The 461,373-nt window shown below is 60.6% G+C and carries 395 protein-coding genes and 37 pseudogenes (2 of these 432 only partly in view); 184 read left to right on the top strand and 248 right to left on the bottom strand.

The features are described from left to right. From MUG98_RS04380 to MUG98_RS04335, 10 genes are all read right to left on the bottom strand, one after another. On the bottom strand, window positions 1-1,300 hold the 5' portion of the coding sequence (locus MUG98_RS04380; RefSeq protein WP_265110936.1) for a right-handed parallel beta-helix repeat-containing protein. Its footprint begins 218 nt before the window's first position; 1,300 of the gene's 1,518 nt are visible here — the first part of the coding sequence; the start codon lies at window positions 1,298-1,300; its stop codon lies beyond the left edge, outside the window. A 487-nt stretch (window positions 1,301-1,787) separates the two neighbouring features. Next, complete coding sequence (locus MUG98_RS04375) at window positions 1,788-2,450, bottom strand: helix-turn-helix domain-containing protein (protein WP_265110935.1); 663 nt, start codon at window positions 2,448-2,450, stop codon at window positions 1,788-1,790. Between the two features lie 105 nt (window positions 2,451-2,555). Further along, window positions 2,556-4,241, bottom strand: a complete 1,686-nt coding sequence (locus MUG98_RS04370) for an alkaline phosphatase family protein (RefSeq protein WP_265112549.1) — start codon at window positions 4,239-4,241, stop codon at window positions 2,556-2,558. Window positions 4,242-4,540: 299 nt separating this feature from the next. Then, on the bottom strand, window positions 4,541-5,866 hold the full coding sequence (gene glmM / locus MUG98_RS04365; RefSeq protein WP_265110934.1) for a phosphoglucosamine mutase: 1,326 nt from the start codon (window positions 5,864-5,866) through the stop codon (window positions 4,541-4,543). Window positions 5,867-5,958: 92 nt separating this feature from the next. Continuing rightward, on the bottom strand, window positions 5,959-7,146 hold the full coding sequence (gene glmU / locus MUG98_RS04360) for a bifunctional sugar-1-phosphate nucleotidylyltransferase/acetyltransferase (RefSeq protein WP_265110933.1): 1,188 nt from the start codon (window positions 7,144-7,146) through the stop codon (window positions 5,959-5,961). A 112-nt stretch (window positions 7,147-7,258) separates the two neighbouring features. After that, window positions 7,259-8,389, bottom strand: coding sequence for a guanosine monophosphate reductase (locus tag MUG98_RS04355; protein ID WP_265110932.1), 1,131 nt, complete (start codon window positions 8,387-8,389; stop codon window positions 7,259-7,261). 121 nt (window positions 8,390-8,510) lie between these two features. Continuing rightward, window positions 8,511-8,774, bottom strand: a complete 264-nt coding sequence (locus MUG98_RS04350; RefSeq protein ID WP_265110931.1) for a lipoyl domain-containing protein — start codon at window positions 8,772-8,774, stop codon at window positions 8,511-8,513. Window positions 8,775-8,776: 2 nt separating this feature from the next. Continuing rightward, a complete protein-coding gene (locus MUG98_RS04345) occupies window positions 8,777-9,802 on the bottom strand; it encodes an alpha-ketoacid dehydrogenase subunit beta (RefSeq protein WP_265110930.1) in 1,026 nt (341 codons plus the stop codon). Further along, window positions 9,802-10,815, bottom strand: coding sequence for a thiamine pyrophosphate-dependent dehydrogenase E1 component subunit alpha (locus MUG98_RS04340; protein WP_265112548.1), 1,014 nt, complete (start codon window positions 10,813-10,815; stop codon window positions 9,802-9,804). The genes MUG98_RS04345 and MUG98_RS04340 overlap by 1 nt, the downstream gene beginning before the upstream one ends. A 271-nt stretch (window positions 10,816-11,086) precedes the next feature. Next, window positions 11,087-11,593 (bottom strand): GNAT family N-acetyltransferase, encoded by a 507-nt coding sequence (locus tag MUG98_RS04335; protein ID WP_265110929.1) that lies wholly within the window; start codon window positions 11,591-11,593, stop codon window positions 11,087-11,089. A gap of 181 nt (window positions 11,594-11,774) precedes the next feature. Between MUG98_RS04335 and MUG98_RS04330 the strand changes: the two genes are divergently transcribed. Together MUG98_RS04330 and MUG98_RS04325 are read left to right on the top strand one after the other, a co-directional pair. Further along, window positions 11,775-13,181, top strand: coding sequence for a DolP-mannose mannosyltransferase (locus MUG98_RS04330; protein WP_265110928.1), 1,407 nt, complete (start codon window positions 11,775-11,777; stop codon window positions 13,179-13,181). A gap of 126 nt (window positions 13,182-13,307) precedes the next feature. Next, window positions 13,308-13,646 (top strand): hypothetical protein, encoded by a 339-nt coding sequence (locus tag MUG98_RS04325; protein ID WP_265110927.1) that lies wholly within the window; start codon window positions 13,308-13,310, stop codon window positions 13,644-13,646. Between the two features lie 181 nt (window positions 13,647-13,827). On the opposite strand, the gene MUG98_RS04320 is transcribed toward MUG98_RS04325, so the two are convergent. From MUG98_RS04320 to MUG98_RS04290, 7 genes are all read right to left on the bottom strand, one after another. Continuing rightward, window positions 13,828-14,553, bottom strand: a complete 726-nt coding sequence (locus MUG98_RS04320) for a TMEM165/GDT1 family protein (RefSeq protein WP_265110926.1) — start codon at window positions 14,551-14,553, stop codon at window positions 13,828-13,830. Window positions 14,554-15,006: 453 nt separating this feature from the next. Next, complete coding sequence (locus MUG98_RS04315) at window positions 15,007-16,518, bottom strand: glycoside hydrolase family 55 protein (protein WP_265110925.1); 1,512 nt, start codon at window positions 16,516-16,518, stop codon at window positions 15,007-15,009. 677 nt (window positions 16,519-17,195) lie between these two features. Beyond that, window positions 17,196-18,023 (bottom strand): hypothetical protein, encoded by an 828-nt coding sequence (locus tag MUG98_RS04310; protein WP_265110924.1) that lies wholly within the window; start codon window positions 18,021-18,023, stop codon window positions 17,196-17,198. 141 nt (window positions 18,024-18,164) lie between these two features. Continuing rightward, window positions 18,165-18,590 carry a hypothetical protein gene (locus MUG98_RS04305; protein ID WP_265110923.1) on the bottom strand — a complete coding sequence of 142 codons (426 nt, stop codon included), beginning with the start codon at window positions 18,588-18,590 and terminating at the stop codon, window positions 18,165-18,167. A gap of 32 nt (window positions 18,591-18,622) precedes the next feature. Further along, a complete protein-coding gene (locus MUG98_RS04300) occupies window positions 18,623-19,228 on the bottom strand; it encodes a hypothetical protein (RefSeq protein WP_265110922.1) in 606 nt (201 codons plus the stop codon). A gap of 193 nt (window positions 19,229-19,421) precedes the next feature. Beyond that, window positions 19,422-19,604, bottom strand: coding sequence for a hypothetical protein (locus tag MUG98_RS04295; RefSeq protein ID WP_265110921.1), 183 nt, complete (start codon window positions 19,602-19,604; stop codon window positions 19,422-19,424). Then, window positions 19,601-20,143 (bottom strand): hypothetical protein, encoded by a 543-nt coding sequence (locus MUG98_RS04290; protein WP_265110920.1) that lies wholly within the window; start codon window positions 20,141-20,143, stop codon window positions 19,601-19,603. The genes MUG98_RS04295 and MUG98_RS04290 overlap by 4 nt, the downstream gene beginning before the upstream one ends. Window positions 20,144-20,901: 758 nt before the next feature. On the opposite strand from MUG98_RS04290, the gene MUG98_RS04285 reads away from it, so the two are divergent. Both MUG98_RS04285 and MUG98_RS04280 read left to right on the top strand, forming a co-directional pair. After that, window positions 20,902-21,081 (top strand): hypothetical protein, encoded by a 180-nt coding sequence (locus MUG98_RS04285; protein WP_265110919.1) that lies wholly within the window; start codon window positions 20,902-20,904, stop codon window positions 21,079-21,081. A 191-nt stretch (window positions 21,082-21,272) separates the two neighbouring features. Next, window positions 21,273-22,103, top strand: coding sequence for an IS5 family transposase (locus MUG98_RS04280; protein ID WP_265112547.1), 831 nt, complete (start codon window positions 21,273-21,275; stop codon window positions 22,101-22,103). A 215-nt stretch (window positions 22,104-22,318) separates the two neighbouring features. Here MUG98_RS04280 and MUG98_RS04275 read toward each other — a convergent pair whose 3' ends face one another. The 3 genes and pseudogenes from MUG98_RS04275 to MUG98_RS04265 all read right to left on the bottom strand — a co-directional run bounded on the left by MUG98_RS04275 (window position 22,319) and on the right by MUG98_RS04265 (window position 23,802). Continuing rightward, complete coding sequence (locus MUG98_RS04275; protein WP_265110918.1) at window positions 22,319-23,026, bottom strand: cupredoxin domain-containing protein; 708 nt, start codon at window positions 23,024-23,026, stop codon at window positions 22,319-22,321. Continuing rightward, entirely contained in the window at window positions 23,026-23,379 is a 354-nt protein-coding gene (locus tag MUG98_RS04270) for an SHOCT domain-containing protein (RefSeq protein ID WP_265110917.1), read from the bottom strand. The genes MUG98_RS04275 and MUG98_RS04270 overlap by 1 nt, the downstream gene beginning before the upstream one ends. Window positions 23,380-23,385: 6 nt before the next feature. Continuing rightward, window positions 23,386-23,802 (bottom strand): annotated as a pseudogene (locus MUG98_RS04265) (DUF302 domain-containing protein). Between the two features lie 379 nt (window positions 23,803-24,181). Here MUG98_RS04265 and MUG98_RS04260 point away from each other — a divergent pair. The 3 genes from MUG98_RS04260 (at window position 24,182) to MUG98_RS04250 (ending at window position 27,124) form a co-directional block, all read left to right on the top strand. Next, entirely contained in the window at window positions 24,182-24,553 is a 372-nt protein-coding gene (locus MUG98_RS04260; protein ID WP_265110916.1) for an SHOCT domain-containing protein, read from the top strand. 8 nt (window positions 24,554-24,561) lie between these two features. Next, window positions 24,562-25,950 carry a permease gene (locus MUG98_RS04255; protein WP_265110915.1) on the top strand — a complete coding sequence of 463 codons (1,389 nt, stop codon included), beginning with the start codon at window positions 24,562-24,564 and terminating at the stop codon, window positions 25,948-25,950. Between the two features lie 355 nt (window positions 25,951-26,305). Beyond that, entirely contained in the window at window positions 26,306-27,124 is an 819-nt protein-coding gene (locus tag MUG98_RS04250) for a hypothetical protein (protein WP_265110914.1), read from the top strand. A gap of 340 nt (window positions 27,125-27,464) precedes the next feature. Here the strand turns inward: MUG98_RS04250 and MUG98_RS04245 are convergent, their stop codons facing one another. Continuing rightward, entirely contained in the window at window positions 27,465-28,634 is a 1,170-nt protein-coding gene (locus tag MUG98_RS04245; protein WP_265110913.1) for a PQQ-like beta-propeller repeat protein, read from the bottom strand. Between the two features lie 394 nt (window positions 28,635-29,028). Between MUG98_RS04245 and MUG98_RS04240 the strand changes: the two genes are divergently transcribed. After that, window positions 29,029-29,304, top strand: a complete 276-nt coding sequence (locus MUG98_RS04240) for a PadR family transcriptional regulator (protein ID WP_265110912.1) — start codon at window positions 29,029-29,031, stop codon at window positions 29,302-29,304. Window positions 29,305-29,552: 248 nt separating this feature from the next. Here MUG98_RS04240 and MUG98_RS04235 read toward each other — a convergent pair whose 3' ends face one another. Further along, window positions 29,553-30,119 (bottom strand): YbhB/YbcL family Raf kinase inhibitor-like protein, encoded by a 567-nt coding sequence (locus tag MUG98_RS04235; RefSeq protein ID WP_265110911.1) that lies wholly within the window; start codon window positions 30,117-30,119, stop codon window positions 29,553-29,555. Window positions 30,120-30,414: 295 nt separating this feature from the next. Here MUG98_RS04235 and MUG98_RS04230 point away from each other — a divergent pair, with 295 nt between their 5' ends. From MUG98_RS04230 to MUG98_RS04215, 4 genes are all read left to right on the top strand, one after another. Continuing rightward, on the top strand, window positions 30,415-30,927 hold the full coding sequence (locus MUG98_RS04230) for a hypothetical protein (protein ID WP_265110910.1): 513 nt from the start codon (window positions 30,415-30,417) through the stop codon (window positions 30,925-30,927). Window positions 30,928-31,245: 318 nt separating this feature from the next. Then, window positions 31,246-31,461: a hypothetical protein gene (locus MUG98_RS04225; RefSeq protein ID WP_265110909.1), complete on the top strand. Its 216-nt coding sequence runs from the start codon at window positions 31,246-31,248 to the stop codon at window positions 31,459-31,461. Window positions 31,462-32,288: 827 nt separating this feature from the next. Further along, on the top strand, window positions 32,289-33,029 hold the full coding sequence (locus MUG98_RS04220; RefSeq protein WP_265110908.1) for an outer membrane protein assembly factor BamB family protein: 741 nt from the start codon (window positions 32,289-32,291) through the stop codon (window positions 33,027-33,029). A gap of 168 nt (window positions 33,030-33,197) precedes the next feature. Next, window positions 33,198-34,028, top strand: a complete 831-nt coding sequence (locus MUG98_RS04215; RefSeq protein ID WP_265112437.1) for an IS5 family transposase — start codon at window positions 33,198-33,200, stop codon at window positions 34,026-34,028. A 307-nt stretch (window positions 34,029-34,335) separates the two neighbouring features. Here the strand turns inward: MUG98_RS04215 and MUG98_RS04210 are convergent, their stop codons facing one another. Together MUG98_RS04210 and MUG98_RS04205 are read right to left on the bottom strand one after the other, a co-directional pair. Continuing rightward, window positions 34,336-35,559, bottom strand: a complete 1,224-nt coding sequence (locus MUG98_RS04210; RefSeq protein WP_265110907.1) for an APC family permease — start codon at window positions 35,557-35,559, stop codon at window positions 34,336-34,338. Between the two features lie 125 nt (window positions 35,560-35,684). Then, window positions 35,685-35,978, bottom strand: a complete 294-nt coding sequence (locus MUG98_RS04205; RefSeq protein WP_265110906.1) for a bacteriophage holin — start codon at window positions 35,976-35,978, stop codon at window positions 35,685-35,687. A gap of 600 nt (window positions 35,979-36,578) precedes the next feature. Between MUG98_RS04205 and MUG98_RS04200 the strand changes: the two genes are divergently transcribed. Together MUG98_RS04200 and MUG98_RS04195 are read left to right on the top strand one after the other, a co-directional pair. Next, on the top strand, window positions 36,579-37,064 hold the full coding sequence (locus tag MUG98_RS04200; RefSeq protein WP_265110905.1) for a hypothetical protein: 486 nt from the start codon (window positions 36,579-36,581) through the stop codon (window positions 37,062-37,064). 152 nt (window positions 37,065-37,216) lie between these two features. Continuing rightward, window positions 37,217-38,227 (top strand): ArsR/SmtB family transcription factor, encoded by a 1,011-nt coding sequence (locus tag MUG98_RS04195; RefSeq protein ID WP_320443112.1) that lies wholly within the window; start codon window positions 37,217-37,219, stop codon window positions 38,225-38,227. 39 nt (window positions 38,228-38,266) lie between these two features. Here MUG98_RS04195 and MUG98_RS04190 read toward each other — a convergent pair whose 3' ends face one another. The 3 genes and pseudogenes from MUG98_RS04190 to MUG98_RS04180 all read right to left on the bottom strand — a co-directional run bounded on the left by MUG98_RS04190 (window position 38,267) and on the right by MUG98_RS04180 (window position 41,326). Next, complete coding sequence (locus tag MUG98_RS04190) at window positions 38,267-39,130, bottom strand: hypothetical protein (RefSeq protein WP_265110904.1); 864 nt, start codon at window positions 39,128-39,130, stop codon at window positions 38,267-38,269. Then, a complete protein-coding gene (locus tag MUG98_RS04185) occupies window positions 39,127-40,404 on the bottom strand; it encodes an MFS transporter (RefSeq protein WP_265110903.1) in 1,278 nt (425 codons plus the stop codon). The genes MUG98_RS04190 and MUG98_RS04185 overlap by 4 nt, the downstream gene beginning before the upstream one ends. 329 nt (window positions 40,405-40,733) lie before the next feature. Further along, window positions 40,734-41,326: pseudogene (locus MUG98_RS04180) on the bottom strand (flavodoxin domain-containing protein). A gap of 199 nt (window positions 41,327-41,525) precedes the next feature. On the opposite strand from MUG98_RS04180, the gene MUG98_RS04175 reads away from it, so the two are divergent. From MUG98_RS04175 to MUG98_RS04165, 3 genes are all read left to right on the top strand, one after another. After that, entirely contained in the window at window positions 41,526-41,885 is a 360-nt protein-coding gene (locus MUG98_RS04175; protein ID WP_265110902.1) for a spore germination protein GerW family protein, read from the top strand. Between the two features lie 228 nt (window positions 41,886-42,113). Further along, on the top strand, window positions 42,114-42,665 hold the full coding sequence (locus MUG98_RS04170) for a DUF998 domain-containing protein (RefSeq protein ID WP_265110901.1): 552 nt from the start codon (window positions 42,114-42,116) through the stop codon (window positions 42,663-42,665). 35 nt (window positions 42,666-42,700) lie between these two features. Further along, window positions 42,701-44,614 carry a serine hydrolase domain-containing protein gene (locus MUG98_RS04165; RefSeq protein ID WP_265110900.1) on the top strand — a complete coding sequence of 638 codons (1,914 nt, stop codon included), beginning with the start codon at window positions 42,701-42,703 and terminating at the stop codon, window positions 44,612-44,614. A 761-nt stretch (window positions 44,615-45,375) separates the two neighbouring features. Here MUG98_RS04165 and MUG98_RS04160 read toward each other — a convergent pair. Beyond that, complete coding sequence (locus MUG98_RS04160) at window positions 45,376-46,404, bottom strand: DUF2332 domain-containing protein (protein WP_265110899.1); 1,029 nt, start codon at window positions 46,402-46,404, stop codon at window positions 45,376-45,378. A gap of 929 nt (window positions 46,405-47,333) precedes the next feature. On the opposite strand from MUG98_RS04160, the gene MUG98_RS04155 reads away from it, so the two are divergent. Further along, a complete protein-coding gene (locus tag MUG98_RS04155; RefSeq protein WP_265110898.1) occupies window positions 47,334-48,440 on the top strand; it encodes a PQQ-binding-like beta-propeller repeat protein in 1,107 nt (368 codons plus the stop codon). A 787-nt stretch (window positions 48,441-49,227) separates the two neighbouring features. On the opposite strand, the gene MUG98_RS04150 is transcribed toward MUG98_RS04155, so the two are convergent. The 3 genes from MUG98_RS04150 to MUG98_RS04140 all read right to left on the bottom strand — a co-directional run bounded on the left by MUG98_RS04150 (window position 49,228) and on the right by MUG98_RS04140 (window position 51,550). Next, window positions 49,228-49,698 carry a hypothetical protein gene (locus tag MUG98_RS04150; RefSeq protein ID WP_265110897.1) on the bottom strand — a complete coding sequence of 157 codons (471 nt, stop codon included), beginning with the start codon at window positions 49,696-49,698 and terminating at the stop codon, window positions 49,228-49,230. Between the two features lie 347 nt (window positions 49,699-50,045). Further along, window positions 50,046-50,459: an EamA family transporter gene (locus tag MUG98_RS04145; protein WP_265110896.1), complete on the bottom strand. Its 414-nt coding sequence runs from the start codon at window positions 50,457-50,459 to the stop codon at window positions 50,046-50,048. A gap of 302 nt (window positions 50,460-50,761) precedes the next feature. Continuing rightward, window positions 50,762-51,550, bottom strand: a complete 789-nt coding sequence (locus MUG98_RS04140; RefSeq protein ID WP_265110895.1) for a GNAT family N-acetyltransferase — start codon at window positions 51,548-51,550, stop codon at window positions 50,762-50,764. A 261-nt stretch (window positions 51,551-51,811) separates the two neighbouring features. Between MUG98_RS04140 and MUG98_RS04135 the strand changes: the two genes are divergently transcribed. Then, window positions 51,812-52,318, top strand: a complete 507-nt coding sequence (locus tag MUG98_RS04135) for a hypothetical protein (protein WP_265110894.1) — start codon at window positions 51,812-51,814, stop codon at window positions 52,316-52,318. Between the two features lie 339 nt (window positions 52,319-52,657). On the opposite strand, the gene MUG98_RS04130 is transcribed toward MUG98_RS04135, so the two are convergent. After that, on the bottom strand, window positions 52,658-53,110 hold the full coding sequence (locus MUG98_RS04130) for a hypothetical protein (RefSeq protein ID WP_265110893.1): 453 nt from the start codon (window positions 53,108-53,110) through the stop codon (window positions 52,658-52,660). A gap of 438 nt (window positions 53,111-53,548) precedes the next feature. Here MUG98_RS04130 and MUG98_RS04125 point away from each other — a divergent pair, with 438 nt between their 5' ends. Next, on the top strand, window positions 53,549-53,950 hold the full coding sequence (locus tag MUG98_RS04125; RefSeq protein WP_265110892.1) for a hypothetical protein: 402 nt from the start codon (window positions 53,549-53,551) through the stop codon (window positions 53,948-53,950). A gap of 1,054 nt (window positions 53,951-55,004) precedes the next feature. On the opposite strand, the gene MUG98_RS04120 is transcribed toward MUG98_RS04125, so the two are convergent. After that, window positions 55,005-56,180 (bottom strand): PQQ-like beta-propeller repeat protein, encoded by a 1,176-nt coding sequence (locus tag MUG98_RS04120; RefSeq protein ID WP_265110891.1) that lies wholly within the window; start codon window positions 56,178-56,180, stop codon window positions 55,005-55,007. Between the two features lie 374 nt (window positions 56,181-56,554). On the opposite strand from MUG98_RS04120, the gene MUG98_RS04115 reads away from it, so the two are divergent. From MUG98_RS04115 to MUG98_RS04105, 3 genes are all read left to right on the top strand, one after another. Then, the gene (locus MUG98_RS04115) at window positions 56,555-57,055 is read left to right on the top strand and encodes a hypothetical protein (protein ID WP_265110890.1); all 501 of its coding nucleotides are present in this window, start codon (window positions 56,555-56,557) and stop codon (window positions 57,053-57,055) included. 314 nt (window positions 57,056-57,369) lie between these two features. Beyond that, window positions 57,370-58,653: an MFS transporter gene (locus tag MUG98_RS04110; protein ID WP_265110889.1), complete on the top strand. Its 1,284-nt coding sequence runs from the start codon at window positions 57,370-57,372 to the stop codon at window positions 58,651-58,653. A gap of 238 nt (window positions 58,654-58,891) precedes the next feature. Then, window positions 58,892-59,722, top strand: a complete 831-nt coding sequence (locus tag MUG98_RS04105; RefSeq protein ID WP_265112545.1) for an IS5 family transposase — start codon at window positions 58,892-58,894, stop codon at window positions 59,720-59,722. Window positions 59,723-59,808: 86 nt separating this feature from the next. Here the strand turns inward: MUG98_RS04105 and MUG98_RS04100 are convergent, their stop codons facing one another. Both MUG98_RS04100 and MUG98_RS04095 read right to left on the bottom strand, forming a co-directional pair. Next, complete coding sequence (locus tag MUG98_RS04100; RefSeq protein ID WP_265110888.1) at window positions 59,809-60,351, bottom strand: hypothetical protein; 543 nt, start codon at window positions 60,349-60,351, stop codon at window positions 59,809-59,811. Between the two features lie 253 nt (window positions 60,352-60,604). Next, complete coding sequence (locus MUG98_RS04095; RefSeq protein WP_265110887.1) at window positions 60,605-61,675, bottom strand: aminotransferase class I/II-fold pyridoxal phosphate-dependent enzyme; 1,071 nt, start codon at window positions 61,673-61,675, stop codon at window positions 60,605-60,607. A 239-nt stretch (window positions 61,676-61,914) separates the two neighbouring features. On the opposite strand from MUG98_RS04095, the gene MUG98_RS04090 reads away from it, so the two are divergent. Continuing rightward, window positions 61,915-62,187, top strand: a complete 273-nt coding sequence (locus MUG98_RS04090) for a hypothetical protein (protein ID WP_265110886.1) — start codon at window positions 61,915-61,917, stop codon at window positions 62,185-62,187. A gap of 198 nt (window positions 62,188-62,385) precedes the next feature. On the opposite strand, the gene MUG98_RS04085 is transcribed toward MUG98_RS04090, so the two are convergent. Beyond that, the gene (locus MUG98_RS04085; protein WP_265110885.1) at window positions 62,386-62,883 is read right to left on the bottom strand and encodes a hypothetical protein; all 498 of its coding nucleotides are present in this window, start codon (window positions 62,881-62,883) and stop codon (window positions 62,386-62,388) included. Between the two features lie 329 nt (window positions 62,884-63,212). After that, complete coding sequence (locus MUG98_RS04080) at window positions 63,213-63,803, bottom strand: NAD(P)/FAD-dependent oxidoreductase (RefSeq protein WP_265110884.1); 591 nt, start codon at window positions 63,801-63,803, stop codon at window positions 63,213-63,215. A 1,126-nt stretch (window positions 63,804-64,929) separates the two neighbouring features. Between MUG98_RS04080 and MUG98_RS04075 the strand changes: the two genes are divergently transcribed. Further along, complete coding sequence (locus MUG98_RS04075; protein ID WP_265110883.1) at window positions 64,930-66,060, top strand: DUF1214 domain-containing protein; 1,131 nt, start codon at window positions 64,930-64,932, stop codon at window positions 66,058-66,060. Between the two features lie 411 nt (window positions 66,061-66,471). On the opposite strand, the gene MUG98_RS04070 is transcribed toward MUG98_RS04075, so the two are convergent. Further along, entirely contained in the window at window positions 66,472-66,669 is a 198-nt protein-coding gene (locus MUG98_RS04070) for a hypothetical protein (RefSeq protein ID WP_265110882.1), read from the bottom strand. A 401-nt stretch (window positions 66,670-67,070) separates the two neighbouring features. Next, window positions 67,071-67,271 (bottom strand): DUF7344 domain-containing protein, encoded by a 201-nt coding sequence (locus tag MUG98_RS04065; RefSeq protein WP_265110881.1) that lies wholly within the window; start codon window positions 67,269-67,271, stop codon window positions 67,071-67,073. Window positions 67,272-67,535: 264 nt separating this feature from the next. On the opposite strand from MUG98_RS04065, the gene MUG98_RS04060 reads away from it, so the two are divergent. Continuing rightward, on the top strand, window positions 67,536-70,553 hold the full coding sequence (locus MUG98_RS04060) for a PAS domain S-box protein (RefSeq protein WP_265110880.1): 3,018 nt from the start codon (window positions 67,536-67,538) through the stop codon (window positions 70,551-70,553). Between the two features lie 1,066 nt (window positions 70,554-71,619). Here MUG98_RS04060 and MUG98_RS04055 read toward each other — a convergent pair. Beyond that, on the bottom strand, window positions 71,620-71,805 hold the full coding sequence (locus tag MUG98_RS04055) for a hypothetical protein (protein ID WP_265110879.1): 186 nt from the start codon (window positions 71,803-71,805) through the stop codon (window positions 71,620-71,622). 278 nt (window positions 71,806-72,083) lie between these two features. Here MUG98_RS04055 and MUG98_RS04050 point away from each other — a divergent pair, with 278 nt between their 5' ends. Continuing rightward, window positions 72,084-72,350, top strand: coding sequence for a sulfurtransferase TusA family protein (locus MUG98_RS04050; protein WP_265110878.1), 267 nt, complete (start codon window positions 72,084-72,086; stop codon window positions 72,348-72,350). Between the two features lie 307 nt (window positions 72,351-72,657). Here MUG98_RS04050 and MUG98_RS04045 read toward each other — a convergent pair whose 3' ends face one another. Beyond that, complete coding sequence (locus tag MUG98_RS04045) at window positions 72,658-73,974, bottom strand: PQQ-like beta-propeller repeat protein (protein WP_265110877.1); 1,317 nt, start codon at window positions 73,972-73,974, stop codon at window positions 72,658-72,660. 303 nt (window positions 73,975-74,277) lie between these two features. On the opposite strand from MUG98_RS04045, the gene MUG98_RS04040 reads away from it, so the two are divergent. Then, complete coding sequence (locus tag MUG98_RS04040) at window positions 74,278-74,511, top strand: hypothetical protein (protein WP_265110876.1); 234 nt, start codon at window positions 74,278-74,280, stop codon at window positions 74,509-74,511. A gap of 352 nt (window positions 74,512-74,863) precedes the next feature. On the opposite strand, the gene MUG98_RS04035 is transcribed toward MUG98_RS04040, so the two are convergent. Further along, entirely contained in the window at window positions 74,864-77,713 is a 2,850-nt protein-coding gene (locus MUG98_RS04035) for a M14 family zinc carboxypeptidase (RefSeq protein ID WP_265110875.1), read from the bottom strand. 494 nt (window positions 77,714-78,207) lie between these two features. Between MUG98_RS04035 and MUG98_RS04030 the strand changes: the two genes are divergently transcribed. Continuing rightward, a complete protein-coding gene (locus tag MUG98_RS04030) occupies window positions 78,208-78,837 on the top strand; it encodes a helix-turn-helix domain-containing protein (protein WP_265110874.1) in 630 nt (209 codons plus the stop codon). A 72-nt stretch (window positions 78,838-78,909) separates the two neighbouring features. After that, on the top strand, window positions 78,910-79,611 hold the full coding sequence (locus tag MUG98_RS04025) for a hypothetical protein (RefSeq protein ID WP_265110873.1): 702 nt from the start codon (window positions 78,910-78,912) through the stop codon (window positions 79,609-79,611). A 74-nt stretch (window positions 79,612-79,685) separates the two neighbouring features. Here MUG98_RS04025 and MUG98_RS04020 read toward each other — a convergent pair whose 3' ends face one another. Together MUG98_RS04020 and MUG98_RS04010 are read right to left on the bottom strand one after the other, a co-directional pair. Further along, window positions 79,686-79,820 (bottom strand): hypothetical protein, encoded by a 135-nt coding sequence (locus MUG98_RS04020; RefSeq protein WP_265110872.1) that lies wholly within the window; start codon window positions 79,818-79,820, stop codon window positions 79,686-79,688. Between the two features lie 380 nt (window positions 79,821-80,200). After that, window positions 80,201-81,112 (bottom strand): dihydrodipicolinate synthase family protein, encoded by a 912-nt coding sequence (locus MUG98_RS04010; RefSeq protein WP_265110871.1) that lies wholly within the window; start codon window positions 81,110-81,112, stop codon window positions 80,201-80,203. Window positions 81,113-81,799: 687 nt separating this feature from the next. Here MUG98_RS04010 and MUG98_RS04005 point away from each other — a divergent pair. Beyond that, the gene (locus MUG98_RS04005; RefSeq protein ID WP_265110870.1) at window positions 81,800-82,045 is read left to right on the top strand and encodes an LbetaH domain-containing protein; all 246 of its coding nucleotides are present in this window, start codon (window positions 81,800-81,802) and stop codon (window positions 82,043-82,045) included. Window positions 82,046-82,349: 304 nt separating this feature from the next. Here the strand turns inward: MUG98_RS04005 and MUG98_RS04000 are convergent, their stop codons facing one another. Next, window positions 82,350-82,532 carry a hypothetical protein gene (locus tag MUG98_RS04000; RefSeq protein WP_265110869.1) on the bottom strand — a complete coding sequence of 61 codons (183 nt, stop codon included), beginning with the start codon at window positions 82,530-82,532 and terminating at the stop codon, window positions 82,350-82,352. 766 nt (window positions 82,533-83,298) lie between these two features. Between MUG98_RS04000 and MUG98_RS03995 the strand changes: the two genes are divergently transcribed. Then, entirely contained in the window at window positions 83,299-83,955 is a 657-nt protein-coding gene (locus MUG98_RS03995) for a lactate utilization protein (RefSeq protein WP_265110868.1), read from the top strand. A gap of 268 nt (window positions 83,956-84,223) precedes the next feature. Here MUG98_RS03995 and MUG98_RS03990 read toward each other — a convergent pair whose 3' ends face one another. Together MUG98_RS03990 and MUG98_RS03985 are read right to left on the bottom strand one after the other, a co-directional pair. Then, entirely contained in the window at window positions 84,224-85,072 is an 849-nt protein-coding gene (locus MUG98_RS03990) for an ABC transporter permease (RefSeq protein WP_265110867.1), read from the bottom strand. Beyond that, the gene (locus MUG98_RS03985; RefSeq protein ID WP_265110866.1) at window positions 85,069-86,034 is read right to left on the bottom strand and encodes an ABC transporter ATP-binding protein; all 966 of its coding nucleotides are present in this window, start codon (window positions 86,032-86,034) and stop codon (window positions 85,069-85,071) included. Before MUG98_RS03985 ends, MUG98_RS03990 begins: the two co-directional genes overlap by 4 nt. Before the next feature lie 360 nt (window positions 86,035-86,394). Here MUG98_RS03985 and MUG98_RS03980 point away from each other — a divergent pair, with 360 nt between their 5' ends. Continuing rightward, window positions 86,395-87,027 carry a helix-turn-helix domain-containing protein gene (locus MUG98_RS03980; RefSeq protein WP_265110865.1) on the top strand — a complete coding sequence of 211 codons (633 nt, stop codon included), beginning with the start codon at window positions 86,395-86,397 and terminating at the stop codon, window positions 87,025-87,027. A 31-nt stretch (window positions 87,028-87,058) separates the two neighbouring features. Here the strand turns inward: MUG98_RS03980 and MUG98_RS03975 are convergent, their stop codons facing one another. The 3 genes from MUG98_RS03975 to MUG98_RS03965 form a co-directional block, all read right to left on the bottom strand. Further along, window positions 87,059-87,691, bottom strand: coding sequence for an alkylmercury lyase family protein (locus tag MUG98_RS03975; RefSeq protein ID WP_265110864.1), 633 nt, complete (start codon window positions 87,689-87,691; stop codon window positions 87,059-87,061). 430 nt (window positions 87,692-88,121) lie between these two features. Beyond that, window positions 88,122-88,511 (bottom strand): DUF8154 family protein, encoded by a 390-nt coding sequence (locus MUG98_RS03970; RefSeq protein WP_486606250.1) that lies wholly within the window; start codon window positions 88,509-88,511, stop codon window positions 88,122-88,124. A gap of 78 nt (window positions 88,512-88,589) precedes the next feature. Beyond that, entirely contained in the window at window positions 88,590-89,123 is a 534-nt protein-coding gene (locus MUG98_RS03965) for a nucleotidyltransferase domain-containing protein (protein ID WP_265110862.1), read from the bottom strand. A gap of 209 nt (window positions 89,124-89,332) precedes the next feature. Between MUG98_RS03965 and MUG98_RS03960 the strand changes: the two are divergent. Further along, window positions 89,333-89,527 (top strand): annotated as a pseudogene (locus MUG98_RS03960) (UTP--glucose-1-phosphate uridylyltransferase); the annotation flags it as partial. A gap of 392 nt (window positions 89,528-89,919) precedes the next feature. Here the strand turns inward: MUG98_RS03960 and MUG98_RS03955 are convergent. Continuing rightward, window positions 89,920-91,137 carry an MFS transporter gene (locus tag MUG98_RS03955; RefSeq protein ID WP_265110861.1) on the bottom strand — a complete coding sequence of 406 codons (1,218 nt, stop codon included), beginning with the start codon at window positions 91,135-91,137 and terminating at the stop codon, window positions 89,920-89,922. A gap of 564 nt (window positions 91,138-91,701) precedes the next feature. Between MUG98_RS03955 and MUG98_RS03950 the strand changes: the two genes are divergently transcribed. Continuing rightward, window positions 91,702-92,169, top strand: coding sequence for a hypothetical protein (locus MUG98_RS03950; RefSeq protein WP_265110860.1), 468 nt, complete (start codon window positions 91,702-91,704; stop codon window positions 92,167-92,169). Between the two features lie 257 nt (window positions 92,170-92,426). On the opposite strand, the gene MUG98_RS03945 is transcribed toward MUG98_RS03950, so the two are convergent. Both MUG98_RS03945 and MUG98_RS03940 read right to left on the bottom strand, forming a co-directional pair. Then, window positions 92,427-93,692 (bottom strand): PQQ-binding-like beta-propeller repeat protein, encoded by a 1,266-nt coding sequence (locus tag MUG98_RS03945; protein ID WP_265110859.1) that lies wholly within the window; start codon window positions 93,690-93,692, stop codon window positions 92,427-92,429. Between the two features lie 480 nt (window positions 93,693-94,172). Further along, window positions 94,173-94,376: a hypothetical protein gene (locus MUG98_RS03940; RefSeq protein WP_265110858.1), complete on the bottom strand. Its 204-nt coding sequence runs from the start codon at window positions 94,374-94,376 to the stop codon at window positions 94,173-94,175. A gap of 43 nt (window positions 94,377-94,419) precedes the next feature. Here MUG98_RS03940 and MUG98_RS03935 point away from each other — a divergent pair. Further along, window positions 94,420-94,703 (top strand): annotated as a pseudogene (locus MUG98_RS03935) (IS5/IS1182 family transposase); the annotation flags it as partial. Between the two features lie 153 nt (window positions 94,704-94,856). On the opposite strand, the gene MUG98_RS03930 reads toward MUG98_RS03935, so the two are convergent. Then, complete coding sequence (locus MUG98_RS03930) at window positions 94,857-96,254, bottom strand: beta-alanine-activating enzyme beta-propeller domain-containing protein (protein WP_265110857.1); 1,398 nt, start codon at window positions 96,252-96,254, stop codon at window positions 94,857-94,859. A gap of 440 nt (window positions 96,255-96,694) precedes the next feature. On the opposite strand from MUG98_RS03930, the gene MUG98_RS03925 reads away from it, so the two are divergent. After that, complete coding sequence (locus MUG98_RS03925; RefSeq protein ID WP_265110856.1) at window positions 96,695-97,039, top strand: DUF5789 family protein; 345 nt, start codon at window positions 96,695-96,697, stop codon at window positions 97,037-97,039. Between the two features lie 1,127 nt (window positions 97,040-98,166). Then, window positions 98,167-98,460: an amphi-Trp domain-containing protein gene (locus MUG98_RS03920; RefSeq protein ID WP_265110855.1), complete on the top strand. Its 294-nt coding sequence runs from the start codon at window positions 98,167-98,169 to the stop codon at window positions 98,458-98,460. An 823-nt stretch (window positions 98,461-99,283) separates the two neighbouring features. On the opposite strand, the pseudogene MUG98_RS03915 reads toward MUG98_RS03920, so the two are convergent. From MUG98_RS03915 to MUG98_RS03830, 18 genes and pseudogenes are all read right to left on the bottom strand, one after another. After that, window positions 99,284-99,598, bottom strand: a pseudogene (locus tag MUG98_RS03915) (transposase); the annotation flags it as partial. A gap of 81 nt (window positions 99,599-99,679) precedes the next feature. Further along, window positions 99,680-99,847 (bottom strand): hypothetical protein, encoded by a 168-nt coding sequence (locus MUG98_RS03910; protein WP_265110854.1) that lies wholly within the window; start codon window positions 99,845-99,847, stop codon window positions 99,680-99,682. Window positions 99,848-100,124: 277 nt separating this feature from the next. Next, window positions 100,125-100,319, bottom strand: a pseudogene (locus MUG98_RS03905) (hypothetical protein); the annotation flags it as partial. 30 nt (window positions 100,320-100,349) lie between these two features. Beyond that, a pseudogene (locus MUG98_RS25225) lies at window positions 100,350-100,463 on the bottom strand (hypothetical protein); the annotation flags it as partial. Between the two features lie 3 nt (window positions 100,464-100,466). Beyond that, window positions 100,467-101,065: pseudogene (locus MUG98_RS03895) on the bottom strand (IS6 family transposase). Between the two features lie 55 nt (window positions 101,066-101,120). Then, window positions 101,121-101,291 (bottom strand): annotated as a pseudogene (locus tag MUG98_RS03890) (transposase); the annotation flags it as partial. Between the two features lie 120 nt (window positions 101,292-101,411). Then, window positions 101,412-103,007, bottom strand: a complete 1,596-nt coding sequence (locus tag MUG98_RS03885; protein WP_265110853.1) for a beta-N-acetylhexosaminidase — start codon at window positions 103,005-103,007, stop codon at window positions 101,412-101,414. A 147-nt stretch (window positions 103,008-103,154) separates the two neighbouring features. Continuing rightward, window positions 103,155-104,567, bottom strand: a complete 1,413-nt coding sequence (locus MUG98_RS03880; RefSeq protein WP_265110852.1) for a Gfo/Idh/MocA family protein — start codon at window positions 104,565-104,567, stop codon at window positions 103,155-103,157. 300 nt (window positions 104,568-104,867) lie between these two features. Continuing rightward, window positions 104,868-105,245: a RidA family protein gene (locus MUG98_RS03875; RefSeq protein WP_265110851.1), complete on the bottom strand. Its 378-nt coding sequence runs from the start codon at window positions 105,243-105,245 to the stop codon at window positions 104,868-104,870. A gap of 47 nt (window positions 105,246-105,292) precedes the next feature. Beyond that, window positions 105,293-105,952: a carbohydrate-binding family 9-like protein gene (locus tag MUG98_RS03870; protein ID WP_265110850.1), complete on the bottom strand. Its 660-nt coding sequence runs from the start codon at window positions 105,950-105,952 to the stop codon at window positions 105,293-105,295. Next, window positions 105,949-106,791 (bottom strand): SDR family NAD(P)-dependent oxidoreductase, encoded by an 843-nt coding sequence (locus MUG98_RS03865; RefSeq protein ID WP_265110849.1) that lies wholly within the window; start codon window positions 106,789-106,791, stop codon window positions 105,949-105,951. Before MUG98_RS03865 ends, MUG98_RS03870 begins: the two co-directional genes overlap by 4 nt. Before the next feature lie 155 nt (window positions 106,792-106,946). Then, window positions 106,947-108,113 carry a mandelate racemase/muconate lactonizing enzyme family protein gene (locus MUG98_RS03860; protein ID WP_265110848.1) on the bottom strand — a complete coding sequence of 389 codons (1,167 nt, stop codon included), beginning with the start codon at window positions 108,111-108,113 and terminating at the stop codon, window positions 106,947-106,949. 75 nt (window positions 108,114-108,188) lie between these two features. Then, complete coding sequence (locus MUG98_RS03855) at window positions 108,189-109,328, bottom strand: hypothetical protein (RefSeq protein ID WP_265110847.1); 1,140 nt, start codon at window positions 109,326-109,328, stop codon at window positions 108,189-108,191. A gap of 64 nt (window positions 109,329-109,392) precedes the next feature. Further along, entirely contained in the window at window positions 109,393-110,238 is an 846-nt protein-coding gene (locus MUG98_RS03850; protein ID WP_265110846.1) for a carbohydrate ABC transporter permease, read from the bottom strand. Continuing rightward, window positions 110,235-111,173 carry a carbohydrate ABC transporter permease gene (locus tag MUG98_RS03845; RefSeq protein WP_265110845.1) on the bottom strand — a complete coding sequence of 313 codons (939 nt, stop codon included), beginning with the start codon at window positions 111,171-111,173 and terminating at the stop codon, window positions 110,235-110,237. Before MUG98_RS03845 ends, MUG98_RS03850 begins: the two co-directional genes overlap by 4 nt. 9 nt (window positions 111,174-111,182) lie before the next feature. Beyond that, window positions 111,183-112,490 carry an ABC transporter substrate-binding protein gene (locus MUG98_RS03840; RefSeq protein ID WP_265110844.1) on the bottom strand — a complete coding sequence of 436 codons (1,308 nt, stop codon included), beginning with the start codon at window positions 112,488-112,490 and terminating at the stop codon, window positions 111,183-111,185. 86 nt (window positions 112,491-112,576) lie between these two features. After that, window positions 112,577-113,380, bottom strand: coding sequence for a creatininase family protein (locus MUG98_RS03835; RefSeq protein ID WP_265110843.1), 804 nt, complete (start codon window positions 113,378-113,380; stop codon window positions 112,577-112,579). Window positions 113,381-113,385: 5 nt separating this feature from the next. Further along, the gene (locus tag MUG98_RS03830) at window positions 113,386-114,486 is read right to left on the bottom strand and encodes an ABC transporter ATP-binding protein (protein ID WP_265112544.1); all 1,101 of its coding nucleotides are present in this window, start codon (window positions 114,484-114,486) and stop codon (window positions 113,386-113,388) included. 141 nt (window positions 114,487-114,627) lie between these two features. On the opposite strand from MUG98_RS03830, the gene MUG98_RS03825 reads away from it, so the two are divergent. Beyond that, window positions 114,628-115,419: an IclR family transcriptional regulator gene (locus tag MUG98_RS03825; protein WP_265110842.1), complete on the top strand. Its 792-nt coding sequence runs from the start codon at window positions 114,628-114,630 to the stop codon at window positions 115,417-115,419. A gap of 899 nt (window positions 115,420-116,318) precedes the next feature. On the opposite strand, the pseudogene MUG98_RS03820 reads toward MUG98_RS03825, so the two are convergent. After that, window positions 116,319-117,336: pseudogene (locus tag MUG98_RS03820) on the bottom strand (IS630 family transposase). Between the two features lie 165 nt (window positions 117,337-117,501). Between MUG98_RS03820 and MUG98_RS03815 the strand changes: the two are divergent. Next, the gene (locus tag MUG98_RS03815) at window positions 117,502-118,722 is read left to right on the top strand and encodes a hypothetical protein (protein ID WP_265110841.1); all 1,221 of its coding nucleotides are present in this window, start codon (window positions 117,502-117,504) and stop codon (window positions 118,720-118,722) included. Between the two features lie 49 nt (window positions 118,723-118,771). Here the strand turns inward: MUG98_RS03815 and MUG98_RS03810 are convergent, their stop codons facing one another. Beyond that, window positions 118,772-119,473 carry a hypothetical protein gene (locus tag MUG98_RS03810; protein WP_265110840.1) on the bottom strand — a complete coding sequence of 234 codons (702 nt, stop codon included), beginning with the start codon at window positions 119,471-119,473 and terminating at the stop codon, window positions 118,772-118,774. 442 nt (window positions 119,474-119,915) lie between these two features. On the opposite strand from MUG98_RS03810, the pseudogene MUG98_RS03805 reads away from it, so the two are divergent. Beyond that, window positions 119,916-120,954, top strand: a pseudogene (locus MUG98_RS03805) (nucleotidyltransferase family protein). A 667-nt stretch (window positions 120,955-121,621) separates the two neighbouring features. Here the strand turns inward: MUG98_RS03805 and MUG98_RS25370 are convergent. Then, on the bottom strand, window positions 121,622-121,966 hold the full coding sequence (locus MUG98_RS25370) for a HalOD1 output domain-containing protein (protein WP_345779787.1): 345 nt from the start codon (window positions 121,964-121,966) through the stop codon (window positions 121,622-121,624). Window positions 121,967-122,491: 525 nt separating this feature from the next. Between MUG98_RS25370 and MUG98_RS03800 the strand changes: the two are divergent. After that, window positions 122,492-123,310, top strand: a pseudogene (locus tag MUG98_RS03800) (IS5 family transposase). 131 nt (window positions 123,311-123,441) lie between these two features. On the opposite strand, the gene MUG98_RS03795 reads toward MUG98_RS03800, so the two are convergent. Then, window positions 123,442-123,876 carry an Ig-like domain-containing protein gene (locus tag MUG98_RS03795; RefSeq protein ID WP_265110839.1) on the bottom strand — a complete coding sequence of 145 codons (435 nt, stop codon included), beginning with the start codon at window positions 123,874-123,876 and terminating at the stop codon, window positions 123,442-123,444. A gap of 228 nt (window positions 123,877-124,104) precedes the next feature. Here MUG98_RS03795 and MUG98_RS03790 point away from each other — a divergent pair, with 228 nt between their 5' ends. The 5 genes from MUG98_RS03790 to MUG98_RS03775 all read left to right on the top strand — a co-directional run bounded on the left by MUG98_RS03790 (window position 124,105) and on the right by MUG98_RS03775 (window position 129,189). Continuing rightward, window positions 124,105-125,958, top strand: a complete 1,854-nt coding sequence (locus tag MUG98_RS03790; protein ID WP_265110838.1) for an ATP-binding protein — start codon at window positions 124,105-124,107, stop codon at window positions 125,956-125,958. 386 nt (window positions 125,959-126,344) lie between these two features. Next, window positions 126,345-126,932 carry a hypothetical protein gene (locus MUG98_RS03785; protein WP_265110837.1) on the top strand — a complete coding sequence of 196 codons (588 nt, stop codon included), beginning with the start codon at window positions 126,345-126,347 and terminating at the stop codon, window positions 126,930-126,932. Window positions 126,933-127,641: 709 nt separating this feature from the next. Continuing rightward, on the top strand, window positions 127,642-127,860 hold the full coding sequence (locus MUG98_RS03780; protein WP_265110836.1) for a DUF8066 domain-containing protein: 219 nt from the start codon (window positions 127,642-127,644) through the stop codon (window positions 127,858-127,860). Between the two features lie 491 nt (window positions 127,861-128,351). Next, window positions 128,352-128,465 (top strand): HalOD1 output domain-containing protein, encoded by a 114-nt coding sequence (locus tag MUG98_RS25500; protein ID WP_425601078.1) that lies wholly within the window; start codon window positions 128,352-128,354, stop codon window positions 128,463-128,465. A 265-nt stretch (window positions 128,466-128,730) separates the two neighbouring features. Continuing rightward, window positions 128,731-129,189: a response regulator gene (locus MUG98_RS03775; protein WP_265110835.1), complete on the top strand. Its 459-nt coding sequence runs from the start codon at window positions 128,731-128,733 to the stop codon at window positions 129,187-129,189. 297 nt (window positions 129,190-129,486) lie between these two features. Here the strand turns inward: MUG98_RS03775 and MUG98_RS03770 are convergent, their stop codons facing one another. The 8 genes and pseudogenes from MUG98_RS03770 to MUG98_RS03735 all read right to left on the bottom strand — a co-directional run bounded on the left by MUG98_RS03770 (window position 129,487) and on the right by MUG98_RS03735 (window position 144,439). Next, on the bottom strand, window positions 129,487-131,769 hold the full coding sequence (locus tag MUG98_RS03770; protein WP_265110834.1) for a PAS domain-containing sensor histidine kinase: 2,283 nt from the start codon (window positions 131,767-131,769) through the stop codon (window positions 129,487-129,489). A gap of 281 nt (window positions 131,770-132,050) precedes the next feature. Then, window positions 132,051-136,622 carry a multicopper oxidase domain-containing protein gene (locus MUG98_RS03765; RefSeq protein WP_265110833.1) on the bottom strand — a complete coding sequence of 1,524 codons (4,572 nt, stop codon included), beginning with the start codon at window positions 136,620-136,622 and terminating at the stop codon, window positions 132,051-132,053. 997 nt (window positions 136,623-137,619) lie between these two features. Then, on the bottom strand, window positions 137,620-138,063 hold the full coding sequence (locus MUG98_RS03760) for a hypothetical protein (protein WP_265110832.1): 444 nt from the start codon (window positions 138,061-138,063) through the stop codon (window positions 137,620-137,622). 315 nt (window positions 138,064-138,378) lie between these two features. Further along, window positions 138,379-138,719, bottom strand: a pseudogene (locus MUG98_RS03755) (NAD-dependent epimerase/dehydratase family protein); the annotation flags it as partial. A gap of 1,435 nt (window positions 138,720-140,154) precedes the next feature. After that, complete coding sequence (locus tag MUG98_RS03750) at window positions 140,155-141,600, bottom strand: NAD(P)(+) transhydrogenase (Re/Si-specific) subunit beta (RefSeq protein WP_265110831.1); 1,446 nt, start codon at window positions 141,598-141,600, stop codon at window positions 140,155-140,157. Next, complete coding sequence (locus tag MUG98_RS03745; RefSeq protein WP_265110607.1) at window positions 141,600-141,884, bottom strand: NAD(P) transhydrogenase subunit alpha part 2; 285 nt, start codon at window positions 141,882-141,884, stop codon at window positions 141,600-141,602. The genes MUG98_RS03750 and MUG98_RS03745 overlap by 1 nt, the downstream gene beginning before the upstream one ends. Window positions 141,885-141,938: 54 nt before the next feature. After that, a complete protein-coding gene (locus tag MUG98_RS03740) occupies window positions 141,939-143,159 on the bottom strand; it encodes an NAD(P) transhydrogenase subunit alpha (RefSeq protein WP_265110830.1) in 1,221 nt (406 codons plus the stop codon). A 467-nt stretch (window positions 143,160-143,626) separates the two neighbouring features. Further along, window positions 143,627-144,439 carry an enoyl-CoA hydratase/isomerase family protein gene (locus tag MUG98_RS03735; RefSeq protein WP_265110829.1) on the bottom strand — a complete coding sequence of 271 codons (813 nt, stop codon included), beginning with the start codon at window positions 144,437-144,439 and terminating at the stop codon, window positions 143,627-143,629. 392 nt (window positions 144,440-144,831) lie between these two features. On the opposite strand from MUG98_RS03735, the gene MUG98_RS03730 reads away from it, so the two are divergent. Then, window positions 144,832-145,299, top strand: a complete 468-nt coding sequence (locus tag MUG98_RS03730) for a class I SAM-dependent methyltransferase (protein ID WP_265110828.1) — start codon at window positions 144,832-144,834, stop codon at window positions 145,297-145,299. Window positions 145,300-145,396: 97 nt separating this feature from the next. Further along, a complete protein-coding gene (locus tag MUG98_RS03725; RefSeq protein WP_265110827.1) occupies window positions 145,397-146,572 on the top strand; it encodes an MFS transporter in 1,176 nt (391 codons plus the stop codon). Window positions 146,573-147,355: 783 nt separating this feature from the next. On the opposite strand, the gene MUG98_RS03720 is transcribed toward MUG98_RS03725, so the two are convergent. The 3 genes from MUG98_RS03720 to MUG98_RS03710 all read right to left on the bottom strand — a co-directional run bounded on the left by MUG98_RS03720 (window position 147,356) and on the right by MUG98_RS03710 (window position 150,688). After that, on the bottom strand, window positions 147,356-148,150 hold the full coding sequence (locus MUG98_RS03720; RefSeq protein WP_265110826.1) for an IclR family transcriptional regulator: 795 nt from the start codon (window positions 148,148-148,150) through the stop codon (window positions 147,356-147,358). Between the two features lie 99 nt (window positions 148,151-148,249). Then, on the bottom strand, window positions 148,250-148,981 hold the full coding sequence (locus tag MUG98_RS03715) for a succinate dehydrogenase/fumarate reductase iron-sulfur subunit (RefSeq protein WP_265110825.1): 732 nt from the start codon (window positions 148,979-148,981) through the stop codon (window positions 148,250-148,252). A 27-nt stretch (window positions 148,982-149,008) separates the two neighbouring features. After that, window positions 149,009-150,688 (bottom strand): FAD-binding protein, encoded by a 1,680-nt coding sequence (locus tag MUG98_RS03710; RefSeq protein ID WP_265110824.1) that lies wholly within the window; start codon window positions 150,686-150,688, stop codon window positions 149,009-149,011. Window positions 150,689-150,894: 206 nt separating this feature from the next. On the opposite strand from MUG98_RS03710, the gene argH reads away from it, so the two are divergent. Beyond that, complete coding sequence (gene argH / locus MUG98_RS03705) at window positions 150,895-152,397, top strand: argininosuccinate lyase (RefSeq protein ID WP_265110823.1); 1,503 nt, start codon at window positions 150,895-150,897, stop codon at window positions 152,395-152,397. A gap of 37 nt (window positions 152,398-152,434) precedes the next feature. Here the strand turns inward: argH and MUG98_RS03700 are convergent, their stop codons facing one another. From MUG98_RS03700 to MUG98_RS03685, 4 genes and pseudogenes are all read right to left on the bottom strand, one after another. Continuing rightward, the gene (locus MUG98_RS03700) at window positions 152,435-153,235 is read right to left on the bottom strand and encodes a TSUP family transporter (protein WP_265110822.1); all 801 of its coding nucleotides are present in this window, start codon (window positions 153,233-153,235) and stop codon (window positions 152,435-152,437) included. Between the two features lie 154 nt (window positions 153,236-153,389). Continuing rightward, a complete protein-coding gene (locus tag MUG98_RS03695) occupies window positions 153,390-153,860 on the bottom strand; it encodes a DUF2299 family protein (protein WP_265110821.1) in 471 nt (156 codons plus the stop codon). A gap of 68 nt (window positions 153,861-153,928) precedes the next feature. Beyond that, window positions 153,929-155,114, bottom strand: a pseudogene (locus tag MUG98_RS03690) (inorganic phosphate transporter). A gap of 290 nt (window positions 155,115-155,404) precedes the next feature. Next, entirely contained in the window at window positions 155,405-155,977 is a 573-nt protein-coding gene (locus MUG98_RS03685; RefSeq protein WP_265110820.1) for a DUF5828 family protein, read from the bottom strand. Window positions 155,978-155,985: 8 nt separating this feature from the next. Here MUG98_RS03685 and MUG98_RS03680 point away from each other — a divergent pair, with 8 nt between their 5' ends. The 4 genes from MUG98_RS03680 (at window position 155,986) to MUG98_RS03665 (ending at window position 158,296) form a co-directional block, all read left to right on the top strand. Continuing rightward, window positions 155,986-156,294 carry a UxaA family hydrolase gene (locus MUG98_RS03680; protein ID WP_265110819.1) on the top strand — a complete coding sequence of 103 codons (309 nt, stop codon included), beginning with the start codon at window positions 155,986-155,988 and terminating at the stop codon, window positions 156,292-156,294. A 46-nt stretch (window positions 156,295-156,340) separates the two neighbouring features. After that, entirely contained in the window at window positions 156,341-157,504 is a 1,164-nt protein-coding gene (locus MUG98_RS03675; protein ID WP_265110818.1) for a UxaA family hydrolase, read from the top strand. 106 nt (window positions 157,505-157,610) lie between these two features. Then, complete coding sequence (locus MUG98_RS03670; protein WP_265110817.1) at window positions 157,611-157,970, top strand: succinate dehydrogenase/fumarate reductase transmembrane subunit; 360 nt, start codon at window positions 157,611-157,613, stop codon at window positions 157,968-157,970. After that, the gene (locus tag MUG98_RS03665; RefSeq protein WP_265110816.1) at window positions 157,967-158,296 is read left to right on the top strand and encodes a hypothetical protein; all 330 of its coding nucleotides are present in this window, start codon (window positions 157,967-157,969) and stop codon (window positions 158,294-158,296) included. Before MUG98_RS03670 ends, MUG98_RS03665 begins: the two co-directional genes overlap by 4 nt. Window positions 158,297-158,825: 529 nt before the next feature. On the opposite strand, the gene MUG98_RS03660 is transcribed toward MUG98_RS03665, so the two are convergent. Then, window positions 158,826-160,022 (bottom strand): MFS transporter, encoded by a 1,197-nt coding sequence (locus tag MUG98_RS03660; RefSeq protein WP_265110815.1) that lies wholly within the window; start codon window positions 160,020-160,022, stop codon window positions 158,826-158,828. Between the two features lie 144 nt (window positions 160,023-160,166). Between MUG98_RS03660 and MUG98_RS03655 the strand changes: the two genes are divergently transcribed. After that, window positions 160,167-161,783 (top strand): gamma-glutamyltransferase family protein, encoded by a 1,617-nt coding sequence (locus MUG98_RS03655; RefSeq protein WP_265110814.1) that lies wholly within the window; start codon window positions 160,167-160,169, stop codon window positions 161,781-161,783. Window positions 161,784-161,898: 115 nt separating this feature from the next. On the opposite strand, the gene MUG98_RS03650 is transcribed toward MUG98_RS03655, so the two are convergent. Beyond that, the gene (locus tag MUG98_RS03650; RefSeq protein ID WP_265110813.1) at window positions 161,899-163,812 is read right to left on the bottom strand and encodes a TRAP transporter permease; all 1,914 of its coding nucleotides are present in this window, start codon (window positions 163,810-163,812) and stop codon (window positions 161,899-161,901) included. Window positions 163,813-164,071: 259 nt separating this feature from the next. Between MUG98_RS03650 and MUG98_RS03645 the strand changes: the two genes are divergently transcribed. The 11 genes and pseudogenes from MUG98_RS03645 (at window position 164,072) to MUG98_RS03600 (ending at window position 177,292) form a co-directional block, all read left to right on the top strand. Further along, window positions 164,072-165,367: a class-II fumarase/aspartase family protein gene (locus MUG98_RS03645; RefSeq protein WP_265110812.1), complete on the top strand. Its 1,296-nt coding sequence runs from the start codon at window positions 164,072-164,074 to the stop codon at window positions 165,365-165,367. A 60-nt stretch (window positions 165,368-165,427) separates the two neighbouring features. Beyond that, window positions 165,428-165,877 (top strand): universal stress protein, encoded by a 450-nt coding sequence (locus MUG98_RS03640; protein ID WP_265110811.1) that lies wholly within the window; start codon window positions 165,428-165,430, stop codon window positions 165,875-165,877. Window positions 165,878-165,930: 53 nt separating this feature from the next. Continuing rightward, window positions 165,931-168,093 (top strand): DUF3604 domain-containing protein, encoded by a 2,163-nt coding sequence (locus tag MUG98_RS03635; protein ID WP_265110810.1) that lies wholly within the window; start codon window positions 165,931-165,933, stop codon window positions 168,091-168,093. Between the two features lie 98 nt (window positions 168,094-168,191). Further along, window positions 168,192-168,509 carry a hypothetical protein gene (locus MUG98_RS03630; protein ID WP_265110809.1) on the top strand — a complete coding sequence of 106 codons (318 nt, stop codon included), beginning with the start codon at window positions 168,192-168,194 and terminating at the stop codon, window positions 168,507-168,509. 6 nt (window positions 168,510-168,515) lie between these two features. Further along, window positions 168,516-169,547, top strand: coding sequence for a TAXI family TRAP transporter solute-binding subunit (locus tag MUG98_RS03625; protein ID WP_265110808.1), 1,032 nt, complete (start codon window positions 168,516-168,518; stop codon window positions 169,545-169,547). Window positions 169,548-169,555: 8 nt separating this feature from the next. After that, window positions 169,556-169,819 carry a hypothetical protein gene (locus MUG98_RS03620; protein ID WP_265110807.1) on the top strand — a complete coding sequence of 88 codons (264 nt, stop codon included), beginning with the start codon at window positions 169,556-169,558 and terminating at the stop codon, window positions 169,817-169,819. Between the two features lie 316 nt (window positions 169,820-170,135). Beyond that, window positions 170,136-170,510 (top strand): annotated as a pseudogene (locus tag MUG98_RS25365) (4Fe-4S dicluster domain-containing protein); the annotation flags it as partial. A gap of 21 nt (window positions 170,511-170,531) precedes the next feature. Continuing rightward, entirely contained in the window at window positions 170,532-171,893 is a 1,362-nt protein-coding gene (nrfD, locus tag MUG98_RS03615) for an NrfD/PsrC family molybdoenzyme membrane anchor subunit (RefSeq protein WP_320443110.1), read from the top strand. A gap of 2 nt (window positions 171,894-171,895) precedes the next feature. Further along, window positions 171,896-174,913: a molybdopterin-dependent oxidoreductase gene (locus MUG98_RS03610; protein WP_265110805.1), complete on the top strand. Its 3,018-nt coding sequence runs from the start codon at window positions 171,896-171,898 to the stop codon at window positions 174,911-174,913. Next, a complete protein-coding gene (locus tag MUG98_RS03605) occupies window positions 174,913-176,088 on the top strand; it encodes an Mrp/NBP35 family ATP-binding protein (protein ID WP_265110804.1) in 1,176 nt (391 codons plus the stop codon). Before MUG98_RS03610 ends, MUG98_RS03605 begins: the two co-directional genes overlap by 1 nt. A gap of 205 nt (window positions 176,089-176,293) precedes the next feature. Continuing rightward, window positions 176,294-177,292 carry an Ldh family oxidoreductase gene (locus MUG98_RS03600; RefSeq protein ID WP_265110803.1) on the top strand — a complete coding sequence of 333 codons (999 nt, stop codon included), beginning with the start codon at window positions 176,294-176,296 and terminating at the stop codon, window positions 177,290-177,292. A gap of 233 nt (window positions 177,293-177,525) precedes the next feature. Here MUG98_RS03600 and MUG98_RS03595 read toward each other — a convergent pair whose 3' ends face one another. Further along, complete coding sequence (locus MUG98_RS03595) at window positions 177,526-178,497, bottom strand: C-terminal binding protein (protein ID WP_265110802.1); 972 nt, start codon at window positions 178,495-178,497, stop codon at window positions 177,526-177,528. 192 nt (window positions 178,498-178,689) lie between these two features. Between MUG98_RS03595 and MUG98_RS03590 the strand changes: the two genes are divergently transcribed. Together MUG98_RS03590 and MUG98_RS03585 are read left to right on the top strand one after the other, a co-directional pair. Continuing rightward, a complete protein-coding gene (locus tag MUG98_RS03590) occupies window positions 178,690-178,929 on the top strand; it encodes a DUF8119 family protein (RefSeq protein WP_265110801.1) in 240 nt (79 codons plus the stop codon). A 179-nt stretch (window positions 178,930-179,108) separates the two neighbouring features. After that, on the top strand, window positions 179,109-179,795 hold the full coding sequence (locus MUG98_RS03585; protein WP_265110800.1) for a haloacid dehalogenase type II: 687 nt from the start codon (window positions 179,109-179,111) through the stop codon (window positions 179,793-179,795). A gap of 2,662 nt (window positions 179,796-182,457) precedes the next feature. On the opposite strand, the gene MUG98_RS03580 is transcribed toward MUG98_RS03585, so the two are convergent. From MUG98_RS03580 to yicI, 3 genes are all read right to left on the bottom strand, one after another. Next, window positions 182,458-183,240, bottom strand: a complete 783-nt coding sequence (locus MUG98_RS03580; protein WP_265110799.1) for an IclR family transcriptional regulator — start codon at window positions 183,238-183,240, stop codon at window positions 182,458-182,460. 256 nt (window positions 183,241-183,496) lie between these two features. Further along, complete coding sequence (locus tag MUG98_RS03575; protein WP_265110798.1) at window positions 183,497-184,648, bottom strand: ABC transporter ATP-binding protein; 1,152 nt, start codon at window positions 184,646-184,648, stop codon at window positions 183,497-183,499. Between the two features lie 62 nt (window positions 184,649-184,710). Further along, window positions 184,711-187,062 carry an alpha-xylosidase gene (gene yicI / locus MUG98_RS03570; protein WP_265110797.1) on the bottom strand — a complete coding sequence of 784 codons (2,352 nt, stop codon included), beginning with the start codon at window positions 187,060-187,062 and terminating at the stop codon, window positions 184,711-184,713. 133 nt (window positions 187,063-187,195) lie between these two features. Between yicI and MUG98_RS03565 the strand changes: the two genes are divergently transcribed. Beyond that, window positions 187,196-188,455, top strand: a complete 1,260-nt coding sequence (locus tag MUG98_RS03565) for a mandelate racemase/muconate lactonizing enzyme family protein (RefSeq protein WP_265110796.1) — start codon at window positions 187,196-187,198, stop codon at window positions 188,453-188,455. A gap of 53 nt (window positions 188,456-188,508) precedes the next feature. Then, window positions 188,509-189,474 carry a C-terminal binding protein gene (locus MUG98_RS03560; protein WP_265110795.1) on the top strand — a complete coding sequence of 322 codons (966 nt, stop codon included), beginning with the start codon at window positions 188,509-188,511 and terminating at the stop codon, window positions 189,472-189,474. Window positions 189,475-189,613: 139 nt separating this feature from the next. Here MUG98_RS03560 and MUG98_RS03555 read toward each other — a convergent pair whose 3' ends face one another. After that, window positions 189,614-190,510, bottom strand: coding sequence for a carbohydrate ABC transporter permease (locus MUG98_RS03555; RefSeq protein ID WP_265110794.1), 897 nt, complete (start codon window positions 190,508-190,510; stop codon window positions 189,614-189,616). 1 nt (window position 190,511) lies between these two features. Beyond that, a complete protein-coding gene (locus tag MUG98_RS03550) occupies window positions 190,512-191,369 on the bottom strand; it encodes a carbohydrate ABC transporter permease (RefSeq protein WP_265110793.1) in 858 nt (285 codons plus the stop codon). Window positions 191,370-192,072: 703 nt separating this feature from the next. Between MUG98_RS03550 and MUG98_RS03545 the strand changes: the two genes are divergently transcribed. The 5 genes from MUG98_RS03545 (at window position 192,073) to MUG98_RS03525 (ending at window position 196,283) form a co-directional block, all read left to right on the top strand. Next, complete coding sequence (locus MUG98_RS03545; protein ID WP_265110792.1) at window positions 192,073-192,303, top strand: hypothetical protein; 231 nt, start codon at window positions 192,073-192,075, stop codon at window positions 192,301-192,303. A gap of 103 nt (window positions 192,304-192,406) precedes the next feature. Next, window positions 192,407-192,712 (top strand): UxaA family hydrolase, encoded by a 306-nt coding sequence (locus tag MUG98_RS03540; protein ID WP_265110791.1) that lies wholly within the window; start codon window positions 192,407-192,409, stop codon window positions 192,710-192,712. A 26-nt stretch (window positions 192,713-192,738) separates the two neighbouring features. Beyond that, window positions 192,739-193,902: a UxaA family hydrolase gene (locus tag MUG98_RS03535; RefSeq protein ID WP_265110780.1), complete on the top strand. Its 1,164-nt coding sequence runs from the start codon at window positions 192,739-192,741 to the stop codon at window positions 193,900-193,902. A gap of 4 nt (window positions 193,903-193,906) precedes the next feature. Then, window positions 193,907-194,908, top strand: a complete 1,002-nt coding sequence (locus MUG98_RS03530) for an Ldh family oxidoreductase (protein WP_265110790.1) — start codon at window positions 193,907-193,909, stop codon at window positions 194,906-194,908. A gap of 106 nt (window positions 194,909-195,014) precedes the next feature. Next, window positions 195,015-196,283 (top strand): ABC transporter substrate-binding protein, encoded by a 1,269-nt coding sequence (locus tag MUG98_RS03525; protein WP_265110789.1) that lies wholly within the window; start codon window positions 195,015-195,017, stop codon window positions 196,281-196,283. A 156-nt stretch (window positions 196,284-196,439) separates the two neighbouring features. Here MUG98_RS03525 and MUG98_RS03520 read toward each other — a convergent pair whose 3' ends face one another. Then, window positions 196,440-197,324 (bottom strand): dihydrodipicolinate synthase family protein, encoded by an 885-nt coding sequence (locus MUG98_RS03520; protein WP_265110788.1) that lies wholly within the window; start codon window positions 197,322-197,324, stop codon window positions 196,440-196,442. A 178-nt stretch (window positions 197,325-197,502) separates the two neighbouring features. On the opposite strand from MUG98_RS03520, the gene MUG98_RS03515 reads away from it, so the two are divergent. After that, window positions 197,503-198,963: an aldehyde dehydrogenase family protein gene (locus tag MUG98_RS03515; RefSeq protein WP_265110787.1), complete on the top strand. Its 1,461-nt coding sequence runs from the start codon at window positions 197,503-197,505 to the stop codon at window positions 198,961-198,963. A gap of 16 nt (window positions 198,964-198,979) precedes the next feature. Here MUG98_RS03515 and MUG98_RS03510 read toward each other — a convergent pair whose 3' ends face one another. The 4 genes from MUG98_RS03510 to hisD all read right to left on the bottom strand — a co-directional run bounded on the left by MUG98_RS03510 (window position 198,980) and on the right by hisD (window position 206,725). Next, window positions 198,980-201,316, bottom strand: a complete 2,337-nt coding sequence (locus MUG98_RS03510) for a glycoside hydrolase family 3 N-terminal domain-containing protein (RefSeq protein ID WP_265110786.1) — start codon at window positions 201,314-201,316, stop codon at window positions 198,980-198,982. Window positions 201,317-201,487: 171 nt separating this feature from the next. Then, window positions 201,488-202,570 (bottom strand): D-xylose 1-dehydrogenase Gfo6, encoded by a 1,083-nt coding sequence (gfo6, locus tag MUG98_RS03505; RefSeq protein ID WP_265110785.1) that lies wholly within the window; start codon window positions 202,568-202,570, stop codon window positions 201,488-201,490. Between the two features lie 1,421 nt (window positions 202,571-203,991). Next, complete coding sequence (locus MUG98_RS03500; protein WP_265110784.1) at window positions 203,992-204,765, bottom strand: IclR family transcriptional regulator; 774 nt, start codon at window positions 204,763-204,765, stop codon at window positions 203,992-203,994. A 658-nt stretch (window positions 204,766-205,423) separates the two neighbouring features. Next, a complete protein-coding gene (gene hisD, locus MUG98_RS03495) occupies window positions 205,424-206,725 on the bottom strand; it encodes a histidinol dehydrogenase (protein ID WP_265110783.1) in 1,302 nt (433 codons plus the stop codon). A gap of 233 nt (window positions 206,726-206,958) precedes the next feature. Here hisD and MUG98_RS03490 point away from each other — a divergent pair, with 233 nt between their 5' ends. The 3 genes from MUG98_RS03490 (at window position 206,959) to MUG98_RS03480 (ending at window position 209,630) form a co-directional block, all read left to right on the top strand. Beyond that, the gene (locus MUG98_RS03490) at window positions 206,959-207,999 is read left to right on the top strand and encodes a YeiH family protein (RefSeq protein WP_265110782.1); all 1,041 of its coding nucleotides are present in this window, start codon (window positions 206,959-206,961) and stop codon (window positions 207,997-207,999) included. Window positions 208,000-208,132: 133 nt separating this feature from the next. Continuing rightward, window positions 208,133-208,438, top strand: coding sequence for a UxaA family hydrolase (locus MUG98_RS03485; RefSeq protein WP_265110781.1), 306 nt, complete (start codon window positions 208,133-208,135; stop codon window positions 208,436-208,438). A gap of 28 nt (window positions 208,439-208,466) precedes the next feature. Beyond that, entirely contained in the window at window positions 208,467-209,630 is a 1,164-nt protein-coding gene (locus MUG98_RS03480) for a UxaA family hydrolase (RefSeq protein ID WP_265110780.1), read from the top strand. A gap of 304 nt (window positions 209,631-209,934) precedes the next feature. Here MUG98_RS03480 and MUG98_RS03475 read toward each other — a convergent pair whose 3' ends face one another. Next, a complete protein-coding gene (locus tag MUG98_RS03475) occupies window positions 209,935-210,690 on the bottom strand; it encodes an SDR family NAD(P)-dependent oxidoreductase (RefSeq protein WP_265110779.1) in 756 nt (251 codons plus the stop codon). A gap of 116 nt (window positions 210,691-210,806) precedes the next feature. On the opposite strand from MUG98_RS03475, the gene MUG98_RS03470 reads away from it, so the two are divergent. The 6 genes and pseudogenes from MUG98_RS03470 to MUG98_RS03450 all read left to right on the top strand — a co-directional run. Next, window positions 210,807-211,919: a TRAP transporter substrate-binding protein gene (locus tag MUG98_RS03470; RefSeq protein WP_265110778.1), complete on the top strand. Its 1,113-nt coding sequence runs from the start codon at window positions 210,807-210,809 to the stop codon at window positions 211,917-211,919. Between the two features lie 5 nt (window positions 211,920-211,924). Continuing rightward, window positions 211,925-212,494 (top strand): TRAP transporter small permease, encoded by a 570-nt coding sequence (locus MUG98_RS03465; RefSeq protein ID WP_265110777.1) that lies wholly within the window; start codon window positions 211,925-211,927, stop codon window positions 212,492-212,494. 2 nt (window positions 212,495-212,496) lie between these two features. Next, window positions 212,497-213,771: a TRAP transporter large permease gene (locus MUG98_RS03460; protein WP_265110776.1), complete on the top strand. Its 1,275-nt coding sequence runs from the start codon at window positions 212,497-212,499 to the stop codon at window positions 213,769-213,771. 100 nt (window positions 213,772-213,871) lie between these two features. After that, entirely contained in the window at window positions 213,872-214,102 is a 231-nt protein-coding gene (locus MUG98_RS03455; RefSeq protein ID WP_265110775.1) for a hypothetical protein, read from the top strand. A gap of 985 nt (window positions 214,103-215,087) precedes the next feature. After that, window positions 215,088-215,225: pseudogene (locus tag MUG98_RS25360) on the top strand (UTP--glucose-1-phosphate uridylyltransferase); the annotation flags it as partial. A 122-nt stretch (window positions 215,226-215,347) separates the two neighbouring features. Next, window positions 215,348-215,461: pseudogene (locus MUG98_RS03450) on the top strand (sugar phosphate nucleotidyltransferase); the annotation flags it as partial. Window positions 215,462-215,634: 173 nt separating this feature from the next. Here the strand turns inward: MUG98_RS03450 and MUG98_RS03445 are convergent. Continuing rightward, window positions 215,635-216,651 (bottom strand): hypothetical protein, encoded by a 1,017-nt coding sequence (locus MUG98_RS03445; protein WP_265110774.1) that lies wholly within the window; start codon window positions 216,649-216,651, stop codon window positions 215,635-215,637. A gap of 326 nt (window positions 216,652-216,977) precedes the next feature. Between MUG98_RS03445 and MUG98_RS03440 the strand changes: the two genes are divergently transcribed. Continuing rightward, the gene (locus tag MUG98_RS03440; protein ID WP_265110773.1) at window positions 216,978-217,202 is read left to right on the top strand and encodes a hypothetical protein; all 225 of its coding nucleotides are present in this window, start codon (window positions 216,978-216,980) and stop codon (window positions 217,200-217,202) included. 194 nt (window positions 217,203-217,396) lie between these two features. On the opposite strand, the pseudogene MUG98_RS03435 reads toward MUG98_RS03440, so the two are convergent. Continuing rightward, a pseudogene (locus MUG98_RS03435) lies at window positions 217,397-218,373 on the bottom strand (NAD-dependent epimerase/dehydratase family protein). A gap of 86 nt (window positions 218,374-218,459) precedes the next feature. Then, the gene (locus MUG98_RS03430) at window positions 218,460-218,591 is read right to left on the bottom strand and encodes an HVO_A0556 family zinc finger protein (RefSeq protein WP_265112572.1); all 132 of its coding nucleotides are present in this window, start codon (window positions 218,589-218,591) and stop codon (window positions 218,460-218,462) included. 750 nt (window positions 218,592-219,341) lie between these two features. Between MUG98_RS03430 and MUG98_RS03425 the strand changes: the two genes are divergently transcribed. Then, a complete protein-coding gene (locus MUG98_RS03425; protein ID WP_265110772.1) occupies window positions 219,342-220,187 on the top strand; it encodes a TrmB family transcriptional regulator in 846 nt (281 codons plus the stop codon). Between the two features lie 7 nt (window positions 220,188-220,194). Here MUG98_RS03425 and MUG98_RS03420 read toward each other — a convergent pair whose 3' ends face one another. Genes MUG98_RS03420 through MUG98_RS03410 form a run of 3 tightly spaced genes read right to left on the bottom strand, consistent with a single transcriptional unit; the run spans window position 220,195 to window position 223,463 of the window. Next, on the bottom strand, window positions 220,195-221,196 hold the full coding sequence (locus MUG98_RS03420) for an NAD-dependent epimerase/dehydratase family protein (protein WP_265110771.1): 1,002 nt from the start codon (window positions 221,194-221,196) through the stop codon (window positions 220,195-220,197). Continuing rightward, window positions 221,189-222,199 (bottom strand): NAD-dependent epimerase/dehydratase family protein, encoded by a 1,011-nt coding sequence (locus MUG98_RS03415; RefSeq protein WP_265112543.1) that lies wholly within the window; start codon window positions 222,197-222,199, stop codon window positions 221,189-221,191. Before MUG98_RS03415 ends, MUG98_RS03420 begins: the two co-directional genes overlap by 8 nt. Before the next feature lie 10 nt (window positions 222,200-222,209). After that, complete coding sequence (locus MUG98_RS03410) at window positions 222,210-223,463, bottom strand: NAD-dependent epimerase/dehydratase family protein (protein ID WP_265110770.1); 1,254 nt, start codon at window positions 223,461-223,463, stop codon at window positions 222,210-222,212. A 188-nt stretch (window positions 223,464-223,651) separates the two neighbouring features. Between MUG98_RS03410 and MUG98_RS03405 the strand changes: the two genes are divergently transcribed. Beyond that, window positions 223,652-224,674 carry a glycosyltransferase family 2 protein gene (locus MUG98_RS03405; RefSeq protein WP_265110769.1) on the top strand — a complete coding sequence of 341 codons (1,023 nt, stop codon included), beginning with the start codon at window positions 223,652-223,654 and terminating at the stop codon, window positions 224,672-224,674. Window positions 224,675-224,772: 98 nt separating this feature from the next. On the opposite strand, the gene MUG98_RS03400 is transcribed toward MUG98_RS03405, so the two are convergent. The 10 genes and pseudogenes from MUG98_RS03400 to MUG98_RS03355 all read right to left on the bottom strand — a co-directional run bounded on the left by MUG98_RS03400 (window position 224,773) and on the right by MUG98_RS03355 (window position 239,665). Beyond that, window positions 224,773-226,020, bottom strand: coding sequence for a glycosyltransferase family 4 protein (locus tag MUG98_RS03400; protein WP_265110768.1), 1,248 nt, complete (start codon window positions 226,018-226,020; stop codon window positions 224,773-224,775). Further along, window positions 226,013-227,176, bottom strand: a complete 1,164-nt coding sequence (locus MUG98_RS03395; RefSeq protein WP_265112542.1) for a glycosyltransferase family 4 protein — start codon at window positions 227,174-227,176, stop codon at window positions 226,013-226,015. Before MUG98_RS03395 ends, MUG98_RS03400 begins: the two co-directional genes overlap by 8 nt. Before the next feature lie 60 nt (window positions 227,177-227,236). After that, window positions 227,237-228,466, bottom strand: coding sequence for a sulfatase-like hydrolase/transferase (locus MUG98_RS03390; RefSeq protein WP_265110767.1), 1,230 nt, complete (start codon window positions 228,464-228,466; stop codon window positions 227,237-227,239). A 1,033-nt stretch (window positions 228,467-229,499) separates the two neighbouring features. Then, complete coding sequence (locus MUG98_RS03385) at window positions 229,500-231,029, bottom strand: oligosaccharide flippase family protein (RefSeq protein ID WP_265110766.1); 1,530 nt, start codon at window positions 231,027-231,029, stop codon at window positions 229,500-229,502. A gap of 18 nt (window positions 231,030-231,047) precedes the next feature. Next, window positions 231,048-232,211 (bottom strand): glycosyltransferase family 4 protein, encoded by a 1,164-nt coding sequence (locus MUG98_RS03380; protein WP_265110765.1) that lies wholly within the window; start codon window positions 232,209-232,211, stop codon window positions 231,048-231,050. Between the two features lie 1,005 nt (window positions 232,212-233,216). Next, the gene (locus MUG98_RS03375) at window positions 233,217-234,716 is read right to left on the bottom strand and encodes a hypothetical protein (RefSeq protein WP_265112571.1); all 1,500 of its coding nucleotides are present in this window, start codon (window positions 234,714-234,716) and stop codon (window positions 233,217-233,219) included. Window positions 234,717-234,812: 96 nt separating this feature from the next. Beyond that, window positions 234,813-235,665, bottom strand: a pseudogene (locus MUG98_RS03370) (ISH6 family transposase); the annotation flags it as partial. A gap of 394 nt (window positions 235,666-236,059) precedes the next feature. Beyond that, window positions 236,060-236,965 (bottom strand): alkaline phosphatase family protein, encoded by a 906-nt coding sequence (locus MUG98_RS03365; protein ID WP_265110764.1) that lies wholly within the window; start codon window positions 236,963-236,965, stop codon window positions 236,060-236,062. A gap of 679 nt (window positions 236,966-237,644) precedes the next feature. Then, complete coding sequence (locus MUG98_RS03360; RefSeq protein ID WP_265110763.1) at window positions 237,645-238,607, bottom strand: GDP-L-fucose synthase family protein; 963 nt, start codon at window positions 238,605-238,607, stop codon at window positions 237,645-237,647. Further along, entirely contained in the window at window positions 238,604-239,665 is a 1,062-nt protein-coding gene (locus MUG98_RS03355; RefSeq protein WP_265110762.1) for a GDP-mannose 4,6-dehydratase, read from the bottom strand. The genes MUG98_RS03360 and MUG98_RS03355 overlap by 4 nt, the downstream gene beginning before the upstream one ends. A 110-nt stretch (window positions 239,666-239,775) precedes the next feature. Here MUG98_RS03355 and MUG98_RS03350 point away from each other — a divergent pair, with 110 nt between their 5' ends. Further along, window positions 239,776-240,237 (top strand): NUDIX domain-containing protein, encoded by a 462-nt coding sequence (locus MUG98_RS03350; protein WP_265110761.1) that lies wholly within the window; start codon window positions 239,776-239,778, stop codon window positions 240,235-240,237. A gap of 176 nt (window positions 240,238-240,413) precedes the next feature. On the opposite strand, the gene MUG98_RS03345 is transcribed toward MUG98_RS03350, so the two are convergent. Together MUG98_RS03345 and MUG98_RS25630 are read right to left on the bottom strand one after the other, a co-directional pair. Beyond that, window positions 240,414-240,701 carry a transcriptional regulator gene (locus tag MUG98_RS03345; protein ID WP_265110760.1) on the bottom strand — a complete coding sequence of 96 codons (288 nt, stop codon included), beginning with the start codon at window positions 240,699-240,701 and terminating at the stop codon, window positions 240,414-240,416. 783 nt (window positions 240,702-241,484) lie between these two features. Then, entirely contained in the window at window positions 241,485-241,889 is a 405-nt protein-coding gene (locus tag MUG98_RS25630) for a DUF8112 family protein (RefSeq protein ID WP_486606259.1), read from the bottom strand. A gap of 309 nt (window positions 241,890-242,198) precedes the next feature. Here MUG98_RS25630 and MUG98_RS03340 point away from each other — a divergent pair, with 309 nt between their 5' ends. After that, window positions 242,199-242,456 carry a helix-turn-helix domain-containing protein gene (locus MUG98_RS03340; RefSeq protein WP_265110759.1) on the top strand — a complete coding sequence of 86 codons (258 nt, stop codon included), beginning with the start codon at window positions 242,199-242,201 and terminating at the stop codon, window positions 242,454-242,456. Between the two features lie 70 nt (window positions 242,457-242,526). Here MUG98_RS03340 and MUG98_RS25495 read toward each other — a convergent pair whose 3' ends face one another. Together MUG98_RS25495 and MUG98_RS03335 are read right to left on the bottom strand one after the other, a co-directional pair. Next, window positions 242,527-242,922, bottom strand: a complete 396-nt coding sequence (locus tag MUG98_RS25495) for a metal-dependent hydrolase (RefSeq protein WP_425601077.1) — start codon at window positions 242,920-242,922, stop codon at window positions 242,527-242,529. A 315-nt stretch (window positions 242,923-243,237) separates the two neighbouring features. Continuing rightward, window positions 243,238-243,462 (bottom strand): hypothetical protein, encoded by a 225-nt coding sequence (locus MUG98_RS03335; RefSeq protein WP_265110758.1) that lies wholly within the window; start codon window positions 243,460-243,462, stop codon window positions 243,238-243,240. 179 nt (window positions 243,463-243,641) lie between these two features. Between MUG98_RS03335 and MUG98_RS03330 the strand changes: the two genes are divergently transcribed. Then, window positions 243,642-243,851: a hypothetical protein gene (locus MUG98_RS03330; protein ID WP_265110757.1), complete on the top strand. Its 210-nt coding sequence runs from the start codon at window positions 243,642-243,644 to the stop codon at window positions 243,849-243,851. 90 nt (window positions 243,852-243,941) lie between these two features. Here the strand turns inward: MUG98_RS03330 and MUG98_RS03325 are convergent, their stop codons facing one another. From MUG98_RS03325 to MUG98_RS03315, 3 genes are all read right to left on the bottom strand, one after another. Then, window positions 243,942-244,568 carry a hypothetical protein gene (locus MUG98_RS03325; RefSeq protein WP_265110756.1) on the bottom strand — a complete coding sequence of 209 codons (627 nt, stop codon included), beginning with the start codon at window positions 244,566-244,568 and terminating at the stop codon, window positions 243,942-243,944. Beyond that, window positions 244,565-244,834, bottom strand: coding sequence for a DUF8136 domain-containing protein (locus MUG98_RS03320; protein WP_265110755.1), 270 nt, complete (start codon window positions 244,832-244,834; stop codon window positions 244,565-244,567). Before MUG98_RS03320 ends, MUG98_RS03325 begins: the two co-directional genes overlap by 4 nt. Window positions 244,835-245,051: 217 nt before the next feature. Continuing rightward, a complete protein-coding gene (locus MUG98_RS03315; protein ID WP_265112541.1) occupies window positions 245,052-246,272 on the bottom strand; it encodes a Cdc6/Cdc18 family protein in 1,221 nt (406 codons plus the stop codon). Between the two features lie 1,068 nt (window positions 246,273-247,340). Here MUG98_RS03315 and MUG98_RS25355 point away from each other — a divergent pair. From MUG98_RS25355 to MUG98_RS03280, 7 genes and pseudogenes are all read left to right on the top strand, one after another. After that, window positions 247,341-247,577 (top strand): annotated as a pseudogene (locus MUG98_RS25355) (UDP binding domain-containing protein); the annotation flags it as partial. A gap of 242 nt (window positions 247,578-247,819) precedes the next feature. Beyond that, complete coding sequence (locus MUG98_RS03305; protein WP_265110754.1) at window positions 247,820-248,836, top strand: aldo/keto reductase; 1,017 nt, start codon at window positions 247,820-247,822, stop codon at window positions 248,834-248,836. A gap of 77 nt (window positions 248,837-248,913) precedes the next feature. Beyond that, a pseudogene (locus MUG98_RS03300) lies at window positions 248,914-249,198 on the top strand (IS5/IS1182 family transposase); the annotation flags it as partial. Window positions 249,199-249,388: 190 nt separating this feature from the next. Next, on the top strand, window positions 249,389-250,231 hold the full coding sequence (locus MUG98_RS03295; protein WP_265110753.1) for a fumarylacetoacetate hydrolase family protein: 843 nt from the start codon (window positions 249,389-249,391) through the stop codon (window positions 250,229-250,231). A 157-nt stretch (window positions 250,232-250,388) separates the two neighbouring features. Further along, window positions 250,389-251,576 (top strand): UxaA family hydrolase, encoded by a 1,188-nt coding sequence (locus MUG98_RS03290; protein ID WP_265110752.1) that lies wholly within the window; start codon window positions 250,389-250,391, stop codon window positions 251,574-251,576. Beyond that, complete coding sequence (locus MUG98_RS03285) at window positions 251,573-251,857, top strand: UxaA family hydrolase (RefSeq protein WP_265110751.1); 285 nt, start codon at window positions 251,573-251,575, stop codon at window positions 251,855-251,857. Before MUG98_RS03290 ends, MUG98_RS03285 begins: the two co-directional genes overlap by 4 nt. Then, a complete protein-coding gene (locus MUG98_RS03280) occupies window positions 251,854-252,939 on the top strand; it encodes a UxaA family hydrolase (RefSeq protein ID WP_265110750.1) in 1,086 nt (361 codons plus the stop codon). Before MUG98_RS03285 ends, MUG98_RS03280 begins: the two co-directional genes overlap by 4 nt. A 137-nt stretch (window positions 252,940-253,076) precedes the next feature. Here the strand turns inward: MUG98_RS03280 and xacF are convergent, their stop codons facing one another. Next, the gene (xacF, locus tag MUG98_RS03275) at window positions 253,077-254,519 is read right to left on the bottom strand and encodes a 2,5-dioxovalerate dehydrogenase (protein WP_265110749.1); all 1,443 of its coding nucleotides are present in this window, start codon (window positions 254,517-254,519) and stop codon (window positions 253,077-253,079) included. 94 nt (window positions 254,520-254,613) lie between these two features. Here xacF and MUG98_RS03270 point away from each other — a divergent pair, with 94 nt between their 5' ends. From MUG98_RS03270 to MUG98_RS03250, 5 genes are all read left to right on the top strand, one after another. Continuing rightward, complete coding sequence (locus MUG98_RS03270) at window positions 254,614-255,483, top strand: fumarylacetoacetate hydrolase family protein (protein WP_265110748.1); 870 nt, start codon at window positions 254,614-254,616, stop codon at window positions 255,481-255,483. A 421-nt stretch (window positions 255,484-255,904) separates the two neighbouring features. Then, entirely contained in the window at window positions 255,905-256,669 is a 765-nt protein-coding gene (locus MUG98_RS03265) for an IclR family transcriptional regulator (RefSeq protein WP_265110747.1), read from the top strand. Window positions 256,670-257,439: 770 nt separating this feature from the next. After that, a complete protein-coding gene (locus MUG98_RS03260) occupies window positions 257,440-258,615 on the top strand; it encodes a mandelate racemase family protein (RefSeq protein WP_265110746.1) in 1,176 nt (391 codons plus the stop codon). 5 nt (window positions 258,616-258,620) lie between these two features. Then, window positions 258,621-259,721, top strand: coding sequence for a Gfo/Idh/MocA family protein (locus tag MUG98_RS03255; protein WP_265110745.1), 1,101 nt, complete (start codon window positions 258,621-258,623; stop codon window positions 259,719-259,721). A gap of 208 nt (window positions 259,722-259,929) precedes the next feature. Next, window positions 259,930-260,268, top strand: coding sequence for an L-rhamnose mutarotase (locus MUG98_RS03250; RefSeq protein WP_265110744.1), 339 nt, complete (start codon window positions 259,930-259,932; stop codon window positions 260,266-260,268). A gap of 48 nt (window positions 260,269-260,316) precedes the next feature. On the opposite strand, the gene MUG98_RS03245 is transcribed toward MUG98_RS03250, so the two are convergent. From MUG98_RS03245 to MUG98_RS03215, 7 genes are all read right to left on the bottom strand, one after another. Beyond that, window positions 260,317-261,186 carry an amidohydrolase family protein gene (locus MUG98_RS03245; protein WP_265110743.1) on the bottom strand — a complete coding sequence of 290 codons (870 nt, stop codon included), beginning with the start codon at window positions 261,184-261,186 and terminating at the stop codon, window positions 260,317-260,319. Window positions 261,187-261,259: 73 nt separating this feature from the next. Then, window positions 261,260-262,072: an SDR family NAD(P)-dependent oxidoreductase gene (locus MUG98_RS03240; protein ID WP_265110742.1), complete on the bottom strand. Its 813-nt coding sequence runs from the start codon at window positions 262,070-262,072 to the stop codon at window positions 261,260-261,262. Window positions 262,073-262,226: 154 nt separating this feature from the next. Further along, window positions 262,227-262,406, bottom strand: a complete 180-nt coding sequence (locus MUG98_RS03235; protein ID WP_265110741.1) for a hypothetical protein — start codon at window positions 262,404-262,406, stop codon at window positions 262,227-262,229. Between the two features lie 135 nt (window positions 262,407-262,541). Next, on the bottom strand, window positions 262,542-263,507 hold the full coding sequence (locus MUG98_RS03230; protein ID WP_265110740.1) for a carbohydrate kinase family protein: 966 nt from the start codon (window positions 263,505-263,507) through the stop codon (window positions 262,542-262,544). A 12-nt stretch (window positions 263,508-263,519) separates the two neighbouring features. Beyond that, on the bottom strand, window positions 263,520-264,182 hold the full coding sequence (locus MUG98_RS03225; protein ID WP_265110739.1) for a transaldolase family protein: 663 nt from the start codon (window positions 264,180-264,182) through the stop codon (window positions 263,520-263,522). 32 nt (window positions 264,183-264,214) lie between these two features. After that, the gene (locus tag MUG98_RS03220; protein WP_265110738.1) at window positions 264,215-265,393 is read right to left on the bottom strand and encodes an AGE family epimerase/isomerase; all 1,179 of its coding nucleotides are present in this window, start codon (window positions 265,391-265,393) and stop codon (window positions 264,215-264,217) included. 2 nt (window positions 265,394-265,395) lie between these two features. Further along, window positions 265,396-266,181: an SDR family NAD(P)-dependent oxidoreductase gene (locus tag MUG98_RS03215; RefSeq protein WP_265110737.1), complete on the bottom strand. Its 786-nt coding sequence runs from the start codon at window positions 266,179-266,181 to the stop codon at window positions 265,396-265,398. A 148-nt stretch (window positions 266,182-266,329) separates the two neighbouring features. On the opposite strand from MUG98_RS03215, the gene MUG98_RS03210 reads away from it, so the two are divergent. From MUG98_RS03210 to MUG98_RS03190, 5 genes are all read left to right on the top strand, one after another. Next, entirely contained in the window at window positions 266,330-267,454 is a 1,125-nt protein-coding gene (locus MUG98_RS03210) for a sugar ABC transporter substrate-binding protein (RefSeq protein WP_265110736.1), read from the top strand. 45 nt (window positions 267,455-267,499) lie between these two features. Beyond that, window positions 267,500-268,513: an ABC transporter permease gene (locus tag MUG98_RS03205; RefSeq protein WP_265110735.1), complete on the top strand. Its 1,014-nt coding sequence runs from the start codon at window positions 267,500-267,502 to the stop codon at window positions 268,511-268,513. Continuing rightward, window positions 268,510-269,331, top strand: coding sequence for an ATP-binding cassette domain-containing protein (locus tag MUG98_RS03200; RefSeq protein ID WP_265110734.1), 822 nt, complete (start codon window positions 268,510-268,512; stop codon window positions 269,329-269,331). Before MUG98_RS03205 ends, MUG98_RS03200 begins: the two co-directional genes overlap by 4 nt. Window positions 269,332-269,649: 318 nt before the next feature. Next, window positions 269,650-270,546 (top strand): SMP-30/gluconolactonase/LRE family protein, encoded by an 897-nt coding sequence (locus tag MUG98_RS03195; protein ID WP_265110733.1) that lies wholly within the window; start codon window positions 269,650-269,652, stop codon window positions 270,544-270,546. Window positions 270,547-270,752: 206 nt separating this feature from the next. Continuing rightward, complete coding sequence (locus MUG98_RS03190) at window positions 270,753-271,790, top strand: aldose 1-epimerase (RefSeq protein WP_265110732.1); 1,038 nt, start codon at window positions 270,753-270,755, stop codon at window positions 271,788-271,790. A 7-nt stretch (window positions 271,791-271,797) separates the two neighbouring features. On the opposite strand, the gene MUG98_RS03185 is transcribed toward MUG98_RS03190, so the two are convergent. Next, window positions 271,798-272,763: a mannonate dehydratase gene (locus MUG98_RS03185; protein ID WP_345779786.1), complete on the bottom strand. Its 966-nt coding sequence runs from the start codon at window positions 272,761-272,763 to the stop codon at window positions 271,798-271,800. A gap of 457 nt (window positions 272,764-273,220) precedes the next feature. On the opposite strand from MUG98_RS03185, the gene MUG98_RS03180 reads away from it, so the two are divergent. The 3 genes from MUG98_RS03180 to MUG98_RS03170 all read left to right on the top strand — a co-directional run bounded on the left by MUG98_RS03180 (window position 273,221) and on the right by MUG98_RS03170 (window position 276,029). Beyond that, a complete protein-coding gene (locus tag MUG98_RS03180; protein WP_265110730.1) occupies window positions 273,221-274,429 on the top strand; it encodes an AGE family epimerase/isomerase in 1,209 nt (402 codons plus the stop codon). Window positions 274,430-274,496: 67 nt separating this feature from the next. Beyond that, complete coding sequence (locus tag MUG98_RS03175; RefSeq protein WP_265110729.1) at window positions 274,497-275,441, top strand: mannonate dehydratase; 945 nt, start codon at window positions 274,497-274,499, stop codon at window positions 275,439-275,441. A gap of 300 nt (window positions 275,442-275,741) precedes the next feature. After that, the gene (locus MUG98_RS03170; RefSeq protein ID WP_265110728.1) at window positions 275,742-276,029 is read left to right on the top strand and encodes an NAD-dependent epimerase/dehydratase family protein; all 288 of its coding nucleotides are present in this window, start codon (window positions 275,742-275,744) and stop codon (window positions 276,027-276,029) included. Between the two features lie 107 nt (window positions 276,030-276,136). Here MUG98_RS03170 and MUG98_RS03165 read toward each other — a convergent pair. From MUG98_RS03165 to MUG98_RS03155, 3 genes and pseudogenes are all read right to left on the bottom strand, one after another. Further along, window positions 276,137-276,767 (bottom strand): annotated as a pseudogene (locus tag MUG98_RS03165) (transposase domain-containing protein). Between the two features lie 820 nt (window positions 276,768-277,587). Further along, window positions 277,588-277,818: a hypothetical protein gene (locus tag MUG98_RS03160; protein WP_265110727.1), complete on the bottom strand. Its 231-nt coding sequence runs from the start codon at window positions 277,816-277,818 to the stop codon at window positions 277,588-277,590. Between the two features lie 256 nt (window positions 277,819-278,074). Continuing rightward, window positions 278,075-278,449, bottom strand: a complete 375-nt coding sequence (locus tag MUG98_RS03155) for an AMP-binding protein (RefSeq protein ID WP_265110726.1) — start codon at window positions 278,447-278,449, stop codon at window positions 278,075-278,077. Window positions 278,450-278,551: 102 nt separating this feature from the next. Between MUG98_RS03155 and MUG98_RS03150 the strand changes: the two genes are divergently transcribed. Next, the gene (locus tag MUG98_RS03150) at window positions 278,552-278,836 is read left to right on the top strand and encodes a Rossmann-fold NAD(P)-binding domain-containing protein (RefSeq protein WP_265110725.1); all 285 of its coding nucleotides are present in this window, start codon (window positions 278,552-278,554) and stop codon (window positions 278,834-278,836) included. 473 nt (window positions 278,837-279,309) lie between these two features. On the opposite strand, the pseudogene MUG98_RS03145 reads toward MUG98_RS03150, so the two are convergent. Continuing rightward, window positions 279,310-279,787: pseudogene (locus MUG98_RS03145) on the bottom strand (SPFH domain-containing protein); the annotation flags it as partial. 135 nt (window positions 279,788-279,922) lie between these two features. Between MUG98_RS03145 and MUG98_RS03140 the strand changes: the two are divergent. Beyond that, the gene (locus MUG98_RS03140; RefSeq protein WP_265110724.1) at window positions 279,923-280,090 is read left to right on the top strand and encodes a hypothetical protein; all 168 of its coding nucleotides are present in this window, start codon (window positions 279,923-279,925) and stop codon (window positions 280,088-280,090) included. 129 nt (window positions 280,091-280,219) lie between these two features. Here MUG98_RS03140 and MUG98_RS03135 read toward each other — a convergent pair whose 3' ends face one another. The 4 genes from MUG98_RS03135 to MUG98_RS03120 form a co-directional block, all read right to left on the bottom strand. After that, window positions 280,220-281,212 carry a glycerophosphodiester phosphodiesterase gene (locus MUG98_RS03135; RefSeq protein WP_265110723.1) on the bottom strand — a complete coding sequence of 331 codons (993 nt, stop codon included), beginning with the start codon at window positions 281,210-281,212 and terminating at the stop codon, window positions 280,220-280,222. Between the two features lie 139 nt (window positions 281,213-281,351). Continuing rightward, entirely contained in the window at window positions 281,352-282,434 is a 1,083-nt protein-coding gene (locus tag MUG98_RS03130; protein ID WP_265110722.1) for an inositol monophosphatase family protein, read from the bottom strand. 98 nt (window positions 282,435-282,532) lie between these two features. Continuing rightward, entirely contained in the window at window positions 282,533-282,859 is a 327-nt protein-coding gene (locus tag MUG98_RS03125) for a hypothetical protein (RefSeq protein WP_265110721.1), read from the bottom strand. A 103-nt stretch (window positions 282,860-282,962) separates the two neighbouring features. Next, on the bottom strand, window positions 282,963-283,214 hold the full coding sequence (locus tag MUG98_RS03120; RefSeq protein ID WP_265110720.1) for a hypothetical protein: 252 nt from the start codon (window positions 283,212-283,214) through the stop codon (window positions 282,963-282,965). 31 nt (window positions 283,215-283,245) lie between these two features. On the opposite strand from MUG98_RS03120, the gene MUG98_RS25625 reads away from it, so the two are divergent. Next, on the top strand, window positions 283,246-283,611 hold the full coding sequence (locus tag MUG98_RS25625) for an HVO_A0114 family putative DNA-binding protein (RefSeq protein ID WP_486606249.1): 366 nt from the start codon (window positions 283,246-283,248) through the stop codon (window positions 283,609-283,611). On the opposite strand, the gene MUG98_RS03115 is transcribed toward MUG98_RS25625, so the two are convergent. The 7 genes and pseudogenes from MUG98_RS03115 to MUG98_RS03085 form a co-directional block, all read right to left on the bottom strand. Beyond that, the gene (locus MUG98_RS03115) at window positions 283,493-283,984 is read right to left on the bottom strand and encodes a PIN domain-containing protein (RefSeq protein WP_265110719.1); all 492 of its coding nucleotides are present in this window, start codon (window positions 283,982-283,984) and stop codon (window positions 283,493-283,495) included. The two genes, MUG98_RS25625 and MUG98_RS03115, sit on opposite strands and share 119 nt — an antisense overlap. Then, a complete protein-coding gene (locus MUG98_RS03110; RefSeq protein ID WP_345779785.1) occupies window positions 283,981-284,286 on the bottom strand; it encodes a ribbon-helix-helix protein, CopG family in 306 nt (101 codons plus the stop codon). Before MUG98_RS03110 ends, MUG98_RS03115 begins: the two co-directional genes overlap by 4 nt. Before the next feature lie 170 nt (window positions 284,287-284,456). Further along, window positions 284,457-284,868 (bottom strand): annotated as a pseudogene (locus MUG98_RS25350) (AAA family ATPase); the annotation flags it as partial. Between the two features lie 126 nt (window positions 284,869-284,994). After that, window positions 284,995-285,144: pseudogene (locus tag MUG98_RS25345) on the bottom strand (LUD domain-containing protein); the annotation flags it as partial. A gap of 29 nt (window positions 285,145-285,173) precedes the next feature. Beyond that, window positions 285,174-285,809: pseudogene (locus MUG98_RS03095) on the bottom strand (IS6 family transposase). 198 nt (window positions 285,810-286,007) lie between these two features. Then, entirely contained in the window at window positions 286,008-287,486 is a 1,479-nt protein-coding gene (locus MUG98_RS03090; protein WP_265112540.1) for a CoA-acylating methylmalonate-semialdehyde dehydrogenase, read from the bottom strand. Window positions 287,487-287,656: 170 nt separating this feature from the next. Then, complete coding sequence (locus MUG98_RS03085) at window positions 287,657-288,964, bottom strand: SAF domain-containing protein (RefSeq protein ID WP_265110717.1); 1,308 nt, start codon at window positions 288,962-288,964, stop codon at window positions 287,657-287,659. Window positions 288,965-289,409: 445 nt separating this feature from the next. On the opposite strand from MUG98_RS03085, the gene MUG98_RS03080 reads away from it, so the two are divergent. Next, window positions 289,410-290,201, top strand: a complete 792-nt coding sequence (locus tag MUG98_RS03080) for an IclR family transcriptional regulator (RefSeq protein ID WP_265110716.1) — start codon at window positions 289,410-289,412, stop codon at window positions 290,199-290,201. A gap of 498 nt (window positions 290,202-290,699) precedes the next feature. Then, window positions 290,700-291,629, top strand: a complete 930-nt coding sequence (locus MUG98_RS03075; protein WP_265110715.1) for a DMT family transporter — start codon at window positions 290,700-290,702, stop codon at window positions 291,627-291,629. Between the two features lie 523 nt (window positions 291,630-292,152). On the opposite strand, the gene MUG98_RS03070 is transcribed toward MUG98_RS03075, so the two are convergent. The 15 genes from MUG98_RS03070 to MUG98_RS03000 all read right to left on the bottom strand — a co-directional run bounded on the left by MUG98_RS03070 (window position 292,153) and on the right by MUG98_RS03000 (window position 308,752). Beyond that, window positions 292,153-293,289, bottom strand: a complete 1,137-nt coding sequence (locus tag MUG98_RS03070) for a zinc-binding dehydrogenase (RefSeq protein WP_265110714.1) — start codon at window positions 293,287-293,289, stop codon at window positions 292,153-292,155. 374 nt (window positions 293,290-293,663) lie between these two features. Then, window positions 293,664-294,362 carry a helix-turn-helix domain-containing protein gene (locus tag MUG98_RS03065; protein WP_265110713.1) on the bottom strand — a complete coding sequence of 233 codons (699 nt, stop codon included), beginning with the start codon at window positions 294,360-294,362 and terminating at the stop codon, window positions 293,664-293,666. 48 nt (window positions 294,363-294,410) lie between these two features. Beyond that, a complete protein-coding gene (locus tag MUG98_RS03060; RefSeq protein WP_265110712.1) occupies window positions 294,411-295,547 on the bottom strand; it encodes a zinc-binding dehydrogenase in 1,137 nt (378 codons plus the stop codon). Next, entirely contained in the window at window positions 295,544-295,930 is a 387-nt protein-coding gene (locus tag MUG98_RS03055; RefSeq protein WP_265110711.1) for a nuclear transport factor 2 family protein, read from the bottom strand. Before MUG98_RS03055 ends, MUG98_RS03060 begins: the two co-directional genes overlap by 4 nt. Before the next feature lie 113 nt (window positions 295,931-296,043). Next, on the bottom strand, window positions 296,044-297,492 hold the full coding sequence (locus tag MUG98_RS03050; protein WP_265110710.1) for an aldehyde dehydrogenase family protein: 1,449 nt from the start codon (window positions 297,490-297,492) through the stop codon (window positions 296,044-296,046). A 177-nt stretch (window positions 297,493-297,669) separates the two neighbouring features. Next, complete coding sequence (locus MUG98_RS03045; protein ID WP_265110709.1) at window positions 297,670-298,338, bottom strand: ABC transporter permease; 669 nt, start codon at window positions 298,336-298,338, stop codon at window positions 297,670-297,672. A gap of 1 nt (window position 298,339) precedes the next feature. Then, a complete protein-coding gene (locus tag MUG98_RS03040; protein WP_265110708.1) occupies window positions 298,340-299,356 on the bottom strand; it encodes an ABC transporter ATP-binding protein in 1,017 nt (338 codons plus the stop codon). 8 nt (window positions 299,357-299,364) lie between these two features. Then, window positions 299,365-300,105 carry an ABC transporter permease gene (locus MUG98_RS03035; protein WP_265110707.1) on the bottom strand — a complete coding sequence of 247 codons (741 nt, stop codon included), beginning with the start codon at window positions 300,103-300,105 and terminating at the stop codon, window positions 299,365-299,367. A 1-nt stretch (window position 300,106) separates the two neighbouring features. Then, entirely contained in the window at window positions 300,107-300,964 is an 858-nt protein-coding gene (locus tag MUG98_RS03030) for a glycine betaine ABC transporter substrate-binding protein (RefSeq protein WP_265110706.1), read from the bottom strand. Window positions 300,965-301,409: 445 nt separating this feature from the next. Further along, entirely contained in the window at window positions 301,410-301,853 is a 444-nt protein-coding gene (locus tag MUG98_RS03025; protein WP_265110705.1) for a universal stress protein, read from the bottom strand. A 156-nt stretch (window positions 301,854-302,009) separates the two neighbouring features. Beyond that, the gene (locus MUG98_RS03020; RefSeq protein WP_265110704.1) at window positions 302,010-302,717 is read right to left on the bottom strand and encodes a helix-turn-helix domain-containing protein; all 708 of its coding nucleotides are present in this window, start codon (window positions 302,715-302,717) and stop codon (window positions 302,010-302,012) included. Window positions 302,718-302,795: 78 nt separating this feature from the next. Further along, window positions 302,796-304,103 carry an MmgE/PrpD family protein gene (locus MUG98_RS03015; protein WP_265110703.1) on the bottom strand — a complete coding sequence of 436 codons (1,308 nt, stop codon included), beginning with the start codon at window positions 304,101-304,103 and terminating at the stop codon, window positions 302,796-302,798. 9 nt (window positions 304,104-304,112) lie between these two features. Then, complete coding sequence (locus MUG98_RS03010; protein ID WP_265110702.1) at window positions 304,113-304,931, bottom strand: amidohydrolase family protein; 819 nt, start codon at window positions 304,929-304,931, stop codon at window positions 304,113-304,115. An 87-nt stretch (window positions 304,932-305,018) separates the two neighbouring features. Beyond that, window positions 305,019-305,876: an amidohydrolase gene (locus tag MUG98_RS03005; protein ID WP_265110701.1), complete on the bottom strand. Its 858-nt coding sequence runs from the start codon at window positions 305,874-305,876 to the stop codon at window positions 305,019-305,021. After that, window positions 305,873-308,752, bottom strand: a complete 2,880-nt coding sequence (locus tag MUG98_RS03000; RefSeq protein ID WP_265110700.1) for an FAD-binding and (Fe-S)-binding domain-containing protein — start codon at window positions 308,750-308,752, stop codon at window positions 305,873-305,875. The genes MUG98_RS03005 and MUG98_RS03000 overlap by 4 nt, the downstream gene beginning before the upstream one ends. A gap of 143 nt (window positions 308,753-308,895) precedes the next feature. On the opposite strand from MUG98_RS03000, the gene MUG98_RS02995 reads away from it, so the two are divergent. The 3 genes from MUG98_RS02995 (at window position 308,896) to MUG98_RS02985 (ending at window position 313,042) form a co-directional block, all read left to right on the top strand. Next, a complete protein-coding gene (locus tag MUG98_RS02995; RefSeq protein WP_265110699.1) occupies window positions 308,896-309,675 on the top strand; it encodes a carbon-nitrogen hydrolase family protein in 780 nt (259 codons plus the stop codon). Window positions 309,676-310,320: 645 nt separating this feature from the next. Further along, entirely contained in the window at window positions 310,321-311,757 is a 1,437-nt protein-coding gene (locus MUG98_RS02990) for an aldehyde dehydrogenase family protein (protein ID WP_265110698.1), read from the top strand. A 154-nt stretch (window positions 311,758-311,911) separates the two neighbouring features. Beyond that, window positions 311,912-313,042, top strand: a complete 1,131-nt coding sequence (locus MUG98_RS02985) for an iron-containing alcohol dehydrogenase family protein (RefSeq protein WP_265110697.1) — start codon at window positions 311,912-311,914, stop codon at window positions 313,040-313,042. Between the two features lie 133 nt (window positions 313,043-313,175). Here the strand turns inward: MUG98_RS02985 and MUG98_RS25340 are convergent. Beyond that, window positions 313,176-313,692, bottom strand: a pseudogene (locus MUG98_RS25340) (DUF8154 family protein). Continuing rightward, window positions 313,685-313,870 carry a hypothetical protein gene (locus MUG98_RS02975; RefSeq protein ID WP_265110695.1) on the bottom strand — a complete coding sequence of 62 codons (186 nt, stop codon included), beginning with the start codon at window positions 313,868-313,870 and terminating at the stop codon, window positions 313,685-313,687. Before MUG98_RS02975 ends, MUG98_RS25340 begins: the two are co-directional and overlap by 8 nt. A gap of 1,450 nt (window positions 313,871-315,320) precedes the next feature. On the opposite strand from MUG98_RS02975, the gene MUG98_RS02970 reads away from it, so the two are divergent. Both MUG98_RS02970 and MUG98_RS02965 read left to right on the top strand, forming a co-directional pair. Beyond that, the gene (locus MUG98_RS02970) at window positions 315,321-315,548 is read left to right on the top strand and encodes an antitoxin VapB family protein (protein ID WP_265110694.1); all 228 of its coding nucleotides are present in this window, start codon (window positions 315,321-315,323) and stop codon (window positions 315,546-315,548) included. Further along, a complete protein-coding gene (locus tag MUG98_RS02965) occupies window positions 315,535-315,945 on the top strand; it encodes a type II toxin-antitoxin system VapC family toxin (protein WP_265110693.1) in 411 nt (136 codons plus the stop codon). The genes MUG98_RS02970 and MUG98_RS02965 overlap by 14 nt, the downstream gene beginning before the upstream one ends. 497 nt (window positions 315,946-316,442) lie before the next feature. Here MUG98_RS02965 and MUG98_RS02960 read toward each other — a convergent pair whose 3' ends face one another. Beyond that, a complete protein-coding gene (locus tag MUG98_RS02960) occupies window positions 316,443-316,658 on the bottom strand; it encodes a hypothetical protein (RefSeq protein WP_265110692.1) in 216 nt (71 codons plus the stop codon). Between the two features lie 214 nt (window positions 316,659-316,872). Here MUG98_RS02960 and MUG98_RS02955 point away from each other — a divergent pair, with 214 nt between their 5' ends. Continuing rightward, complete coding sequence (locus tag MUG98_RS02955) at window positions 316,873-317,289, top strand: GlcG/HbpS family heme-binding protein (RefSeq protein WP_265110691.1); 417 nt, start codon at window positions 316,873-316,875, stop codon at window positions 317,287-317,289. A gap of 101 nt (window positions 317,290-317,390) precedes the next feature. Here MUG98_RS02955 and MUG98_RS25335 read toward each other — a convergent pair. Both MUG98_RS25335 and MUG98_RS02945 read right to left on the bottom strand, forming a co-directional pair. Beyond that, a pseudogene (locus tag MUG98_RS25335) lies at window positions 317,391-317,501 on the bottom strand (PIN domain-containing protein); the annotation flags it as partial. A gap of 195 nt (window positions 317,502-317,696) precedes the next feature. Continuing rightward, window positions 317,697-319,043, bottom strand: a complete 1,347-nt coding sequence (locus MUG98_RS02945) for an acetyl-CoA carboxylase biotin carboxylase subunit (protein ID WP_265110689.1) — start codon at window positions 319,041-319,043, stop codon at window positions 317,697-317,699. Between the two features lie 235 nt (window positions 319,044-319,278). Between MUG98_RS02945 and MUG98_RS02940 the strand changes: the two genes are divergently transcribed. The 6 genes from MUG98_RS02940 to MUG98_RS02915 all read left to right on the top strand — a co-directional run bounded on the left by MUG98_RS02940 (window position 319,279) and on the right by MUG98_RS02915 (window position 323,131). Continuing rightward, complete coding sequence (locus tag MUG98_RS02940) at window positions 319,279-320,184, top strand: 5-oxoprolinase subunit B family protein (RefSeq protein WP_265110688.1); 906 nt, start codon at window positions 319,279-319,281, stop codon at window positions 320,182-320,184. Next, a complete protein-coding gene (locus tag MUG98_RS02935) occupies window positions 320,181-321,149 on the top strand; it encodes a 5-oxoprolinase subunit C family protein (RefSeq protein WP_265110687.1) in 969 nt (322 codons plus the stop codon). Before MUG98_RS02940 ends, MUG98_RS02935 begins: the two co-directional genes overlap by 4 nt. 131 nt (window positions 321,150-321,280) lie before the next feature. Continuing rightward, entirely contained in the window at window positions 321,281-321,529 is a 249-nt protein-coding gene (locus MUG98_RS02930; protein ID WP_265110686.1) for an acetyl-CoA carboxylase, read from the top strand. 102 nt (window positions 321,530-321,631) lie between these two features. Then, a complete protein-coding gene (locus MUG98_RS02925) occupies window positions 321,632-322,390 on the top strand; it encodes a LamB/YcsF family protein (RefSeq protein WP_265110685.1) in 759 nt (252 codons plus the stop codon). A gap of 61 nt (window positions 322,391-322,451) precedes the next feature. After that, a complete protein-coding gene (locus MUG98_RS02920) occupies window positions 322,452-322,700 on the top strand; it encodes a hypothetical protein (protein ID WP_265110684.1) in 249 nt (82 codons plus the stop codon). Then, on the top strand, window positions 322,697-323,131 hold the full coding sequence (locus tag MUG98_RS02915; RefSeq protein ID WP_265110683.1) for a PIN domain-containing protein: 435 nt from the start codon (window positions 322,697-322,699) through the stop codon (window positions 323,129-323,131). Before MUG98_RS02920 ends, MUG98_RS02915 begins: the two co-directional genes overlap by 4 nt. A 465-nt stretch (window positions 323,132-323,596) precedes the next feature. On the opposite strand, the gene MUG98_RS02910 is transcribed toward MUG98_RS02915, so the two are convergent. Further along, window positions 323,597-324,079, bottom strand: coding sequence for a hypothetical protein (locus MUG98_RS02910; protein ID WP_265110682.1), 483 nt, complete (start codon window positions 324,077-324,079; stop codon window positions 323,597-323,599). 285 nt (window positions 324,080-324,364) lie between these two features. Here MUG98_RS02910 and MUG98_RS02905 point away from each other — a divergent pair. The 3 genes and pseudogenes from MUG98_RS02905 to MUG98_RS02895 all read left to right on the top strand — a co-directional run. Beyond that, window positions 324,365-324,759, top strand: a pseudogene (locus MUG98_RS02905) (transposase); the annotation flags it as partial. 502 nt (window positions 324,760-325,261) lie between these two features. Further along, window positions 325,262-325,888 carry an OB-like fold-containing membrane protein gene (locus tag MUG98_RS02900; protein ID WP_265110681.1) on the top strand — a complete coding sequence of 209 codons (627 nt, stop codon included), beginning with the start codon at window positions 325,262-325,264 and terminating at the stop codon, window positions 325,886-325,888. Next, the gene (locus MUG98_RS02895; protein ID WP_265110680.1) at window positions 325,888-326,403 is read left to right on the top strand and encodes a metal-dependent hydrolase; all 516 of its coding nucleotides are present in this window, start codon (window positions 325,888-325,890) and stop codon (window positions 326,401-326,403) included. The genes MUG98_RS02900 and MUG98_RS02895 overlap by 1 nt, the downstream gene beginning before the upstream one ends. An 801-nt stretch (window positions 326,404-327,204) precedes the next feature. On the opposite strand, the pseudogene MUG98_RS02890 reads toward MUG98_RS02895, so the two are convergent. Then, window positions 327,205-327,438, bottom strand: a pseudogene (locus MUG98_RS02890) (hypothetical protein); the annotation flags it as partial. Between the two features lie 521 nt (window positions 327,439-327,959). Between MUG98_RS02890 and MUG98_RS02885 the strand changes: the two are divergent. After that, window positions 327,960-328,784, top strand: coding sequence for a helix-turn-helix transcriptional regulator (locus MUG98_RS02885; protein WP_265110679.1), 825 nt, complete (start codon window positions 327,960-327,962; stop codon window positions 328,782-328,784). 140 nt (window positions 328,785-328,924) lie between these two features. Here MUG98_RS02885 and MUG98_RS02880 read toward each other — a convergent pair whose 3' ends face one another. Together MUG98_RS02880 and MUG98_RS02875 are read right to left on the bottom strand one after the other, a co-directional pair. Next, window positions 328,925-329,395, bottom strand: coding sequence for an SRPBCC family protein (locus MUG98_RS02880; protein WP_265110678.1), 471 nt, complete (start codon window positions 329,393-329,395; stop codon window positions 328,925-328,927). Between the two features lie 279 nt (window positions 329,396-329,674). Next, a complete protein-coding gene (locus MUG98_RS02875; protein ID WP_265110677.1) occupies window positions 329,675-330,136 on the bottom strand; it encodes a hypothetical protein in 462 nt (153 codons plus the stop codon). Between the two features lie 350 nt (window positions 330,137-330,486). Between MUG98_RS02875 and MUG98_RS02870 the strand changes: the two genes are divergently transcribed. The 4 genes from MUG98_RS02870 to MUG98_RS02855 all read left to right on the top strand — a co-directional run bounded on the left by MUG98_RS02870 (window position 330,487) and on the right by MUG98_RS02855 (window position 333,342). After that, complete coding sequence (locus tag MUG98_RS02870; RefSeq protein WP_265110676.1) at window positions 330,487-331,092, top strand: OsmC family protein; 606 nt, start codon at window positions 330,487-330,489, stop codon at window positions 331,090-331,092. Between the two features lie 13 nt (window positions 331,093-331,105). After that, window positions 331,106-331,876: a methyltransferase domain-containing protein gene (locus MUG98_RS02865; protein ID WP_265110675.1), complete on the top strand. Its 771-nt coding sequence runs from the start codon at window positions 331,106-331,108 to the stop codon at window positions 331,874-331,876. Between the two features lie 961 nt (window positions 331,877-332,837). Beyond that, on the top strand, window positions 332,838-333,038 hold the full coding sequence (locus tag MUG98_RS02860) for a DUF7576 family protein (protein ID WP_265110674.1): 201 nt from the start codon (window positions 332,838-332,840) through the stop codon (window positions 333,036-333,038). 175 nt (window positions 333,039-333,213) lie between these two features. Further along, a complete protein-coding gene (locus MUG98_RS02855; RefSeq protein WP_265110673.1) occupies window positions 333,214-333,342 on the top strand; it encodes a hypothetical protein in 129 nt (42 codons plus the stop codon). 313 nt (window positions 333,343-333,655) lie between these two features. Here the strand turns inward: MUG98_RS02855 and glmS are convergent, their stop codons facing one another. After that, entirely contained in the window at window positions 333,656-335,458 is a 1,803-nt protein-coding gene (gene glmS, locus MUG98_RS02850; protein WP_265110672.1) for a glutamine--fructose-6-phosphate transaminase (isomerizing), read from the bottom strand. After that, complete coding sequence (locus tag MUG98_RS02845; RefSeq protein WP_265110671.1) at window positions 335,458-336,627, bottom strand: sugar phosphate nucleotidyltransferase; 1,170 nt, start codon at window positions 336,625-336,627, stop codon at window positions 335,458-335,460. Before MUG98_RS02845 ends, glmS begins: the two co-directional genes overlap by 1 nt. Window positions 336,628-338,021: 1,394 nt before the next feature. On the opposite strand from MUG98_RS02845, the gene MUG98_RS02840 reads away from it, so the two are divergent. Continuing rightward, window positions 338,022-338,930 (top strand): alpha/beta fold hydrolase, encoded by a 909-nt coding sequence (locus MUG98_RS02840; RefSeq protein ID WP_265110670.1) that lies wholly within the window; start codon window positions 338,022-338,024, stop codon window positions 338,928-338,930. 467 nt (window positions 338,931-339,397) lie between these two features. On the opposite strand, the gene MUG98_RS02835 is transcribed toward MUG98_RS02840, so the two are convergent. Next, entirely contained in the window at window positions 339,398-340,057 is a 660-nt protein-coding gene (locus tag MUG98_RS02835) for a hypothetical protein (protein WP_265110669.1), read from the bottom strand. Window positions 340,058-340,656: 599 nt separating this feature from the next. On the opposite strand from MUG98_RS02835, the gene MUG98_RS25485 reads away from it, so the two are divergent. Further along, on the top strand, window positions 340,657-341,004 hold the full coding sequence (locus MUG98_RS25485; protein ID WP_425601076.1) for a DUF7344 domain-containing protein: 348 nt from the start codon (window positions 340,657-340,659) through the stop codon (window positions 341,002-341,004). A 1,002-nt stretch (window positions 341,005-342,006) separates the two neighbouring features. After that, window positions 342,007-342,444 carry a hypothetical protein gene (locus MUG98_RS02825; protein ID WP_265110667.1) on the top strand — a complete coding sequence of 146 codons (438 nt, stop codon included), beginning with the start codon at window positions 342,007-342,009 and terminating at the stop codon, window positions 342,442-342,444. Window positions 342,445-342,753: 309 nt separating this feature from the next. Here MUG98_RS02825 and MUG98_RS02820 read toward each other — a convergent pair whose 3' ends face one another. Beyond that, window positions 342,754-344,436 (bottom strand): DUF1254 domain-containing protein, encoded by a 1,683-nt coding sequence (locus MUG98_RS02820; RefSeq protein ID WP_265110666.1) that lies wholly within the window; start codon window positions 344,434-344,436, stop codon window positions 342,754-342,756. A gap of 244 nt (window positions 344,437-344,680) precedes the next feature. On the opposite strand from MUG98_RS02820, the gene MUG98_RS02815 reads away from it, so the two are divergent. Both MUG98_RS02815 and MUG98_RS02810 read left to right on the top strand, forming a co-directional pair. After that, window positions 344,681-344,977 (top strand): hypothetical protein, encoded by a 297-nt coding sequence (locus MUG98_RS02815; protein WP_265110665.1) that lies wholly within the window; start codon window positions 344,681-344,683, stop codon window positions 344,975-344,977. 1,392 nt (window positions 344,978-346,369) lie between these two features. Continuing rightward, window positions 346,370-347,842: a glutamate-cysteine ligase family protein gene (locus tag MUG98_RS02810; RefSeq protein ID WP_265110664.1), complete on the top strand. Its 1,473-nt coding sequence runs from the start codon at window positions 346,370-346,372 to the stop codon at window positions 347,840-347,842. A gap of 416 nt (window positions 347,843-348,258) precedes the next feature. Here MUG98_RS02810 and MUG98_RS02805 read toward each other — a convergent pair whose 3' ends face one another. Next, a complete protein-coding gene (locus MUG98_RS02805; RefSeq protein WP_265110663.1) occupies window positions 348,259-348,696 on the bottom strand; it encodes a hypothetical protein in 438 nt (145 codons plus the stop codon). Between the two features lie 29 nt (window positions 348,697-348,725). Here MUG98_RS02805 and MUG98_RS02800 point away from each other — a divergent pair, with 29 nt between their 5' ends. From MUG98_RS02800 to MUG98_RS02790, 3 genes are all read left to right on the top strand, one after another. After that, on the top strand, window positions 348,726-349,298 hold the full coding sequence (locus MUG98_RS02800) for a metal-dependent hydrolase (RefSeq protein ID WP_265110662.1): 573 nt from the start codon (window positions 348,726-348,728) through the stop codon (window positions 349,296-349,298). A 117-nt stretch (window positions 349,299-349,415) separates the two neighbouring features. Beyond that, window positions 349,416-349,544 carry a hypothetical protein gene (locus MUG98_RS02795; RefSeq protein ID WP_265110661.1) on the top strand — a complete coding sequence of 43 codons (129 nt, stop codon included), beginning with the start codon at window positions 349,416-349,418 and terminating at the stop codon, window positions 349,542-349,544. A gap of 544 nt (window positions 349,545-350,088) precedes the next feature. Then, a complete protein-coding gene (locus MUG98_RS02790) occupies window positions 350,089-351,258 on the top strand; it encodes a patatin-like phospholipase family protein (protein ID WP_265110660.1) in 1,170 nt (389 codons plus the stop codon). Between the two features lie 409 nt (window positions 351,259-351,667). Here the strand turns inward: MUG98_RS02790 and MUG98_RS02785 are convergent, their stop codons facing one another. Then, a complete protein-coding gene (locus MUG98_RS02785; protein WP_265110659.1) occupies window positions 351,668-351,874 on the bottom strand; it encodes a hypothetical protein in 207 nt (68 codons plus the stop codon). A 113-nt stretch (window positions 351,875-351,987) separates the two neighbouring features. Here MUG98_RS02785 and MUG98_RS02780 point away from each other — a divergent pair, with 113 nt between their 5' ends. From MUG98_RS02780 to MUG98_RS02770, 3 genes are all read left to right on the top strand, one after another. Then, a complete protein-coding gene (locus tag MUG98_RS02780; protein WP_265110658.1) occupies window positions 351,988-352,116 on the top strand; it encodes a hypothetical protein in 129 nt (42 codons plus the stop codon). 493 nt (window positions 352,117-352,609) lie between these two features. After that, on the top strand, window positions 352,610-352,837 hold the full coding sequence (locus MUG98_RS02775) for an antitoxin VapB family protein (protein ID WP_265110657.1): 228 nt from the start codon (window positions 352,610-352,612) through the stop codon (window positions 352,835-352,837). Further along, on the top strand, window positions 352,824-353,234 hold the full coding sequence (locus MUG98_RS02770; protein ID WP_265110656.1) for a type II toxin-antitoxin system VapC family toxin: 411 nt from the start codon (window positions 352,824-352,826) through the stop codon (window positions 353,232-353,234). The genes MUG98_RS02775 and MUG98_RS02770 overlap by 14 nt, the downstream gene beginning before the upstream one ends. A gap of 116 nt (window positions 353,235-353,350) precedes the next feature. Here the strand turns inward: MUG98_RS02770 and MUG98_RS02765 are convergent, their stop codons facing one another. Together MUG98_RS02765 and MUG98_RS02760 are read right to left on the bottom strand one after the other, a co-directional pair. Then, a complete protein-coding gene (locus MUG98_RS02765) occupies window positions 353,351-354,748 on the bottom strand; it encodes an ATP-binding protein (protein ID WP_265110655.1) in 1,398 nt (465 codons plus the stop codon). Between the two features lie 62 nt (window positions 354,749-354,810). Continuing rightward, complete coding sequence (locus tag MUG98_RS02760) at window positions 354,811-355,131, bottom strand: PrgI-related protein (protein ID WP_265112570.1); 321 nt, start codon at window positions 355,129-355,131, stop codon at window positions 354,811-354,813. A gap of 121 nt (window positions 355,132-355,252) precedes the next feature. On the opposite strand from MUG98_RS02760, the pseudogene MUG98_RS25330 reads away from it, so the two are divergent. Then, window positions 355,253-355,518 (top strand): annotated as a pseudogene (locus MUG98_RS25330) (peroxiredoxin family protein); the annotation flags it as partial. 3 nt (window positions 355,519-355,521) lie between these two features. Here the strand turns inward: MUG98_RS25330 and MUG98_RS02750 are convergent. The 3 genes and pseudogenes from MUG98_RS02750 to MUG98_RS02740 all read right to left on the bottom strand — a co-directional run bounded on the left by MUG98_RS02750 (window position 355,522) and on the right by MUG98_RS02740 (window position 358,259). Next, window positions 355,522-356,481: pseudogene (locus MUG98_RS02750) on the bottom strand (DUF3179 domain-containing protein). A gap of 197 nt (window positions 356,482-356,678) precedes the next feature. Continuing rightward, complete coding sequence (locus MUG98_RS02745; RefSeq protein ID WP_265110652.1) at window positions 356,679-356,816, bottom strand: hypothetical protein; 138 nt, start codon at window positions 356,814-356,816, stop codon at window positions 356,679-356,681. Between the two features lie 702 nt (window positions 356,817-357,518). Continuing rightward, on the bottom strand, window positions 357,519-358,259 hold the full coding sequence (locus tag MUG98_RS02740) for an NAD(P)H-hydrate epimerase (RefSeq protein WP_265110651.1): 741 nt from the start codon (window positions 358,257-358,259) through the stop codon (window positions 357,519-357,521). 154 nt (window positions 358,260-358,413) lie between these two features. On the opposite strand from MUG98_RS02740, the gene MUG98_RS02735 reads away from it, so the two are divergent. Both MUG98_RS02735 and MUG98_RS02730 read left to right on the top strand, forming a co-directional pair. Further along, on the top strand, window positions 358,414-358,911 hold the full coding sequence (locus tag MUG98_RS02735; RefSeq protein ID WP_265110650.1) for a hypothetical protein: 498 nt from the start codon (window positions 358,414-358,416) through the stop codon (window positions 358,909-358,911). A gap of 177 nt (window positions 358,912-359,088) precedes the next feature. Further along, window positions 359,089-359,229, top strand: coding sequence for a hypothetical protein (locus MUG98_RS02730; RefSeq protein WP_265110649.1), 141 nt, complete (start codon window positions 359,089-359,091; stop codon window positions 359,227-359,229). A gap of 485 nt (window positions 359,230-359,714) precedes the next feature. On the opposite strand, the gene MUG98_RS02725 is transcribed toward MUG98_RS02730, so the two are convergent. The 3 genes from MUG98_RS02725 to MUG98_RS02715 form a co-directional block, all read right to left on the bottom strand. After that, window positions 359,715-360,368 (bottom strand): transcriptional regulator, encoded by a 654-nt coding sequence (locus MUG98_RS02725; RefSeq protein WP_265112569.1) that lies wholly within the window; start codon window positions 360,366-360,368, stop codon window positions 359,715-359,717. Window positions 360,369-360,921: 553 nt separating this feature from the next. Beyond that, entirely contained in the window at window positions 360,922-361,380 is a 459-nt protein-coding gene (locus tag MUG98_RS02720; RefSeq protein WP_265110648.1) for a hypothetical protein, read from the bottom strand. A gap of 324 nt (window positions 361,381-361,704) precedes the next feature. Then, window positions 361,705-362,130: a universal stress protein gene (locus tag MUG98_RS02715; RefSeq protein WP_265110647.1), complete on the bottom strand. Its 426-nt coding sequence runs from the start codon at window positions 362,128-362,130 to the stop codon at window positions 361,705-361,707. A gap of 34 nt (window positions 362,131-362,164) precedes the next feature. Here MUG98_RS02715 and MUG98_RS02710 point away from each other — a divergent pair, with 34 nt between their 5' ends. From MUG98_RS02710 to MUG98_RS02700, 3 genes are all read left to right on the top strand, one after another. Then, on the top strand, window positions 362,165-362,758 hold the full coding sequence (locus MUG98_RS02710; RefSeq protein ID WP_265110646.1) for a proteasome assembly chaperone family protein: 594 nt from the start codon (window positions 362,165-362,167) through the stop codon (window positions 362,756-362,758). A gap of 57 nt (window positions 362,759-362,815) precedes the next feature. Beyond that, a complete protein-coding gene (locus MUG98_RS02705) occupies window positions 362,816-364,219 on the top strand; it encodes a dihydrolipoyl dehydrogenase family protein (RefSeq protein WP_265110645.1) in 1,404 nt (467 codons plus the stop codon). 70 nt (window positions 364,220-364,289) lie between these two features. Further along, complete coding sequence (locus MUG98_RS02700; RefSeq protein ID WP_265110644.1) at window positions 364,290-364,412, top strand: hypothetical protein; 123 nt, start codon at window positions 364,290-364,292, stop codon at window positions 364,410-364,412. Between the two features lie 221 nt (window positions 364,413-364,633). Here the strand turns inward: MUG98_RS02700 and MUG98_RS02695 are convergent, their stop codons facing one another. The 5 genes and pseudogenes from MUG98_RS02695 to MUG98_RS02675 all read right to left on the bottom strand — a co-directional run. Beyond that, a complete protein-coding gene (locus MUG98_RS02695; RefSeq protein WP_265110643.1) occupies window positions 364,634-365,236 on the bottom strand; it encodes a hypothetical protein in 603 nt (200 codons plus the stop codon). Beyond that, entirely contained in the window at window positions 365,233-366,333 is a 1,101-nt protein-coding gene (locus tag MUG98_RS02690) for a DUF3179 domain-containing protein (RefSeq protein WP_265110642.1), read from the bottom strand. The genes MUG98_RS02695 and MUG98_RS02690 overlap by 4 nt, the downstream gene beginning before the upstream one ends. A gap of 759 nt (window positions 366,334-367,092) precedes the next feature. Continuing rightward, a complete protein-coding gene (locus MUG98_RS02685) occupies window positions 367,093-368,961 on the bottom strand; it encodes a glycoside hydrolase family 15 protein (RefSeq protein ID WP_265110641.1) in 1,869 nt (622 codons plus the stop codon). A 416-nt stretch (window positions 368,962-369,377) separates the two neighbouring features. Beyond that, window positions 369,378-369,734 carry a hypothetical protein gene (locus MUG98_RS02680; protein ID WP_265110640.1) on the bottom strand — a complete coding sequence of 119 codons (357 nt, stop codon included), beginning with the start codon at window positions 369,732-369,734 and terminating at the stop codon, window positions 369,378-369,380. An 89-nt stretch (window positions 369,735-369,823) separates the two neighbouring features. Next, a pseudogene (locus MUG98_RS02675) lies at window positions 369,824-370,672 on the bottom strand (FAD-dependent oxidoreductase); the annotation flags it as partial. Here MUG98_RS02675 and MUG98_RS02670 point away from each other — a divergent pair. The 3 genes and pseudogenes from MUG98_RS02670 to MUG98_RS25480 all read left to right on the top strand — a co-directional run. Next, window positions 370,658-371,319: pseudogene (locus tag MUG98_RS02670) on the top strand (NAD(P)/FAD-dependent oxidoreductase); the annotation flags it as partial. The pseudogenes MUG98_RS02675 and MUG98_RS02670 sit on opposite strands and share 15 nt — an antisense overlap. Window positions 371,320-371,624: 305 nt before the next feature. Beyond that, window positions 371,625-372,125 (top strand): HTH domain-containing protein, encoded by a 501-nt coding sequence (locus MUG98_RS02665; protein WP_265110639.1) that lies wholly within the window; start codon window positions 371,625-371,627, stop codon window positions 372,123-372,125. A gap of 216 nt (window positions 372,126-372,341) precedes the next feature. Then, window positions 372,342-372,512 carry a DUF7563 family protein gene (locus MUG98_RS25480; RefSeq protein WP_425601075.1) on the top strand — a complete coding sequence of 57 codons (171 nt, stop codon included), beginning with the start codon at window positions 372,342-372,344 and terminating at the stop codon, window positions 372,510-372,512. A 99-nt stretch (window positions 372,513-372,611) separates the two neighbouring features. Here MUG98_RS25480 and MUG98_RS02660 read toward each other — a convergent pair whose 3' ends face one another. The 3 genes and pseudogenes from MUG98_RS02660 to MUG98_RS02650 form a co-directional block, all read right to left on the bottom strand. Beyond that, window positions 372,612-372,923 (bottom strand): hypothetical protein, encoded by a 312-nt coding sequence (locus tag MUG98_RS02660; RefSeq protein ID WP_265110638.1) that lies wholly within the window; start codon window positions 372,921-372,923, stop codon window positions 372,612-372,614. Window positions 372,924-373,016: 93 nt separating this feature from the next. Continuing rightward, on the bottom strand, window positions 373,017-373,292 hold the full coding sequence (locus MUG98_RS02655; protein ID WP_265110637.1) for a PadR family transcriptional regulator: 276 nt from the start codon (window positions 373,290-373,292) through the stop codon (window positions 373,017-373,019). A gap of 107 nt (window positions 373,293-373,399) precedes the next feature. After that, window positions 373,400-373,854: pseudogene (locus tag MUG98_RS02650) on the bottom strand (transposase domain-containing protein); the annotation flags it as partial. A gap of 750 nt (window positions 373,855-374,604) precedes the next feature. Here MUG98_RS02650 and MUG98_RS02645 point away from each other — a divergent pair. Further along, entirely contained in the window at window positions 374,605-375,747 is a 1,143-nt protein-coding gene (locus MUG98_RS02645) for a TrmB family transcriptional regulator (RefSeq protein ID WP_265110636.1), read from the top strand. Between the two features lie 127 nt (window positions 375,748-375,874). Further along, window positions 375,875-376,114 (top strand): hypothetical protein, encoded by a 240-nt coding sequence (locus MUG98_RS02640; RefSeq protein WP_265110635.1) that lies wholly within the window; start codon window positions 375,875-375,877, stop codon window positions 376,112-376,114. A 182-nt stretch (window positions 376,115-376,296) separates the two neighbouring features. Here MUG98_RS02640 and MUG98_RS02635 read toward each other — a convergent pair whose 3' ends face one another. The 6 genes from MUG98_RS02635 to MUG98_RS02615 all read right to left on the bottom strand — a co-directional run bounded on the left by MUG98_RS02635 (window position 376,297) and on the right by MUG98_RS02615 (window position 385,888). Further along, on the bottom strand, window positions 376,297-379,494 hold the full coding sequence (locus tag MUG98_RS02635; protein WP_265110634.1) for a glycosyl hydrolase: 3,198 nt from the start codon (window positions 379,492-379,494) through the stop codon (window positions 376,297-376,299). Between the two features lie 379 nt (window positions 379,495-379,873). Continuing rightward, complete coding sequence (locus MUG98_RS25215) at window positions 379,874-380,959, bottom strand: ABC transporter ATP-binding protein (RefSeq protein ID WP_320443106.1); 1,086 nt, start codon at window positions 380,957-380,959, stop codon at window positions 379,874-379,876. Next, entirely contained in the window at window positions 380,956-382,014 is a 1,059-nt protein-coding gene (locus MUG98_RS25210) for an ABC transporter ATP-binding protein (protein WP_320443105.1), read from the bottom strand. The genes MUG98_RS25215 and MUG98_RS25210 overlap by 4 nt, the downstream gene beginning before the upstream one ends. Continuing rightward, the gene (locus MUG98_RS02625; protein WP_265110633.1) at window positions 382,011-383,051 is read right to left on the bottom strand and encodes an ABC transporter permease; all 1,041 of its coding nucleotides are present in this window, start codon (window positions 383,049-383,051) and stop codon (window positions 382,011-382,013) included. The genes MUG98_RS25210 and MUG98_RS02625 overlap by 4 nt, the downstream gene beginning before the upstream one ends. Next, complete coding sequence (locus MUG98_RS02620; protein ID WP_265110632.1) at window positions 383,051-384,076, bottom strand: ABC transporter permease; 1,026 nt, start codon at window positions 384,074-384,076, stop codon at window positions 383,051-383,053. The genes MUG98_RS02625 and MUG98_RS02620 overlap by 1 nt, the downstream gene beginning before the upstream one ends. Before the next feature lie 21 nt (window positions 384,077-384,097). Continuing rightward, on the bottom strand, window positions 384,098-385,888 hold the full coding sequence (locus tag MUG98_RS02615) for an ABC transporter substrate-binding protein (protein ID WP_265110631.1): 1,791 nt from the start codon (window positions 385,886-385,888) through the stop codon (window positions 384,098-384,100). Between the two features lie 190 nt (window positions 385,889-386,078). Between MUG98_RS02615 and MUG98_RS02610 the strand changes: the two genes are divergently transcribed. Together MUG98_RS02610 and MUG98_RS02605 are read left to right on the top strand one after the other, a co-directional pair. Beyond that, window positions 386,079-388,319, top strand: coding sequence for a glycoside hydrolase family 3 N-terminal domain-containing protein (locus tag MUG98_RS02610; RefSeq protein WP_265110630.1), 2,241 nt, complete (start codon window positions 386,079-386,081; stop codon window positions 388,317-388,319). Window positions 388,320-389,454: 1,135 nt separating this feature from the next. After that, window positions 389,455-389,898: a hypothetical protein gene (locus MUG98_RS02605; protein WP_265110629.1), complete on the top strand. Its 444-nt coding sequence runs from the start codon at window positions 389,455-389,457 to the stop codon at window positions 389,896-389,898. Between the two features lie 157 nt (window positions 389,899-390,055). Here the strand turns inward: MUG98_RS02605 and MUG98_RS02600 are convergent, their stop codons facing one another. Together MUG98_RS02600 and MUG98_RS02595 are read right to left on the bottom strand one after the other, a co-directional pair. Next, window positions 390,056-390,271, bottom strand: coding sequence for a hypothetical protein (locus MUG98_RS02600; RefSeq protein WP_265110628.1), 216 nt, complete (start codon window positions 390,269-390,271; stop codon window positions 390,056-390,058). 370 nt (window positions 390,272-390,641) lie between these two features. Further along, on the bottom strand, window positions 390,642-390,941 hold the full coding sequence (locus MUG98_RS02595) for a Cdc6/Cdc18 family protein (RefSeq protein ID WP_265110627.1): 300 nt from the start codon (window positions 390,939-390,941) through the stop codon (window positions 390,642-390,644). Window positions 390,942-391,054: 113 nt separating this feature from the next. Here MUG98_RS02595 and MUG98_RS02590 point away from each other — a divergent pair. After that, window positions 391,055-391,514 (top strand): annotated as a pseudogene (locus MUG98_RS02590) (transposase domain-containing protein). A gap of 107 nt (window positions 391,515-391,621) precedes the next feature. Here MUG98_RS02590 and aceB read toward each other — a convergent pair. The 3 genes from aceB to MUG98_RS02575 form a co-directional block, all read right to left on the bottom strand. After that, entirely contained in the window at window positions 391,622-392,926 is a 1,305-nt protein-coding gene (gene aceB, locus MUG98_RS02585) for a malate synthase AceB (RefSeq protein ID WP_265110626.1), read from the bottom strand. A 125-nt stretch (window positions 392,927-393,051) separates the two neighbouring features. Further along, the gene (locus MUG98_RS02580; protein WP_265110625.1) at window positions 393,052-393,819 is read right to left on the bottom strand and encodes an IclR family transcriptional regulator; all 768 of its coding nucleotides are present in this window, start codon (window positions 393,817-393,819) and stop codon (window positions 393,052-393,054) included. A 478-nt stretch (window positions 393,820-394,297) separates the two neighbouring features. After that, a complete protein-coding gene (locus MUG98_RS02575; protein ID WP_265110624.1) occupies window positions 394,298-394,666 on the bottom strand; it encodes a VOC family protein in 369 nt (122 codons plus the stop codon). A 499-nt stretch (window positions 394,667-395,165) separates the two neighbouring features. Here MUG98_RS02575 and MUG98_RS02570 point away from each other — a divergent pair, with 499 nt between their 5' ends. Beyond that, window positions 395,166-398,156: an FAD-binding and (Fe-S)-binding domain-containing protein gene (locus MUG98_RS02570; protein ID WP_265110623.1), complete on the top strand. Its 2,991-nt coding sequence runs from the start codon at window positions 395,166-395,168 to the stop codon at window positions 398,154-398,156. A gap of 233 nt (window positions 398,157-398,389) precedes the next feature. On the opposite strand, the gene MUG98_RS02565 is transcribed toward MUG98_RS02570, so the two are convergent. Continuing rightward, the gene (locus MUG98_RS02565) at window positions 398,390-398,587 is read right to left on the bottom strand and encodes a hypothetical protein (RefSeq protein ID WP_265110622.1); all 198 of its coding nucleotides are present in this window, start codon (window positions 398,585-398,587) and stop codon (window positions 398,390-398,392) included. Between the two features lie 477 nt (window positions 398,588-399,064). On the opposite strand from MUG98_RS02565, the gene MUG98_RS02560 reads away from it, so the two are divergent. Next, a complete protein-coding gene (locus MUG98_RS02560; protein ID WP_265110621.1) occupies window positions 399,065-400,801 on the top strand; it encodes an L-lactate permease in 1,737 nt (578 codons plus the stop codon). A gap of 1,190 nt (window positions 400,802-401,991) precedes the next feature. On the opposite strand, the gene MUG98_RS02555 is transcribed toward MUG98_RS02560, so the two are convergent. Continuing rightward, window positions 401,992-402,186: a hypothetical protein gene (locus MUG98_RS02555; protein WP_265110620.1), complete on the bottom strand. Its 195-nt coding sequence runs from the start codon at window positions 402,184-402,186 to the stop codon at window positions 401,992-401,994. A 356-nt stretch (window positions 402,187-402,542) separates the two neighbouring features. Beyond that, window positions 402,543-403,508, bottom strand: a complete 966-nt coding sequence (locus MUG98_RS02550; RefSeq protein WP_265110619.1) for a transcription initiation factor IIB — start codon at window positions 403,506-403,508, stop codon at window positions 402,543-402,545. Window positions 403,509-403,876: 368 nt separating this feature from the next. Here MUG98_RS02550 and MUG98_RS02545 point away from each other — a divergent pair, with 368 nt between their 5' ends. Both MUG98_RS02545 and MUG98_RS02540 read left to right on the top strand, forming a co-directional pair. Further along, on the top strand, window positions 403,877-405,757 hold the full coding sequence (locus tag MUG98_RS02545; RefSeq protein ID WP_265110618.1) for a helix-turn-helix domain-containing protein: 1,881 nt from the start codon (window positions 403,877-403,879) through the stop codon (window positions 405,755-405,757). A 90-nt stretch (window positions 405,758-405,847) separates the two neighbouring features. Continuing rightward, a complete protein-coding gene (locus MUG98_RS02540) occupies window positions 405,848-406,138 on the top strand; it encodes a DUF7344 domain-containing protein (protein ID WP_265110617.1) in 291 nt (96 codons plus the stop codon). A gap of 116 nt (window positions 406,139-406,254) precedes the next feature. Here the strand turns inward: MUG98_RS02540 and MUG98_RS02535 are convergent, their stop codons facing one another. Then, window positions 406,255-406,929: an MBL fold metallo-hydrolase gene (locus tag MUG98_RS02535; RefSeq protein WP_265110616.1), complete on the bottom strand. Its 675-nt coding sequence runs from the start codon at window positions 406,927-406,929 to the stop codon at window positions 406,255-406,257. 39 nt (window positions 406,930-406,968) lie between these two features. Here MUG98_RS02535 and MUG98_RS25325 point away from each other — a divergent pair. Then, window positions 406,969-407,466 (top strand): annotated as a pseudogene (locus MUG98_RS25325) (molybdopterin-binding protein); the annotation flags it as partial. Here the strand turns inward: MUG98_RS25325 and MUG98_RS02530 are convergent. From MUG98_RS02530 to MUG98_RS02520, 3 genes are all read right to left on the bottom strand, one after another. Beyond that, window positions 407,449-407,793 carry a DUF7853 family protein gene (locus tag MUG98_RS02530; RefSeq protein WP_265110615.1) on the bottom strand — a complete coding sequence of 115 codons (345 nt, stop codon included), beginning with the start codon at window positions 407,791-407,793 and terminating at the stop codon, window positions 407,449-407,451. The pseudogene MUG98_RS25325 and the gene MUG98_RS02530 overlap by 18 nt on opposite strands. Before the next feature lie 377 nt (window positions 407,794-408,170). Then, on the bottom strand, window positions 408,171-408,416 hold the full coding sequence (locus tag MUG98_RS02525) for a DUF8139 family protein (RefSeq protein ID WP_265110614.1): 246 nt from the start codon (window positions 408,414-408,416) through the stop codon (window positions 408,171-408,173). A 323-nt stretch (window positions 408,417-408,739) separates the two neighbouring features. Next, the gene (locus MUG98_RS02520) at window positions 408,740-408,925 is read right to left on the bottom strand and encodes a hypothetical protein (protein WP_265110613.1); all 186 of its coding nucleotides are present in this window, start codon (window positions 408,923-408,925) and stop codon (window positions 408,740-408,742) included. A gap of 423 nt (window positions 408,926-409,348) precedes the next feature. Between MUG98_RS02520 and MUG98_RS02515 the strand changes: the two genes are divergently transcribed. After that, window positions 409,349-409,888 carry a metal-dependent hydrolase gene (locus tag MUG98_RS02515; protein WP_265110612.1) on the top strand — a complete coding sequence of 180 codons (540 nt, stop codon included), beginning with the start codon at window positions 409,349-409,351 and terminating at the stop codon, window positions 409,886-409,888. 369 nt (window positions 409,889-410,257) lie between these two features. On the opposite strand, the gene MUG98_RS25475 is transcribed toward MUG98_RS02515, so the two are convergent. The 4 genes from MUG98_RS25475 to MUG98_RS02500 form a co-directional block, all read right to left on the bottom strand. Further along, window positions 410,258-410,389: a DUF7563 family protein gene (locus MUG98_RS25475; protein WP_425601074.1), complete on the bottom strand. Its 132-nt coding sequence runs from the start codon at window positions 410,387-410,389 to the stop codon at window positions 410,258-410,260. Between the two features lie 195 nt (window positions 410,390-410,584). Beyond that, window positions 410,585-410,944, bottom strand: coding sequence for a DUF7344 domain-containing protein (locus MUG98_RS02510; protein WP_265110611.1), 360 nt, complete (start codon window positions 410,942-410,944; stop codon window positions 410,585-410,587). A gap of 69 nt (window positions 410,945-411,013) precedes the next feature. Further along, window positions 411,014-411,670, bottom strand: coding sequence for a helix-turn-helix domain-containing protein (locus MUG98_RS02505; protein WP_265110610.1), 657 nt, complete (start codon window positions 411,668-411,670; stop codon window positions 411,014-411,016). A 186-nt stretch (window positions 411,671-411,856) separates the two neighbouring features. After that, window positions 411,857-413,548, bottom strand: coding sequence for a Na+/H+ antiporter NhaC family protein (locus MUG98_RS02500; RefSeq protein ID WP_265112539.1), 1,692 nt, complete (start codon window positions 413,546-413,548; stop codon window positions 411,857-411,859). A 694-nt stretch (window positions 413,549-414,242) separates the two neighbouring features. On the opposite strand from MUG98_RS02500, the gene MUG98_RS02495 reads away from it, so the two are divergent. Next, window positions 414,243-415,274: a hypothetical protein gene (locus MUG98_RS02495; RefSeq protein WP_265110609.1), complete on the top strand. Its 1,032-nt coding sequence runs from the start codon at window positions 414,243-414,245 to the stop codon at window positions 415,272-415,274. Between the two features lie 299 nt (window positions 415,275-415,573). On the opposite strand, the gene MUG98_RS02490 is transcribed toward MUG98_RS02495, so the two are convergent. The 5 genes from MUG98_RS02490 to ggt form a co-directional block, all read right to left on the bottom strand. Next, a complete protein-coding gene (locus MUG98_RS02490) occupies window positions 415,574-416,677 on the bottom strand; it encodes an SPFH domain-containing protein (protein WP_425601073.1) in 1,104 nt (367 codons plus the stop codon). A 1,026-nt stretch (window positions 416,678-417,703) separates the two neighbouring features. Next, window positions 417,704-419,149: an NAD(P)(+) transhydrogenase (Re/Si-specific) subunit beta gene (locus MUG98_RS02485; protein ID WP_265110608.1), complete on the bottom strand. Its 1,446-nt coding sequence runs from the start codon at window positions 419,147-419,149 to the stop codon at window positions 417,704-417,706. Beyond that, the gene (locus tag MUG98_RS02480) at window positions 419,149-419,433 is read right to left on the bottom strand and encodes an NAD(P) transhydrogenase subunit alpha part 2 (protein WP_265110607.1); all 285 of its coding nucleotides are present in this window, start codon (window positions 419,431-419,433) and stop codon (window positions 419,149-419,151) included. Before MUG98_RS02480 ends, MUG98_RS02485 begins: the two co-directional genes overlap by 1 nt. Window positions 419,434-419,487: 54 nt before the next feature. After that, on the bottom strand, window positions 419,488-420,708 hold the full coding sequence (locus MUG98_RS02475; protein WP_265110606.1) for a Re/Si-specific NAD(P)(+) transhydrogenase subunit alpha: 1,221 nt from the start codon (window positions 420,706-420,708) through the stop codon (window positions 419,488-419,490). A gap of 849 nt (window positions 420,709-421,557) precedes the next feature. Next, on the bottom strand, window positions 421,558-423,408 hold the full coding sequence (gene ggt, locus MUG98_RS02470) for a gamma-glutamyltransferase (protein ID WP_265110605.1): 1,851 nt from the start codon (window positions 423,406-423,408) through the stop codon (window positions 421,558-421,560). Between the two features lie 534 nt (window positions 423,409-423,942). Here ggt and MUG98_RS02465 point away from each other — a divergent pair. The 6 genes from MUG98_RS02465 (at window position 423,943) to MUG98_RS02440 (ending at window position 432,377) form a co-directional block, all read left to right on the top strand. After that, complete coding sequence (locus tag MUG98_RS02465) at window positions 423,943-425,265, top strand: M14 family metallopeptidase (RefSeq protein WP_265110604.1); 1,323 nt, start codon at window positions 423,943-423,945, stop codon at window positions 425,263-425,265. A 1,129-nt stretch (window positions 425,266-426,394) separates the two neighbouring features. Next, entirely contained in the window at window positions 426,395-427,543 is a 1,149-nt protein-coding gene (locus MUG98_RS02460; RefSeq protein WP_265110603.1) for an MSCRAMM family adhesin SdrC, read from the top strand. A gap of 165 nt (window positions 427,544-427,708) precedes the next feature. Next, window positions 427,709-429,595: a CARDB domain-containing protein gene (locus MUG98_RS02455; protein WP_265110602.1), complete on the top strand. Its 1,887-nt coding sequence runs from the start codon at window positions 427,709-427,711 to the stop codon at window positions 429,593-429,595. Between the two features lie 337 nt (window positions 429,596-429,932). After that, complete coding sequence (locus MUG98_RS02450; protein ID WP_265110601.1) at window positions 429,933-430,112, top strand: zinc-ribbon domain-containing protein; 180 nt, start codon at window positions 429,933-429,935, stop codon at window positions 430,110-430,112. Between the two features lie 130 nt (window positions 430,113-430,242). Next, window positions 430,243-430,677: a CBS domain-containing protein gene (locus MUG98_RS02445; protein WP_265110600.1), complete on the top strand. Its 435-nt coding sequence runs from the start codon at window positions 430,243-430,245 to the stop codon at window positions 430,675-430,677. Window positions 430,678-430,844: 167 nt separating this feature from the next. Next, window positions 430,845-432,377, top strand: a complete 1,533-nt coding sequence (locus MUG98_RS02440) for a TrkH family potassium uptake protein (protein WP_265110599.1) — start codon at window positions 430,845-430,847, stop codon at window positions 432,375-432,377. Window positions 432,378-432,587: 210 nt separating this feature from the next. On the opposite strand, the gene MUG98_RS02435 is transcribed toward MUG98_RS02440, so the two are convergent. Together MUG98_RS02435 and MUG98_RS02430 are read right to left on the bottom strand one after the other, a co-directional pair. Next, window positions 432,588-432,899, bottom strand: coding sequence for a thiamine-binding protein (locus MUG98_RS02435; protein ID WP_265110598.1), 312 nt, complete (start codon window positions 432,897-432,899; stop codon window positions 432,588-432,590). A 309-nt stretch (window positions 432,900-433,208) separates the two neighbouring features. Continuing rightward, on the bottom strand, window positions 433,209-434,393 hold the full coding sequence (locus MUG98_RS02430; RefSeq protein WP_265110597.1) for a right-handed parallel beta-helix repeat-containing protein: 1,185 nt from the start codon (window positions 434,391-434,393) through the stop codon (window positions 433,209-433,211). Between the two features lie 237 nt (window positions 434,394-434,630). Between MUG98_RS02430 and MUG98_RS02425 the strand changes: the two genes are divergently transcribed. Then, window positions 434,631-435,527, top strand: a complete 897-nt coding sequence (locus MUG98_RS02425; protein WP_265110596.1) for an alpha/beta hydrolase — start codon at window positions 434,631-434,633, stop codon at window positions 435,525-435,527. Between the two features lie 107 nt (window positions 435,528-435,634). On the opposite strand, the gene MUG98_RS02420 is transcribed toward MUG98_RS02425, so the two are convergent. After that, window positions 435,635-436,297 carry a protein-L-isoaspartate(D-aspartate) O-methyltransferase gene (locus tag MUG98_RS02420; protein ID WP_265110595.1) on the bottom strand — a complete coding sequence of 221 codons (663 nt, stop codon included), beginning with the start codon at window positions 436,295-436,297 and terminating at the stop codon, window positions 435,635-435,637. Window positions 436,298-436,461: 164 nt separating this feature from the next. Between MUG98_RS02420 and MUG98_RS02415 the strand changes: the two genes are divergently transcribed. Continuing rightward, window positions 436,462-437,019, top strand: a complete 558-nt coding sequence (locus tag MUG98_RS02415; protein WP_265110594.1) for an OB-like fold-containing membrane protein — start codon at window positions 436,462-436,464, stop codon at window positions 437,017-437,019. Continuing rightward, the gene (locus MUG98_RS02410) at window positions 437,012-437,524 is read left to right on the top strand and encodes a metal-dependent hydrolase (RefSeq protein ID WP_265110593.1); all 513 of its coding nucleotides are present in this window, start codon (window positions 437,012-437,014) and stop codon (window positions 437,522-437,524) included. Before MUG98_RS02415 ends, MUG98_RS02410 begins: the two co-directional genes overlap by 8 nt. A gap of 348 nt (window positions 437,525-437,872) precedes the next feature. Here the strand turns inward: MUG98_RS02410 and MUG98_RS02405 are convergent, their stop codons facing one another. The 6 genes from MUG98_RS02405 to MUG98_RS02380 all read right to left on the bottom strand — a co-directional run bounded on the left by MUG98_RS02405 (window position 437,873) and on the right by MUG98_RS02380 (window position 442,315). Then, window positions 437,873-438,715 carry a carbon-nitrogen family hydrolase gene (locus MUG98_RS02405; protein ID WP_265110592.1) on the bottom strand — a complete coding sequence of 281 codons (843 nt, stop codon included), beginning with the start codon at window positions 438,713-438,715 and terminating at the stop codon, window positions 437,873-437,875. Further along, complete coding sequence (locus MUG98_RS02400) at window positions 438,712-439,146, bottom strand: SRPBCC family protein (RefSeq protein WP_265110591.1); 435 nt, start codon at window positions 439,144-439,146, stop codon at window positions 438,712-438,714. Before MUG98_RS02400 ends, MUG98_RS02405 begins: the two co-directional genes overlap by 4 nt. Window positions 439,147-439,281: 135 nt before the next feature. Beyond that, window positions 439,282-439,506: a DUF7123 family protein gene (locus tag MUG98_RS02395; RefSeq protein ID WP_265110590.1), complete on the bottom strand. Its 225-nt coding sequence runs from the start codon at window positions 439,504-439,506 to the stop codon at window positions 439,282-439,284. Between the two features lie 143 nt (window positions 439,507-439,649). Further along, window positions 439,650-439,838, bottom strand: coding sequence for a DUF7525 family protein (locus MUG98_RS02390; RefSeq protein ID WP_265110589.1), 189 nt, complete (start codon window positions 439,836-439,838; stop codon window positions 439,650-439,652). A 149-nt stretch (window positions 439,839-439,987) separates the two neighbouring features. Beyond that, window positions 439,988-441,019: a phosphate uptake regulator PhoU gene (locus tag MUG98_RS02385; protein ID WP_265110588.1), complete on the bottom strand. Its 1,032-nt coding sequence runs from the start codon at window positions 441,017-441,019 to the stop codon at window positions 439,988-439,990. Between the two features lie 159 nt (window positions 441,020-441,178). Continuing rightward, the gene (locus tag MUG98_RS02380) at window positions 441,179-442,315 is read right to left on the bottom strand and encodes an ATP-NAD kinase family protein (protein WP_265110587.1); all 1,137 of its coding nucleotides are present in this window, start codon (window positions 442,313-442,315) and stop codon (window positions 441,179-441,181) included. 128 nt (window positions 442,316-442,443) lie between these two features. Here MUG98_RS02380 and MUG98_RS02375 point away from each other — a divergent pair, with 128 nt between their 5' ends. Beyond that, the gene (locus MUG98_RS02375) at window positions 442,444-442,566 is read left to right on the top strand and encodes a hypothetical protein (protein ID WP_265110586.1); all 123 of its coding nucleotides are present in this window, start codon (window positions 442,444-442,446) and stop codon (window positions 442,564-442,566) included. Between the two features lie 31 nt (window positions 442,567-442,597). On the opposite strand, the gene MUG98_RS02370 is transcribed toward MUG98_RS02375, so the two are convergent. Beyond that, window positions 442,598-443,281 carry a competence/damage-inducible protein A gene (locus MUG98_RS02370; protein WP_265110585.1) on the bottom strand — a complete coding sequence of 228 codons (684 nt, stop codon included), beginning with the start codon at window positions 443,279-443,281 and terminating at the stop codon, window positions 442,598-442,600. A 149-nt stretch (window positions 443,282-443,430) separates the two neighbouring features. On the opposite strand from MUG98_RS02370, the gene MUG98_RS02365 reads away from it, so the two are divergent. The 4 genes from MUG98_RS02365 to queC all read left to right on the top strand — a co-directional run bounded on the left by MUG98_RS02365 (window position 443,431) and on the right by queC (window position 446,016). Then, a complete protein-coding gene (locus MUG98_RS02365; RefSeq protein WP_265110584.1) occupies window positions 443,431-443,787 on the top strand; it encodes a winged helix-turn-helix domain-containing protein in 357 nt (118 codons plus the stop codon). 198 nt (window positions 443,788-443,985) lie between these two features. Next, on the top strand, window positions 443,986-444,465 hold the full coding sequence (locus tag MUG98_RS02360) for a 6-pyruvoyl trahydropterin synthase family protein (protein ID WP_265110583.1): 480 nt from the start codon (window positions 443,986-443,988) through the stop codon (window positions 444,463-444,465). Window position 444,466: 1 nt separating this feature from the next. Further along, entirely contained in the window at window positions 444,467-445,261 is a 795-nt protein-coding gene (locus MUG98_RS02355) for a 7-carboxy-7-deazaguanine synthase QueE (RefSeq protein WP_265110582.1), read from the top strand. Window positions 445,262-445,287: 26 nt separating this feature from the next. Next, on the top strand, window positions 445,288-446,016 hold the full coding sequence (gene queC, locus MUG98_RS02350) for a 7-cyano-7-deazaguanine synthase QueC (RefSeq protein ID WP_265110581.1): 729 nt from the start codon (window positions 445,288-445,290) through the stop codon (window positions 446,014-446,016). A gap of 40 nt (window positions 446,017-446,056) precedes the next feature. Here queC and MUG98_RS02345 read toward each other — a convergent pair whose 3' ends face one another. The 4 genes from MUG98_RS02345 to lrpA1 all read right to left on the bottom strand — a co-directional run bounded on the left by MUG98_RS02345 (window position 446,057) and on the right by lrpA1 (window position 448,929). Beyond that, window positions 446,057-446,980, bottom strand: coding sequence for a DMT family transporter (locus MUG98_RS02345; protein WP_265110580.1), 924 nt, complete (start codon window positions 446,978-446,980; stop codon window positions 446,057-446,059). Between the two features lie 120 nt (window positions 446,981-447,100). Continuing rightward, window positions 447,101-447,724: a nitrous oxide reductase accessory protein NosL gene (locus tag MUG98_RS02340; protein WP_265110579.1), complete on the bottom strand. Its 624-nt coding sequence runs from the start codon at window positions 447,722-447,724 to the stop codon at window positions 447,101-447,103. 125 nt (window positions 447,725-447,849) lie between these two features. Then, complete coding sequence (locus MUG98_RS02335) at window positions 447,850-448,341, bottom strand: SRPBCC family protein (RefSeq protein ID WP_265110578.1); 492 nt, start codon at window positions 448,339-448,341, stop codon at window positions 447,850-447,852. Window positions 448,342-448,500: 159 nt separating this feature from the next. Continuing rightward, window positions 448,501-448,929: an HTH-type transcriptional regulator LrpA1 gene (lrpA1, locus tag MUG98_RS02330; protein ID WP_265110577.1), complete on the bottom strand. Its 429-nt coding sequence runs from the start codon at window positions 448,927-448,929 to the stop codon at window positions 448,501-448,503. A gap of 153 nt (window positions 448,930-449,082) precedes the next feature. Here lrpA1 and MUG98_RS02325 point away from each other — a divergent pair, with 153 nt between their 5' ends. Further along, window positions 449,083-449,397 (top strand): hypothetical protein, encoded by a 315-nt coding sequence (locus MUG98_RS02325; protein WP_265110576.1) that lies wholly within the window; start codon window positions 449,083-449,085, stop codon window positions 449,395-449,397. A gap of 164 nt (window positions 449,398-449,561) precedes the next feature. Here MUG98_RS02325 and MUG98_RS02320 read toward each other — a convergent pair whose 3' ends face one another. Both MUG98_RS02320 and MUG98_RS02315 read right to left on the bottom strand, forming a co-directional pair. Beyond that, entirely contained in the window at window positions 449,562-450,497 is a 936-nt protein-coding gene (locus MUG98_RS02320; RefSeq protein ID WP_265110575.1) for a thiamine pyrophosphate-dependent enzyme, read from the bottom strand. A 2-nt stretch (window positions 450,498-450,499) separates the two neighbouring features. Then, the gene (locus tag MUG98_RS02315; protein ID WP_265110574.1) at window positions 450,500-452,404 is read right to left on the bottom strand and encodes a 2-oxoacid:acceptor oxidoreductase subunit alpha; all 1,905 of its coding nucleotides are present in this window, start codon (window positions 452,402-452,404) and stop codon (window positions 450,500-450,502) included. A 275-nt stretch (window positions 452,405-452,679) separates the two neighbouring features. Between MUG98_RS02315 and MUG98_RS02310 the strand changes: the two genes are divergently transcribed. Beyond that, window positions 452,680-454,494, top strand: coding sequence for a 2-oxo acid dehydrogenase subunit E2 (locus tag MUG98_RS02310; RefSeq protein ID WP_265110573.1), 1,815 nt, complete (start codon window positions 452,680-452,682; stop codon window positions 454,492-454,494). 47 nt (window positions 454,495-454,541) lie between these two features. Here the strand turns inward: MUG98_RS02310 and MUG98_RS02305 are convergent, their stop codons facing one another. The 7 genes from MUG98_RS02305 to MUG98_RS02275 form a co-directional block, all read right to left on the bottom strand. Further along, window positions 454,542-455,051 (bottom strand): VOC family protein, encoded by a 510-nt coding sequence (locus MUG98_RS02305; protein ID WP_265110572.1) that lies wholly within the window; start codon window positions 455,049-455,051, stop codon window positions 454,542-454,544. Between the two features lie 78 nt (window positions 455,052-455,129). Further along, window positions 455,130-456,161, bottom strand: coding sequence for an NAD(+)/NADH kinase (locus MUG98_RS02300; protein ID WP_265110571.1), 1,032 nt, complete (start codon window positions 456,159-456,161; stop codon window positions 455,130-455,132). Window positions 456,162-456,167: 6 nt separating this feature from the next. Beyond that, window positions 456,168-457,130 (bottom strand): alpha-ketoacid dehydrogenase subunit beta, encoded by a 963-nt coding sequence (locus MUG98_RS02295; protein WP_265112537.1) that lies wholly within the window; start codon window positions 457,128-457,130, stop codon window positions 456,168-456,170. A gap of 47 nt (window positions 457,131-457,177) precedes the next feature. Next, window positions 457,178-458,281: a thiamine pyrophosphate-dependent dehydrogenase E1 component subunit alpha gene (locus MUG98_RS02290; protein WP_265110570.1), complete on the bottom strand. Its 1,104-nt coding sequence runs from the start codon at window positions 458,279-458,281 to the stop codon at window positions 457,178-457,180. 181 nt (window positions 458,282-458,462) lie between these two features. Further along, entirely contained in the window at window positions 458,463-459,614 is a 1,152-nt protein-coding gene (gene aroC, locus MUG98_RS02285; protein WP_265110569.1) for a chorismate synthase, read from the bottom strand. A gap of 395 nt (window positions 459,615-460,009) precedes the next feature. After that, window positions 460,010-460,327, bottom strand: a complete 318-nt coding sequence (locus MUG98_RS02280; protein WP_265110568.1) for a DUF4242 domain-containing protein — start codon at window positions 460,325-460,327, stop codon at window positions 460,010-460,012. Window positions 460,328-460,467: 140 nt separating this feature from the next. Then, on the bottom strand, window positions 460,468-461,373 hold the 3' portion of the coding sequence (locus MUG98_RS02275; protein ID WP_265110567.1) for an alkaline phosphatase family protein. It continues 333 nt past the right edge of the window; the window shows 906 of its 1,239 coding nt (coding positions 334-1,239); its start codon lies beyond the right edge, outside the window — the gene reads right to left on this strand; it ends in the stop codon at window positions 460,468-460,470.

Here is a 461,373-nt window from a genome sequence, read left to right as displayed (position 1 = left end):
CCGTCAGGTCCGAAGCCGTGTTGACGATCGCGTTCCGGTCGACACCGTCGCGTCCGTACTGCGTGACGTCGACGTGGCTGAAGCGGCAGTTGTCCCGCTCACAGCGGATGCCGTCGCGGAAGCCGCTCTCGTCACCCGCGCGGCCGGAGATCGTGAGGTACTCGGCGAGCACCTGCTCCGTTCGATCGCTATCCCGGATCCACAGCGGATAGCCGCCCGCCGTCTCGTGCGTGATCTCGGTGTCGACGATCGTCGTCTCGCCGGCCTCGGGGGAGACGACGATCCCGTGGTTCACGTCCGATCCCTGGAGTTGCAGGCGCGTGTTCTCGATCCGCGCGCTCTCGCACGTGTTCATCACCGAGATTGCGTGACTGGTCGGTTTCGGCGACGTAATCTCGATCGCCGCACCGTGGACGGTGATGTTCCGGCCGTTCTCGATCCGGAGCCCGCGCTGGGATCGATCCTGCGGGCGCGTGTCGTCGATCTCGACGGTCGGCCAGCGGACTTCGCTGCCGCGACCGCCGACGCGAATGTTCGCGCCGTTGCTGTTCCTGTAGAGTCCGCCGTGGACGATGATCTCCCCGTCGCCGCCGGCCGCGTAGAGCCCGTTGTTCGGGAACGCCCCGAGCCAACAGCGTCGGAACTCGAGCATCCCCACGTTTTGGTTGGCCTCGATACCGATCGGGCCGCGCCACCGGTTTCCGTCGTTCGGGGTGTTTTCGACCCACTCGCCGCCGTCCGGTGCCCGGAACCGTTCGACGATCCCCCAGCCGTCGGGGTCGGTGACGTTGAACATTCCCGGCCCCCAGGTGCCGCTATCGTGCTGGCCGTAAACGGTGATATCGCGCACCTCGAGTCGATCGGAAGCGTAGGCCTCGATCGTCCGGATTCCCGTGTCGGGTGCCTCTTGATCGACGTCGAACCCCTCGAACCGGAGCCGTCGGCCGGGGCTGTACGACACGCCGAGGCGGAACAGGCGGTACTGCGGGCCGTCGAACGCGTAGTAGTCGGCCGGGACCAGCGTCGCGTCGTCGCCGACGAAGCCGACGTTCTCGAACCCGGTGAACCTGAACTGCTCGTCCATGAAATACCGGCCCTCGGGAAACACGAACAGCGTATTGTCGGCCCGCTCGGCCTCGAGCACGGGCGTAATCGATTCCCGTCCGGTGTCGTCCGCCCCGGCCTCGACGACGTCGACCACGTTCTCGTACTCGTCGTAGTAGTGCGCGTACGGATCCGATGTCGACGACGCGCTCGCGGTCGAGGTCAGTCCGACGCCGGCTGCCCCAGCAGCCGCCATCCCCTGCAAGAAGGTTCGTCGTGATCGCTGTGAAACAGTCGCGTCCTCTGCAACCGATCGGTCGTCGGTCCGACGATCCGATCGAGAACGAGGAGAGTCCCCACGATTCGAATTCTGCATATCACTTCTGTCCGACATTGATAGCCACTTCCCACTGGTAATGTAGGGGTCCAGTAACTACGGGTTCGGATAGCAAGCTTTTAAGTCAGGACCCGGACGCCGTCCCTCGACTTCGGCGGCGGATAACCGGTATCGTTACCCTCCAGCGGCGCGTTTAATACCCGACTAAGCCGGGTCGCCGCGAACCGACCGGGGGCCGCGATGGGGCCCGGTGTCGGCCGACGGTCGCGTCGGTGATCGCAACAAATCCCTGGTATCGGACGACGATCGCGTCGGCGACCGCAGCAAATCCTGGCGTCGCGAGCGATCGATCCGACGAGCCACGACCGGCCCCGTTCAGACGGGTCGTCCGGCCGCCGATCGGGGATCACCCGACCTCGTCGGGCGAGTGTTCGTGCTCGATCGTTGCGGCGATCAACTCCGAGACGGCGCGTCGAAGCCGCTGGGAGACCGCCGAATCCGAAATCTCGAGTCGATCGGCGAGGTCGTCCTGCGTGATCTCTCGTGGAACCTCGTAGTACCCGGCGTAGTACGCCATCGTGAGGATGTCGCGCTGTCGGTCGGTCAGGAAGTAGGTCCTGTCGTCGGACACCGATGAGTCGTACAGCTGGGTCATTCGAAACGAGATTCCCTGGTCGCGATAGCACGTCTGAAACGCGGTCAGCGCGTCGCGATCCGGGAGGTGAACCCGCGCTATCCACCCCTCCTGGGCGCTCGTGACGGAAAAGACGAACACCCCGTGCTCGGCGCACTGGCTGGGGACGACCTCGAGAGCGGTCTCGACCGTGACGCGGTAGATCGTCCGGTTCTCGAACGCGGCGACGCGAGTTCTGCCCGCGACGGTCGGATCGACCGCCATCGCCTCCTCGATGGCCTCGTACTCGTCGCTGAAGGCGGAGACGAAGTGCAGTCGTTTCCCGTTGGCCGTCGCTCCGTACTCGTATCTGAACGTCACACCGGGACACCGCTCGATCGTCGGCCCCAGCGGCAGTTCGTCGTGGACGAGGTGGACTTCTGCAATAAATCCCATTGAGATATCGGTATCGTACGTCGTCGTCCGGGTGGTCGGCCCATACTTATACCGCGAGTAACGACGGTTGCACCGTCTCGAACGGACCGCTATCGAGTCGACGAGTCAGTTCATATAGCCGAGGTCGGCCAGTCGATCGGTCACTTCCGCGTCCGGTTCCGGTCGCTCGCCGTCGGTTTCGGCATCGTAGGGGGGATAAGACGCCGATTCGATCGGGTCGACGACTGGGACGACGCTCCCGTCCATGCGATCGCTGTAGGGAACCCCCATCGCGGCCATGACCGTCGGCGCGACGTCGAAGATGTGCGCCCGATCGATCGCGGCGTCCTCGTCGATTCCCTCGCCCGTCGCCACGAAGACCCCGTCGAGTTTGTGATTCCAGGGTTCGGCCGGCCCGAAGTAGTCGCCGAGTCCGATCTGCTCGGTGAGCACGTGCTCGAAGTCGGCGGGAATCGTGACGACGTCGACGGTATCGTCGACCGTGTCCCCGTGGAAGTACCGTTCTCGCGGCGCGACCGTCTCGAAAAACGGGTCTCCGTCGGGCGTTTCGACCGCCTGTAACGCCCGGATGAGGTCCTCCCGGAGTTCCTCGTACTCCTCGGGCGCAACGACGCCCGCCGGGTCCCGTCCCTCGAGGTTGATCCGAACGCCGAGTTCGGTCCGTGCACGCACGTATGCTTTCGATCCGGCGAAGTCGACCTGTTCGTTCGCCGTCCGCGAGACGCCGCCCGGCGCGTACTCGATCGCGAGGTCGGCCAGGCCGACCCGCTCGAGGGCGGTCCTGATTCGGCGGGCGGTGACGCCGAACCGGGCGGCGATCGAGGCCGCACGCGCGGCCGGTCCGGGTTCCCAGCTCTCGCACGCTTCGCCCTCGCGAAGCCGTCTGCGCATCGGCGTCCACGACGGCATCCCTTTGCCGCCCGTCGTCGTCTCGAGGTAGCCCTCGTCGCGGAGGAACTCGTTGATCCGGAACTCGTAGCCGTCGTACGGCCCCATCCCGTGATCGCTCACGAGGAAGACGCGGTCCGGGTCACAGGCCTCGAGCGTCGCCGCGATCTGCTGGTCGACCGTCTCGTAGACGCGTTCGACGTGCTCCTGGTCGCCGTCGAACTCGTGGAACACTGTGTCGGTCTTCTGGAACTGGAGAAACCCGAAATCGGGGTCGTACTCGTCGACGAGGTAGCGAAACGCCTCGCCGCGCATCCGGATCAGGGTCCGGTACTCCTCGATCTTCGCGACGTCCGACAGCGAGTCGTCGTCACGTGTGTAGTTCGGATAGACCCGGTAGTCGCCGATCGCGTCGCGAACCTCGTCGAGCAGTCCCTCGGGGTGACAGGTCGGATCCTCGGGGCCGAGGAAGCCGGGGATCACGGCCCCGTCGAACTCGTCCGGCGGGTGCGTGACTGGCGCGTTGACCACGACGCTCGACCGATCGCGGCGATCGAGCAGGGTCCACAGCGGATGCTCGTGGACGTCCTCGTTGCTCGTCACGTGCCAGTCGTAACCGTCGTACCCGACGAAGCCGATCGCCCCGTGTTTTCCGGGGTTGACTCCGGTGTAGATCGACGGCCAGGCGCTCGGCGTCCACGGCGGGATCTGCGATTCGAGCGGTGCCGCGACACCCTCCGAACACAGTCGCTCGATGGTCGGGATTCGATCGTCGTCGAACAGTCGCTCGAAGACGGGTAGACAGCCCGCGTCGATCCCGACGAGTAGCGTCTCCAGCCCGTTCGATTCGGTCGCGGTACTCCTGGTCGATGCAGCGTCGTCTCGTCGGAACGTCCGGGTCATCGGTTCAGTGAGGTTCGTTCGGTACCAGTCGGTCCGTTCGACCGCTGCCGACAGCACCACGGCAGCGGTGTCGTTCGGTACAACACAGTTAGCTACCCCATGCGAGGGAACTGGAACACTTCATTATCGGTTCGTTAAACGCTCTCTCGGCGTGAAATACGGAGAGAGCGGTCCCGGATCGAGTTCCTCGGCCAGCAGTTGCGACCGGGAGACGCGGTGGGCCGGTCCGGAACCGATCGACGAGCGGCCCAAAAATCGTTCACGGCGGGTTCTCGACCGCGGTCGCTATCTCGACGGAATCACGAATCCGCTTCGATCGCGCGCTCGAGAATCTCGACGGCGTTCGCTTCGAGTTGTTCGGCTCGCGCTTCGGATCGCGCTTCGGCCGTGATCCGAACGACGGGTTCGGTCCCGCTCGCCCGCAGGAGGATCCACCCCTCGTCGAGGTCGACGTAGACCCCGTCGAGCGTATCCACGTCCTCGTACCGATCGCGGACGCGCTGGCTGACCCGGTTCATCACGGCACCCTTGTCCGCGACCTCGATCGACGCGCGGCGGATGGGGTAGGTCTCGACGTCGCCGACGAGCGCGGAGAGCGGCCCCCGATCGGCGACGAGTTCGACGAGTTTGCACGCCGCGAGCGGCCCGTCCGGACACAGCGTCTCGTCGGGCCAGATCCACGCGCCGCTCGGTTCGCCGCCGAAGACGACGTCCGGGTCCGTGGTTCGATCGGCCACGAAGACGTCGCCGACCTGCGTTCGTCGCACCGACGCGCCGACGCCGGTCAGGGCATCGTCGACGGCCATGCTCGTATCGACCGGCGCGGCGACGGCGTCGCCGTCGCTCGCGGCTTCATGCGCGAACAGCGCGAGGAGCACGTCTTTCGGGACGAACGCACCGGTCTCGTCGACGGCCAGCATCCGATCGGCGTCGCCGTCGTGGGCGATCCCGAGTTGCGCGTCGGTCGAGTCGACGAGCGAGGCGAGATCGGTCAGCGTCTCCCGCGTCGGTTCGCTCGGCCGCCCGGGAAAACTCCCGTCTCGCTGCCCGTTCAGCGTGACGACGTCGCAGCCGAGGTCGGCGAGGACGCGGGCGGTAATTCCGCCGGTCCCGTTTCCGACGTCGACGACGACGCTCGGCGGGTCGTCGATCGAGACGGCGTCTCTCAGTGCCGTCGCGTGGCGATCGGTCGCGTCCGCGAACGGTTCGATCGATCCGTGGCCGTCCCAGGGTTGCAGGTCGTACTCCTCGCGTTCGACGCGCCGTGCGATCGCCTCGCGCTGGTCCGGGTCGAACGCCTTACCGGAGGCGGACCAGAGTTTGAGCCCGTTGTCCGGCGCCGGATTGTGCGAGGCCGTGACGACGACGCCCGCGTCGGCGTCGGCCCACGAGACGGCTCTCGCGATCGTCGGCGTCGGCGCGACGCCCGCGTCGAGGACCGCCGCTCCGCACTCCCGGAGTCCGGCGGTCAGTGCGTCGGCCAGGACGACACCGCTCTCTCGAACGTCCCGCCCGACGACGACCCGATCGTAGCCGTCGGACGCGACGGCGCGCCCCACGCCGAGCGCGAGGGCTGCCGTTACCTCGTCTCCAACGGTGCCACGGATACCGCTCGTTCCGAACATACTGCGTCCGAACGCCACCGCCGGGATTACTATGCGGTCGCTAAGCGGGTCGGCAGTGTGGTTTCACCGGCCGTCGGCTATCGTGAGGTCCGTCACCGATCGCTCGTCACGACTTCTCCGGGTGCGGTCGTCGCTCCCGGCGAGAGCGTCACGCCGGCGTTGAGACTCGTGTTGATCCCCGTCTTGACCTCGTCGCCGAGGACGACGCCGAACTTCCGGCGATCGGTCGAGACGCGATCCCCCGAGACGGTCATCTCGATCGGCTCGTCGTCGTGGCGCAGGTTCGCGACCGTCGTTCCCGCGCCGAAATTGACCGCCCGACCGAGGAGGCTGTCCCCGACGTAGGACAGGTGCCCGACGCTGGTCCCGGCCATCAACACGCTGTTCTTGACCTCGACGCCGTGCCCGACGTTGGCGTCTTCCCCGACGAGCGTCGCCCCGCGGACGTAGGCGTTCGGCCCCACGGTCGCACCCGATCGGATCAGAGCCGGCCCCTCGATGACGACGTCCGAACGGACCGTGGCACCCTCCTCGACGACGACCGGTCCCTCGACGTCGGCGTCCGGACTGACGTCCCCGCGAAGTGCCGTCTCCATCTCGCCCAGTTTCCACTCGTTCGCCTCGAGCAACTCCCACGGCCGGCCGACGTCGAGCCAGCGATCGAGTTTCACGTGGCCGACATCGACGTCGTCGAGCACCCGCGCGAGGATGTCCGTGAGTTCGTACTCACCGCGCTCGCTTCGCGGCACGTCGAGACGGTCGAGCGCCTGCGGTGGGAAGACGTACACGCCTGCGTTCGCGAGCGTTCCCGGCGGTTCCGCCGGTTTTTCGACGATACCGGTGACGCTCCCGTCGGACACCTCCAGAATCCCGTAGTTCGACGGATCGTCGACGCGAACCGATCCGACGGCCGGTCCCGCGTCGAACAGCGTCGAGAGGGAGTCCCGATCGAACACGACGTCACCGTTGATCACCGCGAACGGCCGATCGACTGCGAGGAATTCGCTCGCAGCCCGGAGTGCACCCGCGGTTCCGTCCTGGTCGTCCTGGGTGGCGTATCGGATCGGGACGCCCGCGTACCGATCGCCGAAGTACTCGCGAACGACCTCGCCCTCGTATCCGACGACGAGGACGATCTCGTCCGACCCGGACTCGATCGCCGCTTCGACTGTGTGAGACAGCAACGGCCGCCCGGCGACCGGCAGCATCGGCTTGGGGATCGATTCGGAGAGCGGACGCATTCGCGTTCCCTGTCCAGCCGCGAGAACGACAGTTTGCATGGGCGACCGAACGATTCGATCGGGTTTTCTTATACGGGCGCTAATGTCGGTCTCCCGTCGATCGTCGCGTGTACCGATCGAGAGACGCTTCGAGCGTGTCCGCGACCGGGAGTCAGTCGTCGCTCTCGGCGGCGGTGGCCGCGGTCTCGTCGTCGTCCGCGAGCTTTGATCCGTCGCCGGCGGTCGCCGCGCTGTCCACGCTGACTCCCTCCCAGTCGTGATCCGCGTGGTAGCCCTCGCGTTCTTGCGCGCTGGGAGCGACGCGGATGAATTCCGCGTTCTCGCGAGCGTCCGGGATCGTGTGACCGCCACAGTAGGAGAGACCGGACTGGATCCCGGCGCAGAACTCGTCGACGACGTCGGCGACCGGACCTTTGTAGGGGGTCAACGCCTCGACGCCCTCGTCCGCGCGAACGTCGGCGTCCTTGTCGTTACGCTTCTCGGCGGCGGTCGTCGTCGCCATTCCGCGCGAGCGCTTGTACAGCGTCCCGTCGACTTCGACCACCGCGCTCGGCGCTTCCTCGGTGCCGGCGAAGAGGCTCCCGAGCATCACGGTGTCTGCACCTGCCATCAGGGCCTTCACCGCATCGCCGGACGTGCGGATACCGCCGTCGGCGCAGATGGTCACGTCCGTCCCCTCGGCCGCCGCTGCGCAATCGCTGACGGCGGTTAGCTGGGGGACGCCGACGCCGGCGACCTTCCGGGTCGTGCAGTGTGACCCGGGGCCGATGCCGACTTTGACGCAGTCGGCACCGGCGGCCGCGAGGTCTTCGACGCCCGCGGGAGTGGCGACGTTGCCGGCGACGAGGTCGGTATTCGGGAACTCCTCCCGGAGCGTCTCGACAGCGTCGATCGTCCGTTCGAGGTGGCCGTGAGCCACGTCGACCACGAGGACGTCGACGCCGGCATCGACCAGTGCAGCGCTACGTGCGACGTAGTCCTCGTTGATCCCCACGGCAGCGCCCACCCGTTCGTCGGCGGCGGTCACCCGTTCGACCTGTTCGGCCTGCTCCCCCGGCGTGAGAAACCGGTGAAGGACGCCGAGCCCCCCAGTGTGCGAGAGTTCGATCGCCAGTTCGGCCTCCGTGACGGTGTCCATGGCGGCGGAGACGAGCGGCGTCTCGAGTTCGATTGACGGCGTGAGATTCGTCGAGAGGTCGACGTCGTTACGGCTGCCGACCGGCGATCGGTTCGGCACGAGGAGCACGTCACCGTAGCTCAACCCGGTACGAAGATCGTTCATGACCCCTCACCGATAGGGGCTCCTGACGAATACGTTTTCTGCCTCCCGATCGGCCGTCGCGGGGCCGTCGCTCGGAACGCGATCGATCGCGGACAGGGAAGTACCGCGGAGTCGGTGACCGTCAGTCGGGTTCGATCCACCCGAGCGTGTCGTCGCGCGTGAACTCGTCGTCCTCGTCGCGTTCGATTTCGACCAGTTCGCCCGCGACCGGTGCCGGCACGTCGACGCTGACTTTCTCCACCTGGATCTCACAGAGGGTCTCGCCCTCGTCGACTCGACGGCCCACCTTCGCGAACCAGTTGACGACGACGCCTTCCTCCTCCTCGACGTCGTCGGGCCAGACGTCGGCTGCCGCGACGGCGACCCGGTCTTCGTCCCCGCTCATGGTCACGGCTCGACGGCGCGGACGGCCGCTTCGATGTCCTCGACGTCCGGGATCACCTCGTCCTCCATCGGCCGGGCGTACGGAAGCGGCACGTCCGGGACGGCGACCCGCTCGACAGCATCGAGGTCGGCGAGTCGCTCCTCGGCCGCGCTCGCGACGATCTCGGCGGTCACGCCGTACGACCGGTAATCCTCGTCGACGACGACCAGTCGCCCCGTCTTGCCGATCGACTCGAGGATCGTCTCGGTGTCCAGCGGAACGAGCGTCCGGAGGTCGATCACCTCGGCGTCGATCCCGTCCTCGGCGAGCGTCTCGGCCGCCTCGAGCGCCTGGTGGACGTGGAGGCCGAGCGTGACGACGGTGACGTCACTCCCCTCGCGCTTGACGTCGGCGCTGCCGAAGGGGATCGTGTACGGTTCGTCCGGGACGGGCGTCTTCGGCCCGTCGGGGGCGGGCATCCACCCGATTCCCATCAGGCGCTTGTGGAACATGTAGACGACCGGGTCGTCGTCGCGAATGGCGTTGTGCATCAGTCCCTTCGCGTCGTATGCGGTCGACGGGACGACGACTTTCATCCCCGGGAGGTGGGCGAAGGTGCCGTACAGCGTCTGGGAGTGCTGGCCCGCGTCGTTGTACGTCCCGCCGACGGCCGTCGTCAGTACCATCGGAACGGAGACGTTCCCGCCGCTCATGTACGTGTTCTTCGCCATCTGGTTGTAGATCTGGTCCATGCAGACGCCGAAGAAGTCGACGAACATCAACTCGGCAATGGGGCGCATTCCCGCCTGGGCCGCGCCGACGGCGGCCCCGATGTAGGCCGTCTCGCTGATCGGGACGTCCATCACCCGATCGTACCCGAACTCCTCGCGGAGCCCCTCGGTGCTGTCGAAGATGCCGCCGTAGTCGGCGACGTCCTCGCCCATGTAGAACACCTCGTCGTTCTCGCGCATCTCGTGGGCGATCGCCTCGACCATCGCGCGGCTCATCGTCAGTTCCCGTTCGACCGCCTGTGATTCTTGCTGTGCCATCAGTCGTCACTTCCGGCGAGTTCGTGGGTCGGTTCGTCGGTCGTCACACCCGACGGCGGGTTGACGAAGACGTCCTCGTGGGCCGCCTCCGGATCCGGTTCCGGCTGGTCTTTGGCCCACTCGATCACCTCGTCGACGCGGTCGTGAGCCCGCTCGCGGATCGCCTCGACGTCGTCGTCCTCGACGCCCGCTTCCCGCAGGTCGTCCGCGAGGCGCTCTATCGAATCCCGTTCCTGTGCGGCCTCCGTGTCCTCGTCGGGGCGATAGCTCTGCGGATCGCCCATGAAGTGCCCCATTCGGCGGTGGACCTGCACTTCCAGTAGCGTCGGCCCGTTACCCGCCCGCGCTCGTCCGATCGCGTCCTTCGCAGCGTCGTACACCGCCGTCGCATCGTCGTAGTCGACCCGGACGCCCGGCATGTCGAACCCGCCCGCGCGCAGGGATCCGTCGTCGACGTCGGTGATCCGGTCTTTCGGCATGCTGATCGCCCAGTCGTTGTCCTCGACGACGAAGACGACCGGCAGTTCCTGGACGGCCGCCAGGTTGAGCGATTCGAGAAACGCCCCCTGACTGATCGCGCCCTCCCCGAGGACGGCGACGGCGACGCTGTCTTCGTTTCGCTTCTTCGCCGCGAGACCGGCTCCGACCGCCGGCGGGCACCCCTCGGCGATGATGCCGCTACAGGCGAAGTTCACGTCCGGATCGAACAGGTGCATGTGGCCACCTTTCCCCCCGCTCAGGCCCGTTTGCCGACCGAAGATCTCCGCAGTCATCCGTTTCAGGTCGACGCCCTTCGCGATGGCGACGTGGTGCGGACGGTGCGGCGCCGTCACCGTATCGTCGTCACGCAGGTGACGACAGACGCCCGCGGCGGCGGCCTCGTGCCCCGCCGCCAGGTGTAACTCCCCCGGAATCGGCCCGGCCGAGATGTCGAACGCCGGTTGTTTCCCCTCCAGATACTCCTCCTGAAGTCGCTCTTCGTAGTACCTCGCCGTGACCATGTCCTCGAACATAGTCTGTAATTCGGTAACAGCTACCATAGCATCCCCGCGGTTCTACTACGACCACGTACTTGAGCGTATCCGCCGGTTCGGACGGGTCAACATACGGACACCCGTTTCGCTCGATCGTGATACGCTCACCCGACTCCGTCGATCGCGAAACGGGCGTACGGCTATGGTCTCGGGCGGCCGATCTCCGGCTCACGAACGTCGACGCCGCGCGAGGTATCACTAGAATCGAGTCAGTCGAGCGACTGCGCCTCGCGACCGCTGCACGCAGCGGTTACAGGTCCCGTTCCATCTCGTGTTCGCCGCGGTTGCGTGCCGTCGTCTCGAATCCGGCCGATCGATAGAGGTTCATCGCGATGCGATTCGTTCGAGAGACGGTCAGCCAGACGTGAGTCAGTCCGTTCTCCTGGCCGTATCTGAGCAAGCCGCGGATGAGATGCGTTCCGATCCCTGCCGACTGATACGTCGGGCGAACGAAAATCGCCAGTTCGGCCGTATCGTCGTACGGCACGAGCACGGCGTGACCGACCATGTCGTCCCCGTGTCGCGCCACGGCGTTCAGCCCGTCGTCGAGGAGTCCACCGATCCACTCGCGGGTTCGGGGTTCGTCCCGGGGCGGCAACCCCTGCGATCGCGAGTCGTCGTCGAAGTGTGTGTACATCTCCACCAGTGGCGCAGGCTCGCCGGCGTACTCGCTGACCGTGATGGTTCGTCCCTCGCGGTCGGTAACCGTCGTCGGTGGCCGCGGGAACAGCGACTGGCGGTCGGACGAAGTGGCCATACGAACACTCGGGGCGGAACCATCCTAAGCGTGGTCCGGATTCCCGATCGCTGGGAGCGATGGTGGACGTCCCGATCGCGTTACAGCAACCCCCAGTCACGGTCGATTCGACGGAAGAGCGACCCGTCTGCACCCGAGCGTCGACCTCTGGCAGGGATCCGTTGGCGAATTGACCACCAGTATGAGGTGGTTCTCCGACGTCAGTACGCTCACAGGGATGCGCTTCCGTATCACGCCCATCCGCCCCCGTACCGAGCGTTGCGCCAGTTGGCTCGCCATCCTCGGTTCGATCGTCGCCGTCCTGTTCATCGGCGGATTCGCCGCGTATCTCCTCACCGAGTGGCCGACGATCGCGACCGACCCGGCGTTCTTCCAGCACACGGGCTGGTACGTCCTCGAAGGCGGCGTTCCGTACCTCGACGTCTGGGACGTAAACCCGCCGGTCCCGTTCGGAATCACGGCCGCTCTCGCCGCCCTCTCCGGCGGAAACATGCTCGTTCTGCACGGGCTCAGCGTGACGCTTACGGTGCTCGTCGCCGGCGCGAGCGTCCTGCTGGTCGGCTGGGTGGCGTACCTCGTGACCGGCGAGAACGCGGCGGCGGTCGCCGCCGGCCTCACGATGCTCGTCGTCCCGGAACTCTTCGTTCTCCCGTTGCTAGGAGTCCGGGCGCAGTTCTACGCGTTGTTTTTCGGCACACTGGCGCTCGCGCTGGCCCTCCGCGATCGGCCGTTTCTCGCCGGGGCCGCCGCGGCGCTGAGCGCCGGGTCGTGGCAGTCGGGGGTGGTCTTCGCGCCGCTGGTCGTCGGGATGGCGTACCAGCGAGCCGGTGGGAAGAACGCGCTCCGGGCGATCGCCGGCGCCGGCGTCGTGACCGGGATCGTCGTCCTGGTATTCGCGGCCGCGGGCGCGCTCGTCCCCATGGTCGTACAGACGGTGGTCGCGCCGCTGATCGCTGGCTCGCCGTACACCCTGGCCGAGCGCGTCTACTCGCTCTTGCTGGTGTTCGGCTACGGGTCGGTACTGCTTCCGGTAGCTCTCTACGGCTGGGCCCACGCCGCCGTCCGCGACTTCCGGGGGCTGTGGTGGGTGCCGACGGGCGGCCTGATACTCGCCCTTCAGGTGCTGTTCGTCGACCTGGACGGCGCGACGGACGCGCTCCTCTGGCTCGCCTTCGTCGCGATCGGCGTCGCCGTCGCCGTCGAACGGGTGATCGCGCGCCGATCGGGTCCGACGGACCGCCGCGATCACGACTCGATCCGATCGAACCCGTGCCGGTGGGCGGTCGTCGTCCTCGCCGTCGCCGGGCTACTCGTCCTTTCGGGGCTCGTCTGGAACGCCGGCTCGCCGTCCCTGAAGTTGACACTCGAGTCGATGGAGCAGGAAGCCGAGCCGGAGGGGGAGCCGCTTCCGACGACGCCGGGTGACGCGGACGTCCCGTCGATGCAGGCCATCTACTGGGAGCAACTGCAACCCGAAACCTGCCACTACCGGTTGAGCTGGAACGAAGTACGATGGGTCGCGATGACCGACGATCGACTGGACAGACAGCAGTGTGACGGGTCGCCGAGTCGGATCGATCGCACCTGACGCTCCGGTTATCTCGATCGGGTCGCACTCGCATCGTCGTGGACGTTGCCGTGTGACTGGTCGATGTATTCTGTGCACAATTGCAGGTCAATCCGTATGCCGATTCCGGACAGGGGACTAGTGCACATGGCTACTGTCGAGACTATCCTGGCATCAGTTTTCAGCACCGTTACTGAACTCCATTCCGGCCAACTCGGCTTCCTCTCGGGCGTTCTCGTCGGCCTCCTCTACTGGCACGGGCACCGCCGATCGTCGCTCGCCCTCCTCACTTCATTCTACCTGCTGGCACTCGGTATCGTGCCTGCTCCCACGCGAGGGCTCTTCGTGGTTCAGTCCCAGCCGTGGTACTTCTGCTCGCTGCTAATAATGACCTCACTCGGTTCGATCATCGGTTGTCTCATCTGGATGCGCGTGTCGCGCTCGTACCAGCCCTGGTCGCCTGAGGTTGGACAGAAAGACGTCTGACGAGAAATCTCTCCTCGCTGGGAAGACCGCTACGGGGTGTCTGTAAGGCGATTCGTGATCGAGCGGTCGAGTCTCGTTCTATGCCAGTCGTGTCGGTTTTGTATGTAGCACCTGCCTGAATCACGCTCGTCTCTTAACTGGCCGAAATTAGCAGATCCGGCTCGACTATACGGTACCGAAATCAGACAAGCGCCAGGACCATCGACGCGATAGTCTCGACGATTTCTTCCCAGATCGAGAACCCCGATACAATCTGGAGTCCCGTGTCAAGTCCAAAGAAGAGGAAAAGGGCTGCGCCCGCGAAGTGGGCCCGCCTCGCGTCGAACCGGTGGGAAAACCGGTGGAAGAAGAGGGCGTTCGCGGTACTCACCGGGAGTATCGCGAGCATCTCACCTGCCCAGATTGCGGGGTGTGCCCCATACTGCGCCGCGAGACCGATGGTGACGAGTTGGGTTTTATCACCGAACTCTCCTGCAGCCATCAGAGCGAAGATAGGAACGAATCCTCGAAGGTATGAAGGGATATCGTACCCGAGGAACGAGATATCGATCGCTCTGTCTTCCGCCACGCCACCGTCGGTTTCCCTGGTTTCCGCCGTTCCACCGTCGGTCGTGGCAGCCAACTCGTCCGTCTCGGGCGCCGATCTGATGAGAAGAACTGTAAAGAGCAGGAACAACGCTGCCGTGATTGTGTCGAGGTAGACGGGAGCGAGCGCGCCCTTGAGCGCCGCACCGAAGAGGATCTCTAGAGCCGTCCACCCGGCGAAGGCACTTCCCGCGGCAGCGACCACGATCCAGGGGTTATATCGGGTTGCAAGACCCGCAATGATGATCTGTACCTTCTCGCCGGGTAGCACTGAAAGCTGGAGGACGAACGAGAGGATAAGAATCTCAATCCAGCCGGTCATACTGTGATCGCGTCGAGGGAGAGAATTCGGTCATCGACGATATCGGTCACACGTTGATTTAGCCGCGTCTAACTTATATCCTTCATGGTCCGAACGGAGGAGGTGAAAGATCGGCGCCTGAAAGCGGTAGAGACAGCCAGTTGGTCAGGGGATCTGCGTCGGTCCTATCCGAGTCGTGTCAGCGGTTTCCCCGAGACAGAACGATCGAAAGCCGGGTATCGTTAGTCGAAACGCATGTTTCGAGCGTCGTCCCGAGTGTGAGCGTCCCGAACCGCCGCCGGAACTCGCGCTCCACCTGTCCGACACCGAGCGGAATCAGGCTCATCCCGAACACCACCAGCCATCCCTCGAGTCCGATGGGTGTGGTACTCGGCGCCACCGAGACGGCAGGCAGGTAGACGGCACCGAACAAATCAGCGTAGATAGGCCGAGGAACGGCGGTTCACCTCGGAATCACGACGACGCCGACGACGTGACCCACTCTCGGATCTCACCGTCGACTGTTACCCGACTCCCGACATCGTCGAACGTGACACCGCCGTAGGCAACACTACTGCCTGGCCCCGAGTAGATGCCTGCACTGCCACAATCCGCTGCGCGAGCAGTCGTGAGCGTTACATCGACGTTTTCGCGGAATCGGAACCCCTGATCTTTCGCGCCCGCCGCCGTTACATTACTCATCTTCAGATCGGTCATGTCGTCGAAGATAATCGCGTTTGTAAACGCCCCGTCGACGCTGACGTTCGAGATTTCAGCGCCGTCGAATCCAGCCGCGTACAGGCCGGATCCGGCTGCCAGACCCCCCTCGTCGGTTCGGATCGTAACGTCGCTGATCGTCAGCTCCCGGCGACCGCTCTCGAGGTGGCCTACCGTGATCCCTCTCGCGTTTTCGAGACACGAGACGCTGTCGATAGTCAGATCCTCGACGACCTCGTCAGGATCGCACCTGATAGCCGTATACTGACATCCGGTGATATATCCGTCTTTGATCGTGATCGACGCGTTTCTGCCCCGGTGGAGATGGACGCCGTACTCGGGTCCGTTCTCCGGATCGATCTCGAAGTTTTTGAGGGTGCAATTTCTGGACGGAGTACCGTCGTCCTCCGCGAGAGCATCACGACCCCCATCCCACACGCCATTCCAGGCTGTCCCCGAGTTCTGACTGTCGAACTGCACTGGAGCGTCCGAGTCGCTCTCTCCGCCACGAGTTGCCCAGTACCCGTCCACGACGACGTTTTTGGACGACACGATATCGAGATGGTGATAGTAAACGCGATCGCCGTATATGTTCTCCAACCGGACGTTTTCTGCGTGGGCGGGCATGATACCGGTCGCGTCCGGCGCATCTATTCTGACGTTGCAGACCCCCCAGTTCGATGCACCGTTGTATCCGGTCGCATCGTAGCCCCTGTTGGAGAGGAGCGCCTGTCCTTCGTCACCAGCGGGTCGCGGCCCTTCGAAGACGGTCGAGCGGCCTGCACCCACGAGGATCGTATCGTCACCCACCAGCGGCGTCCGCTCGAGCAGATACCGCCCTGGCGGGAAGTACACGATCCCACCGCCGGCCTCGTCGACCGTCTCCAGGAGATCGTGGACGGCGTGGCCGACTTCGGTCGTCCCGTCTCCCTCGATCCCGTGCGCCTCGACGTTCCACACGGGGGACTCCTCGGTACGCGCATGGACGATGTTTGCTGCCTCGAAGTGACTCGTTCCCGGCACCGGTTGATCGGAACATCCTCGACCGCTGAAATAGTTCCAGTCTTCGCTCGAGGCGTCCCAGCGCCAGGTGATCGCCTGGTCGGTCGCGTGGTACAGTTCGTCGTCGTATTCGCCCTCGGATGGACGCTCGGCGATCGGACCGCGCACGATCGCGTGCTCGTCGACCGCTTCGACCGTGTCGGTGTGGTCCCATTCGTCACCCTGTTCGTACGTACCCAGTTCGAGTCGTGGCGTTTGATCAGACATGGTTACTCAGTTCCGTATCCGCGTCCGTACGCTGTCCCGTATCCGGATTTGGCGGCTACTTCCTCCGCTTCGGGAGATTCCGACGATTCGCCCTCCGTACACCCTACAAGTGTAATGCTACCACTCGACACCGCAATGAGAACACTTCGCCGCTCGAGCGCCGAACGATTCAGAGTACCGTAGTGAAATTTCATTTATAAAGTGCTATGAACCGGTCCTTTCGGTAGGATTTCTCGGAACCTCTTGGCCTATCACGTGGGTAATTATCATACTGGTGCTTTCCTGGTGTCAGCCGACTCGACAGAGCGCGGATGGTATTCCTTCCTGCCGTGCTTGCTACCTTACTGACCGAACCGCCCCCGGCAGGGGCTCAACGTGCGGTCACGAACACGAGTACGCGTAGAGAACCGCTATACCGATGTCGTTTGAGGCGGTCGCGAACGTCCGTACGGTCGAGGCAATCTCATATAGTAACGGTGCGGGTACACGGCCGGCCATTCTGGTATTCGAATTATAGTACCGATTGAAACGGTTTACACGCCGACCGCACGGCGACCGTGCAACCGTGTGTGCACTGACGGCCAGTGGCTGCTCTCGTTTACCCTTCGTCATGCTGCCTCTTTTATATCACACTAATACGATACTGAATAATGGACCAACAGTCCGGTTCGAGACCCCTACTCGCTGTCATCCACCGCTCGGAGCACGCACCTCACCTCTTCGACCGGCCCCGCCTCCGTGCGGCGTCGGATCGTCATCGCAGGAACGTACGCCAGTCCGGTCGGTTTCCCGTCACTCCGGGTCAGCATCTCGAACGAGAGCCAGCCGATGCCCTCACAGTCGATCCACCCCATCTCGAGGACGTCCGCTGGCGTTGCCCGTTCCGACGAGACGGGCCCGACCTGCCACGTCGAGTCCGAACTGAACCAGAAGTCCTCGGCGATCTCCTTCTCGTCCTCACCGAGTTCGTGGGCAGTCGTCTGGTCGACGTCGGCGTCGACGATCGCTTCGAGTTTCTCGGCCGGCTTCTCGATCACGCCGAACTCCGAGGCCCACTGTCGGGCCTCGCGAAGGAACCGATCGTAACCGGTCCGGAGGTACTTGAGGTAGACCTCTTTGACGACGTCTGCCGCGAACTCATCGCCACTCGCCTCGAGATCGAGTGCGTCCATCGCCGCCTGCTCGTCGGTGGTCAGCGACTGCTGCACGAAGTCGACGAATTCCGAGTAAGCGCCGTGCTTGTAGTTCGGGTTGTTCTCACCGCGATTCTCGATCCCACCGGCGTGGTGCTTGCACGGACCCTCGGATTTGCCGTTGACACCCCAGCCGGCAGCGAGTGTGCAGTAGGAGACGTCGTCGCGTTCACGGCCATGATCAGTCGGCGTCGTCTGATCTGACTTCTGCGCGGCACAGATTCGGTAGTCCTTGTCGGGATCCGGATGGATCGGGTGGCCGGCCTCGTCGGTGGGAGCCTCTTCCGAGATCTCGAGGTTGTCGTCTGTCATGGTGTGATCGTTACTGACCTCTGTGTCATGGCGTGTTCAACGGGGGCAGATCGATCGCGATGGGGTCCTCAGAGCTCAGTTGAAATCCCAGTAGATGGATTTCGACGTGAACCAGCCGTTCGCTACAGTGCGAACTGAACGCTATCGGTGCGAACTGAGCAGGTGTCGAGTGCCGTATTCAATTCCGCCGACGATGAGGCCGACAATCAGCGGGAGAAACCAAAAAGGAAGCAGGAGTTCGAACAGAGTTGGCGTGAGACCTGCGCCGGGGGACTGTGCTGAATCAATCATGGCGGACCACGAGACGATGAGTGTCCATCCGTAAATCCCAACGGCGATAAGAACGGGTAAGACAACGCGATACCTTGCTGAGGCGAACGCCGAAATAGTCCCGAGGAAGAACGACCCAGCAACTATCCAGAACAGCCACAGTATCCCCGGAGCGAGCCCGTAGCCATGTTCAAACCGTGCAATATGGATATGGACGAAGAGCGTGGTGGCAGACAAGATGAGGCCTATACCGATTGCAAATCGCAGCGGGGAATACCACCGGCGAAGCCAATTCATGTTTGCTATCGATGAAATACGTGGTGATAGTTTTATCTCCTGCACTGAATAGCGGAGGCAAGTTCGTCGAAGATGTGGTCAAGGCCGAGATCGAACGCAGCCACAGCGACGCCGTGTTCGACGTCCAGCGTCTCGTCGCGGTAGTGGTCCTGCCACTGGTCTAGCCGCCACGGGTTCGCCTCTTCGTGAGCGGTGATCGCCGTCCCCTCCTCGCGAGGGAAGAGTCGGACATGGATCTGTCGAGGTTTCGGGAAGTGTGGAGCCCCATGGAACGGTCGCGGGCCTTCGTAGTGTGCCCAACTGGCGATTTCCGTCTTACCAGTCCAGTCGGTCGCGAGTGATGCCAGCGGGTTCGGTTCGTAGCCGGCGGCCGCGAGGTCCTCCAGGACTGCTTCGGGCCGGCGGTCGACGACGTCGACGAGTTCGGACTCACGGACTCGAGTCTCGGCGTAGAGTTCGCCGTCCTGGCGCTGAAACAGCCGGTGGAGTAGCGGGATGACGTGCCGGCGAAGCGGGTTCCAGAACCGGGCTCGATCGTTGAAGTAGTATTCACCGGCGTAGAGTCGGCCGATCACTAGGAGCGATACGATCGTGACGCCGCCGACGTAGACGACGTCATCGGGTACGTTTTCGAACATTTTGATCAGTACATGAAAATGGGTGCGCCGGGTCCCATCCGGGAGGCTTGTGCCGAATCCCGGCGCAAGTCGGGACGAACCGTTGGAGTCTGTCAGTCGCGGTGTGTCACCCGCCCCGAAGCGATCCAGCGGGAGCGATGATATCCCCTTCAGCCACGGTGGGTGCCAGACCGCGGCCACATGGGGGATTCGCTCACTGCAGCTGGACGTTCGCACGACCGGTCGCGATCCGTGTGCCATCGGCGTCGACGACGATTTCCTCGATCGGCTGGTTCCAGGACGGCCGCCAGCGGACTTCGTCGACGACGCCCTGGACGTCGCGACCGGCAAAGCGGACTTCGACGGGTTGGCCTTCGTCGATCGAGTGGACTGTCATGATCGCTTCCGAGCCCGTCGAATGCAGACCGTCGTTGCGGCCTCGAAGACCTCCGTGTCGTAGCTGGCGAACTCCTCGAGGGACTTCAGGTGGCCGACGGCGTGTTTGAGGGTGTCTACGTCCACCGGCTCGCCGAGCTCGTGGAGTCGATCGGCCAGGTTCTCTGTTCGACGGAGCGCCTCTCTTCGTGAGAGTGGATCCGGGTCGGCCCGGCCGGCGATCGCCCCGCAGTCCTCGCAGACCGTCCGGTCCGGGTATTTCGCGATCGCCGTGTTGTCGACCTGGCGTACGCCGATGCAGATTCCTTCGGGCCCAATTTCGTCATCCTCGGTTTCGTGACGTCGGATCGGCTCGGCGCGCGTCGCCTTGGGTTCGACGTCGTGGCCGGTCAAGCCCCACGTGGTCCGGATGTAATCGCTCTTGATCCGACGAAAGCACGACGAACAGCAGTCAGGATCCTCGAATACGTATCGCCGGAAGACGCGCTCAGGTTCGTCGCGATACTGACCCTCGCCGAGGGATTGGGCTGTGGTGGACATGAGTACAGGAGAGACCGCTGGCTGTCGGCCAACCCCGGACGTCATCGCTGCCTCGGACCGGGATCGTGGGCGACGAAGCCGTTGCTGTCAGTAATGGCGATTGTACGTCTTAAATTGCGAGAAAGAAGCGAATTATTCTACTATCTCTGTCGTACCACTATAATCTGTGTCTACTTTGGTGAGAACCAACTGTTCGCTACATGTGCAAACTGAACGCCGAAATTTCCATCAGGTACCGATGATGTTCGCTGGGTCGTGCTGAATACAGAGCGCGAATGTGGTATGAACCGAAGGTCAATCTGCGGAGGACGATGATCGGTCAGGACAGGTAATAAACTGACGACCACAAGATTAATGCTTATATCGTGACAGTCTCAATTCATGAACGAGATGTATTATTTTGGATTGCTTCTCCTTATCTCCGGTGGATTTCTTTCTCTCAACAGTACAGGAATGTTTTCGTCCATTGGCGTCGGAGCGTCGTTTATCGGAGCGCTGATCGCCGTTTTTGGACTTCTCATCTAGTCTACCGAACTGAAATGAATAGCTGAGAGCCGAAAAGTATGCACGTCTGGCTCTGTTGAAACTCTCACACGGTGATATGATTCAGTAATCTTGCTGGATATAAAGCACGAATGCCGCACGAAGACTAACTCAATTTGCGAAGGTGGTGATCGCTCAATACGGGTCTTAGACTAACCGGGATGATGTTGGGTTGCTAAAGAGATTTATAAACAATTAATATGCCATATCAATAAATGAGTGACACGAACTTGAACGGGACATTGGGACTGAAAATCATGGTCTTCGGACTTCATATATCATTTATCGGCATATTTGTTGAATCTGTTCAAATTGCATTTGGTGGGTTCGTAGTAAGTGTGATTGTGCTTTATGTTTCCTTAATTGCTCAGTTCGCACAACGACAAAACGACTGAGTCACCAAAACGGTTTGAAATAAACATTGTCATCGTACTAAACATATCCTCTGTACTCAGCACACCGTTCTTGACAACAACTCGGTAGCTGGTTCAGCTTGTGCTGAATAGACAGCGCGGGCCATGTTTAGACGCTAGTAATATTGCCTCTATGTCGGGATTTCTAGGAAATGAAGCGAGCACAGGTGGATGTGCACTCCGAACTAGCCCGCTTCACCGAACGGTGCGTCGAATTGTCTCAAAAAGCTGTCGGAAGCGATCCGAGCAAACCCCTCAGCAAAGGAAAAGATGGCTATGCTGATTGGGTGATCGTGGCGATTCACGGCCTTCGAGAATATCTCGATCACTCCTACCGACAATTGTTAGATGTGCTTCGGGAAATGCCTGTTATTGTCGCTAAACTCGGTCTTTCAGTGAATGAGCTGCCGGACTTCACCACCGTTTGCGCTCGAAAGCAAGATCTCAAGATGCCTGTCTGGCGAATGCTGTTGCAGCTGACCGCCGAACTATTTGATACCGGAGAGATCCAAGCAATCGACTCGACCAGTATCGCTCATCGTTCGTCGAGCCATAACTACGCAAAGCGCGTCAAAGGGACGTTTGAGTCGGTCAAAACCACTATTCTCGTAGACTGCTCTACGCGAGCGATTCTCGATATACACTGCTCGATGAACCTACCACATGACACGCAGATTGCGTGGCAAGTTCTGAAAAGAAACCTCAGCGACGTGGACACTGTCGTCGCTGACAAAGGGTTTGATTGGGATAAACTCCGGCAGATGCTGCGAAACGAAGGGATTAGACCGGTGATCAAGCATCGTGAGTTCTACTCGCTCGATGCCGCACACAATGCTCGGATTGATGATGAAATCTACCATCAACGGTCTATCGCAGAAACGATATTTTTCGCGTTGCGCAAGCGTTTCGGCTCAACACTTAAGGCAAGAACATGGTTTGGGCAGTTCCGAGAACTCGTCCTAAAGGCTGCCGTCAGAAACATCGAACAATCGCTCAGAGCCTAACTCGGATAATCTTGACCGTCTAAACAAGGCTGACAGCGCGTATTCAGCAGACACAAACCTTCGATCAAAGCGGTTGAGGACTCGATCAACAGGGACACATCCGTGGCACTTCAGGACCAGATACGCCGCACGTAGTCACGTAGGCCTGGATCGCCCAGAACCACCAAAGAGAGTGATATCTGAGATCGTCTCTGGATTGGTTGAGATCGACGCGTTCAATGTTCGTCGGGGTGCTCTAGTGCCGCCCTGGTTCGTTCATTGAACCCCTCAAGTTCACGTTTTGTGGCGTCGGGGAGTCCATCTGCGGGTGACTGGAGTGCAGGCTGAGCGTCGGGATCGAGTTCTGGCCAGCCGACGATCACGCGGCCGACCATGCCCGTCGCCTCGTGTGTTCGGTGATGGCCATAGGGACCGTGTCCACGGTCTGGGCCATGGCCATGTTCGACGACGGTACAGGTGTAGTCATATACCCCCGTCTCTTCGAACGTTCGCTCAAACGTCTCTCCTCTGGTCCGATACAACTCACTCCGCCACGGGAGAGTCTCTTCCGGCATCCGTCGCTCGGACGTCGACGGGAGAAGGTCAGCGTTGTCCGGATGGTAGCTGACCGTGTCGTGAGCGCCGCTCTCCAGGACCCACGTAACCGTGCCTCCCTCCTCGATGTGAACGACATGTGGGACGAAATGGTTGCTATCGTCGTCCGATTCCATCCTTACCTCGATACGCTTCTCCGGATGGCCAAGCTCGTGACTGTTCTCATGATCATGATTATCGTTGGACTCGGGAGTGGACTCGTTGTTCCCGTCGTCGGTATCTCCAGCAGGCTGGGAATCACTATTATTCAGACATCCCGCCAGACTGGTTACGATCGGTCCGCCGATGAGTGCGAATACGCGTCGTCGAGTGGGTATCGTGAGAACCACTACTCCCCCTTTCGTGTCCGGAGCCGGCGTCGCCGCTCCTTAAATTCCTCGTCAGAGAGCTCTCCGCGAGCGTACGCCGTGCGTAGCTCCTCCATCGCAGGATCGTGAGGCGTCTGACTGTCGGTCACGCGCTGGAGGATGAGATAGCCACCCCCGAGGAGAACGAGGAGCAAGGTGAAGGGAACGAGCATCCCAACTAGGGGCCACCACCCGCCAGCACCCCCATACTGGCCCATCATTCCGCTATATCCCATCATGCCGCCGAATCCCATCGTGAGTACCGGAAGCACGATGATTGCCCCGAGAATTAGGAGGACGATGGTCGTCGTGTCGAGTTGGTTTGACGATGACATCGAGAATCAAGCCCCGGACACAGATTTGTGGTCGTCGGTAACGGTCGCGAGCACACGCTCGAATCGGTCGTTGACCTCAGTCGCGATAGCGGTGAGCGCGTCGTTGTCGGCGATCCCAACGAGTTGCTGCGGATCGACGGCACTTACCACGATGTCTCCATCGTCAGTTTCGTAGACGATAACGTTACACGGGAGGAGTGCGCCGAGTTCGATCTCCTCAGTCAGTCCCTCCTGTGCGAGTGCAGGGTTGCACGCGCCGAGAATCCGATACTGTCGGAATTCATCGCCGAGCTTCTTTTCAAACGTGGCCTGAATATCAATGTCAGAGAGGACGCCAAATCCCTAGTCTTCGAGTGCAACGATTGTTGTGTCGACGACTTCGTCGAAGTCACCCGACACCGAGTGTTGTATGGTATATCCGATAGTGTACACTACCCCCTGGAGAGTCTTAACCGTGTGGTATCGTCTGGCGATTGTTTTTTGGCGTCTATCGGAAAATGGACTGGCTTCTCGAACGAGTGTTCTCTCAGGTTACGAGGTGATGGATCTCTCCACTGTAGTCAGCACGCCGTCTCTGACAGTGATCACGCAGAATGAGCAGTCGCTGCTGATACAGAGCGCGTATCTCGCACGAGAGCATGAGAGCCATGTTCGGATCGGAATCACTTACTCAATGGCAAAGTAGATTGCATTCCAAGGATTGGGGGGTCATTAGCTTTGGTATCATAAGGGCAACGGCATTGAACGATGCACCCCTATTTAGATAGGAATCGCGTCTCGACGCAACTCAGGGACAAAAATCATGACCACCAATACAACTGATCGGCAACTTGTCTGGGTCGTCCTCGCAATCGTCGCTGCCCTCGTCGTCTTTCCCATGTTCGCCATGGGGTTCGGTATAATGGGGGCTGGACCGATGATGGGCGGGATGTGGGATATCGGCATGTGGGGTGCGGATGGAGTGTCCGGGTGGATGCTCATCATCGGCGTGGGGATGCAACTCCTCTTCCTCGCCGTCATCGTCGGGGCCGTCTACCTCGGCTATCGGGCGGTGACCAAGCAGGATGAATCGTCTGACCCTGCACTTGAGGAGCTTCGGGCTGCCTACGCACGCGGCGACCTGAGCGACGAAGGATACGAACGACGGCGGAACCGACTCGAAACTGAACCATAGTACCGATCATGTTGGCGTCACTGGGACCAGAGGTGGTCGAGGCCCTCCGGATTGGGGTCGGCTTCCTCTGGACGGCGGCGTGGGCGATCATCATGGGGCTGGTGATCACCAGTCTCGTCCAGGTCTACGTCTCAAAAGAGCGAATGGCCGCCGTGCTCGGTGACGGCAACCTGGCCGGTGTCACGAAGGCCACGCTGTTCGGCGCTGCCAGCAGCGGTTGTAGCTTCGGGGCCGTTGCCATCGGAAAGGGGCTATTCAAGAAAGGTGCCCACGTCGTGAACTTCCTCGCGTTCATGTTCGCCTCGACGAACCTCATCGTCGAACTCGGTTTGATGATCTTGATCCTGTTGGGCTGGGAGTTCCTCGTTGCCGAATTACTCGGTGGCCTCATCCTCATCGCGGTGATGGCGGTCATCGTCCACCTGACGCTTCCGGAGACCCTCTTCGAGGAAGTTCGCGGCGAATTGAATCAGCGAGATCACGATCATGGTGTGACCGAGGATCCGACCTGCGGCATGGAAGGGAAAGACGAGTATTCACTCGTCACGGACGGTGGAGAAACATTGAAGTTCTGTTCGGAGGGGTGTATGGAAACCTATCAGCAGGAGGCGGCCAGTAGCGGTGGCTGGCGGGACGAACTGCTGTCGTGGGGCGGCTGGTACAAGGTCGGCAACCAGTATCGCAAGGAGTGGTCGATGCTCTACAAGGACGTGATCGCGGGCTTCCTGATCTCAGGGTTCGTCATCGTGTTCGTCCCACAGTGGGTGTGGAACACGCTCTTCCTCCAGGGCGACGGTTTGCTGGTCAGCGCCGAGAACGCGGTCATGGGCGTGGCCATCGCCATCATCAGTTTCGTCGGTAGCATGGGCAACGTCCCGTTCGCCGTCGCACTCTGGGGTGGCGGTGTGAGCTTCGCGGGCGTCATCGCCTTCGTCTACGCCGACCTCATCACGGTCCCCGTGCTCAACGTGTACCGGAAGTACTATGGCTGGAGTGTGATGCTGTACATCCTCGGCGTGTTCTTCGTGACGATGGCGTTTACGGGCTTTTTCATGGAACAACTGTTCGACGTATTGGGGATCGTTCCCGATCTCGCCGGTGGCATGACTGCGAGCGAGCAGACCTATTTCGAACTGAACTACACGTTCTACCTCAATCTGATCGCGTTCACACTCTCGGGATTCCTCCTCTACGTGTACCGACGCGGTCTGGGAGCCTCCGGGGAGTACCGGGATCCAGTCTGTGGGATGCGGACCGACGAGGATGGCCCAAGCGTCACTCACGATGACGATACTTACCACTTCTGTTCGAAGGCATGCAAGCGAGCGTTCGAGGAAACGCCCGACGAGTTCGCTATGATCGATCCAGACGTCTCAGGCGCTCACGACCACCACTGATAGATTAATGGCACGAACCATCTCGGGACTGTAACAGGTGTTCAGTGGCGAGGAATTCCGAAAGTTCGCAAGTGTAGTTGTTGTTTTTATCGCTAATTAAACCATGAACCAAGAGGAGAGCGTGTGCTGAACCCAGCCTCTGTATCTGGCACGCCCATTCTGCTAACTGCTGGACAGGTCGAGCGAAGCGTGCGAGATACAAAGCGTGCAGCTGTCAATGGCCCATGACTGTATCCAGTACGCCCCGTATCATCGGGAGTGGTGGTTATAGCAATCGTGCTGGAGGGTGGGGGGGAACACGCCTCCGCGGGCGGTGGGACAGAAAGTACTTATTTACTACCGGTTGACGTTCATCATGGAACGTCGTGCCCTTCTCTCTGCACTCAGCGGTGTCGGGCTATCGTGTCTCGCGGGTTGTACCGATAGGATATCCAGTGCTGCAGGGTTGTCGACAGATGGTCAGGAGAAGTTCGATCACCAGTATCCCGACGGGGCAGGCCCGAACCATGTCGACTTTTCGACGCTCAAATCGGACAACAACACCGTTTTGCACACTCCTCGGACACACTGGAATTCATACGCGATCCTCTACACTGAACCACCCGAACACCGGCGCGTAGAAGGAGAGTACTACATCAACTCCTCCACAGGAGAGGTGATCTCTGACCTCTGGGATGGTGCGAAGGACTATCGAAATGGCGACACGTACGCGTACGTCCAACCTGCTGCACAGATTCCCCACGAACATCAACGCGAGGAACTCGAGAGAGACGATGAGTTCGTCTACGATAACACTACCAACGCGTACTATCGATATGACCGTCTCTACGGACAGTTCGCCCCAACTAACATCGGTCGGCACACCGAAATCCTCGGATATTACAGGTGGAAGGCGACCGACAGGACGACTCACCACGGTGTCACCGCCATCACGTACCAACTCGCCGACCTGGAGTCAAAGGACTCTCGTGTTCCACGAGCGATCACGGGAACACTTCAACTCGGAGTTGAAGATGGAATTATCTACGCGTTCGACATCACACTGGACGATGCTGAGGATGAACTTCGCTACACCTACAGCGTTCGTCCTGTCGCATTTCCAGATCACGATTGGGTGGAGACAGCGCGAACGGTCGTTGCCGCGAATAACACCGACGATGAAAGTACTGACTAACGGCTGGACACGTCTCAGTGACGCTTACTGCAAGATACGCAGGTCTACTGAGCGGATGATTCGAAGCGTCGATCGTGAAATAATTTCAGATATTGTGATGGATACATTCTCTGTCTCTCGCACACCGGTTCTGACAGTTTCTGGAGAGGCCGATCCGAGACGTGCAAGATACAGGGCGCAAAGACAGTATCGAAACGACTCAAGAATCGGAGCTTCGAGTCGTTATGTGTGGTTTGAGCACCAACAAGACTGTCGTTTTATTTCCCTCTGAAGCACGTTCGAGGTGATGTCGAATCCTGGGATCCGTTCTGGAATCGCGGTCTTCGGAGTGAGCAACCGGTCACTCCAGCGCCAACAACCCAGACTCGGTGTCTTCCCGTCCCATGATCGGGACGAACAGCACGCCGTCGGCGACGGCGAGGTCGCCACCGGCCGCATTGCCGAGCCCGTAGGTCCAGCGACGGGCTTCGACACGGTTGCTGCCGATCCCGAGGCCGCCGCCGACCTTGAATGCCGCCACCTCCCCCCGGCCGCCGACGTAGACAGTGTCACCTACGGCCGCTGGCGCCGAGAAGTAGTCGTCACCGAGCCGCCAATCGCGCTTGCCAGTGCGATGGTGTTGGCGCGTGAGTCCAGCCCCATCTGCACCGAACAGGCCGGTCCCAACCAGCGCGAACGACCGGTGTGCTGTCGGACCGTCCTCGGCGTGCCAGCGTGAACGCCCGGCGTGGGCGCCGCCGGCGAGTCGGAGGGTCCCACCGCCGAAGGTAGCGACGTAGACATCGTTTCCCTCATTGGCGGCGAGCGCGGTCACCTTCCCCGGGACCGGTTGACGCCAGATCCCCCGACCGTCATAGAGTGCGTGGACCTCCCCCGCTGTCGTGCCGACGAAGACGCCGTCGGGTCCGCGCGCGACCAGCCGCGTAACAGCGCCGTACACGTCGGTGGTCCATTCGACCTCACCGTCCGGGGTGACGCGGATGACCCGGCCGGCGTTGTCCCCGACATAGAGCGCGCGCCACTCTCTGGTTGGGGCGGGCGGCGCTCGCATCCGTTCGTCGCTCTTGACGGTCCACTCGACTGATCCGTCGGCGACATCGAGCGCGACTAGGCCGGGGTCCTCACCGGTGACGTAGACGGATCCGTCGTGAACTGCCGGAGACGAGACGGAAGGGACAGCCTCGGAGGGTGCATATCGCCACCGTTCCTCGCCGTCGTCGGCGTCGAGCGCAATCAGGCCCCCCATCGTCGGGAGGAAGACGGTCCTGTCGGCGACGACGGGGCGGTCGGTCGGACTCGGTAAGTCGATCCGGAAGCGTTCCGACGGGGCCTCTCGGGGGGCAGCCGCATCGCGGGCCCAACTGGTGGCCCGGCTATCGAAGTCCGGCATGGGCCAGTCCGTGCCGGCATCAGTTCCCGGATCCACGTCGGCACCAAAGTCGAGACAGCCAGCGGTTGCCGCGGCCGCGAGGCTCCCAGTTGTGGCGAGCACACGTCGTCTGGAGGGCATACAGCCACCCAGAGAGAGCTACCTGAAATACCTTTTGTGGTTTCTTCACACGAAGCCGCCTCATCAACGCCCCCGGTACGTCCGGTTCCCGTCCCGTAACAACAGCCGATTCAGACCCTCACCGATGAACAGAACGTGTTCACTTTGCTAAATTCAACCTCTCTATCCAGCACGCCGCTCGGTAGAAAGCCCAGCCGCTGCGGAATATATAGCGCGAATGTTGCAACAGATTCGGATCGGCTTGCGAAGGCGGTGGACGCTCAGTACAGATAAAGTAGATAATGGTCTCTCACCAGTTCTCACAAACAGTCCTCGTACGAGAATCCTTATTCTGCCAAAATAAGGTTGTATTAGTGGGATTACAATTACTTGGGAGAGGGTGTGTGGGACCATCATGCACGATCTTACAGGATTTCAGCGAGACCTCCTCTACGTTATCGCAGGTGACGATCAACCGTCTGGCCAAGATGTCAAAGACCAAGTCGAAAAATACTACAACTCCGAGATTAACCACGGGCGACTGTATCCGAACCTCGATACGCTCGTGAACAAAGAACTGGTCGAAAAGGGGCAACTCGATCGGCGGACAAATTACTATGCGATCACAGACGCCGGAACGGAACAAATTCACGACCGCCGAGAATGGGAACAACAGTATCTCGATTCGTGACCGAGCGGGTGAGTACGCAATCTCTCACTCACCGCGGGTGCCATCCGGCAGTTCTCGGGAACAGATGATCATCTCACCTGGAATAGGATAACATGAAGTGTGAGGGATGTGGAAAAGACACTCACGTCGAGCGCCATATTGTCGATGGGTACGCTGGATACCTCTGTGATGAGTGCCACAGTATTTGGTGCACTTACACGCTCAATAAGCAGGTGTATTGACCGTCTGATGCGCCGACTTCGCTCTTCCTAGCGCTCGTAGGTGCCAGTGATCGTTGCTTCACCCCGGACGTGCGGCTCGACGGTGGTCCGGAACGTCTCGGACGCGGTCCCGGGATCGAGATCGAGGATCGTGTCGACGAGCTGTACCGTGAACTGGTAGGTGTGTTTTTCGTCGTCTGCTGGCGGGCACGGGCCACGATACCCAAGGTCGCCGAAGTCGTTGGTTCCCTGGACCGCCCCGTCCAGCGCTTCCACGGTCGGCTCAGGCGCAATCGCTTCGGGGATGTCCTCGATGTCCGGTGGGACGTTCCACAGCAGCCAGTGGACGAACGGATCGTCGGTCGGAGCATCCGGGTCGTCAACGACCACCGCCAACGACTCGGTGCCCGGCGTTCCACGAAGTCGCAAGGGTGGAGACACGTCCTCACCGTCGCAGGTGTATTTCGGGGGAATCGATGTCCCGCCTGTGAACGCAGGCGAGGAGAACGACGGCCCAGTTCCTCTGTCCCCGTTGCCGGTATCAGTCCCCTCGCCCAGACAGCCAGCGCTCACCAGTAGCACTCCTGCTCCGAGCAGATCGCGGCGAGTCAGCATACGCTGCTCATGAACAGATAGTTGCTTGAGTGTTTGCTAGCGTCAGACTTCCGGTTTCCCGCCGTCCCCTCCGGTATCGATTCAGTGTCGCTGAATGGATACTCTGAGTCGCTCACGTCTTTTCTGACAAGAATCGGGTAGTTTGTGTAGTGTGTGCTGAACTCAGGGCGCGAATGTCGCACCCGATCCAGTACGGTTTGCGAAGGTAGTGATCGCTCAGTACAGGTGACATACAGAATGACCAACAGTCAGCGAGGAAGAAAGGACATGTGTATTGACTACTTCCTTTTACGAAATGACCTCCGAACGCGAATCGCTTGTTATCCTACTCGGGTTTCTTGCCGTCGTACTTCTTGTTGGCGCGGGGATGTTTGCCGCGTTCCAGATTCAGCCTGATACGCCGGGCGGGGGTGTTTCGGATGTTGAGAGTTACCCCATTGGTCCCGAGAAACCGACTCCGTTGAATTCCTCGAATGTCGTGGACTACACTACTACGTACGAAGAGCGCCTGTTCTATAACGACCTCGTTGCAAGCCATAACCACAGGCTCCACGACGATGAAAACGTGATAACCAACTGTACCTCTCTCTCAGTCTCGAACGGTAGTACAGACGAGTTTCACGTCCAGTTAGAGTGTCGTGGCGGTGTTACCAACTCATCACAACTGACTGAATCGGAGGAGTTCACTTATTCAGTCACCTACCGGATAACGAATAATACGATACAACAGACCGAATTCCAAAATTATCCCTTTGGAACGGATAGAAATTTCAATAGCGAAAGAAATCAAGTTAGCAGTAGTTGGTAATCCCGTTCCTTTATTCGGAGTTGGGCATGAAACTCGCGGTAAGTACGCACGTGTGGTGAGCGGATGGATCACCGGTTTCGACGTGAAACAAACGAGGACGACGCGCTGAACTCATGCTCTGTATTCAGTACGCCGCTCTTAACAGTGATCTGGCAGTTCGTATAGACGCTGCTGAATAGAGGGCGCGAATGCACCACTCTCCGAAAGCCGATTGACGAAGGGTGGTGGTCGTTCAGTACAGGTCAAAGAGTTACCGCCGGTAAATACAGATGGCAGATTAACTGAAAGACTATAGTAGTCCAAACGCCATTTGGTACTATGGCGTGGTTAGACGGTCTGAAGACGTGGTTTGACTATGAACTCCTCATCATAGCACTCGCCATCTGCCTTCTCGTCGCTGTCTGGGGAATAAATCAGATTACAGGATATTTGGAAGATCTTTCCCTTACAAGTCCAGAATTTGCCCTCACCATCACGGCTATTGGTCTCGGCACGGTTCTTTTTCTGATCTGGCTGGCGGGACAGTACAACTAATCGGTGTGCATATCTACTGATCGGCTGATTCAGCGCAGTTCGTTCGGAACAAACTACGTCGGTTTGCTAAACTTATCCTCTGAATATTGCGAGCCGCCTCTGACAACAGTTCGGTAGCTCGTCAAGTCTCTGCAAGACACAGGGCGCAAGTCGGTCACAGGGGTCAGAAAGGCTTGAACGACTACTCAGTTGAATCGGTTGACTGTCCATCGGGCGCAGAGGGGGAATAACTACTTAGTATCTTTAATCCAGCAACACTCGCGACAATCCCTCCGAGTACACCGGCGGTGCTAAACACGAGACTTTGCCAATAGAGGATACTGGTTGCAGTTAGAATCCACCCTGTATGAGCCAGTGTGAGTATCCCAATTCCAAGTAGAAACACGCCAACTAGTACCCACTGGCGAATCGACCGAAGGAGCGCAGCTGTTTCGGAGGACATGGTCGGATGTTTCTTCTTAGTCAACATGAGTGTGATGAATACATCTCTCTATTTAGCACGCCCCTCTTGACAGCAGTTCCGCAGTTCGATCAGGTCTTGTAGGTCCGATCAGGTCGTGTTGAATACAGGGCGCGTATGCAGCACGTAGCAAGGTGACTCAACGAAAACTGAACGAGAATGTTCATTACTGATCCGTGCGCTTATAGTGATAGATAGGGTATTTGCTGTGCCTTCGGAAAGAACGGCCGCCCTCCGTCGAGCCTACCTGACTACCCTTGGTACTGGTGTCTCCGTGGCCCTCGGTGGCTGTCTGAGTACATCCGCGTCGGATCGGAAGCGCTGGTGGTTCAGAACTGATTTCCGGGTTCGATCGTCGCCTACAGTAGTGAACGAAACCGTCTTTATCGGGAGTCAAGACGGGTCTGTGTACGCACTGGACGCCGACGATGGAGAGAAACGGTGGGCAGTCGAGACAGGGGATCCAGTTGGGTCGTCTCCGACTGTAGCGGATAATACCGTCTTCGTCGGAAGCGACAGCCTATACGCACTCGACGCCGAAGATGGCTCGGTACGCTGGACGTTCGTAGTCGGTGTGTACTCGATTTACTCGTCGCCGACGATCGCTAACGGAACGGTCTTCGTGGGCAGCGGCGATCGCACTGTCTACGCCTTAGATGCAGCCTCTGGTGAAGTTGTCTGGACGTTCGAGACCGACGGCGGTATTGCGTCGTCGCCGACGGTAGCTGCTGGCACGGTCTTCGTCGGAAGCGGACGCTATCACGAGACGGACGATACCCGCCTATATGCGCTGGACGCGAGTTCGGGCGACGAGATCTGGACGTTCGAGACCGGTGGCGGTATTACGTCGTCTCCGACGGTAGCTGCTGGCACGGTCTTCGTCGGCAGCAACGACGGCAACGTGTACGCACTGAACGCGGACGACGGCTCGAACCGGTGGAAGGTTGGACTCTTCGGCGGGATTGAGTCGTCGCCGACGGTGGTGGACGGAACCGTTTTCATCGGGAGCTACAATAACAACGTGTACGCACTGGATGCGGGCATCGACGGTTCGAGCGAGGACTCACGGATAGAACACGGAACACTCGGACATCACGACGAGACCTAAACAACAGTACTGTGCTGCAGACGTCCTCTGTATTCAGCACGCCGTTCTTGACAATGATCTGGGAGTACACTCAGGTCTCGCTGAATACAAGGCGCGGGCCGTGTTTAGACGCTAGTAATATTGCCTCTATGTCGGGAATTCTAGGAAATGAAGCGAGCACAGGTGGATGTGCACTCCAAACTGGCCCGCTTCACCGAACGATGCGTCGAATTGTCTCAAAAAGCTGTCGGAAGCGGTTCGAAAGAACCTCTCAGCAAAGGAAAGGGTGGCTACGCTGATTGGGTGATCGTAGCGATCCATGGTCTTCGGGAATACCTCGATCACTCCTACCGACGGTTGCTAGACGTTCTTCGAGAAATGCCAGCTATTGTCGCCAAACTCGGCCTTTCACCGGATGAGTTGCCGGACTTCACCACCGTTTGTGTTCGAAAACAGGATCTCAAGATGCCCGTCTGGCGGATGCTGCTGCAGCTGTCGGCGGAACTATTCGATACCGGAGAGGTACAAGCAATCGACTCAACCAGCATCGCTCATCGCTCGTCCAGCCACAACTACGCAAAGCGCGTCAAAGGAACGTTTGAGTCGGTTAAAACCACTATTCTCGTAGACTGTTCTACGCGAGCTATTCTCGACGTACACTGCTCAATGAACCTACCACATGACACGCAGATTGCGTGGCAAGTCCTGAAAAGAAACCTCAGCAACGTGGAAACCGTCGTCGCCGACAAAGGGTTTGATTGGGATGAACTCCGGCAGATGCTGCGAAACGAGGGAATTAGACCGGTGATCAAGCATCGTGAGTTCTACTCGCTCGATGCCACACACAATGCTCGGATTGATGATGAAACCTACCATCAACGGTCTATCGCAGAATCGATGTTTTTCGCGTTACGCAAGCGATTCGGTTCAACACTTAAGGCAAGAACGTGGTTCGGACAGTTCCGCGAACTCGTCCTTAAGGCCGCCGTCAGAAACATCGAACAATCGCTCAGGGCCTAACTCAAATGATTTCGACCATCTAAACAAGACCCAGGGCGCGAATCTGGCACGAGTTGGTAGCCGATCACGTGGAAGGGGAATCGCTCAGTGGAGGTCAAGTAGGTAACGGAGTGGCAATCGACCTTCCGGATAGCTGCCAAAAGCAGCGTGTTGAATACAGAGAATACGTTCAGCAGAGCATCTTCGGTCACCAAGAGATCTACCAGCGGCTACGTATTCCAGAATTGGTAGCACAGTCTTGCTGGAAAGAGGGCGTATGTCGCGGTGATACCTCGGTTTCTCCCTCAATGAGTTGATCTGAGATTCATCACCGCTCGCCATGGTTCTCGGGGTCAAACGGATGTCGCTCGATGTAGAGGAACTCAAGCAGGAAGAGCGAGGCGAAAATACCGACGATCCAGAGCAGTATTTCGATGTCGGTCAGATAGAGGTGATAGAGAACGATCGGAATCGCGGTCACGGTACCGAGTAGGCCGAGTGCGGGAAAGAGGCGGTTCGATCCCGTCTCGTCGGCGAGTTGGAGGTTGACGAAGTTCGCGACGGCGTCAGCGATCAGGAAGGCGACCGAGCCGAACTCGGTGATCTGCTTGAGCGTCCCGAGTGCGGCGAAAGCGGCGGTCAGCCCGCCCATCAGCAGCAGTGCGTAGACGGGGATTCCCTCGCGGTTACGGAAGGAGAATAACCGGGGAATGGCTCCTTCGGTCGCGATTTCGTGGACGAGCCGGGAGGTGCCAAAAAGCGTCGCGTTGATCCCCGAAGATGCGCTTTTCATCGCCGAGAGAATCACCAGCACGAATCCGACAGCGCCCAGGAGTGGAATATTCGAGACAGCAGCTGCGAGTGCCGTCTCCTCGTGGACGATGAGTTGGTCGGGGGAATGCTGGAGCGTGGCCATGAACGAGACCGAGACGTAAATCAGGATGGCGATCGCGATTGACACGTACATCCCGATCGGGAGGATCTGTTCGACGTTTTCGATGTCGTCATAGTCGTAGACCAGCAACTGGAAGCCTTCGTACGAGACAAAAATAATCGCAAAGCCCGTGACGGGACTGAGATGACCTTTATTGAAAAAGTCAATCGCGATGGGATCACCCCCGTAGAAGGCGATCCCGAGCGTGGCAAGCGAGAGCAGGACGGCGATTTTAACGTAGACGGCGATGTCCTCGAACAGGCCGGTCTCGTGGACGCCGGAAAGGTTCAACCCGACGAAGGCCCCGACCACGAGGACCGAGATGATTGGACGAAGGACCTGTGGCAGCTCGATTCCGACGACGGCCCGTGCGGCAGTGAGCGTGTACGCCCCGAAGGCGAACGCATACATCGCCATCACACCGACGTACCCGACGACAAGAACCCAGCCAACGAAGCCTGCGATATGTACGTTGTCCGTTGCGTGTTCGACGAACGTGAACGCCCCACCGTGTTCTTCGTAGTGCAACGTGAGTTTGAGATACGAGTACGCGGTGAGGAGCGTGATGACGCCCCCAATGAGATACGAAAGAGGGACGGCATTGCCGGCCTGTCTCATCGCGACGCCGAGCACGGCATAGATCCCGGCCCGAGACCATGCCCCCGACGCCCATCGCAACGACCTCCACGAGACCGAGTTTTCCTGCACGGCTGCGTCTCAGTAGGGAACGAAGCAAAGCCATATTATATCATGGTCACTGGGTTGGTTTGTTTCTCGTAATGGCGGGAGAAATCATACAACCAGGCAAGAAGATACGCGCCGACAAACCCGTCTGCGAACGCCCAGACAGCACCTACGACCAATCCTCGATTCGTCGAGTCATAGCCCAGATACACATCGAAAAGGAGATCCCGCCACTCATCACCCCACCCGCGACGTGCCGTCAATCCCAGCACAACAACGGCTCCGGACCACAGCAAACCCGTTGCTTTTCCAAGTGCTTTGCCATCTACTCGACGGGTATTCAGATCACTCACATCCGATGGGTCGTCAGCTCTCCACTTAATCGGTTAATCTCGTTCCGAGGTTCGAAAACGGTAGCCCCGTCGAAATCCTTTGTTGTTGATAGGTACTCGACGGTCATGCTATGCGCAGGGAAAACACCGAACGATTCACATCAAACTAGTGGAATGTGGTCGTATGTCCGACCAGATCGTCCGATTACTCGCTATTCTCGTCATGCTGATATCCTTGCTCGTCCTGCCTCAAGGATTCAGGGGATCAGCCCCCGACTTTCTGCATACGCTAACATTGTGGTTCGGAAGTATCGCTTTTCTGTATGCATTTATTGAACTGGCAAGAGCGTCGGATTGGTGAGGGGTCTCCTACTCAGACACCAGAATCGATACGTTCGCATCTACACATAGCGGCCGGTTCGTCTCCACTGGCTGGGGAGTAACAGATGCGTCGTGATGGACGTATACTCTGTAATCATCACACCGTTTCTGACAGTATTCACGCAGAATGAGTGATCGATGCAAGAAACAAAGCGCGTAGATCGCAAACATTCACCACGGTATGATCTATTTATACGGTGCATGACATACTTATTTATTCTTCGAGAGTTACGATCCGGTATGGTCACTCGGCTGACGCTCAGACGGGTCCTCCTCGGTCGCGATGTCGCGATCGCCTATGCAGCCATCATCGCACTCTACTTCGTGAGGTCTGTCAGGTTTCAACCGCTGCAGATCCCCGCCTACCTGCTGGTCGTTGCATATGATGTCGTCGAGGTTGTACTTCCAATCCTGACTCCCTACCACCCGATCGCATTTCCGGTGTTTCTCTACTTACTGGCGATCGTCGGCGCGGGGGTGGCGCGGCTCCGGTCGGGCGATGGGGAGAAAGGGGTCATGTTCCAGACGGTCGGTGGCGTCTGTCTAGTCATCGGGACGATCTCGCTTCTGTTCGGCGCGTCCGTTGGCGGTCCACTCATTGCCCCGGCTGACAACCCCACACCGTTGGCTATCACAACTACGACGGGAGTCGTCCTTCTGGTCACCGGCTGGTGGTTACTTGATCAGCCGTCGGCACGGGGAAAGTCAGCGGATAGTACCGAATAGTAACTTAAGCCTCTATACTCAGCACGAATATTATCTCAATTCCTAAATGTTTAAACAGAGCGGGAACACTGCTATTCCGCGGTATTTTCTCGGCGTATGCTGCGAAAGAGTTCCAGAAATGGCTCTCTCCCCGCTGCGCCACTGCCGGTGGAATGGCGATCAGCGGGCTCGTCATCGGTGTGGGGCATATCGGGCATGAGATCGAGAAACTGATTCGTCGGAGCCAAGGGTTCTTATCTCGCTGGGTGCCCAGATGGGACGTAGTTGTACTAGTCATGGTAGCGGATCAGAGCGATCAAATCGATCAGGAAGTGGTTGATGCCATCAACGCGCTCGGAAACACCCAGCGGCTGCAAATATTACTCGCGTTGGATAAGGTAGAACAAGAACATCAGAAACCGTGGCACACGATGTCCTTTACAGAATTATATGACGCAGTAGATATCGATAGCTCGTCCCAATTTTCGTATCACCTCGATCAGCTCGTCGGACAATTCATCAGTGAGACTCCTGATGGATATCGACTCACGTATAGTGGTCACAAAATCGTTCGTGTGATCATCTCCGATGTGTACGAAAGTACTGCAACATTTGAAGACAGTGAGGTCTCCGGTGTCTGCTTGTTCTGTGACGAAGCGTCACTCCTAGCAACGCTTGACGCCGAACACTTCCGTATTCGCTGCACCTCGTGTGACGCGATCCTCGTAACCGATTTCTTTCCTCGGAGTCAGACGCGTGACCGGACATCTGCAGAGATCATCGAGAGCTTCGGCTACCGCATCTGGAGTATGTACATTCAGCTACGAGGGGACGTTTGCCCGGAGTGTTTCGGTCGCGTCGATACGGCTGTTGACGTGTACGAGCACAATGGGAAAACGATTCACCTCCACGTTAGCTCGTGTCGTGAATGCCAACATATAATCAGTATCCCGATTGAAGTGACGGTTGCGTTTCACCCAGCAGTCCTCCACCAGTTTTGGGAGCACGACATTTCGCTGCTGGACGTTCCACTCTGGGAATTTTTCGAGTACATCACATCGGATGTAATTGTGACGGATATCGTCTCCGACAACCCGTTTGCAGCTACTTTCGAAATTACGCTGGGCAATGAGACGATTCGTCTCAAAATGGATGATACAGGAACAGTTACAATCGGGCTGTGAGGCAGCGACTCGTCTACTTCTCGGTTGGTACTCTCGCCGTTACTCCGGAAGCGATACCGGTTCGAACTCTTGCAGCCCGAAGTACGTCAGTACGACAGCACCCAGTCCGGTGAGGAGAAGCCCGCCCGCGATCAGGTCCCCGAGGATCGGAATCACTCCGATCACCTGTAACAACACCATGATAGCAACGACTCCGAGACCGGTCGCCAGTCCGACGCGTGGGGTGTCCAGTCGCTGGCCGGCGAGATATCCCAGTGCGATGATACCGTAAGCGATTGTCAGCAATCCGATCAGAAGACCGAGTATGCTCACGGGGAGGAGGATCAGGGTGAACGCCATGAATACGAACACGGAGAGGAACGTTACGGAGAGGAGTGCTCCCACGGTGAGGCTGATCAATGGATGATCTTGCGTGGCTGCCCCGACGTTATCGAGCAGTGGTTCGCGTTTTCGGGAGAGCAACGCCCCCACGAGCGCCAGCATCAGCGTCGTCAGAACGAACGGCGTGTACGCGGCGATCGGGCCGGGTTCGGCGGATTCGAACACGACCGTGGTCCGCTCCGTAATGACTGCTCCATCGGACAGCACCTCACTCCCTCCGATGTGCTGGAGTTCTCCGCCGATCGTTGCACCGTCCTCGACGACGAGCGATCCGGAGAGTTGCGTCACGTCACCGTCGACTGTTCCCTGGACCCGAAACTCGCCACCGATAACGTAGACCGGACCGGACACCGCTTCGTCGGGCGGTACCGTGACCGTCGCATCCCCGACGATCAACGCGCCCCGGTGCTCGGTCATCTCGTGGTCGCCTTCGATAACGAACTCGGTGGTCTCGACGTCTGCCCCGCCCGCCGAGATCATGAGCAGCGCGATTATCAAGAGCGGGATGAGCTCCAGGTTCATGGCGTCGTCCCTCCACGAGCCAATTCAACCATCCGATGCACGTATAGCAGCACCGGCAACGCGACGACGAACAGCAGTGCCAGCGCGTTCACGTACGTCAGGTGACTCAACAGCGAGAGTCCGATCCCCTCGGAGTACAGCGCCAGCGCGGTACTCGAGAAGGTCGCCAGCCACCCCGCTATCCCGACGCCGAGGGCCGTGTGCGTGCCGATCGTCTCGGGCGTGGAGAGGTCCGGCCAGAGTGCGAAGTTGAGCGTCGTGTAGAAACTGACCGCGAGCACGTAGAACATCGGCAGTACCAGCGGTGGGGTGTCACCCGCGCCAAACTGGACGTGGAAGACGTACAGGAGGTGTGTGAACGCGAACAGGCCGAACACCCAGAGGAACAGCCAGTTTCGGTCGAAATTCGTGTAGATGATGCCAGCAGCGAACGCCCCGACGACGTGCAAGACAGCGATAAACAACCGGACGCTCAGATCGGGAGATTGCCAGGACGTGTAGATGTACAGCGGCGTCTCGATGATTCGGAGAAAGCCCAGGCTATCGATGAAGAAGACGCCGAACATCAGCAGAACCGGTCCCCAGAACGCGAAACTTGCCGTTCGAACCGGTGTCGGCCGGCAGAATCGGCCAGTTCCGAACGCGTCGCGTTCGTGTTGACTGGCGAGTCTATCGACGAATCGGAACCGCCTGACCGAGAGAACGGCGAGAACGAGGACTGCCGGAACCATCGTCGCGCTCATGACGAGACTGAACTCGTCGATCCGCCATTCGATCGGATACAGGGCCGCGACGAAGAACGACGATCCTGCCACGATGGCAGCGACGTATCCGCGGTCCCTCACGGGAACGAAATCGAGCATGAAACTGAACGTCACCGGGATTCCGACGCCGAGCGCCATCGAACAGACGATCACCCAGAGCACAAACTGTTCGACCGTACTCACGTGGGGGGCGGCGATCGTCAGCAGCAGTTGGACGAAAACGACCAGAAAGAGCAACCGGAACTTCACGTACAGGTCAGTGCTCCATCCACGGCGATCCATCAGGACGCCGCTGGCGACGGCAGCGACGAGAGTGAGGAGCGCGAGTATGGCCATCGCCATCGACACGTCCCCGGGCGACAGACCGATCCCCCGCGTTCCGAGATCGGTCAGTCCCAGTTGGACGAACGTGAGGTTGTAATAGTATCCGGCCGTGAGCGCAGAAACGTAGATTAGATATCCAGTGATGGGGATCCACTGGCCTTCACGGACGAACTCGAAGAACTTCATAGCGTGCTGTAATCCTCAATCCGGCATAAATATTGTCTCTCATTCTACATATTGGCAGTAATGTAACTCAAATATGTTTGAGGTCGTCTGTAGTATCCGTAGAGGCAGTAGCAGAACCCACCACATTCCCATGTGGCTGATTTCTCACCTATAGGAATGTTGTCGTTGTGGCCGTCCCAGTTAAATACCAAACCAGTCATACATCAGTTGGATCCGCAGATTCGCCGGTACGATCGACATCCCTCGGTCGAAGTGGTTCGACCATGTCAAAGACGGGTGTCAAACGCTCACCAAACGAGTTGCGGAACAGGGGCGTTCTGCAATCGGCCTCACTCGCTCAGTTCCGAGTCACCGGTCGCCGGCGACGTTACACCCAGACGTCCCTCAACGAATGCGGCGACGTCGGCAGCGAACGCTTCCACTTCGGCCCAGTCTGTAAATTCAATGTCACCGGATGCGTCCTCCTCGGGCATCTCAGAGATCGTTCGCTTGGCAATCTGTTTCATCAGCAGTCGCTTGAGAAAGCCGTACTTCGAGTACCGAAGCGCGCCGCCGAAGAGGCCGATCCGGTCGGGATGCCAGTCCGTGTCCTCGAGGAATGCGTCGACGTATTCCGCCGCTTGCGCACGGCCCGCTTCGGTCGCGGAGGACAGCGAGACCTGGAAAAACGCGGTCGGTTTCGACGTGAGGGCGTCGCGGTTTGATCTGACGAACTCACGGATCGCCGGCTGGTGCGCACCGCGATGAACGGACGCACCAACGAGAACCGCATCGAAATCATCGACGACGAGGTCCGCTGGAATCTCATCGGCGTTCTCCGACGTAGCATCGTGCCCCCGTTCCGTGAGTGCGTCAGCGATGCGAGTAGCGACTGTTGCCGCTGCCCCTCTCCGGTTCCATAGCACACGAGGAACGAACCCACGTCAAATCACCACTTCAGATACACGCTCGAATCCAATAAAGCACCCACCCAGGGTCGGTAGCGCATCGTGGGAACCTCGCCAGATTCCCGCTTCGATCGTCTATCCGTCCTGATTATATCAACTCGGATCTCGATTTCGACGGGACCGGTAGCATCGGGGTGACGAAGCTAGATCGGGGAGTCTCGTCGGTGCGTGTGTATGAACGACAGGGAACGACTCTCTGCAATCGGTGATCGTCTTCAGGACCACGCGGGCGTCACCCAAGTGTACGGCGAGCCCGTCGCACACGACGGGAAAACGATCGTTCCCGTCGCAAAGGTAGCGTACGGATTCGGGGGCGGATACGAATCGGGCGGCCGCGAGGACGTCGATACTGCAGCCGAGAACCGAGAAGCCGGCGAGGGAGGCGGGATGGGCGGCGGTGTCTGGGCTACTCCGACCGGTGTCGTGGAAATAACGAACCAGGATACCCGATTCATCCCGTTCGGTGACACACGGAAGCGTGCGGTAATGGCTGGTCTGTGGTTCGTTTTCGGGTATGTACTCGGTCGGAAGTAACCCTGACTGCGGGAAGGTCTTCATCTGACCGGACTGTCGGCCGGAGCTGTAATGCTCTGCGGATTTCAGCAGAGCTACTATATGTTCTCTGGGAGCGGACTAGCAATCAGTGACCACACGATGACTCGGAATACCGCGTATAGCCAGGCCACTGGTGAAATCCATGGAACGGCGTCAGATAACCGGAAACGCGCAGGTGTTTTCTTCGTCGCACTCGCCGCCCAGTTTATGACGGTCATCATGCTTGCAGCAGCGATGGCCCCTGGCTACGACTTCGGTGCGGCTGCCATCAGTGACCTCGGCGTCATCGCCGAGACCGCGCTGGTGTTCAATATCTCGCTCATCGTCGCCGGCCTGTGCAACCTCCTTGGCGGGTTCTACTTCTACCAGACCCACGGAAAACGCTGGCTCTTCGCCATCTTCGCACTCGCCGGCATCGGTGCGATCGGTGCCGGCGTCTTCCCGCTCGATACCGGCGGACTCCACTCGCTGTTCGCACTCCTCGCGTTCGTGTTCTTCAACGTACAGGCCCTCGGGACTGCAACTCGACTCTCCGGCGTAATGCGGGCGATATCGGTCCTCGCCGGTGGTATTGGGCTCGTGTTCGTTGTGCTCATGGCGGCGGGTGATGCCGGCAATACGGCGGCGTTCGGCCCTATCGGCCACGGGGGGACCGAACGAATGATCGTCTACCCAGTGATGCTCTGGCTGGTAGCCTTCGGTGGCTACCTGCTCGGGAGCCCCGACCGACCCGATACACTCGTCCATCGAGGCGAGTGAGTTACAGTACAATGGATACCGTTTCGCGCCGGGAAGTGCTGGGTGGACTCGCGGTTAGTGCTGCTGTCGTCTCGACGCCCGTAGCTGCCAGCACGGATACCGCGAGTAGGGCCGTTGCCCAGCTTGATGCGGGACCACTCGCCGATCCGAACGCTTTCGAGTCATTTCTCGACGGTCTCATACGTGCGCAACTGGAGGGGCACAGTATTCCAGGGGCGACAGTCGCTGTCGTCGATGGTGATTCGGAGTTCGCAAAGGGATACGGCTTCAGTGACGTCGAGTCGGAGACACCCGTTCGCGCCGATGAAACGCTCTTTCGTATCGGTTCCGTGTCGAAACTGTTCACCTGGACCGCCGTGATGCAGGGCGTCGAACGCGGGCGATTCGATCTCGACACCGACGTAAACCAGTATCTCGATGAGATCGACGTTCCCAGGACGTACGAGCAACCGATCACACTCGACCATCTCGGGACTCATACGCCCGGGTTCGAGGATCGGGCCCACGGGACGTTCGTGTTAGCCGAAACCGACCTCCAGCCACTGGAGCAGACGCTTGTCGAAGAACAACCTGCTCGCATCCGTCCGCCAGGACGGTTTACTGCCTACTCGAACTACGGCGCTGCCCTCTCCGGTCACATCGTGGCAACAGCCGCCGAGACGTCGTTCGAGAACTACGTCAATGAGGAAATTTTCGATCCGCTCTCGATGAAACGGAGCACGTTCGCCCAGCCGGTTCCGGACGGTCTTCGGGCTGATCTTGCGAAGGGGTACACAGCCACAGACGGCGAGTTCCGAGAAGGCGACTTCGAGTTCGTCGGTATGCCGGCGACAGGTGCAATGAGTGCGACCGCGACTGACATGGCACGATTCGTCCGGGCACACCTTCAGGGCGGAACTGTCGATGATGACCGGATACTCGAATCGGAAACGGTCGCGGAGATGCACCGCCGTCGGTTCGCCAACGACGAACGGGTGAACGGGATGGGATTCGGCTTTTACGAGATGAGTCGCCACGGTGTACGAGTGATTGGTCACGCTGGAGACACGCGATTATTTCACAGCCTCCTCTTTCTCGTCCCCGAACACGACGTGGGGGTGTTCGTTTCGTACAACAGCACGGGTGGTACCAACGCCAGAGAGGAGTTCATCGACGAATTCATCGAGCAGTACTTTCCCACGGAAGAGCCGTCAGTGACGATTCCGGATGGTACACCAACTCGAGGGACCGACCTCGAAGGGACGTACAGAACGCTCAGGGTCCCGTCTACGACCTCAGAGAAGTTCATCGGCGTCACCGAGTCCGTCTCCGTTTCTCTCGACGATCGAGGACGACTGATAACGACACACGGCGATGACACGAAGCGATGGGTCGAAGCGGAACCGCTCTTCTTCCGTGAAATCGACGGTCCTGACCGACTCGCATTTCGCGAAACCGATGGAGACGTCACACACCTGTTTCTCGGGAGTCGTCCAGCGTCGGCGTACGAACGACTTTCGCTACTAGAACAACCACGGGTTCACGGTGCGATCGTTGCTTTCTCTGTCGTAGTGTTCGTGACGGCCGTTGTTGGATGGTCGGGAGCAGCCATTTGGCGCTGGTATCGTGGCGCGGAACGATCCCGGGGAGACTCTCCACTCCGATTTGCACAGTGGACAGGCGGCATAGCTGCTGTCTGTTTCCTCCTGTTTGTCGTCGGTTTCGTAGGAGCGCTGACGATGCGACCAACTGCGTTTCTGTATGGAGACCGGCTACTGTTTCGGCTCCTCACGATTCCCTCACTCGTCGGCGCAGTAGCGAGCGTTTCGACGGTGGTCTTCGCCGGTATCGCCATACGGAACCGAGAGTGGGGACGCTGGACGCGGGTTCACTACACGGTGGTCGCGCTCGCTGCGATCGTGTTCACATGGCTGCTCTGGTACTGGAATCTTCTCTGGTACCAGATGTAACCGCTGGGTTACTGAACAGTATCGGATATAAGTCCACAGAAAACACCAGTGGCTGTTCATTCTGCGCGACCACCGTCAGAAACGGCGTGCTGACTACAGAGGACGGGCCCAGCACGACGGCTTTGTTTGTTCCATCCCGAAGCCAATGAACCAGCCGTTCAGTAGATATGCGAACTGAACACTATTACAGAAAACATATATATGTTGGGTATCTGACCAATACTATGAAAATAGAGGAAGTAACTCATATCAGCACCCTCATTGATATTGTCACCTTCCTATCAACTACCGTTTTGATTTGGGGGTTAGATACCACGCGCACAGTTCCGCTGCAACTCTCATATTATACTCTTGACTTTATTGTGAATGGGCTTCCACTTCAGATTTCTAATAGCGGGGCTGCTTTGTTGTACTGGTTAGTTTTGGGTATTGTTTACACTGCTATCTTTTCGGCGGTTGTAGTGTTCGTTTTCCGACGAATCAGAGGGGATATCGTCTAGTATTTGATCGGCGTTTGAGATGTCTGTACTGGGTGATCACCACGTTCGCAAATCGAGCCAGACTTCGTGCGACATTCACACGTTCTATTCAGCAGCGTCTGAACGAACTATCTGGATGCTGGCAGACATTGCGTGCTGGATAGAGAGGATAAGTTCAGCACGCTAGCCGTGTTTGTTTTTACGACTACGATGAATCATCTGCTTTGTAACTATGCAATCTGATCAAAGGAGAAACTGATGTAGCAATAGATGTAGGGAGGGTCAACGATTACCCTGCCACTGGATCCAGTCACCATACGGTTCGAACTGTGCAATCTGCGATTCAGTAGCGTCTCCATCCACAAATGTGACTAACCGATATGTAGGCTCACCAAGTTCTTCGTCGGGATCGATAGAGAGCCAATGGACGGGTTGTTCCGAACTATGGCTAGAGAGGAGTGACCGGAGTTCCGCTATCTTATCTTCAGTGAGTTGATAGAGGACATGTGTACTGAATACGATAAGATCAGCGTTACTCGGAGCATTCGACAGTTGCGCCGGTAGTTCATCGAAGACATCGCCCTCAATGAGTGACGATTGGTTCTCTCGCGCCACTTCGATAGCCGCCACGAGCTGGCGGTGGCGACGAGTCTGATTTGGATGAATCAGTGCATGAAGCCACCGCGCATCCTCATCGTCGGTCACGTCGAGCGTGTTGAGATCGATCCCACATCGATGAGCAACCGTAGGGAAGTTTTGAGGGAGCGGAGGCCGTCCCTTGCCGCGTACCTCGGTCGTGATCGTTACAGGAGAATCAGGCTCTCCCACCCGATCGACTCCGACGAATTCGTACGAGTATTGATCCCAGTTGAGGTTGAGGCCCGCACTCGTTCCGATTTCGATCTGAGCGAGTGAATTGGATTCCACAAGTCTCGAGACGTGTTCGAATGCCGGAAGAAGGATCGCCGATCGACCGACGTCGTTAGTTTGACAACGGCGAGTAGCGATGATCGATCGCAACTGGTCTTCATTCTGTGTGCAAAAGTCCCGAAAATGAGCCACAGGCGATTCATCGGATCCGGTTTGCTCACAAGTGGGGTAAAACTGGGCGAGTGGATGGTCTCTTTCCTCTAAGAGTAAAGAATGCGTCGCCGCGAGCAGAAGTTCAGGTTCCGGCTGTCCAGGGGACGCTTCCGATGCGATATCGAGAAGGTGACCGTCATCGGCCGCTGCTTTTGTGAGTTTAGCGTACAGTGGACACTTATTTTCTACCCAACCCGCGTACCGCGTGAACTTGTCAGAAATATCCACAGACCTTGTTGTGGTGTGTATTTTATAAACGTACGTCTCAACAGACTTCGAAGCGATCTTCGACCGCGTTCACGGTTCCAGACAGACGCCGCTCCTCGATACCGAGTTTCCGCTTGTGCCACATTCGCGCGTTCTGTCCAGCAGCGGCTGCTCATTCTGCGTGACCACTGTCAGAAACGGCGTGCTGACTACAGAGTATGGATTCAGCACGGCGGCTTCCTTTGTTTCGCCCCAAATTTGATGAATTAACCGTTCAGGAGATCTGCGAACCGAACAACGATATAACGATATTTTTACCGACAGAACGTAATTCAGTAGTATGGTTGTCAGCTTAGCAGCCTATGTCCACGCTTCTGCTACCACGACTGAACACAAGTTTAAACCGTGGTTTGCTTTCCTGCTATTCGTTGCAGATGTATTCATTGCAGGCGCTATCGGCCTAGCAACACCACTTGGTTGAACGTTATCTACTTGCCTTATCGTGAGTGATTCACCACCTTCGCAGACTGAGCCGAATCTTGTGCACCATTCGCGCTCTGAGTTCAGCACACACTAAACAAACTACCTAATTCTTGTCAGAAACGACGTGACCGACTCAGAGGATGGATTTAGCTCCTGGTTCGATGTCCACGTCTCCACTCCGCTGTTCTGAAACTGGTAATAGACGACCGGAATTTATAATTTGCGCCACGGTAACCCTCGTACCAATGCCCTCCACTCGTCGGTCGGTTCTCGCAGCGTGTACTGCTGGGAGCGGTGCATTCGCGGGATGCGTCTCGACCGAGAACTCGTCCGCCGACGGTTCCTGGCCCAGACGAACGCTGAATAACGCCCACACGGGGTACTCGACTACAGAGGGGCCGACTACGGACCTCCACACAGTCTGGCACAGGGAGCGATCGCGCGGCGGCGTGGTCGATACCTCTCCGGTGGTCGACGATGGCGTGCTCTACTTTGCCTATTCACAGGAGCCACGAGGTAAGGAACGCGGCGGGGCGTGGATCGAGGCGTTCGACGCGGCGACTGGCAACTCCAGGTGGACGACCGAACTCTTCCGGACCGACAAGTTCCATTATGTGTACCACTCGGATTCAACGGTCGTCGACGGGGACCGGTTGTTCCTCCAGACCAAGCCTGGGTTGACGATGCTCACCACTGACGGAAAGGTTCAGTGGGCCTTCGACAACCTCTCTCGCGGCCAGCAACGACCCCCCTACAACATCACGCCCGTCGTTACCGACGACGTTGTCGTCACGGGGGCGTACAGCGCCGAAGACCACCAAGACGAACGTGTCTACGGCATCGATCCCGCGACTGGCGATGAACAGTGGCAAACGCCCTTCCCCGAGTGTGAAGGGATGGTGCGATTGGCCGGAACCGATAACATGGTTTACGCCCCGTTCCATCGTGATGGTCTCGTCGCGCTCGATCTGGCGACCGGTGAGGAGTACTGGCGCTGGGAGGAGCCTATCTACGGAACCCCGACCGTCGTCGACGACCTGCTGCTCGTGCCGCTCTGGCACCAGGACGACGAGCAGCACACGCTCGTCGCGCTGGACCGCGATGACCGATCGCTTCGCTGGCGGCAGCCGATCGGTTCCCGCTGGCCGGTCGCGGGGTGTGCCGTCGCTGACGGACTGATCTATCATGTCGCGGCTTTCGGCCTCGAGGCCCGCCGTCTCGAGACGGGTGAGCGGGTGTGGCGGTTTGGTCCCGACGAGGGCAAGCGCCCCCAGGGCGAGCCACAGGTCGATCTCGTCTCGACGCCGGTCGTTTCCGGTGATGCAGTCTACGCCACGGGCTGGATTCAGCGTGGTACGATGTACGGTCACCTGTTCGTCGTCGACGCTGCAACGGGCGAGGAACTCGGTCGCGCAGAGATGGGGCGCAACGAAGAGGCCGGCAAGGGGACTCCGGCGGTCACCTCTGACCTCGTCTTCCTCGGATCGAACCTCGGGCTCGGATCGAACTTCGGGAACCTCCACGCGTTCGGCGAGTGCTCGTTCGAGGTTGCTGGTCGCTGTCCGTTTGGCTAACACGCGTTATGGCGCAACAGGATTCAGCACCCTGCTCTATCGACGAGACACTGACAGACTTGCGCTGTCTATTCAGCAGAAGCTGAACCAGCTACCGAGTTGTTGTCAAGAGCGGCGTGATGAATACAGAGGATGAGTTCAGTACGATGGCTTCGTTTGTTTCACGCTGAATCCAATGAACCAGCTGTTCAGTAAATCTGCGAACTTACTGAACTCAGTTCAGATTATCGACTGCTCTTCAGATGCCCGTATCCAACTAATGCTGCGAGTACTATCACTCCAACTGTTGATTCAGTAGCGTATTTAAATCCGATTCCAAGTAAGAGAAGGGTGTTCACCAGCAATATCAATTGGATAGTGTCAAGACGGTTCTGGAGGGCAGATTCGTCCATAATAGCACTCATAGCAGAATTATAATAGAATTAGTGATTTTTGAACTGATATTACAGCGTCCTGTACTGAGCGATCACCACGTTCGTAGATCGGTCACAATCTCGTGCCGCATTCGCGCTATCTATTCAGCAAGACCCGATCGAACTCCCGAATCACTGTCATGATCGGCGTGCTGAATAAAGAGCATGTCATTACACTATCTGTGATTAGTCTACGAGAGGAGTTTCGAGTACGGGTTCGGAATTACGACGGGCAGCCACAGAATGACGAAGCGGACGAGTCGGGCGTCTCGGACGGTGTATAGGGACCATTCATCACGAGCAATCCGACACCGAGTGTGACGACCGCACCGATCAGTCCCTGAAATGCGTACGTATCTGTCCCTGCAATTCTGTCACGTCTCTCGTATCGTTATCTCGATGGAGTCTATTGTTCTATTGTCTGCCGTCGCCCGCAGCAGATACCGTTCCTCGTCGCCGTCAGACGGAACGTCGAGATGGGCGCCCCAATCGGGATCGTCCGGCGTAATTTCGCGGCCACCCTGAACCACCGTCGATCCGTTGGTGATCCGTACTTGCTCTAACCGGACGGTCGTCGCATTCCCATCCGGAATCGACCAGTTCCCGCTCGAATCGACCAGCGATTCGTTGACCCCGTTCCTCACTGTCACGGACGCATAGGTATACCCCCATTCTGAGTAGAACTGCGTTTCTGTTACGTCGCCGAAGACGTCCCCGGTGTGGGGCTCGCTCGCCGAAACCGTGTACTCATAGTCTTCATAGCCGTTTTCGACGCCGACGCAGCCAGTCATCGGTAGTATACTCACAGAGACTATAACTAAAATTAATAATTGGTAACTACTCACACCTTCAAATTAGGCACTATAGCATATATGTCTTCTCTGCTGGGCTTCGTGAAAGAGGATATCCGCTGGCCGGAAACCGGAATAGTCCACCGAAACTGTGGAAGAATTGAGCAATTGTACTCCCCCCTGAGTGGGCGACGATCCATGCTGCATTCGCGCTGTGAGTTCAGCAGATACTAGATCAACTACTCGATTCTTGTCAGAAACGGCGTGACCGACTAAGAGCCTGAGTTCAGTACGACGACTTCGTCTGTTTCACGCCGAAACCGGTGAACCCCGGCTCACTACACATGCGTATTGTGCAGTTGCGTAGAACACACGGATCACGCGTGATCAGACTCGGGGCATCACGTGGCAATGAGGACGACCGCAACAGCACCAAACGCGATGCCGAGGGCCTTCTTCGCCGTGACTCCCTCGCCCAACACGACGATTCCGAGGAGTGCTCCACCGACGAGGAACATCCCGAAGATCGGCACGACGACGCTAACAGGGCCAGTCGAGAGTGCGCGGAAATACCCGACGACAGCACCAGCGAGACAGATTCCTGCTGCGAGTGCGAACCCGACAGGTCGGCTCGTCACCGACGGAACCGACCACTCACCGAACAGGGACGCCACAGTCGTCGCTCCCACGGCCAGTGTGCCGACCGCAATCGGCATGACGGTGAATGTCGACAGATCTTGGAGTGCAATTTTCATAAACAGGAACGCGAACGAGTAACAACCCATCGCCAGCAGCGCCCATAACACGTAGTTCACAGAACCTTCCCCTCCAGATCAACTATTACTCGCCCTTGGCGGTGTGTCATATACCCACATATGTGTCTGGAAACCGTAGGGAAAACCTTACTGACCGAGCGATAACTAAATTCGGTGTCAGCGTTCGGTTAGTCTACCGCACTGAGCGATCACTACCTTCGCAAATTGGACCCAATCTCATGCGACATTCGCGCTCTCTATTCAGCAGATGAGATCAGAACTAGCAAGTCGTTGATAAGAGCGGCGTGCTGAATAGAGAGGCTGGATTCAGCAGGGTGGTCAAGTTGGCCCAGGCCGATGGATTATGGGCTACTCTGGGCACCACGTACCGCTTCGATGGCAGGTTCGAAGTGGTGGTAGGTGACGACCGTCTCGAATCCCATCCTCTCGTAGAGTGGATAGCCCATCTCGGACGATTGCAACACCCCCACCTGGCAGCCAGCCTCGCGTCCGGCTTGGAGCACCTCCCAACTCATCGCTTCCCCGATTCCCCGTCGGCGAAATTCCTCGACCACGCCGATCGAGTAGACGCCAGCCACGTGCCCGCTCTGTATCAAGAGCCCGCTAGCGGCGGGGTGTCCGTCCACTCTGCCGAGGAACAAGCGCACATCGTCTGCCGCCAGAGCGGCCTGATCGACCTGCTCTACGACGTCCAGCGGCCATTCGAAGGCCGATGCGGTAACCGTGCTGAACTCGTCACGTTCATCCGAGTCGGTCACCTCAGCGATCTCGGCGACCGAGTCCCGGGGCGGTATCTCATCGAGTGTGGCCATCGCCATCCCAGGTTGCTCGGCAGCCTTCACGAGGTCGAGATCGACAGGGTGGCTCTCGACAACCTCGACCGTAGGTTCGGTCACGGTGACCCAGAACGGCACGTCACGCTCGGCCATCCACGCGACAGCCGCCGAAAGCTCACCAAGGGGCGGGGCGTCGAAGGCAAATACTCGATTGAAAAATGGTGCTGGAACCCCGGCGGAGGCCACCGTGAGTGGCCCGAACCGTCGAGACTCGCCGGATTGGGCTTCGTCTGCCAGTATGCCAAAGGCACGCCGCAGGTTTTCGTTCGCGGTAGTAACGAGGTCACGCGTCACGAGTACAGTTTCCCCGCGTATCGTGTTAACAGTTATCGAAGGTGATCTCGAAAATTGAGAGACGTTGTTCGAGATACGCGCCTCGTATTCCGCACGCCTCTGCCAACACCACTGGCATCTGATAGAAGTAACGTGGTAGGTGCACGTGCGCACTGATCACCCGACGGACGACCTGGATACCTGAGCGACGGCGTCAACAGCCGTCTCCTTCACACATTTGTACTACAGAAAGCACTTATCGGCAACCCAAGATAGTGTGGTATGCCCACTTCGCCATTCTCTCGCTCGTCGGTCGCCGACCTGGACAGGCTCACGTTTGCTGGCTTGCTTGGAGGCATCGTCGTGCTCGGGCTAGTTTTGCAGGTGTTCTTATTGGTACAATCGACGACCTGGACGCTCGAACTGGAACGAGTCATCGCTCTGGTGCCCGTCGTGGTTGCAACCCTCGCGTACGTCCGCAACCGTCCGACAGCGGCGGCCTGGGAAATCGGCACCGTCGCAGTCTGGGGGGTCTTCGCTCAGCGGATTGCGGGTATTGCCTGGTTCATCGTCGGGCCTGCATTGGCGGGAGAGGTCTCGGTCTCAGCCGCCCTGCTGTCCGGTGTCGCCGAGCTCCGCCTGGCGGAACTGTTACGGTTTCTCGGAACGATCGCCGTCTTCGCCGGATTCTACGCCGCAGCGGCGTCTCGACGCGATCGACCGATCGTTAGCGCAATCACTTTGCTTGCCGTTCCGGTCGTGATAGTTGTCATCTATGCGACCATATAACACCGCTCGACATCTTGGGACGCCGCCATCACGTGTGGAACATCAATTGTACGACCGCTGTGAGTAACTCAATATTGCAGGAAACATGACGATTCGGGCTTCGTGGAAGATCTACTAAACAGTACATAGATCTCCTGTATTGAGCGATCACCACCGTCGTAAATCGGGTCGAATCTCGTGCGACAGTCGCGCCCTGTATTCAGCAACAGCTCCGCGATCTACCTGAACACTGTCACAAATAGCGTGCTGGACAGAGAGGATGTGTTCAGCAGGCCGGTACAGACGGGCGAATTCGTTATCTAAGGGGTGGAACGACTTACCGGTGTACGGAACGGCCGGTCAGTCGCTAACGTCGGAGAAACAATTGAACTCGACGATGACGGAATCGACGATTTCGCCGGCTGTGTTCACCGCGACGATCCGGTATTGACCGTGGAATGGTCGGCGACCAAGAGATTGCTCATACAGGAGTTGGCCCTCGTTCACGCCTACCTTGTTCGCCATTAGCCCGGCGTCGTCCGTCGACACCGGGATCGTGTACGCCAGCGCGTCTGTCGCGTCGTACACGTCGAGTCTGTCGACATCATTTTCTCGGACATCGTCGACTGACAGCGGGATTGCGAGTCTCACGTCGCCGTCTTCGACTGTCCCGCTTGCGGCATTGTCGAGAACGTCCCCATCACCGTGATCGGAGGCGGCCGTCTGACAATCGACCGTATCGGAACCGCCCGAGCCTGACCCGCTACAGCCAGCCATCCCGGCGACGGCCACGCTGCCGACGGCGGCTAGCAATTTTCTTCTGGAGGGCATACGAAACGTCTCCGTCTTCGATAAGAAAGATATTCCGCTTTCAGTTCACTGGAACCACATGATTCGCGTAGCGTTTCTCGGGTGAGACGCGCCCTGTATTCAGCACGACTCGCTGGACATCATCTGAAACTGGGAGGAACCTCAGCGGTATGTCCGCATCTCCACATAGTGGCTGGTTTAGCCCCCATCGGCTGGAAAGTAATAGACGCGACGTGATGGATGTATGCTCCGTAGTCAGCGCGTTTCTGACGGTATTCACGCAGAATGGGCAGTCGCTGCTGCATAGAACGCGCGAATGTGGCACCTTGGCTCAATTTACGAAGTCAATGATCGTTCAGCACGGGTGAAATACATAAGAAACAGGATGTTACTGCTTTGACTTTCCGCAGTATTTTAATTGTATCGAATATAAGGATTATTATGGCAACTACTGAGGTTCATTGGAAACGGATCGTCCTTGCTGCTGGGTTTGGAACAGGAGGGGCGCTCGCATTCGGCCCACTAGGAGGCGCATCAACGCTTGTTTCAATAAGCCTCCTCGTAGGTATCGCAATCGGGTGGTCCTGTGAACGGTATGACGATGAACTGATTAAAGCTGGGTGGGGCGGCGTTCTCACTGGAATCGGTTTCTTTACCGTTTCACTCGTGTTCTTTCTTTTCGAAGGCTTACCGATTCGCCTTGGGTATGGCGATTTTGTGTTCATAACAGGTATCTATTCAGCGGTGATGGTCCTCGCTCTCGTCCCCGTTCTCGGCGTTTTTGCTGCTGCAGGTGGTATTCTCGCCGCCAAGACCCGTAACCGCTGGAAGGCATCTACATAGTTTTGCTTTCCAACCCAATCCGTTTCTTTGCGGTCTGCCTCAATATCGTTCAACTCGCAGGTCTACTGAACGGTTGGTTCATCGGCTTCAACGGGAAACCAATGAAGCCAACGTGCTGAACTCATGCTCTGTAGTCAGCACGCACTTTCTGACAGCATTGTGGTAGTTAGTCGAGTCGGTGCAAGATACAAAGCGCGAATGTGGCACGAGTTGGTGGCCGATCACGTGGGAGAGTAATCGCTTCGTGTAGAGTGTGTAGATAGCAGTACCGAAATTTTCATCTACGAGACGTAGTACATCGGTGATATGGTCGAATTGTCCCCGTCCACATCGCGGAGAAGCCTCCTTGCGTGCGGAGTGACGACGCTGACCGCGTTGGCTGGCTGTTCTGCCCTTTCTTTTGACGGCGGTACCGACGCAGCGTCCACCTCGGAACCTCCCCTTGAACGAATCGTCGTTCGAAGCGATACCGGGAATACAGAACCGGTACGGCTGACACTGGTTTATGGCTCCCACGAAGGGAATACCGAACGTCCAGTCTGGACGACGGTTGATGCGCCCGCTAGTGGCGAACCCAAGATGGTAGTTCAAGGCTTGGATACAGGAGATGGTGTCTACAGCCTGACCGCGGCCTCAAAGCGTCACGCCAATCACGAAGTAGTATCGTTCAACTCCCGAGCTCAGGATGGGAGAGGTACGTATCAATTCGAAGTTGTCGTCGAGCACACCGGTGATGTCTGGGCCAATCTGAACGAGGCCGGAGAACCCATCTCGATTCCGGGATACGACGAGTAACAGTACAACGCTCAGTTCGCATCTACACATAGCGGCTGGCTCATCACTATTGGCTGGAAATCAACAGACGCGGCGTGATGGCTGTCTACTCGGCAATCAGCACGCCGTTTCTGACAGTGTCCAGGTATAACGCTCGACCGCTGCTGCATAGAGGGCGCGAATATGGCGCGAAATTCGGCTCAATTCTGCTAAACTAGAACGGATAACTGTCCACACACAATTCAAACTCGTTCGATAAAAATATACGCTGATTCTGTTATCATGCAAGCGCGTGTAGCGTCCTATCCGTTGCAACAAACAGGGTACTGTCCCCGATGCTAGCCGTTGTCGTTACAGGGTTCGGTGCCGTCCACCGCCAATCGACCGTACCATCGTCAGTGTCGATTCCGAAGACTTCGGACTCTCTGTCCGATCCGACAGTCCGATCGGTCGTCCCGATATACAACTGACGGCCCGTGATGACTGGCGAGGAAATCGTGGGGAGTCCGAGATCGATTTGCCACTCGATGGTTCCATCTGTCTGCGAAATCGCAACCAGTTCTCTGCCACCACTGGTTCCGTAGACGACCCCCTCAGCGATGGCTGGACCAGACATGATTCCGTTCACTGCTCGAAAAGTATCGACAGGGTAGACCCACTCGGCCTCCCCAGTCATCCTATCGAGTGCGACAATTCCCTGCCCACCGACCGACGCAAAGACACGTCCGTCCTGGACTACCGGGGCGGAAATCGATGACTGTCCAGTGGGGTTCTCGTACCGCCACTGTTCCTCGCCATCCGGCGCTAGTCCGCGAATTTGCGACGCACTCGAACTTTCGCTGTAGACATCCACCGCGACCACAACTCCATCCGCATGGACAGCGGGCGGGACATCGTTGGTGGGACCGTCAAGATCGGCCGTTGTATGTGTCCACTCGATCGCCCCTGTCTCTGCGTCAATTGCATACAATCGCCGGCTTCTGGGGCCGCCCCAAGTGTATACTGTCCCGTCTCTGACCGTGACCGAGGTCATCAGCGAGCCATCCGTGTCGACGGACCACTCTGTAGTCCCGTCTTCGCTGTCGATTGCGTAAATAACCCCGTCGTCGCCGAAGTAGAGACGTCCGTCGCTGGCAGCCGGGGTAGAACTGCTCACGCCGGACTGGAATTGCCACGCTTCGGTTCCATCAGCGGCTGAAAAAGCGCTTAGCACGGCCCGATCGGTACTCATGCCTGTGTAGACTCGATTGTTGGCAAGTATCGGACACGAGACATCGACGTTCGCTCCGTAAGCAGTAATCTGACTCCACTGTTCCGAAACCGCTGACTGTGGCCCGGTCACCTCGGGTGTATAACCGGTGTTTTGTGCATCGAAATGTACCATGGGCCACGGGTCGCTCTCGAAGGGAGGTGTTCCGTGGTCAACGTCCGTTCTGGACGACATGCACCCGGCCATCGCCACAATACCTCCAAAACAAGCGCACAGGAAGCCGCGTCTACTATCTCGCGATGGCATCTGTGTCAGTCACTTCTCTGTGCGGTGAAAAATGTTGGGCGGTATGGGTACATTCTGGTCAGCATGACTGATTCGGCTCTTACGAACTGCGTGACACAGAACCCTGAGAATTGAACTCGGTTTGGTGAGTTCGTTTTCTGTCTCTCGCGTTCCGTTACTGACAGCAGGTCAGTAGTTCGGTCAGATCTGCTGAATAGAAGACGCGTATACACCACGAGACCCCCCGATCTGCGAAAGTGATGATCGCCAAGTACAGGCGTCTCTCCTGACACCATATTCAGAAAATCTATTACTACACGTGAGCCACGGGTCGTATGCGACGCCGCGCCCTCCTCGGGACGCTCGCGGGAGCTATGACGGCTTCGACCGCCGGGTGCCTAGACCTCGTCTCCGAGTTACGTACTCACCCGATGCAACTCGCTCGACTCTCGGTAAGCAACTGGGATTCTGCTCCCCACCGGTTCGACCTTCGCGTCGACCGGGATGGAGAGACGGTCCACCGGTCCTCCCACGAGATCCCCGGGAAAGAAGACGCCCGCGTGCACGGCGAGGTCGCGGACTGCGACTGGGGAACGACGCCCGGTGACTACGAACTGTTCGCTCGCGTCGACGGCGGCGACTGGGAGGGCAAATCGCTCGACGAGGTCGACGCCGGGGGGCGCGATACCGTCGAGTGTGCGACGGCACAGGTCCGCTACGAGGAGTCCGTCTGGATTCGCCTTCTGGACAACTGTGATAGCCTCGCGTACGAGTTCTGGGTTATAGAGGAGGACACTAGAAGAGTATGTCCGATCGACTACTCGAGAAAAACGTAGCGGTTAGTTCGCAGATTTACTGACTGGCTGGTTTATTGGCTCGGCGAGACACAAACGGAACCGTCGTGCTGAACTCGTTCTCTCTATTCAGCAGGCCATTTGTGACAGCATCTCGGTAGTCCGGTCGACTTCTGTGGAATACAAGGCGCGAATGTGGCACGGGTTGAAGGTCGATCTATGAAGGTGAGTGATCTGTCAGTATCGTGTATCCGGAACTCATCGCAGTTTCTGCACACGTTTCAGTCCGAAGAGAGAACCGGAGAACGCAGGTGGTTACCGAAGTCATTACCGATGGGTGGTGTGACCATTCGGATATGGCGATCACCAGAGCCGTTTTCAAATATTATCTCTACAAAGCGACGGAAGCGGTCGAGTTCTATCGGCCGATCATGTACCTCTATTTTCTCTCGCAGGGATTATCTTTCACGCAAATCGTCATCATCGAGGCGCTTTACAACCTTACGACAGTCCTCGGCGAGATGCCGACCGGGTACGTCGGTGACCGGATTGGGCGCCGAAACAGCCTTCTCATCGGGTCGGCACTCATTACGGCGACGTTAGTTGGCATCGCGTTCGCGTCTTCGTTTCTCGCGTTCGCCCTCCTCTTTATCTGTTGGTCGCTTGGCTATAACTTCCGCTCGGGAACGGAGGATGCGTGGGTCTATGAAACGCTCACGGACGTGTCTGCAAGTGACGAGTTCACCCGCGTTCGTGGACGTGGGCAATCGATTGCCTTGACGGCCGGTGTCGGTGCGTCACTCGTCGGTGGCTACCTCGGTGATCTCGACCTCGCATACCCGTTTCTCGCAGCTGCGCTGTTCACTGGGTTAGGCCTGCTCGTGATCGTGACGCTGGACGAACCGGCGACTTACGAGGAAAGCGACTCGAGCGAGATGGGCATCCGAGAGGCGTGGGGTGTCGTCAAACAGGCTGTCGGTCAGCGTCGCATTCGATCGTTCATCGTCTACTACTTCGTGCTGTTCTCGGCCGTTACCTATCTCGTGTTTATTTTCCTCCAGCCGATATTCGAGTCCGTCGTGACCGACCTGAATATGCGTCTAACTTTCTTACTCCCGGTTCCCGGTCAAGGAGACCCCTACACACTCGCTCTCTCGACCGAGAACGTCGAAACGCTTCTGGGGGTGTATTATGCAGCGATCAATCTCGTCTCGGCGGCAATCAGCTACCGTATCAGTCTTATCGAGGAGCGGGTCGGATTGCGTCGGTGGTTTATTGCAGTCCCGCTCCTCGTCGGTGGGCTTCTGACAGGAATGGTGTTCGTACCTCCGATAGCGCTCGTCGCGTTGTTCGTCGGATGGGCGTGTGTTGAGCCGACGCGAGTGCTTGCGGGACAGTACGTGAACGACCGCATCGAGACGCTCGGTCGTGCAACTGTCTTGAGCGCGATGGCGATGGTGAGTGCGGTAACCGTCATCCCGTTTCAGCTCGGAAGCGGCGTGATCTCGGATATCGTCTCACCGTTAATCGCACTTTCGGCAGCAGGTGTAATATTGGTCGTCGGTTCGGTTGTGATCTTACTCTGGGAGTCACCGATCGAACAGTCATCGATCAGTTCGAATCCGGAAACTGGAACGTAGGTGGCGCACCGTTCGCGGTTACTCCGCAGGTCTACTGAACAGTTGGTTCACGTATTTAGACGTGAACCAAACGAGATCGTCGTGCTGAACTCATGCTCTGTATTCAGCACGCCGCTCGTGACAGCGACTCGGGATTTCGGTCAGGATCTGCTGAATACAGGGCGCGGGCCGTGTTTAGACGCTAGTAATATTGCCTCTATGTCGGGAATTCTAGGAAATGAAGCGAGCACAGGTGGATGTGCACTCCAAACTGGCCCGCTTCACCGAACGATGCGTCGAATTGTCTCAAAAAGCTGTCGGAAGCGGTTCGAAAGAACCTCTCAGCAAAGGAAAGGGTGGCTACGCTGATTGGGTGATCGTAGCGATCCATGGTCTTCGGGAATACCTCGATCACTCCTACCGACGGTTGCTAGACGTTCTTCGAGAAATGCCAGCTATTGTCGCCAAACTCGGCCTTTCACCGGATGAGTTGCCGGACTTCACCACCGTTTGTGTTCGAAAACAGGATCTCAAGATGCCCGTCTGGCGGATGCTGTTGCAGCTGTCGGCGGAACTATTCGATACCGGAGAGGTACAAGCAATCGACTCAACCTGCATCGCTCATCGCTCGTCCAGCCATAACTACGCAAAACGCGTCAAAGGGACGTTTGAGTCGGTCAAAACCACTATTCTCGTAGACTGTTCCACGCGAGCTATTCTCGATATACACTGCTCGATGAACCTACCACATGACACGCAGATTGCGTGGCAAGTCCTGAAAAGAAACCTCAGCAACGTGGAAACCGTCGTCGCTGACAAAGGGTTTGATTGGGATGAACTCCGCCAGATGCTGCGAAACGAGGGGATTAGACCGGTGATCAAGCATCGTGAGTTCTACTCGCTCGATGCCACACACAATGCTCGGATTAATGATGAAACCTACCATCAACGGTCTATCGCAGAATCGATGTTTTTCGCGTTGCGCAAGCGATTCGGTTCAACACTTAAGGCAAGAACGTGGTTTGGACAGTTCCGAGAACTCGTCCTTAAGGCCGCCGTCAGAAACATCGAACAATCGCTCAGGGCCTAACTCTGATGATTTCGACCGTCTAAACAAGACCCAGGGCGCGAATGTGGCTCGATTTGCGAAGGCGCTGATCGCTAAATACAGGTGATCTACTTATCAATTGGATAGTCATGCTTCTCAGACCATTCAAATTCATTGATGTCAGTATTCCATTCCGAGATACCCCCGCTCTGAACGTCGTGAATGTGGAATTGGTTATCCCTTACTTCGACATCAGCTTGGTCACCGAATTGAACAGCATTAAAATCTTCTCGGGGGGTTCCTGTATTCAGACACCCAAACTCATCGTCCGAATCGAAGTCGCTCCCGCAAAACCCAACGACGTATTTTATCGCCTCGAAATCGAACTGGAGGTCATCATGAAAGTCCTCCGAAGCAGTAACTTCGGAAGGAGAAGAAATGACACCATTATATTCTGATGCCACTCTACCCCTTAGCTCGTCTTCTCCATCGGACATCAACTGAAGAATCTGGTCTTGATACGCGCGTCCGCTGTGAGTCCATTCAACACTAATGGCTTTCAATTGGAGCCACTCGGCAGAGAGGGTATTCGTTCCCGAAAGGCAGCCTGCAACCCCGACCCCTATAAGACCAGCACCCGATGAGGCGAGGAATTTTCGTCTGAAATGCATTAGTTAAAATCTGGTAAGAAATCTCATATGATTTTCGCCATACCGAAATAGAAATCGGTACGTTCGCAGGTCTACTGAACAGTTGGTTCACGTATTTAGACGTGAACCAAACGAGATCGTCGGCTGAACTCGTTCTCTATATTCAACACGCCGGTCCTGACAGCAGTTCGGTGATTTGTTCGAATGCTGTTGAATATACAGCGCCTATTCCGAATCGCCGAGAGTTCTGATTTCGTGGATCTATTAGTGCCGGTCAGCGGTGGTTTTCGATGTAACGACCGATTCGGTCGAGGCCCTCCTCGAGTTCCTCGGTGTGAAGACCGAACCCAATTCGGAACCGGTCGGGATACCCGAAGACGTCACCGGGAGCGAGGACGACACTCTCGGCCTCGAACAGCGACCGGCAGAACTCCTTCCCGCTCTCGAACCCGTCCGGGATCGTCGGGAAGCCGTTTACGCCCGTCGGCTCGAACCAGTCGAGATCGTAGCGTTCGACGAACTCGGCGACGCGTTCCCGGTTCGCTTTCGCGTGGGCACGGTTCGCCTCAAGAATCTCGGCCTCTCGCTCACCGAGCGCCTGCTGAGCGACGTGGTGGCCAACGATCGGGGGTGAGATTGTCGTGTAATCTTTCCACTTCCGCACTGCGTCCGCGATCTCCGTGACTGCGACGACCCACCCGAGACGCGCCCCTGCAAGACCGTACGACTTCGAGACACCGGCGGTCGAGATCGCGCGCGGGCCGAGCGCGGCGGCGGGCGCGTGAGGCTCGTCGGCCAGCATTCGATACACTTCGTCAACGAGGAGGTGCGCGTTGTTCTCCTCGACGAGGTCGTACAGTGCCTGCATCGTCTCCGGCCCGAGGTACTTCCCCGTCGGGTTACTCGGATTCGTGAGGACAACCAGTCGCGTCTCGGGCCGTATCTCTTCGGCGACGGCATCAACCGAGAGGTTCCACTCCGGTGGCTCGGTTCGAACTTCGCTCACGTCACCGACGGCGTTGGGAACACTCGAAAGCGACTGATAGGTCGGTGAGACGACTACGCTGTGGTCTCCCTCGCTAAGGAGGGCCATGAATGTGAGGAAGTCGGCTTCCTGTGTTCCGCAGGTGAGAACGACTTCCTCAGTGTCGCGGTCGTAACGCTCGGCGATAGCGGCTCTAAATTCCGGAGCACCGTCAGTGGGAATGACGTACCCGAGTTCACCCACATCGAGATCGAAACGGCTTGCTGGAAGACTCCGAACCCCGCTTTCAGCGAGCATCAAATCAGCGTCTGGCTCGTATTCATCGAGCCACCGTTCAAGTTCGAAGGGAGGAAGTTCCATACAAAGTGCAACTGTGGGCCGGGGCTTGAATCTCTGTATTCTGCTGCGCTCCCCGATAGTTCTCGATGGCTTCGACTGTTTCGATGGCTGAATGTCCTCTGTATCGGTCACGCTGGTCATGATAGAACATGGGGAGGTCGATAGCGCTCGTACAAGATACACAGCATGAATCGGTCACAACCTCTTGGGAACCAGTAACGGCGGAAACGGTTTTCAAGAGATGATTCCAATCCAATAGTATGCAATCGATGACCGAAATCTTGGAGGAGATGGAGAATGTTAAGAAGGGAAGCGAAGTGATCTGGAATGGACGAAAACACGCTCAAACCGTTACTAATATCTCTGAAAACTCGTTCGAAGTTGAGGGTACTAGGGGAGGTCACTATCGGTTCTTCCTCACGGGTACTGATGCCCCTTCTCTCACGAATCTAAACAGCGGACGTGACTACGACGTAGATGAATTCATGATCGTTCGCCGAACCTATCCTCTGGATTTAGCAGAGCGTTTCTGACAATAGCTCGGGAGTTCGTTGCGACTCTGCGAGATACAAGGCGCGAATCTAGCAAGAACTGGCCGCCGATCAGATGGGAGGTGATCGCTCAGTGCAGGATAAGTAGGTAGCAATCGCTGGCTCTTCGCGTCGTTCCTGTCTTTGCTATCTATCAAACAAGCCGCGCACAAACGTCGCTAGTAATGCGTTGAACCGGGGTCAATGAACGCTCTTTGCGCAGCGTGAGGAGGTGGTAAATGATCCGTCCGAGGCAGTTGTGAACGTGAGAGCCATATCACGAGTGCACTCTACGACGTGAATGTCCACTAGCTCATTCTCGTACGTTTCGACGACGTAGATGGTCGTCTGACTCTCGTTCCAGTCGTCCACGAACTGTGTACTGTTGTCATCCGCTATCGTCGGCACTCGTACCGAACGCTCCGCGCCGCTGAGGGTGACATTGGTGTAGTTCGCCCCGTCTTGTAGCTCGTCAAAGCCTACGATCCGTCGTTCTCCGTCCTCGGTGGTGACGTCGAACTTGAGTCCGTCTTGGCTCCCCTGCGCACTCTGGAAGGCAGTCACCTGATAGGCGGACTCGTGCTCGTTCTCGATTAGTATCTGTGTCTCGTCGTCAGAGAATGGTGTTGAGCACCCGGCAACGAGCACCAGACCTGTTATAATACAAGTGACGGCGACACGGTGGGAGGGAAGTCGCATTTAGCCAAATGATGTCCACCTCTCGGTATATGTATTAGGAGTTGCATCTGAGAGGCTTTGTTGAAATCCTATCCTTTACACAGTAATTCTCGCAAAACCACTGCTCACTACAGGCTGCGAATGTAGCACGAGATTCGACTCAATTTGCGACGGTGGTGATCGGTCAGTACAGGTGAACGATGTAATGCTGTGAATCGCAATCTATCCATTGTTTATCAAGAACGGCGTGCTAACCAGAGAGCACGAATTCAGCATGATCGTGTCGTCTGGTGTGTAGGACTACTCACTCGGAAGAGGGACGAATGCGCTGCTGTTCACTCGCTTTTCCGCTACTCTTCGGCTGCCATCGCGCCAAATACGCCGGCGGCGTCCTCCGGAACGTCGAAGTCGTGATAGTGCTCCCCCTTCTCCTTCGAAAGGATGTTCAACGCGGCAGCTGCACCGTCACCGGCGGAAATAATTGCTTGCCACTCTTCGGCTCGAACCATCGCTCCTGTCGCGTACGCGTCGGTAACGGTCGTCTCCATTGTGACATCAACGTCTACGACATCTCCATCGAACGAGCAGCCGAGCGATTCTGCCAAGTCACGGTTTGCGCCGGTCGCAAGCACGACGTAGGTGGCCTCGTATTCGTCCGCTGGTGTTTCGACAACAAACCCGTTGTCCGAGGGAGTGACGGCTTCGACCGTCTCACCCTGCTTTCGTTCGACACCGAAACTGTCTACCTGCGTTCTCGCGGTCTCCATGAACGCCGACCCATCTATCGAGCCGATACCGAGATAGTTGAACAGGTGGGCCTTGTGCATCCACGTCGAGTCCGTGTCGAAGAGAATCGTTTCGAGCCCGTTCTTCTGCGTGTAGAGACTAGCGCTCAATCCGGCCGGCCCGCCACCGACGACGATGACATCTGTGTCACTCATGCACTGATCGGTTTGTGTCTCAGCAATAAGTATTTCCGAGTAACGTATACGTCACCCCCTGAGACTCATGTCATAACTGTCGGTCTGATCTTATTTCTATACCGTTTGAAAAAGCCGATTATATTTGCTCCCTTCGCGCGTTCTATTCAAAGTAAGTGATCGGACACCCAGAACCCGTTGACTAGAGATTTTTGATCCTACGTTTTAGAGTATAATCCATGGATCGTCTCTCAACACTCTTGGTGTACGTGCTCATTGGCTTCCCTGTCTTCTTCGTTGCCATTTTTCTCCTCTCATTCGGTCCATTAGGGTTGTTCTTGTTTGTATTCTTCATCCTTCTCGTAATGGCGGTTCTATCGTGGGACGATACCGACGAACCACCGGCTCGGACTAATTGTTCTGAATGCGGCGCACCGAACAGGCCTGACCGAAACCGATGTAGGCTCTGTAATTCACCACTTGAAACAGCCGACGGCAACTGATATTCCCTCACTTTATAATCACTGCCAGACGGTCAATAAGCAGGTCTACTGAACGGCTGGTTCATTGGATTCGGGATGAAACAAACAGACCCGTCGTGCTGAACACATCTTCTCGGCCTTGTTTCGACGCGAGTGAGAGCGGTGTTGTGGCTCGATGCTGATCCGCTATCCGATACCTCGTCGAGAGGTTTGACCCTCGATCGAGGCGATGGTCCCTCAAACTTCGGTAAAACGGCTGTAGAAGCGAAATTGTAGAGACTAGTTCCTCGATGGCGATTCCATTTCCAGCCCCTTCGTATCGACTCTCGGTCTGTGGCTGTCGTTACCCTCGAATTTTCGCGTCTAAACACGGCTCACCCTCTGTATTCAGCACGCCGCTCTTAACAGTGTTCTGGTAGTTCGATTAGTTCTTGCTGAATACAGGGCGCGACTGTAGCATCTGGTGATGCTCGAGAACGTCTATGTACTCGGTTGGCCGGCGGAATCCATCATAACTTACGGAGCAGAGTTCATCACCAAGTCAATACTATCATCTTGTCATGACATAATTTCCAATTATCGTTATCGTATTATATGGGGCGCTGACGTGCGAGAGTGTGAGTCGGTCCCATCCACTGTGTGGGGCACTCAGAGAGACATGCGCCATGAGCGATAAGACACACCACACGACGAGGGAATCGGATGCCGAACCGCTGCGAGCAACCCGCCGCACCGCGCTTCGCGGAGCGGGTCTCGCCGGCTTACTCGCGATGGGCGGCGGCAGCGCCACTGCCAGCCACCACTCCCCGGAGGCGAATACCCACCAGGCTGAAAACGAGACGGAAGATGACGAGCCAGTCCCGGTAACGTGGGAGAACTACCCGCGCGCAGAGTCCGACACGTACCTCGCGCGATACGCCGAACTGGGCGGGTTCGGAGAGTTCTATCACCTCCGAGAGCTGGTCCCCATCGACGAGCAGAACGTCATCCAGATGAATCGTGATACCCTCTACTCGGCTGGCGTCTTCGACCTGACCGAACCGGTCACCGTCACCCAACCGGACACCGGTGACCGCTACCAGTTGCTGATCGTCATCAATCAAGATAACTACTTGAGGGGATCGTCCACAACCGCCGGCGAATACACGCTGACACAGGACGAAGTCGGGACGCGGTACTGTCTGGTCCTGGTCCGCACGTTATTCGATCCGAACGATCCGGACGACGTCGAGACCGTTCACGCCATCCAGGACGAGATCACGGCGAGTCAACGATCGCCCGGCACGTTCGAGATACCCAACTGGGATCAGGACTCGCTCGAGCGAATCCGGGAGGCGCTCATCACGGTCGGAGAGACGATGGACGACTCCCGGGGCGTGTGGGGCGACGCCGACGAGGTCGATCCCGTCAAGCATTTCCTCGGCACTGCGATCGCCTGGGGTGGAAGTCCGGAGACGGACGAGTTCGTTCTCTGGCGAACGCCCGAACAGAACGACGGCGAAACGCCATATACGCTCACCGTCGACGACGTCCCCGTCGACGGGTACTGGTCGGTCACCGTCTACAACAGCGACTGGTACCTCGAGGAAAACGAGTACGACGCGTACTCGATCAACAACGTAACCGCAGAGCGAGACGACGACGGCAGCGTCACGATTCACTTCGGCGATGATCCCGACCAGCCGAACTTCCTCTACGCGCCAGAGGGGTGGAACTATACGGTCCGACTGTACGGTCCGCGCGAGGAGATTCTCGACGGGGGCTATCAGTTCCCCGAAGCCGAGCCGGTCGAGTGAAAGGGCACGACCATCGATGTTCTGGCGACTGAATCGACGTGACTCGACCGCCGCTCGTCTTCCGCTTCGTGCCGACGGTCGTGCTGAACTCATGCTCTCTATTCTGCTCTGTAGGATCACTAGACTGCGACGACTTCAGGGCAATTGGAGCTGGTTAGTTGCGGTGAGAGTTGGACGAATATTTTCCTAATACTGATGGCTGGATGAACAGATCCTTGCAAAACCAAGAGACTACGGTGGATTCCAGATACTAGTCCAGTGGTTGACTGCTCTCCGACGAAAGTAGGCTAATCACAGCGTCGTCTAGCGATCCTACAGAGCACTCTATTCAGCACGCCGTTTGTGACAGGATCTCGGTAATTCGGTCGACATCTGCTGAATACAAAGCGCGTGTGCACCTGAGAGTTCTGCTCAGGGCAACCTCTTTACCGTAAAGTAGGCTGTTGCAACGGCGGAGACGACCCCGAGTACGACTCCGAGTTGCATACCCATCTTTGACTGAAGACCGAAATTCAAGGGGACGAAAACGGTTGAAAACGCCAGCGTCGAAGCAACGATGACGACTCTAAATTTCAGATCGGCGATGGCAATCTGTTCAAACGACTCCATATTACGTGAAATAATCTACTGACAGTAATCTCTTGCGCTGACAGAGACACGCTCTGTAGTCAGCACGCCGTTTCTGACAGTGTTCACGCAGAAAGAGTAACCGCTGCTGCATAGAACGCGCGAACGTGCCACGAGTTGAAACTCGAGCTGCGGAGGGCGGTGATCGGTCTGTACAGATGAAGGCGTTACCAGCGAGATTATTGATCCATCATACAAATACCAAAAATCGCGTGCTGGATACAGGGGATGGATTTATTGCGATCTCTCGCTTCGCGTCGGAACGACGGTATCCTCTATTTGCAACGGTGCAAATCACGTATCTCGGTGCCCAAGCCATCCAGGTATACACGTCGACACTACTGCAATCGCACTGAGTCAGGAACCGCAGCAGCGTCGAGGGGTTAGGCGCGGTTCGGGTCAGAGACGACTTCAATGACTCCAAGTTCTGCCATCATCGGGAGGTGAACGTGAAGGAGTGTTACTGACACGCGTTCGACGGTCTCTTCGTTGGCGACGTCCGCTTCTTTTTCTTGTGCGGCCACTGTCGCCACCAGCTCCCCGATCTCGACCGGAGTGTTCGAGTTCATCAAGACGTCGAGCATCGTCCTTCGGCGATCTGCCGAGAGCAACCGATGATACGTATTTTCGGCCAGATGCTCCGTTCCGACGTATCTGAACGCTCTTTCGTCACGTATAGATTGACTCATGGTGGAATCCTTCTCGCAGCGGTTTCGGCTCGGATCTTGTCACCCATATCTGCACGGTAAACGTGAGTAGGGTGTTCGCAAAAACGGGTGGACCAGCGGTAGGACGCTTCGGTTTGATTGAAGTACAGTAAACCATGGATCCATTGACTACCGCTAAATTTGAGTGAAAATTTCCCTCCAACGCGAGAGTCTATATCTGTAGCCCGGGTAAACCGTACGATGAGTTCTCACGCGGTGAGCGAGGTGCTTCGGGAAACCCTCGCACTCTTCGATGAATTCGGAACTCCACAAACGACAACCGAAGTGGCGGACCGCCTCGACCTCGGGCGCCGCAGCACCTACGAACGCCTGAGGCGCCTCGTCGAACACGACCGGCTCGAAACCAAGAAGGTCGGTGCGAACGGGCGCGTGTGGTGGCGGCCACGGGGTCGAACGGACGGCCGATCTTCTACCGCCAGGGACTGGCCAGCCGCTGAAACGTCGCTGCTGAAGGACGTGCTCGACAGCGCCGATATCGGCGCGTTCCTCCTTGACGAGAACTTCGAGGTGGTGTGGATCAACGATACGACCGAGCGGTACTTCGGGATCGACCGCGAGGCCGTCGTCGGTCGGGACAAGCGACGGCTCGTGGCGGAGCGTATCTCCCCTCGTATCGACGAGAGAGAACGCTTCAAAGAGACGGTTCTGGCGACGTACGACGACAATACGTACACCGAGCAGTTCGAGTGCCGTGTGACGGCCGGGGAGAAACGCGAGGCGCGCTGGCTCCGACACCGCAGTACACCGGTCGAGTCGGGTCCGTACGCAGGGGGGCGGGTCGAACTCTACTTCGACGTCACCGAGCGTCGGCGCGCCCGATCGGACCTCATCGAGAGCGAACGGAAGTTCCGCGCCGTCTTCGAGGAGGCGTTCGACGCGATGCTGATCGCCGACGACGACGCGACGTACGTCGACGTCAACCCGGCCGCCGCCGACCTGTTCGACCTTCCGGCGGCGGACCTGCTCGGCCGATCAATCGATGAATTTGCCCCCGAGGACTACGACTTCGAGCGGGCCTGGCACGAGTTCCAGGAGTCCGACCAGGATCGCGGTCTGTTCCCGTTCGTCCGGTCCGACGGGGAGCGACGCACCGTCGAGTTCGCGGCGACACCGAACGTTCTCCCCGGTCGTCATCTCTCGATCATACGCGACGTCACGGACCGCGAGGAGCGCGAGCGCGAACTCCGTGCGACGACGGAACACCTCGAAGCGGTCATCGAAGCGTCGCCGAACGGGATCGTCGTGTTGGACGAAAACGGCATCGTCGAGGGGTGGAACCCGGGCGCGGAACGGATCTTTGGCTGGACGGAAGCCGAAGTGCTCGGGGAGGTCATCCCGGTGGTGCCGGAAGCGAAACGGTCCGCGTTCGAAGAGCGGCTGGAGGCGGTGAACGAGGGTGAGACGTTCCACGGACTCGAAGTGCAGCGTCGGACGAAAGCGGGCGACTCGGTCGACGTGAGCATCTCGACGGCGCCGATTCACGACGCCGACAGGGGAAGCGCCGGCACGGTCGCGGTCATTCACGACATCACCGAACGCAAGGAGCGCGAACGCCGCTATGACGCCATCTTCAACCAGACCTATCAGTTCACCGGTCTCCTAGAACCAGATGGCACGCTCGTCGAGGCCAACGAGTCCGCCCTGAGTTTCGGCGGGGTCGACCGAGCGGCGGTCGTCGGGCAGAAGTTGTGGAACGCGTACTGGTTTGAGCACGGCAAGGCATCCGACCGCGTCCGCGAGGCGGTCGAACGCGCCCGCGACGGCGAGTTCGTCCGCCGCGAGGTCGAAGCACGGGGCACCGATCGTATCGCTGTCATCGATTTCTCCGTCCGTCCAGTGACCGACGACCGCGGCGAGGTTACCCACCTCGTTCCGGAAGGACGCGACATCACCGACCGCGTGGAGGCCGAACGGGAACTGGAGCGTAACCGGGAGCAATTGGCCGCCCTCAATGACGTCAACAACATCGTCCACGACATCACGGCCGCGGTCATCAACCAATCTACACGCGAGGAGATTGAGCAGACCGTCTGCAAGGCCCTCGCCGACACGGACTCCTGTGAACTCGCGTGGATCGGCGACGTCGACACCGATTCGCAGACGGTACACGTCAGAACCATGGTCGGAGACGGCTGTAATCTCGACGAGAGCGCTTTCTCAGGCAATTCCGAGGACGAAGATGGCGGCGGACCGACGAAAGCCGCTTTTCGGACGCAGTCGATGCAGGTCGCGAACGGTATCGACGCCGACTCCGAACGCGAACTGTGGTGTAGCCAAGCCGACGCTATCGACGTCCGTTCGGCAGCCGCGATTCCGCTCGTGCACGACGGCACGGCGTACGGCGTGTTGAACGTGTGCGCAGGCCGTCCGTCTGCGTTCGAGGGAGAAAAGTCGACGGTGATCGGCCAGCTCGGAGCGCTCGTCGGCCACGCGATCGCCGCCACCGAACGAAAGCGAGCGTTGATAAGCGACGAGATCGTCGAGCTCGAGTTCCGCATCCCGAATATCCTCGGATCCATGGAGATCGACGCGACGGCCGAGGGGCGGATCACCATCGACGACGTCGTTGCGACCAGCGACGAGGCCCAACTCGTTTACGGCACCGCGACTCCCGCTGCCCGTGAGACGCTCGACGCCCTGATCGACCAGCACCCCCGCTGGGACTCGCTGACTGTGCTCGCCGAAGAAGGTACCGTCACCAGGTTCGAGGCTCGCGTCAGTGAACTCCCGCTTCGTTCCGAAGTGGCCTCGCAGGGTGGCTCTATCGACGAGGTCCTGTTCGAGGGTGGCGACCTCCGTCTCCGGGTCCATCTCGCGCCGAGCGTCGACACGAGATCCGTCACCGAGACGGTCCGCAGCGCGTATCCGACCGCCCAGTTGCTCGCCAAACGCCAGTTCCCGCGCTCCCGGCAGCCGGCGACTCACGTTCGGCAGATGCTCGTCGAGAAACTCACCGACCGCCAGCAGGCGGTCCTCGAAACCGCCTATCACCGGGGATACTTCGAGTGGCCGCGAGACGCGTCCGGCGAGGACCTCGCCGAATCGCTGGATATCGCCCCACCAACGTTCTCCCAGCACCTCCGCAGTGCCGAAAGGAAGGTGTTTGAATCGGTGTTCTCGTCCCCTACTCCGACCTGACGGTCACCAAAAAGGAGGGCGCATCGAGATGCCTCTCGTCGGGTTGTTTCTCGGAACTGGCTCCGTGGACGCCATCACCCCGCGATAGAACCAACTCGGTCAGTCGTTCGATCTGACCGGTTATATTTTCGTTGTGTCGCATACTGGCTTCGGCCCTCGCGTGCCTCACCCGATCTATGCAACAGTTGATAGAACTCTAAGCGGTCAGTCCGCTGGTTTTCTTTCGGGTAGTTCAGGCCCTATACCGCGAAATAACGTGGGCCGCCGTGCTGGATACGTCCTCTGTATTCAGCACGCCGTTTCTGACAGTGGTCGCGCAGAACGAGCGGCCGCTGCTGCATAGAACGCGCCTATTTATCAGCCAGTTCTGTACTCCCACTTGGATTGTCCGGCGTGTCGTTTTGGCCGGTACGAGGTCGTGTGAGTCCGATGCCACTGAGAAGGAGTCCACCGACTATCGTGAAATACGCACCCCGTGCCGGGACAACGATCGGAGCGTAGGCGGGAACGTACGACAGAATATTACTGCCGACTGCAAGAACGGCCCCACCACCAGTCGCGATTATGACCCGGTTCGTGGTCGTGGTATATCGGCGAGTGAAGATACAAAAGAGCGTGACCCCGATTCCCCCAAGCAGCAGGTAATCCGGCCGTTGGAGTCCACTCTGCATACCGGCGAGGTAGACACTCGGCACATCCCCGTGATACGATGGGTTCTGCTGTATCCAGGGGGACACCAAGCCGGCGGTGAGGAACGCTGCACCGACCAGCCCCACGACGGACTCAATCAGGTGGTGTCTCTGCCTCATACGTAGGACTGAGTACACGTCGATACGTGTTTTCTGGAACCACGTGTCGAAAGCGGGCGAGACATCCACGCTCTGTATTCAGCACACAAGTTCTCCCGCTATTTCGGTAGTTTGACTCACTTCTGCTGAATGGTGGGTTCGAATTCAGAGGTGCCAATACTCGATCGATGGAGGGTGATCGGTCAATACAGCCGAGCTATTTAGTGGGTGATCTATCCTCATGTAGTCTCTGGTTGTGCCCGATCGGTGGTTGCCTCTCAGTTCTTTGCCGACCCGCCAATCCGATTGATGCCGAACACGGCGACGAGGGCGACCAGCGGGAGGACCGCGAACAGTCGAAATAGCGTCCCGAACGACCCGCCTTCGAGGACGCTACCGGCGAGCGCCGCACCGAGCGACCCGACCCCGAAATACTCATGCTCACAATTGCTAAAATCGTCCAATACTGACAAGGGGAGAGAGCGGGGTAATTTTGTCCGATGATGGGTGTGGACTGACAGAGACTGCCGTTCGTACAAGACGCGTGTTGAAAGCCCGTTGCTCGGATTAGCCAGACAACTGCTGCAGTCCTATCGCACGTTCTCTATAACTGGTGTCCCGGTCAGCAGCGGAGTTCCGTGCCGGTGCCACCGACAGTAATAATACGAAGTGTGTACAATACTCTCAGGAGAGATCCGTGAGCAAGACAAACGACGGAAAGCGGATGTAAGTAAACAGCCCCATGGTAGAGAAATCGTTCACGATCGAGGACGCTGACGCTGTATTGGACGTGACCGGTCAGGTGTGTGCGATGCCCATCTTAACGGCCGCAGATGAGCTTCGTAGCGCAGCCGATGGCGACCTGCTAGCCATCAAGACTGGAAAGCCCGTAGACGAATGCGAGGATGTCGAGGACTGGGTTAGGAGACTCGACGGCGCCTCGCTTATCAGTACCCGCGGGACAGATGACGGGGTTATTGCGTTCCTCAGACGACAAGCATCTGATTGATCGTGGCTACGGCAATACCAGCAATAGAACCAACGGCAAGCACCTGGCGACGAGATAGTGGAGGGGTCATAAACTCAGTAAATATCCTCACTTGACAACTGCTTTTTCCGACAGAATCGCGTACTCAGAAAATAGCGTATCCGACTTTTCCGTTGCTGACAGAGACGCACTCTGTATCTATCACCAGTACAGGACCCTAGCAGTCCCGGAGGGTTTCCTTAAACCACTGCGACTGGTCCGACAGTGGCCTCTCCCATGCTCCGGAGGCGTGTGGACGTTGCCCCCTGCACGAAGAGTATAGTCAGGGTCACGTGTAGGCGACCAACCGCAGGTTCGTCGGGACCAGCAGGGTGGTATCGGCGACGATCGGCGGGCGGACGTACTCGTCGGCGGGGAAGGTGATCCGGTCGCGCTCCGTCCCGGTGGCGACGTCGAACCGCAGGAGTGCGTCCGGCGGATCCTCGCTGTCCTCGCGCCGGGCGTACCTGATCGCGAAGAGGTCGTCACCGACCACGATCGGCCGCGAGTAGCCGTGGAACTCGACCGGGGTGGGTTCTGGCCCGACGTCCCACAGCAGGTCGCCAGTTTCGAGGTCGCGGGCCTGCAGTCGACTCGGGTAGTCGCTGTGTACATCCAGCGCGTAGACGACCACCTCCGGCGTGACGGCGCCGACCTCGAACCCGGGGCGGGCATACCGTGTCCCATCGTCGCTCTCCCCGTCCTCGAGGAAGTGCTCGCTCTGGACGCGCCACTCGATCGCCCCATCCGCGAGCGACAACGCTCTGAGTTCGCCCGGAAACCGCCGCGAGATCACTCGGCCGGCGACGACCGCGGCCGTGTCGCCGCCGGCGTCCGAGCGCCACTGCCGGTCGCCGGATGCGGGGTCGAGCGCGAGGACACCGTCGTCGCGCGTTGGCAGGACGACCCGTCCGTCGGCGACCGCGATGTCGTGGGGCCGCCCCCCGTGGACAGCGCGCCAGCACTCGACGCCGGTGCGGGCGTCGCGCGCGGTGACGGCGAAGTTGTCGTCGCGCGTACGGTCGACGGCAAGTAACCGGCCGCCAGCGAGCGTCCGTGGGACGTGTGAGGAGACGGAGTCGGTCCACAGCGCCGCACCGTCGCCGAGCGAGCGGGCCGCGAACCGGACGGGAGAGTCGGGAACTTCTCCCTCGACGAACGCCATTCCACCCGCGGCACAGACCTGCGCGTAGCTGGCGTCCTCGGCTTCACGACGCCACAGCACTCGACCGTCAGCGAGCGAGATCGCGAGCAGGACGCTTTGCGGGGCAGCCTCTATGAGGGCGACGACGACGCCGTCGACGACGATGAGCGGACGCAGCTCGTACACGTCACCGACCGGCCACTCCCGTTCCCACGTCCGGTCGGGCGGCCAGTCCGGGCCAGCGCGTGCGGGAGCGTGGCGCGTGTTCGCTCGGTCGTGCCGGGGAAACGGCCAGTCCGTCGGGTTCGTGGCGAGCGGGGACGGGGCACAGTCGCGGCCAGCGAGCCAGTCGGGGACGCTGTCGGCGGAGCGGACGCCCGCGATGTAGCCACCGACCCCAGTCGCGGCACCGCCAACGGCCCCGAGTGCCTGGCGTCGGGAGATGGAGGGTGGATCGGGCATACGCTGGCTTCCGAGAGAGCCGACAAAAATTTACTGGACCGCGGAGGGTTCTCAACAGTCGGCTCCGGAGGATGGTCGCTGACCGACTTCTTCGAGATCTCCGTTCGGGAGGGCTCCAGACGGCCTGCGCAGTTCGGGGGTGGCCGTGCGTTCGGCGAGGGATTTCTCCAGCGGCCACCGCGGAGTGTGGTCTTGTTCCTCCTGTGGATACACCGAGCGCACCGATCCCGATCCAATACCCCAACACCCGATCGGCTCCCGAAGACCTGAAAGCTTATATGACAGCTATCGGAACTGCGGTCCATGCAACTCTACTGGCCGGAACCGACGTCGCCCGGTGAGATCTACGACTGTCTGGAGTGTGGGACCGCGATCGACGGGGTTACCGTCGAGGGGTTCTGGTTGGAGCGGGAGAACTGGCAGGCGCCGAACACACACGAACTCTACTGTTGTGCCTGCTGTGTCGAGAAAATGAACGCGTGGCCGAACCAGCCGGACGTCGACGACGAGGCCGACGTGCTCGCTGCCTTCTCGTAAGCGTCGCTTCGCACATGCGGTGAGCCACGACCACCGCCTGTCCGACTGAGCCGCGGGTCAGAACCTGGCGGCTGCCCAGAGCGCGATCGTGCGGGGCCAGCCTCACGGCCGATTACCTCGATATCGTGTCGGGCCAGTTCGTATGATCACACCGCCAGCCGTACCCGGTCCGACGATGACGACCTCTCGGTTCTCGATCCGGTCTCTCATGCGTAGGCCGAGCGGGGCGTTGGCTGAATTGACAACACTTCACCCGACGGGGCCGGGGTTGGTTTCGACTCCCGACTCACAGGTGCCACGGTCGCGAAAAGAAGGGGGCTCTCGACGGGGCAGCGACGAGTCCGGGCTCGGCTTACCGGACGTCGCCCCAGGTCCCGACACGGTCGCCCGCGACGAAGCGACGCTGCTCGAAGCCGAGCGCGTTACAGAGCATCGTGTGCCCCATGAACGACACCGCGTAGTCCGCCATTCCGAACGGATGGAGTTCGCGCTGGTTCGCCGGCGGCAGGACCGACCCGATGAGGTTGATCTCCGCGTCGCCCGCTGCCAGAGAGCCGGCTCCGACCCCTTCGTCGGTGATTTCCGGCGGCGTCCACGGACTCCCCGAGACGTCGACCTGCATTCGGCCAGCGACGTCGCCGCCGGCGGCCTCGAAGGCGTCGTCGTCGATGATCGTCGCGGGCTGATCGTTTGCGTTCGGGACGTACCCGACCTGTGGGCTCTTCCAGATCTCGTGCTGGAGGTCCCTGATATCCGCGAGCAGGTAGTGATCGAAGTCGCGGTCGATCAGGTTCGCGATGCCGAGTTGCACGGTTCGCATATCGTCCGCCGAGAGCTCCGCAGCCTGGCCGACCTCGATGGCAGCCAAGAGATAGAGCCCCGTATCTGTGAGTACGAGGTCGCCACCGGCCTCGACGAATTCCTCGATCGCCGCAATATACGCGTCGTCGTCGCGGCCGACATCGTGTGAGATCACGAGTTTGTCGTAGCGGCGCTCGCCGGAGCTGCCGCGCATCAGGCGGCCGGTCGTCACGTCGTGCACCCGCAGTCCGTCCATGGCCCCGTCCTCGAGGTGGGCCTCGAGATCTGCGAAGAACTGCATCGGGTTGACGACGTACTCCGTCTGGGAGTAGCCGAACGCCTCCTCGGGATCGGGATGCTCGTCGTCGCTCTCGATCGTGACGATGTCGACGTCGAGCTCGCCGGCGCCGTCGAACTCGATCGTCCACTCGCCCGCATCGGGATCGGGGACGTAGAAACTCCTGACGTCGCTCTCCGCGAGGTCGACCGCCCGCACGACCTCGCCGCCCGGGTTGACCAGTGTGACGACACCGTCTTCGGTGCCGGACGCGGCGAACTGCGCGGCCAGCGAGTGGGTTCGCTCCGCCATCGTCGGCGTGGCGCGCCCCTCTGGCCCGGGGTGGACGGTTTCGTGGCGACGCTGCACCTCGGTCGCACGCTGTTGGCCAGGGCCGTCCCCCTGGCCGGGGCTCTCGTCGGTGTGCGAGAGGTCCGCGGACCGGCGCGTCAGGGCATCCGTGGTGACGTAGGCGGTATCCTGTCCGCCGGTGGCCACCGTGGCATCGGTGTCCGCGGCGCAGAGTTCGGCGTACTCGCGCATCGAGATCCGATACGCCGTCGCCAGATGCCGTTCGATATACGGGCGCCAGTTGATGGCGTCGCGCAGGCCCAGCTCGGGGGCGACCGTAATGGCGCCGAGGCCGCCGAACGCTTCGGGCTGGCCCGCCCAGCCGAGCAAGCCGCCGGTGATGTTGTATCCCAGCGAGTCGTAGATCGAGCCGTAATCGAACAGCCGATCCGGGACGTATTCGTCGATGCCGGCCGTATCCCGGCCGGCCCGAATCGTGTCGTCGGCGATCGCCGCGGGGCTGCCCCAGTGGGCCTCCATCCCCGCGCCGATCCGGCGATTCACCTCGTCGAGATCGTGCGTGCCGTCGTGATCGTACGCGGCGTTCGACTCGAGGTTCAGGACCATCGAATCCGCCCAGCCCATCATGTGGTAGTCACAGAGGTATTCGACGTTAGCGTACTCCCGGAGGTGGGCGACAGTCGCCAGCGCGTCCGGGACGACGTCCGCGTAGCCGACGTCGTAGCCGGGACGGGTGGCGGGCGCGTCGTCCGGATCGGCGGGCCAGAACCCCGGATTCGCCCAGCCGATCGTCGGATACTGGCGGTTGGTGTCGACTTGCGACGCGTTCCCGCGGTAGTGCCCGTAGAAGGTTCCCTCGACGAACCGGTTCCAGGGATGGGGGCCGTACTGTGGGTTCCGGACGGTCCAGCCGTCGGGATTGATATAGACGTAGACGATGACGATGTCGTCGAGGAGGTGAGTGAAGTCGTCTGCGTCATCCTTGGCTGCCTGTTCGAGAACCCGGCTGCCGGCCTCGACGCCCGCTCGCTCGTTGCCGTGGATCCCGACGATGAACACCGCCTTGTCCTTCTCTCGGAACGACTCCTCGTCCCGAATCTCGTTGGTCAGTTCCGCGACGTAGATTTCGCGCCGGTCGGGATCCTCACCGGTGTGGAAATTCTCCCAGCCCGGCCCCTGCCCGATCCGGTGGACGCGCACCCGGTCGGGATATTCCTCCTCGAGGTGGTCGAGCGCCTGGCCGGCCTCCGCGTGGGAGATCCAGTCGCGTGCGGCCTCGATGTCGGGGAAGACCCCGTCGGCGTAGGGGTCGTCCAGCTTCCAGAACGGGTTCGCCCCCGGCGAAAAGTCGACGTGGTCGACGGCGGCGTCGAGGGCATCGAGCGCGTACTCGAGTTCGGCGGCCGTGAGAGAGGCGTGTGCGGCGGGCGTCGGCTCCTCGCGCGTCACGACCTTCGGGGCGCGGTCGTCCTCGTCGATGTCCCAGTCGGGGTCGCCGAACTCGGCGGCGAACGCATCGAGGGAGTCGGCGTCCCCAAACTCGAGGACCAGTGTTGCTTCGTAGTCGGCGGGCGTCGCGTTGATCACAAACTCGGCGAGTGCGGTCAGTGCCTCGTCGGTGACCGCGGCCGAGACCGTGCTCGGAGCGGCGAGTCCAACACCGGTCGCTGCGGCGACGCTCAAGAAGGTCCGTCGGTCGATCGCGCTCCCAGCAAACGCGTCCTCGTCGAGTTCCGCGGCGTCTTCGTAGGTGTATGTCTCGCGGTCATCGTGCGGTGCAGGATCGTCGTGTTGCCGTGGATCGCTACTCATGTGGAAGTGTGACAGGATGCCACACACCACCCGATCACAGACTATCAAAAGATCCTGATTGGCTTTCTCATAAATTTGAGCAGGTGGAAATTCTTATTGATCGGCGGGACATCGAATCGAAACTGGTCCGGGGGCGGCCGGAGCGACGAGTCCGGTCTGCTGGCGCTCCCGCTCCCGGATGCACGTCCCCGAAGGCGGCGATCCGTTCGCCACTCGCTCGGCGGGCTGGCGCGTCACAACTGCCCGGACTGGTCCTGCCGGACGTGGTGTGGGGCTCGATCACGCGGCGGATTTCGGGGTGGCGGCCGCGATCGACGCCGCGTCCGGCCCCGTCCGGTCGCTCCACCGCATCCACGGCGAAACGCGGTCGCCGCCGGGCCGACGGGCCCAAGTGGTCTGTGGCTCCACCGGCGTGTTCGCGTCCCCGGACACGGGGCCCCACCGCAGTCGCTGGTGCCCGCCCTTTTTCGCGCTGGCCGTCGGGATGGATGCGTATGCGACGCCTTCAGGCCACCCTGTCCCGCGAGGCGGCGGCCTGCCCCGAGACGATCGACACCGGGGAGATCATCAACTGGCAGTACCTCCGCGACGGGAGCATGATCGAGCTCTACCAGATTCCGGCCGACGACGGCACGATCTCGCCCGAGAACATCCCCACGGAAACGCTCGCGTTCGAACGGTTCGACCCAGCCGGCGAGTACGTGTACGTCTACCACCGGTCCACGCCAAACGAGATCGTCGACGCGCTCATCGAGGTGATCGACACGTACAATCTCGTTATCGAGCTGCCCATCGTGTTCGACGATCGCGGCGTCACGGTCTCGTTGCTCGGTGAGACCGAGCACCTACAGGCCGCCTACGACGTGATTCCCGAGCCGATCAAAGCGCAGACGACCGTCGAGCGGCTCACGTCGTTCTCGCCGGTCGCGCGTGGGTTGCACGCCGAACTCACGCCGCGCCAGCGACAGCTCCTCGACGCCGCCATCAGCGTGGACTACTATTCGGTTCCGCGCGAGGCCACGGTAGCCGACGTCGCCGAGGTGGCCGACTGCGCGCCGAGCACCGCCGCGGAGCACCTGCGCAAGCTCGAATCGCGTGTGTTCTCGACGCTGGCGGATGCCTGAGGCGGGGGCTCACTTAAACGACCCCAGATCAGCGGCAACAGAGCAACCAAGCGCGCGACGGTGTCTCCGGATATGGCAGGACCCGATCCCACTGCCGTCACAGACGGACCGCACCGACATGATCGACCCGCGAGCGAGGGCCCGCGCCGCACGGCCCTCCGACGGGGGGCCCTCGGGCTCGCGCCGATCGGCGCCGCCGTCGCGATGCTCATCCACCCGCACGTCGGCGATGCGCCCTTCGCCTCCATCGCGGCCGCCGCCGACACGTGGCTCCTCGTGCACGTGCTCCTGTTCGCCTCGCTGCCGCTGCTGGGCGTCGGCACGTACCTGCTGCTCGATCGCGTGCGTGGCCGGGTGGCGCTGCTCGGCCGGCTCGGGGCGGCCGTCTTCACCGTGTGCTACGGCGGGTACGTCGCGATGGTCGGCCTCTCGAGCGCGCTCATCGTGCGCGCTGGAACCGGCCTCGCGCCGGCCGAACAGGCGGGTATCGACGCCGCACTCGCGTACCTCCTGGAGGCGCCGGCCATCATGGCCGTCGCCGGCATCGGCGCGCTCGGCTTCCTCGTCGCCGTGGCTGCGACGGCCGTCGGCTACCGCCGCCGCGGCGTGTCGATCGTGCCGCTCGCGCTGCTCTTCGGCGCCGTGGTCGCGCTGACGGTCCACTCCGGGCTGGTCGCCGTCGCCGGCATGCTCGCCTTCCTCGTCGGCGTCGCCTGGCTCGAGTACTCGGCCGTCGTCGCGCGTCCCCACGCAGAGCCGACAGCTGCGACGTGACGAGCGATCGGTACATTGGCGGCACGTCGCCGGTCCAGCCCCGATCCCGGGAGACGGAGAGAGAAACGGAGTCTCTACCGTCGTTGGCCTGCCTTCGGTGGCCCCACCGCTGTGCCGGCGATCGCGACAGCCGCGAGGACGCTCGTCCACGCGAGGACGACCCGGTCCAGTACGAGGCCGCCGCTCCATGTCGGGGGTGTGTTGGCCATTCGATCGGCTATTCGGGCCGGACGCGAGGTAATGGCTGGTTCGATCCCATTTTGTCGGACCTCCCGGACGCTTTCCGTCCCAGCGCGGAATCGGGGCGTTTTGAGAGCCACCTCGCTGACGACCCGATATTGGCTGCTGCAATCGCGACGTCGTTTTCGGCATCCGCCGACCGAACCTCGAGTTCCGCCGCGGTTTCGATCCGCGTGCCCTCGGCCGGTGAGAACCGCCCCATCGGTTCGCCAAACGTAGTCAGTGACTTCTATCGGACGGGAGACGGGCTCTCTCGGGCATACCGCGCCGTTTGTACCCGGCTTCTTGCGGGTGAGCTGTTCTCAATCACGACGACGTTCGGAGCCCCGATCCGGGTCTGGAAACGGATTCAGATGAGATCGAGCGCCTCAAGTCGCTCTCGGAGCTCTGCGCGTTCAGTCTCGTCCATGCGACGAAGCGGGCTCCGAAGCGGCCCGGCGTCGAAGTCCCTGAACGAAAGCGCGGTTTTTACCCCGGCCATGTATCCACCGCCCGATTTCAGGGCATTCCGAACGGAGAAAACCGTTCCCTGGAGTTCACGAGCCCGTTTTCGCTCCCCGCCAGTGTACGCCTCGTAGAGTTCGACGACGAGTTCGGGGAAGACGTTTGCAACGGCGCTCACCATCCCGCTACACCCGACTGCGAGTCCCGTGTAGAGCAGCGAATCCGATCCCGAGAGATAGGTGAGTTCGGGGTGGGCGTCGATGGTTTGGACCAGCCACGGCACGTCCTTGCTCGAATCCTTCAGTCCGACCACGTTGTCGATCTCCACGAGTTCGGTCAGCGTGTCGTGAGAGAGCGCGTTTCCTGTTCGACTCGGGATGTGGTAGACGTACACCGGAACGGAAACGGCGTTTGCGACCCGCCGATAGTGCTCGATTGCGCCCGTTTCGTCCAGCGGATAATAAAACGGTGTGACGACGACCACCCCGTCAGCGCCGACGGATTCGGCGTGTTCGGCGTGTGCGACGGTCTGATACGTGCTGGGTGCGCCGACACCGGCAATCACGGGAACGTCGCCGTCGACCGCTTCGACCACACGTTCGACGACGCGCCCGCGTTCCTGCTGGGTCAGGAGGGGAAATTCGCCGTTGGTCCCGAGCGGAAAGACGGCGTGTACGCCCCGATCGACGACGAAGCGAGCGTGGGCTGCCGTCCGATCGTAATCGACGGACTCCTCTTCGTCGAACGCAGTCACTGTCGGCGGAACGACGCCCCTGAGCGAAAGCGGATCCGCTTCTCCTGGGTCGGCAGTTGCCATACCCGCATACCAACGAATCGACCGGTAATCGCTGCTGATAGCGGCAAAATCCCGTTGTTCCCGCGTGTGGACTCGAACGGGCGTCAGACCGGCTAGACGGCATGGATTCCCTGGAGCGGTCCCGGAGGCACATCAGGGGTCCTTCCGGGTCAGCCCCGCGGAGACGATGCCTCCCGTGGGCTCGTCGCTGCGGCGGCCGTCGACGACCACCGGATACGTCATGGGCTGGACTGCGTCGTCAAGGGCGACGACCGCGTCCCAGTCGGTGACGTCGACGGCGCCATGGGCTTCGGCCGCGCTGGTGGCGTACTCGAGGCCAGAGAACCGGTCCTGTTCTCCGTGGCAACGGGGTCGTAGGCGACAACGTCGGCGTTTTTCGCTTGGAGGGTTTCGACGACGGAATCCACCCGCATCACGCGGGATGGACAGCGTTGCGGAGCCATCCAGCCCGCAGCCGACGCGGCCGACCGCGATCGGCAGTCGGTCCGACTGCTCCGCGCGAGGGGCCAACAGACCGCCACTCAAGCAGTGAGAGGCGAGGCAGCTCGTGGTGTATGACCAGGATCGGAGCGCTGGATGACACGGGTGAGTCAGTGTGCCCTGTAATTCAAGGGGGCGTGGTTCGACACCGACACGCCCGCAAGCTAGCTCGACGCCGTCGCGTGGCACCTCGGTAGGGACTCACTGGTGGCCGACAGTGCGACCCTCGCAAACGCGACGATCGGCGAGAACGTCTACGTGATGGCGGGTGCGACGCTCGTCGACGCCACAGTGGAGCGATCGGTGGTCCCCCCCGACGCGACGCTCGAGGGGGCGACGGTGCGCCGCTCGATCATCGACGCGGACTCCCACCTCGCAGGGGTGGCGCTCTCCGGCGCGCTGATCGAGCTAAACACCCGGATTCCAGCGCGGTCCGAGTCGGACCCCGACTAACCGCGGTCGCCGTCCCACCGATCGGGTTCGAGGTGGGAGACGTTAGAGCGTTGGGAGATGAGAACTCAGACTACGTGTTGTAGCTCTGTTGATACCCGCAGAGAGTGATGGGTTCATACCCCTCTGCGGCCAGTACAGGCGAAGGCGTTACCGGTGTACTCCATCTAATTCCCGGATGGCTGTTAGAAACGGCTTGCTGAATATAGAGTGGATGCAGTAATCCACTCTCATTTGTGCCAAGGGAACTGTGCTGAATTTGCTGATCAGTAGTCCTGCGAACTACCTACGGGAATCGGTTCGCCATCTATACTGATGAGTTCCTCATCTGGAGGACGCGGCTTCCCATAAGGTACAGGACCGCGCCGAAAAGAGCCAACAAGGCTATATCTTCCTGCTGATGCCCATCATTCGCCATTACAGCACCGAATGCTATCACGAGAACGGCGGTACATCGACGGATCGTCCGACGGAGGGCCTGCGTGGACATAAGCAAAGACGATTCTATTCTGCAATAAACATTGGTATGCAAAGGGGATAATCCGTATCAATAGTTCTGTGCGCCCCCTGTATTGAGCAATTGTACTCCTCCTAGGTGGACGACCATCTATGCTACATTCGCGCCTTGTATCTTGCAGCAGTTCAACTAACTCCCGAACTGTTGTTAGAAGCGGCGTGCAAGATACAGAGCATGAGATCAGCACGACGGCCTTGTTTATTTCACGCCGAAACCGGTGAACCGCCTGCTCACTACACGTACGTATTTATCAAATCCAAATCTTTGTAATAGATGTCGTTAGTGAGTTTATATGGATAGAACAGATTGGTTCCTTGCGCTCATCACTTTTTTATTGGCTGTAATCGCCCTTGAAACCGTCACAGTTGATACAAACCAAATTTTTCGAGATATCGGTGGTAGCGTCTCTCTATTGATAATCTTCCTCTTACCACTCTATCTTCTTGTCCATGTCATAAGAGACCATCATGAAGTGCCAAACTGGTCGGACCGGTAATTGAATCCTCTGTACTGAGCGATCACCACCTTCGCAAATCGAGCCGAATCTCATGTTACATTCGCGCACTGTATGCAGCAGGTCTGCTGAATCACAGCACTTCTGAGGACGAGGTCCGCCAGGTGGAACGACCCTCCGAGTGGATGGTGGCTTCGATGTAACCCCCTGGCACCGGTGTCCGCGAGCGCTTATGTCTCCGCCATCACTATCGATTTTTGCTGATCGGATACAGTTCCACCACCGATGTCCCAACAGAAATCTGACTACGTAGACGACACCGCAATTGACGCAACGCTCGACGAACTACCGGATGCAGAGACACTGGACGAGACCGTCGCGAATCTCGAGGCCAACGGGTTCGATGTCGTCGTCGTTGACTCCGCTGACGAAGCCCTGGAGACGCTCCAGTCACACATCCCCGCTGACGTCACCGTGATGAACGGACACTCAACGACCCTCGAAGAAATCGGATTCGTCGACTATCTGACCGAGGGCGAGCACGACTGGGAGTCCCTTCCGAACGAGATCTGGAGCATCGACGACGATGCCGAGCGCCAGGCCGCCCGCCGTGAATCACAGACGGCCGACTACTTCCTCGGCGGCATCAACGCTATCGCCCAGACGGGCGAACTTGTTGCGGCTGATCGCTCTGGAAGTCGCATCGGTGCGTATCCGTTTGCCGCCAGTAATGTCGTCATCGTCAGCGGCGTGAACAAAATCGTGCCGACGCTCGGTGCGGCGCTTGACCGACTCGAGTCCGTTGCGTACCCACTGGAAAACGAACGCGCGAACGACGCCTATGGTGTTGACTCGGCGATTGCCAAGCAACTCGTCTTCCGCCAAGAACTCGAAGACGGGCGCACGACCGTCGTCCTGATTCGCGACCAACTGGGCTACTGAGGCCGAGTCCGGGCAGCAGGTACTTCCCCTGCGTCTTTCAACCCCGGTTTCGAGGCAGTTCAGCGTCGGAGTGCCCGGTAGCGGTCTTGAGCCACAGTTATATACTATTTTTGAGATTGCTGGTAGTTGTTACAGCGGTAGCGAGGCGAAAGTCCACGGCTTTCGCCGTGGGAGGATGTCAGACGTGGGTCGGCTACGTTCGACGTGACCGGTGCGAAAGCGACCCCCAGACTGTCGCGAGCGACCCGGCACCGTTTCTGGTGGTGCGTCACCCGATATCCGCCCGACCGAACCGCCACATGCCGAACACGACAGGGAGAGCCAGCCACGCGAGCAAGACCGCGATGGCGGCCTCCGGCTGGACGTACCACGCGAGTTCGTTCGGGGTCGGGACGTCGACCGACCTGGTCATCGCGTCAGGAAAGGCGCCAATCGTCGCCACCAGATAGGCGCGGGTGGGGTTGGTCACCATCCCGAGGAACTGGATCGGGGCCGCGCCGACGCCCAGGCCCAGCAGGTCGTTGAGGACGTATTCGATCCCGGCCAGTCCCGAGATGTCCTCGTTCAGCGTGACCAGATTCGTCGCGAAGTAGAAGCCTAGCGCGCCGGCCATCGCACGCGAACGCGTGTCAGTCGCGGCCGAGATACCGATCGCCACGGCGACGTACGCCAGCGCGTACAGCGTCGTCAGCGCGGCGACGTGGGCGAACGCCGCGGCCCGAACCGACCCGAACCAGAGTGTGGACAGACCCGCTGCGACGAGGAACCCCGCGCCGAGCGACAGGGCGACGAGACTCGCCCGGGAGACGTACTTCCCGAGGACGACGTCGCGGCGGCTGATCGGCGTCGAGAGCAGGTGTTTGATGCTCCCGGACTCGCGCTCGCCGGCGACGGCGAGGTAGGCCGCGACGAGTGCGATAGCCGGGACGAACACGGCCCCGACGAACACCATGTTCCACAGCGCCGTCAGCGGGCCGGTCGGTCCCTCGGCGTTGCCCAGCCGGACGTGGAGGAAGAACAGTCCGACCAGCAGCGTGTAGTGGACGCCAACGAACCAGACGATCTTCGCCCGGCGAGCGTCGAGGAAATCCTTGTGAACGACGGCGCGGACGCTCATCGGATGGCCTCCACAGGTGTCGCGTCGTGTTCCCCATCCGGTGCTGGTCGAGGTGCCCCGTCGCCGGAGGTATAGGTGTCGAACAGTTGTTCGAGCGACGTGTCCTCGGCGTGGATGTCCCGGACCTGCGTCCGGTCGGCCAGCTGCGAGACCACCTCGACCTTGGCCTCGGGGTCGGTGAGTGTGGCTGTCACCGTCGCCCCGTCGATCGTGACGCGTCGCACGCCGTCGATGGCGTCGAGTCTGTGGTCGGCGGGGACCGACGAGACCACGACGCTGATCGACCCGCCGAGTCCGAGCGCCGACCTGAGCGCTGCGGGCGTGCCGGTCGCGACGAGACGGCCGTCGTTCAGGATGCCGACCCGGTCACACACCGCCTCAACCTCGCTGAGGATGTGACTGGAGAAGAAGACGGTCGTGCCGTCGGCCGCCACGTCGCGGACGAGTTCACGAAACTTTCGCATTCCCGTCGGGTCCAGCCCGGAAGAGGGTTCGTCGAGGATCAGCAACTCGGGGTCGCCGACCAGCGCCATGGCGAACGCGAGGCGCTGTCGCATCCCCTTCGAGTAGCCGCCGACCGCGCGGTCGGCGGCCTCGGTCGACAGGCCGACGCGGCGGAGCAGGTCGTCGGCGTCACTGTCGACGTCGTTCGCGCGGGCCATCCACCGGATGTGTTCGGAACCGGTCAGTCGTTCGTAGAGGCTCCCGCCGTCGGGCAGGACGCCGGTCCGACGGCGGATCGCCTCGGCCTCGCTCGTCGGATCGTGGCCGAGGACGGTCGCCGAGCCGGCAGTCGGTCTGACGAAATCGAGAAGCATGTTGATCACCGTCGACTTGCCCGCGCCGTTCGGGCCGAGGAAGCCGAACACCTCCGCCTCCTCGACCGTCAGGTCGAGTCCGTCGACGGCGACGACGTCCTCGCCGAAGCGCTTGGTCAGTCCGCTGGTCTCGATCGCAGTCATGGGTCCCTCCGTTCGGCAGTGGGTACGGCCAGTCGGGTGGCGAACGATGCGATAGCTCCGACTGACCCCGCTGCGTCAGCCGGTGTGATCAGTTGCAGAGTCGGGGCCGAATTCTCGGTGCTCGGTCTGGGGTGACCCATTCTGTGTAGACAGACGGCCTGGGGTCAGAGCCCCGTTACGCCGGGTATGCTGGGCGGATTTAAGTCCCTCCCCGCGAACGCCCCAGCACGGCCCCGAACCATCGGTGCGACCGCTCGTCAACGCTCGGTCCGACCCGGAGCGGACACAGCCAGGGCGCCACTCCCTCGGCCGAGCGGAATCAATTTTTTACCGCGTCTCGCCGAAGTATCCCGTACGGCGATGCGCGAAGCAGACATCTCGGTCAGCGACGCGATGTTCGACGCGGTCGGAATCGGAGAGCTGATCGAGCTCGGGGAGGCGGCCGGCATCCGAGAGATCGAAGAACTCGCCTGTCACGGCACCGGGGCGGTCGTCAAGGTGACGGCCGAAGACCGGTACGACGAGGACCGGCTCTCGGCGCTTTCGTGTGTCGACGAGTGGAGCTACGTTGCCGAGACCGACGCCGGCCACATCTACGTCGTCGAGTTCACCGCACCCGACCTGCCGCCACACCTCGCCGACGAAGCCGACGACCTGATCGGGACCTGTGATCCGGAGGTCGACGAGGCGTCGGTGTCGTTCTCGCTCGTCGGCCCACAGGAGACGATCGCGAACACGATCAGCGCGTACGAGGCCGCCGGCGTCTCGACGGAACTCGACAGGCTCGGTCCATACGACGGCACGCCGGAGCCACTGGACGAGCTGACCGATCGCCAGCGGGAGGTGATCCAGACGGCCTACGACATGGGGTATTTCGAGGTCCCCCGTGAGGTGTCGGCCGAGACTATCGCCGCCGAACTCGATCTGGACCAGTCGACCGTCGTCGAACATCTCCAGCGGGCCGAACGGAATCTGCTGTCGAAGCTCCTGTAACGCGACTCAGCGCGGACTCGGTGGTGGGCGCTCACTCCGCGAGCGCTGCGGCAAGTTCCGTCGCGTCGGCGGGTGACATTGTGACCGTCGGCGCCGCTACCGTGTCAGCCCACTGCTCGTAAGCCTCCGGCGTCGGGAACGCCTTCACGTAGGGACAGATCGCCGCGTAGCCACGCTCCAGCGTCGGGGTCTCGCCGGCGGGCGGATCGACAGTCTCGTCGATGCCGAACGAGAACACGGCCGTTTCCGGAGTGACCGTCAGTTCCCCGTCGTCGGACGCTTGGAGCTCGATAGCCGTTCCGTCCGGGCTCTCGGTGTGAATCCCGACCGGTTCCGCGGTCATCACAGCTAGGATGACGGCGTCGTAAAAACACGCGAAGTAGTACGTCTCGTCGTCGGTGATGCCGACGTGGTCCGTCTCCGATGGGGAGTGACAGAGGTCCTCGATCGCGACCGAGCCGTCGACGACCCGCTGCAGCGCGTTGACCCACTCGCCGACGGTCTCGACGCGCTGGCCCAAGAACCGGCCGAACGTCGAGCGCAACGCTTCGGGCAGTTCGGCGTCGAGGACGCTCGTCTCGGTGCGTATCCAGTTCGCCGTTCGCTCGGTCTCGTCGGACTGTTCGACGGCTTCGTCACAGCAGGCACAGGATTCACCTGTCATACACAGACAGACGCTGGTCCGGACGATCGGCCTGACGCCCATCCTACTGGGCAGAGTTAAATCTAGATGGCGTCTGTTGAACGACCATCGGCACAGTGCTGAAGCCCCTCTGGGGATTGGTTAGACGCCCGTGAGAACAGTTCTATGGCTTTCCTCCGGTCAGTATCTGCCCGTCGTCGTTGAGTGTGCTGGCTCGAGACGACGTATCCTCCATCCTCGATAGAACGGTTGAAACTACGAAGCGATGGCCCTGTTGAAATCCTATTGGTTCGATACCTTTCCTTCTGAAACAGCCGTGGGTCGGTATGCAAATCCATCACTTTGCTCCCTGCGTTGCTCCTTGAGGAAGGGGACTTAGCGCCTAATTCCAGTTCAAAGCCTCGGGCGCGGTGGCCCGAGGCTGGTTACACCACGCGAGCAATCGCTTCGATCACTTCTCGCAAATACACTCGTACTTGATCCGACTCGTCGAAACCAGATAGTGGTGGAAGTTGGTGGCGAGTTGGCGCATCGCTTCGGCTTGCTCCTCGGTCGCGATCCCGAGTCGATAGTACGTTTTCGTCCGGTTTTGATTCCACAGCTCGGTGAGTTCCTCACCGAATCGATCGGCGTACAATCCGGCCTCGGCTCCTCGCTGGTAGAGCCGACTATGGCTGCTGATGATTTCCTCGGGTGCCATCGCTCCGTCGTGGATGAGCCGAAACTGGATCGTCCGTTCGATCGCGACGAAAGCCGACTCGATCACAACGGTGTAGTACCCTCGCTCAAGCAGATGGAATCCCGCTGCGAGAAGTCGGCAGGCCCGACGAAGTTGGACCACTCGGGATCGTCGACATTGAGTCCTTCTTCGATCGTGACCGGCGAGTCTTCGAACGTTCGTTCAGCGGCTGCCAGATCGTCACGAATCTCTTCGTTCACCATCGCTATACACCTCCGTTCTGATCTCAGCGAGTTGGTCTGACCCAACGAGAGTTATTCCTTCGTCGAACTGTTCTTGTAACCGCTCGCCAATTCTACGGGCACTCTCGACGGATTCGACCAACGTCTGGAACGTGTATCGATCTCCGTCGAACTTCGTCTCTTGGAGTTCGCGAACGATCGACTGCACGGCACGTCGAGCCGGGGTCTTGTCTTTTTCGACGATGATGAGCAGGTCGATATCGCTGGCTCGGTCTGCTTCTCCCCGAGCAACACTGCCGAGAAGTACGACGCCGATCAACTCGTCGACCTCTTCGTGGAGGTGGTCGAGAAACGCCCGGACCGGCTTGTGAAACTCCGACTGTGGAATTGAAAGGACTGGGTCAGGGTTACTGAGCCGATCGCGGTTGATCCCGACGTACTGTTTTCGTCCCTCCTTGCGCGTCTCCACGACGCCAGCTGCGGAAAGTAACTTAACTGCCTTCGAGACGGTCGCCTGATTCCCATCGATCACCGTCGCAAGCTCGCTGACGGTAAACTCGGAGTACGGCTAATCGATCACGACAGAGAGGACGTCTTGCATCGCTTGGTAGCGAAATATTCGCTCCTCCGGGAATGGATACTCCACCGCGATCGTGGTTGACCCCTTCCTATTAGGCATATGATTCCTATTAGGAATAGGTATTCAAAAGAGTATGGGTTCTGGGTTCTTGCTTACAACGTGATCGCGGCGAGTACGACCTCAGCGAGGCGATCGACCTGCTGATCCAGAGCGGCCGCACGATCGACGCGATCGGCCTCGACGGCTGGCGGATCGACGTCGGCTATCCCGCTGATCGCGACGAGGCCGAACGGCGACTGCAAGGGGGCGAGGACGCCGAAGACGGGGACGTGACCGTCGAGTCCGCGTCCGACTGAGATCTCCGATTGTCCACACCGGTCTCGGGGCCAGTCAGGGGATCGTGAAGCGGCAATCGGACCCGTCACGCGACTCCGGGATCGGACCTTTTTGTCGGTCACTTCGGTAGTGCGTCGTGTGCATTTACGTCAACGACCTCGCCGTGATCGAGCTGGCACGTTTTTCCAGCGGAGTTAGCGAACGCTTGCTCAAAAGCGACACGAGAGAGGACTTCCAGAAAGTCCTCTCTCGTATAGCTTCCACAGGGTTTGATATCGAACTCGAGCGCTGGGTAAACGACGGTAGAAGCGGCGCGACAGACTTGTTTTGCTTCGGTCGTCTCGACCATAGCACCCCTACCAGCAACGCCGCAACTTAGCTTCGGCGTCTACTGTTCAGGGCGGGGAGGATGTCAACCGCGCCCACTTGCCAGTCGATCAGCCTCGGGGAGCGTTCGTAGCCACAGCATCGCACCCGTGCCCACGAGCGGGCCGACGACGAGTGGCACGAAGGCCCACTGCCACCCAACCACGTTTTGGACCAGGGGAATCAGCTGGATAGAGGCGATGGTGATGAGAAAGCCGATGGCAGTCTGCAGCGTCAGTGCAGAGCCGACGTAACTCTCTTCGGCGAGTTCCGAGACGGCCGCGGAGAACTGTGCGGAGTCCGCGACGATAAAAAAGCCCCAGACGAGGACGAATGGGACGATGACGGCCAGTGACGAACCGAAGACGACCCCGGCAAGGAGACAGGCGGTGCCGGAAACGCCCATCGAGACGCTCGTCACTAGCGAGCGGCCCCAGCGATCAGCGGCCGAGCCCGCGAGCCAGGCACCCCCGCCGCCGATGGCGATTGTACCGAACGCCAGGAGCGCGGCGAGTTGTTCCGCGTTGGCCGTCCCGCTGGCCTCAAAGCTGGCAGCGAGGTAGATCGGTATCCAGGTCCAGACCGCGTACAGTTCCCACATGTGACCGAAGTAGCCGGTGTTCGCCAGGACGACGCTACGGTCGGTGACGATACGCCGAATCGCGCTGGGGTCGAACGGGGACGCCTCAGGCTGGTGTGGACCGTCCTCGTAAGCGAGGACGAGAAGCCCACCGAGGGCTGCGAGCCCTGCGGTCCCGTAGAGCACGAGATCTGGTTGGCCGATGCCGCCGACGGCCCGGATGAGGTGTGGCGACGCTGAACCGACGGTGAGTGCGCCGACGAGGACACCGATAGCGAGGCCGCGCCCTTTGTCGAACCATGCGGCCATCATCTTCATCCCCGTCGGATAGACACCAGCGAGGGCGACGCCGGTGGCGAAACGGAGGACGATGGCCGGGAGGCCACTCGAGACGAAGCCAGCGATGAGTGCTGTCGCACCAGCACCGGCGAGCGCAGAGCCTGCAAAAAGATACCGAGGCCGGATGACATCAGCGATGGTGAGCGTTGCCGACAGCAGTGCACCGACGACGAAGCCCAGTTGGACAGCGTTGGTCAGCCACGCCGTCTCGGCAGCGGAGAGGTGCCACATCTCGGCCAGTTCCGGGCCGACTGCTGTCCCGCTAAACCACAGCGTCATCGCGAACAACTCCGCGATCCCGACCAGGACGAGTGCTCGCCACTTCCCGTTAGCGATGGCTGCCATTCGTGAATGAAAGAAGATACTACGAATAGAACAAGATACCGGTCCGCTGGGAGGGCGCTGTTCAGATTAGCGTTTGAAGGAGTGAAGCGGTGTCGTATACGGCTGTAATTGCTACGCTGGTCATTCAGTGAGGTGAGAGAGTCGGTGGCGCCGACCAATCAGTACAACTCCCTCTTTTACCGGGGTCTTCTCTCACTCGCTGCGCTCGTTCGATCGAACCCGGTAAAACCCGTTGATGTCAAAAAACCACCGTTGCGAGGTTTCACCCCGCTCCGGCGGCGAACCGCTCGCTTTGCCCGCGGATGTTCGAGTCCTTCCGCAGCGTTCCATTCGCATATCTACTGAACAGTTGCTTCATTGACTTCGGGATGAAGCAAACGAAGCCGTCGTCCTAAACTCATCCTCTGTATCTCGCACCCAGTTCCTGTCAGTATTTGGGTATAAGGCCCAGTCGCTGCTGAATATAAGGCGCGAATGTGCCACAAGATTCGACTCGGTTTGCGACGTTAATGACCGCTAAGTACAGGCAAAATAATCATCACATCGTAGACTGAAGTATGGGTGATGCATACGCGGTGGAACTCGTTTCTCCGGAATACCACTCTCGCTACGGTACTCCTTGCAGGGGTGTACGGTCTTCGAGCGGCGGCTCCACTTGACACGCTCGAGAGTCCGTGGCGATGGTCTCTTCTCTTTCCGTCCAATCCGAAGAGACTTACTACGATACTGGGGGTGAATTACCCAGAAGCCGTTGCGCCAGTGGTGTTTATCGCAGAACTCTTTCTTCTCGGACTGGTCGGTACCGCTGCTGCGCACCTCGTTCATCGCTGGGCAACCGACGCCCACCATACCGGGTGGCATCTCGGTGTGGCTGGTGCCCTCGGTATAGTCGGTATCCACTGGATAGAGTGGGGAATTAAATTCTCCGGAACGACCCACACCCCGACAGAACCGGTTGTTATTACGGGCGTTTCGGGGCTGATACTGCTTGGGCTGGCCGGATGGCTCGCTGGCAGTGGGACACGGAAGTGAACGCCAGTTGACTGTGAAAGATATCACATTACATAAGCACGTCTCTATACCGGATAGTTCAGAGCCAATTAGGTGAAATAATGCGAGTCGCCGTGATGGATACATCCTCTATATCTCGTACATCGCTTCTGCCAGTCGCTCGGTCGTTCGTGGAAGCTCTGCAAGAGACAAGGCGCAGGTAGCGATTAAATATCTGTGAGGGACTGGACCTCTCGTATCAATCGCTTCGCCAATGCGTACAGCACTTGGACGAGGTCCTATGGGTTGTCCTGTCGATCCAGCGTGAAGATTCCCTCGTCCGTCGCCACGAACACGGACTCGTCGGCCAGGTAGTTCCAGATTCTCCCCGGGACGGACTCGTCCCACGTCCGCTCGCCGTCCTGCGTGAAGCTGGCGAGCAGGTGTTCGTCGACCTGCACGAACACCTCGTGGTCTCCGCCGACGCCAGCTCCCCCGACGGTCACCGACTGGACTGGCCCAGCGTCGAGTGCCACGTTCCAGTGCTCGCTCCCCGTTGCCGCGTCGAGTGCTCGGAGCTGTGCTGCTCCGACGTAGGCTCTCTGATCGTGGACGGCGACGTCTGGATCGTACTCCGAATTCGGGTTCTCGATCGGATCGGAGACCCAGGATCGATCGCCCATTTCGAGGTCGAACGCGTGGAGCCGGTACTCGCCGCTGCCATCGGTGGAGAGCACGAGCAGGTGGTTGGAAGCGATCCCGACGATCTCCGTCTCTCTGTCGACATCGACGTCGAACTCCCAGCGCCACACCCGATCGCCGTCCGCGACTGCGGCGACCTGTTCGGCGGTCACTACGTACGCGACGCCGTCCTCGAACGACGTGTCGACGGTGTCCTCGCCGAGGTCGTACTGCCAGCGAACGGCTCCGTCGTCTGGATCGAGCGCGACGATGGCGGTGTTGGAACCCACGTAGACGACGTCGGCGGCGTGGAGCGCGGCGGCCGATCCGTCCTGATCCTTCGGATAGGTCCACTGTATTTCGCCCGTGGCCGCGTTGAGCGCACGCAGCGGTCGGCCATCCTCGTAGACGGTCCCGTCGGCCACGATGGGACGCCGATATCCGATGCGCACGTCCCGCGTCCAGCGCTCCTCACCGTCCCCATCCACTGCAATCAGCTCGGTGCAATCGTCGTCGCCGCAGTGGCCGAAGTACACGCCGTCTTCGACTGCGAGCTCCGTGTAGCTGTCGTTTTGCCCCGTCTCGCCATACGTCCACTGGACCTCACCCGTGGCGGCGTCGAGAGCGACGACCTCCCCGTCGGCTACCGGTTCAGACTGCAAGCGACGTTCGTACCACGGTTTCTCTTCTGCAGATTGCTCCCGTGCGAACAGCGTCCCGTCCGTAACGGCGTCAAGCCGCCCGCCGACGCCGTAGCACCACCGATGGCCTTTCGCGCCGGAATCGCACGTACCACGTTCGGAGACGACCTGATATCCCCCGGCGATCGAACTCCCGGCCAAAACGGCCCCGCCCGCCAGTTTGAGCGCCGTTCGTCGTTCCATAATCGCATGGAATCACCGATAGCATAAGTGTCTTCAGTGAGGTAAAATAGCTATTTTCTGTTCAAACCCAGTACGTCTACCGTTGTACTGGGCGAGTTGGATGCGCACTTCTCGCTCCTCAGATCCTCAAATAAACCGTAGCCGTATATTTTCACCTCAGTGATGGTGTTTTCTTACCCAACAATGGTAGCCATCGGACAAGTCAGCACGATAACCCCAGTATTTGATCCTGCTAGCCGCGACTACTCATCAGGGGCCGGCCGGACCAATATGACGTCCGAAGTCGGTACAAGCTGCTGAACTCATCCTCTCTATTCAGCACGCCGCTCTTGCCAACGACTCGTCAGTTCTGATCTCGTCTGCTGAATAGCGAGCGCGAATGCGGCACGAAATCGTGACCGATCTACGAAAGTGATGATCGCTCAGGACAGGCCGACGAGGTAGCGTACCGATTAGCAACCGTCACACCCAAAAACAGTGTCACTCGTCTTCTAATTCCCCTTCCAGTTCGTTCACACGCTGTTCGAGTTCTGCTACGCGCTGATTCTCATTTGACGAATCCTCCCAAAAGTACGCCCCGATAAATAGACCGACGAGGAGTCCGAAGAATGCCCCAACAGTCCCAAACATGGAACCAATTATTGTGCCGACCAGCCCACCAACTACGAGATGGAGACCACTCATATAGATTCGTTACAAGTAAACCGTCAAAAATCCATCCCAACACATTACCGCCGACAAAAGCTACGACTGGGACGCGCCGTGGCACGAACTCAGGGACGCTGGCATCCGCCCGGTAATCAAACATCGTGCGTTCTATGGACTCGACAAAGCGTACAACGCTCACCACGACGAGAACGTCTATCACCGCCGCTCGATCGTCGACGCGATCTTCTTCGCACTGAAACATCGGTTCGACGAGATGTTGCGGCGAGAACGTGGTTTGGCCAGTTCATAGAACTCGTCCTAAAGACCGCCGTCAGAAACATCGAGCAAGCTGTGAGGCTCTAACACCACTGATTTCACGCGTCTAAACAAGGCCCAGGGCGCATATTCAGCACGGACTCAATCGGAATCGGAACGGGTCGAATTGCTCAGTATAGCTATTTAGACCATCTCACCTTCTCGCTGCACGCTCTGGACTGCGAAGCGCTGTGCGTACAGTCACTCGTCGGTACGTCGCCGGTTCAGCAGGTAGGCCACGCCGCCGAGGGCGGTGAGTGCACCCGGAACACCGAAGCCCGGCACCTCATCGGCAACCCCCCACATACTGTCGTCAGCGCTCGGAGTGGTGTACTGCCCATGGCAAACGCGCGATCCGGCGACCCCTGTCTCGACTGCGTACAGGTTATTGTCCCAGCTTCCGACGAAAACAGTGCCGTCAACCACCGTCGGCGACGAGAAGACCGGGTCACCGGTTCTGAATCGCCACTGCTCGTCGCCCGTTGCGGCGCCCACTGCGTAGAGGTGGTTGTCCAGACTCCCGACGAAGACCGTGCTGTCGGCCACCGTCGGTGACGAGACAACGTGGTCACTGGTTTCGAAGCGCCACCGTTTCTCACCCGTCTTGGCGTCCACTGCGTACAGGTTGTAGTCCTCACTCCCGACGAAGGCGGTCCCATCAACCACCGTCGGCGACGAGAAGACCTCGTCACCGGTTTCGAAGCGCCACTGCTCGTCACCCGTTGCGACGTCCACTGCGTACAAGTTGTTATCCATACTCCCAACGAAGACGGTTTCCTCGGCCACTGTCGGCGAGGAGGGAATATCGCCACCGGTTTCGAAGTGCCACTGTTCGTTGCCCGTCTCCGCCTCCACTGCGTAGAGGTGGTTGTCATTACTCCCAACGAAGACAGTGCCGCCGACCACCATCGGCGACGAGAGTATCCTGGCACCGGTTTCGAAATGCCACTGTTCGTCACCAGTCTCGGCATCCACTGCGTACAGGTTGTGGTCAGAACTCCCGACGAAGACGGTACCGTCGACGACCGTTGGCGACGAGCTTATACTGGCGCCGGTTTCGAAATGCCACTGTTCGTCGCCCGTCTCGGCATCCACTGCGTACAGGTTGTCGTCATAACTCCCGACGAAGACGGTACCGTCAACGACCGTCGGTGACGATCGGACGTGGCCGACGGGGCCATCAGTTTCGAAGTGCCACTGTTCGTCACCCGTTTCGGCGTCCACCGCGTACAGGTTATTGTCCCCACTCCCGACGAAGACGGTGCCGTCGACGACCGTCGGTGACGAGTGAACGTGTTCACCGGTTTCGAAGTGCCACCGTTCGTCACATCCGGTGGTCTGTGTCGCCTGCGTCGAGCGGACACCGGCGATCGACGCGATGCCGGCGCCCGCGGTCAGCAGCATGCGCCGTCGGGTCGTCCCTCGCACAGTCGCAGGCGACGAGGGGGTCGTCGCACCGTCTCCGGTCGGGTCGGTGGTGCGTGATCTCCCATGGGGTGGTCGCATCGCCCCTACGTTCCAATCGATTGACCATAAGTCTTCGTTAGCGACGATAATAGCGAGGCGCGGCTCTGTTGAGATCCTATTCTTCAGATACAATCTTGTCTGAAACAGCTGTTACGTAGATCTGCAAACCTAACGTGAATGCTTTCATCAGGAAATATAGATGTTGATAGAGCCGTGCTGAATCCATAGCGCGAATGTCGCACGGTACTCCACAGAAATTGTGACGGGCCGAATCGCTTAGTACAGAGGAAGGGAAGGGGTTACCATTGAATCGGTCGCCATCAGTCCTCTATCATAACTGCAAACCGGAACTTCTCGAATGGCCGAATTACCTCGACGAACTCGCCGGGATCAACCGGTTTTCGAGGATTCCATCTTCGTTAGCATCTTCATTGAGATCACGGGATTCGATGAAGTTTTCACTCATTCCAGACAGAACGATCACTGGAACGTGAGGACGCGTCTTGTATCGTTCGCGTCGGTGCGCACTTGCAAGGTGGGATTGTATTCCATCGAACGTCAACCATCTACCCATGAGCGACCGCAGCCGCGAGCAAGGCGTCGATCTGGGCGACCTCCATGAGAAGCTCGAAACTCACGAGTACCCGGCGAGCAAGGAGGACCTGCTCGAGGCCTACAGGGATCACGAACTCGAGTTCGGCAACGGACGGGCGACGTTCGCCGACCTCCTCGAACCGCTCAATCAGGGCATCTACGACTCCGAGATGGAGGTCAAACAGACGATCATGAACATGGTCGGCGACGAGGCGATCGGACGCAAGAACTACAGCGACCGAACGCCGCCCGCCCCCGGCGAGGACCGCCAGGACGAAGGTGCACCCGATCAGGAGGGTCTGCGCCACCAAGAGTCGTTCTAAACCGCCTGCGAGGCTGGCGGCAGGGTTAGATTCGTACGTTTAGTGAGCGGGTGATGCACCGCTTTCGGCGCGAAATAAACGGAGTCGTTCTGCTGCATATACCCTCTCTATTCAGCACGCCGCTCTTGTCAACTCCTCGTTAATTCTGATCTCGTCTGCTGAATAAAGGGCGCGAATGTGGTACGAGATCCGGTTCGGTCTACGAAAGTGGTGATCGCTCAGTATAGGGCGTGTATAGAACAACGTTCAGAAGTGGTGTTTGTTCTTTTGATAGATGCCATCATTATTCAATCGTAACATGTTGGCAATTGCCTGTTAAAAGAACAGTCGGGGATTCCCTCGGAGCACCTTTAATCCAGACTTCGATACCTTCCCAATTCCCTTTGGAACACTGATTGTTCGGGTCGTTGAATTCCGGCCACGGCTGTTTGAACTGTTTTCCATCGACAGTCACGACGACGGTATGTGGATTGGTTGACTCGGGGAACGTTGCGTCCTCATGTGCTTCATTGTCGTCGGAAAGGGAGTAATCCCGTTCGAACACAACCGCTCCATATCCTCTTTGACCGTGACGGTGACATCACGGACAGCATTTCGATTATGCAAGTAGACACTCACAGTGTGTGCAGGTTTCTCTGAGTTAATCACATCGCTACACCCGGCAATCCCTCCGATTCCACTCACCGTTATCAGGCTGAGAATAGTGCGGCGGGAGGGCATACCAGACATGTTCAGTAACTAATAATACCTATGATAAGAGCCTTTGGGTTGAATTCCAGAGAGCGTTTCTCACGATAAGTATGCACGTCTACTGAGCAGTCGGTTCAGTGACTTCAGCGTGAAACAAACGAAAGTCATGTGCTGAACTCATCCTCTGTATCTCGCATTCCGTTCCTGACAGCAGGTCGGTAGTTCGGCCAGGGGCTGCTGAATAGAAGGCGCGAACGTCGCATGAGATTCGGCTTGATTTCCGACGGTGGTGATCGCTCAGTACAGGAGATAGACTTACCACTTGAGACAGTAAGGATCCTTCCGATGGTGCTCCGATAGAAGTGGTGACCACCACCGATCAGGTTGTGCAGATATGAAGGCCGAGATATTTTATTGACAGCCGTTGCACGTTCGGTATGGGAAACGACGACGAAGAATCCAAGACCGAAGCGGAATCAGCAGACGATGAGACGGAACGTGAAGGTGAGCAAGTGATGAGTCGGGCAGACGGTGCGAGGATCCTCCGCGAAGTCGCCGATGGTGTGGAGAACGGGACAATCGACATCGAAGGAGACAACGGTTTCACAGTCGCGGTTCCAGAGCACTTCGAACTGGAAGTCGAGTACGAGGTTACCGACGACGAGGCTGAGTTAGAAGTCGAACTCGAATGGCGGATGGAAGACGGCGAACCGGTCTCAGCGGACGAATGACACGATTGGCGGCCGCAGGATTCCACTGATTACGAATCTACGGCTCTGTTGAAATTCTATTCTTCAGACACCACACAGTATGAAACAGCCAGTCGTTGAAGAGGGCGAATTATAGCAATTTTGGATACTACGTTTACAGAATATACTTGCAGCCTCAATAGAACATGAGAAACATGAGTGGATTCAGCCGGCGGGGTCTCCTCAGAACTTCCGGTGTTGTCCTCACCGGGAGTTTAGCGGGCTGTGCCGGACTCGTGGGTAGGGCTGGCTCTGCTCTCCCTGATCGCGTCCCACTTTACGCGCGAAACAAGCGAGATGAGCACGTGAGTCTCGCATACTGGTGTTCAACGACTGCAAGCGTCCCTGACGACCTCTCAATCGACGGAGTTGCACAATTAGACAGCAGCGAAGAATCGCAACTTACCGAGATTCCGGTCGCGGCGCCCGATGATGAAGCCAACCGTACGTCGACGCGACAGTCTCCTCGGGAAGACGGAGAGTCGAGTTCCAGTCCCACTCCAGTGAACCGACCCACGGGATCGGATATCGGTATCACTGCTGATCTGCAACACCGAGATAACCAGAGAAACGTGTTACTCCACGTGAATTCGGAGTCCGATGTCTTTTCCGACACCGGATACCTCATCACCGTGCTTTCTGAGCCGGTCAAGGATGTCGGGACACCTGCTCAGCCAGTCTCGCACGAATCAGTTTCCTCAGACGAGAGTGTCGCGGCAGACTTCATCCGGATTGCCCCTCGGTCAGACGAATAGGAGAAACTCGTTCAACTTGGGTTGTTAACTTCGACGCCTGTACTGACCGTTCAGAGTGATCGGTCGATATCATGGATGAGACAAGCGATGGTGAGTTCACGGAACTGCTTCCACCATCATCGTGAGCGAACGAACGCGCCGGATTTCCGCTTGAGCGTTGAGTTGACTGTCTCTGATTGACTCCGCTGTCCGTAGAGATCAGCGTCTAAGCGTGCGTTCCGTACCTTATGAAGCGTCGTGAACTCACGATGCTTGATCAGGGGACGAACCTCGTATTGACGAGCAAGTAGTCTGATTTTCTGGTCGTCATATCCTTTGTCACCGAGAAGAATGTCAATCGCCCCGGGATTGCGCTTGATCGGCTCTGTTGAAATCCTCCAGTCATGATAGGTTCCCGGTGGCCGTGTTACGTATAGGGCGCAGACGTATCAATTTGGATAGGTTCGTCAGGACGTTCTCACCAGTGCGATCAGTCCATACAGTAGAGCGAAAATTGCGATCAGATTTGGTATGATCAGCCCCAGATCATTTCCGGTTAGATTCGGTGCGGACAGGACCAACAATGCCACCAGCACGACAAGCACGGCGAGTAATCGATCGGTGCGATCGGACATACGACTACATCAAAATATTGTCGACGTAAATATTCTGTTTTCAACTATATCGAGATACTGAATTCGAGTTTGAAAATCGTCAACCTATGTTCCATTCGCACATCTACATAACAGTTGTTTCAGTCAAAAACACATCTGAAGGATGAGCTTTCAACAAAGCCCGTGGTGTCGTTTTCTGGGCCGCCATGGATCGCCCTCCTTTCGAGGCTGAATTCACCGGCTGAGAGCCACAGCACGTGCCCACGCAAAGCAGTCCGGAGAACGTGCGCTGCTCGGATTACTGGGACGACGACTCTGCCGCGGCTTCTGTCTCCGCTGTGGCGTCAGTGTACTGTGCACAGACGCGTCGAAGTCCTTCTTCGAAGTCGATCGCGGGTGCCCAGCCGGTCGCGGCTTCGAACGCCGACGTATCGGCACACGTATCGTGGACGTAGACGGCCTCGGGGATCGGGTTCTCGACGTACCCCGGGTCGATGTCAATCGCGGTCACCTCGTGCCCAACCTCCGCGACACAGGCCGCGATCGTCGTCTCCACGTAGCCGCTCCCGATGACGCTGATCTGCACGTAGTGAGGGGCTTGCCCAACCGGAATGAACGTTGTGGTACTACGAGGCATTGTTCAGATGAGTTGGTTCCAGCAGTATGCGTAGCTCTGCAACCATGTTTCAGCGGTTGTTGGATCGGCATTTCTGAAGTAGTTTCCAAATTGAGAGATACGACGTGGTATCTTTTGGAAGAGATGTTCGATAGCGTTCCGATTTCCGTGTTTTTCATGTCGAAATCGGAGTCCGTGTCGATAGAGTGCTGCTTTGAGCCATGACCCGGAATCGATGAGTGCGGAGAGAAAGATCGAGGTAACTCCTTCGTTCCGCGTCGAAAACAGACTGGCATGGCGAAATTCGTTCGTTTTGGATCGATAGCAGCGTACAGCCAGTAGCGTTGATCGTTGAGATGGATCACGGTTTCGTCGAGCGCGACGTGATCCGTTTGGTTGCCACCGACCGGCTGTAGATCGGCTTTTTGCACCCAGTTATGAATCGTGGATCGGGCCCGCTCGACACCGAAACTCTCCAAGACAGATACAGTATCCGAAAGTGATAATCCGCGTAGCTGGAGCTGGATACTCGGCTGCATCAGCTCACGCGGTGTCTGCTCGCGCTCCACAAAATCTAATTCAATCCCGATGCTAGCTCCGGTGAGGCGGTCGAATTCTGGCATAACCACTCTGAATTCTACCGCCTCACTCCTTCAAACTCTAATCTGAACAGCGCCTGAACGTGCGTCCACAATTTTTACAGCGATACCGCTGATACTCTCGATAGCTGCCGTACTTGATCACCGATTCAGACTGGCAGCGCGGGCACTGGAGGCCCTCGCGCCAGCGAACCTGCTGGAGCAGGTTCGCGGCGCTCGCCTCCGAGCGAAACACTTCAACTGGGAACATAGTCGGGTGATGTTGACGCATCGCCCTTGCCCGCTACGCTTTCACAGCACCAGCTCTGTTCGATCAATAATCTGCTTCCGAAGAGCGTGGACCAGATTAACGGATACACCTCTGTGCGGATTATGGCCAGGGAAGCTGTGACGATCCGTAATAGTTGATATCTTGGATATCCCAGCGTGGACCTTGAGTAGCCAACCGTTCGCGGAACGACTCCCAGTCGTCAGTTTTGGTATCAGGTGACCATCCAAGTTCGGCGATAGCAGGGAACCTGGGGAACAGCATGAACTCGATGTCGTCCAGCGTCTCTAGGGTCTCGGCCCAAAGTGCCGTCTCAGGACCCATAATTGATGACTCGTTAACTCCTTCGATGAACGTCCCAGGATCCCAGTCGTAGGCCTCTCTCACAGATGTGAGCCCTGCCCAGTCGAGACCGAGTTCGGTGTCCTCGTGGTATTTCATATCGAGGTAGGCACGGCTCGCGGGGGAAGCGATGATTTCATTCCCCTTCTGTGCGGCCTCGGCGACTTCTGGGGCCTCGCTCCCCGGATACCAGTACTGGGGAATCACGTCGGTTTCCGGATCAGGCCCGAGGATCTGGTGCCAGCCCAGGGGACGTTTTCCATGGTCTCGGACAATGTCGATTGCTCGTTCCATGAAGTAGTTATATTCTTCATCGGTGATGACGTAGGCTTCGTCGCCGCCAATATGGATGTACGGTCCGGGTGTGAGTTCTGCCACCTCGCGGATCACATCATCAACGAACTCATAGGTGATCTCCTTGTCAACACACAGTGAACTGAATCCAACCTGCGTGCCAGTGTAGAGATCTTCCCGCTCGCCATCGCAGTTGAGTTCAGCGTACGAGGCCAGCGCCGCATTGGTATGCCCCGGCATGTCGATCTCCGGGACAACGGTAATAAATCGTTCGTGTGCGTACTCAACGATTTCGCGGTACTCGTCTTGGGTGTAGAAGCCACCCTCACCGCCGCCGACCTCTGTGGAGCCGCCGATCTCGGTGAGTTTCGGCCAACTCTCGATCTCAATGCGCCAGCCCTGATCGTCAGTGAGATGTAGATGCAGGTGGTTCGCCTTATACTGGGCGAGATAATCGATGTACTGTTTGACGTCATCGACATCGAAGAAGTGCCGTGCAACATCCAAGTGTGCACCCCGGTAGGCGAACCGTGGATAATCCCGAATCTGGACGCCGGGTACGGTCCAGTCGGCTGCCCGTACCGAGTCAGCCTCAACTGCGGGCGGCAGGAGTTGACGGAGTGTCTGTACACCGGCGAACAGCCCGGCTGGCGCGTTGGCACGAATCGTCACCCCGCTGGGGTTGACCTGCAAGCGATACCCCTCCTCACCGACCTCATCAGACGCGCCGGCGAGTCGCAACGAGATGCCGCCGGTCGACCCTCGAGGTGGCCGCTTGCGGATAGGAAGTTCGTAACCTGTCGGTGTCCGGAAGAAGTTGGCCAGATATTTCGCAACATCCGTCGCTGGCGTCTCACCGACGTAGATCGCCGTCTCGTCGGTAATCTCGTAACCAGCGCTTGTCACTTCAGTTTCGACCGGTATAGGCACAATATTCTCCACACGACGTGTGTCACTGCTCCCGGATCCTTGTGCTGCAGCGGATCCAATCCCGAATGAGAGGGTGCCGATGCCACCAATCGTTTGCAGGGCTCTGCGTCGTCCCATGCCAGTATTTGACATATAAAGTGCTATTCCACACCTCATTACTAAAAAGTTATGTAATATTTACTACTATAAATAAATAACAAATAGTATTATTTTATATGACTTTAATTACTTTATAAATGATGGCGCGCGGCGTCGCATCTCAAAAAGGAGAACAGGTCCTCAAATCGTATCGAAGTCCATGACCTGCAGTTCGCGGTCCTCTTTCCACGCGCCACGAGTGAAGTCAGGGAACTTCACCGGTTTGCCGCCGTGTTCGATCGAGATCGCGGACAACGGCCGGACTGCGCTCCACGCAGCGGCGTCGTAGACGTCCATATCGAGGGGGCGCCCCTCGTTGAACGCGTCGAACAAGCGGTAGATCTCGAGGAAGTCGCCGCCGCCATGACCACCGTACTCCTCGGCAATCTCTTCCATCTCTTTCCAGAGCGGATGGCGGTACTCCTCATAGTAGTCATCGTAGGTCTCGTCGTCGACGAACCCATGGCCTTCGCTGTTGAGGGCCAGCTGGCTCGGGAAGCCTTCGTGGTAGGCTTCTGACCCCGCGAGTTCGTTCTTGCGACTGTAGCCGCGGTTGGTCTTGACGTCGAACTGGAGGTGGATCTGGCGCCCCTGATTCGTTATGATCTCCGATCGCGTCGTGTCGCCGTTGGCCCAGTCATCGATGCCGTGAGCCCAGTGGTCCTCGGGGAGTTCCTGCGCCCGCTGGGTCAGCCTGCTCTCCGGACTCTCCTGGCTCGCAATGTACTCCATTTGATCGCCACGGTTGAGTCCCATATAGAACGCAATGGGGCCTAGCCCATGAGTCGGGTACAGATCGCCCTTGTACTGGAGGTGATTCTTCGCCCGCCAGTCGTTCCAGTACGCCTGGAAGAAGTAGTGGGACACCAGGTTGTGAATATATCCCCCAGAGGCGTAGTTCAACTGGTCACCGAACACGCCTTCCTGAACCATATTGGTAATCCACAGCTCCTCGTCGAAGTAACAGACGTTCTCCAGCATCATACACTGCTGCTGGGTCTGCTCAGCGGTCTCAACGAGGGTCCAACACTCCTTGATCGATGTCGCCGCAGGCACTTCGACAGCCACGTGCTTTCCCTTCTTCATAGCATACTCCGCCATCGGCGTATGGGCCTGATGGTGCGTAAATACGAAGACGAGGTCGAGATCATCGCGCTGTACCAGCTTCTTCCAGCTGTTTTTCGATCCCGAGTATGTAGCCACGTTCTCGGTGTCGTTCTCTCCTTCCTCGTCGATCCAGGAATACATGCTCTTGACGGCCTCTTCGCGGATGTCACAGATGGCCCGGATTTCGCCCTTCTCCGGGTACATCGCATCGATGAGCTGCGTCATCGAGGAGCCTCTGTTCCCGAGTCCGATGATCCCCGCGTTGACTGTATCGATCTGGTCGGTGAGCCCGATTACCGACTCCCCTTTTCGCGGCGGTGTCTCATTCGGCAACTCTTTGCCGTCCCGCAGGTGACCGTCGCTCCATTCCTGTGCAGCACCCGTGTGTGACACGGTAACGATACTAGCAGCGCCTGCGACTCCTTTCAGATAGTTGCGTCGATTCATGGCGCATGCCAATCGTCCACATTGGTTATAATAAGTGTTTCCTGAAATTCTATATATATTATATATTAGAAGATGAATAAAATTCACCTGCCGGTTTCCCACCTCTCAGTGGCTCAAACGCCACCGGTCCGATCCGACGATGCACCACCGAGACAGATTCGGCACTGTTTCTCTCCGCCATCAACGTCCGTTACTCGGGAAGCGAGAAGCCGTACGGTACCGATTTCTGGCACGAGCACGCAAAAACCGCTCTCCAGTACGGTTTCGATCGAATCTAAAACCCCGTCACCGCCTCACCACCTACTCGACGCGTGCAGTGACTTCGATCTCGACGCCGATCTCAATTGGAAGTCTTGAGACTTCCACGGCCGCTCGTGCCGGATACGGGTCGGTCATGTACTCCGCGTACACCTCGTTTACGTCGTCATAGTCATCCATATCGGTAACGTATACGTTTGCCTTCAGGACATCATCGAGGGACGCGCCGCCGGCTTCCAGGATCGCTGCGATGTTCTCGAGCGTCTGTTCGGTCTGTTCACTGATATCCTCTGAGACGACTTCCCCGGTCTCGGGATCAACCGGTCCCTGTCCGGACACATAGATCCGGTTCCCATCTTTGATCCCTTGTGAGTACGGTCCGATCGCATCGGGAGCGTCATCAGTAACGATCTCTTCCATAGTTCCGATATCTCACACCTCTCCATTGAATCTGTCGGTTTGCTAGTTTACTTGAAGACGAGTTGGCCGAACGCCGATGACTGGTGGAAATCCGGTTCGGGTGTATTGACCGGGCACCATGTGGCGAAGAACGAGGTCTCACATGGCCCGAGCCGATGAAAATTCCCTTGCCAGACTGTCCCTTCGCTCGGCGAGATCGAACTCCCGGTGACGGTTGCGAGCGTCTCGAACGGAAGCGCGACGGCAACCCACCACTGGTTGTCATCCGCGGAGTTCGCCGCTAAACGTTCGTCGAGGGAGGATGCGACCCGAATCGACGCTGCTTGGTCAGCGGTGATCAGTTCCCGGGTGTGCCGATTTGGGCCGAATCCGAGCCGGAATGCTCCGATACAGTTGACTTCGAAGTTGATGTAGTGCGGTCTACGCTGGGGGTCGATTGTCGCAAAAAATTCGACACAGCTGTCTTCCCAGACTGGCCCGTTGAGTTCTACTGTCTCTGCACGGATGATCGCGTCGTCCGCGCGATACTGCAGGTACAGCGCGTCCTCATCGTATACCGATCGGACAACTGTCGACCGCTTCGGGCCCGGAACGCCCCATGGATATTCATGTATCCGAACTGGATCTGCGGCTTCCCACGGCGTGTCCGTTACTTTCCCTGTAAGGGGGACCGGCTCATCGACCCGACTGATCCGACAGCGTTTCATCGCTCGGCGGGCGGATCATTTGCTTGATAAATTTCATTTTGGAACGAGGTCGGCAGGCTAACCGTGAGGCCACCATCGACGACGATATTTTCACCCGTGATGAAGCCGGCCCGCTCCGTGGCGAGAAAGAGGGCGGTATCTGCGACCTCCTCCGGGCGACCGAACCGACCTAACGGATACTGGTCGAGCCAGCGATCGCGAGCGCTGGTCTCGTCCGTTCGTTCTTCGGTGTTCTCCATCTCATCCTTGCGATTCTGTGTTTCGATCGTCCCGGCGGAGAGGACGTTCGACCGGATGCCATACTGGCCGTAGTGGGTCGCAATATTCCGTGAGAGGGCAAGCAGTCCGCTCTTCGCCTCGGAGTAGCCTGCAAGACCGATGCCGAATAAGCCGTTGACTGACCCCACATGAATCATCGAACCGCCCCCCGCAGCGATCATCGCGGGGAGCACTTCCCGAGCAAGCAGATACGGCCCCTTCAGGTTGAGCTCGAGCAACCACTCATACGTCTCTTCGTCGCACCGATGGAGGAGATCCGCCGATTCGACCGAGCCGCCGGCGTTGTTCACGAGCACACGGAGATCGCCGAACTCTTCGATCGTGGTCTCGACCAGATTCGCAACCTCGTCAGCGTTCGTCACGTCACATTCGACGGGGACAACGCGCCCGTCGTGTTGGGCCGTGATCTGTGCAGCGATCGATTCGACGTCCTCGTACGACCGCGAGCAGATGGCCACGTCGCCGCCAGCAGCGGCGAACGTCGTTGCGATCTGGCGGCCAATCCCTCGTGATGCACCGGTAACGATAGCCGGACGGTCAGCTAAAGACAACTCGACCATGCGATTTGTTATACTCTTTCAGGTATAAAATAGATTTCCCTCACTGTCGATCACGCGCATCCGACGGGCTCCGTCTCGTCGTCGACTCGTTGGATTCGCATCAGTATCCCCCGACAGGTCACCGATGCGGTTTCCCAGTACGTGGCAGGCAGGCGTTACACCTGGAACTTCTCGATCGTGTCTAGATCGATGTCGACGCCAAGTCCAGGCGCATCCGGGACGGTCATCCGGCCGTCGGCGAGTTCGAACGGGTCCGTGAGGATATCCTCCTCCCACGCGTAGTAGGTCGTATCCGGCGGGAGCGAAAAGCCCGGAAGCCCGTGGACAGCATGGAGGATCGCGGCCGTTCGAATCCCGAGGTCGAACGCGCAGTGATGTGTATATGGGACGCCGGCGTCCTCGACGATGGCCGCCTGCTGGCGGAGGCCAGCGATGCCGCCCGCCGGGGTGAGATCCAGGACAGCGACGTCCATCGCTCCGGTCGTGATGAGCGACCGGAGGTTGTTCGGGATGTAGGTATCCTCGTTTGGCGCGATGGGTTGTCGTAACCGCTGGCGAAGCGTTGCGAGGGAGGTGTGGTTGTTGACACGAATCGGCTGCTCCATATACTGGAGATAGATGCCCGAATCTTCGAGCGCAGCGCCGACGCGAACGGCTTCATCGAGCGTCCATCCTTGGTTGGGATCGAGCCGGAACTCGAGTTGCCCATCAACCTCGTCGTGCATCGCCTCAATGCGGGCGACGTCTTGCTGCCAGTCGCGGCCGGCTTTCGTCTTGAGCACCGAGAAGCCAGCCTCGAGCGCTTCGCATGCTTTGCGGCGCGACTCCTCGGGCGAGAGGATCCCGAGACAGAACGCGAACTCCACCTCACGATCGGGTCGGGACTCCGCGTCAGCCGCGTCGGCATTCATCGCTTCCGTCTGCTCGGGCGCGGTCGCGCCACCGAGCAGCTCGCACACGGGCTTGTTCAGTGCTTTCCCAACGATATCCCAGCAGGCCGTCTCGACAGCGGCGAAAAACAGTTCGATATTGGTGTACTCGATGAACACCTGTCGGCGGAGCCGTTCGACCTCGAACGGCGACTGGCCCTCGATCAGTGGCCCAATGCCGTCCTCGAGGACGGATTCCGTCGCTTCGGCCGAGAGAAAGGTCCGCATTTCCCCCCAGCCAGCGATGCCCGCATCCGTCTCGACGCGGACGAGCACGCGTTCCATCGACTCGACCTGGCCGTGGTTGGTCACATACGGCCCGATGCCGAGCGTCTCGTCCAACTCGATCAGCGGTACGTCGACGGTCGTCGCAGTCACGTCTGTGATCTCCATGCACAGTGCTGATTCGTGAACCACAATGAAGATACCGTCTCGCCGGCATCGAGGTGAACTGCTACCCCGGCGCTCTTAGCGCGTTGCCGACTCGATCCACTCGAGCGATCGGTCCGGCAGAAGTCCGTAATTGTAAAACGACACCCGCCGGACACCGATCGACCGTAATCCGTCGACAATGTCAACGACGGTCGCCTCGTCATGGATCGCGGGATGGCCGGGCAGCACGCCGACGTGGATTGGGATCTCCGGCGTCAGCTCGTTGACGGTCCGGTACGCGTCGAGCACGGCGTCCCGAGAGGATTCATACGCCGGAACGCAGTAATAATCGACGTAGTCAGCCAACCGGTTCAGATCCGCCCCCACGAGCCACTCGCGGCCGGGTTCCGGCATGCCGGCATAGTAGCCGAGTGGGGTGTCACCCGCGGCGTCGGCGAGGTCGGCATACAGGTCGATGAGGGTCTGCTCCCGAATATCGACGTAGTCGGCGACTGCCGGCTGGGCTCGAAGCCACCGGTCCGGATTGAGGTCGTGGGGCACGCGGCCGGCAACGATGTGATCAAGCGTTCGCGCAGCCGTTTCCCGGACTGTCTCGACATCGATTCCGGCGTCCGCTGCCGCCGCCCGACAATACTCGCAGAAACACAACCCAAGGAGAAATTCGCCGAGGGTGCCGAGGCGCGCATGGATCTTCTGGTGATGCCAGCCAAACCCGGTGCCGTAGAAGTAATCGAACGTCTCTAGTTCGATTCGGTCGAAGTGGTCGCGATCGGCCAGGTCCCCGACTACGGCGACGAGGTACTCTTGCACAGCCGGATTCGTCGGACAGAGTCCGAAAACGAGATCATCGCCATGAGGTGACTCGAGCGTGAGGTCGGGAGCGGCCATTCCCAGGCGGGAGTTGTGACATCCAACGGTCCACGAGGTCAGGGTGAACTCAGGAAGTTGGGCGGCGATCTCGTCGATCCAGTCTCCCTCCATTCCCTCGTAGGGCGTCGGCTCTACCCGGCCATATCGGCCATCGGGTCTGAAGTACGAACTCGCCCGAGCGAAGTGCGTTCGGCGGGTCGGATTGTGCGGTGTGAACGCTTGGACGGTGTGGTAATTGGTTGCCAGATTCAGTTCAGAGACACCGATCTCGCGGAGGCGAGCGGCGACACGGGTGGGCCCCTCGTCCCGAACGTCCCAGGGATAGCCCCAGATCGCGAACTCCATAATGGTCGTACGAACGGACCCGTGTTAGTGGTTTGGGTGGCGCAAAAAGGAGCGTGGGCTGTCGTTACTCTTTGACGGCGCCGGCGGTCATCCCGCTCACGATGTATTCCTCGAGGAAGGCAAACAGTATCAAGAGCGGCAGAATCCCGATGACTGAGACAGTCAGCATCATCCGCCAGTCAGTCTGGAGTGCCCCAACCATCGAGAACACGCCACGCGGGATGTTATACTTCGACGCATCCGTCAGGAAGGTCAAGACGAACAGGAGTCGGTTCCACGCGTAGAGGAACGTGTACGTGATGCTGGCCACCAGTGCCGGTTTCGTGAGCGGCAACACGACCTTCGTGAGGATCTGCAGCTGCGAGGCGCCGTCGATGCGGGCCGCCTCCTCCAGTGAGACAGGTATCGTCTTGAAGTAACCGTACAACATCCACACGTTGAATGGGAGCGTAAACGCTGCTGCCGGGATGATAACCGCCAGATAACTGTTGAACAGCCCGAAACTCGTAATCACGTCGAATAATCCGACGATCAGCACCACGGGTGCGAACATCTGCACAACCAGTACCCCAAGGAGGAAGACCCGCTTGCCGACGAACTCGTTGCGTGCGCACGAGTAGGCGGCCGGAATCGCGAGCAGCAGCGTCAACACGACCGTGCCGATCGAGATGAGGAAACTGTTCGCGATCCACAGCACCACGTCCGTCTGCGTCCAAACCGAGACGTATGCTCCAATCGAGGGGTCCGTCGGCACGAGTGTTGCCGGGCTGGAGAAGATCTCCGACTCCGACTTGAGTGTACTCGAGAACATGGCGTAGAACGGGAACATCATCAACCCGAGCAAGGCAATGAGGACGCCGTAGATGCGGACTTTCCGGAGTCCCGCTTGGTCGTGGCCAGCCATCGTCATAGTTCTTCACCACCGGACGTGTAGATTCGCAGGTAGATGATGGCGAACACGAACAGGAACACGAAGCCAAGCACGCTGTACGCGGCTCCCTCGCCGAGATTGCCGTTCTTAAGGCCGACCTGGTAGATCCAGATGACAAGCGTGGATGTCGTGTTGATCGGGCCACCGCCAGTCATGGTCCAGATCGTATCGAAGCTAACGAAGGTCCAAATCGTCGAGAGCAGTGTTGCGATCAGAATGACTGGCTTCAGCTGTGGGAGCGTAATGTAGCGGAACTGTTGCCACTTCTCGGCGCCATCGATCGCCGCCGCTTCGTACAATTCCTGTGGAATCGACTGGAGACCGGCCAAGAAAATGATCGCCATAAACGGTGTGCCGATCCAGATATCGGCGACGACGACGCCGATCCAGGCGATATTCGGATTGCCGAGGATTCCGATCCCTTGGTCGATGATCCCCAACTCCAGTAAAACGGCGTTGAGGTAGCCGTATTGGGGGTGTTCGATCCATCGAAACACAACCGCAGAGATCGCGTACGGGATCCCCCATGGGATCAGGAACGCCGTCCGGAAGAACTTCCGACCGCGGATATCCTGATTGAGATGGACTGCGATCAGTAAGCCAAGGAGGGCCTTCCCGGCAACGCCGACAACAACCCAGCGACCAGTCTGCGAGAGCAGCTGGTAGAAGATATCACTGTTGAAGATTTCTACGTAGTGCTGTAATCCGACGTACGTTTCAATGTTCGAATCAGCCGGCGATTCGTACAGCGACAGCCTGAACGTCTCGAAGATCGGATAGGCAATAACACTGCACAGGAACAGCGTCACCGGTGCGATGAGCAAGTACGCACGTCTCCGCTGCCAGAGATACGTCAGGCTCCGCTTGAGCCGTGAATCGGCTGGGGTCTCTGTGTATTCTTCTGCAATACTCATACGACGAGGTTATTCCATCGTGTCTTCGAGGTCGGACTGGGCATCATCAAGCGCTTCCTGCGGCGATTTCTGATCAGCTAGGGCTTCTTGGATCGCTTGCACCATCCGGTTGTTAAACTCATTGAAGTTCGAGAGTTTCGGCCGGGCACGCGCATACTGGGCAGCCTCAATATACGGGGCCCAGTTTTCCGAGTTCTGGAAGTGATCCCGCTCACCGACCGCTTCGATCGTCGGCATAAATCCTTTGTTAGTAGCGTATTCGAAGTGGCGATCCTCGTCAAAGTAGAACTGGAGCAGTTCTTCGGCCAGATCGCGGACCTCGGTCTGACTGAAGATCGAGATCGCATCGATCGTGTTCAGACTGTAGCGGCCTTCAGGTCCGGCAGGCACCTGGACGATCCCGTAGTCGAAATCCACCTCCCCGTTTTCCTTCGCTTCGTCGATGTTGAGGCTGGTGTAGACGTGCGCAATAACCATCCCCAGTTCACCGGTCTCAAACATCTGGCGGATGTCTTGTCGCGTCGACGAGAGCGGCGACGACTGCGTGACCTCGTGTTCGAGGTGGAGATTCGTGTAAAAGGTCAACGCATCAACGGCTTCACTCGAGTTCACGGCGGGGTTACTATCGTCGTCGATCAGGTCGGCCCCATACGACCAGTGGTAGTGGTAATACTGCGAGCCGGTCTCGATCGCATCGGCCCCGGCAAGCCCGAGCGCCGGCGTCTCCGCTTCATCACGGATCTGTTGGGCCGCCGCGAGCATATCGTCCCAGGTATCGAGCTGCGGGTCCTCCGGGTCGAGTCCGGCCGCCTCGAAGACGTCCTTATTGTAGTAGAGGCATTTGTTCGACGCCGCCCACGGGGCCCCGTAGTAGCTCCCTTGGTACATACACCCCTCGGCCATCCCGTCATAGAACCGGTCGCCCCACTCGCTTTCCATCAGGTCATCGATGGGCTCGAGGGCTTCCTTCCCGACGAGTTGCGGAATCCACCGAGCAGGCCAGCGTCCGACATCTGGGGCTTCGTTGCCATCGACCCGGTTATTGACGGTCTGCTGGGCGTTATCCCAGGTGACGCTCGTGAACTCGAGGGTGATGTCGTGTTCCTCTTCGAATTGGGCATTGTTTTCTTCGAAGAAGTCTTCGATATTATCCCCAACGCCCATCGTCAGGAACTGAATGTCGCTGTCGTCGCTCCCATCACCACCACCGCCGATACAGCCAGCCAGCGCGATAATCCCGCCGGCGCCAAGGCCTTTCATCATCTGTCGGCGATCGATACTTTCTTCTCCAAACGGATCTGTCGCGTCGTTCGGCATATGCACTACCCTTATGCTGAAACTATTAAAATATACCGGGAATCATATTTTTGATTATAATAAATAATAGAAATGATTGGGGCGTGTCACGCGTTGTGTTCGTGGATCGCGACGAACAGGGCCGCGAGTTCCTCCGTGACGATGTCGTAAATACGGGACCCCTTTTCGGCGCTGGCCAGGTGCGGCGCCCCGATCGCCCCCGACTCGGAGTACTCGTCGAACCCACGATAGACGGCCAGCGTGCCGCCTTTCAGTAGGTCGCTGCCGCCCCAGTCGTAGTGTTCATCCCACGCCGTTGCCGCGGCGGTATCCGAATCGGCCACGAGATCCGGGCGGAGATGAAGCATGAGTGACGTTTCGTACTCCCCGCCGTGTGCCATCCCCCCGAGTTCGCTCTCCCGGAGGGCGTCGATTTCCTCGGTGGCCAACGTGAAATACGTCGTCCCAAGCACTTCGGCGTCTGTCGAAGTCCCGACCGTACTGACTACCGCGTTAATCAGCGCCGTATTCCCGCCATGGCCGTTCACGAAACAGACCGCATCGAATCCGCTTTTGACCCCGGTTAAAGCGACGTCCTCGAGGACTGATCGGAGGTGCTCGAACTCAAGGGAGAGCGTCCCCCCGAACGAGAGATGATGGGGGGAGAAGCCACTCCAGACCGGCGGGACGACCAGGACCGGGGCGTCCTCGGGCGCCCGTTCCGCGGCCCCGGTGACCATCGCCTCAACAAGAATGGTATCGGTCGCGACGGGAAGATGGTGGCCGTGTTGTTCGATACTGCCAACTGGGATCACAAGGACTGATCCGTCCCTCGCCGCGGTCTCTTTGATCTCCGCGTATGATTTTCCGGCCCACTCACTACTCGTGGCTCCAATAGCGTCGTATAGCATGGTCTTTAGGCAGTTGTCACGGATTCGAATTCGTCTTCAAGCGGTACGCGGTCGCCGGTCTGCTCGAAAAAGTGCGCGTCGACCGCTGCGAAGTCGAGCGCAACCAAGTCGCCGGATTCCGGGCGGAACTCGCTATCAACACGCGCAATAATCTCGTTCTCGCCATCAACAGGATGGAGATAGAGGAAATTGTCGGATCCCATCGGTTCGACAACGTCGACGACCGTCTCGAGACGGCCAGTCCCGTCTGTCGCAGTGAAATCCTCCGGCCGGACGCCGAGGGTGTACTCGCCGGCGTCCAGTGTCACCGGCAGCGTCGTTTCGAACCCGGTGCCCTGTACGCGAACCCCATCGTCCGTCGGTGACACGGTCACCTCGAAGAAGTTCATACTTGGCGAGCCGATGAATCCGGCAACGAACTCGTTGTTCGGGCGGTCATAACACACCTCCGGGCGGGCAACCTGTTGGAGTTGGCCCTCGTTGAGGATCGCGATGCGATCCCCCATCGTCATCGCTTCGGTCTGATCATGGGTAACATAAATCGTCGTCACCCCGAGTTCCTCCTGGATGCGTTGCAGTTCCGTCCGCATTTGGGTGCGCAACTTCGCATCCAGATTACTGAGCGGTTCGTCCATCAGGAAGACGTCTGGATCGCGGACGATCGCCCGGCCGAGGGCGACCCGCTGCTGTTGGCCCCCTGAAAGTTGTTTCGGATACTGGTCGAGTAGTTCCGGGATCTCAAGGAGATCAGCAGCCTCCTCGACGCGGGTGTCGATTTCGGCCTCGTCAAATTCGTCGGCCAGTTTCAGGCCAAACGCCATGTTCTCCCGCACGGTCATATGCGGGTACAGCGCGTAGTTCTGGAACACCATTGCGATATCCCGATCCTGGGGGCGCACGTCGTTGACGACTTGGTCGCCGATGCCGATTTCCCCGGCAGTGATCGTCTCGAGGCCAGCGATCATCCGGAGTGTCGTTGATTTCCCACAGCCGGAAGGACCGACCATCACGAGGAACTCACCGTCGCGGACGGTCAAATCGATCTCCTCAACGGCGAGAATATCGTCGTACACCTTTGTTACGTCGGCGAGACGTACTTCGCTCATAGTAACGTCCATCGTTCTATGTTGGTAAGGATAAAAAGGTACCGTTGGACCCCGGTACGCCTCGGGACCCAACGGCGAACTGAGTACGCACACGAGTTTGACAATACCAAAAATTATGTGGGTTGCCCCTAATCGGCCTGTATGGCCGACGATCGAAGCCCGCGGCGGATTCAATCCGTGGAGTTAGCGTTTGAAATCCTCAAAGTGTTACGGGATGAAGAAGGGGCGACCGTCTCAGAGGTCGCCACGCACATCGACCGGTCGCCCGGGACCACCCATACCTACCTTCAGACGCTGCGGGACCTCGGGTATGTTCGGACGAGTAACGGCGAGTATCATGTTGGCTTCTTTGCGCTACCGCTCGGCGAATACGTGCGGTCGCGCTCGCGCCTCTATCAGGCCGGGAAGTCCGAAGTCGATAAACTCGCCCAAGAGACGGGTGAAGCCAGTCACCTGGTCGTAGAAAGCCATGGCCGGGAAATTCTCCTCTACGAGCAGTTCGGCCCGGATGCCGTCGGCGAGGATCTCTACACGCGGATCAAAGGATTTCCGCGACGGAATCTCCATTGTTCGGCGGCCAGCAAAGCGATTCTGGCGCATCTGCCCCCGGAGCGCCGCAATGCCATCCTCGACGACTATGAGTTCGTTCCGCGAACGCCAAACACGATTACTGACGAAGCGACCTTACGGGCCGAACTCGAGGACGTCCGTGCCGACGGCTTCGCCCGCAACGATGAGGAGCAAATTTCTGGAGTTCGTGCCGTCGCAGCGCCTATAATTCATGCTGAGACCGTATACGGAGCGATTAGCTTGTCCGCACCAACGAGTCGTGTGCGCGGGGAACGGTTTGCAACGACGGTCCCCGACCGACTCGTCGATTCGGCGAATGTGATCGAAGTCACCCTTCAAACACCGTCGCCGGGTAGAAATTAAGTGTAGTCGATTCTTCTCTGCAAGAAGGATGGCAGTTGGCTTCTCCCAACTCCCATGAACGTTCCCACAACTTTTGACATTGTCAAAACTAAGTCATCGACGGGAAGTCTTCTCCTTGCGTCGATGTATTACAACAGTACTTTCGTAAAAATGTCAACCAGCACCCCCCAACTCAGCTGTTTTGGCTCGTATAACACTAATGATTGTTATAGTTATCGGGTCGATCGGTCGATCCTAGAAATCGATGAGTGAAGGCCGCTCACGCCAGATGGTCGACGGTCAATCTGCGTCCAACTCCCCGTCGCTGGCTGGGGCGTGTCTGGCGCCCCTGCTGAACTGGGCTCGCTGTGACCCGCACTACGAGCGGGGAATGGGATGTGCGACTCCGCACGTCGATATGACTATTTCTCGGTCTTTAATATTGTTCTGAATTCAGATGTTTTGGTCGTTTTTGGCGGTAGTTGGCGATCTCGACCTGGGAGAGACAGGGTTGAGGTTGGGCCAATCCTGGCTTGAAATCTGCCTTCTATCGTGCGTAAATTATTCTTCTTCACATATAATCATCGACTAGATCCGGATTTTACTACTTATTTCGAGTCTTTTGTTCTGGTGATGGAACAGTGCCACCTGCTACTCGGCCTTAGGTCTAGTTCCAACCGGACTCTCCCGCAGCACCGAATGTATATATTAATTATACTATAGATTTGGAAATATATATGAAATCAAATAGGTAGAGCGGGCGCCTCCAGCACGGGTGACTCAAGGGTCACGCTCGGCCGCAAAGAACCAACGGAGCTGACGGCGACGAAGGGCAGTCGGACGCCGACGTGAGGTGGTTTACACTGCCCGACCAGGGTCCGGCCTCGACACTGTCAAAAGCACCCCGCCTATAGTAGTCGTTAGAAATAATTGCTCACTTTTGGAAGCGAGAGTTGATCAAGAGCGGTATCGATCGCTGTTGTAAGTTCAGGTAGTGAGTCGAAGAACCGGTTGCTAAGTGCTGATTGAAGTTGTCTCCAGCACTCTTCGACCGAGTTTAGTTCAGGTGAATACGCCGGCAATGTCACGAAGGCGAGGTCGTCACGGGTCGTCAGGTCCGTGACGGCCGACGCCTGAAAATACGGCGCTCCATCTAGTACAATGATCAAATCATCTTCGAATTCTTGGCATAACGCGAGAATGAAATGCTCTGCGTGTTCGGCAGTCACATACTCTTCGAATCGAGAGAAAAAGCGATCACCGTCCTCGGTGATCGCGCCCAACAGACACGTCCAGTCGCGTTGTCCAGACAATTCGACGGACGGCCGCGTGCCGCACGGAAACCACGCGGCACGCGGCTCGACTCGGCACGCGGCTCGACTTGCACGGATTTCTTGGGTTGATCGATACAGACTACCGTGGCGTCCATCTCCCGCCGCTTTTTTTGAGTTGCTCGCGGAACGCTTCTTGCTCATCAGCATCAGATTCGGCGGCTGTACGGCGAGGTTTTTGATAGCTCAATCCCGCTTCGTTGAGCAACCGCCGACAGCTCGGGATTGAATACTCGACATCGTATATCTCGTCAAGGTATTGCTGGACGAGCGCCGGCGTCCATGCCGGCGCGTCAACGCCAACTTCTTCGGGAGATTCATGGACAACCTCTTCGAACTCTGTTTGCTCTTGTTCTGAAAGCTTTCGTTTTCTCCCAGACCGATGAGCATCAGTAACAGCCTGCTCAAGCGACTCGTCGGTGTCGAGTCGCTTGAGCCAGTTATAGATCGTCCGGCGCTGAACGTCGTACCACTCAGCTAGTTCAGTTTGCGTAAGACCATTTTTGTACGCTATTGCGGCTAAGAGCCGTTGTGTCGGCTTCTTTCCTTCCACACTGTCGAGGGCAGTTTGTAGTTCCTCGACAGAGATCTCGTCGAGATGATCCACTACACTCAGCAACACTATCTGAGTAAATAGTTCTAACGGTTACTATAGTACTGCCGTGACCACCTCGTCGGCTGGTGCTCCTCGATCGCCTCCCATTTGCGGTCATTCGCTACCCTACAGCTCTCTTCAGCAGAACTATGTTCGACGTATCGAATATCAGTAAGCATGACGGCAGACCGTCGACAGTTCCTCCGCCTCGCTACTGTCTCGGGTGCGATAGGCCTCATCGGGTGCATCGGACGGGATGGCGATCCGGAGACCGGGAGAGTGGATGCCGGAGACGATGCAGAGCGAGAGAGTGCGGACGAGACGGCATCAGAGTCGACTGGTGAGGGACCAACCGACGAGGGACCAACTGATGAGGGACCAACCGGCGAATCACCAGTTCTCAGAGACGTTTCGTTAGAAACCGCTGACGTGCGTGATGGGACGACCCTTCGACTCATTGTGCTTGCCGAATCGAATACCACCGTCAACTGGCTCCATATCAGCCTCGAAGGACCGAACGGAAATATTCGAGGGGGCGGCCAGGGATGGGACTTCGAGGAGGTTGAAGACGGCGTCTGGAAAACTGAATGGACATATACGGTTTCAGATGAGGCGGCGAGCGGTGAGTACTCCTTCTCGCGGGTTCACGTCGAGAACGAAGCGAATCTGGAATCCGCTCCGTGGCCCGCCGAGCCGAGTGCGACTATTCGAACTGATGCTGATCCCGAGCGCCCCGTTCTGAGCGACGTCTCGTTAGAACCCGTTGACGTGAGTAGTGGAACTGAGCTGCGGCTGACGGTTCTCGCTGAATCGAACGTACCTGTTAACTGGCTCCATATCAGCCTCGAAGGACCGAACGGAAACATTCGCGGTGGCGGACAAGGGTGGGAGTTCACCGAAATCGAGGACGGCACGTGGGAAACCGTCTGGACGTACACGGTCTCGGATGAAGCGGCGAGCGGGGAATACTCCTTCTCGCGGGTTCACGTCGAGAACGAGGGAGGTCTTGAATCCGCTCCCTGGGCTGAAGAGCCCAGCGTCACGATCGAAACAGACGTCAATCCTGAAGAACCAACGCTCGAAGAGGTTTCGTTGGAAGCTGTTGACGTGCGTGATGGGACGGAACTCCGACTCACTGTGCTTGCCGAATCGAATATCACCGTTAACTGGCTTCATATCAGTCTCGAAGGGCCGAACGGGAACATTCGCGGTGGCGGGCAAGGGTGGGAGTTCACCGAAGTCGACCAAGACCTCTGGGAAACCGTCTGGACGTACACGGTCTCGGATGAGGCAGCGAGCGGGGAGTACTCCTTCTCTCGGATTCACGTCGAGAACGAAGCGAATCTGGAATCCGCACCGTGGCCCGACAAACCGAGTGTGACTCTCGACAACTCCTAACTATTCTGTAATCGCTTACCACGGGCTACACTGCGACCGTGGTCCGCTGCTATTCGGCCTGCTCGTTCAGCACCGATACCACGGATTCTAAGCATCCACGGCCAACGAACCCCTTCTCACCCACCTCAACGGGCTCGGTCATACTTCTTGCCGAACCACTACCGTTGATATCGCCAATTAACGCGACGTACTCCGAAACAGCTTCGGTTACCATCTCCACCACTTGGCCGCCAAAATATTGCACCCCAACCAATATCTGAGGGACCCGCACACCACGAGCAGAATCTAGGTACTCACTTTGACGGCGAAGCTGCCGGTTGATCGCATCCAGATTACTGCCGTTCACTCCACGTTTCACCTCAACCACGCCGTACAGAAATGACTCAGGTACTACCGCGAGCGGTTTCCCATCACTGTACGTCCAAGCAACGTCTCCTCGATAGCACACGATGTCGAATTCCGGCGACGCATCGGTATCCACTCCAGACGCACCTGAAGCCGAAGCACCCGGATATTTCCGTGATCCGTAGTCCTCGACGACAACTCCGTGTTCAAACCGTAACTCCGAATCGTACTGCTCGTGAGCGATTTTCTGGAGTTCCCTGATTACAATTCGTTCCAAGAACCGTCCGACCCCTCTCGGCTCGCCGTCTTCTCCGTATTGTCCGGCAGTTAACCCGGCTTTCGACGCTCTGTACTCTTCTCTCGTGATTCGCTCTTCGGGGCTGTCTGCCCAGACCTCGGGAGACATACCACCCTCATGTAGCTACTAGAACAAATCAATTCTTCCTACATTCTGGGCGAATCGCTACTATGACTGGTGAGCACGATGGCAGTGTGCTGCAGATACCCGCTGTACGGCGCACGAGACTCGATCGCGCGACACCGTCAGCCCTCCTCCGACCGCGCGTTCACTCGTGTGTCGCCACGCCGAGATCCACAATCAGTTCCCGCTTCGTCGTTCGCACGGCGCGATCGCTCTCGTACTCCGGCGCCCACCCGAGCGCGGCAAGGTTCGCGATCGAAAGGCGCATCTTGTCGTGATCGCGCGTGGCGCGAACCCATCTCACTCGTGACTGTCGGCTGGTATATACGGCATCGACGCGGGGATGGTACCTGCCGGCGTCGCACCGCCGGCGTGGTATTACCAATAACCAGAAAGTTCTTGGAACGCTACTGATCACGCTGAGGTAATGAAAGCCGTTGTGCTGGCGGGGGGTACGCCACCCGGTTGTGGCCGATCACGAAACACCGGCCCAAGATGTTTCTGCCGATCGGGGAGACGACCGTCATCGATCGCATCTTTCGCGACCTCGAGGCAGACGCACGCATCGACGAGGTGTTCGTGAGTACGAACGAGCGCTTCGCCGAGGCGTTCGAGGCCCATCTCGCGGACAGCGCGTTCGCGAAACCGCAATTGTCGATCGAGGAAACGACCGCCGAGGACGAGAAGTTCGGCGTCGTCGGCGCGCTCGCCCAGCTCGTCGAGCGCGAGGGGATCAACGACGACCTGCTGGTGATCGCCGGCGATAACCTGATCAGTTTCGATATTGGGGACTTTCTCGATTACTTCGACCACCGAGAGGCACCGACGCTCGCCGCCTACGACGTCGGCTCGCGTGAGAAGGCCACGTCGTACGGGTTGGTCGACCTCGACGGCGAGCGCGTCGTCGACTTCCAGGAAAAACCCGCCGATCCGAAGAGCACGCTGGTGTCGATCGCCTGCTACGCGTTCCCGCAGGACGCCCTGTCGTTGCTCGGGACCTATCTCGAGAGGGCAACAACCCCGACGAACCCGGCTGGTTTATCCAGTGGCTCCAGAATCGCGAGGCCACGTACGCCTACGCCTTCGAGGGCGCGTGGTTCGACATCGGCACGCCCGAGAGCTATCTCGACGCCGTCGCGTGGCATCTCGACGGGGACACGCTCGTTGCGAAAAGTGCGACCCTCGCGAACGCGACGATCGGCGACGACGTCCACGTGATGCCGGGCGCGACGCTCATCGACGCCGAGGTGGAGCGATCGGTGGTCTTCCCGGACGCCACGTTCGAGGGGACGACGGTGCGCCGGTCGATCATCGACGCGGACGTCCGCCTCGAAGGGGTGGCGCGCTCCGGCGCGCTGATCGGACCGACCACCCGGATCCCAGCGCGGTCCGGAGTCGGACGCCGACGAACCGCGGTCGCTGTCCCACCGATCGGGTTCGAGGTGGACATCGCGGTAGAGCGGTAGGTGATGAGAACTCAGGCCACGTTTTGTAGCCCTGTTGAAACCCGCAGAGAGTAATCGGTTCACAACCCTCTGCGGTCAGTACAGACGAAGGCGTTACCGGAGCCGTGGTTCACCTCCCGGTAGCTGTCAGAAACCGTGTACTGAATACAGAGGATGGGGCTTGGTTAGACGCTCGTGAGAACAGCTCTCTGGCCTGCCTCCGGTCAGTATCTGCATGTCATCGTTGAGAGTTTTGACCATAGCCCGAGACGATGTGTCCCTTCATCCTCGATAGAACGGTTGAAACGACGAAGTGGTCGAAACGAGTCCCCTGTACGTCATCTCCATTTCTGAATCTTTTGTACGCTACTCGCGTCCGATCGGCCCTCTATCCCTCAAATTCCCACGCCTAAACATGGCCCATTCTCTCTATTCAGCACGCAATGTCTGCCAGCATCCAGAGAGTTCGTTCAGCCGCTGCTGAATAGACCGCGCGAATGTCCCACAAGATTCGGCTTGATCTGCGAAAGTGATGATCGCTCAGTACAGGTGAAGAAGTAACGAGATGGCAGTCGATTTCACAGACAGCTATCAAAACTGCACGTTGAATACAGGGGGTCGATACAGTACAGGGACTCGATTTATTTCGTCGTGTAGGTACTGTACCAGTCTGTTAGTACGTTGTGTGTTACTCGCGGAGTGGTTTGTGGAACGCTGAAGCGGGGTCAGTCATCTGGTCAGGGTCGCAGACTCGGATAACACCGTCACCGCGAACGAAGACGTTCCAACCGGCGACAGAGAGCCGAAGGAAACTCGCCGGTGTTGACGTGTTGCCACTGTCCGTGAACAACTGGTCTATTGATTCTGGGTCAATTGTCTCATAGAGTGGGTCGAACTCCGTCGGAGCAACACCTTCGACGGCTGCCACTGCTTCGACGATTGCCAGAGATGGTGGACGCCCACGCTCTTCCCCGAATCGCGTCTCTCCCACAGGTGTACATTCACAACAAGTCGATCGCGTCTCGGTGGCCATGGAACGAGTAAAGAGATCCAGAGACTTGTATCCTTCAATGGTGGATGGTAGCGAGGGGCCCGGTAATTATCGGTTTTGACTACTCTGTGGTCAGTACTGGCCGATTCTGGCTCCGCTCTGTTCGGACAGTGTACGTGCCACATACGTACCTGGTATTCACCACGATTCTCCCACCGTCATCTCGGTTTGATAAGACTCGCAGCGTTACCTCCGCACGTTCTACTGAACGGCTGGTTCATCGCCTTCGAAATGAAACAAACGAACTCGGCGTGCTGAACTTATTCTCTGTATTCAGCACACCCCTCTTGACAGCAGTTCGATAGCTCGAGCAGGTTTTGCTGAATAGAGGGCGCGAATACAGCACGAATTAGAGATCAGTCGGCGAAGACTGTGACCAATCAGTTTCGAAGACGTACGAACAACTCCTCTAATAGAGGTCCATGCTAGAAGCGGTGCTGTATTCATAACGAACCAGCTCTGTTGAAATCCGCAGAGAATTACAGGTTCAACCGGTGACTTGATCGAATGCAAGCTTTCCCGAAGTCGCGGTTACTCCGGTTCGTTGAGCAAGCGATACACTTGGCCCGGCGAGCTGTCGCTCGCTACTCCTCGAAGTTCTCGAAACGGCGGTACACACTCCACCAGCACATCGTCTTGCTCTGTCTCAAGGTACGGAAGAATACTACGTACCGGATGCTGCTTGACGAACTCATCGAGATGCCCCGGATTCGGAGCGCCATCGACCTTGAGGAACTCCCATCCCCCTCGAATTGTGCAAGGCGTTCAACCGGCTTGACATGGCTGTTTGGCGGGTTCTTCTCAACCTCTCAGTAACGCTCTCCCGACTAACGGTGTCGTCGGTATCGACGCATCCGGCTTTGACCGAAGTCACGCCTCGAAACACCACACGAAGCGGGCAAAGCTGACGATTCAGCAGTTGAAAGTCACACTTCTCGCGGACACGGGAGCGAATGCGATCATTGATATTCACGTCATGACGACCAGAAAACACGCCTCGAAAATCGCGCCGTCCCTTATCGAGCGGAACACCAGTGAGGTGGCCATTCTCCTCGGTGACAAGGGATACGTCGACCAGAACGTTCGTACGTGAGCCCGCAAGGAGAAGGGGCGCCCGCTTATCAAGCATCGAGAGTTCTCGTCGCTTCAGAAGGCGTGGATGCTCGACTGGACGCTACTCTCTACGGGCAGCGCAGTCAGAACGAGACCGTGTATTCCCGGCTCAAACGGAAGTACGGTGCGTTCGTCCGCTCACGGTGGTGGTGGAAGCAGTTTCGGGAACTCACCATCACCTGCTTCACTCACAATCTCGACCGCTCACTCTAATCGGCAGATATAGGAAACTCGCATATCGCCCGCTGCAAGCGGTAGTATCGCTGCGGACAGAGTTGAAACTGAACCAAGAACAGACAGCAGTGCCACTTTCACAGCGATTCAAAACCGACTGTCAGTCGGTGCTATGAGACCGTCGTTATGACGTCGATGTTGAGGTCGTCGTCATCAACCCGTATCCACGCTTTCCCAACTCCGCGCCGTTCCGATTCCTCGACGTCCCACTCGTATGTCTCGGTCTCGTCGTTGGCATTGACCGTGATACGATACATCCCCGGAAGGAACTCGATGCTGTTCGCACTTATGCCGTCGCCCGGAGTCAGCGTTGCACTCGCCTCAAATGTAGGTGCTTCTTCTTCGCCATTGGAGTTGAGAGGTGCTATTGTCACTTCTACGTGGTGTGATGCTTCCGCATCAGGAACGACCATAACGCTCCCCTTCTGATGAGGACTGAACGGTTCGAGGTCGTCCTCATCATCCCCGGACAGAACACCGAGGTTGCCGACGAGGGGAGTCGAAAGGGCGATTCCGACTGCAGCGAGGAACCATCGGCGGTTCATATCGCCTTGATTGGCGGAACCATGTAAATCTCTTCTGTAGGGTCAAATCAGGGTTTCACTTCCGTTCAGTACGCACCCCTGCCTAACGGCTGTTTCAGTAGGAAAGGTGTTGAATCGATAGGATGTCAACAGAGCCAACGAACCGAAATCGAAAACGCAGGGAAAACTGTGGATAGCAGTACGGTCTAACACAAACTGCTTTAACCGTCCTACTACCGAATACTGATAATGAAGTCCTGGAAAACGGTCGGGTTCGGCACCTACTGGAGGCGAGCAATTGTCGCCTTGGGAGCGCTCTACGTTCTCCTCGGACTTGGGTGGGCATATGTAGAGATCTCACGAGGTACGCCACTCTCGAATGTGATGGTCATCTCGTTCTTTGTCGCCGGGCCGGGCATGATCGTCCTGTACGGTGGGTATCGATTGCCAGAAACCGAAATCAATCCCAAATTCTATTCCAGAATCATGGGCTGGTGTCTCGGTGGGATCGGGGTGTTGACCGGTCTTCTCACGCTCTACCACCTCCAACCCGCCGCGAGTATTAGCAGTCCCGGACGGGCAATTCTCATAATCTCGGCGTTTGTACTCGTCCCTTCGTTTGCTGGGGGAGTCAATGATGCACGGGCCAAATCAAACGCGTTCGTTCTCGAACGGACGGTCGATCTCCTCCACAAATCGGAGCGTATCGCGAACGTCGGTGGCTGGGAAATCGATCCGGACACGATGGAGGCGTACTGGACTCAGCACCTCTTTGAGATTCTGGGACGGTCTTGGGATGAAGAACCGTCAGTGGATGAAGTCCTCGATGTCTACCACGAAGATGACCGGTCGATCATCGAGAACGCCATCGAAGCGGCGCTTGAGGAAGGCGCGCCCTTCGATGTGGAAGGACGGTTCCATACGCCTGCGGGAGAGGTGCGGTGGCTTCGGATCCAAGGAGTTCCTGAAATCGTCGGCGACGATGTCGTGTCGCTCCGTGGGGCGGCACAGGACATTACGGAGCGCAAAGAGCATGAGCAGGAACTACAGCGCGTCCGAGAGCGGATGGAATTCGCCCTCAACGCAACCGATGCGGTCGTCTGGGACTGGAACGTAGAGGCCAACGAAGCCTCCTTCTATCCCTCGGCGGAGTCGCTCTATGGAACAACGGTCGAGAACTGGGAGGATTTCATCGAGATCATTCATCCAGAGGACAGACAGAAGGTACAGCAGACCATCGAGAAATCCCTGGAGACGGGCGAACCGAAACACGAGGAGATCCGAATCGTCCGGAACGGCGAAACACGATGGATTGAAGCTCCAGGCCACCCAGTCGAAGACAACGACGGCTCGACGCGGATGGTTGGCGTGGCCCGTGACGTTACCGACCGGAAGACGTACGAGCTCAAGCTCGAGGAATCCAATGAGCGGCTCGAGCAGTTCGCCTATGCCGCCTCTCACGACCTTCAGGAGCCACTCCGGATGGTCTCGAGTTATCTGCAGTTGATCGAGAGCCGGGCCGACGATGAGCTGACTGCAGAGACCGAAGAATTCCTCGAGTTCGCCGTCGACGGCGCCGACCGTATGCGTCATATGATCGACGGACTACTGGCATACTCACGCGTGGAGACGCAGGGGGAGCCACTCGAACCAGTCGACCTCACCGAGGTGGTTGCAGACGTCCAGGCCAACCTCGAGATGCGTCTCACCGAAAGTGATGCCTACGTAGAGGTTGATGAGTTGCCCCGTGTGCTGGGAGATGAGAATCAGTTGCACCAAGTGTTTCAGAATTTACTGAGTAACGCGATAGAGTATAGCGGTGACGAGCCACCACGGGTACAGATTTCCGCCGAGCGGAACAGTTCAATGTGGGAAGTGTCGGTTCAAGACGAGGGGATCGGGATCGAGCCAGATGCGCAAGATCGGATCTTCGAGGTGTTCCAGCGACTCCATTCCCGAGACGACCACGAGGGGTCGGGTATTGGCTTGGCGCTGTGCGAGCGGATTATCGAGCGTCACGGCGGCGAGATCGGGGTCGAGTCTGAACCCGGCGAGGGATCGACGTTCTCGTTGACGCTCCCCGCAGCGCACGATCACGAGTAAATGACCCGTGCCTGTGAACCAACCGACCCTCTCGTGCTGAACTCATCCCCTCTATTCAGCAGGCGATTTCTGAGAGAATCTGTATAGGTCAAGTCCGGTCGTGCGGAATAGAGGGCGCGAATGGTGCACGCGATTTGCGACGATGATGATCGCTCAGTACAGGTCAAGCAGGTAACGGAGAAGCAATCGATCTTACTGATAGATGTCAAGAACTGCGTGATGAATACGGAGGATGGATTTAGTAAACCGACCTTGATTGTTCTGAGTGATCCATTCTGAATCAATCAACCAAAGTGCATACGAATAGAAAATCACCCTCAGAGGAGAGATTGAACAGTATCTTGCGTCCCCTAAAACTTATCCCACTATGATTTAGATAGGAAGTGATGAAATCCCTTCAACGATTAGGGATCAGTTTGGTCGGAATCGGAATCGGATTTGTATTGATTTCTTATCTAATCGAAATATACAGCAGAAGCTTTTTCATCAATTCTGTTATGGATCCGTTTAGTATTGGTATCGTGTATTCCGTCTTTGGAGTTGTTGTCGTGGGCTGGGGTCAGGTTTCCCAATCACGGAGCCTTCCGCTCCATATCGCTCTTCTCACTGCAGGAATGGTTGTCGTGATTATTACTGGGACTGAGTTAGCCAGAAGACCGTTAGTCGGACGTGAGCTTCACTGGATTATCATGAATTATACGAATCCATCTCACTATGTTGGGTTCTGTGTTACGTGGTTGTTCTCGATTATTCTGGCTGATTTAGATAGCTATTCGTCTCAACAAATAGGCTCTTTCTGTATCTCGGGACTGGTATTCATATTGTTAATACCACTTGCAGCCGTGCTGACAGCCGGTCATACGTTGGCAATTGCTCTTCCGATATGGGTTGTTGCAGGCGGGATCGTCGTCGCTATCGCCGGCATATATACTTTCCCAGTATATTACTTACAAAACCAATCTCAGGTTCAGTAGTATCTTTGTATTGTAAACATTCTAAAATAACGTTGCTAATAACTGCATGACACAGTCTGGTTCGTTCTATTGCAGACACGCCCTGTATCTGTAGGACTCGCCAGACATCATCTCGAACTGGTAGGAACCTCAGTGGTCAGTTTGCATATTTACTGAACGGCTGGTTCATTGACTTCGGGATAAAACAAACAAAACCTCGTGCTGATTATATCTTCTGTATCTTGTATCCTGATTCTACCAGTTGCTGGACAGGTCGTGGGGAACCTTGCGAGAGACAAGTGGCATGACTGAGGACAAGCAACACAGCAGCTGAACGCTCAATCCAGAGTGGATCTCGATGACTAGAACTGTTCAAAATCAGAATTCCCACAGGGACAGCTTTCACCCGTTCCAATTGGTCGAACGTCCCCAGTTGGAAACCGACGGGCTGCGTATGGTGATTTACAGTCAGTGCAGATTGCTACGACCTTTTCTGATTCGTCAACCCACTTCATACCGTCCCTTCTGCCGTCCGTTAGCTTCGTTTTGATACCTTACCAGTTGGGTGGTAATTCTTGTAGCCTCTGCTGAATAGAAGGCGCGACTGTGGCACGAACCGAAGGTCGATCTACGAAGAGTGGGGAACGGTCAGTACAGGGTGCGTATGTAACAGGTAACCATACCTGTTCATACCCCAATACATATGGCCGAACAGACTGAATTATACTCTATGGAAGCAGCTCAATTCCCGAACAGGATTCCGACACAGTATCTCGCTGCCCTTCTCGCCATTCTTCTCCTGAGTCTCGTTTACGCTGTAGCCATCGGACAGATTGGCGCTTGGATATGGGGGCTCATGGCGTTGGTTTCGCTTGGTGTGACTGTATTCGTCATCTACCTTTTTTACAGACTGGTACTTGCGGTTGAGCGAATTGCTTACGAACAGTAAGCAGGTCTACTGATCGGCTGCTTCAGCACAAATCAGCTGGAAGAATCGAACTGGTTTGCTGCAGCCATGCTCTGTATTCTGCACTGGAGGATCGCTAGATGACGCTGTGAGTAGCCTACTATCGTCGGAGAACAGTCAGTCACTGGACTAGTATCTGGAATCCCCCGCAATCTCTTGATTTTGCAGAAATCTATTCAGCCAGCCATCAGCATCGGGAAATATTCATCCAGATCACATCGCAATTAACCAGCTCCAATTGCTCCGAAGTCGTCGCAGTCTAGTGATCCTACAGAGCACTCTTTGTTAACGGTGTGTCACCGTGACGAGCGCGGCTCCCCGGCTATGCAAAGCAGTCCGGAGAACGTGCGCTGCTCGGATTACTGGACGGACGACGTCTCCGCTGTACCGTCAGTGTACTGTGCACAGACGCGTCGGAGTCCTTCTTCGAAGTCGATCGCCGGGAGATTAGGAAACAGGTCTTCCATAATCGTGTGTGCCGTCGTCGCTCGCCGACGTCTACGACTGTCTGCCCAGTTCGAATCGAATTTGAGTACGAGGGGTACGCGGTAACCGTCCGAAGCGACGGTCGCATTCACATCGAATAACTCCTCGCGGCATATTTGAGGAACTGCTTCGGAAAAACGGAGTCTCGAACGCGAGCGGTAGTGGCCGTCACGGTGCTGGCACATGATCTACTCGCCAGCTACGCGGCTGTCTCTCGAGACCAAGATCAGTACTTTCCACGGAATACCGGGATCACCACGGAGCTCTACCGTCGTAGAACGGAAATCCACCGGGACTTCACTGGCCAAAGTGTTCGGGTAGTGCTGTTATTATAGCCATGTGCATTGATGACCGTGGGGATTGTGAGTGGATGAATTCACACGACAGCAACATCGAACCTATGATATCCTTCTCGTAGAACCCGAGCCACATAGTGCCTCACGTTTTATCAACTCGTTTGAGGCGACAGAGATTCCGAACGACGTAACCGTCGTCTCCACCGGGAACCAAGCACTCGATTACATCACTCAGCACGGCGATTATACGGAGGCTCCCCCGCCGGATCTCATTCTTCTCGATCTCCACCTTCCCGAATCGAGTGGCATCGAGATCCTCACCGAACTCAAAGACAGACCCGAGTTACGACTCATCCCTGTGCTCGTCTTGACATCGTCGGACGAACCAGCGGCGGTCACCCGATCTTATGAACTCCACGCGAACGCCTACGTGCAAAAGCCGGATTCGGCGGACGAGTTCGATCAGTTGGTAGACGCGATCGTGGAGTTCTGGCTCAAACTCGTTCATCTGCCTCCGAAGGAGACATAAGGCATCGTATCCATCAATTGGAGTGACTGACACTGGATTAGCGCTTGATCCGTAGCTGGAAGGTGCGTCCGTTTCATTGAGCTAACTGTCTGAGGAAGAGAACCGCAGCAGAACCTGACAGCTGGGACTGGGTTGGTGGAGCAATCGTCGGAGCGATGATTGGGGCTCTCACAGTCCCGTCCCCATCACTCGTCATCCGTCCCACCGTTCATTACGAGCACGAGCCTCTCTTTCAGCAGGCGCGCACGACTGCGATCGGAATCCCCAACAGCCGCGAGTTCTCGGAGTAGGAGCCAATCACTCAGAGCAGTTCCCGGACCATGGTCCGGCTGGCAGCGTAAACGACACCGTCGTTCCCTCGTCCGGTTCGGACTCGACCCAGATCTCGCCGCCGTGGCGTTCGACGATTCGTTGACAGAGTGCCAGTCCGATCCCAGTCCCATCGTACTCCTCGCGGCTGTGGAGTCGCTGGAAGACCTCGAACACGCGTTCCGTGTCATCAGCCTCGATCCCGATCCCCTCGTCGTGGACCGAGATGATCCACGTTCCGCCCTGGTTCTCCGCCTCGACGTGGATTGTCGGCGGTTCGTCACCGCTGTATTCGATCGCGTTCGACAGGAGGTTTTGGAACAGTTGTCGTAACTGGCTGGCGTCACCATTCACACGAGGGAGCTCGTCGATCGAGACGTCGGCAGCACTTTCCTCGATCCGAAACTGGAGATCCGTGAGGACGTCTCCGACGACATCTTCGAGGTCGGTTGGTTCGAATGGATCGCCCTGCGTTTCGACCCGCGAGTACTCGAGGAGGCCCTCGATCATCTTTCGCATCCGCTCCGCGCCCTCGATGGCGAACGCCAGAAACTCTTTCCCGTCCTCGTCGAGTGCGTCGCCGTATCTGTCCTCGATCAATTGCAGATAACTCGACACCATCCGCAACGGTTCTTGCAGGTCGTGTGAGGCGGCGTACGCGAAGTGTTCGAGTCGTTCGTTCGAATCTTCGAGGCGCTCGATCGTCTCTTCGAGTTTCCGCTGATACTCACGGCGTTCGGTGATGTCCTGGGCCATCGTCATGCCGGCGAAGACCTCGCCACGCTCGTCGGTGATCGGGGCCGCGTGGACCACCCACTCTCGATCAGCGTATTCGAGTTCGACCGACGCCTCCTCGCCGTCGAGTGCGGCCTGGAACACGGGCCTCAAGCCGGCGGCGGTCTCGTCCGGCCAGACATCGTGGAACTGCTTCCCCTCGAGATCGTTGGGTTCGACGGGGATGCGGTCGAATCCCTGCCCGGCCGCCAGCGTGTACTCGAGGTCGTGATCAAACAGGGTTACGAGTCCGTTTGGGAAGTACTCCACGAGCGTGCGGTACCGCCGCTCGGATTCCTCGAGGGCACGCTCACGCTCCTTACGCTCGGTTACATCCCGGAAATAGACCGAGACGCCAGTTTCGGACGGATAGAGGTTCGCTTCGACCCAGATCCCGAGCAGATCGTAGTAAAGTTCGTAACTGGTCGCCTCCTGTGTTTCGCGTGCCGTGTGGAATGCCTCCCAGACCTCGTCGATTTCCGCGGCGGAGGGGAAGGTCTCCCAGAGGTTCTTGCCGAGCAACTCTTCCTCGTCGTGTTGCAGGAGTTCCGCGGCCCGGTCATTGACGTGGGTGAATCGAAACTCCTCGTCGAGTGCGTAGAAAGCATCAGAGATCCGACCGAAAATCTCGTTCAGTTCGGTCTCAAGGTCTCGTTCCCGTTCTTTGAGGTCGGTGATGTCCTCACCAGTCGTAACGACGCGATCGATGTCGCCGGCGTCGTCGAAGAGGGGTGCCGCGTTGACCGAGAGCCAACGCGAGTCGCCGCTCGGGAGGTCAATCTGGAGGACGTCCTCGTAAACTGGTTCACCGGTCTCGAGGGTTCGAGCGAATGGATGTTCGGTGGCCGGAACTTCGCGGCCATCCTCGTCGTAGACCGGCCGCTGTGACGGATCGTATATCTCCGCTTCTTCCTCGGGAATCTCGAGAATGTCCCTGACCCGCTCGTTCATACGGGTGACCTCCCCGTCGGCGTCGAATACCTGAATGCCGACGGGACTGGTCTCGAGAATTCGATCAATCAGATCACGCTCGCGCTCGAGTTGCCGCTCGCGTTCGTCGAGTGTCTCTTCCGTTCGTTTTCTATCGGTGATGTCACGCACGATCCCAACCGATCCCTGAAACGTACCATCTTCGACGAGCAGACTCGCTCGCAGTTCGCAATATCGAGTCTCGCCGGCGGCAGTGTGCGCTGTGATCTCGAAGCAGTCGGTCAACTGCTCATCGTTCGCCACACTCTGGGCAATTTCGAGCGTGATTCGCTCGACATCGTCGTCCGCAAGCACGATCGAGGCGTGTTCGCCGATGAGTTCGTCCCGCGCGTACCCGGTCAGTTCGACGATAATATCGTTGACCGCGACGAACCGTCCAGCGGCATCGAGCTGGTAGATACCGTCGTCGACCGTATTGACGAGCGTTCGGTAGCGTTGGAGTGCCACGGAATCGCCAGCGTCGTCCGGCCAAAACGCTGTTTCCGTGGCATCCGCTCGATCGTTCATAGCATCTCGGAAGGGATTGACGGAGTTAAAAGCCGTGCTAGTCGTGATCCCCGAATGAACCGTTTAAAAATCCAAATAATATTTATATACGAGGTAATAAACTGCGGTGACAACGCGGGAGCGAATGCCCGTTCGACAGCAGGTTCTGAAACAGGTGGCGTAGCTCGTCAGTGATTTCGAGCCGCGAGTACGGCGGCCGTATTTTGAGGGGTACGGTACTCGAAAAACCCGGTCGCGTCGAAACGCGACGTGAGACGGAAGTGGGAGTCGGGCGAAGGGCGTTACAGCAGGTTGCCGCCTAGATCGTCAACGATTTTCTCTAGGGTCTTCGTGGTCCGGTTCCCGATGCCGCTCAACGGCGCGATCCTGTTTGCTCGAGAATTGGTCGTCGATCGGACGAACGCAGCGAGCTTTGAGTCGGGTTCCTGCTCGAGGAGGTCCGCCAGGACAGTGCCCTCGAGAACGATGTTGATGTCGGTCTCGGTGTGGACGACGAGGTCGGATACCGCCAGGGTCGACTCGTTGACCAGCGAGATGTCGGCTCCTGCTCCCTCGTGGACGTACTGGTTGAGGAGCTGGACGTCGGCGTTCGAGAGGTCGGTGACTTGGTCGGCGGTCGTGTCGGTGAACAGGTAGACGCCGCCGGCGCCGACGGCGCCGATGGCGCTGGCCGAGACGCCGACGACGGTGTCCAGTTCGGCGTTGGCGGTGACGTATCCCTCGACGACGGCGTACCCGGGTCGGTCCCGGAGCGGCACGTCGTCGGACCGATCCGGGAGCGGTTGCGGATCGGCCGCGTCGTTGTCGTTGCCGTCAGTGACGCGAACCATCCCCCACATCCCCGACTCCAGCTTGCGGTATTGCTTGGCGTCGGCGTAGAGGTAGTCGCCCGGGTGGTCGGAGGTTCCGCCGAGGAGGTCGAACGTCTCGGACTTGCCGGGGCTCAGGTCCGCGTCGACGCCGGTGATCGGCGACTCGTCGACGCCCTGATAGCGCTGCCACTGGTGACCCGCGAGGTGGAACGTGACCGTCCGCCCCTTGTCCGCGACGCAGCCGATCCGGAAGCGCGTGGGGTCGTCCGCGAACGCCTCGAGGATCGGCGTGTTCGGGTCGCCATGGACGTCGGAGCTGAACACCTTGTTCTGGGCCTCGTCGCCCTCGAAGCGGTACCGGAACGGCTCCGAGCGGTAGTTGACCGCGCCGAAGCCGTGATCCTGGGGCTCCTCGCCGAGCTGGTTCGGCGGATCGTTCGGATCGTCTTCCTCGCCGGCCGGCACGATCGGCTGGTCCGGGTTGTGACGGTTCAAGATGAACTGCCCGTCGGCGAACAGCAACGAGGTCTGGCGGTAGTCCTCTTCGTCTCCCCGGGTCCTGACGATGTTCGTGAACGCGTCTGGCGTGGGCTCTGCAGTCACGGCGTCGAGTGCGATCGCGCCTTCCTCCTTCACGATCAACTGGCCGAAGGCGCCGTGGTGGCGGTTGCTCCGGACGTCCGCCGCGTCGGTCAACAGGACCGTCCCAAGGTCACCGTCGGCGTACCACTCGTAAGTGACCGTCTCGTCGCGGCCGACGGTCGTGTCGTAGTTGAAGCCGACCGCGGAGCCGTCGGAGGTGTTGGTGTCGTACCGAACCTGGTTCGGGTGCAACGAGATCCGATGGGACCGCTTCCACGAGTGGTCCTTGTGCACGCGCGTCAGCGGGTGCTCGTCGTCGTTGTTCAGGTCCCATGGGAGGTCGTTGGTGAGGTTCACCCTGACGAGTTCGTCTTCGTTGGCGTGCAGCGTCAGCGGCTGCGGGTCGCGGTCGCCGTTGCGAACCTCGTCCGCGTACCGATCGTGGACGAAGACGACGCCCTTCGGATCGTGGTCGCCGTAGTCGTTGTAGGGAATCTCCGTCTCGATGGCCGTGACATCGAACTCCCGCACCTTACCCTCCGGGAGGTCCAGTCGACTCGTCAGGCTCTCGACGTCACCGGGTGCCTGGGGCGGCGTCTCACCCACGTTCGGGTTCTGGCGCGCGTTCTTGTCCGGTGGGGTCTTCCGGTCGGTGTCGTCTGGATGGTAGTAGTGCTTGGCCCACTGGCCCTCTTCGGTCCAGTCGAAGTCCGAGAACTGCGAGGGGTGGCCCATCTCCGCGAGCTGGTCGTCGGTGATCGCGAGCGCCGGCGAACCGTGGTCCGGCAGACACTCCAGGTGATTGACGGACCCGCCCCAGATTCGGACGAGTCCCCACAGGCCGGACCACAGATCGTCGATAACGTTCGACCCGTACCGGTAGTCCCGTACCGGCACGCCGTCCGGGTTGGTCGTCTTGTCGAAGGCGTTCTGCGTGGCCTCCGGCGCGACGTCGAAGGTGAACGCCTCCGAGGGGCCGATCACGTGGGAGACGTAGTCGTCCGGGGCGAACCCTTCCGGGTCCATCCGGAGGCCGTGGATGGCGAAGTTGTGCATCTCCTCGTAGGCGCCCTGGAGGACGCGGAACTTGATCGGATCGCCCTCGTAGGCCTCCAGCACTGGTGTCGGCGGATCGCCGTGGGCCTTCGAGCTGTGGACGTAGGCGGGATCCTCGCCGTCGCGGTTGTAGTAGGGCGCGTTCCGGAGGTTGACCGCCATCGTCCCGGCGTTGACGTTGTGCTGTGTGTTCTGGGTGATGAGTTCGCCGTCGCGGTTCCGCAGGGGGACGAAGTCGTGGAGGAAGAGCGCCTGCTCGCGGAAGTCGTTCTCGTCGGAGTCGTCAGGCGTGATGATGTTCGCCTGGGCGCCGCTGAACGCCGGTTCGCCCGAGTAGGGATCGACCCACTCCGAGCCCTCCGGTTCGACCAGCAGGGCGTTGAACATGCCGTGTTGACCTTCCTTCAGCGCGATGATGTGGTCGTGGAAGTAGATCGTTCCCCGCTCGTCGGCGTACCACCGGTACTCGTTCGTTTCGCCGTGGTCGGTTCCCTGGTAGTAGTTGTAGCCGTTGGCGAGCGAGTCCGACCCGAGCACGTCGAAGCCGACGAAGTGCGGATGAATCGAGGCCCCGGCACCGTCGACTTCGTTCTTCAGCCTGACCTTGATCAGGTCGCCAACGTTGGCCCGCAGGAAGAGTGGTTCGGGGTTGAGCTCACCGTTCCGGACCTGTTCCGCATTGTTGACCGTCACGGTGCCGTCGGTCACGCCGGGGACGTTCGCCTCCTCCAGGACGTAGACGATCCCGTCGGGGTCGTGTTCGCCCGCGTCGTTGTACGCGACCTGGGCCGGCATGGCGACGATGGTGTACTCGATGACCCGGTTCGGCGTTTCACCGTCGGGAACCGGGCCCGCATAGGGGGCGCCGGGCTCGATGTCATCGCCGAGGGCTTTTCGTTCGGCCCCTGTCGGCTGTCGCGGATCGTCGACCGACTGCAGCGGCGGTTCGGGGGCGATGTAGCCCTTCGGATCGTCGACGCCGTTCACCTTCTCGATCGCATCACCGATGAACTCCGGGTACCCGGGCGTGTCCGAGCCCGCCGAAATGAGTTCGCTGGAATTGGGCAGGGGCTCAAGGAAGTCCCGCTCCTTGTCGTGGACTCGCATCGATCCCCACATCCCCTCGGCGTAGTGGGGGAACATATGACAGTGGAAGAGAACGTCTCCCGCACCCTCGTGCATATAGCCGCCGCCACCGTTCTCGAACGCCTCCTCGAACGTCATGTCGGGCCGGACCGACCCCGGGCCGTGGCCCGCAACGAAGTACGACTGGAAGGCGTCGCCGAGTCCGATCGTCTGGGCGTCGATCGTGTCGGCGTCCGTTCGCGGCACCTGCTTCCAGCGGCTGTTGTGGATGTGGTGGACGTGGTTTTCCTCCTGGGACGCCCCGACGAAGCAGAACTTGACGGGGTCGCCCTTGTAGACGTCGTAGATGTTGTCACCGCCTCCCGGATCGCCGTGGGTCCAGGAGTGATAGAACGTCTTCTCGGTGTTGCAGTCGGGACAGCTGTCGTTGACTCGTTGCCCGCTGGGATCGGACCGGTAGTTGATCGCGTGCGGGTGCTGTGTCTTGTCACTGTGCGGCCAGTAGACGTCGTGTTTCAAGCCCGACGGCGAGTGGTAGAAGACGACGAACTCGCGGTAACTCGTCTCCAGAGCGTTGGGGTCGTGGATGTCCGCTCGGACGCCGCTGCGGAGTTCTTCGCCCGTCTCTGGGTCAGTCCAGGTCGCCCCCGGCGGTTCGACGACGATCGCGCCGAACAGCCCCCGCGACAGGAGGTTCACCTGATCGATACTGCCGGGTCCGCTGTCGAGCGCCTGGTTGGCGCCGTCGTAGAAGAAGTGGGTGCCGATATTGGCTGCTTCCCACGTGTACGTGATCGTCTCGCCCGGGGCGGCCGTCGTATCCGCGTTGTAGCCGACCGACATCCCATCGGACGTCTGCACGTCGTAGGGCAGCCCGGTCTGGTGCATCGAGGCGGGTTCGTCGAGATGGTTGTGGAACTCGATCTCGACCGTGTCACCCCTGTTCGCGCGGATCACCAGCGGCTCGATGGCGCCCGCGGCGGAGCTGCTGGATCCACCCTCGTCGATCATCGCGAACCCGTCGTCGGGGGTCTTCCCGGACGCTTCTCTGGCTTCCTCGAGGTTCTCCTCAAGGACGTACATCGCACCATTTGGCTGGTGCAGATCGAACCTGTTGTAGACGATATCGACCTCGATCGCGTGGACGGTATACGTTCGAACGGTGCCGTCGCTTTCGGTGCTGACGTCTCCGGCCTGCGTAGCGCTGACGTCGTTCGTCAAAAAGCCCGACATCGGCACCATGCCGAGTCCCTGAATGAACGTCCGGCGTTTCGACTGAAGCCCTTTCCCACCTTGGTTGTTCTCGTTATCAACCATAGAGGTGACGTAATTGAACAATCAGCCATATATCTTCCGAAATTGTGTAGAGAAATAAGAAATGAGGATTTTAATTCTGAATAATAGAACGGTATGGAGGTAAATACTGTTCCAAACTACTTTGGATAACATTTATTAATTATTATAGTTAATTCGCGTGGCTCCGAACGAGACGTGACAGTGGGCCATGCGACTACCTCTGATCAGACATTCCATACCACTGACAGGCGACGCGACCCGCCGAGTCAACAGTCACACGAACGTGGTGAACAGATTTTAGCCGAAATGCATCTCGCAAAACAGCGAGAGAAGACTCGCCTGTCACGACTGAGACAGAACAGACGCCGGGTCTCCAATATCGCCACACAATTGTCGCATACCTGTCAACTCATCATATAGATGGGTGTACTTCGCGTGACCGAACCATACCCCGATAAATCGCCTCGGTGGCATACTGGTTGTACTCGCATTCGTCTGCTTCTCGTCTGAGTTCGAACGGGCGGTACCCGAGAAATGACCGAGACGCCGACGCGTCGCTCTCTGGGCGAAAGCCCGCGGAGAACCACCCGCGGGCTCTCTGATCGGCGCAGGTTGAATCGGACCTCTCGGGTCGGCGAGCCTTCGCTCAGCTCACGTCAGGACCGCGCGGGTCGGCGGGCACCTCGTCGTCGATCGCCTCAGGCGTGTTCATCCCCAGCGCGCCATCTGACGAATGAACTCGGAGAGATTGGCAACCTCCGGCAGCAGCTACTGCCTGCTGAAATCCTCTCCGTCGACGGCGTCGGTGAGACGCGCCGACCAGCGGATCGATCACGTTACTCGATCTCCCCGTCCGCATCGTCGGTCGGCAGGACGGTCGACGTTCGGACGCTATTTGTCAGTCCTCGACTGCGGATTCCAACCGCAGCGAGACGAGGTGGACTGCAACCCGTAATATCCCAACGCTCGGGAATCCTCGCCCTTCAAAGCGGGGAGGATGTCAACTCACTGGAGCAAATCACGAGTCAGTTTCTGTTTCGGACGCAAGATGGTCTGGGACCCCATGTAATATATCGATGCGACTGTCAGCAATCCCCACGGTGATATTTTGATCGTGGCAGCTATCAATGTCTGAGGTCTCCTGTTCGGAGATTATTTCATGCCCAGTTTCTTGTTCGGCCAGTGTTCGATACGTGCCATGCTCATCGTATACGCCTTCAACGATCCGGTATTCTTCTCCCGCGAGTTCGATGTACTCACTGAAGATCCCTGTCCACTCTTGGTCAGCAACCAATCCGTCTGATTTCTGCATAACCCGGATATCCATCTCCTGTGGCTCTGCCAGTTGATTTTCAATATAGAGATGGTTTGATGTCTCATCGCACTCAGTAGAGCCGAGACAACCTCCAATACAGCCGATTCCGGCCGCACTGACGGATAACAAGAGGGTCCGCCGATGCATTGCTGGCAAGTTATTCAGGGATCCGATAAAGAGCTTTCCCGTATGAAAGCGATAACGAATAACGTGTACTCACCAGCCGGATCGGAGACGGATTTGCGTGTGGCCGCTTTACTCAGGAACGGTCCGCTCAGTTCGCACGTGTCGTGAACGTGTGTTTCACGTAAGAACCCACCTGAAGAATGAGCTTTCAACGGAGCCCGTGGTGTCGTTTTCTGGGCCGCCATGGATCGCCCTCCATTTCGAGGCTGAATTCACCGGCTGAGAGCCGCAGCACGTGCCCACGCAAAGCAGTCCGGCGAACGTGCGCTGCTCGGATTACTGGGAGGACGACGTCTCCGCTGTACCGTCCGTGTACTGTGCACAGACGCGCCGCAGGCCCTCCTCGACGTCGATCGCGGGCGCCCACCCGGTCGCGGCTTCGAACGCCGACGTATCGGCGCAGGTGTCGTGGACGTAGACGTCCTCGGGGATCGGGTTCGCGACGTACTCCGGCTTGATCTCGATCCCCAGTTCCGCATTGAGCATCGCGACGAGTTCGGTGACGCTGTCGGCGTCGCCCGTCCCGAGGTTATAGATGCCGGTGAGTTGGTGCTCGGCGGCGCGTTCGAGGCCGCGGACGATTCGCTGACGTGAGTCGTTCGCCGGCGTGCGCGCCCAGGAGGTCGCCGGGGTCGGGTTCGTCGTTCGGCGCGCGGCCATCGGTGATCGTATCGACGATCGTCTGGTTGATGTCGATCGGTTCTCGGGTCGCCCGTCGAACTGCGCCGTCGCTTCCGGACTCAGGCGCCCACCCAAAGGGTGTCGGATTTTGCGAACTGGGACGCCCGGACGGTCAGCTAGTGCCAGTGCAACTATGGGCGTAAGTCGAACGGAGCCCCTCGTCGGCGAACTGGGTGATCACATCGGCGAACTCACCCCCCGTGTTCCTCGGCGCCGCTGTAAGCGTTCTTCAGAGTGTCTGGTTCTAAGTGTACGTGGCGCTCGGGAACCATGTTTGAGTGATTGTTGAATCGCCGTCCCTAAAACGGTTCTTGAACTAAGGGATATAAGTTCCCACTAATAATATTATATGTTCGATAACGTTCCGATTTCCGTGTCTTTTGTATCGATATTAGGGCTTATGGCGATGAACTGTGGCTTTGAGTCATAGTGCTAATCGACGAGAATCACAGCGTCTTTGTCGGTGTGTTTCTCTTTACTTTTATACAGGAAACTCTACGTATGGGCAATATATCGTGTTGAAAGAGTCGTACTTCATAGAAGATAGTTATTGTGGGTTCGAGGTTGAAGTATAGTAAGTGGCGTTGATCGTCAAGAGCAATCCCGGTTCCGTGGATTACAACGTGATTCGGTTGGTCTCTATCTGATGGTTATAATTTAGTTTTCTATAACTATTTATGGACAATTGGTTAGATTGGTTGGATACTGAAACTCTATAAGACGCATACTTTATTCAAAATTGATAGCTTGGCAGATCGAGTGGAATACTCAACTGCATCTGCTCGCTCGGTGCCGCGTCTCACTCCGCAAAATCGTATCCAAGATGAGCACTGCGATCTCTGTAAAGAGCCACGGGAGGATAACCGGCAACAAAAAGACGCTGGCCTGTGCTCGCGAGTCCCTCCGGACCGAAGAGCGATGATGTAAAATAACTGTTCACAAGGAAGCTTCCTGATCAGTGAAACCGAACCGTTATTAATTGATAGAATCCTACGTAGTATATAATTTCAGTAAATGCTGGCCGGCATAAAACCATCGCTGAAGGTACGATAAGCCTGCTTCTACCTATTTCTGGATGTTCAACCCCCACAAACGCATTTTCTGAGCCGGAATCGAAACTCGGTCGGATTACCGTCGAAGACGGCGAAGACGTCCCACACACGATCCACCTTGTCGTCGAGCAGAATGCGGAGTTCGTCTACCGGGTCTTCGAACGAACTCAAGGCCGTCTCAGAAACCGACGGTGGCCTTGCGAGTATCGATAGCGTGGTTCTCAACGACGCGTGGGCCGACGAAACCGGTGACTGGACCGTCTATACAAGAGACGATGATAGTACTCTCTCTCTCTCTCTCCAGAATATTCAGGTTAGCTTATGAAGTTGCGTCTTTGTATTGGTTGACCAGTTCCTGCATCGATTCTTTGGCGTCGCCAAAGAGCATGCTCGTATTGTCCTTCGCAAACAGCGGGTTCGGAATCCCGGAAAATCCCGGACTGAGACTTCGCTTGTTGACCGCCACTGATTGTGCTTCTGCAACATTCAGCACGGGCATGCCGCTGATGGGACTAGAGTCGTCGGTGTTTGCCTTCGGGTTGACAACGTCGTTCGCACCCGTGACGATCACGAGGTCAGTTTGTGAGAAGGTTGGGTTGACCTCCTCGAGTTCGCGCATCTTGTCGTAGGGCACGTCGGCTTCGGCCAGCAGCGCATTCATGTGGCCGGGCATCCGACCGGCGACGGGATGGATTCCGAACTCGACGTCGACACCGTTCTCGTCGAGGAGTTCGACGAGTTCGGCGACGGCGTGCTGCGCCTGGGCGACAGCCATTCCGTACCCGGGAACGATGACGACGCGCTGGGCCGTTTCCATGAGCATCACAATCTCCTCGGCGGAAGATTCGGTTATTTTCCCTTCGTAGATATCCTCCATATCCTCGCTGTCTCTGTCACCGATGCCGAGGCCGCCGAATAGGACGTTCGTCAGCGAGCGGTTCATCGACTCGCACATGATAACCGTCAGGATGAGACCAGACGCACCGACGAGCGTTCCAGCGATAATAAGGACAGTGTTGTTCAGCACGAACCCCGTCGTCGCTGCCGCCAATCCGGAGTAGGAGTTAAGCAAGGCGATGACCACGGGCATATCCGCGCCGCCGATCGGTACGACGAGGAAGATACCGAGAATGGACGCGGCCGCGACTAGCACCCAGTAGGAGGGTATCCACGCGGCTAGCGGTGCCGACCCGAAAATATCCGGACGGACGATCAGGAACAAGCCAGCCACTACGGCCGCCGATAAGAAGAGGATCTTGATACCGTGGCCGACGGTCTCGCTGACCGGCGAATCCCCGACTACCCCGTGGAGCTTCCCGGCGGCGACGAGGCTACCCCAGAACGTGACAGCCCCGATAATGCCGGCGATTGCGGCCGTCGAGGCTAACCCCACGGAGAGTGAGTTACCGGATCCCATCACGTCGATCAGTTCCGCACCTGCGACCAGCGCGGACGCGCCGCCGCCGAACCCGTTGAACAGCCCAACCAACTGCGGCATCTCCGTCGTCTCGACGGTGACGGCCAGCCAGACGCCGATCGCTCCGCCGACGAGCAGCCCGGCACCCAGAACCAGCGGGGAGAGAACCTCGAACCAGAGGATAGTGACGACCACCGCGAGGAACATCCCTCCGGAGGAGATTTTGTTCCCGCGCGTCGCCGTCCGCGGGTGGGTCATATCCCGGAGCCCCTGAATGAACAGGACGCCGGCGACGAGATACGTGAACTGAAGGATCGAGTCCGGCAGCCCGCCGATAATACCCGTCATCAATTACGTCCTCCGTGACTGAACTGGTCGAGCATGAAGTGACTCACCAGATAACCGCCGATGACGTTGATCGTCGCCATGACGACCGCCAGAAAGCCGAGGACCGTCGCTATCGTCGTCGACCCCGATCCGGCAACTACGACCGATCCCAGCAGCGTAATCCCCGAGATGGCGTTCGCCCCGGACATTAGCGGCGTGTGCAGATTGGTCGGGATCTTCGTGATTATTTCGTAGCCGACGAAGGCAGCCAGCACGAATAGCGTCAGGTTCTCGACGAACGTCATGCGATCACCTCCCGGGCCGTCAAGCGCGACAGGACACGTGGCAGCCTCGAACTCTTACTCGGCATCAGTTGCCTCCACGTAATCGTCTTCGTCCTCATCCACCGTCTCGTCGGGTTCACTGTCATTCGTGTCCGTGTCATCCTCGTCATTGATGTGTGGATTTCGAACGGCCCCTGCGTGGACCAGAAGCGTCGAGTCGATGATTTCGTCCTCGACGTCGATATCGAGGTTGCCGTCCTCGTCGAGCAGGTTCTCGAGAAAGCTACGCAGGTTATTGGCGTACTGCTGACTCGCAGTGTGGCTGACCCTCGAGGGCAGGTTCGTCGGCCCAAAGATGGTGACTCCCTCGTGGTGGACCGTCTCATCGGCCACGGTGGGCTCACAGTTGCCCCCGGTCGGGGCCGCGAGGTCGACAATGACCGACCCGGGAGCCATCCGCTCGATCATTTCTGTCGAGACCAGCTCCGGTGCGGGCGCGCCAGGGATAGCTGCCGTCGTGATGACCACGTCCGATTCGGGGACGACCCGCTTCATCTGCTTGCGTTGCTCGGCGTAGAACTCCTCGTCCATCTCCTGGGCGTAACCCTCCTCATCACCCGACCCCTCAGTTTCGAGGTCGAGTTCGACGAAATCCGCGCCGAGGCTCTCGACCTCACGTTTGACCTCGAGCCGGATATCGTAGGCGCGCGTGGCCGCCCCGAGCCGTTCGGCGGTTGCAATGGCTTTGAGGCCGGCGACGCCCGCCCCGATGACGAACACGTCTGCCGGCTGGATGGTGGCAGCAGCGGTCATTTCCATCGGGAACATCCTGGGCAGTTCCGCTGCAGCCAGCAAGGTGGCCTTGTACCCACCGAGGCTGGATTGTGACGATAGCGCGTCCATGCTTTGTGCCCGGCTGATTCGGGGCATCAACTCGAGTGAGAATGCGCTCACGTTTTGGTCAGCCAGTTCCTCGAGAGTACCATCGGCGACCTCGTACGGACTGTACATCCCGATGGCTATCTGGCCCTCTTCGTACGGATCGGTCTCGACGTCCGCGGAACCGAGCCCGCGGACCTGGAAGACGACGTCGGCCCGTTCGAACACCGCCTTTCGGTCCGAAAGTACCTCACAGCCGACGGCTTCGTACTCCGTATCGGCCCAGTTCGAAGCCTCGCCGGCCCCGGCCGCGACGAGGACCTCGTGACCGTCATCGATCAGGTCCGCGGCGACGGACGGGATGACTGCGACGCGGTTCTCGTCTTCGGCCGTCTCGGTAGGGACGCCGACGATCACGGGCCGTCCCTCACGTCGGTTCGTATCGAAGCAATAGGATACGTCTCGTGTCCCGGTCCTACTCGATGTGTATACCCGTTCATTCTCTTGGTGAACTCCCTTCGATTAGTCGTGGTTACGGTAATTGTGGGGATCCTATATATCCCTTGGTGATCCTGTAATATTTCGAATTATTTTTGTTTGGCCGTATTTCTGATCTGCTACAGTTACTCACGCAACTTGTCATCGAGCGTTCCAAAACACTCGGCCGATATTTTGTTTTATTCACACAATTCCCCTTGTGACTAGTGTGCCAATTCATCTCAGTACTGAGACCCGGCGCGATGAATGTACCTGCCATTCAGTACAAGCTGTATGAACTATCGAGATTCTGTCGAGAATGGTGGGCTGGCTCCAAAGCGGACATCCATCAGACGGCCGAGGAATCGAAGTGAAAGAGATTCAGCCCGGACTGAGACGCCCAACCGTTATTTTCCGGGCCACTCATCGGCGGAGAGAGGCACCCCATCGAGAAAGGCCTCAATGCCGTCGCGTGCATCCGCCGTCGTACAGAGGGCTGCAAATCGTTCGTTCGAGTAGTCCAGCGCTTCGCCGTAGTCTAATTCGACCATGTTATAGAACGCTTCTTTGCCCATCTGAATCGCCATCGGACTCTTCGATGTTATGGTTTCGGCGAGTTCCACTGCTGCCTCCCGGTGCTCGCCGCTTGCCACGACTCGGTTGATTAGCCCCCACTCTAACGCCGTTTCCGCGTCGATCAGTTCACCGGTCAGAATCAGTTCGAGACACCGTTTTTTTGTGAGCGACTTCATTAACGGTACGGACGGTCCCATGCAGAATAACCCGACCTTGGGAGCCGTCGCCCCGAACTGGGTTCCCTCCGCGGCCACGGCTAAGTCACAGGCCGCAACGAGTCCGATTCCGTTGGCGGCTGCATGGCCATGGACTGCTGCGACCACGGGCGTCCCCATTTCGGTCAGCGTGTGGAACGGTTCTTCCATCAGCGCTACCCATTCCTCGAACTCCGCCTTGGTTTCGTGATCAGCATGCTCACTGAGATCGATGCCAGCTGAGAAGGTCTTGCCCGCACCATCGACTACGATTGCCCGTATATTGGATTCCCGGTCGAGCGTGCGGAGCGCTTCGTTAAGATCCTGAGCGAGTCCCGTGCTGAATGTGTTCATCGCCTCGGGGCGAGAAAGAGTGATGTGACCGACGTGTCCATCGCGGTTGATTTCGATGGTTGTCCACTGGCTGGCGCTAGTCGAATCGGAGGCCATACGGAGTCGATTGGTCAAGTGGAGTGAAAAATGTTACCACGAGCCGATCGGCTGATGAGGGTGAGAATCTCACTGGAGGAACTGGACAAATTACCGATGCGGAGCCGAATAGTCGTTCGTGAGGGTAGCCACTGCCAAACAGAACCACCCGGATGGGGTCACGAACGGGTTGTTGAATGGTGGTCAAACAACTATCCGCCGACAGATTGGCAGCCAACATCTACCGATGCAGGTGTCAAACGAGGACTTGATCCGTATATTTAACTTACGAGAGGGCAATTCCCTATCTGATTGGCCAATTATGCCTCCAGAACCATACGACCAGAAGAGGATTGACAAACTGAACGACCCGAACGCATTTCGCTATTGTTCCCGGTGAAGAGCTTCGGACGTTGCTCGATACGGGACCAGACTGGCGCGTCGCCGATTTCGGAAGCGGGACAGGTCTCTTCACGAGTGAACTAGCTCCAGTCGCTGAAACCGTCTTTGCGGTCGACGCTAGACACGGCCTCCACGAGGTGTATCGCAAACGTGGGATGCCGGCGAACGTCACTCCGGTCACCGCCGACTTTACGGACCTTCCCTTTCCCGATAATCACCTGGACGGCGGTGTATCGATTCGCACATACCACCACGGGTTCGGAACGGCCATCGACGAAATCGCGCGTGTCGTTCGTCCGGGCGGCCGCCTCGTAATTGTCGACTGGTCGGCTACGGGTGCTGGAGAGCGTGAGGGGCGCGACCAAGAGGAGTACCTCGCCCTCACAACCGTACAGTCGGCCCTTTTGAGAACTGATTTCCGCATCGTGGACGCGCACGAACGCTGCGAGACGTTTGTGGTGGTGGGGACAAAACAGTAGATTCTTCCTACTGTCTAACGCCACCCGTTACGCACATACGCGCATTCAGCATCAAGTCGGAAGAGTAATCGACCCATCCGTTTACTGATTTTCTCACATGCAAGAACGACGGCGGGTACTTGGCGTGACGGCGGCCGCGCTGTTCTTCTCGGTGCTGGTGTGGTTCAATTACTCGGCCGTCCTGCCATTGATCGTCGACGAGTGGGGGCTCTCGGGCACGAAAGCCGGGCTCATCTTTGGCGCGTTTCAGGCCGGCTACCTGGTGGCGATTCTCCCAGCGGGCTGGCTCGCAGACCGCTACTCGCCGCGGTGGGTGATCGCCGTCGGCGCGACTGGGACCGGGATACCAAGCGTTCTGTTCGCCGGGGTCGCGGACGGCTTCCTCGTCGGGACGTTCCTTCGATTTCTTTCGGGCGCGTTCATCGCCGGCGTCTACGTTCCCGGGATGCGGTTTGTCAGCGACTGGTTTCCTGAATCCGTTCGCGGTCGAGCGCTCGGCGTCTATATCGGGACGTTTTCCCTCGGCTCCGGGCTATCGTTCGTGTTCGCCACGGCGGCCGCAGACGCAGTCGGCTGGCGGCTCGCTATCGCAGTCACGAGCATCGGTGCGTTGTTCGTCGCCCCGCTGATGCTCGGCTTGACCCGCGATCATCCCGACCGGTCAGGTGCGGCCGGAAACGAGTTCGATCTCTCGGTGCTCCGCAACCGCGAATTCCTCTGTGCGGTCAGCATCTACTCGTGGCACAATTGGGAGCTGTTTGGCGTCCGGAACTGGCTGTTGGCTTTCCTCGTCACGGCGCCGGCCTTCGCGGCGACCGAGTCGACACTGCTTCCCGGATTCATCGTCGGCCTCATGATCGTCATTGGTGGGCTCGGGAACGTGACTGGTGGCTGGCTCAGTGACCGCATCGGCCGGACACGCACGATCGCGATCGGTCTCGCTACCAGCGCGTCCCTGACCACGGTCTTCGGCCTGCTCAGCAGTCTTCCGATCGCCGCGTTGATCGTGATTATCCTCGTATACGGGTTCGTGATTACGATGGACAGTGCCCCGACCTCGACGATGGTGACGGAAGTGGTCGACGATTCGCAGGTCGGGACCGCCCTATCGTTTCAGTCGCTGGTCGGGTTCACGACGACCGTCATCTCGCCGGTCGTCTTCGGACTCGTACTCGATAGGGCGGGCTACCCAGTTGCGTTCCCGACTCTCGCCGCCGGCGCACTGCTCGGACTTCTCTCGGTCGGTGCTCTCATTTGGATCCGACAGCGATGAGAGAATGCAGCCTGCAGGCTCGACACGATAGCGTAGCGATGAACCGGTTTCGATCAGAAGTGTTCGACACAGTCGAACACTTGGGGCGAAATAGTCAGGCAAACGGAGACGATTGCGAAGCAGCGTCGGACTAGCAATGAACGTCTGCATAACAGTACGGCAACTATCCGGACAGACCGATTGAACCGGGGGCCGGGGACACAACTTCGAACTCGCGAACGTAGTCGTCGAGTGTGCTGGATCGTCCTGGCCGGGAAGTGGTTGGTAACTGTCCGGCACGTTGATGTAACACCGAGACGATCACAGACGTGATCTGCCGCGAATTCCGCCATCTTCCGGTGTATGGTGAGTTTCCCGTCGGTCATGGTCGTAAAACCAATGACCCCTTCTCGGTTGACGTGGTCCAGATCGATCGCGTTGCCGGTCGGAGAACGACTCACTCGTACCCGGTTTCGATCGCGAGATGACCCGTGTGTTAGCTCGTTCAGTAGATTTATGATGAGGTATCGAATTTGGAAAGACGAATACGCTGCCGAAAAAGGCTCTGAACTCCCGCATCCCGCGGAGAGCGGACCGATACTCGAGTGGATACTGTTTTCACACTTCCCTTTTGTCCAGTAAACCCGGACCGGAGCGGAGCCACTTTACAGACGTACTATTGTAAAACTCTGGGCAATCGTCTCTCTGACAATGGTATGCACGTGAGTTGCTGTGTAGATACCCGCCAACGCAGAAATCGGGTTCGACATTTCCGCCTGAACCGAGAACCCTCCGCTGAGGCGGTCACTCGATGTTCGATCGTAACGAACGGTGGTTATGAATGTTGATCTCGAGTTCATTTGTCGCACCGAGCAATAGGTCAACGAACCGGTTCTGTTTGTCCTCGGTCTGCAACCGGTTTTTCGGCCCAGAAATCGACAGGGCACCCCTGACGACACCGTCCTCATCGATGACAGGCGCACCGATCGCGTACAGTCCGGACAGTGACTCTGCGTTGTTTATGGCGTAGCCGCGCTCCCTGATTCTCTCCAGTTCCGCAAACAGCGCCTCCTCGTCGGTGATCGTGTTTGGCGTTATTTTTGGAAGTCCGTGTTGGTCGATTATCTCCTCTACACGGGGGTCGGACAAGTGTGCAAGGATCGCTTTGCCGGCTGCCAGTGGATGCAGGTGAACGCCCTTCCCAATGCGGGCGGGCGGATTCACCGGATGTTTCCCCTCGGCCCCGGAAAGGTAGTAACCGAGTCCATTCTCTTCGACGATACACCACGCGCGTTCGTCGGTTTCCGTTGCCAGCTGCTGGACCTTTTTTTGACCGATAGAGTAGAGGTTGTAGGAGGTCTGGACATGCTTTCCGTGGTTCAGAAACTCAAGACCGAGACGGTACCCGTTGTCAGTTCTCACCACGTACCCACGTCGACGTAGCGCGGTTAGATGTCCGTGAACGGTGCTCTTTGCGAGTCCGATCTCCGAGGCAATCTCCGTGACACCTGCCTCATCCCTCTCTCTAATGAATTCTATGATGTCGAACAAATGTTCGTCGGATTGTATCCCCCGTCCCTTGTCGTTGGTTCCTGGCATAGGGGACAATGGACGTGAATAGTATATAAAACGTCGTGTTCGTCAACATCGAACCGGGGTCGTTTAGAACGGGTGGATATAATAAAGCGATAGGCCAAGTCAGTCCGAGGGAAACAGTCGCTGTTTGATCCCTCGTTTGATGGCGTCGCGCTTGAGTAGTTGAATTCCCTCCGAGACGGGGATATCCTTTGGACACGTGTTGCTACACTCCCCTTGGACGTGACAGCCCTGGACCCCATCGGTCTCGGAGAGTCGCTCGAAGCGCTCATCGGTCTTCATCTCTCGTGAGTCCTTGAGGAGTGTTAGGGCCTTGTTTATTGCGGCTGGACCCAGATACGTATCGCCCGCAACGCTACAACTCGAATAGCAGGCACCGCACCCGACACAGTCCGTCCGAGGTTCGATGACCTCCCGTTCCCGGGAGTCCGGAGGGATCACAGCCGGATCGCTGTTCTCGTCTAATCCCTCGGCCACGAACGATGGGTCGATCGCTTCGAAACTCTCGAAGAACGGATCCATGTCGACGACGAGGTCCTTGATGACGGGCAGATTGTACAGGGGTCGGACGGTGACCTTCCGATCATTGAGGCCAGTTACCGGCGTCTGGCAGGCGAGCCGCGCCTTCCCGTTGATTTCCATACAACAGCTGCCACAAACTCCCTGGCGACAGGAGAACCGCATCGAGAGGTTCTCGCCAAGCGTCTCCTGAATGTGGAACAGTCCGTCGAGTACCGATGTGGACGCGCTAATCGGGACGTCATAGGATTCGAACCGCGGTTCTGTGTCTACTTTCGGATCGTATCGATGAACGGTGAATTCTCGTTCGTTCATTGGTTGATGTCGTATTACTGTTGTGATTTAGTTGCTCTCTGCGTGTGTATTGTCAGAGACTGTGACAATGCTACCGTCAACGTTGGCCGGATGTGTCTGACTGAACACGACGTCCTCTTTCCAGGTCTCCATGCCGTCGTCGTTTCGTCTGACGTGTACGTTGGCAAGCCACTCGTCGTCGTCACGCTCGGGATAGTCCTCGCGATAATGGGCACCCCGACTCTCCGTCCGGTAGAGGGCGCTCCGAGCTACCGTCTCCGCGATCAGTGCGAGGTTTTCGAGATCCATGTACTCATTCCACTCCAGATTATACCGCCTGCTCCCCGACACCGCCACGTCTTCGAGCCTCTTGCGGATCTCGACGAGCCGCTCGATGCCCTCTTCGAGTTTTTCTCCGGTTCGGACGACGCCGACGTATTCCCACATCACCTCTTCGAGTTCGTCACGGAGTTCGTAGACGTCGGCCCCTCCTGGACGATTGAGAGGCTCCGTGATCCGCTCAATGATACGTTCCGCCTGGTCTGGATCGTATGACGGGGGGGATCGCCCCTCGATTCGATCGGGAACGACCTGTCCTGCCTGTTTGCCGAGCACCGTCGAATCGACGACGCCGTTCCCGCCTAACCGGTTCGCCCCGTGCGCGCCGCCGGCGTCCTCCCCGGCAACGAATAGTCCAGGAAGGTTCGTCCGACAGTTCGCGTCAATAGTTACCCCACCCATGTGATAGTGGGACGTTGGCGACACCTCGACACGCTGGGTCGAGAGGTCTTGCCCGACGTTTCGTGTCCGCTCTGTCATTCCCGGGAAGGTTTCCTCAACGAACTCGGTCCCGAGGTGCGTCGCGTCGAGTAGTACGCCTCCCCGTTCCGTTCCCCGACCAGCCATAATCTCTTCGTAGCTAGCCCGCGAGACGATATCGCGTGTCGCCCGTTCCATCTTCTCGGGCGCGTACTTCTCCATGAAACGTTCGTCCTCGGTGTTGTAGAGGTGAGCACCTTCCCCTCGGATTCCTTCCTCAATGACGCCGCCCGTCAGTTTCGTGTCCCCCGCGAGCAGGCCCGTCGGGTGGAACTGCATCATCTCCATGTCCTGGAGCGGGAGCCCTTGACGATACGCCATCGCCTGCCCGTCGGCCGATTTCTCTAGGGCTGGTGTCGAGATACTGTACATCGTTGCGCCTCCCCCTGTGGCGAGGACGACGGCCTTAGCAGTGATAACTTCGAACTCACCCGATCGCATGTCCAACACGACAGCCCCGACGGCTTCGCCGTCGCGTGTCAGGAGATCGACGGCCCGGGTCTCCTCGAGAAACGTCACATCGCGGGTCAACAACTCGTCACGAATCTTCGTCATGATCTCGATCCCCGTTAGGTCGCCCTTGTGAACCGTCCGGTCGAACGACTGCCCCGCGAACGGTTTCTGGTGGATATGCCCGTCCTCGTCACGATCGAAGAAGACTCCCAGATCGTTCTCGAGTTTGCGGATGACCTTCGGCGCGTTTTCGACAAGCGTCCACGCAAGCTTCTGATCGTTGATCCACTTTCCACCTTCAATGGTATCCATGTAGTGGTCCTCGACCGAATCCTCGGAGTGGAGAACGGCGTTGTAGCCACCCTGTACCATGCGGGTACAGCCGCTTTTCCCCGCAAGTTTCTTGACGACGACGGTGACGTCGAGGTCCACTGGGCCATCGTCGGCAGCGTACATCGCGGTGAATAGCCCCGCGCCGCCGGCCCCGACGATCAATACATCAGTCTCTCGCTCCGTGTATCCGACCATGTGGTCTGGTACAATGTACCGTACTGGAAGTATTTGAGTCTAACCCACGGCGAGGGTTACGACAGCGAATGGGACTCACTCCTGATCCCGAACCACCCCTGCCTTTATACTGACTGGGGAAAAAAGAGATATCGATGTCGTCAGACGAGAATATCTCACGGGAACGACTAGAAGCGGCCCCCGGAAAAGTGTACACCGAGACGATTCAGGAACCGACCTACGAGTTCAAGCGGGAGCACTACTTTTCGCCGCTAATCGAGACGAACAAAGCGTGGGCAGTGATGCTTGTTGACACAGGGATCATCGATGAGGACGTGGGCGCACAACTCCTGGATGCGGTTGCGGATCTTGAAGAGGCCGGGCCAGAGGAACTGGGAGAGTACAACCCGAATCTCGAGTACTTTTACTCGCACATGGAGTACCAACTCAACAAGCGGATCGGCGAGGAGGTCGCCGGCAACATCAACATTGGACGAACCCGTCCCGAACCGCTCGCCAGAATAGTCGAGCGTGAGCGGTTGCTCGACGTGCTCGACCGTGTCGTCTCGTTGCGCGCCACGCTGCTCGATCTGGCCGAACGGGAGATCAAGACGGTCATGCCGCAGTGGACCCACTACCAGCATGCACAGGTGTCGACAGTGGCACACTACCTGCTCGGGATTGCCGACTCGCTCGAACGCGACACCCAACGGCTCATGAACGCGTACGACACCGTCAACGAGTGTACGCTCGGCTGTGGAGCGCTGGCGGGGACGTCCTACGATCTCGATCGCCAACTTATCGCAGATCTGCTCGGCTTCGACGGGTACAAGGAGAACACCATCGACTGTGTCTCCGGCGGGGATCACCACATGGAGCCGGCCTCGGCGATGGCGAACATGATGGTGACACTGAGCCGTTTCTGCCAAGACCTCTATACCTGGCATACCTGGGAGTTCGACTTCGTCGAGATCAGCGACGAGTACTCCGGTTCGAGCAGCCTCATGCCGCAAAAAAAGAACCCCTACCCCTTCGAGTACGTTCGCGGACGAGCAGCGTACGCGACCGCGTACATGTCGTCGGTCCATGAGACGCTTCACAACACCAACTTTCAGGATATCAAGGACGTCGAGGAGAACGCGGTTCACCCCCTGTTCGACGCGTTCGATGAAGTGGACCGTTCCCTCAAGCTATTGGATGGAACCGTCGGGAGCGCCGAGTTCAACGCCGAGCAGATGGAGGAACTGGCCGCTGAAGGGTTTGCGTCCTGTAGCGAACTCGCAGCAAAGATCGACCGGCAGACTGACCTTACCTACCGAACAGCCCACCGGATCGTAGGCGACCTCGTCGGGCGGGCACTGGAGCGGGGACTCGACGCAACCGAGGTCGACGCCGACCTCGTAAACGAGTCCGCCACGGAGATCACCGGCGACATGCTCGATATCGACGACGAGTTCGTCCAGTCCGCGCTCGATCCGCGGGAATTCGTCGAGGCCCACGACATCCCCGGCGGCCCCGCCCCCCGCGAGGTCCGACGGATGATTCAGGATCGGCGAGCATCCCTCGACGAGGATTCGGTCTATATCAACAGGCGACGCGAGACGCTCATAGACGCCAGTGACAAACTCGCAGATCGTGTCGAGACGATCCGCTCGTAACCCCCGTTCGACCGCTCTGTCAGAGTACTGGTCCGGACTACCAGCCGATCCCGTTCAGGAATAGCCGCACCCCGATCGCAGCCAGAAGCACCTTGACCAGCAGCGTGAATGTCCCGTCATCGACGTACTGGCGGAAGACGATCCCGAGGGTCGCGCCCACGAAAATCGGGACCGTGAAGGCGACGCCCAGAATGACCTCCCTGGCGTGCAACAGATCTGCGTGCGCAAGGAAGAGTACGCGAACGACGTGAGCGAGGAGAAATAGTGCCGACACCCCGGTGACGAACACTGTCCGGTGGTCCTCGACAGTGTTCAGGTACGCGTGAATGACGAGCGGCGGCCCTGGGGCACTCACGGCGCCGCCGAGAAGACCGCTGAGCGACCCCGAAAACACACCCACGCTGCCATGTGTGGCGTACTCGTGTATTCGGTCCTCAACCCGCTGGAACGCGAGGAAGAGGAACACGTACCCGGAAATAAATAGATACAGGAGTCCCGGTGAAAGAATGGTGAGCAACCAGACCCCTGCGAACAGACCCACAACGAGGGCGATCATGAACGGAACCTGTCTTCGGAGGAACGCCACGGGAACCCCGTCTCCAGCCAATACAACGAGGTTTGATACGAGAAAAGGGATCGAAAGCGCCACCAGAGCGAGCCTCGGGGGCACAATCTGGACGAGCCCCGACACCGTTATAAGCCCGACTGCAAAACCGATTGTACCCTTGACGAATCCCCCCAGTAGGAGGATACTGAGCACGAGGACGATCTCGAACGCAGTGAGTTCGATTCCGACGATACCGTAGACACCCGACGTAGCCAGACCACTTCCCGTCATTTCGCTTCTTTCTAAGTTCGTCCGGGCTACTGATTATATGTTCCGACTCCGTCGAACCAACGACCGACTCCGGACGGAGCGCTGGTCCGCGAACCTGGTGGCGCCTCGCCATCGATGACTGGGACTCGAAATGGCACCACCCTGGTCGTCGCACTCACTGTTCCACGCTCTCGATGAGCGTGAAGATATCGTCAAGGTATCGCATCACCTTCCAAACCTCGATGAGACCGTTCATCAGGGTCTGCTGGTCGATCGAGCCCGGATAGATCCGGTGTTCGAGGAAGATTCGGTGAACCTCTGCGAAGTGGACGTTGTTTCCGTTTCTGTCGTGGAAACCGTAGACGACGGGCGTCGCCGTAAGGGTCTCGCGGATTCGGGAGATGAGGTCGCTCCGGGCCGCTTCCGAAAGTTCCTGAATCCGGGATCGGATTCCGTCGTCGTATTCGATCTGTTGACCGATAAGCAGTGGACCGTCAGGTTTCCGCCGGATGATATGAATGTAGATGTTCGACATCTCCACGAGCACGTTGAACTCCGCCGCCTCGTCGGCGATCAGTTCGGAACTCTCCACGAGATCGTCATCGATCCACGCGAGGACTTGCTCCTGCTTGATTGGTGTTTCCATGAGCCATTCAATCCAACCAAAGAAGTAAAAGCTACCCCTCTCCCCTTGGTCGAGAAGTACTCGGGAGGCTATGATCCGATGAGGAGTGTCTTGGTGAGAGTGTACGCGAGATAGCCGAGGGTGAGGGCAAGCGCGAGTGACGCGATCCAGGCAAGTACGGTGTAGGCCATTTTCGTGCGGCTGACTCCCCCTTCGCCGGCGGCGTAACCGCTGCCGACGATCGCACTGACGATGATTTCGTTGAACGAAACGGGGATACCAAGTAGGACGGCGGTTTGGGCGACCGCAAACGAGGGGATCAGCGCCGCGATCGATCGGCGAGGGCCGAGCGAGGAGTAATCCCGGGCAATCGCTTTGATCATCCGCGGTGCGCCGGTCCAAGAGCCGACTAACAGTCCGAACCCGCCACCGACAAGCATCGTCCAAAGGGAGATCGAAACGGAATCTAGCAGTGGGACCAGGGGACCGATCGCGAGTCCGACCTCTACCACCCGCCGAGAAGGCGACGAGACCGCCCATCACCAGCAAGAACCGCCGCTGGGCTGTTACCGAGTCTGCTCGGACCCCACGGTAGAGGAGCGCCGCAGCCATTGTAGCCAACGCGCCAGTCGCTACGGCTATCCCGACGATCGACGGTCCCGGGAGTAGCCTGGCGGTTTCGACTGCGACCGTCGATCCCTCGCCGGAAGACCCAAGGACAGCGAATTCCACGTTGGCCAATATCGCACCGACGGCCGCGCCCAGTGCCGGCAGAGTGAGTGTGGTCTTGATGGGGCTGCGAAGGAGTTTAGCGGTCCAGTAGGCGATCCCGCCGCCAACGAAGGGGGTGAGGATCCACAGCCCGAGAATCACGCGATACTTCGCCCATGCAGGATCGCCGCCCATCGCGAGGCCGACGCCGACGACTGCGCCGGTGACGGTGAAGGCGGTGGCAATCGGGTAGCCGGCGAAGACACCGACTGCGACCAGGGCCGCGGCGAGAAGCAGCGCCACTGCAGCAGCCGACGCAGTCAGCGTCTCACCGATGATCAGTTCCCTGCCGACGGCCTCGGTAACGTTCGCGCCTTGGAGGACGGCACCCGCGAGTCCGAGCAGACCGACAATGAAGCCGGCCCGCATCACTGAGATGGCATTCGCGCCCACCGCAGGGGCGAACGGCGTCGAGCTGCTCGAGCCGACGCCGATCGCCCAGGCCATAAAGAGGCTAGCAGTTGCGGCGACCACGATTGTTATGACCGTCCCTGGATCAACCATCTACGCTTTCACCCCCTGCACGTCGTCTGTCCACCCGTCCAACGGAGCGCGAGGCAGTGGCGAATTCTGACCCACCGTCGTTTTCGAGGACGGGTGGTTCGAACTCTTCGATATACTCGGTTGCCACATTGGTCGTTCGATGCCAGCAGTCGTCTTCCTCGCCGTATATATGAAATCATCGTGCGACGTGGCCGATGGCAGTGACGTTGAGGACGAAGTGATCGTCGCCCCCGGTTTGGCGGATAATGGCGCTGATTAGTTCGTTGACCAGGCAATAGTGTTGAGCCGCGTCATGACGTAGTTGTAGACGGGGTCTCGTCGGAGTTCTTGTTCGTTTTTTCGTCGCTCGTCTGCTCAACAAGGGTCTGCTGGATAATCTTCTCACGTGTGCTCTCCTTGGTACGTTCGTGGGTTGTGGGCCGCCATTCGACGCACTCCTCGAGGGCATCGAGTGTTCCTCGTGGGCGGCGAGGTACTCCTCGTAAGCGGCGGGATTCAAGTAACGTGCGTGTGAACCCCTCGTCGCACTTTCTGCGGGGTCTCCGGTCCTGCGGAGCATCCCCTTTGAGACGCTCTTTTCCATCCGTGTGTCCCTCCGGTCGATAGAGTCCGGTATCCGCCGACCGCACCGAGTCCTGCCGGTCCACTTCGGATCCGGATGTGCCGATCGTCTTGATACCGATTTTTGTGGGGAAAAGAAAAGTATTCCCATCTATACGAACCACCGCGTCCCGCCCGCCGCCAGTGTAAATAGTCTTCTTAGTGCGCTCGTAGTCCTCTTCCTGTACTCTTGTCGCCGTTTCTTCCTCGCATCGTAACCAGTACCGTCGCCATAACGTATATATCTCATCAGCCAGAACCATGATATGCAATGGCAGAGCAATATGTAAAGGTCGTAGAACCAGACGACAACGTCGCGACCTTCATCAGGCAAGTCGACGAGGGAGAAACTGTTGATATTTCCATCAACGGCGAAGCTCGAACGATCACTATCAACGACGACATTCCGTTCGGACACAAAGTGGCCCTCACTGATATCGACGAAGGCGGTACCGTCTACAAGTACGGGCTAAGTATCGGTTATGCCAGCGAGGACATCGAGGCTGGCGACTGGGTCCACGTCCACAACGTCGATAGCAACTACGGCCGTGGTGACAAGGCCGCCGAAGGAACTGCGTGAGCGGATCGAATCGTTGCGCCACTTTCAATCAAAGTGACACCATATCATGACTGAATTCCTTGGATACGAACGCGACGACGGAAGCATCGGTATTAGAAATTTCGTCCCGATTATCGCGACGGCCCCCTACGCGAACGACACGGTCAAACGAGCGGCGGAAATCGTCGACGACGCGATTCCAATCACCCATCCACTGGGGCGGTGTCAGACGAAACCCGACGTCTTCCAGACCTACCGGACTCTCTTGGGGTATGCAACCCATCCGAACACGTACGGGGCGGTCGTCGTCGCCCACGCCGGCGAGATCGTCGACGGCGACGAACTGGCCGACGACATCGCGGAAACCGGCCGCCCGAGCGCGAGCGTTAACATCCACGACGAGAAAGGCGTGATGAACGGGCTCAAAGCGACCGTCAACGCCACCCGGGAGATGGTCCAGGACGCGAGCGCCCAGCAGCGCCAGCCCCATGACATCTCGAATCTCACCTTCGGAATCAACTGCGCGACCTCGGACACCACCAGCGGCCTGTGCCAGCACAAGGCCACTGCGGGGGCAGCCTGGCGGCTCATCGACGAAGGCGGCCGCGCCGTCTTCGCGGAAACGCCGGAGTTCTTCGGCGGCGAGGAAGGGCTGGCCGAACGCGCGGTCAACGACGAAGTCGCAGAAAAGATCCTCGACTACGTCGACCACTGGGAACAGCGACTACAAGAAACCGGCTACGACGTCCGTGGCGCCCAGCCGACACCGGACAACATGGACGGTGGACTGACGACCATCGAGGAGAAGGCCCTCGGTGCGCTGGTTAAATCCGGCGACGGCCCCATCCAGGACCTGGTCGACTACGCCGAGAAAATCCCCGACGAAAGCGGCATGTACATCATGGACACGCCGGGCCACGGCGCGGAATCGGTCACCGGGATCGGTGCCGGGGGTGCGCACTTCATGATCATCTCCACGGGCCAGGGCCACACGCTCTCGAACGCGATCATGCCGACGATCAAGATTACGGGGAACCCCGGCAGCGCCGAACGCGTTCCCGAAGAAACCGACGTCGACGTCAGCGAAGCCCTGGTCGGCGATCAGACGATCGACTGGGCCACCGACGAACTCTGGGACGAGATCATGGAGGTCGTCAACGGCAAGCAAACACTCAGCGAAGTGTTCGGCGAGAGCCAGTTTGCGATCCACCGGATCGGTCCGTCGACGTAAGCGGCCATCGATCCGCGTACAGACCTTTGACCGCCGCGATACCCGATCGACGGATGACGGGTTTCGTCCGGTCTACATAATAGAGATCAACAGTCACTGAATACGCATGGACGACGAGAAACTCATCTACGAAAGAGACCTACTAGCGGTACGGAGCTGGCGGAACTTCGCGGTTGGACACATAGCGTTTACCCTCCATCGGCTGACGGGGTGGCTACTACTCGTATGGATCGGCGTTCACCTCATAGTCCCGGTCCTTCAGGCCACGCCATCGAGCGTCTATACCCCGATATCGAGGCCGGTAATCGTCGCGCTCCTATCCGTACTTGTCTTTCATTCTTTCAACGGGATTCGTCTCGTGATCGTAGAACTCGGTGGGCTAACTGCGTCGGGGAACCGGTTGTCGTTCTGGCTGATTCTCGGCCTGTCGGCACTGTTCATCATCTTGCTGGGGGTCGGACTATGAGCGCCAGATCGTCGATGCGGGGCCCGGAAACGTACGGATACCTTCCCTGGATCGTCCACCGGGTGAGCGCCCTCGCTCTCGTACCGCTTCTGACGGTTCACATCGGCGTGCAACTGTACCCAGACTACGGGTTCGCTACGCTCACCGAGTGGGGGATCTACGGGCCGCTGTTGGATCTCACGCTCGCCCTTGTACTGGTCCATGCTTTCCTGGGGATTCGTGGGACCGTGATCGAGACGCGGCTCTCGGACCGGTCGACAAAATTCGTCGTGTGGGGAACCGGAATAGGGCTGTTCTTGCTGTTCGTGACCCGTCTACTGGCCTAATGGGTTCGCCGTCTGCGAATACAACCGACAGCGATGAGGGGAGTTCGATAACTGCATGGATCACTCGGAGGACCTCGGACCACTATCGGCGCCTTCGAGGAAAGCCACGGCGGTCCTCGATCCGGCTTCCGGCTAGATCGTCGTCGGTATCGGGAGCGATACCGCCTTCGACACCGACGTGATCGTCCGGTGAACCGAGACGCTCTACGCGGTCGATGTTCGAAGGGTGATGGACGATCGCTATCGAACGGGATCTCCCTAGTCCGTCGAGTTGGTCGCCCCAAGATGCCGATGCCCCTTCCGGAACGGACTAAAGAGTGCGGTAACGACGCGGACGATCCACCACGGCTTCGAAGATCCCGCGACAAGGGTGAATCGTGTGCTCTGATCCGGCGGACGGATAACGATCTGTAACTTATCAACTATTCTAGGAAACACGATCCCGACCGGGACCCAGAGTATCGGCAATGAGCCGGGACGAGCGACAGTCGCAAAGTGGCGAACACCTGTTGACCGAAAGGCAAGCGGCTCATTCCTTCATCGCTGGCTGTGTCGTCGGGGGTTCAATCCGAATGACACGCAGAATGAGCAACGCGGCGACCATACAGCCGGCCGCGAGAAGTAACCAACTCTCCCTGTAGCCTACCGTGTCAGCGAGATACCCGAACGCTGGCGGCGCGACGAGTCCACCAGTCGTGAGCGCGAACTGGCCGCCAGCGGTGGCACCGCCGATTTCCTCGACTTCGACGAGTGTCGCCATACAAGAGTAGTAGATCCCGGTTAATCCGAGCACGAAGAACCCGAGGGCAGAGAAGACGATCGCAGCGGACAGCGGCGTTGACGTCGTCGAAGCGACGATAAAAAGCGCGACACTGGAAAGCGTTTGCACGAAAAGGATTCCTCCGATCCTGATCCGAGGATCTCCCGGGAGAACGTCGCTCAACCATCCCATTGCGACGCGCCCTGCACTGCCGGAAGTCTGCAAGAGTGCGAGCACGATACCTCCGAAGGCGACCGACGCCCCGACCGACTCCTCGACGTATAGAACCGTATAGCCGGACGTCGTAAAGACTGCCGCACCCAGAAACAGTCCGGAAAGGACGAGGCTCCGATAGGGTCGGTTGGACAGCAGTGCACGGAAGTTGGGGTACTCCGCGGGTCCTCCCATCTCGCTACCGCGATAGAGAACGTAGAAGAGGACGGCAACGAGAAGGCCGAAGGATGCAGCGACGAGAAACCCCGATTGCCAGAACAGAACACCAGCAAGCCCCGTGATCAGCAGGGCGCTGGCACCGCTCCCAGCCGTGACCCCAACCTGCTTGATCCCGACCGCCGTGTTCTGTCGACCCGATGGAATGTTATCGTAGATTGCCTTATTCGTTCCCGGCATCGCCGTCCCGTACAGCGATCCGAGAATGAACGTTGCGACGAGCAAGAGCGCGAACGTCGGGGCAACAGCGACGATCACCGCTGCGGCCGCTAGACCGACCAGACCGAGCGTGAGCGTCCGCCGCTCCCCGAACCGGTCGGTCAACGCGCCAAGCGGAAGCAAAAAAAGGGCATAGCCGAACGTAACCATCATGATCACAAGTCCCACGCGAAACCGTGAGAGAGCGAATTCGTCCCGAAAGAAGGGGGTGGCCGCATATACGGCATAGTAGCACAAGCTCGCGGCGATCTGCCACGACAACACGAGGCCGACCGTTCGCCAGTACGACCGATCCATTGCATTGCAGTGGTTCATAGAGGGAAAAAACTGTGTCGTTTCTGTCATCCAATTGTCGACGCTCATTGAAACGGGATGTCCATTCCCGTCTTCGACGGGCAGACGCCCCGAGACACTAATACCCTGCCCCGAGAACGCGCCACCATGGCTAACCCAGACCTCGATAGATTCGCGTCGCGCCGATCGACAGTGTATGCGACTCAAGGAGTCGTGGCTACCAGCCAGCCCCTGGCCGCCGAGGCTGGCATCGATATCCTTCGTTCCGGGGGAAACGCTTTCGACGCAGCCGTCGGAACCGCGGCAACGTTGAACGTCGTCGAGCCGACATACACGGGACTCGGCGGGGATGTCTTTGCGCTGTATCGGACAGCCGACGGTGAGGTCGGCGCAATGCGAGCCTGTGGCGGCGCGCCCGCCGCGTCCACCATCGAACGGGTTCGGAAAACAGTCGCCGATGGGGACCCGGCAGAGGCCACGATGCCAATGACCGGACCGCACACCGTTACCGTTCCCGGGACCGCTCGCGGGTGGGAAGCGACGGTCGAAAAGTTTGGACGTCTAACGCTTTCCGATGTTCTTCAGCCCGCAATCCGCTATGCTATGGAGGGCTATCCGGTCACGGAAGTAATCGCTGAGGCGTGGAAGCAAGGCGAAGAACTGTTCAGGGACAAACACGCCCGCGAAACCTACCTCGTCGAGGGCGAGCGAGCGCCGGAGGTCGGTGAAACCGTCCGCTTCCCGGAGCTCGGGGAATCGATGCGATCGATCGCCGAGCGGGGTGCGGACGTGGTATACGAGGGTGAAATCGGCGAGGCAATCGTCGATGAAGTACAGTCGAAAGGCGGCTTCCTGACGATGGACGACCTCGCGGACTTCGAGGTCGAGTATCCGGATCCGGTGTCGACATCCTATCGCGGCGCGGATGTGTTCGAGTTGCCGCCGAACAACCAGGGGCTGATCGCTCTCGAGGCGTTGAACGTCGCAGCCGAACTCGAAGCGGGTGCGGAGCCCCCGGACTCCGTCGCTCGAATCCACCGGCTCGTGGAGGCGATGAAAGTGGCCTTTCACGACGGCCATCACTACATCACGGACCCTGACTACGAGGCAATCCCACCGCTTGCCTCCCGAGAGTGGGCCCGAAAGCGAGCGGCTGAGATCGGCCGGGAAGCCCTCGAGGACGTCTCGATTGGCGTCCCGAACGCGAACGCAGAAGAAGCTGATACCGTCCTTTTGTGTGTCGCCGATGACGAGGGGAACGTGGTCTCGTACATCAACTCTCGGTTCAAGGGCTTCGGATCGGGACTGGTCGCCGACGGCACAGGGATCGCACTGCAGAACCGTGGAGGATCGTTCTCCCTCGAAGCCGACCATCCGAACCGTCTGGAACCGAGCAAACGTCCGTTTCACACGCTGATTCCGGGGTTAGTACGGTTCGACGAGGATGACTGGGCCGCGTTCGGCGTGATGGGAGGATACATGCAGCCCCAGGGCCACCTGCAGGTGCTCTCGCACCTGCTCGACGACGATCTGTCGCTCCAGCACGCGCTCGACCGCCCGCGATGGTGTTGTCGTGTAGACGGAACACTGGCAGTCGAGGGACGCTTCGACGGAGACCTCGCTTCAAAGCTCCTTCGCCGGGGTCACGACGTCCGAATCGGCCTTCCGGCGGACTTCGGCGGCGCACAGATCGCTCGAAATCGGCACGGGACGCTCTCGGCTGCAACTGAACCGCGAAAGGACGGAAACGCGACCGGCTACTGACGACCGAACGAATTTCGGAAATGGTGTGCTCACTGACCGGCGTGTCGCAATCGTCGCAGTATACGTATACCAGAAGCGCGTCCCGGACGTCGAGGAATCAGAGTTTCTCGGGCAGCTAGACCGGTTCGGCCTGTCGCCCGTTGACCGTCATGTGAGTCGCCGCGGCAAAGCCGACCAGTATCAGCCCCGCGACGATGAGCGTAAAGAACCCCACGGGGAGTAACGTAGCCGGCAGTATCAGGAGAATCGACCCGACGACTGCCAGCGTTCGGGGAACGACCCCCTTGACCGGCCAGCCCCAGAGTCCGGACTGGATGGCGATGACGGCGACGAACAGGATTCCGAAATCGAGCACGATCCACTGCCAACTCATCTCCAGGAGAATCGCCGGGTGGAGCACGTACCGCACGGGGATGATGAACGTCGGAAGCACCATCTTGATCGCTTTGAACGCGATCCGGATCGGATCCGCGTCTGCGACTTGGCCAGCGGCGAACGCCGCAAGCGCGACGGGCGGGGTCAGCGTCGAATACACGGCAAACGTGAAGATGTAAAAGTGACTTGGCAGGCCACCGAGATCGACCGCCGCCAGCGCTGGGGCCAACAGCGAAGCGGCGAGAATGTATGCCGCGGTCGTGGGCATCCCGAACCCAAGGATGATGGAGAAGGCAGCCACCATGATCAACAGTACCCAGAGAACACCTCCTGCCGCACCCACGAGGAACTGTCCGAAAACCACCCCCAGTCCGGTAATGTTGAGCGAACCGAGTACGATCGACGCGGCAGCACACGCCATCGCGATCTGAGTTGCGTTCCGGGCACCTTTGTCTAGCGCGACGGTCATGTGTTTCACTCCCATCCGGGAACCGGGCTGTATCGAACTCACAATCATGAGAATGCCGATCGCTACGAAGACCGATCGGTAGATCGTGTACCCGCGGACGAGCATGTAAATCAGGACGAGAAGCGTTAGCGTGAGTGTCAGCGCCTGTCCAGGAGCCTCGCGTATGACGTTAAGCGCTTTCTTCCGGTCCTCTTTCGGGATCGGCTCGATCTTCTGTTTGACCGCTTCCGCGTGTACCGAGAAGTACACGGAGGTGTAGTAGAGAAACGACGGAATAATCGCCGCCATGGCGACGACGACGTAGTTAATGCCCAGAAACTGGGCCATGATGAACGCGCCCGCACCCATGATCGGCGGCATCAACTGCCCACCACACGATGCCGTCACCTCGGTCGATCCCGCAGAGATGGGGTTGAGACCGCTTTTCTTCATCATCGGGATGGTGAAGATACCGGTCCCGTAGACGTTTGCAGCCGCGCTTCCGGAGAGGCTGCCGAAAATGGAACTTGCGACGACGGAGACCTTCGAATAGCCGCCCTGCAGGTGGCCCACCATGGCGTTACCGATGTCGATCAAAAACTGCCCGGCTTTCGTACTTTCGAGGAACGCGGCGAGTACGACGAACAGGAAAATAAACGTCGCGGAGACCCGTGTGGGAATCCCCCACAGCCCCTCGCTGGTGACGAATAACCCGTCGATCCAGTTCGACGGCGGGACGGCAGGGGTCGTAAACGGCGGGGGAAGCAGGTACGCGAAGTACGTGGCGAGCAGAAAGACGACGACAACGGCGGCCAGCAAACGGCCGACAATCCGACGGGTCGCCTCGAGGACGAGAAGCACCGAAATTATCCCGATGATCCAGTCGCCAACTGGAGGGGCTTCCACCCACGGGACCTTGTTGAGCATCCGGAAGTAGTGAAGGAGGACATATCCCATCGAAACGAATGACAGCACGATGAGTACGATGTCTACCGTTCGGTACCGCCACTTCGTGCTTCCCGCGTAGGGCACGATAGCGAAGGTCAACGCTGCCAGGAGGTACACGTGGATCGATCGCTGGATGAGTCCACCAAAGATTCCGAACGCGCCGGTATAGAGGTGAAACAGCGAGGTGGTGATTGCGATGAACGATATCAAATAAAGCCCGATGGTGCGTGCTCTCGTGTCGATCGCGTCTACATCCATGGTGATTGTTATCTATTTACTATGGGATATCAATGTTTCGCTCACCGGCATCTGAGAACGACTGGTAAGAAATGACACACAGGCGCGAAAGACCGTATCAGCCGGCCGGAGACGCAGTGAGAATCGTAGAACGAGGCTATCAGTAGCAGCGTATGTAACGCCGACGTGGCCACAACTATGATCTTGGCGCGTAAACCCGTCCACGATGATACTCCACACGAACTGTATTCTGTTCAGGGATACCTTCGGAACGGAAACGATGCGAGAGATCTTTGACGAAGCGTCGTTCGTCTCGACGTTTCTTGAGGTCGAAGCCGCGCTCGCGAGGGCCGAGGCGGAGGCCGGGATCGTGCCCGAGTGGGCCGCCGCCGAGATTACAGCGAAGTCCTCGATCGAACACGTCGAGACCACACGGATCAAGGAGTACGTCGACGAGATCGGGCTGTTCTCGATGAGCATCATTGAGGCCTGGAAGGAAGAACTCGGCGAGGCGGGGGAATACGTCCACTGGGGGGCCTCGACGCAGGACATCTCCGACACTGTCGTCGTCATCCAGCTCCGCGAGGCGATGGAGGCCATCGGCGAAACGCTTCTGGCCGTTCGAGATCGGCTCGTATCCCTCGCAGACGAGCACCGCGAAACGCCGATGATCGGGCGGACTCAGCACACCAACGCGCCGCCGATCACTCTTGGCTTCAAGTTTGCGACCTGGCTCGACGAGATCGAGCGTCACCTGGTGCGCCTGCGGCAACTCGAGGAACGCGTGTACGTGGCCGAGTTCGCGGGCGCGTCAGGAACGTTGGCGGCCGTCGGCGACGACGGAGCTGAGATTCTCGAACGGTTCGCTACGGAGTTGGATCTCCAACCTCCGAGAATCGGGTGGACAGCGACCCGCGATCGGTTCGCCGAAACGCTAAATCTCTTTGCGATGATCGCCGGGTCGTTGGCTCGGATCGGACGGCAGGTGCTGCTCCTGAACCGACCGGAAATCGGCGAACTCGTGGAGACCGTTCCCGACGATGAACTAGGGAGCAGTACCAACCCGCACAAGCGTAATCCAGTGTTGTCCCAGCACACCGTTGGACTCGCACGTCTGGTTCGGGCGACCGCGAACGTGATGAACGAATCGCTCGAACCGTACGACGAGCGGGACCGATCGTCCTGGTACGTCGAGTTCGCGGTCGTCCCCGAGAGCGCCATGTATCTCCACCGCGCGCTCGTCAACACGCGCGACAATTTGACGGGGCTCGGCGTTGAACCGCAAGCGATGGAACGAAACGTCCATCGGTCTGGGCCGCTGATTGCCTCCGAGGCCGTCATGATGGCACTCGCCGAGGAAATCGGTCGACAGACGGCTCACGAGGTCGTCCACGAAGCCGCGACGACGGCACTCGACGGAGACGTGTCGTTCAGGGAGGCACTCGCCACCGATTCCCGTGTGGCAGACCACCTTTCCGAAACGAGGATCGAATCCCTGACCGATCCGATCGAGTACATCGGGCTCTCGACCACGTTCATCGATCGTGTACTCGAGGCGTCCGGGAGGTCGTCCTGAACACCGGACCAACGAGCGATGGCTTGAACGTTTAATATGGAGTCGAGACAACAGGGGGGTATGTATCAAGTAGTGCTCGCGGTCGGCGAGGACGAAGAGATCGCCGAATCGATGGTCGAGAAAGTCGCGTCTCTACCGGACGCATCGCAGTCCGTCCGGGCGATCGTGGTACACGTGTTCAAGGACGTTGAGGCACCACCGAGTGCCGCCGTGTGGGAACCGCCGCGGCGCGAAGACCCGGACGACGAAGTCGAACAGGAGGTACACCCGGCTACCTTAGCGCAGGTAGTGGACGGACTCGCCGATCACGGCGTCGCATACGAGATCCGTGTCGAGCGGGGCAATCCGCCCGACGAAATCGTCCGGATCGCAAACGAACTCGACGCGGAGGGGATTTACATCGGCGGCAGAAAGCGGTCGCCGGCGGGCAAGATGCTGTTCGGAAGCACTACCCAGTCAGTCATGTTCGCGACGGATCAACCGGTGACCGTCTTTGGAGCGCCGCAGTAGTCGATGACCCGACTGGGCAGTATCTTAAATAGGGTGTGTGTCATCATGCCACTATGGTTGATCAGCGGACCGACGAGAGATGTGAAGCGTACGGAACCGCCAGTTTGGAACCGGACGGAGAGGTCGTCGCAGGCTCCTATTGCACGTGGACGGTTACCTACACGGTTGGTGAACTGGGGATGGACGACGGGAGCACGCTGAAGTTCGCAGCTAACATGTCAAGCGACTGGGGGCGGCCGCAGTTCGACGATCCGTCGGCCGATAACTATGCGACCGTGGAGACGTCGGGCGACGCATCCGTCGATGCCCGTTGGGACACTGACGGATACGTACGGCCATTGAAAGACACGATCACCATCGACGTCTACGACGGGGCGTTGGCCCCCGGCGACGCGATCACGCTCACGCTCGGCGAGACCGGCGGCGGGTGTCTCGGCCATCAAGCCCAGTCGTTTCCGGAGGAGGATTTCGAACTCGTAGTACTCGTTGACGCGTTCGAGTCCGGCGAACCCGTCCCCCTGCCCGAACCGCTCACCTTCGACGTCGTTTCTGGTTCCGCCAACCAGCTACGAGCGTTCGCCCCTTCGAACGCGGAGTCCGGCGACGAAGTGACCGTACGGGTCCGTGCGGAAGACTACTGGGGGAACACGGCCGCGAGATACGAGGGGAGGCTGCGCGTCGAAGGCGAGGCGCTTGACTCTCCCGTCACGGTGACGGCCTCGGAGGGACTCGCCATCGCCGACGTGGTCCTCGCCGAGGAAGGCGTTCATCGGCTGCGGGTCGCCGACGCTGACCGTTCCGACTTGGAGACGACCACCAACCCCGTCCGTTGTGGCCACGACGACGCGCGGCCGACGTATTGGGGGGACATCCACGGGCAGTCCGGGGAGACGGTGGGGACGGGGACCATCCAGCGCTATTTCCGGTATCTCCGGGAAAACGCCCACCTCGATTTCGGCTCACACGCCGCCAACGACTTCCAGATCACCGATGAGTTCTGGAACACCATCCAAGAACAGGTCCGTGAGCATCATGATCCCGGAACCTTCGTTACGTTCCTCTGTTACGAGTGGTCGCCGAATACGTCCGTAGGAGGCGACCACAACGTCTACTTCAAGGGGGACGAGGCGGAGATTCACCGGAGTTCGAGCTGGCAGATCGCCGACGGCTACGAGAAACACGAGGGGACCTACCCCGTCTCGGAGCTTTACGCAGTCTACGAGGACCGAGATGACGTGCTTATAATCCCCCACCAAGGAGGACGGCCGGCCGTCCTCGACGACCTCGATCCGGAACTGACACCCTTCGTCGAGATTACATCCGTCTGGGGAATCTTCGAGTGGTTCGGGCAGGAGGCCCTCGAACGCGGTTACGAGGTGGGGTTCGTTGGAGGAAGCGACGATCACACCGGCCGCCCTGGCGCAAGCTATCCGACGAACACAGCCGACTGGTCGTTCCCGATCAAGGGGCCGGTGATGGCCGCGAAAGCGGAGGACCTCACTCGGGACGCGTTGTGGGAGTCGTTCACGGAACGCCGCGTTTACGGCACGACCGGCGCGCGAATCTTCCTCGACGTACGCGTCGATGGGACCCCAATGGGTGGGGAGACGAAGGTCGAAGAGGACCCCGCCGTCGACGTGACGGTGAACGGGACTGCGCCCCTGCGTCAGGTCGACCTGTTCCGCGGGCCGGATCCGATCGAATCGCGTTCGTTCGCGGACGACGACGACCTGATTGAGATCATGTGGACCGGGGCCCGGTCGAAGAACCGTCACAAGGTCCAGGACTGGAGCGGAGCACTCAACCTCTCGGCCGGTCGAATCGTATCAGCCGAACCGGTTGGGTTCGACCACCCGAACCAAGGAATAGAACGGGCGACAGACACGACAATCGAGTGGGACGGTGCGACCGCCGGAAACTATCAGGGTCTCCGACTTCGGCTCGACGCTCCCGAAGATGCGAAGTTGCGGATCGCCACCGAACCGGTCACAACGACCATACCGGTAGACTCCCTTGACGACGAACTGACGTTCGCCGATGGACCGGTCGGCCGACAGCTTTCGGTTCGACGGGCAGGAACGTCGAGTACGTTCGACATCGATCGGACGTTCCGCGACGAAGGGGCTACTGCCGGTCGTCACGCGTACTACGTGCGGATCCGACAGGACGATGGCGAGATGGCGTGGAGTTCACCAGTGTTTGTTGACGTGGAGTGACGTACCAGCAAAAGCCACTTTCATTAAATAACTGCAAACTCATAACGCATTTTAGGGAAAGTTATATGTATACACATTGAATTAGTCGATGTTGGGGCATGAGCTCATTTGACATACTGAACCTGCTTCCGCTCGGGGTGCTGTTCGTGACAGCCTTCGCCGTGCTGCCGATCGTCAATACTGTTCACGAGGACGGCATCGAGAACATCGATTCCAGACAGTGGCTCGCATTCACCGTCATTTTCATCGGTGCTGCGTTGCTCTGGGTGGTCTCGATGGTGATCGGGCGAACGCGGTTCAACGTGTGGCCACCGCTGGCGGTAATGGCGACGGGATTCCTGTGGTACATGAAGCTCATGCGCGACCGTGGTGAACTCCACGAAGAACCCGAAATGGGTGGCACGAGCTATGAGTGAAATACTATGGTAGATAACAACACCATTCGACGGCGTAGAGTCTTACAATCGATCGGCGCAACCGGTATTGCCGGGGTTGCCGGCTGTCTCGGTGGCGGTGGCGGCGGTGGCGGTAACGGCGACGGCCAGTTGCTGTTGGAGACGGCCGCGGGTAGTCCGGGCGGAACGGGGTACGTCATCATGAACGCGCTCATGTCGACCGCCTCAGCCGAGTATCCCAACCTCGCGTACAACATCCTCCCGGGCGGCTGGGTCGGGAACAACGAGCGGCTTCAAAGCAAGGATATCCACGTCGGACACACGACGATGGTGGCTGGCTCGCTCGCCGCTAATGGGAAGGACCCGTATGATGGTTCGGACTGGGAGAGCGGAAACATCCGATCGGTAATCGCCGATCAGACGGAACTGTTCTACTACGTGGTCGCACAACCGGACTTCGAGTACGACACCTTACAGGAGGCAGCCGACGACGAGTATCCGATCACGGTCACGAACCAGCCCGAAGGGACGTTCGGTGGGTTCGTGTGGGACACGGCACTTGCGGAACTGGGGTACGATCAAGAAACGATCGACGAACTCGGCGGCGACTACCGCCGGACCTCGTGGGACGATATGGCACAGATGTTCGTCGACGAGGATATCGACGCGATTCTCGCGGTCAGCGGTCGCGCCGTGGGTTGGCTCGAGACGATCACGGCAACGCGCGACGTGAAGTACCTGCAGTGGACGGACGAAAACCGCGAGTACTTCAGCGACGAGTACGGACTTCTGACCGCTGACCTTGAGTCGGGTACCCTGCCGGAACTGGACGACACGTTGTCCTGTATGCAGGACAGCGGCCTGGTCAACGCGCAGGTCGACGCACCCGAGGAATCAATCTATAGCGTCGTCGACGGCGTCATCAAGAACGTCGACCAGGTGCGCAACTCCGCCGACATCCTCGGCGTCTTCGATGCCGACGAGTCGATGCACTCGGACGTCCCCTTCGACCTCCACCCCGGAGCACAAGACGCGTACGAGGACAACGATCTGCTGTAATCACAGAGATGGTCAATCTTCAAGATTGGGACCTCCCGGTCCCCGATTGGGTGATTTTTGGCTGGCTCGGACTGTTAGAAGCGATTATTCTCGTCGGCATGACGGTGTTCGTAGTTTCACTGTTCGAACAGGGCGATATAATACCGACGCTGCCTCTCACTCGTAGCCCGATCGTGTTGATTGGGCTGGTTGCGGTTCTAACAGTCGTGTTCACCGTCTTCAGGATGGACGACGTGTCGATGGGTGACCTGATCCGGAGATCCAGAAGTTGAGCCAATAATACCGACGAATTACTCCACTCTGTGCGGGTCATCCGCCGTTTCAAAACACACACCGAGGATGGAATAACGACGATTGGTATGAAAGGAGAACCAAGTTTCGAGACGCCACATACTCGATCACCGACGATGGATCGTCCTTGTCCCCAGAGACGAGATCCGCGACTGGGCGAAACGAATTTGTACGATGCCTGACCAACATAATGTAGCGCGTTCACATGTCTCACGAACGGGGCGGATATCCCGCGGAACCGAAAAAGTATGATAGCACGAACGTTGTCGACGGGAACGAATAGAGTAACGCCCAGCAATGACTAACTACGGATTTGTCATCGACAACCGGCGGTGTATCGGATGTCACGCGTGTACGGTCGCGTGTAAAGCTGAACACGACGATCCGATCGGTGTCAACAAGACGTGGGTGAAGTATATCGAAAAGGGAAATTTCCCGCAAACGAGTCGGAAGTTTTCGGTGATGCGATGCAACCACTGCGCCGATTCGCCATGTACTGACGTCTGCCCAGTAACCGCACTCTGGGAACGGGAAGACGGGATCGTTGACTTCGACACCGAACGGTGTATTGGTTGCAAGGCGTGTATGCAGGGATGCCCGTACGACGCCCTTTATATCGATCCAGAGACGTCCACCGCAACGAAGTGCAACTACTGTTCCCACCGGGTCGACTCGGGACGAGAACCCGCTTGCGTGACCGTTTGTCCGGAGGACGCGATCATCGCTGGGGACATGGAGAACCCGGAGACTGAGATTAGCGGGACGATCTCCGGACAGGAGGTGCAAGCCCGCAAGCCCGAGAAAGGGACCGAACCGAACCTCTTCTACGTCGAGGGGGACGAGAGTTCGATCACGCCCGAATCGACCGACCGGGGGGAACACTACATGTGGAGCGATGCACCCAACCAGGTCGAAACTCGCGGTGCAGCCCGCGAGGACTTCGACCTCGAGCGTGCCGCCCAGTCGCTCGCCGAATCGGATGTCTCCCTGTCGAACAGCGACAGGAGCATGATCGAACCCAAGGCTGACGGCGGCGAGCGACCCGGCAGAAAAGAGGGTTGTGGCTGTGATAGTTGTGACTGCGACGAAGGGAGCGACCGCGTCGCCTCCGACGGCGGCGCCAGGTCCGGGACGTCGGCGGACGTCGGATCAAGCCGGACCGAACGGGCCTACGAACTCCTCCAGACCGAGGCGAAGAGGGTGTACGACGTCGCCGAGAACCATCGGACGTCGTGGGGATGGGAGGTGTACTCCTACACGTGGACGAAGTCGATCAGCGCCGGCGTCTTCCTGTTGCCCGTACTACTGATGTTGACGGGACTGATCGAACCCTCGCTGGACCTGATCGGGGCCAGTGCTACAGTCAGTGCAGCGTTCCTCGGTTTGACCGGTGTTTTGCTGATCCTCGATTTGGATCGGCCCGGACGGTTCCACTGGGTGCTGCTGCGACCCAACTGGAAATCGTGGCTGGTGAGAGGCGCGTACATCATCACGGCGTACGGTGGGTATCTCGGGCTCGTGGTCGTCGGCTGGCTGCTCGGCGTCGACGCTGTCGTCCACCCCACCTCTCTCGTGGCAGGTGGGGCGCTTGCAGCCGCGACCGCCGTCTATACGGCATTCCTGTTCAGCCAGTCGAAGGGACGCGACCTTTGGCAGAGCCCGGCGATGCCGCTTCACATGTTCGTGCAGGCGGTCGTCGCGGGCGCCGCCGCGACCGCACTGATGGGACTGATCGGGATCGGGACATTCGTGGGTCCATCGAGGCTACTGCTTGCGGCCGGACTGGTCGTCCACCTGGCACTGATCGGGTCAGAGATCCTCACTCCTCACCAGACCGAAGACGCCGAGGAGGCCGCCGCCCGGATCGTCCGGGGGGAGTTCAGTACTGCGTTCTGGATCGGCGGGATTGCCCTGGGGATCGCCGTCCCACTCATCCTGATCGCAATCAGTGGAACCGGGCCGGTCGTCGCCGCCGCGGGCATCGCGGCACTGGCCGGCCTCTTCGCCTTCGAGTACTGTTGGATTACCGCACCACAAACCATTTCACTCGCGTAACCATGGGAAACAACTTCACTCCGACTCGAGTCGAACGACTCGCCGAACGGCTAGGTATTCTGTCGAACCGAACGACAGACACGAAAAAGCAACGCCAGCGACTCGGCGCCGACGGCGTCGAAAGCATCGGTCCTGACGGTCAGCTCGCGTCCTATCCCGATCCCGAGACGTGGGACTCCTACCTGGAGTACGAGTCCAGCGGCGAACCCCGCGAATACTCGCTCGTTCCGACGGCGTGTTTCAACTGCGAGGCCGGCTGTGGCCTCCTGACCTACATCGACAAGGAAACCGGGGAGATTCGGAAGATCGAGGGGAACCCCGAACACCCTGGCTCGCGCGGGCGCAACTGCGCGAAAGGACCGGCGACGATCAATCAGCTGACCGACCCCCAGCGCATCCGATACCCGCTCAGGCGCGACGGACCGCGAGGGAGCGGCAAGTGGAAACGCGTCTCCTGGGAAGACGCTCTCGATGATATTGCCAGTGAGATGCGCAAGACTATCGAAGACGGCCGAGAAAACGAGATTACTTACCACGTCGGACGCCCGGGCCACGAGGGATTCATGGATCGGGTCATCGACGCTTGGGGGCTGGACGGTCACAATTCGCATACGAATATTTGTAGTGCAGGCGCGCGGGCCGGGTATGCCCTCTGGCATAAGTACGACCGGCCGAGCGCGGACTTCGCCAATGCGGAAGTCGTTTTGCTTCTGTCGGCCCACCTCGAATCTGGACACTACTTCAATCCGCACGCACAGCGGATCATCGAGGGCATGCAAGACGGTGGACAGCTCGCAGTGATGGATCCACGGCTCTCGAACACCGCGGCGATGGCCGACCACTGGCTGCCGACCCAGCCCGGCAGCGAGGCTGCCGTCCTGCTGTCGATGGCGAACGTGATCCTCAAGGAAGACCTCTACGACGCAGAATTCCTCCGGAACTGGGTCAATTGGGGACAATTCCTTGATGAGGAGTATCCCGACCGCGAACGCAGCTTCGAGACCTATATCCGGACGCTGAAGGAAATCTATGCGGAGTTTACGCCCCAGTCTGCGGCGGGCGAAAGCGGCGTCGACGCCGCGAAGATCGAAACGATCGGCCGGAAGATCGGTACCGCCGGCGATCGGTTCGCGAGCCACATCTGGCGCAGCGCCGCCAGCGGCAACCGCGGTGGTTGGCAGGTCTCGCGGTGTCTGCACTTCCTGTCAGTCTTGACCGGGAGCGTCGGGACGAAAGGCGGAACGTCGCCGAACGCATGGCACAAGTTCGAGCCGGAGATGCCGAAGGAGCCGCCGCGCCAGACACTCTGGGACGAACTCCAGTTGCCCGTCGAGTATCCCTTCGCCCACTACGAGATGAGTCAGCTGTTGCCGTACTTCCTCAAGGAGGGCCGCGGGAAGTTGTCGGTGTATTTCACCCGCGTGTTCAACCCCGTCTACACCTACCCTGACGGGTTCTCCTGGATCGAGGCGCTGAGCGACGAGGAGATGGTCGGGATGCACGTCGCGCTCACGCCTACTTGGAACGAGACGGCGTACTTCGCCGACTACGTCCTGCCGATGGGCCACAGTCCGGAGCGCCACGACATCCAGAGCCAGGAGACCCACGCCGGAACGTGGGTCACCTACCGTCAGCCCGTCCTTCGGGAGTTCGCCGAGCGCGAGGGCGAGAACGTCGAGTACACCTACGAGGCAAATCCCGGTGAGGTATGGGAAGAAGACGAGTTCTGGATCGAACTCTCCTGGCAGCTCGACGAGGACGGCGAACTTGGGATTCGCGAACACTTCGAGAGTCCGTACCGCGAGGGCGACGACGGCGAGGAACCACCGAAGATGACGATCGACGAGTACTACAGGTACGTCTTCGAACACGAGGAGGCCCTCGTCGAGCGCGCCGACGCGGAAGGGATGACACCTCTGGAGTACATGAAACATCACGGCGCCTTCGAGGCTTCGACGAACGACTATGTGCTTCACGAGGAACCAATCGACGAGTCAATCCTCGAGGATGACGACGTGTGGGTCGACGAGTACGGCACGATCCGCCGGGGTGATCGGCCGGAGACGGCCTCCGAGTCGGATAGCTCAGAAGTGCTGGGCGTGATGGTCGACGGCGAACCGAAACGCGGGTTTCCCACCCCGACCGGAAAACAGCAGTTCTATTCGAAGACGATCGCGGAGTGGGGCTGGGACGACGAGGAGTACACCATCCCCCACTACCTAAAGAGCCATGTCCACCCCGAGAACATCGACTACGACGACGGCGAGATGGTACTGGTGCCGACGTTTCGACTTCCGACCCAGATCCACTCCCGGTCGTCAAACTCCAAGTGGCTCGAGGAAATCTCCCATAATAACCCCGTCTGGCTGCACACCAGGGACGCCCACAGGCTGGGCGTCGAGACCGGTGACCTCGTCCGTGTGGAGACGGACATCGGCTACTTCGTGAACGAGGTGTGGGTGACCGAATCGATCAAGCCCGGGATCACTGCCATGTCTCACCATATGGGTCAGTGGAAGATCGACCGAGAGGACGGCGACGGGGAGGCGGAAGAGGGTGGCGATCCCTACGGAAAGGTGACGGTGGCACTGGACAACGCCGAGAGCCAGTGGGGAATGCGTCAGGTCGATGGGATCGGTCCGTTCGAGAGCGACGATCCGGACAGCGAGCGCGTCTGGTGGACCGATGGAGGGGTTGCGCAGAACCTCACGCACGCACCCCATCCCGACCCGATCTCGGGGATGCATTGTTGGCATCAAAAGGTCACGGTGCGACCGGCCGAAGACGACGACTACTACGGCGACGTCTACGTCGACACCGAGCGAGCCATGGCGATCTATCGCGAGTGGCTCGACGAGACGAACGCCGCACCGGGACCGGAGGGGTTGCGTCGACCCAAGTGGCTCAAACGGCCCGTTGCCCCGCCGACGAACGGTGACGACGAGGCGTGGTACGTCGGCGGTCCCGTCGGTCGACCCGAGCGCTGGGACCCCGAGGAGCGGTCCTCGAGGTCGAACTGATGGTTGCGGACACGCCCCGACATGAAACGGTCGAGCGCGTCAGTGAGCGACTCACCAGCGTGACGATCGACGGGGGGAGCGGCGGCACTGATCTCGTCGGGAGTGGAGACGTGACCGTAGCCGGGGAAACCGTCACGGTCCGGGTCAGGATCCCGGTCCCGCCTGGCCCAGTCCGAGATCGCCTCGAGCGAGAGATCAGGGTCGCTGCGCTGGAGGTTACAGGCGTCACGACTGTTGAGGTGGTCTGGGAGCCAGCGGTTCCGGATCCGGGCGTCCGCATCGATGCCCTCTCGGACGTGAAACACGTCGTCGCGGTCGCAAGCGGAAAGGGTGGCGTCGGCAAGAGCACGGTCGCGACGAACTTGGCCGTCTCCCTCGCTCGAAGCGGGAGCGACGTCGGCTTGCTCGATGCCGACGTCTACGGTCCGAATGCCCCGGCGATGTTGGGGCTGTCCGATCGGACACCCGAGACGACGCTCGACGACCGAATCCGTCCCCGGACCGCCCACGGCGTGAAGGCGATGAGCATGGACTTTCTCGTCGGCGAAGATGATCCCGTGATATGGCGAGGCGTACTCGTTGACGACTCCCTCAAGCAACTACTGACGGATGTCCAGTGGGGCAGTCTGGACTACCTCGTCGTCGATCTCCCGCCCGGAACCGGCGACGCTCACCTGACGCTCACTCAATCTCTTCCATTGTCCGGTGCTGTGATCGTCACGACCCCACAGCCAGTCGCCATCGAGGACGCTAAACGGGGGCTGCGTGCCTTCGATCGGTACGACGTTCCGATCCTCGGTATCGTAGAGAACATGAGCCGCTTCGACTGTCCGGATTGTGGATCCACCCACGAAATCTTCGATACCGGCGGTGCTCGACGGCTGAGCGAGCGGTTCGACGTGCCAGTGCTCGGACGGCTCCCCCTGAATCCTGCCGTCGGTGCACCGAATCGGGAGGAGGATGTCAACCCGCCAGGAATCGAAGTGCCCGTCATCGGTCGGCTCGACCTTCCCCGGACGCGTGAGGAGCGTGAACGGGAGGAGCTTCCCGATCCGGTCGTCATACGGGAGGACGCTGGCCCTCTCCGGAATGCGTTCGACCAGATCTGTACACGGACGGCCGCCCGCATCGACCGGCTCGCTACGACTGGCGGCGATCGGCTAACGGAATCCTGAGCTAGCGCGATCTCGCATCCTGCCACCGGCGAACCGGTGTTTTATGTGCGTCCTCTCGGAATATCCGGTGTGAGGCGATCAGTGGTATGAGAACACACGACTCGAATCAGCTCAACCGTTCGCCGCGAACAGGATGTTACAGCACGGCCCCGATCGAACGAACAGCCGGACGGCCGGCAGCGGGCAACCGATCGGAGGCGATCTGATGGAGGTCGACAGGTCGCGTGCGAAACGCGTCGCATCCGAGGCGTTCCAGGCCCACGGCATCGCACCCGCGGATTCCGACCTCGCCGCCGACGTCCTCGTGACGGCTGATGCGATGGGCAAAGGATCACATGGCCTCCTCCGGCTACCACGGTACGTCCGTGGAATCGAGCACGGAAACGTCGATCCCGAGGGCAAAATCGAGGTGGTGCGTGATTCAGGGGCTGCGGCAACGCTTGACGGCGGATCGAAGTTAGGCGCGACTGTTGCAACTAGGGCGATCGCCGAGGCGATGGACCGCGCTGACGAGTACGGCGTCGGCGTGGTCGGTGCACACAGCTCTAATCACCTCGGGATGCTCGGATATTACACAAACCAGGCGCGCCACGATGGGTACGTCGCTATCGGCATGACCAATACAGAGCCAGCCATGCCCCCCTACGGCGGCTCCGAACCCATTCTGGGAACGAATCCAATCGCGATCGGTCTACCCACCCACCCACCTTTCAATCTCGATATGAGTACCTCCAGCATCGCCCGGGGGAAGATCCTTGAGAAGAGCGAGCAGGGCGGATCCATTTCGGAAGAAATCGCTCTCGACTCGCAAGGCGAGCCAACGACCGACCCGGAGGCAGCCCTAGAAGGGACGATACTTCCTTTCGGCGGCCCTAAAGGATCGGGACTGGCGATCGCTGTGGAGATATTGGCCGGCGGGCTCGTCGGGGCGGCAATGGGGCGGGAGGTCACCGGGACGTACCACACCGAGGATCCCTGCACGAAGGGGGATCTCTTCGCCATCATCGATCCCGATGCACTAGCCGGGAAAGGGTTCGCGGACCGTGCAAGCGAGTATCTCCACTCGCTCAAACGTGAGCCGCTCGCCTCCGGTTTCGACGAGATACGGCTCCCAGGCGAGCGATCAGTGAAACGGGAACGGAACGCCGAGACGATCTCAATCGACGACGATCTCTGGGAGGAAGTGCAGTCGCTCACTGAGTAGACGGTTTACGACGGCCGATCATCCGGTCGAGCGCATCCGCGTGGCCACCGGTTTTCGTCTTCTCCTTGCAACGATGACGACATGACGTGTGCTGGGCGCGATAGAAACGAGCGGACTAGCGGCCGAAGTCGACGAACGAACCCGAGAGACGCCCGATTCGTCCGACCGAGACGCCTGTCTCGACCCTCACTCGCCGGAGACGTTCGCTCACTGGCGCACGCCCGTCGAGTCGCTCATCCGTCGACGGCATCCTCGTTAACCAGGTTCGACGGCCGATCGCCCTCCAGCGCCTGCCGAACACACCTTGCGGCGGCCCGCCGCCGCTCCACGTTCGCCTCCTCGGAGTACCAGCCGACGTGCGGCGTCGTGAGGACCGCCTCATGGTCCCGGATCGGATCGTCCGCAGCGGGCGGTTCCGTGGGGAAGACGTCCAGTCCGGCACCTCCGATCTTGCCGGCTTCGAGCGCGTCGAGTAAGGCTACTCGGTCAACGATCGCGCCCCGAGAGGCATTGATCAGATACGCGTCGTCGCGCATTCGGTGGAAAGCGTCCTCGTCGAACAGTCTCCTCGTCGAATCGGTCAGCGGAGAGTGAACAGAGATGATATCGGCACCGTCGAGCAATTCCTCGAACCCGAGAAGTGTCACGTCGTAGTCGACGACTTCCTCTTCGTCGACGTACGGATCATGTGCGATCACATCAGCCCCTAGTGCGGCGGCGCGCTCGCCGAACGCCCGTCCGATCCCCCCGAACCCGACGACACCAACGGTCCGTGTCGAGAGCCGGTGGATCGGCGTCCCAACGTCGCGATCCCACTCGCCGCCGGCGACTGACCGGTCGTAACGGTGTAGCGACCTGGCCAGCGCCAGAGCCATTCCGAGCGCGTGAGTCGCGACCTCCTCGAGACAGTAGTCCGGAACGTTTGTCACGTAGATCCCCTTCTCGCTGGCCGCGTCAAGGGCTACGTTGTCGACACCGATCCCGTAGCGAGCAATGATCTTGCATTCGTCGAGACTGCCGATTGCCGACCGATCCAGTTCCGCACGGAGGTTGAGTATACCATCGACAGAGTCGGGGAGTTGCCGACCGACATCGCCTACGTCCGCTGCCAGCGTCCGTACCTCGGCGATACCGTCGAGAACTGTGCGTTCGATCGCCAGGTCGTCGAAATCATGATCAGTGACTACAATGTGATAGTCTACCATACGGAGGCGTTGACGAAACGAGTCCAAAACGTTACCGGTCCTCGAGACGGCTGCGATTACCACTGACTGAGAGGCCGACAAGCATCCCCGGCCCGAGCCCGTCGGCTCCGCACAGACTCGGGATCTCGAGAACCCGGGGACAGTTGTCGAACGGTACGCTTATATCGACAGATTCGCTTCCTAGAGACAGATATGTCGGAGGAATCGGACAAAAGCGGGTTTCGTGCCTATCTCGAGCACAACCGCGAAGCCATCCTGCGGGACGTGAGCGTTGCACTACTGTGGACGGGCGCTATCGCGTTCATGGTCGACCAGCTAGACTGGCCGCTGTGGAGTTTCTTTACGATCTACTTCGGGGTGTGGTACATCTACCTCCAGGCGGTCCCGGCGTGGGAGTCTCTCGCAGAGGCGGAAGCAACGAACGATTCCTAGTCGTCACGTCGCCGAGCGTCTAGGTCTCCCCGGATACCGGTGTGAGATCGAGGCCGTGGGCTGTCAGTGACGCCACCTGAAGCGGACCCTCGACTGAGGCATGGGTTGATCGCTTCGTGACAATCGAACCGTTCTGTTCCGACCGGTATTTTGTTAAGAGCTGACGTATAGGTACTGCCATGGCAGTCGCCGTAGACGATATCGAGACGATTACGTTCGACTCGTTTACCACCTTGGTCGACGTGCTCGGGTCGACAGACCGGGTCCTTCGTCAGTACGTCGACGATCCAGACCCGATCGTCACCCGCTGGCGGACGCGGGCTGTCGAGTACCGGATGCTGTGTAACTTCGTAGGGGCGTACGAACCGTACCAGCGGACTACGCGACAGGCCCTGAAGTACGCGCTGGCGGTCCACGACGTCGAACTCTCCGAAGAGACGATCGACGCGGTCGCCAACGTCTTCCGACAACTCGACGTTTTCGGGGACGTGGCCGACAGCTTCGAACAACTCGATGACGCGGGGTACGACCTCTATATCGTCTCGAACGGCGAACCCGAACTCCTCGACGCCATCGTCGAACGCGCGGACGTGGACGACCACGTCATCGATACGATCAGCGCGGACGAGATCGAGATCTACAAGCCGGATGCGGCGATCTATCAGCACGCTTCGAACCGAACCGATACACCTCTCGAAAACGTCGTTCACGTAGCGACGCCCTGGTACGACGTCTTCGGTGCGATGAACGCCGGCATGCAAGCCGTCTGGGTCAATCGACAGGACCTCCCCTGGGAGACCTACGACGGTGAACCCGACCTAATCGTCGACGATCTGTTCGAATTCGTTGCAGCGTTCGATGAATAGCACATCGGTCGGCACCATAGTTGGTGAAGATCGGTTCAACACCGTGCTCAGCGAGAAGAGTTCTCGGATGGACGAGGCCTGACAGTTCAACCCTTATCGCCTGATCCCGATGGTTACCGTCCGAAACAGTCCGTAGCCAGTCCTCTCGTGTGACTTCCAGGATGGCAGCCACCGTCGCGGAACTCTCCTCTCGACTCGACTAGGAATATCAGCAGAAAGGCGGTGAGACGCTGGTAGACACCCATCACACAAAACAACAGGCCGGTCCCGTCGTACACCGATGCCTGGATGCCCGGATCCGGCGTCTGTTCCAATGGTTTGTAGATCGGCATCTTCCCGCCGGCTATCCGACCGATGGAGATTACGATTCTGAGACCAACCGCCACTGTAATCAATGGCGGAAGAAGCATCCCAACCCCGCGACGCCAGCCGACCACCGCGCTCACAGCGCAAACCGCGTTAGCGAGCACGTATTTTCGTTTTTGACTGTGACTGCTCTCAACGGTCCTGCTAACCTCCGATGGGCATTGGACCCCAGTGATCAATTCTCACCAAGCTATCGAGACGTGTTCGATCTAGTCGAACAAAATCATTTCCAAGCGAACGTACAGAACGAACTCAGTAGTAGAAGATCATCGAAGGATAATACTGACAACAACCCACCAGGATGCTGTGAACCACTGGACGGGCTGGATCCAACAATCAAACACCCGTAGAACGTTCGGGAGCGCTTCAGCCGACCAACGGTCTAGCATCACAGGAAACGCGAAGGCCTCGTTGTTGGGTACTCCATTACCGAACCGGGAGATAGTCGAGAGCCCGCATAGAAGCATTGGTCTATCTTGCGTGAACCGGGTGTTCGATGACACAAAACGGCATCGTGAGCGACCCTCGATCTCCACTGACTGCAGGTCTTAGCAGACACGGAATTACAGTGGAAACGCTGTTTCCCCACCGAAATACTAACGTACTCATATAATTAATGGGGTATGTATGTGGAGGAAGAGTATTTACTACAGTACGAGTGTAAATTGACGCCGCCTGGGCCAGCCTCTGCTTCTAGGATCACGAAGGAGTTGTTCGGTGCCATCGAACACAGGTATGTCATAGGACGTACTAGGTACGGCACTGGCGCGCAAGATACAGTCCCTAAGAAGCAGCAGTCGTCCGTCTGGAACCCTGGCTGTGTCACTAACGCGGGGCTGATTGTGCTGGCAGCCGTCGACATTGTTCTCCGCGGAGCGCGGAACGCTTGGATCAGTGTGCCCGAGTCAGTGTATCGTGAACTGGAAGGTGGGACGGTCGTGCGGCTACCACGGCACAACTCAACCGCCACAGCGGCCGGCGTGCCTAGATCGACGTGGTTGTGGTGGGACGGCCGCAGACTTCGCACGGCTTGCTGGCGCTCAGGGATTCGACTCCGTCTTGCTGATTCCTCTGTTTTACATATAGTTCGAAAATTCTACACTACTGGTTCGATCGCTCGCAGAAAGTTGTGCTCAATCGGCTGGATGAATACGATTTACAGCCCGCTGTCAGGTATCGCAGTGCGCTTGACGGGACGGTGATTCGGTGTGGCAATCAGCAGTACTGCCTGTACGCTGGAATCGATCCCAAGGCGGACAGCGGCTTACCAGATCCGACTATTTCCGCCGTCTGCGGTTGCACATTCAGTGATTTTTGCGTGGGTTGCTGAGCGACAGGGTTCCAGAGGTGTGGTTCTGGTCGATGTCACAAGCCAACCCCATACATTCACCACCGAAGATCCAAAGTTCGGTCCGAATCCACAGATTATTATGTTTATGGGTTTCTGGAAGATATGAGTAGGTAATACCACTGAATTTTTGAGTTTCCATCGATATTATCACATTGCCGGCTGTAGAGTCGCGGTTCCCAGTCCACGCGGTCCGATATAGCCTGTGTCGGATATCCCCTCTCATTGCACGCCTCATAATAATCACTATTCGTATAGGAAATAATAAAGATAAGAAAATAGATGATACACTCTCGTTCCGTCGCTTCGGTTTCGATCGGTTTCACAAGTATCAACTAGGGTTGGTAGACGACTAGTGGACACATCGAGAATGGATCGTGAGTCATTGCAGGACTGCTCACGAGTCCAAAATCATGAATTTCAGTTCTGCACGTGGAATGCGAAGCCGGAGACAACCCTGCCACACACGCAGACTACGCGGTCGGTTTCGAGCGGACGGGCGTCCGTCCTCAATCAAATCGTGTTTCGAATTCGGATCCTCGTGAAGTGTGAGGTCGAATTTCTACTACTCTCACGGACCAGCGGCGAGTCGGATACGTGGATTCTTGTTCGTGTATCGCGATGCCGTCCTGAGCGAATGTAGTCTCTTCACGGCGGTCCACAGGCACACATGGTACATCACATCTGGAGAAACTGTTTGAACGATTGCAAAACGAGGAACTGATATGATTTTCGAATGATCTATTACGTCCATATGGATGTAAATTCAGGATCAACCGCGGAATCGGTCTGCGACCTTCTGACGAGAACCGTTAAAATATATACAAGCGTATGTGTGTAATCCCGGTGCTTTCCGTCCACTGCTGCCGTTTGTTCTGTGCAAACACGATCCCTGCAAATCGAGTCGCAGCGGATATCGATATCAAACGCGTTTTCGAGGTGCGAACACTACTGGACCTGTGCGGCGTTTACCTCGATCACGTTCGACGTGTGCTGGACCATCTCCGCAACCTCCTCTTCCAGCCGATCGCCCTGCATTCGACTCGTCGGCCCGGTAACGCTGACGGCGCCGATCACGTCGCCGCTCCGGTCGAGGACTGGTGCTGCGACGCACTGCAGCCCTTTGAAAATCTCCTCCCTGTCGTACGCGAGTCCCCGCTCCTGAATCTCCTCGAGTTCCGCTAAGAGTTCCTCCCGCTCGGTGATCGTGTTCGATGTCTTCGCTGCCAACCCGTGGCGGTCGATTATTTCCCTGACGCGTTCCCCGGGGAGGTGTGCGAGGATCGCCTTCCCGAGGGCGGTACAGTGCATGGGATTACGTCCACCGACGTAGGAGGCGGTTTGGACGGCGTTTTCGCCCTCCGCTTTGTACAGGTAGACGCCCCGACCGTGCTGTTCGACCATGAACTGTGCGACTTCGCCGCTGACGTCGGCCAGCCGCTCGATCTCTTCTTCCACGACGTCGTAGATCTTGATCTCGTCGCGAACGTACTTGCCGAGATCGAGAAACCGGAGACTCAGCCTGTACTCGTCGTCACGTTTGACGACGAACTCGTTCGCCTCGAGCGTCGCCAAGTGCGTATGTACGGCCCCTTTCGAGGCGTCTAGGTGGTTTGCAATCTCCGTCACTCCTGCGCCGTTTAGTCGTTTCAGCGCATCGAGTATGTCACAGGAGAACTGGACCGCGTTCACGGTCCGTCGTTCCGTCGGTCCGTCTTGGTGTTCGTTCATACTCTCTGATGGTAGCACGACCCACATAATTGTTTGCATGTGGAAAACGCACCCGCTACGATCTACATTAAGCCGCAAGCGTTCGGTATCCGTCGCACGTTTGATCGGGCCGGCACAGAACTACGTCGTTCGCAGAACCAGTAACGGTGACCTCGATCGCGCGCGTTCACGACTTGCAAACGACTCACGGACGACCACCGTGGAGGAACGTGGTCTCACAGCGACGCTGTGACAATGGACGGAGAAACGAGAGAACTCAGCTGGACGGAGTGATCATATGCTTTTCGAGGTCGTCACCATCGTCGATCGATTCCCGGTTCTTGACCGCGTTGCCGGTCGCTCTGTCAAAGAGGTGGATCCGATCGGCGGGGAAGATGATATTGATGTCCTGACTCGAGTCGATGACGAGTTCGCCGCTGATGCTAGCGGTCAACGTCTGTTCGCCGATGTCGAGATAGAGGTTCGACACTTCCCCCATCGGCTCCATTACCGTTACGTCTGCAGTGATGGCGTTATCGACGGACGGTTTGGCGAGTTCGATGTCCTGAGGCCGAATACCGAGCGTCAATTCTGTGTTCTCGTCGGCGATCTCTTGCTGGATCTCCGACGGGAGATCGTACTCGAACGACGGCCCGACGAGCGTCCCGTCCTTGTGGGTAACTTCGATGAAGTTCATGCTCGGCGATCCGATGAAGCCCGCGACGAACTGGTTCGCCGGCTCGTGGTAGCACTCGAGCGGCGTCCCGATCTGCTGGAGCCGACCCTGGTTGAGCACGGCGATCCGATCGCCCATCGTCATCGCCTCGGTCTGGTCGTGGGTCACGTAGACCGTCGTGACGTCGAGATTCTGCTGGAGTTGTTGCAGTTCTGTTCGCATCTGAGACCGCAGTTTCGCGTCCAGATTCGACAGCGGTTCATCCATCAGGAAGATTTCCGGATCGCGAACGATGGCGCGACCGAGTGCGACACGCTGTTGCTGGCCGCCCGAGAGTTCTTTCGGCCGCTTCTCGAGGAGGTCGGTAATACCCAGAATATCGGCCGCTTCCTCGACCTTTTCGATCCGCTCTTCTTTTGAAAGATCCGTTGTCATCTTCAGCCCGAAAGTCATGTTCTTCCGGACGTTCATGTGGGGATACAGTGCGTAGTTCTGGAACACCATGGCCACCCCTCGTTCTTTGGGCCGTTTCCGGGTGATCTCTTTTCCGTCGAGATCGATGGTTCCTTGGGTTGGCATTTCTAGACCGGCCAGACAGCGCAACGTCGTCGATTTGCCGCATCCAGACGGACCGACGAGCACGAGGAACTCGCCGTCCTGGATCGTGATGTCGAGATCGGTGACGGCAACGATCGTGTTACTGCTGCCGTCGTCATACACTTTCGTCAATCCGCTTACGTCAACCTGTCCCATAGTCCTGTTACGGGGGTTTGAGTGTATTGCTAATAAATCCCGTGGTGAGGAGACTTGGTCAGCTACTCGACCACGAATCGAACGTTCTCACCTTCGTCGACCCACTCTCCCGGACTCGGTGCAGTTTCGACGGACGAGAGGGGGGTCCCGTTGACGCTGACGCCCTCTACACGCCCGTCGACTCCCTCGACGACGAATTCGCGAACCGGCGTCATCTGACCGACGTCGACGATGAGCGTGGTTCCGTCGACACCGACCTCGATTTCGGCCAGTTCGTCGCGCGCTTCGTCGTAGTAGCGTCCGGATGCGCCGCCATCGGCGAGTGTGGCCTGAAGCGTCAGTCGTTCCGGCGGCCCCTCTTGAACCGTCTGTGCTGGCTCGCGCGTCGGAAGCACGCAACCGGCGCGGACGTACAGCGGGATCCGATCGAGCGGCACGTCGACGTCGAGGGTCTGTTCACCCGCATAACGCTCGCCGGACCACCACTCGATCCACTCGCCCTCCGGCAGGTAGACCGATCGCGAATCGGTCTCGTCGAACACGGGTGCAACGAGCAGCGACTCGCCGAGCAGGTACTGGTCTGCGATCTCGTGCGTTCGCGGATCGTCTTCGAACTCGAAGAGCAGCGGTCGAACGATCGGGTACCCCGTCCTGCTGGTCACTTCGGCCTCGCTGTAGATGTACGGCAGGAGCCGGTAGCGGAGTCGGGCGAACTCCCGGAAGATCTCGACCGCTCGCTCGCCGAACGCCCAAGGCTCGCGCGGGGTCGTCCCGTGACACCGGGAGTGACTCGAGAGCAACCCGAACTGCGCCCACCGAACGTACACCTCGTCGTCGGGTTCGCCGCGGAAGCCGCCGATGTCGTGACTCCAGTAGCCGATGCCGGACAGCGACGCGCTCAGCCCGCCGCGCAACGCGGCGGCCATCCCGTTGAACGATGTCTGCGGATCACCGCCCCAGTGGACGGGGAACCGCTGGCTTCCGGTCCAACCGGCCCGGCCCCAGACGAGCGCCTGGTCGTCGCCGTTGACCTCCCCGACGGTCTCGTAGACGGCCTCGTTGTAGAGGTACGGGTAGAGGTTGTGCATCGCTTTGCCGGAGAGGCCGTTGTCGAAGACCGCGTCCTCGGGAATGTACTCCCCGTAATCGGTCTTGAACGTGTCCACGCCCATCTCGAGCAGGTCGCGGTGTTTATCGGTCCACCACGCGACCGCGTCGGGGTTCGTGAAGTCGACGATTGCGCCGCGGTAGTCGCCCTGACAGGTCCGCTCCATCACGTACGGCTTGCCGGTACCGTCCTCGACAAAATAGCCCTCTTCGCGGCCGGTCTCGAACGCCTCGGTGCTGACAGGGACGTGGGGGTGTTCCCACAGCGAGAGCCGGAAGCCGTTCTCGTGGAGCTCCTCGATCATCCCTTCAGGGTCGGGGAACTGCTCTGTGTCCCAGACCAGATCAGTCGACTTGTTTTCGCGCATCCAGAACGGATCCAAGTGGACGACGTCCGCCGGGATTTCTTCCTCGCGTAGGCGCGCGGTGATCGCCTCGAGTTGTTCGCGCGACTCGTAGCCGAGTCGCGACATCCAGACGCCGAAACTCCACTTCGGTGGACGATCGGGTCGACCCGTCAGCGCCGTGTACGCGCTGTGGATCTCCTTGATGGACGACCCGGCGAAGAAGACGAACGCGAAGGTGTCGTCCTCGACGGCGACCGTCGCGCTGGCGGTCGACTCGTTCCCGAGGTCGTAGCGCACCCGGTGGGTCGTATCGACGAGCAGCCCGTATCCCCGCGACGAGACGTGAAACGGGATGTTCTTGTATGCGCGCTCGCTCTCGGTGCCCAGCGGTTCGACGTGCCAAGACTCGATCTCCTGGCCCCGCCGATCGAAGGGCGTGAACTTCTCGCCCAGCCCGTAGATGCGCTCGCCGGGAGCCAGCGCGAACGCGGTGCCCGTCTCCGTCACCCGGTGAGGGCCGTGGTTGATCTCCTCCTCGCGGAAGCCGAGCGGTTCGACGCGGTCGTTTCCCCGGACGTCGAGGTCCTTCCGCTGTTCCTCGAAGCGGACCGCGCCGTCAGCGTCCTCGACGCGGAACGACCACGTCTCGAGGCCGATCTCGAGGCAGAGGTCGCCGGTGTCGACCGCGAGCACGCCGTCGCGCTCGTCGAGGTCTAAGACGACGTCCTCGCGGATCGCGTCCTCGTCGAACTCGGGATAGGGGTTGCGATCGGTACCCGCTTCGGGGTTCGCCCGCAACTCGAACCGGAACGTCGAGGCGTTCAGAAACCGGATCGTGACCGGAACCGGCCGATCGTCGCTGCGGGGCTGCTCGAGGGTCCGATCGACGTCGCAGAGCAATTCGATCGTGTTGCCGGTCCGCTCGTACTCCCGGACCGAACTGACGGTAGTGTTGACCATTCGTTCTCAGAGAGACGCGGACACCCTATTAAAACTATTCACGAGTCGTCGCCACCCGTGTCGCGGTCGGACCCACTGTCTCACCCTAACCACAATCATTATAATGCTATTCTCTCTCTTGGCGAGTGTACTTATGGAAGACGAGCCAGATTACCGGATTCCGCAGGGCGGCGGCGTGCCGTGGCGGGATATGGGCCTCGAGGAGACCCACCGACCACCCGAGCGGGACGTCGAAATTACCGACATCAAGACCATGGCGATCGCGGGCAACTTCACCTGGGGGATCGTCAAGGTGGAAACGAACACCGAACACTACGGGCTCGGCGAAACGTTCCGAGCAGAGGCCGCCCTCGACATGGCCGGTCGGATGGACGTCGACCTGGTCGGCGAGAACCCGCTCGACACCGATCGGATCGTCGAGTTGCTCAACCAGCGCTATACGGGCTGTGGCCGGATCGGCCAGGCGGCGTTCACGGCGATCGAGACCGCCTGTTACGACATCAAAGGGAAGGTATTCGACGTTCCCGTCTACGAACTCCTCGGCGGGAAGTACCGCGACGAGATCAAGATCTACTGCGACACCCACGGCGGCGAGTCGCTGGGCGAAGCCGAGGCGCACGACCCTAGGGAGGTCTATACGCCCGAATCGTACGCCCGCGCGGCCCGCGAGGTAGTCGACGAGGGGTTCGAGGCGCTCAAGTTCGACCTCGACGTACCGACCCACGCCGAGTACGACGAAGCCAACCGCCGGATGGACAACGCGGCGCTCGAACACAAGGTGCAACTCGTCGAGGCCGTCCGTGACGAGATCGGCTACGATATCGACCTCGGGATGGACCTCCACTGGAACTTCACGAAAGAGACCGCCATCCGCCTAGGGAAGAAACTCGAGCGGTTCGATCTCGCGTGGCTCGAGGACCCGGTGCCGCCGGAGAAACTCGACGTCCAGCGCCGCGTGACCGAAGCCCTCGATCTCCCCGTACTCACCGGCGAGAACCTCGTCACGCCCGCCCAGTTCAACAAATATGCCCGCGAGGGGGCGATGGACATCGCCGCTCCGGACGTCAACAAGTGCGGCGGTCTCGGAGAGATGAAAAAGATCGCGACGATCTGCGACCTTTACGGCATCCCGATCGCCTCGCACAACATCTCGAGTCCGATCGGCACCGTCGCCGGCGCGCACCTCTCGGCGGCGATTCCGAACTTCCTCTGTATGGAGTGGCACTCCAGGGACGTGCCGTGGTGGAACGAGTTCGCCGTGCGCACCGGCGAGCGAGGCCCGATCCTCGAAGACGGGTACATCGAGGTCCCAGAAGGACCCGGCCTCGGCGTCGAGATCGACCGCGAACTGGCCGCGGAGTACCTCACCGATGGCTCCGAACTGATCGTCTGACCGGCCGGGCCGATCGGTACCTTTTTTGATCGTTTCGCTCCACGTGGTGGTGTATGCCTACACACACCGTCGTGGTGAGCGACCACGATTTCGACACCCTCGACATCGAACGGGAGGTCTTAGACGACGTCGCCGACGTACGCGACGCCGGGGGCGACGTCGACGTCGACGCGAACGTCGACGAGTACCTGATCGACGCCGACGCCGTATTGAACCTCCGCTACGACATCGATCGTACGCTCATCGAGCGGATGGACGATTGCCGGATCGTCGCACGGTACGGGATCGGCGTCGACAACGTCGACCTCGAGGCGGCGACCGAGCGCGGCCTCTACGTGACTAACGTCCCTGATTACTGCCAGGAGGAGGTGGCGACCCACGCGCTCTCGCTGTTGCTCTCGCTGTACCGGGGCGTCACCCGGTACACGGAGTCGGTCACCGCGGGCGAGTGGGAGCGCGACGTCGCGACGCCGATCCGCCGGCTCTCGACGCAGACGCTCGGAATCGTCGGCTTCGGAGCGATCGGGCGGGCGGTCGCCGACCGCGCCGCCGCCCTCGGGTTCGATCTCGTCACGAGCGATCCGTTCATCGACGAAGAGACGGCCGCCGACCACGGGGCCGAACTCGTCGCGTTCGAGACACTGCTCAAGCGGGCCGACGCCGTGACGATCCACTCGCCGCTGACGCCGGAGACGCGCGACCTGTTCGACGCCGACGCGTTCGCGCGAATGCGGGAGTCGGCGGTGCTGGTGAACGTTGCGCGCGGACCGATCGTCGACGCCGACGCGCTCCTCGCCGCCCTCGACGCGGGCGAGATCGCGGGTGCTGGCCTCGACGTCTTCCCGGACGAACCGCCGGTGGCGGACGATCCGTTGCGGACCCACGATCGCGTCGTCGCGACGCCACACGTCGCCTGGTACTCCGAGGAGGCGAACGCGGAGCGGCGCCGGAAAGCCGCGGAAAACGTCCGTGCGGCGCTGCTCGGCGACCGGCCCGCGAACCTGGTCAACGACGTGTAGATCGGCGCTCGAATTCTGCGGTCTCCGACCGTCCTTCTCTACCGAAGCAGATCGTGTCCTGACAGGACGAGACGTCTCGAAGGGAAACTCGCGCAAGAAATGGGAAACGCCGTCGGTTCGGCCAGAAAACGGGTCGTTCTCAGGCTTTGCCGACGCCGGCGGTCAGCCCTTCCACGATCTTGCGCTGGAAGAACAGCATCAGCAGGAGCAGCGGCACGATCGACATGAACACCGCCGCGGAGATTGTCGCCCACGGGTAAGTGTACTCGCCTTGGTAGAGCGCGATTCCGACCGTGATCGTTCGCATCGAATCTTCGGTCATGAATGTCAGGGCGAACAGGAACTCGTTCCACGCGTAAATGAAGACGATGATCGCCGTCGTCGCCATCGCCGGCGCGGAGACCGGGAGGATGATCCTGAACAGCACGCCGATGTGTGAAAGGCCGTCGATCAGGCCCGCCTCTTCGAGTGAATCGGGGAGTTCCTTGAAGTACGCCTGAAAGATCCAGATCGCGAACGGCAACTGGAACGCCGAGTAGGGGATGATGAGTCCGAGGTAGCTGTTGAGGAAGCCGGTCGATCGCGCCAGATCGAACAGCGGAATCAGTCGACCGAAAAACGGCAGCATGGCCGAGACGAGGACGATCATCAGCACGTGGAGTTTGAAGCGGAAATCGAGGCGAGAGAGTGCGTATCCGGCCATCGATCCGAGAACGACGCAGAGGATTGCGGTTCCTGAGGCCACGATGAAGCTGTTGATGAGGTAGCGGAGGAACGGGGCCTGCTGAAGAGCCATGACGTAGTTATCCAGAGTGACCTCGGATGGCAGATACTGCACGGGAAACTGGATGATTTCCGTCGACGGTTTGATCGACGTCAGGAAGATCCAGATGATCGGGAAGAACGAGACCAGACACAGCAGGACGACCGAGCCGTAGAAGCCCAACTGTTCGCCGACTCGGTGTGGGTCGAACCGATCGAACACGGACTGGTCGTCGGCGACGGAACTCGTCGGATCGTGGGTTTTGGAACTCATGTTAGCGTACCTCCGGTTCGTACAGGGTCATGACGTAGATCAGGCAGATCACCATCGCGACGAGCGTGATGATCGTTGCGGCGGCGGCTCCTTCCCCGAACTCGAATCGAGTGAACGTTTGGCTGTGGGCCCACAGCACCAGCGTCGTCGTCGATTCGCCGGGGCCGCCACCGGTCAGCCCGTAAGGGAGTCCGAACGCCTGGAACGCCGGCAGTGTCCGGAAGATCAAGGCGACCAGGATGACCGGTTTCAACAGGGGGAGGGTCACGTACCAGAACTGCTTGACTTTTGATGCGCCGTCGATACGCGCGGCCTCGTAGAGGTTGTCGGGAATGCTCGCGAGTCCCGCGAGCAGGATTAACGCGACGAACGAGGTCGTCTTCCAGATCGTTACGAACAACATCGACGCGAGTGCGATGTCGGGATCGGAGAGGAACGGATACGCCGACTCGAGGATCCCGACGCGAATGAGGAGATCGTTGATGACGCCGTATTCGCCGTGGAACAGCCAGGACCAGATCTGTGCGTTGATGATCGTCGGCAGTGCCCAGGGGAACAGGATCGCGACTAGCGCGACGTACCGGCCCCAGAAGTCCCGGTTGATGAGCAGCGCGACGCCGAGCCCGAGCACCATCTCGATCGGGACGCTCACGAAGGTGTAGATCAGCGTGACCCAGAACGAGTTCCAGAACGAGGGACTCGAGAGCACCGATCGATAGTGTTCGAGGCCGACGAACTGCTGTTCCCGGGTTGGCATCACGCTGCCCGAGTGCAAACTCGTCCAGACGGTGTCGGCGATCGGATAGTACGAGATGACGAAGAGGTAAGTCAGTACCGGGGCGAGCAGTAGTGCCGCCATCTCGTTGTCGGTGAAGCGAAGCTGTTTGTATCGTCTGTACCGCTCTCGTAAGCCAGTATCCGCCTGACGGGAAGCTTCGCCAGACGCATCTGGTGTTTCAGTAGCCATCTATGGACATGAAATACCATACCATGTATATAAAATTACGGTCTAGCGAAGACGCCGTTTCGAGACCCCCGTTTGCGGCGACAAGGTTGCCGGCTACGCGGAGCCATAGCTAGCTCCGACATCACGGACGGACGAACGGATCAGCGTCGACCAGTCGGCGATTTTTAATTAGTGGTCGGTAAAGATTCCACCCGAAGCGACAACGGGAGACACAACGACCGGGTTTACGCCTGGTACCGACTCCGAACAACCCTCGTCCGATGGTGGCTGGCTCTCGATGTGGACTGGAAAGGCGACGTCTGTAGGATCGACATCGTCGGACTCCTGGTCGGTCTCAACGTCCCTGTACCGGGATAATCGGTGGGAGATGCACTCTCATTCCGGCGCTCGATCGTCGACCACGCCCCGGGTGTGGCCGTCCTGGTGACCGGTGCGGTCGTCGCCTCGGTGCTCGGGTCGCTGCTCCCGGGTATCGACGCGTTGCTCGTTGCGATCGTCGTCGGGGTCGTCGTCACGAACACGATCGAAATCCCGGAGTGGGCCAACGCTGGCGTTCGACCCAACAAAATCTGGCTCGGGACGGGGGCTCGTTCCCGTGGGCGCGTCGCTCGCCCTCGATCAGATACATCGAACACGGCGTCGTCGTGCTCTGTGTGGCGCATTCACGATCGTCTACGTCGAAACGCTCGCGTTCGCCGGTTTCAGCACGGACCTCGAAGCGGCGAAGATCCGACGTACCGGGATGCAGCCGATACCCGTGGTGTTGATCGCCCACCTCACGGTCGGCACGGTCTCGCTGCTGGTTTTACTGGCTGTCCTCGGCTAAGCGTGGCGCCAGGTCGGTCACCGACGACATTGGCACGCTAAAACGGGGTCCGATACCGCCGGTATGGTAAGCTATTTCAACAGAGAGTCAGTTGCGTTGTCGTATGGGTGACTCCCACATCGTAGCGGTAGAATCAGATGACAACGTCGCGACCGCCATTCGTGAACTCGAGGACGGGGAAACGGTGACGGTCGGCGTCGGCGACGACGAAGTCAGGGTCGAGGTGACTGAGGACGTCACGTTTGGCCATAAGATCGCCCTCGAGGACATCCCTGAGGGCGAGACGGTGTACAAGTACGGACTCAGTATCGGCTACGCCTCTCGGGATATCGAGGCGGGCGAGTGGGTCCACGCGCATAACGTCGAGAGCAACTACGGTCGCGGCGACCTGGCAGAAGAGACCGCATAACGTCGCAACACACGTTCCAAAACCTCATGACAGACTTTCTCGGATACGAACGATCTGACGGCAGTATTGGCATTCGAAACTTCGTCCCGATCATCGCGACGGCCCCGTACGCCAACGACACGGTAAAGCGAGCGGCGGAGATCGTCGACGACGCGATCCCGATCACCCATCCGCTGGGGCGGTGTCAGACGAAACCCGACGTCTTCCAGACCTACCGGACGCTGCTCGGCTATGCCACCCACCCGAACACCTACGGGGCGGTCGTGGTCGCCCACGCCGGCGAGATCGTTGACGGCGACGAACTGGCCGACGACATCGCGGAGACCGGCCGCCCGAGTGCGAGCATCAACATCCACGACGAGAAGGGCGTGATGAACGGCCTCAAAGCCACCGTCAACGCCACCCGCGAGATGGTCCAGGACGCCAGCGCCCAGCAGCGCCAGCCCCATGACATCTCGAATCTCACCTTCGGGATCAATTGTGCGACCTCGGACACCACCAGCGGCCTCTGCCAGCACAAGGCCACTGCAGGGGCCGCCTGGCGGCTCATCGACGAAGGCGGCCGCGCCGTCTTCGCGGAAACGCCGGAGTTCTTCGGCGGTGAGGAAGGGCTGGCCGAACGCGCGGTCAACGACGACGTCGCCCAGAAGATTCTGGACTACGTCGATAACTGGGACCAGCGACTGCAAGAGACCGGCTACGACGTCCGGGGCGCCCAGCCGACGCCGGACAACATGGACGGTGGGCTGACGACCATCGAGGAGAAAGCCCTCGGCGCGCTGGTCAAATCCGGCGACGGCCCCATCCAGGACCTGGTCGACTACGCCGAGCAAATTCCCGAGGAGAGTGGCATGTACATCATGGACTCGCCCGGCCACGGCGCAGAATCAGTCACCGGGATCGGTGCCGGCGGCGCACACTTCATGATCATCTCTACGGGCCAGGGCCACACCCTCTCGAACGCGATCATGCCGACGATCAAGATCACCGGGAACCCCGGCAGCGCCGAACGCGTTCCCGAAGAAACCGACGTCGACGTCAGTGAGGCACTGGTCGGCGACCAGACGATCGACTGGGCCACCGACGAACTCTGGGACGAGATCATGGAGGTCGTCAACGGCAAGCAAACACTCAGCGAAGTGCTCGGCGAGAGCCAGTTTGCGATCCACCGGATCGGCCCATCGACGTAACAGTATGAATGTCGACAGAGAGCGCGCTCGATCGATCGCGGTCGAGGCGTTCGTCGCCCACGGAATCTCTCGTCCCGATGCGGAGGCGACCGCCGAGATGCTCGTCACGGCGGAGGCACGCGGCAAGTCTTCACACGGCCTGATCCGGCTTCCGCGGTATCTCCGGGGGGTCGAACACGGTAACGTTGATCCCGCGGGAACCGTCGACGTCGTCCACGACGCCGGTGCAGCGGCCACAATCGACGGTGGTGCGCGGCTCGGTCCAGCCGTTGCCGACTACGCACTCGAAGAGGCGGCGACTCGTGCCGACGAACACGGGATCGGACTGGTCGGTGTTCGCAACGCCACACATCTTGGGATGCTCGGGTACTACACGGACCGGCTGCGAAAGCAGGGGTACGTCGCCGTTGCGTTGACCAACACCGAACCCGCGATGCCGCCCTACGGCGGCGCGGAACCGGTGTTGGGTACGAACCCTATCGCGATCGGACTGCCGTCCGACCCACCGTTCAATCTCGACATGAGTACCTCGGCCATCGCCCGCGGTTCGATCGATCGGGCGGCAGAGCGCGGCGAATCGATTCCCGACGGTGTCGCGCTCGACGCGAACGGCGAGCCCACGACCGATCCCGAGGCCGCGCTCGAAGGAACGATCCTCCCGTTCGGCGGGCCGAAAGGTTCCGGCCTCGCGATCGCCGTCGAAATCTTGGCCGGCGCGCTCGTCGGCGCCGCAACCGGGACGGACGTGACGGGAACCTACCACACGTCCGACCCCTGCACCAAGGGCGATCTCTTCGTTGCGATCGATCCCGAAGCGACGGCCGGCGGGTCGTTCAGCGAAGAGACGAACGCGTTTCTTCGATCGTTGAAGCGGATCGAGACGGAGGCGAACGCGGACGAGATCCGGTTGCCCGGCGAGACGTCGCTCACAAGGGAGGCCGACGACACGATCGACGTCGCCGAAGAGTGCTGGACCCGCGTACTCGAACTCGCAAACGCCGACTGAGCAGCGCTCCTAGTTCGATCGACGCGGGATCCGCTCCCCCTCGCTTTCGAGTACAGGTTAATAGGAAAGATTATTATAGTGTTCTCCAAATAGGTCACGTGTGCCAATGCAACACAGACGAACCTTTGTCAAGGGTGCAGCGATGGCTGGCCTCGCCAGCCTGGCAGGATGTCTCGGTGGCAGCGACGGCGACGGCGACGGCGGGTTGAATTACGTCCATCCGAGCTACTTCGGTGCCGACGCCGAGGACGTCGTGCCGATGTTCGAAGAGGAGTTCGACGAGGACGTGTCGACGCAGTCGTCGCCGGGTGAAGCCACGTCGACCCGAGAGTACTACGTCAACCAGTTCGTCGCGGAGAGCGGCGACTTCGACATCGGGAACATGGATATCATCTGGCCGGGGGAATTCGCAGGTCTCGGCTGGGCCACAGAGATGGGCGATCCGGAGGGGCACACCGACAACATGCTCGAGACGCCCGTCGACGCGGTGACCATTGACGGCACGATGTACGGAATGCCGCTCCACACGGACGCGAACGCGCTGTACTACCGCCACGACAAACTCGAGGAGTACGGATACGACGATCCGCCGGAGACGTTCTCAGAACTCGTGGATATGGCCCAGGACATTCTCGATCAGGACGACGAGATCGAGAACGGATACATCTGGCAGGGTGGGACCAACGAGGGTCTCACGATCATGTGGCTCAACTGGGTCTGGGGCATGAACGGCGAGGTCTACGACGGCAACGAGGTCACCGTCAACAGCGACGAGGGTGTCGAAGCCCTTCAACACGCTGTCGACCTGATCCACGAGTACGAAGTGACGCCGGAACATATCCCCTCGAGCGCGACCGACGAGAACCGGGAAACGTTCCAGCAAGGGAATACGCTGTTCATGCGTAACTGGCCCTACGCGGTGTCGCTGATGAACGAGGACGGATCGGACGTGCAGGGGGACTTCTCGGTCGCACCGTTGCCGACGCACGAGGACCACCCCGACGCGGCGAACTCCTGTCTCGGCGGGTGGAACCTGTTCATCAACGCGTACTCCGAAAATCAGGAACTCGCACAGCAGTTCGCCAACTTCATGGCCTCGCTCGAGATTCAGGAACACCTCGCGCGCGAACACAGCCGACTGCCGGTCCGACAAGAGGTGTACGAGAACGACGAGATCCGCGACGAGTTCGAGGAGTTGGCGTTGTTCGAGGATATCCTCAATCGGACCCGCGCACGGCCACCGCTCGAGAACTATCCGACGTTCTCCGAGATCGTGTTCACGCAGGCCAACAACGCGCTGGTCGAAAGCAAGACCCCGCAGGAAGCGCTCGACGACGCACAGGCGGAGATCGACGAGGAAATCAACGGGGGCTAACGCTTCCCGCTCAGCGCGGTGTCTTCGCCGCCTGTCCGATCGGCGTCTCTCGACCAGCCTGGCGTCTATCGCGTGTGAAACGAACGGAACGAAGCGGGTGCGAGTCCGAGGGATTTGCGATTCGGTTTCTGCTCGATTCTCTGTCGCCGACCGTGATCAGACGGAGAGGCTCGTCTGCACCGACTCGAAACACCGATCGAGCATCTCACGCTGATTGTCGGAGAGGCGCGGCAGCGGTGGCAGGGGTTCGCCGACGTCGTAGCCCTGACGAGTAACGAGGTGCTTGATCGCCGCGGCAGTGGGCGGTTCGCTGGTCGCGCTGACAACGGGATTGACGACCTCGTTCATCAACTGGTTGGTTCGTTCACGGTTTCCGTTCCGATAGCTCTCGTACAGTCGGGCGACAGCTCCCGGAAACACGTTCGCGGGGCCGGCGATCATCCCGTCGGCCCCGGCGTCGAGCGATGCCACGGAGAGTTCCGTAGCGCCCTGGAAGACAGTGAACGACGACGGCGTCGCCTCGACGACGTCGTAGAGGAACGTCAGGTCTCCCGACGTGTCCTTGAGTCCGACGACGTTCGGGTGATCTGCGAACTGCTTTACCAGTTCGAGAGGGAGCCCTTCACCGGTCAGAGCCGGAATGTTGTAGAGCACGATCGGCAGCGGACTGTCGTCGGCCACCGCGTCGAAAAACCGCTGGAGACCCTGTTGGGTCGTACTCAGGTAGTACGGTGTGACGACGACGGCTGTGTCGGCCCCCGCGTTGGCGGCGTCTTCGATGTGATTCGCCACATCCGCAGTGTTCGTGTTCCCGCAGCCGGCGAGTACCGGTACGTCGCCCGACCGATCGGCGACAGCTTCCAGAACGTGTCGGCGCTGTACCCGGGTGAGGCTGGAGAACTCCCCGATCGATCCACAGGGAAAGAGACCGTGAACGCCGTTGTTGACGAGGTAGTCCGTATACTCTGCGAGTGTCTCGATATCGATACTCCGTCCGCTGGTCGGGGTCGGCATAGGACAGACTGTCCCCTCAAGTCGCATGGGTAGTTGGTTGCATATCGAAGATAAAAACGTTTGGGAAACTGCAAAGTTCTCGTCTGCGGAACTTCGCACACGCGGAGGGGCAGCGACTCGGTTCGTCGACCGGACGCGATCGTGTGCCATCACAACTCAATACGAACGTTTATCACGACCGCTGAAATATACTGCAAATGAGATCATGAGCGTCGAGATCGAACTCCATCATGAGGAGATGCTCGTCGACGGCGAGTGGATCGATGCGGACGACCGAGCCGATGTAATCCATCCCTACAACGGCGACGTCGTCGGTTCGGTCCCCGTCGCGTCCGAAAGCCAGGTTCGCCGCGCCGTCGAAGCCGCTGCCCGCGCCGTCGAACAGTCAGAGCTGTCGGCCTACGAACGGTACGAACTGCTATACCGGACCGCCGAACTACTCGAGTCCGAAGCCGAGGAAGTCGCACAGCTGATGACCGCCGAACAGGGCAAGCCGATCACCGAGGCCCGCGGCGAGGTCGATCGAGCCGTCCAGACGTTACGGCTGTCCGGCGAGGAGGCGAAACGACTGTTCGGCGAGTACGTCCCGATGGATGCCCAGCGCGGGTTCGATCGAACGCACGCGTTTACCCAGCGGGAACCGATCGGCGTCGTTGCCGCGATTACGCCGTTCAACTTCCCGCTCAACCTGATGGTTCACAAGGTCGGCCCGGCGCTCGCAGCGGGCAACGCCGTCGTGGGCAAGCCGGCCACGAACACGCCGCTCGTCTCGATCAAACTCTTCGGGTATCTCGATCGGGCTGCCCGGGAACTCGACGCGCCGGACGGACTGGTCAACGTGGTCACGGGAAGCGGGAGCACCGTCGGCGACGTTTTCCTCGAGAGCGACGCGGTCGAGGCGATCTCGTTTACCGGCAGCACGGGTGTCGGCAAGTACATCGCCAACAACAGCGGGATGAAAGACATCACGCTCGAACTCGGGGGGAACGATCCGACGATCGTCTGGGACGACGCTAACGTCGACGCCGCAGCCGAACAGCTTGTCGGCGGCGCCTGTTCGAACGCCGGTCAGGTTTGTAACAGCGTCGAGCGGGTGCTCGTCCACGAGTCGATCGAGGACGAACTGGTCGACGCGATCGTCGACCACGCCGAGTCGCTCACCCTCGGGGATCCGTTCGACGAGGAGACCGACATCGCAGCGCTCATCGACGACGGGGCTGCAGAGAAGGTCCAGCGGATATACGAGGAAACCGTCGAAGCCGGTGCGACAGTCGAGTGTGGCGGCAAGTACGATGGTCGGACGTTCGAACCGACGGTGCTCTCGGGCGTCACGCCCGACATGCCCGCCGCTAACGAGGAGGTATTCGGGCCGCTCGTTCCCGTCATCAGCGTTTCCGATTTCGACGAGGCGATCGAGGAAGCGAACAACACCGAGTACGGGCTCGAGGCCGGTCTGTTCACGCAGGACATGGATCGAGCGAAACGCGCCGCAAATGAGATCGACGCGGGAGGTGTGAACGTCAACACCGTGAGCGGATTCCGCGCCGATCACATGCCCTACGGCGGGTTCAAGGACAGCGGCGTGGGCAAGGAGGGGATCAAGTATGCGGTCGAACACTTTACGCGACAGAAACTGGTCGGATTCCACGGCGGCAAAAACGCCTAACCGTTCGTCCGCCCGGTCACCCTGATCGCGGTTTTTGTTCTCCCACTTCGCTGCTTCCGAGGCGTGCCCGGGTCTCTACCGTCGTTCGTTCACCACGTACCTCGAACGATCCTGTTGCCCGGATGTCGGCGGCAGACGACCCGACCGCCACCTCAAACGTCCCCGGCTCGAGCACTGGCTCGCCCTTGCGATCGTAGAACGCCAGCTGCTGGGTCGGGACGGTCACCGAGACGGTTCGCTCTTTTCTCGGCTCGATCGTCGTCCGGGCGAAGCCGACGAGCTGTGACGCGGGTCGGACGCGACTCGCGACGGAATCGGTGGCGTACACCTGGACGACTTCGGCGCCCCGTCGAGAGCCGACGTTCGCGACGTCGACGCATACTGTCACGTCCTCACAGGGGTTGGCGACGGCTGGCTCGATCTCGAGGGCACTGTACGCGAACTCGGTGTAACTCTCGCCGTGGCCGAACGGATAGAGCGGTTCGCTCTCGGCAAACGCGTACGTGTGATCGCCTGTAACTGGCTTCTGACCGGCGTGAATCGGTAGCGAACCGACGGTACGCGGGATCGTCACGGGCAGTTTCCCGCCGGGAGTCCAGTTGCCGAACAGCACGTCTGCGATCGCGGTGCCCCCTTCCTCACCCGGCACCCAGGCTTCGAGCACCGTCGGCACGGTGTCGGCGATCCACTCGACGGCGAGCGGCCGACCGTTGATAAGTACTACAACGAGCGGCGTTTCGGTTTCGTGAAGCGCCCGGAGCAGCGCGGACTGACGACCGGGGAGGCCTACTTCCATCCTGTCGATCCCTTCGCCGGAGGTCGCGGACGAGTCTCGCTCGACGTCGATACCCGAAGTCCCGCCGACGCAAGCGACGACGACGTCAGCGTTTTCGGTGACGTCGACGGCGTCAGCGATCTCCCCCTCGTCTGCTGGCGTGCTCTGCGCTCGGCGTCCCCGAATTCCACACCCCTTCGCGTGCGTGACGTCGACGTCGTCACTGGCCCTCTGCCTGATACCTTCGAGGGGCGTCACGATCCGGACGCCGCTATCACGTAACTCAGCGGCGCCGTAGGCGTAATTTCCGAGCAAGTGACGCGGTTCGTCAGCGTTCGGGCCGACGACGGCGATGGATTCGACGTCTCGCGAGAGCGGTAGACGGTCGTTGCGATTCTGAAGTAGAACGATCGATTCGCACGCAACTTCTCGCGCGAGAGAGCGCACGCGACAGTCGCCACTTGCCGCGTCGGTAGCCTCGAATGCATCGCCGACGGATCGCCGATCGCTGTCTTCCGCGAACAGCCCAAGGTGCGCTTTCTGATGGAGGTGGCGCCGGACGGCCCGATCAACTGTCTCCTCGTCGAGGTCACCGTTTCGTACCGCGTCTCGCAGCCCCTCGCCGAAACAGCATCTCTCGGGAAGTTCGACGTCGATGCCGGCTTTGATCGCGGCGACGCCGGCAGCCTGCCTGCTTTCGACGACGTTATGGGCGGTGTGTAACATCTCGATGCCGCGGCCGTCGGAAACGACGGTCCCGCCGAATCCCCAGTCGTCGCGTAACAGGTCGGTGAGAAGATGCCGGGATGCATGACACGGGATCCCGTCGACGTCGTGATAGGCGGCCATGACGGACGCCGCGTCGGCGTTGCGGATCGCCGCCTCGAACGGGAACAGATGCGTCTCTCGAAACGCCCGTGGAGAGATATCCACGGAGGCCCGATTTCGACCGCCCGCAGACGCGCCGTGTCCAGCGAAGTGCTTCAGGGTTGCGTCCACTCGATCCCCGTTCGATTCGCACTGGAGCCCGTCGACGTACGCGGACGCCATCGTCGCGACGAGCAACGGATCTTCACCGTACGTCTCCTCGGTTCGGCCCCATCGAGGATCGCGTGCGACGTCGGCCATCGGGGACAGCGTCACGTCGATTCCGATCGCCGAGAGTTGCTCACTGATCGTGGCAGCGACGTCCCGGACGCGAGCCGGATTCCAGGTGCTCGCCATGCCAATACTCTGGGGAAATACGCTCCCGCCGCGTCCGGCGTAGCCACAGAGGCTTTCCTCGCGGACGAACGCCGGAATTCCGAGGCGCGTTTCCGTTCGAAGGAACGCCTGTGCGTCCGCGACGACCTCGGCCAGCGCCGCCGGTTGGAGGTGGCTCTCTCGGCCGACTCGCGTGATCCGTCCGATTCCGTTCGGGAGCAATTCGCGGGCGTTCCGTTCCGAGAACGATCCGTCCTCCAGGACCGTCCCGATTCGAACCGTCCCCAGCTGTGCAACCTTCTCTTCCAGCGTCATCCGTTCGACAAGCGTGTCGACGTCCTCGACGGAGCGCGGTTTCGACGAGCGATCGGTCATCTTTCTCCACATTCGCCCCGGGGTACATGTATTACTGGTCGATCATCCGGGGGGGAGCGGGAGCTATCCGATTTGTGGACGAGTACACTCTCCCATCTGGATCGCGTTCTGATCGCAATAACACCTACCGTGTACACGATCGCGGGCCGATTGGTTCGAGGCGCGACGGTTTCACAGGGTGATCCACTCACGTCGCTCGGCGGATCGGTAGACCGCTTGCATCGCTTCGACATCGACTACCCCGTGTTCCCCGTCCGGAAGTATCGGCGCATCGGATCGGACCCGATCGGCGAAGTAATCGAACTCCTCGAGCATCTGATCGACTTTCTCGAGGGCTACCGAAAGGCGACCGTCGCCCCGGGATACGTGCAGCGATCGCTGTTGATCCTGGAAGAACGCCGGTTCGATCGCGACCTGCCCTTCGGTCCCGGTGATTCGAAGGGTGCTCGATTGGCGAGCGTTGTGGCTCGCCGTACAGGTCGCAAACACCTCGTCCGGGAACTCGATCGTACACGAGACCGTCTCGTCGACGTCGTCGAACGCGTCGTGAGTGCTTCTGGTTCGTCCGGTGACCGCGATTGGATCGTCGCCGAGAATGAACCGTGTCGTGTTCAGCGGGTAGAGGCCGATATCGAACAGAGCACCGCCCCCGGCGAGTTCTTCGTCCAGCCGCCACTGGTCCGGATCCGGGTTGATTCGATCGAGGAGCCGCTGGCTCATCGAGCCGTACACCTCGACGGGTTCACCGATCAATTCCGCGTCGACGATTTCGCGAGCGCGACGAACTGCGGGTTCGGTGTGCATTCGATACGCGATCATCAGCGGGACGTTCTGCTCGTCGCAGACGTCGATCAACTCGCGAGAACGCTCGGTGTCGCGTTCCATCGGCTTCTCGCACAGTACGGCCTTGCCGTACTGGGCCGCGGTCCGAGCGTACGGCAGGTGGAGCGCGTTCGGTGTGCAAATGTAGACCGCATCGTACCGATCGGCCGCGACGCCGTCGTGGAACTGCTCGTAACTGATGCCGCGCTCGGCCCGGTCGACCGTTTCGGCGACGCGTTCGGCTTTTTCGGTCGTACTACTCACCGTCACCGTCGGTTCGCACAGTTCGCTCTCGACGAGCGCTGGTAGCGCGCGCTCGCGGGTGAACCATCCAATGCCGACCACTGCGAACCGAAGTGGATCGACCGCTTCGGGGGCGACGCTTTGCCAGTCACGGCTACAACCACTGTCGAGTACCGACTCGAGTTCCATGTCCGGGGGACAGTCACACTACCGGGAAATAAACTTACCGCACCCTCCTTCGCACGTCCTGCGGACTCGGTCGTTGAGAACGCGAGTTCTATGTCGACTCGGGGACGGATAGGACCCTGTGCAGCGGTCCCGTCATTAGCGGCGAGTAGCTCAAGGCTATATCGGAATCCCGTACGGCTGTATTCCCGCCTTACTCGCTCACTTCAGTACGCTCCGTTCGCGTTGAGGACGGTGGGCTCAGCCTGCAAACGATAAAACTGACTGACTTGTCGGCCGATCGGCGGTTCACCCAACGGCGCGACCGCCGTTGGAGACCCATCGTCCCGACACCGCAAGTACTGCGAGTGCTCGATCGATTCCTCTGAACCATCAGATCGATTTCTATACTTCTAAATTGATGATTAGTATCACACGATCGCTTCGGATAGTTCCATCGTGAAGGTGTGGCGATTACCGGCCGTTATGAACAACCAGCGCGTTCGCGTTCAGTCCCCTCGTTCTGGATTCGGGCGGAGTACGCCTTTTCATCGTTGATTTGCCGGAAAGGAACTCGTTTCAAGGGTATTTCAGACTCGAACACGCCACCGGATCGCCCGATCGATTTTTCCGACCTTCTATGTTTCTTCGAGTCGACTCTGATCGACACCTGATGCGGATCCTGACAGTAGGCGACGTTTCTTCACCGATCCTGGCCAGTTCAGGTTCGAATAGTCGTCGACTGTCCCGTCCGGATCAGGGCGTTCGAGTGCCGCCCGATCTCCCCGGACTTCGGCGCCAATCTCCCGCGTGACTCGAGCAATCATGGCCAGCTACGATATCTTTCTAATTCTATAGCTCGGCATTAGTATCGAATAGATTACTATCAAGATCTCGCCGGTTCATTCGGTCGTGTCGGGTCGTGTAGACTAAATGGAACTCGCCTGAATTGTCATTCTGTGACACTGAGACGGAGAGTCCGTTCGATTCTGTCTACGGTTTCGTCGAACGATCGGCGCCCGCGAACGGCCGATCGATTGTCGTAATTTGCCACGCACAGAGTCAATTGATGCGTCTCCAATCTGGGGCGCGAGAATGACAGATTAAATGGGATACTGATTGTACGTTCCTAAGAGTAGATGGGTTTTACAAAAGTATGAATGTATACTATCCATGATTGCATCAGCGCCGATGGTATATTCCTCTACGGGACTTATTATATCCTACTCCCGCTTTCAGTATCCAATTGGTAGCACTGGTCAGGGGTTTCTGTGTAAGAGAAGGGAGCCCAGCAATTACAGCAGTACAGTTGTAATACCACCTCACAAATCTTCTCACGTGTTGACTCCCGCTTCCAAGTATTCAACTGTAAGCACCATAGTAAGGGTTTCTGCATAATGGAACAGGACTATTGCTGGACCACTATCAAAGAGGCCGTGTGGATATCACTCGCTATATTCCAATTTTAGACGGATTTCATCGGTAATTCCAAGCAGATGGTCAGGAATTTCCTTTTTATATCTATCCCCGGACATACGGTGTGTAGTTCCAGAAATACTCACTGCACCTATTAAACGATCATTCGTCCCAATAATTGGGATGCCAACACTCCGAAGCCCTTCGATTCGTTCTTGATCGTTAAAAGCAACCCCACGTTCCTCGACCTCTTCAAGTTCCTCTAAGAGCCGCGTCTCGTCTGTGATTGTCCGAGAAGTAAGAGCCGGTAAGCCACGTTTGGTGATAACCTCTGATACCTGTTCATCAGGCAGTTCCGCAAGGATTGCCTTTCCAGCTGCAGCCGAGTGGAGGTAGATCTGCTTTCCAATTCTCGTATCTGTTTGCATCGCGTGTTCGCCCACTTTGTTGTAGATGTGAATTCCCTTTCCCTGTTCTTCACATATGAACTGTACCCGATCGCCGGTTTCACTTGCGAGTTCATCAACCACCTCTCTAACTAATGGGTATGCTTTTTCACGATTTCGAGCGTGGATCCCATGGTCAAGAAACCGTAATCCAACATAGTATTTCTCGCCTTCTTGGACTAGGTAGCCGTGATTATTTAGCGTAGAGACATGCCGATGAACTGTGCTTTTCGGCACCTCAAGCTCGCTTGCAATTTCGGAGATTCGAGCGCCATTATTCTCTTGTATGAGAGTCACTATCTGGAACGCTTTTTCTACTGTTTTCAGGTCGCTTCGGCCGGTGGTTCCTTCAGCCATGCTTGGTTTCCTTAATCACCGTAATGATCATACTTCACTATTTCGGAACTGGTGGTTTGCTATCTCACACCAGATAATGGAACTGCTGAGGACCATTGATAGGCACCGTTACGGTACTGGTTGGACGGGAAGCCATCTTAATTGTTCGCGCGCGAAGGGGTTCCGATAATCACAGCGGAACCGCTCACGGACTTCCATCAGTCGAAAGCTATTGGAATCTATTGAGATGCGATCTGTGGTGATCCCATTATTCGAAACGCCTCAAACTCGAGTTCCTGTGTCGGCTGTTTGAACGGACGTTCATACCGATCCCAATATTCAATCCGAGATCTCACTGCTGAGGTGCGCCTTCTCTTGAATATAGTGCTTCAAAGAGTTTTTCTATTTAAGAACAAGAAGTAACGCAATCACACCACCCGAGGGGGTGCTGAACTACAGAGTGCCAGTGAGTTTCTTCTTCCGGCCTAATCGTCTCTCCCCCCGAATAGTAGCGATGCCCCTCTGGCAGTGTTTGCTCTCCAGCGATCCCCTCTCTCTCTCTTCCCCGAAACGACTCCGTTGAAGAACGAGCCTGCTGCTTCGCAGGTCACGTCGTAAAAATAGTTCCTCCGAAATAGAAGGTGAGAATGTCACGCCCTTCGGCACGCGGGTGCGAGTTTTAATCTCGCTCGACTGGTCGAAGTTCTGCAGACAGTTGGTGACCATGCATTCCTTCCAATTCAGAGATCTTTGCGCCATACGAGGAAAGATATTCACCACCCTCGGGCGTGATCTCCTGGTGAGTTACCTTCTTGAGGTATGATCCGACATTACAGCCACCATTAAATCTTGCAGTACCGTTCGTTGGAAGAATATGGTTTGGACCAGTTATTTTATCGCCGAAAACAACGGGAGCATTATGACCGAGGAACAGCGACCCATAGTTTTTGAGATTCTCAACAAGGTCTCGAGGATTCTCCGTCATGACTTGGACGTGTTCGATGGCATATTCGTTAGCCAATGCTGCGGCTTGGTCATAGTCAGTGACGACTGCGACTTCGCCGTTTTTCGTCCAGCACTTCCGGGCTGTTTCCTCAGTATCAAGCTTCGGCAGGAAGTCCTCAATCTCTTCCAAGATTTCCTCTGCCACGCCCTCGTCTGTTGAAATCAAAACACACTGCGATGATTCCGTATGCTCGGCTTGGGAAAGGAGGTCGACTGCAGCCACATGAGGATCAGTCGTCTCGTCTGCAATAATTAGCGTTTCTGTCGGTCCAGGAAGAAGATCTAAATCAACGTCTCCAAAAACTTGTCGTTTAGCTTCAACGACAAATACGTTCCCCGGTCCAGTAACGATATCCACCGAATCAATCGATTCGGTACCGTAAGCCATCGCTCCAATCGCTTGAGCACCTCCAATTTTATAGATTTCGTCGACACCGGATTCGGCCATAGCGTATAGTTGGTACGCATTGACGCTCCCATCCTCTCGAGGGGGAGTGCAAGTGACGATCCGGTCAACACCGGCTACAGTCGCAGGCGTGATCGACATTACAGCCGAAGCGATATGCGTGAAGTTCCCACCTGGGACGTACGTTCCAGCAGCACTAACTGGGAGTGTTCTCTGACCACATCGGATTCCGTCCCCGAATTCCGATTCAAAATCGTTCTTCATCGCGTCTTTCTGTGCCTCGGCGAAGTTAGCGACACGTTCTATACTGCGATCAATAACCGCCTTCTCTTCCGCCGAGAGCATTTCTCTCGCTTCATCAATCTCCTCCTGAGAGACGCGGACATCTTCGAGGACTACATCATCGAACTCTTCCGTAAACGACAAAATCGCGGAGTCGCCATTTTCACGAACTTCCTGGAGGATATCACTCACTGAATCTTTCACCCACTGCTCGATCTCTGCAGCGGATCCAGTAGCTTTTTTGAGATACTCTCTACTCTCGATTTGCTGCTTGCCATTCGTCGGCATAGACTACCCGTTCTTATACAAATAAATAAAACTTTGGGCTGGTGATAGGTGGGATTGATTGGACAATTACAAAAGAGTTAAATAGTTCAGTGGGAATCCACTCATCTGACAGTATGTCTGAGGGAGTCCTCGAGCGCTGGATCACACTGGATACAGACTGGAAGAGTGTTACGTGTGGATTTGCTATCGTCGCACTCATCGTCGGATCAAACGTAAACATTCCGGGATAGCTAATGGTTGTAAATCTGCCGTACGATGGTCCGGTCGGCTACTACTTTCGCGATTACCTCCCGGGAATCCTTATACTGGTCGTTGGAGCGGTCATCGCTTGGACGATTGGGTCAGCAATCTCGACTATCAATGAGTTACTTATCGCGATCATTATTGGCGTAGTTCTTACGAATACTACCGGTATTCCAGAGTGGGCGGTTCCCGGTGTGCAAACACACAAGGTGTGGCTTGGTGCCGGCATCGTGCTCATGGGCGCATCTCTGTCTTTCAATCAAATTGTCGAGAGTGGTGCTGTCGCCATTATTTCGGTGCTCACTGTCACACTCTTTACACTCCTCTATGTAGAACTATTGTCTAGAGGGGTTTTTGGACTCTCTGAGAGATTCGCATCACTACTCGCGGCGGGTTCCAGTATCTGTGGCGTATCGGCGGTCGTTGCTGTTGCTGGAAGTATCTCTGCAAAAGAAGAGCACGTCGCTTATGCAGCAGCGACTGTCCTCCTCTTTGATGCGATCACTATCATTGGCTATCCAATCGTCGGCCAGCTGTTAGAGCTGCCAGCACAGGTGTTTGGCATCTGGGCTGGCGTAAGTATGTTCAGCACGGGCCCTGTTGTTGCTGTTGGATTTGCTCACTCAGACGCCGCCGGCCAGTGGGCAACAGTCACGAAACTCACACGGAACGCACTGCTCGGTCTCGTTGCCGTCGGTTACGCAACGTACTATGCCCGCCATGAAATTGGCTCAAATGACGACGGAACCACTATCCGCTGGAGAGAGTTCTGGCACCGTTTCCCGAAATTTGTTGTTGGCTTCCTTGTACTTGCGGTTATTGCGAGCGTCGGGCTTCTCTCCTCACAAGACGTGCAGTCACTTGAGAACGCCTATGGCTGGCTGTTCTTGTTCGCGTTCGTCGGTCTGGGAAGCGACCTCGAAATTGAAAAGCTCCTGCGTGCAGGTCTACAACCCGTACTCGTTGTTTTGATGGCGTTCATCACCGTTAGCACGCTGTCGCTGTTGGTTCTGTTGACTATTCTCGGATGATCATACCCGATCGCATCCGGTTCCTCCAATATTTTTTTGTTTTGATACATAATATCAGCCTTGATGATTTTACGTTTCGAATGAATTGCCATAATAGCAAACTATTTTAGGGGGGCGTCAGTTCAGTGTACCCATGGGTGATTCCCACATCGTAGCGGTAGAATCAGATGACAACGTTGCGACCGCCATTCGAGAACTGAACGGCGGCGAGACAGTGACAGTTGACGTCGGCGACAACGAAGTCACAGTCGAAGTGGCGGAAGATGTCACGTTTGGCCACAAGATCGCCCTCGAGGACATCCCTGAGGGTGAGACGGTGTACAAGTACGGACTCAGTATCGGCTACGCCTCTCGGGATATCGAGGCGGGCGAGTGGGTCCACGCGCACAACGTCGAGAGCAACTACGGCCGCGGCGACCTAGCCGAGGAGACCGCATAACGCATCAACAGAGAATCTAAGATACATAATGACAGACTTTCTCGGATACGAACGATCTGACGGCAGTATTGGCATTCGAAACTTCGTCCCGATCATCGCGACGGCCCCGTACGCCAACGACACGGTAAAGCGAGCGGCGGAGATCGTCGACGATGCGATCCCGATCACCCATCCGCTGGGGCGGTGTCAGACGAAACCCGACGTCTTCCAGACCTACCGGACGCTGCTCGGCTATGCCACCCACCCGAACACCTACGGGGCGGTCGTGGTCGCCCACGCCGGCGAGATCGTTGACGGCGACGAACTGGCCGACGACATCGCGGAGACCGGCCGCCCGAGTGCGAGCATCAACATCCACGACGAGAAGGGCGTGATGAACGGCCTCAAAGCCACCGTCAACGCCACCCGCGAGATGGTCCAGGACGCCAGCGCCCAGCAGCGCCAGCCCCATGACATCTCGAATCTCACCTTCGGGATCAATTGTGCGACCTCGGACACCACCAGCGGCCTCTGCCAGCACAAGGCCACTGCAGGGGCCGCCTGGCGGCTCATCGACGAAGGCGGCCGCGCCGTCTTCGCGGAAACGCCGGAGTTCTTCGGCGGTGAGGAAGGGCTGGCCGAACGCGCGGTCAACGACGACGTCGCCCAGAAGATTCTGGACTACGTCGATAACTGGGACCAGCGACTGCAAGAGACCGGCTACGACGTCCGGGGCGCCCAGCCGACGCCGGACAACATGGACGGTGGGCTGACGACCATCGAGGAGAAAGCCCTCGGCGCGCTGGTCAAATCCGGCGACGGCCCCATCCAGGACCTGGTCGACTACGCCGAGCAAATTCCCGAGGAGAGTGGCATGTACATCATGGACTCGCCCGGCCACGGCGCAGAATCAGTCACCGGGATCGGTGCCGGCGGCGCACACTTCATGATCATCTCCACGGGCCAGGGCCACACCCTCTCGAACGCGATCATGCCGACGATCAAGATCACCGGGAACCCCGGCAGCGCCGAACGCGTTCCCGAAGAAACCGACGTCGACGTCAGCGAAGCGCTGGTCGGCGACCAGACGATCGACTGGGCCACCGACGAACTCTGGGACGAGATCATGGAGGTCGTCAACGGCAAGCAAACACTCAGCGAAGTGCTCGGCGAAAGTCAGTTCGCGATCCACCGGATCGGTCCGTCGACATAATCCCCCCTTAGAAGATCCGGTGGCCGGCGAAACTACGATCTTTTTTCGGAGTTAACGTAGAGAGGTTGGCGTGATCTCGTACCAGCGTTGAAATCGTGTTCTAACACGAATCGCTGTACTGGACTGTAACCCACTGTTCCGTCACACGGATCGTCGGATAGGCGGTACTGACGCGGCGGGAACGCGAACGGAGATCAGATCCCTTCTCGCTAGCAACTCTACTCAGCAAGTTGTCCGCCGTTCTTGATGGGATTGATTTGAGAGTAGTATCCCTCTGCAGAAAAACCCGATTTCACTTCAACAGCTATGAGATCGAGAATCCCCCATCAGCGAAGAGAACGTGCCCATTGACATAGCTTGCCATATCTGACGCAAGAAACGTCGCAACCTCAGCGATTTCATCCGGCTCAGCGAGCCTCCTCAGCGGGGTCTGCATTTCTAGGTATTCACGGCGCTCTTCTGACATCGTTTCATATACCATCGATGTCAACGTCCCTCCTGGACCTACAGCATTGACTCGGATTCCTTTTGGGCCATAATCGATCGCATTTTGTCGAGTCATCATGGTTACAGCCCCCTTTGAGGTACAATATGCTGGCGCGTTAGCGCGTCCAATGGAGCCACTGATGGAAGAGATATTGACGATATTTCCTCCGGAGTCCTGCTCCAGCATTTTTTGAATAGCCGCTTTGGATCCGTGGAACACCCCAGTCACATTAATGTCCATTAGCTCCTCCCACTGCTCTGAAGAGGTTTCATGGAGTAGCGTCTGCTGGAGAATCCCCGCATTGTTCACCATGATATCAACGCTCCCGTACTCTCTATCAGCGACCTCGACTAGGTCGACAACATCCTGGTATTCAGTGACGTCTGTTGATACGAACGTTGCCTCACCACCTTCCTTTTCAATTGTTTCTACTGTGGGGAGTTCTGCTCGGCGGGGCTCTTCTTTCTGATCCCCAATGACGACAGCGGCTCCCTCGGCTGCGTACTTCTGTGCGATCGCTCTTCCGATACCACTTGACCCGCCAGTTACTACGGCAGTCTTACCGTCAAGCATACAACTTGAGATCACAATCACCACATATAAACATTATTGAAACCTAGGACACAGTACTCTAACGAAAAAAGTTCACCAATAATTATAAATAGGTGGGATAATATGCATGTGGATGTATGCCACGAAAGCATTCAGATGCTTCAGGTAGTAGTCGGAGATCGGTTCTCAAAATCACGGCCGTTAGCGGAATCGGGGCGGTTGCCGGCTGTCTCGGCGGACAAAGCGGTACTGGAGGCGGGGGCGGGGATGGAGAATTCACGTTGGATTTTGCGACGGCGTACACGGAAGGTACCACAGAACATTACCCTGTGATGCAAAAGGCGTTCATTGAGAACGTCGAGGCGGAGACGGACGGCCGAATCCAAGTCAATCATCATCCCGGTGGTGTGCTCGGAGCAGGCGCTGAACTCGCAAATCAAGTCCAAAACAATACGATCCAGGCGGCTCAATTCTCGTTTGCCAACTTTTCACCGTATGCCAGTGCGGTGGACCTCGTCAACCTTCCGTACTTTGCCGGAACGAACCAAGAGTTTGTGAACCTTGTCACGAGCGATGCCTGGAATGATATTGTTCACGAAAACGTGCGTGAAAATGGATTTGAACCCTTGTTCTATCTCGTGATTGATCCACGTGCTGTTGCTGTGGGAGATGCCGTGGATGAGCCAATACTGTCGCCGTCGGACATGGCAGGGCTGCGGCACCGGGTCCCCGGTTCTGACATCTTATCCGAGGCATGGGGAATGGTCGATGCGAATCCGACACCTGTTGATTGGGGTGAAACACCGTCCGCAATTCAAGAAGGGGTTGCGGATACAGTCCACACGGCTCCCGAAGCATACGTTGCTTTCGGCTTTGAAGACATCATTTCACACGTCACCTTGACGAATATTGTTGAAGACGCTCAGGTGTATGCTGTGAACTCGGAGTGGTACCAGAGCCTCCCAGAGGACCTGCAGGACGGACTTTCAAGTGCAGCAGAACAGACGTTCGAACAAAACCTCGAGCAAGTCCCGATCTCTCGAGAGAACTCGTACGAGGTCCTTGAAGATAACGGGGTGGAAATTCACAGTCTGAATGACGATGAACTCGAGGAGTGGCGTAATGAGATGGCATATGATCAATCGGACTGGGATGACTGGAAGGTGGAGTTGGCGGGTGATATGGAAACGTTCGAACGGTTAGAGGAAGCCACCCAGGAACAGAGTGATTTCACCGTTGATGAACCATAGTACAGATGAGCACCACAGAACCCTCGTTCAGTGTTAATGGACGCTTCCGGAGTAGCGTGGCGAATATCATTTATTATTTGAACAGTAATGCAGAACGGGTGTTACTGCTCACCCTGTATACCTATATCGTCTTTATCATCGGGACAGAGGTATTCCGCCGATTCGTTCTCAACATGTCCAGCTTGTGGGGGCCAGAATCAGCGCGGTATATGTTCATATATTTAACATGGATCGGCGCGAGCTGGGGCGTCAACGAACGGCTGCATATTCGAATAGATATTATCCACGATTACGTTTCCGAACGCACTACTGGGCTACTATATGTGCTCGGGGATCTCATGATGCTGATATTCTCTGTCGCGGCGATACAGATCTCAATCCCGCTCATACAGAATTCAATAACATTTGGATCGGTCAGCCAAGCGCTACGCGTGAACCTCGCCTTCTTCCAGGTCGCGATCCCGTTTGGGATGTCACTCTTTGTGATCCGAATATTGCAAGCAACGTATAGGGACGTCCAAGACATAAAGAACGGCGAACCGGTCTACAAAGGAGAAACATTATTCAGTGAGTGATCATGGTAGGATTTGAAGTGATACTCCCAGTAGTATTAATGATCGTTTTGATGCTACTAGGGGTTCCTGTAATCGCTTGGTTAGGGATCGGCACATTAGTACTGTTACAAATGACTAGCATCTTGCCGTTTTCGATCGTCGGGGAATCCATATTCAATGGATTAAATTCGTTCCCCCTGATTGCTGTTCCCCTGTTCATTCTTACAGGGGATGCACTGGCAGGAACCGGTTTATCCGAAAAATTGCTCCAATTCGCTGAAGCCGTCTTTGCCGGGTTCAGTAGCGCTCTCGGCACAGCTACTTTATTCGGTTGTGGGCTGTTTGCAGCAATTAGTGGCTCGAACGCATCCGCTGCTGCAGCAGTTGGTCGGATGACTATCAATTATCTTGATGACACAGGATACGATCGGTCATATGCTTCTGCTCTTATTGCTAGTGGTGCGTCCACTGGTATTCTCATTCCGCCAAGTATTGCGTACATTATTGCCGGCGTTGCTCTCGGCGTTTCAGCGTCTACGCTCTTTCTTGCGGCATTTATCCCGGGAATCATCGTACTTTCTGGATTAATCCTCACAAATATGTTTGTTAACCATAAGGAAAATTATGAGCAAGCCACGGGTCATCCCGAACCGAAAGAAGTCGGTAATTCGGTTTGGGAGGCGAAATTCGCTCTAATGATCCCGGTGATCATTCTTGGCGGGATTTATTCAGGTGTTTTTACACCGAGCGAGGCAGCAGCCGTGGCTGTCCTCCTGACAATAGTTATCGGCGTCGCAGGTGGGCGGCTTCCACTCTCCGACTTCCCCGGAATGTTCGAGAGAAGTGCACTAGTTAACGGGGTTATTTCACCGATTATTGCAGTCGCGATTTTATTTAGTCAAGTTCTTTCCGCACTCCGTCTCCCCCAACAGGTCGTCGGCTATCTCACGGCACTCACCACTAATTTTTACTTGATAATTATAATAATGTTTATTATATTTATGATTGCGGGAGCTGTAATGGAAACGACACCGAACATTCTAATTCTGGGCCCGTTACTCCTACCAGTAGCGACGGAGGTCGGAATGGATCCGGTCCACTTCGTCGTATTCATGGTGTCTGCTCTCGGAATCGGATTCATGACACCGCCAATCGGACTCAACCTCTACGTTATGGCAGGGATTAGTGGGGAACCGATCACAAAGATCGCCAAGCGCTCCATCCCGTTCATAATATCTATGACGATAATCGTCCTCGCGATCGGGATGATCCCTGCCATCTCGATGATCTGGCTCTAACATCTATCTCATCTATTCTCTTTGAAAAGTAGATTCGATCCTTCTTTGGAATGGAATTATCATCAAAAACTATAAGTGTGGTGGTGAGTACATTGCTAACATGGGGTTCAAGCAAACAGCTGCAAGAGCATCACTGGCGGTATCAACAGCGTTATTTTTAATTTACATGATTTACTTACTAGCCATGTGGCAAGAAATTGAACCGATTTCGGGGATGCTTAGCGGAGTTGCTCAGTTCGTTCTACTCTTAGTAATGTCATTCTCCTTCACGGTGGCAATATTGTTGTATGAGGATATGGATAAAGAGCTCCGAGCTCAAAGCACGGTATAACACGCGATCACGCCCCACGGGACCAGACGAACCCACTAGCAGTCGGCCGGCAGTGCTTCTCGACTAGTTTTCAGGCTGTCGAATTCGGACGGCTCACGGCTCGAGGGGCAATTCGTTCAACGACCGAACGAGAGCCTGGAGCGCGACTACGAACGACGTGATATCCAAGGCCAGCGCGCAGAGCAGCAGACGGAGTCCGCCGAAACGTCGATCGCCTCACGCTACGGTCGTACCCCTGCCGTGTCGGGTTTTCCGGCGGCTTTCCGTCGTCTCGCTCCAGCGCTATTGCCGGTGTCTGTCATCGCCCTCTGACGCGATGCGAACACGTGACTGTACGCAGGCCTATCCCCGGCAGACGACAGATTCGAAGTCGCTATCGGTACGACAGTCGTGAGATTAAATTACATATAGGAAGTGTACATTCGTAGAGCAGGATTCCCACGCTGTAGAGCCTACACACGTGCATTAGTGGCTTATCTGTCCCCAAATACACCACTTTAGAACTTCTGGACGGTCAATACAGAATAATAGCTCAAAATTCGATTGAAGAGTTATACTACATATTATTGCAAAAATAATTCCCTGCAAGTACCGAATTCGGAGTGCTAAATCAAAATAAAGTTTCTGAGAATTCGTTATGAATAAAGAAGAATATACCCAACTAAATACAGGGATGTGCAGTTGGGGTGTACGGATGAGTAGTCTCTCAACGTGCCCAAAAATTCGTCACCTGTACTCCTCGGGAGTGAGATGCGGACCCGGAGCGCCGCGTGAGCGGCGGGTCCATCGCGGGCCAGTGACAGCGAAGTCCGGTCACTTGTCGCCGCCCACGTCACCTACTCGGGTGACACCGAGGTAGTCACCGTCGCGGTCCGATCGCCCAGCGAGGTCGTTTCCATCGCTCTCCGCCGTCCCATCGATCGGCCGCCGGCAGGCACAGTGAGCGTCGCCTTCTCACACCGAGTGTGCCTCAGCGCCGTCCCGCGCGATCGGGCTCGATGGCTGGCGGATCGACGTCGGCTATCCCGCGGATCGCGACGAGGCCGGGCGGTGGTTACAAGCGGGCGAGGACGGAGAAGACGGTGACGTGACCGTTACGTGTCCGACTGAGTCCACGAACTGAATTCAGACTTCTACTGGCGGGCGCTTGCTTTGGGCAGAGTATGTGAGAAGGCAGTAGTCGTACCCGTCGGCACCTGACCGAGGGAGCGGACCTTTTTGCCGATCGGTTCGGTATTGCGTCGTATGCAAGCCGTTGTGCCCGTGGCGGGGAAGGGAACCCGCCTGCGGCCGCTGACGGACGACCGACCCAAGGCGCTCGTCTCGGTCGCCGGGCAGCCGCTGCTCACGCACGTGTTCGCGATTCCTCTGCTAGATCCAGCGGCGCAATCATGGACCCGAGCAGCTGCCCTTGGCACCAGAGTCGAGTACCTCCCATCGTTGACTTGCTGTCCCTCCTAAGCTGCAGACGTGGGATAGATCGTTACCTAACGTGCCGTGATAAACTCAGCGTGATTGTTTCTGCTATTCTCTCACAACCTCACAGCCCTTTCCGATGTCGCAAAGGGTAACAGATCAAGGAATTCTTCTCTGGTATCCTTTGCCTGCTGTTCTGCCTGTTGTTTCGTTACTCGAATCCTACGTTTGGCATCCCATAGTTCGTAGTTGTAACTCCATTTATCAGTATAATCAGCCATATCCTCGACATGAGTTTGTGCCTGCTGTTCAACCACATCCCTCGACAGATCGTCTCCTTCACTCCTTGCGGCAGAGACTACATCTGCAGTTACTATTTCGACAGTGTTGTCAATCGCTTCCCCCATCCCCTCAGCGAACACAACCCGGATTCCCCAATGAATCTGGCTTAGAACCCATGAGTACGCTTCCCAGCCAATGTGTCTTCCAACAGCGTTGATGAGGCGTCTGTTCGCCCAGCCCGTCACACCGAATGCGGTTTTATACGCAACAGGAATTCCTGCGGCGAGCAGTATGATTTCTACAGCGACTAGTGCCACGCGCTTGAAAAACTCGGTGTAGGTCTCCTTCGCTATTTCCTTCCCAGTTTCTACCTGACTGTGAATAGAGCATCCCTCGTCAAGCACTCCTTTGATGCTCAAGACGAGCGGGACGTATTTCGTCCCATCGCGGACTTTCTCCACCATTTCTTCGATTTTCTTTACAACACCGTCTGAGATCACGCCGAGGTTTTCTACGAAATATGCGAGATAACCGAGATTCTCAGCGGCCCAGTCAGCGATTTCCGTTGTACTCGCCACGTCTGCGAGTTGACTCAGATATCCAGATTCCTCCGATGGGTCTGATCCGGTTAGATTCTCCACATTCCCGTATGCGTAGCAGACATGGTTAACGGCTTCAAACGTGGCTTCCTCTAATGTGGCACGATCCCAGTTCTCGTCAAAGAAGTGAGCGACTGCATAGCTATATTCCTCCAGGAAGTCGCTATCCGGAGTAATCGTAGAAGCAGTTGAAAACCCAACCGTGGATGTAGCTGCCGAAGCCGTTGAGTATAGGAATGTTCTGCGATGCACTGTTCAACCGTTCTACATCTTGTTCAGTAATAAAAGTGAGTCTTCGAACTAGTAGTGTACAGTTGTTTCAAGCCTGGTTTTTGTGTCGAGGATCTGTGCCCGGGGTGCCTAACAGTCCGCAGTGGTAGTGTGGTGAGAGCGAAGCCGTCCGCGGTTTCGCTCTTGCTGATCGGTCGAGTGGTTCCGCCTCTATGGTGCGGCACGCGACCGGTAGAGACTATGTAGCCGGACAGGATCGAACCGAACCTAGTGGGGCCCCCGATATCGCAACGACGACTGGCCTGGCGCCGATCCAAGCCGATCGCACCTACGTAGGCTGGGTCCTCGTGAGCGCACCGATCGGGGACGACGTTTACGTGATGACGGGTGCGACGCTCGTCGACGCCGAGGTGGAGCGATCGGTGGTCTTCCCGGACGCGACGCTCAAGGGGACGACGGTACGCCGTTCGATCATCGACGCGGGGTCCTACCTCGAAGGGGTGGCGCGCTCCAGCGCGCTGATCGGGCCGACCACACGGATTCCAGCGCGTTCCGAGTCGGACGCCGACTAACCGAGGTCGTAGTCCCACCGATCGGTTTCGAGTTGGGACATGTTAGAGCGTCGGGCGATGGGGAAATCGGGCCGAGTTTGCCCCGTTATCGCGTTTGTACCTACTCCTGCAGAGGCAGTCATTGCGACAACGAACGCAGCGGGTGAGAGCCGCAGCACCGTGCCAACTTCGTCCGGAGAAAGACCGCGCTCGGACTACTGGGAGGACGACTCTGCCGCGGCTTCCGTCTCCGCTGTCCCGTCGGTATACTGTGCACAGACGCGCCGCAGGCCCTCTTCGATGTCGATCGCGGGTGCCCACCCGGTCGCGGCTTCGAACGCCGACGTATCGGCACAGGTGTCGTGGACGTAGCCGTCGTCGGGGATCGGGTTCGCGACGTACTCGGGCTCGATATCGGTCCCCAGTTCCGCGTTGAGCATCGCGACGAGGTCGGTGACGCTGTCGGCGTCGCCCGTGCCGAGGTTGTAGATCCCGTGAGGTCGTGCTCGGCGGCGAGTTCGAGCCCGCGGACGATGTCGGAGACGTGGGTGAGGTCCCGCGTCTGCGTGCCGTCGCCGTAGAGGACGGGTGCGTCGCCGTTGGCGAGGTCGTCGGCGAACTGGGCGATCACGTTCGCGTACTCGCCCGTGTGTGCCTCGGCGCCACCGTAGCCCTGGGAGACCGAGAAGAACCGCATTCCGGCGACGTGCATGTCGTAGTGGGTCGCGACGTACTCGCCGTAGCGTTCCCGCGCGAGTTTGGACGCCTCGTACCCCGTGTTGACGGCGACCTTGTTGACGGCGACCTCCATGTCCACGGGCGGCGGCTCGGTCCGGCTGCCGTAGATCGACGACGTCGAGGCGTAGACGATCGTCTCACAGCCGTCCGCCCGGGCCTGTTCGATCGTGTTGACGAACCCCTCGACGTTGACGCGGGCGCCACGTGCGGGATCGTCCTCGTGCATCGCGTACGACGAGAGCGCCGCGAGGTGGAAGACGACGTCGACGTCCGTCGGGAGGTCGTCCTCGAGGACGCTCCGGTCGTGGAACTCGACGGCGGCGGCGAGATTTTCTGGGGTCCCGAGATAACCGTCGTCGACGGCGATCACCTCGTTCTGGTCGGCGAGGTGGTTCGCGAGGTTCGAGCCGATAACGCCGGCCCCGCCTGTGACGAGGACGCGGTTGTTGTCCATCATTCGGATGCTATCAGTTGTCCGTAATAAGGATCGTCAGTACTTCTGATCTGTATTAGCAGCGGTCGTGGAGCTATTGCGGACGCTCACGACCAGATCTGGGCGCTCGGAACCCCGCACTCGGGACAGACGACTGCGTCGTTGCCGTTGTACGTCTCGCGAATGAGTTCGCCGTCCCCGCAAAACGTACACTCCGCCCCTTCCAATGATCCGAGCACCGAGTCACGCGTAGTTACATCCCCTGATATTCCCTGCATCGTTTTGAACTGTCCCATTACTTGGATATAATTTTCGGCTGAGAACTGGTCTCCGACCTGCGAGGGGGGTGCTGGTCGCGAGTCGAGCAACGTCGACCCAGGACTCGAGACCAGACACCGCAACATACCACGTCGAAACAGCCCGATTTAGGTCGCAGTCAGCGATTCAAACGCCTATTCGTAGTGGTCGGTGTCGCCCGCCCCCTGAGCAGCAGTGAGCGCTACTCGGTCACTACGCTCGTCGAGTTGCTGAACGCGGAACTCGGGACGGCTCGACCCGACAGACGTCGAGAACCCAATCTCCGACGTGTATGTCCAGGACTCGTGTGCAGAGGCATCAAACCTCCAGGATACAATCGGTAGGGTACTCAAAATCGAGTTCGAAGTTGGCATCGAACGAATCGGCTGTCCCGACACCCAGTCCAACTAGTCGTCGCTTCGGTTCTCGCTGATTGTTTCCCAGATCTCGACACAACCAGCCCCATCGTCGACATCCGCGAGATGCGACCGCTCATCCGCTTCTTCTTCGATTTCTGAGTTACTCATGATCTTAGTAACGGCACTTGTGGTAAGCATCATAAACATTGTGATTTTGCAACCATTGTTCTTGTCGGCTTCCCGTGGTCCGGACGACCCCCGAGGACGACACGGAACGGTGCGTCGTTCGCCTCATCGGGAGATTGACAATGGCTGCTCCCGGTGCTATGGATCATGACTGACGACGCCGACGCGCTGTTCGAGCACCTCGAGTTGAAGGAGTACGAGACGACCGCGCTGAATCACCTGCTGCGGCTCGGTCAGACGACGGCGCCGAACCTCGCGGACGCAACGGGCATTCCCCGCGCACGGATTTATACCGTCCTCGACGACCTCGCCAACCAGGGCTACATCAAACTCATTCCCGGGCGGCCGAAACAGTACAAAGCGAAGCCGCCCGCTGCGATCCTCGAGCAGGCCCAACAGAATCGCCAGCGGGAATACGAGCAGTTCTGTGACGAACTCGAAGCCGTGCAGGAGGCGTTCCTCGACCGGTTCGAGCCGTTGTACGAGCAAGCGAGTGACGATATTACGCCTGCCGAGGAACTGTTCTACGTCGTCGACGTCGGCGAGCCGAGCGAGCGCGAGACCCGATCGCTGTACCGTGAGGCGACGGACACCGTCCACGTCATCACGAAGAGTTTCGAGTACTTCGAGGCCGTCGAACCGGCAGTCCAAGACGCACTCGATCGGGGCGTCTCGATCTACGCCCTCTTTCTCCATCCCGAAAACTTATCGGCCGAGAATCAGGCCAAACAGCGCACGACGCGGGAGTACATCGCTGACGCGTACCCCGAGATCGCGATCCGGTTCAGTACCGAGTTGCTCCCCTGGCGCGGCACGCTGATCGATCCCAGCATGGACTACGAGACGGGCCGGGCGATCGTCCTCGTCGAAGAAACGGATGTCCCGTTGCATATGCGCCAGGCCGCGGTCACCGAGAACGGCTCGTTCGTTGCCGGCTTACACCGGTACGTCGAGCTCATCTGGGAACACGAGAGCGTCGGCTCCGTCGAGTGATCGCTCCCTACGTGTCCTGCGCCGGCGCGTCCTGCCCAGCGGCGTCCTGGATGAGCTCGCGGATCGTCTCCGCGACCGTGTGCTCGGGCGTCCAGCCGAGATCGGCGTGCGTGCGCGTCGTCTCGACGGGGAACTCGTCGACCAGCGTTTCGCCGGCACGCGGGTTCTCCACGAGCGTCACCTCGGGCCTGCCACCGAGTTCGTCGTCGGCGATTCGGGCGACCATCTCCGCCGTCTCCTGGACGCTCGGATCCTCGTCGGACGCGAGCGTGTACTTCTCGACGCCCGTCTCGCCACGTGCGAGTTGCCGGTGGAGCCGTTCAGCGCTGCGAACGTATGCACGTGCGATGTCTTTGACGTGGACGAAGTTCCGCGATTGCGTGCCGGGTTCGTAGACGGTCAGGGGCTCGCCGGCCAGCGCCCGGTTGACGAAGAAGTTGATGACGGTCCCTTTCGAGATCGTCTGGCCGCCGACCTGGTGCTCCCCGTAGAGGTTCGACTTCAGGTAGACGTGTGCCGGGAACGCGTCGTCGGCCAGCGTCTCGATCGCTTGCTCGCCGAGGACTTTCGTCCGCCCGTACCAGTTCAGCGGGTCGCGCGGATCGTCGGCCGTGATCGGGAACGCGTCGGGATCGCCGATGATCGCCATACTCGCGGGGAAGATCAACCCCGCGCCGTGCTGGCGGCAGAACCACGCCACGTTGTTCGTCCCGGTGACGTTGACCGCATACGCGAGGTCGGCGTTGTCCTCGCAGTCGTCGACGCCGCTGAGGGCGGCGAGATGCATCACGATGTCGGCGCCCTCGAGCGCCGCTGCGAGCCGGTCGCGATCCCGGATGTCGACGTGGTCGACGGTGACATCGCCGATGTCGCGGACGGTGCCCCGATAGAAGTTATCGAGCGCGGTGATCGACCACTCGGGATGGGTCGCCTGGAGCCGGTCGACGACCCGGCTGCCGATGTAGCCCGCTGCGCCGGTCACCGCGATGGTGAGGTTCTCGTCAGTCATCGTTCTGGATGGAGGGGCTTGCGCTGACGTCGTCGGCTGGGTCATCGCCGACACCGCCATTGCGGGGCGCTTGGTGCTGGAACTGGGCGGCGAGATCGCGCACCCCCTCGCGGAGGGTCCACTCGGGGTCGAACCCGGTCTCCGCGAGCAGGTCGAAGTTGACGTGGTACGACGGCCCGGGATTCTTCTCTTCGAGATACGAGACCTCGAGGTCCGTGTCCAGTTCCTCGCGGACGATCTCGGCGATCGTCTCGATGCGATAGTTCTCGTCGGTCGAGCCGACGTTGTAGACCGGCGCCGCCCACGCGGCGGGCTCACAGACGGCCTGGTGATACGCCCGTGCCGCATCCCGGACGTGAATGAACGGCCGCCAGTTGCTCCCGTCACCGTAGACGGTCAGCGGCCGATCGGTCAGCGCCCTGAAAACGAAGTGATTGACGACGAGGTTGAACCGGATACCCGGCGCGTAGCCGTAGTTCGTACTCATCCGGAGTGCCGTCCCCGTAAACGCGCCGTCGTCGACGTACTCGCGCAGGAGGTCCTCGCCTTCGTACTTCGTCTCCGCGTACGGGTTGAGGGGGTCGGGCTCCGTCGTTTCGTCGATCTCCGTGCTGGTCGCGCGCCCGTAGTTGTTACACGAGGAGGCGAAGACGACGTGGTCGACGCCGACCTTCTGGGCCGCGTTGAACACGTTGCGCGTCCCCTCGAGGTTGACCGCCCGCGTCTCGTCGACGCGATCGTGGGTGCTCGCCGCCCCCGTGATCGCCGCCAGGTGGATCACGCGGTCGACGCCCCGCATCGCGGTTTCGACGTCGCCGTAGTTGCGGACGTCGCCGCGGACGAACGCGAGGTCCCCGTCGAATCGGGCCCCGACGAGGTTCGCCGGCGAGCCGCTCGCGAGCGAGTCGAGGACGGTGACCCGGTCGATCCGGTCGTCGGCCTGGAGCTGCGGGATGAGCGCGCTCCCGATGTAGCCACAGCCGCCGGTGACGAGGACGTGCATACCGGATCGCTCAGTTGGCATCGGGGGTGGCTTCGGCCTCGGGCTCGTCGGCAGCGTCCTCCTCGTAGGTGAGTTCCGTTTCGTCGGCCGTCTCCCAGTCGTCGAGGACGCCCGGCAGGAAGCGATCCTCGTGGGCCGTGATCGTCTCGTCGTACTCGACGAGCGTTTCGAGGATGTCGCGGACGCCCTCGGTGAACGTCTGGCGCTGCTCGCCGATCAGGGCCATGTAGCGCTCGTTCTCGATCTCCATCTTGTGGGTCTCGTCCTCGTCGCGCGGGTTCTCGAAGTGTTCGACGGCGACGTCGAGGTCGAACTCGTCGCCGACGTCGGCGATGGTGTTGGCCATCTCGACGATGCTGATCGCGCGCGTGACCTGGTTGTAGACGGCGTGCTCGGCGGGCCGGTCGGCCGGATCGCCGAGGGCGAGCCGGGCGAGGCCTTCGACGGCGTCCTCGAGGCTGATGAACGGTTTGCGCTGTTCGCCCTTGCCGTAGACGGTCATGGGGTAGCCCGCGATGGCCTGGGCGCAAAAGCGGTGGGCGACGACCCCGAAGTAGTAGTCGAAGTCGAACCGGGTGTTCAGTCGCGGATCCGCCGCAGTCTCGGCGGTCTGGGTCCCGTAGGTGATCGCGGTGCGGACGTCCGAGATCGGGATGTCGAACTGCTTGTGCGCGAGCCGCATGTTGGCGGCGTCGTGGCTCTTGGTGAGGTGGTACCACGAGCCCGCCATCGCCGGGAACGGGACCTCGTCGCGGGCGCCGTCGTGCTCCATCGTCGCGCCACCTTCCGGGATGGGGAACTCCGGCGCGCCGTAGATGCCCGTCGTCGTCGTCTCGATGAAGTGCGTGTCAGTCAGGTCGTGTTCCTCCAGCCCCCACAGCAGGTTCCGGGTCGCCTGCAGGTTGTTGTGCTGGGTGTAGTTGGCGCGCTCGCCGTTGATCTGGGAGTACGGCGCCGACGGCTGGGCCGCCGTGTGGACGACGGTGTCGGGTTCGTGGATCTCGAGGAGTTCGTCGACGAACGCCTTCTCCGTGAGGTCGCCCTCGACAAAGGAGAGGTTGTGACAGCCGTGGACCTCCCGCGCGGCGTCGAGGCGCTCCTCGGGCGAGGCGATCGGCGTGGCGCTCGTGCTACCGACCTCCTCGACCCACTCCCGCCGCGCGCAGTTGTCGACGAGTACGATCCGATCGTCAGTGCGTGCTGCGATCCGCAGTGCCGTTGGCCAGCCGAGATAGCCATCGGCGCCAGTCAAAAGTATCGTCATCTGTTACTCACGTTCCGAATGACAAGTCTGTGTGATAAGTCTTGTTGTTCTGATGTGACGGGTTGCTTAAAGGGTGGCGTGGAACAGGTGACTTTTCGCGGGCGGGCCGATAGAATTATATCGATTAGGTAATACCAGCCAATTGGTGTGATTAGTCGCGATTACCGATCACGGGGGGTGAGACTAGAATGGTAGGCGTCCTCGATCTGGTGCTTGGTGGGATCGCCATCGGAATCCTCGTCTGGGGGTTCGAGCGCTACCGGTCCCGATTCGTAAAATCCGATCTCCTGATCGCGGGGGTACTCGCCGGGGGGATTCTGCTCTTCGTCGTCCTCCCGGGCGTGTACGACGTTGTTGGCGATGCGCTGAATATCGAACAGCGGTTCGTATTGCTGTCGCTGCTGGCCCATTTGGCGACGCTCGCGGTCGTGCTCTATCTCCTCGCGGCGCTTCGCGAGGCGAACGCCCGGTTTGGCGACCTCGTGCGCAACCTCTCCGCCGACCAAGTCGCAGAAACAGATGGTGGGGAGCGCACGATCTTCGTCGTCATTCCGGCCTACAACGAGGGGGCGACGATCCGGTCGGTCGTCCAATCGTTGCCGGAGACCATCCGGGGCTACGCCGTCCAACCGGTGGTCGTCTCGGATGGCTCCGCCGACGACACCGCCGAGAACGCCAAGTACAACGGCACCGCCGTCGTCGAACATCCCGTCAATCAGGGCCAGGGTGGGGCGTTGAAAACCGGCTTCCAGATCGCACTCGATCGGGGCGCGTCGATCGTCGTGACGATGGACGGCGATGGCCAGCATCCCGCGGACGAACTCGAGCGGTTGGTCTCGCCCGTGATCGACGACGAGGCGGACTACGTGATGGGCTCGCGGTACAAAGGGGAAGACCACTCCGGCAACAGTCTCGTCCGCGAAAGCGGGATCCAGGTCTTTACGTGGCTGATCAACGTGCTGACGAAGTCCACGATTACGGACTGTACGAACGGCTTCCGCGCGATTCGGGCGACCGGGCTCGAAGAGATGCAACTGACCGAAGAGCGATTCAGTGCCCCCGAGTTGATCATCGAGGCGCGAAAGAACGGCCTTCGGATGCAGGAAATCCCGATCACGATCGAAGAGCGACAGGCTGGCGAGACGAAGAAGCCCCAGATAAAGTATGCTCTCGGTATTACTCGAACAATTTTGACTGCTTGGATCCGATAATTGGAAGGTTTCTCAAATTGCGCTGGGGTCAAAAGCTACCTTCTGCTACTTCGAACTGAGTCTCAAACGTCAGCGAGTGCTTTGACTGCCATAAACACCTATTCTGACAGTAATTTGTAGTACTTATCTATCGAATTTTCCTGCGTGAAATGGTTCTCAAACGCTTCTCTGGCATTTTCACCGTGCTCTCTTACCAATTCTGGGTTATTTTTCCATTGATTGATCGCGTCAATCGCTGCCTGAGGATCTCCTGGCGAGACTTGGATTCCAGCATTATATCGAGATATGATCTGCGATTCATCATCATGTTCGTCCGCGATTACGAGAACTGGCTGCCCCGAGGCGAGAGCAGAATACAATTTGCTGGAGACGCATAAGCCCTTGAATTCTGGGTTTACAGCCACGATAGAGACGTCGCCGGCAGTTATAGAGTAAGGAACGTCTTCCCAGGGCTGATAGGGTAATACACTTACTTTCTCTCCTAAAACCTCAGTTCGTTTTGCTAATTCTATAATGTTACCTTTATTATCACCTTCTCCGATAACCATAAGGTGTGTATCGTCTTGGTCTATTTTCGCCACTGCACGTATAACCGTCTCTAAATCGTGAAATTCCCCTATATTACCTGAATATACGAGACTGAATTTATTCACCAAGCCATGCTCCTTACTAAACCAATTGTTCTCCTTCTCTTTTGGTTCGATAAACTCGCCATCTGCCCAGTTATGTATGACAGATACTTTTTCGGGGTCGAATTTTCTCTCGTATTTCCTATCGACGCTATTGATTATTTCATCCTTCATCTTCGGACCGAGAGCCACAATGTGGGTTGCATCGATCAACAGATACTGGTTCACTCGCTCCCAAATTCGATGGATAATCCCATTTCGCTTAATATATCCTAACTCAATAGCAGCCTCTGGATGATAGTCGTGGACAATATACATGTAGTCCCATCCACGCAGTTTACAAACGGCCCAGACGAAAGGGGGCATTATTGTGGGATAAGATACAAATACGATCTCACGCTCTTTGTTGGAGCTACTCACTAATAGCAGTGGAAGAACGATTGCTAGATAGGTGAACCAATTGTACAATCGCTTTATGAAATGATCACGATCTACACCTGAGATCGGAACCCGTTTGATATCTATATTTGTGTTTTCAATGCCCTCTCGAGTTGATTCGCTCCCATCTCCGTTTATCGCACGTGTGAGGACAGTTACATCGAGTCCACGCTTTTGCAGTCCGATAGAGATATCAGTCATGTATTGTCCAGAAGCGGACGTCGTATCTGGGTGAAATCGTTCAGAGAGAACGATAATTTCCTTCTCGGAATCAGTCATATTTGCTTTGGGTGTTGTTTAGTTCCTTGAACATCTTATAATGCGACTCAACACACTGGTTGAGCGAAAACTTTTCTTGGACGCGACTGCGAGCTGCGGTGGCCCGTTGCCAGGATTTTTCTGGGTTGGTCAGTGCCTCCGTCAGTGCATTCGAAAGAACACTAGGGCTTCGTGCCGGAACTAACCAGCCATGTTCCCCATCCACGATCTGTTCCGCTGTGCCACCGACCCTCGTCGCGACGACGGGCTTTTGCATGGCCATGGCTTCGAGTACCGCCATTGGACATGCTTCTCTAACTGACGGGAGCACAAATATATCGAAGTCTGCCATAATTCGCGGTATATCGGACCTCTGTCCGACGAAATATACATTGTCTTCTAATCCGAGATCCGATCGAAGGCGTTTAAGCTCAGTAATATACTCTTCTCTCGTGTCAAGTATTTTCCCGACGATAGGAACGGCAACTTGACCAATCTTATTGATTACGTCGGGAAGTGACCGTAACAGGTATTTATGACCTTTTACTGGGTTGATATTACCGACTGTTCCGATAATTGGAGTTGACTCATCGATGTCCAACTCTTCTCTTAGACTCACGCTGTCCTGGTCTATTTTATCTGGGTTGAACTCTTCTGTGTCTACAGGAGGATATATCGTCCGGGAAGTAACATCGTTGGAAAAGTAATAATCATGTACCGCATCCGCTGCAACGGCGATCTCATCCGCCATGAATCCGGCCATCTGTGCGGTGATTTCGGTAAGTGGCCAGGGAGTACTCGTGTCGTTAAAGAACCAAGCAATCGGTGTCGAACTACGATATGCGGCTACAACGGCCTGAAAATTTAGCGTCATACTTGCATACATGATGTCAATATTGTATTCTTCTATGACGTCACAAATTCGCTTAGTTGCAGGTAGATATTTCATCATATATTTCAAATTCTTAACGACATCTTTTGGCGGGTGGAGACGAGGTAATGAAGGTCGAACAACATCAAACCCCGCCTCAGTAGCTAATTCCTCAAACTCATCACTTCCGGCAGGAAGTAGAAACACAGTTTCAACATCATACTCACGTAATTGCTTCGCGACTGCTAAGGACCGTAAATGAGGTCCTCCAATACGAGGCTCAACGAGACTGTTCAATACACGCATCATGTGTTAGTTCGATAGAACATCTTTCGGTGATTATGATAACTATGATTCATACATTTTCTATTTGTACCCAAGATCACGTAAGTGCTGTTCAGCATCATCCGAGAGGGTTATTTTACGTTCATCCACCTCAGTGTTAACAGCATCCTTTAGAAGTGACTCGGCCTCATGAGATGGGAATTTTGGATCTTCATACGAAACTAATCCACTTTTGGAGTATGCATTGACTGCACGCCTAAAATTCCGCATGATGAACTTTCTTCTCGAACTTCTCAGACTTTTACCACCAAGAACCAACAATCGATCATGTTTAGGGCTTTTCACGGATACATGTCCTCCTGACGTGTCCCATACTCCCTCATACTCTAGGGCTCCGGAAACCGATGGGAGCCAATCTGGAAGGAAAGTATTCTTGTAGAAAGACGGTCTCGGACTTTTCGGGAGGCCTTCCACCAACGATTTCCCGTCACTAGGCATTGAAAATTCAGGTTCTATGTCCAAGACATCGATAATAGTCGATAAAAGATCAACGTGGTGAAGAGTTACATCATCAACACGAGTTGCGGGTAGGTTCGAGTGAATAAATACAGTCGGTACATAGACGAGCTCTGATCGCATTGGGGAACTATGACCTAACTCGCCACCTTCACCCAGTAGTTCACCATGGTCAGAAGTAAATATTACGAGTGTATCATCACTGAGACCCATTTCCTGGAGTCTCTCAACACGGCTAAGGAATAATTCAGCATCCTTTTCGACACTCCTCGCATAATCGTCTCGAATCGTCTTAATGTCCTTCGTGCTTTTTTCTCGGAAATATTCAGTGGCAGTCCCATCGAACTCACCATACGGTGCATGGCCGCCGGGGCCTCTTTCTACAACACAAAAGGGCTCTTGGAGGTCCTCAAAGGGGTGATCAACGTTTGGAGCATCAATATTGAGAACTGAATAGATTGGATCGGTTGAGGTACTGTGTTTTCTCTCGCTGAACTCAAATATAGAGTTGAGGAATAACGAATGGTATTCAGGTATATCTAGAAGGGTAGACGTCGATGGGGACAGTTGATGCCTAAATGACTCTACGCCATGGTTCGGTAGGTGCTGACCCGATAATATGGATGCAAATGACGATGGACTATGCGTAGAAGCGCTTATTGATTTAATTGCTATACCTTGATCGCTGACTTGATCTGGGAGATAATCCCACCGTAACGCATCACTTACATAAATAAAGACATTATCTACATTTATACCCTCTATTTTCTCTATGATACTAGAGTTGTGTTCCATACCGGTTCTATCAAGTCATCTATAACAAACCCTTCGATACTCAGCAGTACCTAATTATGCCAGTTTGACACTGACTGTTGAAATTTCATAGATGTCAACACACAAGGAACGATGTGGCGACGTTGGAGAATGTCTCTATAGAAGACCTCCGCCAGATGAATGATTTACGAAATGTTGACTCCCTAGAAGCGTATCTCCATCGATGAACAACAGTCAGCGTGGTTTATTAGTGCGGTATCTATCCGAGGAGGAACTCGATCAAGCAATTAAAGCGGCCCAGAAGGCGGGCGAGACCCGTCTCGTCCGTCGGCTGTGTTTCATCAAGAACCTTTTTCAAGACGATACCCGCGAGCAAGCGGGTCGACGCGTCGGGATTTCCTGATCCACGACGCGTCGCTGGACACACGCATGGAATGAGGGTGAAGTCAAGGGCTTCCGTCCGCGCTTCGGCGGCTGCCGGCCGCCGAAGTTCGCCCCACAACAGTGGGACGAACTCTGTGCCATTCTTGAATAGGGCCAGTCATGAACTCCCAAGCAGATTCACGCGCTTATCGAAGAGTGCTATAACGTCACGTACCAGTCGGCCCATTTGAATCGTAAATTCCGAGAGACAGGAATGAACTACGCCAAACAGCGGCCGATGAATCCACGACGACCCGCCGATGCAGAAGAGACTCGCGCCGAGCACCCGGTTCAGGTTATCGACGAGAATCTCTTCGCATCAACTCAGCTGAGCAGTGTAGTACCATCAGCTGAGACTTCGTGTAACGCATTCTAGCCGCCCAGAACTTTCGGTTCAAGTGTACTGGATTATATGTCACGCCGATTTGTCTTCGATAAGTGCATGGATCTCTTGAGTTGTCCACGGTTGATCAACTTCGAGTCTGTCACAGAGGTCCGCGAATTGATCAATCGAGGGCTTTAGGGGCGGCAGGCCCCCAAGACTCGGATATAACCCTTCGACATTACCCTCACCCAGAGTTCACCTATAATTAAAAATAATTATTTGATAGAGCGAAGTAATTTTTAAATTTCATTCCAAACTCCTAAATACAGACCCGTATTTTTCTGGGACTAGTTTTGTTAGTTTCTTCATCGGAACTGGACTAGACCGAATTAAGTGCAGGATCTCGCTTAGGTCAATTGCACCAAATTTAAGCGCAAGTACAGAATACAGGGTGAACCCCATCACTGGAATGATAATCAATGCGAGTATATCTGAATTTATATACATCGGTAGAATAATAATTGGAATTCCAGCAATCAAACCGGTTAGTACAATTCGTTCAAAGCGGATATCTGCAAGTGGATCAAAACCTAAGAAACGTGCGCTCCAAACGTGGGCGAAAAACATTGATCCATAGGAAATACTTGTTGCAATTGCAGCTCCATTCATTCCATATAGCGGAATTAGTGATATATTTAGCACGAAATTTAGGAGGGCTGCCGCTGATGTTGATAGAATTAAAACACGTAGATTTTCTTGTCCTTGACTGATCGCAAGTATCGGTCGAATAAGTGCAAAACCAAGAACACCTGGAAGTAAGAGCAATAGTGGAATAGTAGCAGCCTCAAATTCTGGCCCGAAATAAGTTGTTAAAAGGGGTCGGGCCAGCCCCATAACTCCTAAAACAAGCAAGACTAAGAATAAAAGTGTGTATCGTGTCACTTGAGTTGCGATTACAGTGAGTTGATTGAACTTCTCTTCTACCCACAATCGTGATGTAGAGTGTACCAACGTAGCTTGTACTGCGAGAGGTACGAACCAGAGAAACTCCGCTACAACAAGCGCCGCCCTGTAATATCCTGTTTCAGTGCTTCCAACCATTATTCGAAGCAAAATGATATCTAGATTGTAAAGAGACACCATTAAAAATGTAAGAATAGATGAATAAGCACTATATGACAGTAATTTCTTCTTTGGTAATGATGTCGGTATATGCCTTATTGTTGAAAAACCAACATAGTGTGCGAATATTATAAAAGCAGATAGTCCGACGATCGTATATGCGGTCGTCCGGCCTATTAAAATAGCTTCAACATCCCCACCGAAATGAAAGAAAGTAACTATAAATATAGTGAATATGACTCTATCAAGTACTTTAAGTGATTCTGAGTAATGTTCAAGATTTAAACCCATTAACGCACTTCGGCTAGTTCTAAAAATAGCTCTCATCGGAAGTAGAAGAGCTATAATATAGAAATAGGGGGAGAACTCTTTACCCAATACTGAGACAATGATATCAGATCGAGCAAATCCAACTATAATTATAATAGTTGGTATTGTAATTCCAAAAATAACTTTTGTGTAGAACCTATAGACAGAACCAGCCCATCCATCTATTGGTCGATCTTCAGCAATATACTTTCTAATTCCATTGAAAGAGCCAGCAGTTATGAGAATAAATAGTACTTGGACTGCTGAAAGAATAAATGAATAATCCCCGTACCCATCACTATCGAGAAGACGAACAATTATGGGTGTAGTGATAACAGTTAAAAAGAGTATTACTACTTTAGAACCAAATATAGAAATGAATTTTTGTGTAATGTTTTGACCCATAGTTTATTCTAACCAACTCTAAGATTTGGTACCGTTAGAATCCTCTACATTTAATATTTCACGGTACTGTTCGCGAACACTGGTATAAGAATGATGTCTTTCAATATATTGGCTGGCATTATTGCTAATAGTCTCAAGATCGTCACGGTTAAGAACAGATGAAACTGTGCGCTTAATCGTCTCCGGATTTGTATTCTGTAATAAGAATCCGTTTTTTTCATCATCAACGATATCAGGGATCCCACCGACTCGAGACGCGATAGGAATTGTTCCACAAGACATCGCTTCAAGGAGAGTTTTCGGTACTCCTTCAGAAAGAGAAGGCATGAGTAGCGTTTGAGCATTATCCATATATTCCGGTAGATTTTCTCGATCAACCCAACCAGTGAATGTCACATGGTTATTAAGGCCGTGTCGTTTGACAAAGTCTTCAAGTTCATCCTGTTGTTCACCTGATCCAATAAACATGACTTGGAGGTTTGGATGTTGATCAACGAGGCCGGGGAGTGCGTGGACGATATTTTCCACACCTTTCACATGTTCAAGACGGCCGACAAATATAATATCAGCTGTACGGTCTTCTATAGGGGTTTGTTTTTTAAATACTTTAGTGTTTATAAAATTAAAATTAGCAACTATTTTATTTGATGAAATTGGCCACGAGATTGATGGTGGTTTCATACTTTCAGAGAGGAGTATTACCCTGTCCGCAAGAAGGCAGGTACAAGACTCGACAGTTTTGATACTCTTGGCTGCAATTTTTGATAATAGCCCTTGACCGTGGCGTGCATAGATCCCTTTCTCCGTTGATCCAGTAATGAAAACCAGTGATCGAAATTTCGAGAGGCGATTCGTGACCATTGGTAGGAGAAGCAGAGTACCACCAATATGAAAAAAGACTAGCTCAGATTGTTCTTTTTCCTGTCGAAGATTTTTTGCGATACGTATTTGATATCTGACAAAATTCAAAGCCGAAAAAAGCGTGTGCGACGCTGATGGCCACTTAACAGGCACAGGGTCTACTATACGTCGATCAATATCAATACTACTTGGTCCGATGATGGCTATTCGATCTACTTCGTCCTCATATACATCAATAAAATTTTGCACTGCACTATACACTGCATTATTTTCATCTAACTCGTCAACAATGACAACGAGTACGATAGACTTAGCAGACATCGTTGTCAATCTATCCAAGATAATCTGCTTTAACTATTTAAGACCTCTCTTTATCATCATGGTCGTCTTCAGACAAGGATCGAAAGGTAAAGCTTCATTGACTTATCGGCTACAGGTTCCTGTCTTTGTGATACACCTTGAAGCGGCCGACCTCGCTCGCGTCTTGATCACAACACGGGCAAGTGTAGTCATTTTTGTCATGCTCGTCCCAAAACTTATCCGTGTGTCCGCCTCTCTTTTTATCGTCAGTGGATCTCGTGGAATGCTCTAGCGGTGTTGGTTCCGTTCATTTTCACATATCGATGCGTGGTTGTAACTTGCGCCCAGCCAAGAAGTTCTGTCACGTCTAACCCGCGTCCGGTGTGATGGCTTGCTGTTGTGGCACAAAGTGCGTGGGATACACTCGACAGACGAAATCAGACTTTTCGGCTGCCTTCTTGACTCGCCGCGTGATTGTGTGTGCGCCCATCAGCCACGCGTCGTATTCCTTGAAAAACTCTTTGATAACTAGCGAGACTCGGTGATGAAAACCGAACGGAATGTCTCAGATAGCGGACTCGATTTCCAGAATATAAGACAGTCTCTTGGCGTCTTTTCCCGTCATGTCTTTGTTTGGCTTTCCCATTGTATCGTGCTTTGTCGGCAGTGTCTACGGGCCCTCATCGAATTCCGTCCCTTGATATACCGTTTGTAGGCCGGAATGCAGATTATTTTCCGATCGAAACCAACCCATCACTCGATGAGGTGCGTGATCTTTCTCTTTCGGATCCCTAGCCGGCCCGCAAGATAGAGTACGAACCGCGCCTGCAGTGAGTAATAGTCGTCCGATCTATGTGTTCTTTGGATTATCTGTTCGAACTCGTGCTGGTTCAGAGCGTTCTGCTTAAATTGATAGTCTTCATATTAACATTCAGAAATAATAATTATTATATCGCCAAAAGAATTAATAGTTACACTGCCTGCGAGGTGATTTAGGCGTTAGATCTGGTCCTCAGTACCGATTGGCTATGTGTACGTTGCATAAGTCCCGTCGTGGTAAACACGGTTCATGTTTGGATTGTTGTTGATCTCCCTCTCATAGTGTCCGAGTGACTCGAACCGTAGCCACGACCCGCCGATCGCCCGCACACCGGCCTCTGACTCGAGGTCAACAATCGTGTAGTCAGGCGGTGGGTCCCCACCCTCGACAACGGTCGCGTAACTCTCGTTGTCGTACCACTGCCACTCAATCGCCATGTCATGCTTCTCCTCGGACATTCGGAGTCGTCCAGCTGTCATCAAATCCGTCTGGACCTCATCTCCGTCGCCATGAGTGCCGAGCCATGTTCCAATCGGCTCGCCATCCATCTGTGAGTTGCGGTCAATATCGCCAGTTTGCATTTGGTATACGAACTCGATACCAACAAATCCTGTGAGCGCGACGACGAACACTAGCGCAATGACGGACCGATGCTCTCGGACTGCCGGAAGGGGAAGATATCGGGGTAGATACCAAATGGCAACGAGACCGACTATCGGTGCCATCAGAAAGATGAAAAATTGTGTGAATCGATCCATGAGAGTGTAGAGACCGGTTCCAACGACGCCACCAATCAATGCCGCTCCGATAACGTACTCTCGCCCGGAGATATCTGCAAGGGTGCGCCGGATATCTCGTCGCCGGTATAGATGATAGCCGATCGAGGACACGTAGCCAAGGCATGCCAGCCCGATAAGCAAATAAATGATTTTTGACAGTCCCAATCCAACTGACTCGGCCATGTGAGGATACTCATGAGAGGTAGGTGACTTAGAGGTTCCAAATAGAACGCCCAGCGGGCCGGTATCCTGCCATAACCTGATGAACGGGGTGATTGTCCGCTTTAGCGAATAGAGGACGGCCGCACAGATTGAGAGGATCAGCAGACTCCCAAACCGTAACTCCCGCCGGTAATACGCGATCGCGGCCAGAACGACGAGCATGACTCCTGCCCAAACGCTTGCCGTGTAATCGAAGAAGAATAGCGCGGTAATTAGCAAGATACCAGCCATCGAATAGGCAGGTCGATTGCGACTGTCTGCCATAATCAACATAAGAAGAACTAACGAGAGGAACACGAACCCCCCCAAAGAGTGGACATAAATTGAGTTGAATCCCCAGCCGCCCCACGGGTAAACAAGCGTCAACAAACCCATCATGGATGCGATATCAGCCCTGTCTGTTAGATGCATGACAATCGAAAAATAAAGGACGGCGCGCATGGCTGCCCCGAACGGCAGGTTATGGATCTGATCGAGCGGGATTCCTGTGACGGTAGAGAGTATCGCCAGCCATGGTTTCATCCCGGGGACGTTCGACAAGATGTTAATCGTGAGTGTACCGCTCTGAAGGTCACCCCAGAGTGCAGCAGCGAAGTTTCGGACAAAGAACCCTGGTTCGATTGATGTTTGCCAGAGGACCGCTACAGCGGCCAGTCCAATCGCAGCAGCGATTGTCGCAACTTTCCACTGTCTCGATTGTTTCACAAAACGGTCCATTAGATTCTTGCGCAATATATTTTGCCTATTAGATCGGCTGGTAGTGGCGGTAAAGTTATTGGTCCCGTCCCAAACTCGTCTAGAGAGTTCGCCTCTGGTAGCGTCGACTGACACCTCCATTGTGATGGCTGTTTTGGCTGCTCGGGATCGGCATACTGCACCAGATTCAACCAGAAAAGCGACTCTAACCCCGCTTCAGACCACCGCATCCATTGATTCTTACACCGCTTCGAAACTTCACCCATGGCTCGTTCGACCACGTTTGACGTCCACGGAACCTGCTGTTGGTCAAGCGCGAGTTCCGCGAACGTCACGGTTGCTTCTACCCATTCCCGGAGGTACGCCGTAGCTTTCGGGGAGTCTTGACGCTCTAACCTACAGGCTTCCTTCCCGAGATTTTCGAGCGTTTGGCGATCCGCGAGCGGATCGACCAAACGCTCATTCCTCGGTGCATGGAGTGCGACAGAGTTTTTCAGATGGAACAGATCATCCGTAACACCAGAGACGATCGCTTTCTGCTCTCCGAGCGGAAACGCATCGTCTTTCCAGAGCTTGTACCTGAGCGTTCGACCGACGCGAACGAGATCGAGCTGGTGAGATTGGTCTCCACTTTCGAACGCATCGACGAGCGCTTTTTCGGCGTCACTGACGACCGTGGCGTCGTCAGTGACCGCCTCAGTCTCTTCGAGGGCTTCTGCTGTTTCCTCCCAGGATCCGTTGACGTGGACGTCTAAGAGTGTAGTTTCTGTGTCGTCACCCTCGGCCGTTTGCCCAAGGGTGACGTTAACATCATGGTAGGAGCAGTGATCCTGCTGGCTATGACACTTCGTTCCGTCAGGAACGACAGTGTCTGCGTTCGTTCCAGGAAGCCGATCACGAACGAAGTCACCGACTTGCAGCCGTATTCACGGACTCGGCGGTAGACCGTCGTATTTGAGAGTGTTCCCATTCAAAGGCGTGAATCTGTTCTCATATTGACTGTATGTTGTACTCTGATCCCGGCCTGGTTCGACGACACCTCATTACTTCTGTCGCTTTGTTAGTTTCCGACCACTTCAATGCTCTCCGCGCCGAAATAATCCGTTTGACTGGTCGGAGACGTTAGCGATAACGTTGTCGTGCAGGCTGTCGCTGATCGCGATTGTCACATTTCTATCTGCTTCAAAGTGGGGCGGTAAGATTTCGATAGGTCAATTGGTTCTGACTCAGTTGTGTACGTGCTGGGTCGAATACAACATTTCCCCTTCCGACTTGTAAATTTGCCTCGATAGCATCGTTAATCTCGGCTGCCGACATCCTGTCACTGACTGATACAGTATTACTTAGAACGTCTACAAGTATCCCAAATCCTTGAGATGCTCCATTGGCGCATCTACTGTCGTTGTCGTCTCGTCAACTTCTTCGTCGTTGATCTGCATCAATAGCCATTCGTAGACATCAAGAACTCCATCTGGAAGCGTCTCGATGTCGTCGGTGGCTGCCACCATTGCCCGCCAGGAATGGACCCCTGGATCATCATCACTATCAACAGCCGTTGATTGCATTCCGTGGTCAGAAATAATTATGAGCGAGTCTACTCGTTCTTGAAGCCATCCTACCAACTCATCTACAGCGTCGTAGGATTGTCGAAGTTTCTCTGGGCGTTCGCCGTAGAGATGACCCATATGATCCAGAATATGGATATGAGCGCCAGCGACGGGGACATCTGCTTGGGCCTGTGCAGCCAGCCATCCAACTCCTTTTCCAGCATCGCCGAGCTGACGTCGATAAAACTCTTGTTCGGGAAGATCGCCTTCAATAACTGATTGGAACCACTCACCTTCACGATCCCAGTCGTGACATGGCGTTACACCCGGCCAGTTGTAGGCAGTTCCACCAGTTTCGGTAAAGATCGTTTGGGCGGAAGTTTGTGGGAACGATGTTCCAACCTGTTGTTCCTTTAGTGCCCGAATCCGATCGCTGAGCAGGTCTGGGAGTGCTTTATTCGCACTCACAGCAAGACGGTACAACGAACTCCCCGTGTCCCGATCTTCTGCGTTCAAAAGGACGCCGTGTTCTGTCGGCCGCTGACCTGTTGCGATCGACGGCCAGACCTCCAATGTCGCTGGGACATCAGTCGAATGTGCAAATGATTCGAGCTTCTGATCGCGATCGAGCAACAGATTCGAACATCCCCACTCATGACATAACGCGTAGTCGGCCGCGTCAATTCCCAATATTGTCAGAGTATTACTCATTGGATGACATAGAAATCTATATCTGTATATGTGTTTCCATCAATCGCCACTAAATCTCTGCGTCCGCGTGTTGGTTGTCGTGCCACCAATCCGGTCGTTAATTCAGGTGCTGGTTGTCTCGGTTTTACCCAATGACATATTTGAGCGCCTGAACCGTACGTATCTACCAATCTTCGGTGCTCGTGTCGGTAGTCTCCAGATATCACCACATGCTCTCATGAATATCTAACCCACTATCTGAGATTTCGGCAGCCTGTTGATCCCCGATGTTGCAAAATCACGTACCATTGTCGTCGTAATTGAGCGCAATTCGGCCGTCTCGTTCTGTGCTGCAGCCCCAGTGTCAACAGTATCGCGAGTTGAAACGTTTGTCCGCACCTCAAACTGTCAATTTCAGTTAATCACATCGAGATACTCACAATCTCGTCCAATAGGCGCTAAATCTGTAGATGCAATGCCCAGACGACCTTCGGAACAATAGTGACGGTGTGTTTCGGCACCGGTCAGTCGCTGTCAGCGGCGGATTCACCTCAGGTACCACCACTTCTAGCCAACGTCACGACCTTACCAGTCAAGCGGGAAATTTTGAACATGAACCCTCCACCGTCTTCCGCTCCAACCCCCTAGTTGTGACGGATCAAATCGGAACTGTCTATCGATTTACCAGATCCTCGCGGGGTTATTGATCAATGATTTCATTGCAGTTAGCTTCGTACCATTCGACTGTTTCCCGCAATCCATCTTTGAAGTCAGTATCCGCTACCCAGCTGAAGTACTCTTTGGCTCGAGAAACGTCTAGCCGACGTCGCATTTGGCCGTCGGGCTTCGACGTGTCCCACTCGATATCTCCCTCGAAGTTCGTCACATCTGCGATCATCTTGACGAGGTCGCGGATACTAATCTCGTCACCGCTTCCGAGATTAACCGGCTCACTTCTGTCGTAGCGTTCCGTTGCGTCGAGAATTCCCTTAGCTGCATCTTCGACGTAAAGGAATTCTCGGGTCGGTTCTCCAGTACCCCAGGCAGTGATCGAGTCGTCGCCACGTTCGCGCGCTTCGACGCACTTACGAATGATCGCGGGGATCACATGCGACGTCTCGAGGTCGAAGTCGTCCCGCGGCCCGTAGAGATTAACTGGCATGAGGTAAATGCTATTGAAATCATACTGCTTGCGGTACGCCTTCGACTGGGTGAGAAGAGCCTTTTTTGCGATCCCGTACGGTGCGTTGGTCGGTTCGGGATACCCTTCGAAGAGATCCTCTTCGTTGAACGGTACGGGTGTGTCCTCGGGATACGCGCAAATGGTCCCGAGAATGGTGAACTTCTCGACGTCGAACTGTCTGGCCATCTCCATCAGTTCGATACCCATGATGGCGTTATCGTAGAAGTACCGTCCTGGGTTCTTGCGATTCGCACCGATCCCACCGACAGTTGCGGCGAGGTGAAGGACGACATCGGCACCGGACTTCTGGAACGCCCGTCTAATATTACTCCGTTCGCGAAGATCGTAGTCTTCGCTACGAGGGATGAACACCTCTACGTTATCGGAGCGTGATTCGAGTTCCTCGACGAGATGGCTGCCAAGGAACCCGGAACCGCCGGTTACCATGACGGTTTTCCCATCCCAGTAATCGTAGCTCATCGCCAGTCGACCCTCCCGTACCACTGTTCGCGGTTCGTCGCGTACCAGTCGATTGTTTGTCGGACGCCCTGCCGCCAATCGACTTCCGGTTCCCAACCCGTCTCTTCGTTGAGTTTCTCGTATCCGACAAGCAGTTCTTCGACGTCGCTATCGCCGGGACGGTAACGGTCCTCCCGTTGGACGATTTCGGGCCTGTCCCAGTAATTGTACTTGCTCCCTACCTCGAGAATGAGCTCGGTCCAGTCCCGCATGGAGATGTTCTCGCCGTACCCATAGACATACTGTTCGCCGGGGGACCCCTCAAGCGCTACGTGCAGGTGACCTCGGACGCCGTCGCTCACGTAACACATGTCACGCTTCGGCTGCAGGTTACCGAGTTCGACAACATCCCTCTCAAGTGCTTGGGTGATGATCGTCCCGGTGATATAGCGCGGGTTCTGGCGAGGACCGTAGTTGTTGAACATTCGGGTCGTGACGGTCGGCAATCCGTACCCGTCGTGGAAGTTCATCGTCAGGAAGTCTGACGCCAGTTTGGAGGTGGCGTAAATGCTCGTCGGGTTCACAGGCGACCGTTCGTCCAGAATGACGCGGCCGTCCTCTTCGAAGTTGTGCTTGTCCTCCATTTCTTTCTTGATGTTCCCGTACTCCTCGCTGGTACCGGCAGTGTCGATCTTCGTAACGTCAAGATCAAGATCGACAACAGCCTGCAAGAGATTCAGTGTTCCAGTGACGTTCGTCTCGATGGTTTCATAGGGTCGGTCCCAGGATTCGCCGACGTGAGCCTGAGCGGCGAGATGGAAGATGAGCGAATCACTGTAATCCTGAAAGTCCGAGAGGGCCTCTCGAACGGAATGGCTGTCCCGGAGGTCACCCCGATGGACGGTGACCTCTTCCGATTGGTGAACGATGTTGTTCAGTTCGCCGCTAGACGTCGCCCGGACGAAGACGTGGACGTCTGCACCTGCATCGACGAGCCGGTCGACGAGGTGCGAGCCAACGAATCCATCTGCACCAGTAACAAAAACCGGTCGGCCAGCAACTTTGGAGTCGATATCCATTATATGTCTGATTTAGATGACCCCCACTTCTACCTTACTATCACTAGATTCATCGTTTATAGTGTCACAACACCAAAAGCCATTTTGCTAGTCCAGATCCAACTGGCCATATGGAAGTTCACAATGATCGGATTCCGGACGAGCTTTTCTCAGAATTCATCACTCAAATGCCTGAAGTCTGTGTCGAAACCGTCGTCGAAAACGATGGCGAGATTCTCCTAGCAAAGCGGACAAATAAACCGGTACAGGGCGAATGGTTTTGGCCGGGAGGACGATTATACAAGGGAGAACGCTTTGAGGACGCCGCTCATCGGATCGCAACCGAAGAACTCGGTATCGATGTGAACATCTTAGATCAGATTGGAGTATACGCTCACTTCTGGGACACTAGTGCAGAGGAGAACAACCCTAGTAGACATACCGTCAACGTTGTCTATCATGTGAGCCCGATTGATGATTCTCCGTCAATTTCTCTCGATCAACAACATAGTGAGATACAATGGATTTCTGAAATCGAGGATGATCTACACGAATACGTGAAATTATATCTGAAGGACTCAAACCTTCTCTGACTGACCCAACAGCCTCTCAGTCGAGATACTCGAAGGCCAATATTTGGAACAACCTTGATTCTTGTCACTGTTCGGTAAAACCCCTGGATGAGACTGAAAGGAGCGACGACCTCGAGTCACAGCCCTCGAGAACGTTAGGCCTTTCTGGTTGTTCTTATATATAGAATGTCGATCGATTACTCTTTAGGCCGTTCGAGGTCGCTTGCAACCAGTTCACCATTTAGATAGGCAAGTCCCGTATCGGTAATTCTGTAGTAGCCGCGTTTCTCGTTGGTTTTCTCGAGCAACCCGGCGTCCGAGAGCACGTTCATGCGACGAGAGATTGTATTCTGGCTCCGCTCCAAGACACCGAGTTCCTCGACCAGATTGTACCACACGGCAGTCGGCGGGAGCGAAACCCGGTGGCCCGTGTCTGTCTCCAATTCCTGCAAGTACTCCAAAATCGCGTCGTCTGCCTCGTTCATCCACGATACATGGGCTCACATATCCCGGTGGTCGACTGTTCGGTGATTAACTACACAGGACCAGAAACCACTCAATTAGAAGTTTGAACTCACGGCAAATACCCCTCGGCGGGCTAAATGTAACTTTATCTTGCCCCTATTGTATCTGAATATTATACGTCGTAGTCGATCAGGTGGTTGGCGAGTTTGTCGATTCAATCGCACTCACCTCCTACTGGCGGTCTGTTATCGATAGAGAATGTCTCGGATATATTAATGTGGTATTCTCCAATCAATCGACTCTGAGCGTACTATCTCAACCTCATCCAGTGACGAAGCACACGTCGGACAGAAGTTAACGCATCTATTAGTGTTTACCTGCGTTGCGTTCCCACATGCTCGACAAAGTAGTTTGAATCCTGAGAGATTTCGATAGACCTTCCGCGATTTCGCCCGATGCTCATCTATGTCAATAAGTTCGTAATTTTCCAGTCGATTATCGAATGGGCAGCCGTTGAGATGGTGTACTTCCTTACTGGCGAGTTCCGAAACATCGTCTACAAGCAGTGTAGCATGCAACCGATGAAGCTGAACGCGAAACCGTTCTCCTTTGTGTTTTGTAGTGAGTTCTCTGTGGCCGTAAGGATCACAATGAATTGATGGCATTCGGCCGTTGTGAACCTGTGATGCGTGAACCGATTTTGCTCGGTGTGAATCGAAGCTACGGTTACACTGTGGACACTCAACACTCATTTTTCGAGTAAGTTATTCCGCAGGTAAAATCGCCCCCTGATAGCAGCTCGTTCATGGTGGACACCCCTCGGTCGCCGGGCTAAACGATTGAAGCGCGAGTTCGGTTAGACACAGTCGATATCGGCGAACCGTGGGTAGCGTAATCGTCCCAAGGCGCCCACCGACGAGGACCTCTGTCGCTCCGAGCGTTGGCGATGTTATCGAGTCCGGTACACAGCCGTGGCAGTACAGGCGCGAGACGGTCCATTCCGCGGACTCGGCACAGCGGTACGCGTACGCGAACGCGATATCGGTCTCGTGTAGTGGCGTGCCACAGCCGATACAGAAAGCGGCATCCGCGCGAGGGCCGACTGGGTGCCCCGTCAAAACCTGTTCCGGTGTCGCGATCACTGCCGGTCCGTTCCCGAGCGCAGTCGCCAGTTCGGTGAGCGATCGACAGAACTCGTCATTGGACATCATAATCACCTGCATAGTGTGTCGCGAAGCACGCGGGACGGGAGTGACCATGGCCGGTTGGGTCGTGACACCCGTCGTTTCCGCATGATTGGCGAACAATACGTATTTCACCGCTTCGAATTGTATCTCCCATTGCTTCTCAGCCTCGAGAAGCGCGGGCGGTGTCCCAGCACCGTCCAGTTTTACTTGGAATTCCCGGCTTCTCGTTTCGACATAGTACATCGACCCACTTAGTAGTTACATTGTAACTTATTTTGTAACAGTGTTTGTAATGAAGAGCTGAACTACCACCGAAATGTTTAGTGTTGCATGAGAGTAGCCAGCGCTAAGATGGTGAATGAGAATTTCGAACCCAACGACCGACAAGAAGCTATCCTTGACGTGCTAAAAGAAGGGCGGGAAGAGGGAATACCATGGGGTTATGCAAATCCGAAACGCCTCGAAGAAGAACTTGATACGCGACGTCAATACATCAATCGGGCACTGCAAGGACTTATCGACGCAGGCTGGATCGAAAAAGTAAATCGTGGACTTTATCGCTTTGTCAACGACCCAAGAGAAAACTGATACTTTATACTGGAACTCATTCACCAACCACCGACTGGCTGCTACTAATAGTCAAACTACGTCCAGACATCTATGGACGCCCAAGCGACCCACGGCGAGCCAGCCGACGCCCACCAGCGCGACGACCCCGGGGCGGCCGGCCACCGCGCGCGTCGGGTCGCCCGTGGCCAGCGCGCGGGCGGTGCCGAACAGACTGGTTCCCGTCTCGGCGGCCGCCCCCCGTCGCTCGCGGCGGGTCGGTCGACGAGTCGGAGCCGACGATCGGCCAGAACACACTCTCGACACTCGTCGAGCCACCCGGAGAGCGTGCGACAGCATCGGTCGCCAGATGTGAAAGGTAGCCGATTGCGAACGCGACGCCTAACGTGGGCTTCCCGTACCGTCGCGCGATCGCGAGGACGACGCCCGAGAACGGAACCGCGACGACCAGCGAATGAGTGAGCGCACGGCCGCTCGGGAGGAGCACCACCTGCCAGTTTGCGGCTTGTCGAGCAGATCCGGGAACGGTGAGGCGAATAGGACGACGAGAATGGCCCAGCCCACCGGCGTCGCCCCTTCGTGCTACCGCTCGTCACCCGCATTACCCAGAGACGCGACGGCGTACTCCCAGGAGACGTAGTGGGCGGTTCAATCCCGAGACAGCCCGGGACATCGCGTCTGGTCGCGCCGTGCGAGCGACCGCTACCGCCGCGGTACTGCCCGCCGGCCGCCGATCGAGCCCGTGCGTGGGCGGCGCGCGCCCCGTCCGTGAAGCCCGGACGGGGGCACCAGTCGGCCCGGCTTACCGCCCGGCGACGCCCATACAGGCGTAGCGCAGCGCGTCGAGCGCGTGGTCCTGTGCGACCGCTTTGCCGACGTGCGCTTCCTTGTAACCGAGGAACTCCCGGATCAGGTGCTGGCAGCGCGCAGAGACCAGCAGACCAACCGCGGATTCGTCGGCGTCGGGCGCCTCCTCGGGCGAGTCCTCGGTCTCGGGCCCGCTCGAGTGCGACCGAGCCCGGCTCAAGCGTGACCGATCGGGGTCAGGAAGCCCCACGAACGGTCGACGAGCCGTGCGCTTGCCGGGCGGTTGGGTCACCCCGAGGTTGCCGTCGGCCCCGAAGTGTTTGCGCACCCCCGCGATCCCGGCGTCGAGGGCCGTCGTCGCCTCTTCGGCGGCGTACCCGCCCGCCGGAGTGTGCCGACGTGAGCGGGGTCGTGCTCGCAGGAGACGCGGCCCGCAGGCCGGTCGCCGGCAGCGAACCCGGCGCGGCCGTCGTCGATGGGGGCCTCGGCCTCGTCGCACGCGTCGCGGACGCCCAGCTGGTCGCGCGGCGTTCGGCCGAACGCGAGCCGGACGACCGGATCCGTCCGGCCGGCGTCGGAGCCGTAGACCCGCCCGTTTGGCCCCACTAGTGGGCCACGTTGGGACGTGCCGCCGCCGCCCGATCGCCAGCCGGGCGTTCGTGCCCTCGTCCTCCGGTGGGCGCCACCTCACGACACGGTTCAGGTCGCGGCCCGCTCGGCATAGACTTTATCGGCGAGATCGTCGATCGAGCGTGGCGCTGTCTCGTCGTCGGTGGCCTCGCGCAGGGCGGCCTCCGCCCGCTCACGGAAGCCGGGATACGCCTCGAGGTCCTCCGACAAGGTTCGAACGAGCGGCGGCCCGTGCGGATGGAACGCCCCGAGCCACGTCTCTAGATCGACGCCCAGCACGTCGGTCGCGAGCCGGTCGTACGCCCGGTAGTAGATCGCACAGTCCGCGTAGCAGTCGGCGACCGTCTCTTCGCTGACCTGCAGCGGCACGGGCTCGGGCGGTTCCGCGTCGGTCAACAGCACCCAGAGGCGCTGTTGGCACCAGCGTTGGTGGACCCCCCGAAACCGAAGCCACACCCTCTGGAGGTCGTACAGCGCCTGCATCGCCTCGACGGTGGTCTGCCGGAAGCAGCGCTCGAACGCGGGATCCAGTCGGGGGGAGCTGCGGGTCGGACAGGTCTCGAACAGCCGCTCGAGTTGCGCCGGTTCGTCGGCGGCGGCCGCCTCGAGCGCGAGTTGGAGCCGCTCGGCGTGACGCAGGTCCGCGAGCTGCGGGCGCAACTCCTCGAGCCCGGATTCGACTTGGCGCTTCGTCATGGCGCTCGCTCGTCGAGGTCGGCCGCCCGGCGGAGGAGGTCGAGTTCCGTGGCCATCTCGTCGAGGTCCTCGTCTTTCAGGAGTTGGCGGTACTGCCCGACCAGGTAGCCCAGCGCGCGGATCCACTTGATCTGCAGTTCCTGTTCCTCGACGGTCTCGGCCTCGGTGGCCGCGATCCGCGTGTGGGTGGCCTCGATGGTGTCGGCGAGGAGCGCAAGGACGTCCTCGCGGTCGGTGCGTTCGGGAGAAGAGTTAGTCGATTCCATAGATGATGTGAGAGCTGCGGCCGACCCACCGGCATGGGCTCACGTGGCGACAGGGGGCGACCGTTGACGGCCGGCGGCACCTCATACGTGTAGGTTCGGGAGAAACCCTCTTTAATTTGCCGGGACCCAAAGTGAACGTGGTCGTGGGGATGGCCTACCTCTGCATATATCGGGGTAAGGAGGAAGTATACGACTATATCGAGATTTACTCCCCGACTTAACTATCGAACGCCGTGGCGAGATACGACGAGTCCGTGGCGTACGGTGCGATCGCGTCGCGGACCCACTGCGGGTCGAACGGCGTCTCGATCTGTTTCGCCCGGCCGTCACGCCCGCGGGACTCGAGCCACGTCTCGACGAGGCCCATCGTCTCGAGATCCGTGACGACCGTCTGGATGGTGCGCTCGCCGAGGCGCAGGGCGGCCGGGTAGGCGTCGGTCTGCAGGAGGGCGTGGATCTCGCGGGTCGTCACGGGCTGTTTGATCTCGCCGCCCCGATCCCGGCCCGTGATGGCCGTGAGGACGACGAAGTGGTTGGCCGGCAGGGCGAGCAGTTTCTCGATCGTGGCCTCGCGCTCGGTCGTCTCGAGGTTCGCGTCGATACACTCGCGGGTCACCCGGTCGAGGCCGCGCTCGGTGGCCGTCTCGCCGGCCTGCCGGAACAGGGTGAGCGCCTTCCGGGCGTCGCCCCAGCGCCGGGCGGCCTCCCGAATGCCGTACTGCTGGACGTCGGCCGGGAGCGCGCCGTCGCGGAACGCCCGCTCGAGGCGCGGCGCGAGCACCGCCTCGAGATCAGTAGCGTCGTAGGGCGGGAAGAACACGTGTTCGTCGCTCATCGCGCTCTCGACGCGGCTGTCCAGGCGGAGGTCGACCTCGAGCAACTCGTTGCTCAGGAGCCAGACCGAGAGATCGATTTCACGAGCCAGTTTCCCCTCGCCGCGGAGCAACCGGTAGAAGAAGTCGTTCGGATCGTAGTTCGTATCGTGGCGGACGTGGTCGATCTCGTCCAGCAGGAGGACGGTCCACGCGGGGTAGTCGGCGAGGGCGTCCCAGATGCCCGCGAAGACGCCGTCGAGGCCGGCGTAGGCTTTCTTCCGGTCGCCCGTCAGTTCGAAGTGGATCTCGTTGGCCGCCGAAAAGAGCGTCCGGCACTCCTTCAGGTTGACGTACTCGACGGCGAGTTCGTCGTGGCGGGCCACGAACTCCCCGCAGACACGTCGCGTCGTCAGCGTCTTGCCTGTCCCCGGCGGCCCGTAGATCGAGACCGTCGGCGGCAGGTAGTCCTCGTGGACGCCGTTCAACATCGTCGCCAACTCGTGTTCCTGCTCCTCGCGGGCGTGGATCTCGTCCGGATCGGCTAGCGGGTCGAGCACGCGCTTGTCGACGAAGACGCTGTCGTCCGGTGCCGTCGCGGCGAAGAGCTCGTCGTACTTGCTCATGCGATCGCGATTGCCAGCGGTAGTAGCGTGCCAGCAAAGAACGTATCGCATACGTGGTCGGACACTGGCCCCGGTTACGCCGTGCGTACTCAGCGCGTGACCTCCGTAGCGGTGTCGTGACGCCGAGTCGGGTTCCTCCGCCCTCCGTCGAACGGGGGTCGCCCCACCGAGCGACAACTCCGTAGCCACCTGCTCCGCCCCGCTCGTCGGCGACCCACGGGAGAAGCACGCCTGAACCCAGTCTAAGATCCCCTCACGCGAGCGCTCTGACCCGTCGGCTCCGTTCCGTCGCCGAGCGTCCTACGCCGCGAGGTCGGTGGATATATTCACATACTTTAAAAACCGAGTTGGTCGGAATTTTTGGTGTCCATGTTACAGTCACCCGCCTTATCGGCATCAGGAGCAGTCAGGTAGCCGTGTGATGTGAGACGCGAAAGCGTGCGAACGGATACAAGTGCGTATCCAGCCCATCCATCTGAACTACCACTTTCGAATACTGTATCTATATATTAAATATAGGGCGAAGTGGAGCCCGATCGACGCTCCACGGGGAGCCAGAACATAGTTCGACAGCCGATCGCCGGGACCCAGCTGGATCATGGTCCGATCAACGGCTCTGACTCGTCAGTTATCGCCAGTAGCGGTATTTTGCTGTCAATTTCGACACGAACCGATTCCACCGTCCACGGCGGCATGCAACGTGCCTACCAGTACGTGCTGGAAGGGGCCTCCGCGTACCCACAGCGGGACACACCGCCGCAGACGCCTGGTTCTCAGTGATTCAGCCCCCCGAGCACAAGCATCACTCTACCGGTAGGAGTTTCACCTTCGTCACACGAAACCCAGAAATCAAAACGCAATAAAATACTTCATTCTAACGATAGGATGGTGAATGTCCCAATTTAGATATTGTTTCGAACCCCACTGTGGACCTGGTCGATGACCCTCTCAGAGCGGGTGACCGCTATCACCGCTGTCGGAGAAGCACGGGTCGTGGTGGCAATCGCGGGGCTGGCAGACACAGCGAAACTCGGCGAGTGTGGTCACGGTCTCCCATTCGAAGAAAACGTCGTTGCGTATGACCCCGTCGCCGCGGAGAACATGAAGGAACGCTTTCCGGACCTCGAGTACGCCGGAAGTGCCGCCGACCCCCTTGCGGATGCCCACGCCGCCGTCGTCGTCACCGACTGGGACGAGTTCGCCGCCCTCGAGGACGAATTCCAGACCATGACGAATCCGGTCGTCGTCGACGGCCGGGGCATCGTCGAACCCACCGAGGATATCGACTACGAAGGCCGGACCTAGTAGGCTGCTGCCGCAGTCCGTCGGGCGTGCTCCGCACAGCAGATACGATGTATTTCTATCGGGTGTACGCCTCGTTAGCATCGATTGAGGTAGCCCGTGAGCGGGCGCGGGACGATCTTCGCGTCGTCGACAAGCGGTCCCCATTGAATTCGATGACGGGCAGTATGTAGCCGCATCGTTGACAGGGTAGTCCCAGAACCGTTGGGAAACAATTTAGACTCTGGCCTACAGTGATCAACGCGATGCAGTACCGACAACTCGGTAATACCGGGACGCGGGTCTCGGAACTCTGCCTTGGAACGTGGCGATTTGGGAAAGAAACGAACGGCGTCGTCGAAACGACTCGTGACGAAGCCCACGGGTTACTGGACGCGGCTTGGGAACACGGCATCAACTTCATCGATACGGCCAACGTCTACGGGACGCCGAACGGACGCAGTGAGGAGTTCATCGGCGAGTGGCTCACTGACCACGACCGTGAGGATTTCGTCATCGCGTCGAAGGTGTACTTCCCGTTCGATGAGGACAATCCCAACGGTCGTGGACTCTCCCGGAAACACGTTTTCGACCAAGTTGAAGGAACCCTGAACCGGCTTGACACCGAATACCTCGACATCTACTACCTCCACCGATGGGACGAACACACACCGATCGAAGAGACGCTCCGGGCGTTGCACCAGCTTGTCGAGGATGGCAAAGTGAATTACCTTGGCGTTTCGACCATGGCCGCGTGGCAGCTCACGAAGGCACAGCTAACTGCCGAACTCGAAGGATTAACGACGTTCGATGTTACACAACCCCTTCACCACGCGGGCTACTACGAGGACGTCAGCGACTATCTCGACGTCTGTGCTGACCAGGATCTTGCCGTCTGCAATTACTCCCCGCTCGCCGGTGGGTTCCTCACGGGCAAATACGAGCGCGCGGACCCGGACGATCCGGAGGCAGTCGTCGCGCCGGACGGTGCTCGCGGGAGCTTCGACGAAATGTTCGGTGACTGGTACGCATCTGAACGTGGGTGGAACGTTCTCGATCAGGTCCGTACTGTGGCCGACGAAGTAGACGCAACGCCGGCACAGGTAGCCCTCCGATGGCTAATGGACTGGGACGAGTTCACGTGCATTCCGATAATCGGCGCGCGGACACCCGAACAATTGACGGAAAACGTCGGTGCAACCGATATCACTATCAGCGAGGAGCAGTGGGACCGCATCATGGATGCGCGGTATCGATCGGACGGGACACTCCGGGGGCACTGAGTCGATTCACGCTATCGCGTCAGCTACTTCGTTTTAAAGAACGAAACTAATCCGTTGAGTGGAGACGAACTGACCGCGACAAAGGCTACGACTGGGAGCTACTCCACCACAAACTCCGTTCAGACGGGGCCAAACCCGTTATCAAGTACCGCGAATTCAGCTGGCACGGCATCGCCAACAATATCTTACTCGATGATACGACCCATCATCAACGGTCAAATATCGAATCGGCGTTTTTCGTGCTCCGCCGCAAATACGGTGAGATCGTTCGAGCGAGAGCCTGGTTCGGACAGTTCCGCGAACTCGTTCTCAAGTGTGCCGTCAGAAACATCGAACTAGCGCTTAGCGCCTCAAGCAGGTGATTCCAGGCGTCTAAACAAGGCCCAGTCCATGTGAAACTAAGACAGCTGATGATATCACTACAAATTAACCTCAATACTAAACGTATCGGCCCGGAAAATTTCGACCCAGAAAATCCGTTACCCTTCACGTGGATTAGCGTCGCGTCAAAAAGCCGGAAGAGTCATTGTGTCTTAGCATGATGGGCCTATCGTGCAACTTGTACGCTTTCACGCAGACGGACAGGACCGAATCGGGTATTTCGAAGACGACGTCGTCCGAGACGTCACGACGGCGTTTGACTCGTTTCGCGACGCCCTCTCGCGCCCCGGCGACGCCGCTGGCGCGGACGAAGAAACCTTCGAAGTCTCGGAGATTACCTACCTCCCACCGACGACCGAGCGAAACACCGTCTTCTGTGCCGCGCTCAACTACGAGGCCCACGCCGAGGAATCGGATATCGCGGTTCCGGAGTGGCCGCTCCTGTTTATGAAACTGCCACAGACACTCGTGGGACACGGGGAACCGATCTCGTATCACACGAGCGTTACCCAGGAGATCGACTACGAAGCCGAACTCGCGGCCGTCATCGGCGACTCGGCGCGTCACATCGATCCGGAGGACGCTCTCGACTACGTCGCCGGATATACGATTCTGAACGACACGTCGGCCAGAGACCTCCAGTTAGGGCTCCAAGTGGGCGACGACGACCTGATCGATTGGTTCTCCGGTAAGACGATGCGCGATACGACGCCGGCCGGTCCAACAGTCGTCATCGATGAGATCGACGACCCCCAATCTCTGGACATCGTTTCGCGCGTCAACGGCGATGTCCTCCAGGACGACAACACGGAGATGATGATCCGCTCCGTCGCGGAACTCGTCTCGTTCGCGTCGAGCCGCGTCGAACTCTCACCCGGTGATATCATCGCGACCGGAACCCCCGAAGGGGTCGGAACCTTCCAAGACATTAAACTCGAGGACGGCGACACCGTCGAAGTGGAAATCCAGGGAATCGGAACGCTGGAAAACACCGTCGAGGCCGTCGACGACTGATCGTCGCGCCGGCTGGTTCTCCGAGACACCTTGCGACGCGTTTTTTGCTCGAGCGTACCGATCGGTACGCCCGACGGACCTCTGTCACGCCGCTGTCGTCGCGGTCGCCGGGATCAACCCCGAACAGTTATCACTTCCGACCGGTATGCCGATTGGTATGGAAACGTTTGACGGATATCGCCGTCCGAGCGGTCGGATCGGCGTCCGAAACGTCGTCGCTGTCATTCCACTCTCGGTCGCGGTGAGCGCTATCGCGACGCAGATCTCGAAGAACCGATCCGAGCGCGTCTGTGCGACGCCGCATCAACTGGCGGCGGATGCGCCGGAAGCTACCCTCGCGCAAACGAAGCGCGTGCTCGAAGGGACGGCGACGAATCCCAACGTGGCCGGCGTGCTCGTCATCGAATTAGGAACCGAGCGAATCGACGCAGACGAACTCGCGGATGCTGTCGCTGCCACCGGACGCCCCGTGAAGACGCTCTCGGTGCGTGAAACCGGCGGTACAGAAGCCGCCGTCGAGGCCGGTCTGGAAGCGATCGATCGTCTTGTCGAGGAAACCGACGGCGCACGCCGGGAATCGGCCGACGTTTCGGAACTCGTGCTCGGCGTGGAGTGCGGGGGCAGCGATGCGACGAGCGGGCTCGCGTCGAATCCCGCCGTCGGGAACGCCTGCGATCGGCTCATCGAAGCCGGTGGGACGGCATCGTTCAGCGAGACGCCGGAGTTTATCGGCGCCGAACACGTCCTCGCCGAACGTTGCGCCGACGACGAGGTACGCCAGAAGCTCCTCGACTACGTCGAGCGACGCGAGTCGATGGCCGAGATGATGGGGACGGACCTCCGCGGTGCGCAGCCGTCGCCCGGCAACCAGGAGGGCGGCCTGACGACGATCGAGGAGAAGAGTCTCGGGGCCATCTCGAAGGGCGGCACGAAGCCGATTCGCGACATCGTGCCCTACGGCGAGGCGCTTCCCGTCGGTGGGGGACTCGTGCTTATGGACACGCCCGGCTACGACATCGAGAGCGTCGTCGGCAAAGTCGCCGGCGGGGCGCAGGTGATTGTGTTCACGACCGGGCGCGGCAGCACGACCGGCAATCCGATCGCGCCCGTGATCAAGGTTTGCGGGAATCCCCAGACCTGGAACCGGATGGCCTCCAACATGGACGTCAACGCGAGCACCGTCATCGAGGGCGACGACCTCGAAGCCGTCGGGGGCAGGATCTTCGACACGATCGTCGAAACGGCGGACGGGCGGCCGACCAACGCGGAGGTACACGGGCTCCGCGAGTTCGCCATCAACGAAGTGCAGCCGAACGAACTGGGATACTTCGAAAACGCGCTATGACGAGGCACCAATCCATTCAACTCGACGAGTCGGACACGGTCGTAACGGTTCTCGAAGACACAACCGCGGGAAACACGGTCGAGACGAACCGGGGTGACGTGGAACTGGTCGAATCGGTCGCGTTCGGCCACAAGGTAGCGATCGACGACCTCGCTCCCGGGGACGAAATTCGAAAGTACGGCGAGGTCATCGGCGTCGCGACCGAGCGGATCGTGCAAGGCGAGTGGGTTCACGTCCACAACTGCGACAGCGTTCGCGGAAAGGCGGAGGGCCGTCAATGAGCCGAAGCCAGCCAGCCGCCGATGGGAGCACCGCGACCGCACCCGGTGTCAGAGACGTGGTGCTCGTCCTTCCGTCGGTCATCTGCTCGCACACGGTCGCGGAGCGCATCGCCGACCGCGTCGACGGCTGCGTCGCCACGCCGCACGATCACGGCTGTGCGCAGATCGGGAGGGACAACGACCGGACGAAGCAGACGCTGATCGCGATGGGCGCACACCCCAACGTCGTCGGTGCGGTCGTCGTCGGCCTCGGCTGCGAGCACGTCCAGAGCGACGTGGTGGCCGAGGAGCTCGCGGATCGGGGCGTCCCCGTTCGCGAACTCACCATCCAGGGCGTCGGCGGCACGGAAGCCTGCGTCGAACGCGGCGTCGAGCTGGCGACCGAACTCAGAAAGCGTTCGGCGTCCACGCCGACCGACCTCGACCTCGACGACCGCACCGTCGGAATCGTGAGCACGGACCTCGACGACCCAACCGTCGACACGGCGGATCCGCTCGTCGGGGACTTCGCAGATCGAGTCGTGGCGGCCGGGGGAACGGTCGCAGTCGCCGGAATCGAACGGGTCAATGCGCACCCGGACGCGGCGAACGAGCGGAACGGCCTCGATATCGAGGGGGTGCTCGCGAACGCGCAAGGCGGACCGCCACGGGCACCACGCGTTCGCCGCCAGGCTGGCGAGCGCTCGTTCGACGAGGCGACGCGAGCGTGGGGGAACGCACCCATCGACGAGATCGTCGCGTACGGCGAGTCCCCGGAGCCGAGTACCGACGTTGCGCTCGTCGATTCGTCGTCTCGATTCGAGGAGGCGGCGACCGCGCTCGTCGCTGCCGGCGCAGAGCTGATCGTCCACGTGACCGGCGACGGCATCCCGAGCGGCCACCCGATCGCGCCGGTTATCAAAGTGAGCGCGACGCCGAGTACGCTGGACGCCGTCGGCGCGGATATCGACGTGGATGCGAGGACGACCGACGTCGATGGGCTCGTCGAGCAGGTCCGGTCCGTAGCGACGGGAGCGCCGTGTCGGGCCGAGCGTCACGGCGTCACGTCGTTCGCCATCGAGCGGGCCGGCCCGTCGATGTGACCGATCGAGCTCCTATCTACCCGATCCCGGTCGAAGCGTGAAGCCGGTCGACCGAATCGATGCCGGTCGTGACGCGGTACCGACCGATCGAATCAGGATCGACTCCCGATCCCGATCGTCCGGCCGCGGAACCGCCCTCAGTAATTATCGTAGACCGTCTTCGAGATCGTGAAGAAGTCCAGTCCCGCGTCGCCTTGCTCCCTATACGTCTCGCTCGAGGACGCTTTCATCCCGCCGAACGGGACGTGCAGTTCGAGCCCGGTCGTCTTTTCGTTGATCTTGACGACGCCGGCCTCGATCTCGTCGACGAAGCGGTTGGCCTCGCGGTGATCGTTCGTGACGATGCTCGCGGAGAGACCGTACTCGACGTCGTTGGCGACCGCAACCGCTTCGTCGAAATCGGAAACGGGGATGACGGCGAGTACCGGCCCGAATATCTCCTCCTGCGCGATTCGCATCTCCGACGATACGTCGGAGAAGATGGTCGGCTCGACGAAGTAGCCCTCTCCGGCGTCGGCTCGCTCGCCGCCGGTTTCGAGCGTCGCGCCCTCCCTACGGCCGGCGTCGACGTAGTCGAGCGTGCCCTCGAGTTCCGACTCGCTGACGTGGGGCCCCATGTCGGCGCCCTCGAGTCCGTCGCCGATCGAGAGCCCCTCGCCGTACGAGACGACGCCCTCGACGAACTCGTCGTAGACGTCCTCGTGGACGATCGCGCGCGAGGTCGCGGTACACGCCTGGCCCGTGACGCCGAAGGCACCTGTCGCAGCGATCTCCACCGCCTCGTCGACGTCGGCGCTCGGCATCACGATCGCCGGATTCTTGCCACCCAGCTCGAGCTGAACGCGCTTTTGGTCCGGCGCGGCTTGCCCGTAGACGGTGTTTCCGACCTTCGTGCTCCCGGTGAACGACACCGCGTCCACCGCCTCGTGGGTGACGAACGTCGAGCCGACGCTGCTGCCCGGCCCGGTGACCAGGTTGACCACGCCGTCGGGGAGCCCAGCCGACTCGAGGGCCTCGACGATTCCGATCGCGACAGCCGGGGCGAGCGAGGCGGGTTTGGTGACGACCGCGTTCCCCGCCGCGAGCGCCGGCGCGAGCTTCCACGCCGGAATCGCGATGGGATAGTTCCACGGCGTGATGAGCGCGGCCACCCCGACCGGTTCGTTCACCGTGTACAGCCGCGAATCGCGCCCGCTGGGCGCCTTGACCGTTCCGCCGACGTCCGCGGCCTTCGCGCCGTAGTACGCGAAGATGTCGATCGCCCGTTGTACTTCTCCGCTCGCTTCGGGCTTCGTCTTGCCCTCCTCGCGAACGAGCGTCTCGGTCAGCTCGTCCGCGCGATCGGAGAGAATCGACGCCGTCTCCGTGAGAATCTTTCCACGGGCCGGCCCCGGCGTGTTCGCCCACTCGGGTGCAGCCGCCGCCGCGGCCTCGACGGCAGCTTCGGCGTCTGCTTCCGACGATTGCTGATACACGCCGACCGTCTCGCCGGGGTGTGCCGGATTCGACGTCTCGAAGACGTTGCCCGTTCGTGATTCCGTCCACTTGCCGTCAACGTAGTTGGAGTACTCTGTCGGCATCCGATCACCTATTTGCCCTCCTTACATACACTTCTTCCGGTCAGTACAACAGTTGTACGGAACGTTATTATAGGGTGGCGATAAATCGTGTCATATGCGCTGTTACCGGAGCCACCGGTCCGACGGGTACCGACTCGTCACCGTCATCGACGAAACCGCCTACGACCTCACGGAAACGACCGACTCGCCCCGAGGCATTTCTGACGCCGCTCGAACGGCGGCGGCCGAGGGCCGTACGCTCGAATCCTATCTTCGACGACTCGCGGGCGACGCGCCGATCGCTCGCGATTTCACGGGTGTCGAGGACGCGGCGCTTCCCGTCGTCCCCGAGGAGGTGTGGGCCGCGGGGGTCACCTACGAGATCAGCGAGGCCGCGCGCGAAGCCGAGTCCGGACTGCCGGAGGTCTATCTCGACGTCTACGAAGCGGATCGGCCGGAACTGTTCTTCAAGGCGACGCCCGGCCGCCTCGTGGGCCCGAACGACGCCGTCGGCATCCGCGGTGATTCGTCGTGGGACGTCCCGGAACCGGAACTCGGAATCGTGCTTCACCGCGGGGAGATCGTCGGGTACACGATCGGCAACGACATGAGCAGTCGGTCGATCGAGGGGGACAATCCGCTGTATCTTCCGCAGGCAAAGGTGTACGACAGGAGTTGCTCGATCGGGCCGTGTGTCGTCCCGGCGTCCGTTCGCGACGACTGGGACGACCTCGAGATACGGATGACGATTGAACGCGATGGGGAGACGATGTACGACGATCGAACGTCGACCTCCGAAATGGTCCGATCGCACGACGAACTCGTCTCGTATCTCGCCCGCCATAACGCGATCCCCGAGACGACGGTCCTGTTGACGGGCACCTCGCTCGTCCCCGACGACGACTTCACGCTCGAAGCGGGCGATCGAGTCGCGATCGAAATCGACGGAATCGGCCGCCTCGAGAACACGGTAACGGTCGTGTAGGCGTCGAGGCGGTCGCGCTCGAGCGTGCTGCTTCTCCCGATTTCGATCGCGATCGTGCCGTCACTGGATACAGAGTTGGTTTTTCGCCGGTCGTCGTAAGTGGACGCGTCGGCGGATGAGGTCCGCAGCCGCACGCGTCGGTCGGTGTGACGGAGCGTCTCACCGCAGCCGGCCACCGCTGTCGCGGTCGGTGGTTTCGGACCGCGCGAGGCCCGAGGTGGAATCGCTCTCTTCCGCCGCGCGCGGACGGGGAAGTTCGTTCGATGCCCGTCCGAGAACCCTCTCGACGGTGTGCCCCTTCAGCTGTGATATCCGGCTCGATCGACGGGGCCCGCCTGAATCGAGTCCAGTATAACGAAACGTCGTTCCACAGTGGTGAACAAGATAGTATTTAACCCTGGACGACAAAGTCGGCCGACGAATGACGAAACGAGCCAAAAACCCGGTGAAAACGACGGAAATGACGTTTACGATCGTCGAAGCCTTGCGGAAACTGAACGGCTGCGGCGTGACCGAACTCGCCGATTACCTCGAGTTACCGAAAAGCACGGTGCACAACTACCTCAGCACCCTCGAGCAGGAAGAGTACGTCGTGAAAAACGGGACGGAGTACAAGGTGGGGATCCGGTTTCTCGAACTGGGCGCGTACGCCCGCGGCTGCGTCCAGATCTACGACATCGCCAAGCCGGAAGTCGATCGACTCGCCGACGAGACGGGCGAGCTTGCGAACTTACTGGTCGAGGAACACGGACGTGGCGTGTACATCCACCAGGCGAAGGGCGATCGCGCAGTCCGCGTCGATTCGAACGTCGGAACGAGAGTCTACCTCCACGGAACGGCCCTCGGAAAGGCCATCCTCGCCCACTCGCCCGAGAGCCGGGTCGACAAGATTATCGACCGTCACGGCCTTCCGCAGAGCACCGAGCGAACCGTCAGCACTCGCGAGGAACTCGAGGCGGAACTCGAAACCGTTCGGGAGAACGGGTACGCGATCGACGACGAGGAGCGACTCGAAGGGCTGCGCTGCATCGCGGCGCCCATTTTGAGCAACGACGGACGTCCTCTCGGCGCGGTCAGCGTCTCCGGGCCGGTAAACCGGATGCGTGGGATGTACTTCGAAGAAGAACTGCCGAAGAAAATTCTCGAGACGGTAAACGTGATCGAACTGAACGTAACGTACTCGTAGCGCCGTTCAAGTATACTGAACCGACATTCAAACCAGTGAATTAACCGCTGTTAGTCCGGCTCTGGGTCGATGTACGCCGAAATCGGATCTCGCGAATTGGGGGCGCCGAGGGGCGCCGATTCGGTTTCAATCGGCGCGATCGTCCCGGGAGAATCCTGTGCCAGCCGTCGCTGCGAATAGCCCGGCCCGAACGTGGGAATCCGGTCAGGAATCTTACCCGAACCCGGCTGCGCGGCGTGTGTTAACGCTTGCAGGCACGGTGTTCGCTCCGAAATTTCGGCCCGTCCAGGGAATTACAGTAGTACTAGTGTAATGGCCTTCAAACGCGTCTGTGAGGGCTGATTACACCTGTACTGATGTAAATAGACGGACGGCTGCACGATTGTTGAACCGGATCGAAGCGTAGGCGTATCTGATTCGTTCGGATAATCACGGACCGAATGCGGTCTGAGTAATTGACGCAGAGAGGTTCACCATTTTCGAACGTTGCTCCGGATGAGTTCGAATCGTCGAGAACGCCGTTTTTTCGCGATTTCTCGTGCCGAATGCCGTTTTTTGTGGGGTATTTCGGACGATATCTACTCGACGGAGATGCGTTTTCTTCTGGTCGCGTGTAACATACTCGTTCCGACGGACGGCGCGTTCACCTATAACGAATCGAATCCGGCAATTCGGAAAACTAGATCAAGATTTTAGAACGGACTCCTCGGTATTACAGTAGGCCAATATGTAACAGGGGTTTTATTACGGTTCCTTCCAGTGGTCGATGTATGGGACTGACCATTACTCGTATCGAGAGTCGTGAATTCCGGTACCCGCTCGAAGACGTCGGGACGGACGCGAACGGGTTCAACTTGATCTACGAACCGGGTGAAACGACGTGGCGAAAGCTCTTCGGTATCAAGATCCACACGGATACCGGGATCACGGGTGAGTACGTCGGCGGGAACTCCCCGGCGGCCGCCCAGATCAACATGTTCGCCGACTATCTCGTCGGGAAAAACCCCCTCGAGCGGGAGAAACACTGGAGCGAGATCAAACGCGCGCTGCGCAAGTACGATCGCATGGGGATCGGCCCGATCGATATCGCCCTGTGGGACTTCGCCGGAAAGTACTACGACGCGCCGATCCACGAACTGCTCGGGACGTACAGAACGGAGATCCCCGCGTACGCGTCGACCTATCACGGCGACGAGAACGGCGGCCTCGATTCGCCGGAGGCGTTCGCCGACTTCGCCGAGGAGTGTCTTGACGCGGGGTACTCCGCGTACAAGATTCACGGGTGGGGCGGCGGGGACGAGAGCCGCGACATCGATCGGGAGATCGCGTCGATCCACGCGGTCGGGGAGCGAGTCGGCAACGAGATGGACCTCATGTTCGACCCCGCCTGCGAGTACGAAACCTTCGCCGAGGCGTACAAGATCGGGCAGGCGCTCGACGAGCAGGGGTTCCTCTGGTACGAGGACCCCTACCGCGACGGCGGCATCTCCCAGCACGGGCACCGAAAGCTCCGGGAACTGCTCGAGACGCCGATCCTCCAGACCGAACACGTCCGCGGCCTCGAACCGCACGCGGACTTCATCGCCAACGACGGGACCGATTTCGTCCGGGCGGATCCCGAGTACGACGCGGGGATCACCGGTGCGATGAAGATCGTCCACGTGGCGGAGGCGTTCGGGCTCGACGTCGAGTTCCACGCGCCGGGCCCGGCCCAGCGTCACTGCATCGCCGCGACCCGGAACACGAACTACTACGAGTTGGCGCTGGTGCACCCGAACTGTGCGAACACGCAGCCGCCGGTGTACCGCGGCGACTACTCGGACATGATCGACGCGATCGACGATCGCGGTCGAGTCAGCGTTCCCGACGGACCGGGACTCGGCGTCGACTACGACTGGGAGTACATCGAGGATAACCAGACCGGTTCGCTACACGTTTACGAGTGACCAGCATGACATACAAGGCAGGCATTATCGGAACTGGCGGTATCGCAGGCATGGGAATCCTCGGGATGCACGACGAAGCGGACATCGGTCGCAAGAAGATCGACGCGAGCCACGCGGGCGGCTTCGACGCGCAGGAGGAAATCGAACTCGTCGCGATCGCCGACGTGGACGAGGAAAAACTCGAGCGGTTCGGAACGGCGTGGGAGATTCCCCCTGAAACACGCTACGTCGGCCACGAGGCGATGCTCGAGGCCGAGGATCTCGACATCGTCTCCGTCTGCACGCCGTCGTACCTCCACCACCGGCACGTCGTCGACGCGGCCCGCTCGCCCGCGGATCCCGATCTCATCTGGTGCGAAAAGCCGATCGCGTCGCAGGTGAGTGCCGCAAACGAAATGGTCGAGGTCTGTGAGGAGACGGATACCGAACTCCTCGTCAACCACTCGTTCCGGTTCACCGACAAGCTCCAGCGACTCCGGGAGTTGATTCACGAGGAGGCGATCCTCGGCGAGATCCTGTCGGTCAGCACCCAGTTCCGCATGGAACTCCTGCGGAACTCAACGCACCTGCTCGATACGCTCGCGTACCTACTGGACGCGCGCGCGGAAACGGTCGCCGGGCACATCACGGGCGAGAACGAGGCGGTCGACAGCCTCGATGCGGCTCAGCAGGTCGACGACGCCGGCGGCGGCGGCTTCGTCGTGATGGACGACGGAACGTTCGTCACCGTCGATTGCACCCTTCCGCGGCACGTTTCCTCGATGAACTTCTCGGTTATCGGTACGGAAGGGAAGCTCTACATGAACAACGACGACGGCGAGTGGCGGTACTGGCGGCTCACCGACGACGGAGAGCACGTCGAGGAACCCCTCCCCGGAATCGAGGGCGCCTGGACGTGGGACGACGATTACCAGCGGGCGTTCGCGAACGCTGCCGAACACGTCGTCGACGTGCTCGACGGTCGCGCCGAGAACGCCTCCACCGGCGAAGACGCGACGCGATCGCTCGAGATCATCGTCGCCTTCTACCTCTCGCACAGCACGACCGGCCAAGTCGAGATCCCCCTCGACAGACCGTTGCGCGACGTCCGCATTACGTCCTGGTGAGTTCCAGGTCCTCGTCGCTCGATTTGCGTCGATCCCGTTTTCCCGCTGCGTTCGGCGAATCGACTTGGACCAGCGACCTCGGGACGCTTCGGCTATCGACGACGAGCGATCGCGGACCGAAGATCGTCTCGGTGGCCGGCAGATGGGTCTCCAAAAGTGCGCCACGGTCAGAGAAACATTCTTTTTCCCTGGAATTCTCACTCAAGCCATGGCAGCAGAAACTGAGCGAGCCGTGTACGTACAGCGCATCGATCCCGACAGAAAGGACGAATATATCGAAGCGCACGACGACGTCCCCGCGGGCGTCACGGACGCGATGGAACGCGGCGGCGTCGAAGAGTTTCAGCTGTTCGTTCGCGACGATATTGCGGTCTGCATTCTGGACGTGGCTGATCTCGACACCTACAACGAGGTGATGGCCGAGGATCAGGCGGTCGAGGAGTGGGAGCGATACGTCGCACAGTTCAAGACCGACGGCGTCGACGTCGACGCCGATCCCGACGATCAGATCCCCTACATGGAGGAGATCTGGTCGTTCGAGCCATAATCGAAGCGGCTCCGATCGAGCCGAAATTCGGTGCCGTAGCGTCCGCAGCTACCCGTGGAGCCGTTCGAACGTCCGGTGAGAGAGGAAGGCTCGATCGCGGCGGCTCAGCCCCTCGACGGTTTCGATCCACGAGAGGCAGGACTCGTAGTCCGCCCAGCTGTCCATCCACGGATAGTCCGAGCCGAGCAGCAATCGCTCGGGACCGAACCACTCGACGAGGTTACGGACGTAGCCGTGGACGCTCTCGTACGGCCACGGTTCGTCGGCCGACCGCGGGATCGAGCTGACCTTCACGTAGACGTTGTCGTGTTCCGCGACCGCTTCGAACGTCGTCCACGGCGCGTCGTCCGGGGCCGTCGTCTCGTCCGGCCAGGCCATGTGATCGACGACGATCGTCGTCTCGGGGTACCGGGCGGCGAGCCGCTCGACCTGGTCGAGCTGCTGGGCCTTCGGGAAGACGAAAATACACGTGTCCAATCGGCCGGCGGCTCGCCAGATCGGCTCGAGGCGCTCGTCCGAGATCCACTCGCCGTGGCGATCGAGTTCGGTCGGCGTCTCGTCGTACTCGAGCGCGGCGTGCATGCGGACCCCGAGCATCCGGGGGTGACCGACGACGCGCTCGAGTGACTCCACGGCTGCATCGGGATCGTCCGGGAAGAACTCCATCAGCCCGACGCCGTACAGTCGATCCGGGTGCGCCTCGATGCTCCGCATCGTGTACTCGTTCGCGCGCGGCCCGCGGCCGTACAGCGGCGTGGTGACGATGACCGCCTCCGACACGCCTGGGCGGTCCATATCCTCGATCAGGTCTGCGTGCGTGTAGGCCCCATCCCACCCCGGCGGGAGGACCTCCGCCTGCCAGGGGAGTTCGGCTCTCGACGCGTCCCAGGTGTGCGTGTGTGCATCAACGATCTTCATACTTGGCTACAGACTCTCAGTATTCGTGACGTGCTCATAAGCGTACGTGGTGGATCGCATCGGCGCCGCGGTCCTACTGGAGATTGCCCCCGCCGCTGACGCGCAGGATCGTCCCGACGACGTACGACGCTCGATCGCTACAGAGGTAGAGCACCGCGTCTGCGATGTCCGACGGCTGCCCGAGCCGCCCGAGCGGTCTGGCTTCGCCCCACTCGGTCAGGACGTCTTCGCCCGTTTTCTCCGGATCCGGATCCTCCCGAGCGACGTTTTCCGCCTCGTAGCGGAGCTGGCGCGATTCGGTGACGTCCGTCGAGATCGCGTTCATTCGGATTCCCTCCTGCGCGAGATCGTGTGCCATCCGCCACGTGAGCCCGTTTACCGCCGTCTTCGACGCGCCGTAGAACCCGCGGCCGCCGGTTCGCCTGTCGCCGGTTTGGCTGGTGATGTTGACGATCGATCCCTCGATCTCCTCCTCGACCATGTGTTGGCCAACCAGCTTGGAGGCATAGTACTGCGCGCGGACGTTGACGGCCATGGTGAACTCCCAGTCCTCGAGGTCCGCCGTCACCATCGATTCCTCTTCGGGCCAGACCGCCGCGTTGTTCACGAGTATCGCGACCGTCCCGAACCGATCGATCGCGGTCTCGACGAGCCGCTCGATGCCGGCAGGATCGGAGAGATCCGCCGCCACACCGACGACCGTCCCGGCTCCGAGCTCGTCGAGGTCGGCCGCCGTCTCCTCCACGTCCGATTCCGATCGCGAGTTCACGACGACGTTCGCGCCGGCATCTGCCAGCGCCGTGGCGATCCCGCGCCCGATACCGCTGGTTGATCCGGTTACGATCGCCGTCTCTCCCGTAAAGTCGAAAGTAGCCTCTCCTGGCATCGTCTCGGGGTACGCAGACGCATCGAATAAATCTAGTGTCTCTTGGTACCATGAACCGACGAGCTGGCTCGTCTACGAACTTTCAAGGTACCCCCTCCGTGAACTGCCGTGTGGGGTCCTCTACGAACCGCCAAGGAGAGTCGTCGAAGCGGCGTCAGAACTCCCCGAACCGATCGTAGGCGTCGACCGGCGCGACACCGTCTTCGATCGCCGTCCGAACCACGGATTCCGTCACCGCGATCGATTCCGCTTCGACGAGGACGTCCGTGACCGCGCCCGGGTACAGCGCCGCGTACCTGTCACACAGTTCGGTGGTTGACGGTTCTTCCGACATACGTCGGACAATCAGCGCCGATGATCATTACTGTTCAGGTAGCCGACCCGGAAGACGCTTCGTTATGGCGAGGGTGTGCGATTCGACTCGCGGCGATCGACGACGGCCGATCGGTGTCGCCGACCGTCTGATCGCTCAGTCCCAGGGGAGCGGTCCGACCAGCTCCCGGATGGGATCGGCTCCGGTGAGCGCGGTTACCGATCCCTGCTTCGTCGTGGTGATCGCGCCGACGGCGTTCGCAACCGCGAGGACCCGTTCCGGGCTCTCGACGCCGGCGGCGAGCGACGCGATCGCACCGGCGAGGAAGCCGTCGCCCGCGCCGGTGGTGTCGACGACATCGACGTCGTAGCCGCCGTGGGTTTCGATACCGGACAGCGGACTCTCGCTCGTTCCGTACGAGAACGCGCCCTCCCCGCCGAGGGTGAGCAACACCGTGTGCGGGCCGAACGCTGCGACGGCGGCCGCGAGCGCCTCTGGATCGTCGTCGTCGAAGCCGGCGGCCTCGAGATCCTCGGGGGTCGCTTTCACCACGTCGACCTGCTCGAGCACGTCCCGGATAACGGTCGCGAACTCGTCTTCCGAGGCCCACATCTCCGGGCGCGTGTTCGGGTCGAGCGAAACGGTACAGCCCTGGCGTCGGGCGCGAGCGGCGAGATCGAGCATCGCGCCTCTGCTCGGTTCGACGCTCATCGTGACGCCGGTGAGGTGTACCCACGAGACGTCGGCCAGCGTCTCGTCCGGCACGGTGCCGGTCTGCATGCGGGTGTCCGCGGTTCCGGCCCGGTAGAAGTCGAACTGTCGCTCCCCGTCCTCGTCGTTGGAGACGAACGCCAGCGTCGTTTTCGCGTCGGGATCTCTGACGACGAATCGGTCGGGGATCGCGCTCTCGTGCAGAGCGTCAGCGAGGTAGTCTCCGAAGCGGTCTCGAGCGATCCGCGTCCAGAACAGCGGCGGATGGCCGATCCGCTCGAGCGCGACGGCGACGTTCGCCGCCGAACCGCCGAACTTCGGCGAGAACGACTCCACGTCGGCGATCCGTCCCGGCCGGTTCGGCAGGAAGTCGACCAGCGTGTCTCCGGCGACCAGTAGTTGTTGCGTCATCGGTAGTCCTCGTCAGTCGTCGCTCTCGATCGGGTTTCCGCGGGTTCCCCAGTCGGACAGGAAGCCCGCGACGCCCTCGGCGGTCTTGTGGTGGTCAAAGTGCGCTTCCAGGACGGTCGGCGGGAGCGTCACCGCGTCGACGCCCGCGCGGTAGAGCGCGGTCGCCTGCCGCCGGTTTCGGACGCTCGCGGCGAGGACCTCCGTCTCGAACCCGTACTCGTCGAACGCCGTTTGGATGCCGGCAACGACCTCGAGGCCGTCCTCGCCGGCGTCGTCGAGCCTGCCGACGTACGGCGCGACGAACGTCGCGTCGTTCTTCGCGGCGAGGATCGCCTGCGTGACCGAAAACAACACCGTGATGCCGGCTTCGATGCCGTCGGCGCGAATCCGGCCGAGCGCCTCGTACCCGGCCCGCGTCGCCGGCAGTTTGACGACGACATCGTCGGCCCACGCGTCGTACGTCCGGGCCTGTTCGACCATCCCGTCGGCGTCCTCCGCGAGTACCTGGGCGAACACGGGACCATCGACCGCGTCAGCGAGCGTTTCCACGACCGTTCTGTACGACGAGTCCGTCGACGCCACGAGGGACGGGTTCGTCGTCACGCCGTCGATGAACCCGTACCGGGCGAATTCGCGAGCGTCGGATTCTGACGCCGTATCGATGTACAACTGCATGTGCTCCTCACTACGGCTTCGATCGTATAAATTCACAGTACGGCGTCTCGACACGTCTTGAGCGCGCTCAGGACGTGGTAGTCGGTCTTGTTCGGCGGCGACAACGGCGTACTCTCCGGAACCGTCGATCCGTCGCGGGCGAGGACGCGGTGCCAGACCGGCGCGTCGGCGGCGACGTGGGTATCCAACGCGTACGCCCAGGTTCGCTCGTACCACGCCTCGAACGGCTCCCCGGCGGCCATCAGCGTCGCGGCCGCGGCCAACTGCTCGGCGGTGACCCAGTAGTACTTGCGGTCGTTCGTGATTCGCCCGTCGCGATCGAACGCGTACTGAAGGCCGCCGTGGCGCTCGTCCCAGGCGACGTCGACCGCCGATTCGAACAGCCTCACCGCGGCCGGGATCCGCCAGTCGGTCGGCTCGTGTTGATCGAGCAGGCAGAGCAGTTTCGCCCACTCGACGAAGTGACCGGGGAGGTAGCCGTGGGGTCGAAAGAGGTTGTCGGGGTCGTCGGCGTTGTACGTCCAGTCAGCGGTCCACTCCTCGTCGAAGTGCTCCCAGATGTTGCCCTCGCCGGTCGACAGACAGCGCACGACGGCCGTCGCGATCGTGCTCGCCCGCTCGAGGTACCGCTCGTCGCCGGTCGCCTCGTACGCCGCGAGACAGGCTTCGCACAGGTGCATGTTCGCGTTCTGCCCGCGGTACGTGATCGGCTCCCACTCTCGCGTCGCTTCGACGGCGTACAGCCCGTACTCCGGCTCGAAGAGGCGATCGTCGAGGAGGTCGTAGACGGCGGCGATCTCCGCGTCGACGGCCGCCACGTCGGCACTGCTCGCCTGCGAGAGGGCGAGCAGCGCGAACGCGTGGCCGTACGCGTATTTCGTCTCGTCGATCGATCCGTCCTCGGCGAGTTCCCAGTAGAATCCGCCGTGGACGTCGTCGGCGAACGCGGTTCGAAGCCGATCGATTCCGTGTCGCGCCGCGTGGACGCACCACGCCGGTCCGTCGAGGTGGACCCCTTCGGCAAATCCGTAGATGAACCGGCAGGTTCCGACGAGGGGTTCGACCGACGGTTCGGCCGTCCCGTCCGCGCGGAACCGGTGGCGATACCCGTCGTCGTTGAGACAGGCGGGATAGTAAAATTCGAGGATCTCGTTCCCGCGTTCCCGAAGCCACTTCGGATCCCACACGTCAGCGGTGTGCGTCGGGCACATCGTCAGTAGCCGGCCGCGCAGTAGCCGCCGTCGACCAGTAACTCGGCCCCCGTGATCCACTCTGCGTCGTCGCTCGCGAGGAAACGGACGGCTTTTCCGACGTCTTCCGGTGTTCCGAGGCGTGACAGCAACGTCGCCTCCCGCTGTTCTCGTTGGGTCTCTTCGTCGTTCTGATCTTGCATCGGCGTCTTGATCACGCCCGGGAGAATCGAATTGACGGTGACGTCGCTTCGGGCCGCCTCGATCGCGAGGTCCCGGGTGAGATTCACCATGCCTGCCTTACTGGCCGCGTACGGCGCACCGCCGCCGCCGAAGTACGCGTTGATACTCGAGACGTTGATGATCCGCCCGCTCTCCGACTCGCGGAGGTGTTCCATTCCGTACTTCGCGGTCAGGAAGCAGCTGGTGATGTTCACGTCCATCACTCGATGCCAGTCCTCGGCCGTGAGGTCGCTGGTTTCGCCGAGTATCTGGATGCCGGCGTTGTTCACGAGGATATCCAGTCCCCCGAACCGATCGACCGTCGCGTCGATCAACTCGCGGACGTCGGATTCTGTCCCGATATCGGTCTCGACGTACAGTGACTCCACGCCGTGAGCCTCTTCGACGAGAGCGTCCGTCGGCGTTTCGAGGTCCGATTGGTAGTACTTGCCCCGTTTCGGCTCGCGCCGAACGTCGGCGACGACGATGTCGGTGCCCGCCTCTGCGAGCGTCGTTGCAATTCCGCGTCCGATTCCGGAAGCTGCCCCGGTGATCAAGGCTGTCCGCCCCGTTAGCGAATCTGACATGGTCGGAGCCAACTCGAGTCGAAGGTATTAATCTCACGGTGACTGTCAGCCAGTTCACAACTGTGCCGATCGCAAATCTGACAATCAATAAATATGTATGACAATCATAAAAAAGCTTTATTTGGTATTGGTTTAGTCTCTGCTATGTATGACATACCCTGACAGAAGGCAGTTCCTCAAGCGAGCCAGCGCTACGGCTGTTGTGGGAATGGTTGCGGGCTGTACCGGTGCGGGGGGTGGCGACAGCGAATTCAACCAGATCGGCCTCTCGGCGTACGTCCGTGGCGGATCCTGGATCACGGCCTACATCGAGGCGGCCGAATTCTACGCCGAGCAGATCGGCGTCGACCTCGACGTGCGGCCGAACGAGCAATCCGCTCAGCAACAGGTCTCGGACATTCGAGACATGGCCAACCAGGGCTACGACGGCATCATCGTCGGCGTCTGGGACACAGGTGCGGCGGAAGGTGCGATCAACAACGCAATCGACGACGGAATTCCCGTGATCGCCACGAACGCCGATACCTCCAGCTCGGAGATACCACTGTACGTCGGCTTTAGCAACTACGCGGGCGGCGAAGCGTGTGCACAGGAGATGATCGCTTCGCTCGAAGAACAGCGCGGCGATCAGGACGAGTGGACGGTGCTGGACGTTCGCGGACCGCAGGGGAACCAATCGGCGAACCAACGGAGTCAGGGCTTTCTCGACGTGATGGAGGAGGACGACCGCGTCGTCGTTAGCGACGTGCTCAACGGCAAGTTCGCGCGCGATACGGCGCAGGAAGTCACCCAGGAGTGGATTAACGCCAACGACGAAGTCGACGGCATCTACTCGGGCAACCTCTCGATGGGGCTCGGCGTCGTGCGCGCACTCGAGAATCTCGGACTCGACGCGCCGAAGGGAGAGGACGACCACATCATCCTCACGCAGATGGACGGCAGCGGAGAAGTAAACGAGTTGATCGGCGACGGCGTGATCGACGCGGCGGCCGACCAACCGAACTACTTCTACAACCCGATCGCGATCGAGTACCTGCGGATGTACCACGAGGACGGCTCCGACGCCATTCCGGAGGTCGGGTCGACCGTGGAATCGGGCGATCTCGACATCCAGACCGGGGACTACAAGGACGTTGAATTATGGTCCGAGGACATCTGGGCCCCCGCCGAAATCGACGAACAGAACGGCCACCCCTGGTTCAAGACGAACAACATTATCATCACCGAAGAGAACGCGGACCAGCCGTACCTCTGGGGGAACGTCTGGGGATAACCGTCCGACACCGATATTTAAGTATTTACCACGAAAGTCATTGCCATGGCTATACAAAACCGAATAAGTAACCGTTTCGACGGGACAGACGATATGGCGTTAACACTGCTGGATAATATGATCTGGCCGATACTGGCCATTGTGATCGCCGCTATCCTCGTCCTCGCCCCCCAGACGTTCCGAAACTTTCGGTCGATCGAACTCATCCTGTGGGCGGCGGTACCGCTCGGCCTGCTCGTTCTCGCCGAGAGTCTCTGCCTACTCTCCGGGAATTTCGATCTGTCGATCGGATCTATCGCCGGGTTCTCCGCGATTTTCACCGGGATGCTCCTCGGGTCGTGCCCGAGCTGCTGGGGCGTCATCTCGAACCCCTTTCTCGGATTCGCAATCATCGTCCTCGTCGGCGCCACGATCGGCCTGGTCAACGGCGTCATGATCGGCAAGTTCGGGCTGAACCCGTTCCTGCAGACGCTCGCGTTCCTCATCATCTTCCAGGGGGCGAAAACGGCATTGAACACGCAACCGATCAGCGGACTTCCCGACGCGTATCTGTACCCCGGCGGCGAACCGTGGGTCGCGATCGGGATCATGCTCGCCGCGTTCGCCCTGTTCGGATACGTGATGAAGTTCACCACGTTCGGCCAGGCGGTGTACGCGATCGGCAGTAACGAGAAGGCCGCCCGGGACGTCGGTATCAACACCGAGCGAATGATCATCGCCGTGTACACGATCAGCGGAATCCTCGCCGCGATTGCGGGACTCATGATCACCGGATTCACCGGCGTCGTCCCGCCCTTGATCGGAGAGGGACTCGTCTTCCAGGCCTTCGCGGGCGCGGTTATCGGCGGAATCAGCCTCTTCGGCGGCCGAGGGATGATCACCGGCGCTCTCGGGGGCGTCATCCTCATCGAAGTCGTTCGATCCGCACTGAGCAACACTGCCAGTGTGGGCGCAACCGAGATTCAGATGTACAACGGAATCGTGTTGCTGGTCGCGATACTCCTGTACAGTACGCAGTCGAAACTTCGCAGTCGCATCCTCGCGAGTGGTGCCGCATGAGCGTAGACGAAACCGCGGAACTCGACGTCTCGTCGGGCGCGGCCGGGAGCGGCTCGCCGCCCGAGGGTGACGGGAAGGTCGTCGCCAGGAACGTCAAGAAGCAGTTCGGGCGAATTATCGCGATCGAAGACATCGACCTCGAGATCCGTGATAACGAGATCTTTGCGCTCGTCGGGGATAACGGCGCTGGAAAGTCGACGTTGATGAACGTCCTCTGTGGCGTTCACGCGCCGACTGACGGCCAACTGTACTACGAGGGAGAACCGGTCACGTTCTCCAGTCCGAGCGACGCTCGCGCCATCGGCATCGAGACCGTCTACCAGGACCTGGCGTTGATGGACGACCTGGACGTCGCGACGAACATCTTCATGGGACAGTTCCCGACCAAGGGCATCGGTCCGCTAAAACAGATCGACTGGGAGGAGACGTACAAGCGAGCCGACGAAATCGTCAACGACACGCTCGGTCGCGACCTCAACATCGAGACGGAGGTCGAATTCTTTTCTGGCGGCGAACGCCAACTGTTCGCGATCAGCCGCGCGCTCGCGTTCGATCCCGAGGTGATCATCCTTGACGAGCCGACGAGCGCGCTCTCCGTCGACGCGACTGACATGGTCCACACGACCCTGCAGAAGCTCAAAGAAGACGAGGGAATGACGATCATCATCGTCAGCCACAACATCGAATCGGTTCTCGAGATCGCCGACCGAATCGGCGTCCTCTACCAGGGGAACCTCATCGATGTCCGGACTCCGGAGGAATCATCCCTCGAACAGTTGACCCAGCTGATGACGACCGGAATACAGAAAGACGACTGAGTTTCGCGTCGTCGTAACTCGGTTTCGCGTCCGTTTCGGCAAACCACCGTCGCTCCGGCGAACGACGCATTCATAGCCGACTCCCGAACTCGGCCGAGATACGTTCGCACGCGCGGAGCAGACTGCCGCAGTGTCTCGCGTTTCCTGAGTGCAACTCGAGAACGTGCTGGGAACGCCGGCTCTGAACGGCGGACTCGAACGCCCGTAGGCCACTCGCCCGATCGATTTTCCGCGTGCCCCGGCCGCTCCGGGAGGGACGTCTCGGCGCGGAACGATCCCGAGAGATAGTTTTTTTTAATCGACTTGTGACTCACCAGTATGGGTGAACGTGACAACCCGACCGTAGTGGTAGATGAACCGTGCGAAACCGGTGAGAACCCGCTCTGGAACGTCGACGACGGGCGACTCTACTGGTGTGACATCCCTCGGGGCCGCCTGTACGCGTACGATCCGGAGACCGACACGTACGACCTGCTGTACGAGGATCCCGACGAACGTATCGGCGGATTCACCTTCCAGACCGACGGGTCGTTGCTGCTGTTTCAGGAGGCCGGCGCCGTTCGACGGTACGCCGACGGCGACGTCGAGACGGTCGTCGAACCGGATCCGGACGAGTTCCACGAGCGGTTCAACGACGTCATCGCCGATCCCGAGGGCCGGGTCTACTGCGGCGTGATGCCGGATCCGGACGCCGGAATCCCGGGCCGGATGTACCGCCTTGACCGCGACGGAACGTTCGAGTGCATCGAACGGGAGATCGATCTCCCCAACGGGTTCGGGTTTACGCCGGACCGCACCCGGCTGTACTTTACCGATACGTGTTACTACAGCGACGACCCCGGTATCATCTACCGGTACGAGTACGATCAGGAGACCGGTACGCTCTCCGATCGGGAAGTTTTCGTCGAGGCGGCGCTCGAGGGCCTCACCGACGGGATGACGGTCGACGAGGAGGGGTACGTCTGGTCGGCGTTCTGGGACGGGCACAAACTCGTGCGGTACGCGCCGGACGGCAGCCGCGACCGGGTCGTCGAGTTCGAACCCAAAAAAGTCTCCGCGATCACCTTCGGCGGACCCGACGCGAGCGACGCGTACGTCACGACCGCCGGCGGCGACGATCGACCCGCCGAGGGAGAAACCGCCGGCAGCCTCTACCGCGTCGATCTGGGCGTCTCCGGTCGACCGGAGTTCCGATCGGCGATCGGTAACGAGTGAGCACGTTGTCGAGTCTCTACCCGGCTCTGGGACCGACGCCGAGCCTCTCGACAGGTCTTAGATCGTTCTGCGTCCGGCCCGATCGTCCTTGATCCGCGCTGAGGAGGTTCCCCGAACGAGTCGCTGGCAGTCCGGGTCAGCCCTCGTTGGCCCTCGTCGGCGATCCGACGGCGATTCGCCGCCTGTCTGGGCGTACCGGCCACGTTATGTCGGACGCCGTCGAAACGGTCGGCATGTCACCTCACGCCAGGACGGAGTATCGTCGAAAGGGTCTCGACGTCGTGTTCCTCGAGAACGATCACGTCCACGTCGAAATTCTCGCCGGCAAGGGCGGCGATATCACCGAGTTCCGGGACAAGCGCACCGACACGAACGTCCTGTTCGAAGCGCCCCACGAGTGGCGCCCGCCGACGCGGACCGTCGGGGCGCCCGACGGCGCGTTCACGTTTCTCGATCACTACCCGGGCGGGTGGCAGGACGTGCTCCCCGCCGCGGGCGGTCCGAGCGAATCGGCGGGTGCGTCGCTCGCTCTTCACGGCGAGTCGAGTCTCGTTCCTTTCGACGTTGAGGTGACGGCCGAAACACGATCGATCGCCAGCGTCGAACTGACGGCGCAGCTGACCCGGTATCCGCTTCGTCTCTCGCGCGTCCTCACACTTCGGGCCGACGACCCGACGCTCTCCGTTCGGACGACCGCGATCAACGAGGGATCGGTTCCGATCGACTACTCCTGGTTACAACACCTCGCGTTCGGCCCGCCACTCGTCGGCCCGAACGCCGTCCTCAACGTTCCGTGCCGGACGGTTCGGGTCGATCCGGATCACGACGCCGAAACTGCTCGTCTCCCGGCTGGCGAACGCTTCGACTGGCCGATCTGGGACGCGGGAGACGAGCCGGTCGACCTTCGGCGCTTTCCGCCCCGCGAGACGCCGGTTCACGACTTGGTCGCGCTCTGTGACCTGACGGAGGGCCGTTACACGCTGTCGAATCCGTCGGTTGACCTCGGCGTCACCGTACGATTTCCGCGATCGCTCTATGAGTACGTCTGGTACTGGCAGCCTCTCGGCGGGTTCGACGTCTCACCGTTTTTCGGTCGGGCCTACGCGGTCGGGCTCGAACCGTGCACGTCCATCCCGAACGCCGGGTTGGCCGCGGCGCAGGAAAACGGGACGGCGAACCGCCTTGAACCGAAAACATCGGTATCCGCCACGATCTCGGTGACGACCCACTCGGCTCGGAGCTGAGCGATCGCTAGCTCTCCCGAGCGGCCTCGAGCAGTCCCGCCATGTACCCGACGGCGAACAGTCGGCCGTTCGTGTGATACCCCGGATTCGAGTTGTCTTCGCCGGCCATCGTCGGCACGTGGTCCGGTCGGATCGGCACGTCGTCGTCGACGTATCGCTCGTACGCGCGCATGGCCGCGAGCATGTCGGTGGGCCCCTCGTCGTGCCACGTTTCGACGAACCGATCAGCGTCCCCTTCGACGTCGCGGAAATGGACGAAGTGAACCCTGTCGCCGAACCGTTCGATCGCCGCCGGAATGTCCGCCCCCATCGCGGCGAAGTTCCCCTGACAGAACGTGATCCCGTTGTGTGGGCTCGGATGTAACTCGAGTAGCCGATCGTACGCCTCGACGGACGTGACGATCCGGGGAATGCCGCTGAGTTTTGGCCGCGGTGGATCGTCCGGGTGCAAGCCGAGTTTCACCCCCGCCTCCTCCGCGACCGGAACGACCTCCTGGAGGAAGTACTCGAGCGCCTCCCAGAGGTCTTCTCTGGTGGCGTCGGGCGTCTCGTTCGGTGCGACGTCGATCGTATCGTCGATGTCGAACGCGGTCACGTACGACCCGCCTCTCGATTCGACGTGGGCTTTCGTCCGCGCCCATCGAACGCCGACCATCCAGTCGTAACAGACGGTATCGATGCCGACGGCACCACAGTCCCGAAGGAATTGCTTGAAGATCTCGATATCCTCGTCGCGGCCGTCTCGGCCCAACCGAACCCGATCGGAGATCGGCACGGAGCCTTCGAGCACCGAAAATTCGAGATCGACTTCCTCGAGCCAGTTCGAGAGTCCGAGAAGATCGTCGCGCGACCAGTGCGTTCGGCCGTTGCCGATCTCGAGCGGGTGAATCACGGCCTTCGAAACGCCCATCTGTGCTGCCAAATGCCACCGTTCGTCCGGCTCAGGCGGCAATATTAACGCTGTCTGAACCATATAGAGTAAGTGCACGAGGGGGACATATACCCATCGACGTAGACAATTCATCTTACCGACTACTGACGTTGTCACCCAGATAACGTCACATATACGTCAGTTATCCGGAAGTGGTCTCGGATGGTCGATCGCTCGGCGACAGAGAGTGACGCGAGCGGTTATCTCGAACTGCATCCACCGTCTCACGAACACCTTCCCACCCGACCTGTCCGAGGCTGGGAAGAATACGACCGACCGAATCGCCACCGATCCGTCCGGCGTGACCGATCGAAGGGTATCGACGGCTGTTACAGTTCCACGTCCTCGGCTCGGACATCGTGCGACGAATCGTTGTCGTCGGCATCGTCGGTTCCTCGCGTGGAGTCGCCGTCGTTCGTCTCCGCCCATTCGATCGACGTCCTGTCGATTTAGATATCCGTTCCGGAACCTTTTATTCATAACGTTGTATCTATCCCGTATGATAGCAGATCGATTAGCCGCACGGCGAGCGAAATTCGTAGCGTGGCTACGAATTCAGTATCCGGACGTGCTCGCTAATCGCGGGTTCCGGGTGCTTCATCCGGAGACGGGCGAGCGGTACACCGACGAGCGCCGACACCTCGTCGCGACGTGTCGCTCGATCTCGAACTTCGCACTCGGCGCTACCGCGGAGTGTCCGAAGTGGTGTCTCGACACGGCCGAACACGGACTACGGATCCTGCGAGCGGACTACCGCGCTGCAGACGGCGGGTACCACCTCGTTATTGATGACGACGGCGAGTCTATCGATCGAACGCGGTCGGCGTGCGGCCACGCTTTCGTCCTGCTCGCGTACGCCCGAGCGGCGGTTGCCGGACTTGACGGCGCCGCGGCAGATCTCGAGGCAACCCACGGACTGCTCGAAGAGCGCTTCCGCGACGACGCGGGACTGTTCCGCAGTGACTGTGAGAGCGACTGGGAAGAACTGAAGGCGTATCGGGGCCAGAACGCCAACATGCACGCGTGCGAGGCGTACATCGCTGCCTGTGAGGCGACGGGTGAAGACCGCTACCTGGAGCGCGCACGCCACATCGCAGACGCGATCACCGTCGGTTTCGCGGAGGAGACCGGCGGGCTGCTGTGGGAACACTACACTGACGAGTGGGGCTGCGACTTCGCTTACAACGAGGACGAGCCTGGTCACCAGTTCCGTCCGCCGGGGTATCAGCCCGCCCACCATGTGAAGTGGGCGAAGTTTCTCGGCCTGCTCGATCGCTACGGAGTCGACGTAAACGCGACCAGCGCGGCGGAGATGGACGATCGTGCAATCGACCTGTTCGACGCTGCGATCTTGGCTGGACGGAGAACGGGTTCGCATACACCGTTGAACCCGACGGGAGTCCGATCGTTCCCGACCGTTACGGCTGGGCTCTTGCGGAGACGCTCGGCGCCTCGGCAGTACTCGCCGAGCGCGCAGACGCGTACGGACATGAAGACGAGATTGATCGCCTCCGCGACTAGGAACGTCGGTTCGTCGCCTGTGCGGATGCGTATCGCGGGCCGGCTGGACTCTGGTACGAGAAGCGCTTCGCCCGAAGGACGGCGGGAAATCGATCCCTCCGGACCCACCGGGCGTCGAATCCGATTACCACCCCGCGAGCGCGTACTACGAGAGTTGGCGGTCCGCACTGAAGGTGAGAGAGCGTGAGTGAAGACGGCAAGACCGATGTGGATTCCGTAACACCGACGAAAACGGGGAAAACGGAGCGAGCAAGATGAACCCGACCGTCGTGCTACCGCCGCGACCGGATCGCCGCTGGACGATCGCCAAACAGCTCGGCCTCGACACGGCCGTCGTCCGGTTCTGGGGCGTCGAGGAATGGTGGGACTACGAGACGTTGATGCGCACGACGACGCGGTTCGCCGACCACGGCTTCTCACTTGACGTCGTTGAGGACCGTCCACCGATGGAGAAGACCGTCCTCGGAAAAGAGGGGCGCGACGAGGAGATCGCAACGGTCAAGCGACTGCTCCACAACATGGGACGACTCGGCATCGACACCTACTGCTGGGTGTGGACCGAGAACCCCCTGGGTGTCATCCGGACTTCCGACTCGCTGCCGGGTCGCGGCGACTCGCAGCGCATCGGCTACGACCACGAGTGGATGGAGCGCGCCCCCGATCACGAGGCGGCGGATCTCACTGAAGCAGAACTGTGGGAGAATCTCGAGTACTTTCTCGACGAAGTCGTCCCCGTCGCGGAGGAGGCAGGCGTAAACCTCGCGCTTCACCCCGACGATCCGCCGACCTCGCCCGTTCGGGGCGTCCCCCGCATCGTCACATCTGTCAATGACTACCATCGGATCCTCGATATGTATGACAGTCCACGTCACGGGGTGACGTTCTGTCAGGGCAACTTCGCCGCCATGGGCGCGGACATCCCGGAGACGATCCACGAGTTCGGCGATCGAATCCACTTCGTTCACTTCCGCGACGTCGAGGGCGACGCCCAAGACTTCGTCGAGACGTGGCACGACGAGGGACCGACCGACATGAGGGCCGCCATCGAAGCGTACCGGGAGGTCGGCTTCGAGGGACCCATTCGTCCCGATCACGTGCCGCGAATGGTCGGTGAGGAGGACCGTGACGAGGCGATGTCAGGTTACACTGACATGGGCCGCTTGTTCGCCATCGGCTACATCAAAGGATTGCTCGAATAGCGACTCCGAACACGACCCGACACGGCCACAATGACTTCCACTATCGCAGTAACCGGAAGCAACAGCAGGATCGGATCGGCGATTCTCGAACACCTCGCCGACTATGGCTGCGAAACGGCGGACATCTCGCGCGGGAAACGGCTGGGGAAATCTCTGACACATACGTTACGATCGATCTTCTCAATGCCGGCGAGACGTACGGCGCCATCGCGAAGACCGGTGCTGACACAGTGATCCACATGGGATCGATCCCCGATCCGTAACAGCAACCCCAATTATCGGGTTTACGAGAGCAATGTCATGGCCACAAAGCACGTCCTCAAAGCAGCCGACTCCCTGGGGCTTGAGTCTGTCTGTCTCCCCTCCAGTATCAATGCCATTAGGAACGGAATGCCAACGTGTGGTATCTCCCAGTCGACGAAACCCATCCGTGGACCCCCAGACGATCCGTACGGCATCGCCAAGCACGCTATGGAGGTGACAGCGGACGGCGTCGGCTGTCGGCCGTCTACCGACCTCATTATCGTCTCGTTGCGATATCCGTGGGTGAGGACCGACGAGGAGGGCACTGTTCAGATTAGATATTGAAGGAGTAAGACGGAGGAATTCGTCGGGGATATGACCGAATCCGACTGATCCAGGGGATATAGCATCGAGGTCAAGTTAGATTTTGTATAGTATTACTAGAATATTATCTAGATTGGACGATTCCAAAGGTATGTATAGGATTGCAGCCAGGTTTCGCGGTCGTCGGATTGGCGTTTCTGAAGCAGTATCTAAACTGTAAGGATCGTCTTTTTATCTCTTGAAATAGACGTTTGTCGGTGTATCGATTTTCGTGTCGTTCATATCAAAATCGGAGTTCGTGTCAGAGAAGTTCGGACTTCAACTAGGGTGCAAAATTGACTAGAAACACGGTGTTCTTGATGTCATATTTCTCGGTGAGTCCAGAGAGGGAGATCGAGATAACGCCTTCGTTTCTGGAAGTAAAGAGTCTTGTGTGGGTAAATTCGTTCGTCTCGGGATCGACAGCAGCGTACAGCCAGTAGTGTTCGGGCCTAAGTTGGATCACGGGCTCGTTGATCGCGACATGCTTCGAACTCCGTTCAGTAGTCGGCTGTGGATCATCTTTTGTATCCCGTTATGGATGGTTGAACGAGCGCGTTCGACACCAAAGCTCTCCAAGTCAGAAATAGTATTTAATATTGACAATACTCGGAGATGGAGTCGGAAGCTCAGCCGCATCAGCTCGCAGTGTCGCTTCTCGCTCCACAAACCCTACTGAATCTCGGTACTAGTTCTACTGAGGCGGGCGAATTCTGGCAAGGCACCACGAATTCCACCGCCTCGTTCCTTCAAACTGGTCTTGTTGAAACCTTTACTGAGAAACATGACGAGCGAGTGGCGTGAGGAAAGATGTCGATAAGAATCGGCACGTGTGCTTCCAGCGGCCCGGAGCCCGACTCGTGGGCGCGGGCTCCCGCGGTCCCGGATGTGACGATACACTGGTCCTGTTCACACCCGTGGTCCAAGAGCACGCTTTCGATTCGGTTGCGTACCGTCTCGCTCGTGAGCACCCAGCAAGCAGGAAACCCATACCGACCCGCCGCAGTCTCCTCGCCAGCATGTGGCCACTCGGACACGTGGCGATCGGCTCTCTCCTGGACACGCTGTCGACCTGCACGCGGTTCGAGCGTTCGCCCAGCCACCTCCCTGTCTTCCTTCTCGTGGTCGGAACGCAGGTTCCGGATCTGGTCGACAAACCGCTGGCGTCTAGGCGCGTTGCCGACCGGTCGCACTCTCGTGCACTCGCTGCTCGTGTTGGGGGCCTGTCACGCTCGCGGTCGTCCTCCTTGCGCGGCAGGTCACTCGCCGTGCGTACGGCGTTGCGTTCGCGACCGGCGCGCTCGCCCACGCTCTGGTCGACACTCTGCCCGCGCTGTGGGGGCCGACCGACCCCTATTTTCCTGCTCTGGCCCACCCTCGCCGTCGAACCCTACGAGAGCGGCGCGCCGACCGTGCTCGGCCTCCCGTAGCGGCGGGCGACCGCGAGGGTGGCACCCGAAAGCGGGACCGCGATGAAGACCATTAGTCCAACGGGACGACGAGAGACGTCCGGACAGATAGCTGGCTTCATTCGTCGAGTCTACTCCGATTCTTCTTCGACGCGCTTGCGTCCACGTTCGTTGATTCTATCGGCGATTTCCTGAACGTCGCGCTCGGTGAGTTCGCTCTCACTGGTGAGTTCGTCCATCATTTCGAGCGCCTCGATCTTCTCCTGAATGGCCTGTCGCGTGACCTCGCTCCAGTTGATCTCCGGGTGCTTTTCCATTCGCTCTTTGAGGTCGTCGTCCACGTTGACCGTGATACTGGGCATACAGATTCTTATGGAGACACAGAATACTGTGTCTCTCGGTGCATCTCATCGCCTCGTATGCAGGAATTTCACGCCGCAAATGTTAATCTGTTTGATAGTCGAACTGGAACCTGCATTCACTAATATTGAAAGTTTCGATGAGACCTGGAATCACCGGAATTCGACTGGCTCAGAACCCCTCACATTGTGGATGGTCCCGTCAAATCGAAGAGTTCTGTAATAGAATAAGTGCCGTATTTGGGCGTCTGAGCATCTCTTACGCCATCCCCACAAACCATGGGCCCTGCCAGATACGATCGACGGTGACGAAAAACCCGGGCCCAACGACGAGCGTTCTGACGTTTGCGCGGACGATCGCGCGTTCGAGGTCGTCCCCATCATGCTGATCGTTCGATGGGACAACGACGACGCCGGCACGAGCAGCGGCGATTTCCGAGGCGATGAACTCGGGGTAGTTGCGCATCAGAACGGCGATCCGATCCCCATCTCTGAGTCCCATCGATCGAAATGCGTTCGCTAGTTTGGCCGACTGGGTCTCGAGGTCTGCGTAGGTCAGTGTTCGGTCCGGCGTTTTGATCGCTGGCCGCTCCGCATAGCGCAAACAGAGCTGACTGTAGTCACGAAATTTCACTATATAACAGTATGGGCTCAGGACGTGGCGTTCGCCGTGGTGAAGCGAATCTCCCGGCCAGAGAGTTACAGATCCCGTTGTGTAAACCCTCTCTGCGAGCCGATGGCCGCCGTCTCCCGTGCGCGATGGCTCGCGACGACGACCGACGCCGTCGGCGCAGCGTACAACATCGGGACCGGTTCCGCGGTCACGATCCGCGAACTGGCCGAAGCGGTCCCGGAGATCACGGACACGGACGCGGAGATCGTCCACACCGAGCCCCGGCCGGGCGATATCGAGCACTCGGAAGCGGACATTGCGAACGCCGCGGACCACCTCGGCTACGCGCCGACGGTCGCGTTCCGCGAGGGACTCGAGCGCACGGCAGAGTGGGTTCGAAGCAGCTAGGGTGGACGAGGGATCATCTCACGTGCACTGTCGAACCCGATAGTCGCCGAGCACCCTGCGCCCAATATACCCTCGGCGGCTCCATCCTCGTGGTCGGCCTGGGCGCCCTGCTCGTGGCGTCCGACCACCGCCGCCAGCCGATCGCCCTGGTCGCGCTCGGGGCCGCCTCGCATCACGCCCTCGACGTGCTGTTGCTGACCGTAACCGGCTTATGCCTATCCCGTACTCTGGCCGCTGTCGGGCGCTCACTTCCCGGCACCGACCCTGTATCTCAGCAGCGATCGCTGGCCGGCCCTCGTCGTGGGACTGGGGCGGCGCTCGTCTGGGGGCTCGCCCGCCGGCGCCGCGACGGGTCCATGGAGACGCCGGCGGCCGACTGACGGGTCCTCTCTCGGTAATGCTGATCGCCGCTTGGTCGACGTTGGAGCGGCGCTACCAACCCACGGGTCGGTCGTATCGGGGGTCATTTCATCCAACGCGCGCGTCTCCGCGTCGAACTCCACGTTCTCGAGGTCGCCGTCGTGATCGGCGACGCCGCTCCCAGTGAGGTGCGTGCCGTAGCGGCCGAGCAGCGTGGTGAGCTCCTGCGGGAGGACGAACGTGGTCGCCTCGCTTCGGCCGAGCTCGACGAGCGTCTGCAGCCCGCGTCGATCACGGCGCGTTCGCCCATCGCTTCGGCCGCCCGCGCCCGGAGCACGGTCGCGATCGCGTCGCCCTGGGCTTCGCGGATCAGTGCCCGGCACTTGCGCTCGGCGGCGGTCTGTTGCTCCATCGCTGCTGACTGTCCGTCGAGAGGTGGCCTCGCGGATCTCGACGCGGTTCCCCTCCTCGTCGGCGGGTTCGTCGAGTTCCGTGCGGATCTTGGCGTTGACCGCTGGCACTTTTCCAGCGTCTCGTTGAGGCTCACGTCGCCGCTCATGGCGTACATGTGGTCTGGACGAGGTTCGAAACGACTATTATTGGATTAGCGGGATTGGTTGAGGAGCGAAGCGACATCGCGTGAACTACTGCGATCACGTATCCCGCACTATCTGGCCGGGTTGTGATTTTCGAATACTGTCTCTATATTCGTTAGTTCACGACTGAGTGCGGAAGGCCGAGTTCCAGCCGGCCGAGGGGAAGTGGCCGAGTCACGCCGCGCTGGACGGCTCCGTGATCCAGAGCACCAACGGTGGCCTCTCGGAGATGTTGGCGGGCGGATTCGAGAGCCGAACTATCATCAGCCACTTCACCCTGTTTCTCGACCAGCCGTAGTCCGCAGAGGCCGTTTCGAGACGGAGCGGACTGCCGCGCCTGGAACCGGACACTGCGGTGTCGAGAGATCGCTGTCGCCGGCAAAGAACCGCTGCTGCTGTCGGTGTCGCCGATGGCGGGCCCGACGACTCAGTCGAGCACGCCGGGATAGTCGGCGATGACTCCGTCGACCCCCGCGTCGACGAGCTGCTCCGCCTGATACCAGGTCCCGACTGTCCACGTGTTTACCGCCCGCCCCTCGTCGTGGGCTCGCTCTATCAGGTCGATATCGGCGAATCCGGGGTCGTCGATGTAGTAGGAGTCGTTGAAGAACGGCGATCCGACGACCATGTTGTACGGCGGGTGGAGCGCTTCGCAATCGTACTTGTTGGTAATCTCGAGCCCGACGCCGATCGAGTCCCAGAACAGGAACGCGATCGGGACGTCGGCGTCGTACTCGCGCGTCGTCGCGAGCGCGGCCTCCATGAACGACGACACGAGGACGCGGTTCTCGAACTCGGCCGCAATGTCGAGCACGCGCCGGGTGAACGGCCGCCAGACGTCTTTCCGGTCCTCGAGTTCGCCACCTTCCAACTTCTCGGCGAATCGAACGTCGGTATCGCCTGGATTCTTCAGTTCGATGTTGACGGCCACATTCGACGGGATCACCGACAGAACCTCCCGCAGCGTCGGCACTGTCTCCCCGCTCTCGAGGACCTCGGCGGTTCGCACCTCCGAACAGGGTGTCTCCCACACGAGCGTGTTCTCATGGTCGGTGAGACCGCGCTCCCCGCCGTCGCGCGAAGCAAGCCGGTCGTCGTGGAAGACCACGACCTCGAAGTCGTCGCCCTCGTGGGGGCGCCCGCCGCAGGGCACCACGTCGATCTCGATCATCTCGGCGCCGCGCCTGGCCGCGTCGTCGCCTCTCCCCCCTCTGGAAGCCTGTTCCACGGCGGCAACCGTGTTTTCTGGATACACGCCCGCGAACCCACGATGCGCAATCAGCGTCGTCGACTCGTCGTCCGACAACGTGCCGTCGTCGCGACCCTCCGCGCTCACAACCCCTCCGACGGACGATCCGAGTACCGCTGCGCTCGTCGCCTTCAGCACGGTCCGCCGACCGATGTTGGGAATTCCGAACATTGCATCAGACGGTGACTACGTCCCCACTAATAAAATATTTTATAAATTTATTTTAATATATTTATTATTACCTGTCGCTGCCCGCTACGGACGACGGCCGCAGCGGACCGCGCGACCTCCCGGCGGACGGGGTCGCTGGCTAGCGTTCGAGCGTGTCGATCGGTCTGGTGAGCCAGTCTTTTCCGGAGTCCTCGAGCAGGTTGAAGAAGTCGTCGTGGAGTTCGCCGTTCGAGGCGACGACGCTCCCCTCGAGTATGCTGTCGAGGTCGGTGTTTCCGTCGAAGTCGGTCACCGTCCCGCCCGCCTCTCGGACGAGCAGCGCCTCGGGCGCGACGTCGACCGGCTTGAGGTCCTTCACCGAGACCGTGTCGAACACGCCCTCGGCGACGAACGCCAGGTCGGGTGCGGCGGCTCCGAGCAGTCGCGTCCCCTGCGTGTACGCGAAGAGGTATCGCCACAGGCCCATGTAGTCGTAGTCGTCGGCCGTCTCCTTGAGGTAGAACCCGACCCCGTGGAACGAGTCCTCGATGACCTCGGTGTCGGTGACGGACAACTCCGTCGGCTCCGAGTCCTCGGCGACGAGGTCATAGCCATCGCTCCGGAACTTGTAGGCGCCTTCGTCCCGAACCGCGACGTACACTTCGTCCCGGAGCGAGTAATACATCACACCAGCGTACAGTTCGCCGTCTTTCGTAACGGCGATGTTGACGCCGAAGTGGGGGATGCCCTTGGAGAAGTTCGTCGTCCCGTCGAGCGGGTCGATGATCCAGACGTACCCCCCTTCGAGTTGGCCGCCCTGCTCCTCGCCGTACAGCGCGTGATTCTCGTCCTCGAAGTCGTCGCCGAGCTCTTCCCTGATCGTGTCACGGATCAGCGTCTCCGCTTCCGTGTCAACCTCCGTGAGGAGGTTCTGTGGGTCCTTTTCCTCGGCCTCTCCGATCTTGCCGAAGTAGTTCTGGTGAAGCTGCGCCGCCTTCGCCGCGGCCAGGACGGCGATCCTGAGGTAACGATTCTCGATCGGCATCTGCCCCTGGAGGTCCTCGATCTCGACCCCCTCGTCGTCGCCATCGCCTTCTGCGGCGAGGGCGCTGAGAACACCGTTGGAGCCGACGATTCCTGCCGCCCCGGCAGTCCCGGTCACGCCAGCCAACTTGAGAAACCGTCGGCGAGCTTCGCTCTCGGTACCGTCTCTGCGTTCGCGGTCACCATTGTCGTCTGACATGGTGCATTTCGGACGGCAACGATCAGTTATTTAAATTTAATTGAGTTAAATTTCAGCCACATATATTAGTTGTGTTGTATATAAATATATAAATAATATTATCGATGTGCGGAATTTTGTTCCCGCAAAAAACGACCGGACGGTGCGGCGACATCGGGAGGCCCGACATCGATACCTCTCTCAGTTGTGGTCTTCCGTTCTGCACCGGCCGCTCTCGGAATCGGGTTGCGAGACAGGTAGACCGCGCTCACGAGAACGGCACCGCCGAACGCCGGGCCCGCGACGCCGAGGGTCGGCGTGACCCACGCGGCGAAGAGCCCGACGAGCAGCGCCATGCCGAGTACCGTGACGGCGTGGATACACCTGGTGACGATACCCCGGTCGTCGGCTGCCTCCACGGTGTGGTCAGTGTTAGTCTTTCCCACGGCGATCTTTGTCGCCCGGCAAGAAAGATGGAGAGGACCGATCGACACGATCGGGCGCACAGCCCGACGACCGCGCGGGCCGACTGCTACCGGTGGCCGCCGATCACGTCCCGGCGACGCCCATCACGGCGTAGCGGAGCGCGTCGAGGCAGTGATCCTGGGCGCCCGTCGCCCCGACGTGGTCCTCCTTGTAACTGAAGAACCCCCGGACAGGTGCTCGCAGCGCTCGGCGACGAGCAGGCCGACGCGGCCGTCGAATCCTCCAGGGGGTCCAGATCCCGGCGAACACGCCGTCCAACCCTTCGTAAGCGCCCTGCTTTGCGCCCGTCAACTCGACCGAGGATCTCGTTGCCACCCTCACGCCACTGTGCCTGCCACTCAGCGAGGTGATCGCCGAGCACGACCCCCAGAGTGTATGCGAGGCTGCCCGACTGGTCGATCGCGACGCGTCCGATGTCAATTCGGATCGCAACCGGCTGGACGTCCTCGGTATCCTCGACGTCGAAGAAGAAGACCTGGTGGGGCCCTGCAGCCCGTCGTGCCGTTCGATCGAATCGCGATGTAGATCGACAACCCGCTCGGAACCGACCGCGATCCCAACAGCGCGTCGGCCAGCGAATAGCACCGCCACGCCTACTCCTCGAACAACCGTGTTGCACGTCGATAGATCGGTGCGCCGAGCCAGTCTCGCGCCGCCGCAATTTGTTCAAGTCGCTCTCGGGCCTCCCCGTTCTCGAGCGCACCGCGTTTGACGAGCGCACGGAGGACGATCGGTGAGAGGGCGACCTGTGCCGCCGTCACGTTCTGGAGTTCCGGAAGCGCGCGGAGATCATCGGTCAGGAGAAACGCAGGCTCGAGTTGGTGGGCCAGCGTCGCACAGCTTGCTTCCCCGCGATCGATCCGTGACGATTGAAACCCACCACCAGCGACGTCGTGGACGGTGAACTGCGCCCGGTGATCGAGGACTCGCTGTGCGGCCCGGCCATGTGGATCATCGTACTCGGCCGTGTCCTCGAGTTCTCGGATGACCGTCCTCGTCGTCTCCACCTCGAACTCGGCGAAGACGAGTTCGTCCACCTCCGCCGTGGCGAGCGAAATGAGGGCACTCGTATCGGCAACGATCATTCCAGCTCCGCGAGCTCGTCAGCGAGGGCTTCACCCTGGTCGAGGACGGTCTTCGAGGCGCGGACTGCTTCGGCGTCCTGCCGGCCGACGAACGCTTTGAGCACCTCGAAGCCGAGCTCGTCCTCAAGATACAACTCGACGAGCTCCTCTTTGAACGCTTCCTCGTCTTCGATCTCGTCCAGATACGCGCGAAGCGCTTCGGTGACGATCTCAGTCCGATCCTTATGGGTAATCTTCGCTGCGATATCGGCCTTTTCGACCAATTCGTCCGGGAGTCGAAAGTTGACGCGAGTCGTTCCCATAGTGCGTTCCTCTGTATGTACATTGTACCCACAATCAAATAAACCCCCTCCACACCGACGTCTGCCGAGCGCAGTGATCCGGCACGACGAGTTCGACAGTCTCGAAACCGGCCTCGAAGTCCGCAGTGGTACGCCGCTGCCCGCTCATCACACGACAGGCCGGGTCACGCGGGATCGGCCTCGGTGGCGGTCCAGTTCCCGTGAACACGCCATCCGCCCCTCGTAGGCGTCTCCCTCTCTTTCCGCCGGAGAGTGCAGAGAGAATCTCGGTGGCGGCGCTAACGAGCGTCCGGCACTCCGTCAGGGTGACGTACTCGACGGCGATTCGTCGTGGCGCGAAGCGAACTCCCGGCAGACCCGTCTCGTGGTCAGCGTTTTGCCCGTGCCGGGCGGCCCGTAGATCGACACGGTCGGCGGCAGGGAACCGTCGTGGACGCCGTTCAGGATGGTCGCCAACTCGTGTTCCTGGCTCTCGCGAGCGTAGATCTCGGCCGGGTCGGCCAGCGGATCGAGTGCGCGCTTGTCGACGACAACGCTCTCGTCCGGTGCGGTGTCGGCGAACAGGTCGTCGTACTTGCTCATGCGATCGCTGCCGGTGGTAGTGGCGTGCCAGCAATGAACGTATCGCCCGTACGCGACTGGCGCCGATCGGCCCGGTGTCAAGATTGTCGTATAGGAAGTAAGCGCCTGCCCGGTGCCCGAGCGCCCGACAAGTTCGAAAAGTGGTGCGAGGTCGGCAACCGACGGTATGATCTTCTCGAGTCCTGCGATCGCAATGTAGACATCATTGGACTCAACCACCTTCCTGGCATTTCCATCGTTGGTAATAAGCGCCAGCGAACCGGTCTCGGCGATCATGAAGTTTGCCCCTGTCATGCCGGCATTGTTTAGATTAGCTGATTCCATGCATAGGTGAAGCTCTGCAACCATGTTTCGGCGGTTCCCGGTTCGGCGTTTCTAAAACAATTCCAAACTGGTAGGTCCGATGTTTCACTTTTTGGATGATACGTTCGATTGCATTCCGATTTCCGTATGTCTCGTGGCGAAATCGGAGGTCGAGAACGTGGTATGCGGCTTTGAGCCTCGGGCCAAAATCGACGAAAAACTCAGCGTCGTCGGCGTCGTGTGTTTCGCGAAGTTCCTGGAGAAATCGTTTAGTTAGGCCATGATTCGCGTTGAAAAGAGCCTGGCGTGGAGGAATTCGTCCGTTACGTGATCGACAGCGGCGTAAAGCCAGTAGCGCTAGTCGTCGAGATGGACCACGGTTTCGTCGAGCACGATGTGATCCAGTTGTTTGTCGTCTGTCAGCTGTAAATCGGCATTCTGCACCTAATTATGGACGATCGATCGCGCCCGTCGACACCGAAACTCTATAAGACAGAGATAGTATCTAAAAGTGATAATCCGCGTAGATAGGGCTGAATACTCAACTCCATCAGCTCGCGCGGTGTCTGCTCGCGGTCCACAAAGTCTAACTGGATCTCGACGCTAGATCCACCGAGACGGTCGAATTCTGGCCAGATTACCTCGAATTCCACCGCCTTGCACCTTCAAACTCTAATCTGAATAGCGCCGTGTGCGAAATGAATAGATGGACGAGACGAACGTGTCGGCCGACGGTGACGAGTTTCCTCAGCAAATCTCTCTGGATACATAGAAGACGAATACCACATCCCCCCCACACCCCGTGCAAGAAATCGCTTCGTAGGCAGTCGGTCAGCTCAGGACTGATCCGGCCACCGCTCGATGTAGCTCATTTTGTCCGTGTAGAAGTTGACAAGGTCCGAGCCCTGGGCGTGGAGGTCGCCGAAGAACGAGTCCTTCCGTCCCCCGAACGCAAAGAACGCCATCGGTGCGGCCGTGCCAACGTTCACGCCCAGGTTCCCGGCCTCCACTTCACATTTGAACCGACTAGCCTTGTGGCCGCTGTCGGTGAACAGGCTCGCGGCGTTGCCGAAGTCGCTCCGGTTGACGACGTCGACGGCCTCATCGAAGTCCTCGACGCGGACCAGTCCCACGATAGGGCCGAAGTGTTCCTCGCGGACGATGGTCATCTCCGGCGACACCTCGCCGAACAGCGACGGACCAACGAAGTTTCCGTCCTCGTAGCCCTCGACGGTCACGTCGCGCCCGTCGACGAGGAGCTCAGCACCCTCGTCCACGCCAGACTGGACGTATCTCCTGATCGTCTCCTCGTGGTCGGCGCTGATGATCGCGCCGATATCGACTCCGTCGTCGAGGCCGTACCCGACGGTCTGGTCGCGCATCTTCGCAACCATCTCGTCGGCAAACGCGTCATAGACCGAGTCCTCGACAACGACGACATCGTTCGAGAGACAGCGCTCACCAGCACAGGCACAGGCTGAGGAGACCGTCTTCTCGGCAGCGTACGAGAGGTCGGCGCTCTCGGTGACGATGACGTGGTTCTTCGCGCCGCCCTGGGCCTGGACGCGCTTCCCGTTGGCCGCCGCCGTCTCGTAGATGTGGCGGGCGACCGGCGTGCTGCCGACGAACGAGACGCCCTCAATACCTGGGTGGGCGAGAATTTCGTTCACGGTGTCGGGCCCACCGTTGAGCAATTGGACGACGCCGTCCGGGAAGCCGGCCTGGTCTACTAGCTCGAAGATACGCTGGGTAACGAGGGGATCCTGTTCGCTGGGTTTCAGGATGAAGGCGTTGCCCGAAGCGACGGCATGGGGGAGGAACCACAGCGAGATCATCGCCGGGAAATTAAACGGCGTGATGCCGACGAACGTCCCGAGTGGCTCACGGACGGCACTCTCGTCAATGTCGGGCGCGGCGTTAGCGAGCGTGCCGGCTTGCTGGAGTCGCGGCATCCCACAGGCCACCTCCACGTTCTCGATACCGCGGCGAAGTTCGCCCCGGGCCTCGGCTCGAGTCTTGCCGTGCTCGCGGACCAGAAGTTCGGCGAGTTCGTCGATGTGCTCCTCAAGCAACGACTTCAGTCGGAACAGCGGCTGGATGCGGTCCTCGACGGCGGTGTTTCTCCAGTCGTCGTATGCTTCGTTCGCCGCGTCGACGGCCGTGTCGAGGTCCGCTGCATCGCTGAACGGGATCGTCGCCAGTCGCTCCCCGGTCGCAGGGTTGGTTACCGGCTGGCTGTCACGCCCGGCCGGTTTCTGCCACGAGCCGTCCACATAGTTCTGTACCTCGCCGTCATCGCTCAGGCTTGCTAGCATCACTGGTGATTCAGGTGTGGTAGGGGACAATAATAAATTTTCGGCCAGTAAAGAAGAGACGGTCGATGGACCGACCGCTGTTCGACGCACATGCACCCGTACTTCGGTTCACCTCGCCAGAGACGGTTCGGGACACTGGCACACTCGTCGTGTTCGAACGGCAGTCCCTCTCAGAGTAGCGAGTCCTGGAGCTGCCGGAGCTGGTACAGCACCGAATCCGTGTCGAGGGTAACGTCGTTCGTCGACACTGGCTGGTCAGTGGCGATGGGACGGGTCACCTCAGCACCGCTCAAGAGTTCGAACGGGACCAGGTCGGCCTCCGCGGCGACCGAAGCGTCCTCGAGCTGTCCATAGACAGTGTCGCCGCCGCCTCCGTGGATCGTCTCGCCGGGTTCGAGGTCGCGCTTCGCAGCCGCCACCACCTCCGTGGTCTGCCGGGTGACGACGCCTGTGGCCCGGTCCTGGAGTGCCGCCCTGGCAATGGACACCAGCGTCTCTTGGGGCAGGTGGAACGGCCTGTGGAAGACCTGGTACCGGCCATCGGACGTGGTGTTGATGTTGTAGCGCTGGTCGAGGTAGGTCTGCGTGGCCTCGTTGGGGGCCTCCGTCACCACGAACGCGCTGGGGTTGTCGCCGGTCGGTGTGACCGCGTCGATGACCCCGGTCCGGTCTAGAACGCCTCCGTCGGCCTTGGGTCGCAACGTCTCGAGCAAACCATCACGGTCCGTCTCCGGCATGTGGATGCCGCCCGTGTCCGGCGGGAAGCCGAGCGCGTTCGCCGCGGCGGCGAGTTCGACCGCGACCTTCGTGCCGTCGAGGAAGGTGTTGTACATCCGGGCGTCGGGTTCGTTTTCCTCAATAAACGAGTCTGGCAGGTCATACCGCTGCAGGGCGTCCTCGTGGGTTGCGTGGGGCGCGAAGGTCAGCTCCGTACCCTGGCCAGCGGCGACGACGTCGAATCCCTGGAGGCGTGCCCAATCGGCGAGACGGACGACCTGCGCGGGTTCGTCGCCGTATGCCATGGTGTAGGTTACCCCCCGATGAGCCGCAAATCGCGCCAACAGTGGCCCCACCGTCGCATCTACCTCGACGCTCACCATGACGACGTCGTTGCCGGCCTCGATAGCCTCCCAGGCGTGGCGGGCACCCGCCTCCGGGTCGCCGGTCGTTTCGACAACCACGTCGACCGGTGCACCGGCAGCAGCGACGCCGTTTGTCGTCGCGACGCGCCGGTCAGCCGATAGGGCGTCCCGGATGCCGTCTCGGGTCTCCTCGACGTCCACGTCCGCCTCGGGAACCCCGACCTCCCGGAAGGTCCCCGTGGCTTTCTCCAGGTCGAGGTCCGCGAGGACGGCCGGGACGACCCCAGGTGTCTCCTCGATCTGGTACGCGAGGTGCGATCCGTACACGCCTGGACCAATCAGCGCCACCGTGATCGGCTCTGCTACACGCTCCGCCAGTTGGGCTCTGACTTCCATCTGTACAGCACAATTTTCGAGAGGTTATTTAAGTGTTATGTCGGGCCGCGTATCAAAGGCCGCCGCTCCACGTTTACCGCCAAGGCCAGGGATGCTGCCTTACGTACCAGATATCCCGTAAACACCAGTATCAGGCCCTCTACGATACGGTCCTTCGAAACGACAAATCTCCGTACTGGTCTGTAACCACTCTTTCAACCGTCGGGCCGGTGCACCGACTAACGTGAAGGGATCGACCACAGGCCGGGAGCTGATACCCGATCTCTCCGGACGTTACGGCATTCTCTCATACAGAACCAGTCCGACAGAATCCGCAGTCGACAGCAGACGCGCGAAGGTCATCAGTGTGTACGCGACGGAGAAGACGACAGAGAGGGGATAGGGTCATCCGTGCCACCGTCCGAACGAGCGGTATTCTCATTATCCTCCGGTCTAAGGCTTGGGTATGACCGACAATGCACGGAGTGGGAATCACGACCGGATCAAGTCAGTCAGCGTCTCGCTGGACATCGTGACGACGTTGGAACAGGGCCCCCCCAGAACGATCACTGAACTGGCCGATAAGCTGGACCGATCACCGAGCAACGTCCTTGCACATCTCCGCACGCTCCAAGAACGGGGATTTGTCGTCGAGGAGCACAACCGGTACCGGCCCGGGCTTCGGTACTACGAAATCGGCACGGCTATCAGGGAGGAGTATCCGCTGTTCGTACACGGGACTCAACCTGCGGACGACCTGGCAGCCGATACGGGCGAGTTCGTCTGGCTGATGGTCGAAGAACGCGGGCGCGGGTACTACATCTACAAATCGGCAGGGGACGCCGCCGTCGAGAGTGGAGCGTACACGACGGGGAGCCGATGGCCCCTTAATGCGAGTGCCAGTGGTAAAGTGTTGCTTGCTCACATGGACGACACTAAAGTTGAGTCCGTTCTCGACGCACACGAGATGGAACAAGTGACGCCGAACACGATTACTGACCGGGCAGAACTGGAAACCGAACTCGAACAGGTCCGCAAAGAGGGCATCGCCCGTGACCACGAGGAGTCGGCAGTTGGCATCCGCGGCGTAGCCGCGCCGGTCCGGGGGCTCGACGGTCTCATCGGTGCAGTAGCAATATCTGGCCCGGCCAGCCGGATCGAAGGCGAATACTTCCACGAAACGCTTCCGAGAAAAATCGCCCAGACAGCTGACATTATCCGGATTCGGTATAACGGTGACGCGGCCGTCGATGGATAAGCACCGCTTGCAGGGGGTGCGTTCGCCTACGACGCGACCCGAATTGCATTACAATTGTATGGCTGTAATCTTGTCCGCTCTTACTCACCTGGCCTGGGCATTACGCCCGAACTCAACGATCGACGTTGCTAGTCGAAACAGGTGCACCGTATCGTTTGGGTCATCCAAACTGGGTCCATCAGTTTCCGTCAAGACGAGAATTCGCGTCAGCGCGGTCGCCCAGCGGTAGACGAGCTTTGCTGGCGGGTCCTGCGTTGGACATGTGCGTGGACCCATTTTTGCTACCACTATCCCCGCCGACACCAAGCCGGCATTTCGCAGGAGAGAATTTCAGACCGCCACGGCCATCCGCCCGGCGATTGAACGAAGCCTGGATCGACCACAAGATTCAGGTGGTCGCCCGGCAAAGCCACTTTTGACAGAACGGGTTGTTCGTATACAGATGGCCGGACACTACGCGACGACGTCGAGTCACCGAGGAGTACCGGGAAGGCACACGTGAGTTCGTACAGACACTTCGCGCTGTTCGTCGCTCTCGCGTTCATTTGGGGTTCCCTGTTTGTCTTCATCAAGATTGGGTTACCATACGTGCCTCCGGTGCTGTTCGCAGCGCTCCGGCACGATCTCGCCGCCGTGCTGACGCTGGCGTACGCGGCAGCCGTTTCGGAGCGTTGGTGCCCGCGGTCCCGAGCGGACTGGTGGCTCGTCGCCCTCGGTGCCACCTTCTTTGTCGGCCTGTACAACGCGTTCCTCTTCGTCGGTCAGGGGGACGTAACCAGCAGTATCGCAGCGATTCTCACGGCGACGAACCCGATCCTCGCGGCGATGTTCGCGTGGGTCCTGATCCCGGCGGAACGCCTTTCGAAACGCGGGATTACAGGTCTCTTCCTCGGTTTCGTCGGCGTGGGTCTGGTCGCGAATCCCGACCTCTCGGGCCCCCTGGGAGCAGAGACGGTTGGTGCCGGACTCGTGATCCTCTCGACCACCTGTCTGGCGTTCGGGAGCGTTCTCGTCCAGCGCGCCAGCGGTGACCTTTCCACCGCTGGGTTCGTCGGCTGGTCGAACCTCCTGGGTGCCGGCTTGCTCCACGTCGTGAGCCTCGGACTGCCCGGCGAATCACTGTCGGCCGTGGACCTCACCGGTGAGGCACTGTTCGCGATCGTCTACCTGGCCGTCGTCGGAAGCGGGCTCAGCGCGATCATCTACTTCCACCTACTTCACGCACTGGGCGCCGTCGAGATCAACCTGGTGTCCTACGCAGCCCCCATCTTCACCGCGGTCCTGGGCTGGCTGTTGCTGGCCGAGACGCTATCGCCGCTGAGTGTCCTGGGCTTTCTTACCATCTCTGCCGGCTTCGTTCTGGTGAAACACGACGAACTGCGGGCCGAAGCCCGGAAGCTTTCCTGGCAGTCGCTCGGCCGCAGTTAAGCCTCGCCGGCGGCCGGTCGACCAGCTACCGTGCCGTGGTTGTTCTGCTCGATGGCGTTCGCTCACCGCGTTGGGTACCAGGGCCGCCGCTTCTTCTGCGCCCACACAGGCCGCCGTCGACACCGGGGAACCGTCCGTCCAGAACCTACTCCCTCTTCGAACAGGGGCACCGATCCGAGACGTCGCGGACGCCGCTCTCGTGCCACAAATAAGATATATTATACATAGTCATAAATTATATATAAGAATGACATCTCCGTCCGATCCCGGATGAGCGGGCATCGCCTCGAACCGTCGAGTTGTCACGGTGGCCACTGACGGCACCACAGGTCGGGTGGATGCCGGCCGAGGCTGCCGGGGAGGTGGATACTGTCGCAACAATCACCTCCGAAATCGTCCGTGAGGCGCGTGGAAGAAACGCCAACGTCGCGTCTCACGACGCGAACTCTCCATGGGTCGACTACGGTCGGACTCGATGGCTGGCACCGGGGGTGTGGGTGCGACCAGCACCTCGTCTGCCCGGCTACGACTGCGGGTCCAGCGAGGCGCGGCCGACGCCTTTGCCCGCAGACACCTCGAGAGCCGCCTCGAACTCCGCGAGGTCGAACGTCTCGTCCAGGAGGTCCTCGTAGGGATACACGTCGATGGTGTCCGCGAGGAAGCTGAGCGCCTTGCGCAGGTACCAGGGGTCGTACTGCACCATCGCCTCGACCGTGATGGACTCGCGAGTGAGCTGCCCCGGGTCGAAGTCGACGACAGATCCGGGATTGATGTTGCCGACCTCCAGGTACCGCCCGCCCGTTTGCAGGAGCTCGATGCCCTCGGTGAACGCCTCCGGCACGCCCGCAAGCTCCGCTGCGACGTCCGCGCCTTCTCCGTTGGTGAGTTCCATCACTCTCTCGATACGTTCGTCGACACTACTGTATTCGTTCATGTCTACGACATGGTCTGCACCGAACCGTTTGGCCAGCTTGAGCCGATTCCGGGCACCTTCGACGACGATAACCTCTGCCCCTCGCTCGTTCGCGTACGCGGTTGCGTTGAGTCCGAGCCCGCCGGCGCCCTGGATCACCACCGTCTCGTCGTACTCCAGGTCTACTTGATCGAGTCCGAACATAACCTGCGACAGCGCACAGTTAGCCGCCGCGGCCACGCTCGGCACCTCCGTGAGCGCGTCGGGAACCTTGTAGAAGTGCTGGTTCGGGTGGACGTAGTAGTGCGTGCCGTACGTCCCGTGGAAGTGTGGGAACTCCTCAAGTGACTTGGTCTTGTACGAGTACGACTCCTGGCAGTTGTGGAACTCCCCCCGGGCACAGGCACTGCAGTGTTGACAAGTGAGATAGTACACCGGGGCGACGAGGTCGCCGGGTGCGATCTCGTTGCCGGCGTAATCCGTCTCGACGCCTGGCCCGAGCTCGGTGACGCGACAGACCGCCTCATGACCCAGGACCATGTCCACGAAGGGCTCGCCGAGTCGCCCCTCAGAGATGTGCACGTCCGAGCCACACACGTTGGTACGCACCACTTCAGTGACTACGGCGCCGGGCTCAGGCTCCGGCACAGGATGTTCGCGCACCGCAAGTTCCCCTGGTCCGTAAAAGTAGACGACCTCACCGGTTGGCCTGGACGTCTGGCCTTCCGGGTTCGGCTCACCGTCCATGGACGCCCCTCCCGGCCGGTTTCGCCCTCGGTGTGTCAGCCTGGCCTCTCTCGTTCTGGCGGTCGGCGGACGGCCCTCTGGAACGAGCGGCCAGGTGAGGAAGGTGAGGCCGCTGCGGACGCGGTTCCGGTCGTGCGCCTACCGATCGATCTTTCCCTGAAGTTCGGCCGCGCAAGTCCCCCAACATCGCTCTGTTCGTCGGTTCTGGGAATGGTGCTGTCTCGGGATTCACAGCCCATCTGGGGAGGGTCAGCGGCACGAAGGTTCTGCCACACATAGTGGTTCTTATAAGTATCGACGACCGGGCCCGTCTGGAGCAGGTTAGCTGCGAGCTACCCCGTCGAACGGTGCGTGGCCGACCACGCCGTCCACACTCACGCGGACAGGTTTACGTACTTGATGAAGAACTGCATCAGGTCCTTCTCCGCCTTCCGCAGGTGTTGGGAGGCGGTCGTCTTGGCGATCCCCAGGTCGTCCGCGATCTCCTCGAGCGTACAGCCGCGGGGCACGTCGAAGTAGCCGGCCTCGAGGGCCTCGTTGAGGACGCGCCGGCGGCGCGGCGTGACGGTCTCGAACAGCTCCGCCCACTCGGTGACGCTGGGCGTGATGCGGCGCTGAAAGTCCCGTGAGACGTATTCGATCGTCACCGGGCCGAACCGCTCGAGCAGGTCGACGGCCTCCGCGAGGTCTTCTCGCTTCGATAGCAGGAGGTCGAAGGTCTCTCGACCGTCCCGGACCTCGCCGAAGTTCGCCAGCGGGATGAACCCCTCGTGGAGGAGCACCTGGAGTGGGGTGAACTCGAAGTACTGCCCTTTGATGATGACCGTCGCGGTCATCCGATCCGCCCCCTCCACCTCGTATCGTTCGATCACGTCGATTGTGTCCGTCGTCTCGTGTTCTCGAATGACGTCGATAACGGCTTCGCATTCGTGCTCGGCGGCCTCGAGGGCGAACAGCCCGAAATACCGCCGGTCGCGATACGTGGAGGCCAGGAACTGACCGGTGACGTCGTACCGGTCGAGCTCTGCCGTCCAGTCCCCCTCGTATCGGACGCTTAGTTTGGCTGTGAGCATTGGTCTGTAGAGTGCCCCGGCGATAATAAGTGGCCGTGCTCGGGCGGATTACTGCGATGGGATCAGCGTCGCCCGAATGACGTCACGGTTCTCGGAGTGTTCCAGTGCAGCCTCCACGTCCGACAACGGATACTCGGTGTCGATCAGATCGTCGTACGGATAGCTGTCGACCGTCTCCGCAAGCAACTGAAGCGACTCGTAGAGCGTCCAAGGGTCGTACTCGACGGCCGTCGTGACGTCGATAGACTTCCTGGTGAGCTTGCCGGGGTCGAAGTCCACCTCGTGGCCCGGCCGGACGTTCCCCATCTCGAGGTAGCGCCCGCCGGTCCGGAGCAGTTCGATCCCTTCGGTGAACGCCTCCGGGACGCCCGCGACCTCGACGCCGACATCGGCCCCCATTCCGTCGGTAATCTCCTCGACCCGTTCGACGCGCGCCTCTACGGTGTCGTCCTCCCGGAAGTCGATGACGTGGTCGGCACCGAACGCCCTGGCCTGCTCGAGGCGTTCGTCGACACCGTCGACGACGATGGTCTCCGCGCCGTATTCGTTGGCGACTACGGTCGCGTTCAGTCCGAGGCCACCGGCACCCTGGATCACCACCGTCTCGCCGAACTCGAGACCGACCTGATCGAGACCGAACTTTACCTGCGACAGCGCGCAGTTGGCCGCCGCCGCGACGTTCAAGTGCGACTCGAGTTCGTCGGGAATCTTGTAGAAGTGGTTGTCCGGGTAGATGTAGTAGTGGGTGGCCCAGGGGGCGTGAAAGTGCGGCCAGATCTCCGGGGACTTCCCGGTGTGTTCGTAGTCGTTCTCGCAGCGGTAGAACTCGCCGCGGCGACAGAACTCGCAGGCCTGGCAGGTCTGGAAGTAGACCGGCGCGACCAAGTCACCCTCCTCGATCGGAGTGCCGGCGCTGTCGGTCTCGACGCCCTCGCCAAGGTCGGCCACGCGAACGAGCGCCTCGTGACCGAGGACACAGTCCTGGAGGGGATGGTCGCCCTTCCAGACGTGGAGCTCCGACCCGCAAACGTTGGCGCGAACGACCTCGGTCACGACGGCGCCTGGCTCCGGTTCGGGTACCTCGTACTCCCGGAACTCGAGGTCCTTCGGACCATTGATGTAGACGAGTTCGCCCGTCTCGGCCGCCTCGTCCGTCTCGCCAGTTACGTCACCAGAACTGGTCATGCGTCCTCGCTGGTGGCCTCGGCCCGGACGTTCGGAACGTCCTCCGGCACTTCGTCGACGTAGCCCCGGTAGTCGAGGTAGGCACGGAAGGCGACGATCTCGTCGTCGTCGTTGAACTCCATCACGTCACAGAGGGGGACGCCGTCGGCCGACCGGCCGACGGCCGTCTCGCCGTCGAGGTAGCCCTCGCAAACCACGACGTTCCCGTCCTGGTGGAAGGCCTCCATGTGGTGTGCGCCGCCGGTGAAGAACTCGGCGTTATCCTCGTAGAACTGCCGGATCTCCTCCCGGCCACGAACGACCCCGGCTCGCGAGGAGTGGACGACCGGGTCCTCGGCGTACAGCTCGAGGACGTCGTCCGTTCCAGCGTCGGGACTGTCCATCAGCTCGAAATAGCGTTGTGCGACTTCGACGCTCATCCGCAAGTACGTTGCCGCGGACGCCGGATACTGTTTTAGGCAAACATAGTTCGGCGTTTTTAATCAGGGACGACGACCTATTCTGGCGCGATGTTCGCACAGACGTTTTTGACCTGGGTGTAGGCGTCGACAGCAGCCAGCCCCTTCTCGCGGCCGAAGCCGCTCTGCTTGTAGCCGCCGAACGGCGTCTCCTCGCCGCCAGCGAACCACTCATTGATGTACACCTGGCCGGCATCGACGTCCCGGGCGAACCGATGAGCACGGCCGATGTCGCTGGTGTGTATCCCCGCGACCAGCCCGTAGTCGACGTCGTTGGCGATCTCGATTGCCTCTTCTTCGGTGGCGAACTCGATGACCGAGAGGACCGGCCCGAAGATTTCCTCCTGGGCGATCCGCATGTCGTTGTCGACGCCGTCGAAGACTGTCGGCTCGACGAAGTAGCCGTCGCGGTCGAGGGCCTCGCCGCCAACCAGTGGGTCGCCGGCCTCGGTGCGGCCCACCTCGAGGTAGCGCGTCACCTTCTCGAAATGCTCCTCAGAGACGAGCGGCCCCATGTCCGGGTCGAGTTCGCCCGAGTCGATCGACATCTCCTCGATGCGGTCGACCAGTTCGTCCAGGAACGTGTCTTTGACGTCCTCGTGGACGAGGAGCCGGGATCCAGCCGAGCAGACCTGGCCGGCGTTGGCGAAGATGCCGGTTATCGTACTGTCGACGGCCGTGTCGAGATCGGCGTCGGGGTAGACGACGTTCGGACTCTTCCCACCGAGTTCGAGGTGGACGTTCGTGACGTTCTCGACGGCGGTCTTGCCCACCTCGATGCCGGTGGGAACCGAGCCGGTGAAGCTCACGCCGTCGACATCGGGATGCCCAGAGAGGGCCGCGCCGGCCTCAGTGCCGAAGCCGGGGACGACGTTGAGCACGCCGTCGGGGATTCCGACCTCAGAAGCGAGGCGGCCGATCTCGACGGCGGTCAGCGGCGTCTGCTCGGCGGGTTTCACGACGGCGACGTTTCCGGTCGCCAGCGCCGGCGCGACGCTCCGGCCGAAGATGTTGGTCGGCAGGTTCCAGGGGATAATCTGGGCGGTGACGCCTAGCGGTTCGCGCACCGTATAGTCGACGTACTCGTCGGTAAGCGGGATCGAGTCGCCGTGGACCTTGTCGGCTACGCCGGCGTAGTACTCGAAGTAGCGTGCACACGTCTCGACGTCGGCCCGGGCGTGGGACAGCGGCTTGCCGTTGTCTCGGGTCTCGAGTAGCGCCAGGCTCTCTTGCTGGGCGCGGATCTTCTCTGCCAGCGCAGCGAGCAGGCGGCCCCGCTCCTGGGGCGGCATCGATCGCCAGTCTGGGAGGGCGTCTCGCGCTGCTGCGACGGCGCTGTCGACGTCTTCCTCCCGTGCCCGCGAGACCGAGGCGATGACCGATTCGGTCGCCGGATTGACCGTGTCGAACCGCTCCTCAGCCGCTGCCTGGACGGGGTCGCCGTCGATAACCAGGTCGTACGTACTCGTGCCTGACTGGATCGTCATCGAGAGTCAGTTGTGTCTCCACTTGGCATTGCAGTTCTGTTGAACATGTCCAAGGTCTTTGTACCTGGTCGTTCGAGCGTCCTCGCTAGGGCCGCCATCCGGCATCGAATCCGGGCAGCATCGTTCGCGGTCTCTCTCACGCCACAGGAGCGGGGCCGCTCGGTCGAAAGAGGACGGTCAGGCGGGGACGCTGTCGATCGAGACCTGTCCTCCGAGTCGACGCTCGATCATCGCGAACAGCGTGTCTAGCCCGATGGCGAGCAAGGCGCCGGGAACCGCCCCGGCGACCATCTGCTCCATGTTGAAGAGGTTGATGCCCCCGATGACCCACACACCCAGGCCGCCACCGCCGATGAAGAACGCGAGGTAGGCGGTCCCGACGTTGATGACGGCGCTCGTACGGATGCCGGCGAAGATCACAGGAATGGCCAGGGGGAACCGGATCTTCCGGAGGATTTCCATCTCGGTCATCCCCATGCCCTTCGCGGCCTCGACGGTGTCCTCGCTGACCTCGTCCAGTCCGGCGATCGTGTTGATCAGGATCGGTAACAGGGCGTACGCGAACAGGGCGAGGACCGAGGGTTTGAAGCCGAGTCCCAGGATGGGGAACGCGAGCGCGATGATCGCCAGCGTCGGAATCGTCTGGGCGACGTTCCCGAAGCTGAGGATGACCCGTTTCGACCGCTCGTCCCGGATGGCGAAGACGCCGAGCGGCAGTGCTACGGCCAGCGCCAGCACCTCGGCGAGGAGGACCATCGTCAGGTGCTCGCGCAGGAGAACGAGGAACTGGTCGAAGTTCTCCATGAGGAACTGCCAGCCGCCGACAAGGGTGTCGACCGTGCTCACGTCAGGCCACCTCTGTGTCGGTCAGCTTCGGGCCGGCAGTCTCCTCCCGGATGCGCTCCTCGGTCACGACCCCGACCACCTCACCGTCGTCGACGACCGGGATCGCCTCCGTCTCTGCCTGCATGATCCGAGAGAACGCTACCTGGGCACTTTCCTCGGGGCGCACGGGGACGACGTCCGGAGCCACCTCGCCGTCGCTTCCGTTCTCGACGACATCGACGACGTCTTGATGGGCTGACGCCACTTCGGTCTGGTATATCTCCTCGACGCGCGTCACCTGCAGGAGTTTCAGCATTCTGTCGGAGCCGATGAAGTCGGCGACGAACTCACTCCCGGGGTCCTCGAGGATGTTCCGGGGCTCGTCGTACCGAACGAGTTCACCGACGTCGAAGACGGCGATCCGATCGCCCATCTTCAGTGCCTCTTCGACGCTATGGGTGACGAAGAGGATCGTCGTATTGATCTGTTTTTGAATCTCGAGGAACTCGTCCTGCAGGTTCTCGCGGGTGATCGGGTCCAGTGCACCGAAGGGTTCGTCCATGAGGAGGACGTCGGGATCGGCTGCCAGGGCGCGAGCGACGCCGACGCGCTGGCGCTGGCCGCCCGACAGCTCCGGCGGGTACTGGTCACGGTAGCTCTCCGGCGGGAGGTCCATGAGTTCGAGTAGTTCGTCGACGCGGTCGTCGATCCGCTCGCGGTCCCAGTCGAGCAACTTGGGGACCGTCGCGACGTTCTCGTCGACGGTCATGTGGTCGAACAGTCCGATCTCCTGGATGACGTACCCGATGCTGCGCCGGAGCTCGATCTTGTCCTGCTGCTGGACGTCACTGCCGTCGAAGTAGACGGTTCCCTCCGTCGGGTCTTCGAGCCGGTTCACCAGCTTCATCGTCGTCGTCTTGCCACATCCTGACGGGCCGACGAGCACCGTCGTCGTGCCCTCTTCGACCTCGAAGCTCACGTTCTCGATTGCGACTGTGCCGTCTGGATAGACCTTGGTAACGTCGTCGAATTCTATCATTGGTCTCGTCATTGTAGGACTCCCTGTACGAGGCGGGTCGGGAGCGTTCGGTCGATGTCCTCGCCGTTCCGAAGCCGCAGGAACTGCTCGACGACGCCCAGCACGTAATCGACCAGGAGCGCCAAGGCCGACAAGACGATCGTGGCGACCACGATCTGGGACGTGTAGGCGTCTCTGATACCGTCGAAGATCGGCCGACCCAGACCGCCGGCGCCGATGTACGCTCCAATGGCCGCAATGCCGATGAGGATGACCACCGCGTTGCGAACACCCGCCATGATGACCGGGAGCGCGATGGGGAACTGGACGTGCCGGAGGCGCTGCAGACGCGACATCCCGAGTCCCCGTCCGGCTTCGATGGCTGCGGGATCGACCTGCTGTAACCCCACGTACGTATTGCGGATGATGGGGAGCTGGGAGTACATCACCAGCGCGACCACGACCGGCGGGTCGCCGATGCCAAAAATCGGAATCAGCAGGCCGAACAGCGCGATGCTCGGGATCGTCATCATGATGCCGGCCAGCCAGATGACGACCGTCGCCAGGCGATCGTGCGCAGTGATCGCTGCCCCGGTGATGACGCCGATCGGGACGGCGATCCCGATAGAGAGTGCGATGATATCGATGTGCTCGATAGTCAGCTTCACCAGCTCGTCGGAGTTGTTGGCGAGGTACGTCACGAGGTCGGCGACTGTATCCACTAACAGTACCATCGCATTCATCGCGAGGACTGCGTCGATGGGGCTCATATCAGGCCAGGTCGTTGTTCTGGAGGTACTCCAGTGCGACGTCCTCGGCGTTCTCGTTGTCGATCGAGACCCGCTGGTTGAGTTTCCGGATCGTTTCTGTGTCCAGCGAGTTTGCGATCGACTCGAGCGGGTCGACCATCTGGTCGAACTCCTCCAGCGTATCCTGCCGGACGAGCGGTGCCGGGTTGTAGACCGGGAAGAAGCCCTCGTCGTCTTCGAGCACCTGCAGGTCGAACCGGATGATGTTGGGGTTCGTGTTGAAGCCCATGCCGACCTCCGACTCGCCCTCGTTGACGGCCTGGTAGACGAGGCCGGCCTCCATTGCCCTCGTGTCGAGGTCGCTCGCGGCGTCCGCGAAGCCGTAGTGCTCGATCAGTCCCGGCCAGCCGTCCTCGCGATCCTCGAACTCGGCGTCCATGACGATCGTCATGTCGGTGTTGCCGTCGTTGACGTAGTCGGCGAGGCCCGACAGCGACTCGACGCCGGTCTCGTCCTGCCACTCGGTCGTCGTCATGAGGACGTACGTGTTGTTGAACGTCGCGTAATCGAGGAACTCGAGGTTGTGTTCCTCGGGGAACTCCTCGTTCAGGCGCTGGTGGAGTTCGTCCGAGTCGGAAACCACCTCGTCGTGTTGTGGCGGCAACGTCGCCCATGCCGTCCCGGTGTACTCCCAGTAGAAGTCGATGCTGTCGTTCTTGAGTGCCTCGAAGTTCGTGTTGGACCCGCCGAGGGACACCTCATCGACCACATCGAGGTCGGTGTTCTCTGCGAGCCCGTGATAGCCGAGGTAGCCGAGAATCTCCTGTTCGGCGAACTGCTTCGAGCCGACAGTGACACCGCCCCCGCTGCCCGAACTCAAAAGCGAGCTACACCCGGCCAGACCACTGAGACCGATCGCTGTCGCTGCTGCGCTACCATCCCTGAGGAACTTTCGGCGTGTGCCTTGGTTTGCCATGCTGGTCAAATACTCTCTCATAATGGGATATACTTTGCCTCGAACACTTGTAGCGTTTTTTAAGACCTCGTTCGATTTCCGGCGCAATGATGTCTGCAACTAACGGTTTCGGCTGGCATACATTCCACTCCGTCTCGGGACGTTCGACGGTCAAGATCGAGTTGCCCTATGGGATTTGTGTAGCTCCATCGAGGCGATCATTTCTGTGACTTGAAAGTTTCGGACGACACTCTCCCAGTGCCGTTCTGCTTCGGACGACCGGCGACAAGTTGGCACGGTGTTGGTTTTGCGTCTCCTCGAGCCAGTGGGCGAGTCTCGGGAAGGTAAATCCCAATCCTGTTTGCCCATCTCACACGGCTGCCAGCGGTACCACGACGATCGGGACGGGACTGTCGAACAGTACGTCCTGTATCGCGCTCCCGAAGACCGCCTTGCCGACCGGACTGCGCTTTCGGCTGAATATGTACGCCCTGTCCGCGTCGACGTCATCGATAGTCGACAGAATTGCGTCACCTCGATCCTCGTCCACGCTGGCACCGACGACGTTGGTATCGATTCCAGCGGTCTCGAGCGTGCGTGAAGCCATCCGGACAGCCGACTTCCGGGACGCCAGTTCGTCGAGGTCGACAGACTCCGGTGACTGGCCCAGGTTATCGGAGGTGGACGACACGTCTTCGTCGGTGAACGTGTAGAGGAGGACAACCTCCGGATCGGTTTCGACGTCGGCCAGTACCTCTGCGGTCTCTTTGGACCACTTGTCGTGGTCGGGAACCGGAACGAGAATGGTATCCATTACTCGCATAGTTACTGCTCGTGACTGTATGCCGACTGTAAAACATGTGTGTCCTTTATGTACCGGCAATGACCTGCCGTTCGGGGCAGACGTATACACACCTGAGGGGGACGATGAGGTTCTGTATCGACGGAGCGACGGTCACGTCTACGACGCCTACAAGTCACTGTCACCCTCGGCTGCTAGGGCGACGTACGGTGCGAGGAACTCGATGATGCTCTGCTGGACCTTTCGTAGGTGGTTCGACGCGGTCGTCTTGGTGATACCCATTTCCTCGGCCAGTTCGGCCAGCGTGATCTCGCGGGGCACCTTAAAGTATCCCCGCTTGACGGCCAGGCGGAGAATCTCGCGTCGGCGTTCCGGGATGGTCCCCAGCACCTCCTGCCACTCGGCCGCACTGGGAGTAACCTCTCGGCGGAACTCTCTGGTTACGCGCTTGACGGAGACGGCGCCAAAATCCCTGAGCAGGTCGGTCGCGTCCGCCAGTTCCTCGCGGCCCTCCAGCAAAAGGTCGAAACACTCCCTGCCGTTTTCGAGCTTGGTCGATCCGAGCGGGAGAAAGCCCTCGTACATAAGCGTCTGGAGCGGCGTGAACTGCGATAGCTGCCCGCGGACGAAGATCGTGCTGGCGGTTCGACCGGCACTGTCCGCGTCGAACCGCTCGATGACCTGCACCTCGCTGACGTCGTCGTGTCCCTCGATGACTTCGAGTGCCGCGTCAAGGTCGTCCGCCTCGAGCGCGACGAGGCCGATGTAGCGCCGGTTGCGAAACGTGGATGCGAGGAACTCCGCGAACACGTCGTACCGCTGGAGTTGGGCCGTCCAGTCGTCCTCGTACCGGACGCACACCTTTGCCGTTAGCATCACCCCTTACTCGGGCAGTGGGGTACATAAAACACCACCTCGCTCCGGTGGGTCCCAGAGAACGGGACCCGCCGGCCCTCAACCGTGCAACTTCGTCAGCAACTTCTCGACCGATACCCCCGGGTCCTCGACGGCGGCCTCGAATGCCTCGACATCAGCCCCATCGAGCGTCGGCTCGAACAGCGTCCGGAGCTTACGCTCGAAGGCGTCGGGGTCGAGGGGCCGTTCCCGGGCACCTCGCGGCTGGACGGCCTCGTCTGAGGCGACGGTTTCGGCGCCGGTCTCTATCTCGGCACGCGCCAGACACGACGCCGGGAACGCCGCGTCGAGGTCGGGGTCCACGGCGAGTTCGACGGCATCGGCCAGCCGGCGAACCGTCAGGTCCGTCCGCATCGCTTCGCCCAGGGCCGCTGTCGTGAACTCGCCGCGGGCCATCGCTACGGCGACCGGGTAGGGATAGGAGTACTCGGCTTCCTCGACGGTCTCCGGGTGGCGCGTCTGCAGGTGCGTGGCCTCCTCGAAGGTGAATACGCGTATCGTCTCGACGTGGTCCGGTGCCAGGTCGTGCTCCGCCCGGAGCGCCAGGACGGCGTCGAGACCGGGATGGGCCCACCGACAGCAGGGATACGGTTTCAGGTACCCTCGCGTGACCTGGTAGCGTTCGCCGAGGTCCGCCAAAACGGTGACGTCGGTCTCGTCGAAGACCGTCCCCGACCCGGTGAACCCTCGCTTAGCGAGCAGCGCTGCGGCCGTCCCGCTATAGGCGCCCCAGCCGACGCCGTCTTTTGTCATGCCCGGTCGCTCGACGCCTCGCATAATCGGCGTGCGCGGGCCGTGGTACTCGGCGACCGAGAGGGCATCCGCGAAGACTGACCGGTCGAGGCCGCGGAGTCGTCCCACGGCGGCGGCCGCACCCACGCCGCCCCACGACCCGGTGCCGGTGTAGACGCCGTCGGTCGCGTGGATCGCCAGCCCGGCGCGAACGCCGAGTTCGTATCCGACGAAGACGGCGTCGAGGAACTCGCCCACGGTGGCGTCCGCCGCCTCCGCGGCCGCCAGTGCGGCGGGAACGACGACTGCCGCCGGGTGGCCCTTGACCGCCCGGTGGCCGTCGTCGATGTCCAGCGTATTCGCCGCGGTGGCGTTGGCCAGTACCGCCCCCTCGAGAGAGCGGCGTGTGCCCGTTCGGTCGAGGAGTGTCGCCTCCCCGCCGTCGAGTCTGTCGCGGACGTACGCCAGGGTGACGTCGATACCAGGCGTGCGGAATCCCGCGACTGTCGCCGCGAGCGTGTCGAGGACGCGCCGTCGGACGTGGCACCCGACTGCTGGTGGCGCGTCGGCCAGCGTGGCGTCCATCGCGAACGCAACGGCGCGGGCGGTGCTCACGGGTCGTCCTCAGTCGGCGGCGGAGACCTCTTTCTCTTCCCAGTCCTGGACGGCCACGTCGAGGTCGTACAGGTCGATGGCGTTCCCGCCGAGGATCTGGCGCTTCTGGTCCTCACTGGCCCCGATGCAGTCGATCTTCGTCAGGGCGACCGGGATGTTCGAGGAGTGCTCGGCGGCCATCAGCAGGCGGTCGGCGCCGACCTCTTCCATCGCCCGCCGGACGTACATGTTCAGCGCCAGGGTCGTGTCCAAATAGAAGTTCTCATAGCGTTTCGCCAGGATGATCGCCTCCTGGGTGAGCGTGTAGGCACCGCCCATGTGGGCCATCACGATGTCGAGCTCCGGGTAGTCCTCGGCCACCGGGATGAGCATCCCGGGCACGGAGAAGGGCATCCCGTGGGGACCGGTGTGGATCATGACGGGGATATCGTTCTCGACGCAGGCGTCGTAGAAGTCGTAGGCCACGTCGGAGGTGGGGTCGACGCCCCAGGCCAGCGTGTGGAGCTTGGCGTACTTGAAGTCCAGTTCCTCCACACACCGGGTGATCTCCTCGTGGACGAACTCGCGCCCGAGGTGGGCATTGGGCGCGGTAATGCCGAAGATCCGGCCGGGATAGGCCTCGCTCGCCTCGTAAATGCTGTCGTGTACTTCGGTGACGCTCCGGTCATTCTCGCCGCCGAGGGGCATCAACATGCTTGCGTCGACCCGATTCTCGTCCATCGTGTCGATGATTTGGGCGACGCTCTCGCTCCACTGGAAAACGCTGTCCTGGTCGTCATCGGGGTGGCCGATATGGTGGTGTGCGTTGACGATGGGATAGTCTGGCATACAACTACGGTGTTGACTGAGACCCCGCATCAGTCTTCACTCCAACAATATGGAGGGTTTAAAATGGGGTAAACAACAGACTACGCCTCATAGTCCGAGGACGCGAGCCGGCGTCTCCGTCAGCATCGTCCGCACCGCCTCGCGGGGGACGCCTGCCTCCTGAACCTCGCGCGCGAACGTGGCCAGGCCAGACACCGCCGCATTCTCAGCCTGTCCGTAGTCGGTGGCGAGCAGACACCGCTCCGGGCCGATCCGGTTGACGGCGCGCGCGAGGCGGTCGACGGAGTGGTCTGGCGTGCTCTCGACAGCGTACGCACAGTACTCCATGACGGCACCGCGCTCGGCGAGGGCGACTTGGCGTTCCAGGGGCAGGTCGACGAGGCGGAAGCAGGGGTGGTTTACCAGGCACCTGACGCCGGCGGCGTCGCAGGCCTCGACGACGGCGTCGATCTCTTCGGGACTAGCGTGACCCGTCCCGAGCGTCGCGTCGTGTTCGGCGACCAGGTTCACGACGCGCTGGGTCGCCTCGGTCACCTCGCCGTCGCGGGCGACGCGGATCTCCTCGTCGGAACCGGGGACCCGCTGGCCAACGAACCGCGACCGGCCCGCCGCTCGCGCCTGGCTGGCGTGGTTGGCGGCCCAGGCCGTCGGCAGCCAGACGATCCGCGCACCGAGTTCGAGCGCGGTCTCGACGGCGTCCGGGTTCAGCCCGCCAACGGTTCCGTTGAGCGCGACACCGCCGTGGAGGACCGTCGCACCGAGCGCCTCGTTGACCTGGTCGACCCGTCCGACGGTCGGGAGGACGTGGCTCTTGACGACGACGCCGCGCATGCCAGCCTGGATCGCCTCACGAGCGAGCGCCAGGTCCGTCTGATAGCGCTCGACGAGGTCAGGTGCCGTGTGGACGTGACAGTCGATCGCGCCGTAGAGGACATCGTCGGTCATACGACCACCTCCGCGAGGAGTTCGACCGGATGATAAGTATCGACGTCGAAGTCCCCGAGTTGCTGTCTGCAGGACGCGCCCGTCGCGGCGACCACGTCCGACTCCCCGGCCTCGATAGTCTCGACGAGGTCCGCGCCGAGCGTCGTCGAGAGGCCGTAGTGCTCGGTCTCGTAGCCGAACGAGCCCGCCATGCCACAGCAGGTGGCCGCTACCGGTTCAACCCCGTAGCCAACCTGGCGGAGCAGAGCGATCGGTGCGTGGTCCCAGCCCTTGGTGGTCTCGTGGCAGTGGCCGTGGAACGCGACGCGCTCGCCATCGACGGCTTCGCGCAACGCCAGGTCGCCGGTCACCACTCTGTCGTAGAGGAACGTCGAGACCGTCGCTGCCGCGTCGGGAACGCCGGCTGTCTCTTCGAGCAGATCGTCGTACTCGACGAGCGCGCTGGCACAGGACGGCTCGACTGCGAGCACGGGAACGCCATCGTCGACGTAGTCGGCGAGGACGTCGACGGTTTCGGCTGCGTCGCCACGCGCGCGCTCGACCATGCCCTGGGACAGGGCCGGCCGGCCACAGCAGTTCACGGCGGGAACCTCGACGGCGTAGCCGAGACCCTCCAGGAGGCGGACGGCCGCTTTGCCGACCTGGGGGTGGTTGTAGGCCGTATAGCAGTCCGGGTAGAGGACGACCCGGCCGCACTCGCCGGCAGTGGCCGCGGGCTCGCGTGCTGCGACCCACTCCGGGAACGACTCGGCGGCGAATCGGGGGACGGACCGCCGCCGGTCGATGCCGAGTACCTTCTCCATCACGACACGGCCTAGACCGAACGTCGCGAGGCGGTTGGCCAGCGGTGCCAGCGCGCTGCCCAGCCGGTTGAGCGTCCTGACGTTACCGAACAGCCGCGAACGCAGTGGGACCCCACGCTCCTGATGGCGCCGGTGTTTCGCCTCGGTCTTGAGCTTCGCCATGTCGACGCCGGTGGGGCACTCTGTCTCGCAGGCCTTGCAAGCCAGACAGCGGTCCAATACCTCCTCCTGGAACCAATCGCTGGTCAGCGCGTCCTCGCCGAGCTCGCCGTCGATGGCCCCCCGGAGCATGTTAGCGCGACCCCGGGTGCTCGTGACCTCCGTGTCGGCGGCCCGGTAGGAGGGACACATCACGCCATCGCCGGTCGACCGACACTTCGAGCAGCCGTTACACTGTTCGACAAGCGAGCCGAACCCGCCCTCGGCCGAGAAGTCCAGCGCCGTCTCCACCGTCTGCGGGTCGTAGCCCTCGAACCGGAGGTCCTCCGTGACACCAGCGAGATTTCCCTCGGCGTTGGGAACCACCTTCGCTGGGTTGAACACGTCCCGGGGGTCGGCAGCCCGCTTGATCGCGCAAAAAGTCTCGTAGACATCCTCACCGTACATCTGCGGGAGGTACTGGGACCGCAATCGGCCGTCGCCGTGCTCGCCGGAGACACAGCCGCCCAGGTCGAGCACGAGTTCGTGGACCGTCTCCGAGACCGCCTGCAGGCGTTCCCGGTCGGCTTCGGTCGAGAGGTCGAGGAAGGGCTTGACGTGGAGTACGCCCTGGCCAGCGTGACCGAAGACGCTCGCCTCCAGGTCGTGCTCGCGGAGGACGTCTCCGACGCGCTCGAGGTATTCGGGGAGACGCTCGGGTGGCACCGCGGCGTCCTCGACGAACGATAGCGCCTGCTCGTCGCCGGGACGCCGATTCAACAGCGGGTTCGACGCCTTGCGGACCTTCCACAGCACGTCCTGTTTCTCGTCCGACGTCGCCCGCTCGACGCCGACCAGGTCCGCCGTCGTGGCCGCGGCGACGGCCTCGTCGAGCCGGTCCTCCAGGTCCGCCGGCTCGCCTTCTACCTCTATCAGGAGCGCGGCGCCTGCCGCCTCCGGGACGAGGTCGATACCCCAGGCGTCACGGGCGTAACCAAGGACGGCGTCGTCGACGAGTTCGATGGCGCTCGCCTCGGCCGCCCGGGCCGGGACGACCGCAGCCGCGGCATCGACGACGTCGTCGTAGAAACAGAGGGCGGCCGCTCGCGCTGACGGTCGCTCGGTCACCTCGATCGTCACCTCGACGATGAATCCCAGCGTCCCTTCACTGCCGACGAGCAGTTGCGAGAGGTCCGCCCACGACCCGTCGGGTGCCGCGGCCGACTGGAGGTCGTACCCGCTGGAGTTCCGTTCGACGTCGGGATACCGCTCGTCGATCTCCTCGGCCAGTTGTGCCCGGGCATCCAGCACTGTCCGATACAAGTCGCCAACACGGTCGTCCCGGTCTCGTGCCCGCTCAAGTGCCGGCCCCGAGCGGCGCTCGAAGGTCGCGAGGCTCCCGTCGGCGAGGACGCACTCGACGGCGGCGACGTTCTCGCGGGTCGTACCGTGGCGAACCGAGTGGGGCCCGGCCGCGTCGTTGGCGACCATCCCCCCGATCGTGCAAGTGCTCGACGTGCTGGGGTCTGGCGGAAAGTACAGGTCGTGTTCGGCGAGCGCCGCGTTGAGGTCGTCCAGGACGACCCCTGGCTGGACGGTCGCGGTCCCGCGCTCTGGGTCGACCGCCACGATCTCGTTGAGGTATCGGGTACACTCGACCACCAGCCCCTCGCCGATGGCGTTGCCGGTGAGGCTGCTACCGGCGCCACGGGCGGTGAGGCTGACGTTGTTTTCGTGGGCAAACCGAACGATCTCGCGGACGTCGTCGCGGTTGGCCGGCCAGACCACCCCCGCGGGCTCTACCCTGTAGATGCTCGCGTCCGTCGCGTAGAGGGCCCGCGTCGCGTCGCTGGCGTCAACGTCACCGTCGATACGCCTGTCGAGCGCGGCGAGATCCCCCGGCCCGCTGGGACGCGGTTCGCTGTCGATACTCATGGGATGAAAGCTGCAGTTTCAGCCCATTAACCCTCGCGACCCACATGTCCACGGTTTATTCGGGCCGGGGGCGGGGCACTCTAAACGGCCCACATGTTCTCGGGTACGCTCAAGTCCGGAGGCCGCCTACGTAGCCCAGAACCATGCCCGACCCGGACGCCCCGGCCGTCGCGGCCTGCCAGTTCGAACCGACGGTAGGCGACGTCGACGCGAACGTCGAACGGATCGAGCAACTACTGGGGTCGCTTCCTGATTCGGTCGAGCTGGCCGTATTTCCCGAACTCTGCGTGACGGGCTACGACGTTGACGTGGCTGAGGTGCACGCAGCGGAAATCCCCGGACGGCTCACAGATCGGCTGATCGAAGTAGCGGACTCCCATGGGACAACCCTCGTCGTCGGCCTCCCTGAGCGGGACGGCAACGCACTGTACAACGACCTCGTCTGCGTCACGGGCGACGGCGTCACAGCGACGTACCGCAAGCAGTACCTCTGGGGCGACGAGGCAGACCGGTTCGCTACCGGGTCGGCGCCCGTGACCGTCGAAACAACCGTCGGGACTGTCGGCTTCGTCCTGTGCTACGACCTGAACTTTCCCGAGGTGACGCTGGCGTACGGTCGCGCTGAGTGTGACCTCTTAGCGGTCAGCGCAGCCTGGCGCGAGTCCTATCGGTCGGACTGGCGTCTCCTCTGTCGGGCTCGCGGGTTCGACGGCACGTGTTATGTCGTCGGTGCGAATCACGCCGGCGACCAGCGCGGTCGCGTCCACGCCGGCGGAAGCCTCGTTGCCGGCCCCGAGGGCGATATACTCGTGGAGACCGGTGACGGCAAGACGACCGTGGCTGCATCGTTCGACCGGGGACGAATCGCGACCGCTCGCGAGCGGAACCCAGTCCTCGAGACGCGCCGGGCCCGGGAGACCTGAGTCAGGTGTCGCTCGTTTCTTCGAACTCGACGACGTAGGCGTCTTTCCAGAGGTCGACGGTCTCGCCCCGACCGGCGCCTGGCCCGCCAGCGCTCGGCCCCCGCTAAAGTCGTTCTCGTTGGGGGAAGCCGCCGATGTAGACGTTGCCGGTGGCGAAGCTGGAGCTCTTGCGTCGACGTAGGGCGTGACCACTCGCTTCTTCAGCGCCAAACGGACGGGGTATCGGGTCGGCGGCAGGACGAAAACGAATCCGACGAAATCAGTAACGAGGCTCAGAGTGAGAAGGAGGTCACCGTCAAGGGGGTTCGTCGGTGGGGTCCTTTCTCTCCTGGCGGCCTTGCGATGCATCTGGGCCAAGGCATACCGCCATCTACCCGGACGAGCAACATCCCCACCAGTGCCGTTAGGACTCCCAAGAGCACCACCAAGGGCAAGAAAGGAGCATGTCGAGCAGGGGGATCAGGAGCAGGAGCCGATGATTCGATGCATACCCTTCCTTGCGACGTATGCCCCAAACGCATTTCGAGACGAACCGGCGGCAGCGAGCTTTTCGTATGCGGGCGCGACTACCACCAGCGAAAATAGGTATAAATACTGACCCATGTAACCGCCAACCGTAATGTGACCAGCGGGATCACGCCCACCATGGATATCAGGAACGAGTATCGTCTCTTCATCGATGGAGACCCGGTCGAGTCCGTGACGGGTGGCCGATTGCCGATCGTGAACCCGTCCACGGAGACCGAACTCACGACGGTCGCTGCCGGTGACAGTCGAGACGTCGAGAGAGCCGTGGCCGCAGCCCGCGAGACGCTCGCTGACTGGCGGTCCCGACCGCCAGCGGAACGCGGCGAACTGCTCGCCGACGTTGCAGACCGTATCCGGGCCGCGCAGACGGAGCTTGCAGACCTGGAGACGCTCGACACTGGCAAACCCTGGTCTCAGGCACTCGTTGACGTGGACGGCTGCGCCCGCGCCTTCGAGTACTACGCGGGTATCGCCGACAAAATACACGGCGATAGTATCCCGCTCGGCGAGGAGTACGTGGACTACACCGTTCGAGAACCGCTAGGTGTCACCGCCCAGATCATCCCGTGGAACTACCCGATCGGCATCTTCGGCCGATCAGTCGCTCCGGCGCTCGCCGCGGGCAACACAGCGGTCGTGAAGCCGGCCGAGGAGGCGCCCCTCTCGTCGGTCAGGGTCGCCGAGATCGCGGCCGACGCTGGCCTCCCCAACGGCGTTCTCAACGTCGTTCCTGGCCGTGGGGACGAGGCGGGCGCTGCCCTCTCCAGCCACCCCGATGTCGACGGCGTGAGCTTCACCGGATCGGTCGAAACAGGCCGCCAGGTCGGGAAGGCGGCCATGGAGCATCTCGCGCATGTACACCTCGAACTCGGAGGGAAGAGCCCGCTGGTCGTGTTCGGGGACGCCGACCTGGACGCTGCCATCGAGAGCGCTGTCGCCGGGTTGTTCACCTCGAACGCCGGCCAGATCTGCTCCGGGGCCTCCCGCCTGCTCGTCCACGAGGACGTTCACGACGCAGTCGTTGAGCAGCTCGCTGCGCGGGTCGAGTCGCTCACGGTCGGCCCCGGTATGGACGACCCGGACGTGGGCCCACTGATTTCGGCCGACCAACTCGACCGCGTCGCTTCCTACGTCGACGCGGGCCGGCGGGAGTACGGCGGCCCGCTCATCGGAGGCGTCCCGGACCGGACTGGCTACTTCGTCGAACCAACGATCTTCGACGACGTGGACCACGACTCGCGCCTCGCCCAGGAGGAGATCTTCGGGCCAGTGCTCGTTGTGACGACCTTCGCCGACGAGACGGAGGCCGTCGAACTCGCCAACGACGTCGACTACGGGCTCGTCGCCGGGGTGTTCACCGAGGACCTGCGGCGCGCGCACCGCTTCGCTCGCGACGTCCATGCCGGGCAGATATACGTCAACGAGTGGTTCGTGGGCGGGATCGAGACGCCGTTCGGCGGGTACGACAACAGCGGCGTCGGTCGCGAGAAGGGGCTCTCGGCGATCGAGAACTACACGCAGGAAAAGAACGTCGGCATCAACATCAACCCATGAGCCGCCACGACTCCACGCCACGCATCCGGGATAACGACCGGGCAGGAGTTCGGGGCGGGACGCGATTGCCGGGGGGTGCCGGGAGCTCTCTGTGGTCGATCAAACTCGTTCGCGTCGCGACGCTGAATACAACTGGAGGGCCATTCGATCGAACATGACGGAGTTCGTTTCCCCACCGCGCACGTTCACCGGACCAGGCTCTCGGTCCCGGCTCGCGGACCTCGTGCCAGACGACGCGAACGACGTTCACGTCGTGACCGACGAGGGTGTCGCGAACGCTGGTGTCGTCGACGCGGTCCGTGATCACTTGCCGGTCGAGCCGACCGTCCACACGGACGTCCCGTCGAACCCGGACCAGGAGACCGTTCTGTCTCTTTCCGACCGGCTCGTAGCCGCTGACTTCGCCGTGGGGGTCGGTGGGGGGAGTCCGATGGACGCAACGAAGGCTGCGTGCATCGCACCAACCGTTTCGGCGACAACCACTGACCCGCTGGACCTCTCCCCGGAGACCTCCCTGGACCGTCTGGACCGCCGCGTCCCGTTCGTTCTGGTGCCGACGACGTCCGGAACGGGTACCGAAACCGGCTACTGGGCCGTCGTCTCCGACCACGACCGCGCGGAGAAGCGGAGCGTCGGTCACCCCTCGATGCTGGCTGACGCGGCCGTCCTCGACCCCGAACTGACCCTCTCGCTGCCACCAGTCCTGACGGCCGCGACGGGGTTCGACGTGCTCACGCACGCCATCGAATCACTCACCGCCAGTGGCGCGACAGAACTAACACTCCCCTACAGCCGCCACGCCTACGACATCGCGAGGGAGTCACTCAGGACGGCGGTCGCGGACGGCGACGATCTCGCCGCCCGTGAGGCGCTGCAGCAAGCCAGCTATCTGGCCGGTGTCGCGATGAACAACGCCGGGCTGGGTGCCGTCCACGCAGTGAGCCACGCGCTCGGCGGCGTCCACGACCTTCCACACGGCCACCTGAACGCGATGCTCCTCCCGGCGGTCGTCCGCCGTAACGGCGAGCGAGATCCGGGAGCGCGGGCGCGATACGCCACCCTCGTGGAGTCAGCCCGCCCCCCGCACGTGGAGCTCGCCGACCGCGTGGAACGCCTCCGACGCGACGTCGGGTTGCAGCATCTGCCGGACGTCCCCGAGGACTGGCAGCTGGAGGTCGTCGCCGAGACGGCCGTTGATAACCTCAACATGGAGACGAATCCATTCCAGTACGACGAGGACGCCATCGTGTCCATTTGCCGGTATGCGCTCCCGAACACGGCGTAGCCCACCGTCTGGAGCACAGGGAGCGGCAACCGTGCCCAGTTCGTCCCGGGGATCGAGGCCTCCCTGAACGTGAGATTCAACTGAAGCGGTAGCGCCCCGTCTCCAAATACTGAATCTCTGCTCCTATCGCCAGTTAGTCCAATGAGTCGCAAGCGCAGTCGCGCGCCTTCCCTGATTTGGTTTGTGACACGTTCGTGGATTGTGTGAGCGAGTTGGAGGATCGTGTCTGCTTGGCGTTCTGTCGGACGTCGCCCACCGTAGTAACTGTCCGTACGGTTGGTGTCGTACAGTTGTCGGAATTCACGCGTCGTTTCGGCGGAGAGAAGTCCGAGGTCGGTGGCACGATCGTAGCAAGTGGTGTGGTCATGGTAATCAGTGAGATCGTCGCCGCCTTCGGCTAACGCGAAGGCTTCGACCGATCGTTCGGTCGCACCGAAACACAATTCGATGGTAGCAGTGTAGAATCCTTACTCAGCGATCGTATCGACTGCGGCTAGCAACCGACACGCCTTCGCCAACTGGGTTTACCAGTCGGCGTCGGCGTCAATCGCCTCTTCCCGCTTGGGCACACCGTATCCTTCCTCGTTAAACGCGTCGATAGCCACGGTGAGCGCGTCCGTGATGGCCTGCGGGTCGCCTTCTCTACTCATCGAGATCACCGTGGAACACCATCTTTCGGACGCCGTTCAGAATCGTCGCCAACGCGCGTTCCTGGCGCTCGCAGGCGTAGATTTCGGCCGGGTCGGCCAGCGGATCCAGCGCCCCCTTCTCGACGAAGACGCTATCCGACGGCGCAGTCGCCTCGAAGAGGTCGTCGTACTTGCTCATATGGCGGCGTTGCCGGCGGTAGTGGCGTGCCACCAAAGAACGTATCGCATACGTGGTCGGACACTGGCCCCGGTTACGCCGTACGTATTCAGCGAGTGACCTCCGTAGCGGTGTCGTGACGCCGAGTCGGGTTCCGCCGCCCTCCGTCGAACGGGGGTAGCCCCGCCGAGCGACAACTCCGTAGCCACCTGCTCCGCCCCGCTCGTCGGCGACCCACGGGAGAAGCACGCCTGAACCCAGTCTAAGATCCCCTCACTCGAGCGCTCTGACCCGTCGGCTCCGTTCCGTCGCCAAGCGTCCTACGTCACGGGGTCGGTGGATAGAGACAGTATTTATACACTTTGAAAATCGAGTTGATCGGAATTTTTGGTGTCCATGTTAGCATTCACCCGCCTTATCGGCACCAGGAGCAGTCAGGTAGCCGTGTGATGTGAGACGCGAAAGTGTGCGAACGGATACAAGTACGTATCCAGCCCATCCATCTGATCCACCACTTTCGAATACTGTATCTATATATTAGATATGGGGCGAAGTGGTGCCCGATCGACGCTCCACGGGGAGCCAGAACACAGTTCGACAGCCGATCGCCGGGACCCAGCTGGATCAGGGTCCGATCAACCGCACTGACTCGACGGTTACCGCCAGTAGCGGTATTTTGCTGTCGATCCCGACACGAACCGATTCCACCGTCCCCGGCGGTATGCAACGCGCCCACCAGGACGTGCTGAAAGGTTCTTCAGCTCTCTCACAGCGAGATACGACGCCACAGACGGCGTGCATCTCATCGATTCAGCACCGTGGCTCAACATTATACACCACCGGCACGGGATCAGATTTCGAGACGTGAGCCACAGGTATCGGAGCGGCGTCGAACATCTATTCTAAGAGATATAATAACGTACCTCTCAGTTTAGATCTATTTCAGACATGCCGATCGAGCAACCACCGAACCACAGCAGGGGTGTGACGCATTCTGCGGGCATCACGTACCCCGAATACTGCTCGGGTCCCCGAGCAACGCAGGTGGTTCGGTCGGTTTCCAGCGGAACTACGTGTCTGTATGGTCGTTCACGGGAGGCGAGTAGCGGTGGATGGCTCACCACGAGCAGGGCCGGCAGGGAAGCGGCGTGACGGCCTCGCGAAGCCGTCCGGAGACGACAGGTGTCCACGGGGGAGGCCGATCGAACAGCGGCCTCGAGGCAACGGTACCCGGCACGATTGGCGTGATCGGTAGAGCGGTCGAGGAGGGTTGTCCGAAGACGACACGAAGACGATCGTTCGTCGACTCGACGATCACGGGACGGTCCATTCTGGATAGTCGGTCAGCGCGTCCCAGATGCCGGCGAAGACGCCGTCGAGGCCCGCGTATGCGCTCTTTCGCTCGGTTTTTCGGTACGTCCGTATCACGCTCCACGAAACGCTTTTGCGTATGAGTACCCATACATACGACATGAGCAAGAACATCGCAATCTCCGACGACGTGTATCGCGAACTCAAACGCGAGAAGGGAGATCGCAGTTTCAGCGACGTCATTCGAGACCACCTCGACGAGCGTCGCCAACTCGCCGACGTCACGGGCGCGGGCGTCCTCGATCGCGAGACGCACGACGATGTCAAGGCGGATATCGGACAACTGAGTCGCGGGACGCTCGAGGATCTCGACGATGAAACTCTGTGACACGGCGGTACTCGTCGATATCGACCGCGGCGGAGTCGCTGATCGGGTCGCCAGGCTTGACGACGAGGGCCGCCACGCGATCAGTACGGTCACAGTCACCGAACTGCGTCTCGGCGTGAACAAGCGATACACGGACAGTGCGACGCGGCAGGACGCACTCGAGGATCTGGAGCGCCTGCTCGCCCGGTTCGAAATCATAGAGGTCGATCGCGCGGTCGCGATCGCTGCCGCCGACATCATCAGCGAGATGCACCAGCAAGGCACGCCGCTTCATGACCTCCATGACGTCTACATCGGGGCGACGGCAATGGTCGAACAGCTCTCGGTGCTCACTGCGAACGTCGACCACTTCGACCGGATGGACGGCGTCACTGTCGTCGATTGGACGTCCTTTTGAACTCCACCCACTGATGTGGACGCAGCCGACGCAGCGTACTCACGCTCTTCGAACAGTGTCTTGCATCCCGCAAGCGGTGGGACGGGCGTTGACATCGTGTACGGCCTCGCAGTCTGTCGATACCCGAGTTTGAGGTCGCCGATCGCGACCGCGACGCCCAGCGTCGGCCGCCCGCGTCGGTGCGCGATCGTGAGGCCGGCACCCGAGCGCGGGACCACGACGACCACCAGTAAGCGCGCCCGCTGGGAAGCGGCCACACTGCCACGCCAGCGGGGTGTCGAGCAGTTCCGGGCGTTGGGCGGCCAGCAGCACGACGCGGCCGGCCCACCCCGTCGGTTCCTCTCGTGCCAGCGCGCGAACGCCACGTCGCAGCGGGAGGCGACGGCGGCGTACTCCCAGGGGTACATGGTGGGGCGTTCACAACCGCCCCATCTGTGCGTGTCGCGTCGGCACGCGGCGGGCAATCCGCGACCATTAGGTTCCAACCCAGGACCGAATCAGCCGTCTGTCGACGACCCGGCCGACGAGCGGCCGCTCGATCCCGACGGGTTCGACCCCGGCCTGACCGATCCCTCCCGATCGAACACGTCGACGTCCATCGCGGCGTCGGGCGGCGACTCGACGCCAACGATCGGCCGGCGCACGCTCTCGATTCGCGTCGGGTCGGCGACGGCAACGGCGTCGCCCGCCAGCCGTGAGCCGATCGCGACCATGGGTGGGCCACACCCCCGACCCCGGGCTAGGCGCCGCGGCGGTCAGCGGACGGCGACCCCGGACCGGCTGTCGTCGCGATCGTCGCGTTCGGTCGGGGTCCGTGCGGCGATCTATCGACCGACGAGAGGGTCAGCCGGACCCAACGGTCATGTTAACTCATGGCATAGGTTTATTTTTCAGCATTCTGATTCTAGGGACGGGAGGCCGGACCACATGACAGAAGTCACACTGGATGTCGCAACGGAGATCATCGAAGCGGCGGAGACCCACGTCGGGGACTCCGACGTCCCGCCGATGTGTATCGCAGTAATGGACGAGGGTGCCAATCTCGTCGGCTTTCACCGGATGGACGGCGCGCTGCTCGCGAGCATCGACATCGCCCAGAACAAGGCCTACACAGCGGTCTCGTTGCAACTGGATACGGAAACCGTTCACGAGGTCTCACAGCCGGGCGAGTCGTTGTACGGGATCGGGGAGACGAACGACGGCCGAATCATCACCTTCGGTGGCGGATTCCCCCTCGAGGACGACGACGGCACCGTCGTCGGCGGCGTCGGCGTGTCCGGCGGCAGCGTGGACGAGGACGTCGAAGTCGCCCAAGCGGGGCTCGAGGCGTTCGAGACCGACTGACCGTCGGCATCGGTTTCCGCCAGTTTTGTCTCGTTCTCTGGTGGCGATCAATATACAGCTCTGCGTGTGCGCTCGTGATACTGAGAGACAGATCTGCCGAGTTAGCGCGTGTCAAACGAGTTGATCACATCACTCGTCGAGTACGTCTCGACCAGGTCCTGGTCGTCGAAGTCAGCATCGTCGCTCCAGATGGCAGCATCCCTGGCGATCGCACCCCATCTCGTCGACCCCGGCAGCGTGATCGGCGTCGGCGGGGTCTACAGGAACTCGCTTCGGATCCAGCCGCCGCTAACGATCGACCGCGAGCAGCTCGAGTCGATCGTCGCGGCGCTTCGGGAGGCTCTCGAAGCCGAAACTGCCGGCTGACGCTCCGGCCAAATACGGGCTTCGGGGCGCGCCGCCCGCCGTCAGTCGAGCCCGTCGAACTGTTCGTCGAGGTACTTGGTCGTGTGGTCGTTCGCGCGGAACCGCTCGTCCTCGAGCACCGCGCGGTGGAACGGGACGGTCGTCGCGATCCCCTCGATGTCGGTCTCGTCGAGCGCGCGTCGGCCCCGCGCGAGGACTTCGTCGCGATGCTCGCCGAAGACGACGTACTTGCCGACGAGCGAGTCGTAGTACGGGCTGATCCGGTCGCCCTGGTCGACGCCGTCGTCGACGCGAACGCCCATCCCGGTTGGCGGGCGATACGTCTCGAGCGTCCCGGGGGTGGGCGAGAAGCCGGCCGACGGATCTTCGGCGTTGATGCGAAACTCCATCGCCGCGCCGCGGGGTGCGACCGCGTCCTGCGCGAAGTCGAGTTCCTCGCCGGCGGCGATGCGGAGCTGCCACTTGACGATGTCGATGCCCGTCACGAGCTCGGTGATCGTGTGTTCGACCTGGATACGGGCGTTGACCTCGAGGAAGTAGAACTCGCCGTCCTCGTAGAGGAACTCGACGGTGCCGGCGTTTTCGTAGCCGGCCTCGGAAACGCCCTGGCACGCGGCGGCACAGAGCTCCTCGCGTGTCTCCGGATCGAGCGACGGCGACGGCGTCTCCTCGATGAGTTTCTGCTGGCGGCGCTGGACGGAGCAATCGCGCTCGTAGAGGTGGCGTGCGTTGCCGTGTGCGTCGACGAGCACCTGGACCTCGATGTGGCGCGGGTTCTCGAGGAACTTCTCGACGTAGACGTCGGGGTTGTCGAAGTACGCGTCCCCCTCGCGCTTGGCTTCCGCAAGGGCGTCCTCGATCTCGGCCGCTTCGTCGACGACTTTGAGACCGCGACCGCCGCCGCCGCTGTCGGCTTTGACGGCGACCGGATACCCGTGCTCGTCCGCGAACGCGCGGACGTCGGCCGGCGCGTCGACGATGTCCTCGGTGCCGGGAACCACCGGCACGCCCGCCTGCTGCATCAGCGTCCGGGATTTCGTCTTCTCGCCGAACTCGGCCATGACGTCCGCCGGCGGCCCGATCCACGCACACTCCGACTGCTCGACCTGACGAGCGAACGCCTCGTTTTCGGCCAGGAACCCGTACCCCGGGTGGATCGCCTCCGCGTCGGTCTCGCGAGCGGCCTCGAGGAGGGCGTCACCGTCGAGGTAGCTCTTTCTGGCTGGCGACGACCCGACGTGACGGGTGACGTCGGCGTGGCGGACGTGCTTTGCCGTCTCGTCCGCGTCGCTGTAGACGCCGACGGTTTCGACGCCGAGTTCCCGCGCCGCCTGTATTACCCGGACCGCGATCTCGCCGCGATTCGCGACGAGGAGTCTGTCGAACATCGTTTGGAAGTCGCTAGCAACCCACTTAAGTTGGAACCCGCGCGCCGTCCGTCCTGTGTCGGCCGGGAACGGTCTCCAACCGGCTCGTACTGCCTGCGCCGACGCGCACTGTCGACACGCCTGTGGGGAGAGCCCACCACTGTGGGTGTCGTCGAGCGTCGATTTCGGCGGAGAGACTCCTAGAACCGGAGTACCGCCACTGTTAATGTATTACACGGTGACAGGCGGCACACCGATGACAGAAGCGCGAATCGAACGCACGGAACTGCCGGAGCCTCGATACGAATTCGGCGGCGACGATCACGTGTTTGTCGAACTTGACGAGGCGATGAGTTTCGACGCCAACTTTCAGGCGATGGCGATCACACAACAGATCAGCGAGCGCGACATCGACGGTGTCACCGAAATCTGCCCAGCCAACGCGTCGTACATGGTCCGGTTCGACCCCGACGTGATCCGGCCGGACGCGATGGTCGACAGGTTGCGCGAGATCGCCGCCGAGACCGACATCGAGGAGTACTCCTGGGAGACGCGCATCGTCGACGTTCCCGTCCTCTTCCAGGACCCGTGGACCCACGAGACGCTCATGGAGTTTCGCGATCGCCACCAGGACCCCGATGCGACGGACCTCGAGTACTCCGCGCGGATCAACGGGCTCGAGGACGCCGAGGCGTTCATCGAGACCTTCGTCGGCGCGCCGCATATGGTCACGATGGTCGGGTTCGTCCCCGGCCTCCCGTGGTGTTTCCAGATGGTGCCCAGGAGCGACCAGCTCGAGGTACCGAAGTACGAGCAACCCCGAACCAACACGCCAGGCCGGGCGGTCGGCTTCGGCGGCGCGTTCTCGGTCATCTACCCGGTCCAGGGCGCGGGCGGCTACCAACTGTACGGCCGGACGCCGATCGAGGTGCTGGACGCCGAGCAGACCCTCCCCGACTTCCAGGAGTCGATCGTCTTCCCGAATCCCGGGGACGTCCTGAACTACCGGCCGATCGACCGGGACGAGTACGACGCGGTGCGCGAGGAGGTCGAGGCCGGCACGTACGAGTACACGACCGCGTCGGTCGAGTTCACCCCCGACGAGTTCTTCGAGGCCCCACACGAGTACAACGAGGAGATCACGGAGGTGCTGTACGAATGATTCGCGTCCTCGACGGCGGCATCTCGACGACGGTACAGGATCTCGGCCGGTTCGGCCAGTACCACATCGGCATGCCGCCCTCCGGTGCGATGGACCTCTTCTCGCACCGGGTCGCAAACGCGCTCGTCGGCAACAGTCCAGAGGCGGCCACCCTGGAGATGACGTACGGTGGCGCCGACCTCCGGTTCGAGGAGGACGCCGTCGTCGCGCTCGCGGGTGCCGACATGCCGGCCCGCATCGACGGCGACGACGTCCCCATGCACGAAGCGGTGCGAGTCGAGCGCGGCCAGGAACTGGAGACCGAGTTCACCACGACGGGCGCGCGCACCTACCTCGCCGTCGTCGGCGGGATCGACGTCCCCGAGGTAATGGGGAGCAAGTCGACCTACACGCTCGTCGGCATCGGCGGTCACGAGGGCCGCACGCTCGCGGACGGCGACGAGCTGGCGATCGGCGAGAACGGCGTCGACCGCGAGGCTGTGATCGGCAACCGCGCTCCCGAATCGCGGCTCCGCGACTTCGAGGCGATCGACGACGTTCGCGTCGTCGTCGGCCTTTGCGATTACCGGCTCACCGACGAGAGCCGGGAGCGGCTCTGCGAGGTCGACTGGAAGGTGACGCCGGAGGCCGATCGCGTCGGCTACCGCCTCGAGGGGCCGGAACTCGACTTCGTCGAGCGCGAACAGCCGTTCGGCGCGGGGACCGACCCGTCGAACGTCGTCGACGTCGGGTACCCGATCGGCTCGATCCAGCTGCCCCAGCAACCGATCGTCCTGATGCGGGACGCCGTGACCGGCGGCGGGTACGCGACCGTCGCGACGGTGATCAGCACGGATCGCGACCTGCTCGCCCAGATTCGCACCCACGAGACCGTCCGCTTCGACGCCGTCACGGTCGACGAGGCGCTCGAGGCCCGCGAGGCCGCGCAGGCGGATCTCGACGCGATCCGAGACGCCCTCGAGTGACGAGCGCGAGCGATCGCGCCGTCAACCCGACGTCACCGCTGCGTTTACGTTCGCCGCCGTGAAGGGTCGACTCCCTCGAAATCCGGCGATCGGCGTCAACGATTAAGTAGTGAGGGAACCACACACGAGGTATGACGACCGAGTACGTGACCGCACCGATGCCCGGCGTGTTTTACCGACGACCAGATCCGGACGACCCCCCGCTCGTGGAGGTCGGCGACGACGTGACCGAGGGCGACAAGGTGGCGCTCATCGGCGTGATGAAGAACTTCCACGACGTCACGGCGTCGCACGACGGGACCGTGACCGACGTGCTGGTCGACAACGAGGCGGAGATCGAGGCCGGACAGGAACTGATCGAACTGACGATCGACGACTGACGGCCGGCGACCGGCGACGATCGGCGCCGAAATCCCCCGGAGGGCGTCGAGATGCGCAGCCGCTCCACAAAGATGAAGGGATCCGACGGAGTCTCCTCACGCATGGTAGCCATTGACATTAACTGCGACATGGGGGAGAGCTTCGGCAACTACACCATGGGGCGCGACGAGGAGGTGATGCCGTACATTACGTCGGCCAACGTGGCGGGCGGCTTCCACGCGGGCGACCCGCACGTGATGCGCGAGACGATCACGCTGGCCGAGGAGCACGACGTCGGCGTCGGTATTCATCCCGGGCTGCCGGACATGATGGGCTTCGGCCGTCGGCAGATGGACGCCACACCCCAGGAAGTCCGCGACTACGTCGTCTATCAACTCGGCGCGCTCATCGGCTTTGCCGAGTGGGCCGGCGTCGAGGTGCAACACGTCAAACCCCACGGGGCGATGTATTCGATGCTCTCCGGCAGCGACGACCACGCTCGCGCGGTCATGGATGCGATCCTCGAAGTTGACCCCGAGCTGGTCTATCTCGCGACAGACCTGAATATTTACGAGATTGCCGAGGAATACGACGAACTCGATGCGGTGTTCGAAGGATACGTCGACCTCGATTACCGCTCCGATCACACGCTGATCGTCGAAAAAGAAGTGTCGGAGGTCGATCCCGGACTCGCGGCCGACAGGGCCGTAAGCATTGCCACACGCGGCGAGGTCGAGGCCGCTGACGGAACGATGATCGACATCCCCGCTGACAGTCTCTGTATTCATGGCGACAATCCCAACTCCGTAGAAGTGCTCGAGACGATCCACGAGCGCTTCGAGGAGGAAGGGATCGAATTGAAGCGCCTCGATGAACTATAGCTCTGCCAGTGACGGCGTCGTGGCCGTGTTCTTGGTCGGACCGCCTGTGTCGTGAGTCGCTTTGACGCACCCCCACCGGAGAGTGATCTGGAACGACGGCACCCTCGAGACCCCGGTTGAACCGCTCGAGGACGAAGTCGACACACTCGAGTCTCGAACGCAAACGCTCGAATCCCGGACCGATTCGCTCACCACCCGAACTGACTCAGTAGTCGGCGATCGCGTCCCAGATGCCCGCGACGACGCCATCGAGGCCGCTGATCAGGCGGACCGTGATGAGGTCCGTGAGGTCGCGGAGCGCTTCGAATGAGCGTTGATACGAGCTTCATCCTGGACGTTATCGACGACGTCGAACCCGCAGTCCAGAAAGACCAGGAACTCGAAACCGAGAGCGTTCCGCTGGTGAGTCCCTCGATGACCGTTTTGGAGCTCTACATCGGCGTCGGGAAGGTGGCGAACACCCTCGACGAGCGCCAGAAGGTGGAAGCCGTGCTTGACTCCTACCCGGTGGTGGATATGACCCCGCGTATCTCCCGTCGCGCTGGACGGCTGCTCGGCGAGCGGATGGCCGCTACGGACGAAGGTGAGGGGCCTGGTCTCGGGAAAGGAGACGCAGCAATCGCAGCAACCGCTTTGGAGCGTGATGCGCCTGTTCTTGCTGGCGACAGCCACTTCGGGAATGTCCTCGGAGTCACCCACGAAAGCTACCGGTGGTCAGGATTGACCGCCTCCACGCCGTGAACGGCGTGGAATCCGACCATGGGATTTCCGCGTCTTGCCGGTCCCCGCGGCCCGTAGAGCGAGACCGTCGCCGGCAGGGAGCCGTCGTGGACGCCGTTCAGCATCGTCGTGAGGGCGCGTTCCTGCATATCGCGGGCGTTGCTCTCGGCAGATTCGGCGAGCGGATCGAGCGCCCTTTGTCGACGAAGGGACTGTCGTTCGGGGAGGGGGCGACGAAGCAGTCGTCGGCCGTGCGCATGCGATCGCGTTCGCCGGCGGTAGTGGCGTGCCAGCAAAGAACGTATCGGACGAGACGGTCCAGCCACCCGCAGTGCCGCGCTACCGCTGTTCGCCCCGACGCGGTCGTGGTCGGCACGGGGTCCTCCCAGACAGTCGTGACGGCCGGCCGGAACTGGGACGGATTGAGGACGCGCGAGGCGACATCTAATCTCGAGAGACGGCTGCCGGTCACGACGGCGGGAGTGTTCAGACGGAACTGATCGGGTTCAGCATCTCGACGAACTCGAGCGTGCTGTCCTGCGTGTACTCGATGACGTCGACGATCAGGTACGCCGTCTCGACGATGAGTTCTTCGGTGTAGACGATCCGGTCGGCCATCTCGCCGATCCGGTCGGCCATCTCGCCGATCTCGTCGACGGTGTAGAGCACGCCGTCGAGGCTCTCGAGGTATAGCACTTCACCGGTCTCTGCAAGTACCATGACGACCTGGTCCACCTGACAGCACCCGTTCTGGTTCAAGAACAGGTAATAGGTGCTACCGTCGGGAAGCGGCGCGTAGATGAACGATTCGCCGTAGTACGTCTCCGCGTACGAGACGGTCGTTCCCGGCTCCAGTTCGAGTTGATAATCGTCGTCGCTTTCGGCCGCAACCGCGTTCGTCGTCGCAACGGCGGCGCCGCCGGTGGCGGCCCCGACGCCGAGTTTCGTGAGGAACGTCCTTCGATTCATTGTGAATGGTTCTGCCCAGGTGATCAATCAGTATTGGGCAGTATTGTGTATACTGTTCATCTACACCATAACTCTGTTGATTCATATTGCCGCCGTTTACTACAGCGATCGTCCGATTCGGTTGGATAGGTTGAATACGAAGGTTGCGATGAATCGGTGAGCGAACCGGCTCGTCATCGATATTGTTCGAATTAGACACAACTATCGCGCCGCGTCTCGGTCGTTCTCGTCCCTCTGATCGAGCAGAGCGGGCGTCGAGGATCCGGAACCATCGCACGACACGCTGGAGGGGCTGACCGTCTCCGACTCGAAGTCTGCGGCGCTCCCAGGTGGGAGGGCGAGCAGGGTCGGTTAGAACTGTACTACGACGAGGTGGACGACATGTTCAGGGCCTTTCAACCGATCACCGCACCTGATTCTCGACAGGATTCACCACTGGCTTCCGAAAAGCCGCCTCGGACGTGGGTGCGAACAACCTCGTCGCCTGTACGACCACGACCGGCCAACAGTCCCCCTACGCAGGCCGCGATCTATTCGCTTGCTTCCGCGACACCACCGAGGAAATTGCCCGCAGACGATCCAAACTCCGCGACGGTCGATATAGCAGTCGGCGGATTCGACGGGTGTATCGAAAGCGGACGCGCCGATGCGACCACGCCCAAGATGCCCTCGCGTTCGACACTCCTTCAGAGTGACGTACTCGACGGCGAGTTTGCCGTGACGGGCGGCGAACGCCCGGCAGATCCGGCGCGTCGTCAGCGTCTTCCCCGTGCCGGGCGGCCTGTAGATCTCGTCCGGGTCGGCCAGCGGGTCGAGCGCTTTCTCGTCGACGAAGAACTGTCGTCGGGCGCGGTTTCGGCGAAGAAGTCGTCGCACTTCGTCATGGGGTTGAATTCGTTGCGGTCCAGCGGAACTACGAGTGTGTATGTGAGCGATCGGCACAGTGATTGCGGGACTCGCGGTCGTGCGTGGCATCGCGACACATCACACAGCAAGCGGGGGTTCAGAGCCACGCGGCCCGGAACAACCGTGGGCCGACCAGGCACCTCACCGGTGACGCGGTGCCACGTCCCGGACCCGGGACGCGACTGCCGCATCGAGTCGCCCACTCCAGTGGGGACTGCCGCAGTGTGACCACCGGTCCACAAGACTCATAGCGCGATTCAGACTTGGTTCATATCAATGCCGCCGAGTGAACCGGGCGGCCAGCGCGGCCGCCTCGTCGGGGCGCTGCTCGCCGTCTGTCTAACTGGGTTCCTGCTCTGGGCCGGCACGCTCCCCGCTTCTGACGAAACGCTGAACGCCTATCCGGACGAAGACCAGGTCGGGCCCGCCCCCGAGGCGTACGTCGGCGAGTCGGTCGTGCTCAGCGGGACCGTCGTCGCGACCGAGCCGGTCGTGATCGAGACGCGCTATCACGACGTCTCACGTCAGTTCACGCTCGACCACGCCGCCACCGCCGTCCGGAACACGAACGACCCGATCGAGGTGGGCGATCGGATCACGGCCTTCGGCACGCTCGCGGAGCCGTCGACGCTCGCGACCGAGCGCGCGATCGCGCGGGCCCCCTGGGAGTTCCAGTACATGTACCTCGTCTCGTTTCTCGGTGGGTGCCTCGCGCTCGGCAGCTTCCTCCGGCACTGGCGGTTCGATCGGGCGCGCCTCGCGTTCGTCCCGCGCGAGACCCCGCTCGCGCTCCGCGGCCGCCAGGGGTCGTCCCGAGACGATACCACGCCCACCGAAAGCGAGCCCGACGCCCCCACGGAAGAACCACCGAGTCGACCGGCATCGAAGCGAGGGGAACAGTAATGCCGGATCTTCTCACCCACGTCCTCGTCGGCTATGTGCTCGGGACGCTGCTCGCGGTCAGCGACGAACGGCTCGGCCCGGAGTCGGTCCCCCTCGTGATGCTCGGCGCGCTCTCGCCGGATTTCGTCAAGCTCAAGCTCGTGCTGCCGAGCGAAACCGTGCAGGCCGTGCTCGGCATCCCGTTTTCCTGGACGCCGCTGCATACCCTCGGCGGCTCCGTCCTCGTGGTCGGCCTGGGTGCCCTGCTCGTCGCGCCCGACCACCGCCGCCAGACGATCGCCCTGTTTGCGCTCGGGGCCGCCTCCCACCACGCCCTCGACGTGCTGTTGCTGACCGTGACCGGGTATTCGTACGCCGTGCTCTGGCCGCTTTCTGGCTATCACTTCCCGGCGCCGAACCTCTATCTCAGCAGCGATCGCTGGCCGGCCCTCGTCGCGGGACTGGCGGCGGCGCTCGTGTGGGCGCTCGCTCGCCAGCGCCGTGGCGGGCCCGCCGAGTCGCCACCGACCGACTGACGGGCCCCGACCGCGGTGGCTTCGTCCCGCTGTCGGCACTGGCGTGGTGAGACCGGCCCACTGGACTGGCCGTGTCGTGTGGGGACCCAGACCGCCACCTGATGCGGTCTGTTTCCGATGTCGCCGTCACTCCTCGCCGTTGCCGTTCGCTTCGTCGCCATCGTCCACATCGTCGTCTGTGGGGACCTCGGTGGTATCATCGTTGGGTGGCTCGTCCGGTTCGGCAGGCTCATCTGGTGCATCAGTCTGCTCGTCGGGATCATCACTGGGTGGTTCGTCCGGGTCGTTCGTGGACGATCGGGCGTGAGCGTCGCGTCTCTCGTCTGGACCTCATCCAGACGGTGCTTCGATGTCGCGTTCTTCGGTTTCGAGCGCCCGAACCGGAGGTTTTTCGCTGAGATCAGCGAATACCGTTGGACGTATGAGTCATCCAACGTCGAATCATCGTCGGGTCGTCGAAGCGTACGAGTCCGCGTATCCGGACCCGATACGAGTGAGCGAGGGCGACGAACTCACGATCGAAGACCGGGCGACGAAGTGAGACGGCTGGCTCTGGTGTATCGATACCGCTGGACGAGAGGGGTGGATACCGGACACGTACGTCGAATACCGAGATGAGCGGTGGATCAGCCTCGAAGAGTACGTTGCAAGAGAACTCTGCGTCGAACCGGGTGACACGCTCACGTCTCACGTCACTGTCGCCGGCTGGGAATGGTGCGAGAAACCGACCGGGAAGACGGGATGGGTCCCGTCAGAAAAGTTGCGTTCGAGAGCTCCTTCCGACGCCTAGCGTTCGAAAGCTCACTCGGGCTCCTGACGCGTCGTCGGTCGAACGACGACCGAATCGGCCTCCTGCGTCAGCGCGCGGACGGCGTCCAGCGAGATGTCGAGTGCCCGCCAGACGTTGTTCTTAGCCTTCTCGGGGAGGGACTCGTCCTCGGTGGCGGTTCCCTTCTGGGTACCCTTCACCAGGGTGCCGTCGACGGTGCAGATGGCGCCGGCGGAGAGGCCCTTCCGGCGGGCGAGGGGACACACGGGCTAACGTTGGATGGGTGAAACGAATGTAACCGAGTGATTCAATCGTGGACGGGACATCGGGGCTGAAAATCATGGTCTTCGGGCTTCACAGGTCACCTCTTGGCTGAGTTGTCGACTCCATTCGAATTGCAGTTGGCGGGCTGATAGGTACTGTGATTGTCCTTTACTTTTCGCTACCTGCTCAGTTCGAACGAGAACGTAACACCGAGAGTGCTATCAAATAGAGATAACGTTGAGAGAGCCGTACTGGCTACGAGGCACACATCAATCACCGACTGACGCGTCGCTCTCGCATTCCTATCAGCTACTTGGAAAATATAGTGAAGTCGTGAAATCGATCAAAAACAGCGTGAAAGGCGTGTACGGACAGGACTACACAGTGGACGAGTTTCGGCGAGGACGTCTGGCTGTCGCTCGACACTTGAGGTATGAGATACCCATTCTCGGTCTTAGTTCCGACTCAAAGCGTTTGTTTTGACTGAGGAAATTGTTATTGCGAGGGCGTATGTGGGTATAGTATGGTGCCGGGTAGCATACGATCGAGTCCCACGGAGTCTCCGATCGGAGACATCGCGTATCTCGCGCGATCCGAACACCGCGTCGAGGCGCTCAGCGCACTGACGGACCGTCCTCGGAGTCGCGCTGAACTCTGCGAACTGACCGGGGTGTCGACGTCGACGATTCGACGGACGCTGCGCGAATTCGAAGCCCGTACCTGGATCCGTACGGAGGGATACCAGTACGTGGCAACGCGGCTGGGAGAGACGATCGCGTCCGGGATGGAGGACCTGATCGACCTCGTCGAAACCGAGCGGGAGTTGCGTGACGTCTGGCACTGGCTCCCAGACGAGGTCAGCGAATTCACGATCGAGACGTGGTCAGAGATGACCGTAACCGTCGCCGAGCCCGATTCGCCGTACCGCCCGGTGAACCGATTCGAGTCGTTTCTCCAGGAGACGACCACGTTCCGATTTCTTCGACCCGAGGTCGCCTTGATGGAGCCCTGTCTGGACGTGCTCCGTCAACTGATACAGGACGGGGTGGACATAACGTTGGTTGACCGTCCAAGCTGTCACACGTACTTTTTTTCGACGTACCCGGAGCGCAGTTCAGAGATGGTGAACCGAGATAATTTTACGGTTCTAGAGCACGACGAACTCCCTCCGTACGGAATCGGCCTTCTCGATGACCGGGTCGTCATCAGCTTGTACAAGCAAGACAGCGGGGCGGTCCAGGCGGTGATCGATACCGACGCACCGACGGTTCACGAGTGGGCGGAATCGATGTATGCATTCTTCGAAGGCGAGGCGCGACCACCCACGTCCGGATCCGTCGTGAAGTGACTCTCCCAGCGTTGTGAGCGTGGTCTCGAACAGGGGCCTTGTTGAAACCCTAAAATGGTGATAGGTTTTAGCAGCCGTGCTGAATAGAACGCGCACATACAGCAAAACCAGAACTGAAAGAACCCTCTTTGACTCATCACCTACGCTTTCTTTCCTGAGGGGACTCGATCCTCATTTTCGAGTATGCGTTTCAAATTCTCGCCTTCTTCTCGCATGTGCGTCCGAACGGCGTCAAATTCTCTCTTGTTGAGCCAAGCACCGATCGGTCCGGTTCGTACTTTGATTTGCTGGGTGAGTTCGCAACCGTCCGAGTGAGTATCGATCGCGAAACTGATTTGAGGCATAAGCAGCCCAACCAGCAGTGATGTCGGCTTGAACTCAATGTATCGATCGGGAGTTACCTTTACGAACTTTACCGTCTTCTTCTGTAACTTTCCCGCAATACGTTCCTCGAAATAGGCCTCAGCGCCCTGTTCCAACCCATCCCCCTCTGTCCAGCGGAACGTGATGTGATCAGGGTGCCATGGCTCATAGTTCTCTTCCATCTCCTCGAAAAATCGATAGACGTCTTTTTGAAGCGCCTCAACGGTTGTGGTCTCTTTCAAGATCATCCTTGACTTAAGAAGGCTATCTACCCCTAAATAGCTGCGCGTAGCATCCTGATTGGCAACCTACGTCTGGACCATGGAGTGTCTACACACTCGGAACAGCAAACCACCGCGTTGTCCGTCATGATAGGTTGGTACGCTGCTGCATACACCCTCTGTATCTTGCACGCCCATTCTGCTAACTGCTGGATAGGTCGAGCGAAGCGTGCGAGATACAAAGCGCGAATATGGCACACGGTACTCCCTGATCAGTGCGGGTAGCGAGCGCTCGGCGTCGACTAGTCAGGTATCAGTTTCGCTCCCGACGCGGCAATCGGAATGATGGTGTACATGGATCTCGCCGCGGTCTGCAAATGGGTCACCGATCATAACGGTAACCCCGAGACAGGACGTGTCGTATTCGCGGAAATCGAGCCGCTGCCAGTCCGTTCGCGCTTGATCGTCCCGCCACACATAGAGTACGTAGGGTCCCGACTCGGTCGGATAGCCGTCGAACGCTCCCCCATCAGAATCTGCGTCGGAATCGTAGGGACCGAGCGCCAGTCTCTCCCAATACACCGGCTCGCCCTCTTTTATCAATAACACGTAAACCACGTGCTCTTCCGGGTCGAAGTTGAAGGCTCCGAGTTCGACCAAGCGGGGGTCGTCCTGAAAGGTACGTAGAATCGACGTACAACCGGCCAGTCCCATCGTGACGGAGACACCTCCTGATCGCAGTACTTTCCGGCGTGAGATGGAGGACATGAGGCAACACGCGTACAGACTGACATATATCTTCCGGTCAGATGACGTCGGAGCGGTCAGTTCGATCGAACTGAAGCGACGTGCCGCATTCATCCTCTGTATTCAGCACGCCATTTGTATCGACCAGTGAGAATTTCAACAGAGCCCGAACGGGCTGATCGGGTCCGTCCCTCAACGGTTTCCTGTCGGCTGGCGGCCAGTTGGACAATCGATATCTCAGCCGGTTCCCGGTAGCACCTGGTGACTCTCGGTCAGTGGCTGCATAGCTGGCAGTAACTGCCAAAACCCCACGGAGTAGCTACATTATCTCCGTGATCGTACTGTGTTTAGCCGAAAGGCGACACAAAACCATGACCGATGATCAGCGAATCACACACGGTGTAGAACTCGAAACACTCGAAGCGTTCGCCGACCACGCGGCAGAACATCCCGAAGAAGTCCAACTCGGTCTCGGGGCATCCGCGACCTACGAGGGGACGTGTGCCCACAGTCTGGCGAGGATCGATAGCTACGAACTCGGTGGCGAAACGATCGCCCGCGAGACCCGCGAATACACGGTTCCCTACGGCGGGTGGAGGGAAGTGCTGGAAGCCGGTGGCTGGGTCGGTGCGACCGATCGGATAGAACCGATCGAAGCCGCGCTCTCCGCGCTGGCTGCCTGCATTAACGTCGGCATCAGCATCAATGCCGTCGCACACGGCGTGGATATCGACCACCTCCAGACACGCGTCTGGTCCGATTTCGATCCCGCCGTGCTCTTTAGCCTCGCGGATCTCAACGACGCCGACGCGGTCTTCGAGAACGTCACCGCCGAAATCGAAATCGAAGGTGAGAACCTCGACGAAGACCTGATCGACGAGTGGGCACGGCGAGCACCCGTCTACACGCTCGTCTCGCTCGGACAGGATGTCGAGATGACCATCAATACCCCCGCCCAGGTGGCGGGCGACGACTAACCGGTGAGCACCGATGAATCACTCACTCGACACGGACAAACTCGAACGCGAAGTCAAGTCGATGTACCGTGACGTCGCGGAGTCATCCGACGCCGAATTCCACTTCGAGACGGGCCGCGACCTCGCCGAACGCCTCGGCTACGACCCCGAGGATCTCGAGTACGTTCCGGACGCGGCTATCGACTCGTTCGCGGGTGTCGGCTACTACTTCGATCTGGCGGAACTCGACCCGGGCGAAGACGTGCTTGACCTCGGCAGCGGGTCGGGGATGGACGCCTTCGTCGCCGGTTTGCACGTCACCGAGACGGGAACGGTTACGGGTATCGACATGACCGGAGAGCAGATCGAGAAGGCGCGTGACCTCGCAGCGGACAACGGCTTCCACAACGTCGACTTCCGCCACGGGTACATCGAGACCCTCCCGTTCGAGGACGGGTCGTTCGACGCGGTGATATCGAACGGGGTCATCAACCTCTCTGCCGAGAAGGATCGCGTCTTCGAGGAGGCGTTCCGGGTGCTGCGGCCAGGGGGCCGACTCGCCATTTCCGACATTATCAGCGAAGAGCAGATGCCCGAGAGTATCAAGACCGATGCGGACCTCTGGGCAGCTTGCATCGGCGGAGCCGAGCAGGTCGATCGCTACACCGACCTGGTCGACGCGGCTGGGTTCGACGTCGTAGCGGTCAGCGAGAATACCGACTACGAATTTGTCTCCGAGCAGGCGGCGAACGCGTGTTCGACGTACGGGGTGAAGAGCGTCTCGCTCGTTGCGCGGAAGGAGTGATCGGTGAGGTAGCACCGATCACCGACGAGGTGGCCGTCCAGTTCCGACCACGTTCGCCGAACGAGACGGCGGGACGATCGTCTTTTCCGAGAGGGAACCCGTCGCGGAGTGGGCCGAGTCAGTAGACTGCTAACAGTCGGTCCGACCGTCTGTTGGCTCTCCCTCGCCGAAATAGCCACAGAACGCGAGCACACGCAGTTTCGAGCGAGAAGGCTATTTTGATAGATCTAGTCTCGGTATTCAGAACGCCGCACTCGACCGCTAACAACTAGGTTGATGGGCGCTCCGCTAACTGGTTCGCCTGTACAGAACACGACCGGTGAGTACCTCTCAACGACAAAGGGGTTCACAGGGCCAGTTAGCCGGGAGTTGCAAATCCGGGCCGCGACCCGGCCCGGCGTCGCAACTTGGACGGCGTCTGCCATAACGTGGGCGTGCGCTCACCGCGGCGACTCGGTCGCGAGGAGGCGAGCCCGACAGTCAGGGTGGGCTGGTTCGCCGCGATACTGGGATTCGTGACCGCCGATCGGCCGTTGACACACGCTACAAATGGTGGACGGAGCGGAGTGGGTACTCATCTTCCCTTCCGCTCAGTATCCCGCCGGGAATGATATTATCTTTTCGTAAAGCATCATGATAGTACAATTAATTTAATTGCTTTTCACTTATGTGTTCCATTCGAAACGAAGGCTGGGACGACGAATCCCACCGCTCACGACCAGCGCCCTCGTCGGCACGCACGCGATGCGGAGCGCCCGACCGCATCCTGAGCGGTTCCGGCCGACAGTAACTCCACGCAGTTCTCGCAACGAGCCGCAGCGATGGTGGGAGCTCGCGTGCTGGCCGATGGACGGCCCGCTGCGGGACTGCCGTCGCGAGCAGCCACTGACGGGCGGCCGATCAAGTATCCTGTGCTGAAATTCATCCCTTCTTACTTGTAGAGGGGCGACGTAGCCCGCCTATGGAGTACGAGTACAGCGAACCGGAACGGCCCTCAAGCCACCGCCGAGTGCAGCAGGCGGCCACCTGTCACGCCTGTGGCGCCCGGATCGGCGCCCGCGAACGACGGCTCACGTGGCGGATCCGCGACGGCGCGGACGTGTACGCGTACCACTACTGCAGCGACGCCTGTCTACCGGCGACGGCCCCCGAGACGCCGTAGCCCGGTCGCGCCAGCGACACCAGCGCTCGATCCGGGCGGCCCCACCGTCGGTCTCCCCGCGCACGATACCGCGTCGCCGAGGTGGGCGAACACGTCGTGGGTCGGTACTCGCGATCGAGTTAGTGTTTCCCACAAAACATATGTCTCGGATCGGAAAACGAGTACGCGACTGGTGATGACCGAGAACGAACGACACGCGGACGAAGCGGAGTGCGAGCCGGAACTCTCGGAGGCGACTCAGTCAGAAGTCGACGCCGCGATCGAGGCGATCGAAGAGCACGAGCGGATCGTCGTCGGGTCGTAACGCCGGCCGGTCGTAGCGCGAGCAGTGCGTCTCCTGTTCTCTCTCGAATTTCCATCCCGTCGGTCGTGAGCCCCAGCCATCGCGTGGCCGGCACCCCTCGCCCACTCCGGGACTGGACTCGACGGGAGGGACGACCGCAGCCGCTCGTCCCCCACCGCCCCGCTCACGTCGGTGAGCCGGTGTGCGATCGAGACGGTCCGGGACGGAGGACGGCGAGCGCCGGACTGCTCGCGGCGGGCACACTCGTCGCCAGGCCCTGGACTGGGGTTCCGATCGCGCCGTCGGCTGCCGGGTCGGCTCCCGGTCGGTGCGACTACTCGACGGTGACGCTTTTCGCCAGGTTCCGCGGTTTGTCGATCGATCGGCCGAGTTCGTGCGCGGTCCAGTAGGCGACCAGTTGCAGTTGCACGTTCGCGACGATCGAACTGGCGACGGCCGACGTCGCCGGCACCTCGAGGACGTGATCGGCGTAGCGCTCGACGTCCGACTGGCCGTCGGTCACGGCGACGACCGGCGTGCCGCGGGCCTCGACCTCTTTGACGTTGCCGATCGTCTTCTCGGCGAGTTTCCCGTCGCCGGTGACGACCGCGAAGACCGGAGTCTCCTCCGACACCAGCGCCAGCGGGCCGTGTTTCAGTTCGCCGGCGGCGAACCCCTCGGCGTGGGTGTACGTGATCTCTTTCATCTTCAGGGCCCCCTCGAGCGCGACGGGGTAGTGATAGCCGCGGCCAATGAAGAAGTAGGCCTCGGCACCGTGGTAGGTCTCGGCGATCTCGCGCGCCCGCGAGGCGTCCAGCACGGACTGGATCTGGTCGGGGACCGCCCGGAGCTCCCGGACGAGGGCGCGCGATCGCTGGTCGCTCAGCGCGGCGGCGAGCATCGTCAGCGCGGCCTGCTGGCTCGCGAACGTCTTCGTCGCGGCGACGCTGATCTCGGGGCCCGCCCGGATGTACAGCACGTCGTCCGTCTCCCGCGCCGCGGAACTGCCGACGACGTTCGTCACGGCGACCGTCGTCGCACCGACGCTGTTGGCCTCGCGGATCGCCCGCATCGTATCGGCCGTCTCGCCGCTCTGGGTGACGCCGACGACGAGCGACTCGGCGTCGATCGGGACCCGGTCCGCGTCGAACTCGCTCGCGAGGAACGCCTGCGCGGGGACCCCGCGGTCCTGGAGCAGCCGTGTGCCGAACATGGCGGCGTGATAGGAGGTGCCGCAGGCGACGAACGTGACCGGTCGACGCGGCTCGAGATCCCCGAGTTCGGGCAGTTCGACCCGCCCGGTCAGTTCGTCGAGCCGGCCGCGGAAACACTCCCGGAGCGCCGTGGGCTGTTCGTTGATCTCCTTGCGCATGTAGTGGTCGTAGCCGCTCTTACCGGCGTCCTCCGGGTCCCAGGCGATCGTCTCGACCGACGGGTCGGTCACCTGGCCGTTCGCGTCGGTGATCACGAGGTCGTCCGGCGTGAGCCGAGCGAACTCCCCGTCCGCGAGGTAGATCACCTGGTCGGTGTACTCGATGAACGCCGGCACGTCGCTCGCGAGGAAGTGGCCGTCGTCGGCGACGCCGAGGACGAGCGGCGACTCGTGGCGCGCCGCGTACACCGTCTCCGTGCCGTCGAAGACGGCGGCGATCGCGTAACTCCCCTCGAGGCGATCGATCGCCGCGCGAAACGCGGCCTCGTGATCCAGCCCCTCGTCGAGAGAACGCCCGATCAGGTGCGGGACGACTTCGGTGTCGGTGTCGCTCTGGAACGTGATCCCGGCGGCCGCCAGGTCGTCGCGCAGCGACTGGTAGTTCTCGATGATGCCGTTGTGAACCACCGCGACCCGTTCGGTGGCGTCGGTGTGGGGGTGTGCGTTGGCGTCCGAGGGGGGCCCGTGCGTGCTCCAGCGGGTGTGGCCGATCCCGATCGAATCACCGTCGAACCGCTCTCGCGGGAGGGCGGCTTCGAGCGCCGCGAGTTCCCCCTCGCGTTTGTGGACGTCGATCCCCCCATCCGCGAGGGCGACGCCCGCCGAATCGTAGCCGCGATACTCCAGCTGTGACAGGCCGTCGAGGAGGACCTCGAGCGCGTCGTCGCCGCGGTCGGTCCCGACGTAGCCGATGATGCCACACATCAGGCACGCACCTCCGTCTCGTTCTCGATCGTCCCGCCGACCGTCGACCCGGCGCGGACCACCGCGTCGGCGCCGACGATCGTTCCCGGCCGATACGTGACCCCCCCTTCGTCCCGAACCCGATCGGCGAGGACGGCTCCGAGCCCTTCGTTCCGGTGGATCCGGGCGCCGACTGCCACGTCGCCGGGGCCGCCGACGACGGTCGAGCCCGGGCCCACGTGGACGCCGCGTCCGGTCACGCAGTCGACCAGCGTCGCGTTCGCGCAAACGCGCGTATCGGCCTCGACGACCGAGTGGTCGACGACCGCGTTCGACGCCACGGTCACGTTCTCGCCGAGACAGACGTTCGGCCCGACGACGGCCCCCGGGCCGATGACGCAGTCCGGTTCGACGACGACGGGGTCGACGATCGTCGCGTCGTCGTGGACCGACGCGCTGTGAGCGATCTGGCTCTCGCCGCCGTTGGTGTCGAGGAGACCGTCGGCGATCTCGAGGAGGTCCCAGGGGTAGGTCGCGTCGACCCAGACGCCCTCGGAGACCACGCCGCGGAGCGTCGCGCCGTCCTCGAGGGCGGCCGAGAGGGCGTCCACGAGCGAGTGTTCGCCCGCACGCGGGCTGGTGTTCCGGACGACGTCGAAGATCTCGGGCTCGAAGGTGTACACCCCCGCGTTGAGACGGTAGTCCCGATCGTCGTGCGGGTTCTCGACGATGTCGGTGACGCGGCCGTCGTCGACCAACACGCCGCCGTACTCCGCGACGTCCGACCGTTGCACGAGGCCGAGGGTCGCCAGGGCCGACTCGTGACTCACGGTAACGTCACGGATGAGCCGTTCGTCGATGAGCTGGTCACCGTAGACGACCAGCGTCGGCGCGTCGGCAGCCGGTTCTGCGGCGAGGAGGGCGTGTCCGCTGCCGAGCTGTTTGTCCTGGGTCACGTAGGTGAGCGGGACGTTGCGATAGGTGGGCCCGAAGTGCGACTGGACGCGATTCCGCTGATAGCCGACGACGACCGTAATATCAGTCACGCCGGCGTCGATCAACTCGTCGAAGACGTGTTCCAGAATGGGTTTCGGGCCGGCGGAGAGCATCGGCTTCGGCCGGTTCGTCGTGAGCGGCCGGAGCCGCTGGCCTTCGCCAGCGGCGAGGACGATCGCAGAACGAATAGTCATGCGTAGGTAACAGTAATAGAGGGAAGTTATTCTTTCGGCTAAATAGTATCTGTTCGGTGAGGGGTGTGAAAGAACAGCCGGCGAACGACGAGTCGACGTGTCGACCGACGGTTCTCGGCGCAGTCACGGGTTCCACACGCGAGCGAGCAGAACGGGTGTCCGCTGCCCGGACAATCAACCGCGAAGCGGAGTCGATCTCCCGCCGATGCGAGCGGCGCGTTCCGAGCTCTCGCGGTCGACCGGTCCGACGCGGCCGGGAACTCCCTCGGCGATCGGGCGCGGCGCAGAGGCTCGACCACCAGTGAGCCGTGGGCCGCCCGGGCCCACCATCTGGGCGGCGACGACGGGGCGGTCGCCGACCTCGACATCGCCGTCGACGACGACCCATCGACGACGCCCGACGGTTTCGTGCTCGGCTACTCGTAATCACGCCATTTTGCTCGTAAGCGTGGGTGAACCGCCTTGGCGTTCGAATTCCAGAGCATACGGCCTGGTCCGGCCGAGAATTCCTTGCGGGAGGCAGGGTATCTCCGACGCGAGGGACTCTGGCGATTGTCGGTCGTGCTGCATTCACCCTCTGTAGTCAGCACGCTGCTTCTGACACCATCTCGGTGAGTTGGTCACCCCTTGCTGACTAGAAGGCGCGTCTCTTGGAGAGCAGATCAGACACGGATGCGGCGAACCGATTCCCCGCGACCTCAGGCGGGGTCCAGTGCGTAGACGTTTGACGGCCCCTCCGGGTCGGACGTGACAGCAAAGACGGCGCCATCGGCGACGGCCACGCCCTCCACGACGGTACCTTCGACGTCGTACTGCCACCGCTTGCCTCCGGTCCGAAGGGGTCCAATCCCGGCGCCACCCGAGAGCGTAGACGATACCGTCGTGGACGACCGGCGCGATCGGCCAGGGTTGCTGGCCGACGCTGTGGCGCCACTGTTCTGTGCCGCTGTCGAGGTCCAGTGCCACCAGTGATTCGACGGTTGGGGCGAGGACGGCGATACTGGCGACACCAGCACTTGCGAGGATGCTCCGCCTGGAGGGCAGAAGTGATCGCATCAATCGAACTGGTAAGTATTTTTCATATTTTCAACGCACTAAATAGAAGACATATCGTGATCAAGAATTTCAGTCAATCAGGACAAACAGCCTGTAGTACCGAGTTACAGACACATAATTGAATAATCGATAATTGCACATAAAAGGGACAAAGACCTTATGCTGCACGTATTTTCTATCTCCGGCAGGCCGTTTGTGACAGCATCACGGCAATTCGGTCGACATCTGCTGAATACAAGGCGCGCATTCAGCAGACACGGACCAGAAAGATGATCGAAATCCGGCTTCCTCATATTTAATACTACAGTACCCTATACGAGAATGAGTGGTGGTAACACATGGCGAGTTTCGAGACAGCCCAAGATCAACTGTTTGAGGAAATGAGCGTCGATCCACAATCACAATTTATAGATCTCGACCATCCACAGGTCAGAACTCATGTTATCGAAACTGGTGATGAGGGGAGCGACGATGTGCCTGTCTTCTGCGTCCATGGAACTGGAGCGTTCGGGGCACTGTTTACCCCGTTGATCGCTCATCTTGACGACACATGGACCATTGCTACAGACCGTCCTGGCTACGGACTCAGTGGCGACCATACCTACACCGCCCAAACTTTTCGACAAACGGCTGTTACCGTTCTTGAAGGAATTCTCGACAGGTTGGGGATAGAACAGGTAGACCTCGTCGGTAATTCCGCAGGGGGGTACTGGAGCATGGTGTTCGCGTTGGCTCGGCCCAATCGAGTCCGTCACCTGACGCTGATTGGAAGCGTCCCAACCTTCCCGGGAACCCGCCCGCCGATTCCGCTTCGGTTGTTTTCAGTGCCCTTGCTCAACCGACTGTTGGCTCGGCTCCAGGAATCGAGCGAGGATGGTGTCGTTGAACAATTCGAAATATTCGGTGAGGATGAAACGATTCAGGATTATCCATCGTTGATACGGGTGTTCGTGACCCAGGCTCGGAAGCCTCGGTCAGATATTGTCGATATCAGCGAGTTTAATTCATTGCTCAGGCTTCGTGGGTGGCATCCCTCAACGCGGCTGCGCGAAGATGAGTTGGCTGACCTGCAACCCTCGACCCTCGTGGCCTGGGGCGAGAACGATCCACTCGGAGGGCCAGACGTTGTGCGCAATACCGTCGACCGAATTCCGGACAGTCGTCTTGAGACGGTGAATGCCGGACACCTCCCCTGGTTGGGCCATCCGGAAACGTGTGCCGAACTCATTCTCGATATGAGGCGGTAAGAGACCTCAGAAGAGCGGGACTGCAGAATAGATGATCCCTGATCGACGGTTTAGTGACCGAAAATATCTGATGCTCTCTGTCACTATTGATGGATGTGTGCCTGTAGGTAACGCTCTGCTGAACTCATGCTCTGTATTCAGCACGCCGCTCTTACCAGTGATCCAGTAGTTCGATTAGTTCTTGCTGGATACAGGGCGCGTATCGGTCGGATCGAGTTCGCGGTCGATGGAACCGGGAGCTGGGGGCCGTCGGTGGAGCGTCTGAAACATCGACTCATTCCGATTCAGACGTTGTGTGCTGACTGAGGTGCAACCGTAACGACTGATGCAGAACGACCGTTCCTACGTACTCATCCCGTCGCGATCGGGTCGTCGAACGGCGCCTGTACGATGAAGTAGCTTCCCGACGAAGAATCCCAGTGTTCCCAGAATGACGGCGGTGGATACGGCGACGAGTAGCGCGACAATCACGTCGTCCGCGAGTGTTCCACCCAGATCGGGGGTAAAAACGCCTCCAATAGGCTGTACGTAAGGATCGTTCCGAATATCGGTGCAAAAATGACTCCCCAGCTAATGAGTACTCCGTTTCCACGTGAGGCGGGCCACGTTGCGAGCCCGAGCCAACCAAGAACGAATCCGACCCCGAGCACGGTCTCCCACGTTACGACACCGATCGGGTAGAACCACAGGACTGGATACACCACCGACACCAATTGATTCCGATACGGTTCGGCCACGTAGACCAGTACCGCTGTACCAACGAAGAGACCACTCAAGAGGAGGCTCCATCGAATCGACTCGTCCGGGGCCGATCCGAGTACCCCCATCGCTCGTTTGAAAGCCTCCCCGTCCGTATCCCCGACCAGCGCTCGCCGCAGTCCGACACCGATCAGATGGCCGACCGTCCCGACGACGAGCGCCAGCGTCACGTACCCCGCCGATATGAACGGCTCCAGAATACCGTACTGAAGATTGAAATGGAGCAACCAGGGCGTGACGAGGCTAAAGATCAACAGCCAACTTAGGAGCAATCCGTCGTTCCAATAGGCGTTCCAGATTGCCAGTCCGCCACCGACGAGAAGAACGAACAGTACGGGGTACACCTGCGGTCCCATGACGTCTTGCATCCATCGTCCACGGGCGTACGCCCCGGTCAGAAACATACAGGCGAAAAGGGCGGTCGCTATACCGATGATGAAACGTCTTCGGTCTGACCGTCGTCCGAATAATGCATCATTGTTATTGGAGGCCATTGTATTACGGCCACTGTCTTGCCATTTATAACTTGTCAAGGGTGGGATTAAATACACAAGTAGCCGCGATGTTGACCTCATCCTCTGTATTCAGCACGCCGTTTCTGCTATCTCCCGGATAAATCGGTCGTCGCTCCGTTACCTGCTTCACCTGTACTTACCGCTGATGGTGAAACTATAATCCTCTCAAGAGCAGCTACGTCAATATCACTAATCCAAAATAATGCGACCCGGTGAGGTCGCCTCTGGTGGCCCCATCGGCGTGTCTGGTTATGAAGTGCAGGAACTGATTGTAGTGGGGCCATGGAGATGGACCGTCGTTGTCCCGAAAGGAACTCGGCTGGAACATGCCAGTACCAACTATCGAAGGGCATGGTAGGTGATTCCCTCCGACGCGGTTCCTCGACAGCCGAGGCGTGATGATGTGGGTGAACTAGGGGGTTGATCCGTGTCCCGGCCATTTCATAATCGGAATGGGAAAACCAATGAGTAGCTTCACTCATACCGTATCGACCGAGTCAGCATTGCACATCGTCGCCAGTCAACACTGTCGGTCAGTTCTCGGCCAGTTAATCGAAAGTGAGAGTAATACTGTTACGGTGGACGACCTCCTCGAACACGTGGCAGCCGAGAATCCTCCCCCAGACTCAGGTGGAATGATAGACACCGGACGACTTCGTCTCGATCTGCATCATTCCAAACTGCCGAAACTGGAAGCCGCTGGCCTTGTTGAGTACGATGACCGAACGGAAACGGTCCGCTATCATCCGAACGACCGCGTCGAGAAACTGTACCAGTTCGTTACCACTGAACTCGAATAGGTGTATGACACCCAGGGGCAATTCGGGTTGGAAAACCTGATCAAGCCCGATTGCGAACAGTTCTGACTCCCGATTTAGAGACAGAGTCGAGAAACGAAAGATCGGATCGTGCTGAACTCGGCCTCTGTATTCAGTACGCCCTTTCTGACAAGCGTTCGGCAGCTCGTATGTACGCTGCTGAATACAGGGCGCGAATGTAGCATAGATTGACGCCGACTCAGTTTGGCGGCTCGAGTGCTCAGTACAGGGTCTGTAGTTAGCAGTCGTACCACGGTTCGATCGTGTTATCTTGGTGCAGCGTAAGCCCGATATCTTTTGGTTCACAGTCGAAATCGGCCGGCAAATCGGGGGCATACCGCCACGTACGGGAAGCGCCATTTGCGGTAAATGCATGCACCCTCGAAGGGGTTGTTTCGATAGCGCCATGTGACGTCATCTCTTCGGGTCTGAGAGTGAAAATACGGCTGAAAAGGGTCTCATCCTCGCTGTCTATGACACGAACTGCTATCTCCGCCTTCGAAGAAGTCCTGTTCTCGACACTCACCTCGCCGGGTTCGTCGGTATTACTGGACCAACTATCCGACAGAACGTCACTACAGCCAGCAGTCGACACTGACGCTACAGCCCCGAGAGTAGCAAGAAACCGTCGCCGTGACGGTCGTTTGTCTCGGTGAGCGGCTGATGAGCAGTTGGAGGGCATTGTTATTCGAGTGGAGACTCGACGGAATAATAGTACCGAACGACGCATGGCGAGCGATAGATGTGCAGATCTATCGAACGGCTGGTTCATCGGCTTCGGCGTGAAACAAATGTGGTTGTCGTGCTGAACTCATCCTCTGTATTCAGCACACCGTTCTTGACAGTGATCCGGGAGTTCGCCCAGATCTTGCTGAATACACAGCGCATGACCAGCTTGGTGGGAAGCCCAGCACCCTTTATCTTGGTTAAATATCTGTTTGAACTTTCCCAGTTGTTATACAGACAGTGGGGGTAGGTGTGGGCGTGTCACTCTCGTTTCGCCATGTGCTGCTCGGTCACAATCAGTCGTGGTACTGGCGGGCCCTTTGGACGACTCTCGCTGTCGTCCTTGGTGTGATAACGTTCGTGGCGTACGTACTCGACGTGTTCACGGTCGCAGGCGGAGTCGTGTTCATTCCCGGCGATGCAGCACTCGTCGGGATCGGGGCGGCGGCCGTGGTCGGGTACGTTCGGGGTGGCCTACTGGTTGCCTGGCTAGTCTCGTTTACGTCGTTGCTCGGATTCCGTGCCTACCACGCGTTCCCAGGCCTGTCGTACAGAACGTTTCCGGAACAACTCGCATATTTTCTTGACCCTGAGGGGCTGTTCGTCTATACAACAGAGGGGATTGCCCTGGGATCGATCGCGTTCATTATTGGATCGTTCGTCCGACGGGGGAGCGAAAATAGCTCTCGTCAATAGTGAGACCCCGGAAACTGAGCGATAGGGTCAAGCGCCCCTTTCAAACACTTCAACGAGTTTGTGCTGAACTCATGCTCTATATTCAGCAGGCGACTTTTGACAGATTCTGTACGACTCGATGGATGCTCCGGTAACTCCTTGCCCTACACTGAGCGATCATCCCTTACGCAAATCGAGCCAGATTGCGTACCACATTCGCGCCTTCTATTCGGCAGACTCTGACCGAACTCCCGAACCGCTGTCAAAAACGGCGTACTGGATACAGAAAACGCAAGGCAATTGTCTGGTTGGGGATGAAGTTAGAAGTTATCACTTCTCCGCAGGGACGACCTCGGGCATGTCGTAGGACCCGTCGACAATCGACCAACGGGGGCCGTAGAACCGCGCTGCGAAGCGCATACCCCCTTCAGGAGCTGGCAGCCAGTTCGTCGCCTGCTCGGGATCGTCCGGTTCCTCGTGTTGCACGTAGATGACGAGTTCGTTGGCTTCGGTGTGCAACAGTCCTTCTTCGAGCATGTAGCTGTTGATGCTGTAGCGGTCGAGTTCGTTCTCGACGAAGTAACCCTGCGCGTCGTAGATCGGGATCTCCCAGAACTCGGTGACTGGCGGCAGGTCCTCGAGGTCGAACGTGATGGTGTACCGGTTCGACCCGTCCAGTGGGTCGCCGCTCGCGTCGGTAAATTTGAACCCAGCGACGTGAGACGCGGGCGAGTCGGGGCCCGCGAAGCCGATGTCGGCCATGACGGCCCGGGTCAGCCAGTCGGTTCTGTAGTCCGCCGTGTTCTGAAGGACGTTCCAGCCGTTCATGTCTACCATAACGTCGCTGTTGCCCTGCAAGGCGGCGGCTCTGACGCGCTCGAACCCGTTCTTGACCCCGCTGGTCAGCGCCTCCTGTACGTCGGTCTCGAGCGCGGACCACTCGAACTCCAGTCCCGGGCCGATTCCGACCCGTTCCAACCGCTCGAGCATCGCAGCCTCTTTTCGGGAGTCGTCGATGAGCGACATGCTCGGGTCGTTCAGGACGAGGCTGAGGAGGGTGAAGAAGTCCGATGGGGTCTGGTTTTCGACCTGCTGCTCTGTGAGGTCCGCCATTCGTGGGATCGTCTCGTAGTCGCCGGCAACGACTGACTGCTCCGCCCGTGGCACGCCCGAGCGGTCGTTGGCGAGCCACTCGCTGAGCGGGGTGATGGTCGTCTGCTCCTGCAGGTCGTTGATGTACGCGATTTCGGATTCGTCCGTCGAGTCGCGCAGCGCGTACCGGAGTTCGGTTAACAGGGACTTCGTCCCTGCTTGGACGACGTCGGTCGCGGCGAAGTCGCCTGGAATCTCGCCCTCGTAGTCGTCCGGCAGGATTAGATACGAGCGCGCATCGGTGCCAGTGAACTGATTCCCGGCGTAGAGAGGGTAGATTCCGTACTGGTCCATCAACTCCAGCGAGAAGTAGCGGTCGGTGACTTCGGGCATCTCGATGACGACGGGTTCGTCCTGCAGGTCGAGGAAACCCTGCCCGTACAGGGTGGTGGCGTTCGGACTGACGACAGCCGTGAAGTCGGCCGTTATCGGTCGGCCCTCGTTGGGATAGTACAACCGATTGACGCCCACGAAGAAGTCGCTGTCTTCCTTCTGCGTGTAGTTGAAGCGCGTCACGTAGAAGATAACCTGCTGGAGTCCGTAGCGGTAGGCGTCTTCTGCGATCGAGGCCAGACTGCTATCCGTGTCGCTGTCCTGGCTCTCTTCGGACTCTCGATCGGCGGCGACTGTCCGCGTCACCGTGGATCCACCGAGTGAGAGTCCGCCCACGACGAGTCCCCCTCTCTGGAGCGCCTCGCGGCGCGTCAGCGTTCGGGTTCGGAACAGGCGCACTCCGTCAGTTGCCCTGTCTGAATTCTGGGTACCCTGGTGAGTACTCGCCTCGCGAAGCGCGGTTCGGCGCGTTGCCCGCAGCGGTTCGAAGTCCGATTTCGCCGTCTTGTGGTGTGGTTCTTTGCTCATGCCTTATCTCTCTGAGTGGCCTACAGCGGTTGTGACCGACTCACGCGTTCGCACTCCGGTAGTCCATATAATACGTCGACGATACTCGCGAAGGATTTCATAACATGATGATAGTGGAAAATGAATGACTATCCCTGAATTCTCGATCGACTATATGCGCCAGTAGTGAGCGATCACAGACCTCAGTTCGTGCTGCATTCGCGCCCTGTATTATGTAAGGGAGTTGTATATTCTCGCCATCGGAATGGCGGAGACTACGTTCATCTGGATTGGACCGATGTTGCTCATGAGTGGTGTAGGCGCCGTTGCGTTCGTTCGCCACTATATCACGGCACGCGAGTATGACTACGTCGCGTTCGCCTTCGCAATCGTGTGGATAGCAGGGGCGATCGAACTCAGTATGGCTACTGGGTACCTCCCCGAGAACATGCTGTTCAATACATTTGTTGGAGGCTGTGTCCTCGTCGCGGTCGCGACTGGTATGTTCGGTATCCGGCGACAGGGCACCGGGTTCCAGATACGGAATGCAGACGCCCGATAGACTCGCACATTTACTTCGCTCTGAATCCGCTGGAATGGGCGATACCCGCTTGATGAATACATCCCCTGTAGTCAGCGTGCTGTTCTTGATAGCTATCGGATAGATGGCTTCGGTAACTCCGTTCCCTGGACGTACCGCTGAGGGGGCCACACTGATCATTGTCGACGGATTCCAACAGCGGCGTTCCACACTGAGCGCACAGCGGTCGTGTAAATCGCTGTGCGTGGAGCAACCGCCTCGAGAGCGCTCAGGACGCCACCGGATCACCGCGTCGACGCTTCGATCGAGCAGCGCGACGCCCCCGTTCCCGGTGCTCGGTCTCATCTGGCGCCGCGTCAGCCGTCTGGCAGACTGGTTTCGCGTGAACCACCCGAAGAGCCGCCGACGGCAGCCCGTCTGACGCCCAACAGACGCGTTTCGCGTGGAACACTGGAACCGGGCGGCCGCGCAGGCAGCGGCCCTCGGCTCGCCCGTGAGAGCCGCCCGGCCGTCGCTCGAATATTTTGTTGACTGGCTGTCGTGGATCGTGACCGGCGTATCCTTCCGGGCGAGCGGCAGGCAAGCCGGTGGCTCGTGCTGTGCTGCTGGGCGTCCGCTGGCAGCTAGACTCTACGGGGCACCCGGGCCAGTCGGAAGACGGCGTCGATCCCCGCTTTGCTGCGGTCGACGCTCGGCAGGCCCGCCTGTTCGAGCGGTGGGCTGACCGGAGTCGGGACGGCATTCACGCCGATGGGCTTCGGGGCGCAACGAAGCTGAAGACGTGATCCCGACGATTTCGTTCGCGATTTGGGCCTGCGTGCCGGAGCGGTCGATGGGGTCGTCGACGTCGAGTCGCCCGCTTGTGGCGTCGCTCGTGGCGATCGGGTTTCCGATCTGCGCCGCCGTGTCGCCGCGGAACGCCCGGATCAGGTGCCGCCAGCACTCGGAGCCCTGCCGGCCCACAGCCAGGGACTCGGCTGCCGCCTCGTCGTTCGCCGGGTCCTTCTCGGCCGGCGAGAGGTGGTACCTTCCGGGATGCCACCCCTGCCAGGTATGACCTTCATCTCGGTGGACACGGTCAGGGTCCCGTCGGCCTCGAGCCGATCGCACGCCGCCGCGATACCCTCGTCGCTTCCTCGGCGCCGTCGCCCGCCCGGGTGACTGTGCCCGGGTTCGTCCTCACAGTCGGCAGGATCGATGATCACGCGACGACAGGCATCGGCGGCGCGGCCGTCGCGCTGCTCGACGAGCGTCCCGGCCGATACGGGAGCGCTCGATCGCTGGGCGGCCGACCGGCGGAGCAGTGTCAACCCGATCGGTGGCGACACCGCGCCCTGGAGCGTCGACAGTCGTGGATCCCGGCGTCCGCGCCCGGCCTGGGGTTCAAATGGTAACACGTGGCATATTCAACGGATGGACGTGAACCTCGTCCAGGCGACGGGCCGGGAAACGACCGAAGCCGAGTTCGAACAGCGGGTCGCCGCACAGGCGGCGGCGCTCCGCGAAGCGTTCGCCGCCGGGCGGTTCGACGGCGGGTACCGCGTCGGGCTCGAACTGGAGGGATACGCCGTCGACGCCGACGGCCGGCTCACGGACGTCCCCGAGTCGGCGTTCGGGGCCGTCTGCGAGCGCGAACTCGGGCGACACAACGCCGAGGTGAACACGCCAGCGACGACGTTCGATCCCGACGGCCTCGACGACCAGGCACGCGCGGTCACCGAGCGGGTCGCCACCGTGGACCGGGTGTTCGACGATGCCGGCTGCCGGTTCGTCACCGACGGGATCTGGACGATTCCGCCGCCGGAGGGCACGGTGGCCTATCTGACGGCCGTCGACTACGCGGGTGAGATCGCCGTCCCGGCGAACATGGCCCCCGAGCCGCGGTACTACGCGCTCGACGCCGATCTCACCGCCCACGGGCCGATCGAACTCGACGTGCCCGGCTGTACGCGGTCCTTCCCGACCATCCTCGTCGAGTCACTCGCCACGTCACTACAGGTCCACCTGCAGGTCCCGACCGACGCCTTCCCGGCGTATTTCAACGTCGCGCTGCGCACTGCCGGCCCGATCCTCGCGCTGTCGACGAACGCGCCGTTCCTGCCGCCGGACCTCTACGACGACGCCGAGCCCGAGACCATCCTCGACGGGATGGCCGAACTGCGCGTGCCGATCTTCGAGGCGATGAACGTCCGCGAACCGGGGAAGGTCCGGTTGCCCCGTGATCTCGAGGCGCCCGCCGACGTGATCGACCGGGTCGTCGACGACCGCCGGTGTGCGCCGTGTCTGCGCGAGTGGGTCGAGACGGGGCCTCGCACGGGGTTCGCCGCCGAGTACTGGGAACTGCTGCACAAGCAGGGGACCTGTTGGCGGTGGATCCGGCCGATTCTCGGGCCCGAGGGGCCGCGGATCGAGTACCGGCCGCTGGCTGCCCAACCCGCTGTCGCGGACGTGATCGGGTTCCAAGCGTTGGTCGTCGGCCTGCTCCACGGGATCATCGCGACCGACCACCCCCTGCGGACGCTGTCCTGGACGGCCGCACAGGAGTCGCTGTACGCTGCGGCCCGCGACGGCCTCGACGCCGACCTCGCCTGGGTCACCCGTGACGGCACCCGGAGTCACGACGCCGCCGTCATCTACGACGAACTCTTCACCCTCGCCCGTCGTGGGCTCCGCGAGCGGGGGTTCCGCCCCGACCGGGTCGCAGAGCTGCTTGCCCCCATCGAAGGGCGCTGGGACGCGACGACGACGCCGAGTCGGTGGAAGCGACGGCAGGTACAGGAGCGACTCGACGAGGGCGAGGATCTCGCGGCCGCGATTACGGAGACCCAGCGGGAGTACATTCGGCGCGCCGAGTCGAACGACCCGTTCGTCGACTGGCTCGAGTGAGGGGGCAGTCCGGCCGTGCGGTGGCGCCCCGATCGGCCGGCGGCGGCCGCGAACGCACGCGTTCCAACGGCCTGACCCGTGCTCCACCGTGAGGGGGGCTCCCCTGACCGTCCTGTGTCGGCGCGCCCGTCCCGTCGCGTCGTCGTAGCTGGCGGCCTACTGGCCCGGCGAGTCCAGCGCCGTTTTGTGTTACGCACCACGTGTGCACGGCACCGCGCAGCGATGTGATCGCGGCGCCATTCCGCCGGCGACGTCGACCTCTTGGTCGGGTCCGTCGACCACACGCGCCTCGACTCGGTCCGCGTGTCGACGTGCCGGGAGCGCTCCGGTAGCGCGGCCGACGCCGACTCGACCGGCGGGGCGAGCACAGCGGAGAGAGCCGACTGCGAGGGGCGGCGCTCGGCGGCACCGGCGCTCTACCACTTCCGGGTGATGGCCTCGTCCGTCCCCACGGTCAGGGGCAGGCGTGCTGCGATCGCTGGCGGCGACTGCGCGCTCCCGTGATACGCATGGCGCGCGGAGTGCCGCGGCGGGCGGTGATCACGGGCGTCCGTCAGCAGTCCCGACCTCGTCGGGCCGGCGTCGACGACGCCTCCGGCGACGCCCATCACCGCGTAACGGAGCCCGTCGAGACAGTCGGCCGGTGCCCCCCTCGACCCGCCATCCTCCTCCGTGGAGCTATCGAACTCCCGGAGCAGGTGCTTCCAGCGCCCTGAAGACGTGCTTCTCGCTCCCGCGTCGCGCCGTGCGCCGCCGTCCGTGCCGGCAAGCCCGTGGCGATCGTGTCGGGTTCGACAGCAGTCGCCACGACGGAGCCACCCCATCTCGCCGTGTGCGCCCCGCCCCGGACGCACTTATCACGTCTCGCGGTCAACACCCCGGCGTGTTTCCGCTCGGCCATCTCGCCTTCGCGTATCTCTGGTACGTCGCCTACGCCGTCCTGGCCCGTCGGCCGCTGCCGGTGCGCTGGGCCCTCGTCCCGCTGGCGATCGGCAGTCAACTCCCCGATCTACTCGATAAGCCGCTGGCGTACGGTGGCGTGCTCGCGAGCGGCCGCTCGGTCGGCCATTCGCTCCTAATCACCGCGCTCCTCGTGGGCTTCGTCAGCGGGGGCGCCCACGCGCTCCGCCGGCGGACGCCCGCGCACAGCCGGACCCACCAGCTCGGGGCCGTCGCCCCGGCGGCGTTCGGCGTTGGCTACCTCTCGCATCTCGTCGGCGACAGCCTCGGGCCCCTGCTGGCGGGCATCCACGCCGACCTGACGTTCCTGCTCTGGCCGGTCCTCCCCGCCCCTCGCTATCCGGGCGACAGCGTCGCCCCCTGGATGCGGCTCCTCGAGCTCTACCAGCAGCCCCAGACCCACCCGGAGCTCTCCCTGATCGTGGCTGCGCTCGTCGTATTCGTCTCGCTCCGCGTCTGGACCCATCTCGGCTCGGCACCCGCCGTCGGCAACTGACGCCAGTGGCACGCACGCCCCGCCGCGGAGCCCGACGCCGACGTCCCGCTTCGCGCTCGGGATGGTGTCGCCCACAAAACATATACCTCGGATCGGAAAACGAGTACTCGACTGGCGATGACCGAGAACGAACGACACGCGGACGAAGCGGAGTGCGAGCCGGAACTCCCCGAGGCGACTCAGTCAGAAGTCGACGCCGCGATCGAGGCGATCGAAGAGCACGAGCGGATCGTCGTCGGGTCGTAACGTCGGCCAGTCGTAGCGCGAGCGGTGCGTCGCTCCTGTTCTCTCTCGAATTTCCATCCCGTCGGTCGTGAGTCCCAGCCACCGCGTGGCCGGCGCCCCTCGCCCACTCCGGGACTGGACTCGACTAGAAGGTCGATCGCACCCGGCAGTCGTCCGACACCGCCCCGCTCACGTCGGTGAGTCGGTGTGCGATCGAGACGGTCCGGGACGGAGGACGGCGAGCGCCCGACTGCTCGCGGCGGGCGCGCTCGTCGTCAGGCCCTGGACTGGGGATCCGGAGGTGGTCCCGATCGCCCCAACCGAGTTGCCACCCAGGATGCGACCAGCTGCAACTACACAGACGTCAGCAGTGTTCACGGCTGCGACGCCCGCTATGGACCGCTCCGTCTCGATTGTCGACGGCGATCACGACTCACGATGGTGGTCGCTGAACCGGGCAGAATAGCACGTTTGGAGCGTAGACCGCTATCCAAATTGGTCACGCACGATTATTTTTCAACCCACCGCAATAGTATTTATCTGGCCTGCTATAGTTGCGGTGATCGTGTCAGCAGACGATAGCGCTACGTTACGGAAGGTTGCGATCGCGTGCCAGGGAGGGGGAAGCCACACGGCCTTCACTGCAGGAGTATTGAAACGGTTGCTCCAAGAGCACGGATCCAGCCACCGGATCGCAGCGCTCTCAGGGACCTCCGGCGGTGCACTCTGCGCGTTTGTCACGTGGTACAAACTCCGGACGAGAGGCCCTCACCAAGCGAGCGCCGCACTGGACGAACTCTGGGAGCGTGTGGCGACGTCAAACCCGTTCGAAGGGATCGCGAACGCTGGAGTCGTCTTGAACGCCCAACTGTACGATATGGGATTTCCAATGTGGCAGACAAGTCCAGCGCTGAACCCGGTAGCGGCGATGGGGCAAGATTGGCTCCGACGAACCATCACCTCGTTCATCGACGACACGCCGCTCCAGGAACTCATCATCGAGCCAGACGCGGTTCCGGACCCTCCGCTTCCACCGAAGCTTCTGATCAGTGCTGTCGACGCGAACGACGGCAGTTTCGACGTGTTTTCGGACCGTCCTGAACTCGAACGGCCGGCTGACGGTGGCTCCGCCGAGAATCGACTCCTCAGGGAGATGTCGGAGCGACTGCGGGAAGAGTCACAGCCGATCTCCGTCGACGCTATCCTCGCGTCGACAGCAGTCCCGCCGCTCTTCGACACGGTCAGTCTCCCAGCGTCGAACGATCCGAGCCACGCATACTGGGACGGGTTACTCTCGCAAAATCCTCCCGTTCGAAACCTTCTCGCTGGTCCTGAAGGGAAAGACCAGAAACCGGATGAGATCTGGCTGATTCGCATCAACCCAACGCATCAGAACGGCGATTTCGACTCCTTGGAGGTGATCGCCAATCGCCGAAATGAACTCGCCGGGAACATCTCACTCGAACAAGAACTGTACTTCATCCGAAAGGTGAACAGATGGCTGAACGAGGGGAAATTCACGGAGGACATGAGAGAGCAGTACAAGCGCGTGCCAGTCCGCCAGATCCAACTCGATGAAGGCGAACTCGACCCCCCACGACAGCTACGCACGGCCTCGAAGATAGATCGCGACCACGACTTTATCACTGATTTGAAGGGACTGGGGTACAGGGAGGCAGACTCGTTCTTGAGAGACGTAGAGGCGCACACGATTGTGAGCGCCACACCGAGTTAACTTCCGATGGATCAGACACTCACTTTACCCCGCCAGTAAAAGCGTACTCGATCGATGCAGTAGACCGTGAGGAAGGCGAACGGATCGGGCCCGAGCCGAGGGCAAGTGCTGAAGCGGACGACCCACGAGGTGTCACTACCAAGAAGGTCGTAGGCAGCGATCCGGGACGAGGTGCCCGATCGCAGACCCCCTGGCCGTGGTCGCCTCCGCCGTCGATACGTCCGCCTCGATCGCCGGGCCGAGCCCGCCGCTTCCAGCGGTGGCACCGCTAGGTCCGGACTCACTCCAGCACCGCCGAGAGCACGAGATAGCCGACGGACAACGCGAGCGCGAGCACCGCCAGCGAGACGTCGGTGGTCACGACCCACGAGACGAACTCAACGGCGATCGCGACCAGTTCGAGGAGGACTCAGAGGGCGACCAGGCCGACGACGGCGAGCCCCACGAGCCAGAGTGTGTCTGCCGTACGAACGCGTTCAACGGGACCCACAGTGCGTGTTTCCCGGTCGTCCAACGCCACGTTGCCGGGCGACTGCGGCGACACCTCCATTGCCGGTTCGCCGCGCCACGCGAACCGATCACCGCACGCCGATGCGAGCCGTCGTTCGTCGGCCACCGTGGTTCGCCGACACGCCCCGTGACGCCGGCTCTAGTGGGGTGACGCTGCACAATCGGGATGGTGTTGGCCACAAAACATATATCTCAGATACAATAACGACTCAAGCGGGGATGACGGCAAACGACCGAGCGGTAGAGACGGACGGGTCCGATGCGGACCTCCCGGAGGCGACCCAGGCGGACGTCGACGCCGCGATCGACGCGATCGAGCGGGACGAGCGGACCCCGATCGAGTCCTGATCCCGCGGCTCTCGCCGTGGTGGCCGCTGTGGCTCGTCGCCGCTGGCGGCCTCTGGGGGCTCACGCCCGACATCCACCACATCGTCCCGGGCTACGAGACTCAGCTGTACGCGATCCACAACTCCCCGTGGGCCGATCTCTTCGCCATCCACTACACGCTCGATCGACCGTTCGTCCGGGCACGCACTGACGCGAGCATCGCCGCTGCGATCCTGTACTTCCTCGGCGCTGGTATTTACGGGCGCAGCCCAGTTGCGCACACGGACCGGAGTCGCACAGACACGCCTCCCACATCTCGTCGCACTAGTGGTGGCATTGCTCTCACCGGTGCTCCTCATCGCGGCGATCGTCGGCGGCCTCCCGGAGATCACCGCCTGGCCGAGTGATCGCGTCACGAATCCGTAACCACTACTCGCTGGTATCGTCGCTCGTATCCTGCTGGATCGACAAGCTCCACGAAACGCTTTTGCGTATGAGTACCCATACATACTATATGAGCAAGAACATCGCGATCTCCGACGACGTTTATCGCGAACTCAAACGCGAGAAGGGAGATCGCAGTTTCAGCGACGTCATTAGAGACCACCTCGAAGAGCGTCGCCAACTCGCCGACGTCACGGGCGTGGGCGTACTCGATCGCGAGACGTACGACGCCGTCAAGGAAGATGTCGGACAGTTGAGTCGCGGTGCGCTCGAGGACCTCGACGATGAAACTCTGTGATACGTCGGTGCTCGTCGATATCGACCGCGGCGGGGTCGCCGATCGGGTCGCCAGGCTTGACGATGAGGGACGCCACGCGATCAGTACGGTCACAGTCACCGAACTGCGCCTCGGCGTAAACAAGCGATACACGGACAGTGCGACACGGCAGGACGCACTCGAGGATCTCGAACGGCTCCTCGCACGGTTCGAAATCCTCGAGGTCGATCGCGCGGTCGCGACCGCTGCCGCCGACATCATCAGCGAGTTACAACAGCCAGGCACGCCACTTCATGATCTCCATGACGTCTACATCGGGGCGACGGCAATGGTCGAACAGCTCTCGGTGCTCACTGCGAACGTGGACCACTTCGATCGGATGGACGACGTCACTGTCGTCGATTGGACGACCTTTTGAAATCCGCCCACGGACGTGGACGCAGCCAGAATCAGCGTATTCAATCTCTTCGGACAGCACCTTGAATCCCGCGAGCGGTGGGAGGGCATCGACATCGTGTACGACCTCGCCGCCTGTCAATAGATGGTGTTCCCGGACGCGTTGGTAACGTCACTCAATTCGAATAGTTGTAAGTCATCACGCTCGGCCACAGCTTCTTGTACGGATTGTGTGGCACCACTGCGTGTGAACAACGCGTATTCCGTGTCGATGTTGCCAGTATTTGGAGTCCAGCGGATCTCTGCAGCATGGTTTTCGAGCGAGGCGAGCGCACTGTAGTCGAGCGGCGCGTTCGTGAACTTACACTCTCCCACGACCATCGTCCCATCTGTGGTGAAGCCGACGACATCAACCTCGTGTTCTTTGTACCACCAGCGGCCGATATCGAGGAACGTCGCTTCTGGATACAGGTTAGGAAGAGCATCCTGACAGAGATTCTCGAATTCCTGACTGACGAAGTCTGGAAGCTCTGGTTCGATGACTGCCTCGTAGGCGTCCTCGCCCAGTCGTTCGTACCGATCTTCGTTGCCGTAGACGAAGCGGAAGCAGAAGCGGAATAGGGGATCCAATATCCGATAGCGTCCGCGGCGTGACTTCGCTTTCTCTTCGGTGAGAGGGACCTCACGCTCGATGAGACGCAATCGTTCTAACTTCTGGGTGTACGTCGAGATTTGCTTTCCGTCGATTCCCACCGCTTGGGCGATTTCGTTCGATGTCGTCTTCCCCGCAGCAATCGCTGTGAGGATCGCAAAGTACCGATTCGGGTCCGTGAGCTCGGTCCGGAGAACGTACTCTGGTTCGTTGTGGAGGTACCCCTTTTGGGAGAGCACTTCCTGGGTGAGAACTGACCCGAGGTTCTGGTTGAGATCGACGCCGTCGAGGTAGTACGGGACGCCGCCAAAGATACCCCACATGAAAATCCGCTCTTCGGGAGAGTAGCCGTCCGGGAGGAACTCCTGTGCAGCAGAGAAGTTGAGGGGACGGAGATCAAGTTTTTCCGTGAACCGTCCGTACAGAGGACTGTTCCCTAAAAGAGTCGCTTCTTCCATCATGCTGATTGACGATCCAACCAGAACGAACGTTCCTGAGGTACTCCGTAATCGCTGGTCCCACAACCGCTGGATGACCGACGGAAGACTCTCGTCGGCGTCGATGAGGTACGGAAATTCGTCGAGGACGACGATACCGTCTTGCTCGCCGAGATACCCCAAGAGGGCTTCCCAGTTCTGTTTTATTTCCGTAATTCCGGGAAACGTGTCGGCAGCGACAGTAACGAATTCGTCGAGTTGTATTTGTGATGTAGTTTCCGTGGCCTGGTAGACGACGGCGTCGTCTCGGTCGGAAAGAGAGTGCTGGACGAGTTGTGTTTTTCCAAGACGACGCCGGCCGAAGATAACAACCATCTCGGCGGCGTCGGATCTGTAACACCCCCGTAAACGCGAGAGTTCGTCTTCCCGGTTCACAAAGCGCTCCATATACTTACGTTATCCCAGTGGGGAATAATACTTCCGAATAGCCTATTTCGGAATAGACTAATTCAAAATTGGCTATTTGGAATTGCCCACTGAGGTAGTACCGGGCTATTGGGACTCGATCGCGAGACGTACGACGCCGTCAAGGAGGATATCGGGCCATTGAACCGCGGTACCCACGACGACGCTGGAAGATGACTCGGTGTCGCGTAAACGATCGTTACACCCGCGACGGTACCCAGGAGAACGGACGGGAAGATCGCTCCGTCGAGACCACCGAATCCGCCGATGAGGAGCCCAGCGATCGGAAATCCGAGAAGGACGTAGACGTCGCCTTCCTCAATGTTGAGCAACGGAATTCGACTCTCCTCGCCCAGTTCGTCCATGATTCGTCGGTCAACTGCACCGCTTTTTGTGGCACTAGTAGAATCTCCTTTTCAGCCGCCTTGTAGCGAATATGAGCGTGCATCTTGGCGAAACCCCATCCGTGAAGCCGACGGTTCATGCGTCGAAGCGTGGCAGTCCCGATACGAGCTTCCGTATCCACTCCTCGCGGACCCCGACGCCGCGGTCGGTGACGCCTACGACCAGCCGGTTCGGTTCGGCATTCTCGGTGATCTCAGCGATTTTTCGGCCGGATGCCCGCAGTCGTCATCGTCGATCGCCGGGGCGAAGAGCCGGAGATCGCCGCGACTCACAGGGGGCGATCGACGTTCGATCGGCCCGAGATCGACGAGTTGCTGGCGGAGCTAGACGAACTCCGGACCGAGTGACTCTCATCCGAAGAACGCGTCCGGGCCGTGATCGTCCTGCCAGGCGAACGCGAAGAGTCGCCGCGCCGGCAGTCGCGCCAGTTGTCGTCCGTCGGCTGCTTCCCCCGTCGTGCCGTTCTAGGTGGTCGAATCGCCACGAAACCGGCCGTCAGCCGCCGACTCGAACTCGTATCCAGGGTTTTCGAACGCGTGAATTCCGTCGTCCGTCGCGAACACGACGACGTCGATTCCGGCGATCGTCTCGGTCACGACGCCGCCAGCGTCGCGGACCCAGGGTAGCGGAAAGCCAACCGCCTCGTCGTCGAACTCGAGCCCCAGAACGACGGTTTTCGGCTCCAGATCCCCCCGATCCCAGGATCGCGTCTCGTCCGTTCCACGGTGTGCGGCCATCCCGAAGCCGTCACTATCGAAGTAGCTCGCGTACGGGCGGTCGTCGTACGCGATCGGTTCGGGTGCGTCGTCGTCGCTCGCGGCCTCACTGCGGGCGTCCTCGAGGGGTTGTAGAACGAGGCCGTCCGGATGGCGGTCGCGGAACGCTTCCCAGGTCATCATCGCGGCCGGCCGGACCGTCAGCCGTCGCCCGTCGAACGCGCCGGCGATACACTCGCCGGTGGATTGTTTCCACTCCGACCCGGTTTCGCGATCGTACATCACCAGATCGTCGTCGGCTAACTTTCCGCTGACGCCGAATTCCAGCCGTCGACCGTCGATCGTTCGGTCGTAGACGATCCCGCTGCCACAGAGCGGGCACCACGTCACCGCGATCGGAACCGTCTCGTCGTCGTGCTCAAGCAGGTCGTTGACGATCTCGTGATAATCGAGGATGCGAACCGGATACGCCTTCACCGGCGTCGTCTCGACGACGATGACGTCGTCGTCGCCGTCACCGAAGTACGCCGTTCCGAACGCGGGGCTGTCGATGCTCGGGATCGCGTCTTTCGGCACCACCTGACGAACGTTCATGCGTCCACCGACGGAGTGGGATTTGATAATACTCCCGTCGCTCGACCGATCCAGTGAGGAGCAGGTAACCTACCAACGTTCTGGTTCGCGTACCGACGTCTGCTGATTACCGTGGCACAACAAAGAAACGATACCTCTGTCGACGAGTATCCCTCTTGGTACGTTCCAGGACGCTGCAGGTATCGACGGTCGCTCCATCACCGACTCTCGAGAACGGCAGTTGAACATGGAACGTCGTCCGCACGCGTTCCGTCGACGGTACAGACCGACTCGATCCCATAGCGGCCGGCGAACTCCGCCGCCACGCGCTGGTCCGGGACCGTTCCGGTCGTCACGTACTCCTCGTGGAACGTTTCGACGAGTGACGGTGCGTCCTCGAAGAGGCCTGTTCGTTGTGACGTGTAACCGCGTGATCGATCGCCGGTGGTTCGATTTCGGTGAATTCGATCGAGCGATCTCGATCGTCGACCACGTCCGTGACGAGGTACCTGGTCGTTCGCGTCTCGCCGTCGAGAAACCCGACCTGCCAGGCGGCGTATTCGCGTTTATCGATCGTGATCGGAACGTGTTCGGTCAGATATTCGACGATGGAATCGCTGTTGGCAGTGCCGAACGCAGCGACAGCGTTCACGGCCTCATCCGTCGTTCCCGCGTTCGATCCAACTGCGTCATCGGCGAATCGGTTCACTCGACCACGAGCGTATCCCACAGCCTCGTCGACCGAAATACGATTCGCATCTACGAGTCGTGCGGTTGCACTCGCCGGTATGCCGAGGAGTGTCGCGCCAAGTGCACCGGTCACTGCGAGGAACGATCGTCGGGTTCGGGTCTCAGTAGGGGGCACGGCATCGGGATCGGGTTTCGTCATCGGTGCTGGAGTTGCGTCGATCGTGTTCGAGTGCTGTCTGTCGGACGTTCTGTCATAATCGATCGCTGAGACGAGTCCGTGTGATTACTCTCGAAGATCCTTCACGGCCACCCGGTATTAACAGTAGTCGAGGGAGGTCGCAGGGAAGCGAAGAATCGACCCGATCGTGTTATCGACGGGTGCCGGGCGGGGATTTCGTCGCGTCGAGGCTGACGGAAAACTCGTGACCGAACGGTGGCGTGTACGGGATGCCGATCGTCTCGTAGACGGCGACCGGGACGCTAATGTCGCCGAGAATGAGTTCCGACGGCGTCTCGCGCAGTCCCGTTTTCGGAAGGGCGAGCGTGAACGTTCGTGCGGGATGGATCGCGTCACCGGGCTCTTCTCCCGTCGTTGCATCGATACCGGATGGAACGTCCAGCGACAGCACCGTGGTCGCCGCGTCCTCGGCCCATCGGACGAGTTCTCGAGGCGAGCCACGGAGTGGCCCCTCGAGACCGTATCCGACGAGCGCGTCGACGACGAGACCCGGCGTATCGACGGCAGAGACGTCGGTCCGGATCGATTCCTCCATGCGATCGAGCAGATGGTACTGGCTCGCGACGACGCCCTCCAATTCCGCCGGCTGTCGATCGAGGACCACGGTAACCGGGATCTCTCGATTGGCGAGATGACGGGCGCACGCGAGGCCGCCACCGCCGTTACCACCCCCGCCGGCGAGGACGACGACCGGTTGCTCCTGGACGAGGTCCAGTGCCTCGCGGGCGAGTCCACGACCGGCCTGCTCCATCATCTGGAGCAGGGACAAGCCGTACTCTTCGACGGCGACCCGATCGACGTCACGCATCTCCTCGGCGGTAACTCCAGTCACGTCGAGGCCAGTCGGTGTCCGAAACGCGCCGGGATCCATACGTGCCATACGGTGACGCGGGTGAACAACCTTCGGACAGGACCAACGATCGTCGCCACGGGACGGTGTTACTACGAGGTTATCGCATTACTTCTAGCTTAGCTTACAACTATACCGGCTGGACGCATACGAGGTTACAGAAGGTACCCACACCATGGCTACTGACACACGAACGACGACATCGATTAGTACCGCTACGTCCACCGACTGGGCTGCAGGCGCGATCGGCGGCTTCGTCGGCAGCGTCTTCTTCGGGCTGATCATGCAGTACGTGATTCCAGCACCGATGCTCGAGATGGCGATCCCAGCGATGTACGGCATCGAAGGACCGGCCTTGCTCGCCGGGTGGGCGATCCACCAGTTCCACGGCGTCGTCCTCGGGCTGGCGTACGTCGCGCTCGTCCAGTTCGGACCGCTTCACGAACCGGCGACGCGGATCGGCCCCGCGATCGGCCTCGGGATCGGCTACGGCGTGCTGACGACCGTCGGGCTGGCCGTCCTCGTGATGCCGATCTGGCTGTCGATCGTCGGCTTTCCTATGGCGCCGCCGTTCCCGAACGTCGCGATTCCGGACACGTTCGTGAGCCTCGTCGGGCACGTCGTCTACGCCGTCCCCGTCGCGCTGGCGTACGCGCTGGTCGCTCGGAACTAGCGGTTCTTCCGCCGTCCGTGACGCTTTTTGCGAAGCGATCGAGCGAACACGGCAGTGGAACGATCAGTGTGAACTCCCGTTTCCACTTCTGGCCGACGAATCGAAGACGACGAGCGAGCGGTACGATCGCCCGTCAGATTCGGTGCCGTCGGGTCGTTCCACGACGTGGTCGGTCGGATGCTCGAGGCCGTCATCGTCGACGCGACCCGCGAGGGGCCGACGATCGAATACGTCCATCGTGGAACACACCCGGCCGATCGCCCCACCGTCGACGATCTTCTCGAACGAGTCGACGAATTCGCATCCGCTCGCGTGTAACGGCACCTCCCCTCTCTTGAGACGTCTCGAGTGGATGGGAGTCGACTGGAATCGTGTCGAGATGGAAGTCACGATCGTGCACGAACGGTGCACCAGCAGTCTCGAGGAAGTCGAAGACGCTGACCAGGTGTTCACCTTCTAACGAAAAGTGAACACGGCTCAGGCGTCTGCTGGCGAGATGGCAACCCGTGTCGAACTCGGTGCGCACGTCGAGGGATCTTGCTTGCCCTCTACGAACTCGTTTGATCTCGTGGATACACCCCGCCTGCGCTGCTGGACCGACTGATCGAAGACGCGCAGAAGGAACTCCAGCAACGATCGCTCTGCCAAGAACGGCCTGCCATCGTCATTCAACCGACCGCTGGGGCCCAGCGACAGACGAACGGGCGACGCCCTATCGCCAGTAGATTCGGGAACCCGCCCGGATACTGTTCGAGGATCGAGTGTCCGAACTCGCGTCGTGTGCCGTGCGAGACCGACTTCCGTTACTCCGACTCCTCGAACGGGGACCGCATCGATTCTTTCAACCGCTCCCAGATAAGCATCCCTTCTCCGTCGTCTTCGGTATTCGATCGTTCGTCGAGTTGTTCCTCTTTCTGTAGATTTGCTGCCTCGATCAGTTTCGCCGCTTCGCCGGCCCAGACGTAGAAGCCGACGATCGTTTCCCGCTTCACGTCCTCTATCGGTAACCCCGTATAGACGTTGACGACGCCACCGTCCTCGCGGTTGAGTTGACGGCGTCCCAGCATGCCGACCTCAACCCGTTTGTTCAGGTATCGAGTCACTGTACTCCGATCGTAGCCGAGTTGGTCGGCCACCTGTGATGCCGACGCCGCGCGCTGGTCGATGACGCACATGCAGATGTCGATTCCGGACTTCGGTAATCCGAACGCTTCCAACAGCACGGACTCCAACTCGGGCGTCTGGACGTCGATCGAACACGTCGTCACCCGACGCATCGACTCGCCGTGACACGACATCGACTCTGGCGGATCACGAACCGTGAGGCAAATATTCGGACACGTCTCACACTCGTAGATTCCGTAGAACTCGTCCTCGATGCTCCGTTCGTTCGCCCGTGAACTCCGCGACTCGAATTCTTCGACCAGCTCGTCTTCGTTCGGGTTATCAGTAGTCATCGATGTACGTTTGGTTGGTTGCCTGCAACTCACCGGCGTCCGGGATCAGTACCGGCACTCGTGAGATTCGCGGTGGAACCGATTCGATCGTTCAGCACGTGGACCAGGGTCTCGAATTTCGAAATCTCGGCCTCCAAGACGAGAGACAGCTATCGACGAGGGCCGAGTACGGATCACGACCGGAGAGATCCGGAAACGATTTCGGCCCACGACTGGATCCACGGTTCTCGAACGTGAATCCCTGTCCCGGTTGTGCGTCGTCGCTGCACAGAAGACGATCGGCTTCTTAGCCCAGACGCAATAAGACGGTCGGCCTCTCAGCCGATCTGTGATACCAGGCTACGCATGCGGGTATCGACTGGAACACCGGAACGTCACGATCGGCTGTGACGATCGAAATCCCTCGCGTGGCACAAAAATGAAGTGTCGAACCGTGACTCGGGTATCTACGATTCGTCCTCGAGTTTGCTCACGTCGACGTCGAAGGTTCCGTCCTCGTTTTCGACGAGGATCCCTTTGCGCTCGAGTTCTTCGGGGGTGTCGCCCGTGACGATCAACCGCTCGGAGATCGTCTGGCAATCGGAGTCAGTGGTCTGCTCGCGGTCCGTCTGTTCGTGTTCGTTCTGGGTGCGTTCGCTCTCGCTCTCGGAGTCGCTGTCGCTCCGAGCGCGATCACGGGTCTCGAGATCGTGTGCGCGCTCGCTTTCGTCGCGTTCACTTCGGACTCGCTTCCGTCGCGATCGTAGTCCCTGTCGTGTCGACTGTCGCGTTCGCTCTCGTTCAGGTCACGCTGGCTGTCGCGCTCGCTGACGTCGCGATCACGCTCGCTCTCGCGATGATCGTTGTCGTTTCTGTCTCGGCCGCTTTCACTCTCGCTCTCGCTTTCTTCGAGATCGTTCGTGTAATCGACCGTCTCGTTCAGGTGTTCGCTCACATCACATCGTTCGTCGTCCAGCGTGTAGACGACCGTCTGATCGTCCTCGGGGAGGACTGCACCGCTGGCGGTGATCACGCCGGCTAAGACGAGTCAGCCGACCAGTGTGACGACACCGAATTGGTCTATCATTGTTTGAGTTCCCAGATCTAGCTCGGTTGTCAGTATCCCGTCAGGGAGAACGCTAGACTACTCGTCTTTCGGGAGTTGCCCTCAAAAGAGGGAGACGAAGGCCCGGGTAGAACCGAGACGAATGGCTCCGGGGCGGGAAGTCACCACCAGAACCCCGCCGTCCGGAACCGTCGAGGACGTCCGACGGAATCGATCGACGGTACGTGGGTTCCCGGCCTCGCGTTCGATCGTCGTTCCACGGGGCCGGTGGATCGATGCGGACGGCGACCGTCAGTCGGACGCTGGGATGACGATCAGCGGCTGGTCGACGTTCTTGGCCAGCGTTGTGAGCACGTTCTGTGAGAGTACCCTGCGCCAGATCGATCGCTCGCGCGGAGTCAACACGACGGCGTCGGCCGAGTACTCGTCGGCGGCGTCGAGAATCGTTTGCCCGACGTTTTTTCCGTACCGGACGTCGGTCGAGACGGGGATCCCGACTCCGTCGAAACACTCCCTCGCGACGTCGAACACCGCGTCGACGCGTTCGTCGATGGCGTCACGATCGGCGTTCCGTTTCTCTCCGTGAACGACGTGAATCACGTGTACGCGGCAGTCCTTTCCCTCCAGATACGGGAGCACTGCGTGGCAGGTCGTGTGTGCATCTTCTCGATCCGCGAGCGGTAGTAGAACGTCTATTTCGACGAACGAGCGTGGCATGGGGTGACGATGTTCCGCTGGAGTACGCCGGTGTGTGACACGGGAACTCCATCGGGAGCTAGCACCCCTCGAAATATATCGGTGTCGCTCACGCGTTCGACACGGTATCTGCCGTGCGAATACTCGACGTCTCGATTGCGATTCACCGGAGACCGTTTCGGACTTCGCGACCTGTCTGACTGGGTTTCTCGACGAGCACGACGCGCTCCCGCTGTACGTTAGCGGTCTCGGCAGAGAAAACGGGACAGACACGGACAAGCGGCGTTCGGTGTACGGAATTGCGACTGGAACGGGCGACCGAATCCTGGTCCAACAGCGGATCGATCCGCCGACAGAGGCCGGGGTCTGGAGCGGTCCAACCGGTGCCCTGCTAGACGTTGCCCGGGCTCGAGGACAGCCGTCACTCGGCTTTATCGTGGACGCTTCGTCTCAGTTCCCCGACCCGGAAGCGGCGTGCGTGCTCATCGAACGGGCAATCGCTCCGATCGCCGGAGTGGATATCGACGTCGGTCCGCTCCGCGAACGCGCCGAAGGGATACGACAGGAGAAGCGGACGTTCGCCAAGGAGATGCACCGTCCGGACAACGACGAGAGTTCGAAGGCGGAACCGTTCCGCACGTATCAGTAAGCAGGTGAGTCCCGCGTCACCGGGGATATTAAGCCCACACTGGACACACTCTTCGGCATGGAAACGCACGTTGCGATCGTCGGTGCGTACGGCAGCGCCGGCGTGGCCGTCGCACAGCGACTCGCGGACGATCCGACGGTTCGGCTGACGCTCGTCGACGACGGCGACCCCGGTGGCGGACTCTGTATTCTCCGCGGCTGTATGCCGTCGAAAGAGGTACTCTCGGCCGCCGAACACCGGTTCGCGGCTCGCCACGATCCACGACTCGAGGGGCCGTTGCCGTCCGTCGACCTAGAGCGCGTCGTGGAGATCAAAAACGAACACACGACCGACTTCGCCGCACATCGCCGGGCCGCCGTCGATCGGCTAGCTGACCGGGAGAACGTAACGTTGCTCCGAGAGACCGCAACGTTCGTGGACGATCGAACGCTCCGGGTCGGCGATCGGACGCTCGAGCCCGAGTACGTCGTCGTTGCGACCGGCTCGAACGTCTTCGTGCCGCCGCTTCCCGGAATCGAGGACGTTCCGGTGTCGACGAGTGCGGACGTCCTCGACGCGACCGCGTTCGGCGACTCGGGAATCGTGATGGGGTTCGGCTACATCGGCATGGAACTGGTCCCGTATCTCGCGGAGGCCGGCGAGATGGATCTCACGGTGATCGAACACGACTCCCGGCCGCTCGACGAGGCGGACCCGCCGTTCGGCGACGCGCTCCTCGAATACTATCGCGAGGCGTTCGACGTCACCGTCCTCACCGAGACGGCAGAAAAACGCGTCGAGCCGACCGACGATGGCGGCGTTCGGATGTACGTCGAGGAAGACGACACCGAGCGAGCCATCGAAGCCGACCAGCTGTTCACCTTCACCGGGCGCCGGCCCGCGGTCGATCGACTCGGGCTCGAGCACACTGACCTCACGCCCGAACCCGGGTGGGTCCGGGAGACGATGCAGGCGCGAGCGGACGATCGGGTGTTCGTCGTCGGGGACGCCAACGGCAAGGAGCCGATCCTCCACGTCGCCAAAGAACAGGGGTTCACGGCAGCCGAGAATATCCGCGCCCACCGCGATGGTGAACCGCTCTCGGCGTACGAGAACGTCCACCACCACGTCGTGTTCTCGGGACTCGGCGTCCTGCCGTACGCTCGCGTCGGTCACTCGGCGGAGTCGGCCCGTGGAGCAGGCATCGAACACCTCGTAGTGACCAGAGAGACGACCAGCGATGGCGTCTTCAAGACGAAGAACGTGGCTGACGGGCTCGCGCGACTCGTCGTCGGAACGGACGGAACGGTCCTCGGCTGGCAGGGGCTACATTATCACGCCGACGCGATGGCCAAGACGATGCAGATCGTCGTCGAACTGGGGCTCGACGTTCGGGAGCTCCCCGACCGCGCGTACCACCCGACCACCCCGGAGATCCTCGACGGACTGTTCCGGGACGCCGCCGCCGAACTCGAGGACTAACACGGCGCGGGGATACCGAATCTGCCCTGGACGGGCGTGGATTTACTGTGGTCCGGATCATACGGAACGTATGAACGAGCACGACGCAGACGAGAACAACGGGGACGAGTACATCTGCGACATCTGTGAAGAGCGATTCGACTCGTCGGATGCCCTGGAGAAACACGTCCACGAGGTCGGCCTCGTCGAGTAGGACCGAACGGGATCGACTGCCGGGACCGAATCGTCTGCTTGCTTCTCGGAGCGCACATCCTCAGCAAGCAACCGTTTTTACGAACTGGCTCTGTGAAGGACTGACCCTCCCTGTAGAACGGAGTGTCGGCACCGTCGAAGGGTATGGTCACCGGGCATACGACTAGTAGCCCCCTTAATCGCCGCTGGTTCTCCAGAGCACCACTTCGCGCCACTGACACCTCACTTTGACGCTCCAGCTATGTCGACCTTTCCGGCGACGTACACCAGACTCGAGAGTAACAGGACGATTCCCAACGGCAACAGCCACGCGAACGTGGTCAACAGGAGGCCGCTCGCCTGAATTCCGAGGGCGATCAGGACGACCGGGCCACAGCAAACCGTGCCGGACAGCAGCGCGGGCAACGACGCGAACAGGCCGGTTCCCGCGCCGATCCCGCAGGCGGCAGGCTGCACGACCGCGAGGTAGGTCAGTCCGAGATTGATCCCGACGAGTCCGGCGATCAGGAGGCCGATCACCGCGTTGAGCGGCGACACCAGGAGTCGAACGACGCCGGTGTCGAGGAGCGCGACGGCCTCGAACGACGCCGGGCCGGTCCGGTCGAACATCCGGACCAGTGGATCGTCAACCACGACGATGTTCGCCGCCACGTCGGGTCGAAACGCCAGATCGCCGACGGCCCAGAGAAAGGCCGCGAGGTACCCGATCGCGACGACGGTTGCGATCGCCAGCGAGTCGTATCGCCGAACGACGAGTAGCGTCGCAGCCACCGTCTCGTCGACCCGTTGCTTCGGATTCGGATCGAATCGGCTCTCGGTACTCATTCGTGGACCACCGTCGACGGATAGTAGCCGTACCAGGCGAACCACATCGCGTCGAACGCGATCTCACGCTCGAACGGGAGTTCCTCGGGATCGTACTCGTCACCGTCGACGATGACGGTCCCGTCGGCGTATTCGACCGTTTCGTCGTCGGGATTCCTGTACACGTAGCCCGTGTCGAGTCCCTCGTCGTAGACGGTCACGTACGGAACGTCACTCACCGTCCCGTCGACGATCGTGCGCTCTCGGAGCGTCGCTTTTGGGACCGCGACCGCGCCATCGGCGTTCCGGGCCCCGACGACGACCGCCTGCGCAGGGAACCGGTCGTCTGTCGTGAGGGGACTGAACAGCGTATTCTCGTTCTCGTAGTAGCCGCTCCGGGGATTGTATCCCCCGTAGGGATCGTCGCCGTAATTGCGAACGTGGCCGGTCTCCTCCGTGAGCACGGTCGTCTCCGGATACGCCTCGCGCCACCGCTCCCACGTCGTCCAGGTCACCTGGAACTCTTCGAGATACGCCCCCTCGTGTGGGCCCCGGATACCCCAGGCGAGTATCTGAGGCCACCACGTCTCAGTCCCGCGATCGTACATGACGAGGTTGCTGTTGATCAGGCGACCGGAGACGCCGAACTCGCTCTCACCGCGGGAGAAGCCTTGCGCCGTCCCCGTCAGCGGACAGTAGGTCACCGCGACCGGTTCGCCGCCGCCGACGTCGTTGACGACTTCGTGCCAGACGAGGATGTACTGAGGGTAGGCCTTCGCCTCGCCGTTCAGGACGACGCCGAAGACCGGATCGCCGTCAGCCAGGTTGGTGGGTGGATCGTCGGCCGAGGTAAACTGCGGATCGTCGATCGAGGGGATGCCGTCCTGTCCCGGGCCGCCGGAGAGGTTCGCCTCGTCGAGTTCTCGAGTCGTGTACTCCTCGGGGAGCGGCCGATCGGCAGTCGGCGGGCCGCCAGTCGACCCGTTCACGTCACTTGCTCCGCGATCGAGAGCGCCGGAACTATCCAGACACCCTGTCAGGGCGGCGAGACCGACGCCTCCGGCCGAGCCGATACAATGCCGTCTGGAGATGCCGCCGGGTATTCGTCCGTCTGCCATGGGTATTGGAAGGCACGCCACCTCATTAACCGGACGTTGGTCGTGTGTGGCCGGCACACAGGCGCTTTTGAGTGTGTGATAGCTTCCGACCGAAACCTGCGTATGGACCAACACGAGGACGGGAAGCCGTCAGAGAGACAGGGCGGGGTCAGCCGAATCCGACGGCGAAGGACCCGTTCCCGAACGGGATCGATCGCCGACGAGTCCTGCAATCGTCGGCTACCATCGGAATGACCGCGACGGCGACGCTGTCGGGATGTCTGTCCGATTCGAACGGGCAGCCAGCACCGACGGGTTATCGGCGCCACCGATCACGAGCGAGATCGACCCCGATACCGACGCAGCCTACCTCTTCACCCCCGGATCGACGCCGTGATCGTGATCGACCTCGAGGAGCGGGTTGTCGATCGGGAACTCGATATTGCGTCTCCGATGCCATCGCGGATGAGGAGAACCCGACCCTTCAGCTCGAGGCGGGCACCAAGTACGTACTCATTGGGGGGAACGCCGACGGCCCGCAGCACAATTTCGCGCTCGAAGACGAGAACAGGGAGAATCTTCAAGCGTCCGAACTCGTCGGCGAAGGAGGGGCCACACAGACGGTCACGTTTAGGCTACCGAAGAGATGGCCGAGTATTACTGTCAGGTCCACCCCCAGAGTATGCGGGGAGATCGAAATCAGCAGACGATAGCCATGCCGAGGTCAAACCTCGACGGCGTCCATCTGCGCGGAGATGATTCGGATATCGAGTGTCGGTATTACTCTTCGGGAAGCGCGACCGGATCGCCGAGCCGAACCCCCATCGGTGCCGGCCCGGACGTCTCGTGTCCCCGAACGTAGCCGAGATAGAGGGCGCTGTTGACGATCCCGATGTGGCTGAACGCCTGCGGGTAGTTTCCGAGGTGTGCACCGGTTTCCGGATCGACTTCTTCTGCAAAGAGGCCGAGCGGATTCAGGTACGAAAGCAGCGATTCGAATCGGGACTCTGCCTCCTCAACGCGACCGGAAAGGGCGAGCGCGTCGATCAGCCAGCACGAGCAGAGGACGAACGCCCCTTCGTCGCCCGGGAGTCCGTCGTCGCCGTCGTACCGCTGCACGAAGACATCGTCCTCGACCAGTTTTTCTTCGATCGCGTCGAGCGTTTTCTGAACACGGGCGTCGTCGAAGGGCAGGAAGCCGACGATCGGGAGCAACAGCCCAGTCGCGTCGAGCGCGTCGGTTCCGTACGATTGTACGAACGCTTCGATGTCCTCGTCGTAGCCGTTCTCGAGGACGTCCGTCCGGATCGTCTCGCGGGTTTCTCGCCACGTCTCGAGTGGGGCGTCGTAGTCCCCCTCGGCCGCGATCGTGATCCCCCGATCGAGTGCAACCCAGCACATCACCTTCGAATAGACGAAGTGTTGGTTCCCACCGCGGACCTCCCAGATACCCGCGTCGCGCTCGCTCCAAATCTCGCGAACGTATTCGACGACATCGCGGATCCGGGACCATTCGTCGGCACCGAGTGTGCGCCCGTGCTGGCGCATCTCGTCGACGGCCAGCAGGAGTTCTCCGTAGATATCGAGTTGTCGCTGCTGTGCCGCTTCGTTTCCGATTCGGACCGGGCGGGAGCCCCGATACCCCTCGAAGTGATCGAGCTCCCGCTCCTCGAGGTCAGACTTGCCGTGAAGGCTGTACAGCGGCTGGATTGCCTCCGGGTCGTCGGCCTGACAGAGGTCCATGAACCAGTCGAAGTACTCGGACGCCTCGTCGACGGTCCCGAGATTCATCAAGGCCTGGACGGTAAACCCCGCGTCTCGCAGCCAGTTGAACCGGTAGTCCCAGTTACGAACACCACCGATGTCCTCGGGCAACGACGTGGTCGGCGCAGCGGCGATCGCCCCCGATTCGACGTGTGTGAGGAGCTTGAGAACGAGTTCCGAGCGGACGACTCTGTCGTGCCACGGTCCCTCGAATGCACAATCGTCCTCGGGGTCGCAGTTGTGAGCCCAGTCAGTCCAGTACTCGATCGTCTCGTCCAGCGCGGCATCCGGATCCGTATTCGCGTCCTCGGCACCCGTACACCGGAGCAGGAACCACTCCGTTTCGCCACCCTCGAGCGAGAGGTTCCCGGTGATGCGGCCGTCTTCGATCTCGAAGTCGATCGGACTCTCGAGCAGCGTCCGTTCGTCCGTTCCCTCGGCGAGCAGGCCTTTCTCCACCGATTCGATCGTCGTCTCCGTGCGGCCGTAATCGAACTGTGGGTCGAGTTCGACCTCGAGATCGACGGTACCGTCCGTACAGGAGACCTTACGGTAGAGAACCCGCTTCGGGTGGTCGACCCGATCGGCCGGGGGCAAGAAGTCTGTCACTGTCGCCGTTCCGTCGGTGGTCTCGAAGGTCGTCTCGAGGACGTTCGTGTCGTCGACGTACCGTCGATCCGTCTCGAAGGAGTCGGTCGGAACGATCCGAAATCGACCCCCGCGCTCGGCGTCGAGGATCGCGGCGAGGATGCTCGGTGACTCCAGATGCGGGAAGGGGAACCAGTCGACCGAGCCGTCCGGCGCGACGAGCGCGCACGTCTCGAGGTTGCCGACGACGCCGTAGGCTTCGATCGGCGGATACGCTCTGGACTCAGTCACCGACATCACCCGCAGTACGAATAGTGGCGTCGAACGCGGAGTACCCGAGGGGCGAGGCGATGTGCATGACGTACCGTTCGAGGACCAGCAGGAAAAAGAACGAGGGCCGCACTCGACCGAATGCGCCCGCGCGACGAAGAGACACCGCAGTCCACGTGAGTCGGGAATCGGCCCTCGAAGAAAACCCACCCCGTACCACCGATCTCCCAGCCAGACGTGACTTTCGTGCCATCGTCTGACCCACACAGCACGATCGGCGTGACCGCTACGGAGGAAAACCGCCGCTCAAAACGATTCTCGGCGAGATGGTCGTCGTGTGGTATCTCGATCGGGGTCTCGCGGACGACGGGTTTCCGGTCAACTGACGGATAAACCTGCGCGGACCCGGACGGAGAGTTACCCTCTGGGAGCCAGTAGCGGGGTCAGAAGGTGATGACTTCGTAGTCGTCACCGACGAGCGATCGGACGCTCGGATGACCATCGTGATCGTCGAGCGTCACGACGCCTGTCTCGTTAACTGCGTCCTCCACACCGAACGCACCGGCACAGAAGTCACAGGCGGCCGCATCGTCCCGAACAGCCTGATAGAGCTCGTGATAGTCGCTCTCTTCGTCTTCTAGCTCCGGAATCCACTGTGTCCCAGCACCATCGAAGATGAGTTCGACCTCGTCGCCGTCGGTTTCCGCGAATTCCTTGGCCGCTTCGAGACCGTTCACGAGACGTCCCACGTCGGCGTGCGATTCAGTACCTGCGAGGATTACGACTGCTGCTTTCGTCATTGCGAGTCCCAGTACAGCCGGCGGTTACAAAAGCTCACGCGAACGAATGAGTAACGGGGTTACGAATTGCTCACCCGCTTTTTTGGCGGCTAGTGGTGGTGCGTATCGGTGTCCGTTCCTGGTGTGAATCGCCCCGAGAACGCACGCTGGACGACTTCGGGTAGTGCTGGATGAATGTGGATCGCGTCCCGTATATCCTGGACCGTTCCTGACCCGGATTTCATCGCGACGACGACTTCCTGAACGAGCGTCGAAGCCTCCGGCCCGACGATGTGACAGCCGAGAATCTCTCCCTCCAGATCGATGAGTACAATCACGAAGCCATCAGCTTTCATCGCATCGCCCCTGGCAGTGTCCTGGTACTGATACGTGTTCGTGGCATATTCTTGGTCAGTAGCACGAAGGTCTCCCTCACGAGCGCCGACGCCTGCGACCTCCGGGGAGGCGAAGACGGCGAACGGCATCGCGCTGTAGTCGACTGGCTGGAGATCGGTCCCGAAGATGTTTCGAGCGGCTGTGCGGGCCTCGTGGTTGGCACTGTGTTTGAGTGGGTACTCGCCGACGATGTCGCCGAGGGCCCAGATGCCGTCCGCGGTCGTTCGCAGGTACTCGTCGGTCTCGATGAAGCCATCAGCGTCCGTCTCGACACCGGTCGCGTCGAGGTTCAGGGTATCGGAGTTCGGTACCCGTCCAGCGGCGATCAGCAACTCGTCGCCACGTACAGTCACGGGATCCTCGTCTTCGACGAGCCCCCCGTCGTCGCCGTACTCGTACGGTCGCGCTTCGACAGTTACGGTCCCATTGGCTTCCGAGGCGGCTGTAGCCGCGTGGCCGGTGTGGACGGCAAATCGATCGGCGTAGCGCTCGGTGAACGCGTCGGCCACCTCTTCGTCCGCTGTCGGGAGAAGCCGTGGTCGGCGACCGCCGATCGCGTCGTCCTCGCGACCGGGTTCTCCGACGGTCGACCCGATCCACCGCTGCCCCGGACCGGACGTGGACTGCACTACTGTCTTCACTGCGACGCGTATCTGTTCGTCGACGAATCGGTGTACGTGATGGGCAACGGCGACAGCGCCGCCACCGTGGCGATGCTCATGCTCAACTTCACCGACAGCGTCGACCTCCTGTTGCGGGGCGACGACCCCGACTGGAGCGACGAGACGGGCGCGTTGCTCGAGCACCACCCCGTCGATATCGTTCGCGAGGAGGTCACCGGCGTCCGGAACGGCGAGGACGGCTGGCTCGAGGCCCCGAGTTCGCCGATGGCACCGTCCGCGACTATCGCGGCGGCTTCGCGATGTACGGATCCAACTACAACAACGACCTGGCGGCGTCGCTCGGTGCAGATCTCACCGAGGACGGCACGGTCGTCGTCGACGATCACGGCCGAACGTCGGTCGACGGCCTCTACGCCGTCGGCGATCTGACCCCCGGCCACAACCAGATCCCCGTCGCGATGGGCCAGGGTGCGAAAGCGGGCATCGCCCTCCACAAGAGTCTCCGCGAGTTCCCGAAGTCGCTCGCGGAACTCCAGGCCGACGGGGCAGTCGAACCGCAAGACGTTCCCGGGATTTCCGCCGACTGACGGCAGCAGGCGAACACTCACTCGTCGGCAGAAGGTGATTGAAGTGGGTTCTTTCGAATCATCATCAATATCTGTATTTCGACGAGCACACGAACGAAGCGTCGGTTTCGGCTTCGAATTATCAGTATAGCGTTTGGCGGACGTTCAACTGCGTTGCCAGACCGGGATAGCATTTTGTTTGTACGGGTGGTGCTGAGAACCGATTTATTCGATGATCGAAGACACGCCTGATCGCTGTGTTCAAGGATCGATCGAACTGGGCACACGGCGCACCGGCGAATACGGAGGAAATAATTCGGAATAATATGGACCGGGAAAACGAAGAGAATTCACCAATAAGTAATATCCCCGGCGATCGGTTGCGTGTGACTGTCTGGATGCGCGGATTTGCCCCGACACCCGATCAACGGACGCTACTTGACCGGTTGAAGGGGCTACGTCAGGAAGGCGCTCTCGCTGACGTCTCGCTCCGGATCTGGGGACGGCAGATCGCTGCATCCCCATCCGTCATCGATGGGGACGATGTCGAACGGATCCGCAACCGGATTTCGGAGTTCGAATCCTGGGCCAGTCGGAACGGCTATTCCCTCGAACCGGCGTTCAAACGATGTGAGCAAACATCGATGGTCTCCGACGAGCGAACGGAAGTCGTCGTGTTACCGACCATCTGCCTCGCCCTATACGACGCCGACCGTCTCGTGGGCGTGTTTCCCTGCTCGGACAGTGATCGAACGACCACTGTTCATGACTGTGTAATACGACTGGAGAACGCTTCGACCGGCGTCGCAGTCGATGCCGGTCTGTAGACCGCTGGACAGGAGTGGACCCGCCGCTTCCGCCGGATAGCTCTGACGAGACTGGCTACTGAACGAGCGTTTCGACAAGAAAGTTTACCGACGACTCTCGATCGACCGACCGTTACCCCGTCCGCGGTGTAAGGTAGTGCGGTCGTGTGACGAAGGGACACACCCGGCCATGATTTGTATCGGTGCCCCCCTTCGAATCAGGGGAGGAAACACATCATGCCAGACTGCCATTCGTGCGGGGCATTCGTGACGTCACGATTTGCGCGGGTGTTCGGTGATAACGACCACGAGGTCTACGGGTGTCGCCAGTGCTTGCCAGTGAGCGATATCGTAGACGGTGGTCTCGCGAAACCGGACGACGAGGATACTAACCGAGGGAGGACGTGATTTTTCCAGTGATCTGCCTTGCTCCCCCTCGAATTTTCGCGTTCAAACACGGCTCAGAGAGTGTATGCAGTACAGTCAAAGAGGAGACTGCGTCGCTGGTTAGCTTCCGTCGCTCTGAGCAGGTATGCCGTGGTCGATGTGTACTTCCGGTGTGCTCGGTGATTTCGGTGCTGGGACACCGTTCCAGTCGACAATATGGATGTTCGCCATCTGTCCGGAGAACCGGAACCGCATCACGCCGGTCTCGATCGCGCCTTCGGCAGCGTGGTCCGTGACGACCGTTGCTTCCTCGAGTGGGTCTGCACCGACTAATTCGATATCGCCGTCGACGGTGATTTCGTAGGCCGATGGAACGCCTCTGCCGACGATCGTAATGAGATTTGGCAGCGTTTCGTCAGTCTCAGCGGGCATACTCTGATGACGCTATTCCGCCGACATAAGCCTTCTTTTTGACAAAAACGTCGGTCTCGGTGAACGTACGGTACGGCCGAAATGATATCCATGTTACATATCGACGTACTGGTTCTCCCACTCTCGGCGCTCGTAAATCGCTTCTTCTCCGGCGTCGGTGATCGCGTAGTAGTTCGTCCGGCGATCGAACTGTCCTTTCTCGACCAGTTCCTTGTTGACGAGGGTGTCGAGGTTTGGGTAGAGCCGGCCATGGTTGATCTCGCTGCTGTAGTACTGCTCGACTTTCTCCTTGACATCTTGGCCGGATGGCTGGTCGGCGCTTGCAATCACATACAACAAGTCGCGTTGGAAGCCGGTGAGGTCGTTCATCCCACGTGAGTCTTCAACGATGCTGCATTTGATTTCTTTTCATACTGGAATTCAAAATCAATAAAATGTGAAAATCTGAATCCGATAACTGTTCCAAAACGGTCTATCTAGTTTAGCACCGCCGTTTCCGCTTGTCCGTTGAGTGACTGGAAAGGTCGGTACGTGTTATAGTATTGTGCAAATTTACAATACACCCTGTGACGTTCGCACAACTGCCCACCCACGAGTTGTGGAAGCGGTCAACACGCTTCTTCAGTATGTGAAATCACGTTTCGATCAGGTTTCGTTCGACATAGTCGAACTGACCTCTCAATCCCAACCGAGAAAGGGCGGTCAGATAGCTGTAACCGTCGACGGAATATACCGTTCCAGAGAGATCGTGTTTCTCGGTTAATCGATGCAGGAACGCGGCGACTGAATCGGTGACTCGCCGTCCGAAGACTGCGACGTCGAAAATCAGCTTTGATCCGGTGTTTATTGCAACTTATACCCAAGACCGTTTCCCACTTATCTTGATAGTATTCTGATCAATGTCGCCTCTCGCTGGCTTCGTCGTCGCGGGTCACTTTGGGCGTTGTCGAGGATCTCTTTCCAGTCCCGGATCGCCTGTAAGCGTGGCTGTTGGATGTTCTCGGATCGCCGTTGCGTACGCCTCTCACTTTTCATCAGCACTCGTGACCCCCGTATTCGTTATTGTGGTGGACGATAACTACGGACCAATACATTACATCCATATGGTTGTAAAATGAGTGGGCGCCCGGTGCACACAGCCGCCATCGTCTAGCAAACCATCAATCTGCAATGTTTTCCGAAGACAATACAGGTGACTGGGCACTGCTCAGACGAGCCGTCCGCCCCAGCGAGTGTAACAGGAGCCGGTTAGATTTTGCAGAGCGCGACGACACCCGGCCAAGTAAGCTGCTCCGGGCAGGGCATCGAGTTCGTCTTCAGCAGGAACTCGCGCCGAGCGCGGCGAATACGGCGACTGGCAACAACCGGCGCCCAGGGCGTAGTCCCCGGTATCGTTGTGGCAGTATTCTGTCTGTTCTATCGATATATGATCGAGCTCTGTCAACTATTGGGCGTCGCACTCTGCTGTTTCCGTATCGAAGGACGCGAAAATAGAAACGGTAAAATATCTTATATTTTAGTCTTTGATGCCGGGTACTGGCGGCGTCTCGAGGGCCACAGGAAATGGAACCCGCAAGTCCGACACGACGCCGAGCACCGCAGACTCGCGCGGATGCGTCCGCCGGCGACCGCCACCCCTACGTTGCAAAAGACTGATTAGTTGGTGCTTCCGTTGTGGGGCATGGACAGGGATCCACTCCGGAACGCGCTGGAGGACGCGGGGTTGACCTCGTACCAGGCCGACGCCTACATCACGCTGTTAGAGCAGGGGATGATGCCGGCCGTGGAGGTTGCAAAGCAGTGTTCCGTCCCGGTGTCCCAGATTTACGACGTGCTCCGCGCGCTCGAGCGGATGGACTACATCGAGACGCACGATCAGGACAAACTCCACGCCCGCCCTAGAGAGCCGATCGACGTCCTCCGGGAACTGCGGACCCGGGGAGAGCGGATGAACGAGGCCGCGGACTCGATCGAGGACCGGTGGGAGCGGCCGGCCGTCAGCGACCACAAGGTCAGCGTCGTCAAGCACGAGGAGACGGTGATCGACCGCGCGCGAGACCTGATCCGGGACGCCGAGAGCTTCATCGAACTGTCCGCGAACGTCGACCAGTTCCGATCCCTGACGAGCGCCCTGGAGGACGCCCACGACCGCGGCGTCGTCGCGAAAGTAGCCGTGTACGGCGACGATCTGGACGAGTGGCTCGCGAACGCGGACCTCGAGGGAACGGTCTCGGAACTGCGCGCCTGCCGGATCCCGGGTCCGTTCCTGATCGTAACGGACCGCACCCGAACGTCCTTCACGCCGAACGACTGGGCCAACAGGCCGTTCGGCGTCCTGATCGACGACTACCTCCTCTCGTTTATCTTCCACTGGTACTTCCAGACGGGCGTCTGGGCGCTCTGGGAGACGGTCTACGAGGACACCGATCCGCCGTACGTCTACATGACCCTCGAGGAGTTCGTGCGCGACGTGGCGCCGCTGTGGGGGGACGTAGCGAACGTCGCAGTGACGATCGATGGAGCGTGGGTCGATACGAACGAATCCTGCGAGATCACCGGCGTCGTCACCGACATCTGGTACCCGGGCGTGTACCGCTCCGAGGGGCGCCCGTCGTTCGAGGAACTCGCCGGGTTCCTGCAACTGGAGCTCGCCGCGGACGGCAACCGGTACAGCGTCGGCGGGTGGGGCGCCGTCTACGAGGACATTGAGGCGGTTCGGATCACCCTCGAGGACGTCGAACTCGAAGAACCGACGAGCGCGGTCGGCGTCGCGAGCGGCGCCGACGGCGGGCCGGATATCGAGCGCGCGTCGGAAGACGACTGACCCGGACGCCCCCCGGCGATCACTCGACCGCCATCGCCCTCCGGATCGACGTCGAGCGCGGTGCCATCGGAGACCGTCGCCCCGACGATCGGTAGAGCCAAGTGCGAGTGCTCGCACACTGTCGTCGATGGCCGACACCTACTCGGATCGGTTCTGGAAGACGATCTGCGCGTACCGCGCCGCCGTCGTCCTGCTGCTGGGCCTCGAAGCCGTCCTGTTGATGCTTCTGCTGATCGCGCTGTGGCTACGCCCCGAGGACCCCGGGACGAGAACCGTCCTCGTCGTCGATTTCGCGCTCGTCGGCGCGGGCTTTCTCGCCGCGAGCTACGTCCTGTACCGCTGTCGGCAGCGCCGCCGGACCGCCTGATCGGTCGTCGAGCGCCCCGTCCCCGCGACGGACGAGTGCAGCGCCGTTCGTCGACTCCCGCCCGTGTGCTTCGTCCGTTGCGCGGTCGCCTACCAACCTACTGGTACCGCCGCGCGCGAACGGAGTGGTTCACCCAGCGTGATCACGGAAGGCCGCCTCGCCGCGAGTTGCGCGAACGACGCTCACGCGGTGATGATCACCGTCTCCGAAGCGCTGTTTCCAACCTCGTCGGTGACCGTGAGCGTGACGTCGTACTCGCCGCCACCGTTCCGCTCGCGGACGGAGTCAGATCCCGAGGCGCTGTCGCCGCTTACGTTCGTGGATGTCGAGTCCACGACCGTTCCGCTGTCGTCGATCATCTCGATCTCGACGAGATCCATGTCGCCATCCGGGTCGGAGACGGTCCACTCGACGGCGAACTTCGTCCACGGGCCAGCGCTCGTGTCCGAGACGGCGAACTGGTCGACGCTCGGCGCCGAATCGCCGTCCGCGTCGGTCGTCACCCCGATCGTGTTACTCGGGTCGGATTCGATCCCGTCGGTCGACTCCGCTGTGACGACGAATTCGTAGGTGGTGTCGGGATCGAGCCCACTCACCGTCTTCGTGGGGTCCGTCGATTCGCCGTACTTCGACCCGTCGACGTACACGTTGTAGTGGGCGGTGTTCGCGCCGTCGTGTTCCCACTCGAGGTCGACGGTCGTATCGGTGTTCGACGGCGAATCGAGGTTCGTCGGCGCTGCTGGTTCCTCGTCGCCGTCACCGGTGGCCACTGCAAACGAGTTCGGCGCGACGTCGACCGAGGTTCCGTCGGAGAACGAGACGGTTCTCGTCGCGTCGTCCGCGTTGTAGGCGACGTAGCTCCGCTCGGTCCCGTCGTCGAAGACCTGGTAGCACGGCGCGTCGGCGACGACCGACGGATCGGGCGCACCGAGTTCGTTCAGGCAGTGGACGAAGTGATAGACGAACGGCGTCGAACTGCCCGCCGGTTCGATCGGCACGCCGTTCTCGGTCATGTCGACGGCATGTTGGGAGTCGGTCATCGCCCGGTACCCCCAGGCCGTCTGTTGCCAGCCGTCGGGCCAATTGCTGTCGCCACCGGGACCGCGAGCGATCGCGTCGCGAGCCTCGATCAGGCGAGTCCAGTTGGACTCGGCGTAGTCCTGGTCGTGCCCGAGGTAGAGCGTGTGGCCGGCCATCGGCAGCCAGTTGATGCCGAACGTCTCGATCGGATCGGACGTGTCCCAGTAGACGGTCCGCCAGTATCCGACGTCCCAGACCATCGGAGAGTACTCGAACGGACCGGAGCCGTCCGTGTCCAGTTCGTCGGGATCGAGGTTCTCTCCCCAGCCCGCGGGGAACGAGTCCTCGTCGTGGTCGAACCAGTACTCGGTCGTGGCGTTGATCTCGTGGGTGTAGAGGAAGATACCGGCGTCCCGGAGCGCCTCGTTGCCGGTGAACTCGCCCCAGCGAATCATCGCGGCGTAGGCGTTGACCGCCTCGGAGGACGACTCCTGGTTGTTCCCCCATGCGCTCCCGTTGATCCCGCCCGCGTAGGAGTGGCCTGCGTACGGCTCGAACGTCCGAAGGAACGGGAAGGCGTTCTTCGGATCGGTCGCTGGATCCAACTCGGCCGAGTGGTCGGGACGCTCCCAGTTGGCGTAGTCGCGGATGAGCAACTCGACCATCTCCCCGAAGGCATCGTCCGCAGCCCACTCGGGATCGAGCCTGGCGACCTCGGCTGCGGCGTAGACGAAGTATCCGTAGTGGAAGTGGTGGTCGTTCAACGCGTCGATCCCGCCGAACTCGCAGCCGGGATAGGACTGGATGACGCCGACGTCGTCGTGGTAGTAGAACAGTTCCTCGCCCTCTTCGGTCGAGAAGGTTCCGCCGTCGACCGTCCAGCTGTTCGTCCTGACGTCGAAGTACGTCGACAGTCGCCCACGGATCGCCTGGAGGAAGTAATCCCGATCGTCCGTGCGCCCGCGAACGTCGGCCACCCCGCAGGCGGTGCAGTTGCGCATCAGGTCCTTGCTGGCCCAGTAGGCACACTCTGGAACCCCCTGGGACGTGTACGGCCCGTACTGGTCTTGCAGCGTCTGAATGTAGTCGTCGAGCTGGGCGCCGTCGTACGTGCCGACGTCCGGCAGGTGGGGCAGGATGCCGGGATAGGTCAACGTCGTCGAAAACGACGAGCCAGCCAGCACCTTCATCTCCCCTTTTGGCGACCAGTACGTGTGTGAGGTGAACGACTCGTCCGTGTGCTTCCACTGCGTCGGGAGCAGCGCCGCGAGCGTTCCGCTCGTCTCGCTCTCGGGTTTCTCCTCCAGCGAGTACGAGTACGTCGTGTGGACCTCCGAGACGGGATCGCCGTTCCCGTCGGTCTGGACGTACTCCCAGTCGACGATCGTGTCGCGCACGACGTTGTAGGCGTACGCTTCGAACTCGTCGAGCGTGGCCGCCGTCCCGTCCGGAAGAACGGCGATCGTCAGGTAGCCCGCGCCCGCAAGATCGGAGGTCAGGGTGTCGCCGCCGACGCCCGACCACTCCGCGCCGGCCGGAGCGAACACGCCGAAGTGCTGTGTCGAGTGGCCGGCCTCGGTCGGTTCGACGGTGAGGCCGAGCACGTTCCCCTCGTCGGCGAACACCGCGACGTTGGCGCTGTCGAGCGGATCGTCGGTCTCGTCCAGCAGCGAGAGTTCGGCCCCGCCGCCCTCGTACTCCGCGAAGATGAACGGCGACCCGCGGGCCATCGTCACGTCCATTGCGGTGCTCGTTCCGTCTCCCCACCGGGAACGAACGTGCCAGTCACCGTGGTGGTCGGTCCGCGCGTCGTCGAACGTCGATACCGCGTCGTGGCCGAGGACTACCCGTGGGGTCTCCTCGTAATCCATGCGGACGAAATCCGCCTCCTCGATCGGCGCGGGTTCGTCCTCCTGGTCGTCCCACGGATCGCGCCAGCCCTGCCAGGTGCTCGGTATCTGGACGCGAAGTCCCTCCGCTCGCGGAGCGGCGTAGTACGGATACGCCACGGTCGCGCCGTTGCTGTAGGGAGTCTCCTCCTCGGCGTACGGATCGTATCCGAAGTGGAGTCCGCTCGCCCAGCCGTTGCTCGGGTACGGCGGTTCGACGTTCTCCGTGGTGTACATCGTGTCCGCCGTCGGTGGCGAGTCGTAGTCGTATCCCGCCGGGATGGTGGTAGTGTAACTCCCGCTCCCGACGTCGACGATGTCTTCTTCGTCGATCGCAGCGACGCTGGCGACGCTACCGCCGAGAAAAGCACCGGCAGCGGTCGCTTTCATCAGTGTTCTGCGCGATACCGGAAGGGTGCGCTCGTCGTCGGTCCGGTCCGTGCTCGCACGGAATGATCGTTTCTCGCTCATGGCATGTTCACGACTGCGCGATCGTGACAGCTGGTGTCGTGTCACTAACGGACAGTCATTCTTATCGACCGTATTTTTTCTTATAAAACTGTCGCAATCAACTGATGATTTTTTGCGTGACGGATGTCGGATTCGTCGCGAACACGCGGCGTGATCGAGTCGGACGAACATCCCGCGCCAAATTTCGTGAGTGGAGCCACGGCGGCAGCGGAAGCCGGCCCGGCGGGTTCAGTCGGGAGCGCAGCCCCGGGAAACGTCTTCTTCGTCGTTAACGGCGACGGCGCACGGCGGCGGCCACGACTGGACAGCTATCGCTCGACAGAAGCGAATCTCGCTCAGAAAGGCGGCAACTGACGAGTCGGCAAAAAGCGGCCGTCGCTTACCGCTCGTCCGCTTCCAGACTGACGCCCTCCAGGGGATCGCTGCGCCAGTAGTCGCTGCCCTCGTCGAGACGGAAGCAGGACGCGCGATGGGGTTCCTCGCCGACCGAGTGCCGGTCGGGCGTCGACTCCCGGCAGTACTCCGTCGCGTACGGACACCGCGTGTGGAATCGGCATCCGGACGGCGGGTCGACCGGGTCCGGGATATCGATCTCCCGGACCGGGGGCTCCGCCGCGCCCTCGTCCGGACTGAGCGACGGCGTCGCCCATTTCAGCACCTTCGTGTAGGGGTGCTGTGGGTTCCGGAGGACCTCCTCGGCCTTACCGAGTTCGACGAGTTCACCGAGGTACATCACGCCGAGCCGGCCGTCGGCGTGCTCGGCCAGGTAGCGCGCGTTCGAGAGGTCGTGCGAGATGAACAGGAACGACGTGTCGAACTGGTCCTGCAAGTCGAGCATCAGGTCCATCACCTCGACGCGCAGCGAGACGTCGAGCGCGCTGACGGCCTCGTCGGCAAGGATGAGCTCCGGGTTCATCAGCAGCGCCCGGACGAGCGCGACGCGCTGTTTCTCCCCGCCGGACAGCTGGTGGGGATACCGCCTAGCGTAGTCGTGCGGCGGCGTCATCCCGACGCGGTCGAGCATCGCGAGGATCCGCGCCTCGCGATCCTCGGGCCCCAGGTCGGTCTGGTGCTTCTTCAGCGGTTCGGCGAGCGACGCCTCGACGGTTCGGTGTGGATTCAACGACGACCCGGGATCCTGATGGATGATCTGGAGCGATCGACGAATGTCGGCGTACGGGATGGACGGATTCGAGAAACGCTGTTTCGCCTCCCAGATATCCTGTCCGCGGAAGCTCACGGTCCCACCAGTCGGTTTCTGCAAGCCGACGGCCGCCTTGCCGAGCGTGGTCTTCCCGCTGCCGGACTCGCCGACGATCGCCACGACGTCGTTCTCGGCGATCTCGAGGTCGACCGCGTCGACCGCCCGGACCGTCTGCGAGTCCGCGAAGGGGGTGAGGCCGCCGTCCGACTCGAAGTGGACGTCGACGCTCTCCATCGAGACCACGGGATCGTCGGCGCTCATCGGCCCACCTCCGTGGTCAGATCGATCTCGTCGTCGACGCGCGTCCAGTGGTGGCAGGCGACGTCGTGGCTCTCGCTGGCCGCCTCCATCGCGGGCGTGACCGTCGCACAGTCGCCGGTCGCCATGGGACACCGCTCGTGGTACGGACAGCCCGACGGGACGTTGACGGGGTCGGGTGCCGCCCCCTCGATCGGGCGCATCTCCCCTAACGGCGACTCGATATCGGGGGTCGAATTCAGCAGCGCTCGCGTGTAGGGATGCTTCGGGGACCGGAGGAGTTCCTCGGTCCGCCCGACCTCCGCGAGTTCGAACGCGTAGAGGACCGCGATCCGGTCGGCCAGTTTCGTCACGAGCGGCAGATCGTGGGTGATGAACACCATCGTCAGGTCGTACTTGTCCCGGAGGTCCGACAGCAGGCTGACGATCGACCGCTGCATCAGGAGATCGAGCGCCGCCGTCGGCTCGTCCATGACGAGCACTTCCGGTTCGAGGACGAGCGCGAGCGCGATGAGCGCGCGCTGTTTCATCCCGCCGGAGAGCTCGTGGGGGTAACTGTCGAGCACGCGATCGGGATCGAGATACAGGTCGGCCAGGAGTTCGTGCGTGCGTTCCAGGCCCGCTTCGACGTCGTAACCGTGCGCGTCGAGCGTCTCCACGAAGTGGCCGCGGAGCTTCAGCGTCGGGTTGAACGACGAGAGAGCGCCCTGGAACACCATCGAAATATCCTCCCAGCGAAGCTGCCGGAGTCGATCGTCCGAGAGGTCGAGGACGTCGACCGCCGGACCCTCCGACGGCCGGTAGGTGACCGTCCCCGAGGTGACCCCGGGTTCGACGACGGCGTCGAGCAGGGCGGACGCGAACATCGACTTCCCGGAGCCGGATTCCCCGACGATGCCGATGATCTCGTTGCGCTCGATGTCGATGTCCAGCCCGTTGAGAACCGTCGACGTTCCGCGATCCATGTGAAACTCGACGGAGAGGTCCCGACAGCTGAGGACGGGATCGGACCGGCCGTCGGCCTCCGTGGCGGGGGCCGCATCGGCGCGCCCGCTCATCGGACACCACCCCCGGTCGTCGCCGTCGCACCGTCGCCCGTCGGCTCGTCGTCGGAGCCGGTCGTCGTGGAGTGGCGGGCGCGAACGCGCGGGTTGAACATCCGGTCGGTGCCCTGCGCGAACAGGATCAGCCCGAACGACAGGAGCGTGATCGTCGCCAGGGGCGCGATCAGCCAGTGGGCCATCGACATGACGTGCATCGCACCGCCGCTGACCGCCTGGTCGATCATGACCCCCCAGTTGACGACGCTGTCGTAGGGCAACACGCCCAGGAAGTACAGACCGATCGATGCGAAGATAACCTGTCTCGCCGCGTTAACGAACGTGATCAACACGTAGGGCATGATGTTCGGAAGGATGTCTTTGACGATGATCGTCGGGGTCGACAGCCCCATCGCTTTCGACGCCTCCACGTAGGAGTGGCGGCTGATCGAGAGCACTTGCGACCGGATCTCCCTGGCGAGGCCGGCCCAGACGTTGATCGTCAGGATGAGCCCCGTGACGATCGGGTTCTGGGGTTCGAGCAGCGCGGCCAGGATGACGATGAGCGGGAGCCCGGGGATCGTCATCACGATGTCCGTGAGTAGGGAGAGGACCCGGTCGGTCCGCCCGCCGACGTATCCCGCGGTCGTCCCGACGGCCACGCCCGTGACCGTCACGAACAGGCCGCCCGCCACGATCATCTGGAGCATCGATGGCGTCGCGTGGACGAGCTGAGCGAGGATGTCTCGGCCGAGGTTGTCGGTTCCCAGGGGATAGGTCAACCCCTCGGCGAGCGGTGCGATCGAGCGCGGTCCCTGATTGACCTGGGGCGCCTTGTAGAGCGTCGGCCCGAGCAGGCCGACCACCAGGTACAGCAGGATGATCGACGCGCCGACGCGAGCGCGGAGGTCGTCCCAGACGATCCGACCCGGAGCGAGGACCCAGCGGTCGAACAGCCGCCGGTAGCGCTCTTTCCGGCTCATCGTGGTCTCGGAGACGGCTTCGAACGCCTCGCCGTCGTCGAGCGCGTGGAGCGACTCGTTGCGTTCGCTCATCAGCGCTCACCTCCCCGGGTCTGTGCGCGCGGATCGATGAGCCCGTACGTGAGGTCGGCGACGTAGACGCCGAGCACGACCGCGATCGTCATCACGAGGAAGACGCCCATCATGAGCGGGTAGTCGCGAGCCTCCAGCCCCTCGATCATGTAGTAGCCCACGCCGGGGTACGTGAACACCTGCTCGAGGATGACGCTGCCGCCGAGCGCGAAGCCGATCGCGATCAACAACGCCGTGTACAGCGGCAGTACCGCGTTTCGGCCGACGTAGCGCGTCGCGATCCGGCGCTCGGAGAGGCCGCGGAGTCGCGCGACCCGCAGGTAGTCCTCGCCGAGCACCTGGATGCTGTTGCCGCGCATCCGGAGCGCCCAGCCCCCGGCCGCGACGACCGCGTACGACAGTATCAGCAGCGCCGCGTGCCAGAGCGCGTCGCCGAGGAAGGTGAGCGTCCGTATCGGTTCCAGGAGCCCCACCGTCGGCTCCATCTCCGTCGAGTACCGGCCCCCGGTGGGGAACAGCTCGAACTGGTAGCCGAGGAACCAGATCAACAGGATGCCGATGATGTAGTTCGGGATCGAGTTGAACAGGATCGAGACCACGGAGAACCCGGTGTCGAAGTAGTCCCCCTCCTTGTACGCCATCGCTGCGCCGAGCGAGATGCCGATCGTAAACGAGAGCAACAGGGCGATCGACATCGTGAAGATCGTCCAGGGAAGCGCCTCCGCGATGATCTCCGACACCGCGACGCCCTCGTTGATCGACTCGCCCAGATCGCCGCGGAGCAGTCCGGTCACGTAGTTCACGTACTGTTCGTGGAGCGGCGCGTCCGGGAGCACGTTGAGTTTGCGCTCGACGCGGTGGTCGATCTCGGCCTGCGTCATCTGCGGATTGTTCTGGATGAGTTCGGCGCGGTACGCGTCCGCGGGGTTGCCGGGCATCAGCCGGACCAGGAAAAACGCGAGACTCATCACTGACACGACCGTGACGACCGCCTGCAGTGTGCGTTCGATGTAGTATCGTTGCATATGTTGTGCGGTTCGGGCAGGCTATTCGTCGGCCTTCGCGACGAGCTTTCCGACTCGGGGGAGGAACGTCGTCGCGTACTTGACGGACGCGTCCGGATCGGAGTCGTCGACGACTTTGAAGTCCTTGGTGGAGATGAACCCCTGATCGACCTTCTCCTGGATGGGAAGCTGCGGGAGGTCGTAGTTGAAGATCCACGCCAGGTCCTGGATCTTCTGGCGGGCCGCGTCGCCGTCGGCGTCCATGCCGACGAGGTCCTCGAGTTCGGGTGCGAGCTCGACCGTCTCGGTCTCGCCGTCGGGCTGGCCTTTCGGCGGGACCTCGACGGTCTCGGGGTAGTTGTAGACGTTCCTGGCGTCCCAGGTATTGAGATTCCAGTTGAGCGTGTGGTAGGGATACGTCCAGCCGTCGGACCACCAAAACCCGGCCGCGTCGAAGCCGGTGTCGCCGTATAGGTCCTGGCCGAAGTAGACGCCGTCGTCGCGGGTGATGAGATTGGTCTCGATGCCGAAGTCCTGGAGGTGCTGGTTGATCGTGATCGCGGCGTCGACCCACTCGGTCCAGGCGGCGGGCACCTTGTACTCGAAGGTGAGCGTCTCGCCGTCCTCGTCGACCCAGGTGCCGTCCTCCCGGGAGAACCCGGCCGATTCGAGCAGTTCGGCGGCCCGGTCGGTGTTCTGTCCGGCGTAGTCCTCGAAGGCGTCCGGATCGTCGAGCCAGTCGTTGGCCGAGTCGTCGAAGTTCCCGACGATGCCGGTCGGCGTTTTCACGGGCGCCTTCGCGTCGCCGCCGCCCGCGGAGTTCTCCGCGACGACCTCGCGGTCGATGGCGTGGGCGATCGCCTTCCGGACCTCGCGCTGACCGAGGTGCTCGTGCTCGTGGTCGAACGCGATCGACAGCCCCCAGTTGGCGGGCTGTTGCATCTCGACGACGTGATCGGGGAACGACGCCATGATGTCCGGCGACGTGAAGATGTTGTGGAGGGCGTCGACCGTTCCACCGCGGATCGCCTGCCAGGCCTGCTCGTTCCCGTCGATGAACCGGAACCGGTACTCGGCGAAATTGATGTTGTCGGCCCAGTAGGAGTCTTCGAACTTCGTGGTCACGAGCTCCTGCTCCCCGGTCCGGTCGAACTGGAACGGACCGGTGCCGATCGGTTCCTCGGGCGCGAAGTCCGCCAGTACCGTCGATTCGGGGTCGTCCTCCAGTTCCGCGAGGATGTCGTCGTACTGCGCGCCCGGCATGTCGAGTTCCATGTTCTGGATCGAGTTGAGGAAGATGGGCTCGGAGACGTCCGCCTCGAGTCCGACTTCGACCGACGTGTCGTCGACAGCCTCGACGTTCTCGACCGAGGTGAAGTTCCCGATCGGGTGATTGTCGTAAAGCGAGATGTGCAGCTTTCGCTCCAGATCCTCGGCGGTGGCGGCCTCGCCGTTGTGCCAGGTCAGGTCGTCCTGAAGGGTCAGCGTCGCCGTGTCGTCGCCGACCTCCCAGTCGGCGAGGGCGCCCGCAGTGAACTCGCCGGTCGTCACCCGGAAGTAGACGAGCTGGTCGAAGACCACGAACCCCGGACGGTCGGGGTAGTTCGAGTCGTTCGCGGCGTTCCACTGCATGTCGTCGGGAAGGACCGACGTCGGGGCGGTGAACGTCCGATCGGTCATCGGCTCGTCGCCCGTGATCTCCCCGTTGGTCGAACCGGTGTTGTCGTCGCCGAAGCAGCCCGCGAGCGCCGCCGCGCCGGCCGCGCCGGTGAACTGCAGGATTCGACGCCGTGATGCCTCTGCGGTGCTGTGTGGCACACTCTCTTGGCTCATGGTGCTACCCAACCTTGGGTATCCGACAGTAAATAGCTTTCGAAAATCATAACATTTCATCATAACAGAGGGTTCACCGCGTGTGGGCTCGCCCCACTCCCGGGTGAGGTGCTCGACTGTACGGTGCCCGATCGTGCCGTCCGGTCGTCAGGGATACATTTATTAACTGGCGTTTCAGATACCTACATCCATGACAAGCCTAGACGACGGTGAGCCGTACCTAGATCCGTCGCTGACGATCGAGCAGCGTGTCGCCGATCTGCTCGACCGGATGACGCTCGAAGAGAAGATCGGTCAACTGGCCGGGTCCTACGTCGGGACGCTCGCCGAGGGTCCTCACGGCGTCGACGACGTCATCGACGAGATCGACGAGTACCACGTCGGCGCGGTCGCCCCCTTCGGCTGGGGTGGCTCGCCCAACGAGTCGCTCGAGGACGCGATCGACGCGGCGCGTCAACTGCAGACCCACGCCGTCGAGGAGACGCGGCTGGGCGTCCCGCTGCTGTTCGCCGCCGACGCGATTCACGGTCACGCGTACATCAAAGAGTCGACCGTGTTCCCGAACAATCTCGGCGCGGCGGCGACGTGGTGTCCCGATCTCGTCGAACGCACGGCCGAGATCACGGCGGCGGAGATGCGCGTCACCGGGGCCGCCCAGAACTATAGCCCGACCTGCGACGTCGCGCGTGATCCGCGTTGGGGCCGGACCGGGGAGACGTACGGTGAGAGCCCGTTCCTCGTCGGGACGCTGGCCGCCAGCGAGATCCGCGGGTACCAGGGCGACGACCTCGATGAGACCTCGGTGCTCGCGACGGCGAAGCACTTTCCGGCCTACGGCGACCCCACGCGCGGCGAGGACGCCGCACCGGTCGACGTCTCCTCGCACACGCTCCGCAACGTACTCCTCCCGCCGTTCGAGACGGCGCTCGAGGAGGACGTCGGCGCGGTGATGCCGTGCTACAACTCGATCGACGGCGAACCGGCGCACGGATCGCGTCGATTCCTGACCGACCTCCTCCGCGAGGAACTGGGTTTCGATGGGGTCGTCGTCTCCGACTGGAACGGGATCACCCAGTTGCACGAGGAACACCGCACGGCGGGAACGCCGATCGAGGCCGCGCGCCAGACCCGCGAGGCGGGCCTCGATATCGGGTCGGTCGCTGGCGGCGAACACGCCCGACACGTTCGGGAACTGATCGAGCGCGGCGACCTGTCCGAACAGCTGATCGAGGCCAGCGCCGAGCGGGTGCTGCGAGCGAAATTCGCGCTCGGCCTCTTCGAGGATCCGTACCCGGACCGCGAGGCCGAAGACGTACTGGGCGCTCCCGAGCACCTCGACGTCGCGCGCGAGGCCGTTCGGAAATCGCTCACGCTGTTGCAAAACGACGGGGACGTGCTCCCCCTTGACGACGGCGTCGACGAGGTGTTCGTGACCGGGCCGAACGCCGACGAGATCGTACACCAGAACGGCGGGTGGAGCTGTAACGCGGACACCGGCGTCCCCGGGACGACGATCCGCGAGGGGATCGTCGACGCCGTTGCCGACGATACGGTCGTCACCCACGAACCAGGCAGCGACATTACCGCTCCCGTCGATATCGACGCCGCCGCGGAGCGGGCGGCCGAGTCGGACGTCGCCGTGGTCGCGCTCGGCGAGGACTGGTACCTCCACGAGTTCGGACCCTCGGCGGAAACCGACGGCGAGACCGGCGAGTTCCCGACGCGGAACGAACTCTCGCTTCCCGACGCGCAGCGCGAACTCGTCGACGCGGTGGCGAAGACGGGGACACCCGTCGTCGCGGTCCTGGTCACCGGCCGCCCGCTGGCCATCGAGTGGCTGTCGGAGGCGGTGCCGGCGATCCTCATGGCGTACCATCCCGGCAGGGTCGGCGGCGAGGTGATCGGGGAGACCTTGTTCGGCGAGGCCGAACCCGGCGGGCGGCTCCCGATCTCGATCCCGCGATCGGCGGCGACGCTTCCGACGTACTTCAACCACCGGCCGCACCCGCACCCGATCGGTCCCGACGAGCACCCGGCGTCGTACGATCCGCTGTTCGAGTTCGGCCACGGACTCAGCTACACCACCGTAGAGTACGAGTCGATCGAGGTGGGCGGAGACGTGATCCGCCCGGGCGAGGACGTCACGGTCCGCGTCACGCTGGCCAACACGGGCGATCGGCTCGGGAGCGAGGTCGTCCAGGTGTTCGGCCGGGACGAGTTCAGTTCGGTCGTAACGCCCGTCCGCGAACTGTGGGCGTTCGAACGCGCGGAACTAGCACCCGGCGAACGAGCGACCGTGGAACTCCGGATCGGCGCGGACCAGGTCGGTCTCTTCGAGCGGTCGCGCGACGGCCGCGACGATGCCGGGAGCCTCCGCCTCTTCGTCGGGGACCGGACGTTCGACCTCGACGTCCGGCCGATCGACCGCTGAATCGCCGACACCGCACAGTCGAAACCGCGAATAATTCCGTTCCGTCGCCGCTCGTTACGAGACCTGATATCGACGCGGCCGCCGCCGGCCGCAGTCGCCAGTACCGCGTAGACCGCCCGCGGAGCCGAATTCGTCTCGGCCGAATAGTACTAAAAACGGTACTATCCCCTGAAACGTGTATTCTCTTATACTTCTTCGTTTCGAACTTCTTGGGCAGAAATCGGGGGACGGAAAGGGGTCAATAGTGTAAGAATTCTATTTATTATCGGCCCTGTAGACAAATATCGAATATGTATTCAAGGAGAACCATACTGCGGCGGGGCCGTGACCGGACGAACGCGCCAGGGCATTTACATGCGTATTAGTGTAAAGAATCGGCCGTGCTGCACTCGATCGCTCGTGCGGTCGAGGCTGTGAGCCCGCTGCGTCGGTGGCCGGATCCGCCGCAGCGTCTATCCGTCTCCATCCGGGGATGATCGATTGTCTTACAGGTTTGTGCGTAATCGGGTTCGTTGGCCGGCGGGGGACCGCTTCATCCGATCCTCTGCAGGAAGAGTCGATCGTGTGCTGTAGATCGGGTGCCGTCTTCACGGTGTGAACTGTAATTAATATTGTATAAGTAGAAATTTTACTGTTCTGCAAAGACGCCCTACAATTTCTGAGTTGAAACCGACAATTGAGAGGGTAAAGACGCCTGAAATCTGTATGTACTGCGCTAATCCCCCAAAAGGAGTTCTAAACAAACATTCATCCAAAAATAGGGAGCGATAGGAGCTTAATAACCCAATATCTGCCAGATAACTATCTAAAGTCGAAATATTTGGGCGTGAACTCCCCCGTGTGTCTCCCTACCCAATTCAAGTGCTATTAGTTATATGATTGCTATTATAACACCTTTCTGACTACAAGATCGGCGGCACTCCCGTCACCTCGACTGCTGTGTTAGCGATGCCGTTCCGAGGTCCGTCGGAGAGGGTCTTCGGGCGCTGAGAGGGTCCGAGACGGACACCAGGGGATACCTATCCGATCGGCAGTGCGGTGCGTACCCGGCCTCCGATTCCGTGACACGCAGTCAGCCACCCATTACTAACCTGTCCCGGCGACGAATCGACTCGTCCTGTCGGCTTCACCACCAATGGCCCCCGCACTCGTCCACTTCCTCGTCGGTGCGTCGCTGGCGCTCCTGTACGCGACGCCGCTCGCGCTTCGCTACCAGCTCGCGCCGTGGGCGCCGCTGTGGCTCGTCGTCTGTGGCGGGCTCTGGGGGCTCGGACCCGACGTCCACCACATCGCGCCACTCTACGAGACACAGCTGTACGCACTCCATACCTCCCCGTGGGCCGATCTCTTTGCGTTCCACTCCACGCTCGATCGGCCGGCCGTTCGAGCGCGGTACACTGCGAGCGTCTTCGGGTCGCTCCTGTGTGTGCTCGCCGCCGTCAGCGTGTTTACGGTGATTGTACAGGTCCGCGACCGAACTGCCGGTGCAGCCCCGATCGGTCCCCGGCTCGTCGCCCTGGCGATTGCACTGCTCCCGACCCTGTTGCTCATCGCGGCGACGGTTGGCGCGCTTCCGTAGCGAGGACCGCGGGCGGCGTGGCTGGCCACGGCTGTCGCGCGAGTACCGTGATGGCGCCGATCAGACGCACGACAGCGTGCGAGCCGACCACGGTGTCACGACCAGTGGGCGTGACCCGCTACAGCGGCTCGGCGTCACAGAGTCAGTCGGCCATCGCTCACTGACCTCGCCGGGTCATCAGCGCTCGGTGTGCCTTGCGGGTCGAGCGGGTGTGGGGTCGGGCGATGATCAGCCGGCCGGCACCGACCGTGACATCGCTCCGGTCGGCGATGTCGATGCGCCGGTCGCCACAGACGCACGAAGCGGCGACGCGATCCGCCGGCGCGTCCGCCGCCCACCGCGGACCCGCACCTGCTGCGTCGCTGACGGACATCGCGCGGCACGCCGTGGTGCGCTTCCGGCGTTGAAGCGCCCACGCTCCCCGACCATCTCAACGTACGTGTCGGCAGCACAATCTTTTAATATGAGCTACACGAATGGAGTGAATAGGATGGAAGAGCAGGACGAGACGCAGTTCGACGAAGCGACCCAGCAGGAGGTCGACGAGGCGATCGCGGATTCCGAGACCGAGTCCGACGACCTGATCATCGGTTCGTAGTCGCGTTCCGGACAGGCGCCCCGCCCGCGGCTCAGGAGTTCGGATCGCGCCGCGAGCACCGCCGCCCGCACAGTACGCCCAGCGCGCCAGAGGAATAGGTGCCCTTCGCTCGCCCACAAGCTCGTACCGGATCTCGGTGGCCGCGCTAAAGAGCGTGCGACACTCCTTGCGGGTGCGTACTCGACGGTGACCTGGTCGTGGCGGCGAACGCTCGACAGCCCCGGCGGGTCGTCAGCGTCTTCCCCGCCCCCGACGGGCCGGAGACCGAGACCGTCGGCGGCAGAGAACCGTCGTGGACGCCGTTCAGAATCGTGACGAGGTCGCGCTCTTGTGCGTCACGAGCGTGGATCTCGGCCGAGTCGGCGAGCGGATCGAGCGCTTTCTCGTCGACGAAGACGCTGTCGTCCGGGGCGGCCGCCGCGAAGCGGTCGGCGACCGTGCGCATGCGGTCACAAGTACTGGCGAGAGTGGCGTGCCGGCAATGAACGTAACGCCCGGCCGGATGGCGCTGTTCAAATCAAATTGTGAAGGAGCGAGGCGGGGGAATTCGTGGTGCCACTGCCAGAATGCGATCGCCTCAACGGGCCTAACAGCGACATCCGATTAGATTTTGTGGAGCGCGAACTGATGCAGTTGCGTCTCCAGCACCATTTGGCAGAATCATCACTTTCAGATACTGTATCTATATTAGAGAATTTTCCGGTGTCGAACGCGCACGCCCGACAGTTCACGACTGGGTGCAGAAGGCCGATCTCCAGACGGCCGATGCAAGGGGGCGAGTTACGCCGCGCTCGACGTCGTGTTTCTCGTCGATTCAGGCCCCTGGTTGCGAGGTTCACTACACCGACATGCCCTCCGATTTCGACACGAGAGACACGGAAATCGGAACACCGAACGTCTCGGCCAAGATAGAACACGGCGTACCTACCAGTTCGGAGACTGCTGTAGAACCACCAAACCGGCAACCGCCGAAACGTGGCTCCAGCGCGACGCATCCGGCTGGAACCAGTTCCTCTGAACACTGCCGCGGATCGGCGCCGACAAATCCCTGCGGAGGAATCCGGCGATCAGCCCGAAAAGCGTGCAGACGGCGTTCGTCTCCGATCCTGATGCTCGTCGAGGTAACTATCCAACGATCATCGCGCGTTCGACAATTTCTTCGCCGTACATCTCCTCGAGATCCTCGTGCTGATCGGGGCGGTTCTCGTAGACGTCCTGGAACAGGGTGATGGGCGTCTGGGCCGCCTGATAGGTGGCCTCGTCCCACATCCGGTCTTTGCTAATAGTGACCTCGACGCCGTCGATGAGCAACGTCCCCGATTGTTCCATGGCGATGGCGCCCCGGCCGGCCTCCTTGGCCGCCTCGAACTCCTCCATCGAATCGACGATGTCGGTCATGCTCGGGATGTAGTCGGTCACGTCGAGCAGCTCCTCTTCCAGTTCGTCCCCGTCGAGTTCGCGTTCGTCCCCGCCGAGACGGAGCCTGTACCGGTCGTCACCGATCGCTTCGAGTTCCACGTCCTCTCCGTCGTAGACGTAGCGACCGTCCTCTTCTTCGAGTTCGACGTCACGGCCGTCGACATCGAGGAGCCAGCTCCCGGTCTTCGGCGGTAGCGGGGAAGTGTTCGCTTCCTCCACCTGTCCGGGCGTTAGCGACCAGATGCCGAGCATTCCCTTCGCCTGATTTTCGGTCATACGCTCGTGGTAACCCTCGACGTCGCGGATGTCGTCGTACGGACCGTCAACGGCGATGAGCCCGTTCGCACTCGCACCCCGAGAGGTGTTGTGGCGCAGCTCCGGCCACGACGGCAATTCGCCGGTGGGCGTCATAGCACGCATGTCCTTGGTGTAGTCGACCTCACCGTCGACGAGGAGGAACATGCGCTCGAGGTTGTTCGCGGGCTTGCCCATCTCGTCGCGGAGGTCGCCGAGCGCGAGTTCGGCCTCTCCGCTCTCGACGATGACCGACATGGCCAGACTGCCCTCCTCCAGACCGTGCTCGTTTTCCACGATGGTGATGAACTCGTCGGCCTTCTTCCAGTCGTCGATGTCGCCGACCTCCGGGATCACGAATCCGTCGATGTGTTCGACGGCCCCGTTCTCGGGGTCGGCGATCTCCAGCATGCGCTGGAAACTCTGATAGCGGGTACTGGGACTTTCCCTGTGCCAGACGACGCGGGGGTGAATTTCGCCCGGGAAATCGGCTCCGTGATCCGAGATCACGTCGATGATGTTCTGGGCTCCTTCGTCGCGCATCGAAGGCGCCGTCGCGTCCTCGTTGTCCGGCACCCAGACGTCGGGGGCCTCTATTCCGCGTAGCTGGACCGCACGTCGCAGCATCTTGCTGGAATCGTCTTCTCCTTCCACAGCAGTCGGAGTAGTAAAGAACGTTCGCACGAATTCACGATCGTGCTGTCGTTGTACACTCATGAGTCCATCTGACAATATCGCTTTCCAATATTAAAGTGTTTGGTGAGACGCGGCGTCGTGAGCGGCGCGGCTCCGAACTGGGGACCGTAGTAGAGCCGAGCGCTTCCGGCAGGGGCGCGACGCTGTTAGACGTTGTATTTGTTGAGTTCGATCACGTTCGCTACCCGGCAGAGCTGATCCACGAACTCGTTCGCCTCCCAGTCGTCGTCGATTCGAGCAGTAGGACCCGAGATGCTGATCGCCCCGATGACGTCCGAATCGAACCTGATCGGCGCAGCGATACAGCGGAGACCCTCGAGACGCTCTTCGTCGTCGATCGCAAAGCCTCGTTCCCGGGTTCGCTCTAGCTCGTCGAAAAGTGCGTCGCGAGTGGTTATCGTCTGCGGCGTCACTTTCGGCAGGCCGTGTCGATCGATGATTTCGTCGACCCGTTCCGCGGGGAGGTGAGAGAGGATCGCTTTCCCGAACGCCGTACTGTGCATATGGTGTCTACACCCGACGTACGTATCCAACTCGACCGCTCGTTCGCCCTTCGCTCGAGAGAGATAGACCCCCTTTCCGTCCTCCTCGACGACGAGGTGGACCAACTCCCCCGACGTTTCTGCGAGTTCCCTGATCTTCGGTTCGGCGACTTTGTAGACGTCTATCTCGCTCCGGATTTGCCCGCCGATATCGAGGAATTTGAGGCTGAGACGGTAGGTTTTGGTTTCGGAATTCTTGACGACGTACCCGTGTTCCTCGAGCGTCGTCAGATGATTATGGATGGTGCTCTTTCCCATCTCGAGTTCGTTCGCCAGCGTCGTCACTCGCGCCTCCCCTAACCGATTGAGCACCGAGATGATCTCTAACGATTTCTCGGTCGTCCGAACGGGGTGTTTGGCCCTTTTTCCCATACGATACTGAATTACAGGCCGGAGCTATAAGTCTTGTTCTATAATAGAAAACAAGTCGTCTCAGCGAGGGGCGTCCCGATGCAGGCAGGAAGTGACGAAGCCGACGGTTATTCGAGCGGCGGTAAACCTGTCGGCCCATTCGCTTGTCAAATGCGGATTCTGATATAATGAATAACCGGGACGGTCCGTCTTTTCACCCGCCTTTTCTCAGGGGTTCGCCCCTCGCCTATTTACATCCATATGCGTGTAATAGTACGGGGAGATATGCGGTCGAGCAGTAGGTGTTCTAACATGGAGAACGAGTGATCGGGGTTCGTAAGCACATCGCCAGATCATCGGTGAAACCGAGAGCAAGGTTTGAAACCGCCGATCAGACGAGCGGCACAGATATCTGCGTCAACGAACCGTCTTTCGCTACCGGGACGGGGTAACCGATATTTCGGCGAAAACCGTCTCTCGCGTGTACGGCGGATCGAAACTACTCCAGCGGTTCGACCAGTTCGACTTTCCGTCCATCGGGATCGTAGACGAACGCCGTCCGAGCACCCGCCTCGGGTTGATCTCCCGGTTCTTTCGCAACGCCATAGTGGTCGATCGTTTCGAAGACTTCGTCGACGTCGTCGACGCCGATGGCGAGATGGTCCCACGACGTTCCCTGATCGAAATCCGCGTCGCCGGCGGTATCCGAGAGCTGCAGCTCGGTCCCGGTTTCGTCCGCGATGTACCTGTTTCGCGTTTCTCCGTCCGGCGTTTCGAACTCCCAGCTCTCTTCGAACCCGAACTGCTCGTAAAACTCGATGGTTTCGGCAGCGTCGGCGACGTTGATATTGATATGGATGAGTCCCATATCCTACGTCCTGACGATCGATCTATTAAATTCATCGGGTACCGGCCAGACTGGCGTACCGGTCGGGGAGGGCGGTCAGTAGCCGACCGACACGGGCCGGCGACGCCGGGTGAGTAAGCCAACGACAGGTCTCGCTGCGTATCGGTCGGCTTGGTGGTCGCGATCTCGATCTTTCCCGGCGGATCCGACTCGTGATAGTCGAGTGATTCGTCTTCTAACGACATACGCCCCAGTTTACCGAACGCTGTGTAAAGACGACGTCGACCGAGAACAGGGGATCAGTGACCGATATCCGGGATTCGAGCGCTCGTCGTCGGCCCACGTGCGTAACCGATACGTTTCGAGTCTCGTTCGCTCGACCCCGACAGCTACCGGTTCCAGCGACGAGGTCCGCGGGAGCGCTGGGCATTCGTTCTCTTCGCTACGGTGTTTTACCATCGTCATTAAGTCAAGAATAGAACAATAGAGTTTATAATAATTGATTCTGGACGAGTAGACAATGGCCGTCGAAAAGCCACAGGGCGACCTAAGTAGCTACGAGGAGTTCCGAGACACGCTCGATCACGATCACAGCGACGTAAGCGCGTACGCGGAACTCGCAGACGATCTTCGATCAGTCGTCAAGGGGGAGGTGCGCTTCGACGAATATGCGCAGGTGTTGTACGCGACCGATGGCAGCGTCTATCAGGCTCGACCTGCGGGCGCCGTCCTCCCTCGCGACACTGAAGACGTGCAAAACGCCGTGCGCGTCGCAGCCGAGCACGACGTTCCGATCATGGCGCGCGGCGCCGGCTCGTCTCTGGGCGGGCAGACGGTGGGGCCGGGCTGTGTCGTGCTCGACATGACCACGTACATGGACGATATTCTCGAGGTCGACGTCGAGCGGCAACGAGCGCGCGTCCAACCGGGGGTCGTCCAGGACGACTTCGACGAGCACGTCGAACAGTACGGGCTCAAGTTCGCACCGGATCCCGCCTCGTCGAACCGCGCGACGATCGGTGGGGGGATCGGAAACAACTCCACCGGCGCGCATTCGGTGCGATACGGCATCACCGACGCCTACACCGAGGAACTGAAAGCGGTCCTCGCCGACGGCACGATCATTCACACTCGCGAGGTCGTACTCGACTCCGAGGAGTGGGACGAGATCGTGTCGACGGAGGACCGCGAGGCGGCGATTTACCGAACCGTTCGCTCCCTCGTCGAGGAGAACGCCGACGAGATCGAGGAGCGGTACTCGGATCTCAAGCGCAACGTCTCCGGCTACAATCTCGACAGGGTCATCTACGAAAACGAGGACGGCGAGGAGGTCATCAACCTCTCGAAGCTGTTCGTCGGCGCCGAGTCTACCCTCGGCGTGATCGTCGAGGCCGAGATCAGTCTCGTGTCACTTCCCGAGGAGACGGCGCTCGTCCTCTACTGTTTCGAGGATCTCATCGACGCGCTCGAGGCGGTTCCCGAAGCCCTCGAGTTCGATCCCAGCGCGGTCGAACTGATGGACAGCGAGGTGTTCAGGCTCGCACGGGGATCGGAACAGTTCTCCCGCTACGAGGAGCCGATCCCCGACGGGACGAACGCGGCGCTAATGTTGGAGTTCGACTCCGAACTCTTCGACGACCTCGAGGAGCCGATCGACCGGACGAACGCCCACTTCGTCGACGAGGGCGACGCCTTCGAGGCCCTCGAGGCGTACACCGAGGCGGAGCAGTCGAAGCTCTGGAAGCTCCGCAAGGCGGCCATTCCGCTGTTGATGAGTCTCGAAGGCGATCCGAAACCGTACCCGTTCATCGAAGACGCAACGGTCCCGCCGGCGGAGCTCGCCGAATACGTCGAGAAGTTCATGGACGTCCTCGACGAGCACGACACCTCCGCCGCCTACTTCGCTCACGCGGGCAGCGGGACGCTGCACATCCGGCCCATCCTCAACCTGAAAGACGAGGAGGGGATTCAGAAGATGCAGTCGATCACCGAGGACGTGACCGACCTCGTCCTCGAACACAACGGATCGTTCTCCGGGGAACACGGCGACGGGCTCGCGCGAACGGCGTTCAATCCGAAGATGTACGGCGACGACCTCTGGGCGGCGTTCAAGGAGGTCAAGACCGTTTTCGATCCCGACTGGCGGATGAACCCGGGGAAGGTCGTCTACACCGACGAGAACCCGACGGATATGCGCGAAAACCTGCGGTACGGGGACTCCTATACGTCGATCGAGCCCCAGACGAAACTGGACTTCTCCGACGAGGGCGGGTTCTCCCAGCTGGTGGAGCTGTGCAACGGCTGCGGGACCTGCCGGCAGACCGACGACGTGATGTGTCCGACCTACCGCGGGATGAAAGACGAGATCGCGACGACGCGCGGCCGTGCGAACATGCTCCGGGCGGCGATCTCGGGCGAGATTCCCGAGGAGGAGATGTACTCCGTGCGCTTCCAGGAGGAAGTGCTCGACCTCTGTGTCGGCTGCAAGGGGTGCAAGAGCGACTGTCCGACCGGCGTCGATCTGGCGAAGCTCAAGGCGGAAACCAAACACCAGTACCACGATCGCGAAGGAATCGGACTCCGAGAGCGGCTGTTCGGCAACGTCGACACGCTCTCGAAGATCGGGAGCAAGCTCGCGCCGCTTTCGAACGTCGGACAGAAGCTGCCGGGGAGCCGCCTCGTGATGGAGAAGGTCGTCGGCATCGCTCCCGAGCGGGAGCTTCCCTCGTTCGAGCGCGAGTCCCTGCAGGACTGGTTCGCCGAGCGCGGTTCGCGGGTGAGCCCGCAGGAGGCTGATCGAAAGGTGCTGCTGTTCCCCGATACCTACACGAACTACAACTATCCCCGACCCGGGAAAGCCGCCGTGCGCGTGCTCGAATCGGCGGGCGTCCACGTCGAGATTCCCGATGACGTCGCCCCGAGCGGCCGTGCAGCCTTCTCAGTTGGAATGCTCGACACCGCCGAAGAGCGCGCCCGAGCGAACGTCGATCTGTTCACCGAGTATATCGAGGACGGCTACGAAATAATCGCCGTCGAACCGTCCGACGCGGTGGTGTTTCAGGACGAGTACCTCGACCTGGTGGACACGTCACAGGCGGAAACGGTCGCCGCTCACACGTACGGTATCAGCGAGTACATGGACGAGTACCGGCTCGTCGAGGGGTTGCCCCTCGACGAGACGGACGAAACTCTCGCGTACCACGGCCACTGCCACCAGAAGGCGACCGGCAAGGACCACCACGCCGTCGGCGTCCTCCGGCGCGCTGGCTACGCGGTCGACCCGATCGAGTCCAGCTGCTGTGGCATGGCCGGCTCGTTCGGCTACGAGGCCGAGCACTACGACCTCTCCAAGGCGATCGGCGAGCGACTCTACGAGAAGCTTGACGCGAGCGACGGGACGCCGGTCGCACCCGGTGCGTCCTGCCGGAGTCAGATCGACGATCGCGAAACCCGAGACGAGAAGCCACCTCACCCGATCGAGAAAGTGAACGAACTGCTCACGGCCCCGTAGTCGCCTCCGCGATTCGGGGCGTATCTGCGCGATCTCGGAGCCGGGTGTCTGCTGTGTCTCGTTTCCGACGGAAGCGGTGAACCGAGCCGTTTCCGGGTTCGTGAGCGCCCGGTGATTGCCACGCGCCGATCCGGATCGGCACGCCGGACAACTCCACCGAGAGAATCGCACCGGCGAGAACGAGCCCGCCGGGCAGCGGATCGAATCGACTCCTGGAACGGTAGTAACCGTCGTTAGCGGCCGATCCGCTGCCGTGGATCGAGGCGTTCCACCGGGGGACTGGCATCGCGCTCGAGCAGCGACTCGAGCTGGTCCTCACAGGAGGGCCCACTCCCGTCGACGATCCGATTCCGAGTCCGGGATTCGGTGAACTGCTCGCGAACGATCGCGTCGAGCGTCGACTCCAGGCCTCCCGGTTCGGTGCGGGTCACCGGCACCGCGAAATCGGCGCGTGCCGCCTCGAATCGGTTCCCGTTCGTCTCCGACGGAGCCGCGAGGCCTCGTCGCGTGACCGGCGTTCGATCCTTGGTCGACCGGTACAGCCAGTATATCCGAGTTCGGCAACCGATTCATCGGCGTATGCTCCATCGATTCAGACGGGTGTCTCGTCCGTCGGTCGGCGTCAGTCACTGACCGACGACTACTCGCTGGCCGAAGACCGCCGCGAAAACAGGGCAACCGCGTTCATATCTAGCAGTTATCGGCCGTTTGTGCGTCGCCGAAAGCGAGAAACGATATCTACATTCACACGGTCCCTTCGGTGACTACGATTGTCTGATACATGATAACAGTCGACAATTATAAATACTAAATGAACAGTTTACTTTTCATGCCAGATGCGATCCAGAATGGCATCGAGGTAAAGTTCGAATCACCGCCGTTCGCACGATCTGCGGGGGGTGATGTGAATGGTTAGTCTCGTCGAACTCGTGCTCGCAGCGACGCCGCTCGTGCTCGCGGGCGTCCTGCTCGTGGGCCTGCTGTGGCCCGCGACGCGGGCGATGCCGATCGCGTACGTCACGGCCCTGATCGTCGGCTACTTCGTCTGGAACATGCCAGGAGAGTACCTCGTCGCTGCCTCCGTGTCCGGCATGATGACGGCGGTCCAGATCCTCTGGATCGTCTTCGGCGCGTTGCTCCTCCTGTACACGCTGATGCAGGCCGGCGCGTTCGACCGGATCAACCAGGGCTTCGCGAGAATCAGCGACGATCGGCGGGTACAGATCGTGTTGATCGCGTTTTTCCTCGCGGCGTTCATCGAGGGGGCGGCCGGCTTCGGGACGCCCGCGGCGGTCGTCGCGCCGCTCCTGCTGGCGCTCGGATTTCCGGCGTTCGCCGCCGTGATCGCCGGCCTGATCGGCCACATCATCGCCGTCACGTACGGTGCGGTCGGCACGCCGATCATCATCGGGATCCAGGATCCGCTCAAGTCGGCCGAGGCGACGAACACGGCCATTACGGAGGGCGGATTCACCATCCAGGAGTACTCGCTCGAGGTCGCCGTCTGGGCGGCGACCTACCACACGCTCGTCGGCTTCGTGATGCCGCTGTTCGCGGTCGCGATGGTCGTCTACTTCTTCGGCGACACGGAGGAGCGCAGTCTCGAACCCGTCTGGGAGGTCGCGCCGCTGTGTCTGTTCTCCGGGATCGCGTTCGTCGTCCCGTACTGGCTGTCGGCCCAGATCAGCGCCGAGTTCCCCAGTTTGCTCGGTGCGATGGTCGGCGGTGCGATCGTCGTCGGCGCGCTGAAAGCCGGCTACTTCGTCCCTGACGAGGAGTGGGACTTCCCGGACCGCCAGGAGTGGCCCGACCACTGGGTCGGCACGATCGAACCCGGGCAAGCTAACGCACCCGGGACGGGCAGCGGCACTGGCGACGCGACCGTCGCCGACGGCGGCGTCGGCACGTCGAACATGTCGCTGCTCCGCGCCTGGACGCCGTACATCCTGCTGGTCGTCTTGCTCGTCGTCACTCGCGTCGTCGATCCGCTCCCCACAGTCCTGCAGCGGTTCGGCACGGAGTGGAGTAATATCCTCGGGACGGGTATCGACGGCGGCATCGACTGGCTATACGTGCCCGGCTTCTGGCTGTTCGTCTGTGCGCTGATCGCGATCCCCCTGTACGGAATGTCGAGTCGGGAGATCAAGGCTGCCTGGTCGGAAGCGGGTCAGAAACTCATCGCGCCGCTGATCGCGCTCGTGTTCGTCATCGCGATGGTCCAGGTGATGCTCCAGTCCGGCGCCCACGCCGAAGGCACCGAGAGCATGATCGTCGTGCTGGCACAGGCGACCGCCGACATCGTCGGCCCTGCCTACCCGTTCATCGCCGCGCTCATCGGCGCACTCGGGGCCGCGATGGCCGGCTCGAACACGGTGTCGAACATCACCTTCGGCGGCTTCCAGTTCGAGGCCGCCTCACAGCTCGGCCTGCCCACCCAGCTCATCGTCGGCGCACAGGCCGTCGGCGGCGCGATCGGGAACCTCGTGGCGATCCACAACGTCGTCGCCGCGCTGGCGACCGTCGGCCTCGTCGGCCACGAGGGGCGCGTGATGCGGTTGAACCTGATTCCGCTCGTCTACTACGCCCTCGGCGTCGGGATCCTCGCGACGGTGTTCAGCTACGCCCTCTTCCCGGGCCTCTTCTGAGCGGCCCCGGCCCGCTTTTCACGAACCCAACTCGAGGCTCATCACCTGCGACGAGTTGTGACTCCGGCCTTGCTTGAATCGGCCGACCGTCCCCGTCCGATCCGCCCTTGCACAGCCGGGACGACGGCGACCACTGCACTGCGGGGCCGCTGAGCTGGGGGCCGGTTTGAACCGGGCGCTACCGAGAACGTTCCAGATGTCGCCACAGTCTTCCGGCGGATCCACCCCAGGGAGTCTTTCAGCGCAGGCTGGATCGAGTTCCATCGCTTTCTTCCGTTCCATCGTTCTCGAATTCCACGGGCGTGAAGCGTGCCGGCGTTGCGGTTCCAGACGGTGAGATACCGGTAGTGTTCAGATTAGGATTGAAAGGAGAGGTATCGCGTTTTCCGAGATTCGATTTGTGGAGCGCGAAGCGACACCGCGTGAGCTGCTGCGATTGCGTACCCAACTCCATCTGGTCGGATTATCAGTTTCAGATACTGTATCTATATTAGAGAGTATTGGAGTCGAACGCGCACGATCGACAGTTCCCGACTGGGTGCAGAAGGCCGATCTCCAGCCGGCCGATGGGAAGTGGCCGAGTCACACCGCGCTGGACGACCCCGTGATCCACCTCGACGAACAGCGCGACTTGCTGTACGCGGCTGTCACCTCCGAAACAAACGGTTTTCCGCCATGGAAAAGCGCTACTCGGCGCGAACGACCGCCCTGACCCCGACGGTTCGCCGGGAACTTCGAGAGGAGCACGACATCGCAGACGCGCGTGGTTCTCGTCGGTTCTGCCGCCTGGCCCAACGCTACCCTCCACGATCACGGGCTCCGATCGCGAGACGAAAACCACGACACTGGGCAAACTATCGAACATTTCTTCCAAGATATATAACGACGGACCTCCCAGTTTGGGAACTGTTGCAGCCAAGCCGATCGAACACCCGCCGACCCATGGCGCCAGCGCGACGCAGCCTGCTGGAATCGGCTACTTCGAACACTGCCCGGTTCCCTGAGCAGCGCAGTTGTATCGGACGACCTCCAGCGGAACCACGAGTGTGTATGACCGTTCACCGGGGGCTAGGAGCGGTGGGTGACTCGGCGCGAGCAGGTTTGGTAGGGGACCGGCGTGACGGCCTCGTGGGGCCGTCCGGAGACGACGGGTGTCCACGGGTGGGGCGATCGCCGCGCCGGCGAACCGGTTAGTCAGCGGCGAGCTGTCGCTTGGCGCGCCGGTTCACGGCGTACCCAGTGGCGGCGGGGACGACCGCGAAGACGACGAAGCCCCGGACGGACAGCTCGAGAACTCCGCCGAGGAACGCGCCGGCGGCCGCAGCACCCTCGCCGGTCCCCTCGCCGAGGATGGCCGGCAGATAGAACGCTACTGGCGTCGCCACCGTGAGCAGTGCCGTGATGTAGAGTCCGTTCCCGAGTGGGGGCTCGATCGCCGGTGCCGTGGCGGGACCGCCGAGACGTCCCGGCAGACTAACGGACTAGCCCGCGTGGACGCCGATCGATCCACGGTCGGCGCGGGGGTCGAACGAGGGCCCCAGACCGTCCCCCGTGTCACGATCACCACCGGGCGTCGAGTACCGATCGATTCACTCGACACACGCCTTGTATTCACTCTGCAAATGTTATCCGTAACTGACATAAATTCCGGCGGTTCGTTCGTACCTGCAGTGAACGGTGGCTTCACGTCAAACGGGTTTGCAATGAAGTACCCCATCCAGAACGATACAGGTCGGGTGTATTAGCTGTGTATCCCCAACGCATCGATCTGTTCCTGGTACCGGTTTCGAATGGTGACTTCAGTCACTTGAGCCACGTCGGCAACCTCCCTCTGCGTCTTTTTCTCGTTGCAAAGGAGCGCGCTCGCGTAGATTGCAGCCGCGGCGTATCCGGTTGGAGATTTTCCCGATAACAGTCCCTTTTCGGCTGTGGTATCGATGATTTCGTTGGCCTTCGTTTGGACTTCTTCGGACAGATCGAGTTCAGAACAGAAGCGAGGGACATACTGTTTCGGATCGACGGGCTGCATCTCAAGGCCGAGCTCCTGTGAAATATAGCGGTACGTGCGGCCAATTTCCATCCGGTCAACGCGGGAGACTGCCGCGACTTCGTCCAGTGACCGCGGAATGCCTTCCATACGGCAGGCCGCATACAGTGTACTTGTGGCAACGCCTTCGATCGAGCGCCCGCGAATGAGATCTTCGTCGAGTGTGCGTCGGTAAAGGACGCTCGCAACCTCCCGTACAGACCGAGGGATTCCCAGGGCGGAGGCCATCCGATCGGTCTCGGACAGTGCAAACTGGAGGTTTCGTTCCCCAGCATCCTTTGTTCGGATACGCTCTTGCCATTTCCGCAGCCGATTCATTTGAGTCTGCTTCTCTGCGGAGAGGGACCGTCCATAGGCATCCTTGTTCTTCCAGTCGATGGTGGTGGTCAATCCCTTATCGTGCATCGTCTGGGTTGTCGGCGCTCCAACGCGAGATTTGCTGTCCCGCTCGGACTGGTTGAACGCCCGCCATTCTGGCCCGCGATCGATAGTCTCCTCTTCGAGGATCAAGCCGCACTCCTCACAACTAATTTCGCTCTCATCCGAGCTTCGAACGAGCGTACTCGACTCACATTCAGGACAGGACCGACTGCCTTCTTGCTCATCGGTTTCGTGCTCTGTCTGAGCATCAGGTACTTTCTGGCGAGTCGAGTGGTTCATCAGTTCGTTGTGAAGAATCGCTCGAGACGGTTAAACACTGGGAGTGATCCTCGTAAATTGAGTCACAATCACCTCCGTTGATGGGAGAGCACGTAGAGCGGTGCTGGCGAATTAGGTGTTCGAAAGTCGGTCCCGCCATCGGCTGCGACGTGGCAGACGGTGGCGGGCGAGCGAATCATCAAAAGACCCTTCTCTCTGATCGGGTGATCACTGTTAGCTGTCAGGAGAGACGTGATGGATACGTCGTTCGTTTTTACCAGCTTCAATTCCTCGACTGGGAGATGGTCCCGAGTGGAAGCACGATTATATCAAAAGAGTAAGATTGCCGTTGACGGAATCCCTATCTCGAGTGGGCGCGTTAGTCGATTATGAGTGACCCTCCCGGAGGGAGAGCCGGCAGAGGTGTGCTTGCAGTGTTTGAACAGGAAGTCAACGTAGGCACCCCTCTGACGACGAACGAGGTTGCAGACGCCCTCGGTTGTGCTCGGCGCACAGCATACAATAAATTGGATGCGCTGGTTGAACGCGACCTGCTCCGAACGAAAAAGGTTGGTGCCCGCGGACGCGTCTGGTGGCTTCCTGCGCCCACAGGCAATAGTAGTGACCACAAGAACCGATTTAGCGGGGATTTCAGCCTCCCAGTACACGAGCTCTTTCACCGTATCTGTGATGCCAGCCCGATAGGGATCGCAGTCGTCGATTCCAGCCATTCCATCGTCTTCGCAAACGACCGTCTGGCGGAAATACTCGGCAGGTCACCGGAAGAGATCACGAGTCGTGCCCACGGCGACCCTGACTGGAATATTTTCGAAGAACACGGCGATCCGATCACCGAAGACGACCATCCCGTGACGCGCGTGTTTCGGACCGGTGAGCCAGTGTGGGGATTACGACACGGCATCACGCTTCCGGACGGAACGGAACGCTGGCTATCGAGCAACTCGGCCCCGATTCAGGCCGACGACGGAACGATCGAAGGAGTCGTCGTTGGAGTAGAAGACATCTCTGAACTCAGATATCAAAAGACACGCCTCGAGTCCCAGCGAGCCGAGTTGATGCGTCTCCATCGGGTCAATCGGGTGATTCGAGGAGTCGCCAAAACGATGATAGAGGAGCGAACGAGAGAGGACATTGAAAACGCGATCTGTGATCTCATCGCCCGTTCTGAGCCCTACCTGTTTGCGGTTCTCGGTCAGTTCTCATCGTCGTACACCGAGTTTACCCCGCACGCAACGGGAGGAATTGGAGAGGACTATCTCGATGAACTCCTGAACAATCCCGATGCCCCTCCACTCGACCAGGGCCCCGGAGCAATGGCGGCGAAGACGGGTCACGTACAGGTGGTGCAGAACATTACCGAACTCCCGTACGAGCACTGGGAAAAGGCAGCCGAAAAGAACCGGTTTCACTCGTATGCCTCGGTCCCGCTCGTTTACGAAGAAACCGTGTTCGGGGTGTTGGGCGTCTACGCACAGCAACCGATCGTCTTCGACGACGATGAGCAAGAACTCCTCCAAGAACTGGGTGAGATGATCGGATATGCGCTCTATACGATCGAGGCCACGGAGAAACTCCGGAACGAACAGCTCGTCGAACTTACGTTCCGATCGGAAGCATTGGCTCGCCCCTTCGTCGAGCGCGGTGGAGAGGCGCTCCAGATGGACGGTAATGGAACTGTCGAATTAGAAGATGGGACGTTCCTTCAGTACTATACCGTCAACGGTATCGCAACCCAGGATGCAGTCGAGGTATTCAGTGAACTGGCGACAGAGGACGTGCGGTTACTCAGCACGACCGAGGAGAGTTTCGAACTGGAGGTTCACACGACGGCAGAGAGTCTGGTTTCGCAGCTCCCGACCTTCGACGGGGAAATCACCTCGGCAGAAATCGAAGACGGCGTACTGTACTTCGACTTGCAACTTCCACGGACAGCTGATCGTGAATCAATGACGGCACGTGTCCAGGCACTGTATCCAGATCTGGAACTCGACGGTGAGCGACTCGTTTTCACGCCACGCACGTTCAGACATCTGTTGGAATCGCAATTGACCGACCGACAGCTGACAGCGATGAAAGTAGCGTACCTGGCCGGGTATTTCGAGCAACCACGACAGAGTACAGGTGAAGACTTGGCCGAAAAGATGGGAGTGACGACGACAACGTTCCATCGCCACTTGCGAAACGCCGAGGAACGGATCGCTCAGGAATTATTTGATACGTCGTGGTCAGGGAGACTGGACAGTGAATAGTTACGGGTGCTACTTTTGGCCCACGCGGCCAGTTGTATTCCTGTGTCATCACAGAACCAGCCTGATCCGCATCCAGACCGGTATGCAACCATGTCACAGGACCACCCAAATAGCGTTTACGAGGCACTCACACGTTCGGAACGCAGACAATTGTTGGACGCTTTGGCGATTACGAAACAGAATATCGAACTTCACCCGAGCGGAATGACCGAGCGTCGATGGATAGAACTGTACCATATCCACCTTCCCAAACTGGAGGACGCCGGATTAATTAACTGGGATACTGAAGACCACGTCATCACCAAGGGACCACGATTCGAAGAGATACAACCGCTGTTCGCATCGATGCACGAGAATGTCGATCGTCCGGCCGAGGGATAGTTCTAAACTCGCCGTAGCCTATCGGCAGGGAAGCGGACCGGCTCCGGATTCTTCGGCTGGTGGGTCCTGATAGTGTGCTTCTGGTACGGGGCTGCAGAGAGGTCGTCCGCCTGTGGTCACTGCCGCTCGGCCACGGCGTCGAGTGCAGCGTCCCCGTCGGGGGTGATCGGTTCGCCGTGGCCGGCGCACGCGACCTCGAACGCGGGCGACTCGGCCGCCAGGCGGTCGATACTCTCGCGGACCTGATTCGTATCGTAACTGACGACCCACCCGGATGGCTCGAGGATGCCGTTCGACGCCCGCACCAGATCGCCGAGCAGCGCGACGCCGAGTGACTCGCTCACGTACGCGACGTGGCCCGGCGTATGGCCGGGGGTGTGGAACGCGGTGAACGTACCGATCGTGCCCCCATCCGGGATCGCCGTGCCCTCGAGTGCGGGCCGGTCGATCAACGGTCCGAAGACGCGCTGTAACGCGCCCTTGTGATTTCGCCAGGGAGGGGTCCGCCGCCCGGTGAGAAGTTCGAGTTCGAACCGGCCGCCGTAGAGAGTCGCGTCCAAGTCGGGCGTCAACGCTGCGAGCGTCCCGACGTGGTCGAGATCGTAGTGGGTCAGCAAGACGCGATCGACGTCGCCGACGGCCACGCCGGCGTCGGCGAGTTCGGCCCGAAGCCGGTCGGCGTCCCACGGCGTCCCGGCGTCGACCAGCGTGACGACGTCGTCGGTGACGAGGTACGCGTTGACACCGCGAAGGTGCAACCGCCAGAGATCGTGAGTGAGTGCGTCGGCCATCGATCGTGTCCGTCTTCGGGTCCCCCTATCTGGACGAATATGCGGACGAGATCCATAAACCTGGGACCACGACGGAACGGCGGTCGCTCCACGCCGGTCCACGGGCGTCGTTCCGAACCAACGGGTGCTGGCCCCGCCTGTGACGGCCGGCCGTTATGCGTGCCGCCATCATTGCTGCGGCAACGGACGGCGGGACGGAGCGATTCGTACCGTCGGAGACCAACGGCTCGCCGGCGACGGCGAGAACACGAACGCCACGTGGCTCGCGAGGCAACTCACCGAACGGGGGGCGACGTGCGCGAACTGCGGGTCGTCCCCGACGAGCGGGCCGCCATCGCATCCGTCGTTCGCGAGATCGCCGGCCGAGTCGACGCGACGATCGTCACCGGCGGCCTCGGATCGACGCCGGTCGACGTGACGCTCGCGGGGGTCGTGGCCGCGCTCGACCTGGAACTCGAACCGGATGCTGCGGTCCGGGTGGAGATCGAATCGGCCGTCGCGCCGGTGTCGCGAACGCCCTCAATCGTCCGCCAGGCTGTGGTCACGGGCGGGGCGGGTTCGCTCGAGCGCGCGCGTGAGTGTGCGCAGCAACTGCTCGAGTCGATCGCGTTCGACGCACCAGTCGGTGCGGTGGTGATACTCGCCCAGCACGTCCCGCATCGCCTCGAGTTCGGCGTCGGTAAAGCGGGTTGTGCCGGCGTCGAGCGTGTCGAACGCCGTGTACACCGCGAGCGGAGGCGGATCGATATCCGTCGTCGCCGCTGTGAGTTCCGCTTCGATCCGATCGAGCAGCACGTGGTGGAGTGTCCACTCCTCGTCGCGAGTGAGCGAGAGCGCCACCGACGGTGCTGACGGTGTGGGCATAGGGCGTCTCTAGGACTGATATCGAGACACGGCACCATAAGCATTGCTAACACATGCCATGGCCTGTGACCGATCACCAGCGAGCGGTACCGAGCACGGGATGACCCGGGCACGAGGAAGTCACCCGCCACGATCCGCAACGGTGCCGGGATCACGGCTGGTGGATCGCGACTGTCGGCGGCAGATAGCCGGCGTGGACGCCGTTCAGGCGTCTTCGGTCCGATGCTGTGCGTGCTCGGCAGCGCCACTCTGTACTCGTTGCGCGTGGGGTGGCGCCGCTCTCGGTTCCGGGACGCATCGCTGCGACGGGTGGCGGGCTCCCGGCAGACGTCGCCTGGGTGATCGAGCACGTCGTGGGTCGGTGCTCGCGATCGGGATCAGTCGCCGTCCTCGAGCCGTCGGAGGTCGTCCGGTCGGGCTGGGATCGGCGAGGTCGGGATGCCTTTGAGGCCGGCGCTGTCGATCCAGACGCCGATGATCCACCGGGCCGAGTCGGCGCTGTGATCCGCGACGACTTCGACGACGGTGCCGGTGTCGCCGTGGTAGCGGTGATAGTCGGCTTCCGGATCCGGGATGTCGATCACGATGCGATCGCCGCGGGCGAACGGCTCTGACACGTGCATCACGATCCGCTTCGACGGCCACGACGAAATACCAGGTGGCGTCTCAGGCCTCCCACCCGTGATCGCGGCCGTGCACCCACCAGCGGTCGTCGACGCAGTCGCAGGCTTCGACGTGGGGAAACGACGGGGAGTCGCGCCGAGAGTCCGCCGAGACCACCCCCTGAACGGCGGCAAACCCACCCTGACACGCCTTACCTCGCGATCGATTCCCCCGACCTGGCACTCGTCGCGCTCGCGGATGCCGGCGTCTCGAACCGGTTTCACCAGTGGCATCGCTGCGGGCGAGTCCGCCATTCCTGGCAGCGGAACCCTCAGGCGTGGACTCACTCCAGCACCGCCGAGAGCACGAGATAGCCGACGGACAGCACGAGGGCGAGCACCGCCAGCGAGACGACGGTGGTTACGACCCACGAGACGAACCCGACGGCGATCGCGACCAGTTCGAGGAGGACCCAGAGGGCGACCAGGCCGACGACGGCGAGCCCCACGAGCCGGAGTGTGTCTGCCATATGGACTCGTTCTGCGGGACCCACATTGAGTGTTTCCCGGTCGCCCGGGGCCACGTCGCTGGGCGACTGCCGCGACGCAAGGATCGTCGACTCGCCGCGCCACGCGAACCGATCGCCGCACACCGAAGCGAGCAGTCGGCCTCCGGTTACCACGTCTCGTCGGCGCGCCCCGTGGCGCCGTCCCCGGGTGGCGTGGCACAACGCGATCGGGACGGTGGTGCCACCACCACAGATATCGTGGATACCACACCGACGACGCGATCGGGGATGCCGGCGAACGACCGAGCGGCAGGGCCGACGCAGAACGTCCGGAGGCGACCCAGGCGGACGTCGACGCCGCGACCGACGCGATCGAACGGCCCGATCGGCTCCTGACCCACCTCGACAACGATCCTTTATATGCTCCGCTTCGTGTGATGACCTGTGCTCCCGCTCGGTCACCTCGCCGTCGCCTATCTCTGTTACAGCCTCGCGACCCGTCTCCGCGCTCTCAGCCCGCCGACGGCCGTCCCGGTTCTTCTCGTCCTCGGTGGGAGCCTCTTTCCGGATCTGGTCGACAAACCGCTGGCGTGGTCGCTCGGGCTCCTCCCCTCGGGTCGGTCACTTGGCCACTCGTTACTCTTCCTCGTCCCGCTCGCGATCGGGCTCTCTCTCCTCGCGCGGCGCTACGGCCGCGGCGAGTACGGAATCGCGTTCGCGATCGGCGCGATCACCCACAGTTTGCTCGATATCACGCCGCTGCTGTGGGACCCCACCGCGAGCGTTCCGTTTCTCTTCTGGCCGCTGATCGCGGTCCCGATCCCACCCGTGCTCGCCGCCGCTCACCCGCCGCTGGGTCTGTTCTACCGCCTCTCGGAGGTCGGCTTCGCATCCCTCGCGGTCGTCCGCTGGAGGTGGGACGGCTCTCCCGGGCTCGAGCCACTCCGTGCCGCCATCGAACGAGACAGGAAGGCACCGGAATAACACCGTTGAGAGGAGGCGGTCAGACCCGAACGGAACGGCAACCCACTGGTATAGGGAGCGATCAAAACTGGTTGAAAACCCAACAGCGAACATGCTGGCCAGAGGAGCTACCCCGGTGAGATCAGCGCGTGAGGCTGCGAGTTACATTCACAACTACCGACGTGGATGGACACACCGACGGGGATGAGAGCAGTGGGGATGCAAGCCGCTCGTTCCCGTCATCGCTTCGCTGTGCCCGATCGCCATTCACCGGAGGGGTTCCATCTCAGTCTCGTTTCGTGCCGTGTGAGAAGGCGTGACGCCGAGAGTAGCTCACCGCAACCGGGCCAGACCAGTCGGTGCACACTGCCCCAGAACGCCAGCGTCGATTTATACGGCCGGAGGCAGAAACCCACTCTCGGCTGCGTCGCCGGTGAGTTCACTCGATGTGAGACAGTGTACGCAGCCATCGATTCGTCCGCGGTTGTCCCCGAAGACGCGGACGAAATCGCTGGACACCATTTCGTCGCAGTTTGGACAGGTCGGCATCGATGCTCACCTTGGTATGTGATACCAATACTCGCGGCCGTATTTAACAGTATCGGCGTTTCGCGGAGTCGTGTTCAGATACGCTGGTACCGTGCGTACGCGCATGAGGTCAGCCACTGCATAGCAAAACGATCGACGGCCACGTCATCCACGCGGTGGGAGATGAACTCACAGCGTAACTGGCGGTTCGAGACCGGGATCAGCACTGATGATCGCCGACAGCTGGGGCTCCAGTTGTTCCAACCGGGATGTCGGTTCCACCAGCCGACGTTCCCGATCGTATTCGACGAGCGAGAGCTCCGCTAGCGCCGGGATGTACATATGGTACAGTGAGATCCGAATCTGCGTCGCTTCCGCTTCGGGAATCTCCATAATGGGCGCGTGATGATTGTGTTTGAGGATCGTCTTCGTGAGATCGTTCAGCGTTAACGACCGCTTCTCGTGTGCGAGTACCGCGAGGACGATGCGCCGGTGTTGATCTTGACACAGTTCGAGAACCGTGTCGAACTCGATGGTAGGCCCAACCATTACGCTCCCGTAGACGGCCCGCGCGCTTCCGCTCTGTTTTTTAGTATCCAAGGTGGCTTTAAGCAGCGATCACTCCGGAGCGCCCAATTCGGCCAGCACATTTCCGAGGATCGAACTGATCCCGCGGCGGAGTCGGGACGCGACTGCTTGCTGTGTGATGTCGAGTTCGTCGCCGAGGTCTGCCATCGTCACGTCTCGTGGCGTGTTGAAGTAGCCGCGCTCGTACGCGAGTACCAGCGCCTCTTGCTGCGTGTCGGTGAGCGCGCTCTCGGCCTCCGACTCGATCGGCGTAAGGGCGTGCAGTTTGGTTAGCGTGATCTGGATGTCCAACTCCCGGCAGCGTTCTTGAAATCTCGAAATGTCTTGGCGGTCGTCCCCACGGATATCGAACGTCCACTGCTGGTTCGTGCCGACGGCCTTGATGAGCGGGACCTTCGTCTCCATCAGCGTGCTCAACACACCGTCGTACTCCAGCGTCCACTCGACACGCAACAGATACTGGTCTGCAACGGAATCGATGAATTGGATATTCTCCACGCCCGGATGGTCGAGAAACGCACCCTCGATATCGTCAATCGCAGTCCCTCGAACCCAGAAGTAGGGGATCACGACGTCTTTTGCGGGGATAATTCGCTCGAGTTCGACCGTCACTCCCGGAAGTTGTTCGAACACGGTTCCCAGGGGGAACTGGTCGGACGGAACCGTAAAGGTCGCCTCAGTAGCCATTATCTGAACCGTTACGTTCCGTCGGTAAAGGACTGCTGCCAGTACACCCGAGGCGAGCGCCGCCCGGACGGTCGCGAAGACCCCGTCGATCGAGAACGAGGGATCGATCGGGTAAACAGCCATCAGCAACGACTCCAACGTCTCCATGCCGAGAGACGGGGCGAGCGGTACCTCGTCGCCGATGGGTTATCCTCCGAGCGCCGCGAACGCGAACACGAGCGCGACGTACGCGACGACGATGACGACTGCCGTGACCGTGACCGGCGACAGGTGGTCGTAACTGCCGTTGCTCCCGTCGACCTCGCCGCGCTCGATGCGCTCGACGTCGACCTCGCCGGACTCGATGGCTTCGGCGGTGGGCATCACCTCGGGGAGTCCCTTGCGCCGCGCGTCGAGCTTGTTGAGTGCGAGGACCGCCACGGCCGTCAGCACGAACGCGAGCCCAAGCGCGACGACCGGGTTCCGCAGGCCGAAGCCGTACAGCACGAGAACGATCGCGGTGACGCCGGCGGCCGTCGCGGCGAAGGGGATCTGCGTGTTGACGTGGTCGATGTGGTCGGAGCCGGCGAAGATCGATGACATCACGGTGGTGTCGCTGATCGGTGAGCTGTGGTCGCCCCAGATGGCGCCGCCGAACAGCACTGCTACCAGGACCGGGAGCACGGACGGGCCGACGAGCTGGTAGCCAAGCGGGATCGCCAGGGGCGTGAGGATCGCCATCGTCCCCCAGGAGGTCCCGGTGGTGAACGCGACGAACATCGCGGCGACGAAGATGATCAGCGGGAGGAAGCCGCCGGGGACGCCGCTTCCGACCATGACGTCCACGATGTACTGGGCGGTGCCCACGTTCTCGGCGGCCAGGCCGATGGCCCACGCGAGCACGATGATCGCGAGGGCGATTACCATCGTCTTGAAGCCGTCGATGATCGTCTCGCTGGCCTCCTCCAGGTCCATCGTCCGATACGCGAGCGAGCCGACGAACCCGGTGAGCATGAACGCGAACGCGCCGTACAGCAGGCCGAGCGCGACGTCGGTCTCCTGGAAGGCCGTCGAAATATCGACGCCGGGCTGGTGGCCCCCGCCGAGGTACCACATCGAGACGAGGCCGACCACGAGCAGGACGACGATCGGCGCAAAGAAGTTCACCAGCGAGGGGTTCTTCTCGCTCGGTTCGCCGACGTCGGCGGAGACGTCCGACAGCGGCGTCGCGTCCTCGCGGATCGTCTTCCCGGTCGTGCGGGAGCGCCACTCGGCGTCCAGCATCGGGCCGTAAAAGCGCTGGGTGATCGCGATGAACCCGACCATAAAAAAGGCCATGAAGCAGTAGATGTTCCACGGGATCGACCGGAGGAACAGTCCGAACGCCGTCACGCCGAGTTCGTCGGCGGAGAACTGCGCCGCCTCGAAGCCGGTGATGATCATCGACACCTGAAACCCGATCCAGTTCGACACCGGCCCGAACGTCGTCACCGGCGACGTCGTCGAGTCGAGCGCGTACGCGTGCATCTCCCTCGACGAGCGGTTCTCCTGGGAGAGTTCCCGCGTGGCGTTGCCCGTGACGACGGTGCTGGTGTAGGAATCGAAGAAGATGAACACGCCGATCAGCCAGGTGAGGATCTGCGAGTCGCGCGCGGTGTCTACCCGATCGCCGATCCAGCGTTCCAGCGCCAGGATCCCACCGGAGCGGTAGATGAACGCAGCCCCGGCGCCCATGAACAGGATCAGGATGATGAACTTCGTGTCGAACGGCGATCGGACCACCTCTACGAGCCAGTCCATCGTCAGCGCCGTGGCGCCGATCGGGTTCCAGTCGGCGACGAGCAACGCCCCGATCCAGACGCCGGCGAACAACGACACCAACACCTGCCGCGTCGTCATCGCGAGGACGATCGCCAGGAGTGGCGGCGCCAGTGCGAGTACGCCGAAGTGTTCTGCCATAGAAATCGTCATCAACTCTGCCTGTAAAAAATCTAATTGTAAGTAGAAATATAGTTTCGGGCACCGAACTGTCAGTTCTGGCGGAGGAGAGCGCGGATCGAATACCGGCCCCGTACCCTCGAATACAGGACGGACAACGATCGTAACTGGAACGGCAGACGTGACCGCGGCGGCGATCCGACAGGCTCGTTCCGCGAGGGCCTCGAGCGAACGGCGAGGCGGTGCCGAACCCGGCCGGTGGCCGACCGTGATCGGGTGGCTCCTCATCGAGAGCAGCTTCAGCGCGTCCATCACGCGTTCCCCCGACGTTCAACCACAATTCACGCGACGAAACTCGATCGGCTATCGCGGGACGGTGGTTTTGGCAGGTCGTCGGCGGACGGGCTGCCACCGTAATCTGTCCTCATCTCCATCGAGACACGGGACCGGTATCGAGTATCTATCGAGAATCTCGATAGAGTATCGTTAACATATTGCAGGACGGCGGCCGTTTATTTCAGACGAGAAACAGTGGATAAGGACCCCGTTTGTCGTAGTCGATGGTGATTCCCACGAGACGAACTTCCGATGATGTAAGTTAACGTTTGTAAATCGTGCTAATACTATCGTCCGGCAGAAAGTGGTCTCAGGCTGCATGGAGGACACTCAGACCAATCGCGCGGTCCCGGAGGGAAGCGACAGAAACGACGTGACCGAGCCGAAAACTACCACGAGCGTGACTCGACGCCGGACGCTTCGGATAGGAGGTCTGCTGGGTGCCGGTGGCCTGCTCGGCGCCGCTGGGTCCGGAGTCGGGCGTGCGGCGGCGGACAGTCACGACGGCGAACCGGACGAGGTCATCCACATCGATTACGACGCGTACGAGAGCTGGAACGACGTGTATCGGCTGTCAAACGGGGACAGCGACAATATATCGTTCGTTTCCAGTCCGACGTACTCCGGAGAGACCGCGATCGAACTCCGGGTTCGTGAAGGCGACAACTGGGGGGCGAGTACCCACTACGACTTCGAAGACGGGCTACTCGAACTCAACGGCCGCGTGCACTTTGCGCTCAACACCAACTGGACGATGATCAACGGAGGTACAACCAACTGTCGGATCTGGAACTGTGCAATGGCTCTGGGTGAGGGCAGTGCGGGTGGCGGCGTCCCTGACGGGACCAACGGATGGAGCAACCGACTGTACGTCACTACGAGGGACACGACTTCGGACGGACCGTTCCACCTGTTGTCGTACACGTATCATATGGATCAGAATCAAGACCACGATTTTCTCGTTGACGGCGAGGAGTACGCCGTCCGGCAACCGGCGATCGTTCCCGGACAGTGGTACGAATTCGAGTACTACGTACGCGTGAATACCGCCGACAACGGGACGGCCAACTCGGATGGCGTCGTCCAGTACTGGCTCGACGGCGATCTGATATACGATCGGCGGGACTTCCGGTTCACGGAGGATTACGAGAACAATAGCATCGAATCGAACGGGCCTGCGGGATACTACGGCGGCCAGTACCTGGCACCGCAAAATCTCTACGCCTATTACGACGATCACTCGATGGCGCTCAACGGCACGTTTGAGAACGCCCCGGAAGAACCGGAGTCCCCGGACGGGATCGACCTTCCGGACTGGCTTCGGGACTGGATCGACCTCTGGACGGAATAGAGCGGTAGCCGCTCGAGAATCCCGGTGAACCATCGATCCCGTCATCGAGTGTTCGTACGGACTCCGCCGGGAAAGGGCGCCTTTCGGATCGGGACCCCCGTGGCGGTGCGCAGCGCCGTCTCCAACCGCGAGCCGTCAGTCAGCGACGCGAAACGGACGGCTCCGCGGGATGATCGACTCATCAGCGCTCCGGCACCCGATCGTCTCGCTGGTCCCGTTGGACGCGGGCATGGTCACAGCGTCGGGCGTCACTGCGACGGCGGGAGCGCGGGAGTCCGATCGGGACGCCGTGGCCCGCGTTACTCCGCCTCGGACTCTTCGACCGCGTCGGCATCCGCGCGGGCCGCGGGCTCGACGCCGTCGGTCTCGACCGGCACCTCCCGATCCAGCGCGTCGACGTCCAGCGTATCGATCTCCCCGACGATCTCGCTGATCTCGTCGAGGCCGATCAGGTCACGCGTCTCCGCATCGAACGGGAGACTCTCGAGTTCGTGACCGCCCTCCGTGACGTCGCTGCCGGTGAGGTGCTTCCCGTACCGACCGAGCATCGCGGTCAACTCCTGCGGGAGGACGAACGTGGTCGACTCGCTGTGGCCGATTTCGGCGAGGGTGCTCAGTCCCTCGTTGATTACGGCGCGTTCGCCCATTGCCTCGGCCGCCCGCGCCCGGAGCACCGTCGAGATCGCCTCCCCCTGGGCTTCGAGGATCCGGCTCTGTTTCTCGCCCTGGGCGCGGATGATGTTGGATTGCTTGTCACCGTCGGCCCGCTCGATCGCGGACCGGCGCTGGCCCTGGGCTTCGAGGATCATCGCCCGGCGCTTGCGCTCGGCGGCGGTCTGTTGCTCCATCGCCTGCTGGACGTCTTTCGAGGGGTTGACCTCGCGGACCTCGACGCTCTCGACGCGGATCCCCCACTCGTCGGTGGGTTCGTCGAGTTCCTCGCGGATCTTGGCGTTGATCTGCTGGCGCTTGTTCAGCGTCTCGTCGAGTTCCATGTCGCCGAGCACGGCACGCAGCGTCGTTTGAGCGAGGTTCGAGACGGCGTTGTGGTAATGCTCGACCTCGAGGAACGCGCGTTTGGCGTCCATCACCCGAATGTAGACGACCGCGTCGGCGGTGACCGGCGAGTTGTCACGCGTGATCGCCTCCTGGCGCGGCACGTCGATCGTCTGAGTCCGCATGTCGAACGTGTAGGTCTTGTTGACGAACGGCGGGACGAAGTTGATCCCCGGTTCGAGGATGGTTCGGTACTCGCCGAACACGGTGAGCGCCTCCCGCTCGTACGCGTCGACGATTTCGACCAGCGACCAGATGGTCACGAGCGCCAGTCCGAGGACGAGCATGGCGACGATGGCGAACGGTTCGACACTAGGGACGGTTTGGAACGGTATCGTGGGTCCCATAGGTAACGCTATACCCAGTAACACGGTAACTGTTAGCATATAACACGACATTACTCGTCCGCTTCCGAGCGCAGCCATACCGACGGCCACAGACCGGGGGAGATCGCACAGCATCCGGCCAGTCCTCGACAGACGCGGAACGGGCAGGGTTAGCTCGGCGCCGATCGGCGTTCGCCACCGGCGCGTCAGCAGGTCCGTCACGATAGCCATTCCGAGCGGTCGTCTGTGGGGGAGTTGAGGTTGGCGGGATCCGAAACCGACGCCGACCCGCGGCGGTGAGCGTTGCTCGAGGTCTGGGGGCCGATCCGCTACGTGGTGTTCGGTAGCACTGTTCAGCGTAGCTGATTCCAGCGGAACGTGTAGCTCTGGTGCCATGCGTCAGCGGTTACAGGTTCAACGTCGCTAAAGCAGTTTCCAGACTGAGATGTACGCTCTTATGTCTTTTAAGATATATGTTCAGCACCGGTCCGATGTCCACGGTTTTCGCATCGAAATCGGTGCCCACGAACGTGAAGTGCAGCGTTCGGCCACGGTGCTGAGTCGACGTAGAACCCGGCGTGTTCGACATCGTGTCTCGCCTGGCGATCGCTGAGAAATATCGGGGTAAGGTGCTGCTATTCGCGCTGAAAAACGCCTCACGAGGAAAATTCGTTGGTTTCGGATCGACCACAGCGTACAGTCAGTCGCGCTGATCGTCGAGGTGGATCGCGGGGTCGTCGATCGCGACGCGATCCGGGTTCCGATCGGTGACGGGTTGGAGATCGTCTTTTTGAACCCGGTTCTGTACCGTCGATCGAGCCCGCTCAACACCGAATATATATATATAAAATTCGAACAGTATCCGAAACAGAGAATTATGCAAGGCGGAACCCACGTCGATCTGGCCGAGAGTGGTACCGAAGCGAGCGTTTTCGGGCACGAATCACGCAGGAACTACCACGCCTCATTCCGTCAACCGTATCCGAACACCGCGGATGCGGACGTTCGATTTGGGCGGATCCACCCCTCCAGAAGGTCCTGGTTCGCTTACGAAGTCGCGTCTTTGTATTCGTTGACCAGTCCCTGCATCGATTCTTTGGCGTCGCCAAAGAGCATGCTCGCGTTGTCCTCCGCGAACAGCGGGTTCGGAATCCCGGAAAAGCCCGGACTGAGACTCCGCTTGTTGACGGCCACCGATTGTGCTTCTGCAACGTTCAGCACGGGCATGCCGCTGATGGGACTAGAGTCGTCGGTGTTTGCCTTCGGGTTGACGACGTCGTTCGCACCCGTGACGATCACGAGGTCAGTTTGTGAGAAGGTCGGGTTGACCTCCTCGAGTTCGCGCATCTTGCCGTAGGGTACGTCGGCTTCGGCCAGCAGCGCATTCATGTGGCCGGGCATCCGACCGGCGACGGGATGGATACCGAACTCGACGTCGACACCGTTCTCGTCGAGGAGTTCGACGAGTTCGGCGACGGCGTGTTGTGCCTGCGCGACAGCCATCCCGTACCCGGGAACGATGACGACGCGCTGGGCCGTCTCCATGAGCATCACGATCTCCTCGGGGGAGGATTCGGTGATCTTCCCTTCGTAGATGTCCTCCATGTCCTCGCTGTCTCGGTCACCGGTGCCGAGTCCCCCGAACAGAACGTTCGTCAGCGAGCGGTTCATCGACTCGCACATGATGACCGTCAGGATGAGTCCCGAAGCACCGACGAGCGTTCCAGCGATGATAAGGACGGTGTTGTTCAGCACGAACCCCGTCGTCGCTGCCGCCAGCCCGGAGTAGGAGTTAAGCAAGGCGATGACCACGGGCATATCCGCGCCGCCGATCGGGACGACGAGGAAGATACCGAGAACGGACGCGGCCGCGACCAGCACCCAGTAGGATGGTATCCACGCGGCCAGCGGTGCCGACCCGAAAGTCCCCGGTCGGACGATCAGGAACAGGCCGGCCATCACGGCCGCCGACAAGAAGAGGACCTTGATGCCGTGGCCGACGGTCTCGCTAACCGGCGAATCCCCGACTACCCCGTGGAGCTTCCCGGCGGCGACGAGGCTGCCCCAGAACGTGACAGCTCCGATGATGCCGGCGATTGCGGCCGTCGAGGCTAACCCCACGGAGAGTGAGTTACCGGATTCCATCACGTCGATCAGTTCCGCACCTGCGACCAGCGCGGACGCGCCGCCGCCGAACCCGTTGAACAGCCCGACCAACTGCGGCATCTCCGTCGTCTCGACGGTGACGGCCAGCCAGACGCCGATCGCTCCGCCGACGAGCAGCCCGGCACCCAGAACCAGCGGGGAGAGAACCTCGAACCAGAGGATAGTGACGACCACCGCGAGGAACATCCCTCCGGAGGAGATTTTGTTCCCGCGCGTCGCCGTCCGCGGGTGGGTCATATCCCGGAGCCCCTGAATGAACAGGACGCCGGCGACGAGATACGTGAACTGAAGGATCGAGTCCGGCAGCCCGCCGATAATACCCGTCATCAATTACGTCCTCCGTGACTGAACTGGTCGAGCATGAAGTGACTCACCAGATAACCGCCGATGACGTTGATCGTCGCCATGACGACCGCCAGAAAGCCGAGCACCGTCGCTATCGTCGTCGACCCCGATCCGGCAACTACGACCGACCCCAGCAGCGTAATCCCCGAGATGGCGTTCGCCCCGGACATTAGCGGCGTGTGCAGATTGGTCGGGATCTTTGTGATTATTTCGTAGCCGACGAAGGCAGCCAGCACGAATAGCGTCAGATTCTCGACGAACGTCATGCGATCACCTCCCGGGCCGTCAAGCGCGACAGGACACGTGGCAGCCTCGAACTCTTACTCGGCATCAGTTGCCTCCACGTAATCGTCTTCGTCCTCATCCACCGTCTCGTCGGGTTCGCTGTCATTCGTGTCCGTGTCGTCCTCGTCATTGACGTGTGGATTCCGAACGGCTCCCGCGTGGACCAGAAGCGTCGAGTCGATGATTTCGTCCTCGACGTCGATATCGAGGTTGCCGTCCTCGTCGAGCAGGTTCTCGAGAAAGCTACGCAGGTTATTGGCGTACTGCTGGCTCGCAGTGTGGCTGACCCTCGAGGGCAGGTTCGTCGGCCCGAAGATGGTGACTCCCTCGTGGTGGACCGTCTCATCGGCCACGGTGGGCTCACAGTTGCCCCCGGTCGGGGCCGCGAGGTCGACAATGACCGATCCGGGATCCATCCGCTCGATCATTTCTGTCGAGACCAGCTCCGGTGCGGGCGCGCCAGGGATAGCTGCCGTCGTGATGACCACGTCCGATTCGGGGACGACCCGCTTCATCTGCTTGCGTTGCTCGGCGTAGAACTCCTCGTCCATCTCCTGGGCATAGCCCTCCTCATCACCCGACCCCTCAGTTTCGAGGTCGAGTTCGACGAAATCAGCGCCGAGGCTCTCGACCTCACGTTTGACCTCGAGCCGGATATCGTAGGCGCGCGTGGCCGCCCCGAGCCGTTCGGCAGTTGCGATGGCTTTGAGGCCGGCGACGCCAGCTCCGATGACGAACACGTCCGCCGGCTGGATGGTGGCAGCAGCGGTCATCTCCATCGGGAACATTCTGGGAAGTTCCTCTGCAGCCAGCAGAGTGGCCTTGTACCCACCGAGGCTGGATTGTGACGATAGCGCGTCCATGCTTTGTGCCCGGCTGATTCGGGGCATCAACTCGAGTGAGAATGCGCTCACGTTTTGGTCAGCCAGTTCCTCGAGAGTACCATCGGCGATCTCGTACGGACTGTACATCCCGATGGCTATCTGGCCCTCTTCGTACGGATCGGTCTCGACGTCCGCGGAACCGAGCCCGCGGACCTGGAAGACGACGTCGGCCCGTTCGAACACCGCCTTTCGGTCCGAAAGTACCTCACAGCCGACGGCTTCGTACTCCGTATCGGCCCAGTTCGAAGCCTCGCCGGCCCCGGCCGCGACGATGACCTCGTGGCCGTCGTCGATCAGGTCCGCGGCGACGGACGGGATGACTGCGACGCGGTTCTCGTCTTCGGCCGTCTCGGTAGGGACGCCGACGATCACGGGCCGTCCCTCACGTCGGTTCGTGTTGCAGCAACAGGAGACGTCTCGTGTCCCGGTCCTACTCGATGTGTATACCCGTTCATTCTCTTGGTGAACTCCCTTGGACCAGTTGTGGTTACGGACATTGTGGAGATCCTATATATTCCTTGGTACTCCTGTAATATTCCGTATTCTTCAGATCGGCTTTCTACACCCAGTAACGGGGCAGTGGATCGAGCACATACAATACCGAACATACCGAAATAACCCTGTATCGCTAGCCATCACCGGTACGATGGGAATCCTCTTTCTCATCAGCAACTGGTCGTTGCTCGGTCGTCCATCGGTACGATCACGCGTCCGGGGTGAGATCGACGAAGTCATCCTCCGTACGCAACGCGCCGTTTCTGGCGACGTATTCGGCAGTTTGGTCGGGCGCTGCTGCAGAGATGGCGCGTACGCAGCACGTACCTTGGTTGGCCCGTCGGAGAAGAATAGTCATCAGTCACTTCGGATCGAAGTGGAGTCGTCGGATACTCTTCTGTAGCAGTGGATTTTCAATCGGTTTCGGATCCGTTCACTTCTTCACGCGTCGATGCACCGAAGAACGATTGAAGTGCCACGAGGAGACCAACGTACGTGCCGAAAGCGACAAGCAGAAGGGCCACTACGATCGCCGGTAGCAGACCGCCGAGGGAATTGGTTCCAAACAGTTGTAGCGAAACTATATCTTTCCTGGAGAATTGTGGCCGTTAAGCCATTCGTTCCGGTAGTCACGTCGGGACGTACGAGCGGAAAAGTACTAGCGATCGGATGGGGACCCGCAGACGCGTCCGCTGCACATCGGGGACGGTGGCCACGCAAGCCCTCTCAGTCGCGTCGCCGGCCCCGCCCGCGACCGCGTCCGGGCCGGTCGAAGCCGACGGCCTGACCGTCGCGGTTCGGATCAGCCGCGCCGGTCAGTTCGTCCTCGCCGATGTCGATGACCTGGACGTTGCCGAGGGTGCTTGGGGTGTCGTCCCAGTCTTGGCCCCACTCCGAGGTGCGTTGCCGGGCCTCCGCGGGGACGCCCGCGTCCCAGCCGATTCCCCCGCAGTAGTGGGTATAGATACTCGGCTCGGTGATCGCCGCCAGCGGGTCGAGCCCGTAGACGTACCGGAAGAGGATCGCCTGCATCGTCGAGGTGATGATCCGCCACCCGCCGGGCGAACCGGCGGTGAACTCCGGTTTGCCGTCGCGGAGGACCATCATCGGGCTCATGCTGCTCAGCGGGCGTTTCCAGGGTTCGGGCTCGTTCGCGCCGCCCGGCGTGCGATCGAAGTCCGTGAGTTCGTTGTTGATCATGAACCCGCGACCGGGAACCATCTTGCCCGAGCCCATGAATTGCTCGATCGTCGAGGTGTACGAGACCGCGTTCCCCCACCGGTCGACGACCGAGAAGTGCGTCGTCTGGCCGCCGGTACTGATCCGATCCGTCTCGCCGCCTCCGAAACAGCCCTCGGTCAGGACCGACTGCCCGAGTTCGATCATCTCCGCGCGTTCCTGGAGGTACTCGTCCGAGAGCAGGCCGTCGATGGGAACGTCGACGAACTCGGGGTCGCCCATGTACTCCATCCGATCGCCCCAGGCGACGATGATCGCCTCGGCGAGCAGGTGGTACATCTCCGGCGACCGGAGGTCGTAGTCGTCGATCTCGAGGAACTCGAGCATCCGGAGGATCATCGACACGACGGTGGGCCCGGAGCTCGGGAGCGGCTGGCCGACGAGTTCGACGTCGCGCCACTCCTTGCGGACCGGGTCGTCGAGCGTAACGTCGTACCTCGCGAGGTCGGCCTCGTCGACGGTGCGATCGGGGTCGCGGGCGTGGCGCTGGATCTCCGCCGCCAGGTCCTCGGCGATCGGCCCCTCGTAGAAGGCCTCGGCGCCGTCGCGCTTGATGCGTTCGAGCGTCTCGGCCAGGTCGGGGTTGGTCATCGTGTCGCCCTCCTCGTAGAGGGTCCCGTTCTCGTCGCTGAAGACCTCGAGGGCCGCGTCGTTGAACTTCCCGGTGTTGGCCGCGATCTGCTCGGCGAGGAACCAGTCGACCGTGAACCCGTTGCGGGCGAGGTCGATCGCCGGTTCGATCAGCCGCTGTCGGGACCGACTGCCGTACCGTTCGCGCGCCGTCTCGAGCCCTTTCAGCGTTCCGGGGGTCCCCATCGCCTCACCGGTCTGGATCGCCTGCGAAAAGGGGAGCTCCTCCCCGTCGTCGTCGAGGAACATGTCGGGGGTGGCCCCCTGGGACGCGCGCTCGCGGCTGTTGACGACGTCGACCGAGTCCGCCTCGGCGTCGTAGACGACCATGAATCCGCCGCCGCCGATGCCCGAGCCGTGGGGTTGGGTCACGTTCAGGACGTACTGGAGCGCGATCGCCGCGTCGATCGCGTTCCCGCCCTCCCGGAGGACGCGTGCGGCGACGCCGCCGGCGATCGGATCGACCGTCGAGACCATCCCATCGGCGGCGGTGATTTCGCGGCCGCAAGTGAACTGCGGGTGGTCGCAGCTAAAGCCGGAGACGTCGGTGGCCGCCCGAGACGCTGCCGTCGTCGGAGTCGTACCGGCCGTGAGCGCGCCAGCGGTCGTTCCAGTGAGCGCGAGGAACCGACGGCGGTTGATTCCCGGGGGGCTCCCGTCGGTTCCGGTTCGGTTCTCCTGCGCTGGTGACTCGTATCGTTCCGACATGAACGAAGGCACATTTTATGATAGCAATGAAAACTATTTTGTCAGACGTCACGTGCTGATAACGGAATAATAACTATTCTAGGTGAGTGGCAGCGTTTTTGGTCGCGTCTACTCGCCGGACGCTCGCAGCCAAGACGCAGGTCGCGTCGTCTGGACGTCACACTTCCACGACATCGTCCCCCAGAGGGGACGAAACGCTGCTGATCGACGGTGGCTATATTCAGGGGGACGCGGGTCGCGAACATCACGGATCCGCAGAACCCGTCCACGAGTTCGCCACCGAGTACGGCGAGAAGAACGGCCACAGCGCGGCGCTGTGTGGCCGATACTGCCATCCCATTCGGCGAGCGGCGGCGCCATCCGAAACGGCACTCGCACCGAAACGGGGCATCGATGGCCGGTGCAGCCTCGGGGGTCGTGTTTCGGACGCTGCTCTGGGGCTGAAAAAGCTCCGTAAGTATAAGAGGACGGGAATGATCACACTCGATGGGTATTCGATGGCGCCCGCGCGCCATCCCCTCCCTGGTGATCACTATGCACCGCAGAACGTTCCTCAAGGCGACTGGCGCAGCGACAGTTGGAGTGACGGCCGTTGGCGCGGCGAGCGCTGCGCCGGACCGCGAGCGGTACCGGCCGGGCGGGCCCGCGCTCGGGCAACCGAACGCGATCAATCTGAACGCGTTTCACACGAACGCGCAACTCACGGCGGCGCTCGAATCCATCGCGCGCCAGAGCGGCCGGGTTTCGCTGCGAGAACGCGGCCGTTCGGCCGGCCGGAACGACCCGATCTGGGAAGTGCAGGTCGGCGGCGGCGACGTCGATGTCCACCTGGTCACGCAGATCCACGGCGACGAAGCGATCGGAACCGAGGCGGCGCTCAAGCTGATCCGGCGCCTCGGGCTGAGCGATTCGCGCCAGGTCGATCACATCCTCGAGAACCTCTCGTTCACGATCATTCCCCGGGTCAACCCCGACGGCGCGATGTATCGCTACGACGTCGACGGCGACGGGGGGAAAGAACGAGTCGGGCGCCGATACAACACCCAGGCGTGGACCGCCGACCAGTCGCGGTATCGGCCGTACTACCACTACGACCCCGACGGTCAGGCGCCGGGCTACGATATGAACCGGGACTTCAACGTGCGGCCGCCCTCGGAGTTCGACCCGCGCACGGACGACGACGCCGCGTGGTGGGCCGACGAGCAGTACTTGGACATGCCCTACGAAGGGCACACGCTCTTCGGGAGCGGCCTCCGCTTGGCACCCGAAGTGCGCGCCGTCACGGAGTCGTTTATGGAGACGAACCCCGATTACGCGATCACTCACCACCACAAAGGCGGGAGCCTGTATCCGGGAAGCGACGAGGGGAAGCGCCCGACAAAACAGACGCTCATGAGCGTGATGGCGGCGTACGGTCCGGAGTACCTCGACCGTTCGCCGTTCTACCCGGCCGATCACGCCCCCGTTTCGGAGGCGGTCAACCCGTTCCTCGATGCCGAGACTAGCGCGCGATCGATCAAGCTGAACTCGCTGGTCATCGAGGCCCTCGCCGAACGCGGGGACAGCGTCTTCGACAGCATCACCCGCTACGGCTACTTCCCCCTGTGGGGATCGTACCTCGACGGCCTGTGTCCGAACGTCGCCAACGGCGGCGACGGGGTCGCGGGGATGCTCTACGAGGTCGCCTATCAGACCGACGACCTCGGCCAGAAAGCGTTCGGTCGCCAGCTGGAACTCACGACGGTCGGCTTCCTCGAGTCGTTCGCCGCGCTCGCCGACGACCCCGCTCTCGGCGAGTATAGCGTGGAGCCCTACTTCGAGACGCCGCTGTACGGCCAGGGGATCCAACCACGGTGACGTTCCGGCAGGAGAGCGAGGACGAACGTCGATCGGCGATAACTCTGAATAATGGTTCTCGGAATACATGTACACAGTATTAATAAATCACAGGAGTGAATACCGAGGTGCTCGGGTCGGAACCCGCCGTACCACCACCTACCGTCGACCCGAGCGTTCTCGATCCAGTAGCGACGACCGTGGTGCTCTGGACCACGAACGGTTCGCTGTAGATCGTCGACTCGAGAGCGGCTGTTGACGTCGCGACCAGCCTGAAATCCCCGATTCGAGCCCGATTCAGGGCTGGACTCGGTTCACCAGTCGACCAGCGCACCGTCCTCACAGCGCCTGTCCGGATGACACTCTCACCAGACCACGGAGACCAGACCGCACGTGCCCCGGTTCAATCCGAAGAGCATCCTGTGCCGACCGATGGACGCAAAAATGCGCCGACTGGAAGCCGGCGGGACGGTCCCCCCAACTGCAGGTGTCGCCGCGGTCCCAGGACTGGCTATCGCGGATCGGTGCTGACGACGGGCGAGGGTGACCGGGTGACTGTCGTGGGTGTACAGCCGGATTGCTATCGGGTCCCGATAGCGGTCTCCCCCTCGCCAGTCGAGTAGTTCCGCCAGTTCAGAATAAGTCTGTTGGCCAACTAACGATTCTGGTGGAACCACCCCCGTCGGAAAAAACGGGCACAGCGCGGTCACCGCGAGGCGTCCTCGGTGGCACTCTGGCGAACCATGCGAGCGGGACGGCACCCGTCGAGTCGGCAGAAACGGGTCCGGAGAGCGTCTCTCGGCGCTCCGCGGCGGTGGCGTCGGGGCGATGGCCGATCGGGTGTGTGGTGTTCCGGACCGTCGTCTCGTGATCGTCCCGATCGCGTTCGCGTCCAGGCCCGCGAAGAACTGTTCGATCGTGCCGACGCGTATCCCGGCAGAAGTGGCAGAGACGTCTGTACACGCTGGCACGGCCGGCGCGCGATGCGGACGTCGTCGACCAGTTCCGTGAGGCCGCCGAACTCGAAGCGCCGATCGGGATCGACGCGCGAGTCGATCGGAACTGTCGAGGCGATCGACCGGCCGAATCGAATTACGCGGTCGATCAGTAGAGCAGAAAGATTTTATTCCGAACCGAGAAATCGGTGGCTATGCGTAACATCGTCGGCGTTGCAGTTGCTGTTCTTCTGATCCTCGGCGCGGCCTCGCTCACGGTGCTCACGGTGGTGGCCGCCGATTCGGAGTACGAGTTGACGGTCGACGACGCGATCGAGACGCCGACGGAAACGGTCGAGATCGAAGGGAGCGAGTACGACATCGACGAGATCGCCGTGATCGAATCCGGCGAACCGATCGAAATGGAGGTCACGTCGGCTGAGAACTACTACGTCATCCTGTACAACACTGACGGCGATTCTGAATACCGCGAGTACCTGTCCGCCGACGAACCCGCCGTGACGATGGGCGACGACGGTGATGACTTCGACACGAGTGCCCTCGAGTCCGGAACCTACATGCTCTCCCTCGAACCGGACGATCAGGGTCGCGAGGCGGTGACGCCGGTCGTCGTGCAGGGGTACGACGTCACCCTCGCGTATCCGACGACGGCCGAACAGGGGAGCGAGATCGAGGTCGAGGCGACGGTCGAGCCGATCGACGGCCTGGCCCGACCGGAGACCGTCGACGTCGCGATCTGGGAGGGGAACGACGTCACCGAGGTGACGCTCGAGCACGAAGGTGAAACGAGCTACGGGACGACGGTTTCCCTGGCGGCGTTCGACACCGGCACCTACGACGTGTATGGCGCCGTCGTCGGCGACGAGACGGTCGACGGCTATCCGACCACCCTCGCCGTCGAGAACGGTGCGACGCTCACCGTGACGTCCGACGAGACCGATGCCGACGGGAGCGATAGTGACGCCACGACCGGGAACGAGAGCGACGACGAGACCGATACGGACAGCGAAGCCGACAACGAGACCGATACGGACAGCGAAGCCGACAACGAGACCGATGCGGACGACGGGACCGCCGACGACGGCGACGAGACGGCCGATCGCAACGAGTCGACCGACGGCGAGAGCGGGAGCGACGCCGACACCGATTCGGGCGCCGGTGACGACGAGCGCAACACGAACGAGGACGACGAGACGGACGACGTACTCGAACCGACCGACCCCGACGACGCGGTGACGGACGATCCGGCCCCCGACGACGAACTCGGGACGCCGGGAGCGCTCCCGACTCTGCTCACGATCGCCCTCCTGCTTCTGGCTGCCACTGTTCGGAACGAGACCTAACTGTCACTGAACCTAATAGTCCGGTTTCGGCTGAACGGAACCCGATCGTCGATCGCGAGAGATCGTCCGCAGCGGAGTACTCGACGTCCGAGCCAGGCCCCGCAACTATTAAATCAATAGAGTCAGATCTGCTGATATATGGAAAATTTGGAACAATGGGCAAAAGTGACATTCCTGGTATCTATCATGCTCCTCGCTCCGGTTGCTGGGGTCGCATGGACTGCTGGGGCCACAGGAACGGCGGCGAACGTCACTACACAGGAGTCGAACGACGATGTTGTCGAACTCACCGACAACGTCTCGGCCTGGAACCGGGCACCACTCTCCTTCCGGGCCGACACCGCGGACGCGAACGTCTCGGTCGAGCTTCCGGGGCTCTACGTCGAATCGCCGGAGGGCGATGGTACTCTGAACCGTGGCTCGGTCGCAGTCTACGAGACCGGTACCGAGACGACGATCACCTTCGGAGACCACGTCGACACCGGTGAATTCGACGAGGACGTCAAGGTGATCCGGGGTTACCTGCACGGGAATGACAGCATAGCCTTCGATCAGCTTACGACCGAGAACCTCAACGAGAACGTGACGTTCGAGGACCAGAACAACTACAGCCTGTCGAACGACACGTTCACCCACACAGATACGCCAGACAAACCCGGTCGGTACGAGTATATCGTCGCTTCCGGCCTCGAAGAGACCGGCGGAAACATCACGAATGCCGACAACGCGACGATCTTCGGCGTCGAGCGAATCGTCGTCCACGACGAGCCGTCGACGGTCGACGTTCCCTCGACACCGGAACCCGGCGGCAACGTCACCTTCGACGTCAACGCGACGGCCCTCGAGGGAGCCGACGACGTGAACCACGCCGTCGTGCTCTACGACGCAGCCGTCTTCAACACGAGCGAAGTGACGTTAAACACCACCGAGGAGGTGAACGCCAACCTCTCGATGGAGAACGTCACCGTCAAACACGATTTCGAGTCGGTCAACGGCGTCCAGAACCACGGGGATAACGTCAGCATCCTCGAGCAGTCGCTGAGCGAACGGGCGGAAGACGGCGGTATCGAATTCACCGACGTGGTGAACTTCATCGCGACCGATGCGGGGCTCGACGAACCGACGACCGAACCCGGCGACGACCAGCTCAACGCCTCGTCCACGGCGATCGTCGGCAACGCGAGCGAGGAACTCACCGTCGAAACCGTCGAGAACTGGTCCGAGACCGACTACCGCTGGGTCCACGTTGCGACCGGCTCCTCGAACGATCAGATCCAGGCACAGACGGGCGTGCTCACGCTCGAGGCCACATCACCCCCCGCGCCCCCGGCGCCACCGGCACCGCCTGCCCCGCCCGCTCCGACGCCCGACCCTGACTTCGGCGTGATCAAGGCAGGCCTGAGCGCGACGAATATCGAGGCCGGCGACGCCGTCGATATCACGGCAAAGGTCGGCGAACAGGGAGGAGAGAGTGGCGGGACGTTCACCGCCGAGTTGATCGTCGACGGGGACGTTATCGACGAACAGAACGTCGACATCGGTCCCGGAGAGGAAGAGACGGTGACGTTCACCGAGACGTTCGACGAGGCTGGCAAGTACGAGGTCGCCGTCAACACCGTCACGGCCGGGACGCTTACCGTCAGCGACAAACCGGGGAGCCGGGACGATTCATCAGTCGCGGTCACCGACGCGTCGCTGAGTGACACCGAAATCGACGTCGGTAGCGACGTCGACGTCAGGGCAACCCTGGAGAACACCGGGAGCGAACCCGGAACGTTCACCGCGGAACTGACCGTCGACGGCGAAGTCGTCGACGACCAAGACGTGACCGTCTCGGCGGGCGCCAGCGAGAGGATCACCTTCACCGAATCGTTCGACGAACCCGGTGACTACGAGATTGCAGTCAGCGGGACGAGTGCCGGCACGCTGACCGTCACTGGCGATTCGGGGGTCCTGCCAGGGTTCCTCCCCAGCTTCGGCATCCTCGCTGCCGTTATTCTTGCTCTCGTTCTCACCGCGGCCGCGATCCTGATCTCGTGGTCCTTGCTGTAACAGCAAGGTCCATCCGCCGCCGTTCGACGTTCGGGTGATAAGCCGCATTCGGTCAACTGACGTGCCGGGCGAGATGATCGAGCACGACGCAGTCGAAGGCTGGGCTATTTTCCACACCGAAGCGGTCGTCCGCGAGCCGACCGGCGACGGCACACGGTGACGGACGGGGGTCAGTGCCGCGAGTCGGTCCCACATCGTTGTCGTGCGTGCGTCGAGGTCGTCACACCGATCGAACCGGAGCCGAGTATCCGGCTCGCGGACCGCTCGCCGAACCGGCCCGACCCACGCACCTGAAAGGCACGGAATCTTTTCCGTTGACTTCGGAGCCACAGGACACATGTCTCTGACCGCCGCGGTGCGGCGGTGGCTGTCGGACGACCCCGACGTCACCTACGAGTGTCGGAACTGTGGGACGACACTCGAGTCGACCGAGCGGACGTGTCCGGTCTGTGGGTCGATCGAGATCGCGGAGTACGACGCAGCCGAGTACGACGCAGCGGGGTCCGATTCCGCCTGAGCAGCCCACCTTCGCGATCGGAGGTGGTCCGTTCCGGGTCGATCGGACGCGATAGGAGGTTTATCTCCCCGCCTCACGTAGACGCGCCTGCCGCCGGTGGCGCGCACCGGCGCGATGGAAGGGGATCTCCATGCCCGAAATCAGGTCAATCGTCCGCGAACGGGTCGTGACCGCATCACCAGATACCTCGCTTACCGAACTGGCGGAGCGGATGGAAGCGGAGGACGTCGGCAGTGTCGTGATCGTTACCGACGATCGCCCGCAGGGGATCGTGACCGATCGCGATATCACGATCGAGACGGTCTCCCAGGGGAACGACCCATCGTCGGTGACCGCCGAAGACGTGATGAGCGACGACCTCGTGACGGTCGACGCCGAGAGCGGTATCTTCGACGTGCTCCGTGCGATGGAGGAGTCGAACGTGCGACGGATCCCGGCCACCGATTCGGACGGACGGCTCGCCGGAATCGTCACGTTCGACGACTTCGTTATCCTTCTCGGCCGAGAACTCAGGCTGCTCGGCGACGTCGTCGAAGCCGAAATACCGCCCTACGAACACACCTGACCGCGTTCCGCCGCCGACACGGCGGTGCTCGGTCCGTGCTCGTCCGTGCCGCGGCCGCCGATAGAAGCCCGCGTGCCGGTGGGGCCCTAGTGAGCGGTTGCTGGCAGGCCCCCTCTCGCGGCTGGACGTAAATATCAACACCCTCCGGAGCGCAGGATACGGCGTCGATGGATACCCACGTTGAGTACCGTATCTCGCTGAGTCTCGTCGGGACCGTGCTGAAGTATATGAGTATCCCGCTTTTCGTTCCGCTCACCGTCGCGATCGAGTACGGGGAGAGCGTCCTTCCGTTCGCCCTCACGATCGCCGTCGCAATCGTCGTCGGTGCCGGGCTCGAACGGCTCCACCCGAAACCGGAACTCGGCCACCGCGAGGGATTCCTGTTCGTCGCCCTGACGTGGCTTGCCGTGCCGCTCCTGGGTTCCCTCCCGTACCTCGTCGCGGGACAGGGAACGGTCGCGATGCCCGTGAACGCGCTCTTCGAGAGCATGAGTGGCTTTACGACGACCGGTGCGACGGTCCTCGGGGAGATTTCGTTCGAGCGCCACTCCCGATCGATCCTCATGTGGCGACAGCTCACCCAGTGGCTCGGCGGGATGGGGATCATCGTGCTGATGGTCGCAATTCTGCCACAGCTGTCCGTCGGTGGCGCGCAGGTGATGGAGGAGGAAGCACCTGGATTCAGCATCGAGCGGCTCACGCCGGGGATCAGGGAGACCGCACGGATGCTCTGGCAGATCTACGTCGGGTTCACACTGCTGGTATTCGGGCTGTATTACGGCCTGCACCTGGTCGGGACGGCCCCGAACATGACGTTCTACAACGCCGTGGCTCACGCCTTCACGACGATGCCGACGGGCGGGTTTTCGCCCGAAGCGCGGAGCATGGAGGTGTTCAGTCCGGCGATACAGTGGACGGCGATGGCGTTCATGCTCGTCGCCGGTACAAATTTCGCCCTGTTCTGGCACGCGTTCAACGGGGACCCGGACCGCCTGTTCGGCAATTCCGAGTTCCGATCGTACGTTGGTGCGATCGGGATCGTCGGCGCGATCCTCCTCGTCTTCCTGGCCACCGGACTCGGGGTGGCCGAAACGCCGGTGAACGTCGGGCCACTCGCCGGCGACGTCGAATCGTCGGCCCGGCACGCCCTGTTCCAGTCGCTGGCGTTCATCACCACGACCGGATACGCCAGCATGGACTTCAATTCGTGGAGTACTCCGACCCAGACCGTGTTACTGTTCGCCATGTTCCTCGGTGGCTCCGTCGGGTCCGCCGCCGGTTCGGTCAAGATCATCCGGTGGTACGTGATCCAGCGCGTCATCCGCCGCGAACTGTACACGGACGTCCACCCCGACGCGGTGGTACCGATCCGCACGTCCAGCGAGGTACTGGACGAGGACACGGTTCACGGGCTCCTTGCGTTCACGCTGCTGTTTCTCCTCCTGTTCGCCGTCTCCACGGTGCTCATCTACTTCGATACGGTCCGGCACGGGCTCTCGCTGTCGACGCTGGAAGTGATGAGCACGACGATGGCGACCCTCGGGAACATCGGCCCGGGCTTCGGGATCGTCGGTCCGATGAACAACTATCTGCCGTTCTCGGAGACGGCGAGACTCTACATGGTGTTTCTCATGTGGATCGGTCGTCTGGAGATCCTCACGGTCCTGGTCATCCTCACGCCGGCGTACTGGTGGAAATGACGCCCGATCGGCGCGGCCTATCCGACGAACTGTCGGTTCGGTTGGTCGGTCGTAGCGGAGGCGGGTTCGATCGTCACCGCCGTCCCGGATCGTCCGATCGACGGCGTCTCGCGTGTCAGCCGGATACCAAACCCCGTGAAAAACGACGACCCGGCGGCGGGAGGTAGCCGGGTGCGACCGAAGCCGTCTCGGACCGGCGCACGAGGCCGCTCACCGTTCGCGTCTGGGCTCGTGACCGAGGACGCTGGCGACCGACTCGACGCGATCCTCGGCCCCCTGGTCGCGGCCCTGGTACTCGTCGACTTCGAGCGAGGTGATGATGCGATCGCTCTCGACCGCGTCGTGTGCCGCCAGGACGGCGTCGAACACCTCGTCGACCTCGTCGGCTTCGACGACCGTATCGGTCGCGGTCAGTTCGTACGAGACGTCGAACTCGTCGAGCGCGTCGATCGCCTGTGCGATGTTCTCGGAGAGGCTCCCGTCGTGGACGGGGATGACCTCGAATCTTGCGATGACTGTCATGGGATTCACCTGGAGTACGCGCCGCTGTGGGAAGCGAGCGGGGTCACCGACGCGCAGCGCGTGCTACGATAACAACCAGCATAATCGTTCGGGTGACGTCGCTCCCCGAGCGCGTCGAGACGCACCCGATCCCGGCCGATCAGCAATTCGAACTCCGATCTGCGAGGGACGGTCTTCGTATCGCGGGCCGCAGAGACGGTATCGCCGACGATGCAGACGCGAATCACCTGGCGTAGCTCGGAGGCCCACCACAACTGGCGTGACAGCCGGCCGCCCGTCAGGCGGAAGACGAACCGACCATCCGGCAGACTACTCCGTCCACGACGCCGTTTTCGCTGCCGGACGCGGTGGTGCCTCCGGCTCCGGCATCGTCGGCTGCGCCGCCGGCGTCGGCTGATCACGCCAGTCACCCGCCGGAACGTCGCCTCGATCGGCGCGGCGCTCCTGGGCTTCGAACAGGTCGGTGACGGCGGGATCGCCGTCGCTCGCGTCGCGTTCGATGTTCGGCGGGCGACTCGTCGAGAACTCGTTGCCCGCGAATCGATTGTCGGCTCCCGCGGGGTCCCCGAGCGCGAGGTCCGCCGTCCCCGACCCGGAGACGCTGTTCTCCCGGACGACGTTTCCCGACGGCTCGACGACGTTGGGTTCGACGGCGATGCCGAAGTGCTCGTGATCGTGGACCTCGTTGTCCTCGATCAGGTTGTCCCGGCCACCCCAGACGAGGATTCCAGTCCCGAACACCGGATAGGTGAGCGGCTTGGCGGGCGCGTCGCGGTTATCGTTTTCGTACACCTCGTTGTCCACGATACGGGACGATCGCTGCGGCGGATCCCCCTCGTCCAGCGTGTGCGGAACGATCCCCGCCCTGTTGTGCCGCCAGACCGAATCCCTGATCGTCAGGTCGCCTCCCGCGCTCGTGCCCGAGTATCCCAGACCGTTGTGTTCGGCGATCACGTCCGTAATGATCGCCTCGAACGGGTCGTTCCGACCGAGGTAGAACCCGGCGTCGGTGTGGCCCGACGCGTAGCTTTGCTCGAATCGACCGTCGCGAGAGCGGTACGCGTAGAGTCCGTAATCCGCGTTGTTGTACGCCGTCAGGTAGCTCCCCCGAAATCCCTCGACGTCCCGCCAGTAGAACCCGTTGCCGACGTAGTGGCGGGCGGTCAGGTTCTCGATCGCGACGCCGTCCGCCTCCACGTAGACGCCGTCCCGCCGCTCGAACCCGCCGTCGAGCACGACGTCGTTGCGATCGACCCCGCGGATCGTGAGCCCCGGCGTCGAGACCTCGATCGCCTCGTCGTACGTCCCCGCGTCCACGAGGACGAGGTCCCCAGCGTCGGCGTCGTCGACCGCATCCTGGATCGTCGGGTGGGTCTGGGGAACCCGGATCGAGTCGTAGTCGTCCTCCCCGGACCGTGCTTCGGAGGCGGTCGCGAACCCGGCGAGTCCAGCAACGCCCGCCGTCCGGAGCACGGCTCGTCGCGTTCGGTTCATGTGCACGTCCCGTGTGGACGTACCCGGAGCAGGTGCTTTGGTGTTCGGGGTTCCGAGACGCGGGCGTCGATTCGTAACGAAGATCACGAACCGTCCAGCGGACGGATAGTATCCACGGCACGCACCGTGGAGAAGACTCACAGATTAAATCACCATTGGTTACTCCCCTGTGACCCACTCCATCATAATGTGAATATGCTAACATAGATGTTCGGCGATACTGTGCTATACCGCACCATGCGAGAAGACATCGAATTCGAGGCCGAAGGGGACGTCCTGCGTGGCTGGCTTTATACGCCGGACGAAACGGACGAACCAGTGCCGACGATCGTAATGGCACACGGGTTCTCAGCGGTCAAGGAGATGTACCTCGACGAGTACGCCGAGGTGTTCGCGGAGGCCGGCCTCGGCGCGCTCGTCTTCGACAACCGGAACTTCGGTGAAAGCGAGGGTGAGCCACGGTACGAGATCGATCCGTGGCAACAGGTCCGGGACTACCGGCACGCGATCACGTACGCGGAGACCCGAGACGAGGTCGACGGTGACCGGATTGGAATCTGGGGATCGAGTTACAGCGGTGGGCACGTGCTCACGGTCGGTGCGCTCGAGAACCGGGTCAGCGCCGTCGTCTCCCAGGCGCCACTGACGGACGGCTACCACAACGTCCGCCGGCTCGTGCGGCCGGACATCATGACGGAATACCGGAAGCAGTTCGATCAGGATCGCCGCGCCCGCTTCCGGGACGAGGACCCGGAGATGGTGCCCGTCGTCTCCGAAGACCTGCTCGGGGAAGCGGCGTTACCCACGCAGGACTCCTACGAGTGGTTTACCGAGACGAAAGAGAAGCGCGCCCCGAACTGGGAAAACGAGGTGACGCTCAGGACGATCGAGATGCTGGCCGAGTACGCGCCGATCGACTACGTCGAGCAGATCAGTCCCACCCCGCTGCTGCTGATCGTCGCAGCAGAGGACGATCTCGCAGTCGCCGATAAAGCGTTCGAGACGTACGAGCGAGCGCGCGAGCCGAAAAAACTCGTGACGCTCGATGGAGGCCACTTCGAAGCGTACGTCGAGAAGTTCGACGAATCCAGTGAGGCGGCCCGGGACTGGTTCGTCGACCACCTCATCGCGTAAGACGGACATCGAACCCGGTCGATGCGCTGACGGGCACGAGTAGGCGGTCAGCACCTGTAGTTCCGGGACGCACTGGGGCCCACGGACCGTCCGTACGGACCCGCCGTTCAATCCGCCGTCGAAAACCCGTGCGCACCGACGAGCGGCACGAACCGCACCCCGCCGTGAGACGTCCGATCGACGCCGTCGTCGCCCTTTTCGACCAGGTAGAGCGTGTGGGATCCGCGCGGGGCGTCGCCCAGCGGAACGGTCATCCGGCCGCCGTTCGCGAGTTGATCGAGCAGCGGCTCCGGAATCTCGGGTGCGGCGCACGTGACGTTGATCCGATCGTACGGGGCGCCGCCGGGCAGCCCTCGCGACCCGTCCCCGACGAGGAGCGCGACGTCATCGTAGCCCGCCCGATCGAGGTTCCGACGAGCCAGCCTGGCCAGGTCGGGGACGCGCTCGACCGTGACGACGTGATCGGCCCCGACGAGTTCCGCGACGACTGCGGCGTGATACCCGCTCCCGGCGCCGATTTCGAGGACCGACGTGCCGGGTTCGAGGTCGAGGAGATCGGCCATCCGCCCGACGAGGTGCGGCGCGGTGATCTCCTGCTCGTGGCCGATCGGCAACGGCGCGTCTTCGTAGGCGCGATCGCGCTCGTCCTCGGGGACGAAGACGTGGCGCGGGACCGTCCGCACGGCGTCGGCGACACGGGACGAGCGAATCGGGCCGGATCGCTGGAGTCGATCGACGAGCCGGTCGCGGGCGTCCGCACGATCGTCCATAGGCCGTGCTACGTGAGTCCGTCGCATATCCCTTGGGACGCGATCGGTCGCGTATCCCCTGGGACCCACTCCGCGTGATCGCGCCGTAGCACTCCGTCGGCTGACCGACCACTGGCGACTGGAACGGAAGACATTTCGTGCAGCTACATCTCTTCGGAGAACGAATGCAGCATCGTCTGGCTGGACAACGCGGACGGACTCTCGCTGCCCTGGTCCTCGTCGTTCTCCTGGCAGGCTGTCTGGTCTGGGCGGGTGCGACGCCCGGCGATCCGACGACGAGCGAGTACCCCGACGAAGTCGATGTGACGCCGTCGCCCGAGACGTACGTGGGTGAACAGGTCGTCCTCGGTGGCTTCGTCGTCGACACCGACCCCATCGTGATCGCGACCCGTGCCAGCGGGTACGGACGGTTCACCCTCGCGGGTGCGAACGATCACCTCCAGAACGCCGACGGACCGCTCGAACGAGGCGATCGCGTGACCGCCTTCGGCAGGCTCGAGGACGAATCGACGCTCGTCGTCGAGCGGACGACGACCCGGGAGCCGTCCGAGACGTACTACATGCTCGGCGTCTCGCTCGTGGGCGGGCTCTGGGTCGCCAGCCGATGGCTCCGGGACTGGCGCTTCGATCGGACGACGCTCGCGTTCGCGCCGCGGGACGAATCAGCCACTCCGCAGGATCACCCTCGCGGTGATGGGGACGGGGGTGAACGCCGTGCCTGACCTGCTCACCCACGTCCTCGTCGGCTACGTCATCGGGATGCTCCTCTCGTTCAGAGACGAGTCACTGCGACCGGCACACGTCACGCTGGTCACGATCGGGGCGCTGTCCCCGGACTTCGTGAAACTCCAGCTCGTGCTGCCCGGCGGCCTCGTCGCATCGACACTCGGCGTGCCGGTTACCTGGTCTCCGCTGCACACCGTCGGCGGCTCCGCGCTCGTCGTCGGGCTCGGCTCGCTCCTCCTGGCTCCCGCCTATCGCAAGCAGGCGATCGCCCTGTTCGCGATCGGTGCCGTTTCCCACCACGTCCTCGACGTCCTCCTCCTGACGCCCACGGGGTACGCCTACGCCGTCTTCTGGCCGCTCACCGACTACCGGCCGCCGGCGGGCGGGCTTTACCTGAGCAGCGATCGGTGGCCGGTGCTCGTCGCCGGTTGCTGCGCCGCGGTCGTGTGGGCGCTCGATCGACGTGGTGACGGCCCCGCCGAGGTATCCGGATCCGACTGACAGAGGGGATCCGAGCGCCGTCGATCGATCCCCCACGTCGGCCAGTATCGGAAACCGATCAGTCGCTCGAATCGCGCCATCGCGACGAATTCGAGCGATATGACTCGACGCTGGACGGTGTTCGGGACGAAACGAGAGTGGCGAAAGGTGTGGACGAGGAGACGGGCGTGCTCGTTCCCGGGAACGAGCGGTGCGACGGGCCGGAGCGACGCGCAGTGCCGGTGAGACGTGAAAAGCGCCTATGCCGGCATCGTAATCAAAGCGAGGCGTGATTAAAAAGTCAGCGATCGGCTGCAACCGATCCGGTTTCGCAACGGGAGCCGGCGACCGCGAAGCGCGAAAACCGACTCAGAGCCGACGATCGCGAAGCGCCGGGAACTCGTCTCGAACTGCGGTGACCGCGTCGAGGTCGACGTCCGCCAGCACGAGCGCCGGATCGTCGCCGCTGGACGCGATCGGGACGCCCCAGGGGTCATAGACGGTCGATCGACCGAGCAGCGTCGCGTCCTCGAACTCGCCGCTGCCGTTGATCGTCGCGACGAAACACTGGTTTTCGATCGCCCTTGCGCGCGAGAGCGTCTGCCAGTGTTCGATCCGCGGGTACGGCCACGCGCTGGGGACGAGCACGAGGTCGGCACCCGAGTCGACCAGCCGCCGGTAGAGTTCCGGGAACCGAAGGTCGTAACAGGTCGTCACGCCGACGGTGAAGGGACCGATCTCGGCCGTCTCGACGCACTCCCCGGGGACGAGCAGGTCCGATTCCGCGGACTCGTAGCCGAACAGGTGGTGTTTCCGGTAGACGAGCTGGAGGTCACCGTCCCCGTCGAACAGCGCGGCGGTGTTCGCCAGCCCCTCGTCGGCCGGCGTCGCGACGGATTCGGTCGCCGCGACATCCTCGACGATCGAACCCGCGAGGACCGCGATCCCGTGGTCCGCGGCCGCCTCGCGGAGTCGGGTGAACGTCTCCCCCTCGAACGGTTCCGATTGTCGTTCGTACCGATCGAACGCGAAGTAGCCGACGTTGAACAGCTCCGGCAGGGCGACGAGGTCCGCGCCGCGGGCCGCCGCCCGCGACACTGCGTCGAGGGCCCGATCGACGTTGGAATCGACTCTCCCGGGTTCGATTTCGAGTTGTGCGAGCGCGAGCGTCGTGGTCGTGCCGTCGGGGGACGGTGTCGGATCGGCGGTCATCGGTGGGTCGTAAGGTCGCGCTCGAGCGCGCGGCGGAGGTTTTCCAGTTCGTCGTCGAGATTCCGCTTGAAGAACTTCTCGACGCCGGGGAGTTTGCCGTCGACGACGAACCGATTGTCGAGTCGGGTGCCGTCGTCGGTTTCGACGACCGTGTGTTCGCCGGTCACGGTCATTACCTTGGAACGACCGATGAACTCGACGTATTCCGGCGGTCGTCGCGTGACGTCTTCGGTGTCGACGGCGACCGTCCGCCGCACGAGCGGGATGGGCAACTCGACCTGCCAGGTCGTCCTGTGGCCATTCTCGTCCCTGACGGTGTAATCGGAGACGACGCTGATCGCCCGGGCGCGGTTTTCCGGATCCGAGATGAACTCCCAGACTCGCTCGGGCGACGCCGACACCTCGAACGAACGGTCGACCCGTACAGTCATGCTACTAACTGGGCGTGTGACCGATAAAAAGGCCGTGGACCGATGGGCCGGGAGACCGACCGGGTAGCACGATCGATCCGAGACGTTCGGGGGCCGTCAGTGGGACGGGGACGTGAACCGCGACTCCAGTCCGGGTCAGCTGATGGTGACTCGCCAGGTCGTCGATCGGGCCCGGCCCCACTTCTCGATGTCGACCTCGTCCGATTTCTCTGCGAGGTGTGGCAGCCGCGACCCTACTTGCTTCGACGAGAGTCCGATCGCATCCGCGATGTTCTTCGCCCGGAAGTACTGCTCACCGCGGGCGGCGCTCTCGCGGAGATACGAGAGAATTCGCTGCTCTTCGTCGGAGTAGTCGGTCATCGTCACGGTGTACTAGGTCGTCGGCAGTCTTAACTTTTAACGGCCGATCCGAACCCCGAAAACGGCGTCGGTGGCTCCGGCGGCGACTCACAGGGCCCGTCGATCGCCCCGCGATCGATCCCGGCGGCGTGGGTTTCGAGCGATCAGTCCCAGTACAGGTGGATCGCGACGACCGCGAACGAACTGAAGAGGACGGCCGCGGCAAAGCCCCAGGCTGCCTCGATGTCGGGCGCGCCGACAAGCATCAGTGCCGCACCGATGACCGCGATCGCACCGAGTGCGAGCGTCAGCCCGACGCCTTTGTCCGTCGTCGTCTCCGATTGCGTAGCCATGATCGAGGATTTCTGGTAGGGTTTCTTAATTGCATCCATTTCTCGGCCGCCTCGATCCGGGCGCGAGTGCGAGAAGTCGCCAGCCGACCGGCGGATCGACGGCTGACGAATAGACGTGATCGATCGGGCGGGCGAGAAGCGCGGCCCGGTCAGTTGATCGTCGTGTACTCGGACTCCTCGTTCAGTGCGAGGTTCGCCGAGATCTCCGCGTTTCGCATCGCGTACTGGGCGGTTTGCTGGAGGCTGACGAGTACCTCACGGACGCGCAACAGGTCCTCGTTGGACATCTCCGGCAGTTCCGTGAGGATCTTCTGTTCCTGGTTCGAGATCTCGTGGAAGAGTTCCCGGACCTCGTTGGACTTGTCGTAATCGCGTTCGACGGCCGCCTCGACCGCTTTCGAGGTGATCTCGTCGACCAGGTCGTTGAGGTCCCGGATCTCGCGCATCACGGAACTGTCGATGTTGAGGCTGTGGCCCGGGGTCTCGATCACGATGTCCGCGATGTCCTCGCCGTTGTCGGCGGTGAGTTCCAGGTTCTTCGCGATCGATCGGTAGCCGATGAGCGGGAACCCGCTGTTCAATCCGACCGCGCGGGCGAGGTTCGGATTCTGGTAGGCGGTGAAGATCAGCCGAAGCAGGAGCACGAAGATCTTGTTGGCCTGTCGTTCTCGGTTGAGGGCACGCTGTGCGAGATCGGGATTGCCGTGTGCGAGGGCCTTGATCGCCTCGCTGCGCATCGTCTGCCCGGTTCGCTCGAGTCGTTCGAGCAGGTTGTCGAGCGTGAAGTCCTCCGGATCGACCGAACACCGGATCGAGATGCTTTCGGGGGTCTCCTCGATGACGCCGAGTCCCATCAACTGGGTCTCTGCCTGGTAGACCGCGTTGATCGTCTCCGACTCGAGCGCTCCGTCTTCACACTCGATCCGGATGACTCGCCGACCGAGGACGTACTGGGCGACGATCGCACGCTCGACGGCGGCGGCGTCGAGATCGTCCGAATGGATGATCGCTTCCGTCTCCTCCGAACTCGCGGACTCGGGCATCACCGTCAGCGTGCCCTTGCCGCTGGTTCGCAGCGATACCTCGTCGCCTTTCTCGACGTCGTGTTCGCTGGCCCACTCGGCGGGGAGGGTCATCGCCAGCGTCGACGGACCCAGTCGCTGCACTTTCCGCGTTTCCATACCACTCGGTAGGATTGACCCGACCTTAATCTTGACTATATACTCATTACAGCGGGTCGCGATAGTTATATGGTTGATCTGAAGTGTCGAATTCGAGTATACCTTATATGGGGCCGGTCGACCCCGCCGGTCGATCGTCGTCGTACGATCGCCACGAGTTCAAACGACCTTCACGAGTCGCGTCGTGAACCGGCCCGTTCGGACCTGCTGCCAGCCGCGTAACTCCTCGTCTACGCCCTCGTCGTCGGTGTCGACCCGGAGCGCGCCGATCCCGTCGAGTTTGTCCCCGGAGGCGACGACCTCGATCTCGTCGGCCCGGTCGATCACCGCCGGCGAGATCTGGTGGTTTCCGCGACCGAAGATGAAGCCCTGACCGCCGATCGGGGAGACCACGATCGTCGCCGGTTCCGCGAGGACCGCGAGGATCTCGGACTCCGAGGCGTCGCGCGCGAGGACCTCGCCTTCGCGCCAGACGTCGACGCCGAGCGGGGAGGGATCGATCCCCAGTTCGGACTCGATCGCTCCGACGGTGCTGCCGGGACCGAAGACGTAGGTCCGATCGGGATCGATTTCGCGGGCGAACCCGGACGCCAGCGAGTCGACGCTTCCGCTCGCCACCTGTTTGCCCGACTGGACGTCCGGCGCGACGGGGACCGGCACGATTGCCTTCAGTTCCGACCGGACCTCGCCCTCGCGGTAGGCCGCCTCGTCGATGTCGTTGACTTCGCGGTCCTCGACCCGTTCGAACTCGGCGGCGATCCGACCGGCGTCCGCCGGCGTGACGCCGAACACCGACGAGTAGATCTTGACGCCCGCGGGCACCCCGAGCATCGGGGTCTCGCCCCCGTCGGCCTCGAGAACGTCGGCCACGTCGACCGCCGTCCCGTCGCCGCCGACGAACAGAACCAGGTCGACGTCGTGGTCGAGGAACGCCCGGACCGCAGCGCGGGTGTCCTCGGCCGACGTCCCGGGGTCGGCGGGATCGACCGCGTCGGTCGCGGCGTCCGGCCCGTCCGCCGGTTCCTCGTCGGCACTCGCCGCGCCGGGTTCGTACACCACCTCGGGTTCGTACCCCGCCTCGCGAGCCGCGTACTCGCCCATCACGGTCGCTGCCGTGTAGACGGTACAGTCCGGCTGGCGGCGACGCAGCGCCGACAGCGCGGTCCGCGCCCGATCGGGCGCTCGCGGTTCCGCACCCCGACGGCGCGCCTCCGCGACGTTCCCGTCGGTACCCTTCAGGCCGACCCGCCCGCCCATCCCCGCGATCGGGTTGACGACGACACCGAGAGCGTCCATGACTGGGGTATGACGGGCCGACGCAAAGAGCCGTGTGGTCCGGCGAGACGCCGCCGTCTCGGAGTACTGTCAGCCGACGGTCGTCCAGTATCTGAAACATTAAGGGGGCACGGAACCGACCGGCGAGTATGAACGAACTCGTCCTGCCACTTGCAGCGGAGACGCCGCTGCCGATCGGACTCGTCGGTTGGGGAACGCTACTCCTCGGTCTCCTGGTCGCCGTCGTCTGGCTGATCTACCTCTACCGCTGACAGCCGTCGGGCCGCCACCAGGGGCTGGCCGTCACGGGGACTCGACCCGATCGCGAAGCCACGCCGCAGCAGCCGCTGCGGTCGTCTCGTCCGTGCTCTCGATCGAGATCCGGACCGACTCGCCGGGATAGCTGCCGACGGAGACGTCGAACTCCCGGCGCAACTGCGCGATGCGATCGAGTAACGCGCTCTCCGGTTCGGCCGCGACCACTTCCTCCCGGTAGGTGGGTTCGCCCGCGAACTCGGGCGCGATCGTCTCGAACATCGTCTTCATCTCCTCCGGCACGCCGGGCAGGACGTAGACCCCCTCGATGACCGCGCCGGGCGCGACGCCCGCTTCGTTGTGGAGCGCCCGCGCTCCGGCCGGCAACTCCGTCGTCCCCTCCGTCAGATCGGCCCGCGAGTAGCCGTTCTCCTCGAGCCACGCGAGGGCCGCCTCGTGTTCCTCGAGGTCGCGGCCGAGGGCCGCGGCGACGCCCTCCATGGTCACGTCGTCGTGGGTCGGCCCGAGGCCGCCGGTGACGATGACCGCGTCGTACGCCGCGCGATACTCGTTGACGACGCGCGCGATGTCCGCGACGCGATCCGGGACCGTCGTGATCCGTTCGACGCCGACGCCGCGCTCGGCGAGCCGTTCACAGAGCCACGTGGAGTTCGTGTCCGCCGTTCGTCCCGCGAGCAGTTCGTCCCCGACCGTGACCACCGCGACGTTCATACCGGTCCCTTCGAACTGACACGTGAAATGGCTCTCGTCCCGCCGGCCCCGACCACGTCCGGTTCGTCACTCCAGTCGTGACAGTCAAGCTGAACTGAGACTCACGATAACCACAAGATTCAATTCTGATAATTAGTAACTCCCCAACGATGTCACGTGGCGGGACGAAGCAAGACGATCCGGATTCGGGTGCGATCCTCTCGGCACTGGGAAGCAAGTATAGCGCGGAGATCCTCTGTGCGGCCGGGACTCCGAAGTCCGCACAGGCACTGAGCGACGACATCGAGATCCCGATCGCGACCTGCTACCGTCGGATCGAGGAACTCGTCGACGCGGGGCTGCTGACCTGCGAAGGGCGGCAGCTCTCCGAGGAGGGACGCCGAACGAACATCTACCGACGAACGGTCGACGAAATCGAGGTCGACTTCTCGAACGACCAGCCGGAGTTCTCGCGCAAGCGCCGGACGGAGGCCAAAAACAGGCTCCAGGACCAGCTCGAGGATTGAGCCACAAGAACTGACCGCCGTCGACAGTCCGTTACGAGTCGTCTCCGCCCGTTCTCGGTGAGACCCGACGTCTCGTCCACGTCGCGTGCCAGCGCGGTGAGACGCCGCTCACGATGAGCGGCCTCTCAAGATGATCGACCTGCGTGAGTACACGCGCCGATCGATCAGAGTTAAGTATTCCCTCGGGAATACTGTGGTATGATTAGTGACGCCGATGCGGACGAGTCGATCGACGAGGCGGGAGCCGACGACCCCGTCGTCGGCACGCGACGGGTCCTCCGCGTGGGGCGCGATAGGCCGATCAGGATCAGCGCCGGGCATCGGATCCTGCACCACGACGGGAAGTGCTCGCGGCCGCACGGGCACAACTACGAGATCGCCGTCACCGTGACGGGCGAACTCACCGAGGCGGGATGGATCGCCGACAAAGCTGATATTACCGAGGTGATCGACGAGTGGGATCACAGGTTCCTCCTCGAGGCGGGCGATCCGCTCGTCGAGGCGTTCGAAGCGGCCGGCGACGACGACGCCGTGATCGTCCTCGAACATCCGCCGACGGCGGAGGTCATGAGCGTCCTCCTCGAGGAGAAACTGAGCGCTGCGCTTCCCGACACCGTCACCGACGTCGCAGTCCAGGTCAACGAGACCAGCGAACTCTGCGGCGGGGGTCGGTTCTGAGATGCCCGTTTCCGATTCGGCCGATCTGGGCGACGTGAGCGCCACTCCCGGCAATGCGCCGGACGACGCGACCGACAGCCTCCCGATCAACGAGTTGTTCTACTCGCTGCAGGGAGAGGGAACGCTCGCCGGCGTCCCCTCGGTGTTCGTTCGGACGAGCGGCTGTAACCTCCGGTGCTGGTTCTGCGATTCCTATCACACCTCCTGGGAACCCACACACGCGTGGCTGGGCGTCGACGATATCGTCGACCGGATCGAGTCCCACGAAGCGGCCGATCACGTCGTCCTCACGGGCGGCGAGCCCATGATCCACGACGCGAGCGTGGCGTTGCTCGAGGCGCTCGACGAGCGGGGGTACCACGCCACCGTCGAGACGAACGGGACGATCTACCGGGACGCTCCGATCGACCTCGCCTCGATCAGCCCGAAACTCGCGAGCAGCACGCCGACGGCCGATCGAGACCCGAAAGGCGACGGCGAGTGGGCGGACCGCCACGAGGACGATCGGATCGACCTCGACGCGCTGACGGGGCTCGTCGAGGCCTACGACGTCCAGTTGAAGTTCGTCGTCACCGACGCGGACGACCTGCCGGAGATACGCGAGTTGCTCGCCGATCTTCGCGGTGTTACGGACGCCACGATCGGCGACGACGACGTGCTCCTGATGCCCGAGGGCGCGACCCGGGAGCGACTCGCGGAGACGCGCAACCGCGTCGCCGACCTCGCGATGGAACACGGGTTCCGGTACACGCCCCGACTCCACGTCGATCTCTGGAACGACGCGCCCGAGACGTAACCGACCGTACTGCCGATCGATTCACGATGACCGACGCCACCGCTCCCACGCCCGACGAATCGCCCGCCAAACGCGCCGTCGTCCTCCTCTCCGGCGGCATGGACAGCGCCACCGCCGCCTCCGTGGCCCGCGACCGGGGATACGAGATCTACGCCCTGCACACCTCCTACGGCCAGCGCACCGAAGACCGGGAACTCGAGTGCGCTCGCCGCCTCGCCGAGGAACTCGACGCCGCCGACTTCTTGCAAATCGAGACCGGCCACCTCTCGGCGATCGGTGCGTCGAGTCTCACCGACGAGGAGATGAGCGTCGCGGAGGCCGACCTCGAGAGCGACGAGATTCCAACCTCCTACGTCCCGTTCCGGAACGCGAACCTGCTCGCGATGGCGGTCTCCTACGCCGAGGCGAACGATTGCGACGCCGTCTTCATCGGCGCCCACAGCGAGGACTTCTCGGGGTATCCCGACTGCCGTCCCGAATTCTTCGAGGCCTTCGAACGGGTGGTCGACGTCGGGACGAAACCCGAGACCGACATCGCGATCGAAGCGCCGTTCGTCGACTGGTCGAAGACCGAAATCGCCGACCACGGGATCGACCTCGGAGTCCCGTACGAACACACCTGGAGTTGCTACCGCGACGAGGAACCGGCCTGTGGCACCTGCGACGCCTGCGCCTTCCGGCTGCAGGCGTTCCAGAATATCGGGGTTCGCGATCCGATCGAATACGCGGAACGGCCGTCCTACGTCGACGAGTGAGGACTGCACGAACGGCGGAACCGGCACGGCGACCGGACCCTCAGTCGTCCGTTGCTGGCGCGTCGTCCGGCCCGTGCCGTCGCTCTCGCTCGATCGTCGTCACGTAGATTCCCGCGAGGACGATCACCCCGCCCGCGATCGTGATCGCGTCGGGCACCTCGGCGAGCAGAACCAGCGCGAGCAGCGTCGCGCCGACGGGTTCCCCGAGCCAGGCGACGCTCACCACGACCGACTCGAGGTGTTTCAGAACCCAGTTGACGATCGTGTGACCGAGGATCCCGGGGCCGACGGCCATCCCGAGAAACAGCAGCCACTCGCGAGGCGCATAGGCGAGGTACGCGTGACCCTGCACGCCCACCAGGAGCGCGAGCGTCAGCGCGCAGGCGGTGTAGACGACGGTCACGTAGGGAAACAGCGAGACGCGCTGGCGGATCGATCGCCCGGCGAGCACGTAGCCCGCGACGGTGATCGCCCCGAGGAGGGCGAGCGAGTTCCCGTACAGCGTCGTGTCCGAGATCGGCGCCTCGCCGGCGTCGCCGAACGACATCGCCGCCGCGCCCACGATCGCGACGGCGATGCCGACGACCGTTTCGCGGCTGACGCGTTCACCGAGCACCAGCGCCGCCCCGAGCGCCACGAAGATCGGTTGGGTCTGGACGAGCGTCACGCTGGCGGCGACGCTCGTGTGGTTCAGGCTCTCGAACCAGGCCGCGAAGTGGACCGCGAGCGCGACGCCGGCGACGATCGCGAAGCCGAGATCGGTCCACGAGAGTCGGCCGAACTCGTCCCAGTAGGACAGGAATGCGATCGGTGCGATGAGTGCGGTCGTGAACAGCACCCGGTAGAACGCCGCGATGGAACTCGGGGCCGTACTCCAGCGGACGAGGATCGCGCTGGTGCTGGCGGCGAACACCGCAAACGCCAGCGCGGCGATCGGCGTCACCTCGAGGTCCGTGCGGTTCACGTCCGCCCCGAGTCGCCGATACCTCAAACACGTTGCGAAACGCGACACTTCGATCGGATCCGCGCGGCCGCCGCGCGATCGGAACCGATCGATCGAGAAGCAGTGAGTTCCCGGGTCTCTCTATCCCTCTTCGTCGGGAAGCCGGTTCCCGCGATAGATCGCGGCGATCTCCCGATCGACGTCGGCGAGGGCGACGATGTCGTCTTCGGTGAGGGCCTCGGCGTCCCACTCGTCGAGGTAGTCGACGGCGTCGTCGTACGCCTCGAACGGGCGCGGGTTGAGTCCCATCGTCTCTTCGGGGACCGGGGTAGAGTCGGTGACGAGCACGTACGACGCCTCGAATCCGTCGACGAGATCCTCGTCTCCGAAGTCGGTTACCCACGCCGCGGTGATCTCCGAGTCGATCGGCGGCGCGGCGTAGTAGGCGAACAGACAGCCCGGCGTGTCGAACGCCGCACCCTGACCGTTCTCGTGGGCGAGTTGGCACTGCCACGTCGGGTAGTCAGCCGGGATCATGTTACAGACCGGGCAGGCGTACTCGCCGGTGAACTCCAGCGGCTCGTCGCCGGGGTGCTCGACGTCCGTTTCGTACTGATGTTCGCCGTCGTCACCGACCTCGGCGTCGTCGCCACCGGTGCCGTCGCCGGCTCCACCGAGACAGCCGGCGACGCCGACGGGGACACCGGCCCCCACGACGCCCAGAAATCGACGGCGGGTAGCTGGTCGGCCCTCGCGTCCGGTCATATACCCGTCCATAGCGTGCACGGCGTCAAAACGGGCCTGGTTCGATCGTCGAACTCGGCGGCCACCCCGGATCGGGGGCCCGGCGGCCGGTCGCCGGCGTCAGGCCGGTGCCCCGCGATCGATCGTCACTCGAGGTGCTCCTTCGTGGCCCGGTGGCGCTGTCGGAACATCGCCTCGAAGCCGGCCTGCGAGATCGGAACGGTCGCGTCGGCGATTCCGCCCAGCCGCCGGGAGAGGGGCAGTTCGTAGTCGACGTGATCGCGCAGCACCGTCTCGTCACCGTCGGCGTAGAAGGCGTGAGTGTGAACCCACCGATCGAACGGCCCGTGGACCATCTCGTCGCGGAAGTAGGCCATCCCCTCGTCGCGTTCGCGCTCCGTAATGATCGACGTCCAGTGCTGGCGCGGGCCGACGCCGAACGGCCGCATCGAGAGGTCGACCTCGCTGCCCGCCTCGAGCCGATCGGGATCCGGTTCACCGTCCGGGCCGATCACCCGCTCGACGCGCAGTCCCATCCAGTCCGGCGTCAGCGCCTCGAGGCCGCTCAGCCGCGAGTGAAACTCCCACACCTCCTCGAGGGGCACCCGAACGGTCGTCTCGCGTTCGTACAATGGCATACCCGCCACTACGCCATGGAACGGCAAAATAGCGGGGCCTCCATACGTCGAGGTGTGCGGTCGACCGCCTCGATCGCAGGCTCCGTCGGACCGCCGCGCGACTGCGGCCCGGACCGGGGAGTCGAACCACGCGCCGGGCGACGTCGATCGACGAGCGCCTTACTTCAGGCGTTCCTGGAGGAACGACGGGTGTGCCGCTGTAACCCCGTCGATCTCGAGCAGTTCGTTGGAGATGATGTCACCGACTTCGTCGCCGTCGGCCGCGCGCACTTCGGCCATCAGCATGTGGTCGCCGCTCGAACTGTACAGGGCCTCGATCTCCTCTAGGTCCTTCAGCGCCTTCGTCGCCTCGACGTAGCGTTCGCTCGCGACGTCGATCCCGACGAGCGCGATGGTCTTGCTCGAGAGCTTCTTCGGGTCGACGTCGGCCGAATAGCCGACGATGACGCCCTCGTCTTCGAGCTGGTTGATGTACTTCCGGACCGTCGGTTTCGAGACGTTCGCCCGATCGGCGATCTCCGCGTAGGAGGCCTGGGCATCCTCTTCGAGAACCTCGAGGATGCGATCTTCCGTCGCCTGGGTACTCATGGTAGACTGTTTTGCTCCGGCGGGAAAATATCTTTTGTATACGAAAACGTCGGATTCCCTGACTGAAGCGGGCGTTTCGCGGGTTCGGTTCGAGGCCCCGATCGCCCGATCGGCGGACTTATTCGATCGCCCCACCCAGTACCGGAACACGGAATGGTCGCGTTCAATCTCGTAAGCGGTGCCGTCTGGCTCGTCTGCGGACTCGCGATCTGTTATCTCGCCTATCTCATCGGCGTGCGTGGACGGGTGGACCTGCACGCGAACTACGACGAGTCGGTGGACGCCGCGTACGTCGCCCGGTGGGCCGGCGGGACGGCCATGGTCATGGGACTGCTCACCGTCGCGTACGCCGTCCGCGAACTGATCTACGGCTTCCAGCCGTACGCGCTCGGCGGCCTGATCGTCACCCTGTTCGTTCTGAGCTACGTCAGCAAGCTGTTCGCCCGGGGCGTCGGCTATCGGGGGTAACCCCGCGGCCGGCCGATCGAGGGCCGCCGACCGCGCCGAGACGACGATCGAGCGCGAAACGCCGATGGCAGTCGCCGGGTCGATCGGCGCGAACTGCGAGAACGAATATCGCGGGATGAGATGAGTCGCCCCGTCGTGGGACGGCCGAACCGTGAACTGCGGAGCTACGTGTGCCGATCGAGCAGGTCGTAGCTGCGTTCCCACTCGGCGTCCTCGTCGAAGTAGCGTTCGGCGACCGGTTCGTCCGGCAGTTCGCCGACGGCTCGTTTCTCCTCCAGATAGGACGGCCGATCCTCGTCGACGTAGTACCGGCCCGTGAGGACGGTCCCCTCGTTGAGGACGTCCTCGGTCTCGTACATCATCTCGGCGGCTTCGCGGCGGTCCGTGACGTCGAAGTCGTAGTCGTCGGACTCCTGGACGTCGATGTAGGGAACGTACTGGCGGGCGTCCTTGTTCCACGTGGGACACTGCGTCAGGAAGTCGACGTGAGCGAAGCCGTCGTGCTCGATCGCTTCCGCGATGATCTCTTTGGCCTGGTTGGGGTTGACGGCGGCCGTGCGGGCGATGTAGCTCGCGCCGGCGTTCAGCGACATCGACAGCGGACGCAGCGGGGTCTTCGCGCTGCCGGACGGCTGGGTCTTGGACTTGTGGCCCTTCGGACTGGTGGGCGAGGTCTGGCCCTTCGTCAGGCCGAAGATCTCGTTGTTGAACACGATGTAGGTGATGTCGTGGTTCTCGCGGGCCGTGTGGATCCAGTGGTTGCCGCCGATCCCGTAGCCGTCGCCGTCCCCGCCCGCGGCGATGACCTCGAGTTCCGGGTTGGCGAGTTTGGCCGCGCGGGCGACCGGCAGCGATCGACCGTGGATCGTGTGGAAGCCGTACGTGTCGAGGTAGCTGTTCAGCTTGCCGGAACAGCCGATCCCGGTGACGGTCAGGACTTCCTCGGGGGTCTTGCCGACTTCGGGCAGGGCCTGTTTCAGCGACTTCAGGACGCCGAAGTCGCCACAGCCCGGACACCAGGTCGGCTGCGGTTCGACACTGGGTGTGAACTCGTCCCGGTCGATCTCTCGTTCTTCACCGATTGCGTTGAATGCACTCATGGTCAGTCACCTGCGGCGGGTTCGATTCGGACCTGTGCGGTCGGCTGGCGGTCCTCGTCGGCGAGGTTGACCTCGTACCCCTCGACGACCTCGGCCGGTTCGAAGGGGTTGCCGTTGTACTTGAGCAGGCTGGTCATCTTGTCGCCGAAGCGGCCGAGTTCCTTCTGGATGAGCCCGCGGAACTGGGCGGTCGCGTTCATCTCGACGACCATCGCCTCGTCGACGCTCTCGAGGAAGTCGGTCACCTCGGCTTCGGCGAACGGCATCATGTCGGAGACGCTCAGTCCCTTGACCGAGTGGCCGCTCTCGTTGAGGCGCTGGACGGCCTCCTGGACGGCGCCCTGGGAGGAGCCCCACGTGATGATGCCGTACTCGGCCGTCTCGTCGCCGAAGTACGTCTGGTTCGAGGGCCGTTCCTCGTCGAGTTCCTCGCGGATGGCGTCGAGTTTCCCGATGCGCCGGTCCATCTGGAAGACCCGGTTGTCGGGGTCCTCGCTGATGTGCCCGACCGGGCTGTGTTCGTTCCCGGTCGCGAGGTAGCGCCCGCCCTTCTGGCCGGGCAGCGATCGCGGCGCGACGCCGTTCTCGGCGTCCTCGTAGTTGAACCGCTTGAACTTCCCGGAGTTGTCGTGGGCCGCCTCTTTGAGTTCCTCCTCGGTCAGGGTCGAGCCGAGTCCCGGTTCGGGTTCGCGATCGAAGAACTCGACGTCGACGTTCGTGTTCTCGCCGGAGAGCTTCTGGTCGTAGATGATGATCGTCGGGATCTGGTACTCCCAGGCGATGTCGAACGCGAGTCGGGTCTGCTCGTAGGCCTCCTCGATGTTCCCCGGCGCGAAGACGACCCGCGAGGAGTCGCCCTGGCTCGTGTAGAGGACGAATTCGAGGTCGCCCTGCTCGGGTTTGGTGGGCATCCCGGTCGAGGGGCCGGCCCGCATCGACTCGACGAGGACGAGCGGCGTCTCGGTCATCTCCGCGAGGCCGAGCGGTTCGCTCATCAGGGCGAAGCCGCCCCCGGAGGACCCGGACATGGCCTTCACGCCGGCGTGACTCGCGCCGACGGCCAGCGCGGCGGCGGCGATCTCGTCTTCGACCTGTTCCGAGACGCCCCCGATGTCGGGGAAGTTCTGGGTGAGGATCGTGAAGACGTCCGTCCACGGCGTCATCGGGTAGCCGGAGATGAACCGGCAACCGCCGTCGATCGCGCCGTAGGCGATCGCGTTCGAGCCGGACAGCAGCGCCTGCTCGGTCTCGTGAGAGCCCTCGGGCGCTCGCAGGTCGTGCTCGAAGTCGTACTCCTCCTTCGTCGTCTCGTAGGACTCGTGAAGGATCTCGAGGTTCGACTCGAGGACGTCACCGGACATCGCGTCGGACATCAGGTCCTCGATGTGCTCGAGTTCCATGTCCAGCAGGGCCGCCGTGACACCCACGCCGGCGGTGTTGCGCATGACCTCGCGGCCGTGTTCCTTCGCGAGCCCGCGAAGGTCCATCGGGAACACGTGCCAGTCGTTCTCCTCGGCACGCTCCTCGAGGTCGAGGTCTGCGACGTCCTCCTCGCTGATGAGACCCTCGTCGTAGACGATGATCCCGCCTTCGCGGAGGTCGTCCAGGTTCTCCGAGAGCGGCTTGATCTCCTCGTTCCCGTAGTAGGCCTCCTCCTGTGGATTACGGGCGAAGGAGTCGCCCAGCGAGAGCAGGAAGTTGTATCCGTCTCCCCGTGACTGTACCTCGTGTCCTGCGGCCCGGATCTCGACGTACGTGTGGCCGCCGCGGATCCGCGATGGATAGTGGCGGTGTGTGAACACGTCGAGCCCCGAACGCATCAGCGCCTTTGCGAAATTCTGGCTCGTCGAGTCGATCCCGTCTCCGGAACCGCCTGCGATTCGCCAGATGAGTTCGTCGTCGCTCATGGGTAGATCTGTGGCCGGTGGGCCAACGGTATTCGGAGTTTCGTCCTACCGAACCTAAAGCCTTTGCTATACATTGCCATGCATCGATCGTGAAGAATGAACAACCATCCAATTCAGCACAGTGTCCGTTTTGATTTGTATGGAAAATTCATGCAGGATCGGCCGCAATCGCCCATTCACGGCTGACAGAAAGCGGACACGAAACCCGCATCCGCCGGCATCGAACGGGCGGGCGCATCGGCACCCTTTATGCGACGTTTGTGGTATGAGATGTCATGGGCTACATTGTCAAGATGCCGAAACTGGGACTGGAGATGGAACGGGGGGAGTTACTCGCGTGGGAAATCGACGACGGGGCAACCGTCGAAGAGGGCGACGTCATCGCCGAGGTCGAATCCGAGAAGAGCGTCGCCGAGGTCGAAGCGCGTGAACACGGCGTCCTCCGGCGAACGTACATCGAGGAAGGCGAGACGGTCCCACCCGGAACTCCGATCGGAATCGTCGCACCCGCCGACGCGGACATCACCGAACTCGAGGCGGAAGCGGAGACCGACCTGACGGCGGAGACGGAGGCGGCAACGCACGAGTCCGGCACAGCCGCTGATCCGGCCACGGGTAGCCACGAGGAACCGGTGGTCGAACCCGAAACTGGCGGCGACCAGGGGGCCGATGTAAAGGCGTCGCCACGCGCCAGAGAACGCGCCGAAAATCTCGGCGTCGACCTGACGTCCGTCGAGGGGACGGGCTACCAGGGAGCGATCACCGAGGACGACGTCGAGGCAGCGGCCGAGGGCGAACCGGCCGACGAAGCCGACGTCGACGCGTCTCCACGGGCGCGAAAACGGGCGGACGAACTGGACGTCGACCTGACGTCCGTCGAGGGATCGGGCTACCAGGGAGCGATCACCGAAGAGGACGTCGAGGAAGCGGCGACCGGGGCGACCGACGCGACCGGACGAACCCCCGCGGAGACGCGATCGTTCGGCGGGATGCGCAAGACGATCGCCAGACGGCTCGGCGAGAGCTACCGGGACGCCGTGCACGTGACGGTCCATCGCACCGCGGACGCCGAGGCCCTGTTCGCCGCGACGAACGCCGCGGACGAGGGCCTCGGAGCGGACGTCTCCGTCCAGGACGTGCTGTTGCTCGCGGTGTCGGCGACTCTCGGCGATCATCCGGCGTTCAACGCGACGTTCGAGGACGAGGTCCACCGGCTCTGGGCGGATCACAACGTCGGCATCGCCGTGGACGTCGACGATGGGCTGATCGCGCCGGTGCTGTCCGACGTCGGCGGCAAGTCGCTCGAAACGATCGCGACGGAGCGACGCGACCTCGTCCAGCGGGCGATCGAGGGCGAGTACACGATGGACGACTTGCGGGGTGGGACGTTCACGGTGACGAACCTCGGCGTGCTCGGGGTCGAATCGTTCGATCCGATCATCAACCCGCCGCAGGTCGCCATCCTCGGCGTCGACGCCGTCTCGGAGACGCCCGTTCGCGGCCCGAACGACGAGGTGACGTGGCGACGTCACCTCCCGCTCGATCTCACGTTCGATCACCGGATCGTCGACGGAGCCGACGCCGCCAGATTCCTCGAGACGCTCGTCGATCACCTCGAGGAGCCGTGGTCGCTGCTCCCCGCGGAGATCGAGGGCGAAGCCGAGAGCCGATCGGGCGCCGGAACGCAGATGCCCGAACGGACCGTCACCGCGCACAACCCCGATGGCATGGCCGGAACGATCGAGGCCGGCTCGTTCGCGTGGGATTTCGACGAACCCGAGGACGCGGGCGGGACGGAGACGGGGCCATCACCGGTCGACGTCTTCCTCGGCGGCCTGGCCGCTTGCCTCTCGCTGAGCGTGCGCTTCCAGGCCTCGAAGCGCGACGCGCCGATCGACGCGATCGACGTGACCACCGACGCCGAACCCGAACACGGGTCCGTCGAACGGATCGAGGCGACGGTCCGACTCGAGACGGACGCCGACGACGAGACGATCGAGCGCATCGTGGACCTCGGCGAACGGGGCTGTCACGTCTCGCAGCTCCTCCGGGACGATCTGCCGGTCGAGATCACCTGGGAACGAGTCTGACGGGACGGGTTCGTCGGCGCGCCGGGCGGACGGTCGCGCCCCTCCCCCTACTCCGGATAGGTCGCGTCCGGCTCCGGGATCGCGTCGACGTTCGCCGCGGTCTCGAAGATCGTCCCGTTGAGTTCGGCCGCGGTGTCGAAGTACCAGAACTCGACCCCGTCGAAGTTGCCGCTCTGGATCACCGGCATGCCGGCGTCCTCGAACGTCTCGACGACCGCGTGTGGGTCCTCGAACGCGAAACAGGCGACGTGGTGCAGCCCCTCGCCGTGTTCGTCGAGGTGCTCGGTGTAGATGCTGGGGCCCTCGAGCGGTTCGATCAGTTCGAGCATCGTCTCGCCGAGTTGCGCGAGTGCGAGCCGCATCGAGTACTCGTGGGTCTCGCCGCGGAAGGTCCGATCGGTCAGCGCGGGCGGCTCGAACCGGTAGACCTGCCAGGGGCCGACTCCGAGTAACCCGTCGAACCGATCCATCCCGTCCTCCAGATCCTCGACGACGAACGCGACCTGCGAGAGTTCCGGCAACTCCACGTCCACTTGTGGAACGGTATCACTGGCCATAGCAGATCTTCCATTCCAGGCGTGTTAGCGTTTGCCATCCGTCGATCGGACGAGAGAGTCGGCGGCCGATCGGGTCTCTCAGTCCTCGATCGCCGGCAGTCGATCGGGCCCCTCGGCGACGAGCGCACCGGCGTCGGCACCGGCGGAGAGCGTCTCGTTGACGTCGACGAGACGGGGACCCTCGAGAACCGGCGTGAGGTCGACCGTCGCACCCGTGAGTTCCAGTTCGCGCTCCCCGTCCGCCCCGACGACGCCGTCGGGGACGTCGAACTGGGCGGTCTCGCCCCACGCGAGCCGATCGACGGACGCGACCCCGACGGTCGCGGTGACGCCGGGAGCGAGCACCGACCGAACGGTTCGCGGAGCGTCGGCGGGGTCGGCCAGTCGGAGCGCGACGCCGCCTGGATCGGTGGGTGCGACTCGCTCGAACGCACCTGCGACGGCCGCGAGACCGACGTCGCCCGGGTGGGCTCGCGAGACGACACCGCCGCACAGATCGGCCGGATCGAGAAGCGCCCGCGTCCCGACGAACGATCGCGAGGACACTTCGGCGGCCGCGAGCGCCGACAGTCGGCGCTCGCCGGTCGACGTCTCGGCACGCGCCTCGACCATCCCGTGTCGCGCGGTCACGTCGGCCGCCGGGACCGCACCCGTCGCGATCAGCGCCGCGGCGACGCCAGCGAGGGTGCCGTCGACGGCCGTCGGGACGACGTTGTTCGTCCCCGTCGAGACGGCGATCACCGGGACGTCCCCGATTTCCCGGGCGACGTCGCGGGTCGTCCCGTCACCGCCGAGGACGACCACCGCGGCGACCCCCACCTCGCGAAACCGGGCGGCAGCCCGGCGGGTGTCGGCCGACGACTTCTCGACCGGTTGGTCGAGCAGCGTTGCGTCCACGACGTCGGGCGACGCCTCGATCGCGTGGTCGGCGATTCCCGATCGGTCCGGCATGACCCGTACCGCCGGCGGATCGGCCACCGCGGTCAGGCCGTCGAGCACGCACTCCGCGACCCGGCGCTTCGCGTAGTTGTCGACGACGCTGGCACCGCCGGTGAGCCGGCGGATGTCGCGGCCAGCGGCGGGGTTGACGATCAGTCCAACGTGCGTCACGAGTCGTCAGGCCACCCGCTCGATCGCCTCGCGGACGTCCTCGCCGTCGGGGAGCACCTCCTCTTCGAGCGTCGGACTGAACGGGATGTGCGTGTCGGGCGTCCCCACCCGCTGGATGGGTGCGTCGAGGCTGAAGAACGCCTCTTCCTGGACGCGAGCGACGATTTCCGCGTGGGTGCCGTACGAGAGCGGGCTCTCGTCGGCGACGATGAGCCGACCGGTCTTCTCGACGCTCTCGACGATCGTCTCGGTATCGAGCGGGTACAGCGATCGAGCGTCGATCACCTCGACGTCCACGTCGTCGGCGATGCTCTCGGCGGTCTGTAAGGACTCGCCGACGAGGCGCTGGGTCGCGACCACGGTGACGTCGTCGCCCTCGCGCTCGATCGCGGCCTCGCCGATCGGGACCGTGAAGTCCTCGTCGGTCGGCACCGCACCCTGCTGTTCGTAAATCATCTTGTTCTCGAAGACGAAGACGGGGTCGTTCGATCGGATCGCCGCCTTCGTCAGCCCCTTCGCGGCCGCGGCGGTGCCGGGGGCGACGGCCTTCAGGCCGGGGAAGTGCGCGATCCAGGTGTGGACCGTCCCCGAGTGCTGGCTCGCGGCACCCATCCCGCCGCCCTCGGTGGTCCGGACGGTGAGCGGCATCTCGGCCTTCCCGCCGAACATGTACCGCATCTTCGCCATCTGGTTCATGATCTGTTCCATCGCGACGCCGCTGAAGTCCGAGAACATGAGTTCGACGACCGGTCGGGTGCCCGTTGCCGCGGCACCCGTCGCCGCACCGGTAAAGCCGGCCTCGCTGATCGGGGTATCACGGACCCGCTCCTCGCCGAACTCCTCGTAGAGGTCGCCGGTCACCTCGAGGACGCCCCCGAAGACGCCGATGTCCTCGCCCATGAGGAACACGTCCTCGTCGCGGTCGAGTTCTTCGCGGAGGGCCTGTCGAATGGCCTCCCGGACGGTCATCGTCTCCGTTTCGGTATCGAGTTCGCGCTCCGGTTCGGCGTGTGCGGTCACGGTCGGTCACCTCCCTGACGGCCGCTGTCGGAGTTGTGCTCCGACGAGGCTCGCGAATCAGAGATTCGCTCACCGCCGTCGGGTCTCGCCTTCGCCGCCGCCGCAAAGCGTTCGATCTCCGGTGGCATCTCGGCGAACATGTCGTCGTAGGCCTCGTCCGGCGTCGGCCGATCGGCCTCCTGGGCGTACTCGATCGCCGCCTCTATCTCGGCCTCCACCGCCGCCTGCAGGTCGTCGAACTCCTCGGCCGTGAGTTCGCCGCGATCGATCAGTCGTTCCTTGAACGAGTCGATCGGGTCCCGTTCCTGCCAGCGTTCGATCTCCGCGTCGTCCCGGTAGGGCTCCTCGTCGCCCTCGTAGTGGCCGCGGTAGCGGTAGGTCTCGGCCTCGACGAGCGTCGGTCCCTCGCCCGCAGTGGCGCGTTCGCGCGCCTCGGCGACGCCCTCTTCGACCGCGGTGACGTCCATCCCGTCGACGGTCAGTCCGGGAATGTCGTAGGCCTGTGCCGTGTCGCTCAGGTTGTCGACGTTGTGTTGCTTCTCGACCGCCGTCCCCTCGCCGTACTGGTTGTTCTCGACGACGAAGACCGCCGGCAGGTCCCAGGTCGCAGCGAGGTTGATCGCCTCGTGAACCTGGCCCTGCGCGACGGCCCCGTCCCCGAGGAAGCCGACCGCGATCTGATCGCCGTCCTGGTAGTCGATCGACAGCGCCGCGCCGGTCGCGAGCGGCGGCCCGGCGCCGACGATCCCGTTCGCGCCGAGCATTCCGGCGTCGACGTCCGCGATGTGCATCGAGCCACCCTTGCCGTTGCAGTAGCCCTCGGCCTTGCCGTAGAGTTCGGCCATCATGTACTTCGGGTCGAGTCCCTTCGCGATGCAGTGGCCGTGGCCGCGATGGGTGCTCGAAATGAAGTCGTCCGGGTCGAGGGCCGCACACGTCCCGACACCGACCGCCTCCTCTCCGATGTAGAGGTGTACGAACCCCGGTATTTCGCCGTCTGCGAACCGATCCCCAGCTTCCTCATCGAATGCGCGAATGGTTAGCATCCGTCGCAGTGCTTCCAGTCGCCCCGCCGTGCTGTGTAAGTCAAAGTCTGCCATGGGGGCAGGAGAGGGTACCACGGGTCCGGCAATAAGTGCTAGCACCTACCACAGGATGGTACAAGGAGGTGGTCGCTCCACTTGTCGCAACTCGCGTCGGATCGAACGAACGTCTGGAAATCGCCAGAGGTCGCGGTTCGCTGGAAGACCGGGACGTCGGAGGACGGGACCGCTGGGGTCGCTACTCGTTCCGCGGGTTGCTCGGGTGGTAATCCGTATCGTATTCGCCGGGCCGGTCGTCGACCCGATCGGGGTTGATGCGGCCCGACAGCAGCATGAAGTCGACGAGTGTCAGGGCGAGCATCGCCTCGACGACCGGCACCCCACGCGGCGGGAGGACGGGATCGTGGCGGCCGATGACCTGCTCCTCCTTGATCTCGCCGGTCTCCCAGTCGGCCGTCTGCTGGCTCTTCGGGATCGAGGTCGGCGCGTGCAGCGTCACCTCGCCGTAGACCGGTTCGCCGCTGGAGATGCCGCCCTGGATGCCGCCGTGGTCGTTCTCGACCGGAGTCGGGTTCCCCTCCGAATCGAACTCCCAGTCGTCGTTGCGCTCCTTGCCGGTCCACTCGCGCGCTTCCTTCCCGAGTCCGAACTCGAACGCGGTCGTCGCCGGAACCGCCATCATAGCCTGACCGAGACGAGCCGAAAGGGAGTCGAACCGCGGCGCGCCGAGGCCGACGGGGACGCCCCGGGCCTCGAAGTAGATGCTGCCGCCGATCGAGTCGCCTTCGTCCTGGTACTCCTCGATCCGTTCCTGCATCCGGTCAGCCGTTTCGGGGTGGGCACAGCGGACGTCGTTCTCCTCGCTGTGTGCTTTGATGTCCTCGAAGCTCACCTCGGGAGCCTCGATGTCCCCGATCTGGTTGACGTGGGCCTTGAGTTCGATCCCCGCTCCTTCGAGGAGTTTCTTCGCGATCGCGCCCGCGGCGACCCAGTTGACCGTCTCGCGGGCCGACGATCGGCCGCCGCCGCCCCAGTTGCGCGTCCCGAACTTGGCGGAGTAGGTGAAGTCGCCGTGGGACGGCCGCGGCGCGGTGATGAAGGGTTCGTACTTGCCCGATCGGGCGTCCTTGTTCTGGATGACCATCCCGATCGGCGTCCCCGTCGTGTAGCCGTCCTGGATGCCCGACTTGATCGAGACCGCGTCGGGTTCGCCGCGGCTGGTCGTGATCATCGACTGGCCCGGCTTGCGTCGATCGAGATCCGCCTGAATGTCCTCCGCGGACAGTTCGAGGCCGGCCGGACAGCCGGAGACGGTACAGCCCATCGCCTCTCCGTGGCTCTCACCGAAGGTGGTCACCTGGAAGAGACGACCGAAGCGATTGCCGTTCATTAGCGCGTCCTCGGGGACGCGGACACTTAGCGGTGCAGGGTTCCCGCAAGATCGGGCGCCGCCGGCGACGGAGACGTGATGATCAGTGACTGCGACGACACGACGATAACAGCGGCTATCGATCCGTGGAACTCGCTCCCCCGAGGAACTCCGTACAGGTCTAGTTACTATCGGTATTCGGAATAGTACCAGTAACGGTAAGTACGCGTGCGAACTGAACGCCGGAATTTCGATCGGATACCGATTAGTTCGTTGGGTCGTGCTGAACACGCGCTGTGTATTCAGCACTCACCGACGCGCTCACTCTTGAGCAAGGAATCGTAGCATACAGAACACGTATCCATCACCCTGTTTCTATCAAATAACGTTCTGTTCTTTCGCGTGTAGCCGGCGCTTCAGGCCGACTTCGACGTGCCGCTGGTCTTCGGGGCCATCCCAGCGTGCGGGGGGCCAACCACGAAGATATCGCTCACAGCAAGACCGGCCCGCTCACTGTGTTCGCGGAGCGTCGCTTCAGAGTCTGCGTCGTACCGACACATCGTCGCGCCGATCGATCCATCCTCATTGAGGAACGTCTGGGAGCCGAGATACGACATCGGTACCCCTCCACTTCGGAATTCCTCGATGGCTTCGCCCGAACTTTCAACCGCCTGCTCCAACTGCTCGTTTGTGATTCCCGCTTCGAACTCACGTAATACGTCGTAGTTAGTCATGGTACTTTCTGAGAAGGAACAGTACGGTGTTCGGGTTCTCACTACTAGTATGTCACCGAACATAATAAAGGCTCCTTATAATTATTCGGAACTCCTTATATCGACTTAGGAGTTGTAGAGGGCTGCAACCCGAGGTACTGTCACGCCAGCAGGCCCTCGAGTTCGATCGCCGCGAACGGAACGAGCATCTCGTCGGGGTGGAGGCCGCCGTGCATCCCGACCAGGTCGAGTTTGGGCCGATCGCTGCCGTACCAGACCCCCGAGTCGCGGTGGACGATCACGAGGTCGCCGAGTCGCCGGCGGAACGTCTCGCTTCGCGGCCCGCCGCCGAAGAGGCTCCGATCGAGCACGTCCGCCTGCGTGAAGACGCGGGCATCGAGTCGATCGTCGAGGATCGAGCGGACGTCCTCGACCCGGCCGTCCCGCAGGTGCAGATGGACGTTCCGCGGACTGCCCGCGTACCGAACCGGCTCGCCGTCGCCGTGGCGCTCCAGGGCCTCGACCACCCCGTCGATCGTCTCGAGGTCGACGGTCCGACCGGCGTCGGTGTCGACGTGGCCGTGGTCCGCGGTCAGGACGACGAGGGTGTCGCCCGCCGAGTCGGCGTCGAGCCCCGAGAAGGCCCGATCGATCGTCGCGAACACGTCGTCGACGGTCTCGCGGTACTCGTCGGAGTGGGTCCCGTACGCGTGGGCGGCGGTGTCGATCTGTGGCAGGTAGGCGAAGAGGAAGGCGGGATCGTCGGCGGCGGCGAACGCGTTCCGCAGCGTCGGTTCGAAGCCGTCGAGGCTCTCGTCCGGGCCGTAGGAGTGGCAGGTCGCTCCGTCGTAGGTCTCCGGGAACGGGACGACGTGGCGACAGTCGATCCCGGCCGCCTCGAAATCGGGGTAGATCGGAGCCCCCTCGAAGACGTCCTGAAGGTCGTGGTCGACGGCGTCGTCGCCCGCCTTGACGGTCGCGGTGAAGGCCTCGTACGCGGCGTCGTCGGCCGGATCGTACACGTCCCACCCCAGCAGGCCGTGGCTCGCCGGCAGCGTTCCGGTGTG

This window comes from Halosolutus halophilus (assembly GCF_022869805.1).
Lineage (GTDB): Archaea > Halobacteriota > Halobacteria > Halobacteriales > Natrialbaceae > Halosolutus > Halosolutus halophilus.
The sequence above is the reverse complement of the archived record's forward strand: the minus strand, read 5'-3'. Positions and strand labels throughout refer to the sequence as shown.

Excerpts from the sequence above, each read along its gene's own strand:
- MUG98_RS04375 (WP_265110935.1), bottom strand. The coding sequence starts at position 2,450 with ATGGGATTTATTGCAGAAGTCCACCTCGTCCACGACGAACTGCCGCTG.
- MUG98_RS04370 (WP_265112549.1), bottom strand. The coding sequence starts at position 4,241 with ATGACCCGGACGTTCCGACGAGACGACGCTGCATCGACCAGGAGTACC.
- glmM (WP_265110934.1), bottom strand. The coding sequence starts at position 5,866 with ATGTTCGGAACGAGCGGTATCCGTGGCACCGTTGGAGACGAGGTAACG.
- glmU (WP_265110933.1), bottom strand. The coding sequence starts at position 7,146 with ATGCAAACTGTCGTTCTCGCGGCTGGACAGGGAACGCGAATGCGTCCG.
- MUG98_RS04355 (WP_265110932.1), bottom strand. The coding sequence starts at position 8,389 with ATGAACGATCTTCGTACCGGGTTGAGCTACGGTGACGTGCTCCTCGTG.
- MUG98_RS04350 (WP_265110931.1), bottom strand. The coding sequence starts at position 8,774 with ATGAGCGGGGACGAAGACCGGGTCGCCGTCGCGGCAGCCGACGTCTGG.
- MUG98_RS04345 (WP_265110930.1), bottom strand. The coding sequence starts at position 9,802 with ATGGCACAGCAAGAATCACAGGCGGTCGAACGGGAACTGACGATGAGC.
- MUG98_RS04340 (WP_265112548.1), bottom strand. The coding sequence starts at position 10,815 with ATGTTCGAGGACATGGTCACGGCGAGGTACTACGAAGAGCGACTTCAG.
- MUG98_RS04335 (WP_265110929.1), bottom strand. The coding sequence starts at position 11,593 with ATGGCCACTTCGTCCGACCGCCAGTCGCTGTTCCCGCGGCCACCGACG.
- MUG98_RS04330 (WP_265110928.1), top strand. The coding sequence starts at position 11,775 with ATGAGGTGGTTCTCCGACGTCAGTACGCTCACAGGGATGCGCTTCCGT.
- MUG98_RS04325 (WP_265110927.1), top strand. The coding sequence starts at position 13,308 with ATGGCTACTGTCGAGACTATCCTGGCATCAGTTTTCAGCACCGTTACT.
- MUG98_RS04320 (WP_265110926.1), bottom strand. The coding sequence starts at position 14,553 with ATGACCGGCTGGATTGAGATTCTTATCCTCTCGTTCGTCCTCCAGCTT.
- MUG98_RS04315 (WP_265110925.1), bottom strand. The coding sequence starts at position 16,518 with ATGTCTGATCAAACGCCACGACTCGAACTGGGTACGTACGAACAGGGT.
- MUG98_RS04310 (WP_265110924.1), bottom strand. The coding sequence starts at position 18,023 with ATGACAGACGACAACCTCGAGATCTCGGAAGAGGCTCCCACCGACGAG.
- MUG98_RS04305 (WP_265110923.1), bottom strand. The coding sequence starts at position 18,590 with ATGAATTGGCTTCGCCGGTGGTATTCCCCGCTGCGATTTGCAATCGGT.
- MUG98_RS04300 (WP_265110922.1), bottom strand. The coding sequence starts at position 19,228 with ATGTTCGAAAACGTACCCGATGACGTCGTCTACGTCGGCGGCGTCACG.
- MUG98_RS04295 (WP_265110921.1), bottom strand. The coding sequence starts at position 19,604 with ATGACAGTCCACTCGATCGACGAAGGCCAACCCGTCGAAGTCCGCTTT.
- MUG98_RS04290 (WP_265110920.1), bottom strand. The coding sequence starts at position 20,143 with ATGTCCACCACAGCCCAATCCCTCGGCGAGGGTCAGTATCGCGACGAA.
- MUG98_RS04285 (WP_265110919.1), top strand. The coding sequence starts at position 20,902 with ATGAGTGACACGAACTTGAACGGGACATTGGGACTGAAAATCATGGTC.
- MUG98_RS04270 (WP_265110917.1), bottom strand. The coding sequence starts at position 23,379 with ATGTCATCGTCAAACCAACTCGACACGACGACCATCGTCCTCCTAATT.
- MUG98_RS04260 (WP_265110916.1), top strand. The coding sequence starts at position 24,182 with ATGACCACCAATACAACTGATCGGCAACTTGTCTGGGTCGTCCTCGCA.
- MUG98_RS04255 (WP_265110915.1), top strand. The coding sequence starts at position 24,562 with ATGTTGGCGTCACTGGGACCAGAGGTGGTCGAGGCCCTCCGGATTGGG.
- MUG98_RS04250 (WP_265110914.1), top strand. The coding sequence starts at position 26,306 with ATGGAACGTCGTGCCCTTCTCTCTGCACTCAGCGGTGTCGGGCTATCG.
- MUG98_RS04245 (WP_265110913.1), bottom strand. The coding sequence starts at position 28,634 with ATGCCCTCCAGACGACGTGTGCTCGCCACAACTGGGAGCCTCGCGGCC.
- MUG98_RS04240 (WP_265110912.1), top strand. The coding sequence starts at position 29,029 with ATGCACGATCTTACAGGATTTCAGCGAGACCTCCTCTACGTTATCGCA.
- MUG98_RS04235 (WP_265110911.1), bottom strand. The coding sequence starts at position 30,119 with ATGCTGACTCGCCGCGATCTGCTCGGAGCAGGAGTGCTACTGGTGAGC.
- MUG98_RS04230 (WP_265110910.1), top strand. The coding sequence starts at position 30,415 with ATGACCTCCGAACGCGAATCGCTTGTTATCCTACTCGGGTTTCTTGCC.
- MUG98_RS04225 (WP_265110909.1), top strand. The coding sequence starts at position 31,246 with ATGGCGTGGTTAGACGGTCTGAAGACGTGGTTTGACTATGAACTCCTC.
- MUG98_RS04210 (WP_265110907.1), bottom strand. The coding sequence starts at position 35,559 with ATGAGACAGGCCGGCAATGCCGTCCCTCTTTCGTATCTCATTGGGGGC.
- MUG98_RS04200 (WP_265110905.1), top strand. The coding sequence starts at position 36,579 with ATGGTCACTCGGCTGACGCTCAGACGGGTCCTCCTCGGTCGCGATGTC.
- MUG98_RS04195 (WP_320443112.1), top strand. The coding sequence starts at position 37,217 with ATGGCGATCAGCGGGCTCGTCATCGGTGTGGGGCATATCGGGCATGAG.
- MUG98_RS04190 (WP_265110904.1), bottom strand. The coding sequence starts at position 39,130 with ATGAACCTGGAGCTCATCCCGCTCTTGATAATCGCGCTGCTCATGATC.
- MUG98_RS04185 (WP_265110903.1), bottom strand. The coding sequence starts at position 40,404 with ATGAAGTTCTTCGAGTTCGTCCGTGAAGGCCAGTGGATCCCCATCACT.
- MUG98_RS04175 (WP_265110902.1), top strand. The coding sequence starts at position 41,526 with ATGAACGACAGGGAACGACTCTCTGCAATCGGTGATCGTCTTCAGGAC.
- MUG98_RS04170 (WP_265110901.1), top strand. The coding sequence starts at position 42,114 with ATGACGGTCATCATGCTTGCAGCAGCGATGGCCCCTGGCTACGACTTC.
- MUG98_RS04135 (WP_265110894.1), top strand. The coding sequence starts at position 51,812 with ATGCCCACTTCGCCATTCTCTCGCTCGTCGGTCGCCGACCTGGACAGG.
- MUG98_RS04125 (WP_265110892.1), top strand. The coding sequence starts at position 53,549 with ATGGCAACTACTGAGGTTCATTGGAAACGGATCGTCCTTGCTGCTGGG.
- MUG98_RS04120 (WP_265110891.1), bottom strand. The coding sequence starts at position 56,180 with ATGGCCGGGTGCATGTCGTCCAGAACGGACGTTGACCACGGAACACCT.
- MUG98_RS04115 (WP_265110890.1), top strand. The coding sequence starts at position 56,555 with ATGCGACGCCGCGCCCTCCTCGGGACGCTCGCGGGAGCTATGACGGCT.
- MUG98_RS04110 (WP_265110889.1), top strand. The coding sequence starts at position 57,370 with ATGGCGATCACCAGAGCCGTTTTCAAATATTATCTCTACAAAGCGACG.
- MUG98_RS04100 (WP_265110888.1), bottom strand. The coding sequence starts at position 60,351 with ATGCATTTCAGACGAAAATTCCTCGCCTCATCGGGTGCTGGTCTTATA.
- MUG98_RS04095 (WP_265110887.1), bottom strand. The coding sequence starts at position 61,675 with ATGGAACTTCCTCCCTTCGAACTTGAACGGTGGCTCGATGAATACGAG.
- MUG98_RS04090 (WP_265110886.1), top strand. The coding sequence starts at position 61,915 with ATGCAATCGATGACCGAAATCTTGGAGGAGATGGAGAATGTTAAGAAG.
- MUG98_RS04085 (WP_265110885.1), bottom strand. The coding sequence starts at position 62,883 with ATGCGACTTCCCTCCCACCGTGTCGCCGTCACTTGTATTATAACAGGT.
- MUG98_RS04080 (WP_265110884.1), bottom strand. The coding sequence starts at position 63,803 with ATGAGTGACACAGATGTCATCGTCGTCGGTGGCGGGCCGGCCGGATTG.
- MUG98_RS04075 (WP_265110883.1), top strand. The coding sequence starts at position 64,930 with ATGAGCGATAAGACACACCACACGACGAGGGAATCGGATGCCGAACCG.
- MUG98_RS04070 (WP_265110882.1), bottom strand. The coding sequence starts at position 66,669 with ATGGAGTCGTTTGAACAGATTGCCATCGCCGATCTGAAATTTAGAGTC.
- MUG98_RS04065 (WP_265110881.1), bottom strand. The coding sequence starts at position 67,271 with ATGCTCGACGTCTTGATGAACTCGAACACTCCGGTCGAGATCGGGGAG.
- MUG98_RS04050 (WP_265110878.1), top strand. The coding sequence starts at position 72,084 with ATGGTAGAGAAATCGTTCACGATCGAGGACGCTGACGCTGTATTGGAC.
- MUG98_RS04045 (WP_265110877.1), bottom strand. The coding sequence starts at position 73,974 with ATGCCCGATCCACCCTCCATCTCCCGACGCCAGGCACTCGGGGCCGTT.
- MUG98_RS04040 (WP_265110876.1), top strand. The coding sequence starts at position 74,278 with ATGCAACTCTACTGGCCGGAACCGACGTCGCCCGGTGAGATCTACGAC.
- MUG98_RS04035 (WP_265110875.1), bottom strand. The coding sequence starts at position 77,713 with ATGAGTAGCGATCCACGGCAACACGACGATCCTGCACCGCACGATGAC.
- MUG98_RS04030 (WP_265110874.1), top strand. The coding sequence starts at position 78,208 with ATGCGACGCCTTCAGGCCACCCTGTCCCGCGAGGCGGCGGCCTGCCCC.
- MUG98_RS04025 (WP_265110873.1), top strand. The coding sequence starts at position 78,910 with ATGGCAGGACCCGATCCCACTGCCGTCACAGACGGACCGCACCGACAT.
- MUG98_RS04020 (WP_265110872.1), bottom strand. The coding sequence starts at position 79,820 with ATGGCCAACACACCCCCGACATGGAGCGGCGGCCTCGTACTGGACCGG.
- MUG98_RS04010 (WP_265110871.1), bottom strand. The coding sequence starts at position 81,112 with ATGGCAACTGCCGACCCAGGAGAAGCGGATCCGCTTTCGCTCAGGGGC.
- MUG98_RS04000 (WP_265110869.1), bottom strand. The coding sequence starts at position 82,532 with ATGTCCACGCAGGCCCTCCGTCGGACGATCCGTCGATGTACCGCCGTT.
- MUG98_RS03995 (WP_265110868.1), top strand. The coding sequence starts at position 83,299 with ATGTCCCAACAGAAATCTGACTACGTAGACGACACCGCAATTGACGCA.
- MUG98_RS03990 (WP_265110867.1), bottom strand. The coding sequence starts at position 85,072 with ATGAGCGTCCGCGCCGTCGTTCACAAGGATTTCCTCGACGCTCGCCGG.
- MUG98_RS03985 (WP_265110866.1), bottom strand. The coding sequence starts at position 86,034 with ATGACTGCGATCGAGACCAGCGGACTGACCAAGCGCTTCGGCGAGGAC.
- MUG98_RS03980 (WP_265110865.1), top strand. The coding sequence starts at position 86,395 with ATGCGCGAAGCAGACATCTCGGTCAGCGACGCGATGTTCGACGCGGTC.
- MUG98_RS03975 (WP_265110864.1), bottom strand. The coding sequence starts at position 87,691 with ATGACAGGTGAATCCTGTGCCTGCTGTGACGAAGCCGTCGAACAGTCC.
- MUG98_RS03955 (WP_265110861.1), bottom strand. The coding sequence starts at position 91,137 with ATGGCAGCCATCGCTAACGGGAAGTGGCGAGCACTCGTCCTGGTCGGG.
- MUG98_RS03950 (WP_265110860.1), top strand. The coding sequence starts at position 91,702 with ATGCATACGCGGTGGAACTCGTTTCTCCGGAATACCACTCTCGCTACG.
- MUG98_RS03945 (WP_265110859.1), bottom strand. The coding sequence starts at position 93,692 with ATGGAACGACGAACGGCGCTCAAACTGGCGGGCGGGGCCGTTTTGGCC.
- MUG98_RS03940 (WP_265110858.1), bottom strand. The coding sequence starts at position 94,376 with ATGAGTGGTCTCCATCTCGTAGTTGGTGGGCTGGTCGGCACAATAATT.
- MUG98_RS03925 (WP_265110856.1), top strand. The coding sequence starts at position 96,695 with ATGAGCGACCGCAGCCGCGAGCAAGGCGTCGATCTGGGCGACCTCCAT.
- MUG98_RS03920 (WP_265110855.1), top strand. The coding sequence starts at position 98,167 with ATGGGAAACGACGACGAAGAATCCAAGACCGAAGCGGAATCAGCAGAC.
- MUG98_RS03910 (WP_265110854.1), bottom strand. The coding sequence starts at position 99,847 with ATGTCCGATCGCACCGATCGATTACTCGCCGTGCTTGTCGTGCTGGTG.
- MUG98_RS03885 (WP_265110853.1), bottom strand. The coding sequence starts at position 103,007 with ATGTCAAATACTGGCATGGGACGACGCAGAGCCCTGCAAACGATTGGT.
- MUG98_RS03880 (WP_265110852.1), bottom strand. The coding sequence starts at position 104,567 with ATGAATCGACGCAACTATCTGAAAGGAGTCGCAGGCGCTGCTAGTATC.
- MUG98_RS03875 (WP_265110851.1), bottom strand. The coding sequence starts at position 105,245 with ATGGAAGAGATCGTTACTGATGACGCTCCCGATGCGATCGGACCGTAC.
- MUG98_RS03870 (WP_265110850.1), bottom strand. The coding sequence starts at position 105,952 with ATGAAACGCTGTCGGATCAGTCGGGTCGATGAGCCGGTCCCCCTTACA.
- MUG98_RS03865 (WP_265110849.1), bottom strand. The coding sequence starts at position 106,791 with ATGGTCGAGTTGTCTTTAGCTGACCGTCCGGCTATCGTTACCGGTGCA.
- MUG98_RS03860 (WP_265110848.1), bottom strand. The coding sequence starts at position 108,113 with ATGGAGATCACAGACGTGACTGCGACGACCGTCGACGTACCGCTGATC.
- MUG98_RS03855 (WP_265110847.1), bottom strand. The coding sequence starts at position 109,328 with ATGGAGTTCGCGATCTGGGGCTATCCCTGGGACGTTCGGGACGAGGGG.
- MUG98_RS03850 (WP_265110846.1), bottom strand. The coding sequence starts at position 110,238 with ATGACGATGGCTGGCCACGACCAAGCGGGACTCCGGAAAGTCCGCATC.
- MUG98_RS03845 (WP_265110845.1), bottom strand. The coding sequence starts at position 111,173 with ATGAGTATTGCAGAAGAATACACAGAGACCCCAGCCGATTCACGGCTC.
- MUG98_RS03840 (WP_265110844.1), bottom strand. The coding sequence starts at position 112,490 with ATGCCGAACGACGCGACAGATCCGTTTGGAGAAGAAAGTATCGATCGC.
- MUG98_RS03835 (WP_265110843.1), bottom strand. The coding sequence starts at position 113,380 with ATGCTATACGACGCTATTGGAGCCACGAGTAGTGAGTGGGCCGGAAAA.
- MUG98_RS03830 (WP_265112544.1), bottom strand. The coding sequence starts at position 114,486 with ATGAGCGAAGTACGTCTCGCCGACGTAACAAAGGTGTACGACGATATT.
- MUG98_RS03825 (WP_265110842.1), top strand. The coding sequence starts at position 114,628 with ATGGCCGACGATCGAAGCCCGCGGCGGATTCAATCCGTGGAGTTAGCG.
- MUG98_RS03815 (WP_265110841.1), top strand. The coding sequence starts at position 117,502 with ATGACGGCAGACCGTCGACAGTTCCTCCGCCTCGCTACTGTCTCGGGT.
- MUG98_RS03810 (WP_265110840.1), bottom strand. The coding sequence starts at position 119,473 with ATGTCTCCCGAGGTCTGGGCAGACAGCCCCGAAGAGCGAATCACGAGA.
- MUG98_RS25370 (WP_345779787.1), bottom strand. The coding sequence starts at position 121,966 with ATGGCCACCGAGACGCGATCGACTTGTTGTGAATGTACACCTGTGGGA.
- MUG98_RS03795 (WP_265110839.1), bottom strand. The coding sequence starts at position 123,876 with ATGAACCGCCGATGGTTCCTCGCTGCAGTCGGAATCGCCCTTTCGACT.
- MUG98_RS03790 (WP_265110838.1), top strand. The coding sequence starts at position 124,105 with ATGAAGTCCTGGAAAACGGTCGGGTTCGGCACCTACTGGAGGCGAGCA.
- MUG98_RS03785 (WP_265110837.1), top strand. The coding sequence starts at position 126,345 with ATGAAATCCCTTCAACGATTAGGGATCAGTTTGGTCGGAATCGGAATC.
- MUG98_RS03780 (WP_265110836.1), top strand. The coding sequence starts at position 127,642 with ATGGAAGCAGCTCAATTCCCGAACAGGATTCCGACACAGTATCTCGCT.
- MUG98_RS03770 (WP_265110834.1), bottom strand. The coding sequence starts at position 131,769 with ATGAACGATCGAGCGGATGCCACGGAAACAGCGTTTTGGCCGGACGAC.
- MUG98_RS03765 (WP_265110833.1), bottom strand. The coding sequence starts at position 136,622 with ATGGTTGATAACGAGAACAACCAAGGTGGGAAAGGGCTTCAGTCGAAA.
- MUG98_RS03760 (WP_265110832.1), bottom strand. The coding sequence starts at position 138,063 with ATGCATCGGCGGACCCTCTTGTTATCCGTCAGTGCGGCCGGAATCGGC.
- MUG98_RS03750 (WP_265110831.1), bottom strand. The coding sequence starts at position 141,600 with ATGACGGGTATTATCGGCGGGCTGCCGGACTCGATCCTTCAGTTCACG.
- MUG98_RS03745 (WP_265110607.1), bottom strand. The coding sequence starts at position 141,884 with ATGACGTTCGTCGAGAACCTGACGCTATTCGTGCTGGCTGCCTTCGTC.
- MUG98_RS03735 (WP_265110829.1), bottom strand. The coding sequence starts at position 144,439 with ATGGCCTCCGATTCGACTAGCGCCAGCCAGTGGACAACCATCGAAATC.
- MUG98_RS03725 (WP_265110827.1), top strand. The coding sequence starts at position 145,397 with ATGCAAGAACGACGGCGGGTACTTGGCGTGACGGCGGCCGCGCTGTTC.
- MUG98_RS03720 (WP_265110826.1), bottom strand. The coding sequence starts at position 148,150 with ATGCCAGGAACCAACGACAAGGGACGGGGGATACAATCCGACGAACAT.
- MUG98_RS03715 (WP_265110825.1), bottom strand. The coding sequence starts at position 148,981 with ATGAACGAACGAGAATTCACCGTTCATCGATACGATCCGAAAGTAGAC.
- MUG98_RS03710 (WP_265110824.1), bottom strand. The coding sequence starts at position 150,688 with ATGTACGCTGCCGACGATGGCCCAGTGGACCTCGACGTCACCGTCGTC.
- argH (WP_265110823.1), top strand. The coding sequence starts at position 150,895 with ATGTCGTCAGACGAGAATATCTCACGGGAACGACTAGAAGCGGCCCCC.
- MUG98_RS03700 (WP_265110822.1), bottom strand. The coding sequence starts at position 153,235 with ATGACGGGAAGTGGTCTGGCTACGTCGGGTGTCTACGGTATCGTCGGA.
- MUG98_RS03695 (WP_265110821.1), bottom strand. The coding sequence starts at position 153,860 with ATGGAAACACCAATCAAGCAGGAGCAAGTCCTCGCGTGGATCGATGAC.
- MUG98_RS03685 (WP_265110820.1), bottom strand. The coding sequence starts at position 155,977 with ATGGTTCTGGCTGATGAGATATATACGTTATGGCGACGGTACTGGTTA.
- MUG98_RS03680 (WP_265110819.1), top strand. The coding sequence starts at position 155,986 with ATGGCAGAGCAATATGTAAAGGTCGTAGAACCAGACGACAACGTCGCG.
- MUG98_RS03675 (WP_265110818.1), top strand. The coding sequence starts at position 156,341 with ATGACTGAATTCCTTGGATACGAACGCGACGACGGAAGCATCGGTATT.
- MUG98_RS03670 (WP_265110817.1), top strand. The coding sequence starts at position 157,611 with ATGGACGACGAGAAACTCATCTACGAAAGAGACCTACTAGCGGTACGG.
- MUG98_RS03665 (WP_265110816.1), top strand. The coding sequence starts at position 157,967 with ATGAGCGCCAGATCGTCGATGCGGGGCCCGGAAACGTACGGATACCTT.
- MUG98_RS03660 (WP_265110815.1), bottom strand. The coding sequence starts at position 160,022 with ATGGATCGGTCGTACTGGCGAACGGTCGGCCTCGTGTTGTCGTGGCAG.
- MUG98_RS03655 (WP_265110814.1), top strand. The coding sequence starts at position 160,167 with ATGGCTAACCCAGACCTCGATAGATTCGCGTCGCGCCGATCGACAGTG.
- MUG98_RS03650 (WP_265110813.1), bottom strand. The coding sequence starts at position 163,812 with ATGGATGTAGACGCGATCGACACGAGAGCACGCACCATCGGGCTTTAT.
- MUG98_RS03645 (WP_265110812.1), top strand. The coding sequence starts at position 164,072 with ATGCGAGAGATCTTTGACGAAGCGTCGTTCGTCTCGACGTTTCTTGAG.
- MUG98_RS03640 (WP_265110811.1), top strand. The coding sequence starts at position 165,428 with ATGTATCAAGTAGTGCTCGCGGTCGGCGAGGACGAAGAGATCGCCGAA.
- MUG98_RS03635 (WP_265110810.1), top strand. The coding sequence starts at position 165,931 with ATGGTTGATCAGCGGACCGACGAGAGATGTGAAGCGTACGGAACCGCC.
- MUG98_RS03630 (WP_265110809.1), top strand. The coding sequence starts at position 168,192 with ATGAGCTCATTTGACATACTGAACCTGCTTCCGCTCGGGGTGCTGTTC.
- MUG98_RS03625 (WP_265110808.1), top strand. The coding sequence starts at position 168,516 with ATGGTAGATAACAACACCATTCGACGGCGTAGAGTCTTACAATCGATC.
- MUG98_RS03620 (WP_265110807.1), top strand. The coding sequence starts at position 169,556 with ATGGTCAATCTTCAAGATTGGGACCTCCCGGTCCCCGATTGGGTGATT.
- MUG98_RS03610 (WP_265110805.1), top strand. The coding sequence starts at position 171,896 with ATGGGAAACAACTTCACTCCGACTCGAGTCGAACGACTCGCCGAACGG.
- MUG98_RS03605 (WP_265110804.1), top strand. The coding sequence starts at position 174,913 with ATGGTTGCGGACACGCCCCGACATGAAACGGTCGAGCGCGTCAGTGAG.
- MUG98_RS03600 (WP_265110803.1), top strand. The coding sequence starts at position 176,294 with ATGGAGGTCGACAGGTCGCGTGCGAAACGCGTCGCATCCGAGGCGTTC.
- MUG98_RS03595 (WP_265110802.1), bottom strand. The coding sequence starts at position 178,497 with ATGGTAGACTATCACATTGTAGTCACTGATCATGATTTCGACGACCTG.
- MUG98_RS03590 (WP_265110801.1), top strand. The coding sequence starts at position 178,690 with ATGTCGGAGGAATCGGACAAAAGCGGGTTTCGTGCCTATCTCGAGCAC.
- MUG98_RS03585 (WP_265110800.1), top strand. The coding sequence starts at position 179,109 with ATGGCAGTCGCCGTAGACGATATCGAGACGATTACGTTCGACTCGTTT.
- MUG98_RS03580 (WP_265110799.1), bottom strand. The coding sequence starts at position 183,240 with ATGAACGAACACCAAGACGGACCGACGGAACGACGGACCGTGAACGCG.
- MUG98_RS03575 (WP_265110798.1), bottom strand. The coding sequence starts at position 184,648 with ATGGGACAGGTTGACGTAAGCGGATTGACGAAAGTGTATGACGACGGC.
- yicI (WP_265110797.1), bottom strand. The coding sequence starts at position 187,062 with ATGGTCAACACTACCGTCAGTTCGGTCCGGGAGTACGAGCGGACCGGC.
- MUG98_RS03565 (WP_265110796.1), top strand. The coding sequence starts at position 187,196 with ATGGAAGACGAGCCAGATTACCGGATTCCGCAGGGCGGCGGCGTGCCG.
- MUG98_RS03560 (WP_265110795.1), top strand. The coding sequence starts at position 188,509 with ATGCCTACACACACCGTCGTGGTGAGCGACCACGATTTCGACACCCTC.
- MUG98_RS03555 (WP_265110794.1), bottom strand. The coding sequence starts at position 190,510 with ATGAGTTCCAAAACCCACGATCCGACGAGTTCCGTCGCCGACGACCAG.
- MUG98_RS03550 (WP_265110793.1), bottom strand. The coding sequence starts at position 191,369 with ATGGCGGCACTACTGCTCGCCCCGGTACTGACTTACCTCTTCGTCATC.
- MUG98_RS03540 (WP_265110791.1), top strand. The coding sequence starts at position 192,407 with ATGGGTGACTCCCACATCGTAGCGGTAGAATCAGATGACAACGTCGCG.
- MUG98_RS03535 (WP_265110780.1), top strand. The coding sequence starts at position 192,739 with ATGACAGACTTTCTCGGATACGAACGATCTGACGGCAGTATTGGCATT.
- MUG98_RS03530 (WP_265110790.1), top strand. The coding sequence starts at position 193,907 with ATGAATGTCGACAGAGAGCGCGCTCGATCGATCGCGGTCGAGGCGTTC.
- MUG98_RS03525 (WP_265110789.1), top strand. The coding sequence starts at position 195,015 with ATGCAACACAGACGAACCTTTGTCAAGGGTGCAGCGATGGCTGGCCTC.
- MUG98_RS03520 (WP_265110788.1), bottom strand. The coding sequence starts at position 197,324 with ATGCGACTTGAGGGGACAGTCTGTCCTATGCCGACCCCGACCAGCGGA.
- MUG98_RS03515 (WP_265110787.1), top strand. The coding sequence starts at position 197,503 with ATGAGCGTCGAGATCGAACTCCATCATGAGGAGATGCTCGTCGACGGC.
- MUG98_RS03510 (WP_265110786.1), bottom strand. The coding sequence starts at position 201,316 with ATGACCGATCGCTCGTCGAAACCGCGCTCCGTCGAGGACGTCGACACG.
- gfo6 (WP_265110785.1), bottom strand. The coding sequence starts at position 202,570 with ATGGAACTCGAGTCGGTACTCGACAGTGGTTGTAGCCGTGACTGGCAA.
- MUG98_RS03500 (WP_265110784.1), bottom strand. The coding sequence starts at position 204,765 with ATGGCTGAAGGAACCACCGGCCGAAGCGACCTGAAAACAGTAGAAAAA.
- hisD (WP_265110783.1), bottom strand. The coding sequence starts at position 206,725 with ATGCCGACGAATGGCAAGCAGCAAATCGAGAGTAGAGAGTATCTCAAA.
- MUG98_RS03490 (WP_265110782.1), top strand. The coding sequence starts at position 206,959 with ATGGTTGTAAATCTGCCGTACGATGGTCCGGTCGGCTACTACTTTCGC.
- MUG98_RS03485 (WP_265110781.1), top strand. The coding sequence starts at position 208,133 with ATGGGTGATTCCCACATCGTAGCGGTAGAATCAGATGACAACGTTGCG.
- MUG98_RS03480 (WP_265110780.1), top strand. The coding sequence starts at position 208,467 with ATGACAGACTTTCTCGGATACGAACGATCTGACGGCAGTATTGGCATT.
- MUG98_RS03475 (WP_265110779.1), bottom strand. The coding sequence starts at position 210,690 with ATGCTTGACGGTAAGACTGCCGTAGTAACTGGCGGGTCAAGTGGTATC.
- MUG98_RS03470 (WP_265110778.1), top strand. The coding sequence starts at position 210,807 with ATGCCACGAAAGCATTCAGATGCTTCAGGTAGTAGTCGGAGATCGGTT.
- MUG98_RS03465 (WP_265110777.1), top strand. The coding sequence starts at position 211,925 with ATGAGCACCACAGAACCCTCGTTCAGTGTTAATGGACGCTTCCGGAGT.
- MUG98_RS03460 (WP_265110776.1), top strand. The coding sequence starts at position 212,497 with ATGGTAGGATTTGAAGTGATACTCCCAGTAGTATTAATGATCGTTTTG.
- MUG98_RS03455 (WP_265110775.1), top strand. The coding sequence starts at position 213,872 with ATGGGGTTCAAGCAAACAGCTGCAAGAGCATCACTGGCGGTATCAACA.
- MUG98_RS03425 (WP_265110772.1), top strand. The coding sequence starts at position 219,342 with ATGACTGACGACGCCGACGCGCTGTTCGAGCACCTCGAGTTGAAGGAG.
- MUG98_RS03420 (WP_265110771.1), bottom strand. The coding sequence starts at position 221,196 with ATGACTGACGAGAACCTCACCATCGCGGTGACCGGCGCAGCGGGCTAC.
- MUG98_RS03415 (WP_265112543.1), bottom strand. The coding sequence starts at position 222,199 with ATGCACGTCCTCGTCACCGGCGGCTGTGGCTACATCGGGAGCGCGCTC.
- MUG98_RS03410 (WP_265110770.1), bottom strand. The coding sequence starts at position 223,463 with ATGACGATACTTTTGACTGGCGCCGATGGCTATCTCGGCTGGCCAACG.
- MUG98_RS03405 (WP_265110769.1), top strand. The coding sequence starts at position 223,652 with ATGGTAGGCGTCCTCGATCTGGTGCTTGGTGGGATCGCCATCGGAATC.
- MUG98_RS03400 (WP_265110768.1), bottom strand. The coding sequence starts at position 226,020 with ATGACTGATTCCGAGAAGGAAATTATCGTTCTCTCTGAACGATTTCAC.
- MUG98_RS03395 (WP_265112542.1), bottom strand. The coding sequence starts at position 227,176 with ATGCGTGTATTGAACAGTCTCGTTGAGCCTCGTATTGGAGGACCTCAT.
- MUG98_RS03390 (WP_265110767.1), bottom strand. The coding sequence starts at position 228,466 with ATGGAACACAACTCTAGTATCATAGAGAAAATAGAGGGTATAAATGTA.
- MUG98_RS03385 (WP_265110766.1), bottom strand. The coding sequence starts at position 231,029 with ATGGGTCAAAACATTACACAAAAATTCATTTCTATATTTGGTTCTAAA.
- MUG98_RS03380 (WP_265110765.1), bottom strand. The coding sequence starts at position 232,211 with ATGTCTGCTAAGTCTATCGTACTCGTTGTCATTGTTGACGAGTTAGAT.
- MUG98_RS03365 (WP_265110764.1), bottom strand. The coding sequence starts at position 236,965 with ATGAGTAATACTCTGACAATATTGGGAATTGACGCGGCCGACTACGCG.
- MUG98_RS03360 (WP_265110763.1), bottom strand. The coding sequence starts at position 238,607 with ATGAGCTACGATTACTGGGATGGGAAAACCGTCATGGTAACCGGCGGT.
- MUG98_RS03355 (WP_265110762.1), bottom strand. The coding sequence starts at position 239,665 with ATGGATATCGACTCCAAAGTTGCTGGCCGACCGGTTTTTGTTACTGGT.
- MUG98_RS03350 (WP_265110761.1), top strand. The coding sequence starts at position 239,776 with ATGGAAGTTCACAATGATCGGATTCCGGACGAGCTTTTCTCAGAATTC.
- MUG98_RS03345 (WP_265110760.1), bottom strand. The coding sequence starts at position 240,701 with ATGAACGAGGCAGACGACGCGATTTTGGAGTACTTGCAGGAATTGGAG.
- MUG98_RS25630 (WP_486606259.1), bottom strand. The coding sequence starts at position 241,889 with ATGTCCAATGACGAGTTCTGTCGATCGCTCACCGAACTGGCGACTGCG.
- MUG98_RS03340 (WP_265110759.1), top strand. The coding sequence starts at position 242,199 with ATGAGAGTAGCCAGCGCTAAGATGGTGAATGAGAATTTCGAACCCAAC.
- MUG98_RS03325 (WP_265110756.1), bottom strand. The coding sequence starts at position 244,568 with ATGACGAAGCGCCAAGTCGAATCCGGGCTCGAGGAGTTGCGCCCGCAG.
- MUG98_RS03320 (WP_265110755.1), bottom strand. The coding sequence starts at position 244,834 with ATGGAATCGACTAACTCTTCTCCCGAACGCACCGACCGCGAGGACGTC.
- MUG98_RS03315 (WP_265112541.1), bottom strand. The coding sequence starts at position 246,272 with ATGAGCAAGTACGACGAGCTCTTCGCCGCGACGGCACCGGACGACAGC.
- MUG98_RS03305 (WP_265110754.1), top strand. The coding sequence starts at position 247,820 with ATGCAGTACCGACAACTCGGTAATACCGGGACGCGGGTCTCGGAACTC.
- MUG98_RS03290 (WP_265110752.1), top strand. The coding sequence starts at position 250,389 with ATGGAAACGTTTGACGGATATCGCCGTCCGAGCGGTCGGATCGGCGTC.
- MUG98_RS03285 (WP_265110751.1), top strand. The coding sequence starts at position 251,573 with ATGACGAGGCACCAATCCATTCAACTCGACGAGTCGGACACGGTCGTA.
- MUG98_RS03280 (WP_265110750.1), top strand. The coding sequence starts at position 251,854 with ATGAGCCGAAGCCAGCCAGCCGCCGATGGGAGCACCGCGACCGCACCC.
- xacF (WP_265110749.1), bottom strand. The coding sequence starts at position 254,519 with ATGCCGACAGAGTACTCCAACTACGTTGACGGCAAGTGGACGGAATCA.
- MUG98_RS03270 (WP_265110748.1), top strand. The coding sequence starts at position 254,614 with ATGCGCTGTTACCGGAGCCACCGGTCCGACGGGTACCGACTCGTCACC.
- MUG98_RS03265 (WP_265110747.1), top strand. The coding sequence starts at position 255,905 with ATGACGAAACGAGCCAAAAACCCGGTGAAAACGACGGAAATGACGTTT.
- MUG98_RS03260 (WP_265110746.1), top strand. The coding sequence starts at position 257,440 with ATGGGACTGACCATTACTCGTATCGAGAGTCGTGAATTCCGGTACCCG.
- MUG98_RS03255 (WP_265110745.1), top strand. The coding sequence starts at position 258,621 with ATGACATACAAGGCAGGCATTATCGGAACTGGCGGTATCGCAGGCATG.
- MUG98_RS03250 (WP_265110744.1), top strand. The coding sequence starts at position 259,930 with ATGGCAGCAGAAACTGAGCGAGCCGTGTACGTACAGCGCATCGATCCC.
- MUG98_RS03245 (WP_265110743.1), bottom strand. The coding sequence starts at position 261,186 with ATGAAGATCGTTGATGCACACACGCACACCTGGGACGCGTCGAGAGCC.
- MUG98_RS03240 (WP_265110742.1), bottom strand. The coding sequence starts at position 262,072 with ATGCCAGGAGAGGCTACTTTCGACTTTACGGGAGAGACGGCGATCGTA.
- MUG98_RS03235 (WP_265110741.1), bottom strand. The coding sequence starts at position 262,406 with ATGTCGGAAGAACCGTCAACCACCGAACTGTGTGACAGGTACGCGGCG.
- MUG98_RS03230 (WP_265110740.1), bottom strand. The coding sequence starts at position 263,507 with ATGACGCAACAACTACTGGTCGCCGGAGACACGCTGGTCGACTTCCTG.
- MUG98_RS03225 (WP_265110739.1), bottom strand. The coding sequence starts at position 264,182 with ATGCAGTTGTACATCGATACGGCGTCAGAATCCGACGCTCGCGAATTC.
- MUG98_RS03220 (WP_265110738.1), bottom strand. The coding sequence starts at position 265,393 with ATGTGCCCGACGCACACCGCTGACGTGTGGGATCCGAAGTGGCTTCGG.
- MUG98_RS03215 (WP_265110737.1), bottom strand. The coding sequence starts at position 266,181 with ATGTCAGATTCGCTAACGGGGCGGACAGCCTTGATCACCGGGGCAGCT.
- MUG98_RS03210 (WP_265110736.1), top strand. The coding sequence starts at position 266,330 with ATGACATACCCTGACAGAAGGCAGTTCCTCAAGCGAGCCAGCGCTACG.
- MUG98_RS03205 (WP_265110735.1), top strand. The coding sequence starts at position 267,500 with ATGGCTATACAAAACCGAATAAGTAACCGTTTCGACGGGACAGACGAT.
- MUG98_RS03200 (WP_265110734.1), top strand. The coding sequence starts at position 268,510 with ATGAGCGTAGACGAAACCGCGGAACTCGACGTCTCGTCGGGCGCGGCC.
- MUG98_RS03195 (WP_265110733.1), top strand. The coding sequence starts at position 269,650 with ATGGGTGAACGTGACAACCCGACCGTAGTGGTAGATGAACCGTGCGAA.
- MUG98_RS03190 (WP_265110732.1), top strand. The coding sequence starts at position 270,753 with ATGTCGGACGCCGTCGAAACGGTCGGCATGTCACCTCACGCCAGGACG.
- MUG98_RS03185 (WP_345779786.1), bottom strand. The coding sequence starts at position 272,763 with ATGGTTCAGACAGCGTTAATATTGCCGCCTGAGCCGGACGAACGGTGG.
- MUG98_RS03180 (WP_265110730.1), top strand. The coding sequence starts at position 273,221 with ATGATAGCAGATCGATTAGCCGCACGGCGAGCGAAATTCGTAGCGTGG.
- MUG98_RS03175 (WP_265110729.1), top strand. The coding sequence starts at position 274,497 with ATGAACCCGACCGTCGTGCTACCGCCGCGACCGGATCGCCGCTGGACG.
- MUG98_RS03170 (WP_265110728.1), top strand. The coding sequence starts at position 275,742 with ATGGCCACAAAGCACGTCCTCAAAGCAGCCGACTCCCTGGGGCTTGAG.
- MUG98_RS03160 (WP_265110727.1), bottom strand. The coding sequence starts at position 277,818 with ATGCCCAGTATCACGGTCAACGTGGACGACGACCTCAAAGAGCGAATG.
- MUG98_RS03150 (WP_265110725.1), top strand. The coding sequence starts at position 278,552 with ATGGCCGCCGTCTCCCGTGCGCGATGGCTCGCGACGACGACCGACGCC.
- MUG98_RS03135 (WP_265110723.1), bottom strand. The coding sequence starts at position 281,212 with ATGTTCGGAATTCCCAACATCGGTCGGCGGACCGTGCTGAAGGCGACG.
- MUG98_RS03130 (WP_265110722.1), bottom strand. The coding sequence starts at position 282,434 with ATGTCAGACGACAATGGTGACCGCGAACGCAGAGACGGTACCGAGAGC.
- MUG98_RS03115 (WP_265110719.1), bottom strand. The coding sequence starts at position 283,984 with ATGATCGTTGCCGATACGAGTGCCCTCATTTCGCTCGCCACGGCGGAG.
- MUG98_RS03110 (WP_345779785.1), bottom strand. The coding sequence starts at position 284,286 with ATGGGAACGACTCGCGTCAACTTTCGACTCCCGGACGAATTGGTCGAA.
- MUG98_RS03090 (WP_265112540.1), bottom strand. The coding sequence starts at position 287,486 with ATGCTAGCAAGCCTGAGCGATGACGGCGAGGTACAGAACTATGTGGAC.
- MUG98_RS03085 (WP_265110717.1), bottom strand. The coding sequence starts at position 288,964 with ATGGAAGTCAGAGCCCAACTGGCGGAGCGTGTAGCAGAGCCGATCACG.
- MUG98_RS03080 (WP_265110716.1), top strand. The coding sequence starts at position 289,410 with ATGACCGACAATGCACGGAGTGGGAATCACGACCGGATCAAGTCAGTC.
- MUG98_RS03070 (WP_265110714.1), bottom strand. The coding sequence starts at position 293,289 with ATGGACGGTGAGCCGAACCCGGAAGGCCAGACGTCCAGGCCAACCGGT.
- MUG98_RS03065 (WP_265110713.1), bottom strand. The coding sequence starts at position 294,362 with ATGCTCACAGCCAAACTAAGCGTCCGATACGAGGGGGACTGGACGGCA.
- MUG98_RS03060 (WP_265110712.1), bottom strand. The coding sequence starts at position 295,547 with ATGACCAGTTCTGGTGACGTAACTGGCGAGACGGACGAGGCGGCCGAG.
- MUG98_RS03055 (WP_265110711.1), bottom strand. The coding sequence starts at position 295,930 with ATGGACAGTCCCGACGCTGGAACGGACGACGTCCTCGAGCTGTACGCC.
- MUG98_RS03050 (WP_265110710.1), bottom strand. The coding sequence starts at position 297,492 with ATGACGATCCAGTCAGGCACGAGTACGTACGACCTGGTTATCGACGGC.
- MUG98_RS03040 (WP_265110708.1), bottom strand. The coding sequence starts at position 299,356 with ATGATAGAATTCGACGACGTTACCAAGGTCTATCCAGACGGCACAGTC.
- MUG98_RS03035 (WP_265110707.1), bottom strand. The coding sequence starts at position 300,105 with ATGAGCCCCATCGACGCAGTCCTCGCGATGAATGCGATGGTACTGTTA.
- MUG98_RS03025 (WP_265110705.1), bottom strand. The coding sequence starts at position 301,853 with ATGGATACCATTCTCGTTCCGGTTCCCGACCACGACAAGTGGTCCAAA.
- MUG98_RS03020 (WP_265110704.1), bottom strand. The coding sequence starts at position 302,717 with ATGCTAACGGCAAAGGTGTGCGTCCGGTACGAGGACGACTGGACGGCC.
- MUG98_RS03010 (WP_265110702.1), bottom strand. The coding sequence starts at position 304,931 with ATGCCAGACTATCCCATCGTCAACGCACACCACCATATCGGCCACCCC.
- MUG98_RS03005 (WP_265110701.1), bottom strand. The coding sequence starts at position 305,876 with ATGACCGACGATGTCCTCTACGGCGCGATCGACTGTCACGTCCACACG.
- MUG98_RS03000 (WP_265110700.1), bottom strand. The coding sequence starts at position 308,752 with ATGAGTATCGACAGCGAACCGCGTCCCAGCGGGCCGGGGGATCTCGCC.
- MUG98_RS02995 (WP_265110699.1), top strand. The coding sequence starts at position 308,896 with ATGCCCGACCCGGACGCCCCGGCCGTCGCGGCCTGCCAGTTCGAACCG.
- MUG98_RS02990 (WP_265110698.1), top strand. The coding sequence starts at position 310,321 with ATGGATATCAGGAACGAGTATCGTCTCTTCATCGATGGAGACCCGGTC.
- MUG98_RS02985 (WP_265110697.1), top strand. The coding sequence starts at position 311,912 with ATGACGGAGTTCGTTTCCCCACCGCGCACGTTCACCGGACCAGGCTCT.
- MUG98_RS02975 (WP_265110695.1), bottom strand. The coding sequence starts at position 313,870 with ATGAGCAAGTACGACGACCTCTTCGAGGCGACTGCGCCGTCGGATAGC.
- MUG98_RS02970 (WP_265110694.1), top strand. The coding sequence starts at position 315,321 with ATGAGCAAGAACATCGCAATCTCCGACGACGTGTATCGCGAACTCAAA.
- MUG98_RS02965 (WP_265110693.1), top strand. The coding sequence starts at position 315,535 with ATGAAACTCTGTGACACGGCGGTACTCGTCGATATCGACCGCGGCGGA.
- MUG98_RS02960 (WP_265110692.1), bottom strand. The coding sequence starts at position 316,658 with ATGGTCGCGATCGGCTCACGGCTGGCGGGCGACGCCGTTGCCGTCGCC.
- MUG98_RS02955 (WP_265110691.1), top strand. The coding sequence starts at position 316,873 with ATGACAGAAGTCACACTGGATGTCGCAACGGAGATCATCGAAGCGGCG.
- MUG98_RS02945 (WP_265110689.1), bottom strand. The coding sequence starts at position 319,043 with ATGTTCGACAGACTCCTCGTCGCGAATCGCGGCGAGATCGCGGTCCGG.
- MUG98_RS02940 (WP_265110688.1), top strand. The coding sequence starts at position 319,279 with ATGACAGAAGCGCGAATCGAACGCACGGAACTGCCGGAGCCTCGATAC.
- MUG98_RS02935 (WP_265110687.1), top strand. The coding sequence starts at position 320,181 with ATGATTCGCGTCCTCGACGGCGGCATCTCGACGACGGTACAGGATCTC.
- MUG98_RS02930 (WP_265110686.1), top strand. The coding sequence starts at position 321,281 with ATGACGACCGAGTACGTGACCGCACCGATGCCCGGCGTGTTTTACCGA.
- MUG98_RS02925 (WP_265110685.1), top strand. The coding sequence starts at position 321,632 with ATGGTAGCCATTGACATTAACTGCGACATGGGGGAGAGCTTCGGCAAC.
- MUG98_RS02915 (WP_265110683.1), top strand. The coding sequence starts at position 322,697 with ATGAGCGTTGATACGAGCTTCATCCTGGACGTTATCGACGACGTCGAA.
- MUG98_RS02910 (WP_265110682.1), bottom strand. The coding sequence starts at position 324,079 with ATGAATCGAAGGACGTTCCTCACGAAACTCGGCGTCGGGGCCGCCACC.
- MUG98_RS02900 (WP_265110681.1), top strand. The coding sequence starts at position 325,262 with ATGCCGCCGAGTGAACCGGGCGGCCAGCGCGGCCGCCTCGTCGGGGCG.
- MUG98_RS02895 (WP_265110680.1), top strand. The coding sequence starts at position 325,888 with ATGCCGGATCTTCTCACCCACGTCCTCGTCGGCTATGTGCTCGGGACG.
- MUG98_RS02885 (WP_265110679.1), top strand. The coding sequence starts at position 327,960 with ATGGTGCCGGGTAGCATACGATCGAGTCCCACGGAGTCTCCGATCGGA.
- MUG98_RS02880 (WP_265110678.1), bottom strand. The coding sequence starts at position 329,395 with ATGATCTTGAAAGAGACCACAACCGTTGAGGCGCTTCAAAAAGACGTC.
- MUG98_RS02875 (WP_265110677.1), bottom strand. The coding sequence starts at position 330,136 with ATGTCCTCCATCTCACGCCGGAAAGTACTGCGATCAGGAGGTGTCTCC.
- MUG98_RS02870 (WP_265110676.1), top strand. The coding sequence starts at position 330,487 with ATGACCGATGATCAGCGAATCACACACGGTGTAGAACTCGAAACACTC.
- MUG98_RS02865 (WP_265110675.1), top strand. The coding sequence starts at position 331,106 with ATGAATCACTCACTCGACACGGACAAACTCGAACGCGAAGTCAAGTCG.
- MUG98_RS02860 (WP_265110674.1), top strand. The coding sequence starts at position 332,838 with ATGGAGTACGAGTACAGCGAACCGGAACGGCCCTCAAGCCACCGCCGA.
- MUG98_RS02855 (WP_265110673.1), top strand. The coding sequence starts at position 333,214 with ATGACCGAGAACGAACGACACGCGGACGAAGCGGAGTGCGAGCCGGAA.
- glmS (WP_265110672.1), bottom strand. The coding sequence starts at position 335,458 with ATGTGTGGCATCATCGGCTACGTCGGGACCGACCGCGGCGACGACGCG.
- MUG98_RS02845 (WP_265110671.1), bottom strand. The coding sequence starts at position 336,627 with ATGACTATTCGTTCTGCGATCGTCCTCGCCGCTGGCGAAGGCCAGCGG.
- MUG98_RS02840 (WP_265110670.1), top strand. The coding sequence starts at position 338,022 with ATGGCGAGTTTCGAGACAGCCCAAGATCAACTGTTTGAGGAAATGAGC.
- MUG98_RS02835 (WP_265110669.1), bottom strand. The coding sequence starts at position 340,057 with ATGCAAGACGTCATGGGACCGCAGGTGTACCCCGTACTGTTCGTTCTT.
- MUG98_RS25485 (WP_425601076.1), top strand. The coding sequence starts at position 340,657 with ATGGGAAAACCAATGAGTAGCTTCACTCATACCGTATCGACCGAGTCA.
- MUG98_RS02820 (WP_265110666.1), bottom strand. The coding sequence starts at position 344,436 with ATGAGCAAAGAACCACACCACAAGACGGCGAAATCGGACTTCGAACCG.
- MUG98_RS02815 (WP_265110665.1), top strand. The coding sequence starts at position 344,681 with ATGGCGGAGACTACGTTCATCTGGATTGGACCGATGTTGCTCATGAGT.
- MUG98_RS02810 (WP_265110664.1), top strand. The coding sequence starts at position 346,370 with ATGGACGTGAACCTCGTCCAGGCGACGGGCCGGGAAACGACCGAAGCC.
- MUG98_RS02795 (WP_265110661.1), top strand. The coding sequence starts at position 349,416 with ATGACCGAGAACGAACGACACGCGGACGAAGCGGAGTGCGAGCCGGAA.
- MUG98_RS02780 (WP_265110658.1), top strand. The coding sequence starts at position 351,988 with ATGACGGCAAACGACCGAGCGGTAGAGACGGACGGGTCCGATGCGGAC.
- MUG98_RS02775 (WP_265110657.1), top strand. The coding sequence starts at position 352,610 with ATGAGCAAGAACATCGCGATCTCCGACGACGTTTATCGCGAACTCAAA.
- MUG98_RS02770 (WP_265110656.1), top strand. The coding sequence starts at position 352,824 with ATGAAACTCTGTGATACGTCGGTGCTCGTCGATATCGACCGCGGCGGG.
- MUG98_RS02765 (WP_265110655.1), bottom strand. The coding sequence starts at position 354,748 with ATGGAGCGCTTTGTGAACCGGGAAGACGAACTCTCGCGTTTACGGGGG.
- MUG98_RS02760 (WP_265112570.1), bottom strand. The coding sequence starts at position 355,131 with ATGGACGAACTGGGCGAGGAGAGTCGAATTCCGTTGCTCAACATTGAG.
- MUG98_RS02740 (WP_265110651.1), bottom strand. The coding sequence starts at position 358,259 with ATGGATCCCGGCGCGTTTCGGACACCGACTGGCCTCGACGTGACTGGA.
- MUG98_RS02735 (WP_265110650.1), top strand. The coding sequence starts at position 358,414 with ATGGCTACTGACACACGAACGACGACATCGATTAGTACCGCTACGTCC.
- MUG98_RS02730 (WP_265110649.1), top strand. The coding sequence starts at position 359,089 with ATGCTCGAGGCCGTCATCGTCGACGCGACCCGCGAGGGGCCGACGATC.
- MUG98_RS02725 (WP_265112569.1), bottom strand. The coding sequence starts at position 360,368 with ATGACTACTGATAACCCGAACGAAGACGAGCTGGTCGAAGAATTCGAG.
- MUG98_RS02715 (WP_265110647.1), bottom strand. The coding sequence starts at position 362,130 with ATGCCACGCTCGTTCGTCGAAATAGACGTTCTACTACCGCTCGCGGAT.
- MUG98_RS02705 (WP_265110645.1), top strand. The coding sequence starts at position 362,816 with ATGGAAACGCACGTTGCGATCGTCGGTGCGTACGGCAGCGCCGGCGTG.
- MUG98_RS02700 (WP_265110644.1), top strand. The coding sequence starts at position 364,290 with ATGAACGAGCACGACGCAGACGAGAACAACGGGGACGAGTACATCTGC.
- MUG98_RS02695 (WP_265110643.1), bottom strand. The coding sequence starts at position 365,236 with ATGAGTACCGAGAGCCGATTCGATCCGAATCCGAAGCAACGGGTCGAC.
- MUG98_RS02690 (WP_265110642.1), bottom strand. The coding sequence starts at position 366,333 with ATGGCAGACGGACGAATACCCGGCGGCATCTCCAGACGGCATTGTATC.
- MUG98_RS02685 (WP_265110641.1), bottom strand. The coding sequence starts at position 368,961 with ATGTCGGTGACTGAGTCCAGAGCGTATCCGCCGATCGAAGCCTACGGC.
- MUG98_RS02680 (WP_265110640.1), bottom strand. The coding sequence starts at position 369,734 with ATGACGAAAGCAGCAGTCGTAATCCTCGCAGGTACTGAATCGCACGCC.
- MUG98_RS02665 (WP_265110639.1), top strand. The coding sequence starts at position 371,625 with ATGGACCGGGAAAACGAAGAGAATTCACCAATAAGTAATATCCCCGGC.
- MUG98_RS25480 (WP_425601075.1), top strand. The coding sequence starts at position 372,342 with ATGCCAGACTGCCATTCGTGCGGGGCATTCGTGACGTCACGATTTGCG.
- MUG98_RS02660 (WP_265110638.1), bottom strand. The coding sequence starts at position 372,923 with ATGCCCGCTGAGACTGACGAAACGCTGCCAAATCTCATTACGATCGTC.
- MUG98_RS02655 (WP_265110637.1), bottom strand. The coding sequence starts at position 373,292 with ATGAACGACCTCACCGGCTTCCAACGCGACTTGTTGTATGTGATTGCA.
- MUG98_RS02645 (WP_265110636.1), top strand. The coding sequence starts at position 374,605 with ATGGACAGGGATCCACTCCGGAACGCGCTGGAGGACGCGGGGTTGACC.
- MUG98_RS02640 (WP_265110635.1), top strand. The coding sequence starts at position 375,875 with ATGGCCGACACCTACTCGGATCGGTTCTGGAAGACGATCTGCGCGTAC.
- MUG98_RS02635 (WP_265110634.1), bottom strand. The coding sequence starts at position 379,494 with ATGAGCGAGAAACGATCATTCCGTGCGAGCACGGACCGGACCGACGAC.
- MUG98_RS25215 (WP_320443106.1), bottom strand. The coding sequence starts at position 380,959 with ATGAGCGCCGACGATCCCGTGGTCTCGATGGAGAGCGTCGACGTCCAC.
- MUG98_RS25210 (WP_320443105.1), bottom strand. The coding sequence starts at position 382,014 with ATGAGCGGGCGCGCCGATGCGGCCCCCGCCACGGAGGCCGACGGCCGG.
- MUG98_RS02625 (WP_265110633.1), bottom strand. The coding sequence starts at position 383,051 with ATGAGCGAACGCAACGAGTCGCTCCACGCGCTCGACGACGGCGAGGCG.
- MUG98_RS02620 (WP_265110632.1), bottom strand. The coding sequence starts at position 384,076 with ATGCAACGATACTACATCGAACGCACACTGCAGGCGGTCGTCACGGTC.
- MUG98_RS02615 (WP_265110631.1), bottom strand. The coding sequence starts at position 385,888 with ATGAGCCAAGAGAGTGTGCCACACAGCACCGCAGAGGCATCACGGCGT.
- MUG98_RS02610 (WP_265110630.1), top strand. The coding sequence starts at position 386,079 with ATGACAAGCCTAGACGACGGTGAGCCGTACCTAGATCCGTCGCTGACG.
- MUG98_RS02605 (WP_265110629.1), top strand. The coding sequence starts at position 389,455 with ATGGCCCCCGCACTCGTCCACTTCCTCGTCGGTGCGTCGCTGGCGCTC.
- MUG98_RS02600 (WP_265110628.1), bottom strand. The coding sequence starts at position 390,271 with ATGTCCGTCAGCGACGCAGCAGGTGCGGGTCCGCGGTGGGCGGCGGAC.
- MUG98_RS02595 (WP_265110627.1), bottom strand. The coding sequence starts at position 390,941 with ATGCGCACGGTCGCCGACCGCTTCGCGGCGGCCGCCCCGGACGACAGC.
- aceB (WP_265110626.1), bottom strand. The coding sequence starts at position 392,926 with ATGAGTGTACAACGACAGCACGATCGTGAATTCGTGCGAACGTTCTTT.
- MUG98_RS02580 (WP_265110625.1), bottom strand. The coding sequence starts at position 393,819 with ATGGGAAAAAGGGCCAAACACCCCGTTCGGACGACCGAGAAATCGTTA.
- MUG98_RS02575 (WP_265110624.1), bottom strand. The coding sequence starts at position 394,666 with ATGGGACTCATCCATATCAATATCAACGTCGCCGACGCTGCCGAAACC.
- MUG98_RS02570 (WP_265110623.1), top strand. The coding sequence starts at position 395,166 with ATGGCCGTCGAAAAGCCACAGGGCGACCTAAGTAGCTACGAGGAGTTC.
- MUG98_RS02560 (WP_265110621.1), top strand. The coding sequence starts at position 399,065 with ATGGTTAGTCTCGTCGAACTCGTGCTCGCAGCGACGCCGCTCGTGCTC.
- MUG98_RS02550 (WP_265110619.1), bottom strand. The coding sequence starts at position 403,508 with ATGAACCACTCGACTCGCCAGAAAGTACCTGATGCTCAGACAGAGCAC.
- MUG98_RS02545 (WP_265110618.1), top strand. The coding sequence starts at position 403,877 with ATGAGTGACCCTCCCGGAGGGAGAGCCGGCAGAGGTGTGCTTGCAGTG.
- MUG98_RS02540 (WP_265110617.1), top strand. The coding sequence starts at position 405,848 with ATGTCACAGGACCACCCAAATAGCGTTTACGAGGCACTCACACGTTCG.
- MUG98_RS02535 (WP_265110616.1), bottom strand. The coding sequence starts at position 406,929 with ATGGCCGACGCACTCACTCACGATCTCTGGCGGTTGCACCTTCGCGGT.
- MUG98_RS02530 (WP_265110615.1), bottom strand. The coding sequence starts at position 407,793 with ATGCCCACACCGTCAGCACCGTCGGTGGCGCTCTCGCTCACTCGCGAC.
- MUG98_RS02525 (WP_265110614.1), bottom strand. The coding sequence starts at position 408,416 with ATGCACGTGTCAGAGCCGTTCGCCCGCGGCGATCGCATCGTGATCGAC.
- MUG98_RS02520 (WP_265110613.1), bottom strand. The coding sequence starts at position 408,925 with ATGGCAGACACACTCCGGCTCGTGGGGCTCGCCGTCGTCGGCCTGGTC.
- MUG98_RS25475 (WP_425601074.1), bottom strand. The coding sequence starts at position 410,389 with ATGGTGTCCAGCGATTTCGTCCGCGTCTTCGGGGACAACCGCGGACGA.
- MUG98_RS02510 (WP_265110611.1), bottom strand. The coding sequence starts at position 410,944 with ATGGTTGGGCCTACCATCGAGTTCGACACGGTTCTCGAACTGTGTCAA.
- MUG98_RS02505 (WP_265110610.1), bottom strand. The coding sequence starts at position 411,670 with ATGGCTACTGAGGCGACCTTTACGGTTCCGTCCGACCAGTTCCCCCTG.
- MUG98_RS02500 (WP_265112539.1), bottom strand. The coding sequence starts at position 413,548 with ATGACGACGCGGCAGGTGTTGGTGTCGTTGTTCGCCGGCGTCTGGATC.
- MUG98_RS02495 (WP_265110609.1), top strand. The coding sequence starts at position 414,243 with ATGGAGGACACTCAGACCAATCGCGCGGTCCCGGAGGGAAGCGACAGA.
- MUG98_RS02490 (WP_425601073.1), bottom strand. The coding sequence starts at position 416,677 with ATGGGACCCACGATACCGTTCCAAACCGTCCCTAGTGTCGAACCGTTC.
- MUG98_RS02485 (WP_265110608.1), bottom strand. The coding sequence starts at position 419,149 with ATGACGGGTATTATCGGCGGGCTGCCGGACTCGATCCTTCAGTTCACG.
- MUG98_RS02480 (WP_265110607.1), bottom strand. The coding sequence starts at position 419,433 with ATGACGTTCGTCGAGAATCTGACGCTATTCGTGCTGGCTGCCTTCGTC.
- ggt (WP_265110605.1), bottom strand. The coding sequence starts at position 423,408 with ATGTCGGAACGATACGAGTCACCAGCGCAGGAGAACCGAACCGGAACC.
- MUG98_RS02465 (WP_265110604.1), top strand. The coding sequence starts at position 423,943 with ATGCACCGCAGAACGTTCCTCAAGGCGACTGGCGCAGCGACAGTTGGA.
- MUG98_RS02460 (WP_265110603.1), top strand. The coding sequence starts at position 426,395 with ATGCGTAACATCGTCGGCGTTGCAGTTGCTGTTCTTCTGATCCTCGGC.
- MUG98_RS02450 (WP_265110601.1), top strand. The coding sequence starts at position 429,933 with ATGTCTCTGACCGCCGCGGTGCGGCGGTGGCTGTCGGACGACCCCGAC.
- MUG98_RS02445 (WP_265110600.1), top strand. The coding sequence starts at position 430,243 with ATGCCCGAAATCAGGTCAATCGTCCGCGAACGGGTCGTGACCGCATCA.
- MUG98_RS02440 (WP_265110599.1), top strand. The coding sequence starts at position 430,845 with ATGGATACCCACGTTGAGTACCGTATCTCGCTGAGTCTCGTCGGGACC.
- MUG98_RS02435 (WP_265110598.1), bottom strand. The coding sequence starts at position 432,899 with ATGACAGTCATCGCAAGATTCGAGGTCATCCCCGTCCACGACGGGAGC.
- MUG98_RS02430 (WP_265110597.1), bottom strand. The coding sequence starts at position 434,393 with ATGAACCGAACGCGACGAGCCGTGCTCCGGACGGCGGGCGTTGCTGGA.
- MUG98_RS02425 (WP_265110596.1), top strand. The coding sequence starts at position 434,631 with ATGCGAGAAGACATCGAATTCGAGGCCGAAGGGGACGTCCTGCGTGGC.
- MUG98_RS02420 (WP_265110595.1), bottom strand. The coding sequence starts at position 436,297 with ATGGACGATCGTGCGGACGCCCGCGACCGGCTCGTCGATCGACTCCAG.
- MUG98_RS02415 (WP_265110594.1), top strand. The coding sequence starts at position 436,462 with ATGCAGCATCGTCTGGCTGGACAACGCGGACGGACTCTCGCTGCCCTG.
- MUG98_RS02405 (WP_265110592.1), bottom strand. The coding sequence starts at position 438,715 with ATGACCGCCGATCCGACACCGTCCCCCGACGGCACGACCACGACGCTC.
- MUG98_RS02400 (WP_265110591.1), bottom strand. The coding sequence starts at position 439,146 with ATGACTGTACGGGTCGACCGTTCGTTCGAGGTGTCGGCGTCGCCCGAG.
- MUG98_RS02395 (WP_265110590.1), bottom strand. The coding sequence starts at position 439,506 with ATGACCGACTACTCCGACGAAGAGCAGCGAATTCTCTCGTATCTCCGC.
- MUG98_RS02390 (WP_265110589.1), bottom strand. The coding sequence starts at position 439,838 with ATGGCTACGCAATCGGAGACGACGACGGACAAAGGCGTCGGGCTGACG.
- MUG98_RS02385 (WP_265110588.1), bottom strand. The coding sequence starts at position 441,019 with ATGGAAACGCGGAAAGTGCAGCGACTGGGTCCGTCGACGCTGGCGATG.
- MUG98_RS02380 (WP_265110587.1), bottom strand. The coding sequence starts at position 442,315 with ATGGACGCTCTCGGTGTCGTCGTCAACCCGATCGCGGGGATGGGCGGG.
- MUG98_RS02375 (WP_265110586.1), top strand. The coding sequence starts at position 442,444 with ATGAACGAACTCGTCCTGCCACTTGCAGCGGAGACGCCGCTGCCGATC.
- MUG98_RS02370 (WP_265110585.1), bottom strand. The coding sequence starts at position 443,281 with ATGAACGTCGCGGTGGTCACGGTCGGGGACGAACTGCTCGCGGGACGA.
- MUG98_RS02365 (WP_265110584.1), top strand. The coding sequence starts at position 443,431 with ATGTCACGTGGCGGGACGAAGCAAGACGATCCGGATTCGGGTGCGATC.
- MUG98_RS02360 (WP_265110583.1), top strand. The coding sequence starts at position 443,986 with ATGATTAGTGACGCCGATGCGGACGAGTCGATCGACGAGGCGGGAGCC.
- MUG98_RS02355 (WP_265110582.1), top strand. The coding sequence starts at position 444,467 with ATGCCCGTTTCCGATTCGGCCGATCTGGGCGACGTGAGCGCCACTCCC.
- queC (WP_265110581.1), top strand. The coding sequence starts at position 445,288 with ATGACCGACGCCACCGCTCCCACGCCCGACGAATCGCCCGCCAAACGC.
- MUG98_RS02340 (WP_265110579.1), bottom strand. The coding sequence starts at position 447,724 with ATGACCGGACGCGAGGGCCGACCAGCTACCCGCCGTCGATTTCTGGGC.
- MUG98_RS02335 (WP_265110578.1), bottom strand. The coding sequence starts at position 448,341 with ATGCCATTGTACGAACGCGAGACGACCGTTCGGGTGCCCCTCGAGGAG.
- lrpA1 (WP_265110577.1), bottom strand. The coding sequence starts at position 448,929 with ATGAGTACCCAGGCGACGGAAGATCGCATCCTCGAGGTTCTCGAAGAG.
- MUG98_RS02325 (WP_265110576.1), top strand. The coding sequence starts at position 449,083 with ATGGTCGCGTTCAATCTCGTAAGCGGTGCCGTCTGGCTCGTCTGCGGA.
- MUG98_RS02320 (WP_265110575.1), bottom strand. The coding sequence starts at position 450,497 with ATGAGTGCATTCAACGCAATCGGTGAAGAACGAGAGATCGACCGGGAC.
- MUG98_RS02315 (WP_265110574.1), bottom strand. The coding sequence starts at position 452,404 with ATGAGCGACGACGAACTCATCTGGCGAATCGCAGGCGGTTCCGGAGAC.
- MUG98_RS02310 (WP_265110573.1), top strand. The coding sequence starts at position 452,680 with ATGGGCTACATTGTCAAGATGCCGAAACTGGGACTGGAGATGGAACGG.
- MUG98_RS02305 (WP_265110572.1), bottom strand. The coding sequence starts at position 455,051 with ATGGCCAGTGATACCGTTCCACAAGTGGACGTGGAGTTGCCGGAACTC.
- MUG98_RS02295 (WP_265112537.1), bottom strand. The coding sequence starts at position 457,130 with ATGACCGTCCGGGAGGCCATTCGACAGGCCCTCCGCGAAGAACTCGAC.
- MUG98_RS02290 (WP_265110570.1), bottom strand. The coding sequence starts at position 458,281 with ATGGCAGACTTTGACTTACACAGCACGGCGGGGCGACTGGAAGCACTG.
- aroC (WP_265110569.1), bottom strand. The coding sequence starts at position 459,614 with ATGAACGGCAATCGCTTCGGTCGTCTCTTCCAGGTGACCACCTTCGGT.
- MUG98_RS02280 (WP_265110568.1), bottom strand. The coding sequence starts at position 460,327 with ATGACTAACTACGACGTATTACGTGAGTTCGAAGCGGGAATCACAAAC.